Genomic DNA, 461,373 nt, shown 5'->3' with positions numbered 1-461,373 from the left:
ACCATGCGTTACGCACATCCCGGTACCGAAGGCGCGAAGGTTTCCTTCAAGAACCGCTACGGTAACTACATCGGTGGTGAGTTCGTTCCTCCGGTAAAGGGTGAATACTTCACCAACACGTCCCCGGTGAACGGCCAACCGATTGCCGAATTCCCCCGCTCCACTGCCGAAGACATCGACAAGGCACTGGACGCTGCCCACGCTGCCGCCGACGCCTGGGGCCGCACCTCGGTGCAGGATCGTTCCAATGTGCTGTTGAAAATCGCCGACCGCATCGAGCAGAACCTCGAGCTGCTGGCCATTACCGAAACCTGGGACAACGGCAAACCGATCCGCGAAACCCTGAATGCCGACATTCCACTGGCGGTCGATCACTTCCGCTATTTCGCGGGCTGCATTCGTGCACAAGAAGGTGGCGCCGCCGAGATCAACGAAGGCACCGTGGCCTACCACATCCACGAACCGCTGGGCGTGGTCGGGCAGATCATTCCGTGGAACTTCCCTATCCTGATGGCCGCCTGGAAGCTTGCACCGGCCCTGGCCGCTGGCAACTGCGTGGTGCTCAAACCGGCCGAACAGACCCCGCTGGGCATCACCGTGCTGCTGGAAGTGATCGGTGACCTGCTGCCCAAAGGCGTGCTCAACGTGGTGCAGGGCTTTGGCCGCGAAGCAGGTGAAGCGCTGGCGACCAGCAAGCGCATCGCCAAGATCGCCTTCACCGGCTCTACCCCGGTTGGCTCGCACATCATGAAATGCGCGGCCGAAAACATCATCCCGTCTACCGTGGAACTGGGCGGCAAGTCGCCGAACGTGTACTTCGAAGACATCATGCAAGCCGAGCCGAGCTTCATCGAGAAAGCGGCCGAAGGCATGGTGCTGGCTTTCTTCAACCAGGGCGAAGTGTGCACCTGCCCATCGCGGGCGCTGGTGCAGGAGTCGATCTACCCGCAGTTCATGGAAGTGGTGATGAAGAAGGTGCTGCAGATCAAGCGCGGCGACCCTCTGGACACTGACACCATGGTTGGCGCACAGGCTTCGCAGCAGCAGTTCGAGAAGATCCTCTCGTACCTCGAGATCGCCCAGCAGGAAGGTGCCGAGCTGCTGACCGGTGGCAAGGTTGAAAAACTCGAAGGCTCGCTGGCCACCGGTTACTACATCCAGCCGACCCTGCTCAAGGGCAACAACCGCATGCGCGTGTTCCAGGAGGAAATCTTCGGCCCGGTGGTCAGCGTCACCACCTTCAAGGACGAAGCCGAAGCGCTGGCGATTGCCAACGACACCGAGTTCGGCCTGGGCGCCGGCGTGTGGACCCGCGACATCAACCGCGCTTACCGCATGGGCCGCGGGATCAAGGCTGGCCGTGTATGGACCAATTGCTACCACCTGTACCCGGCGCATGCCGCGTTCGGTGGCTACAAGAAGTCCGGGGTTGGGCGTGAAACCCACAAGATGATGCTCGACCACTACCAGCAGACCAAGAACCTGCTGGTGAGCTACGACATCAATCCGCTGGGCTTCTTCTAAGCAACTAGCTGCAAGCTTCAAGCTTCAAGCTTCAAGCTTCAAGCCGCAAGAATAAAGCGAATCGCCCGCCGACTCGCTTTTCTCTTGCAGCTTGCAGCTTGCAGCTTCAGTCTTGCAGCTCCCTGGCTCGCTTCCTGCAGTACCCATCACCATCGGCGCGGAACCCTTCCGCCCACCAAGAAAAACAACAGGTGAAACTATGCCAAGCGATCAATCCGCCGGCTCGCCGGCAGGCTCTTCCGTCGACTTCGAGAAGGTCGGTTCGGACTATTTCCAGCAACGTGAATTGAAAAAAGGCGCGGCCGGCTGGGTGCTGCTGGTCGGCCTGGGGGTGGCCTATGTCATTTCCGGCGACTACGCGGGCTGGAACTTCGGCCTGGCCCAGGGTGGCTGGGGCGGCATGTTCCTCGCGACCCTGCTGATGGCCACCATGTACTTGTGCATGTGCTTCTCGCTGGCCGAGCTTTCCTCAATGATCCCGACCGCTGGCGGTGGCTACGGCTTTGCCCGTAGCGCCTTCGGCCCCTGGGGCGGTTTCCTTACCGGCACGGCGATCCTCATTGAATACGCGATCGCCCCCGCCGCCATCGCGACCTTCATCGGCGCCTACTGCCAGTCGTTGTTCGGCATTGGCGGCTGGATGATCTACCTGGCGTTCTACGTGGTGTTCATCGGCATCCACATCTTCGGGGTGGGCGAAGCACTGAAGTTGATGTTCATCATCACGGCCATCGCCGCCATTGCCCTGGCGGTGTTCCTGGTGGCCATGGTGCCCCATTTTGATGCAGCCAACCTGTTCGACATCGCCAAGACGGACGCCGTCGGCGCCAGCAGCTTCCTGCCGTTCGGCTATGTCGGGGTATGGGCGGCGATCCCGTATGCCATCTGGTTCTTCCTCGCCGTCGAAGGCGTGCCGCTGGCCGCCGAAGAAACCAAGAACCCCAAACGTGACCTGCCACGCGGCCTGATCGGCGCCATGCTGGTGCTGCTGGCCTTTGCCCTGCTGATCCTGGTGGTCGGCCCTGGCGGCGCGGGTTCCGAGGCGCTGAAAGCTTCCGGCAACCCTCTGGTCGAAGCATTGGCCAAAGCCTACGGCGGCGCTACCTGGATGGGCAGCTTCGTCAACCTGGTCGGCCTGGCCGGGCTGATCGCCAGCTTCTTCTCGATCATCTATGCCTATTCGCGGCAGATTTTCGCCCTGTCCCGCGCCGGCTACCTGCCGCGCAAACTGTCGGAAACCAACAAGAGCAAGGCGCCGGTCATGGCCCTGGTCATTCCTGGCATCATCGGTTTTGCGCTGTCGCTGACTGGCCAGGGCGACCTGCTGATCCTGGTGGCGGTGTTCGGCGCCACGCTGTCGTACGTGCTGATGATGGCCGCGCATATCACCCTGCGCATCCGCCGGCCGAAGATGGAGCGCCCTTACCGTACCCCTGGCGGCATCTTCACCTCCGGCCTGGCCCTGGTGCTGGCGTGCATCGCCGTGGTCGCCGGTTTCCTGGTGGACCCGCGCGTGGTGATTGGCGCCGCAGTGATCTATGCGGTATTAATTGCCTACTTTGCTTTCTACAGCCGCCACCACCTGGTAGCGGGCACCCCGGAAGAGGAATTCGCCGCGATCCAGCAGGCCGAAGAGGCTCTGAACTGACCGGCGCCACCCGCCGCGGGGCAACCCGCGGCTCTGGAGATTCTGTATGGCAAGTTTCGTACACACGGTCGGCCACCTGGTCTACCGCTTCGACAGCCTCAAGGATGTCATGGCCAAGGCCAGCCCGGCGCGCTCCGGGGACTACCTGGCAGGCATTGCGGCAAGCAACGACGGCGAGCGCGTAGCCGCGCAGATGGCCTTGGCCAATATCCCGCTGACGCATTTTCTCAACGAAGCCCTGATCCCCTACGAAGCCGACGAGGTCACCCGGCTGATCATCGACAGCCATGATGCCCAGGCATTTGCGCCGGTCAGCCACCTCACCGTCGGCGGCCTGCGTGACTGGTTGCTGAGTGAAGAGGCCAACGAGGATAGCCTGCGCGCCCTGGCGCCGGGGCTGACCCCGGAAATGGCGGCGGCGGTATCGAAGATCATGCGCGTGCAGGACCTGGTGCTGGTGGCGCAAAAAATACGTGTGGTCACCCGTTTTCGCGGCACCATGGGCCTGCGCGGGCGCCTGTCGACCCGCCTGCAGCCCAACCACCCGACCGACGAGCCGGCCGGCATTGCCGCCAGCATTCTCGACGGCCTGCTGTACGGCAACGGCGATGCCATGATCGGCATCAACCCGGCAACCGACAGCATTGCCTCGATCTGCGCCCTGCTGGAAATGCTCGATGCCATCATCCAGCGCTACGACATACCCACCCAGTCCTGCGTGCTGACCCACGTCACCACCTCCATCGAAGCGATCAACCGCGGCGTGCCGCTGGACCTGGTGTTCCAGTCCATCGCAGGTACCGAAGCGGCCAATGCCGGCTTCGGCATCAACCTGAATGTACTGCAGGAGGGTTACGAGGCCGGCCTTTCGCTCAAGCGCGGCACCCTGGGGCAGAACCTGATGTACTTCGAAACCGGCCAGGGCAGTGCGCTGTCGGCCAATGCCCACCACGGGGTCGACCAGCAAACCTGCGAAACCCGCGCCTATGCCGTGGCCCGCCACTTCAAGCCGTTCCTGGTCAACACCGTGGTCGGTTTCATTGGCCCGGAGTACCTGTACAACGGCAAGCAGATCATCCGCGCCGGGCTCGAAGACCACTTCTGCGGCAAGTTGCTGGGCGTGCCGATGGGCTGCGACATCTGCTACACCAACCACGCCGAGGCCGACCAGGACGACATGGACACCCTGCTGACCCTGCTGGGGGTGGCCGGGATCAACTTCATCATGGGTATCCCCGGTTCCGACGACATCATGCTCAACTACCAGACTACCTCGTTCCACGACGCGCTCTACGCGCGCCAGACCCTGGGCCTGAAGCCTGGGCCGGAATTCGAGGCATGGCTGGCCCGCACCGGCATCTTCACCCAGGCCGATGGCCGGGTGCGCTTCGGTGACAACCTGCCGCCGGCGTTCCGCCAGGCCTTGGCACAGCTTGCATAGGGATCACCATGGACCATCGCACCCCTACCCCTGAAAACCCTTGGCTGGCCCTGCGCACGCTGACCCCGGCGCGTATCGCCCTGGGCCGCAGCGGTACCAGCCTGCCGACCGGGGCGCAACTGGACTTCCAGTTCGCCCATGCCCAGGCCCGTGATGCCGTGCACCTGGCGTTCGACCACGCTGGCCTGGCTACCCAGTTGGCTGAACGCGGCCGGGAAAGCCTGGTGCTGCACAGCGCCGCCAGCGACCGCCACGAATATCTGCAACGGCCCGACCTGGGCCGGCGCCTGAACGAAGCATCGGTCGCCACCCTGCGCCAGCACGCCCAGGCCAACCCAGGTGGGGTCGACCTGGCCATCGTGGTTGCCGATGGCCTGTCGGCGCTTGCCGTGCACCGGCATACCCTGCCGTTGCTGAGCCGGTTCGAGGAGCAGGCCGCCGCCGACGGCTGGACCAGCGCACCGGTGGTGCTGGTGCAGCAGGGCCGCGTGGCAGTGGCCGATGAGGTGGGTGAACTGCTGGGCGCGCGCATGACAGTGATGCTGATCGGCGAGCGGCCCGGGCTCAGTTCGCCCGACAGCCTGGGGCTGTATTTCACCTATGCGCCAAAGGTCGGCCTGACCGATGCCTACCGCAACTGCATTTCCAACGTACGCCTGGAGGGCTTGAGTTATGGCATGGCCGCACACCGCCTGCTGTACCTGATGCGTGAAGCCTGTCGGCGCCAGCTGTCCGGGGTGAATCTGAAGGACGAAGCCGAGGTCCATAGCATCGACAGCGAACATGGCCCCGCGCAGCGAGGCAACTTTCTGCTTGGCGAGGGCTGAACACCCTGTCATGCAAAGCGGATTGCGCCGCGGGCCGGGCTTGGGGCAGCATGCCCTCGAAGCTGCTGGCAATCCGCTGTTTTCCCTAATGGACTCTGAGGGCCGCACATGCGCATCATCAAGGCAACACTGGAACACCTCGACCTGTTGACGCCTATGTTCGTCAAATACCGTGAATTCTATGGGCAATTGCCCTATCCCGACAGCTCGCGCAGCTTCCTGGAAAAACGCCTGCAGCAGGACGAATCGGTGATCTACCTGGCGCTCCCGGATGATGACGACAACAAGCTGCTGGGCTTCTGCCAGCTGTACCCGAGCTATTCGTCGCTGTCGCTGAAGCGGGTATGGATTCTCAACGATATCTATGTGGCCGAAGACTCCCGGCGCATGCTGGTAGCAGACCACCTGATGCGCGAAGCGAAGAAAATGGCCAAGGAAACCAACGCCGTGCGCATGCGCGTGTCCACAAGCAGCAACAATGACACGGCGCACAAGACCTACGAATCCATCGGTTTTCGTGAAGATACCGAGTTCAAGAGCTACATCCTGCCAATCATCCCGGATTGACCTGCGTCCGCCCCTGCGCGGGCAAGCTCGCCCAGGGTCGGATACGGCACTACCGCGTGCAGTAACCCCCCGCTACAAACTCCCCGGGCATGATCGTCACTTAGCCGTATAATGGCCCGCCTGTCATGTGTGAAAATTTACCCATCCGCCGGTAAACCGAGCCTACGCCCAAGAACACAGGTGCTGTACATGGATTTCAACCCGCTCGACCTTATCCTGCATCTCGATGCCTACCTCGATTTGCTGGTCACCAATTACGGCCCCTGGATCTACGCCATCCTGTTTACCGTGATCTTCTGCGAAACCGGGCTGGTGGTGATGCCCTTCCTGCCGGGCGATTCGTTGCTGTTCATCGCCGGCGCCGTTGCCGCAGGCGGTGGCATGGACCCGGTATTGCTGGCCGGCCTGCTGATGGCTGCTGCAATCATGGGCGACAGCACCAACTACGTGATCGGGCGCACGGCGGGCGAACGTTTGTTCAACAACCCCAATTCGAAGATCTTCCGTCGCGATTACCTGCAGCGCACCCACGACTTCTATGAGCGCCACGGTGGCAAGACCGTGACCATGGCGCGCTTCCTGCCCATTCTGCGCACCTTCGCGCCGTTCGTGGCCGGTATAGCCCACATGCATTACCCGCGCTTCCTGGGCTTCAGCGTGGCCGGCTCGCTGCTGTGGGTAGGTGGCCTGGTCACCTTGGGCTACTTCTTCGGTAACGTGCCTTTTATCAAGCAACACCTGTCGCTGATGGTCGTGGGCATCATCATCCTGTCGTTGGTACCGATGATCCTCGGCCTGCTGCGTACCCGCCTGGGCCGCGCGGCCAAGGCGCACTGACCGGCCAGCATGTGGTCGTTCCGCGCCTGGCGGCGCAAGCGTGCTTTGGCACGCTACCCGATCACGCCACAGCAATGGCAGGCCGTACGCGAGTGCCTGCCGATGCTGGACGGCATCACCGACGAAGAAGACCACTGGCTGCGCGAAGCCTGCATCCTGTTCCTGCTCGACAAGCACCTGACGTGCCTGCCGGGCGTTGAACTGGGCGACCAGCAGCGGCTGCTGCTCGCCGCCCAGGCGCAACTGCCACTGCTGCACCTGGGCGAACTGAACTGGTACCAGGGCTTTCACGAAATCGTCCTCTACCCCGACGACTTCAAGAGCCCGCAGCGCCACCGCGATGCCAGTGGCGTGGAGCACGTGTGGGACGGCGAGCACAGTGGCGAGGCCTGGCAGCAGGGCCCGATCATCCTGGCCTGGAACGGCGTACTGGCCAGCGGCGGCTGGGAGGCCTACAACCTGGTCATCCACGAACTGGCGCACAAGCTCGACATGCTCAATGGCGATGCCAACGGCCTGCCGCCGCTGCACAGCGACATGCCGGTGGCCGAGTGGGCCACCGCCATGCAGCAGGCCTACGACGACCTCAACCGCCAGCTCGATGCCAACCCCGACGCCGAAACCGCCATCGACCCCTATGCGGCAGAGAACCCCGCCGAGTTTTTTGCCGTCACCAGCGAATACTTCTTTAGTGCCCCCGACCTGCTCCATCAGGCCTATCCATTGGTCTATCAGCAGTTGGCGCTGTTCTACCGGCAAGACCCGCTGGCGCGCCTGCGCCGGCTTCAGGCCGAGCACCCCGACTACCGCGAAAGCCACGCCTGACGCGGCCGCACATCAGGCCAGGCGTGGCATGCCCTGGCAGAATGTGCCTATAATCGCCGCCACTTTTTTGGTCAAACACGGGGGCACTGCCCAATGAGCTACAGCAAGATTCCGGCGGGCAAAGACCTGCCGAACGACATCTACGTCGCCATCGAGATCCCGGCCAACCACGCGCCGATCAAATACGAGATCGACAAGGACAGCGACACGCTGTTCGTCGACCGTTTCATGGCTACCCCGATGTTCTATCCAGCCAACTACGGCTTCATCCCGAACACCCTGGCGGACGACGGTGATCCGCTCGACGTGCTGGTCGTTACCCCGTACCCGGTCGCCCCAGGCTCGGTTATCCGCGCCCGCCCGGTTGGCGTACTGAACATGACCGACGACGGCGGCGGCGACGCCAAGGTCATCGCGGTTCCTCACGACAAGCTGTCGCAGCTGTACGTCGACGTGAAGGAATACACCGACCTGCCAGCCCTGCTGATTCAGCAGATCGAGCACTTCTTTGCCAACTACAAAGACCTCGAGAAGGGCAAGTGGGTCAAGATCGAAGGCTGGGAAGGCGCTGACGCTGCCCGTGCCGCGATCACCAAATCGGTCGCTGCCTACAAGGGCTGATACCGGTTGCAGGAAGAACCCCGCCATGGCGGGGTTTTTTTATGGCCAATCGCTGTACTCGGCGAATACTCCTACACAGCCCTACAGCTGTGCCCTACAACTAACCACTTTTCATACAAGTCCAGTCAACATCAAGTTGATATCCTTGCTGGCACCGCGCCGCTACACTCGCTGGCATGAAGACCTCCGGTGACCGCCTCAGGGCCCTGCTGCACGAATGCGGCCTTACCCCTTCCGATTTCGCTGCCCAACGCGGCGTCACGCCGCAGCACGTCAACAATTGGGTCAAGCGCGGCGTGCCCTTGGCACGGCTGGACGAAATGGCCGACCTGTTCTGTGTGCATCGCCGCTGGCTGCACACGGGCGAAGGGCCCAAGCACCCCAGCCCGATCCTGCGCAACGCCCGGCCGCGAAAGTTGCACACGCCCCCGCCGTCCCCGCTGCTGGTGGACCATGGCCGGCTGGTCAAGGTGCCGTACTACGAACTGCATGACGGCCTGCTCAGCCCAGTCGCCAGCAAACACCTGCGCCTGCCGGCAAAAGCGCTGCAGGGGTTGGGGGTTAGGGCCGACGATGCAATCAGCTTGACGATGCCTGACAGCAACATGCTGCCGCTGATCCCGCAGGAGGCGGTGCTGGTGATCGACGTGAGCATGACCCAGGTGTTCGAGGGCGAAACCTACGCCTTGCTGCACAACGGCGCGCTGAGGGTGAATACCCTCAGCCTCGGCCAACATGGCACGCTGTACCTGCACAGCCATGACCGGCGCAACTATGCGGTTGAGCGCTACACCCCGGCACAGCGCCAGGCGCAGGGCCTGGAAGTGCTTGGCTGGGTGTTCCACTGGTCGTACTTTCGCCAGCAGCGGCCCGGTTGAAACACCCTGTGCCATTTTTTGCTGGGCATCCAGAGCGTGCCCTTGTATGCTACGCCGCACATTCAGCCCCGACCGGCGCAAGCCGCAGTCCAGAGGGCTCGGCGACATCTCACACGGGTGTCTGCCATCTCTTCCAGGCCTTTGATGGCCACACAGTTAAGGCGATTGCGGCTTACCATAAATTAGTCGGAAGCGTCCCCGAGAAGCCGGCCACAAGCCGGCTTTTTAATGCCCCACATGCTCGCCTGCCCCCCACGCTATCGCCCAAGGTCGTAGAGCCGCGGCTTGCCAGCGGGGTGCCCACGTGCGGTATGCTGTGGCGGTCTTCAGGGCGGGGTGAAAGTCCCCACCGGCGGTAAATCGAAAGATGAGCCCGCGAGCGCCCCGGCCATGCCGGGGGTCAGCAGATCTGGTGCAACTCCAGAGCCGACGGTCATAGTCCGGATGAAAGAAGGCGTCAGGCAGGGGCCATCCGGGCGCCCCTGCGCGCGCATTTTGTTCGCCCCGAGACGTTCATCGATCATTCACGAGGAGCGTTTCATGTCCACCCAGCACCACGCGCACTACCCCAATGTTTCCGCTGCCATCGCCGCCTTCAAGGCTGGGCGCCCGGTCCTGTTGCTGGACGATGACGACCGCGAAGACGAGGCGGACATCATTGCCGCCGCCGAAAACATTACGCTGCAAACCATGGCCATGATGATTCGCGATTGCAGCGGTATCGTCTGCCTGTGCCTGGACGAAGCCACCGTCGACGCGTTGCAGTTGGCGCCCATGGTGCAGAACAACCAGGCCCGCCATGGCACCGGCTTCACCGTCACCATCGAGGCGGCCGAAGGGATCACCACCGGGGTTTCTGCCCAGGACCGCCTCACTACCATTGCTGCGGCACTGCGTTCCAGCGCCGAACAGCGTCATATCGTCAGCCCGGGGCATGTATTCCCGCTGCGTGCGCGCAATGGCGGCGTGCTGGCCCGCCGGGGGCATACCGAAGGTTCGGTAGACCTGGCCCGCCTTTCCGGCCTGCGCCCGGCGGCAGTGCTTTGCGAACTGATGAACCCCGACGGGACCATGGCCCGTGGCGAACAGGTGGCGGTGTACGCGCGGCAGTACAATTTGCCGGTGCTGACCATCGAAGAGCTGGCGCGGTACCGGGAGGCGATGGTGGCGCTGGAAGCCGAGCCGGCCTGACAGGCCCAATTCGCGGGCACGCCCGCTCCCACAGGTATTGCGCAGCGCTGAAGGCTGTGATGTAGCTGTGGGAGCGGGCATGCCCGCGAAAGGGCCTGTGAAACCAACCTCATGGCCCCGGAAGTTTGCTCCCCCCGCCCCGCTCTGCTAGTGTCGCGCCGTTCTGAATGCCACCGAGACAGTCGCCATGGCCCGCAAAAAATCCTCCCTCGATTTCGAGCAATCCCTCGCAGACCTGCAAACCCTGGTCGAGCGCCTGGAGAACGGCGAGTTGTCGCTGGAAGACTCGCTGGCTGCTTTCGAGCAAGGCATCGCGCTGACCCGAGAATGCCAAGGTGCCCTGGCGCAGGCCGAGCAGAAGGTGCAAATTCTGCTGGAGCGTGACGGCGAGCTGGCTGCCCAGCCCTTCGACGCGGAGCCCGAAGCATGATCGGCAGCTACCAGGCCAGTTGCCAGAGGCGGGTCGATGCAGCCCTCGAACCGCTGTTCGTCGCCCCGACCAAAGAACTCGAACGCCTCTATGCCGCCATGCGCTACAGCGTGATGAACGGCGGCAAACGCGTGCGGCCACTGCTGGCCTACGCCGCGTGCGAAGCCCTGGGTGCCCCGGCCGAACAGGCCAACGGCGCGGCCTGTGCGGTGGAGCTGATCCATGCCTACTCGCTGGTGCATGACGACCTGCCTGCCATGGATGACGACGACCTGCGCCGGGGCCAGCCAACCACGCACAAGGCCTTCGACGAAGCCTGCGCCATTCTGGCCGGTGACGGGTTGCAGAGCCTGGCGTTCAGCGCCCTGCTCGATCCGCACCTCAGCCCGCAGGCCGACAGCGTCCGCCTGGCCATGGTCCAGGCCCTGGCCACGGCCGCCGGCCCAGCCGGCATGGTGGGCGGGCAGGCCATCGACCTTGGCTCGGTCGGGCTGAAGCTCGACCAGCGGGCACTGGCATTCATGCACAGGCACAAGACCGGCGCTCTGATCGAAGCCAGCGTGCGCCTGGGCGCACTGGCCAGCGCCCGTGCCGGCCAGCAGCAACTGGACGCCCTGCAAACTTATGCACAGGCCATTGGCCTGGCATTCCAGGTTCAGGACGACATACTCGACGTGGAAGGCGACACCGCCACCCTGGGTAAACGCCAAGGGGCAGACATCGCCCGTGACAAACCGACCTACCCGGCCTTGCTGGGCCTGGACGCGGCCAAGGCCTATGCGATCGAACTGCGCGACCAGGCGCTGGTCGCACTGGAAGGGTTCGGCGAAAAAGCCGAGCCGCTGCGGGCACTGGCGCGCTATATCGTCGAGCGCCGCAACTAAGCACGGATACCCGCGCCATTGGGGTGTCACAAGCAGTGGTCGAATGGGCACTTTTCCCACAATGGGGTAAACTGCCGCGTCTTCACACACCTATAACGACTCGCCTGATGCCCACGACGTTTCAAGAGATTCCCCGCGAACGCCCGGTCACGCCGTTGCTCGACCGCGCTGACACGCCTGCCGGCCTGCGCCGGCTGGCCGAAGCCGACCTGGAGACCCTGGCCGACGAGTTGCGCCAGGAGCTGCTGTATACCGTGGGGCAGACCGGTGGGCATTTTGGTGCCGGCCTGGGCGTGATCGAACTGACCATCGCCCTGCACTACGTGTTCGATACCCCGGACGACCGGCTGGTGTGGGACGTTGGCCACCAGGCCTACCCGCACAAGATTCTGACCGGGCGCCGTAACCGCATGCTCAGCCTGCGCCAGAAGGACGGTATCGCCGCCTTCCCGCGCCGCAGCGAAAGCGAGTACGACACCTTTGGCGTGGGCCACTCCAGTACCTCGATCAGCGCAGCGCTGGGCATGGCCATTGCCGCCCGCCTGCAGAACAGCGCGCGCAAGTCGATCGCCGTGATCGGTGATGGCGCCCTCACCGCCGGCATGGCCTTCGAGGCGTTGAACCACGCCCAGGAAGTCAATGCCGACATGCTGGTGATCCTCAACGACAACGACATGTCGATTTCGCGCAATGTCGGCGGCCTGTCCAACTACCTGGCCAAGATCCTGTCCAGCCGCACCTACGCAAGCATGCGCGAAGGCAGCAAGAAAGTGCTGTCGCGCCTGCCCGGTGCCTGGGAAATCGCCCGGCGCACCGAAGAGTACGCCAAGGGCATGCTGGTGCCGGGCACACTGTTCGAAGAGCTGGGCTGGAACTACATCGGCCCGATCGACGGCCATGACCTGCCGACCATGATCGCCACCTTGCGCAACATGCGCGACCTGAAGGGCCCGCAGTTCCTGCACGTGGTGACCAAGAAGGGCAAGGGCTTCGCCCCCGCCGAACTCGACCCTATCGGCTACCACGCCATTACCAAGCTGGAGCCCGCCGACAAGCCTGTCGCGCCGAAGAAGGCCAGCGGGCCGAAATACTCCGCGGTGTTCGGCCAGTGGCTGTGCGACATGGCCGCTGCCGACAACCGCCTGGTGGGCATCACCCCGGCGATGAAAGAAGGCTCCGACCTGGTCGATTTCAGCGAGCGCTACCCGCAACGCTACTTCGATGTGGCGATCGCCGAGCAGCACGCCGTCACCCTGGCAGCCGGCATGGCCTGCGAGGGCAGCAAGCCCGTGGTGGCGATTTACTCCACCTTCCTGCAGCGCGCCTACGACCAGCTCATCCACGATGTGGCGGTGCAGAACCTCGATGTGCTGTTCGCCATCGACCGCGCCGGGCTGGTGGGTGAAGACGGGCCGACCCATGCCGGTAGCTACGACCTGTCTTACCTGCGCTGTATCCCGGGCATGCTGGTGATGACCCCGAGCGACGAGAACGAGCTGCGCAAGATGCTCAGCACCGGCCACCTGTACAACGGCCCGGCTGCCGTGCGCTACCCCCGCGGCACCGGCCCGAACGCGCCGATCAGCGGCGACCTAGAGCCGCTGCAAATCGGCAAGGGCGTGGTCCGCCGCCAAGGCCAGAAAGTCGCCCTGCTGGTGTTCGGCGTGCAGTTGGCTGAGGCCATGCAGGTTGCCGAGCAGATCAATGCCACCGTGGTCGACATGCGCTTCGTCAAACCGCTGGACGAAGCCCTGGTGCTGGAACTGGCTGGCAGCCATGAGCTGCTGGTCACCGTCGAAGAGAACGCCATCATGGGTGGCGCTGGCGCTGCGGTAGGCGAGTTCCTGGCCAGCCAGGCCGTGGTCAAGCCACTGCTGCACCTGGGCCTGCCTGATATCTACGTCGAACATGCCAAGCCGGCGCAGATGCTGGCCGAATGCGGGCTGGATGCGGCCGGCATCGAGGCCTCCGTCAAAGCTCGCATGGCCAGGCTCGGCTTGTAGGGCCCTTTCGCGGGTCAACCCGCTGCCACAGGGATTGCACAGTATTCGAATACTGTAAAAGTGCTGTGTCAGCCGGTTAACCCGCGGCTGCTCTGGAACTGCCCATGAAGAAATCTGCATTCGCCGCGCTCCTCTGCGCCCCCACATTCCTGAATGCCGCTGAACGCGATGACGCGCTGAAGCTTCCCGACGTGCTGATCAGCGCCAGCCGCCAGGTCGAGTCACGCACCGCCACCAGCGCCGCCAACACGGTCTTCACCCGCGCCGACATCGACCGCCTGCAACCCACCAGCATCACCGACCTGCTAAGCCGCGTACCCGGGCGTGCAAGTGGCCCCCACTGGCGGCCGTGGCAGCCTGCCGGGCATCTTCATACGCGGTACCAAGGCGGCGCAAAGCCTGGTGCTGGTGGATGGCGTACGCATTGCCAACGCCACTTCGGGCGACAGCGGCCTGCAGTTCCTCGACGTTGACCAGATCGAACGGGTGGAAGTGCTGCGTGGCTCGCGCTCGGCGGTGTACGGCAGCGATGCCATCGGCGGGGTGATCCAGATCTTCACCCGCCGCAGCAACACGCCCGGCCTGCAGCCGCGGCTGCGCATCGCGGCAGGCAGCCACCAGACCGTCCAGCGTAGCCTGGGGCTTTCCGGCGGCAACGACGCGACCCGCTTCAACCTCGGTGCCAGCCTGGATGAAACAGCCGGCATCGATTCGACTGGCCCATCCTTCGCCAGTGACGGCGACCATGATGCCTACCGTAACCAGTCCTTCAACCTGAGCCTGAGCCACACCTTCAGCGAGCGCTTCGAGGCCGGGGTCAACCTGCTCGACAGCCGTGGCCGCAGTGAATACGACAACCCGTTCGGGGGGTTCGACCCGGTAACCTTCGAGAGCTTCGGCCAGAAGCCCTACACGGACTTCAGCGTCAGCAGCCTGGGCAGCTATTTCGATGCGCAGCTCAGCGATGCCTGGCGCTCGCGCCTGGAACTGGCCCACAGCGAGAACCGCGACGACAAGCGTGACAAACTGAGCGCCGAGCGCTTCGTGTTCAACACCTACCGCGATCAGCTGACCTGGCAGAACGACCTCGCCCTGGGCGAACGAAACACATTGCTGATCGGTGGGGACTGGTATGAAGACCGTGTCCATGCCAGTACCGACTTCACCGAAGACAGCCGGTGGAACCGGGCGGTCTTTGCCCAGCACCGCTACCAGGGCGAGCAGTTTTCCACCGAGCTGGGCGTGCGCCACGACCGCAACCAGCAGTTTGGCGGCCAGACCACCTGGAGTGGCAGCCTGACCGTGCCGCTGAACGCGGATAACGATGTGCTGCTGTCCTACAGCGAAGGCTTCCGCGCACCGACGTTCAACGACCTGTATTACCCGCAATACAGCAACCCGAACCTGGACCCCGAGCACTCGAAAAGCTATGAGCTGCAGTGGCGCAGCCAGCTGGCGACCACCACCCGCCTGGAGACCTCGCTGTACCGGACCGACCTGCGCGACGCAATCGTATTTGGCCAGGACTCGATCCCGCGCAACGTCGCCTCGGCACGCATCAACGGCCTGGAAATGGCCCTGTCCCAGCAATGGGCCAGTTGGCACGCCCAGTTGGGCATGGCGCTGATCGACCCACGTGACCGTGACACTGGCCACACCCTGGCCCGCCGCGCCCGGCGCACGTTGAGCCTGGACCTAGACCGTGACTTCGGGCGTTTCAGCGCGGGCGCCAGCTGGCAGGCCGTCAGCAGCAGCTATGACGATGAGGCCAACCGCAACCGCATCGGTGGCCACAGCTTGCTGGGCCTGCGTGGCAGTTGGGCAGCCAGCGACGAAGTGAAACTGGAAGCCAAACTGGATAACGTGCTGGACCGCCGCTATAGCCGCGCCCTGTACAGCTACGAAGGGGCCTACTACCCGTACCGCGAAGAAGGCCGCACGGTGCTGTTCAGCGTGACGTGGACGCCGGCGCTTTAGCGGCCAGCAACGCACACAAGCGGGCGGTGGCTTCGATCATTTGCCCGCTCGGGCGCTCCAGGCCTTTATCGGGTACCACCAGCAAACCGGCGTGGGCAACGGCGCGCAACTGCGGCCAGGCCAGCCAGCGGGTCAACTGCGCCTGGTCACCGGCCAGGATGACCTGGGGGTTGCGTAGCAACACCGACTCCACACTCACCTGCGGCGCCGGTTGGCTGAGGTCGGCAAACACATTGCGCGCCCCGCATACGGCCAGTGCGTCGCTCACCACTTGTCGGCCACCAAGGGTGTACAAAGGCCGATCCCACACCTGGTAGAACACTTGCAAGGGCTCGTCGCGTCGGTACTGCTGGCGCAGTTGCCGCAACCGCTCGCGCAGGGCCCGGGCATACTGCTGCCCTTGCTCGGCACGGCCGACGCGCTCGCCAATCGCGGCGATCTGCTCGATGAGCTGGTCCAGGTCATGGGGTTCGGCGCTGAAGGTCGTGATGCCCAGGCGTTTGAGCTGCTCGCGTTGCGCCGGCGGCACGCTGCCTGGCCACAGCAGCAACAGGTCGGGGCGCAGGCTCAGCAGGCGCTCCATGTTCAGTTGGCCTTGGCGGCCTACCGAGGGCAAATCGCGCAACGCATCTGGCCGTTCGCCCCCATCAAGCACACCCACCAGCAGGTCATCGGCCTGCAGTTCGAGCATGATTTCCGTCATCGAAGGCGCCAGGCTGACCACTCGCAAGGGTTCGCCAGCCAGTGCGCCACAGGCGAACAACGCCAGCAGGCCAGGCAGCAGGCGCATCAGCCGAGCTGTCGTGGAATGCGGTAGAGGTACAAAACCACCACGGTGGATATCGCCAACAGGATCTGCGGCACTGCTTCAAGACCGACCCCTACAGACAGCGCCGCCACCCAGGCCGGGAAGCAGGCGTACAACATGGCCAGGCGCCGTACCCGTGCCAACTCGATCCACGCGGCAGGCTCTTCAGCAGTACCCAAGGCTTTCGAGGTGCCGATGAGTGCACGCTTGTAGGCAGCGAAACGCGGCAGGCTGAGGAACATGGTAGCCGCGCCGGCAATGAACAACGGCATGGCCAGAATCGGCACCAGCGCCTCACCGCCGCCAAAAGCCCAGCTCATGACCGGCAGCGGCAGCAGGCCCACCGCCAGGTACTGCCACCAGGCCAGCGCCAGCCGCCGCTTGACCTCGGCATGGGTCACGCCTGGGGCACCTCGCCCTGGTGTTCGTTGCCCAGCATGTGGCCAAGCTTGCCGGCTTTGGTCGCCAGGTAGTAGCGGTTGTGCGGGTTGTGCCCGGTATGCAGCGGTACACGCTCGGCAACCACGATGCTCATGTCGGTCAGGGCTTTGACCTTGCGCGGGTTGTTGGTCATCAGCCGCAGCGCCTTCACGCCCAAGTGTTCGAGCATGGGCAGGCACATGGCATAGTCACGCTGGTCGGCGGCAAAGCCCAGGCGCTCGTTGGCTTCCACGGTGTCCGCCCCGCCGTCCTGCAGCTCGTAGGCGCGAATCTTGTTCAGCAGGCCAATGCCACGGCCTTCCTGGCGCAGGTACAGCAATACGCCGCGGCCCTCGCGGGCGATTGCCTGCAGTGCGGCCTCCAGCTGCGAGCCGCAGTCGCAGCGCTGGCTGAACAGGGCATCGCCGGTCAGGCATTCGGAATGCAGGCGCCCCAGCACCGGCTGACCATCCGCGATGTCACCCAGGCTGAGCACCACATGCTCCCGGCCGGTGGCTTCATCAAGAAAGCCATGCATGGTGAAGGTCGCGAAGGGCGTCGGGAGTTTAGAGGCGGCAACAAAGACGACGGGCACGTTGTGCTCCTGGAAAAAGTGGGACATATCTCGTGAGCCGATTGTATCAGCAGGTTGCACACTATGGGCTGGCTGAATACCGCGGGGTAAGATCGAAAAGTTCGATACTCAGGCAAGGCAGGCCCGGCCTTAGTGCGGTTTACTATCCGCAGTGAACGGATAGGGCTGCCGCCAGTGTTGGAAAATAGGCTTCAGCTCACCACTGCGCACCAGCTCAGCCATGCGCTTGTCGAACAGGTCACACAGGGCCTTGGCCTGGTCATTGCGGGCAAAGGCCAGGTACAGCGGCAACTCAGCCACATGGGTGCGGCGAAAGCGTTCGGGCTGGGACGACTGGTTCAGTACGTAATCGACTTCAGTCTGGGAATCGATGTAGAAGTCTACACGGTCATGCTCCAGCATCGGCAGGATGCCTTCGCGGCGCTGGATTTCACGGAACTCATGCACATCGGGCAAGTAGCTGCCGTAGGCGTAGCCACGTACCCACGCCAAGCGGTACTTGCCCACATCCTGCGGCGTGGGCACAGGCTTGCTGGCCAGCCCCAGCGCATAGATATGATCCATATCGAAGTGCCAGCGCGGGTACAGGTTGTCGCCGTTCTCTTCCTTGTAGGAGCCGACCCAGGCATCAGCCTCGCCCCGCTTCACCAGCCCGACCGCGCGACTGTAGGGTGCGCTTTGGGCCACCACCTTGACCCCGGCCGGCTCGAACACCTTGCGCAGAACGTCCCAGGCAACGCCGGTACCGTCAGCATTGGTGTAGTCGACCCACTCCTCGCTGACCAGCTGGATCTGCTTTGGCAGGCTGTCGGCAGCCAGCGCCCACGGGGCGACACTCAGCAGCACAGCCAGCAGCACAACCCTCATGGCCATTCACGCGCTCCCTGTTTCAGGCAACCGCCCACACCAGAACCTGCATGCCCAGCCAGGCGAACACACCGGCCAGGATATCGTCGAGCATGATGCCGACGCCCCCGTGCACATGGCGGTCGATCCAGCGGATGGGCCACGGCTTGAGGATGTCGAAGAAACGGAACATCAGGAACCCTGCCAGCAGCCACTGCCAGCCTTCCGGCACCAGCCAGAGGGTGATCCACATGCCAACGATTTCATCCCAGACAATGCCTTCATGATCGTGCACACGCAAGTCAGTGGCGACTTTGCCGCACAGCCAGAAACCGAACAGCATGCTGATGCCCAGCAATAGCCAGTAGCCCCAGTCGGGCAGCATCTGCCACAGGGGGATGAACGGTATGGCCACCAGCGAGCCCCAGGTACCTGGCGCCTTGGGCAAGGTGCCGGAACCAAAGCCGAACGCGATGAAGTGCCATGGGTTGCGCCAGACCGAAGGCGGAACGAACTCCGCAGGCACCTGATTGGGGTGATCGGTCACGGTGTCTCCCTAAAGTGTTGATAGCCCCGCTGGGCGGGGGTGATGTCCTGGCCCTGTGCGTCGCGCAGGGTCACACCGCGACCTTGCAGCACACGACCAATGGTGTGTACCTCGATGAAGCCAAGCTCGGCCAGGGGCGGCAGTGCTGCGGGCGGCAAGGTGAAGGCCAGTACGTAATCATCGCCACCGGTGAGTGCTGCCTGCAGTGCCGCTTCGTGGCCGAGGAATGCCTGCAAGGCAGGAGACACTGGCACCTGGGCCAGGTTCACCTCAAGTGCCACTCCGGATGCCTTGGCAATATGCCCACAATCGGCTAGCAGGCCATCGGAGACGTCGAGCGCCGACGTGGCCCTGCCCCGCAGCCATGTGCCCAGGGTGAGCTGCGGCATCGGCGACCAGTAATGGGCCAGCAACGGCTCGGCCAGCTCGGCAGGCGCCTCGCGCTCGCCCAGTACCAGGGGCAAGGCACCGGCGGCCTTGCCCAGGGTGCCGCCAACACACAGCAAGTCGCCTGGCCGCGCACCGCTGCGGCGCAACGCCTGGCCAGCCGGCACCCGGCCGAACACGGTCACGGTGATGCTCAATGGGCCCCGGGTGGTGTCGCCGCCAATCAGGCTCATGCGGCAGCGGTGCGCCATGCGGCTTAGGCCGTTGGCGTAGGCTGCAAGCCAGTCCGGGCCAACGCTTGGCAGGGTCAGGGCAAGGGTGAAGCCGATCGGGGTCGCGCCCATGGCAGCCAGGTCACTGGCCGCCACGGCCAGCGACCGCTGGCCCAGCAGTTGTGGGTCGCAAACGGCAGGGAAATGCACCCCGGCCACCAGCGTGTCGGTCGACACCGCCAATAGTTCACCAGGGGGAAGGTCGAGCAAGGCGCAATCATCGCCGATCCCCAAGGCCACGCCTTCGCCGCCTTGCGCACAGGGCGCGGCAGCGAAGTAATGGTTGATCAGCTCGAATTCACCCATGGCCAGGCAGCGCCGGGATCAGCGCTTGTTCGCCTTGACTTCTGCTTCACGCAGGGACGGGGCAAGCTTGTCGAGCACACCGTTGACGAACTTGTGACCGTCGGTAGCACCGAAGACCTTGGCCAGCTCCACGCCTTCGTTGATGACCACGCGGTACGGTACGTCGACGCGCTTGATCAGCTCCCAGGTGGACAGGCGCAGCACGGCCAGTTCCACAGGGTCGAGCTCGTCCAGGCCAATGGTCATGCACGGGGCCAGCGCTTTGTCGATTTCGTCCTTGATCGCCGGGACCCCATGCAGGATCTCGCGGAAATAGGCACCGTCGACGTCGGTGAAATCGTTATCCACCCGGAACTGCGCTTCGACCTCGTTCAGCGAATGCTGGGCCATGTGCCACTGATAGAGGGCCTGGGTCGCAAGCTTGCGGGCTTCGCGACGCTTGGCGCTCTTGGAGGGCTTGCCGGCATCCGCAGGTTTTGGATCGCGCGGGTTGAAACGATCGCTTTCGTCGCTAATCACTTGGCCTCCAACTGCGCCAGCAGGCTGACCATTTCCAGAGCGGACAGGGCAGCTTCAGCACCTTTGTTGCCAGCCTTGGTGCCGGAACGCTCGATGGCCTGCTCGATGGAATCGACGGTCAGTACGCCGAAGGCCACCGGAACACCGAACTCCATGGACACCTGGGCCAGGCCCTTGGTGCATTCGCCCGCCACGTATTCGAAGTGCGGGGTACCGCCACGGATCACGGCGCCCAGGGCGATGATCGCGTCATAGGCGCCTTGCTGGGCGACCTTCTGTGCCACCAGCGGAATTTCGAATGCACCCGGGGCACGGATGATGGTGATGTCGCTTTCGCTGACACCGTGGCGAACCAGGGCGTCAACGGCACCGCTTACCAGGCTTTCGACAACGAAGCTGTTGAAGCGGCCAACCACCAAAGCATAGCGACCTTTGGGGGCGATGAAGGTACCTTCGATGGTCTTCAGGGTCATTCCGATATTCTCATATTCAAGAGCGAGGCCGCTTGCAAGCGGCCTCGACAGGGGTCTGGACTCGAGCTGGGGGCGTCATTGCCGCCTCAAGTCACTCGGAGGGCACGTATTCTACAACTTCCAGATCGAATCCGGATATCGCGTTGAACTTCATTGGCGAACTCATCAGGCGCATCTTGCGCACCCCGAGGTCGCGCAGGATCTGCGAGCCGGCACCCACGGTGCTGTAGGTGGTCGGTGTCTTGGCCGGTACGTCGCCTGCGCTTTCGCGGATGTGCGCCAACAGCACGTCGCCGTCCAGCGGGTGGCCCAGCAGCAGGACCACGCCGCTGCCGGCTTCGGCCACGGCCGCCATGGCCGCGCGCAGGCTCCAGCGGCCCGGTTGCTTGACCAGCAGCAGGTCGCGCAGCGGGTCCATGTTGTGTACCCGCACCAGGGTCGGCTCTTCGGCGCAGATCTTGCCCAGGGTCAGGGCCATGTGCACGTCGCCTTCCACCGCATCGCGGTAGGTGACCAGGTTGAACTCACCCAGTTCGCTCTCTACGGGTTGCTCGGAGACCCGTTGCACGGTGCGCTCGTGAATCATGCGGTAATGGATCAGGTCCGCAATGGTGCCGATCTTCAGGCCATGCTCGGCAGCAAAGACTTCCAGCTCGGCGCGGCGCGACATGGTGCCGTCGTCGTTCATCACTTCGCAGATCACGCCGCTTGGCTCGAAACCGGCCATGCGCGCCAGGTCGCAGGCCGCTTCGGTGTGGCCGGCACGCGCCAGGGTGCCGCCGGGCTGGGCCATCAGCGGGAAGATGTGGCCAGGGCTGACGATGTCTTCGGCCTTGGCGTCCCGGGCAGCAGCGGCTTGCACGGTGCGCGCGCGGTCGGCGGCGGAGATGCCGGTGGTGACGCCTTCGGCGGCTTCGATCGACACGGTGAACTTGGTGCCGAAGCCCGAGCCGTTGCGCGGCGCCATCAATGGCAGCTTCAGCGTTTCGCAACGCTCACGGGTCATCGGCATGCAGATCAAGCCACGGGCATGCTTGGCCATGAAGTTGATGTGTTCGGGCTGGCAGCACTCGGCGGCCATGATGATGTCGCCTTCGTTCTCGCGGTCTTCGTCATCCATGAGGATGACCATTTTACCCTGGCGGATGTCTTCGACCAGTTCTTCGATGCTGTTGAGCGCCACGCGGCACCCCCTTGTCAATCAGGATTTCAAGAAGCCGTTGGCGGCCAGGAAGCTTTCGGTAATGCCACTGCCCTTGCTCGGTTCGGCGGCCTTGTCACCCAGCAGCAAGCGCTCCAGGTAACGGGCCAGCAGATCGACCTCAAGGTTCACCCGACGTCCTGCGCGGTAGTCGGCCATGATGGTTTCGGACAGGGTGTGCGGGACAATGGTCAGCTCGAACTCGGCGCCATTGACTTCGTTGACCGTCAGGCTGGTGCCGTCGACGGTGATCGAGCCCTTGTGGGCGATGTACTTGGCCAGCTCCTTCGGTGCGCGTACGCGGAACTGGATGGCGCGGGCGTTATCGCTGCGCGAGATGATTTCACCCACCCCGTCGACATGGCCGCTGACGAGGTGCCCGCCAAGGCGGGTGGTAGGGGTCAGGGCTTTTTCCAGGTTGACCTTGCTGCCGCTCTTGAGGTCGATGAAGGCAGTGCGCTTGAGGGTTTCGACGCTGACGTCGGCCCAGAAGCCGTCACCAGGCAGTTCCACGGCGGTCAGGCACACGCCGTTGACGGCGATGCTGTCGCCCAGCTTGACGTCACCCAGGTCCAGCTTGCCGGTTTCGACGTAGACGCGAACGTCGCCGCCCTTGGGGGTCAGGCTGCGGATGCTGCCAATGGATTCGATGATGCCGGTGAACATGGGGTCTTCCTCAAAACGGTTTGCACGGGGCAAGCCCGGCATTATACGCCGGGTGCCGGCAGGGGCACGGCTGTGACCCGCCAGTCATCGCCCACTGCGCGCATTTCGGTAATTTTCAGCCGCGGTGCTTCACTCATCCGCTCCATCGGCCAGTCCAGCAATGGGCGGGCATGGGAGCCGAGGAAGGTACCGGCGACGAACAGCTGGTACTCGTCCACCAGGCCAAGGCGGGCAAAGGCACCGACCAGGCTGGCACCGGCTTCCAGCAGCACTTCATTGACGCCACGCGCGCCCAGGGCATGCAGCAGCGCCGCCAGGTCGACCTGGCCATTGTCACCCGGCAGGCAGAGCAGCTCGTGGCCGGCAGCGGCATAACCAGGATCATCTGCGACAGCTGTTACCACCAGGGCCGGACCGGCCTGGAAGAATGGTGCATCCAGCGGCAGGCGCAGGCGGCCATCGACCAGCACGCGCAGCGGTGGGCGGCTAAGGGCCAGGGCGGTGGTTTCGGCATCCAGGCCCAACTCGCTGCACCGTACGGTCATGCGTGCGTTGTCGGCCAGCACGCTGGCGGCGCTGGTCAGCACCACACTGGAGCGGGCGCGCAGGCGCTGCACGGCCGAGCGCGCAGCCGGGCCGGTGATCCACTGGCTTTCACCACTGGCCATGGCGGTACGGCCGTCAAGGCTCATGGCCAGCTTGGCGCGCACGAACGGCACGCCATGCTCCATGCGCTTGAGAAAGCCCGGGTTTAGGGCGCGGGCCTCGGCCTCGAGCACACCACTGGCCACTTCGATGCCGGCCTCGGCCAGGCGCCGCAGCCCCCGCCCGGCCACTTGCGGGTTAGGGTCCTGCATGGCCGCTACCACCCGGGCCACCCCCGCCTTGACCAGCGCTTCGGCGCACGGGGGCGTGCGGCCATGGTGGCTGCAAGGCTCCAGGGTGACATAGGCACACGCGCCACGGGCGCGTTCCCCGGCCTGGCGCAGGGCATGCACTTCGGCATGCGGCTCACCGGCGCGCACGTGCCAGCCCTCCCCGACCACTTCGCCGTCGCGCACGATCACGCAGCCTACGCGGGGGTTCGGGTGGGTGGTGAACAGGCCTTTGCGCGCCAGCTCCAGCGCACGCGCCATGTAGTGGGCGTCAAGAATCGCGGCTTGGCTGGGCATGTTCACTCTTTGGCCGGCTCGCGGGCCAGGCGGTCGATTTCTTCACGGAACTCGTCGAGGTCCTGGAAGCGCCGGTACACCGAGGCAAAGCGGATGTAGGCCACCTCATCGAGCTTGCGCAGCTCGGCCATGACCATTTCACCCACCACCAGCGACTTGACTTCGCGCTCGCCGGTGGCACGCAGGCGGCTCTTGATGTGTGCCAGCGCCGCTTCCAGGCGCTCGACGCTGACCGGGCGTTTTTCCAGCGCCCGCTGCATGCCGGCACGCAGCTTGTCTTCGTCGAAAGGCTGGCGCGTGCCGTCTTGCTTGATCAGCCGGGGCAGCACCAGCTCGGCGGTTTCGAAGGTGGTAAAGCGCTCGCCACAGGCCACGCATTCGCGGCGGCGGCGCACCTGCTCGCCCTCGGCGACGAGGCGAGAGTCGATGACCTTGGTGTCGTTGGCACCGCAAAAGGGACAGTGCATGGTGGCAGGCAACAAAAAAAGGGAGGGCCATGGTAGCGCATTGCACTGGCAAGACAAGCCAAAGGGGTTAACATCCATGGGAAATCTGCCCGTTAAGGACTCCTCCATGCACTACCGAGCGCTCGTCGTGCTGTGCTGCGCCGCCCTGCTCGCCGCCTGCGGCAGCGACAGGCCGAAGACCGATACCTCCGTTTCGCCGGCACCGGCCCGCGTGGCCAAAACCACCGAAGCGCCCGGCCCGCTTCCGGCCTACCAGCGCGAATTGAGCGGTACTTTGCTGGAAATCCCGGCCGGCGCCGACGTGGAACTGGCGTTGCTGGTGATCGACGAACGCGACCGCCCGCAGCGCCTGCTGGCCAGCAGCAACCTGACCGCTACCGGCCAGGCCCTGCCCTACCAACTGCGCTTCAACCCCGAAGCGTTCCCGGCCGGCGCACGCGTGGAATTGCGTGGCCGCGCCAGCCGCTCCGGCCAGCTGATCATGCACCTGCCGCCCCTGCGCATCACCCAGGCGCAGACCCAGGCCACCGGGCCACTACGTTTCGAGAAGGCGCCCTGAGTGGCGCCGCTTGCCTTGCAGCAGGCCCTCAGCGGCCTGATAGGTGAGGCGCGACTGGTCGTCAGCGAACTGCCCGGCTGCGCCTTGAAACTGTGGCTGATCGACGACCAGAATATGGACCGCGCCTTTAGCAGCGACGAAACCCGGCGCATTCTCGAAGACCCGCCCTACTGGAGCTTCTGCTGGGCCAGTGGCCTGGCCATGGCCCGTTACCTGGCCGAGCGCCCGGAATGGGTGGCCGGCAAGCGGGTGCTGGACTTTGGCGCCGGGTCCGGCATTGCCGGCATCGCTGCCGCCCGCGCGGGCGCCCGGGAGGTGGTGGCCTGCGACCTGGACCCACTGGCCCTGCAAGCCTGCCGCGCGAATGCCGCGCTGAACGGAGTGCAACTGGGCTACAGCGACGACTTCTTCGCCGAGGACGACCGCTTCGACCTGATCCTGGTCGCCGACGTGCTGTACGACCGGGCCAACCTGCCGCTTCTGGATGCCTTTCTTGGCCGTGGTCGCCAGGCCCTGGTGGCCGATTCGCGGGTACGCGACTTCAGCCACCCGCTCTATCAGCAGCTGGGGGTGCTTGAAGCGCTGACCCTGCCCGACCTGGCCGAGCCGCACGAATTCCGCCGGGTCAGCCTGTACCACGCCAGCCGCGACACCTTATAGTGGTGTTATTCACGAGTTTGCGAGAAGCGCAATGAGCCAAGACACGCCTTACATTTTCGACGCTACCGATGCCACCTTCCAGCAGCTGGTGATCGAGAACTCCTTTCACAAACCGGTGCTGGTGGATTTCTGGGCCGAGTGGTGTGCGCCATGCAAGGCGCTGATGCCCTTGCTGGCGAAGATCGCCGAGGGCTACCAGGGCGAACTGCTGCTGGCCAAGATCAACTGCGACGTGGAACAACAGGTGGTCGCCCAGTTCGGCATTCGCAGCCTGCCGACCGTGGTGCTGTTCAAGGACGGCCAGCCGGTGGACGGCTTTGCCGGTGCCCAGCCGGAATCGGCGATCCGCGCCATGCTCGAGCCGCACGTGCAAATGCCTGCCGCACCGCAGGCATCGCCGCTGGAACAGGCCAAGGCGCTGTTCGCCGAAAGCCGTTTCGCCGAAGCAGAAGCGCTGTCGCAGGCCCTGCTGGGTGAAGACAACAGCAATGCCGAGGCACTGATCCTGTACGCCCGTTGCCTGGCCGAACGTGGCGAGCTGGGGGAAGCGCAGGTGGTACTGGACGCGGTCAAGAGCGATGAACACAAGGCCGCACTGGCCGGCGCCAAGGCCCAACTGACCTTCCTGCGCCAAGCGGCCAGCCTGCCGGAAGTGGCGGAGCTGAAAAGCCGCCTGGCCCAGAACCCTGAGGATGATGAAGCCGCCTACCAGCTGAGCGTCCAGCAGTTGGCACGCCAGCAGTATGAGGCGGCGCTGGAAGGGTTGCTGAAACTGTTCCAGCGTAACCGCAGCTATGACAATGGGCTGCCGCAGAAGGCGATGCTGCAGGTCTTTGAATTGCTGGGTGGCGATCACCCGCTGGTTGGGGTTTATCGTCGCAAGCTGTCGGCGGCGATGTTCTGACCTGAAGCTGATGGCGAGGGCTTCGCCCTCGTTCGCGGGCACGCCCGCTCCCACAAGGTGGACCTCAACACCGGTTTATCCAACCCAGTGATAAACCGGAGCATCCCCACCGTTTTCCACCTTAACCTCACTGCTGTGGCGCAAACGCACCAGCAGCCGCTTGCCCGCCGCTGTACTGCCGGCCAGCCCTTCCAGCCGGTCGAGCAATTGCGGCCCGCTCATCTGCCCCGCCAGGCGCAACACCTCGCGCGCCGCCGTCCATTGTCCGTCATCCTGCCGTGGCGCAGCCACCGGGGCCGCCGCAACGGCATGCGCCGCTGCCGGCACCTCGATCTGCCGCCCCAACTGTGCCCACTCTTCAGGCTCAAGCTCGATGGTGAGGTCCACCGGCCATTCCCCAATCTGTCCACGAATTCTCACGATGCATTCCTTGAGCAAGGTCGATGGCCCATGCTACCGCAAGATGAAACCTGCGCCATGCGGGCTGGCAGGACGCAGAAAAGTTGTTATAACATAACCCAATCATCCAGCCCGCCCCGGAGCCTTCCATGCGTCGCCTGTTGCTCGCCCTGCCCTTCGCTTTGCTGCCACTGGCCGTGGCCCATGCCCACGAAGACCATGACCATGATCACGACCACGCCCATGGCACCTTGGGCGCGCATGAACACGGCGTGGCCAAGCTCAATGTCGTCCTCGACGGCAATACCCTGGAACTGGAGCTGGACAGCCCCGCCATGAACCTGGTTGGTTTCGAGCACGCTGCCAGCAGCGACGCCGACAAGGCCAAGGTTGCCGCGGTGCGCCAGCAGCTGGAGCAACCGTCGAAGCTGTTCGGCCTTGCCTCGGCAGCCGGCTGCAAGGATGACCAGCAAGCGTTGGAAAGCCCGTTGTTCGGTGACGCCGCCAAAGCGGACGACGACGGTGACGAGCATGAGAAGGGCCACATGCACAGCGACATCAATGCCCATTACCAGTTGACATGCGCCACCCCGGAGAAACTCACCCAGCTGGACCTGGCCCCCCTGTACAAAGCCTTCCCGGCCACGCAGAAAATCAACGTGCAGCTGATCGGCCCCAACGGCCAGAAAGGCGTCGAAACCTCGCCCGCCAAGGCCATGGTCGCGTTCTGAGATGAATCAGGCACTGATTGAACTGCAGGACCTGGTGTTCGCCTGGCCAGGCCAGGCGCCACTGCTGGACATCCCGGCATTTCGCCTACAAGCCGGTGAGGCCCTGTTTCTCAAAGGCCCCAGCGGCAGTGGCAAGACCACCCTGCTGGGCCTGCTGGGCGGGGTGAGCCGAGCGGACCAAGGGCGAATCCGGCTGCTTGGCCAGGACCTGGCCGCGCTGGGCCAAGGTGCACGCGACCGGTTCCGCGTCGACCACACCGGCTATATCTTCCAGCAGTTCAACTTGCTGCCCTTCCTGTCGGTAAGGGAGAACGTCGAACTGCCATGCCGCTTCTCCCGCAGCCGGGCGGAACGGGCCATCCAGCGCCATGGCAGTGTCCACCAGGCGGCAGGCGAACTGCTCGCCCACCTGGGGCTGGGCGACCCGGCACTGCTGGCGCGCCGTGCCGACAGCCTGTCGATAGGCCAGCAACAGCGGGTAGCCGCAGCCCGCGCGCTGATCGGTCAGCCCGAGCTGGTGATTGCCGACGAGCCGACCTCGGCGCTGGACGCCGACACCCGTGAAGTGTTCATCCGCCTGCTGTTCGACGAGTGCCGCGCTGCTGGTGCCAGCCTGCTGTTCGTCAGCCACGACCAGAGCCTGGCGCCGCTGTTCGATCGCCACCTGTCGCTGGCCGAACTCAACCGTGCCGCCAAGCCCGTGGAGGCCTGATGTACCTGCTCCGCCTTGCCCTGGCCAGCCTGGCCAACCGCCGTTTCACCGCCTTTCTCACTGCCTTTGCCATCGCCCTGTCGGTATGCCTGCTATTGGCCGTGGAGCGGGTGCGGACCGAGGCCCGTGCCAGCTTCGCCAGTACCATCAGCGGTACCGACCTGATCGTGGGCGCGCGCTCCGGCTCGGTGAACCTGCTGCTGTATTCGGTATTCCGGATCGGCAACGCCACCAACAACATCCGCTGGGACAGCTTTCAGCACTACGCCCATGACCCACGGGTGAAGTGGGCGATTCCGATCTCGCTGGGCGACTCGCACCGCGGCTACCGGGTAATGGGCACCACTGCCGACTACTTCGAGCATTACCAGTACGGCCGCAAACAGCACCTGCAGCTGAGCCAGGGCCGCGAATTCGCCAGTGACCCGTTCGAAGTGGTACTCGGTGCCGAAGTGGCCGATGCACTGCATTACAAGCTGGGGGACAAACTGGTGCTGGCGCACGGTGTGGCTGCAATCAGCCTGGTCAAGCATGACGACAAACCGTTCACCGTCGTGGGCGTGCTCAAGCGTACCGGCACACCGGTCGACCGCACCCTGCACATCAGCCTGGGCGGCATGGAGGCGATCCACATCGACTGGCACAATGGCGTGCCGGCACGTGGCGCCGGGCGCATCAGCGCCGAGCAAGCACGCAGCATGGACCTGCAACCTGCCGCCATCACGGCGTTCATGCTGGGCCTGAACAACAAGATCGCCACATTCAGCCTGCAGCGGGAAATCAACGAGTACCGCAACGAACCGCTGCTGGCGATCCTGCCTGGCGTTGCCTTGCAGGAGCTGTGGAGCCTGATGGGCACGGCGGAACAAGCCTTGTTCGTGGTTTCGCTGTTCGTTGTGCTCACGGGCCTGATCGGCATGCTCACGGCCATTCTCACCAGCCTCAACGAACGCCGTCGGGAGATGGCGATCTTGCGTTCCGTAGGGGCCAGGCCGTGGCATATCGCCGGGCTGCTGGTGCTGGAGGCGCTGTCACTGGCGGCAGTCGGCATCGTCGCCGGGCTGGGCTTGCTGTATGCGGGTATCGCCCTGGCACAGGGGTATGTACAGGCCAACTACGGTTTGTACTTGCCGCTGGCGCTGCCGAGCGCTCATGAATGGAGCTTGCTGGCTATCATTCTGGCGGCTGCACTGCTGATGGGCAGCGTGCCAGCGTGGCGCGCCTATCGGCAGTCGTTGGCCGATGGCCTGTCCATACACCTATGAGTGCGCGTAATGATCAAACACCTCACCGCCTGCTTCGCGGGTAAACCCGCTCCTACATCGGGTCGCGTTCCCCGTGCAGGAGCGGGTTCACCCGCGAAGAAGCCGGCACTGCAAACGCTGCTGATCCTGTTGCTTGCGGCAGCGATGCCGCTTTGGGCCGCCGAACCCAAGGAGCTCGACTGGCCAGCGCTGATCCCGGAAGGCGCCCCGGTCATTCCACCGCAACTCACCCCCTTGCACGACATGTCGCAATTGAGCAACGCCCTGGCCGCCGAGTCTGCGCCAGCAGCCCGGCAGCAGGCGCCGAACGCGCCGGTGGTGAAAAGCCTCGATGGCCAGCAGGTCAAACTGCCCGGCTACATCGTGCCGCTGGAAGTCAGCGAGGAGGGGCGCACCACCGAGTTTCTGCTGGTGCCTTACTACGGCGCGTGCATCCATGTGCCGCCACCGCCCTCGAACCAGATCGTGCACATTTTCAGCGAAATGGGCGTGCGCGTCGAAGACCTTTATCAACCCTACTGGATCGAGGGAAAGATGCAGGTCAAAGCCTCCAGCAGCGAACTGGCCGACGCCGGCTACCAGATGGAAGCCGAGAAAATCTACGCTTATGAGCTGAAGTGAGCGCTATTACCGGTTCATGAAGACGCTTCGTTGAGCTGGGTCAAACATTCTGTTTAGACCCATCCGTACCATTGGACTACTCGATTATTAACGTCCTCTGGGAGCTTCCATGAACAAGTCCTTGCTCGGTGCCGCATTCGCGGCCCTGGCCTTCGCCGCCCCTGTTGCCCACGCCCACCAGGCGGGGGATGTCATCGTTCGCGCTGGTGCAATCACCACTGCGCCGAATGAGAGCAGCAGCGACCTGAAATTCGACGGCAACAAGGTTTCGGGCACCAAGGCGACACTGGACAGCGACACCCAGCTGGGCCTGGCCTTCGCCTACATGCTCACCGACCACGTTGGCCTGGAGTTGCTGGCGGCTACGCCGTTCAAGCACACCGTAGGCGTAAAAGGCCTGGGTGGCGGGCTGGACGGCAAGCTGGCCGACATCAAGCAACTGCCGCCGACACTGTCGCTGCAGTACTACCCGATGGAACCGAACTCCAAGTTCCAGCCGTATGCCGGCGTCGGTATCAACTACACACTGTTCTTCGATGAAGACCTCAGCAGCGCCCGCAAGCAGCAGGGCTTCAGCAACCTGAAGCTGCAAGACTCGGTAGGTATCGCCGGGCAGTTGGGCATGGACTACATGCTCACGGACAACCTGCTGGTCAACGCCGCGGTCTGGTATGTGGACATCGACACCAAGGCCAGCGTCAACGGCCCCACCGCGCTGGGCTACAGCAAGACCAAGGTCGACGTGGATGTAGACCCATGGGTGTACATGGTCGGCCTAGGCTACAAGTTCTGACCTGAACACTGCAGGGCGGCTTCGGCCGCCCTTGCGCGTTGCAGCCACAGCCAATAAGCCAGGGCCGCCGCGCTGATGGCCATGCCCAGGCCGCACACCGCTACCCACCCCCAGTGCGCATAACACCAGTTCGCCAGCACCGCCCCCACCCCGCTCCCCAGCGAATAACAGCACATGTAGGCCGCAATCAGGCGGCTGGCCATTTCGCCACGCCCGGCCAGCAACACCGTCTGGTTGGTGACATGCACTGCCTGCACGGCAAAATCCAGCATCAGCACGCCAAGGACAAAGGCCATCACGGATTGCCCGAGCATGGCCGTGGGCAGCCATGAAAGCGTCAGCAGCAACAGCGCCAGCCCCGTGGTCCGCTCACCCTGCCCTTGGTCGGCCAAGCGCCCGGCACGCGATGCGGCCAACGTGCCCGCTACACCTGCCAGGCCGAACAAACCGACCTCGGTATGGCTGAACGCCAATGGCGCAGCGCTGAGGGGCATGACCATGGCACTCCACAGCACGCTGAATGCAGCGAAGATCAACCCGCCAAACACGCCACGCTGACGTAGCAGCCGGTCGTGCCGATAAAGGCTGAACTGGCCGGCGATCAGTGCGCGGAAGCTGGTGCGATGCCGGGTTGCAGGCACGGCGGGCAAGCTGCGCCACATCACTGCGGCCAGCACCACCAACAGGCTTGCAGCCAGCCAGTACACGCAGCGCCAACCTGCCAGGTCAGCCAGCCCGCCGGAGACCAGCCGCGCCAGCAAAATACCCAGTACCACGCCACTGGTGACGGTACCTACCGCCTGCCCTTGCTGACCGGGGGCGGCCAGGCTGGCAGCGTGCGCCACCATCAATTGCACCATCACGGCCATCAGCCCGGCGATGGTCAACGCCAGCAGCAACACCGCCCAGTTCGGCGCCATGCCGACAGCCGTCAGCGCCAGTGCCGAAAACAGCAGTTGGCCCAGCAGCAGGCGTTTGCGGTTCACCCGGTCACCCAGCGGCACGACCAACAGCAAGCCCAAGGCGTAGCCCGCCTGGGTTGCACCAACCACCCAACCAATCTGCTGCCGCGCTACACCCAGGTCGGCAGCCATCGAGTCCAGCAACGGTTGCGCAAAGTACACCGTTGCCACTGCCATGCCGCTGGCAGTGGCAAGCAGTAGTGTTATCCAGCGTGTCAGTGAAGGCTGCATGGCCCGACCTCGATAATCTGGTTTCATTTTGAAACTACATGCTGGCTATTTAGCAAATGTGGTTTTAATCTGCAACCAGTCATTCAGAACAAGGTGGCTCCATGCTCGCTGCAAACAACGCGCAATGCCCCGTCGCCCGGGCCTTGGAAGTGCTGGGTGACCGCTGGGCGCTGATGATCCTTCGCGACGCTTTTGATGGCCTGCGTCGCTTCAGTGAGTTTCAGAAGAATCTGGGGCTGGCGAAGAACATCCTCGCCTCACGGCTCAAGTGGCTGGTGGAAAGCGGTTTGCTGGAGCTGCAGCCAGCCTCGGATGGCAGTGCCTACAAGGAATATGTGCTGACCGGGAAAGGGCGCGCAGTATTTCCGCTGGTGGTGGGTTTGCGGCAATGGGGGGAACGGTATCTGTTCGAGGCGGGTGAAACGCGTTCCGCGCTGGTGGACGCCGGCAGCGGGCAGGGGCTTGAACCGTTAGAGGTGAGAAGCCTGGATGGGCGGATGTTGCGCCCCGAGGACTGCGTGCGCAAGGTGGTGCGCCATGGCTGATCCAGGGGCTGCTGCGCAGCCCTGTCGCAACTCAAGGCCGCTTGTGTCTTGAGAGAGGGATCTGGTGTTGCCGCAGCCGAAGAGGGTGTAGATCAACAGCAAAATGCAGGACTCGAAGATCACACGGTTCCTGTGGGAGCGGGCGTGCCCGCGAACACCGGCGCAGCCGGTGCCAGCCACCGCGTCGCCTGCTTCGCGGGCAAGCCCGCTCCCACAATGAATCGCGCAGGCTTTTCGAATTTTGAGAAAGACAGTGGCTCCTACAGGCAGGGCATCGCTTGGCCCGTGACTTCAGCTTTTACCCAGTAGCCGGGCCAGCCCCTCGACCATCGGCGTAGCCTGCGGGAATGCAAACCGCGCCAGCAAGCGCTGGTTATCGGCCCGCGAATGGCGAATATCACCTGCTCGCGCCGCCGCGTAGGTCACCGCTGGCAAGCTGCCCACGACTTTCTGCAGCGCTGCGAGCATCTGGTTGATCGACGTTGCCTGGTTGAGGCCGATGTTCACCGCACCCTCCTCGACCTGCGGCTGCTCCAGTGCCTGCACCATCACTTGCACCAGGTCGCCTACATACAGGAAATCGCGGGTCTGCTCGCCATCCCCGTACACGGTGATCGGCAGGCCCTGCACAGCACGCTCGCAGAAGATGCTGATAACCCCGGAATAGGGCGAGGACGGGTCCTGGCGAGGCCCGAAGATATTGAAGAAGCGGAACACCACCGGCTCCAGCCCGTGCTGACGGCGGTAGAAGTCCAGGTATTGCTCACTGGCCAGCTTGTCCACGGCATAGGGCGTCAGCGGTGCCTTGGGCGTATCCTCGGCGATCGACTCGCCCTCGCCATTGTTGCCATACACGGCGGCACTGGAGGCGAACACCACCCGGCGCAGACCGTGCTCGCGCATGGCTTCACAAACATTGAGGGTGCCGATGAAATTGCTCTGGTGGGTACGCACCGGATCTTCGACCGAAGCCTGCACCGAAGCCACTGCGGCCAGGTGCACCACGGCACTGCAACCTGCCGCAGCCCGCATGACCAGAGCAGCGTCGGCGACATCGCCTTCGATCAGTTCCAGCCGTGGGTGGTCGACCTGCAGGTTGTCCCGTCGGCCAGTGGACAAGTCATCGAGAATGCGTACGGCGTAGCCTTTGTCCAACAACGCATCGCACAGGTGGGAACCAATGAAGCCGGCACCGCCGGTGATCAGGATGGGGGCATCAGCCATGGCGGTAGAAACGGTCCAGTAGGGGCGGCAAGCCGGCGCGCCAGGCACGCGGCTTGATGCCAAAGGTATGGAGGATTTTTTTGCAGGCCAATACGGCATGCTGCGGCTCTTCGCTGGCATCCGGCCGCGCGGCATGCGCTTGCGCCGTGGGTGCCTGCACTGCCAGCTGGCGATATTGGCCGGCCTCGGCCAGGATCGCCTGGCCCAACACCAGCGGCGTGGTCGCCTCGTTGCCGGCGTAATGGTAGGTGCCCCATAGCGGCGCGTTGCAATCGAGTTGCTTGAGCACAGACAGGATCACCCGGGCCGCATCGTCCACAGGTGTGGGATTGCCGCGCCGGTCATCGGCCAGCAGCAACTCAGCCGGTTGCTCGGCACGGGTCAGGAAACGACCGAGCGAGCCATCGATGCTTTCGTCCAGCAACCAGCCAAAGCGCAGCAGCACATGTTGCGGGCACGCCGCACGCACGCTCTGCTCGATCCGCCACAAGGCCTGGCCCCGCAGCCCCAAGGGTACGGGCTCGTCCTTCTCGCTGTAGGCAGTGGCCCGCGAGCCATCGAATACCCGGTAGCTGGAAGGCTGCACCAGGGTGATCTGGTGGTGCTGGCACAGCTCTGCCAGCCGCTCTACTGCCCGCTCCTGCTGCGCCAGGCGCGGCTCGCTGACCGACTCGGCCTGGAACCAGTCGAAGTAATAGGCCAGGTTCACCAGGGCATCGGGGCGATGGTCGTCAAGCAACTGGGTCAGGCTCGCCGGCGTCCAGCCGTTCTCGGGCGGGCGCGGCGCCAGGAATGCGATGTCCTCCTCGGCCCCAAGACGAATCAGCGCTTGCCCGAGGGCATTGCCACCACCCAACAGCATTAGGCGCATACGCATAGAGTCAGCAGATCCGGAGAGGTTGATTAAGGAAAGTGGGTCATTTTGCGGTTTCCGGGCGGGGAAGTCCAACCACAGGGCTTATTGAGTCAAGCCGCCTATTCAATCTCAAACAAACTGTTGCGCAACGGCCCCACGCTCAGCCGTTCCCTGACGTCATCGTCTATACGCGGATCATCCGGACGGTACAGTTTGACCTGTCGGTACGCATTGATGCGATTGATCTCCTCACCCAGGTACTCCCACACCACCCGTGTGCAGGCCGGGTTGCGCCGGTCGCCGCTGGAAACCCCGGCCTTCAGGCCGTTCAGGCGGGTGATCCGGCTTTTGAAGCTGGGAATCAGGATGGTCTGGCTCATTTCGTTGAAGGTCAGCGACTCGTAGTCGATGAGGAATACCCGGTCCTGCAACTGAAACGCTGCGCCCAGATAGCGACAACGGACTTCGGCATGCAGGTCCGTGGCGCTGGAGCGCTCCTGCCGCTCCTGGCGCTCGAACAGGAAACGCCCCCGCTCTTCCCACAGGTGCACCAGCGACACCAGGATCGTGCCGGGCACCGACATGCAGTTCGAATACTCGAAGTAATAACCGCAATACCGCGACAGGTTGCCAGCGTGCTCATGCAGCGGGCGGAACAGTTCACTGATCGGGTCGCTGGGTTGCTCGGCCAGGGCCGAGACGCGGGCACCGATCAGGCGGGCGAACTGCTCGGCTGGCAGGTTCAGCTCGTAATCCTCGACGCCAAAGAAATCACCGATGCGTTTCAGGTTGAAAGCCGTCGGACGGCTCTGCCCGCTGAGGTACTTGTTGAACTGCGCTCGGTTGATCGAGAGCTGGCGGCAAACTTCGGAAATAGAGCGGTAGTGGCTGCAAGCCAGTTTGAGGTTGGTAGCGAAATGCTCACTCATGTACGGAATCCAGGTGACGCGAATGACGCCATTGTAGCATCAAGTCGCATCAAGTCAGAGCAACCCGCGAAATTGTAACGACTCTTGTCATGGCCAACCATGCGCCCCAACGAATAGCGGTGCGCCTGCCGTCCGCTGATCAATCCACACGAAGAATAAGAATCGAGGTCATTTTCCAATGCTCGAAGCACTCAACGATTTCCTCTCGGGGAAACTCCTCATCGTGCTGATCGTCGGTCTCGGCGGTTACTTCACCATCCGTTCGCGGTTCGTACAGTTCCGCCATTTCGGCCACATGTTCGCCGTGTTCAAGGAATCGCTGCGTGGCCAGGCAGGCCAGTTGAGCTCCTTCCAGGCCCTGATGCTGAGCCTGGCTGGCCGCGTGGGCGCCGGTAACATCGCCGGGGTCGGCATTGCCGTGACCTTGGGCGGCCCTGGCGCGGTGTTCTGGATGTGGGTCACTGCCCTGGTCGGCATGGCCAGCAGTTTCTTCGAATGTACCCTGGCCCAGGTGTACAAGCGCGCCGATGGCGACGGCCTGTACCGTGGCGGCCCGGCCTACTACATCCAGCATGGCCTGAAGCTGAAAAGCATGGCCATCGTGTTCTCGATCCTGCTGCTGGTGACCTACGGCTTCGCCTTCATCGGCCTGCAGTCGTACACCGTTACCCATTCGCTGCAAAATGCCTTCGACTTCAAGCCGAGCCACACCGGGCTGGTGCTGGCCGTGCTGCTGGCCATCACCTTCATCGGTGGCATCAAGCGCATCGCGGCGGTCTCGGACCTGCTGGTGCCGGTCAAGACCCTGGCCTACATCGGCGTGACCCTGTACGTGATCGGCACCCAGATCGACCACGTACCCGCCATGCTGGAAACCATCTTCAAGAGCGCTTTCGGCCTTGACCCTGCGTTTGGCGGCCTGCTCGGCAGCGCCATCGTCATGGGCGTGAAGCGGGGCGTGTTCGCCAACGAAGCAGGCTTGGGCAGTGCACCGAACGTTGCCGCCGTGGCGGCAGTGAAACACCCGGGCGCGCAGGGCGTGGTCCAGGCCTTCAGCGTGTTCCTCGACACCTTCGTGATCTGCACCTGCACCGCACTGCTGATCCTGCTGTCGGGCTTCTACACCCCAGGCTTCGAGGGCGACGGCATTGTCCTGACCCAGAACTCGCTGGCCGCGGTGGTGGGTGACTGGGGCCGCGTGTTCGTCAGCGTTGCGCTGTCGCTGTTCGTGTTCACCTGCATTCTCTACAACTACTACCTGGGCGAGAACAGCCTGCAGTTCCTCAGCCGCAACCGCGTGGTACTGATGGTGTTCCGTGGCCTGGTACTGGCGCTGGTGGTGTGGGGTTCGATGCAAGACCTGTCGACCGTGTTCGCCTTCGCCGACATCACCATGACCTGCCTGGCCTTCGTCAACCTGATCGCCCTGGCCCTGTTGTTCAAGATTGGCCTGCGGGTGATGCGCGACTACGACGACCAGCGCAAGGCCGGTATCAAGCAGCCAGTGTTCGATTCGACCAAGTTCGCCGACCTGGACCTGGACCGCAACGCTTGGCCAGCCAACCCTCAGCTGGAAACAGCCGCTGACAAAGCAGCCGTCCAGGCCCAGCCACAGCGCTGATATCCTGCCCTGCCCAAGCCGCCCCGTTCGTGGGCGGCTTTTTTCTCCGCTCACCGCCACGGATGCTTTCCATGCGTGCAGTCAAGAATCTTCTCGTTCTCTATACCGGTGGCACCATCGGCATGCTCGAAACCCCGGAGGGCCTGGCACCGGCCGGCGGTTTCGACGGGCGGATGCGTGAACACTTCGCGCAACTGTCCGATGCCCCCCAACTGCAGTGGACCCTGCAAGAGCTGAACCCGCTGCTGGACAGCGCCAACATGCAACAGCACAACTGGCTGGCCATGCGTGATGCCATCGTCACGGCGGTGGATGCTGGCCATGATGGGGTGCTGGTGCTGCATGGCACCGATAGCCTGGCTTATAGCGCGGCTGCCTTGTCGTTCCTGCTGCTGGGCTTGCCCGTGCCGGTACTGCTGACCGGTTCGATGCTGCCGGCCGGCGCCGCCGACAGCGACGCCTGGCCCAACCTGTGTGGCGCGCTGCGCCTGTTCGAACAAGGGCTGGAAGACGGCGTGCAGTTGTACTTCCATGGGCAGCTGGTGCACGGTTGCCGGGCTACCAAGATGCGCAGTGAAGCGTTCGATGCGTTCGTTGCCCTGCCGCGGCATCGCGACAGCCAGCGTGCGGCAGTCATCCCGGCCGAGCTGGATTACCGCCAGCCGCGCCAGCCGGTCAACCTGGCGGTCGTGCCTGTGTTCCCCGGGCTGCAGGCCAGCCATCTGCAGGCCTTGTTGGGCAGCGGCGTGCAGGGCTTGCTGCTGGAGTGCTATGGCAGTGGTACCGGGCCGTCGGATGACCTGGCTTTGCTCGAGGTACTGCGTGCAGCGCGCCAGCGCGGTGTGCTGCTGGCGGCAATCAGCCAATGCCCTGAAGGCTCGGTGGTATTCGATACCTATGCGGCAGGCAACCGACTGCGTAGCGCGGGCCTGGTCAGTGGCGGCGGCATGACCCGCGAGGCAGCGCTGGGCAAGATGGTTGCGCTGCTGGGGGCAGGGTTGGATGTGGAATCAGCAGAACGCTGGTTTGCCCTGGACCTGTGTGGGGAGCGGGCGTAGGCACTACCCGCACTCGCCCGGGCAAGAAAAGAAGATGGCGGAAGGCAGCGGGAGTCGAACCTGCCCGGGAACGACTGCCGTCCCCAACCGGGTTTGAAGCCCGGCCGCGCCACCGGGCGCGATTGCCTTCCTTGAACTCAGTGCCTGGCGTACTGCTGGGCCAGGGCGCTGTCAGCGCGAATGTGACGCTGCTCGGCCACCCTGCGGGTCAGGCCGATGCGGTCGAAGTATTCCAGAATCTGCACACTGCGCTTGCGACCGATGCCCAACATATCGCGAAATGCAGCAACCTGCACTAATGAAGTGCCAGCCGCCTGCCCTAGCAGCAGCTCTGCCATGCGCTGTAGCGTCGCTGCGGGGTAGAACAGGTCGCGCACCACCTGGTGCACTACGCCTAAACGCGCCAGCTTGCGCAACAACAAACGAACGTCAGCTTCAAGGCAGTTCTCTTCTGCCGCCAATGTCCTGACCCAGGGCGGATCGAATTGCCCCGCCAGCAACCTGGGCTGCAGGCGCGCCCACAGTGCCTCGTCGGCTTCACTCAACTGGACCTTGTGATCCGGCAAATGCAGCCAGGGCCCACTGGCGGCAATCGCCCCGTCCTCTAGCAGTTCCTCAAGCAGGCTGACAAACGCAGGCCGCTCCAACGGCAATGCAGTAAAGCGCCGCAGGCGGTCACGGTCGGGGCCCAGCTGATCGGGTTCTTGCTCGTGGAAGCGGGCAAGTTGCGCCAGCACCTGCCGTTTCAGCACCTGCCACTGGGCGCTGGCGAACAGCAGCTGGCCCTGCCGCGTGGCCACCACCAACACGTTCGCCGGTAGCTGCCAGGTTTCGCGCAGGCGATTGAACTGTCGCTCCAGGCGCTGCGGGTCGATACCACCGGGCGCACTGGCGAGCAGTGCCGGCAGTGCCTGCTCCAGGCCCTGAGCATCTCGCAGCGCCTGCAACTGGCGTAAACGCTCGTGGCTGCGGCGCTGGCGGCTGGGGGCAAACGGATCGAGTACCTTGCCGCCGCCCAAGGTGCGCTGAGCACGCTGGTCGCGCAGTACCAAGCGGTCGCCATGCACGGCCTGCAACGGCGCATTGAGCAGTAACTGGGCAAACATGCGCTGGCCGGCGGCCAGGCTTTCACCTTCCAGCAACGCGACACGGGCCGTCACGTCCTGGGTGCCGAGGTGCACATGCACGGCACTGAAGTGCTCGAACGCCCGCAGCTCGCCCGGCAACAGGTTCAACTCGATATCCACCCGAACACTGGGCGCGTGCAGCCACTGCGGTAGCAGCCAGTCGCCACGGTGAACTTGCTCCGCGCTAAGGCGTTCGGCTGCGATATTGAGCGCTACTCGCTGGCCGGCCTGCGCTACCAAGGCGGCCTGGTTTTGTGCATGCAGGCCTCGCACCCGCACCGCCTTGCCGGCCTTCCCCAGGACCAGGGTATCGCCGGCACTCACCCGGCCGACCAGCGCCGTGCCGGTCACCACCACCCCCGCACCGGTGACGGCGAAGGCGCGGTCGATAGCCAGGCGAAAACCGCCTTGCGCACTGCGTTGCCGCACAGCGGTTTGCGCCTGCAGCAAGGCTTGGCGCAACGCGTCGATGCCCTCCCCGCCAAGGCTCGACACCGGGAACTGCCGCGCCCCGGCATAGGGCCCTGGCGCCAGCAGCTCACTGACCTGCGCCTGCACCTGGGCCAGGCGCGCCGGCTCGACGCGGTCGCACTTGCTGACCGCCACCAGTGCCTGGGGGATACCCAACAGCTCGATGATTGCCAGGTGCTCACGTGTCTGCGGCATGACGCCATCGTCTGCCGCCACCACCAGCAGCACCACATCTATGCCATGGGCCCCGGCCAGCATGTTGTGGATAAACCGCTCGTGGCCCGGCACATCGATGAAGCCCGTCAGCGGTGCACCTTCGGCCAGCGCCGCGTAGCGGTAACCCAGGTCGATGGTCATGCCCCGCTCACGCTCTTCCTGGCGCAGGTCACCGGCCTGGCCGGTCAGTGCCTTCAGCAGTGCGGTCTTGCCATGGTCGATGTGGCCGGCGGTACCAACGATCACTGCACCGGCCCCAACTGCAACGCCGGCAATTGCGCCAGCCATTGGGCTTCGTCGTCCAGCTGGCGCAGGTCCAGCCATAGCGCGTCGTCGTCGATGCGACCAAGCACCGGCACCGGCAGGCCCCGCAGGGCTCGCTCCAGCACGTGCAGGCTGCGCCCGCGCAACTTCTTCGACACCTGCGGGCGCAGGCACAGCGCGGCACTGGGCAGGCGCGCAACCGGCTGGCTGCCACTGCCTATCATGCCCAGCGCAGGTTCTACGCTGACGACCCATTGCGCACCAAGGCGGGCCTGGAGGTCTGGCAGCAGGCGTTCGGCCTGGGCCTGGATATCGGCCTGGCCACGGGTCAACAAGCGCAAACTGGGCAGGCGCTCGGCCAACCGGTCCGGGTTGCGGTACAGCGCCAGCACCGCTTCGAGTGCGGCCAGGGTGATCTTGTCGACCCGCAGCGCACGCTTGAGCGGGTTTTTCTTGATTCTGGCAATCAATGCCTTGCGCCCGACGATGATCCCGGCCTGCGGGCCGCCCAGCAGCTTGTCGCCACTGAAGGTCACCAGATCGGCGCCATCAGCCAGGGCCTGGCGCACCGTGGGCTCGGCCGGCAGGCTCCAGCGGGTGAGATCGAGCAAACTACCGCTGCCGAGGTCTTCGAGCAGTGGCAGGTCATGCTGGTGGGCGATTCGCGCCAGCTCGGCGGTCGGCACCTGGGTGGTGAAACCTTGAATGCTGTAGTTGCTGCAGTGCACGCGCATCAATAACCCGGTTCGCGGGCCAATGGCAGCTTCGTAGTCGCGGGCATGGGTGCGGTTGGTGGTGCCGATCTCGTGCAGCTTCACGCCGGCGCGGGCCATGATGTCCGGGATGCGGAAGGCGCCGCCGATCTCGATCAGTTCGCCGCGCGAGATAATGCCCTCCTTGCGCGCACCCAGGCTGTTGAGCGCCAGCAGTACTGCCGCGGCATTGTTGTTGACCACGGTAACCGCCTCGGCGCCGGTCAGCTCGCGGATAAGGCCCTCGATCAGGTCGTCGCGGTCACCACGCTTGCCGCTGGTCAGGTCGAACTCCAGGTTGAGCGGGTAGCGGGCGGCGGTCTGCATCGCCTCGATGGCTTCTTCCGGCAGCAGGGCACGGCCGAGGTTGGTATGCAGCACGGTGCCGGTGAGGTTGAACACTCGGCGTACCTGGCTGCGTTGCTGGGCGGCCAGACGTTCGCCGGCGCGGCCCAGAAGGATCTCGAGAGACAGCTCGGCGGCACTGAGCTGGCCGCTGCGCGCGGGCTCCCGCAGGTCGTCCAGCAATTGGCGCAGGGCGCTCAAGACCGCATCGCGGCCGTGGCGGTCGATCAGTGGGAGGCAGGCCGGATGGCGCAGGAGGGTGTCGATGGACGGCAAACGTGGGGTGTCGCTGGCGAGGCTGTTGGACATGCGGTACTACCTAGGATTGATCCGTCGTCGGTACTGGCCTGTTCGCGGGTGAGCCCGCCCCCACAAAAGCCTGCGCAGGTGTCTGATCCTGTTCCAGGTCTTGTGGGAAAGGGTTCACCCGCGAAGCAGGCGACTCGGTTTTTCAGTGTAGACACTCACCCACTAACCGGGCGCAAGCATCAGGTTGGGCGCCAGGCGATGAAAACCTTCCTCGTCCAGGCGCATGTCCAGCGCAAGGCTGGCCAGGTCGTCGGCCAAGGGCTCGGCCGCTGCGTCGTTTTCGAGGTAGTTCTGCTTGAGGTAGCTTTCACACCCCGGGCAGCACTCGGCCCGCAGGGGCGCCTTGCCGGGTAGATGGCGGTCATTCTCAAGGCTGGTATAGCGCAAGTCCTTGCTCGACTCGCAGTACACGCACTTGACCCGCACCACATGCCACTCACAGGCACACAACGAGCACACTAGATAGCGCAGGCCGTTGTGCTTGCCACGGTTGCGTACCACCCCGGCCATCGCTGGCGAGCCGCAAGCCGGGCACTGGGCCAGACTGCCAGCGGGTTTGAGTTCAGGCGCCGGCAATGCCAGCAGCCAACTGGACCAGGCCGCCTGCAACGCAGCCCCGAGCAATGGCACCAATGCGGCCGGCACTGCGTCATAATGCCCTGCCAGCAACGCCAAACCCCAACCTTTGCGCTGGTTGTCATCACTGCCACGCAGCACCTGCAAGGCCTCCGCCAACGGACCATGGGGTTCGTCGCCAAAGTGACCGAGCAAGGCCTGCAGCCAGACCAGCCAAGCTCCGTCACGTACCAGGCTGTCTGCCGCCAGCGGCGGCAAACCATGGCTTATGCACAGGCGCTGGCGCGCCTCAGCCACCGGCAGGGCGCCAGGGGGGTTATCCACAAGCTGCTGCTGCACACGGCACAACCGCGCAACCAGCCTCAGATAGTCGCCCAGGGCATTGCCCTGGGCCAGCGTGTCCAAACGCGCAGCCCGCACTTCAAACAGGTTGGCCGGCGGCAGGTGCAGAAACGGCGGCATCACCGCCGACGCTTCGATCTGCCCAGGTTCGAGTATCGTGCTCAAGCGCTCATCCTTCTTTTCGTCCGTGATGACTCGGCGGCTTGTCGCCAGTCACTTCGCGGTACCACAGTTCATGGTGCTTGCGTGCCCAGGCGCGGCTTACCCAGCCGTGCAGCATGGCGCCGATCGAGCCTTTGATCCAGATACCGGCGTAGATGTGCACGATAATGCTGAGGATCAGCACGAAGGCCGCCAGTGCATGCAGCAACGCCGACAGGCGAATTACCTCGATGCCGAACCAGTGGCTGAAATACGCTCGCCAGATCACCACACCACTGACCAGCAAGACCAGCATGCACACCAGCAGGGTCCAGAACAGCAGCTTCTGCCCGGCGTTGTACTTGCCGATTGGCGGTACGCCCTCCTCCTGGTTACGCATCACCCGGTCAACCCGGCGCAGCCAGAGGCGATCATTCGCGGTGATGAAGTTGGCCCGCCAGAAGCGCACCACCAGGCCAACGAAGAACACGAACATCGCCACCCCGAGAAACGGGTGCAGGATGCGCGTCCACGGCCCACCGCCAAACAGGTTGCTGAGCCAGAACAGTGCCGGGTGAAACAGCGCCAACCCCGACAGCCCGGCGAGAAAGAACAGGATCGCCACCAGCCAGTGGTTGCTGCGCTCGTTGGCGTTGTAGCGCAAGATGGGTTTGTTGTCGTTCATGGCCGCTGCTCCCCTTGCCCACCGGGCTTGCTCGGATCATAGACATGCACTGCAGGGTCCACTGTCTGCACGCTCGGGTCGGCTGCGGCCGGGTGTTCGTCCTCCTCCACCCGCTGTGGCCCGACCCGCACATAGTGGAAGAACCCGGCCAGCACCGCTGCGCCCATCGCCAACAACGCCAGGGGCTTGGTAAAGCCCTTCCACAACCCTACCAGCGGGCTGATCACCGGCTGGTCCGGCAGGCCGGCATACAGTTTGGGGGTATCGGCATGGTGCAACACGTACATCACGTGGGTACCGCCGACGCCATCCGGGTCATACAACCCGGCGTTGTCGTAGCCACGCGATTTCAGGTCGACGATGCGTTCGGCGGCATGCACCTTCATCTCGTCCTTGGTGCCGAACACAATTGCCCCGGTCGGGCAGGTTTTCACACAAGCCGGCTCCAGGCCCACGGTCACGCGGTCGGAACACAGGGTGCACTTGTACGCCTTGTGGTCTTTCTGCGAGATGCGCGGAATGTTGAACGGGCAGCCGGTGATGCAATAGCCACAGCCAATGCAGTGGTCCTGGTTGAAGTCGACGATACCGTTGGCATGCTTGATGATCGCCCCTGGGCTTGGGCACGCCTTGAGGCAGCCTGGCTCGGCACAATGCATGCAGCCGTCCTTGCGGATCAGCCATTCCAGGTTGCCGTCGTCGCGCTCGTGCTCGGTAAAGCGCATCAGCGTCCAGGTCTCGGCAGTGAGGTCCTGGGGGTTGTCGTAAGTGCCATGGTTGTGGCCGACCTCGTCACGCAGTTCGTTCCACTCCGAACACGCCACCTGGCAAGCCTTGCAGCCGATGCACTTGGTGGTGTCGATCAGCTTGGCGACTTCCTGCTGCTGGCGTACCGAGGGCGGCACGGTGGTGGTGGCCGAGCGGGCGATGATGTCTTGGCTGGCCATCAGAGTTTCTCCACTTTGACGAGGAACGACTTCGACTCTGGCGTCTGCGTGTTGCCGTCACCCAGGAATGGCACCAGGGTGTTGGTCAGGTAGCCATGCCGGGTTGCGCCGGTGAAGCCCCAGTGCAGCGGAATGCCGATCTGGTGCACGGTCTGGTTGTTGACCTGCAGCGGGCGAATCCGCTTGGTCACGACCGCCACCGCGTCGATATGGCCACGCTTGCTCGACACCCGCACCCGGTCGCCAGCCTTGATGCCTTTTTCATTGGCCAGCACCTCGCCGATCTCGACGAACTGCTCGGGCTGGGCGATGGCGTTGAGCCGGCAATGCTTGCTCCAGAAGTGGAAGTGCTCGGTCAGCCGGTAGGTGGTCGCCGCGTACGGGAATTCATCGTGCTTGCCGAGGGTGTCCCATACCGAGTCGAAGATGCGCCCGGCCGGGTTGCTGATCGCCTTCTTGTTCTGCGGGTGCAGCGGGTTGATGCCAATCGGCGTTTCGAACGGCTCATAGTGCTCGGGGAACGGGCCTTCGGCCATCTTGTCGATGGCGAAGAACCGCGCCACGCCCTCGGGGTTCATGATGAACGGGTTCATCCCCGCCTCGGGTGGCGAGTCGACCTTGAAGTCGGGCACGTCGGTTCCGGTCCAGGTCTTGCCGTTCCACCACACCAGGCGTTTCTTTTCCGGATCCCAAGGCTGACCTTGCGGGTCGCTGGAGGCACGGTTGTAGAGGATGCGGCGGTTGGCCGGCCAAGCCCAGGCCCAATTCTGCACCTGGTGCATGCCGTACGGGTCGCTGTTGTCGCGGCGAGCCATCTGGTTGCCCTGCTCGGTCCAGCAGCCGGCAAAGATCCAACACCCCGATGCCGTGCTGCCATCGTCCTTGAGTTGACCGAAGCCCGACAATTGCTGGCCAGCCTTGAGGGCTGCACCGGCAGCATCGGTAAGGTCGGTGACCGCCCAGCCGTTCATTTCCTTGGCCAGTTCCTCGGGGGATGGCTCATCAGCAATCTTGTACGGCCAGCTGATGTTCATGATCGCATCAGGGTAGGTACCGCCCTCGGTCTGGTAACGCTGACGCAGGCGCAGGAACAGCTCGCTCATGATCTGCACGTCGGTGCGTGTTTCGCCCGGCCCGTCGGCACCTTTCCAGTGCCACTGCAGCCAGCGGCTGCTGTTGACCAGCGAGCCATCTTCCTCAGCGAAGCAGGTGGTAGGCAGGCGGATCACTTCGGTCTGGATGTTGGCCGTGTCAACGTCGTTGAACGGCCCCACGTTGCGCCAGAACTCCGAGGTTTCGGTGGCGAGTGGGTCCATGACCACCAGCCACTTGAGCTTGGCCAAAGCCGCAGTGACGCGGTTCTTGTCCGGCAGCGCGGCGATCGGGTTGAAGCCTTGGCACATGTAGCCGTTGACCTTGCCCTGCCCCATCATCTCGAACATGCGCAGCACATCGTAAGCCGGCACATCAAGCTTGGGCAGCCAGTCATAGCCCCAGTTGTTTTCAGCCGTGGCGTTGGCACCGTACCAGGCCTTCATCAGGCTGACATGGAACTTGCCGTAGTTCTGCCAGTAAGACAGCTGCCCCGGGCGCAGCGGTTTGGAGGCGCGCTTGTCGATATAGGCTGCGTAATCCTGTTCGGCATCGCCGGCCAGGGTCAGGTAGCCCGGCAGCGAATTGGACAGCAGGCCAAGGTCGGTGAGGCCCTGGATGTTGGAGTGGCCACGCAACGCGTTGACCCCACCACCGGGCATGCCCACGTTACCCAGCAGCAACTGCACCATGGCAGCACTGCGGATGATTTGCGCACCGATCGAGTGTTGCGTCCAACCCAGGGCGTAGAGAATCGTCATGGTCTTGCCCGGTACCGAGCAGCTGGCGATCTCTTCCCAGACTTTCATCATGGCGTCCTGCGGCATGCCACAGGTCATGCTCGCCAACTCCGGGGTATAGCGGCTGTAGTGCTGCTTCATCAGCTGGAACACACAGCGCGGGTGCTGCAGTGTCGGGTCGACCTTGGCGTAGCCATCCTCACCCAGCTCATAACCCCAGCCGGACTTGTCGGCGTACACGCGCTTGGCTTCGTCGTAGCCGCTGAACAGCCCGTCTTCGAAGCCATAGTTCTCTTTGACGATAAACGACACGTCGGTGTAATTGCGCACGTATTCGTGCTGGATCTTGTCGTTGCTCAGCAGGTAGTTGATCAGCCCGCCCATGAAGGCGATGTCGGTACCGGTACGGATTGGCGCGTAGTAGTCGGCCACCGAGGCCGTTCGGGTAAATCGCGGGTCGACCACGATAAGCCGCGCCTTATTGTGCGCTTTGGCCTCGGTCACCCATTTGAAGCCGCACGGATGCGCTTCTGCTGCGTTGCCACCCATCACCAGGACCAGATTCGCGTTGGCGATATCTGACCAGTGGTTGGTCATGGCGCCACGGCCGTACGTCGGGGCAAGACTTGCCACCGTCGGGCCATGTCAGACACGTGCTTGGTTATCGAACCCCAGCATGCCTGTTGCGCGGATGACCTTGTGGGTCAGGTAGCCCGCCTCGCTGGAGGCGGCGGAGGCAGCGAGAAAACCGGTGGTGAGCCAGCGGTTGACGGTTTGCCCCTGGGCGTTCTTCTCGATGAAGTTGGCGTCACGGTCCTGCTTCATCAGGTCGGCGACGCGGTCCAGGGCCTCGTCCCAGCTGACCCGTACCCATTCCTGGCTGCCTGGCTTGCGCACCTCTGGGTACTGCAGGCGGCTTGAGCTGTGGATAAAGTCCAGCAGGCCGGCACCTTTCGGACAGAGGGTGCCGCGGTTGACCGGGTGGTCGGCGTCACCTTCGATATGAATAATGTTCTGTTTGACGTTCTTGCCCGCATCGCCCTGGCTGTACAGGATCAGGCCGCAGCCGACCGAACAGTAGGGGCAGGTATTTCGGGTCTCTTTGGTGTGCGCCAGCTTGAAGTGGCGCACCTGCTCGGCAAAGGCTGGCGTGGGGGCCATGCCCAACGCCGCCAGGCTCGAGCCTCCAAGGCCGATAGCGGCGACCTTGAAGAATTGCCGACGGTTCAGGTCCATCGTGCACTCCTGATCAGGTTTGGACGCACGAAACATTGCCGGCGCCTCTTGGTAGTCACGGTGGCGAGTCAAATTCTGCTCGCCAATGGATAAGACTAGCCAAGAATCGAGAAGGTGCGATGACATGTGTCAGGTATAGAGCACTATGCCGGGTTACTGGGCTCATCACTTTCGGAAATGGACTACATAACTCCGCTCAGAAAGTTACTAGATTGAGGAAAATTCCGACAAAGGACCTGTCCCCATGAACACCAAGCCTCTGCTGCTGAGCCTGCTCATCGCCGGTACTGCCATCCTCGCACCCGCTTCTGCAGCCACTTCGGACGAAGCAGCTTCGCCGCTCACCTCGCAACAAGCGCGAAACATGGCGGCAGCCGCCGAGCTGGCGGCCATGGCCCAAGGCCATGCGATCGTCATCAGCATCATCGACAACCACGGTAAGCCCAAGTATTTCCACCGTATGGACGGCGCAGACAAAGCCAGTATCAAGCTGGCGCAACTCAAGGCTGAGACGTCTGCCCGATTCCCCTTGGCCTCACCCACCTCTGGCGAACACAGCCCTGCACACCCGGCTAAACCCTATGCATCGTTGCCGGGGCTCACCTTGCTGGAGGGAGGCCTGCCAATCATGGACAAGAATGGCATGCACATCGGTGGCATCGGCATCAGTGGCGCAACGCCAGAGCTGGATGCGCAGTTCACCCAGGTCGCGCTTGAAGAACTGGGTGGTGAAAGCACCCTCTGAGGTGACTGCGCTGGCCTGCTGCACTCATAAAAAAACCCAGGGCCAAGGCCCTGGGTTTCTGGTTTCGCTAGCCGCCTGATGTTCAGATCAGAACGGAATATCGTCATCGAAGCTATCGAAGTCCGCTGCCGGCTGAGGCGCTGGCTGCTGTGGCGCCGGGCGCTGAGGGGCCTGTTGCGGGCGCTGGGCCTGCTGGCGCGGCGGGGCCTGGTTGTACTGCTGTTGACCACCACCCTGGTTGTAGTTGCCGCCACCCTGGTTGTACGGATCACCGCCCTGCTGCTGGCCCTGCGGGCGCCCGCCGAGCAGCTGCATGGTGCCGTTGATGTCGACGATGATCTCGGTGGTGTAACGCTTGATGCCGTCTTTTTCCCACTCGCGGGTCTGCAGCTTGCCTTCGATGTAGCACTGCGAACCTTTACGCAGGTACTCGCCGGCAATTTCGGCAACCTTGCCGAACAGCGACACACGGTGCCACTCGGTACGCTCGACCTTCTGGCCCGACTGCTTGTCGGTCCACTGCTCGCTGGTAGCCAGGCTCAGGTTGGTCACGGCGTTACCGTTGGGCAGGTAGCGGACTTCGGGATCCTGGCCACAAGTGCCGACCAGAATGACTTTGTTAACCCCACGGGCCATAACGTTCTCCTAGGCTTCGCACGCCGAAGAGGCTGGATTCACCAGTCGCTCGAGGGTCGCACGGTCCAAAATTTTCGTATCCAGTTTGATATAGATGGCCGCTTCCTCAGCAACCACCACAGCGTCGGTCACACCCGGCACGGCCATCAGTCGCTCGGTCAGGCCGGCTTCCCGGGCCGCCTCTGGCGTCAGCGGCATGCGCAAGCTGGTCACATACGGCGGCTCGTTCATGGACAACGCGACGATCAGCCAGATTGCACACAACACCGCACAGCCGAGGAATACCGTGTCCAGCCCACCGTGCTGGAACAGCCAGCCACCCAGAATTCCACCCAGTGCCGCACCAAGGAACTGGCTGGTGGAATAAACCCCCATTGCCGTGCCCTTGCCACCGGCAGGCGACACCTTGCTCACCAGCGAAGGCAGCGAGGCCTCCAGCAGGTTGAATGCGGTAAAGAATACCACGGTGCCAATCACCAGTCCGCGCAAACCGTCAGCCCACTCCCAGAAGTATATCTCTGTCAGCAGCAGGACACTGACTGCACCGGCCAACACACGCTTCATCTTGCGCTTTTTTTCGCCGTAGATGATGAACGGCACCATTGCAAAAAATGAGATGAACAGTGCGGTCAGGTAGACCCACCAATGCTGCTCTTTTGGCAGCCCGCCACGCTCGACGAAGGCCAGGGGCAGCGCGACGAAGCTGGCCATGAGGACGGCGTGCAGCACGAAGATGCTCACGTCCAGGCGCAAAAGGTCCGGATGACGCAGGGTCGGGCCGAGTGCTTTGCGCGCCACACCCGACTCGCGATGCTGCAGAAGGCTGTGGGTACTGGGCACGACGAAGGCGATCAGCAGGATGCCGACCAGGGCAAGCCCGGCAGTGGCCAGGAACAATCCTGACAAACCAAAGGCACTTGTCAGCAGTGGCCCGACGACCATGGCCACAGCAAACGACAGGCCGATGCTCATGCCGATCATGGCCATGGCCTTGGTCCGGTGTTGTTCACGGGTCAGGTCCGAGAGCAGCGCCATGACGGCAGCCGAAATTGCCCCGGCACCTTGCAGGATGCGCCCCGCGATCACCCCCCAGATAGAATCGGCCTGGGCCGCCAGGACACTGCCCAGGGCAAAGATCACCAGCCCCAGGTAGATGATCGGGCGCCGCCCGATGCGGTCGGAAATCATCCCGAACGGAATCTGCAATACCGCCTGGGTCAGGCCATAGGCCCCAATAGCCAGGCCAATCAGCGCAGGTGTGGCACCGGCCAGGTCCATGCCGTAGGTGGCCAGTACCGGCAAGACCATGAACATGCCCAGCATACGAAAGGCAAAGACCAGGGCCAGGCCACCAGCAGCGCGGGTTTCGCTGCTGCTCATGCGCTCGTTGTGGGTGTCATGCATGGCGTAACCTCGTGTGAACCGGCGGCGATTCTATCAGTCCGACAGCTTGACGGCATCTACGCGACGCTTTGCCGCGTACTGGCAGGGGGCCGTATAATTCTTTGTTTATGCCCGCCAAGCGAGGCCGCAGTGGACAAGATCCTGATTCGTGGGGCACGTACCCACAACCTGAAGAACATCGACCTGACCTTGCCCCGGGACAAGCTGATCGTGATCACCGGCCTGTCCGGTTCCGGCAAGTCTTCGCTGGCGTTCGATACCCTGTACGCCGAAGGCCAGCGCCGCTACGTGGAATCGTTGTCGGCCTACGCTCGGCAATTCCTGTCGATGATGGAAAAGCCCGACGTCGACACCATCGAAGGTCTGTCCCCGGCAATCTCCATCGAACAGAAATCGACATCGCATAACCCGCGCTCGACGGTCGGCACCATCACCGAAATCTACGACTACCTGCGCCTGCTGTACGCCCGCGTCGGTACCCCACGCTGCCCGGACCACGACATTCCGCTGGAGGCGCAAACCGTCAGCCAGATGGTCGACCTGGTGCTGGAGCGCCCCGAAGGCAGCAAGCTGATGCTTCTGGCGCCGGTGGTGCGCGAGCGCAAGGGCGAGCACCTGGCAGTGTTCGATGAAATGCGCGCGCAGGGTTTCGTACGCGCCCGGGTCAACGGAAAGCTCTATGAGCTTGATGAGTTGCCCAAGCTAGATAAGCAGAAGAAGCACAGCATCGATGTGGTTGTAGACCGCTTCAAGGTGCGCGCCGACCTGCAGCAGCGCCTGGCCGAATCGTTCGAAACCGCGCTGAAACTGGCCGACGGGATTGCCCTGGTGGCACCGATGGACGACGAGCAAGGCGAAGAGACGATCTTCTCCGCCCGTTTCGCCTGCCCGGTGTGCGGCCACGCGATCAGCGAGCTTGAGCCCAAGCTGTTTTCCTTCAACAACCCGGCGGGTGCCTGCCCGACTTGCGACGGCCTGGGTGTGAAGCAGTTCTTCGACACCAAGCGCCTGGTCAATGCCGAGCTTACCTTGGCCGAGGGTGCCATCCGCGGCTGGGACCGCCGCAACGTGTACTACTTCCAGATGCTCGGCTCACTGGCGGCGCATTATGGCTTCAGCCTGGAAGAGCCGTTTGGCGAGCTGTCTGCCGAGCACCAGAAGGTGATCCTGCAAGGCAGCGGCAAGCACAGTGTCGACTTCAAGTACCTCAACGACCGCGGCGATATCGTCAAGCGCTCGCACCCGTTCGAAGGCATTGTGCCGAACTTGGAGCGCCGCTACCGCGAGACCGAATCGACCACCGTGCGTGAAGAACTGGCCAAGTTCCTCGGCACCCAGCCCTGCCCGGACTGCCGCGGCACCCGCCTGCGTCGCGAAGCGCGCCACGTGTGGGTTGGCGAGAAAACCCTGCCGGCGGTCACCAACCTGCCCATTGGCGATGCCAGCAGCTATTTTGCCGAACTGACCCTGACCGGCCGCCGCGGCGAAATTGCCTCGAAAATCCTCAAGGAAATCTGCGAACGCCTGCAATTCCTGGTCAACGTCGGCCTCGACTACCTCACCCTGGACCGCAGTGCCGACACCTTGTCGGGGGGCGAGGCCCAGCGTATTCGCCTGGCCAGCCAGATCGGCGCAGGCCTGGTGGGGGTGATGTACATCCTCGACGAACCGTCGATCGGCCTTCATCAACGCGACAACGACCGCCTGCTGGCTACGCTCAATCACCTGCGCGACCTGGGTAACACGGTCATTGTGGTGGAGCATGATGAAGACGCCATCCGCCTGGCGGACTACGTGGTGGACATCGGCCCAGGTGCGGGCGTACATGGCGGGCAGATCGTTGCCGAGGGTTCGCCGCAGGAGGTCATGGACCATCCTGACTCGCTGACGGGCAAATACCTGTCAGGGCGCAAGAAGATCGTCGTGCCCGCCAAGCGCACGCCGCGCAACAAGAAGCTGCAACTCAAGCTGAAGGGGGCTCGCGGCAACAACCTGCAGAATGTTGACCTCGAGGTGCCGATTGGCTTGTTGACGTGCGTGACCGGGGTATCTGGCTCGGGCAAATCGACGCTGATCAACAACACCCTGTACCCGCTGGCAGCGACCGCCCTGAATGGCGCGAGCAGCATCGAGGCGGCGCCGCACAGCAGCATGGACGGCCTGCAGCACCTGGACAAGGTCGTGGATATCGACCAGAGCCCGATTGGCCGTACGCCGCGCTCGAACCCGGCTACCTACACCGGCATTTTTACTCCGATCCGTGAGCTGTTCTCCGGCGTGCCCGAGTCGCGCTCCCGCGGTTATGGCCCTGGGCGCTTCTCGTTCAACGTCAAGGGCGGCCGCTGCGAGGCCTGCCAGGGCGATGGCTTGATCAAGGTGGAAATGCACTTCCTGCCCGACATCTACGTACCCTGCGACGTGTGCAAGAGCAAGCGCTACAACCGCGAGACCCTGGAGATCAAGTACAAGGGCAAGAACATCCACGAGGTGCTGGAGATGACCATCGAGGATGCCCGCGAGTTCTTCGATGCGGTGCCGGCGTTGGCGCGCAAGCTGCAAACACTGATGGACGTGGGTTTGTCCTACATCAAGCTGGGGCAATCAGCGACCACGCTGTCCGGTGGTGAGGCGCAGCGGGTGAAGCTGTCGCGTGAGCTGTCCAAGCGTGACACCGGCAAGACCCTGTATATCCTCGACGAGCCGACTACGGGCCTGCACTTTGCCGATATCCAGCAACTGCTGGATGTGCTGCACCGCCTGCGCGACCACGGCAACACCGTGGTGGTGATCGAGCACAACCTGGACGTAATCAAGACGGCCGACTGGCTGGTGGACCTGGGGCCTGAGGGTGGCTCCAAGGGTGGGCAGATCATTGCCTGCGGTACGCCGGAGGAACTGAGCGAGATGAAACAGTCGTATACCGGGTATTACCTGAAACCGCTGCTGGAGCGGGATCGGGCCTGAGGCATTTGGGGGCGCTTTGCGCCCCATCGCGACACAAGGCCGCTCCTACAGGCGATCGCATGAACCTTTGGGTTGCGCGATCGCCTGTAGGAGCGGCCTTGTGTCGCGATGGGCTGCAAAGCAGCCCCCGGCTATTACATCTGCGATTGCAGGTAATTTTCCAGGCCAATGGCCTTGATCAGACCCTGCTGCTTTTCCAGCCAGTAGGTATGATCTTCTTCAGTGTCGGCCAACTGCGCACGCAGAATGTCGCGGCTGACATAGTCCTTGTGCAATTCGCACAACTCGATGCCTTTGCACAACGCAGCGCGCACTTTGTATTCAAGCTTGAGGTCGGCTTCGATCATTTCCGGCACGGTGCTGCCGACTTCCAGGTCGTCTGCACGCATGTCAGGCGTACCTTCGAGCATGAGGATACGACGCATCAGCGCATCAGCGTGTTGCGCCTCTTCTTCCATCTCGTGGTTGATACGCTCGTAGAGTTTGGACAGGCCCCAGTCTTCGTACATGCGCGAATGAATGAAGTACTGGTCGCGTGCCGCCAGTTCGCCCTTCAGCAGCGTGACGAGGTAGTTGATTACGTCTGGATGGCCTTGCATCGCCCTGTTTCTCCATGTGGAAGCTTCTATGCCACATAGTGTGAACCAGCTTTTGCCCAGGGTCACTGAAAAACGCGCGAACCGTGCAAAAAATCGTCTAAACAGTAGTGATATTCATTGAAAAACCGCCCAAATGAGGGCGGTTCTTCTTATCACTTCGAGTTAAGCGAGATTCACGCCCAACGCCTTGGCGATGCCTTCGCCATAGGCCGGGTCGGCCATGAAGAAATACTGCAACTGGCGCTGGATGACATCGTCACTGACACCCGCCATGGCCCCGGCGATGTTGCTGATCAGCAGCGCCTTCTGCTCGTTGCTCATCAAGCGGAACAGCGCGCCGGCGTGGCTGTAGTAGTCGTTGTCCTCACGGTGATCATGGCGGTCCGCTGCACCGGTGAGCGCCAGTGCAGGTTCAGCGTGACGCGGTGACTGCTTGGGTGCGTCGGCGTAGCTGTTAGGCTCGTAATTCGGCGCCGCGCCATAACTGCCGGTCGCCATGGAGCCGTCGCGCTGGTAGCTGTGCACAGCGCAGCGCGGTGCATTCACCGGCAGTTGCTGGTGGTTGGTACCGACACGGTAGCGGTGGGCGTCAGCGTAGGCGAACACGCGGCCCTGCAGCATGCGGTCGGGTGACAGACCAACGCCAGGCACCATGTTGCTTGGCCCAAACGCTGCTTGCTCGACTTCAGCGAAATAGTTGAGCGGGTTTCGGTTAAGCTCCAGCACCCCCACCTCGATCAGCGGGTAGTCCTTCTGCGACCAGGTCTTGGTAACGTCGAACGGGTTTTCCTCACGGCTCGCCGCCTCCGCTTCGCTCATGACCTGCATGCACACGGTCCAACGCGGGTAGTCGCCACGCTCGATGGCTGCAAACAAGTCGCGCTGAGCATAGTCCGGATCGGTACCGGCCAGGCGTGCCGCTTCTGCGGGGGCGAGGTTCTTGATGCCTTGCTGGGTCTTGAAGTGCCACTTCACCCAGGTGCGCTCGCCTTGCTGGTTGATCAGGCTGTAGGTGTGGCTGCCAAAGCCGTGCATGTGGCGATAGCCATCCGGGATGCCTCTATCCGAGAACAGAATGGTCACCTGATGCAGCGCTTCAGGCGAATGCGACCAGAAGTCCCACATCATCTGGGCGTTCTTGAGGTTGGTCTGTGGGTGGCGCTTCTGGGTGTGGATAAAGTCCGGGAACTTCAACGGGTCGCGAATGAAGAACACGGGGGTGTTGTTGCCCACAATGTCCCAGTTGCCTTCTTCGGTATAAAACTTTACAGCGAAGCCACGCGGGTCACGCTCGGTATCGGCTGAACCACGCTCGCCACCAACGGTGGAAAAACGCAGGAAGGTTTCGGTTTGCTTGCCGATTTCGCCGAAAAGCTTGGCGCTGGTGTAGGCCGTTATATCGCGGGTGACGGTGAAGGTGCCGTACGCACCCGAACCCTTGGCGTGTACGCGGCGCTCCGGAATGTTCTCGCGATTGAAATGGGCGAGCTTCTCGATGAGGTGGAAGTCGTCGAGCAACAATGGGCCACGTGGGCCGGCGGAGCGGGAGTTCTGGTTGTCGGCTACTGGTGCACCGCTGGCGGTGGTAAGAGTCTTGCTCATGGGCTCTCCTTATCGGTCTTGGAACGCCGGCTGATCGGCTATGGGGAGAGTATCGATGAGCCGGACTACGAGAACAAATTCATTAGATGACTTGTATCAATAGAAATAAACAATAGTTGCAGACACAAAAAACCGGGCACTAGGCCCGGTTCTTTGTAGCAGACAGAACGTCTTACTCAGCAGCTTCTACAGCACCGCCGACAGGACGATCAACCAGCTCGACGTACGCCATAGGCGCGTTGTCGCCAGCGCGGAAACCGCACTTCAGGATGCGCAGGTAGCCGCCCTGACGGGTGGCGTAGCGCTTGCCCAGGTCGTTGAACAGTTTGCCAACAGCGGACTTCGAACGGGTACGGTCGAAGGCCAGACGACGGTTAGCAACGCTGTCTTCCTTGGCCAGGGTGATCAGCGGCTCGGCAACGCGGCGCAGTTCCTTGGCTTTCGGCAGGGTGGTTTTGATCAGCTCGTGCTCGATCAACGACACTGCCATGTTCTGGAACATAGCCTTGCGGTGAGAGCTGGTACGGCTCAGGTGACGTCCACTTTTACGATGACGCATGATTCATTCCTTACCAAACACTACGTTCGGTGATTACGACGATCAGGCGGTCGCCTTGTCGTCTTTCTTAAGACTTGCAGGCGGCCAGTTGTCGAGGCGCATGCCGAGAGACAGACCACGAGAGGCCAGGACGTCCTTGATTTCAGTCAGGGACTTCTTGCCGAGGTTAGGAGTTTTCAACAGCTCTACTTCGGTACGCTGAATCAGGTCGCCGATGTAGTAGATGTTCTCCGCCTTCAGGCAGTTGGCCGAACGTACAGTCAGTTCCAGGTCGTCAACCGGACGCAGCAGGATCGGATCGATCTCGTCTTCCTGCTCGACTACGACAGGCTCGCTGTCACCTTTGAGGTCGACGAACGCGGCCAGCTGCTGTTGCAGGATGGTCGCAGCGCGGCGGATAGCCTCTTCAGGGTCCAGGGTGCCGTTGGTTTCCAGATCAATGACCAGTTTGTCCAGGTTGGTACGCTGTTCAACACGGGCGTTCTCGACCACATAGGCGATACGACGCACCGGGCTGAACGAAGCGTCCAACTGCAGACGGCCAATGCTACGGCTTTCGTCTTCGTCGGTTTGACGGGAGTCGGCCGGCTCGTAACCACGACCACGAGCTACAGTGAGCTTCATGTTCAGGGCGCCGTTCGACGCCAGGTTCGCGATTACGTGATCGGGGTTGACGATCTCGACATCGTGATCCAGCTGAATATCGGCAGCGGTAACCACCCCCGAACCCTTTTTCGACAAGGTCAGCGTAACTTCGTCACGACCGTGCAGTTTGATAGCCAGGCCTTTCAGGTTCAACAGGATTTCAATGACGTCTTCCTGAACACCTTCGATCGCGGAGTACTCATGGAGTACGCCATCGATCTCGGCCTCGACTACTGCACAGCCAGGCATGGAGGACAACAGGATGCGGCGCAGCGCGTTGCCCAGGGTATGGCCGAAACCACGCTCGAGAGGCTCGAGCGTAATCTTGGCGCGGGTCGGACTGACTACCTGCACATCAATATGGCGGGGAGTCAGGAACTCATTTACCGAAATCTGCATGGATGCACCTATTTTCTAGCCCTTACTTGGAGTAGAGCTCGACAATCAGGTTCTCGTTGATGTCGGCAGACAGGTCGCTGCGAGCAGGAACGTTCTTGAAAACGCCCGACTTTTTGGCAGCATCCACGTCAACCCACTCAACGCGGCCACGCTGGGCGCAGAGTTCAAGGGCTTGAACAATGCGCAGCTGGCTCAGCGACTTCTCGCGAACCGCGACCACGTCACCCGGACGAACTTGGTAGGATGGAATGTTTACAGTTTTACCGTTGACGCTGATCGCTTTGTGCGAAACCAGCTGACGGGACTCGGAACGAGTCGAGCCGAAGCCCATACGGTAAACGACGTTATCCAGACGGCACTCGAGCAGTTGCAGCAGGTTCTCACCGGTTGCGCCTTTTTTCGAGGCAGCAGCTTGGTAGTAACCGCGGAACTGACGCTCCAGAACACCGTAGATACGACGAACTTTTTGTTTCTCACGCAGCTGGGTGCCGTAGTCGGACTGACGGCCACGGCGCTGGCCGTGGATACCTGGGGCTGCTTCGATGTTGCACTTCGATTCCAGAGCGCGAACGCCGCTCTTCAGGAACAGGTCAGTGCCTTCACGACGAGACAGTTTGCATTTTGGACCAATGTAACGTGCCATTCTTCTGTCTCCTGATTACACGCGACGCTTCTTCGGCGGACGGCACCCGTTGTGCGGGATAGGCGTCACGTCGGTGATGCTGGCGATCTTGTAGCCGCAGCTGTTCAATGCACGAACGGCGGACTCACGACCTGGACCTGGACCCTTGACGTTTACGTCGAGGTTTTTCAGACCGTATTCCAGCGCAGCTTGACCAGCACGCTCAGCAGCAATCTGAGCTGCGAACGGGGTGGATTTGCGCGAACCACGGAAACCCGAACCACCGGAGGTCGCCCAGGACAAAGCATTGCCCTGACGGTCGGTGATGGTCACGATGGTGTTGTTGAAAGATGCATGGATGTGGGCGATGCCATCAACCACTGTCTTTTTAACTTTTTTACGAGGACGAGCAGCAGGTTTTGCCATGTCTATATTCCTGGGCGATTACTTGCGGATCGGCTTACGCGGGCCCTTACGGGTGCGTGCGTTGGTCTTGGTGCGCTGACCGCGAACCGGCAGACCTTTACGATGACGCAGGCCGCGGTAGCAACCCAGGTCCATCAAGCGCTTGATCTTCATGTTGACGTCACGACGCAGGTCACCTTCAGTGGTGAACTTCGCGACTTCGCCACGCAGGGTTTCGATTTGCTCGTCGCTCAGATCCTTGATCTTTGCGGCTGGGTTTACACCAGCGTCTACACAGATCTTCTGTGCAGTTGTGCGACCGACACCATAGATGTAGGTCAGCGAGATAACAGTATGCTTGTTATCTGGAATGTTGACGCCTGCAATACGGGCCATTCAGTGGGACTCCAATTGACAGCTACCTACGCCCCGGAAGCCAAGAAATAGGGCGCGAGATAATATCGCTGTAGAAACGAATAATCAACCCAGCAGCACACTAGCTGCTGGGTTTGAAGCGCAGATCACACTCAGCCTTGGCGCTGTTTGTGACGCGGTTCCGCGCTGCAGATCACTCGTACGACGCCTTCGCGACGGATGATCTTGCAGTTACGGCACAGCTTTTTCACCGATGCACGAACTTTCATTACCGACTCCTCGAACCTTAGGGGCGTATCAGCGCAGCAGACCGCTGCCACCGTAGCCTTTCAGGTTGGCTTTCTTCATCAGGGATTCGTACTGGTGCGAAACGAGGTGCGATTGTACTTGGGACATGAAGTCCATCACAACCACTACCACAATCAGCAACGAGGTCCCGCCAAGGTAGAACGGCACATTTGCTGCCACCACCAGGAACTGGGGCAGAAGGCAGACGGCCATCATGTAAAGAGCACCGAACATGGTCAAACGGGTCAGTACGCCATCAATGTAGCGCGCCGACTGCTCACCAGGACGGATACCCGGAATAAAGGCACCGGACTTCTTCAGGTTTTCCGCTACGTCTTTCGGGTTGAACATCAACGCTGTGTAGAAGAAGCAGAAGAAAATGATCCCTGCACTAAACAGCAGAATGTTCAACGGCTGACCAGGAGCGATCGACTGCGAGATGTCCTGCAACCAGCCCATACCTTCGGACTGACCGAACCAGGCACCCAGCGAAGCCGGGAACAGCAAAATGCTGCTCGCGAAAATGGCCGGGATAACCCCCGCCATATTCACCTTCAACGGCAAGTGGCTGGTCTGCGCAGCGAAGACCTTGCGGCCCTGCTGACGCTTGGCGTAGTGAACGGCGATACGACGCTGACCACGCTCAATGAACACCACGAAACCGATAATCGCTACTGCCAGCAAACCGATTGCGACCAGGGCGAAAATGTTGATATCGCCTGTGCGTGCAGACTCGAAAGACTGCCCGATTGCTCTCGGAAGACCGGCAACGATACCCGCGAAGATCAACATCGAGATACCGTTGCCCACACCGCGCTCGGTGATCTGCTCGCCCAGCCACATCATGAACATCGCGCCCGCCACGAAGGTGGAGACGGCGACGACATGGAAGCCCAGGCCTACAGAAAACGCCACGCCCTGGTTGGCCAGGCCAATGGACATGCCAATGGCTTGAACCAGTGCCAGGATAACGGTGCCGTAGCGGGTGTACTGGCTGATCTTGCGACGGCCAGCTTCACCTTCCTTCTTCAACTGCTCCAGTTGCGGGCTGACCGCAGTCATCAGCTGCATGATGATCGATGCCGAGATGTACGGCATGATCCCCAGTGCAAAGATGCTCATGCGCTCGAGCGCGCCACCGGAAAACATGTTGAACAAGCTAAGAATGGTCCCCTCATTCTGCCGAAACAGATCCGCCAGACGGTCCGGATTGATGCCAGGTACCGGGATATGTGCGCCTATCCGATAGACGATGATCGCCATGAACAGAAAGCGCAGACGAGCCCAGAGTTCCGACATCCCGCCCTTACCGAGCGAAGAGAGAGCACCTTGCTTAGCCATTTATTCCTCGAATTTGCCGCCAGCTGCTTCGATAGCCGCACGCGCACCCTTGGTGGCTGCGATACCCTTGATGGTGACTGCGCGAGTAACTTCGCCAGACAGCATGATTTTCACACGCTGAATGTGCTGGTTGATCACGTTGGCATCCTTCAGGGATTGCACGGAGATCACGTCGCCTTCCACCTTGGCCAGCTCGGACAGACGCACTTCAGCGCGGTCCATGGCTTTCAGGGAAACGAAGCCGAATTTCGGCAGACGACGGTGCAGCGGCTGTTGACCGCCTTCGAAGCCAGGAGCGATCGAACCACCCGAACGGGAAGTCTGACCTTTGTGGCCACGGCCGCCGGTCTTACCCAGACCGCTACCGATACCACGACCTGGACGATGCTTCTCGCGACGGGAACCCGGCGCTGGACTCAGATCATTGAGTTTCATCGATTAGCCCTCGACCTTCAGCATGTAGTAAGCCTTGTTGATCATCCCGCGGTTCTCGGGAGTATCCTGGACTTCTACAGTGTGACCGATGCGACGCAGACCCAGGCCTTTAACACACAGTTTGTGGTTAGGCAGACGGCCCGAGACGCTCTTGATCAGCGTTACTTTTACGGTTGCCATGATCAGAAGATCTCCTCGACGCTCTTGCCGCGCTTGGCAGCAATGGATTCAGGAGATTGCATGGCTTTCAGACCCTTGAAGGTGGCGTAAACCACGTTCACTGGGTTGGTCGAACCGTAGCACTTGGCCAGAACGTTCTGAACACCAGCAACTTCCAGGACAGCACGCATTGCGCCACCGGCGATGATACCGGTACCTTCCGAAGCAGGCTGCATGTAAACCTTCGAGGCGCCGTGGGCAGCCTTGGTGGCGTACTGCAGGGTAGTGCCCTTCAGGTCAACCTGGATCATGTTGCGACGGGCAGCTTCCATGGCTTTCTGGATCGCGGCTGGTACTTCGCGCGATTTGCCACGGCCGAAGCCGACACGACCTTTACCATCACCTACCACGGTCAGCGCGGTGAAGGTGAAGATACGGCCGCCTTTTACGGTTTTGGCAACGCGGTTAACTTGAACCAGCTTCTCGATGTAGCCTTCGTCGCGCTTTTGATCGTTATTTGCCATAACTTAGAACTCCAGCCCGCCTTCACGAGCAGCATCAGCCAGCGCTTTGACGCGGCCATGGTACTTGAAGCCGGAACGGTCAAAGGCAACTTGAGATACACCGGCGGCTTTCGCACGCTCAGCTACCAGCTTGCCAACCTTAGTGGCCGCGTCGATGTTGCCAGTGGCGCCATCACGCAGTTCTTTGTCCAAGGTCGAGGCGCTTGCCAGAACCTTGCTGCCGTCGGCCGAAATGACCTGGGCGTAGATGTGCTGCGAGGAGCGGAACACGCACAGGCGCACGACTTCGAGTTCGTGCATCTTGAGACGTGCTTTGCGAGCGCGACGCAGTCGAATAACTTTTTTGTCGGTCATTTACTAGGCCCTACTTCTTCTTGGCTTCTTTACGACGGACTACTTCGTCCGCGTAACGCACACCTTTACCTTTGTAAGGCTCTGGCGGACGGAAGTCGCGGATTTCAGCGGCCACCTGACCCACCAGCTGCTTGTCGATACCCTTGATCAGGATGTCGGTCTGGCTTGGGGTTTCAGCGGTGATACCGGCTGGCAGTTCGTAGTCCACTGGGTGCGAGAAGCCCAGAGCCAGGTTCAGGACGGTGCCTTTAGCCTGTGCCTTGTAACCAACACCGACCAGCTGGAGCTTGCGCTCGAAGCCTTGGCTTACGCCTTGGACCATGTTGTTCACCAGAGCGCGGGTGGTACCGGCCATGGCGCGAGCTTGCTGGTCACCGTTGCGAGCGACGAAACGCAGCTCGCCAGATTCTTCGGTAACTTCAACAGACGAGTGAACGTTCAGTTCGAGAGTGCCTTTGGCACCCTTCACCGAAAGCTGCTGGCCGGCGAATTTGACTTCGACGCCTGCTGGCAGCTTAACGGGGTTCTTAGCGACGCGAGACATGCCTATCTCCCCTTAGAACACTGTGCACAGAACTTCGCCGCCGACACCGGCAGCGCGCGCAGCGCGATCAGTCATCACACCTTTGTTGGTGGAGACGATAGACACGCCCAGACCGCCACGTACTTTCGGCAGCTCTGCGACGGACTTGTACTGGCGCAGGCCTGGACGGCTGGAGCGCTTCAGTTCTTCGATGACCGGACGGCCTTCGAAATACTTCAGTTCGATCGACAGGGAAGGCTTGGCCTCACCAGTTACCTGGTAGCCAGCGATGTAACCTTCGTCTTTCAGAACTTTGGCAACCGCGACCTTCAGGGTGGAGGAAGGCATGCTTACGACGGACTTTTCAGCCATCTGGGCATTACGGATGCGAGTTAGCATGTCCGCTAACGGGTCCTGCATACTCATGGGCTAGATGCTCCTGATACAAGAATTATTAGCCTTGCGGCTATCACAACCACCCGAACAGGCAGGGGAAAACCCCAGGCTCAGGTGAGCCGGTCATTCTAGACACAAGGTAGAAACGAAACAAGCCCCATGTAGGGGCTTGTTTGATGGCAAGGTCACCGGCGGTCGGAAGATTGCTCCCCTTGCGCCGGGATCTCGCCTGCAGCGATTACCAGGAGGCCTTGACCAGACCTGGTACGTCACCGCGCATTGCAGCTTGACGCAGCATGTTACGGCCCAGGCCGAACTTACGGTATACACCGTGAGGACGACCGGTCAGGCGGCAACGGTTGCGCAGGCGCGAAGCGCTAGCGTCGCGTGGCTGCTTCTGCAGAGCGACTACGGCAGCGAAACGCTCTTCAGGAGAGGCGTTGACGTTGACGATGGTCGCTTTCAGTTCAGCACGCTTCTTAGCGAACTTGGCTACCGTGAGCTGACGCTTCAGCTCGCGGTTTTTCATGCTCTTCTTGGCCATTTTCCTACTCCAATCAGTTGCGGAACGGGAACTTGAAAGCACGCAGCAGAGCGCGGCCTTCGTCGTCCGAACGAGCAGTGGTGGTCAGGGTGATGTCCAAACCGCGCAGAGCATCGATCTTGTCGTAGTCGATTTCCGGGAAGATGATCTGCTCTTTCACGCCCATGCTGTAGTTGCCACGGCCATCGAAGGACTTGGCATTCAGGCCGCGGAAGTCGCGAACCCGAGGCAGGGAGATCGCCAGCAGGCGGTCCAGGAATTCGTACATCTTGTCGCTACGCAGGGTCACCTTGACGCCGATCGGCCAGCCTTCGCGGACTTTGAAGCCAGCGATGGACTTGCGAGCGAAAGTCACAACCGGCTTTTGACCGGTGATCTTTTCCAGGTCGGCAACAGCGTGCTCGATGACTTTCTTGTCGCCGATCGCTTCGCCCAGACCCATGTTCAGGGTGATCTTGGTAACGCGCGGAACTTCCATCACGTTCGACAGCTTAAGTTCTTCCTTAAGCTTAGGAGCGATTTCGTTCCGGTAAATCTCTTTCAGTCGTGCCATGGTCTTCTACCTAGCAGTGTTCAAGCATCAACCGCTTTTTGGGTCGACTTGAAGACACGAATTTTTTTACCGTCTTCTACTTTGAAGCCAACGCGATCAGCCTTGTTGGTTTCACCGTTGAAGATGGCAACGTTGGAAGCGTGCAGAGGCGCTTCTTTCTCGACGATACCGCCCTGTACGCCCGCCATCGGGTTAGGCTTGGTATGACGCTTGACCAGGTTCACGCCACCGATAACCAGACGGTCATCAGCCAGAACCTTCAGCACCTTACCGCGCTTACCTTTGTCTTTGCCGGCGATCACGATGATCTCGTCGTCACGACGAATCTTTTGCATGTCGGATCTCCTTACAGCACTTCAGGGGCGAGCGAGACGATCTTCATGAACTTCTCAGTACGAAGTTCACGGGTCACTGGCCCGAAGATGCGAGTGCCGATCGGCTCTTGCTTGGTGTTCAGCAGAACAGCAGCGTTGCCGTCGAAACGAATGATGGAACCGTCAGCGCGACGTACACCGTGACGGGTACGGACGACAACAGCAGTCATCACCTGGCCTTTTTTGACCTTACCGCGCGGAATTGCTTCCTTGACGGTTACTTTGATGATGTCACCGATGCCAGCGTAACGGCGGTGGGAACCGCCGAGCACCTTGATGCACATGACGCGACGAGCGCCGCTGTTATCGGCCACATCGAGCATGGATTGAGTCTGAATCATAAAATTTCTCCGACCCCTAGCCCTTAGACTTCAACAGCGCGTTCGAGGACTTCAACCAGTGCCCAGGACTTGGTCTTGGCCAGCGGACGGGTTTCGGTAATGGAAACCTTGTCGCCGATTTTGCACTGGTTGGTTTCGTCGTGCGCGTGCAGCTTAGTCGAACGCTTAACGTATTTACCGTAGATCGGGTGCTTGACGCGACGCTCGATCAGAACGGTGATGGTCTTGTCCATTTTGTCGCTGACGACACGGCCAGTCAGCGTACGGACGGTTTTTTCAGCTTCAGCCATGATCACTTACCTGCCTGCTGGTTGAGCACAGTTTTCACGCGAGCGATGTCACGCTTAACTTGCGAGAGCAGGTGCGACTGCCCCAACTGGCCAGTTGCTTTCTGCATACGCAGATTGAACTGGTCGCGCAGCAAGCCGAGCAGTTGCTCGTTCAGTTGCTGTGCCGATTTTTCACGAAGTTCATTCGCTTTCATCACATCACCGTCCGCTTAACAAAGGAGGTGGCGAGAGGCAGCTTTGCAGCAGCCAGGGCGAAAGCTTCGCGCGCCAGCTCTTCAGAAACACCCTCGATCTCGTACAGGACTTTGCCTGGCTGGATCTGGGCAACCCAGTATTCCACGGAACCCTTACCTTTACCCATACGAACCTCGAGAGGCTTCTTGGAGATCGGCTTGTCCGGGAACACACGGATCCAGATCTTGCCGCCACGCTTAACGTGACGGGTCAGCGCACGACGTGCGGACTCGATCTGGCGAGCGGTGAGGCGACCGCGAGCAACAGCTTTCAGGGCGAATTCGCCGAAGCTGACTTTGCTACCGCGCAGTGCCAGACCACGGTTGTGGCCAGTCATCTGCTTGCGGAATTTTGTACGCTTTGGTTGCAACATTTGGCGTACCCCTTACTTAGCAGCTTTTTTACGAGGCGCTGGTGCTTGTGGTTTCAGTTCTTCTTGGCGACCACCAATAACTTCGCCTTTGAAGATCCAAACCTTCACACCGATCACACCGTAAGTGGTGTGAGCTTCGTAGGTGTTGTAGTCGATATCGGCACGCAGGGTGTGCAGCGGCACACGACCTTCGCGATACCACTCGGTACGAGCAATCTCAGCACCGCCGAGACGACCGCTCACCTGGATCTTGATGCCCTTGGCACCAATACGCATGGCGTTCTGTACGGCGCGCTTCATGGCGCGACGGAACATTACGCGGCGCTCCAGCTGCTGAGCTACGCTCTGCGCAACCAGCATAGCGTCGAGTTCCGGCTTGCGGATCTCTTCGATGTTGATGTGCACAGGCACACCCATCTGCTTGGTCAGGTCCTGACGCAGCTTCTCGACATCTTCACCTTTCTTCCCGATAACGATACCTGGACGAGCGGTGTGGATGGTGATGCGTGCAGTTTGAGCCGGACGATGAATATCGATACGGCTTACGGACGCGCTTTTTAGTTTGTCTTGGAGGTACTCACGCGTTTTCAGATCCTTCAACAGGTAATCTGCGTAAGTAGCACCGTCTGCGTACCAGACGGAGGTGTGCTCCTTGACGATTCCCAGGCGAATGCCAGTGGGATGTACTTTCTGACCCATCTGATCGACTCCGTTACTTGTCCGCAACCTTGACAGTGATATGGCAAGACCGCTTGACGATGCGATCAGCACGGCCTTTGGCACGTGGCATGATGCGCTTCAGCGAACGCCCTTCGTTGACGAAGACGGTGGAGACCTTCAGGTCATCAACGTCTGCGCCTTCGTTGTGTTCGGCGTTGGCTACGGCCGACTCGAGGACTTTCTTCATGATTTCAGCAGCTTTTTTGCTGCTGAAGGCCAACAGGTTGAGCGCTTCGCCCACCTTCTTCCCGCGGATCTGGTCGGCGACCAAGCGGGCTTTCTGGGCGGAGATTCGAGCGCCCGACAACTTAGCGGCTACTTCCATTTCCTTACCCCTTAACGCTTGGCTTTCTTGTCAGCCACGTGCCCGCGATAGGTGCGGGTACCGGCGAACTCGCCCAGTTTGTGGCCGACCATGTCTTCGTTCACCAGAACTGGGACATGTTGACGACCGTTGTGTACCGCGATGGTCAGACCGACCATTTGTGGCAGGATCATCGAACGACGCGACCAGGTTTTAACTGGCTTGCGATCATTCTTCTCCACCGCCACTTCGATCTTCTTCAGCAGGTGAAGATCGATAAAAGGACCTTTTTTCAGAGAACGTGGCACTGTCGTATCCCTCTAGTTACTTGCGACGACGGACGATCATGTTGTCGGTACGCTTATTACCACGGGTTTTAGCACCCTTGGTTGGGAAGCCCCATGGCGATACCGGATGACGACCACCGGAGGTACGACCTTCACCACCACCGTGTGGGTGGTCAACCGGGTTCATGGCAACACCACGAACGGTTGGGCGAACGCCGCGCCAGCGTTTGGCACCAGCTTTACCCAGCGAACGCAGGCTGTGCTCGGAGTTCGAGACTTCGCCCAGGGTCGCACGGCACTCAGCCAGGACTTTACGCATTTCACCAGAGCGCAGACGCAGGGTCACGTAGACACCTTCGCGAGCGATCAGCTGAGCCGAAGCACCAGCGGAACGAGCGATCTGTGCACCTTTACCCGGCTTCAGTTCGATGCCGTGGATGGTGCTACCTACTGGAATGTTGCGCAGCTGCAGGGAGTTACCAGCCTTGATTGGGGCCAGTGCACCTGCGATCAGCTGGTCGCCAGCGCTCACGCCTTTAGGGGCGATGATGTAGCGACGCTCACCGTCTGCGTAGCACAGCAGGGCGATGTGAGCAGTACGGTTCGGGTCGTATTCGATACGCTCGACAGTGGCTGGGATGCCATCTTTGTCGTTGCGACGGAAGTCGACCAGACGGTAATGCTGCTTATGACCACCACCCACGTGACGAGTGGTAATGCGGCCATTGTTGTTACGACCACCAGACTTCGATTTTTTCTCGATCAGCGGTGCGTGAGGAGCGCCTTTGTGCAGCTCCTTGTTGACCACCTTGACCACGAAACGGCGGCCAGGGGAAGTCGGTTTGCATTTAACGATTGCCATGATGCACCCCTTCCTTACTCAGCACTGCTGCTGAAATCGAGATCTTGGCCTGGCTGAAGGGAGACGATCGCCTTCTTCCAGTCATTACGCTTGCCCAGACCACGTGCGGTACGCTTGGTTTTACCCAGAACGTTAACAGTCGACACGTTTTCAACTTTTACGTTGAACAGGCCTTCGACAGCTTTCTTGATTTCCAGCTTGGTTGCATCAGTAGCAACCTTGAATACGAACTGGCCTTTTTTCTCAGCCAGAACGGTAGCCTTCTCGGAAACGTGCGGGCCAAGGAGGACTTTGAATACGCGTTCCTGGTTCATCCCAGCAGCTCCTCGAATTTCTTCACGGCCGAGACAGTGATCAACACTTTCTCGTATGCGATCAGACTGACCGGGTCGGAACCTTGTACGTCACGTACGTCGACGTGCGGCAGGTTACGAGCAGCCAGGTACAGGTTCTGATCAACAGCGTCGGAAACGATCAAAACATCGCTCAGACCCATGCCGTTCAGCTTGTTCAGCAGATCTTTGGTTTTTGGCGCTTCAACAGCGAAGTCCTGAACCACGACCAGACGGTCGCTACGCACCAGCTCAGCGAGGATGGAGCGCAGTGCTGCGCGGTACATCTTCTTGTTGAGCTTCTGCGAGTGATCTTGAGGGCGAGCTGCGAAGGTTACACCACCGCCACGCCAGATCGGACCACGAGTGGTACCAGCACGAGCACGGCCAGTACCCTTCTGACGCCATGGGCGCTTACCGCCACCAGCCACGTCGGAACGGGTCTTCTGCTGCTTGGTACCCTGACGGCCGCCAGCCATGTAGGCCACGACTGCTTGGTGAACCAGCGTCTCGTTGAATTCGCCACCGAAAGTCAGTTCGGAAACTTCGATCGCCTGAGCGTCATTTACATTAAGTTGCATGTCAGTTTCCCCTTAACCGCGAGCCTTGACAGCTGGACGTACAACCACGTCGCCACCAGTAGCGCCAGGTACGGCACCTTTGATCAGCAGCAGGTTGCGTTCAGCGTCTACGCGAACTACTTCCAGGGACTGAACAGTCACGCGCTCGGCGCCCATGTGACCGGACATTTTCTTGCCCTTGAACACACGACCAGGAGTCTGGCACTGGCCGATGGAACCAGGAACACGGTGCGACACGGAGTTACCGTGGGTGTTGTCCTGACCACGGAAGTTCCAGCGCTTGATGGTACCGGCAAAGCCTTTACCTTTGGACTGACCAGTAACGTCAACCAGCTGGCCTGCAGTGAAGAGTTCAGCTTTGATCAGATCGCCAGCCTGGAAATCGCCTTCTTCAAGACGGAACTCCCAAACACCGCGACCAGCGGCAACGTTGGCCTTGGCGAAGTGGCCTGCCTGAGCGGCAGTCACACGCGAAGCACGACGCTCGCCGACAGTGACTTGCACTGCACGGTAGCCATCGGTTTCTTCAGTTTTGAACTGGGTGACGCGATTCGGCTCGATCTCAATGACCGTGACCGGAATGGAGACACCTTCTTCGGTGAAAATGCGGGTCATACCGCACTTGCGACCGATTACACCAATAGTCATGTTGTAAACCTCATGAGTGTACGGGGCTTTCACCCGCTATGGCCGCCCATTTCAGAGCGTTACACGACTAGACCGAAGTCTTAGCCGAGGCTGATCTGTACTTCCACACCTGCCGCCAGATCAAGCTTCATCAGCGCGTCAACGGTTTTATCCGTTGGCTGGACGATGTCCAGAACACGCTTATGAGTGCGGATCTCGTACTGGTCACGCGCGTCTTTGTTGACGTGCGGGGAAACCAGAACGGTGAAACGCTCTTTGCGGGTAGGCAGTGGAATTGGACCACGCACTTGTGCACCAGTACGTTTCGCGGTTTCCACGATTTCCTGGGTGGATTGGTCGATCAGGCGATGGTCGAAAGCCTTCAACCTGATACGGATTTGCTGATTTTGCATTGGATTTCAGACTCCAGGCTGTTCCCAACGGACGCACTACGCCCGCTAAAAGGAGGCGTGATTCTATAGACGCCCCCATTTAGTGTCAACCCAATAAAAAAAACCCCCGCTGAGCGGGGGTTTTTTCAATCGGTCGAGAGATTACTCGATGATTTTGGCTACGACGCCGGCGCCGACGGTACGACCGCCTTCACGGATAGCGAAGCGCAGACCGTCTTCCATTGCGATGGTCTTGATCAGGGTAACAGTCATCTGAATGTTGTCACCTGGCATTACCATTTCAACGCCTTCCGGCAGTTCGCAGTTACCGGTCACGTCAGTGGTACGGAAGTAGAACTGAGGACGGTAGCCCTTGAAGAACGGAGTGTGACGGCCGCCTTCTTCCTTCGACAGAACGTAGACTTCTGCGGTGAACTTGGTGTGCGGCTTGACCGAACCTGGCTTGACCAGAACCTGGCCACGCTCAACGTCGTCACGCTTGGTACCACGCAGCAGAACGCCGCAGTTCTCGCCAGCACGGCCTTCGTCCAGCAGCTTGCGGAACATCTCAACACCGGTGCAGGTGGTGGTGGTGGTGTCACGCAGACCAACGATTTCCAGCGGATCCTGAACGCGGACGATACCACGCTCGATACGGCCGGTAACAACGGTACCACGACCCGAGATCGAGAATACGTCTTCGATTGGCATCAGGAATGGCTGGTCGATGGCACGAACTGGCTCAGGGATGTAGGCATCCAGAGTTTCTACCAGCTTCTTGACAGCGGTAGTGCCCATTTCGTTGTCGTCTTTGCCTTCCAGCGCCATACGAGCCGAACCGATGATGATCGGGGTGTCGTCGCCTGGGAAGTCGTAGGTGGACAGCAGGTCGCGAACTTCCATCTCGACCAGTTCCAGCAGCTCAGCGTCGTCTACCAGGTCAGCCTTGTTCAGGAAGACCACGATGTACGGAACGCCAACCTGACGGGACAGCAGGATGTGCTCACGGGTTTGTGGCATCGGACCATCGGCGGCCGAGCAAACCAGGATCGCGCCGTCCATCTGGGCAGCACCGGTGATCATGTTCTTCACGTAGTCAGCGTGACCTGGGCAGTCAACGTGAGCGTAGTGACGAATGTTCGAGTTGTACTCGACGTGCGCGGTGTTGATGGTGATACCGCGCGCTTTTTCTTCCGGAGCCGAGTCGATCTTGTCGAACTCAACGACTGCCGAACCGAAAACTTCGGAGCAGACGCGAGTCAGAGCTGCGGTCAGAGTGGTCTTACCGTGGTCAACGTGGCCGATGGTGCCGACGTTAACGTGGGGAAGGGAACGATCAAATTTTTCTTTAGCCACGACAGTGAACCTCTTGCCTAAAGGGGATTAGCCTTGTTTTTTAACGAGTGCTTCGACGATGTTCGACGGAGCTTCGGCGTATTTGGAGAATTCCATGGAGTAGCTTGCGCGACCCTGAGACATGGAACGAACGTCGGTTGCGTAACCGAACATTTCTCCGAGTGGTACCTCAGCAGTGATTACCTTGCCGGACACCGAGTCTTCATTACCCTGGATCATCCCACGACGACGGCTCAGGTCACCCATCACGTCACCCAGGTAGTCTTCCGGGGTTACAACTTCGACCTTCATGATCGGCTCAAGCACCACGCCACCGCCCTTCTGGGCCAGTTGCTTGGTCGCCATCGAAGCGGCGATCTTGAACGCCATTTCGTTGGAGTCGACGTCGTGGTACGAACCGTCGAACACTGTAGCCTTCAGGCCGAGCAGCGGATAGCCGGCAACAACGCCGTTTTTCATCTGCTCTTCGATACCCTTCTGGATCGGGGCGATGAATTCCTTCGGAATCACACCACCAACGACTTCGTTGGTGAAGACCAGACCTTCGGTGATGTTGCCCTTCTCGTCGACGTCTGGCTCCGAGAAACGGATCCAGCAGTGACCGAACTGACCACGACCACCCGACTGACGAACGAACTTGCCTTCGATCTCGACGTTGGACTTGGTGATCTTCTCGCGGTACGAAACCTGCGGCTTGCCCACGTTGCACTCGACGTTGAATTCGCGCTTCATGCGGTCAACGAGGATGTCCAGGTGCAGCTCACCCATACCGGAGATGATGGTCTGGCCGGTTTCTTCGTCGGTCTTGACGCGGAACGACGGGTCTTCCTGGGCCAGCTTGCCCAGTGCGATACCCATCTTCTCCTGGTCAGCCTTGGTTTTCGGCTCTACGGAGAGCGAAATTACCGGCTCAGGGAAGTCCATACGCTCAAGGATGATCGGCTTGTCGAGGTTGCACAGGGTATCACCGGTGGTGACGTCCTTCATCCCGATCAGAGCAGCGATGTCGCCTGCACGTACTTCCTTGATCTCTTCACGCTGGTTGGCGTGCATCTGCACCATACGGCCAACGCGCTCTTTCTTGCCCTTGACCGAGTTGATGACGGAGTCACCAGAGGTCAGGAAGCCCGAGTAGACGCGGACGAAGGTCAGGGTACCCACGAACGGGTCGGTAGCGATCTTGAACGCCAGGGCCGAGAACGGCTCGTTGTCGTCAGCAGGACGCTCGTCGTACTGTTCAGGCTTGACTTCATCCTTCGGCACGTCGATCAGATCAGGGTGGATACCCTTGATCGCAGGGATCTCGGTTGGCGCAGGCAGGTAGTCAATGACGGCATCGAGAACCAGGGGAACGCCCTTGTTCTTGAACGAAGAACCGCAGACAGCAGGAACGATCTCGCTCGCCAGGGTACGGGCGCGCAGACCAGCCTTGATGTCTTCGACGGACAGGTCACCTTCTTCAAGGTACTTGTTCATCAGCTCTTCGTTGGCCTCGGCAGCAGCCTCGACCATGTTGCTGCGCCATTCGTTGGCCAGGTCCACCAGCTCGGCAGGAATTTCTTCCTCGCGGTAGGTGGTGCCTTTGTCGTCGTCGTTCCAGTAGATGGCTTTCATCTTGATCAGGTCAACCTGACCCTGGAAGTCATCTTCTGCACCGATGGCCAGCTGGACCGGTACCGGGGTGTGACCCAGACGGTTCTTGATCTGACCTACAACGCGCAGGAAGTTGGCACCGGCACGGTCCATCTTGTTCACGTAGACAACACGTGGAACGCCGTACTTGTTGGCCTGACGCCATACGGTTTCGGACTGCGGCTCAACGCCGGAGGTACCGCAGAACACAACGACCGCGCCGTCGAGTACGCGCAGCGAACGCTCTACTTCAATGGTGAAGTCAACGTGGCCGGGGGTATCGATGACGTTTACGCGGTAGTTGTCGTACTGACCACGGGAACCTTTCCAGAAGGTGGTAACGGCAGCGGAGGTAATGGTGATACCGCGCTCCTGCTCCTGCACCATCCAGTCGGTGGTCGCGGCGCCGTCATGCACCTCGCCCATCTTGTGGCTCAGACCTGTGTAGAACAGGATCCGCTCGGTAGTGGTAGTCTTGCCCGCGTCAACGTGGGCACAGATACCGATGTTACGGTAGCGGTTAATTGCTGTAGTACGAGCCATAAAGCCCTCGCAAAATGATTGATGCTTGAATTAGAAGCGGTAGTGCGAGAACGCTTTGTTGGCTTCAGCCATACGGTGCACGTCTTCACGCTTCTTGACTGCAGCACCCTTGCCTTCGGCAGCATCCAGCAGTTCGCCGGCCAGACGCAGAGCCATCGACTTCTCGCCGCGCTTGCGGGCGTAGTCTACGAGCCAGCGCATTGCCAGAGCGTTACGACGGGATGGACGAACTTCAACCGGAACCTGGTAAGTAGCACCGCCTACACGGCGGGACTTGACTTCGACCAGCGGAGCGATGGCGTCGAGAGCTTTCTCGAAGATTTCCAGGGGGTCGCTGTTCTTGCGTGCTTTGACGGTATCCAGGGCACCGTAAACGATGCGCTCGGCTACGGCCTTCTTGCCGCTTTCCATCACGTGGTTCATGAACTTGGCGAGGATCTGGGATCCGTACTTCGGATCGTCAAGGATCTCACGTTTTGCTGCTACACGACGTCTTGGCATGATAAGCCCTCAAACGGTCTTCAGGTTAGCCCGGGACGCGGGTCTTCGACCCCTGCCCGACCTTACTCTTATCGACTCAAAAAAATGGATGTCTGCAAACGGCCGATTACTTCGGACGCTTGGTACCGTATTTCGAACGACCCTGGTTACGGCCTTTGACGCCCGAAGTATCCAGAGAGCCGCGAACGGTGTGGTAACGAACACCTGGCAAGTCTTTTACACGGCCGCCACGGATCAGGACGACGCTGTGCTCTTGCAGGTTGTGGCCTTCACCACCGATGTACGAGGAAACCTCGAAACCGTTGGTCAGACGCACACGGCATACTTTACGCAGTGCCGAGTTAGGTTTTTTCGGCGTGGTGGTGTACACACGGGTGCACACGCCACGACGTTGCGGGCAGTTCTGCAGCGCAGGAACGTCGGACTTCTCGACCGAACGCTTACGCGGCTGACGTACCAGCTGGTTGATAGTTGCCATCTACTAGCTCCACTGATTGTCTTGCGACTCTATTGTCTTGCAAGAAAGCCAAAAATTGGCGAGACGGAGCCTCACCAAATTTAAGGGTACAAAAGTCTAAAGAGGATCTTGCACCCAGTCAAGACAAGGCCCCGGCCCTCCTCGCCCGATCATCGGCAACATTTCATGTCGCCGATGTCCGTTCGAGGGTAGCCGGGGCCCCGCCCTGGACTTAGTTACCGCTGGAATTCAGCGCTTCGGTCAGTGCGGCTTCCACCTCACTGGCGCTGACACGCAACGGTTTGTCGGCATCACGGCGACGCTTACGCTCGCTGTGGTAAGCCAGACCAGTACCGGCCGGGATCAAACGACCCACGACCACGTTCTCCTTCAGGCCGCGCAGGTAGTCACGCTTGCCGGTTACCGCCGCTTCGGTCAGTACGCGGGTGGTTTCCTGGAAGGAAGCCGCGGAGATGAACGACTCGGTCGACAGCGAGGCCTTGGTGATACCCAGCAGCACACGGGTGAACTTGGAGATGAACTTGTCCTCGCTGGCGAGACGCTCGTTCTCTACCAGTACCTGGGTCAGTTCCATCTGGTCGCCCTTGATGAAGCTGGAATCGCCCGACTCGGAGATCTCGACCTTGCGCAGCATCTGACGCAGGATGGTCTCGATGTGCTTGTCGTTGATCTTCACGCCTTGCAGACGGTAAACGTCCTGGATCTCGTTGACGATGTACTTCGCCAGCGCGCTGACACCCAGCAGACGCAGGATGTCGTGCGGATCGCTCGGGCCGTCGGAGATAACTTCACCGCGGTTTACCTGCTCACCTTCGAACACGTTCAGGTGGCGCCACTTCGGAATCAGCTCTTCGTACGGATCGCTACCGTCGGTCGGCGTGATCACCAGGCGACGCTTGCCCTTGGTCTCTTTACCGAATGCGATGGTGCCGCTGACTTCAGCCAGAATCGAGGCTTCTTTCGGACGACGCGCTTCGAACAGGTCGGCAACGCGTGGCAGACCACCGGTGATGTCACGGGTCTTCGACGTTTCTTGCGGGATACGCGCAATAACGTCACCAACACCGATCTGGGCACCGTCAGCCACACCCACGAGGGCGTTAGCCGGCAGGAAGTACTGGGCAGGTACGTCGGTACCTGGCAGGTACAGATCCTTGCCAGCGGCATCGACCATCTTGATTGCCGGACGGATTTCCTTGCCTGCGGCAGGGCGATCCTTGACATCCAGCACTTCAATGTTGGTCAAGCCGGTCAGCTCATCGGTCTGACGCTTGATGGTGATGTTTTCTTCCATGCCCACGAAGGTCACGGTACCTTTCAGCTCGGTAACGATCGGGTGGGTGTGCGGGTCCCACTTGGCGACGATGGCGCCAGCCTCGACCTTTTCACCTTCCTTGACCGAAATCACTGCACCGTAAGGCAGCTTGTAGCGCTCACGCTCACGGCCGAATTCGTCGGCAATGGCCAACTCACCGGAACGCGATACGGCAACCAGGTTGCCGTCGGCACGCTCGACCTGCTTCAGGTTGTGCAGACGCACCATACCGCCGTTCTTCACCTGGACGCTGTCGGCAGCCGAAGTACGGCTTGCAGCACCACCGATGTGGAACGTACGCATGGTCAGCTGGGTACCTGGCTCACCGATCGACTGCGCAGCGATAACGCCGACAGCCTCACCGATGTTCACCTGGTGACCGCGAGCCAGGTCACGACCGTAGCACTTGGCGCAGATGCCGTAGCGGGTTTCGCAGTTGATCGGCGAACGCACGATCACTTCGTCGATGCTGTTCAGCTCGATGAACTCGACCCACTGCTCGTCGACCAGGGTACCGGCCGGAACGATGACGTCCTCGGTGCCTGGCTTGAACACGTCGCGGGCGATGACACGACCCAGTACACGTTCGCCCAGCGGCTCTACAACGTCGCCGCCTTCGATATGCGGGGTCATCACCAGGCCTTGGTCGGTGCCGCAGTCGATCTCGGTTACTACCAGATCCTGGGCAACGTCTACCAGACGACGCGTCAGGTAACCCGAGTTCGCAGTCTTCAAGGCGGTATCCGCCAGACCCTTACGAGCACCGTGGGTCGAGATGAAGTACTGGAGTACGCTCAGACCTTCACGGAAGTTCGCGGTGATCGGCGTCTCGATGATCGAGCCGTCCGGCTTGGCCATCAGGCCACGCATACCGGCCAGCTGACGGATCTGGGCTGCGGAACCCCGCGCACCCGAGTCAGCCATCATGTACATCGAGTTGAAGGACTCTTGCTCGACTTCTTTGCCCTCGCGGTCGATGACCTTCTCTTTCGAGAGGTTGGCCATCATCGCCTTGGACACTTCGTCGTTCGCCTTGGACCACAAGTCGATGACCTTGTTGTACTTCTCGCCCTGGGTTACCAGGCCGGAGGCGTACTGGCTCTCGATTTCCTTCACTTCATCGGTTGCGTTACCGATGATGCGGGCCTTCTCGTCCGGGATAACGAAGTCGTTAACACCGATGGAAACACCGGAAATGGTCGAGTAGGCGAAACCGGTGTACATCAACTGGTCAGCGAAGATGACGGTCTCTTTCAGACCAACCACGCGGTAGCACTGGTTGATCAGCTTGGAGATCGCCTTTTTCTTCATTGGCTGGTTGACCACATCGTACGGCAGGCCTGCCGGTACAACCTGGAACAGCAGCGCACGGCCGACGGTGGTGTCGACGATACGGGTGTTCTTGACCACCGAGCCATCACGCTCTTTCACGGTTTCGTTGATACGAACCTTGATTTTCGCGTGCAGGGCAGCTTCGCCGGCGCGGAATACGCGGTCGACTTCCTGCAGATCAGCGAATACGCGACCTTCGCCCTTGGCATTGATGGCCTCACGGGTCATGTAGTACAGACCCAGTACAACGTCCTGCGACGGAACGATGATTGGCTCACCGTTGGCTGGCGACAGGATGTTGTTGGTCGACATCATCAGCGCGCGCGCTTCGAGCTGGGCTTCCAGCGTCAGCGGCACGTGAACGGCCATCTGGTCACCGTCGAAGTCGGCGTTGTACGCGGCGCAGACCAGCGGGTGCAGCTGGATGGCTTTACCTTCGATCAGAACCGGTTCAAAGGCCTGGATACCCAGACGGTGCAGGGTTGGCGCACGGTTGAGCAGTACGGGGTGTTCGCGGATCACCTCGGCGAGAACGTCCCATACCTCTGGCAGCTCGCGCTCGACCATCTTCTTGGCAGCCTTGATGGTGGTCGCCAGACCACGCATCTCCAGCTTGCCGAAAATGAACGGCTTGAACAGCTCGAGGGCCATCTTCTTCGGCAGACCGCACTGGTGCAGACGCAGGGTCGGGCCTACGGTAATTACCGAACGGCCGGAGTAGTCCACACGCTTACCGAGCAAGTTCTGACGGAAGCGACCTTGCTTACCTTTGATCATGTCGGCCAGGGACTTCAGCGGACGCTTGTTCGAGCCGGTGATGGCGCGACCGCGACGGCCGTTGTCCAGCAGGGCGTCGACCGCCTCCTGCAGCATGCGCTTTTCGTTGCGCACGATGATGTCCGGCGCCGACAGATCCAGCAGGCGCTTCAGACGGTTGTTACGGTTGATCACCCGGCGATACAGGTCGTTCAGGTCGGAGGTCGCGAAACGGCCACCATCCAGTGGTACCAGCGGACGCAGGTCCGGCGGCAGTACTGGCAGAACGGTCAGCACCATCCACTCAGGCAGGTTGCCCGAGCCCTGGAAAGCTTCCATCAGCTTCAGGCGCTTGGACAGCTTCTTGATCTTGGTTTCCGAGTTGGTCTGCGGAATTTCTTCGCGCAGGCGGCCGATCTCGTGCTCCAGGTCGATAGCGTGCAGCAGCTCGCGGACAGCCTCGGCACCCATGCGGGCATCGAAGTCGTCACCGAACTCTTCCAGCGCTTCGAAGTACTGCTCGTCGTTCAGCAGCTGGCCCTTTTCCAGGGTGGTCATGCCCGGGTCAATAACGACGTAGCTCTCGAAGTAGAGCACGCGCTCGATGTCACGCAGGGTCATGTCCATCAGCAGGCCGATACGGGACGGCAGCGACTTCAGGAACCAGATGTGGGCGACCGGCGAGGCCAGCTCGATGTGCGCCATGCGCTCACGACGCACTTTGGCCAGGGCAACTTCAACGCCGCACTTCTCGCAGATTACGCCACGGTGCTTGAGGCGCTTGTACTTGCCGCACAGGCACTCGTAGTCCTTTACTGGGCCAAAGATCTTGGCGCAGAACAGGCCGTCACGCTCAGGCTTGAACGTACGGTAGTTGATGGTTTCCGGCTTCTTAACTTCACCGAACGACCACGAACGGATCATTTCAGGCGACGCCAGACCGATGCGGATGGCGTCGAACTCTTCGACTTGACCCTGGTTTTTCAGCAAATTCAGTAGGTCTTTCAAGGCCTTTCCTCCTGGCGGAGCAGGGAGCGGGCATTACCTGCCCCACTCCCCTTCGCGTCACGTGTTATTCGGTTTCCAGATCGATATCGATACCGAGGGAACGGATCTCTTTGATCAACACGTTGAAGGACTCGGGCATGCCCGGCTCCATACGGTGATCGCCATCCACGATGTTCTTGTACATCTTGGTACGGCCGTTCACGTCGTCCGACTTCACTGTGAGCATTTCTTGCAGGGTGTATGCCGCGCCGTATGCTTCCAGCGCCCACACTTCCATCTCCCCGAAACGCTGACCACCGAACTGCGCCTTACCACCCAGCGGCTGCTGGGTAACCAGGCTGTAGGAACCAGTGGAACGCGCGTGCATCTTGTCGTCCACCAAGTGGTTCAGCTTGAGCATGTACATGTAACCAACGGTCACCGGACGCTCGAACTTGTTGCCGGTACGGCCATCGAACAGCACCATCTGGCCGCTTTCTGGCAGGTCTGCCAGTTTCAGCATGGCCTTGATCTCGCGCTCCTTGGCACCATCGAAGACCGGAGTAGCCATAGGCACACCTTTCTTCAGGTTGTGCGCCAGGGCCAGGATCTCGGCGTCGGAAAACTCGTCGAGGTTTTCCTGACGACCACCGATCTCGTTGTAGACCTCGGTCAGGAACACACGCAGCTCAGCGGCTTTGCGCTGCTCTTCGAGCATGCGGTCGATCTTCTCGCCCAGGCCTTTGGCCGCAAGGCCCAGGTGGGTTTCAAGGATCTGACCAACGTTCATACGCGAAGGTACGCCCAGCGGGTTCAGTACGACGTCGACCGGAGTACCGTTGGCGTCGTGCGGCATGTCTTCAACCGGCATGATAACCGAGACAACACCTTTGTTACCGTGACGGCCGGCCATCTTGTCACCCGGCTGGATGCGACGGCGGATTGCCAGGTAAACCTTGACGATCTTCAGTACGCCTGGTGCCAGGTCATCGCCCTGCTGCAGCTTGCGCTTCTTGTCTTCGAACTTGTCGTCCAGAAGACGGCGACGGTCAACGATGTACTGCTGAGCCTTTTCCAGCTGCTCGTTCAGTGCATCTTCAGCCATGCGCAGCTTGAACCACTGGCCGTGCTCCAGACCGTCCAGTACTTCATCGGAGATCACGGTGCCTTTCTTCAGGCCCGCGCCACCGTCGACCACCTGGCCGTTCAGGGCAGAACGCAGACGCTCGAAGGTTGCGCCTTCAACGATGCGGAACTCTTCGTTGAGGTCCTTGCGGATCTCGTCCAGCTGCATCTTCTCGATGGCCAGGGCGCGGCTGTCGCGCTCGACGCCATCACGGGTGAAGACCTGTACGTCGATGACAGTACCCTTGGTGCCGGTCGGCACGCGCAGGGAAGTGTCCTTAACGTCGCTGGCTTTTTCGCCGAAGATGGCGCGCAGCAGTTTTTCTTCCGGGGTCAGCTGCGTTTCGCCTTTTGGCGTAACTTTACCGACCAGGATGTCACCCGCGCCGACTTCTGCACCCACGTAGACGATACCGGCTTCGTCCAGCTTGTTCAGTGCGGCTTCACCCACGTTCGGGATGTCCGCAGTGATTTCCTCTGGGCCAAGCTTGGTATCACGCGCCACACAGGTCAGTTCCTGAATGTGGATCGTGGTGAAGCGGTCTTCCTGCACCACACGTTCGGACAGGCAGATGGAGTCTTCGAAGTTGAAGCCGTTCCACGCCATGAAGGCGATACGCATGTTCTGACCCAGTGCCAGCTCACCCATGTCGGTGGACGGGCCGTCGGCCATGATGTCGCTGCGCTGAACCTTGTCACCCTTGCTGACCAGCGGACGCTGGTTGATGCAGGTGTTCTGGTTGGAACGGGTGTACTTGGTCAGGTTGTAGATGTCCACACCGGCTTCACCGGTCTCGACTTCATCGTCATTGACGCGAACGACGATACGGCTGGCGTCGACCGAGTCGATCACACCACCACGGCGAGCAACCACGCAGACACCGGAGTCACGGGCAACGTTGCGCTCCATGCCGGTACCTACCAGCGGCTTGTCGGCACGCAGGGTCGGTACAGCCTGACGCTGCATGTTCGAACCCATCAGTGCACGGTTGGCGTCGTCGTGCTCGAGGAACGGGATCAGCGAGGCAGCGACGGAAACAACCTGCTTCGGCGAAACGTCCATCAGGGTGACGTCTTCCGGCGCCTTGACGGTGAATTCGTTCAGGTGACGGACCGCTACCAGCTCATCGATCAGCTGCTTCTTGTCGTTCATCGCGGCCGAAGCCTGGGCGATGACGTGATCGGCTTCTTCAATGGCCGACAGGAACACGATGTCGTCGCTGACCACACCTTCTTTCACCACGCGGTACGGGCTTTCCAGGAAGCCGTACTGGTTGGTGCGGGCATAGGCTGCCAGGGAGTTGATCAGACCGATGTTCGGACCTTCAGGGGTCTCGATCGGGCACACACGGCCGTAGTGGGTCGGGTGCACGTCACGGACTTCAAAGCCAGCACGCTCACGGGTCAGACCGCCAGGGCCGAGTGCAGAGACGCGGCGCTTGTGGGTGATCTCGGAGAGCGGGTTGTTCTGGTCCATGAACTGGGACAGCTGGCTGGAACCGAAGAACTCTTTCACCGCCGCCGCGACCGGCTTGGCGTTGATCAGGTCTTGCGGCATCAGGCCTTCGCTTTCCGCCATCGACAGACGTTCCTTGACCGCGCGCTCTACACGCACCAGGCCAACGCGGAACTGGTTCTCGGCCATCTCGCCGACGCAACGAACGCGACGGTTACCCAGGTGGTCGATGTCGTCGACAATGCCTTTGCCGTTACGGATATCGACCAGGGTCTTCAGGACCTCGACGATATCTTCCTTGCTCAGCACGCCCGAACCTTCGATCTCGGTACGACCGATACGACGGTTGAACTTCATGCGGCCAACGGCGGACAGGTCGTAACGCTCGGCGCTGAAGAACAGGTTGTTGAACAGGGTCTCGGCGGCATCCTTGGTCGGCGGCTCGCCTGGACGCATCATGCGGTAGATTTCGACCAGGGCTTCCAGCTGGTTGCTGGTGGTGTCGATCTTCAGCGTGTCGGAGATGAACGGACCGCAGTCGATGTCGTTGGTGTACAGGGTCTCGATACGGACAACCTGCGCCTTGGCGACCTTGATCAGCAGCTCGGTGGTCATCTCGGTGTTGCACTCGGCGAGGATCTCACCGGTAGCCGGATGCACGATAGCCTTGGCGGTGGTGCGGCCCAGGACGTATTCCATAGGAACGTCCAGCTGCTTGACGCCGGCTTTCTCGATCTGGTTGATGTGGCGCGCGGTAATACGGCGGCCTTGCTCGACGATGACTTTGCCGGTTTCGTCATGGATGTCCATGACAGCAACTTCACCACGCAGACGCTGTGGCACCAGTTCCAGGCTGAGTTTTTCGCCGGAAATGTGGAACACGTTGGTGGTGTAGAAGGTGTTCAGCACTTCTTCAGTGCTGTAGCCCAGGGCACGCAGCAGCACCGAGGCCGGCAGTTTGCGGCGACGGTCGATACGTACGAACACGCAGTCCTTCGGGTCGAACTCGAAGTCCAGCCAGGAGCCGCGGTAAGGGATGATGCGAGCGGAGTACAGCAGCTTGCCGGAGCTGTGGGTCTTGCCACGGTCGTGGTCGAAGAACACACCAGGCGAACGGTGCAGCTGGGAAACGATCACACGCTCGGTACCGTTGATTACGAAGGTACCGTTTTCAGTCATCAGGGGGATTTCACCCATGTAGACTTCTTGCTCTTTGATGTCCTTGATCGCTTTGTTCGACGATTCCTTGTCGAAGATGATCAGGCGCACCTTGACCCGCAGTGGTACCGCGAAGGTCACACCACGCAGGACACATTCCTTCACATCGAAGGCGGGTTCGCCCAGGCGATAGCCTACGTACTCCAAGGCAGCATTGCCGGAGTAGCTGATGATCGGGAATACCGATTTGAAGGCCGCGTGCAGGCCGACGTCGCGGAAGTTATCCTTGGATGCTCCCGCTTGCAGGAATTCGCGATACGAATCCAGCTGGATGGCCAGGAGGTAAGGCACATCCATGACGTCCGGCAACTTGCTAAAGTCCTTGCGGATACGTTTTTTCTCAGTGTATGAGTAAGCCATCAGCGTTCCCCAGCTTGGTCACCTGCTTGTTTGGCTTCTCCCGGCGGGAGCAGCCAGAAAATCGTGCAAACCCCTTGGTTTGCGCCACCCACATGGGTGTCTTGCAGCTTGTTATCGGGGCCGGCATGACCGGCCACCAATAACGGAAAAAGGCCGGTGGCATAAGCCACCAGCCATCAGCCTTTTGCTCAACGCTCAGGCTGGCATCGCAAGGTCGAGATTACTTCAGCTCGACTTTAGCGCCTGCTTCTTCCAGCTTCTTCTTAGCGTCTTCAGCGGCTTCTTTCGAAACGCCTTCAGCTACAACCTGAGGAGCGCCATCGACTTTCTCTTTGGCTTCTTTCAGGCCCAGACCGGTCAGCTCGCGAACGGCTTTGATCACGTTCACTTTCTTGTCGCCGGCTTCAACCAGAACAACGTTGAACTCGGTCTGCTCTTCAACAACGGCAGCAGCAGCAGCTGGGCCAGCAGCGGCAACAGCAGCGGTAACGCCGAAGGTTTCTTCCATTGCTTTGATCAGCTCAACAACTTCCAGAACGGTTTTCTGGCCGATTGCTTCGATGATTTGTTCGTTAGTCAGGGACATGACTTAAATCCTGTATTGGGGTGACAGCCTACGCAGCCATCAAATTAAACGTATGATTTTGAAAGAATTCGCACGCCTTAGGCGGCGGTAGCTTCTTTCTGGTCGCGAATGGCTGCCAGAGTACGAGCCAGCTTGCTGGTGGCGCCTTGAATAACGCTCATCAGTTTCGCAATAGCTTCGTCGCGGGTCGGCAGGGTAGCCAACACGTCGATCTGGTTCGCTGCAATGAAATTGCCGTCAAACGCAGCTGCCTTGATCTCGAACTTGTCCTGACCCTTGGCGAACTCTTTGAACAGACGAGCGGCAGCGCCCGGGTGTTCGTTAGAGAAAGCAATCAGGGTCGGGCCTTTGAACGCGTCGTTGAGGATCGAAAATTCGGTGCCTTCAACAGCGCGCTTGAGCAGGGTGTTACGTACGACACGTACGTAAACGCCAGCTTCGCGGGCCTCTTTACGGAGTCCGGTCATTGCGCCTACAGTCACACCACGGGCATCAGCCACGACAGCGGACAGAGCGACTTTGGCAGCCTCGTTGACTTCAGCGACGATGGCCTTCTTGTCTTCGAGTTTAATTGCCACGGGTTTACTCCTGGTTTTTACCGTTTCATCTGGCCGAAGCCTGATGTCGTTTTGGTGTCTGATTCGGTAACGAATCGGGAGCACCATCTGCGTGGGCTGGGTTTTTAAGGCTTGCGCCGCCTACGGTCTTGGATAGCCCCCGCCAGGCAGGGACCCCAATTTTTGCTGGTGGCGCGACATGTCGCACCACCATGTTCTTACACGTTCAGCGAGCTCTGATCGATGACCAGACCTGGGCCCATGGTGGTGCTCAGGGTAACGCGCTTAACGTAGATACCTTTCGAAGAAGCTGGCTTGATACGCTTCAGGTCAGCGATCAGGGCTTCAACGTTTTCCTTCAGCTTGCCAGCTTCAAAGCCGACCTTGCCAACGGAGGTGTGGATGATACCGTTCTTGTCGGTACGGTAGCGAACCTGACCAGCCTTGGCGTTTTTCACGGCAGTGGCTACGTCTGGAGTCACGGTACCAACTTTCGGGTTAGGCATCAGGCCGCGAGGACCCAGAACCTGACCCAGCTGACCCACAACGCGCATGGCATCAGGCGATGCGATGACGACGTCATAGTTCAGGTCGCCGCCTTTCATTTCGGCAGCCAGATCGTCCATACCGACGCGGTCAGCGCCTGCAGCCAGAGCAGCTTCAGCAGCTGGGCCCTGGGTGAAAACAGCAACGCGAACGGTCTTGCCAGTGCCGTGCGGCAGCACAGTAGCGCTACGTACGACCTGGTCGGATTTACGCGGGTCAACACCGAGGTTTACGGCGATGTCGTAGGACTCGACGAACTTGGCAGCAGGCAGCGAGGCCAGCAGAGTTGCCGCTTCTTCGAAGTTGTAGGCCTTGCCTGCTTCGATTTTCTCGGCGATTGCCTTTTGGCGTTTGGTCAGCTTAGCCATTACACACCCTCCACGTTCAGGCCCATGCTGCGGGCAGAGCCAGCGATGGTGCGTACAGCAGCGTCCAGGTCAGCGGCAGTCAGGTCAGCCTGTTTGGCTTTCGCGATGTCTTCCAGCTGAGCACGGGTAACGGTACCGACTTTAACGGTGTTCGGGCGAGCCGAACCACTGGTCAGGCCAGCAGCTTTCTTCAGCAGAACCGAGGCAGGGGTGCTCTTGGTCTCGAAGGTGAAGCTACGGTCGCTGTAGACAGTGATGATCACTGGAGTCGGCAGGCCGGCTTCTTGACCCTGGGTACGGGCGTTGAAGGCCTTGCAGAATTCCATGATGTTCACACCATGTTGACCCAGTGCTGGACCAACGGGTGGGCTTGGGTTGGCCTGGCCGGCCTTAACTTGCAGCTTGATGTAAGCCTGAATCTTCTTAGCCATGAGCTACTCCAAAATCGGGTACGAACGCCTGATGGCTCCCCGGATGACTTGCGTTTTATCCCAGTGACGACAAAACCCCGCAGCACACAGGGCTGCGGGGTATGGGATGCTTTGTCCGCCTAGACCTTTTCGACCTGGCTGAACTCGAGCTCCACCGGAGTAGAGCGACCGAAAATGAGCACTGCAACCTGCAGGCGGCTCTTTTCGTAGTTAACCTCTTCGACACTGCCATTGAAGTCAGCGAACGGACCGTCAATGACACGAACCACTTCACCTGGCTCGAACAGCGTCTTCGGCTTCGGCTTGTCGCTACCGTCGGCAACGCGACGCAGGATAGCCTCGGCTTCTTTATCAGTGATCGGCGCAGGCTTGTCTGCAGTACCGCCAATAAAGCCCATCACACGAGGGGTGTCCTTGACCAAGTGCCAAGTCCCTTCGTTCATCTCCATCTGGACCAGTACATAGCCAGGGAAGAATTTGCGCTCACTTTTGCGCTTCTGGCCGTTACGCATTTCGACGACTTCTTCGGTCGGAACCAAGATCTCGCCGAAACCGTCTTCCATGCCAGCCAGCTTGACGCGCTCAATCAGGGAGCGCATTACATGCTTCTCGTAACCCGAGTAAGCATGCACAACATACCAACGCTTAGCCACGGGACACCTTTAGCCAACGATCAGGGAGACCGCCCAGCCGAGCAGGGAGTCGAGCCCCCACAACAGCAGTGCCATAACCAGCACAACAGCCACGACAATCAGCGTGGTCTGGGTGGTTTCCTGGCGGGTCGGCCACACGACTTTACGAATCTCGGCACGAGCTTCCTTCGCCAACGTAAAGAACGACTTGCCCTTCGCAGTCTGCAGAGCTACAAAGCCCGCGACAGCAGCCAGGACGAGAAGTGCGAGAACGCGATACAGGATTGGGGAGGCGGAGTAATACTGGTTACCCACTACGCCAACAACCACCAAAGCCACTACAGCCAGCCACTTGAACAGATCAAAACGCGATTCTTGGGCTTCAGTTTTGGGGGTCATCGAGGAGGATCCTGTAAGAAGAAAGCCATCACACCGAGGTGAAATGGCAGGTCAGGAGGGAATCGAACCCCCAACCTACGGTTTTGGAGACCGTCGCTCTGCCAATTGAGCTACTGACCTGTAACGCTGTATCAGGCCGGCCATTATACCGGCCTGATCAAATAAATCAACTACTTATTCAATAATTTTTGCTACGACGCCTGCGCCGACGGTACGACCGCCTTCACGGATAGCGAAGCGCAGACCGTCTTCCATTGCGATGGTCTTGATCAGGGTAACAGTCATCTGAATGTTGTCACCTGGCATTACCATTTCAACGCCTTCCGGCAGTTCGCAGTTACCGGTCACGTCAGTGGTACGGAAGTAGAACTGAGGACGGTAGCCTTTGAAGAACGGAGTGTGACGGCCGCCTTCTTCCTTCGACAGAACGTAGACTTCTGCGGTGAACTTGGTGTGCGGCTTGACCGAACCTGGCTTGACCAGAACCTGGCCACGCTCAACGTCGTCACGCTTGGTACCACGCAGCAGAACGCCGCAGTTCTCGCCAGCACGGCCTTCGTCCAGCAGCTTGCGGAACATCTCAACACCGGTGCAGGTGGTGGTGGTGGTGTCACGCAGACCAACGATTTCCAGCGGATCCTGAACGCGGACGATACCACGCTCGATACGGCCGGTAACAACGGTACCACGACCCGAGATCGAGAATACGTCTTCGATTGGCATCAGGAATGGCTGGTCGATGGCACGAACTGGCTCAGGGATGTAGGCATCCAGAGTTTCTACCAGCTTCTTGACAGCGGTAGTGCCCATTTCGTTGTCGTCTTTGCCTTCCAGCGCCATACGAGCCGAACCGATGATGATCGGGGTGTCGTCGCCTGGGAAGTCGTAGGTGGACAGCAGGTCGCGAACTTCCATCTCGACCAGTTCCAGCAGCTCAGCGTCGTCTACCAGGTCAGCCTTGTTCAGGAAGACCACGATGTACGGAACGCCAACCTGACGGGACAGCAGGATGTGCTCACGGGTTTGTGGCATCGGACCATCGGCGGCCGAGCAAACCAGGATCGCGCCGTCCATCTGGGCAGCACCGGTGATCATGTTCTTCACGTAGTCAGCGTGACCTGGGCAGTCAACGTGAGCGTAGTGACGGATGTTCGAGTTGTACTCGACGTGAGCGGTGTTGATGGTGATACCGCGCGCTTTTTCTTCCGGAGCCGAGTCGATCTTGTCGAACTCAACGACTGCCGAACCGAAAACCTCGGAGCAGACGCGAGTCAGAGCTGCGGTCAGAGTGGTCTTACCGTGGTCAACGTGGCCGATGGTGCCGACGTTAACGTGGGGAAGGGAACGATCAAACTTTTCCTTAGCCATCGATACAACCCTCGCAGAAGAATAGTCTTGCGCTGATAAAACAAAGGCAGATATTTTCATATCTGCCTTGTTTGTATGGAGCTCTTGAGCGGACTTGAACCGCTGACCTCACCCTTACCAAGGGTGTGCTCTACCAACTGAGCTACAAGAGCGAAACACTTTGTGCAAAATCCAGCAAACTTGGAGCGGGTAGCGGGAATCGAACCCGCATCATCAGCTTGGAAGGCTGAGGTTCTACCACTAAACTATACCCGCGGAGCTTGCGGCTCTCGCTAAAACTGGTGGAGGGAGAAGGATTCGAACCTTCGAAGCTCTCGCAACGGATTTACAGTCCGTCCCCTTTGACCGCTCGGGAATCCCTCCAGATGTGGCCGGCATTCTATTTGTCTGCCGTCCTAGTGTCAAGCGTTTTTTCAAATTTTTTCAATCAAATCTGAAACTTAGCTGCTTTGACACCGCTTCCAGGTCTACCACCTAAGTGGTGTTCCCTGTGAAGCGGGCGCCATTCTATCAAGCTATTCGTCAGTTGCAATACCCTGGCAGAAAATAATTTTATGTTTTAAGTCTTTGAAATCATTGGAAAGAGATGAGAGTACCGTTTCATCCAGCAATCGCTCGCTTTCCGGGGCCACCTTGAGCCAACGGCCATCGGCACCTGGCAACTGCCCTACCACCGGCAACGTCGCAATATCGAGGCTAAGCAGGCGCTGACGCAGGGCTTCGAGCTGCGCCTGCACCATTACCCCACCGATTACCAGGCATTCATGTCGGCGCTTTGGCGGTGTTGATACACCCGTTTCACGCAAAAGTCGGATTTCTTGCTGACTCCCTTTGTACAGAGACAAAGGGGCGACTTCCTTGACCTTCAGCGGGGCTTCCTGCTGATGCCACACGTAGTAGAAAACGTTGAGCACCAGTAACAGCAGAAACAACCAACGCATAGGCACCTCAATCCAATGGACAAGCCATGGCCAGCCCCACGAACACAAGGTCCGGCACGACACGCGCCTGGGGCACGGCCTCCCTCACCAGCGGTGCATCGCCACCAGTGAGGAATACGGTGAAATCGTCACCCCACAGGGCTCGAGCCTGCTCGAGCTGCGTGCGGGCAAAACCCTGCAGCATCAGAACACAACCGCGCTCTACTGCCTCGACGGTTGAGCGCCCTGGCAGCAGGCTGGTCAACGCGCGCTCGGCGGAGGCATCGTCATAACGAATACGCCGGGTGTGGGTGCGCAACTGACTACGCATCAACGGCATGCCTGGGCAGATATAACCGCCTAGGTGCTCGCCGTCCGCAGCCACGAAATCGGCTTTTGCAGCAGTCCCCAAGTCGATGACCAGGCAAGCCCCTTTGGCAACATGAAATGCACCTAACGCGGCCAGCCAGCGATCCATCCCCAGACGCTGATAATCTTCATAGCCGTTGCGCACCCCTGCCATTTCGCGGGCCGGGTGCGCCACTTGAGCCTGAACGGCAAAGGCGTGGCCGATAACCGCGCAAAGCGCATCGGTCTCTTCTTCGCTACGCACACTTACAATGCGACAGCCCGTAAGACGCACCGAGGCGAGTGCAGCCACTTCGGCCACCAATGCCTGATCGGAGTCGACAATCCCGCCGCCCTCGATCACTGCGTCGGCGACATGAATGACCCGCCATTTGATGAAGCTGTTTCCGCAATCGAGCTCAAGAATCATCACGCAACCTCAAACTGAGCTCACCACCGCTGAAGCTCTTCTCCACTCCATCCACCTCAAGGCGCAAGCCGCCTTGCCCGTCGACGCCAAGAACAACACCATCAATACGTGTGTTACCGGCAATCAGCGATACACTCCGGCCTTGCCAAAGGTGCGCCTGCTCCCATTCTTCCTGGAATGCAGCGAAACCATAGCGCCGATGACGTGCCAGTTCATGCTGCAAATGCTGGGTTAGCGACGCCACCAGGTGATTCCGGTCTATTGCCCCACCCAGCTCGCGTCGCATCGACGTCCACTGCTGGTCGACCTGCTCGTTCGCCTGCATGTTCACATTGATGCCGACACCCAGCACAACATGGCAGACATCGGCTGGATCACCCACCAGCTCCAGCAGAATACCGGTGATCTTCATCCCGCGAACCAGGACATCGTTAGGCCACTTCAGCCCCACATCTTTTACACCAAAGCCCTGCAAGGTGCGCATTACTGCCAACCCTACCACCAGGCTCAAGCCTTCAAGCTGGCGCATGCCGCCGTCAACCCGCAGCACCAGGCTGTAGTACAGGTTTTCGGCAAACGGGCTGACCCATTGCCGACCCCGTCGCCCACGGCCAGCGCTCTGGCGCTCGGCCAAAACCAAAAAGGGTGCTGCCTGGCCCTCACCCGCCATGCGCAGGCCTTCGGCGTTGGTCGAGTCGATCGTGTCGTGGATGAATACTGGCCACTGTTCGCCTTCGGCGAAACCGGCGATTGCTTGTGCCTCAAGCAACACCAGCGGGGCAGCCAATTGGTAACCACGCCCACGAACTTTGTGAATGGTGAGGTTCAGTTCACTCTCCAGGTGCTGCAGCTGCTTCCAAACGGCGCTACGACTCACCCCGAGGGCCGCCCCCAGAGCTTCTCCGGAATGGAACCGGCCATCCTTGAGGAGATTCAACAACTTCAGCATGCCAGTCTCGACTTGGAATAAGGCAGGCATGATAGCTATGGGCTGGGGGATTGCATAGGAAAAGGGCCGAATGCCTCGGGCTGAAACGCTCAGCCTCACGATAATGGCAGCGGCTGCGCCGGTGTTCGCGGGCACGCCCGCTCCCACAGGGATTGTTGTGAGGCCAGGGGACTTTTGGGGAGCACAAAGACAAAACCCCTACCTGCATGTGCAGATAGGGGTTTTGCGAAATGAATCTTGACGATGACCTACTCTCACATGGGGAAACCCCACACTACCATCGGCGATGCATCGTTTCACTGCTGAGTTCGGGATGGGATCAGGTGGTTCCAATGCTCTATGGTCGTCAAGAAATTCTGTAGCCAGAATGTCCAGATGGACAGCCCAGCGAATTCGGATATGTGATGTTTGTGATACCTTGCGAACTTTCGGTTCATGTCATCTTCACCACCGCAATCTGCGCTAGCAAATTGCTTGGGTGTTATATGGTCAAGCCTCACGGGCAATTAGTATTGGTTAGCTCAACGCCTCACAGCGCTTACACACCCAACCTATCAACGTCGTAGTCTTCGACGGCCCTTTAGGGGATTCAAGATCCCAGTGAGATCTCATCTTGAGGCAAGTTTCCCGCTTAGATGCTTTCAGCGGTTATCTCTTCCGAACATAGCTACCCGGCAATGCCACTGGCGTGACAACCGGAACACCAGAGGTTCGTCCACTCCGGTCCTCTCGTACTAGGAGCAGCCCCTCTCAAATCTCAAACGTCCACGGCAGATAGGGACCGAACTGTCTCACGACGTTCTAAACCCAGCTCGCGTACCACTTTAAATGGCGAACAGCCATACCCTTGGGACCGGCTTCAGCCCCAGGATGTGATGAGCCGACATCGAGGTGCCAAACACCGCCGTCGATATGAACTCTTGGGCGGTATCAGCCTGTTATCCCCGGAGTACCTTTTATCCGTTGAGCGATGGCCCTTCCATACAGAACCACCGGATCACTAAGACCTACTTTCGTACCTGCTCGACGTGTTTGTCTCGCAGTCAAGCGCGCTTTTGCCTTTATACTCTACGACCGATTTCCGACCGGTCTGAGCGCACCTTCGTACTCCTCCGTTACTCTTTGGGAGGAGACCGCCCCAGTCAAACTACCCACCATACACTGTCCTCGATCCGGATAACGGACCTGAGTTAGAACCTCAAAGTTGCCAGGGTGGTATTTCAAGGATGGCTCCATGAGAACTGGCGTCCCCACTTCAAAGCCTCCCACCTATCCTACACAAGCAAATTCAAAGTCCAGTGCAAAGCTATAGTAAAGGTTCACGGGGTCTTTCCGTCTAGCCGCGGATACACTGCATCTTCACAGCGATTTCAATTTCACTGAGTCTCGGGTGGAGACAGCGCCGCCATCGTTACGCCATTCGTGCAGGTCGGAACTTACCCGACAAGGAATTTCGCTACCTTAGGACCGTTATAGTTACGGCCGCCGTTTACCGGGGCTTCGATCAAGAGCTTCGCTTGCGCTAACCCCATCAATTAACCTTCCGGCACCGGGCAGGCGTCACACCCTATACGTCCACTTTCGTGTTTGCAGAGTGCTGTGTTTTTAATAAACAGTCGCAGCGGCCTGGTATCTTCGACCGGCATGAGCTTACGGAGCAAGTCCTTCACCCTCGCCGGCGCACCTTCTCCCGAAGTTACGGTGCCATTTTGCCTAGTTCCTTCACCCGAGTTCTCTCAAGCGCCTTGGTATTCTCTACCTAACCACCTGTGTCGGTTTGGGGTACGGTTCCCAGTTATCTGAAGCTTAGGAGCTTTTCTTGGAAGCATGGTATCAACCACTTCGTCGCCTAAAGGCAACTCGTCATCAGCTCTCGGCCTTGAAATCCCGGATTTGCCTAAGATTTCAGCCTACCACCTTAAACCTGGACAACCAACGCCAGGCTGGCCTAACCTTCTCCGTCCCTCCATCGCAATAACTGGAAGTACAGGAATATTAACCTGTTTTCCATCGACTACGCTTTTCAGCCTCGCCTTAGGGACCGACTAACCCTGCGTCGATTAACGTTGCGCAGGAAACCTTGGTCTTTCGGCGTGCGAGTTTTTCACTCGCATTGTCGTTACTCATGTCAGCATTCGCACTTCTGATACCTCCAGCAAGCTTCTCAACTCACCTTCACAGGCTTACAGAACGCTCCTCTACCGCATCATCATAAGATGATACCCGTAGCTTCGGTGCATGGTTTGAGCCCCGTTACATCTTCCGCGCAGGCCGACTCGACTAGTGAGCTATTACGCTTTCTTTAAAGGGTGGCTGCTTCTAAGCCAACCTCCTAGCTGTCTAAGCCTTCCCACATCGTTTCCCACTTAACCATGACTTTGGGACCTTAGCTGACGGTCTGGGTTGTTTCCCTTTTCACGACGGACGTTAGCACCCGCCGTGTGTCTCCCATGCTCGGCACTTGTAGGTATTCGGAGTTTGCATCGGTTTGGTAAGTCGGGATGACCCCCTAGCCGAAACAGTGCTCTACCCCCTACAGTGATACATGAGGCGCTACCTAAATAGCTTTCGAGGAGAACCAGCTATCTCCGAGCTTGATTAGCCTTTCACTCCGATCCACAGGTCATCCGCTAACTTTTCAACGGTAGTCGGTTCGGTCCTCCAGTCAGTGTTACCTAACCTTCAACCTGCCCATGGATAGATCGCCCGGTTTCGGGTCTATACCCAGCGACTAAACGCCCTATTAAGACTCGCTTTCGCTACGCCTCCCCTATTCGGTTAAGCTCGCCACTGAATATAAGTCGCTGACCCATTATACAAAAGGTACGCAGTCACCTAACAAAGTAGGCTCCCACTGCTTGTACGCATACGGTTTCAGGTTCTATTTCACTCCCCTCTCCGGGGTTCTTTTCGCCTTTCCCTCACGGTACTGGTTCACTATCGGTCAGTCAGTAGTATTTAGCCTTGGAGGATGGTCCCCCCATATTCAGACAAAGTTTCTCGTGCTCCGTCCTACTCGATTTCATTGATAAGAGATTTTCGTGTACGGGGCTATCACCCACTATGGCCGCACTTTCCAGAGCGTTCCACTAATCTCAAATCAACTTAAGGGCTGGTCCCCGTTCGCTCGCCACTACTAAGGGAATCTCGGTTGATTTCTTTTCCTCAGGGTACTTAGATGTTTCAGTTCCCCTGGTTCGCCTCTTGCACCTATGTATTCAGTACAAGATACTCAGCTTATGCTGAGTGGGTTCCCCCATTCAGAGATCTCTGGATCACAGTCTGTTTGCCGACTCCCCAAAGCTTATCGCAGGCTACCACGTCTTTCATCGCCTCTGACTGCCAAGGCATCCACCGTATGCGCTTCTTCACTTGACCATATAACCCCAAGCAATCTGGTTATACTGTGAAGACGACATTCGCCGAAAATTCGCATTTCGCTCAATTAAGAGCAGAACTCACAAATTTTACCTTAGCCTGATCACACACCAGTGAAAGTGCATGTCAGTCTATATCTATCACATATCCGAATTTTTAAAGAACGTCTGACAAAAGTCAGAAATCAACATTCATCAACGAATGTTCATTCTAAGTTCTGAGCAGGAGCAACATCTACCGCAGAAAGTGGTGGAGCCAAGCGGGATCGAACCGCTGACCTCCTGCGTGCAAGGCAGGCGCTCTCCCAGCTGAGCTAGGCCCCGTATTCTACGGCTGAACCATGTAATGGTAGGTCTGGGCAGATTTGAACTGCAGAAGAGCCGTCCTCACCACTCTTTATCCAGAGGCATGGGGTGCTCAACATTCCAACCAAAAATGGTAGGTCTGGGCAGATTTGAACTGCCGACCTCACCCTTATCAGGGGTGCGCTCTAACCAACTGAGCTACAGACCTAATGGTATAACTTTGGGTCTTGATCGTCTTTTACAATGAATCAAGCAATTCGTGTGGGAGCTCATCAGTAGGCTGATGTCGTCGATTAAGGAGGTGATCCAGCCGCAGGTTCCCCTACGGCTACCTTGTTACGACTTCACCCCAGTCATGAATCACACCGTGGTAACCGTCCTCCCGAAGGTTAGACTAGCTACTTCTGGTGCAACCCACTCCCATGGTGTGACGGGCGGTGTGTACAAGGCCCGGGAACGTATTCACCGCGACATTCTGATTCGCGATTACTAGCGATTCCGACTTCACGCAGTCGAGTTGCAGACTGCGATCCGGACTACGATCGGTTTTGTGAGATTAGCTCCACCTCGCGGCTTGGCAACCCTCTGTACCGACCATTGTAGCACGTGTGTAGCCCAGGCCGTAAGGGCCATGATGACTTGACGTCATCCCCACCTTCCTCCGGTTTGTCACCGGCAGTCTCCTTAGAGTGCCCCCATAACGTGCTGGTAACTAAGGACAAGGGTTGCGCTCGTTACGGGACTTAACCCAACATCTCACGACACGAGCTGACGACAGCCATGCAGCACCTGTGTCAGAGTTCCCGAAGGCACCAATCCATCTCTGGAAAGTTCTCTGCATGTCAAGGCCTGGTAAGGTTCTTCGCGTTGCTTCGAATTAAACCACATGCTCCACCGCTTGTGCGGGCCCCCGTCAATTCATTTGAGTTTTAACCTTGCGGCCGTACTCCCCAGGCGGTCAACTTAATGCGTTAGCTGCGCCACTAAAATCTCAAGGATTCCAACGGCTAGTTGACATCGTTTACGGCGTGGACTACCAGGGTATCTAATCCTGTTTGCTCCCCACGCTTTCGCACCTCAGTGTCAGTATCAGTCCAGGTGGTCGCCTTCGCCACTGGTGTTCCTTCCTATATCTACGCATTTCACCGCTACACAGGAAATTCCACCACCCTCTACCGTACTCTAGCTTGCCAGTTTTGGATGCAGTTCCCAGGTTGAGCCCGGGGCTTTCACATCCAACTTAACAAACCACCTACGCGCGCTTTACGCCCAGTAATTCCGATTAACGCTTGCACCCTCTGTATTACCGCGGCTGCTGGCACAGAGTTAGCCGGTGCTTATTCTGTCGGTAACGTCAAAACAGCAAGGTATTAGCTTACTGCCCTTCCTCCCAACTTAAAGTGCTTTACAATCCGAAGACCTTCTTCACACACGCGGCATGGCTGGATCAGGCTTTCGCCCATTGTCCAATATTCCCCACTGCTGCCTCCCGTAGGAGTCTGGACCGTGTCTCAGTTCCAGTGTGACTGATCATCCTCTCAGACCAGTTACGGATCGTCGCCTTGGTGAGCCATTACCTCACCAACAAGCTAATCCGACCTAGGCTCATCTGATAGCGCAAGGCCCGAAGGTCCCCTGCTTTCTCCCGTAGGACGTATGCGGTATTAGCGTTCCTTTCGAAACGTTGTCCCCCACTACCAGGCAGATTCCTAGGCATTACTCACCCGTCCGCCGCTGAATCAAGGAGCAAGCTCCCGTCATCCGCTCGACTTGCATGTGTTAGGCCTGCCGCCAGCGTTCAATCTGAGCCATGATCAAACTCTTCAGTTCAATACTGCTTGGGTTTTTAAGAAACCCTAAACTTGGCTCAGCAATCTCAAATGACTATGTGATTTCTCGCATGGTCACTTGTGATGCTGATAATCTTTTTGACTATCAGTCCGTACTCACAAGCACCCACACGAATTGCTTGATTCGATTTGTTAAAGAGCGGTTGGCTAAGAGCGTTTCGTCTCAACCGAGGCGCGCATTCTACGCTTTCCTCATTTGCTGTCAAGCGTTTATTTTGAAGTTTTTTGCGAGAAACTCGTTTAGCTTCAAACACTTGACTCGCTGCGATCTCTCGTAGCGGGAGGCGAATCATACAGCGTTTAGAAGCGCTGTCAACCATCATCTCAACCGCTTTCGATCATTTGATCGTAGCCCTTACAGCGCTTTCCGAATCGCTCAACTCATTGAATTTCAAGGAGTTTGTCGTTCCGTTGTCGCTGGAAGTGGGGCGCATTATAAGGGGATTCGAGAGGGCGTCAACCTTTAATTTCAAGAAACTGGAATATGGACGAATACATCCATTCAGCACTGCCGGCCATTCGGCAAAAACGGCGATACCCCATAAACAAAGCGGGGAGGCCTATCGGCCTCCCCGCTTCTATATAGCTTAACCGCCGGGCGATCACTCAGCCTTCAGGGTAACCCGCCCGAAGGACTTCTTGCCCGCCTGACATACATGCGTAGCACCCAGAACAAACAGGAAGTCCTTGTCGACCACCACACCATCCACTTTCACTGCACCAGCACTCAGCAAGTCACGCGCCTGCGCCGAGTTCTTCACCAGGCCAGCACGGTTCAGAACCGCAGCGACAGGCAAGTCTTCCGCCGAAACCACCTCTACCTCCGGCAGGTCCTCAGGCAGCTCGCCTTCCTTCATACGATTGCCCGCAGCACGGTGCGCATTGGCGGCAGCCTCCTCACCATGGAAACGCGCGACAATCTCTTCCGCCAGCTTGATCTTGATGTCTCGAGGGTTGGCGCCATTGGCCACGTCGGCGCGGAACTGCTCGATCTCTTCCATGGAGCGGAAGCTCAGCAGCTCGAAGTAACGCCACATGAGGGTATCCGGGATCGACACCAGCTTGCTGTACATCACCCCCGGCGCTTCCTGGATACCGACATAGTTGCCCAGCGACTTGGACATTTTCTTCACACCGTCCAGCCCTTCAAGCAACGGCATGGTCACGATGTTCTGCGCTTCCTGGCCATAGGCACGCTGCAGCTCACGCCCCATCAGCAGGTTGAACTTCTGATCGGTACCACCCAGCTCGACGTCTGCCTTCAGCGCGACCGAATCGTAGCCCTGCACCAACGGGTAGAGGAACTCGTGAATGGCAATCGGCTGGTTGGTGGTGTAGCGCTTGTCGAAGTCATCGCGCTCGAGCATGCGCGCCACAGTGTACTGCGAGGCCAGGCGAATGAAGTCGGCCGGGGTCAGCTTGTCCATCCAGGTGGAGTTGAAGGCGACTTCTGTCTTGGCCGGATCAAGAATCTTGAACACCTGCTGCTTGTAGGTCTCGGCGTTGTCCAGCACCTGCTCACGAGTCAGCGGCGGACGCGTTGCGCTCTTGCCGCTTGGGTCGCCGATCATGCCGGTGAAGTCGCCGATCAGGAAGATGACCTGATGGCCCAACTCCTGGAACTGGCGCAGCTTGTTGATCAGCACCGTGTGCCCCAGGTGCAGGTCCGGGGCGGTCGGGTCGAAGCCGGCTTTGATGCGCAAAGGCTGGCCGCGCTTGAGCTTCTCAACCAGTTCCGACTCGACCAGTACTTCTTCCGCACCGCGCTTGATAAGCGCCAGCTGCTCTTCAACCGACTTCATAGACAAACCCGCAAGGCTCAGATTCAGGGGGAGCCAACCATACAAGATCGGCCGTCAAATACAAGTTTTGCAAAGGAATGTGACCCGGGCGCAGGCTTGCGACGTCTACGCGCCCTTGCGTGAAACTGGATTTGGTTATATTTTATACAGTTATTTCATCTTCATCATGTCATTCATCTATTCCATTTCACCTTTTTCAAAGTCACCTTGCCCATGACCAACGAACCGCCTAAAGCGCCACCGCTTTATCCGAAGAGCCACCTGTTGGCCGCCAGCGGCATTGCCGCCCTGCTCAGCCTGGCTTTGCTGGTATTTCCGTCCAGCGAAGTGGAAGCCAAGAAAACCACCCTCAACCTCGAGCTGGAAAGCCCTGCCGAACAATTGAAGGACGAATCCCGCGCTGCGCCCATGGTGCAGGCACAGGGTGAGCAAGGCTCACCTTTCGCCCAGATAGAAGCAGCCACACCCGAAACCCAGAAAGCCGAGCAGCCAACGCCGGACGCCAAACAGGTTGCCGAAGCCGCCAAGCAACCGGGCCACCGCGAAGTCACCGTAGCGCGCGGCGACACCCTGTCCACGCTGTTCGCCAAGGTCGGCCTGCCAGCCAATGCCGTGCACGACCTGCTGGCCAGCAACAAGCAGGCCAAGCAGTTCACCCAACTCAAGCACGGCCAGGTCCTGCAGTTCGAACTCGACAAGGATGGCCAACTGGCCAGCCTGCACAGCAAGGTCAGCAACCTTGAAACCATCAGCCTGAGCAAAAGCGCCAAAGGCTTTACCTTCAACCGTGAAATCAGCAAGCCTGTGGTGCGTACTGCCTATGCCCACGGGGTCATCAAAAGCTCGCTGTCAGCATCTGCCCAGCGTGCCGGCCTTTCCCACAGCATGACCATGGACATGGCGCGCGTGCTGGGCTACGACATCGACTTTGCCCAGGATATTCGCCCAGGCGACGAGTTCGACGTGGTCTACGAGCAGAAGGTGATGGATGGTAAGGTCGTCGGCACGGGCAATATCCTTTCGGCGCGCTTCACCAACCGTGGCAAAACCTACACTGCCGTGCGCTACACCAACAAGCAGGGCAACACTACCTACTACACTGCCGACGGCAACAGCCTGCGCAAAGCCTTCATCCGCACCCCTGTGGACTTCGCCCGTATCAGTTCGCGCTTTTCCGCCGGCCGCAAGCACCCGATCCTGAACAAGATTCGCGCGCACAAGGGCGTTGACTATGCAGCCCCACGCGGCACGCCTATCAAGGCAGCAGGCGACGGCCGCATCGAGCTGGCCGGGCGCCGCGGCGGCTACGGCAACACCGTGATCATCCAGCACGGCAACCGCTACAAGACGCTGTATGGCCACATGCAGGGCTTTGCCAAAGGCATCAAGACCGGTAGCACCGTCAAGCAGGGCCAGATCATCGGTTACATCGGCACCACCGGCCTTTCCACCGGGCCGCATCTTCACTATGAGTTCCAGGTCAACGGCGTGCATGTCGACCCCCTGAGCCAGAAGGTGCCAATGGCCGACCCGATCGCCAAGAACGAGCGTCAACGCTTCTTGCAGCAGAGCCAGCCACTGATCGCCCGCATGGATCAGGAAAAGGCCACCCTGCTCGCCTCGAACAAGCGCTAAGCCATGGCGCTTTACCTGGGGGTGATGTCCGGCACCAGCCTCGATGGCCTGGACATCGCCTTGGTCGAACAAGGCGAGCAGCTTGAGCTGCTCGCCACGCTCTACCTGCCGATGCCCGCCAGCCTGCGCCAGGACTTGCTTGCCCTGTGCAGCAGCGGCCCTGACGAAATCGCCCGGGCAGCATTGGCGGAAAATCACTGGGCCACCCTTGCGGCCGCGGGCATACGCCAGCTGCTCGCTCAGCAGGGCCTGCAGGCTGACGCCATACGCGCCATTGGTAGCCATGGTCAGACGGTCCGTCACGAACCCGCCCGCGGCTTCACCGTACAGATCGGTAACCCCGCGCTGCTCGCCGAGCTTACTGGTATCAGCGTGGTAGCCGACTTCCGCCGCCGCGATGTGGCCGCCGGCGGGCAAGGCGCGCCACTTGTCCCGGCCTTCCACGAAACCCTGTTCAGCCACCTGGGCCAACGGGTAGCGATTCTCAATGTGGGCGGTTTCAGCAACCTCAGCCTGATTGAGCGGGATGCACCGGTGCATGGCTTTGATTGTGGCCCAGGCAATGTATTGCTGGATGCCTGGATCGAGCGCAAACGCGGCCAGGCCTACGATGCCGACGGTGCCTGGGCTGCCACCGGCGTGGTGCAGGCTGATTTGCTGCATGCATTGATGAGCGACCCGTTCTTCGCGGGCAGCGGCCCCAAGAGTACCGGGCGCGAGGTGTTCAACCTGCCTTGGCTCGACCGCCACCTCGCCGGGCTGCCCGCCTACCGCGACGAGGACGTGCAGGCAACACTGCTGGAGCTGACCGCACGCAGCATCATCGACTCACTGGAAAACGCGCAACAAGGCACGCAAACACTGTTGGTCTGCGGTGGAGGCGCCCGCAACGGCGCTCTGATCGCCCGCCTCGGCCAACTACTGCCTAATGCACGTGTTACAAGCACCAGCGCCCATGGCGTAGACCCTGACTGGGTCGAAGCCATGGCCTTTGCCTGGCTGGCCCATTGCTGCCTGGAGGGCATCGCCGCCAACCGCCCCAGCGTCACTGCCGCCAGGGGCCTGCGTGTACTCGGTGCAATCTACCCGGCATGACACCCAGGCCAGAAAGCAAAACGCCGCGCAATTGCGCGGCGTTTTCGTATCGGCGCGAACTCAGATCGAGAACGACGACCCGCAACCGCAGGTGGTGGTGGCATTCGGGTTCTTGATCACAAAGCGCGAACCTTCCAGGCCTTCCTGGTAGTCCACTTCGGCACCGGCCAAGTACTGGAAGCTCATCGGGTCGACCACCAGGGAAACGCCTTCGCGCTCGACGATGGTGTCGTCTTCAGCCACGTCTTCATCGAAGGTGAAGCCGTACTGAAAGCCCGAGCAACCGCCACCGGTCACGAACACCCGCAGCTTCAGACGTTCATTGCCTTCCTCATTGACCAGGTTCTTCACCTTCTGGGCTGCCCCATGGGTGAATTCCAGGCCGGTAGGGGTGAAGGTTTCGACGCTCATGTTGATTCTCCCGGCGCGGTAGCCGCCATATAACTCTCGATGACGCGCATTATCCGCTTTCCCGAGAAAATTGGTCAACAATACGTAAGCCGCAAGCGACAACCTACACGCCGCAAGCTCGGCCCGCAGGTGTGCAGCTCGCGGCTTCTGTCACGGCAGCAAGCCTGCGTGGGACAGGCCCATGCGCTCATCCAGGCCAAACAGGATGTTGAGGTTCTGCACTGCCTGCCCCGAAGCCCCCTTCACCAGGTTGTCGATCACCGAGAGCACCACTACCAAGTCCCCGCCCTGTGGGCGATGAACGGCAATGCGGCAAACGTTGGCACCGCGCACGCTGCGGGTTTCCGGGTGGCTACCGACCGGCATCACGTCGACGAACGGCTCATCGGCGTAGCGTTTCTCGAACAGCGCCTGCAGGTCGACCGAAGTATCGGCCACGTTCGCGTACAGGGTAGCGTGGATACCACGGATCATCGGTGTCAGGTGCGGCACGAACGTCAGGCCGATGTCCTTGCCGGCCGCCTGGCGCAGGCCCTGGCTGATTTCCGGCAGGTGGCGATGCCCCTTGACGGCATAGGCCTTCATGCTTTCACCGGCTTCGCAGAACAGCGAACCCACTGCCGCACCACGCCCGGCGCCGCTGACACCCGACTTGCAGTCGGCGATCAGCCGCGCGGGGTCGGCCAGGCCCGCTTCCAGTAACGGCAGGAAACCGAGCTGGGTAGCGGTCGGGTAGCAACCCGGCACGGCAATCAGGCGCGCCTGGCGAATCTTCTCGCGGTTCACTTCCGGCAGGCCATACACGGCATCCTTGCGCAATTCAGGCGCGCCATGCGGCTGGCCGTACCACTTGCCCCACTCGGTGGCATCCTGCAGACGGAAGTCAGCCGACAGGTCGATCACCTTGGTACCTGCCGCCAGCAATTCGCCGGCCAGTGCGTGGGCAACGCCGTGCGGTGTGGCGAAGAACACGACGTCGCAAGCGGCCAGGGCCTTGCTGTCGGGTACGCTGAACGCCAGCCCGTCATAGTGGCCGCGCAGGTTCGGGTACATGTCTGCCACCGCCACGCCCGCCTCCGAGCGCGAAGTGATGACCGCCACTTCGGCCTGTGGATGCTGTGCCAGCAGACGCAACAGTTCGACGCCGGTGTAACCGGTGCCGCCAACAATACCGACCTTGATCATAACGCTTGCCCCTTATCAACGAGCCGTCTGGAAAGCGCACGATAATAGGGGCGCGAGGCGCCTGTAACAACTCTTCGGGTGTCCCTTCCGGCGCCCGACCACTACTATCTGACGACCGTGATTACCTGAAGGAACACCCTCCATGCTTTACCTATGGATCAAAGCGCTGCATATCGTCAGCGTAGTCTGCTGGTTCGCCGGCCTGTTCTATCTGCCGCGGCTGTTCGTCTACCACGCCCAGAGCCAGGACAGCATCAGCCAGGAACGCTTCGTGACCATGGAGCGCAAGCTCTACCGCGGCATCATGAACCCGGCAATGATCGCCACCTATGTATTTGGCGCCTGGATGCTCTACCTCAACCCCGGTTGGCTGAGCCAGGGCTGGTTGCATGCCAAGCTGACCCTGGTAATCCTGCTCACCGGCTACCATCACGTGTGTGGCGCACAGCGCAAACGCTTCGCCAGCGGCACCAATACACGCAGCCACGTCTATTATCGCTGGTTCAACGAAGTGCCCGTGCTCATCCTGCTGGGCATCGTGATTCTGGTGGTGGTCAAGCCGTTCTGACGTAGCCACCTCAACTATCAGCAAGCCCTGCAGCGCTGCCGCCGGGCCTTGTAGCAAAACGCACCACCCGGCACGAGCAAGCTGTACACTAGGCGCCCTCTTCCGCCCCCAGGAGCCTTGCATGTCCCGTTACGCCATGATCACTGGTGCTTCCAGCGGCCTGGGCCTGGCCCTGGCGGAAGCGCTGGCACGGCGTGGACGCAACCTGATCCTGGTGGCACGCCAGCGCGAAACGCTGGAACCAGTCGCCATCGAGCTGACCCAACGCTTTGGCGTAGAGGTACTGTTCCGCGCCTGCGACCTCAGCCAGCCGCTGCGCCTGTCAGGTTTCGTGCTGGAGTTGGAAGAAGGCGAGCGGCGCATCGACCTGCTGGTCAACTGCGCTGGTTTGCGCACCTACGGCCCGTTCCTGGCCCATGAGTGGGCCGACGAGCAAGACCTGCTCGAGGTCAACGTGCTGGCCATGAGCCGGCTATGCCATGCAATCGGCAACCTGATGGCCGTGCAGGGTGGCGGGCAGATCCTCAACGTTGCAGGCCTGGCCGGGGTCGCACCTGGGCCGTGGATGGCGGCCTATGCCGCCAGCAAAGCCTACGTGCTGAGCTTTTCCCAGGCACTGCGCGAGGAGCTCAAGCGCGCCGGCATCAAAGTCTCGGTACTGTGCCCCGGCCCGGTACGCTCTGCACGGCGGCGCATCCCCCGCCTGGATGGCAAACCAGGCTGCCTGAGCCCCGAGGAAGTGGCCCTTTACACGGTCCGGGCGCTGGACAAGAACCGTGCCCTGATCACGCCAGGGCGGCGCAACCGCTGGCTGGCCTTCGCCCCCCGCCTGCTGCCACGCTGGCTGGTGCGCAAACTGGCCGGCGCCATTCACCGCCGCTATTGCCCGGCCGGCATGGAATAGCCACTGGGCGATTGGCGCCTGGCTGAGTACACTCGGCCCGACCCTCACCATGGAGCAAGTGCTGTGGACGATTTATTCATCAAGATCATCAACCGGGAAATCCCGGCGAAGATCATTTACGAGGACGACCAGGTTCTGGCGTTCCACGATATCGCCCCTCAGGCGCCCGTGCACTTTCTGGTTATCCCGAAAAAGCACATCCGCACCCTCAACGACCTGACCGAAGAGGACAAAGGCCTGGCTGGCCATATCCTGTTCACCGCCCAGCGCCTGGCCAAGGAACTTGGCTGTGATGACGGCTTCCGCGTGGTCATGAACTGCAACGAGCAGGGCGGCCAGACCGTCTACCACATCCATATGCACGTGCTCGGCCAGCGCCAGATGAACTGGCCGCCGGGCTGATCCACGGCAAGCGACCCCGCCGCTATTGCGGTAAACTGTCGGGCACATTCTTGCGGAGGTGCCCGATGGCTACCGAACGTCACTACTCGCCGCTCGACCGCTTGTTGCTGCAGGCCGATACCGCCATGCGCACCTTGCTGCCCTTCAGCGGCCAACCCGCCCGGCCGTCACCGGCCATCATCCAGCCAGACGCCAACCTGGACGAACAGCAAACCCGCCACATTGCCGGGCTGATGCGCATCAACCATACCGGTGAAGTCTGCGCCCAGGCCCTGTACCAGGGTCAGGCCCTGACGGCCAAGCTGCCCGAAGTGCGCAAGGCCATGGAACATGCCGCCGAGGAAGAAATCGACCACCTGGCGTGGTGCGAGCAACGCATTCGCCAGCTGAACAGCCACCCAAGTGTGCTCAACCCCCTGTTCTATGGCATGTCCTTCGGCATTGGCGCACTGGCCGGGCTGGTCAGCGACAAGGTCAGCCTGGGTTTCGTCGCCGCCACCGAGCACCAGGTGTGCAAGCACCTGGACGAGCACCTTGAGCAGCTACCGCAAGAAGACGAAAAGTCCCGCGCCATTCTCGAACAGATGCGCGTCGACGAAGAGCAGCACGCCGAGTCCGCCCTGGAAGCCGGTGGCTACCGTTTCCCTGCTCCTTTGCGCTTCGGTATGAGCTTGCTGGCCAAGGTCATGACCAAGAGCACCTACCGTATCTGAAGGTAGCCCCATGACGGACCGAATCGACGCCAAGGACCTGGCGCGTGCCGTGCAAGCCGGCGTTCTCCAGCCTGGCCAGGACCAGGCCCTGCTGGCGTTCCTGCGCCAGCAACCGCCAGCACGCGGCACCTTTCAGCTGGCCCATGTCGCCTTCTACTTCGGCGCCATGCTGATCATGGCCGCCATGGGCTGGTTGCTCACCGAGGCCTGGATGAGCATCGGCGACGCCGCACTGCTGGTCATCGCCAGCCTGTACATCGGGCTGATCACCTTGTTTGCCCTTAACTTGCAGCGGCGTGCGCAACCCGTAGCCGCCGGGGTACTGGCCGCCGTCGCGGTCAGTATCGTGCCACTGGCAGTGTTCGCCATCGAACGCTTGGCGGGGTGGTGGCCAATGGATGACACCCAGGCCAACTACCACCACTACTACACCTACGTGCAAGGCGGCTGGCTGGTGATGGAGGCGGCCACGGTAGTGGCCGGTTTGCTGATGCTGCGGTTGATCCCCTACCCGTTCATCGTCATGCCGATCGCCGTGGCCCTATGGTTCATGTCGATGGACCTGAGTGAGTGGTTCTTCGGCTCGCCGTTCAGCTGGGCGCAGCGCCGTGAGGTTTCGCTGTGGTTCGGCCTGGGAATGCTGGTGGTGTTCCTGCTGATAGACGGCCGAACACGCGAGGATTATGCCCGCTGGGGTTACCTGGCAGGGCTGGCGGCATTCTGGGGCGGGCTGACGCTACTGGACAGCGGCAGCGAGCTGGGCAAGGCGCTGTACTGCCTGATCAACATTGCGCTGATGGGCATGGCAGTGCTGTTGCGCCGGCCGGTGTTCATGGTGTTCGGCGCGCTGGGGGTTGCGGCCTACCTGGGCTACCTGGCGTATGAGGTGTTCGCGCAATCGCTGCTGTTCCCGGTCGTGGTGACGCTGATCGGGCTGGGGGTCATCTGGCTGGGGCTGGTCTACCAGAAGCGCCGGGAGCGGTTGAGCCGCGCAATGCGCAGTGGCTTGCCGGCATGGCTTCGCTCTGCATTACCGGCACTGCGCAGCTGATGGTGTCGGGGCCGCTTTGCGGCCCCAAAAAACCCCGGTTTCAACCCAGCTCTACAATCTCGTACCCGTGGGTAATCTCGACCCCGGCACGCTCGAGCATGATCGACGCAGAGCAGTACTTCTCTGCCGACAGCTCTACCGCACGCTTGACCTGCGCTTCTTTCAGCCCGCGCCCCTTCACGACGAAGTTCATGTGGATCTTGGTGAACACTTTCGGGTCTTCACTGGCGCGCTCGGCTTCCAGAAACGCCTCGCAGCTCTCCACCGCCTGGCGCGACTTCTTCAGAATACTGACCACGTCAAAGCTGCTGCAGCCACCCAACCCCAACAGCAGCATCTCCATAGGGCGCACACCCAGGTTACGGCCGCCGGCCTCGGGCGGGCCATCCATCACGACGACATGGCCGCTGCCCGATTCGCCGAGAAACATTGCCTCACCGGCCCACTGGATACGTGCCTTCATCTACCTGGACTCCTGATATTCGGAAAAGGGTGTCAGCTTAGACCTTGTGCGGCTGTGGGAAAAGTACGAGAGGACTCGGTTTAGTACCGAAACATCTTGTAGTGTCTGATAAGCTGGCGCCAAATGACTGGCGCCTACCGCCGTCGATTTACAAAAATACCCAAGCCTCGTATCGAACAGGACTTCGTGATGGTTGCCTCTGCCCTACCCGCAAAGATCAAGAACATAGACAAGTTGCTGGTGCACTGCCAGCGCCGCCGCTTCACCGCAAAAAGCAACATCATCTGCGCTGGCGACCGGGCCGAAACACTGTCGTTCATCATCAAGGGGTCGGTCACCATCATCATTGAAGACGATGACGGTCATGAAATGATCATCGCCTACCTCAACCCGGGCGATTTCTTTGGCGAGCTGGGGCTGTTCGAGCCCGTTGACGGTGAGCAGCAGCGCAGCGCCTGGGTACGGGCGAAGACCGAATGCGAAGTGGCCGAGATCAGTTACGAGAAATTTCGCGAAGTGGCGCGCCAGGACCCGGAAATTCTCTACGCCCTGGGCAGTCAAATGGCCCAACGTCTTCGTAATACCACACGCAAGGTGGGCGACCTGGCGTTCTTCGACGTAACCGGCCGGGTCGCCCGCTGCCTGCTGGAGCTGTGCAAGCAGCCCGACGCCATGACCCATCCGGATGGCATGCAGATCAAGATCACCCGCCAGGAAATCGGCCGCATCGTCGGTTGCTCGCGGGAAATGGTCGGCCGCGTGCTCAAGGATCTCGAAGAGCGCAGCCTGGTCCATGTCAAAGGCAAGACCATGGTCGTCTACGGTACCCGCTAATCCCTGGGCAGGTCGGCCAAGACCTTGGCGTAAGCTTGCGAGAGGCGCTGGAACCAGGGTACTGCGGGCGCCACCTCGTGCAAGGCAATGTGTGCGTCAGCGCGGCAACGCTGCTCAAGCGCGCAGCACTCGTTGAAACGGTTGACCGCCGCTACCATCGCCTCACGTTCGTTGTCCAGCAACAACGCGCCGTGCACCAGTACCACCGGGCGTTTACCGCCCAGGCCCTGGCGCCAGCGCTGGGCGGTACCGACCAACTTGCGGCCGTTGAGGTTGACGTTGTAGCGGCCATCGCAAAAGGCGCCGTCTATTTCCCCCACCGACGCTACCCCGCCCCACTCACGCAACACATCGCACAGTGGCAGGCACAGGCGCTCATAAGCGGTTTCGATACGGCCATGGTCGCCTTCGCTGCGCGGCGCGGCATAGACCAGCGCCACGTTCACGGTGGCATGCGACTGCGGTACCGGCTCACCGCCGGTTTCACGCAGCAGTACCGGCCAGCCGGCAATCGCCAGTTCTGCGCAGGCTGTTTCGAAATTGGCCAACCGGCTCATGCGCCGGGGCATCACCAAGGCATGGTCAGTGGGGCGCCAGAACAGCACACCACTCTCGCGTTCGCCGCGGCAAACGGCGGCCAGCAGGTCCTGCTCGGCGTGCAAGCCCTGCTCGACAGTCAGGGCCAGGGGTTGATCGCTCATTGCTCCACCTTGGATGTTGTTTTCAAGGGCCTCTTGCCGGGCCCGTAAAAAAGCCGGCATTCACGCCGGCTTCATTGCAATCAGTCCAGTTGCTGAACAGTTTTCTTCACCTGGTCCGGGAAGAACAGCCGCTGCAGCTCCAACCCAGGTTGTTCGGCGCGCATGAATGCCTCACCCACCAGGAACGAATAAACGTCGTTGATCGCCATCAGCTCGACATCGGCCCGGTTCAAGATGCCGCTCTCGGTAATTGCCAGGCGATCACGCGGTATGCGCGGCAGCAGGTCGAGCGTGGTTTCCAGGCTGACTTCAAAGGTGTGCAGGTTGCGGTTATTCACGCCCACCAGCGGTGTATCCAAGGTTTTCAGCGCTCGCTCAAGCTCATCGCCATCGTGCACTTCTACCAGTACATCGAGACCGACGCCCTTGGCGGTGGCGGCCAGTTCGGCCATCTTCACGTCATCCAGCGCCGACACGATTAGCAGCACGCAGTCCGCACCCAAGGCCCGCGCCTCGACGATCTGGTAGGGGTCGATCATGAAATCCTTGCGGATCACTGGCAGGGAGACCGCCGCACGAGCCTGCTGCAAGTACTCATCGGCACCCTGGAAGTAGTCCACATCGGTCAGCACCGACAGGCAGGTAGCACCGCCCTTCTCGTAGCTGACAGCGATTTCCGCCGGCATGAAGTTTTCACGGATCACGCCCTTGCTGGGTGAGGCCTTCTTGATTTCGGCAATCACCGCAGGCTGCTTGCGCTTGGCCTGCTCGATCAAGGCATTGGCAAACCCCCGCGGAGCGTCAGCGGCCTTGGCCAGGCCTTCCAGTTCGTGAAGGCTGACCCGCGCGCTGCGCTCGGCCACTTCCTGGAACTTGCGGGCAATGATCTTTTCCAGCACCGTCGGCACGCTCATGCTTCGTTCTCCACCTTGAATACTGCAGTAAATGCACCCAGTTCCTGCAGCTTTTCCCAGGCCAGGCCGGTGTGCAGTACGTCATGGGCCAGTTCCACACCGGCTTTCAGGCTCATGGCATGGTCAGCGGCATACAGCGCCGCACCGGCATTGAGCACAATCATCTCGGCAGCTTTCTGGCCGTTTTCAGTCTTGCGCCGGCCCAGTGCATCACGGATCAGTTCCAGTGACGCCTGCGGGCTTTCAACGGCCAGGCCATGCAGGCTCTGGCTTTTCATGCCGAGGTCTTCCGGCTCGACCCAGTATTCGGTGATCTGGTCGTTCTTCAGCTCGGCCACAAAGGTGGGGGCAGCCAGGCTGAACTCATCCAGGCCATCCTTCGAGTGCACCACCAGCACATGCTTGCTGCCCAGGCGCTGCAGCACCTCGGCCAACGGCCGGCACAGCGCCTGAGCGAACACGCCGACCACCTGGTGTTTCACACCGGCCGGATTCGTAAGCGGGCCGAGCATGTTGAACAGGGTACGCATACCCAGCTCGCGGCGCGGGCCAGCGGCGTGCTTCATTGCCGAATGGTGGCTTTGCGCGAACATGAAGCCGATCCCCAGGCTGTCGATGCAGCGGCCCACCTGCGTTGGCGTCAGGTTCAGGTAGATGCCGGCAGCTTCCAGCAAGTCGGCACTGCCGCTCTTGCCCGACACCGCGCGGTTGCCATGCTTGGCCACTGGGCAGCCCGCGGCCGCCAGCACGAACGACGAAGCGGTGGAAACGTTGAAGATGTTGGCACCGTCACCGCCGGTACCGACGATATCCACCACACCCTCCAGGCTCTGCAGCTCGACCTTGTCGGCCAGCTCGCGCATCACCGATACCGCGCCCACGATCTCGTCGATGCTCTCGCTTTTCATGCGCATGCCCATCAGGAAGGCGCCAATCTGCGCCTCGCTGCACTGGCCTGTCATGATCTGGCGCATCACATCGCGCATTTCTTCGGTCGAAAGGTCCAGCTGGCCAACGATACGGCTCAGCGCGCTTTTGATGTCCATATTCAATCCTTAGCGGCGGCCGCCGGTCTGCTTGAGGAAGTTGGCGAACAGCTCGTGGCCCTGCTCGGTGAGGATCGACTCAGGGTGGAACTGCACCCCTTCGATGTTCAGCGTTTTGTGGCGCAGGCCCATGATCTCGTCGACCGAACCATCTGCATGGGCCGTCCAGGCGGTCACTTCCAGGCAGTCAGGCAGGGTGTCGCGCTTGACCACCAGCGAGTGGTAGCGGGTCACCGTCAGCGGGTTGTTGAGGCCGGCAAACACGCCGAGGTCGCGGTGGAGTACCGGGCTGGTCTTGCCATGCATCACCTGGCGAGCCCGGACCACGTCACCGCCAAAGGCCTGGCCGATGGACTGGTGGCCCAGGCATATGCCGAGGATCGGCAGCTTGCCGGCGAAATGCAGGATGGCCTCGATGGACACGCCCGCCTCGCTCGGCGTGCACGGGCCCGGGGAGACGACGATCCGCTCGGGGTTCAGGGCCTCGATCTGGGCAATGGTCAGTTCGTCATTGCGAACGACCTTGACCTCGGCACCCAGCTCGCCAAGGTACTGCACAACGTTGTAAGTAAATGAGTCGTAGTTGTCGATCATCAGTAACATGGTGTTAAACCTCTTGAACTTACTGACTTCAAATTCGAACCTCCCTCTGCCCGCCATAGCGGTGGCTGTGCCACTTGAGGGCGAGGAGCAGGAAGGCAAACAGGGGCGGGCCGGACTGGCCGGCAGGGGATAAAGTCAGGCGCGCCAACGCCAACGGGCGTGGGCCTTGATTACGCGCATCAAGAGTTTGCTGACGATCAACACAGGGTAGGTCTCGCTCATACGTCACGGCACAGTAGCCTACCGGCGCGGCGGGCGCAATATGCCCGTAAACACGGGGAAACGAATGGACTTGGGAGCGAAGCCCCACGATTTGCTAATGTCGATCAGGTTGTTCTCATAAAAACAAAGAAAAGGATGTTCCGCGATGAGAAAAGCTCCACTTTTGCGCTTTGCCTTCGCTTCATTAGCCCTGGCCTGCAGCCAGGCCTTTGCCGCCCCCTCGCCCTATTCCACGCTGATCGTATTCGGCGACAGCCTGGCAGATGCCGGGCAGTTCCCCGACCTGACAGGTGGCACCTCCGGCGCCCGCTTCACCAACCGTGATGCCGATGGCAATTTTGCCCCGGTGTCGCCGATGATCCTCGGTGGCCGTTTGGGCATAGACCCCAATGCGCTGAACCCCTCCACCTCGGTCGGTGTACGCCCCGACGGCAACAACTGGGCGGTAGGGGGCTACACCACGCAACAGATTCTTGATTCGATCACCGAAACCTCCAGAACCATCATTCCACCCGGCAACCCAGGCGCCGGGACGGTGTTGCGAGAGAAGCCAGGCTACCTAGCCAACGGGCTGCGCGCCGACCCCAACGCCCTGTACTACCTGACCGGCGGCGGCAACGACTTTCTGCAAGGCCTGGTCAACAGCCCGGCCGACGCAGTGGCGGCCGGTGCTCGGCTGGCCGCCAGCGCTCAGGCACTGCAACAGGGCGGCGCACGCTACATCATGGTCTGGCTGCTACCCGACCTTGGTCAAACACCGAACTTCAGTGGCACGCCGCAACAAAACCCGCTCTCGTTGCTGTCCGGGGCGTTCAATCAATCGCTGCTTGGCCAGCTGAGGCAGATCGATGCCCAGGTCATCCCCCTGAACATCCCTGTGTTGCTGAGCGAGGCCTTGGCCAGCCCCAGCCAGTTCGGCCTGGCACCTGACCAGAACCTGGTCGGGACTTGCTACAGCGGGCAAGGCTGCGTGGGCAACCCGGTCCATGGCATCGACGGCACCACGCCAGACCCGACCCGGCTATTGTTCAACGATTCGGTACACCCGACCATCGCCGGCCAGCAACTGATTGCCGATTACGCCTACTCGATCCTGTCCGCGCCATGGGAACTGTCCCTGCTCCCGGAAATGGCCCACGCCAGCCTGCGTGCCCACCAGGATGAATTGCGCAGCCAATGGCAAACGCCATGGCAGGCGATCGGCAAGTGGCAAGCATTTGTCAGCAGCGGCGCCCAGGACCTGGACTTCGACAGCCAGGGCAGCGCGGCCAGCGGCGATGGCCGGGGGTACAACCTGACCGTGGGTGGCAGCTACCGCCTGAACGATGCCTGGCGCCTGGGACTGGCGGGCGGCGTCTACCGGCAGAAGCTGGAAGCAGGCGCGCAAGACTCGGACTACAAGCTCGACAGCTACCTGGCCAGCGCCTTCGCCCAGTACCGGCAGGACCGCTGGTGGGCCGATGCAGCGCTGACAGCCGGGCACCTGGACTACAGCGACCTCAAGCGCACCTTTGCCCTGGGCGTGAACGACCGTAGCGAAAAGGGCGACACCGACGGTGAAGCCTGGGCGATGTCCGCACGGCTGGGCTACAACCTGGCGGCGGACAGCAGCAACTGGCAACTGGCGCCATTCATCAGCGCCGACTATGCGCGGGTCAAGGTGGACGGCTACGACGAGAAGAGCGGGCGCTCCACAGCCCTGGGTTTCGATGACCAGGAGCGCACGTCACGCCGCCTGGGCGTGGGGCTGCTGGGCAGCGTGCAGGTGCTGCCCTCTACCCGGCTGTTCGCCGAGGTGGCGCAAGAGCATGAGTTCGAGGATGACCAGCAGGACGTGACCATGCACCTGACCAGCTTGCCGGCGAATGACTTTACCCTGACCGGGTATACGCCGCACAGCGACCTGACCCGGGCCAGCCTGGGGGTAAGCCATGAAGTGGTGGCGGGGGTGCATTTGCGCGGCAACTACAATTGGCGCAAGAGTGATGAGCTGACGCAGCAGGGGGTGAGTCTGGGGGTTAGCGTCGATTTCTAGCTGGCTGGGGCCGCTTTGCGGCCCTTTCGCGACACAAGGCCGCTCCTACAGGGAAGCGCAATCGCCGTGAATGCGATTCCTTGCAGGCGGCAGCCCAGAGGCTAGTGAATTATTTGGCGCAAGTCTGCTCAGCCAAGGCCACCGCACGGAACATCGCCCGGCGCTTGTTGATGGTTTCTTCCCACTCCAGTGCCGGCACCGAGTCGGCAACGATACCGCCACCTGCCTGCACATGCAGCTCGCCGTCCTTGATCACCGCCGTACGAATGGCAATGGCGGTATCCATGTTGCCATTCCAGGCGAAGTACCCCACGGCACCGCCATACACACCACGCTTGACCGGCTCCAGTTCGTCGATGATCTCCATTGCACGGATCTTCGGCGCCCCTGAAAGGGTACCGGCCGGCAGGATCGCGCGCAGGGCATCCATCGCCGTCAGCCCTTCGCGCAAGTGGCCGGTGACGTTGGAGACAATGTGCATGACGTTGGAATAGCGCTCGATCACCATCTTCTCGGTCAGGCGTACGCTGCCCGTGGAGGACACCCGGCCGACATCGTTGCGGCCCAGGTCGATCAGCATCAGGTGCTCGGCGATCTCTTTGTCGTCCGACAGCAGGTCGTCTTCCAGCGCACGGTCGGCCTCTTCGGTTGCGCCACGCGGGCGGGTACCGGCAATCGGGCGCACGGTGACCAGGTTGTCCTCGACCCGTACCAGCACTTCTGGCGAGCTGCCAACCACGTGGAAGTCGCCAAAATTGAAGAAGTACATGTAAGGCGTCGGGTTGAAGCAGCGCAAAGCGCGGTAGAGGTCGATTGGCGCCGCCTTGAAGTCGATCGACATACGTTGTGACGGCACCACCTGCATGCAGTCGCCAGCCAGGATGTATTCCTTGATACGGCCAACGGCGCTTTCGTAGTCCTCACGGGTGTAGCTGGAGCGGAATGCCGGCTCGGCAGCCTGCGGGCCGCTCAGGTCCAGGCCTCGGCGTGGGGTAATTGGCTGGCGCAGGGTTTCCAGCAAGCCTTGCAGGCGCGCCTGGCCTTGCTCGAAAGCCTGATCTTGCGCAGGGTCTACCAGCACGATGGCGTGCATCTTGCCGGCCAGGTTGTCGAATACCACGACCGCGTCCGAGACCATCAGCAGAATGTCGGGCACGCCCAGCGGGTCTGGGTTCGGGCTGGCCCCCAGGCGCTTTTCCACATAGCGCACACAGTCGTAGCCGAAGTAACCGACCAGGCCGCCATTGAAACGTGGCAGGCCGGGAATGTCGGCGACCTTGTAGCGTTCCTTGAACGTCTCGACAAAGGCCAGCGGGTCTTCGACATCGTGGCGTTCAACCTCGACACCGTCCTGCAGGATGCTGACGTGATAGCCGTGCACCCGCATCACCGTCCGCGAGGGCAGGCCGATCATCGAGTAACGGCCCCATTTCTCGCCGCCCTGCACCGATTCGAGCAGGTACGAGTTGGCCTGGTCGGCCAGCTTCAGGTAGATCGACAGCGGTGTATCGAAGTCGGCCAGGGTTTCGCAGGCCAGGGGAATGCGGTTATAGCCGGCAGCAGCCAGGCGCAGGAATTCTTCGTGGTTCATGAGTAGCCTCGTGGCAAGCAGCAATGGGTCAGGCAAACGGACGGGCCGGCACGTGCCGGCAGGCTGAAGTCAGGCGCGCCAACGCCAACGGGCCAAGGCCTTGATGACTTTCATCCAGAATTTGCCAGTAACCGCCACGGTGGACTCTCTGTCTGCTGAGGCTTGAAGGTCCGCCAACGTTATCCCAGTGGCCGGGTCTGCGCAACCGGGCAGCAATGCACGCAAATCGTCGATCACCAGGCTTGGCGACTCGTCCTTGATGGGCCGGCCATGGTTGTAGCCGTAGGTCAGCCCCACGCACTGAACCCCGGCCGCCTTGGCCGCTTGCACGTCGCTGCGCGAGTCGCCGACAAACAGCGACTGTTGCGGGCTCACGCCCGCCATTTGCATGACGAACAGCAGCGCCGCCGGGTCGGGCTTTTTCTGCGGCAGGGTGTCACCACCGATGATCCAGCGGAAATACCGGCCGATCTTCATCTGGTCCAGCAAGGGCGCGACGAAGCGCTCCGGCTTGTTGGTGATCAAGGCCATTTCCACGCCCTGCTTGTGCAGCCAGCGCAGGGTGTCCTTGACCCCGGGGTAAACCACGGTGAGCTCGTGGCTTTCGGCGTAGGCTTCCATGAACAGCGCCAAGCCCTGTTCAGCCAGCGCATCGTCCACGGTTTCATGCTCGATGCCACCGGCCAGGGCGCGGCGCACAAGCACCTGGGCGCCATTGCCGACCCATTGGCGTACCGCCTCAAGGCCAGCAGGCGGGCGCCCCAGTTCGAGCAGCATGCGGTCCACGGCGGCGGCCAGATCTGGCACGGAATCGATCAGGGTACCGTCCAGATCGAACATCACCAGCCTGGGGAGCGTCCCCGGAAACAGCTGCTCGAAGCCACTCATGGGCGAGCCTGGGCCAGTTCGGCGCGCATTTTGGCGATGACTTCCTGGTAGTCCGGGGCATTGAAGATCGCCGAGCCGGCCACGAACGTGTCGGCGCCAGCGGCAGCGATCTCGCGGATGTTGTTGACGTTGACGCCACCGTCGATTTCCAGGCGGATATCCCGGCCACTGGCGTCGATCATCGCACGCGCTTCACGCAACTTGTCGAGTGTGCCAGGGATGAACTTCTGCCCGCCGAAACCCGGGTTGACGCTCATCAGCAGCACCATGTCGATCTTGTCCATGACGTACTTCAAGGCGTCCAGGCTGGTGGCCGGGTTGAACACCAGCCCGGCCTTGCAGCCGCCGTCCTTGATCAGTTGCAGCGAACGGTCGATGTGCTGCGAAGCTTCCGGGTGGAAGGTGATGTAGGTGGCGCCGGCTTCGATGAAGTCGCCGATGATGCGATCGACCGGGCTGACCATCAGGTGCACATCGATCGGGGCGGTGACGCCATACTTGCGCAGGGCAGTGCACACCATCGGGCCGATGGTCAGGTTGGGAACGTAGTGGTTGTCCATGACATCGAAGTGGACGATGTCGGCACCCGCCGCCAGTACCTTGTCGACATCCTCGCCCAAGCGGGCGAAATCGGCAGAAAGAATGGAGGGGGCAATAGCGTAGGGCTGCATGGCGCACCTGTTGGCAGAATCACGGTGGCGCGCATTGTAACTCAGGGAAAGGGGTGAAGGCTGATTGGTATCAATGGGTGTCGACCAGTGACCAAAAGCCTTGTAGTGCCTGTACGGGCCCTATCGCCGGCAAGCCGGCTCCCACATGGGATCTCCACAGGTTTCTGCATCGCATGACTCTTGTGCAGAACACTGTGGGAGCCAGCTTGCCGGCGATAAGGCCCGTACAGCTACTGGAAAATCAGGCAGGCTGCTGGGTTCTCAGCTTCTCGCTACGCCCGCGCAGCCACTCCAGGGTCAGCAGCAGGATCACCGAAAACGCAATCAGCAACGTCGCCGCGGCAGCGATGGTCGGGCTCAGGTTCTCGCGAATACCGCTGAACATCTGCCGCGGCAGGGTCGCCTGCTCCGGGCCGGCGAGGAACAGGGTCACCACGACCTCATCGAACGACGTGGCAAAGGCGAACAGCGCCCCCGAAATCACCCCGGGGGCGATCAGCGGCAGGGTCACCCGGCGGAAGGTCAGCAGGGGCGAAGCGCCCAGGCTGGCTGCCGCGCGCACCAGGTTGTAGTTGAAGCCCTGCAAGGTTGCCGACACCGTGATGATGACGAACGGCACGCCCAGCACCGCATGCACCAGAATCAGCGAGGTGAAGCTGTTGCCCATGCCCAGCGGGGCAAAGAACAGATAGCTGGCCACCCCGATGATCACCACCGGCACCACCATCGGCGAAATCACCAGTGCCATCACCAGCGACTTGCCGGGAAAGTCCCCGCGGGTCAGGCCGATGGCCGCCAACGTGCCGAACACCATGGCCAGCACCGTGGCCGCAGGGGCAACGATGATGCTGTTCTTCAGCGCCCGCATCCATTCGGCCGAGTTGAAGAAGTCCTGGTACCACTGCAGCGAGAAGCCCTGCAACGGGTACACCAGGAAGCTGCCACTGTTGAACGACAACGGCACGATCACCAGCACCGGCAAGATCAGGAACAGCAGGATCAGGCCGCAAAGAATGCGCAGGCTGTAGAACCACACCCGCTCCACGGGCGACATGTAAGGGCTCAGCATGACAAGGCTCCTCAGCTCAGGCGCAGGCGGCTGGCGCCGACCAGCCAGCTATAGATCAGGTACAGCAGCACGGTCGCCAGCAGCAACAGCCCGCCCAGTGCGGTGGCCATGCCCCAGTTGATGCTGGTGTTGGTATAGAAGGCCACGAAGTAGCTGACCATCTGGTCGTTCGGGCTACCCAGCAGTGCCGGGGTGATGTAGTAACCAATGGCCAGGATGAACACCAACAGGCACCCGGCGCCGACACCGGCATAGGTTTGGGGGAAGTACACCCGCCAGAAGCTGGCGAACGGGTGACAGCCCAGCGAAATCGCCGCGCGCATGTAGCTTGGCGAAATGCCTTTCATCACGCTGTACAGCGGCAGGATCATGAACGGCAGCAGAATGTGCACCATCGAGATGTACACGCCGGTGCGGTTGAACACCAATTCCAGCGGCTGGTCGATGATGCCCATGGCCATCAGCGCACTGTTGATCAGCCCGCCCGACTGCAGTAATACGATCCACGCTGCCACCCGCACCAGGATCGAAGTCCAGAACGGCAGCAACACCAGAATCATCAACAGGTTGCTCTGCCGGGTCGGCAGGTTGGCCAGCAGGTACGCCAGCGGGTAGGCCAGCACCAGGCAAATGGCGGTAATCACCACACCCATCCACAGGGTGCGGGCAAAGATATCCAGGTAAATGGCCTGGTCCGGGGTAGCCTTGGCCAGTTCGCCAAGGTCATCGATACGGTGGTCCAGCGAAGCCAGCAGGTAGAATGAGGTCAGCGTGCTGGTGTTGCGGCGGATCGCCTGCCAGTAGGCCGGGTCGCCCCAACGTTCGTCCAGGGCCTGCAGGGCATCCTTGTAAGAGGCGGGCTCGCTCTTGAACGGCAATGCGCGCGCCGTCTTGGCCAGCAAGCTGCGGTAGCCGGCCAGTTCCATGTTCAGGCGTTTGGACAGGTCGCCCAGGGTCTGGTTCTTGCGCGACTCGGCCAGGTCCTGGCTCAGCGCCTTGTACACGTCCTCGCCAGGCAGGCTCTTGCCGTCCCACTGGCTGATGACGTCGACCGTGCGCGGCAGGCCACCGACCACCTCCGGGTTGCCGACGCTCTTGTACAGCAGCGCCGCGATCGGCACCAGGAACACCAGCAGAAGGAACAGCGCCAGCGGCGCGATCAGCGCTTGCGCCTTCCAGCGGTTGACCCGCTCGGCATGCTTGAGGCGCTGCTTCAGACTTTGACCTGCGCCTTCTTTGAGTGGCACTGCAATGGCCATGGCAAACTCCGCGATACGAACTGAAATTGGGGCCGCATAGCGGCCCCTTGCGCTGGTCGGTTACTTCTTCGCCGCCCAGGCGTTGAAGCGTTGCTCCAGCTGCTCGCTGTTGTCGGCCCAGAAGGCCACGTCGATCTGCACCTGGTTGGCAATGTTCTCAGGCGTGGTCGGCATGTCTTTCTTCACCTCGTCCGACAGCAGGCTCACTGCCTTGGAATTGGCCGGGCCGTAGGCGATGTTCTCGGAGTAGATCTTCTGCTGCTCAGGCTGCACGCTGAAGGCGATGAACTTCTTCGCCTGGTCGGCATCCTTGGCACCTTTCGGGATGGCCCAGGCATCGAAGTCATAGATGCCGCCATTCCACACCACCTTGAGGTTGCTTTCCTTCTGCACCGCCGCGATGCGGCCGTTGTAGGCCGAGCTCATGACCACGTCACCCGAGGCCAGGTACTGAGGTGGCTGGGCACCCGCTTCCCACCACTGGATGCTTGGCTTGAGTTCGTCGAGCTTCTTGAAGGCGCGGTCCACGCCCTCTTTGGTACCCAGCACCTGGTAAACGTCCTTGGGCGCCACGCCGTCGGCCATCAGGGCGAATTCCAGGGTGTACTTGGCGCCCTTGCGCAAGCCGCGCTTGCCAGGGAATTTCTTGGTGTCCCAGAAGTCGGCCCAGCTGGTCGGTGCGGTCTTGAGCTTGTCTGCGTTGTAGGCCAACACCGTGGACCAGACGAAGAAGCCCACGCCACAAGGCTGGATGGCGCCCGGCACGTAATCGGCTTCGTTGCCGAACAGGGCGGGGTCGAGCTCTTCGAACATGCCCTCGTCACAGCCGCGGGCCAGCTCTGGCGACTCTACCTCCACCAGGTTCCACGACACGCTCTTGGTATCGACCATGGCTTTGACCTTGGCCATTTCGCCGTTGTACTCGCCTGCGACGATCTTGCCATGCCCGGCCTTTTCCCACGGCTCATAGAACGCCTTGACCTGGGCGGCCTTGTTGGCACCGCCGAACGAGACCACGGTGAGGTCTGCGGCCATGGCCTGGCCAGCGGTGAACAGCCCCAGAGCCAGGGCGGTCAGTTTCAACTGCTTACGCATTCTTGTTCTCTCCACAGTACAGGGTTGGTGAAGCAATCCATCAATGGGCTTCGGCAATCGGATCGAGCGCGCGGGCGTGCTCCACCTCCCAGCCCAGCGGTACCACATCGCCCACGGCCAGGGCCGGGTCGAGTTCGGCAATGGGCTGTTTCACGAAGAAATCGCCCTTGCCGCAAACTTCCAGGCGCACCCGCACGTGGTCGCCCAGGTAGATGAATTCCGCCACCCGGCCCGAGAAGCGGTTCGCGCAGCTTTCGCTGTGGCCGTTCAGGCGTACCCGCTCGGGGCGGATTGACAGGGTGACCGGTTCGCCGGCCTGGCCGACATTCACTGCCAGTGCCTCGACCCGCTCACCGCGCGGCAGCTGCACCTGGCAGCGCTTGCCATCGCTGGCCAGCAGCGTGCCGTTGAGGCGGTTGTTCTCGCCGATGAAATTGGCGACGAAGGTGTTGCAGGGTTCCTCGTACAGCGTGCGCGGGTCGGCGATCTGCTGGATCTCACCCTGGTGGAACACCGCCACCCGGTCAGACATGGTCAGCGCTTCGCCCTGATCGTGGGTCACGTACACCACGGTCACCCCCAGGCGCTGATGAATGTGCTTGATCTCCATCTGCATGTGCTCACGCAGCTGCTTGTCCAGTGCCCCGAGCGGCTCGTCCATCAGCACCAACTGGGGCTCGAACACCAGCGCCCGGGCCAACGCCACGCGCTGTTGCTGGCCGCCAGAAAGCTGGCCGGGGTAGCGCTTGGCAAAGGCATCCAGTTGCACCATGTTCAGCACGCGCTTGACCCGTTCGCTGATATCGGTCTTGCTCAAATTGCGCACGGTCAGCGGGAAGGCCAGGTTTTCCGCAACCGTCATGTGCGGGAACAGCGCATAGTTCTGGAACACCATGCCGATATCACGCTTGTGCGGCGGTACATTGTTGATCGAGCGCCCGGCGAGCTGGATTTCCCCGGCGGTGGGGGTTTCGAACCCCGCCAGCATCATCAGGCTGGTGGTCTTGCCCGAACCAGAAGGGCCAAGCAGGGTGAGGAATTCGCCCTTGCGGATATCCAGGTTAAGGTCTTTGACGATCAGCGACTCGCCGTCGTAGCTCTTCTGCACACCACGGAAGCTGACCAGCGTTTCGCTGGTTGCAGCGTTCGACTTCGCCTCGCTCATGCCTGCACCTTCTTGTTGGATGACTGCGTGGGCAAAGCGTAAAAGAGGCGCAAGCGCCGGAAAATCGGGGGTGCTGAGAGAATGCCATCATCCGGATGGAAGATTTGATGTAGGGATTGCCCTACAAGGATGGCGCTTTCAGAACAGCCTCGCCTCTGCGGGGCTGCGTTGTGTCGCGATGGTGCGCGCAGCGGCCCCAGAATTCCCGCTGCACCGCAGATACCGCCGGGGTCGCAATCAGACCAGCTTGTGCTCCATGGCGTACTTCACAAGCTCCGCCAGCGAGTTCACCTTCAGCTTCTGCATCAACCGCGCCTTGTGTGTACTGATGGTCTTGCTCGACAGCGCCAGTTGCTGGGCAATGTCATTGACGTTGGCGCCCTGGGCCAGGCGCTCGAACACGGAAAACTCCCGCTCCGAGAGCAGGGTGTGCAACGGCCGCGACTCGGTCAGGCCCACTTCGAACACCATGCGGTCAGCCAACGCCGGGTCGATATAGCGCCCGCCAGCAGCCACCCGGCGAATCGCCGTCAGCAGTAGCGCCGGGTCGCTGTCCTTGGTGGCATAGCCCGCCGCACCGGCCTTCAGCGCCCGCGCGGCCATTTGCGCCTCGTCATGCATCGACAGCATCAGGATCGCCGGCGCGTCGAGCAGCGCGCGAATCCGCGGGATCGCCTCCAGCCCGCTCACGCCCGGCATCGAGATATCCAGCAGTACCACTTCGCACGGCGTATGCCGCAGGGTCTCGAGCAACTGCTCGCCATTCCCGGCCTCCCCCACCACCTGCATGTCCTTGGCCAGGCCAATCAGCTGCTTGATGCCTTCACGGACAATGGTGTGGTCTTCGGCCACCAGCACTCGAATCACGTTTGCTCTCCTACTCCAACGGTATGGCCACGCTCAGGCTGGTGCCCTCGCCCGGCTGACTGTCCAGCACCATGCTGCCGCCCAACATCAGTACCCGCTCGCGTACGCCGACCAGGCCAAACGAGGTGGGCCGGGCCTGCTCACGGCAAAAGCCCTGGCCATCATCACTGACTGTCAGGCGTAACTGCCCGCCCTGATGAACCAGCTCGATTTCCACGCTGTGCGCCTGGGCATGGCGCATCACATTGGTCAACGCCTCCTGCAGAATGCGAAACAGCCCGGTGGCCTTGGCGTCACTCAATGCTGGCAGATTATCCGGTACCTGCACCAGGCAGGGGATTTGCGTACGGGCTTCGAAGCGCCTGGCCTGCCACTCGATGGCCGAGGCGATGCCCGCGTCGAGAATCGGCGGGCGCAGGGCAGTGGCCACATCACGCACCAACTGGAACAACTGGGCGATCAAGCGCTTCATGCTGGCCAGGCGCTCGTTAAGCCTTGGGTCGAGCTCGGCAAACGCCAGCTCGCACATTGACACTTCCAGCTTGAGCACGGTCAGCATCTGCCCCAGCTCATCATGCACTTCGCGGGCGATACGGGCCTTCTCTTCCTCACGCACGCTTTCCAGGTGGGCCGACAGCTCGCGCAGCTGCTCCTGGGACTTGGCCAGCGCCAGTTCGGCGCGCTTGCCCTGGGTGATATCCCACACCACGCCGTCCCATACCACCTGACCGTTGCCCAGGTGTCGGGTACTGGCCTTGATGTCGGCCCAGCGCTGTTCCCCCTGGCGGGTGAGAATACGCCCCTGCCAGGACCAGTCCTGGTCGCTGGCCAGGGCCAGGTCCTGGACCCGATGGTAATCGGCGCGGTCATCGGGGTGTACCAGGTTGCGCAGGCCCATTTGCGGGTGCTGGATCTCGCTGGGCGTATACCCGACCAGAGCCTCGCTGCCTTCACTGATATAGGGGAACTCCAGCTCGCCCTCGGCCGGGTCCCGCTCCAGGCGGAACACCAGCCCCGGCACGTTGCCGGCAATGCCCTTTAGCCGCGCCTCGCTTTCGCGTAAAGCCGCCAAGGCCCGGTGCCGTTCGGTAACGTCGGCCAGGTACACCACCAGGTACTCCGAGTCGCGAAAGCGCAAGAAGCTCAACGACAGCTCGACCGGCAGCAAGCTGTGGTCCGCGCGCTTACACTGCGCTTCGAACTGGCCTACACCGCCAGCCCCGGCGCGGGCGCCTTTCCACAGCTCCAGCCAGCGGTCCATGGTCAGGCTCGGCTCGAAGTCGCTCAGCGGCCGCTCCAGAAGCTCGCCTTCGGCATAACCGAGCATGCGTTCAGCGGCGTGGTTGGCGTACCGGACATGGCTGTCCCAGTTGACCCACAGAATACCCACCGTACTCTGGTCAATCGCGAACTGGCTCAGGCGCAGGGCCTCTTCACGCACCTGGCGCTCCACCAGGCTTTCCCGCGCAGCCAGCAGGCTACGCTCCAGTTGGCGCTGTTGCCGGCGTTGCCACACCAGGGTAGCCAGGGCGCACAGCAGCAGCAGGCCGAACAGCAGCGCCAGGTTCTGCCAGAAACCCGGCGACTCGCTCAGGCGGGGGTACTTGGGCTGCAACCAGCGCTGGTGCAGTTGCTCCAGCTCCTTGGCAGGAAGGGCCTGCAAGCCTTGTTCGAGCACATCGGCCAACACCGGCCAGTCACGCCGCGAGCCCAGCCGCAGCAACTGCGGCAGGCCAATATCGCCCACCACGGCCAGCTCACCGAACTCGCTCTCGCGTGACAGGCGGCTGAGTTGCGCCTCGTCCAGCACGGCGAAGCTGGCCTGGCCGCCCACCACCAGCTGTAGGGCCTCGCGCTCGCTGGGCACCCCCTGCAGGTTCAGGTTGCTGTAGTTACCGCGCAAGTACTCTGCCAGTTGGCTGGGCATGCGCACGGCCACGCGCTGCTCGCGGTCGAGCTTTTCCAGCTCCATCGCCATGGCCCCAGTGCGTGGCCCTACCACCAATTGCGGCACACGCATGTACGGGTCGCTGAATAACCACAGGCGCAGGCTGGCCGGGGTCTGGGTAAGGCCGGGAGCGAAGTCGATTTCGCCGTTCTGCAGGGCATGCTCCAGGCTGGCCTGGTCACTGAAATGGCGCCAGGTCAGGTCCAGGCGCAGCACGTGTGCCAGGTTGCTGACCAATTCAACGTTGGCACCGTACAACTGCTGCAGGCGCCGGTCGAACTGAGCATAGGGTGCTTGCAGCACCAGGCCCACACGCAGGCTGCGGTGCGCGTCCAACCACTGCTGCTGGGCCGGCTCGAGCGCAACAGTGGCCGGCGCCTCGGGCCGGGCAAATGCAATCAAGGGCAGCCACAAGCAGCCGATAACCAACAGGCGACGCACTCGCTTCATCTATACGCTCGTTTTGGCAAGGCGGCCATGCAGCATGGCCGTCACGGGCAAATACTATTAGGCTGCCGGTATCATTCTGGCCTTGGGTTGACGCATGTCCACACTTTATCGCACGACGCTGGCAATGTGCTGCCTGGCTTCGATCCTTCCACTCGGCGCCTTGGCCGCCGATGCCGAAACACCGCCGGCTGCCAATACGGCACCGGCAGCCGAGACACCGCGCCCGCCGCTGCTCGAGCGCAGCCAAGAGGATGCCCTGGCACTCGAGCGGCTGGTACCCAAGGCCGAGCAACAGACGCTACAGGCAGGTGCCGACAGCTTCCTGGCGTTGTGGAAGCCGGCCAACGACAGTGATCCGCAAGGTGCCGTGATCATCGTGCCGGGTGCCGGCGAAAACGCCGACTGGCCAAATGCCGTTGGCCCGCTGCGGCAAAAATTCCCGGATGTCGGCTGGCACAGCCTGAGCATAAGCATGCCTGACCTGCTCGCCGACAGCCCGCAAGCCCGGGTAGAAGCCAAGCCCAAGGCCGCAACGGACCAAGCCCAGGGTGAGCGTGCACCGGTCAAGGATGTGCCAGCCGACGCCAATGCCAATGTCGCCCAGGCCACCGCCGCCGATGCCGACACCGCAGAAAGCACCGATGCCGAACTGGCCAGCGAACAGAGCGACCTGGCCGATGCCGAGCGGATTTTCGCCCGCCTGGATGCCGCCGTGGCGTTTGCCCAACAGCGCAATGCCCGCAGCATCGTGCTGATCGGTCATGGCAGCGGTGCGTACTGGGCAGCCCGCTACCTGAGCGAAAAACAGCCGCCGCAGGTGCACAGGCTGGTCATGGTGGCGGCGCAGACGCCGGCGCGCGTGGAGCATGACCTGGAAAGCCTGGCGCCGACGTTGAAGGTGCCCACCGCCGACATCTACTACGCCACCCGCAGTGCCGACCGCAGCGCCGCCGCGCTGCGCTTTCAGGCCAGCAAGCGGCAGAAAGACAGCCAGTACCGGCAGTTGTCGCTGATCGCCATGCCAGGCAACCAGGCCGCCGAGCAAGAGCAGTTGTTCCGCCGCGTGCGAGGCTGGATGAACCCGCAAGGGTAAGGTTGCCCCCACAGGTAGGCCACAATACTCAGGCGTTGTGTATTACCTGTGGGAGCGGGCGTGCCCGCGAAGAATCCAGCGCGGTGGCTGGCACCGGCTACGCCGGTGTTCGCGGCGGTTCGACATGCCCGCTCCCACAAGGACCCTGCTAAATCAATAAGTTATGCATTGTTCTATGAGGGCTGGCTTGCCGGCGATGAGGCCCTCAAAGGCCCCGCCGCTTGCGGATCATGGCATAGGCCTGGTGCAACTCCCGCGTGCGCTCGGTCGCTTCACGCACCTGTGCCTCGCTGGCGCCGGTGCCTGCCAGTTTGTCCGGGTGATGCCGGCTGACCAGCCGGCGATACGCCTGCTTGACCTTGTCAGCTTCGGTGTCCGCCTCTACCGCCAGCAAGCGCAACGCCGCCGCATAGGTCATGGCCAGCCCTTCCGGCCGGGCAGCCCTGCGCGGCTCGTATTCCACCGACATGGCCTGCACCTGGCGCCGGCTCAGGCCCAGCTTCTGCCCCCAGTCCAGCAGCAGCTCACGCTCCTTGTTGCCCATCTTGCCGTCGGCCCAGACCATGCGCCAACAGGCGCGCAAGGTGCCTTCGGCCGCATGCGGCTGTTCGCGAATCCGCCGCAAGTGGCCGCCAAGCCGGTCCTTGCCGGCCTTGCCACGGTTGAACGCCTTGATGGCGCGCAAGCGGGCCGGCTCCGCCAGGTCCAGCCGCGACATTTCCTGGCGCGCCTGCTGGATGTGCTGCTCGGCCACCCGGCCATCGCTCTTGGCCAGGCGCCCCAGCATCACGAACAGCAACTCATCGTCAGCCAGCGCCGGGCGCCCGCTGAGGCGGTCGCGCATGTCATCCCAGCCCTGCAGGCGCAAGCGGCGGTCGAGGGCCTGGCCGAGCAGCAGCCCCAACAGCGCCCCGGGGATGTTGGCCACGGCAAAGCCCGCGCCAGCGCCAATCAGTGTGCCTGGCCACCACATGTCAGGCGCGCTCGCCGATCAGCCGCTCGGCCTCGGCCAGGCGCTCGAGCGTGCCGACGTCCACCCAATGCCCGCGGTAGTGCTCGCCCGTGACCCGGCCAGCCGCCATGGCCTGGCGCAACAACGGCGCCAATTTGAAGGCACCAGGCTGGCAACCCGCGAACAGCGCCGGGTGCAAGACCGAGATACCACTGAACGTCAGCGTACCCGGCGCATCGTCGCCATCGACCACCTGCCCGCCCGCCAGGCGGAAGTCGCCACGGCCATGGTGGCCAGGGTTATCGACCAGCACCAGGTGCGCCAGGCCTTGCAGGGGGGCCTGCAGGCGGGTGAAGTCGTAGTCGGTCCAGACATCGCCGTTCACCAGCAGGAAGGGATCGTCGCCCAGCAAAGGCAGCGCCTTGAAGATGCCGCCGCCGGTTTCCAGCGGCTCACCCTCCGGCGAGTAGCAAATGCGCAGGCCGAAGCGGCCGCCATCGCCCAGGTGCTCTTCGATCTGCTGGCCGAGCCAGGCATGGTTGATCACCACTTCGCCGACACCCGCAGCCGCCAGCGCACGCAGGTGGTATTCGATCAGCGGCTGGCCGGCGACCGGAACCAACGGTTTGGGGGTGTGCAGCGTCAGCGGGCGCATGCGTTCACCCTTCCCCGCCGCCAGGATCATTGCCTTCATGCATGCGCTCCGGCTTGCAGCTCGGCAATCAGCTCACCCAGCTCCGCCAATTCGGGCCGGCGACCGATCACTTCTTCTATATAGGCGAAGAAACGCGGCACGTCGCCCAGGTAGCGCGGCTTGCCGTCGCGGTGGCAGATACGGGCAAAGATGCCGATCACCTTCAAATGGCGCTGCACGCCCATCAGGTCGCTGGCACGCTGGAACGCCTCGAACTCAGCATGAACCGGGATATCGGCCGCCAGTGCCTGCTGCCAGTAGGCACGCAACCAGCCTTCGACGCGCGCCTGTGGCCAGCTGAGGAAGGCATCCTTGAACAGGCAGGTAATGTCGTAGGTGACCGGGCCGTACACCGCATCCTGGAAGTCCAGCACGCCAGGGTTCGGGGTGCTCTGCATCAGGTTGCGCGGCATGTAGTCGCGGTGCACCAGCACCTTCGGCTGGGCCAGGGCGCTGTCGATCAACAGTTGGCTGACACGCTGCCAGACGGCTTTCTGGCTATCGCTGAGGGCCAAACCAAGCTCGCGCCCTACGTACCATTCGGGGAACAGTTCAACCTCGCGGCGCAGCAGGGCGTCGTCGTAGCTCGGCAACTGGGCGTCCATCGGCAGGCGCTGGAACTTCAGCAACGCCTCGATGGCGTCGGCGAACAGGCTGTCGGCATTGTCGGCATCAATGATATCCAGGTACGTCTGGTGACCCAGGTCACCCAGCAGCAGGAACCCACGCTCCAGGTCCTGGGCGTGGATCTGCGGCACATTCACATCGGCGCTGGCCAGCAGGTGGTCGATGGCGACGAACGGTCGGCAGTTCTCCTGCGGCGGGGGCGCGTCCATGACCACGAAGCTGTGCCCAGCCCCCTGCCAGCGGAAGTAACGGCGGAAGCTGGCATCGCTGCTGGCCGCGGTCAGGCGGCCTTCGGGCACCTCGCCCCAAGCCTTGCTGCGGAAAAGTTCATCGAGCTGCTCGGCGAGCCAGACCGTCAGCTGTTGCAGGCGTACATCGTGTTCAGGCATTACAAGGGTCTCCGACGGCCCTAGCCGTCAAGCGGGTCATGCTTTATTATCCAGCATCTTTTTCAGACCATCGAGAGGCGTGCGGCCCCACACGCGGGCAGATGGCACGCAGGAAGCCCGGACTAATAAGATGGCATTGAAATCCCCCGCGTTTCGTAGAAAGTTTCCGTTGCTGGTCACCGGCGGTCTGCTGGCCCTGCAACCTCTGGCCACATCGTACGTGGTGGCAGCCGAGCAGTTTGACTGCCAAGTGTCCGCCGCCGGCGGCTGGGACTGCAAGCCCAAGACCCCAGCCAGCAACCTGCCGCCACGCCCGGTGCACGAAGGTGCCGCCGTCAGCGGCGGCACCGAAGCCGCGAGCGAAGGCGAAACTGCGGACCGGCCGATGCTGGTCACCGAGGCCAAAGGCCGCGGCCTGAAGTCGCGCAGCGAAGACTACAGCCACCTCGACTGGGTGCCGCGTGAGAAGCTCACTGCCGCACAGCTGGCCGAAACCGGCCCGTACTGCGGTGGCGCCTACATCGAGCCGACTCGCCCAGGCATGGCCGACACCACGCCCAAGGACGAGTCGCCGACCTACATCAATGCCAAGGTGTCCAAGTACCAGCAGGAGCAGCAGATCGCTACCCTCGCCGGTGACGTGGTCATGCGCCAGGGCAGCATGCAGGCCGAAGCGGACGAAGCCAACCTGTACCAGGCCGAAAACCGTGGCGAGCTCAAAGGCAACGTCAAGATCCGTGACAACGGCTCGCTGGTAGTCGGTGACCAGGCCCAGATTCAGCTCGACACGGGCGAAGCCCAGGTCGACAACGCTGAATACGTGATGCACAAGTCGCATATCCGCGGCAGCGCCCTGTACGCCAAGCGTGGCGAAAACGCCATCATCCGTCTCAAGGACGGTACGTATACCACCTGCGAACCGGGCAGCAACGCCTGGCAGCTGAAGGGCAACAACATCACCCTGAACCCGGCCACCGGTTTCGGCACCGCGACCAACGTCACCCTGCGGGTCAAGGATTTCCCGGTGTTCTACACACCGTACATCTACTTCCCGATCGACGATCGTCGCCAGTCCGGTTTCCTGCCACCTTCGTTCAGCAGCAGCAGCGACACCGGCTTCATGCTGGTCACGCCGTACTACTTCAACCTGGCGCCGAACTACGATGCCACGTTGTACCCGCGCTACATGACCAAGCGCGGCTTGCTGATGGAAGGCGAGTTCCGCTACCTGACCAAGTCCAGCGAAGGCCAGTTCGGCGGCGCGTACCTGAACGACAAGAACGACGACCGCAAAGACCAGACGGACTACAAAGACCAGCGCTGGATGGTCAACTGGCAGCACAAGGGTGGCCTGGACGAACGCCTGATGACCGAGGTGGACTACACCGACATCAGCGACCCGTTCTACTTCCAGGACCTGGAATCCGACCAGATCGGCGTGGAAAGCCGCGACGTGCTGAACCAGCAGGGCGCGCTGACCTACCGTGGCGACAGCTACACCGCGCGCCTGAACGTGCATGCCTACGAAATGGCAACCATTTCGCAGATCACGCCGTATGACCGCCTGCCGCAGCTGACCCTCAACGGTACCCTGCCATTCCAGCCCGGCGGCCTGAACCTGGGCTACGAGACCGAAGCGGTACGCTTCGAGCGTGACTTGAAGAACGACACCGTGTTCGACAAGGATGGCAACCTCGACCTCACAGCCGGGCCAGACGGTCGTCGCCTTGATCAGAACATTCAAGGCATCGAGCGGGCCAACGGCACGCGCCTGAATGTGGCACCGTCCATCAGCTACCCGATGACAGCCAGCTACGGGTTCCTGACGCCCAAGCTGAAATATGCCTACACCCAGTACGACCTGGACCTCGACAGCAAAGGCAAGGCCGATGCGATCGCACTGGAAGCTGCAAACCCAGCCGCCTACGGCAGCTACGACAGCTCTGTAAGCCGCGATGTACCGATCTTCAGCGTCGACAGCGGCCTGTACTTCGACCGCAATACCTCGTTGTTCGGCAACAACTACCGTCAAACCCTCGAACCGCGCATGTTCTACCTCTACGTCCCGTACAAGGACCAGAAGGACATACCGCTGTTCGATACGGGCGAAACCCTGTTCAGCTACGATTCGCTGTTCCGCGACAACCGCTTCAGCGGCACCGACCGCATCGGCGACGAGAACAAGCTGTCGCTGGGTGTCACCACCCGCTGGATCGAAGACAACGGCTTCGAGCGCCAGAACTTCAGCATCGGCCAGGCCTACTACTTCAAAGACCGCAAGGTACAGTTGCCGGGTATCGACTACCGCACCCGCAAAGACTCGCAGTCGGACGTGTCGCCGTACGCCCTGGTGTACAACTACTACTTCAACCGCGACTGGCGCTTCAATTCGGACTTCAACTGGGACCCGGACAGCCGCAGCACCCGCTCGGGCAGCGCGATGTTCCACTACCAGCCTGAAGACAACCCGAACAAGATCGTCAACCTCGGCTACCGCTACCGTAACGACACCATCGCCTACGACTCGACGACGGGTACCTGGAAGGTGGGCGGCGGTGACTATGGCAACCCAGGCGATCCGAACTACATCAAGGATTACTACAAAATCCAGCAGCACGATTTCTCGGTCATCTGGCCGATCGTGCCGCAGTGGAGCGTGATTGCCCGCTGGCAGCATGACTACAACCGCAACCGCACCCTGGAAGCCATGGGTGGTTTCGAATACGACAACTGCTGCTGGAAGCTGCGTCTGGTCAACCGGTACTGGATCGACTACGACGATTTCAGCCAGGCCCTTCCGCAGAACGAAAAAGGCGACCACGGTGTCTTCCTTCAGATCGTCCTGAAAGGCCTCGGTGGTGTAGTTGGCAACAAGGTCGAATCTTTCCTCGACCAAGGCATTCAAGGTTACCGTGAACGTGAAGACCAAGCTTATTGATCGACTGCGCCCAGTGCTGCTGGGCGTCGCTTTGCTGAGTGGCGCGGTGCATGCCGCGGTACAGCCGCTTGATCGCGTGGTGGCCATCGTCGACAACGACGTGGTCATGCAAAGCCAGCTGGACCAGCGCGTGCATGAGGTTCAGCAAACCATCGCCAAGCGCGGCGGCAGCGTGCCGCCCGCCGGCGCCCTGGAACAGCAGGTACTGGAACGCCTGATCGTCGAAAACCTGCAACTGCAGATTGGCGAACGCTCCGGCATTCGCATCACCGACGAAGAACTGAACCAGGCCATCGGCACCATTGCCCAACGCAACGGCATGTCGCTGGACCAGTTCCGCGCGGCGTTGGCCCATGACGGCCTGTCGTTCGACGACGCCCGCGACCAGGTCAAGCGCGAGATGATCATCAGCCGCGTGCGCCAACGCCGCGTGGCCGAGCGCATCCAGGTGTCGGAGCAGGAAGTGAAGAACTTCCTCAACTCCGACATGGGCAAGATGCAGATGTCGGAAGAGTACCGCCTGGCCAACATCCTGATCCCCACCCCAGAAGCGGCCAACTCGGAAGACATCCAGAAGGCTGCACGCCAGGTGGGCGATGTGTACCAGCAACTCAAGCAAGGCGCGGACTTCGGCCAACTGGCCATCGCCCGTTCCGCCAGCGAAAACGCCCTGGAAGGCGGCGAAATGGGCTGGCGTAAAGCTGCCCAGCTGCCACCAGACTTCGCCAAGATGCTCAGCAGTATGCCGGTGGGTGAAATCACCCAGCCGATCCGCATCCCCAACGGCTTCATCATCCTCAAGCTGGAAGAGAAGCGTGGCGGCAGCGAGAACGTGCTGCGCGACGAAGTGCACGTGCGCCACATCCTGATCAAGCCAAGCGAGATCCGCAGCGACGCGGCCACCGAGCAGTTGGCCGAGCGCCTGTACGAACGCATAAAGAACGGCGAGGACTTCGCCGAACTGGCGAAGAGCTTCTCGGAAGACCCGGGTTCAGCGCTCAACGGCGGTGACCTCAACTGGGTCGACCCGAACAGCCTGGTACCGGAGTTCCGCGAGCAGATGGCCAACGCCCAGCAAGGCGTCGTGACCAAGCCGTTCAAAACCCAGTATGGCTGGCACGTGCTGGAAGTACTGGGCCGTCGGGCCACCGACAGCACCGAGCAGGCGCGTGAGCAACAGGCCCTGAACGTGCTGCGTAACCGCAAATACGACGAAGAGCTGCAAACCTGGCTGCGCCAGATCCGCGACGAAGCCTACGTTGAAATCAAGCTGCCTGGCGCCGACCAGGCCGCCCAGTGAAGCCCCTGCGCTTCGCCGTCACTCCCGGCGAGCCGGCCGGTATAGGTCCTGACCTGTGCCTGCTGCTCGCCGCAGACGCCCAGCCCCACCCCCTGATTGCCATCACCAGCCGTGACCTGCTCGCCGAGCGGGCCACCCAGCTGGGGCTGGCCGTCGACCTGTTGCCGGTTGCCCCGGGCCAATGGCCCGAGCAGCCAGCGCCAGCGGGCAGCCTGTATGTCTGGGATACCCCGCTGGCGGCCCCGGTCACGCCGGGCCAGCTCGACACGGCCAACGCCGCGTTCGTGCTGCAAACCCTGACCCGTGCTGGCCAAGGCTGCCTCGACGGGCACTTCGCCGGGATGATCACCGCCCCCGTTCACAAGGGTGTGATCAACGAGAGCGGCATCGCCTTTTCCGGGCACACCGAATTTCTCGCCGAACTGACGCGAACCGCACAAGTGGTGATGATGCTGGCTACCCGCGGCCTGCGCGTGGCCCTGGTTACCACCCACCTGCCGCTGCGGGACATCGCAGACGCCATCACTGCCGAGCGCGTCGAGCGGGTTACCCGCATCCTGCATGCGGACATGCGCGACAAGTTCGGCATCACCGCCCCACGCATCCTGGTGTGCGGCCTCAACCCGCATGCCGGTGAAGGCGGCCACTTGGGCCGCGAAGAAATCGACATCATCGAGCCGACCCTGGCCCGCCTGCGCGCCGAAGGCATGGACCTGCGCGGGCCGCTGCCGGCCGATACCCTGTTTACCCCCAAATATCTGGAGCACTGCGACGCGGTGCTGGCGATGTACCACGACCAAGGCCTGCCCGTACTCAAGTACAAGGGTTTTGGTGCGGCCGTGAACGTGACTTTGGGCCTGCCGATCATCCGTACCTCGGTTGACCACGGCACCGCCCTGGACCTGGCCGGCAGCGGCAAGGTCGACACCGGCAGCCTGCGTGTCGCGCTGGAAACCGCCTACCAGATGGCCGAGAACCGACCATGAACGAGCAATACCAACACCGGGCGCGCAAGCGCTTCGGCCAGAACTTCCTGCACGACGCCGGCATCATCGACCGCATCCTGCGCGCTATCCACGCCAAGCCTGGCGAGCACCTGCTGGAAATCGGCCCGGGCCAGGGCGCCCTCACCGAGGGCCTGCTGGGCAGCGGCGCGCAACTGGACGTGGTCGAGCTGGACAAAGACCTGGTGCCGATCCTGCAGCACAAGTTCGCTGACCGCAGCAATTTCCGCCTGCACCAGGGCGACGCGCTGAAGTTCGACTTCAACCAGCTGGGCGTCCCGCCGCGCAGCCTCAAGGTGGTGGGTAACCTGCCCTACAACATCTCCACGCCGCTGATCTTCCACCTGCTCAGCCATGCCGGGCTGATCCGCGACATGCACTTCATGCTGCAGAAGGAAGTGGTCGAGCGCATGGCCGCCGGCCCTGGCGGTGGTGATTGGGGGCGGTTGTCGATCATGGTGCAGTACCACTGCCGCGTGGAACACCTGTTCAACGTTGGCCCTGGGGCGTTCAACCCGCCACCGAAAGTGGATTCGGCCATCGTGCGGCTGGTGCCGCACGAAGTGCTGCCTCACCCGGCCAAAGATGCACAACTGCTGGAGCGGGTGGTGCGTGAAGCGTTCAACCAGCGCCGCAAGACACTGCGCAACACCATGAAGGGCCTGCTCGACAGCGCGGCCATCGAAGCTGCCGGCGTGGATGGCAGCCTGCGCCCGGAGCAGCTGGACCTGGCAGCCTTCGTGCGCCTGGCCGACCAGTTGGCCGATCAGCCCAAAGCCTGATTCAACCTGATCCGGCCTCTTCGCGGGCACGCCCGCTCCCACAGGTAAATCACCCCTCAAATGTGGTGGAATCCTGTGGGAGCGGGCTTGCCCGCGAAGAGGCCAGCACAGACAACACAAATCCCCCAGCCCTTCCACCGCTGGCCCTCCCCCCCGCCAATGGCCTAGACTGCATTATTGCGTCAGTTCGCCCAAGGCCCTTGCATGTCCGACCCCCGCTATCAAATCGACGTCAGCGTCGTGACCCGCTACCTCAAAGAGCAATCCGACCCGGAAAACAGTCGTTTCGCTTTCGCCTACACCATCACTGTGCAGAACAACGGCTCGCTGAAAGCCAAACTGCTGTCGCGCCACTGGCTGATCACCAACGGTGACGGCAAGGTCGAAGAAGTGCGCGGCGCCGGGGTGGTCGGCCAGCAGCCCAATATCGAGCCGGGCCAGAGCCACACCTACAGCAGCGGGGCTGTCATCAGCACCCGCGTAGGCACCATGCAGGGCAGCTACCAGATGTTTGCCGAAGACGGTAAACGTTTCGATGCCGAAATCGCCCCGTTTCGCCTGGCGGTGCCCGGGGCCCTGCACTAATGGCCACTTACGCCGTCGGCGACCTGCAGGGCTGCCTGCAGCCGCTCAAATGCCTGCTCGAACGGGTACGCTTCGATCCCGCCGTGGACCGCCTGTGGCTGGTGGGCGACCTGGTCAACCGCGGCCCCGAGTCGCTGCAAACGCTGCGTTTTCTGTACGCGATGCGCCAGTCCCTAGTTTGCGTGCTGGGTAACCACGACCTGCACCTGCTGGCGGCCTGGCACAACGTCGAGCGCCTGAAGAAAAGCGACACCTTGCGCGAGATCATCGAAGCGCCAGATGCGGACAAGTTGTTCGACTGGCTGCGCCAGCAAAAGCTGCTGCACTACGATGAGGCGCGGGGCGTTGCCATGGTTCATGCCGGCATCCCGCCGCAGTGGACGCTCGGGCAAGCCCTGAAGCTGGCAGACGAGGTGGAGCAGGTGCTGCGCGATGACACTCGCCTGAAGCTGTATCTGGATGGCATGTACGGCAACGAGCCGAACAAGTGGAGCAAGAACCTCACCGGTATCGAGCGCCTGCGGGTCATCACCAACTACTTCACGCGCATGCGCTTCTGCACCGCAGAAGGCAAACTCGACCTCAAAAGCAAGGAAGGCCTGGGCACCGCGCCCAAAGGCTACAAACCCTGGTTTGCCCACAAGGACCGCCGCTCGCGGCACGTGAAGATCATCTTCGGCCACTGGGCCGCCCTTGAAGGGCGCGTCGATCAGCCTGACGTCATCGCCCTGGACACCGGCTGCGTGTGGGGCGGCGCCATGACCCTGTACAACCTCGACAGCGGCGAATACCACCGCTGCGATTGCGCCGCCGACGGCACCGTCCGCCAACCGGCACAACCCACTACACTGAACGATCACCCCTGAAGAGAGCCGTACCCATGAGCGAATTCAAGCGCATCCCTCCCGAACAGGCACTGGCCCTGCGCGCGCAAGGTGCGGTAGTCGTCGACATTCGCGACCCGCAGGCCTTTGCTGCAGGCCACATCACTGGCGCCCAGCATCTGGATAACCATTCGGTGGCCGAGTTCATTCGCAACGCCGACCTCGATGCCCCGACCCTGGTGGTGTGCTACCACGGCAACTCCAGCCAAAGTGCCGCCGCCTATCTGGTCAACCAGGGCTTTTCCGACGTGTACAGCGTCGATGGTGGCTTTGAATTGTGGCGCGCCACCTACCCGGATGAAACCGCCCAGGGCGGCGCCGAGTAAATTTTTTCATTTTCAGTGCAGCCCGCGCCCCGTGCGGGCTTGCGGCTTATCTGACGAACGGTCGTTCGTAACTTCTACGCTCCTCGCCCCTTGACCTTGCAGATAACCAACTACGCTTAAGCTCAGGCCATCCAAAAAAGGGGAGAGCCGGTACACCGGCGTGCGGGTCATCGGTAGCGTAACAGGGTGTTCTGGGGGGTATACAGCAACTGGCGAACCCGGTTGCTTGCCAGCATCAGCTGACTGATCCGGCGTCGTCTCCACGTATCGAGCGAGGTGACGTCATGAGTATTTTTAGCCACTTCCAACAACGTTTCGAGTCAACGCGCCAGGAAGAACTCTCGCTGCAGGAGTACCTCGAGCTGTGCAAAGAGGATCGCAGTGCCTACGCATCGGCGGCCGAACGCCTGTTGCTGGCCATCGGTGAGCCAGAGCTGATCGACACCTCTACCAACTCCAGGCTGTCGCGCATTTTTTCCAACAAGGTGATCCGCCGCTATCCGGCCTTTGCCGACTTCCATGGCATGGAAGAGTGCATCGACCAGATCGTGTCCTACTTCCGCCACGCCGCCCAAGGCCTGGAGGAAAAGAAACAGATCCTCTATCTGCTGGGCCCGGTAGGTGGCGGTAAATCGTCGCTGGCGGAAAAACTCAAGCAGCTGATGGAGCGGGTACCGTTCTACGCCATCAAGGGCTCACCGGTGTTCGAATCGCCATTGGGCCTGTTCAACGCCACCGAAGACGGGGCCATTCTCGAGGAAGAGTTCGGCATCCCGCGGCGCTACCTCAACACCATCATGTCGCCCTGGGCAACCAAGCGGCTGCAGGAGTTCGGCGGCGATATTTCCAAATTCAAAGTGGTCAAGCTCTACCCTTCCATCCTCAACCAGATCGCCATCGCCAAGACCGAACCGGGCGACGAAAACAACCAGGACATCTCTGCCCTGGTGGGTAAGGTCGACATCCGCAAGCTCGAGGAATACCCACAGAACGACGCCGACGCCTACAGCTACTCGGGGGCTCTGTGCCGGGCCAACCAGGGCCTGATGGAATTCGTGGAAATGTTCAAGGCGCCGATCAAGGTCCTGCACCCCTTGCTCACCGCCACCCAGGAAGGTAACTACAACAGTACCGAAGGCCTTGGCGCCATACCGTACACGGGCATCCTGCTGGCGCACTCCAACGAATCGGAGTGGCACACCTTCCGTAACAACAAGAACAACGAAGCGTTCATTGACCGGATCTACATCGTCAAGGTGCCGTACTGCCTGCGCGTCAGCGACGAAATCAAGATCTACGACAAATTGCTGGTCAACAGTTCGCTGTCCAAGGCCCATTGCGCACCGGACACACTGAAGATGCTGGCGCAATTCACGGTGCTGTCGCGGCTCAAAGAGCCTGAAAACTCCAATATCTATTCAAAAATGCGCGTGTACGACGGTGAAAACCTCAAGGACACCGATCCGAAGGCCAAGTCGATCCAGGAATACCGCGACTCGGCCGGCGTCGACGAAGGCATGAATGGCCTGTCTACCCGCTTTGCCTTCAAGATCCTGTCCAAGGTGTTCAACTTCGACCCACACGAAATTGCCGCCAACCCCGTGCACCTGTTGTATGTGCTGGAGCAGCAGATCGAACAGGAGCAGTTCCCTGCCGAAGTGCGCGAGCGCTACCTGCGTTACCTGAAGGAGTACCTGGCGCCGCGTTATATCGAGTTCATCGGCAAGGAAATCCAGACAGCGTACCTGGAGTCCTACAGCGAATACGGTCAGAACATCTTCGACCGCTACGTGCTGTACGCCGACTTCTGGATCCAGGACCAGGAATACCGCGACCCGGAAACCGGCGAGATCCTCAACCGCATCGCGCTCAACGAAGAGCTGGAGAAAATCGAGAAGCCGGCAGGCATCAGCAACCCGAAAGACTTCCGCAACGAGATCGTCAACTTCGTACTGCGCGCACGCGCCAACAACAATGGCAAGAACCCAAGCTGGTTGAGCTACGAAAAACTGCGGGTGGTGATCGAGAAGAAAATGTTCTCCAACACCGAAGACCTGCTGCCGGTCATCAGCTTCAATGCCAAAGCCAGCAAAGAGGACCAGAAGAAACACAACGACTTCGTCACCCGAATGGTGGAGCGTGGTTATACCGACAAGCAGGTGCGCCTGCTGTCGGAGTGGTACCTGCGGGTCAGGAAATCGCAATAAAGCGGCAAGCCGCCTAGTGCCAAGCTACAAGCTGCACGCCAAAAGCTGGCTGGCGCCGGCGCACGCCAGGCGCCAGCATCTGCGGCAGCGATGGCTGCTTTTACTTGCAGCTTGAAGCTTACCGCTTGGAGTCTATGGGCTTGTGGCTTGCAGCTGCTCCAGCTACCGGAGGGACCATGAGCTACGTTATCGACCGCCGCCTGAACGGCAAGAACAAGAGCACGGTCAACCGCCAGCGCTTCCTGCGGCGGTACCGCGAACACATCAAGAAGGCCGTCGAAGAGGCGGTAAGCCGCCGCTCCATCATGGACATGGAACACGGCGAACAGATCAGCATTCCCGGGCGTGATATCGACGAACCGGTGCTGCACCATGGCCGCGGGGGCAAACAGACCATCGTGCACCCCGGCAACAAGGAGTTCACCGCCGGTGAACACATACCCAGGCCGCAAGGCGGGGGCGGGGGGGGCGGCGGCCGTGGCAAGGCCGGCAACTCCGGCGAAGGCATGGACGAGTTCGTCTTCCAGATCACCCAGGAAGAGTTCCTCGAATTCATGTTCGAAGACCTCGAATTGCCCAACCTGGTCAAACGCCACCTGACCGGTGCCGACACGTTCAAGACTGTGCGCGCCGGTATCGCCAACGAAGGCAACCCGTCGCGCATCAACATCGTGCGCACCCTGCGCTCGGCCCACGCCCGGCGTATCGCCCTGACCGGCAGCAGCCGTGCCCTGCTGCGCGAAGCACAGAAGGAGCTGGCGCGCCTGCGCGTAGAGGAACCGGACAACTTCACCGACATCCAGGAAGTCGAACAGGAAATCGAACGCCTCAAGGCACGCATCAACCGCCTGCCGTTTCTCGATACCTTCGACCTCAAGTACAACCTGCTGGTCAAGCAACCGAACCCCAGTTCAAAGGCGGTGATGTTCTGCCTGATGGACGTGTCCGGTTCGATGACCCAGGCGACCAAAGACATCGCCAAGCGCTTCTTCATCCTGCTGTATCTGTTCCTCAAGCGTAATTATGACCGCATCGAAGTTGTGTTCATTCGCCACCACACCAGTGCCCGCGAAGTGGACGAGGAAGAATTTTTCTACTCTCGGGAAACCGGGGGCACCATCGTTTCCAGCGCACTCAAGCTGATGCAGGAGATCATGGCTGAACGCTATCCGGCCAGTGACTGGAACATCTATGCTGCCCAGGCGTCCGACGGCGACAACTGGAACGACGACTCGCCAATCTGCCGCGATATCCTGGCCAAGCAGATCATGCCGCACGTGCAGTACTACACTTACGTCGAAATCACCCCCCGTGAGCACCAGGCGCTGTGGTACGAATACGAACGCATCGGCGAGGCCTTCCCCGACACGTTTGCCCAACAGCAGCTGGTATCGGCCGGCGACATCTACCCGGTCTTCCGTGAACTCTTCCAGCGCAGGTTAGCCACATGACCGCCAGAGCACAGAGACGCCAACCCATTTCCACCGGGTCCGAATGGACGTTCGAACTGATCCAGACCTACGACCGGGAAATCAGCCGCCTGGCCGAACGCTACGCCCTGGACACATACCCCAACCAGATCGAGGTGATCACGGCCGAGCAGATGATGGACGCCTACGCTTCCGTCGGCATGCCGCTGGGCTATCACCACTGGTCCTACGGCAAGCAGTTCCTCAGCACGGAAAAGTCCTATAGCCGTGGCCAGATGGGCCTGGCCTACGAGATCGTGATCAACTCCGACCCCTGCATCGCATACCTGATGGAAGAAAACACCATGTGCATGCAGGCACTGGTGATCGCCCATGCCTGCTATGGGCATAACAGCTTCTTCAAAGGCAACTACCTGTTCCGCACCTGGACGGATGCCAGCTCGATCATCGACTACCTGGTGTTCGCCAAGCAGTACATCGCGCAGTGCGAGGAACGTCACGGCATCGACGCCGTGGAAGACCTGATCGACTCCTGCCATGCCTTGATGAACTATGGCGTAGACCGCTACAAGCGGCCCTACCCTATTTCCGCCGAAGAGGAGCGGCGCCGGCAACAGGAGCGCGAGGAGCACCTGCAGCGGCAGATCAACGACCTGTGGCGCACCATCCCGAAAAGCGCCGACAAGGGCAATGACCGAGATGAAGGGCGCTTCCCCGCCGAACCGCAGGAAAACATCCTGTATTTCATCGAAAAGAACGCCCCGCTGCTGGAACCCTGGCAACGCGAAGTGGTGCGCATCGTGCGCAAGATAGCCCAGTATTTCTACCCGCAGCGCCAGACCCAGGTGATGAACGAAGGCTGGGCAACCTTCTGGCACTACACCCTGATGAACGATTTGTACGACGAGGGGCTGATCACCGAAGGCTTCATGATGGAGTTCCTGCAGTCGCACACCAGTGTGGTGTTCCAGCCTGGTTTCGACAGCCCCTACTACAGCGGCATCAACCCTTACGCGCTGGGCTTTGCGATGTACACCGACATCCGCCGCATGTGCGAGAACCCAACCGAAGAGGATCGCCACTGGTTCCCCGACATTGCCGGCAGTGATTGGCTTTCAACCATCAAGTTCGCCATGAGCAGCTTCAAGGACGAGAGTTTCATCCTGCAATACCTGTCACCCAAGGTAATGCGCGACCTCAAGCTGTTCAGCATTCTCGATGATGACCAGCGGGACGATCTGCTGGTGCCGGCCATTCACGACGAGTCGGGCTACCGGCTTATTCGCGAGCAACTGGCAGCCCAGTACAACCTGGGCAACCGTGAGCCGAACGTGCAGATCTGGAGTGTCGACCGCCGTGGGGACCGCTCCCTCACCCTGCGTCACCAGCAGCACAACCGAAAACCGCTCGGCGACTCGACCGAAGAAGTGCTCAAGCACCTGCATCGGCTGTGGGGCTTCGATATCCACCTGGAGACCGTGCAAGGCGACCAGGTGGTCAAGACCCACCACATGCCGCCACGCGGCGACCACGGCGAGGGCGGTGAATACGGCCGCATGGACCTGGCTGTGATTCACCATCTCTGAAGCCACGCCATGACTGCCGACGGGTTATGCTGTCGGCAGTTATGGAGAGTTGCTCATGCACATTTACAAGGTTGGCGGTGCCGTACGTGACCGCCTGCTCGGCCGACCGGTCAGCGATATCGACTGGCTGGTCGTCGGTGCCAGCGTCGAGGAAATGCTGGCCAAGGGTTACCGCCCGGTCGGCGCCGACTTCCCGGTATTCCTGCACCCGACAACCGGCGAGGAATACGCCTTGGCCCGTACCGAACGCAAAAGCGGGCGCGGCTACGGTGGCTTCACCTTCCATGCCAGCCCTGACGTGACCCTGGAAGAAGACCTGATCCGCCGCGACCTGACCATCAATGCCATGGCCGAAGATGAGGCCGGGCAGGTTCATGACCCTTACCATGGCGCGCGGGATCTGGACCAACGCCTGTTACGCCACGTTTCCCCAGCGTTCGCTGAAGACCCCCTGCGTGTGCTGCGGGTGGCGCGCTTTGCTGCGCGTTATGCCCCCTTGGGCTTTCGGGTCGCCGATGAAACCTTGGAGCTGATGCGCCAGATCAGTGCCTCGGGCGAATTGCAGGCCTTGACTGCCGAGCGCAGCTGGAAGGAAATCGAGCGCGCGCTGATGGAAGCCCAGCCGCAGGTGTTCTTCCAGGTACTGCATGCGTGCGCCGCACTCCGGGAACTGTTGCCTGAGCTTGATAGCGCCCCCCAAGCCCTGGCTGCGCTAGAACAAGCAGCTGCGCATGAACAGCCCCTGCACGTGCGCTGGGCCTGCCTGCTGCACCAGCTGCCCCCCGCTTCGATCAAAACCGTCAACCAGCGCCTCAAGGCGCCGCGGGAATGCCAGGAGCTGGCCCTGCTGACGGGGGAGTGCCTGGTGCAGGCTGATCAGGCGCTGCAGCTGCGTGCCATGTCGCTGCTGGCGCTGTTGCAGAAGTTCGATGTGTACCGGCGCCCGCAGCGGTTTGAGGATTTCCTGGCTGCCTGCGAGATGGCCGCACTGGGGAATGGCAAAGCGGGTTATCCACAGGGCGAGTACTTGCGTGGCGCTGCGGCAGCGGCGCGGGCGGTGGATGTGAAGCCGCTTGTGCAGGCAGGGCTGACTGGCCAGGCACTGGGCGAAGCGCTCAAAGCGCAGCGGCTGAAAGCGCTTGAGGCTTACCGGCACTGCTAGTGCTACCGGCCCTTTCGCGGCTAAAGCCGCTCCCACAGGGGCCTGCGCTGCTTGGAGTTGCCGCCGTACTTGCAGGAGCCACTGTCTTTCTCAAAATTTGCAGAGCCTACGCGATTCACCTGTGGGAGCGGGCATGCCCGCGAAGCAGGCTACGCGGTGTCTGACACCGGCTCCGCCGGTGTTCGCGGGCAGCCGCGAAAAGGCAGGAACAAGCTTACGCCGGCGTCAACTGCAACCCACGCCACTCAAAGGCCACCGGGGCCAGCACCTGGTCGATCTGCGCGTCCTGCCACAACTGCGCCATGGTCTTGCCCGCCCCCGGATGCACCAGTTCCGGCGCCAGCAGCGACAGCGGCCACAACACGAAGGCGTTCTTCAAGATCTCGGCCCGGGGCAGTACCAGCCCATCGAAGTTGCCATGCAGGTCGTCATACATCAGCACGTCGATATCCAGCGGCAACCCTTTGCGGTCAGGCGCATAACGGCCATTGTCGGCCTCGATGAACTTCAGCCGGCGGTCCAGTTCGATCAACGGCAACGCGGTTTGCCCGCTGACCACGAAATTGATGAACGGCCCGCTCTTGATCCCCACCGCCTGGCTTTCAAAAGCCGGAGAACAGCGCATGTCGGTGAGTATCGCGGCCAACGCATCGAGCCCGGCACACAAATGCCCCTCACGGTCGACATTGCTGCCAAGGCCCAGGTAAACCGTGCTCAGAGACATCCGCGCTCGATCTCCACGCCAACACCGCCACGGGCCGCCGGCACCGCGCCAGGCTTGGTCAGCTTCAGCCGCACCCACGGGATGTGGAACTCTTCCATCAAGGCAGCCACCAGACGCTCGGCAAAGGTTTCCACCAGCTCGAAACGGGCCTGCTCGGCGAATGCCTGGATACGCGCCGAAACGCTGGCGTAATCCAGGGCCAGGTTCAGGTCGTCGCCTGCCGCCGCAGGGCGGTTGTCCCAGGCAAAGCTCAAGTCCAGGCGCAAGCACTGGCGAATATCCCGCTCCCAGTCATAGGCACCGATAACGGTATCGACTTCCAGGCCTTCGATAAACACTCTGTCCAAGCACTTTTCTCCACAGCACGACAAGGGCGACTGGCGCCGTTAGAATCAGGGCGTCCTCGCCCGGAATAGTTAGCATGTTTTGGTTACTGGCGTTGCTCGCCTACCTGCTCGGCTCGCTGTCCTTCGCCATTGTCCTCAGCCGCCTCTCGGGCAGCCCGGACCCGCGTTCCAGTGGGTCAGGCAATGCCGGCGCTACCAACATGCTACGCCTGGCAGGCCGTAAAATGGCGATCCTGACCCTGCTTGGCGACCTGTGCAAGGGCCTGTTGCCAGTATTGCTCGCCCGCCTCGCCGGGCTGGACCTGCAAGAGCAGGCCTGGGTAGGCGTGTATGCAGTACTGGGCCACCTGTTTCCAGTGTACTTCCGCTTCCAGGGTGGCAAGGGCGTGGCGACGGCTGCCGGCATGCTCATTGGCCTGTATTTCCCCGCCGCGCTGCTGGCGGTTGGCGCCTGGCTGCTGATTTTCTACCTCACCCGTACCAGCTCGCTGGCCGCGCTGATCGCCACCCCGCTGACCTTGCCATTGCTGGCCTGGCGCGAGCCGGAAGCCCTGCTGCCGATCACCGTGCTCACCGCCCTGATCGTCTGGAGCCACCGCAGCAACCTGCGCGATTTGTTTGCCGGGCGCGAACGCCACTTCTGAACCTTGCAGCGGCCGTTACAGCGGTGGCAATTGCTCCATCGGCCAGCGTGCCTGCACGCTGATCCCCAGGCCCTGCTGCTGCCCAGCCAGCAGCCGCTGGCAGCCGGCATAGGCGATCATCGCGCCGTTGTCGGTGCAGAACTGCGGCCGCGCGTAATACACGTTGCCCTTCATGCCGGCCAGCATCTCTTCCAGCGAGGCGCGCAGGGCCTTGTTGGCACTTACGCCCCCGGCGATGACCAGGCGCTTGAGGCCAGTCTGCTTGAGGGCCCGCTTGCACTTGATGGTCAAAGTCTCTACCACCGCCTGCTGGAATGCCAGAGACACGTCGCAACGGGTTTGCTCGCCGTCGTCGCCAGCATTCTTGCACTGCTGCCAGGTGTTCAGGGCGAACGTCTTCAGGCCACTGAAGCTGAATTCCAGCCCAGGACGATCGGTCATCGGCCTGGGGAACACAAAGCGCCCCGGCACGCCCTGCTCGGCCAGGCGCGCGATTTCCGGGCCACCCGGGTAATTCAGGCCAATCAGCTTGGCGGTCTTGTCGAAGGCCTCGCCAGCGGCATCGTCCAGGCTCTCGCCCAGCAACTCGTATTGGCCGATGCCATCCACCCGAACCAACTGGGTATGGCCACCGGACACCAACAAAGCGACGAACGGAAACTCGGGCGGGTTTTCCTCCAGCATGGGCGCCAGCAGGTGGCCTTCCATGTGGTGTACGCCAATTGCCGGAATGTCCCAGGCAAATGCCAGCGCCTGGGCGCACGACGCCCCCACCAGCAAGGCCCCGACCAGGCCGGGGCCGGCGGTATACGCGATGGCGTCGATCTCGGTGGCGACACAGCCCGCCTCGTCCAGCACCTGGCGGATGAGGGGCAGCATGCGCTTGACGTGGTCACGCGAGGCAAGCTCGGGCACCACACCGCCAAACACGCGGTGCAGGTCGATCTGGCTGAACAGCGCGTCGGCCAACAAACCGCGTTCGCTGTCGTATAATGCGACGCCAGTTTCGTCGCAGGATGTTTCCAATCCCAGTACTAGCATGGGCTCGTCCCTTGTGGGGGCTGAATTCGAAGCCGCGCATGATAGTCCCCGTGCCGAGTGCCGACCAGCGGTTTTCGATCAGAGGCTTTGCATTCCGGCTTGCTAAGGGTTAACATCCGCAACCCTTGAAAACCGACGTTCTCCAGCACACCTTTGTTTTGCCAGGAGCACGTCTACCCCGGTAATGAATTAAGGTAGCCCTGGATGCCAGCCGTCAAAGTTAAAGAGAACGAACCCTTCGACGTAGCTCTGCGTCGTTTCAAGCGCTCCTGCGAAAAAGCCGGTGTACTGGCTGAAGTTCGTAGCCGCGAGTTTTACGAGAAGCCGACCGCAGAGCGTAAGCGCAAAGCAGCTGCTGCTGTTAAGCGTCACGCCAAGAAAGTTCAGCGCGAACAGCGCCGCGCCGTTCGTCTGTACTAATACAGGCGTTCAACGCAAAGCTTCTGCCCTGCCCGGCTAACGCCGGGCGATGGCAGTGGTCGTTTTACACTTGGGCAGCCAGCCCAAGGCCCCGCACAAGCTTCACGCGAACTGCATACGGGCAACCTGCCTGAAACGTCAGAGCTGGTCTTCGCTGTTCCATGACCAGACGTGCACGTCAGACTGACGGGCCCCTAGTGGCCGGCGGCGAGCACACATTTCCTCGCACCATATCAAGCGGCACCCGCCCCATTCGGCGCGCGAGCGATTAGACTTGCCAGTTGCCAGATGACGAGACTGCCATGGCCGGGCTGATTCCCCAGAGCTTCATTGACGACCTGATCAACCGCCTCGACATCGTCGACGTGGTGAGTTCGCGCGTCCAGCTGAAAAAAACCGGCAAGAACTACTCCGCCTGCTGCCCGTTCCACAAGGAAAAAACCCCTTCCTTTACGGTCAGCCCCGACAAGCAGTTCTACTACTGCTTCGGCTGCGGCGCCGGTGGCAACGCCCTGGGCTTTGTCATGGACCACGACAACCTGGATTTCCCCCAGGCCGTCGAGGAGCTGGCCCGCGCCGCCGGCATGGAAGTACCCCGCGAACAAGGCCGCCGTGACAACAAGCCACGCCAGCCCACCGATTCGCCGCTGTACCCGCTGCTGGATGCAGCCTCCGAGTTCTACCGCCAGGCGTTGCGTAGCCACCCGACCCGCAAGGCAGCGGTGGACTACCTCAAAGGCCGTGGCCTGTCCGGGGAAATTGCCCGCGACTTCTGCCTGGGCTTCGCCCCGCCCGGCTGGGACAACCTGCTCAAGCACCTGGGCGCCGATACCCTGCAGCAGAAGGTGATGATCGATGCCGGCCTGCTGATCGAGAACGCCGAAAGCGGCAAGCGCTACGATCGCTTCCGCGACCGGGTAATGTTCCCGATCCGTGACAGCCGCGGGCGCATCATCGCCTTTGGTGGCCGGGTGCTCGGCGACGACAAACCCAAGTACCTGAACTCCCCGGAAACCCCGGTATTCCACAAGGGCCAGGAACTGTACGGGTTGTACGAGGCGCGCAAGCACAACCGCAACCTCGACGAAATCATCGTTGTCGAGGGCTACATGGATGTCATCGCCCTTGCTCAGCAAGGCTTGCGCAATGCCGTGGCCACCCTTGGCACGGCCACCAGCGAAGAACACCTCAAGCGCCTGTTCCGCGTGGTGCCCAGCGTGCTGTTCTGCTTCGACGGCGACCAGGCCGGGCGCAAAGCGGCATGGCGCGCGCTGGAATCGGCGTTGCCCAACCTGCAGGACGGCCGCCGGGCGCGCTTCCTGTTCCTGCCTGAAGGCGAAGACCCAGACAGCCTGGTACGCGCCGAAGGCACCGACGCCTTCATGGCCCGCATCAACCAGCACGCCCAGCCGCTGGCCGACTACTTCTTCGAGCAACTGGGCGTCGAAGCCGACCCGCGCTCGCTGGAAGGCAAGGCCCACATGGCGACCCTGGCCGTACCGTTGATCGAAAAGATTCCCGGCGCCAACCTGCGCCAGCTGATGCGCAACCGCCTGAAAGAAATCACCGGCCTCGACCCTCAACAGGTCGAGCAACTGGCCCAGCAGGCACCCGCGCCCAGCAGCATGCCGGACTACGACCCTGGCTACGATTACGACGCCATGGCCAGCTACACCCCCGACTTCGGCGACATGCCACAGTTCGAGCCGGCGCCGTTCCAGCAGGAGCAGGCCTGGAAGCCCAACAAGGGCGGCGCCAAGAAGCCGTGGGGCGACAAGCCATGGGACAAGAACCGCAAGGGCGGGAAAAACTGGCAGCGCAACGAAGCGCCGCCACGGGTGCCGGCGCCGGTCGAGCCACCTACCCTGGCGGCCCTGCGCACCCTGCTGCACCACCCGCTGCTGGCGGGCAAGGTGGAAGATGCCAGCCACTTTGCCGACGAAGAGCACCTGTACAGCCAGCTGCTGGTGGCATTGATCGAAGCCGCACAGAAAAATCCTGGGCTAAGCTCAATGCAGCTGATTGCTCGCTGGCATGGCACCGAACAGGGCCGCCTGCTGCGAGCCTTGGCAGAAAAGGAATGGCTGATCGTGGCCGACAACCTTGAACAACAGTTTTTCGACACCATTACTAGCTTGTCCGCCCGCCAACGCGAGCGCAGCCTGGAACAACTGCTCAGGAAATCACGTCAAAGCGAATTGACCAGCGAGGAAAAAACCCAGCTCCTCGCCTTGCTGAGCCGGAATGTTCCCGCACAAACGCCGACCTCATCTGGCGCGTGAGGCCCATGCTCGGGTATAATCCTCGGCTTGTTTTTTGCCCGCCAAGACCTTCAGTGGATAGGGTGTTATGTCCGGAAAAGCGCAACAGCAGTCTCGTATCAAAGAGTTGATCACCCGCGGTCGTGAGCAGGGCTACCTGACTTACGCGGAGGTCAACGACCACCTGCCTGAGGATATTTCAGATCCGGAACAGGTGGAAGACATCATCCGCATGATCAACGACATGGGGATCAACGTATTCGAGAGTGCTCCGGATGCGGATGCCCTTCTGTTGGCGGAAGCCGACACCGACGAAGCCGCGGCCGAAGAAGCCGCTGCTGCGTTGGCGGCAGTTGAAACCGATATCGGCCGCACGACCGACCCGGTGCGCATGTACATGCGCGAAATGGGTACAGTCGAGCTGCTGACCCGCGAAGGCGAGATCGAAATCGCCAAGCGTATCGAGGAAGGCATTCGTGAAGTCATGGGCGCCATCGCCCACTTCCCGGGCACTGTCGATTACATTCTCGGCGAATATGACCGTGTCACCGCCGAAGGTGGCCGCCTGTCCGATGTGCTCAGCGGTTACATCGACCCTGATGACAATATCGCAGCGCCCACCGACGAAGTGCCAGTCATCGGCGCCAAGGCCCCAGCGGCCAAGGAAGAGTCGGACGACGAAGACGAAGAAAGCGAAGGCAGTGACGACGAAGAAGAGACCGAAAGCGGTCCCGACCCCGTTGTCGCCGCCCAGCGTTTCGGTGCGGTCAACGACCAGCTTCAGGTCACCAACAAGGTTCTGAAGAAACACGGTCGCAGTCACAAGGAAAGCATCGAGGCCCTGCAGGCCCTGGCTGACCTGTTCATGCCGATCAAACTGGTACCGAAGCAGTTCGAGGTACTGGTCGAGCGTGTTCGTGACGCCCTGAGCCGTCTGCGCCAGCAAGAACGCGCCATCATGCAACTGTGCGTGCGTGACGCCCGCATGCCGCGCGCCGACTTCCTGCGCCTGTTCCCCAGCAACGAAACCGACCAGACCTGGAGCGGTGACCTGGCCAAGCGCAACACCAAATGGGCAGCCGCCCTGGGTGAAAAGGACGCCGCCATCGTTGCTTGCCAGCAAAAGCTGATCGACCTTGAGACCGAAACCGGCCTGACCGTTGCCGAGATCAAGGAAATCAACCGTCGCATGTCGATCGGTGAAGCCAAGGCCCGCCGCGCCAAGAAAGAAATGGTCGAGGCAAACCTGCGTCTGGTTATCTCCATCGCCAAGAAGTACACCAACCGTGGCCTGCAGTTCCTCGACCTGATCCAGGAAGGCAACATCGGCTTGATGAAGGCGGTAGACAAGTTCGAATACCGTCGTGGTTACAAGTTCTCGACCTACGCCACCTGGTGGATTCGTCAGGCAATCACCCGTTCGATCGCTGACCAGGCTCGCACCATTCGTATTCCAGTGCACATGATCGAGACGATCAACAAGCTCAACCGTATTTCCCGGCAGATGCTGCAGGAAATGGGTCGCGAACCGACCCCGGAAGAGCTGGGTGAGCGCATGGAAATGCCTGAGGACAAGATCCGCAAGGTGTTGAAAATCGCCAAAGAGCCGATTTCCATGGAAACCCCGATCGGTGACGACGAAGACTCGCACCTGGGCGACTTCATCGAGGACTCGACCATGCAGTCCCCGATCGACGTAGCCACGGTCGAAAGCCTGAAAGAAGCTACCCGTGACGTGCTCTCGGGCCTGACCGCACGCGAAGCCAAGGTGCTGCGCATGCGTTTCGGTATCGACATGAACACCGACCATACCCTCGAAGAGGTAGGCAAGCAGTTTGACGTGACCCGTGAGCGGATCCGTCAGATCGAAGCCAAGGCGTTGCGCAAATTGCGCCACCCGACGCGCAGCGAGCACCTGCGCTCCTTCCTCGACGAGTGATGAACAAACCCCGGCCCAGGCCGGGGTTTTTCTTTTCTGCCTTCTGAGCCACAGCTGACACGAGGCATGTGCGATCCCCTGTGGGTGCGGCTTCAACCGCGAACACCGGCAAAGCCCGGTGCCATACACCACGCCGCCCCGGCATTGGCGCAAGGCACTGTTGTATCTGACAAAAGGCCTCTTGTTCTTCCGCACACCAGCAGCAATGCCCGTCTACACTCGACTTCAGACCACCTGAAAGCGAGGCCGTCATGCCCCTGAAGCCGGCCATCCTGTTGCTGATCCTGATTGCCTGGAACACAACGGCCGGCGCCCTTACCCTGACAGACGAGGAGCAAGCCTGGCTGGCTGCCCACCCGCAGCTGAGACTGGGCGTAGATGCCTCCTGGCCGCCGTTCGAGTTCCGCGACCAGGAGGGCCGCTACCAGGGATTGGCCGCCGATTACATCACCAAGATCCAGCAACGCCTGGGCGTGACAATGAAACCGGTCGAGCCCAGTAACTGGACCGAGGTATTGGCACAGGCACGCGAAAACCGTATCGACTTGCTGCCCGGCATCATGTCGACCCCAGAACGCCAGGCCTACCTGTCCTTCACCCGGCCATACCTGGACTTTCCCATCGTGATCCTCGCCCACAAGGGCGGCGCTCAACCGCACAACCTGCAAGACCTGTATGGGCTGAAAATTGCCGTGGTCGAAAATTATGCGCCACATGAGTTGCTGCGCACCCACCACCCAGACCTCAACCTGGTGGCACTGCCTAACGTCAGCTCGGCACTACAGGCCTTGGCCACCGACCAGGTGGATGCTGTGGTCGGGGACTTGGCATCGAGTATCTGGAGCCTGCGCCAGCTGAAGCTTGATGGCCTGTATGTCAGCGGTGAAACGCCCTATCGCTATCAACTGGCCATGGCCGTGCCGCGCAACAATCCAGTACTGGTCGGCATTCTCGACAAAGTGATGGCCGACATGAGCAGCGGCGAAATCAGCGAGATCCAGCAGCGCTGGGTGGGCAATGTGGTCGACCAGCGGATGTTCTGGTCCGACTTGCTGGTGTACGGCCTGCCAACCGTGCTGTTCCTGATGGGCGTACTGGCCATTGTCATCCGCATCAACCGCCGGCTCAGCTCGGAAATTTCCCGCCGCATTGCCCTGGAGCAGGAGCTGCGCAGCAGTGAATACCACTACCGTGGGCTGGTCGAAAGCCTTTCAGCCATTGCCTGGGAAGCCGACGCCAATGACTATACCTATAGCTATGTGTCACCCCACGCCGAGGGCCTGCTCGGCTACCCGCTGACCGACTGGCTGAAACCGGGCTTCTGGCGCAGCATACTGCATCCGGAAGATGCCCTCTGGGCCCAGGCCTACTGTGACAGCGAAACCGCCGCTGGGCGCGACCACAGCCTCGACTACCGAGTCATCCGCGCCGACGGCCAAGCGCTTTGGGTACGCAACATCGTCAGCATGATCGAACATGGCCACCACCCCGTGATGCGCGGCCTGATGATCGACATCAGCGAAACCAAGCGCACCGAGGACGCCCTGCGGTTGTCCGAGCAAAAATTCGCCTCGGTGTTCCAGCAATGCCCCGACATCCTGCTTATCGCCCGCCACAGCGATGGCTGCCTGCTGGAGGTGAACGAGGCGTTCGAGGAACAGATCGGCCTGGCCCCGGACCAGGTGATCGGCCGTACCGCTACCGAGCTCAACCTGTGGGGCGTAGAAGGCAGCGGACCACGGGTGCTGGAACGCCTGCACCAAGGCGGTATCCGCAACCTGGAAATGACCTTCCGCCGCAGCAATGGCCAATTGTTTACCGGCCTGACCTCAGCGGAAACCTTCGAGCTCGACGGCACCCCCGCCTTGGTGGTCGCGGTACGCGACATCAGCCAGCTCAAGGAAACCCAGCAGCAGCTGCAAACCTCTGAAGAAAAATTCGCCAAGGCCTTCCATGCCTCACCCGACGGGCTGCTGCTGTCGCGCCAGAGTGACGGCTTGCTGCTGGAGGTGAACGAAGGCTTCTGCCGCCTGACCGGCTACGATCTGAACCCGACCATCGACCAGACGTCGCTGGACCTTGGTATCTGGGTCGACCTCAACGAGCGCAAACGCCTGGTCGACCAGTTGAACCGCGACGGCTTCGTGCGTGATTTCACCTGCCACATTCGCCGCAGCGACGGGCAAATTCGCTTGTGCGAACTCTCAGCAAGGCCACTGCCGATTGCTGGGATCGACTGCATGCTGACCATTGCCCGCGACATCACCGAACGCCACCTCATGCAAGAAAAACTGCAACTGGCCGCCACGGTATTCGAGAACACTGCCGAGGGCGTACTGATTACCGACATCGACCAGCGCATCAGTGCGGTCAACCGTGCGTTCAGCGAAATCACCGGCTACAGCGAAATCGAAGCCCTCGGCCAAACGCCACGCCTGCTCGCCTCCGGCCAGCACGACAGTGCCTTCTACGCCGCCATGTGGCACCAGTTGACCGCTGAAGGCCACTGGCAAGGCGAGATCTTCAACAAACGCAAGAGCGGGGAGCTTTACCCCAGCTGGCTGACCATCAGCGCCGTGCGCAACACCGAGCGCGAAATCACTCATTTCGTCGCTGTGTTCGCTGATATTTCCAGCCTCAAGCATGCCCAGGCCAAGCTCGACTACCAGGCCCACCACGACCCACTGACCGGCCTGCCCAACCGCGCCCTGTTCGAGAACCGCCTACAGGCTGCACTGGCCTGTGCGCAGGTGTCCAACCGCCAGGGTGCGGTGCTGTTCCTTGACCTTGACCGCTTCAAGCACATCAACGACAGCCTCGGCCACCCGGTCGGCGACCTGCTGCTAAAAGGCATCGCCCAGCGCCTGAAAGAGCAGGTACGTGACGTCGACACCGTGGCCCGCCTGGGTGGCGACGAGTTCATCATCCTGCTGCCCGGCCTGCACAAGCCCAGCGACGCCAGCTCCATCGCCAACAAATTGCTGGCTTGCTTCAACGCACCGTTCCAGGCTGGCGAACACGAATTCTTCACCAGCGCCAGCATTGGCATCAGCCTGTATCCACAAGACGGCAGCGACGTCGCCACGCTGATCCGCAACGCCGATGCCGCCATGTACCGCTCCAAGGCCAAGGGCCGCAACCGCGTCGAAGCCTACACCCGCGACCTCACCGCCCAGGCCAGCGAACGCATTGCCCTGGAGCATGAACTGCGCCGCGCCGTGGAGCGCAATGAAATGAGCCTGTGCTTCCAGCCCAAGCTCAGCCTCAAGACCCAGAGCCTGGTCGGCGCCGAAGCACTGATCCGCTGGAGCCACCCGACCTTCGGTGAAGTGCCGCCTGAGCACTTCATCCACCTGGCCGAAGAGAACGGCACCATCCTGCAGTTGGGTGACTGGGTACTGGAGCAGGCCTGCCGGCAGATGCATCGCTGGAAGCGGGACTATGAAGCGTTCGGCCCGCTTTCGATCAACCTGGCTGGGGCCCAGTTGCGCCATCACGGCCTGGCCAAACGCATCGAGCAATTACTCAAGACCTACGGCCTGAAGGCTGGCGACCTGCAGTTGGAAATTACCGAGAACTTCATCATGAGCCAGGCCGAAGAAGCCTTGGTCGTGCTTCACCAGCTGAAGAAACTGGGCGTGCAGTTGGCAATTGACGACTTCGGCACGGGCTATTCATCGCTGAGTTACCTCAAGCGCCTGCCGCTGGATATCCTCAAGATCGACAAATCGTTCATCCGCGGCCTGCCTGACGACCCCCACGATGCAGCCATCGCCCGGGCGATCATCGCGCTGGGCCGCAGCATGCAATTGACCATCATTGCCGAAGGGGTGGAAAACCAGGCGCAGCAGCGTTTCCTGGCAGCGGAAGGCTGCGAGCAGATCCAGGGCTACATCGTCAGCCTGCCACTGCCGCCAGAGGAATTCGCTGCTTCGTTCCTTCGCATAGCACTATCGGATCTTTCAGATGGCACAGGTGCGAAACCCTCGTTATAATCCGGCCACTTACTGAGGGCCTATAGCTCAGTCGGTTAGAGCAGAGGACTCATAATCCTTTGGTCCACGGTTCGAGTCCGTGTGGGCCCACCAGCTACTGAAAAGCCGCGCGAATGCGCGGCTTTTTCATTCCGGGCAATATGCTTCGGAGCGTGCTCTGGCCCCCGCCTTATCTGCTTGATGCACAAATCCTAGGGGCGCTATGCACCCCTTCGCGACACAAGGCCGCTCCTGCAAGGACCGCGTCGGCAGCGGCTGGCCTTGCCCTGATTGGCATTGGCTGGCTAGGCTAGCGGGCCAACCGTAGAGACTCGCCATGTCGGATGCCCGCCTTATCACCCTGGATGAAATCGATCGCCAGCTGATCGCCCTGCTGCAGATCAACGCCCGTGAAAGCGTGGCTAACCTCGCTCGCCAGCTAGGTATCGCCCGTACCACGGTCAACTCGCGCCTGGAGCGGCTGGAGAAGACCAAGGTCATTGCCGGTTATGGCGTGCGCCTTGGCCAAAGCGTGATCGGTGGCGGGCTGCAAGCGTATGTGGGGATCAAGGTGCAACCGCGCTCCGGCAAGGACGTGGTGCGGCGTTTGAGTGCCATGGGGCAAGTGCAGCAGTTGTGCGCGGTAAGCGGCGAATTCGACTACGTGGCTTGGCTGCGCACGGACTCACCCGAGCAACTGGACCAGTTGCTTGACCAGATCGGCAGTGTCGACGGGGTGGAGAAAACCACCACGTCGATCATCCTCAGCAGCAAGGTGGACCGCGGTCAGCCGCTGTGAGCGGGCCTGGCGGTCAGGCTTCCTGACCGTCGAGCAGGCCATCGAGGATGGCCGACAGGCTTTCGGCAGAATGCTGCATCGACCAGACAATGTCACGGCTGCGCTCTGGGGCGTGGTGTTGCGCGTAGTCAGAGGCAATCTGGTTGAGGCCACGGGCTAGCAGGCAGGCGTGGACCAAGGCGTCGGCGGCGTCGATGCCGGGGCGGATGGCGAAGAGCGGCGGGTGGCTGGCTTCGCAGTTGCAGAAGGGCTTTTCGGCGGTGGGTTTGAGTTTTTCGGGTCGGTCAGAATCCGTCTGTTTCATGATGCAATTCCCAAATTGAGCCTTGAGGAAACTGCCTACCGACTCCTTCTCACGGGAAATAGGTGGCAGCCATGCACGGGGTGAGAACCGGCCAACTTGGAAATCCGGCCAGGCCAAAGCCTGCCCGCGCACGGCTGCCATGACACAAGCCTTGGTGCGAAGTTGAATGATGGGTTCTCACACCCAGTCGCCCTTAGAACGGCGACCCGGTGAAGTTAACCCTGAGACATTTTCCGCGCAGCCAGACCGGGGCTATAGCGGGTGTAGGGTAATTCTTTATCTCAAGTCATGGATGTAGGACGTATCTGATCACCCAGATCGCAAGTGCTACACAGCCCGTTGTAGGAGCGGCCTTGTGTCGCGAAAGGGGGGCGAAGCGCCCCCAGGATTTGTGCATAGAGCAGATGTTGCTGGGGCCGCTTTGCGGCCCTTTCGCGACACAAGGCCGCTCCTACAACGGGCAAGTGTTCGTCATAATGTATTTTTTAAAATAGATTTCGACTCAGAAAACGACATTAAGACAACACTCTGCATCTTAATTACGAACCCCGCTGTCCCTAAAATGACCACCAGGCATCTCCTATACTCAGGCTCTGCTCCCCGCGCAGCCCCTCTGGCAAGGTCACTTCATGAACAAGAAAAACCGCCACCCCGCCGACGGCAAGAAGCCGATCACCATCTTTGGCCCGGACTTTCCCTTCGCTTTCGACGACTGGCTTGAACACCCGGCAGGCCTTGGCAGTATCCCGGCTGAACGCCACGGTGAAGAGGTGGCCATCGTAGGTGCGGGCATCGCCGGCCTGGTGGCGGCGTACGAACTGATGAAGCTGGGCCTCAAGCCGGTGGTCTACGAGGCCTCCAAGCTTGGCGGCCGCCTGCGCTCGCAAGCCTTCAACGGCACCGACGGGATCGTTGCCGAACTCGGCGGCATGCGCTTCCCGGTGTCGTCCACTGCCTTTTACCACTATGTGGACAAGCTAGGCCTGGAAACCAAGCCGTTCCCCAACCCGCTGACCCCGGCGTCGGGCAGTACGGTGATCGACCTGGAGGGCCAGACCTACTACGCCGAGAAGGCCGCCGACCTGCCGCAACTGTTCCATGAAGTGGCCGACGCCTGGGCCGATGCGCTGGAAAGCGGTGCCCAGTTCTCCGACATTCAGCAAGCCATCCGCGACCGTGATGTCACCCGCCTGAAGGAACTGTGGAACAAGCTGGTACCGCTGTGGGACGACCGCACCTTCTATGACTTCGTCGCCACCTCGCGCTCGTTCGCCAAGCTGAGCTTCCAGCACCGCGAGGTGTTCGGCCAGGTGGGCTTCGGCACGGGCGGGTGGGACTCGGACTTCCCCAACTCGATGCTGGAAATTTTCCGCGTGGTCATGACCAACTGCGACGACCATCAGCACCTGGTAGTCGGCGGCGTTGAGCAGGTGCCACAAGGTATCTGGCGCCATGTACCGGAGCGCTGCGTGCACTGGCCACAGGGCACCAGCCTTAGCGCACTGCACGGCGGCGCGCCGCGTACCGGTGTAAAACGTATCGCCCGCGCAGCCGACGGGCGCCTGGCGGTTACCGACAACTGGGGGGACACCCGCCACTACAGTGCCGTGCTCACCACCTGCCAGACCTGGCTGCTGACCACGCAGATCGACTGCGAGGAATCGCTGTTCTCGCAAAAAATGTGGATGGCCCTGGACCGGACCCGCTACATGCAGTCCTCGAAGACCTTCGTCATGGTCGACCGGCCGTTCTGGAAGGACAAAGACCCGCAAACCGGCCGCGACCTGATGAGCATGACCCTCACCGACCGCCTCACCCGCGGCACATACCTGTTCGATAACGGTGACCACAAACCGGGGGTCATCTGCCTGTCCTACGCGTGGATGAGCGATGCGCTGAAGATGCTGCCGCACCCGGTGGAAAAGCGCGTGCAACTGGCCCTGGATGCGCTGAAGAAGATCTACCCGAAAACCGACATTGCCGGGCACATCATCGGCGACCCGATCACCGTGTCCTGGGAAGCCGACCCGTACTTTCTCGGCGCCTTCAAGGGTGCATTGCCGGGCCACTACCGCTACAACCAGCGCATGTACGCGCACTTCATGCAGCAGGACATGCCCGCCGAACAGCGCGGCATGTTCATCGCCGGGGACGACGTGTCGTGGACACCTGCCTGGGTCGAGGGCGCGGTGCAAACTTCGCTGAATGCGGTGTGGGGTATCATGAACCACTTCGGTGGCCGTACCCACCCCGACAACCCAGGCCCTGGCGACGTGTTCGACGAAATCGGCCCGATCGCCCTGGCCGACTGACACGCAGGAGGCAACATGCGCATCGCTCTGTTCCAGGGCCATCCCCAGCCGCTGGATGTACCCGGCAACCTGCAACGGCTACGCCAGCAGGCGCAGCTGGCAGTTGAACGTGGCGCGCAGTTGCTGGTGTGCCCGGAAATGTTCCTCAGCGGCTACAACATCGGCCTGGCTCAGGTGGAGCACCTGGCCGAGGCGGCCGATGGTCCGGCGGCCATGGCGGTGGTGGAAATCGCCCAGGCGCACCGCATCGCCATTGTCTATGGCTACCCGGAGCGCGGCGAGGACGGGGCGATCTACAACAGCGTGCAGTTGATCGACGCGCATGGGCGCAGCCTGAGCAACTACCGCAAGACCCACTTGTTCGGCGAACTGGACCGTTCGATGTTCAGCCCCGGCCCGGATCACTTCCCAGTGGTACAGCTGGAGGGCTGGAAGGTCGGCCTGCTGATCTGCTACGACATCGAGTTCCCGGAGAACGCCCGGCGCCTGGCACTGAACGGTGCCGAGCTGATTCTGGTGCCAACGGCGAACATGGCGCCCTACGATTTCACCTGCCAGGTGACCGTGCGGGCGCGGGCGCAGGAGAACCAGTGTTATCTGGTGTATGCCAACTACTGCGGGGCAGAGGGGCAGATCCAGTATTGCGGGCAAAGCAGCATCATCGGCCCGGACGGCAGCCTGCTGGCGATGGCCGGGCACGATGAATGCCTGTTGTTGGCCGAACTTGAGCATGAGCGGGTGGTGCAGGGGCGCGCGGCCTTCCCCTACCTGAGCGATCTGCGCCAGGAGCTGCACCTGCGTCAAGGCTGACGGGGGCCGCTTCGCGGCCCATTCGCAGGCAAGCCAGCTCCCTCATCGACCCCGTGAACCTAAAGCGCTGTACAGTGCCTGTGGGAGCGGGCTGGCCCGCGAAGGGGCCGGGCCTGGGAACAAATGGGTTAGCATGGAAACCGAGCAACCGGAGCCCGCCATGCCTGACGCCACCCGCCACCTGACCCTCGCCAACGGCCTGCAGCTGACCCTGCGCCACGCCCCGCGCCTGAAGCGCTCGGCAGCCGCACTGCGGGTGCACGCGGGCAGCCACGATGCCCCCGCCAAATGGCCCGGCCTGGCGCACTTTCTCGAACACCTGTTCTTCCTCGGTACCTCCCGCTTTGCGCTGAACGATGGCTTGATGCGCTACGTGCAAACCCTCGGCGGCCAAGTCAACGCCAGCACCCGCGAACGTACTACCGATTTTTTCTTCGAAGTGCCACCCAATGCTTTGGCCGGCGGCCTCGAGCGCCTGTGCCAGATGCTTGCCGAACCCGACCTGGGCAGCGAGCGCCAGCGCCGCGAACGCGAGGTGATTCATGCCGAATTCATCGCCTGGTCCCGCAATCCGCAGGCCCAGCAGCAGTTCGCCTTGCTGCAAGCGGCCGCGCCTGGCCATCCGCTGGGCGCATTCCATGCCGGCAACCGTTACACCCTGGCCCTGCAGGATCCGCGCTTCCAGCAAGCGCTCGGCGGTTTTCACCGGCGCTTCTACCAGGGCGGGCAGATCACCTTGAGCCTGTGCGGCCCACAACCGCTGGCTGAACTGGAGCGAATCGGCCGCCAACATGCCGGGCTATTCGCTGTGGGGCGGCCTGTGGCTCAGGCGCAGCCACCCTGCCTGTCGGCAGCGGCCGACCCGCTGGTGTTCACGCACCAGCACCTCCCAAACGGCGCCGAGCAAGCGCTGGAGCTGCTGGCCACCGGCCTTGAAGACAGCCGCCCCGGTACCTGGCTGGGCACCCTGCGTGAGCGTGGCTGGCTGCACAGTTTCAAAGCTGAAACACTGTATGCATTCGCCGGTCAGTTGCTGTGGCACCTCGACCTCAAGCTCAGTGCCAACGCCTGCCCGGACGAAGCCCGCGACCTGCTGCACGGCTGGTTCAGTTTCATGCGCCAAACCGACCGCCGTTCGCTGAACCAGCAGTTCGGTGTGTTGCAGCGCAGCCGCGCGCACAGCGCAAGCGCACTGGAGCTAGCCCGCCGGGACAGCGCAGGCCGGCCGTTCGCCCAACTGGATGCCCAAGGCCTGCACGCGCTGGATGCGCTGCTTGATGATTTGCCCTGCGCCGAGTGCGGCCATTGGCAATTGCCGCCAGCCGACCCGTTGCTCAGCGCCGAACTGCCCAATGCCAACGCGCAGCCGCTGCCGGCGGCGCTGACCATCAGTGGCCAGCTCCCGCCCTCGCGCCAGTACGCGGCGCTGTACCTGCGCTGGCAGGTGCCTTCGCCCTTGCGCCAGCCGCTGAAACGGGTGCTCGAACAGGCCCTGGCGCCGTTGCAGGAACGTTGTGAACGCGCCTCGCTGCAACTGCAATTCACCAGTGCCGGCGCTTACTGGCAGCTGCGCTGCGCCGGGCAGCCAGCAGCGGTGCTGCGCACAACGCAACAGGCCTTGGGGTTGCTGCGCGAACCGCCTGCCAGCTGCTGGCAAGCCAGCCCCGCGCAGACCCCAGCATTGATACCCATCCGCCTGTTGCTGCAGCAACTGCCGGATGCGGTAGCCGGTGGCCTGCCTGAAACAGCGCCGGATTGCTCGCTGGGGCAACAGCACCTCGCTAGCCTGTGGCAGCAATCGCACTGGCATGGCTTGGCCACGGGTTTCGACGCCCGGGCGCTGGGCGCACTAAGTGTTGCCGTGCAGCAGTGCCCCGGCCAAGGCGCGCGGCCTACGCCGGCACCCAGCTGGGCCAGCAAGCGCTGGTACCACGTTAGCGCACCAGGCAGTGAACACGCCCTGCTGCTGTTCTGCCCACTGGCTGCGGCAGACGAAGCCCGCGGCCGCGTGCTCGCCCAATTACTGCAAGGCCCGGTGTACCAAAGGCTGCGGGTGGAACTGCAACTGGGCTACGCGGTATTCAGTGCCTTTCGCCAGATCGAGGGCGTGGGTGGCCTGTTGTTCGGTGTGCAGTCTCCGCACACGGACCAGGTTCAGGTCCTTGACCACCTGACGGCCCTGCTGCGCCAGGGCGTTACCCTTGACGCCGGGATTCGCCAGGCCTTGGCCGACCAATTTGCCGAGCCGGCCATGGCCAACGCGGAGGTCACCGAGTGGGCATGGCAGACACACCTGGCTACACAACCAGGCCAGCTCGATGGCCTGCGCAGGTCTATCCTGAACACGCGGCAGACGGATCTGGACCAGTTGCTCAGCAACCTGCTCGATGCGGGTGCTGTCTGGCTTTGCCTGGCCAACGCTGCCGCGCCAGACACTTCCTGGCAGGGCGAAAGCCCATGATTGTTACGCAAAGTGCAATGGCACTTTTCGAATAATTAACCTTTCGGTACAAATTTTTCTTGTAAGATAGCGCAATCCCAGTTCTGGGAACCTCCTGCGCATGGCGGTACCCAAGTAGTAGCTGAGCAAACCCAAACCCATCCGGAAGGAGTAACTCCATGTGGACCAAACCTGCTTACACTGATCTGCGTATCGGCTTCGAAGTCACCATGTACTTCGCTAACCGCTAAGCCCGGCTTACGGTTCCACGCCTCGGCCTGCCGGGGCGTTTTCGTTTTCAAGATACGGATTTCGCACAGCATAGAGAGTGGCCATGTATATCCAGGTTCTCGGCTCCGCCGCCGGTGGCGGGTTCCCGCAGTGGAACTGCAATTGCGTCAACTGCAAGGGTTACCGTGACGGCACCCTGCGTGCAACGGCGCGCACCCAGTCGTCCATCGCCCTGTCCGACGACGGCGTGCACTGGGTACTGTGCAATGCCTCGCCCGACATCCGCGCGCAGCTGCAAGCCTTTGCGCCCATGCAGCCAGCCCGGGCTCTGCGCGATACCGGCATCAACGCCATCGTGCTGCTGGACAGCCAGATCGACCACACCACTGGGCTGCTCAGCCTGCGCGAAGGCTGCCCGCACCAGGTGTGGTGCACCGACATGGTCCACCAGGACCTGACCACCGGGTTCCCCCTGTTCAACATGCTCAGCCACTGGAACGGTGGGCTGCAGTGGAACCGCATCGAGCTCGAAGGCAGCTTTGTGATCGACGCCTGCCCCAACCTGCGCTTCACGCCCTTCCCGCTGCGCAGCGCCGCACCGCCCTACTCGCCGCACCGCTTCGACCCCCACCCAGGCGACAACCTTGGCTTGCTGGTCGAAGATACCCGTACCGGCGGCAAGCTGTTCTACGCCCCTGGCCTGGGCCAGGTCGATGACAAGCTGCTGGCGATGATGCACGGCGCCGACTGCCTGCTGGTCGACGGCACCTTGTGGGAAGACGATGAAATGCAGCGCCGTGGCGTTGGTACCCGCACCGGGCGCGAGATGGGCCACCTGGCGCAGAACGGCCCCGGCGGCATGCTGGAAGTGCTCGATGGCTTCCCACGCCAGCGCAAAGTGCTTATCCACATCAACAACACCAACCCGATACTTGATGAAGCATCGCCCGAACGCGCCGAAGTACTGCGCCGTGGCGTGGAAGTGGCTTTCGACGGCATGAGTATCGAGTTGTAAATACAGACGGCCAGACGACACTAAACCCCTGTGGGAGCGGGCATGCCCGCGAAGCAGCCAATACAGTTCATGGCATCGGCTTGGCCGGTGTTCGCGGGCATGCCCGCTCCCACAGGGGTGAATTGCCAGGCCAGTTAAGCGTTTTACAGGAGCGAGCCGAATGAGCGATGCACTGCCAATGTCCCCTGCAGAGTTCGAGCAGGCCCTGCGCGCCAAGGGCGCCTTTTACCATATCCATCACCCCTATCATGTGGCGATGTACCAGGGCCGGGCCAGCCGCGAGCAGATCCAGGGCTGGGTCGCGAACCGCTTCTACTATCAGGTCAACATCCCCATGAAGGATGCCGCGATCCTGGCCAACTGCCCTGACCGCGAAGTGCGCCGCGAGTGGATACAGCGCCTGCTCGACCACGACGGTGCCCCCGGCGAGGACGGCGGTATCGAGGCCTGGCTGCGCCTGGGCCAGGCGGTGGGGCTGGACCCCGACCAGTTGCGCTCGCAAGAGCTGGTACTGCCCGGCGTGCGCTTTGCCGTAGACGCCTACGTCAATTTCGCCCGCCGCGCCAGCTGGCAGGAAGCGGCCAGCAGCTCGCTGACCGAACTGTTCGCCCCGCAAATCCACCAGTCGCGCCTGGACAGCTGGCCGCAACACTACCCGTGGATCGACCCGGCCGGCTACGAGTACTTCCGCACCCGCCTGGGCCAGGCCCGGCGTGACGTGGAGCACGGCCTGGCCATTACCCTGCAGCATTACACCACCCGCGCAGGCCAGGAGCGTATGCTGGAAATACTGCAGTTCAAGCTGGATATCCTCTGGAGCATGCTCGACGCCATGAGCATGGCCTACGAGCTGAACCGCCCGCCCTATCACTCCGTCACCCAGGACCGGGTGTGGCACAAGGGGATCACCCTATGAGTTTCGACCGTAACCAAGTACCGAACTGGCGCCCCGGCTACCGCTTCCAGTACGAACCGGCGCAGAAAGGCCATGTGCTGCTCTACCCTGAAGGCATGATCAAGCTCAATGACAGCGCCAGCCTGATCGGTGGGCTGATCGATGGCCAGCGCGATGTTGCAGCGATCATCAGCGAACTCGAACAGCAATTTCCCGGCGTGCCCCAGGTAGCCGAGGACATCGAGCAGTTCATGGAGGTAGCCCGTGCCGAACACTGGATCGTCCTCGCCTGAGTTGCCGCCAACGCCCGCTGTGGGCTTGCCGCTGTGGCTGCTGGCCGAGCTGACCTACCGTTGCCCGCTGCAGTGCCCGTACTGCTCCAATCCGCTGGACTTTGCCGCCCAGGGCCAGGAGCTGAGCACCGAACAGTGGTTCAAGGTCATGGCCGAGGCACGCCAGATGGGCGCCGCGCAAATCGGCTTTTCCGGTGGTGAGCCGCTGGTGCGCCAGGACCTGGCCGAGCTGATTGGCGAGGCCCGCCGGCTGGGTTACTACACCAACCTGATCACCTCCGGCATTGGCCTGAACGAGGCGCGCATCGCCGAATTCAAGGAGGCCGGCCTGGATCATATCCAAATCAGCTTCCAGGCCAGCGACGAGCAGGTCAACAACCTGCTGGCCGGCTCGAAGAAGGCCTTTGCGCAAAAGCTTGAAATGGCCCGCGCAGTGAAGGCCCACGGCTACCCGATGGTGCTCAACTTCGTCACCCACCGGCACAACATCGACAAGATCGACCGCATCATTGAGCTGTGCATCGCCCTGGAAGCCGACTTCGTCGAGCTTGCCACCTGCCAGTTCTATGGCTGGGCGCACCTCAACCGCCTTGGCCTGCTGCCAACGCGCGCGCAATTGGAGCGTGCCGAGCGCATCACCAACGAGTACCGCGCAAAACTCAAGGCCGAAGGCAACCCGTGCAAGCTGATCTTCGTCACCCCGGACTACTACGAAGAGCGCCCCAAGGCCTGCATGAATGGCTGGGGCAACCTGTTCCTCACCATCACACCTGACGGTACTGCACTGCCCTGCCATGGCGCCCGCCAGCTGCCGGTGCAGTTCCCTAATGTGCGTGAGCACGACCTGCACCACATCTGGTACGAGTCGTTCGGCTTCAACCGCTTCCGTGGCTACGAGTGGATGCGCGAACCGTGCCGCTCCTGCGACGAAAAAGAAAAGGACTTCGGCGGCTGCCGCTGCCAGGCCTTCATGCTGACCGGCGACGCCCGCAACGCCGACCCGGTGTGCGCCAAGTCGGCCGACCACGGCATCATTCTCAAGGCCCGCGAGGAGGCCGAAAGCGCCCAGCTCGCCATTGAACAGATGACCTTTCGCAATGAACGTAACTCCCGTGTCATCGCCCGCGGCTGAATTCAGCGCGGCCCAGGCCGTCGCCGCCGGCACCGACTTTGCCGAACTCAAGGTCGGTGCCGACGGGCTGTTCTGGCTGGAATTTCGCCCAGCCGATGGGGCTTGCCGCATCTGGCACTGGTTGTACTGCCAGGCTCGCTGCCTGACCCCGGATGGCTTCAGCGTGCGCAGCCGGGTCTACGAGTATGGCGGTGGCAGTTTCTGCCTGGGCGCCGACGGGCTGGTGTTCGTCAACGAGCAGGACCAGCAGGTCTACACCCAGCCGCTGGACGACCTGGAACCGCGTGCCCTGACGCAGAATGCCAGCTGCCGCTATGGCGATGTGCAATGGCACGACGGCCAGGTGCTGGCGGTTGAAGAACGCCACGCCGGCCAGGTCGAACATCGCCTGGTCGCGCTGCGCGACGGCGGCTGCGAAGTGCTTGCCGAAGGCGCCGACTTCTATGCTGCACCGACGGTGAGTGGCGACGGCCAGCGCCTGGCGTGGATCGAATGGGACCGCCCGGCACAGCCATGGACCGTGACCCGGTTGATGTGCCGTACGCGCGATGCCAGTGGCCACTGGTTGCCCGCGCAGTGCGTGGCGGCAGCCGAGGAATCGTTGCAGCAGCCGCGTTTCGATGGCGAAGGCCGGCTGTACTGCCTGTCCGACCGCAATGGGTTCTGGCAACCTTGGGGCGAAGTCGATGGCCAGTGGCAGGCGATGCCTGCCGAGCAGGCAGACCACGCGGCGGCCCCCTGGCAGCTGGGCACCTGCACCTGGTTGCCATTGGGCCCACATAGCTACCTGGCCAGCTGGTTCGAAAACGGCTTCGGCCAACTGGGGGTGCGCGGGGCCGATGGCCGCACCGAGCGCTTCGCCAGTGCCTACACCCGCTTTCGCAACCTGGCCATAGACAACGACCACCTCTATGCCATCGCCGCCTCGCCCATCAGCCCGCCGGCGGTGATTGCCATCGACCGCAGCAACCACGAGGTTCGCGTGCTGGCCGGTGGAGCCGAAGTGCTGCCAGCCGACCACGTCAGCCTGCCACAGGCGTTCCACTACGCCAGTGATGGTGAGCAGGCGCATGGTTTCTTCTACCCGGCGGCCCGTTCGCAGGGGGCCGCACCGTTGGTGGTGTTCATCCACGGTGGCCCGACATCGGCCTGCTACCCGGTGCTCGACCCGCGCATCCAGTACTGGACCCAGCGCGGCTTTGCCGTGGCCGACCTGAATTACCGGGGCAGCACCGGCTATGGCCGGGCGTACCGCCAGGCACTGCACCTGCGCTGGGGTGAGAGCGATGTGGCCGACGCCTGTGCAGCGGTCCGGCACCTGGCAGCACAGGGTCTGGTCGACCCACGCAAAGCGTTCATCCGCGGCGGCAGCGCGGGGGGCTATACCACGCTCTGCGCCTTGGCGTTCCATGACGTGTTCCGTGCCGGTGCCAGCCTGTACGGGGTCAGCGACCCGATAGCGCTAGGGCGTGCCACGCACAAGTTCGAGGGTGATTACCTGGACTGGCTGATTGGCGACCCCGCCCTGGATGCCGAGCGCTACCGCCAACGCACGCCGCTGCTGCATGCAGGGCAGATCAGGGTGCCGGTAATCTTCTTCCAGGGCGAGCTGGATGCGGTGGTGGTGCCAGAGCAGACCCGATCAATGCTGGCGGCGTTGCAGGCTAACGGGATCGAGGCGCAAGGGCACTTCTACGCGGGCGAGCGGCATGGGTTCCGCAAGGCGCAGAACCTGGCGCATGCGCTGGAAGAAGAGTGGAAGTTCTATTGCCGGGTGTTGGAAGGCTGAGCCTTGGGGGCTGCTTTGCAGCCCAATCGCCGGCAAGCCAGCTCCCACAGGTACAGCGAAGGCTATGAACACTGCACCAACCTGGACTGCCCCCAATAAGTTGGACAGTTTCAGCTAGCAGCCCCTGCAGCATGAGCCCTGTATTTCACAGGGCTCATGCCATTGAGCTTTAGCTTGATGCGGTCATGGTTGTAGTAGTGGATGTACTCATCCAGACCGGATTTCAGTTCTTCAACGCTCTTGAAGCGCTGCGGGTAGAAAAATTCGGACTTAAGCGTACCAAAAAAGCTCTCCATAGCCGCATTATCCAAGCAGTTTCCTTTGCGTGACATGCTCTGCTTCACCCCTTGCTCGGCCAGTTTGTGGCGGTACTGCGAGTGTTGGTAGTGCCAGCCTTGATCCGAGTGGAGTACCAGTTTCGGCTTGTTTCCCAGGCGCTTGAAGGCCTTGCCCAGCATGTTGGTAACCAGCCCAAGGCATGGCCTGCTGGCCACTTCGTAGGCCACAATTTCGGCGTTGTACAAGTCCATCACGGGGGAGAGGTAGACTTTTTCCTGAGCCACTTTGAACTCGGTCACATCGGTCACCCACTTCTGATTCGGGCGCTGGGCGATAAAGTTTCGCTCCAGCAGGTTGGGCGCGATGGTGCCGACGACTCCCTTGTACGACCGATATTTTTTCGGCCGCACGAGTGAGCGAAGATCAAGCTCGATCATCAAACGCTCCACCACTTTTTTGTTAACCAAGGTCCCGCCATTGCGGATCACGATCGCAACGCGCCGGTAACCGTAAAGCCCTTTTTCCTCGTGATAGACACGCTGAATCATCTGCTTCAGAGCAGCATGCTTATCAGGTTTGGCCTGCGCTTGAAGCTGGTAATAGAACGTACTGCGCGGCAGATCCGCCAACTCCAGAACAGCGGCCAAGGGAAACCTGTCCTTGAGCGCAGACACGATCAGGGTTTTTTGGGCTGCCTTCGCTCCTGCTTCTTCAACTCTTCCAGCTTTTTTAGGTAAGCGTTCTCCATGCGCAGCCATTCAAGCTCAGCCAGCAACTGGTCGCGGCTTTTATCGGTGTCATCAGAGGTTGTGGGTTTGATGGGGTAAGGCTTTTTCGACATGGCAGCAGGTTTTCTTCTCTTGGGAGCAGGCGAAGCCGGACTTCCACTGTAGTACTGCCGCGCCCAAATGCCTATCTGCGAAGACTGACCAAGACCAAAATGGGCGGCGGTCTGGCGCAAGGAAAGCTGATGCTTGTGCATGTACTCAAGGACTGAGCGCTTGTAGGTCGCACTGTACCGCTGGCCTGGTTTACGCAGACTGAACTGGCCATGTTTCTGGAAGCTGGAGACCCAGCGCCGCAGCAGGCTGAAGTCCACTGCAAGTCGCTGGGCTACTTTTCGGAAACCTTCACCACCCTCCAGGTAGGCATGAACGGCTGTAAGCTTGAATTGGTCTGAGTACTTGCTCATATGGACACCCCAAGAAATTGGATTGGTGTCCAACTTCTTGGGGGCAGTCCAACCTGTGGGAGCCCGGCTTGCCGGTAATGAAGCCTGGGCAGGCTAACGCTTGGCGATGATGTACACCGCATGCACGATCCCTGGAATGTACCCCAGCAGGGTCAGCAGAATGTTCAGCCAGAACGCCCCGCCAAACCCAACCTGCAGAAACACCCCGAGCGGCGGCAAGATAATGGCGATGATGATGCGGATAAAGTCCATGCGAGTCTCTCCTGAAGGGGTTACAACACAGACTAGCCGCTGGTCCTGGAGGTTCCACAGGCAAAAAAAACGCCCCGGGCCGAATGGAACAGGCCAGGGGCGATGCGCAGGAACGCCAGACGGTTCGTAGAATTGGGTAACGTGCCGCTTACGCCGACACTTACGCCGGCACTTCGCGGCGCGCATGCTGCTGCGCATGCAGGCGGGCAAAGGCGCGTGCCAGTCGCAGCAGCATTTCGTCGATATTGCCCTTGCTCACGGTCAGCGCCGGAGAGAAACGCACCACATCCGCTTGTGGGGCATTGAGCAGCAAGCCTTCGTGCAGGGCCGCGGCCACCAGTTCACGCGCCTGGTTTTCCTTCAGCTGCAGCGCCCACAGCAGCCCTTGCCCGCGTACTTCGCCCTGGCCATAACGCCCAGCCAGGCGGCTCAGGCCGTCGCGCAGGTGGCGGCCGTGGTCCTGCACTTGGCCGAAGAAGCCGGGCTCCAGTACGGTATCCAGCACAGCCAGGCCCGCAGCGCACATCAGCGCATTGCCGTGGTGGCTGCCCTCCAGCTCGCCCGGTTCGGCGCAGCACGCCGTACCGCGGGCCAGCAACGCGGCCAATGGCACACCACCGCCCAGGCCTTTACCCAGGGTGATGATGTCGGCACGCACGCCATAGGTCTCTTCGGCCAGCAACGCCCCACAGCGCCCGATGCCAGTCTGTACCTCATCGAGGATCAGCAGGATGCCCAGCTCACGACAGAGGGTTTCCACGCCCTTGAGGTACTCGCGGGTCGCCGGAATTACCCCGGCCTCGCCCTGCACCGGCTCCAGCATGATGGCCACAGTGCGCGAATCCACTTCGGCGTGCAGCGCCGCCAGGTCATTGAACGGCACCTTGCTGAACCCGGGCAGGCCCGGTTCACAGCGGTTGCAGGGCAACGGGTCGGACGCAGACAGCGCGCCCAGGCTGCGGCCATGGCAGGCCTGGCTGGCGGTGATGATGTGATAGGCGCCATTGCGGTGCAGTTGGCCCCACTTACGCGCCAGCTTGATCGCCCCTTCACAGGCTTCGGCACCGCTGTTGAGCAGGTAGGCCTGGTCGCTGCCAGTGCTCTGGCAAAGGCGGTTGGCCAGCGCCAGCAGGCCACGGCTGTGAAACCCCGCGCCCGGGTTGATCAGCGCCTGGGCCTGGCTGCCCAACGCCTTGACCAGCACGCTGGGGCTATGGCCCAGGCTGTTCACTGCGCCGCCCTGGGTGAAGTCCAGGTAGGCATGCCCGGCATCGTCCCACAACCAGGAGCCCTGCCCGCGTACGAACACCTGCGCAGGGCGTTCGGCCCCTGGCATCAGGCAGTCACGCGACAACTCGGCAGCAGGTGGCACACGCACCGGCACAGGCTTGGGCTCGGCCAAGGCGGTCGGGGCCGAGCGGCGCAGGTTGAACAGGTTCATCGGGGCTCCAGCCAATGCACGGTAAGGGGCGAGCAAAGGGCGGTCTTGGCGCCGCCGCTCATTATTTTGTCTTGCCTATCAAAAGTGTTTCTCATCCGCGGTAACAATCGACTGATTCAGCGCTGTAACCCGTTGGAATACGGCTATAGACTAGGCGCCACGAGGGGTTCCGGCCATTTCGATTTTCCAGTATTTTCGATAAGCATTACTTATGGATTTTCGCCAACTGCGTTATTTCGTCGCGGTGTACGAAGAGGGCCACGTCGGCCGCGCCGCCGAGCGCCTGTCGCTGTCACAGCCAGCGCTTTCACAACAGATCCGCCAACTGGAACACAGCCTGGACCTGAGCCTTTTCGAGCGCAGCAACAAGCGCCTGCTGCCGACCCTGGCGGCCCATACCCTGTACAACCATGCCCTGCCGCTGCTCGATGGCCTGCAGCGTGCCCACGAGGCCATGCGCAACTTCAAGGGCCAGTCTTTGCGCACCTTGGCCATCGGAGTGCTGCAAACGGTACGCCCCAGCCTGGTGCCGCAGTTGCTCGAACGGCTGCGCAAGGCCCAACCCCACCTGGTGGTGCAGATCTACGAGTTATCGGGGCTGGAGATCGAGCGGCGCCTGCTCAACGGCAGCCTGGACATCGGCATCAGCTACCTGCCGCCACGCCAGCCCGGCTTGCATGGCCTGTTGCTGTACGAGGACGAGCTGCAGTTGGTGATACCCGCCACCCACCCGTTGAAGGATTTCAAGAAGGTGTCCATACGCCAGGCGGCCGAGTTGCCCATGCTGATGCTGGGCGAGGAGTTTCAGATCCGCCAGATCTGGCAAGCCCAGTTAGCCAGCCAGGGGCGGCGGCCGCAGGTGCAGGCCGAGATGAACAACATGGCGGGTATTCTCGACAGCCTGGCGCACACCGCGCTGGCAACCATTCTGCCAGGCCGGGCCAAAGACGCCGCCGAGGACGACCAAGGGCTGTTGTGGAAGCCCCTGAGCGAGCCGCGTGTACCGCTGAAGGTGGGGCTGGTGTTCCGCGATGCCCAGCGCCAGCAGGCATCGGTCGAACTGCTGCGTACGCTGCTGGAAGAAGAGACGGACGCGCGACAGCTGGGCGCATCACCGCTGGATGTGCTGGCCTGATAAAACACGCGCGCAAAGAAAACCCCGCCGAAGCGGGGTTTTCCAGACTGTTTCCCTGTGACATCCGTATCGCCCCGCCTTCCTGGCAGGTGGTCCTTCGTCGCCATCCTTGATCTGTCCTTTGCGCTTCCTGCGCAACGTCCATGTGGTAAAGATTAACCGTGGATCCAATCTGAGAACAGTGGTGAAAAGTCACCACGTTGTGTAGGAAAAGGCTTACACAGGTGCGGTATTCGCAGATACGCGAAGCACAGGGGCCGCTGGGCGGCCCCTGAATCAGCTAGAACTGCTCGGCACCCAGCAGGTAAAGCGACTCACTGCCCGCCTTCACCGAGGCCACCAGCGAATCCACCCGTGGCAGCAAGCGGGCGAAGTAGAACCGCGCCGTGCCCAGCTTGCCCGAATAGAACGCCTCGTCGCCCTCACCCGCCTTCGCTGCCCGCGCCATCAATGCCCACATGTAGCCATAAGCGACATAGCCAAAGGCATGCAGGTACTCGACCGATGCCGCGCCAATTTCATTCGGGTTGCCCTTGGCCTGCTGCAGTACCCATTCAGTCAGCCCATCCAGTTGGCCGAGCGCAGCGCCCAGTGGCCGGGTGAACTCTTCCAGCTCGCTACCCGCACTGGCCATGAACTGGCGAATTTCGTCTGAGAACAGCGTGTAGTAAGCGCCGCCGCTGGCCACCACCTTGCGCCCCATCAGGTCGAGGGCCTGAATGCCGTTGGTGCCCTCGTAGATCTGGGTAATGCGCACATCACGCACCAGTTGCTCCTGGCCCCATTCACGGATGTAGCCATGCCCGCCGAACACTTGCTGGCCGTGCACCGCGCACTCCAGGCCCAGGTCGGTCAGGAAGGCCTTGGCCACCGGCGTAAGCAATGCCACCAGCTCTTCGCTGCGTTTGCGCACGCCAGGGTCTTCGCTGTACTTGGCACTGTCCAGTTGCATGGCCACATAGGTGGAAAACGCGCGGCCACCCTCGATGAGTGCCTTCATGGTCAACAGCATGCGCCGCACATCCGGGTGGACGATGATCGGGTCGGCGGCTTTGTCCTTGGCTTGCGGGCCGGTGGGAGCACGGCTTTGCAAACGGTCACGCGCGTACTCCACGGCATTCTGGTAGGAACGCTCGGCCGTCGCCAGCCCCTGGATACCCACCCCCAGGCGCTCGTAGTTCATCATGGTGAACATGGCTGCCAGGCCTTTGTTCGGCTCACCGACGATATAGCCCACAGCCTCGTCGAAGTTCATGACGCAGGTAGCCGACGCCTGAATGCCCATCTTGTGCTCGATGGAGCCACAGGTGGCCGGGTTGCGCGCGCCGAGGCTGCCATCCTCGTTCACCATGAACTTGGGCACCAGGAACAGCGAGATGCCCTTCGGCCCAGCCGGCGCATCCGGCAACTTGGCCAGCACCAGGTGGATGATGTTCTCGGTCAGGTCGTGCTCGCCGCCGGTGATGAAGATCTTGGTACCGCTGACCTTGTAGCTGCCGTCTGCCTGTGGCTCGGCTTTGGTGCGGATGATGCCCAGGTCGGTACCCGCGTGCGGTTCGGTCAGGCACATGGAGCCAGCCCATACCCCGGCATACATGTTCGGCAGATACTTTTCCTTCAGCGCCTCGCTGGCGTGGGCGTTGATCGAAAGGCAGGCGCCGGCGGTCAGCATCGGGTACAGGCCAAAGGCCAAGCTCGAGGCATTGACCATTTCCTCGACCTGCGCCGAAATGGCCTTGGGCATGCCCATGCCGCCGAACAGCGGGTCGCCACCCACGCCCACCCAGCCACCTTCGGCGTAGGTGTTGTAGGCCTCGATGAAGCCGGCCGGTGTGCGCACCGCGCCATTGTCCCAGTGGCAGCCCTCTTCATCGGCCGCGCGGCTGAGCGGTGCGATGGTCTTGGCGGTCACCTTGCCAGCCTCCTCCAGTACGGCCATGGCCGTATCGGCATCGACGACCTCGGCCAGCCCGGGCAACTGCGCCCACTGCTCAGCCACGTTGAACACTTCATTCAGTACGAAGCGCATGTCGCGCACGGGCGCTTTATAGTCAGCCATGACAACCTCTCGCAAGTGGGGTCTGGGCGGTCTCGGGGTACCGCGACACTGGGGTTGATACCAGTGTAACCGAACAACATTTACGAGACATAGGGTCATCAATCGACCAATTAGTCTATTTTGGTCACGCAGTGCGTACAGCCCCACGCCGCGATTGCTGGCCATGCACCACCACACAATTGCGCCCTGCGCCTTTGGCGTTGTAGAGCGCCTGGTCGGCCGACTTGAGCACGGCTTCGGGGTTACGGTGATCGGCCTGGCGCTCGGCAACGCCAATGCTGATGGTCACCGAAACCGTGCCGCCGCTGCTGCCGGCGCGGCGTTGGCGCCCGGTGGTATCGTCTTGCGGGCGGTTGTACTTGTCGCGCAAGTGCATCACATAGTTGGCGATCACCTCGCGCACCGCTTCCACATGGGGCACGCATTCCTCGGCGGTCTTGCCCGCGAATACCAAGGCGAACTCCTCTCCCCCATAGCGGTAGGCACGCCCACCACCGGTGACCTTGGCCAAACGGCTGGCCACCAGGCGCAACACCTGATCGCCGACATCGTGACCGTGCGTGTCGTTGAATTTCTTGAAGTGGTCAACGTCGGTCATGGCGATGACATAGTTGCGACCCAGCCGCTGCATGCGCTCGTTCAACGCACGCCGGCCGGGCAAACCGGTCAGCTCGTCGCGGAAGGCCATCTGGTAGGCCTCGTGCGCAACCGCTGCGGCGATCATCAACATTACCTGGCTGCACATGATGTTCAGCGTGAACGGCAGGATGAACGTTTGCGGCAGCATCCAGAAAATGCCGAGAAGGCCGATGATCTGGGCCGCGTGCAACGGCCTCGGCGCGCGCAGGTACTGCACCACCAGCAGGATGAACACCCCCGCGAACAGCGGGTAGGCCAACTGGATCAGGCTCATCCATTGGCCATGCAAGGTCGGCCAGCGAATCTCCGCCAACCAGGTCAGCAGCGCCTCCGGGTAGCTTTGCTCAAGGGCCACTGCCACGCTGCCCACGGCAAACAGCACGGCGCCACGGGCCACCAGGTCTTGCAGCAGGTGGGTGCGCTCCTGCCAGGCGCCATACAGGCCGAACAATGCCGGCAACAGCAGGCATACCAGGTGGAATATCACCGCTGCATCCTCGCGCACACGGCCGTGGTCGCGGTAGAAGTCGGTCTGGGTGTCGAGTAGAAAGTAGGCGATGTATACCGTAAGCATCAAAAACAGCTCACGTTGCCGGCGATACACCGCGCAGTAAGCGCCACCCAGCAGCAGCACCAAGGTGGGCAGAACATTGAACAGCGATGTGAAAAACACACTGAGGTCTCTCACATAAGCTGCGGCGAGCCCTGCCAACAGCAGCAGCAGCGAGGGCAGGAAGTGGCTGGCACGGACAGCGTTAAAACGAAACAAGGGTAATCTCCGACCCGGCAGATCAATAGTGGCATTGTGCCCTTATTTCATCGGCAGCGTACCCGAACAGTTGAATTTCAAATCGGCCAGGGTGTTGTCGAGTGGCCTGGGCCTGAACAAAAAAAAACCGCCTGCCGGTAAGGGCAGGCGGGTTCTGGCTACAGCGGCTGAATCAGTACGCCAGGCCGAAGCTCTCTTCGTCCATGTCCATCAGGTTGTTGGCGCCTGACAGCATGGCCGCCACGTGCGTGCGGGTACGCGGCAGGATGCGCTGGAAGTAGAAGCGCGCGGTCTGCAGCTTGGCGGTGTAGAACGCCGCTTCGCTGGTGCCGGCGGCCAGTTTTTCAGCGGCCAGGCGGGCGATGTCGGCCCAGAAGTAGGCCAGGCAGGCGTAGCCGGAATACATCACGTAATCGACCGAGGCCGCACCCACTTCTTCGCGGTCTTTCATGGCAGCCATGCCCACTTTCATGGTCAGCTCGCCCCATTCCTTGTTGATGGCTGCCAGCGGCTCGACGAACTCCTTGACCGCCTCGACACCTTCCTGCGCCTGGCAGAACTTGTGCACGATCTTGGTGAAGCCCTTCAGCGCTTCGCCCTGGGTCATCAGCACTTTGCGGCCGAGCAGGTCGAGGGCCTGAATGCCCGTGGTGCCCTCGTACAGCATCGAGATACGGCTATCACGCACGTTCTGCTCCATGCCCCACTCGGCGATGAAGCCGTGGCCGCCATAGATCTGCACGCCGTGGTTGGCCGCTTCGAAACCGACTTCGGTCATGAACGCCTTGGCGATCGGGGTGAGGAAGGCCAGCAGGGCATCGGCCTTCTTGCGCTCTTCTTCGTCCTGGCTGTACTTGACGATGTCCACCTGCTTGGCGGTGAAGTAGACCATCGCGCGGTTGCCCTCGGCGAACGCTTTCATGGTCAGCAGCATGCGGCGCACGTCCGGGTGCACAATGATCGGGTCAGCGGCCTTGTCCGGTGCCTTGGGGCCGGTCAGGGAACGCATCTGCAAACGCTCGCGGGCGTACTTCAGGCCACCCTGGAACGCGACTTCGGCGTGGGCCAGGCCCTGCAGTGCGGTACCCAGGCGCGCGGTGTTCATGAAGGTGAACATGCAGTTCAGGCCTTTGTTGGCCGGGCCGATCAGGTAGCCGGTGGCGCCATCGAAGTTCATCACGCAGGTAGCGTTGCCGTGGATGCCCATCTTGTGTTCGATCGAGCCGCAGCTCACGCCATTGCGCTCACCCACACCGCCTTCGGCATTGGGCAGGAACTTCGGCACGATGAACAGCGAAATGCCCTTGGTACCGGCCGGTGCATCCGGCAGGCGCGCGAGCACGATATGCACGATGTTCTCGGCCATGTCGTGCTCACCGGCGGAAATGAAGATCTTGGTACCCGACACCTTGTAGCTGCCGTCAGCCTGCGGTTCGGCCTTGGTGCGCAGCATGCCCAGGTCGGTACCGCAGTGTGGCTCGGTCAGGCACATGGTGCCGGTCCATTCGCCGGACACCAGCTTGGTCAGGTAGGTGTGCTGCTGCTCGGCGGTGCCGTGCGCAGAAATGGTGTTCATGGCACCGTGGGACAGGCCCGGGTACATGCCCCACGACCAGTTCGCACCACCGACCATCTCGCTCAGGGCCAGGCCCAGCGACTCTGGCAGGCCCTGGCCGCCGTGCGCCACATCATGTGCCAGGCTGGGCCAGCCGCCTTCGACGAATTGTTCGTAAGCCGCTTTGAAGCCGGTTGGGGTTTTCACGCCCGACTCGCTCCAGGTGCAGCCTTCCTGGTCACCCACACGGTTCAGCGGCGCCAGTACCTGCTCACAGAACTTCGCACCTTCTTCAAGAATCGCGTCCACCATGTCGGGCGTTGCGTCCTGGCAACCCGGCAGGCTCTGATAGTGCGCCTCGTAACCGAGCAGCTCGTCGCGAACGAAGCGGATATCACGCAAGGGGGCTTTGTAGTCAGGCATTGCGATGAACCTCTAGGTGATTTCTGTGGGGTGACCCGCGTGCGCCGCGGCGTCTGTCAAACAGTTGTTTGAAACTTACGTTTAGCTCCGGCTTCTGTCAAGGAGGGACGATAGTGCCATTTGCGCCACGAAAAATGGCGTTTATGCCAAGCTCAATAAAAACAATACCCTGTGGGAGCGGGCATGCCCGCGAAAGGGCCCGGCCAGGCAATGGGGTTGCCTGAGCTGACGCTTTCGCGGGCACGCCCGCTCCCACAGGGTCTATGTGTTATTTGAAATGAGCGCTCTGTCAGGCGTAGGTGTCGATGATCCGGCCGAGCATTTCGTCGGATGCCTTGACGACCTTTGCGCCAAGCTCGACTTCGGTCTTGCCCACCGCCTGTTGCACCAGGCTGGTGGCCAGGTCCATCTGCTGGCTGCGGTCGACCGCACGCAGGCGTTCGGCCTGGAAGTCGCTGGACTGGCTGGTGGCGGTACGTTCGGCGGTGGTGTTGGCGATCTGGCTGGCGGCCTGATCGACGCGGTTCTGGCCGGCTTGTATAGCGCTCAGGCCCGCATAATAGGCGGAGCTACCGGTGATTTCCATGTCAGCACTCCATTGACGCTGGGTAGGAACACAGCCCATTAAAACAGGCCACCAGTGAAAAGGCCCGTTTAAATCGCTAATGGCCCGGTGCCAGTTGATAGGCCCTGAATATTCCAGCACCTAATCCAGCAGATCCAGCTGCAAATGCTCAGCCACCCTGTCAGCACTGGCCTCCTTCAGCTTGGGCACCCGCCCCAGGCAAGGCGCTGGCAAGCGCTCGGCCAGGCTGGCCAGGTTCTCTTCCAGCCGTGAAGTGCGCGGCTCGATGATATTCGCCACCCAACCGGCCAACTGCAGCCCATCGCGCTCGATCGCTTCGGCGCTAAGCAAGGCATGACTGATACACCCCAGCCGCACCCCTACCACCAGAATCACGGGCAACTTCAGGGCCACCGCCAGATCTGACAGGTTCTCCAGCCCCGACAGCGGCACACGCCAGCCCCCAGCCCCCTCGACCAATGTGAAATCGGCATTGTGTTGCAGCACATTGCGCATAGCCGTCAGCAGCGCTGGCACGCCCAATGTCACCCCCGCCTCACGTGCTGCCACATGCGGCGCGATCGCAGGCTCGAACGCATACGGGTTGACCTGCTCATACGGCAACTTGATGGTGCTTTCATCAATCAGCGCCTGGGCGTCGCTGTTGCGTAAACCCTTGGGGGTCATCGCGCACCCCGAGGCCACGGGCTTGGCACCCAGGGTGCTCAAGCCTTGCAACCGCGCCGCATGCAGCAACCCGGCCGCGACCGTGGTCTTGCCGACATCGGTATCGGTACCGGCGATGAAATAGGCCTTGCTCATCTCGCTCCCCTTTACGCCTGTGGCTTGCGCAACACACCATAGACCACCTGATAGGTGGCTGGCAGCCCGGCAGGCTGGCGAAATGCCTCGTACGCCTGCAACAGGCCCTGCATGCGTGCTCGGCCAGTCAACCCGGACGGTCGGCCAGGGTTGAGATTGTGCGCCCCCAACGCCTTCAGTTCGTGGGTCAGGCTGCGTACGTCCGGGTAATGCAGCACATGCGCACAGCGATGCAGCTCAAGCTGCTCAAAACCACTGGCGGCACACAGGCGCTGGTAGTCCTCGAAACGGCGGAAGCGGTTTACATGCACCAGGCCGTCCACCGCCTGCCAGCTGGCACGCAGTTCGTCGAGGGTACCTACGCACAGGCTGCTGAAGGCCAGCACGCCACCCGGGCGCAGTACCCGCAGGGCTTCGGCCAGCACACTGGCGAACTGATCGCACCATTGCACGGCCAGGCTGGTGAACACCAGGTCGACGCTGGCATCACGCAATGGCAAACGCTCGGCGTCGCCGGCCACGTGGTAGTGCGCCCCGCTTTGTTCATTGCGGGCATGGCGCAGCATGCCTTCGGCGATATCCACCGCCACACCGCTGGACTGGGCGAACCGCTCGGCCAGGATACGGCTGAAATGGCCCGTACCGCTGCCCAGGTCCAGCCAGCGCAATGGCTGCCAGCCTGTCGGCAATTGCCCAAACAGGCGCAAGCCCACGGCGCGCTGCAACGCCGCTACGCTGTCGTAGCTGGCTGCAGCGCGGGAGAACGAAGCCGCTACCTGGCGTTTGTCGGGCAAAGCGCCGGGCAGGGTCGGACAGGAAAGGTCAGTCATCGCCACTCTCATGCAGGAAACTCTTGATGCCCGCCGCCAACTCTTGCGGGTACTCCAGCAAGAAGGCGTGGGAACTGTCTTCTACCAGGCCTACCTCCACATCGGGCAGCAGCTCGCTCAAGGCCTTGGCTGCCTCGGCCGGCACCAGCGCATCGCTACCGGCGAACAGGTGCAGTTGCGGGCCGCTGTAGGCCTGCAGGGCTTCGCGGGTATCCAGCTTGGCCAGCACTTCGAGGCCGGTGGCGAGGTACAGAGGGTCGGTGTCTGGTACGCCGACACCCAGCTGGCGCAGCAGGGTACGCGGCTGCTGGGCGCCATCGCTGCACAAGCTGCGAAAGCGCTTCAGGGTGACTTGGGTATGGCTGCGGCAGCCGTCGAGGAAGGTGCCGAAGGTGTCTTCGGCCATGCCATGCGGCCAGTCACCACGGGCAACGAAACTGGGGTTGCTGGCCAGAGTGAGCAAGCCGCAGCAGTGGTCGCCACGCTTGTGTGCCAGGGCGCTGGCGAGCATGCCGCCCAACGACCAGCCACCTAGCCAGACATCGCTCGGCAAGTTACGGTCGAGGTGCTCAAGCCAGGCCTCAACATCGCTGTGGGGCAATTCCGGCAGGGGCATCAGCTCTACCTGCAGGCGGGAGTCCTGAGCGCGCAGGCTGGCGGCCAGCGGTTCCAGTGCGGCAGTGCCCAGGCCCCAGCCGGGCAGTAGTACAAGGCGATTACGCATCGGCGTTCTCCAATTGTGGATAACACTCGGCCAATGCATTCAACAATAGCTGCACCTGCGCCTGGCTGTGGGCGGCGCTCAGTGTTACGCGCAGACGGGCACTGCCCGCCGGTACGGTCGGTGGGCGGATAGCGGTGACCAGCAAGCCGCGCTCGCGCAACATGCGCGACAGGCGCAAGGCCTGCGCGCTGTCGCCAATCACGATCGGCTGGATCGGTGTGGGGCTGTCCATCAGTTCCAGGCCGATCTGCTGCGCGCCTTCACGGAACTGGCGAATCAACGCGGCCAGGTGCTCGCGGCGCCAGCTTTCGCGGCGCAGCAGCTCCAGGCTCTTCAGCGTGGCGCAGGCCAGTGCCGGTGGCTGGCTGGTGGTGTAGATGTAGGGGCGGGCGAATTGCACCAGCGCCTCGATCAGTTCCTCGCTCCCGGCAACAAAGGCACCGGAAGTACCGCAGGCCTTGCCCAGCGTACCGATCAGCACCGGTACATCGTCCACGCCCAGGCCGAAGTGCTCGACGATACCACCGCCCTGAGCGCCAAGGGTGCCCAGGCCATGGGCATCGTCGACCATCAGCCAGGCACCCCGGGCGCGGGCCACCTCGGCCAGGGCCGGCAGGTCCGCCAGGTCGCCGTCCATGCTGAACACACCGTCAGTGACCACCAGGGTATTGCCAACGGCCTTGTCCAGGCGGCTGGCCAGGCTGGCCGGGTCGTTGTGCAGGTAGCGGTTGAACCGCGCACCGCTGAGCAGCCCGCCATCGAGCAGCGAGGCATGGTTCAGGCGGTCCTGCAGCACCGTGTCGCCCTGCCCCACCAGCGCCGTGATCGCGCCCAGGTTGGCCATGTAGCCGGTGGAAAACAGCAGCGCACGAGGGCGCCCCGTCAGTTCAGCCAGCGCCTCTTCGACCTGGTGGTGTGGGGTGCTATGGCCGATCACCAGGTGCGAGGCACCGCCACCGATACCCCAGCGCTCGGCACCGGCTTGCCAGGCACCAACCACCTCGGGGTGGTTGGCCAGGCCCAGGTAATCGTTGCTGCAGAAGGCCAGCAAGCGCTGGCCGTCGACCACCACCTCCGGGCCTTGCGGGCTTTCCAGCAGTGGCCGTTGCCGGTACAGGTCTGCAGCGCGCCGTTCGGCCAGGCGCGCCGCCAGGTCGAAAGCCATCTCAGGCGGTCGCGGCGTTGTAGAACATCTCGCTGCTGCGCTGCTCGACCAGCGCCTGCTCGATGGCGGCCTGGTGCACTTCGTCGGCGTGCTCCTCGCGTGCTTCAGGCTTGATGCCCAGACGCGCGAACAGCTGCATGTCCTTGTCAGCCTGCGGGTTGGCAGTGGTCAGCAGTTTTTCACCGTAGAAAATCGAGTTGGCACCGGCCATGAAGGCCAGGGCCTGCATCTGCTCGTTCATCTGCTCACGGCCAGCAGACAGGCGCACATGCGACTTGGGCATCAACAGGCGGGCTACGGCCAGCATGCGAATGAAGTCGAACGGGTCGACATCTTCCTCCTCAGCCAGCGGCGTACCGGCCACCTTGACCAGCATGTTGATCGGCACCGACTCGGGGTGTTCGGGCAGGTTGGCCAGCTGGATCAGCAGCCCGGCGCGGTCGTCCAGCGACTCGCCCATGCCCAGGATGCCGCCCGAGCAGATCTTCATGCCCGCATCGCGCACGTAGGCCAGGGTCTGCAGGCGCTCGCTGTAGGTGCGCGTAGTGATGATGCTGCCGTAGAACTCCGGCGAGGTGTCGAGGTTGTGGTTGTAGTAGTCGAGGCCTGCCTGGGCCAGGGCCAGGGTCTGCTCCTGGTCGAGCTTGCCCAGGGTCATGCAGGTTTCCAGGCCCAAGGCCTTCACCCCTTTGACCATCTCCAGCACATAAGGCATGTCTTTGGCCGACGGGTGCTTCCACGCCGCGCCCATGCAGAAGCGGGTCGAGCCAATGGCTTTGGCGCGCGCTGCTTCTTCCAGCACCTTCTGCACTTCCATCAACTTCTGTTTTTCCAGCCCGGTGTTGTAGTGGCCGGACTGTGGACAATATTTGCAATCTTCCGGGCAGGCCCCGGTCTTGATCGACAGCAATGTCGAAACCTGCACGCGGTTGGGGTCGAAATGCGCGCGGTGCACCGTCTGCGCCTGGAACAGCAAGTCATTGAACGGTTGCTGGAACAGGGCCTTGACCTCGGCCAGGGACCAGTCGTGACGTGTTGTTGCAGTTGTACTGGCGCTCATCGGCGTTTCCTTGTTTAGGCTTAAGCTGGCGCGGGGACAGGAAAGCCCGCCAGCGCATCACGGATAACTCGCATAGTCATGGATGGCCTATGAACTGTCAACTTCACTGGAAGCGGCTGGTTTACAAGTGTTCACTTATTAACCAGGCTTGTTTGTTGTGCGACGCGCCTGCCGGGCAACACTACCCACTGTGCATCGGTTGCGAGCAGGAGCTGCCCTGGCTGGGCGACCATTGCCGCTACTGCGCCCTGCCACTGCCCATGGCCGGCCTCGCCTGCGCCCAGTGCAGCCGCCGCTTGCCGTCGTTCGAACAGGTCTTTGCCCTGTGGCATTTCGGCTTTCCGGTCGACACATTGATCAGCCGCTTCAAGCACAACCGGCAGTGGCCGTTGGGGCGGTTGATGGCCGAGTTGCTTGGGCAAGGGCTGCGCTACCGGTATGCCGAGGGGCTACCACGCCCTGACCTGCTGTTGCCTGTGCCCATGGCCAAGCGTCGACTGCGCGAGCGTGGGTTCAACCAGGCCGGGCTGCTGGCCCGCTGGCTGGCGTCGCACGTGGGCATACCGTGCGATGAGCGGGTACTGCTGCGCACTCGGGAAACCCCCGCGCAGCAACGGTTGAGTGCCAAAGGCAGGCGGCGCAATCTGTGCCACGCCTTTGCGGTCGCCGGTGACCTGCCAGGCAAGCACGTCGCCATCGTCGATGACGTGTTGACCACTGGCGCTACCGCCCAGGCCATTGCCCAGGTGTTGCGCAAAGCGGGGGCACAGCGGGTGGATGTGTATTGCCTGGCGCGTACGCCGAAGCCGGGGTATGTATAACCCTGCCGCTACGCCACACTATTGGCCCCAGGCCCCTACAGCGACCGGATGCCCATGCCCTTGCCCACTCTACTGACCCAGCACATCACCCGGCGCCCGCAGCGCATCGCACTGCTGCAGCACATTGCCGAGCAAGGCTCGATCACCCGTGCGGCCAAGGCGGCGGGCATCAGCTACAAGGCAGCCTGGGACGCCATCGATGAGCTCAACAACCTGGCCAGTCAGCCGTTGGTCGAGCGCAGCACTGGCGGGCGTGGGGGTGGGGGCGCCCGGCTGTCGGTGGAGGGTCAGCGCGTATTGCGCCTGTACCAAAGGCTGCAGGCCCTGCAGGCGCAAATTCTCGAGGCCGCGCAAGAGTCCAGCGACCTCGACTTGCTTGGGCGCCTGATGCTACGCACCAGCGCGCGCAACCAGCTGCAGGGCCAGGTCAGCGGCCTGCGCCGTGAGGGCCGCTATGACCGGGTCAGCCTGGCGCTGGGCGGCGGGCTGGAGATCGACGCGCTGATCACCCACGACAGCACCGCGCGGTTGGAGCTGACCTTGGGCAGCAGGGTGGTGGCGCTGCTCAAGGCAGGCTGGGTGCAGTTGCTGGCCGAGGGGGACAAGCCCGAAGCGGGGAGCAATTGCCTGCGGGCCACGATCGAAGACGTGCTGGTGGAAGCCGATGGGCCCAATGAAGTCCGGTTGGCGCTGGGCAACGGGCAAACGCTGTGCGCCATGGCAGAGGCGGATTGGTTGGCCGGCCAGCAGGTACGGGTTCAGTTCCACCCTGCCTATGTGTTGCTCGGGGTGCCTGCCTAGGCCGGCCATGGCGCAGGCGGTTCGCGGGTAAACCCTACGGGTACGCTACAGGGATAACCCTGTACCATGGAGCCCATGCCGCATACCCCCGGAGCTCCCATGTCCCATCCGTTCGATACCCTCACCCCTGACCTGGTCCTGGACGCCGTGGAAAGCCTCGGCTTTCTCAGCGATGCCCGGGTGCTGGCACTGAACAGCTACGAGAACCGCGTCTACCAGGTGGGCATCGAGGGGGCGCAGCCGCTGATCGCCAAGTTCTACCGGCCTGGCCGCTGGAGCGATGCGGCCATCCTCGAAGAACACAGCTTTACCGCTGAACTGGCCGATTGCGAAGTGCCGGTCGTAGCGCCCATGCAGCACGCCGGCCGCACCTTGTTCGAGCACCAGGGCTTTCGCTTCACGTTGTTCCCGCGCCGTGGCGGCCATGCCCCGGAGCCTGGCAACCTCGACCAGCTCTACCGCCTTGGGCAACTGCTTGGCCGCCTGCATGCCGTCGGCGCCTGCAAACCGTTCGCTCACCGTGAAGCGCTGACTGTGGACAGTTTCGGCCATGCCTCGCTGAATACTGTGCTCGATGGGGGTTTTGTACCCCGCGAGCTGCTGCCGGCGTACGCGTCAGTCGCCCGCGACCTGCTCAAGCGGGTCGAGGACATCTACGCCCGCACCCCGCACCAGCTCATCCGCCTGCATGGCGACCTGCACCCCGGCAACCTGATGCACCGCGAAGACGTGTACCACGTGGTCGACCTCGACGACTGCCGGATGGGCCCCGCCGTACAAGACCTGTGGATGATGCTGGCCGGCGACCGCCAGGAGCGCCTGGGGCAGTTGGCCGAACTGATCGACGGCTACAACGAGTTCCACGACTTCGACCCCCGCGAGCTGGCCCTGATCGAACCGCTGCGGGCGCTGCGCCAGTTGCATTACAGCGCGTGGCTGGCGCGGCGCTGGGATGACCCGGCATTCCCGCCCAGCTTCCCCTGGTTCGGCCAGCCGCGCTATTGGGGCGATCAGATCCTCGCCCTGCGTGAACAAATGGCGGCGCTGGATGAAGCCCCGCTGAAATTGTTCTAAAACGGTGCACGCCTCTGTCTACAATAGGGGTCGCTTTATTTAGCTACCTAAGCAAGGATTCTGCATGCACGCCGCAAACCCGCGTCGCGGGTATCTCTTGGGCCTGAGCGCCTACATCATCTGGGGCCTGTTCCCCATTTACTTCAAGGCAATCCAGAGCGTCCCGGCGGTGGAAATCATTGTCCACCGGGTGCTTTGGTCGGCACTGTTCGGCTCGCTGCTGCTACTGGTGTGGAAACACCCCGGCTGGTGGCGCGAGCTGCGCGACAACCCGCGCCGGCTGGGGGTCCTGGCCCTGAGCGGGGCGCTGATTGCCTTCAACTGGCTGACCTATGTGTGGTCGGTCAACAACGGGCGCATGCTCGAGGCCAGCCTGGGTTACTACATCAACCCGCTGATCAACGTGCTGCTGGGCATGCTGCTGCTGGGCGAGCGGCTGCGCCGCCTGCAATGGTTGGCAGTGGGCATGGCTGCAGTTGGCGTGGCCCAGCAGGTGTGGCAGGTGGGCAGCCTGCCCTGGGTGTCACTGGCGCTGGCGCTGAGCTTTGGCTTCTACGGGCTGATCCGCAAACAGGCCCCGGTCGCGGCGCTGCCGGGGTTGGTTGTGGAAACCTGGATGCTGGTACCGCTGGCCTTGGGCTGGTTGCTGCTGCACCCAACGGCCATGAGTGCACAAGGCGCGTTCTACACCAGCAGCGAAGCGCTTTGGCTGATGGCTGCGGGGCCGGTGACCCTGGTACCGCTGGTGTGCTTCAACGCCGCAGCACGGCACCTGCCCTACACCACCCTCGGCTTCCTGCAATACCTGGCGCCAACCCTGGTACTGCTGCAGGCGGTGCTGCTGTTCGACGAGCATTTGTCCTCCAGCACCCTGGTAGCCTTCATGTTCATCTGGGCTGGCTTGGCCATTTACAGCGTGGATGCCTGGCTAAGTTTGCGCAAGCGCGCCTGATCAAAAAACGCTCAGAACTCTGCAGGCCATGTATTCCTTGGCCTGCAGAGACATCTCCAAAGGTTATCCACACCCTCGTCCCCGTGCTTTGTGCACAAGCTGCTGAATTTTGGGTGTTTTTTGAGCAAACCTCTGCAGCGGGCGCATTGCCTGGGCTGGGGAGGGGAACCCCCAGGTTATCCACAGGGCCTTCCCCGTGATACTGGGATAACCGCCAGGGTGTCTTTATCAAATCCCCAGTAGGAGCGGCCTTGCGTCGCGATGGGCCGCAAAACGGCCCCCAGCGATTTCCACTCAATCCTCCGCCCGCAACTGCAACTCCACCATCAAGTCATCCGCCAGACTCTCCAGCCGCTGCTGCAGCTCGTCCAGCGGCAAGGCCAGAGGCAAGGCCAACAAGGCATCGGCATGGAACAACGGCTCACTGCTCATCGGTGCCGGCCGCACTTCTGTCGTGAACCGTTCCACGTTCACCTGCAACTCAGCCAGCAAACGAGTAATGTCCCGCACGATCCCCGGCCGGTCGTTGCCGACCAGTTCCATGGCAATCGGCTTCCAGGTACACGAGGGTTCCACCCCGCTCTCGGCCACCAGCACACGAATGTCGTACTGGGCCAGGCCCTGCAACGCCGCCACCAGCTCCTCGTGATTTTCAGCCGGCACCGCCACCCGCAGGATCCCGGCAAACTGCCCGGCCATGCGCGACATGCGGCTTTCCAGCCAGTTGCCGCTGTGGTCTGCGATGCACTGCGCAACACGTTCCACCTGGCCGGCCTTGTCAGGGGCGATAACAGTCAGTACAAGATGATCCACAAGCCGTTCCTCGTGTCGAACCGCGCCAAGCGCAGAAAATCGGGGGATCGGCTCAGTATAGGCAAGGCGCGGCAACCTGCCGCAGGGCAATCCGCACAGCCAATCGTGTACTGTTTCAAGATTTATCTGGAACAATCCACCATTTTTTTGCGAACATACCTGCTCCCAGCGTGACCATACGCGACCAATGGGTCGCACAACGGCGCTTTTAGTCTGATTTTGCCCCGTCTACTGCTTCATGTAGTATCCCGTGGCGCGGACTACAAAACGTCGTTTGGATGTCTGCCAAGGCGCCTGTGAAAATACGCACACTGTCTGCCAGCCAGTCTGGCGGGCTGCACCCAGCCGCGCTCGGGGTCTCCCCGGGGGCAAGTACTGGTACGTGTTTAGAGAAGCGCTACAGGCTTAATACAGAAGAGCGAAATAGCTGAGCAGAGTGAGGCAAGCAATGACTGGATACGTTCAAGTCGGTGGCCTTCAGGTCGCCAAGGTCCTGTACGACTTCGTGAACAACGAAGCCATTCCCGGGACCGGCATCGTCGCCGAGCAGTTCTGGGCGGGTGCAGAGAAGATCATCAATGACCTCGCTCCAAAGAACAAAGCCCTGCTCGCCAAGCGCGACGAGCTGCAAGCCAAGATCGACGCCTACCACCAGGCACGCAAAGGCCAGGCCCATGACGCCGCAGCCTACAAAGCATTCCTCCAGGAAATCGGCTACCTGCTGCCACAAGCCGACGATTTCCAGGCCACCACCCAGAACGTGGACGAAGAAATCGCCCATATGGCCGGCCCGCAGCTGGTCGTTCCGGTGATGAACGCCCGTTTTGCCCTCAACGCCGCCAACGCCCGTTGGGGTTCGCTGTACGACGCGCTGTACGGCACCGATGCCATCAGCGATGAAGGCGGCGCCGAAAAAGGCCAGGGTTACAACAAAGTGCGTGGCGACAAGGTGATCGCTTTCGCCCGCGCCTTCCTTGACGAAGCCGCGCCGCTGGCGGCTGGGTCGCACGTCGACTCCACCGCCTACCGCATCGAAGCTGGCAAGCTGGTGGTCACCCTGAAGGGCGGCACCAACACCGGCCTGCGTGACGACGCCCAGCTGATCGGCTTCCAGGGTGATGCCGCGGCACCGACTGCCGTGCTGTTGAAACACAATGGCCTGCATTTCGAAATCCAGGTCGATGGCAGCACCCCGGTCGGCAGCACCGACGCCGCTGGCGTCAAAGACATCCTGATGGAGTCGGCACTGACCACCATCATGGACTGCGAAGACTCGGTCGCCGCCGTCGATGCCGACGACAAGGTCATCGTCTACCGCAACTGGCTGGGCCTGATGAAGGGCGACCTGGCCGAAAGCGTGAGCAAAGGTGGCAAGACCTTCACCCGCACCATGAACCCCGACCGCGAGTACGTTGCGCCCAACGGTGGCAGCGTGACCCTGCACGGCCGTTCGCTGCTGTTCGTGCGTAACGTTGGCCACCTGATGACCAACCCGGCAATTCTCGATGCCCAGGGCAACGAAATTCCGGAAGGCATCCAGGATGGCCTGTTCACCAACCTGATCGCCCTGCACAACCTCAACGGCAACACCAGCCGCAAGAATACCCGCAGTGGCAGCGTGTACATCGTCAAGCCGAAGATGCATGGCCCTGAGGAAGTGGCATTTGCCGCCGAGATCTTCAGCCAGGTCGAAGACCTGCTGGGCATGCCGCGCAACACGGTGAAGGTCGGCATCATGGACGAGGAGCGCCGGACCACGGTCAACCTCAAGTCCTGCATCAAGGCCGCTGCCGAGCGCGTCGCGTTCATCAACACCGGCTTCCTCGACCGCACGGGCGATGAAATTCACACCTCGATGGAAGCCGGCGCCGTGGTGCGCAAAGGTGCCATGAAGAACGAGAAGTGGATCGGGGCCTACGAGAACAACAACGTCGATGTCGGCCTGGCGACCGGCCTGCAAGGCCGTGCGCAGATCGGCAAAGGCATGTGGGCCATGCCCGACCTGATGGCCGCCATGCTCGAGCAGAAAATCGCCCACCCGCTGGCCGGGGCCAACACCGCCTGGGTGCCGTCGCCAACTGCCGCCACCCTGCATGCCCTGCACTACCACAAGGTGGACGTACAGGCACGCCAGCGTGAGCTGGCCTCGCGCACCCCGGCGTCGGTGGACGATATCCTGGCCATCCCGCTGGCCGCCGACACCAACTGGTCGGCCGAAGAGATCCGCAACGAGCTGGACAACAATGCCCAGGGCATCCTCGGCTATGTCGTGCGCTGGATCGACCAGGGCGTCGGTTGCTCGAAGGTGCCAGACATCAACAACGTCGGCCTGATGGAAGACCGCGCCACCCTGCGCATCTCCGCGCAACTGCTGGCCAACTGGCTGCGCCACGGCGTGGTCAGCCAGGCGCAGGTGCTGGAAAGCCTCAAGCGCATGGCGGTGGTGGTCGACCAGCAGAACGCCGCTGACCCTCTGTACCGCCCGATGGCGCCGAACTTCGACGACAACATTGCGTTCCAGGCGGCAGTGGAGCTGGTGGTCGAAGGTGGCAAGCAGCCCAATGGCTATACCGAGCCAGTGCTGCACCGCCGTCGCCGCGAGTACAAGGCGCGTAACGGGTTGTAAGTTCACACCTGCGTACGGGGGCCGCTTTGCGGCCCTATCGCGACACAAGGCCGCTCCTACAGGGATAGCGCAAATATCAAAACTTGCGCTGCACCTGTAGGAGCGGCCTTGTGTCGCGATAGGGCTGCAAAGCAGCCCCTCTCTGCCTCAATCAATTTTCAGCTCTTTCTTCACCAGCTCCAGCAACTTGTCCAGGTTCACCGGCTTGAGCAGGAAGTCCACCACCCCCAGGTGCATCACGTCCACCGCCTCTGCCACATGGGTGTCGCCCGACACTACGATGATCGACAACGCTGCCCGCTCCGACTCGCGAATCTTGCGGATCAGCGCCAGCCCATCCTCTGGCTGCATGCGCAAATCGGTAATCATCAAACCGATACGCTGCTCGAAATGCAGGTACAACCTGGCCTCCTCGGCCCCGTCCGCGCCCACACACTCAATGCCCCGGCTTTTCAGGTACAGGATCAACGCCTCACGGTTCACCGCGTTGTCGTCCACCACCAACACCAACGGCTTTACCGCCACCGGCGCACTGGTCATACCCAATGCCTCGCGCTCTTCGTCGCTTAGAATATCGATTTGCTCAGGCATGGCCATCTCGTCAAAAAAAATTCCGCTTCAGCCATAGGACCGCAGAACTTGCGTAACCCGGTTCGCCTTTCGTCGGGTCTTTGACAGGTGTGCTCATAGACTTACGTCCAATGGGCACCACCCCGCCGCAAGCCGACCATGGAGGCAGAGAACAACATGGCCGGCACCTATATATAGATATATATAGTTCGGCATAGCGATACGGTCGGTTTCATGAGCAAAAAGGACGCCTACAGCCAGGCGGGCAGGACTGCAGTGCTGCAAAACATTCAGGGCACACTGCAGTTTCTGCAGCGTTTTCCGCCGTTCAACCAGATGGAGCACAGCCACCTGGCCTATCTGGTCGAGCAGTGCCAGCTGCGCTTCTATGCCAGCGGCGAAAGCATCGTCAAGCCGGCAGACGGGCCGGTCGAGCATTTCTACATCGTCAAGCAGGGCCGGGTGGTTGGCGAGCGTCAGCACCTGGTGAAACCGGGTGTCGAAACCACCTTCGAAATCACCAGCGGCGAGTGCTTCCCGCTGGCCGCCCTGCTCGGCGAACGGGCCACCCGCACCGAGCACCTGGCCGGCGAAGACACCTTCTGCCTGCAACTGAACAAGGCAGCGTTCATCCGCGTGTTCTCGATGTCTGAAGTGTTTCGGGATTTTGCCCTGCGCGGGGTCAGCAGCCTGCTCGACCAGGTCAACCAGCAGGTTCGCCAGCGTGCGGTGGAAACCCTGGGTACCCAATACTCGCTGAACACGCCGCTGGGCGAACTGGCCATGCGGCACCCGGTGGTGTGCAGCGCGGATACGCCGCTGCGCGAAGCCGTGCGGCTGATGCACGAGCAGCAGGTGGGCAGCATCGTCGTGGTTGACACGCAGCGCTACCCCACCGGCATCTTCACCCTGCGCGACCTGCGCCAGGTGGTGGCCGCGCAGGACGCCGAGCTGGGTGCGCCGATTGCCCGGCACATGACCGCCAAGCCGTTCTACCTCAGCCCACAGGCCAGTGCCTTCGACGCAGCCATGGCAATGACCGAGCGGCACATTGCCCATGTGTGCCTGGTGGAAAATGGCCGGCTGTGTGGCGTGGTCTCGGAGCGCGACCTGTTCTCGCTGCAACGGGTCGACCTGGTGCACCTGGCGCGCACCATTCGCCATGCACCGCGGCTAGACAGCCTGGTCTCGCTGCGCGGCGAGATCAGCCAACTGGTCGAACGGATGCTCGCCCACGGCGCCTCGTCCACGCAGATCACCCAGATCATCACCCTGCTCAACGACCACACGGTATGCCGGGTCATCGAACTGGCTCTGGCTGAACGCGGCGACCCGGGCGTGCCTTTCAGCTGGCTGTGCTTTGGCAGTGAAGGGCGTCGCGAACAGACCCTGCACACCGACCAGGACAACGGCATCCTCTTCGAGGCGGTAGACAGCACCGAGGCCGACGCCGTCCGTGCCCGCCTGCTGCCGCTGGCGCAGTACATCAACCAGTGCCTGGCCCAGTGTGGCTTCACCTTGTGTGCGGGCAACATCATGGCCGGCAACCCTGCGCTGTGCCTGTCGCGTGCCGAGTGGGCGCGGCGCTTTGCCGGTTTTGTCCGCGAAGCCAGCCCAGAAAACCTGCTGGGCTCAAGCATCTATTTCGACCTGCGGGTGGTGTGGGGCGACGAGCAGGGCTGCGAGCAGCTGCGCCAAGGCGTGCTGGCGCAGGTGGCCGACAACCGTTTATTCCAGCGCATGATGGCGGAAAACGCCCTGCGCCAGCGCCCGCCAGTGGGCCGCCTGCGCGAGTTCGTGCTGACCCGCCAAGGCAGTGACAAGGCGGCCACCCTCGACCTGAAGGTCCAGGGCCTGACGCCCTTCGTCGATGGTGCCCGGCTGCTGGCGCTGGCCAACGGCATCGGCGCCTGCAATACCCTGGAGCGCCTGCGCCAGCTGGTCGCCAAAGGGGTGATCGAAGCACTGGACGGCGCGGCCTATGAAGAGGCGTATCACTTCATCCAGCAGACCCGCATGCAACAGCATCAACGCCAGACCCGCGCCAACCTGCCGTATTCCAACCGGCTCGACCCGGACAGCCTCAACCACCTGGACCGGCGTATCCTGCGCGAGTCCCTGCGCCAGGCCCAGCGCCTGCAAAGCAGCCTGGCCGTGCGGTACCAGTTATGAGCCTGTTCGCCTGGCTGCGCCCCGGCACACCCGCGCTGGACCCTGCCACGCGCCAGCGCCTGGCCCGGCAGCCTAAACCTGCGCCCCTGGGTGTGTGCACGTTGCGTGAGCAGCGCTGGGTGGTGCTGGACCTGGAAACCAGCGGGCTCAACCCCAACCGTGATCAGGTACTGTCGATCGGCGCAGTGGCCATCGAGGACGGGGCCATCGACTTTGCCCAGCAATTCGAACGCACCCTGCAGCGGCCACTGCTGAAAACCAACGCCAGCGTGCTGATTCACGGGCTCGGGCCAAGCGCCCTGGCCGCCGGTTGCGAGCCCGCCGAAGCGTTGCTGGACCTGCTCGACTTCATTGGCGACAGCCCGGTGCTGGCATTCCATGCTCCGTTCGACCAGCGCATGCTGGCGCGGGCATTGAAAGAAAGCCTGGGTTACCGCTTGCAGTCGCCGTTTCTGGATGTGGCCGAGCTGGCGCCGATGCTCAACCCCGACACGGTTCTGCGCGAGGCGGGCCTGGATGACTGGGTGGCGCGCTTTGGGCTGCAGGTGGAAGAACGCCACCACGCCAGCGCTGATGCCCAAGTCACCGCAGAACTTGTGCTGATCCTGTTCAGCCAGGCCCGGCGCCAACAACTGGACAGCCCGCTGCAACTGGAACAGCGCCTGCGCGGCTGGCGGCGACGCAAGGTGCAGAGCCATGGCATGTAAGGCCAGGGCTACGCAGCGCCGGTGAAACCGCAGGCCCTTGGCCAACCCCATGCAGGCGAACCGATAAGCGTCCATTGCACCCACCCCCTCCCCTCTGCAACAATCGCGAATAATTATCGTTAGTTAATGCATACGTTCCGGGGGGACGCTGCTTGCCTTCTGCACAGAGCCCACACGCCGATCTGGTTGGTACGCTGTACCGCGATCACCGCGGCTGGCTGCTCGCCTGGTTGCAACGCAACATGGCCTGCCGCCAACGTGCCGAAGACCTGAGCCAGGACACCTTCGTGCGCCTGCTAGGCCGCGAGCAGCTGGCCTCGCCCCGCGAACCGCGTGCCTTTCTTGCAGCCGTGGCCAAGGGGCTGATGTTCGACCACTTCCGGCGCGCCGCACTGGAACAGGCCTACCTCGCGGAACTGGCACTGGTGCCGGAAGCCGAACACCCCTCCCCCGAAGTACAGCACCTGATTCTGGAAGACCTCAAAGCCATCGACCGCCTGCTTGGCAAGCTGTCGAGCAAAGCCCGCGCGGCGTTCCTGCACAACCGCCTGGATGGCATGGGCCATGCCGAAATCGCCGAGCGCCTGGGCGTTTCGGTGTCGCGGGTGCGCCAGTACCTCGCCCAGGGTATGCGCCAGTGCTACGTGGCCCTGTACGGGGAGCCGACGTGAGCAACGCACCGGTCTCGTCGCGTGTACTGGAAGCTGCCATTGCCTGGAAACTCAACCTCGACGGCGGCAGCGACAGCCCTGCCGAACGTGGCGAGTTCATGCGCTGGCATGCCGCCAGCGAAGAACACGCGCGCGCCTGGCGACAGCTCGGCGCCATGGACCAGCGGCTCAGCGCAGCCGCCGGCCCGGCGCGCCAGGCGTTGCTGCAGTCGCGCGCCAGCCTGCGCCGGCGCATCGGCAAGGTGGGCGGCGGCCTGGCCGGCATGTTCCTGCTCGGCTCGCTGCTGGCCTGGGTCGGCGCACCGTCACTGGCGCCCAGCTACTGGCTTGCCGACCAGCGTACCGCCACCGGCGAGTTGCGCACCTTGCGCCTGGCCGACGGCACCCTGTTGAGCCTCAATACCCACACCGCGGTAGACATCGACTACGCCGGTGCGCAACGGGTGATCGTGCTGCACCAGGGTGAAATCTCGGTCGATACCGGCCACCAGGACCCACGCCCGCTGCTGGTGCGCACCGACGATGGCCGCTTGCGCCCACTGGGCACGCGCTTCCTGGTACGTCGTGAAGCCGCAGGCACGCGCCTTGAAGTGTTGCAAGCGTCGGTCGCGGCCATGCCGCATAACAGCGGTGACGAGCAGGTGTTGCGCGAAGGCCAGCAGGTGCTGATGCATGCCGATGGCCTGGGCCAGGTCAGCGCAGTGCCGGCCGGTGCCGATGCCTGGACGCGCGGCATGCTGGTGGTCGACGACGTACGCCTTGGCGACTTGCTGGCGGTGCTGGGCAAGTACCGCAGCGGCTACCTGGGCGTGGATGCAGCAGTCGCCGACCTGCGGGTAAGCGGCAGCTTCCCGCTGACCGATACCGACCTGGCACTGGCCTCACTGGAGCCGGTGCTGCCGGTGAAGGTCGAGCGGCATACCCAGTGGTGGGTGAAGGTCACGCCCAGGTAGCGCTGTAGCAGCCTGATCGCAGCCGCCCCTGCTTTTACAAACAATTCTCACTTTTTTTCAGATTCGCCCTGTCACTTTTCGATTCTCGCTCGGCAAGGATGCAGCAAGCACTTACCCGTCGAGGAACCGCCGCATGTCCCGTGCCGTAGATCGTATCCTGCGCCCCAGCCTGATGGCCCTGGCCATCGGCATGGCCGCGCCGCTGGTCAGCCCTGCCTTGTTCGCCGCCGAGCAGTCCGCGCTGCGCGCCTACAACCTGCCCAGCGCACCGCTGGCCACTGCCCTGAACCAGATCGCCAGCCAGGCCGGCATCGCCCTGGCACTGGACCCGGCGCTGGTCAGTGGCCGCACGTCGGCGCCGGTCAACGGCCGCTATGACGGCCTCGGCGCCTTGCAGGCAGCTCTGCTGGGCAGCGGCCTGCAACTGCAGCAGAGCAGCGCGGGCAGCTACAGCTTGGTCGCGGTGCCGGAGGGCAGCCTGGCCTTGCCGGAAATCACCGTGAACGCCAACAGCGCCAGTGAAAGCGCGTGGGGCCCGGTCGACGGCTACCTGGCCCAGCGCACGGCCGCCGGCACCAAGACCGACACCGCCCTGGTCGAAGTCCCACGGTCCATTTCCGTGGCGACCCGCGAGCAGATGAAAGACCGCGGCGTGCATAGCCTCGACGATGCCGTGCGCTATATGCCAGGCATCGTCTCTGCCAGCTTCGGCAGCGACACCCGTTATGACTGGATGCGTGTACGCGGCTTCGAGCCCACCCAGTTCCTGGATGGCCTGCCGTTGCCACGTGGCGTGTACGCCAACCCGAAAGCCGAAACCTGGAACCTCGACCGCCTGGCGCTGCTGCGCGGCCCGGCTTCTTCGGTCTATGGCCAGACACCGCCCGGCGGCCTGCTGGACATGGTCAGCCGCCGCCCGCAAGCCGAAAGCGCCCATGAAATCGAACTGCAATATGGCAGTGACAACCACCGCCAGATCAACTTCGCCAGCACCGGCAAGATCGATGACGACGGCCGCTTGCTGTATGGCGTTAGCGGTGTGATCCGTGACAGCGGTACGCAGATCGACCATATCGACAACAAGCGCTACAACATCGCCCCGAGCCTGACCTGGAACGTGGACGAAGATACCTCGCTGACCTTCCTCTCCCAGTTCACCCGCGACGATACCGGGGTCACCAGCCAGTTCCGACCGATCCAGGGCACCAAGATCGACATGCCGTTCGGCAAGATCTCCCACCACAAGAACCTGGGTGACCCGAATTACGAATTCTACGACCGGACCTACTACGCGCTGGGCTACGCGTTCGAGCACCGTTTCAACGACGTGTGGCAGTTCCGGCAAAACTTGCGCTATACCAAGTCCGAGCTGTCGTTCCAGACGATCACCGTCAACAGCTACTTGCCAGAGTTCGGCATGGTCGTGGACGACCAAGGCAACGTGGGGCGTAGTACCACCAACGTTGACGAGGACATCAGCCAGTTCGCCGTCGACAACAATTTTCAGGGTGATTTCAGCACAGGCGCCATCAGCCACACCTTGCTGGTTGGCCTGGACCACCAACGCACCAACAACGATTTCCTGACGATCTATGGCGCTGCGCCGCCCATCAATGTCAACGACCCGGTCTACGGTTTGCCGATCAGCAGACCGGACCGTTCCACTGCCTACTACGACTACGACCAGAAAACCATTCAGACCGGCCTGTACGTGCAGGACCAGATGGCGCTGGGCAACTGGCGGCTGACCTTGGGTGGTCGGGAGGACTGGGTACACACCGGTACAACGTTCTTCAACAAAGGCGACGCTACCAACACCCAGCGCGACAGTAACTTCAGCGGCAACGCGGCGATCAGTTACGTCTTCGATTCGGGGTTTGTGCCTTACCTGTCTTATGCAGAATCTTTCCAGCCCGCCAGCAAGGCCGATGCGGACCCACTGAAGTCGTTCAAACCAACCGAAGGCAAGCAGTGGGAACTGGGTGTCAAATACCAGCCCCCCGGTTCAAATACGTTGCTCTCGGCCGCGGTGTATGACCTGACTCAGAAGAATGTGCTGGTCACCAGCAACGACGGCAATACCAGTGTCACCAGCCAGACCGGCGAAGTGAAAGTCCGCGGCCTGGAGCTTGAAGCGGTTTCCGACGTTACCGACAACCTGAAGGTAATTGCCGCCTACACCCTGGCCAAATCCGAAGTGCAGGACGGTCAGTTCAAGGGCAACCGCCTGCAACTGATGCCCAACCAGCAGGCCTCGGTGTGGGGCGACTACACCTTCCACTCGGGCGTACTGGACGGCTTCGGCATCGGCCTGGGGGCACGCTACACCGGTAATACCTATGGTGACCAAGGCAACACCTGGCTGGGCAAGGCCAATGCCTACACGGTGTTCGATGCATCGGTGCATTACGACCTGGGCCGCCTGGACAACAGCCTGAAGGGGGCCTCGGTAGCGCTCAATGCGACCAACCTGCTGGACAAGGACTACCTCTCCACCTGTGACGCGTACTACTGCTACTACGGCGACGAGCGGAGTGTCGTGGCCAGCGCCACCTACAAGTTCTGAGTGAGCCGGGGCCGCGTTGCGGCCCAATCGCCGGCAAGCCAGCTCCCACAGGTACAGCGCATGTCCTCGGGCCCCTGATTTACCTGTGGGGGCCAGCTCCCACAGGTACAGCGCATGTCCTCGGGCTCCTGATTTACCTGTGGGGGCCAGCTCCCACAGGGACAGCGCATGTCCTCGGGCCCCTGATTTACCTGTGGGGGCCAGCTCCCACAGGGACAGCGCATGTCCTCGGGCTCCTGATTTACCTGTGGGGGCCAGCTCCCACAGGTCAGCGCATGTCCTCGGGCTCCTGATTTACCTGCGGGGGCCAGCTCCCACAGGTACAGCGCATGTCCTCGGGCTCCTGATTTACCTGTGGGGGCCAGCTCCCACAGGTACAGCGCATGTCCTCGGGCCCCTGAGTTACCTGTGGGGGCCAGCTCCCACAGGTCAGCGCATGTCCTCGGGCTCCTGATTTACCTGTGGGGGCCAGCTCCCACAGGTCAGCGCATGTCCTCGGGCTCCTGATTTACCTGCGGGGGCCAGCTCCCACAGGTCAGCGCATGTCTTCGGGCTCCTGATTTACCTGTGGGAGCTGGCTTGCCGGCGATTGGGCTGCGCAGCAGCCCCCTCCAATTCCTGAGGCAAAAAACGGTACCGTGATGAAAAGCCCAACCATCCGCCGCTGGTCAGCGGTTCACACCTGGAGCAGCCTGGTCTGTACCCTGTTCCTGCTGTTGCTCGCCCTCACCGGCCTGCCGCTGATCTTCCACCACGAACTCGAACACCTGCTGGGCGACGCCGCCGAACTGCGCGAAATGCCGCCCGGCACGCCGCACCTCGACCTGCAACAGCTGGTGCTCAAGGCTGAGCAGCACCGCCCCGGCGAGGTCATGCAGTACTTTGGCTATGAAGAAGACCAACCCGACGGCGTGGTGGCCATCACCGCCGCCACCGCCGGTACCGAGCCCAACCTGTCGCACACCTTCATGCTCGACGCCCGCACAGGCGAAGCGGTAGCCATGCCCGCCGCCAACGGTGGCTTCATGATGCTGATGCTGCGCCTGCACGTGGACATGTTCGCTGGCCTGCCGGGCAAGTTGCTGCTGGCCTTAATGGGCGTGCTGTTCGTCGTCGCGATCGTGTCCGGCACCGTGCTATACGCTCCGTTCATGCGCCGGCTGGGCTTCGCCAGCGTGCGCCACGACAAATCCCGGCGCCTGCGCTGGCTCGACCTGCACAACCTGATCGGCATCGTCACCTTGGCCTGGGCACTGACTGTCGGTGTAACCGGCGTGATCAGCGCCCTGTCCGACCTAGTGATCGCTGCCTGGCGCAACGACAGCCTGGCGGCCATGGTGGCCCCCTACCGCAACGCCCCACCGCTGGGCGAACGCGCTGCGGCCAGCGACCTGCTGGCCATCGCCGAACAGGCCGCCCCCGGCATGCGCCCAGACTTCATCGCCTTCCCTGGTACCCGCTTCTCCAGTGAGCACCACTACGCGGTGTTCATGAAAGGTGCCACGCACCTCACTTCGCACCTGCTCACCCCGGTCCTGATCGATGCACGCACGCTGCAAGTGACCGCCGTCGGCGAACGCCCCTGGTACATGGATGCCATGGGCCTGTCGCAACCCCTGCATTTTGGCGACTACGGCGGGCGGCCCATGCAGGTGCTGTGGGCAGCACTGGACGTGCTGACCATCATCGTACTCGGGAGCGGCCTCTACCTGTGGTGGACCAAGCTGCGCAGCAGTAGGGGGGCGCGCCCGTGAGCCACAGGTCACGCAGCACCAGGCAGATCTTCGCCTGGCCGGGGCTCATCGCCGCTCTGGGTGCAGCCGGCCTGTTCGCCGCACTGCTCGGGGACGGCGCCTGGGACGCCCTGGCCTGGCTGGGGCTGGGCATTCCGGCATGGCTCGGGTTCCGTGGGCTGAGCGGCAAATGAGGTAACCCGCTAACACGCCTGTATCAACCGCTGGGACCAAGCTGCACGGCCTGTTCACCGTGGAGCCCGCCATGAGCCTGACACACTTCAAGTCCTTCGATGCGCAATTGAGCGCCCTGCTCACCCCACCCCCAGCGCCCGACCCGTCGCTGCCGCTGCTGAACGCACGGCAGCGCTACTTCGCCGACCTTGCGCAGTACTGGCTCGGCACCGCGAGCGGCGAGAGCCGGCGCGCACGCCTGGCTACGCTGCTGCGCCAGCAACTGCTGGCGCAAATCGCGTTGCGCAGCGATGACCACACGCTGGGTTCGAGCCATGCCGAGCTGGTCACCTGCTGCGCCAACAGGCCGCTGCCCTCGCAGCGCCAGCATTTACCAGCCGCGCAACGGCCGCAGATCTACCGCCCCGTACTGGACATCACCACACCCAATTGGCGTAGCTACCTGCCCGGCACCTTCGTGATCGTCGAAGGCGGGCCGGAGGGCCGCATGCCAGACCCTCGCAACACCACCGACTACGCGCTGCTGTGCAGCCTGTCCCATGGCATCGAGGCATTCGATAGCCTTGCCGAGCTGCACACCGAGCTTTGCGAACGCCTGGACGACGTGCAGCAAAGCCGGCCACTGCTGCGGCACATGAGCAACGAACACGACCGCGACAACGCCCGCAACGCCGAGCGCCTGCGCTATGAATGGTTCAACGAGGACATGATCCAGGCGCAGGTTCAGGCCTTGATCGACGGCCAGCACGCCGCGCTGACCCAGGCCTGGCAGGAAGCTGCGCAGCAGGCGGCGGTGGACTGGCCCAAGCTGACAGCGGACCTGGCCGGGGCCGCCGATCTGCTGCCATGGGCCGACAGCCGCTCTGCGCTACAAACACGCTACGGCCTGCTGCTGGAGCGCAACTCGCCAGCCTGGCTGAAAAATGCCTCGGCACAGGGCCTTACGCACATCATGCAAACCCTGCAAGAGCTGGTGATCGCCATCGACAAGGCGGCGGCACCCGGTATCCTGAGCCTTGAGCAATTCGTCGACCGCAATGGCCTGCTCGCCTGGACGCGTGAACGCCTGCGTACGCAACTGCGCCAACGTCACCAACTGGATATCGACCCGCTCGGCCTGTATGTCAGTGTCACCCTGGCCAGGCCCATAGGCCCCGTGTTGCCGCCCAGCATCACCGGCCCGTGGATACCCGTCGCCAGCCGCCCGCAGGTTGGCGACAGCATCGAGCTGGTCCAGCAGACCTACCGCATCGACGAGCTGGCGCTGATCAACGTCAGCTTGCTCGATATCGACTACTGGTTGACGGCGAGGGTGCACGACAAGCAGGGCGTGACCGTCGATGGCGTCAGCCCAGGCCAGGTCAAGCAGCTGGTCCGTGAGCTGGATGTGGGTGAAAGCTACAGCCAGTACCTACGCACCCATTTGCTGACGTCCCCGCAGGCACAGTGGCGGCAGGACAGTTATGTCGCCATCAGCCATGCGCGCATGCGCGCCGAAGCGGCCAAGGCCCACTATGCCGGCCACCTTCTCGAAGACCCGTTCGAGCGCGGGTTCGCCTGGATCACCACGTTGCTCGAATACCCGCAAAGCCATGCCCGCCAACAGGCAGACGTAGCGCAACTGAGCGTGCGCCAGTTGCTGATCGGTGGGCATACGCTGCAAGGCATCATGCTGGTCACCCCAGACAGCCCAGGCTTCGCCCGCTTCATCGTCTACACCCCGGACGCCCCCGACCGCCGTGCCTGGCGTGAGTTTCGCAATACCCGGCACATGCTCAAGACCCTGCGCAAACAACCTGCCCTGCGCGATTACCTGAAAGACCGCCTGCCGCTGGCCGACCGTGAGCAAATCGAGCTATGGCTGACCAAAGGCGGCATGGGGCCCCATGTACTTCGCCCGACGATCACCGGCGATTTCCAGCGGGCCCGCTACCTCGCTGAAGTCAATGCCATGCTGGCCGCGGTCGATGCCAGCACCAATACCCGGCTGGAACTGCTGGGCGAGCTCGGCCTGCGCGGGCTGACGCTCATTCTGGACTTGATCAGCTTCGTGTTGCCCAACCGGGCCTTGGTGGCGGTGTCGTTGGGGCGCTCGATCCTGTCGGTGATCGACGCGCACAAGGCGTTCAAACAAGGGCAACGCGTTGACGTGCTGAAACACATCGTCGACGCCTTCACCTACGCCAATGACGCCGTCAACAACCTGGGGGGAACAACCGTGATGCGCCGGGCGTTGCGGGGAATACCCTCGCCTCCGCCACTGAAGTTGCCGCCTTCGGCAAGCGTGAACATCAACCGTGAAAAACTGCGTTACCGCGTCGATGGCATTCACAAAGAAGGTATCTACGAGCAACCCTCGCCGTACCCTGGCCTGAGCTTCTACTACATCAAGGATGCCAGCGGGGCTACGTACCAGGTCGCCTTCGACGGCTACCGCTGGCGTGTAGTAGACCCGCGCATGCCAGACGCCTATACCAAGGTACCGGTCAAACGCCGCGAAGACGGCGAATGGGTAGTGGACTCGGTGGTGCTGTGGCATGACGGGCTACCCGACTTGCAGGCGCTGTTCGAAGCGTGCCAACTGCCCACGTACCCGGCTGGCGCCGAGCCAACCGACACCGCTGGACTGTACCGCCTGGGCCGGGAGTACTTTCTGGTCGCAGGCAGCCAGGCGTTGCCGCTGCGCGCGCACTTGCTGGACAACCATTACCATTTGCTGATGCCCGGGCAACCGGACCGCAGGCCCATCGCCTGGGCCATTGTGCGTTGGCAGGGGGACCAGTGGCGCATCCGGGTACGCCAGCCCGGCCGAAGCAGTGACTGGCTGGCGTTTCCAGACTGTTATTCGGTAAGCCGCGGCAACAGCCGGTCCAACCGCTGATGCAAGGCACTGCCACTGGGCCAGTTGCGCAGCAGCCGTGCCCGGTCGCGGGCATAGGCGGGGGCGAAGCTGAGCTGGGTGGCATGTTGGCACATGGCGTCCAGGTCGATCAGTGACCAGCGCCCGTTGTCCCAGAACAGGTTGTGCCCCTTGAAGTCGCCGTGGCTGATGCGTTCACGGATCAGCTGCTGCATCACCTGCACCAAGGCATCGAGCTGTTCTTGCGGGGCCTCGCCACTTTCCACGTAGGGCGCAAAGCACGCGGTCAGGTCTGGGCCATCGACATACTCGGTGACCAGGTAGGCACGGCTGCGCAGGCCCAGCACCCGCTGCTCCAGCACCGCCAAGGGGCGTGGCGTGGCGATGTCGAGAAACGCCAGGCGGTGCCCTTCGATCCACGAATGCCAGGCCCGGCTCGGGCGCCAGAAGCGCTTGAGCCAGTGCGCGGTGTTCTTGATGTTGTAGCGTTTCAGCACCAACTGCCGGCCATTCACCTCGATACGCGCCACACTGGCGGCGCCACCGGTCTTGTACAGATGGCCTTGGTCGATCAAGGCATCGGCCTGTTCCAGCACTGGCAGCATGGCGCCCACCTCGCTGCGGCGAACCGCACGCAAGCCCGACAAGCTGCGCTGTACGCTGAACAGGCTGCATTCGCGCCCGGCCTTTTCCAGGTAGTCCTTCTGCCGCCAGCTGCGCACCTTGTCCACCTGCTTCTGCAACGCTTCCAGCGGCAGCGCGTGCTCGGCATTGGCCAGCAGGTAATGCACCAGCAACTCTTCGATGAACGGTTCCAGGCGCTTGGGCAACTGGGCGAAGAAGACCCCGAGGTTTTCCAGCACCCGCGGGCGCGACAGTTGCTGGCCAGGGATTTCGGCCTTGATGCCGGCGCCATCGATCAGGTACAGCTTGCCGGCGTGGCGCAGCAGGTTGTCCAGGTGCAGGTCTTCCTGCCACAGGCCTTTGGCGTGCATGTGCGCCACGGCCGTCAGCGCCTCACCCAGCACCTGATGCTGCTCGTCGGCCAGCACCGGCAGGTTTTCCACCGCGCCCCACGCATCGGCCAGGCTTTGGGCACCGTCGAGGAATTCGAACAGCAGCCAGCCACCTTCGCCTTCCCTGAGCCCATCGGCCAGCAGCCTGGGCGTGGTCAGCCCCTGACCAGCCAACAGCTTCACGCCCTGCAATTCGCGCTGGAAATGCCGCGCCGCGTTAGCACCCACCAACAACTTGGCCAGTACCGGCGTCCCTCGCCACACACCGGCGCCGACATAGCGCTGGCCCGGTAGCACACGCAACAGGCTGAGCAGCTGCAGGTCGGCGCTGCCGGCGGCATCGGCCAAGGTCAGGGTCAGCGGCAGCGACGGGCTACGCCCGGCGTCCTTGAGTTCAGACAAACGCATCAGCGGGCCTCTTTTTCACGACGGCGTTGCGTCAGGCGTTGCAGCCAGGTGTCGACCAGCGTGCCTTCGGCGGGTTGCGCCAGGTAGCTGGCCAGCAAGCTGCGGACATCCGCCTCGCTCCAGGCCCGGGCGCGGCGTAGCAGCGGCTCCAGGTCTTTGAGGCGGTCCCGCATGCCGAACAGCAACGGCCGGGTTTTTTCCAGGTCGATCAGTTGGGCGTCCCAACCCTCGCGGCGCTGGCGCAGAAAGATGTGCTTGGGGTAGAAGCAGCCGTGCACTTGGCCGGCGCCGTGCAGGGTACGCGCCAGCTGGCCGCACGCCTGCAGGATGCCGTTGCGTTCGGCCTCGCCCAACTGCGGCCATTGGCCCAGCAGGCTGTCGAGGTCGGCCCACGCGTCCAGGGCACGGGTCATCAAAATCGCCCGATGCTGGCCGCCCTGCTTGCGCTCACCGTAGAACACCGCCTGCAAGGCCGGAATGCGCAACTTCTGATAACGGCTGATATTGCGGAATTCGCGGGCGAAGGTTGGCTCGCCAAACGGCCGGTGCAGGGTGCGGGTCAGGTAGTCGCACTGGCGCTTGAGGTAGTAACCCTTGCCTTCGAGTTCCAGGCGGAACACGCTGCTCCAGCCACCACGGCCGGTGTTGGGCTCGTCCACGGCGTCCAGTTGCAGCGCCCACAGCGCCTCGAAGTCATCCAGGCCATGGCGTTTGAGCAGCGCAAGTTCTGCACTGGCCAGGTAATCGGTCATTCCCTTCCCTCGAAAAAGCCCAGTACCTGGCGGATGCGTTTCTTGTCGCGCGCATCAAGCCGGTTGCGGTCACGGTATTGCAGGTAGAAACGCAGGCGCTGGGTAGCCGAGAGGTGGTACTTGGCCACCTTGTCGAGGCAGGCCAGGTCTTTGATCAGCCGGTGCCGCCACATGAACCCGCGCCAGAAATCGCCGGTGGGGCAGTCGATGAAGAACAGCGTGCCTTGGTCATCGACCAGCAGGTTGCGCCACTTCAGGTCGTTGTGGGCGAAACGGTGTTCGTGCATCACCCGGGTATGGCGGGCCAACTGGCGGCTGATATGGTCGACCCAGGTGCGATCGGCCAGCCGCGCATCGTTGCGCTCGGCCAGGGCCGAGAGGTCTTCGGTGTTGGGCAGCTCGCGGGTGATCATCGCCCCGCGGCCAAAGGCCAGGCCATTGCGCTCAAGGCCCCAGGCCACCACTTCGGCGGTGGGAATGCCCCACTTGGCGAACTGCTTGAGGTTCTGCCATTCGGCCTTGATGCGCGGCCGGCCCAGGTAGCGGCGCATGTGCTTGCCGGCACCGGTGTACCGCTTGACGTAATAGTTGACCCCATCACGCTCGATGCGCACCACCTCGCTGAGCGGGTCGCGGGTCAGGCGTTCGCCCTGAATGGCAAATACCGCATCGAGGCTGCCGAAGTCCGCCGCCAGGTGTTGGTAACCCGGCGCCAGTGTCCAACTCGCCATTAGAGTGCATCCCCATAGCGTTGCTTGCGATCGTAGAGTTTCTGCGCCTTGCGCTCCAGCCAGGCCAGCAGCGCGGCTTCGTCCTTGAGGACTTGCCGCAGCGGGCGCTGGAAGTAAGCGCGCATGAAGCGCAATTTGTCGCGTTGGGTCAGGCCGATGTCCAGCGCCGAGAAGTACAGCGCCGCCAGGTCCTTGTCACGCCAACGCCGGCTGATTGTCGCCCGGGTTTGCGCGCGGTGCAGGTCGATCACCGACAGTTTGAAATCATCCGCCGTCACCGGGCGGTCGGTGTGCAGCAGGAAGTGGCAGATGTAGCAATCGCGGTGGTTGACCCCAGCGCGGTGCATGCCGCCGGTCATTTTCGCCACCTCGGCGATCAGCGCATGCTTCAGGCGCGGCTCGGGCGGCTGCCTGACCCAGTCGATGCTGAAGTCTTCCAGGCTGATGGTCGGCGCCAGCTCTTCGGTGATGATGAACGAATGCTGCGCGGCGGGGTTGTTGCCGCGCTCACCGTAGGCGACCGCGGTCATGGTCGGCACGCCCACTTCATGCAAACGCTGGATCGCCTGCCACTCCTGGCCGGCACCGAGCACCGGCAGCTTCGCGGTCAGCAGGTTCTTGAAGATCTCGCCCCAGCCGATACCGCGGTGGATCTTGACGAAAAAGCCCTCGCCAGCCACCTCGGTACGCAGCGTGCGGCGGCCTTCGAGTTCGCGATAGACCTCGCCTTGCAGCGCCTCCACGGCGTCGAAGGCATCGCGCCCGGCCCACAGGTGTTTGAAGGGTTCGGCCAGTATCAGCTTCATGCGGTTTTCTGCCCCAGGATCACGTCGGCAGCATGCTGCGGCATGCTGTACAGATCGGCGATTTCGGCGAATGCCAGGCCGTTGCGCGACCAGCTGGCGCGGGCCTGCGGGTCTTCCAGCATGCGCTGCAGGTAGCTGTTGAGCTGGTCCTGCTCGAATGGCTCGTCCAGCACCAGGCCACTGTCGGCCTCGGCAATGTAATGGGCATAGCCGCACACCCTGGACACCAGCACCGGCAAACCGGCCACCAGCGCTTCGAGCAGCACCGTACCGGTGTTTTCGTTATACGCCGGGTGAATCAGCACGTCGGCACCCAGCAGAAAGCGCGGGATGTCGCTACGGCCCTTGAGGAACTGCACCTGATCGCTCAGGCCCAGGGTAGCGCTTTGCAGCTGGAATACCTTGGGGTCGTCCTGGCCGATGACCATCAACCGGGTGCGCTTGCGCAGCGCCGACGGCAGTGCCGCCAGCGCCTTGAGGCTGCGGTCAACGCCCTTGGTCTTGAAGCCCGAGCCGATCTGCACCAGCAGCAGGTCGCCCTCGCCCAGGTTGAACTCCTGGCGGAACTCGGCGCGAATCTCGGCGGCATTGGCAGGCGCGCGGCGGTCCTGGGAAATGCCCGGCGGCAACAGGTGGAAGCGCTCCAGCGGGGTGCCGTAATGCTTGATGAACAGCGGCTGCTGCACTTCGGAAATCATCAGCACTTCGGTATGCGCGTCCTTGGCGAACACCGCACGCTCGTACTCGGCAAAGTGCCGGTAGCGGCCCCAACGGCGGTACAGGCCACCACGCAGGGTTTGCGCCTTGTCCTCGAAGCAGCCGTCGGCGGCGTAGTACACGTCCAGCCCCGGCATCTTGTTGAAGCCGATCAGGCGGTCGACCGGGCGCTTGGCCAGGTCGGCGGCCATCCAGGCACTGAGCTTCTCGTTGCGCCGGTGGTTGAAGACCGCCTTGACCGGCGCCACCAGTACCTCGAAGCCTGGGGGAATGTCGCCCTCCCAGATCAACGTGTACACACGGATCTGGTGGCCACGCTTCTGGCACTCCAGGGCAATGCGCATGAAGTCGCGTTGCAGCCCGCCAAAGGGGAAATATTTGTAAAGCACGAAAGCCAGTTGCATCAACGGACATCCTCAGCCAGCAGCAACGCGCTCAAGCGGCTCGCCACATGCTCGGGATTCAGGCGAGTAAAGCACAGTGGCCACTCGCGTTTGAGATCGAACCGGGCCAGGTCATCGGCGCTCGGTTTGTAGGTGCACTTCTTCTGCAGGCAGGGCGCGCAGGGCCAGTCACTGGCCTGGTGAATCTGGGTCCGTCCGTAGGCGCCGGTCAGGCCCGGGTTGGTCGGGCCGAATAACGAAATGGTCGGCACATCGAGTGCCGCGGCCAGGTGGCCCAGGCCGGTATCGACCGCCACGCAGGCCTTTGCCGCTGCCAGCACGCGGGCAACACCGGCAAGGTTCAATTTGGGGAGCACCTGGCAATTGTTCAAGCCTTGGGCAATGCGCTCGGCCCGCGCCTTCTCCGCCGGGTTGCCCCACGGCAGGCGCACCTCCAGCTTGCGCCGGCCCATGCGCTCGGCCAGTTCGCGCCAATAGGCTTCCGGCCAGTGCTTGGTCGCCCAGGTGGTGCCATGCAGGAACACGACATAGGGCGCCGCTGGCGGCAGTTGCAGGCGCTCGAGGTCCAGGCCGTAGTTGCCGATGCCTTCGGGCAGGTCGTAGGCCAGGGCCATGGCGAACAGCTGGCGCACCCGCTCGACCGCATGCTGGCCGGTAGCAACCGACAGGCGCCGGTCATAAAAGCGGCTGGCCCAGCCTTCACGGGCCGAGTAGCGGTCCAGGCCAGCCACCGGGGCCTTCACGTAGCGGGTGAGCCAGGCCGACTTGACCAGGCCCTGGGCGTCGATCACCAGGTCGTACTTGTGCGCGCGTAAGCGCTGCTTGAAGGCCTTCCATTCGCCACTCTTGAGGGTTTGCCAAAGGTTCTTGCGCCAGCGGCGGATGGCCACCGGGATGACCTGGTCGACCGCCGGGTGCCAGCTGGGGATTTCGGCGAAGCCTTCTTCCACCACCCAGTCGAACCGGATGCCCGGGAGCGCGTGGGCGGCATCGGTCAGTGCCGGCAGGGTATGGATCACGTCACCCAGGGATGAGGTCTTGATGATCAGTACCCGCACTTAGTCGACCTCGGCCACGGCATCGATCAGGTCCGGCCCGCTCAGGCTGTGCAGGGCGGCGATGACTTTACCGGGCTCCAGCAGGCGCAGGCAGTTGTAGTGGCCGAAGCGGCAGGTGCGGTCAAAGCAGGGGCTGCACTCGATACCGGTGCGCACCACTTCCACCTGTTCGGCCAGCGGCGGGGTGAAGCCGGGCGAGGTCGAGCCGTACACGGCCACCAGCGGGCGGTTGAGCGCAGCCGCCACGTGCATCAGCCCCGAGTCGTTGGACACCACGGCCTGCGCGCACGACATCAGGTCGATAGCCTCGGCCAGCGAAGTTTCACCAGCCAGGTTGGCCGACTCTTCGCGCAACCCCGGGATCAGCCGGTCGCGGATCTGCTCGCCCACCGGGTGGTCGTTTTTCGAGCCGAACAGCCATACCTGCCAGCCCTGGCGGATCATCGCATCCGCCACGGCGGCATAGTGTTCGGCCGGCCAGCGCTTGGCCTCACCAAACTCGGCACCGGGGCACAGCGCCAGTACCGGGCGGTCGAGCTCCAGGCCGAACTTGGCCAAGGCGGCCTCGCGGCTCTGGGCTTCGATTTGCAGGTGCGGGCGCGGGTACGGTTGCGGCAATTCGGCACCAGGGGCGTAGGCCAGGGCCATGAAACGCTCGATCATCAGCGGGTAGCGGGCCTTGTCCAGCTTGCGCACGTCATTGAGCAGGCCGAAACGCATTTCGCCGCGCCAGCCGGTGCGCTTGGGAATGCCGGCGAAGAAGGGGACCAGCGCCGACTTCAACGAGTTGGGCAGCAGGATGGCCTGGTCGTACTGGCCGGCCAGGGACTTGCCGATACGCCGCCGCGTGGCCAGCTCCAGTGCGCCGTGGCCGAGCGGAAAGCTCAAGGCCTGGCGCACTTCGGGCATGCGTTCGAGGATCGGCCGGCTCCACTCGGGTGCCAGCACGTCGATCACGCAGTCGGGGTGCTGCTGTTTCAGGCACTGGAACAAGGTCTGCGCCATCACCATGTCGCCGACCCAGCTGGGGCCAATGATCAGTATTCTCATGCTTAGTCCAGAAACGCTCGGGGAGGCTACAGGCTGCGGTTCAGCCTGGCCTCCCCTCTTTATATTCAGGCTATGTGGCGGACAGTGTACCACTCACATGGCCCATTCGCGGGCACGCCCGCTCCCACAGGTAATGCACAGCCTTCCAGGTCTGCGCTTTCCCTGTGGGAGCGGGCATGCCCGCGAATGAAGCCAGCTCGGTGTCAGGTCAAACCCAGCTCACCCCAGACCCGCCGTACCTCACGGCGTTCATCGGCAAACTGCGCCGCATCGATCACCCCGGCCTGTTTCTGCAGGGCCTGGCGGTGCGAGGCCGAGCGGAACGCCTTGTACACTTCACGCAACAGCACCGCGTCACTGGCCGGCAGCAAACCTGCCTGCTCCAGCTCTTCCAGAATGCGGATGTTATCGGTCCATCGGAGTATGGCCGGGTGCTCGTGGCCCCAGGCCAAAGCGGCGTATTGCACCATAAATTCAATATCGACGATACCGCCGGCATCCTGCTTGATATCGAACGGCATGCCAGCCTCGAAGGCATTGGCTGCAGTCCCGGCGGCGGTGGCCTTGGTGCCCAGGTTGTCACGCATTTTGGCGCGCATTTCGCTCACTTCGCTGCGCAGCTTCTCAAGGTCACGGGCCTGGCCCAGCACCTTGGCGCGAACGCCCTCGAACGCAGCCCCCACCTGCTTGCAACCGACCAGCACACGGGCCCGCACCAGGGCCTGGTGCTCCCAGGTCCAGGCTTCGTTCTGCTGGTAGCGCTCGAAGGCCCCCAGCGAACTGACCAGCAGGCCCGAAGCCCCTGACGGGCGCAGGCGCATGTCCACGTCATACAGCTGGCCCGAGTTGGTCTGGGTGGTCAGCAGGTGAATGATGCGTTGGCCAAGGCGGGTAAAGAACTGCGCACTGTCGATCGGCTTGGCCCCGTCGGTTTCCGCCTGCGGGTCGCCATCGTGGATGAACACCAGGTCCAGGTCCGAGCCGTGGCCCAGTTCCAGCCCACCCATCTTGCCGTAGCCGATGATGATGAACCCCGGGTCGCACAGGCTGCCGTCACTGCGCTTGGGCTGACCGTGGCGGGCCACGGTCTGGCGCCAGGCCAGCGCCAGCACCTGGTCGAGGATGGCCTCGGCCAGCCAGGTCAGGTAGTCGCTGACTTTCATCAAGGGCAGGTTGCCGCTGATTTCCGAGGCCGCCACGCGCAGGCTGTGGGCCAGCTTGAAATGGCGCAGCGCCTCCATCTGCTGCTCAAGGTCGTCTTCGGGGATACGCGTCAGCCGCTCGCGCAGTTCGCTGGCCAGCTCTGGCGCCAGTGGGGGCCTGAACAGGCGGCCCTCATTGAGCAACTCATCGAGCAGCAGCGGGTAGCGGGCCATCTGCTCGGCGATCCAGGGGCTGGCGGCGCACAGGGTCAACAGTTGGCGCAGTGCACTCGGGTTTTCCGTCAGCAGCACCAAGTAGGCCGAACGCCGCGCCACCGCTTCTACCAGCGGCAATACCCGCTCGAGTACCAGGTCGGGGTTGTCGTGCTCCACCGCTTGCGCCAGCAAGCGTGGAATAAAGGCATCCAGGCGTTCACGCCCGATGCGTTGCATGGAGCGCAGCTGCGGGCTTGAGCGCAACGCGGCCAGGCGCCGCAAAGCGTCCACAGGCGCCTTGAAACCGGCCTCCTCCAGTTGGCGACCCGCCGCTTCCTCGTCCTGGGCCTGCTCCCACAGCGGCGACCACTCACCGCCCACCACCAGCTCGCCTTCACCGTCTTCATCGTCCGGGTCGGCAATGACTTGGCGGAAATGCCAGTCGATGCGGCCACGCCAGTAGGTCAGCTGGTCGTGGAAGCTCTGCCAGTCGGCAAAGCCAAGCATGAAGGCGACCCGCGCCTGATCGGTCTCGCCCTCGGGCAGCATCTGTGTCTGGCGGTCGGCAATGGCCTGGATGGCGTGCTCGGTATAACGCAGGAACTCATAGCCTTCGCGCAGCTCAGCCACCACTGCCGGCGGCAGGTAGCCCTGGCCTTCGAGGGTGGCCAGCACCTTGAGCAACGGCCGCTGCTGCAGGCTGAGGTCACGCCCACCGTGGATCAGCTGGAACGCCTGGGCGATGAACTCGACCTCACGAATGCCGCCAGCACCGAGCTTGATGTTGTCGGCCATGCCCTTGCGCCGGACTTCCTGCTGGATCAACTGCTTCATGGTGCGCAGCGCTTCGATGGCGGAAAAGTCCAGGTAGCGGCGGTACACGAACGGGCGCAGCATTTCCTGCAACTGCGCGCCAGCAGCCTGATCGCCGGCCACCACCCGGGCCTTGATCATGGCGTAGCGTTCCCAGTCGCGCCCCTGGTCCTGGTAATACTGTTCCAGGGCATTGAAGCTGAGTACCAGGGCCCCGGCAGAGCCGTAAGGGCGCAACCGCATGTCGACGCGGAACACGAAGCCGTCGACGGTCACCGGGTCCAATGCCTTGATCAGGCGCTGGCCCAGGCGGGTAAAGAACTCCTGGTTGTCCAGCGAGCGCTTGACCCCTTCGGTTTCACCGCCCTCGGGGAAACCGAAGATCAGGTCGATGTCCGAGGACAGGTTGAGTTCGACCGCGCCCAGCTTGCCCATGCCCAGCACAACCATGTGCTGCGGCTGGCCACTGCGGTTGCCGATGGGCGTCCCGAATTGCTGGCAGTGGCGCGGGTAAAGCCATTGGTAGGCTTCGTCGATGCAGGCATCGGCCAGGTCTGACAGGTCGCGGCAGGTTTCGCCAAGTTCCGCCTGGCGGGTAATGTCACGCCAGATGATGCGCACTTGCTGCCGGTTGCGCGCGCGGCGCAGGTTGCGCGCCAGTTCCTCTTCGCTTTGCGCCGCCTGCGCCGCCGCGGCAATTTGCCCGCGCAGCTCCCCCGGGGCATAGCGCCGTTCCAGCTCACCGCTGGCCAGCAGGGCAAACAGCATGGCCGGGTCGCGCTGGGCCACGCCCAGCACGAAGTCGCTGGCCGCGGCCACCTGGTCGAACTGGTGCCGCTGGGCCGCACTGCAATCGTTCAGGTCCAGTTCGGGGTGAGCCGCCACGGCATCGCGCAGGAACTGCTGGTTGCGAGAAACCAGCGGCTGCAAGCTGGCAGGCAGATCGGAGGGCAAAGGTAGGCGCATGGTCTATCCTTGATCGGCGTGAAATAGAGGGAAAAAAGCGGCCAAGGGGAAGCCGGACCACGGTTGGACTGTCGTACAAAAGTTGGAAATAGCTGAAAAAAATGCAAAATTGGCAACAAACATCAAGAAACACCCGTTCGCGACACAATGCCAACCAACATGAACGTTTTTCCTCACAAGCCAACGTGCGACCAAACGTCGCACAATTGTAGTTTTACTACTACTCGTGTCGTGTAAAAGCATGAAATGCGCAAGCAAATGTAGTAAAACTACAACGCGCCGGACGACACCCCGGTAATCCAAGAATTCACGACGTCTGCCCATAAGGCCAGTCGCAATCTCAGGCAATCGATTCTGGTTGCCTTTCCGCCCTGGAGCAAGCCATGCAAGACCTCGATCCAATCGAAACCCAGGAATGGCTGGATGCCCTGGAGTCGGTCCTCGACAAAGAAGGCGAAGACCGCGCTCATTACCTGATGACCCGTATGGGCGAGCTGGCCACCCGTAGTGGTTCCCAGCTGCCGTATGCGATCACCACGCCATACCGCAACACCATCCCTGTCACCCACGAAGCACGCATGCCTGGCGACCTGTTCATGGAACGCCGCATTCGCTCGATGGTGCGTTGGAACGCCCTGGCCATGGTCATGCGTACCAACCTGAAAGACTCGGACCTGGGCGGACACATCTCCAGCTTCGCCTCCAGCGCCACCCTGTACGACATCGGCTTCAACTACTTCTTCCAGGCCCCGACCGAAGAACACGGCGGCGACCTGATCTTCTTCCAGGGCCACGCCTCCCCAGGCGTCTACGCCCGCGCCTTCATGGAAGGCCGCATCAGCGAAGAGCAGATGAACAACTTCCGCCAGGAAGTGGACGGCAACGGTCTGTCTTCGTACCCGCACCCATGGCTGATGCCTGATTTCTGGCAGTTCCCGACCGTTTCGATGGGTCTGGGCCCGATCCAGGCCATCTACCAGGCCCGCTTCATGAAGTACCTGGAAGCGCGCGGCTTCATCCCTGCCGGCAAGCAGAAAGTCTGGTGCTTCATGGGCGACGGCGAGTGCGACGAGCCGGAATCGCTGGGTGCAATCGCCCTGGCCGGCCGCGAGAAGCTGGACAACCTGATCTTCGTCATCAACTGCAACCTGCAGCGCCTCGACGGCCCGGTTCGCGGCAACGGCAAGATCATCCAGGAACTCGAAGGCGTGTTCCGTGGCGGTGGCTGGAACGTCAACAAAGTCGTCTGGGGCCGCTTCTGGGACCCACTGCTGGCCAAGGACACCAACGGTGCCCTGCAGCGCCGCATGGACGAAGTCATCGACGGCGAGTACCAGAACTACAAAGCCAAAGACGGCGCGTACGTTCGTGAAAACTTCTTCAACACCCCGGAACTCAAGGCCATGGTCGAAGACCTGTCCGATGACGAGATCTGGAAGCTCAACCGTGGCGGCCACGACCCGTACAAGGTCTACGCGGCTTACCACCAGGCGGTGAACCATAAAGAGCAGCCGACCGTCATCCTGGCCAAGACCATCAAGGGTTACGGTACCGGTGCCGGCGAAGCCAAGAACACCGCGCACAACACCAAGAAGGTCGACGTCGACAGCCTGCGTCACTTCCGTGACCGCTTCGACATCCCGGTCAAGGATGCCGACCTCGAGAACCTGCCGTTCTACAAGCCGGAAGAAGGTTCTGCCGAAGCCAAGTACCTGGCCGAGCGCCGTGCTGCCCTGGGCGGTTTCGTGCCTCAGCGCCGCGCCAAGAGCTTCAGCGTGCCAACCCCGCCGCTGGAAACGCTGAAAGCGATCCTGGACGGCTCGGGCGACCGCGAAATCTCCACCACCATGGCCTTCGTGCGTATTCTGGCGCAGCTGGTCAAGGACAAGGACATCGGCCAGCGCATCGTGCCGATCATCCCGGACGAAGCCCGTACCTTCGGTATGGAAGGCATGTTCCGCCAGCTGGGTATCTACTCGTCGGTCGGCCAGCTCTACGAGCCAGTCGACAAAGACCAGGTGATGTTCTACCGCGAGGACAAGAAGGGCCAGATCCTGGAAGAAGGCATCAACGAAGCCGGCGCCATGTCGTCGTTCATCGCTGCCGGTACCTCGTACAGCTGCCACAACCAGCCGATGCTGCCGTTCTACATCTTCTACTCGATGTTCGGCTTCCAGCGTATCGGCGACCTGGCCTGGGCCGCAGGCGACAGCCGCACCCGTGGCTTCCTGATCGGCGGTACTGCCGGCCGCACCACCCTCAACGGTGAAGGCCTGCAGCACGAAGACGGTCACAGCCACATGATGGCGGGCACCATCCCGAACTGCCGCACCTACGATCCAACCTACGGCTACGAGCTGGCGGTGATCATCCAGGACGGCATGAAGAAGATGACCGAAGAGCAACAGGACATCTTCTACTACATCACCGTGATGAACGAATCCTACCAGCAGCCAGCCATGCCGGCCGGTGTCGAGGAAGGCATCATCAAGGGCATGTACCTGCTCGAAGAAGACACCCGCGAAGCGGCACACCACGTACAGCTGATGGGCTCCGGCACCATCCTGCGCGAAGTGCGCGAGGCGGCGAAGATCCTGCGTGAAGAGTTCAACGTCGGTGCCGACGTGTGGAGCGTCACCAGCTTCAACGAACTGCGTCGCGACGGCCTGGCCGTAGAGCGCGCCAACCGCCTGAAGCCTGGCCAGAAGCCACAAGAGACCTACGTCGAGCAGTGCCTGGCCGGTCGCAAAGGCCCGGTCATTGCCTCTACCGACTACATGAAGCTGTTCGCCGAGCAGATTCGCCAGTGGGTACCGAGCAAAGAGTTCAAGGTCCTGGGTACCGACGGTTACGGTCGCAGCGACAGCCGCAAGAAGCTGCGTCACTTCTTCGAAGTTGACCGCCACTTCGTAGTGCTGGCTGCCCTGGAAGCCCTGGCTGACCGTGGCGAGATCGAACCCAAGGTTGTTGCAGACGCTATCGTCAAGTTCGGCATCGACCCGGACAAGCGCAACCCACTGGACTGCTGAGGAGTATTTTTAAGTGAGCGAACTCATTCGCGTACCTGACATCGGCAGCGGTGAAGGTGAAATCATCGAGCTGTTCGTCAAGGTCGGTGACCGTATCGAGGCTGACCAGAGCCTGCTGACCCTGGAGTCCGACAAGGCCTCCATGGAGATCCCGGCCCCCAAGGCCGGTGTCATCAAGGAGCTGAAGGTCAAGCTGGGCGACCGCCTGAAAGAAGGCGACGAACTGCTGGTGCTGGAAGCCGAGGGCGCCGCTGCTGCGGCCCCTGAGGCGCCAGCCGCTGCACCGGCCGAGGCTGCAGCCCCGGCCCCGGCCGCTGAAGCCGCCCCTGCCCCAGCTGCAGCGGCTGCACCGGCTGCCGCCGCCGTGCAGGATATCCACGTGCCAGACATCGGTTCGTCGGGCAAAGCCAAGATCATCGAAGTACTGGTCAAAGTCGGCGACACCGTCGAAGCCGACCAGTCGCTGATTACCCTGGAGTCCGACAAGGCCTCCATGGAAATCCCGTCGCCGGCTGCCGGCGTGGTCGAAGAAGTCCTGTGCAAGCTGGAAGACGAAGTCGGCACTGGCGACCTGATCTTCAAGCTGAAGGTCGCTGGCGCAGCACCTGCTGCTGCCCCGGCACCTGCCGCCGCTGCCCCGGCCAAGGCTGAGGCTGCCCCGGCTGCCGCACCTGCTGCTGCCGCCCCGGCGGCAGCCCCTGCGCCGGCTACCACCGCGCCGGCTGCCGGTAGCAACGCCAAGGTCCACGCAGGCCCGGCGGTGCGCCAACTGGCCCGTGAATTCGGTGTCGACCTGGGCGCAGTCGCGGCCACCGGCCCGCACGGTCGCATCCTGAAGGAAGACGTGCAGGTGTACGTCAAAGCGATGATGCAAAAGGCATCGAGCGCCCCGGCAGCTGCCGGTGCGACCGGTGGCGCCGGCATCCCGCCGATCCCTGCCGTGGACTTCAGCAAGTTCGGTGAAGTGGAAGAAGTGGCCCTGACCCGCCTGATGCAGGTCGGTGCCGCCAACCTGCACCGCAGCTGGCTGAACGTGCCGCACGTGACCCAGTTCGACTCCGCCGACATCACCGAGCTGGAAGCCTTCCGCGTGGCGCAGAAGGCCGTGGCCGAAAAGGCTGGCGTGAAGCTGACCGTACTGCCACTGCTGCTCAAGGCCTGCGCATTCCTGCTCAAGGAACTGCCAGACTTCAACAGCTCGCTGGCGCCAAGCGGCAAGGCCATCATCCGCAAGAAGTACGTGCACATCGGCTTCGCCGTGGACACCCCGGACGGCCTGCTGGTCCCGGTGATCAAGAACGTCGACCAGAAGAGCCTGCTGCAACTGGCTGCCGAAGCTGCGGCACTGGCTGAAAAAGCCCGTACCAAGAAGCTCTCGGCTGACGAGATGCAGGGTGCCTGCTTCACCATCTCCAGCCTCGGCCACATTGGCGGCACCGGCTTCACGCCGATCGTCAACGCGCCGGAAGTGGCGATCCTTGGCGTGTCCAAGGCGACCATGCAGCCGGTCTGGGATGGCAAGGCCTTCCAGCCCAAGCTGATGCTGCCACTGTCGCTGTCCTACGATCACCGTGTGATCAACGGCGCTGCCGCCGCGCGCTTCACCAAGCGCCTGGGCGACGTGCTGGGCGACATCCGCACCATGCTGCTGTAAGGCGGCCCACTGCCCCTGCATGCAGGGGCAGTTCCTTTTTCGAGCTGCCACGCTCGTACCTCAACCCCGTCGATTGGCGGGGCTTTTTTTGCCCGCCGGAAAACCAGGCCAAACTACAGATTCCGGCCAGGCCGCCGATAACCCCTACACAGCATCACACATGGCTGCTTGCCAGCCCTTGGCACATGATGCAACCTTGCCAGACCCGCAGCGGCCCTACGCAGCATTCCCTCTTCAAGCGAGTCTTCGATGAAAAGCCAACCCGATGCCGCCAGCCGTGTGGCGGCCGAGGTCGTCACGCCGTTACCCGTGCCCTCGCGGCTGGGCATGCTGCGTTTCGAAAGGCTTAACGAAGCCAGCTGGGCCATGCTTTACCTGGACCCAGCCTGCGAGCGGCAGTTCGGCCTGCATGCCGGCACCTTGTGCGCACAGTTCGATGCGCCCTATGCCAGCCTGATGGAGCCCGAGGCACGCTACCGCCTGCACGACGAGATCCAGCAGCAACTGGCCCAGCGCGGTTACTACCGGGTGCGCTATACCCTGCATACGCCCAATACCGCACTGCGCCTGCTGGAGGTGGGTGAAGCCTACAAGCAGCACAACCGCCTGCTGCTGCGCGGCTACCTGAGCGTGCTCGACGGCCAGCCGCACGACGCCGCCGAGCAGGATGCCAACGACCTGGAATCACGCAACAACCGCCTGCAGCTGGCCTTGCAGCTGAACCAGCGCGCCCAGCAGGAGCAACTCGAGCACTTGGAACGCGTGCGCGGCCAGCAGGACCTGATCCTGCGCCTGGCCCGCCAACGTTACAGTGCCGAGAACTCGCTGCTGGAAGCCGCCCAGCTGATCACCCAGAGCGCTTGCGAAATCTACAACGTCGACAGCGCCAGCATCTGGCACCTGGAAGACCAGCGCCTGGAACCGATCACCGCGTGGAAACGCGACACTCAGGAACACCGCCGCCCCGAAGCCATCGACGCCAGCCACTTCCCGGACTACCTCGACGCGCTGCACGCCAGCCGCGCCATCGATGCCCATAACGCCGGCCATGACCCGCGCACCCGTGAGCTGGCACGAAGTCTGTGCCCGGAAAACAAGGCCATGCTCGACGCCAGCATTCGTGTCGACGGCCAGGTGGTGGGTGTGCTGTGCCTGGAGCAGACCGGCCAGCCCCGTGCCTGGCAGTCGGATGAAATCGCCTTCGCCGGCGAACTGGCCGACCAGTTCGCCCAGGTCATCACCAACCACAACCGCCGCGCTGCAGCCAACGCCCTGCACCTGTTCCAGCGTGCGGTCGAACAAAGCGCCAGCGCGTTCCTGCTGGTCAACCGCGATGGCCGGGTGGAGTACGTCAACCCAAGCTTTACCGCCATTACCCAGTACAGCACCGACGAAGTACAAGGCCGCCACCTCGGCGAGCTGCCGGCGCTGGAAAACCTCAATGAGTTGTTGTTCGACTCACCGTCGAGCCTGGCCATGGGCAACAGCTGGCAAGGTGAATTCAAGAGCCGGCGCAAGAACCTCGAGCCCTACTGGGGGCAACTGTCGATTTCCAAGGTGTACGGCGACAACCGTGAGCTGACCCACTACATCGGCATCTATGAAGACATCACCCAGACCAAACTGGCGCAGCAGCGCATCGAACGCCTGGCGTACACCGACAACCTGACCAACCTGGGCAACCGCCCGGCGTTCATTCGCAGCCTGGATGAGCGCTTTGCCCGCGACGGCGAACACTCGATGTGCCTGCTGCTGGTAGACATCGACAACTTCAAGCGCATCAACGACAGCCTTGGCCATCAGACCGGCGACAAGCTGCTCATCAGCCTGGCCCGGCGCCTGCGCAACAGCCTGCACAGCGGCGGTATCCTGGCACGCTTTGCCAGCAACGAGTTCGCCGTGCTGCTGGACAACACCATCCTGGAAGATGGCCAGGGCGTGGCCCTGCAGTTGCTGCGCACCCTCGACAAGCCGATGTTCGTCGACAACCAGTTGATCAACGTTACCGCCTCGGTCGGCCTGGCCTATGCCCCCTTGCACGGCAGCGACCCGGCCAGCCTGATGAAGAACGCCGGCCTGGCGCTGCACAAGGCCAAGGCCAACGGCAAGCACCAGGTGCAGGTGTTCACCGAAGTGCTCAATGCCGAGGCCAGCTACAAGCTATTCGTCGAGAACAACCTGCGGCGCGCGCTGACCCAGAACGAGCTGGAGGTGTTCTACCAGCCCAAGCTGTGCCTGCGCAGCGGTCGCCTGCTGGGCCTGGAGGCGCTGCTGCGCTGGAACCACCCCGAGCGCGGCATGATCCGCCCGGACCAGTTCATCAGCGTGGCCGAGGAAACCGGCCTGATCATCCCCATTGGCAAGTGGGTCGTGCGCCAGTCCTGCCGCATGAGCCAGGAATTGCGCGCCGCTGGCATGGGTAACCTGCATGTGGCCATCAACCTGTCGCCCAAGCAGTTCTCCGACCCGGACCTGGTGGCGTCGATCAGCAGCATCCTCAAGGAAGAAGCCCTGCCCCCGCACCTGCTGGAGCTGGAGCTGACCGAAGGCTTGCTGCTGGAAGCCAGCGAAGACACCCACCGCCAGCTGGAAGAACTCAAGGCCCTGGGCCTGACCCTGGCCATGGACGACTTTGGCACCGGCTACTCGTCGCTGAGCTACCTGAAGAAGTTTCCGATCGACATCCTCAAGATCGACCGTAGCTTCATCAACGAAATCCCCGACAACCAGGACGACATGGAAATCACCTCGGCAGTGATCGCCATGGCCCACAACCTGAAGCTGAAGGTGGTGGCCGAGGGCATCGAAACCCCGGAGCAGCTGGCATTCTTGCGTCGGCACCGGTGTGATGTGGGCCAGGGGTACCTGTTCGACCGGCCGATCCCGGGGCGCGAGCTGGCCGAGCGGTTGAAGCGCTATCCGCGTGGACCGGTGGCCTGACAGCGGCGTAAACCTCGGGCACTATAGAAGCCATTCGGGCCTCTTCGCGGGCACGCCCGCTCCCACAGGTTCCCCACAACATTCAGTCCTGTGGGAGCGGGCATGCCCGCGAAAGCCCCAACACCTATCCAACTGATTAAACACAGAGGAACGGCCATGGTCCTGCGTTCGGAAATCCTGGTGAACAAAAACGTCATGCCTACCGCGGAACAGGCCCTGCCTGGCCGCGAAACGCCAATGAGCCTGCCCGAGTTCCACTACGTCTTCAAGGACACCCCACTGCTCGGCCCGTTCTTCGAAGGCAGCATCGACTTCGCCATCTTCGGCCTAGGCTGCTTCTGGGGCGCCGAGCGCCGCTTCTGGCAGCGCGAAGGTGTGGTCAGCACCGTGGTGGGTTATGCCGGCGGCTTCACCCCGAACCCAACCTATGAAGAGGTTTGCTCGGGCCTGACCGGCCATACCGAAGTGGTGCTGGTGGTGTTCGACAAGGACAAGGTCAGCTACCGCGAGCTGCTGGCGATGTTCTGGGAGCTGCACAACCCAACCCAGGGCATGCGCCAGGGTAACGATGTCGGCACCCAATACCGCTCTGCCATCTACTGCACCAGCCCGGAACAGCTGGAACAGGCCAAGGCCAGCCGTGACGCTTTCCAGGCCGAGCTGAGCAAGGCCGGGTTCGGCGAAATCACCACCGAAATCGACCAGGCACCGACGGTGTACTTCGCCGAGGCCTACCACCAGCAGTACCTGGCCAAGAACCCGGACGGCTATTGCGGCATCGGCGGTACCGGCGTGTGCCTGCCACCCAGCCTGCAAGGTAACTGAAGCATGAGCACGATGACGCTGTTCCACTCGCCCTTGTCGCCGTTCGTGCGCAAGGTGATGGTTGTGCTGCACGAAACCGGCCAGTTGCAGCGGGTGCAGCTGCAGCCGGTCAACATCAGCCCGGTGAGCGGCGACCCGCAGCTGAACCAGGACAACCCGATCGGCAAGATCCCGGCGCTGCGCCTGGAGGACGGCACCGTGCTGCACGACAGCCGGGTGATCTGCGAGTACCTCGACCAACAGCACGTCGGCCTGCCGCTGCTGCCACGCGAAGGCTCGGCGCGCTGGCGGCGCCTGACGCTGGTGTCGCAGGCCGATGCGATCCTGGATGCAGCGGTATCGTGCCGTTATGAAAGCTTCCTGCGGCCTGAAGACAAGCGCTGGGACGGTTGGCTGCAGGCGCAGGGCGACAAGATTCGCCGTAGCCTGGCCAACCTGGAGCAGGAGCATTTGCCTGAGCTGATGTCCGGGTTCGACCTGGCGGCGATTGGCGTGGCCTGTGCGCTGGGGTATCTGGACCTGCGTCAGCCCGAGTTCGGCTGGCGCGAGCGCCAGCCTGGGCTGGCCGCGTGGTATGCAGAAGTGAGCAAGCGGCCGTCGATGGTCGCCACTTCTGCGCAGGCCTGAAGGGCCTCTTCGCGGGCACGCCCGCTCCCACAGGGACAGCACAGTATTCGAAAGCTGTGCATTACCTGTGGGAGCGGGCGTGCCCGCGAAGGCCTCACCTGGGTACCACAGGAAACAACTGCCCAATCCTGACCCAATCAGCGCCCGCGCTGTTTGCCCTCCCTCAAGCTACGTATCAGCAGCCTGGCTTGCCAGCAGTAAATTTCTTCGCTGGGTTGACCGCCGCCTTGAACTCGCGCAGCGCCTTGGAGCCAATCAACAGCGGGTAGTTGAAGTTGCTGCGGTCCACCAGGTTCACTTCAACAGTGCGTTTCACGTCACCCAGGCACAACTGCAGGTCGACCACCGGGCGCTTGGAAACTTCCGGCGTATCCCCTTCGTCTTCCTCATCGGCCCGCCCTTTGATCTTGCTGATACGCGAGACCTTGTGCTCGTAAACTTTGCCATCGGCGTCCTTGGTCGCCAGACGAAAGCGCACCCACTCATCGCCATCGCGGGTGAACAACTCGATATCCTTGGCCGACAGCGACGCGGTAAAGGCGCCGGTATCCATCTTGGCTTTCAACGTTTCGCCCAGCTCGGGCAGGGCGATATTCTCGTAACGGCCGTAGAGGGTAGGGTCGGCGGCCATCACCGGCAGTGACAACAACGACAACAGGGCAAGCAAAGGTTTCACAGGCAGGCTTCCTTCAAAGAGGTCAGTGCTTAGACTGCACTGGCAGGATAGGTTCGTTGCCACAAGGTTATCCAACATGTTGTGAAACATTTGTTCCTGCCGCCGGGCATCGGACATTTGGCGTAGGCCCCGGCGCTGCTTATCATTGCGCCCTGCCAATTTCATACAACAAGAGTTTCCTTATGCGTCGCCTGCTTACCGGCATTCTTACGACCACCCTGCTGCTGCTCAACACCTTGGTGCTGATCTGCCCGCTGCTGGTCTTCGCCCTGCTCAAACTGGTGTTGCCGGGCCGTGGCCGTGACTATGCCTCGTGGGCGGTGATGTGGGTGGCCGAAACCTGGTCGGAAATCGACAAGGCCATCTTTGCCCTGTGCATCCCCACCCAGTGGGACATCCGCGGCGTCGAGAACCTGCGCAAGGACACTTCCTACCTGGCGGTGAGCAACCACCAGTCCTGGGTGGACATTCCGGCCCTGATCGAAAGCCTCAACCGGCGCACGCCGTTCTTCAAGTTCTTCCTGAAAAAAGAGCTGATCTGGGTACCGCTGCTGGGGCTGGCCTGGTGGGGGCTGGATTACCCGTTCATGAAGCGCTACAGCAAGGCCTTTCTGGCCAAGCACCCCGAGCTGAAGGGCAAGGACCTAGAGATCACCAAGGCCGCCTGCGAGCTGTTCAAGCGCCAGCCGGTGACCGTGGTCAACTACCTTGAAGGCACGCGCTTCACCGACGCCAAGCGCCAGGCGCAACAGTCGCCATATCGCTACCTGCTCAAGCCCAAGGCCGGTGGCGTGGCGTTCGTGCTGGCGGCGCTGGGTGAGCAACTCGATGCGCTGCTGGACGTGACCATCGTGTACCCAGGCAACAGGGCGCCTGGGTTCTGGGATTTGCTCAATGGCAGCATTAGCCGGGTGATTATCGACATTCAGGTGCGTGAGCTGGACCCTGGATTGTGGGCGGGGGATTACGAGAACGATCCTGAATTCCGCCAGACGGTGCAGGCCTGGGTGAACCAGTTGTGGTTGGACAAGGACCAGCGGATCGAGCAACTGCGGGGGGAGAGGGGCTGAGGTGTTTACCGCCTGATGGGGCCTCTTCGCGGGTGAACTCGCTCCTACAGAGGGTGGTGCTACCTTCGGGCTTGCGCTGCCACCCGCGGCCCGCTCAGGCAGCCCAACAATCCGATTAAAACCCAAGCTAATAATCAACATAAGGATTACTTTTTTGTCATCCCCCACCCAAGTGGATAAAAATCGACCAAAGCACAACTAAAAAAACGCTCTGGATCGATCGATGGCCAACCCACCCAGCTCCAACTCCGCTCAGCTTCGCCGTGTTCTCGGCCTTCCGGCCCTGGTGTTCTTCGGCCTGGTGTACATGGTCCCGCTAACCATCTTCACCACCTATGGCATCGTGACAGAGCTGACCGGGGGCCGCACCGCCAGCGCCTACATGGTCACCCTGGTGGCCATGCTGTTCACCGCCGCGTCCTACAGTTTCATGGTCAAGCGTTTCCCAGTAGCAGGCTCGGCGTACTCCTACACCAACATGGCTTTCGGCCCCAACGTCGGTTTCCTCGCTGGCTGGTCGCTGCTGCTCGACTATCTGTTCCTGCCGATGATCAACTACCTGTTGATCGGCTTGTTCCTCAATATCGCCTTCCCGGCCATCCCGGCGTGGTCCATTGCGCTGGCCTCGATCGCCCTGGTCACCGTGCTCAACGTGGTCGGCATTCATTCGGTGGCCAAAACCAGCAACCTGATCGTCGGCGCGCAGATCGTCTTCATCGTGGTATTCGTGGCCCTGTCATGCCAAACGCTGGCCGGCCAGCCGCTCGACCTGCTGTCGCCGCTGCTGGGTGACGGCTCACAACCTGGCTTTGGCGCGCTGATGGCTGGTGCGGCGGTGTTGTGCCTGTCGTTCCTTGGCTTCGATGCCGTTTCGACCCTGGCTGAAGAATGCCGCGATGCCCGCCGCGACGTGCCAAGGGCGATCATCCTCACCACCCTGTTCGCTGGCGTACTGTTCACCGTGCTGGCCTATGTCAGCCAGCTGGTCATGCCGGGCACCACCTTCGCCAATGCCGATGCGGCGGCCAACGAGGTGATGTTCAAGGCGGGTGGGCAGTTCCTGGCCAACTTCTTCACCGCCGCTTTTGTTGCCGGCAGCCTGGGCTCGGCGCTGGCCTCGCAGGCGGCAGTGTCGCGCATCCTGTTCACCATGGGCCGTGACAACGTGCTGCCGCGGCGCAGCTTCGGTTACCTGTCGCCACGGTTCGGCACCCCGGTGTTCGCCATTTTGCTGGTGTCGGCGTTTTCGCTGCTGGCGTTGGTGATCGACCTGGCGACCCTGGCCTCGCTGATCAGCTTTGGTGCGCTGGTAGCGTTTTCGGCGGTGAACCTGGCGGTGGTGAAGACCCACCTGATGGATGACGGGGCGCAGCGCAACCTCAAGGGGCTGCTGTGCTATGGCCTCGTGCCGCTGGTGGGCCTGGCGTTGACCTTGTGGCTGTGGACCAGCCTGTCGGCGCTGACCCTGGTGATCGGCCTTTGCTGGTTTGCCCTGGGTCTTGCCTACCTGGCCGTACTGACCGCCGGCTTCCGCCGCCCGGTGCGCCTGGTGGACTTCACAGAAACAGCCTGACTCCGCGTTCCCGGGCTTGACTCCGCTTTCCCGGACTTGCGCGGTCGCTTGTAGGAGCGGCCTTGTGTCGCGAAAGGGGCGCGCAGCGGCCCCGGCAATCTTTGACGCGAAGCTGAAAATCTGGGGCCGCTGCGCAGCCCTTTCGCGACACAAGGCCGCTCCTACAGGACAGCGCCAGCCTTCAACGGCTGGGATGCCAGCCCTGGCGCTAAAGAGCCATCAGACCGAAGGCTGAGCCAACGGCGCTGGCGTGGTCCACAAACTCCCCAGGTTCTGCAGCAACGAACCAGCAATCCCCTGCTGCCCCAGGTACTGCAGCAACAACAGCGCGAACTGCCCGATCATGCCGGTATCCATGCCCAGGGCCTTGAAGGCATTGTCCAGGTCGCTGCGGTTCTGCACGTCGTTACCCAACGCCTTGTCCAAGGCCGACTGGCTACCCTTGTTGCTGCCCAGCAAATCCCCCAAGCCACTTAGCCCGCCCAGGGCATTGGCGCCCGACAATAGGTCCAGGCCCGGTACCGCCTTGGTCAGCTGGCCATAGTCCTCACTGCTCAGGCTGTTACGTGCCAGCCCCAACATCGCCCCCGCCCCGCCCACGGCCTGCTCGGGGTAATGTTCAACTGACTGCCCAGGGTGTTGAGCAAATCGGCCTGGGCCTGGGGCGCCTGTACCTGGCCTTGCTGTTGCTGATTTTCCGAGAGGGGCCTCGTTGAGCAGAATGGCCTGGAAAACGAGAGATCTGACTGGCGCTCATTGGGCTTGCTCCCACCGTCTGATAACTAGCAAAACTACCAGTTGTGGTTATGCAATGCTTCGCGCAGCATCAAGCACTCCGACAACTGTTGGGTGAATATTATGTCGAACAAAACAAACGGAAGAACCGAACCAGCTTGCGAAGCGACCGGCCTGCGCTTGAAAAAATTGTCAAATGACAATTCTTTACTCTTCTATCAAAATGGTCATTTAAACACTACAGTATCTCCGCACGGGCACCGTCATATTATCCGCGTGCAAGATACAGCTTTGGCGCAACTCGAAAGAGCGCAGGCGACAAAACTATTGACGAGCGATCGCGCCAATTCTGTCTTGGGCCTATTCGACAGGGTCATGACGTACTCACCTTACGGCCATCTGGATACCTCGGAAAACGCCGTGCTATTGGCCTTCAACGGTCAATGGCGTGACCCGCGGACCTTATGCTACCTATTAGGTAGCTATCGGCTGTTCCGTCCGCAACTACAGCGGTTTTGTAGCCCAGACTTTTTTAGTCCCTTTGCCAGTGGTGGTTTGAACGCTTATAGCTACTGCTTTGGCGACCCCACAAACCATACAGACAATTCGGGTCATATAGCATACAGAATATTTAGGCGTCTCTCGCCCAAGTTCAGGAATATTAAGTCAGAATCCAAATACTACAATTCAAAAATTAAAAATTTGGTAAATGAGACCAACAAGGCACAGAGAAAAGTAAACTATATTGAAAATGAATACCAATACAAACCTCATAAACTACTCAAAGACGCTGTGAATATGGAAGAAAATCCCGATAAATACGAAAAGAGTCTTAGAAAATACCAAGCAAAGTTAGCACCTGCCAAAGAAAATCGCGATAAGCTCTATAGAAAGCAGCAAGAAAAACTTCCCAGCTACATAAACAAGTCTGTTGGGCGAGAACAGGGGGCTGAGCTAAAGGAGCGCTTAGCCGAGGCTTTAAAAGCACGGCGGCAGGCTAGGAGGGATGAAACCGAAGAGCCGGAGTGGATTGGAGAGTTTTTTGAGAGCTTACCCCATCAAGTTTCCGCCGTCAGGAGGGCCTTATTCAACTGAGTAGTGACTTTCCAGGGCTGGAACGGGATGATCTGGGCTGGGCTCTAGTCTCGGGCGGTCGCTGCGAAATCAGCGACCGGCTTTGACAGGCCGCACTCGTCAACCACATGGCTTTTGCCGTTATGGCAGCTGTGCATGGGGCACTCATGTGCGCCGGGTTTTGGTTGACCTACCGGTCTGTCAACCCATGTACAGCTGCCTCCCTCTTGTTTGACAGCAGGCCGGTGGTGGCATCACTTAGAGGTCATCCAGCATGCTTAAGATCGTCCCCGATCCACCCCACACTTACCATTCCCTAGAAGACACACTCATCCAGGCCGCGGAGTACGCCCTGTGCGCGCAAACGGTCGCGCAGCAGGCGGTGCTGCTGCAGCCCAAGTCGCCAGGCTCGGTACTGATCATGGCGACGATGCATGAACTCGAGGCGTTGCGAGCGCTGCTTGAGGCATCCTTGATCCAGGTCCAGTTGCCTTTTGAGCCGCGGACGTTGCATTAAGGGCTTCAAGCCTTGCGTTGCCTGAGCTGGCTCTGTGGCTGTGGACCAGCCTGTCGGCGCTGACGCTGGTGATCGGCCTGTGCTGGTTTGCACTGGGCCTTGCCTGCCTGGCGGTACTGACCGCCGGCTTCCGCCGCCCGGTGCGCCTGGTGGACTTCACAGAAAACAGCCTGACTCCGCCGTCCTGGGCTTGACTCCGCTTTCCCGGGCTTGCGCTGTACCTGTAGGAGCGGCCTTGTGTCGCGAAAGGGGCGCGAAGCGGCCCCGGGATTTCAGCTTCGCGCCGAAGATTGCCGGGGCCGCTGCGCAGCCCTTCGCGACACGAGGCCGCTCCTACAGGGCAGCGCCAGCTTTCAACGGCTGCGATGCCAGCCCTGGCGCTAAAGAGCCATCAGACCGAAGGCTGAGCCAACGGCGCTGGCGTCGTCCACAAACTCCCCAGGTTCTGCAGCAACGAACCAGCAATCCCCTGCTGCCCCAGGTAGTGCAGCAGCAACGGCGCGAACTGCCCGATCATTCCGGTATCCATACCCAGTGCCTTGAAGGCATTGTCCAGGTCGCTGCGGTTCTGCACGTCGTTACCCAATGCCTTGTCCAAAGCCGACTGGCTACCCTTGCTGCTGCCCAGCAAATCCCCCAAGCCGCTTAGCCCGCCCAGGGCATTGGCACCCGACAACAGGTCCAGGCCCGGTACCGCCTTGGTTAACTGGCCATAGTCCTCGCTGCTCAGGCTGTTGCGTGCCAAACCCAGCATGGCCCCCGCCCCGCCCACGGCCTGTTCGGGGGTAATGTTCAACTGGCTGCCCAAGGTGTTGAGCAGATCGGCCTGCGCCTGGGGCGCCTGTACCTGGCCTTGCTGTTGCTGGTTTTGCATGGCGGATACGGCGTTGGCGGCGTCGCTGAGGTTGAAGGCGAACACCGGGCTTGCGGCCAGGGTCATCAGGGTTGCCAGGGTGAATGCTTTCATCGGGAGGGACCTCGTTGGCCGGGATGGCCTGGGAAACGAGGTGTTTGACTGGGGGGGCGAGGGTTTGTTCCGGGCTGCTTGTCACCTAACAAATTTGCCAATTGCGACCGCATGCGATGCCGCGCAGATTGGAAATCTCCAATTGCTTCTTGCAACTCGAGAATATGGTGACTACTCCTACAGACCGAAAAACATCAAGCATAGCCTCCGTAGAGCCTAAGACGAGGGTATGCTGGCCTTTAACATATAAGCACATTGCAGAGACTATCCGTTCAGCTTGGATTGGACCTGGGCGACGAGAATAATCTAGGCGCTCCATCAGCTTTTTCCACTTACTTGTAGGACTGTTGGCGTCGGCCCTCGCCCAGGTTCAACGACCGGCGGATGCAATGCTGCACTAAATCGCACGCATGTTTCGCCTGGGTTGGCCTCATCGCTGGAAAGCCAGCGTCGCCATCAGGCCGATGCGGCAGCGAACGAGGTTATGATCAAGTCAGGCGGGCAGCCGCCTGACTATATCGGCCCTTGTGTAGGAACGGCCTTGTGCCGCAAAAGAGCCGCAAAGCGCGCCCCGCGCATTGCTCAACGCAGACTGGCTCTGGCTGTTCTTGCCCAGCAAATCCCCCAAACCACTCAACCCACCCAGGGCATTGGCACCAGACAGCAGGTCCAGCCCCGGCACCGCTTTGGTCAGTTGGCCATAGTCGTCGCTGCTGAGATTGTTGCGCGCCAACCCCAACATCGCCCCAGCCCCGCCCACGGCCTGCTAAGGGGTGATGTTCAATTTACTGTCCAAGGTGTTGAGCAGATTGGCCTGCGCCTCGGGCGCCTCGCCTGGAGATTTGCGGGTTTGGTCCGGGGCGGCTGCCGGGGTTGCACGCGCTTCCAATTGCCCAACTGGGTACCTGATATTTTTGTCAGTTAACAACTGACATAGCCGCCTATAAACTCGGCTACATAAACATCGGGCACATCCACTTAGCGATGTAAAATATTCTCCTATTAGAAGCGCACCGACTTCCGCAAGGGTGCTCCACGATGACTGACACAGGGAGAAATATCAGTGAAAATATTCTATAACGCCTCTTCCCCATGCACTCTAATTGAAAAAAACACCAGCATTTCAATCGTCAGGTCACCCAACGTAATTTTAGCCGAAAGCGAATCAAGAGAAAGTACCATTACACTGAAGCTTCTGACTTGCGACGAGCAAAACAGTCTGATGGCAAGCGCAAGCCCGGTTGCAACCCTGCACACACTTTTTACCCCGTTCGGATACACCATCAGCGGCGACCTCCTAACAACGGCATTCAAAGGAGAGCCATTACTAGCGGACAAGAAAGGTTATTTGCTCGGGAATGGATATCGAAATTACTCTCCACAGCTGATGCGTTTCCACAGTACAGATACTGAGAGTCCATTTGGCAAAGGTGGACTGAACAATTACGCGTTTGCTCTAGGAGACCCCGTCAACATCAGCGACCCTACAGGACACTTCCCATTCTTCCGAAGTTATCGTCGTTTCAGTGGAAAGTACATAAGCCAGGGAAGCCCTAGATTCGGGCACGTAATATATGACGCGAAGCACCCTCTGCAGCCTGGAGAGCGCATACTGACAATTGCGGGACATGGAACACGTGGCGCAATACAAGCAGCCCCGAACACTTTATGGGACGCTGACGATTTATATAACCAGCTCCGCAAATTAGATCGCGGCAAAAAAGAGCCTATACATCTAATTACATGCCACGGCGCCAACAGTCCTGAACAAGGATATGACTCATTAGCCATGGGACTCTCGAAGCTCACAGGCGCCCCTGTTATCGCTTACTCAGGATCTATCCACGGACAGATAAAAAAAACAAACAGTGAAGCCAGATCAATCACCTACAGAGTAACAGAGAAAGTTAATTTCCTCGATAACCTCCTCGGAATTCGAAGTGCACGAAACATACGCAAAATTGTAAATGCACGAGACACCGCGGTTTAGCTCCGCAAGAATTAGGAGAGAGTGCAGATTCGCTTTTTTAAGGCAAGTCAAAACTAGGGCGACAACGAAACGCTTGTCGCAACAGTTTTGGCACCTTATGCCATGCCTCACATCTTGTACGGGTAAGCACGAATTCCGTCTGTAAGGCGGCATTGAACAAGCAATGTATAAAGGCTGTGCCAACCTCCCCACTCCTCGAACGGCTCGGACGCCCGGCGAGCTAATCTCCTCAGATTTCCGTTTTTTCCACTTTTTTGTAGGAGGCTTCTGAAAGTACGCGCAAACGGTCGCGCAGCAGGCGGTGCTGCTGAAACAAGCGTAGGAACTGATGGGCTATGTGCGGGATTTGACCATTGACGGCCTGATGGACAACAAACCGCAGTTGCTCTGGGCTTCACATTATCTGAGCGCGTTGGCCAAGGCGCTGATGGATGATGCTGAGTTGGGGATGATGCGCTGAGTGATGGGTTGGCAGGGCTGGCCTCTTCGCGGGCACGCCCGCTCCCACAACCGTGCCACCTTATCAAACTGTTATTTTTGCCAGTATCAAAATCCCTGCAACGGCCCAGAATAGGCGCCAGGCAGCTCCCATTCATACACTGCGGCAGGGACTTCAACCGTGAACAACGCACCGAACAGGACGCTCTTCTTCTACCAGGGCAACGACATCATCACGATAATAGAGGACAATCGCCAGCGCGCAATCTTCCGCAATGCGAAGCAACCGCTGGCAGATCTGAGTGCAGACGACACTCAAGCCGGCGGCCTTCTGGCCACCGATCAGATGGGTTCGGTACTTGCCGCACAAGGGTCAGAAAACCTATAAAAAAGCCCCTCGAAATGAGGGGCTTCTTGTTTCGTTACGCGATCACGCCGCGCCCCACATCTTGTGCGGGTCGATCACAAACTTCTTCGGCACCCCGGCATCAAACTCGCCATACCCTTCCGGCGCCTGGTCCAGGTTGATCACCTGCACGCCCACCACTTCGGCAATGTTGATGCGGTCCCACATGATCGCCTGCATCAGCTGGCGGTTATACTTCATGGTCGGGGTCTGGCCGGTGTGGAAGCTGTGCGACTTGGCCCAGCCCAGGCCGAAGCGGATGCTCAGCGCGCCGATCTTGGCGGCAGCGTCCACCGCGCCCGGGTCTTCGGTCACGTACAGGCCCGGGATACCGATGTTGCCGGCTACGCGGGTAACCTGCATCAGCGAGTTGAGTACGGTGGCCGGGGCTTCGTGCTTGGCACCTTCATGGCCATGGCCGCGGGCCTCGAAGCCCACGGCGTCAACGGCGCAGTCCACCTCCGGCTCGCCGAGGATATCGACGATCTGCTCGTGCAGCGGGGTGTCCTTGGACAGGTCGACCACTTCAAAGCCCTGTGACTTGGCGTGGGCCAGGCGGGCCGGGTTGAGGTCGCCGACGATGACGCAAGCAGCACCCAGCAGGCGCGCCGAGGCAGCGGCGGCCAGGCCGACCGGGCCGGCACCAGCGACATACACGGTGCTGCCTGGGCCTACGCCGGCAGTGACGGCGCCGTGGTAGCCGGTTGGCAGGATGTCGGACAGGCAAGTCAGGTCACGGATCTTCTCCATGGCCTTGTCGCGCTCGGGCAGTTTCAGCAGGTTGAAGTCGGCGTAGGGCACCAGCACGTATTCGGCCTGGCCGCCGGTCCAGTCGCCCATGTCGACGTAACCGTAGGCACCGCCGGCGCGGGCCGGGTTGACGGTGAGGCACACACCGGTGTGCATCTCTTTGCACGAGCGGCAACGGCCGCAGGCAACGTTGAACGGTACCGAAACCAGGTCGCCGATCTGCATGCGCTCGACGTCGCTGCCTTTCTCGACGATTTCACCGGTGATTTCATGGCCCAGAACCAGGCCGACCTGGGCAGTGGTGCGGCCGCGGACCATGTGTTGGTCGGAGCCGCAGATGTTGGTGGAGACCACCTTCAGGATCACGCCATGCTCGATTTTCTTGCCGCGTGGGTCCTGCATTTTCGGATAGTCGATCTTCTGCACCTCGACCTTGCCGGCGCCGAGATATACCACTCCACGATTGCCAGACATGCTCTTACCTCGCTTGATTTTTATTTATGCAGCGGTGGTTGAACGCGCCGCCATCCTTGGGCGGCATGTGTTTCTGGATGAGGGGAATTGTGGGCCTGATGGGGCCGGGTGCACTGACTGGGAGCGACAGGGAGATGCCATTTAGCGGCAGGTTTGTCGTTGGAGGATATGGAGGGAAACAGAGGTGGTGGCCTGTGGCGGCCTCTTCGCGGCTAAAGCCGCTCCTACAGGTAAAGCACAGCCTTTGAGGCCTGTGATATCCCTGTGGGAGCTGGCTTGCCGGCGATCACCGGCGTAGCCGGTGCCATACACCGCGTCGCCTGCTTCGCGGGCTTGCCCGCTCCCACAGGTACTGCGCTGGCTTTGAGTTCACGCAGTACCTGTAGGAGCGGCTTTAGCCGCGAAGAGGCCGGCACAGGTCATTACAGAACTACAGTCCGGTTGGCGTTGAGGAACACCCGCCGCTCGATGTGATACCCCACCGCCCGCGCCAGGGTCAGGCATTCGATGTCGCGGCCCTTGGCGATCAGGTCTTCCGGGTAATGGCTGTGGTCCACCACCTCGACGCCCTGGGCAATGATCGGCCCTTCGTCGAGGTCGTTGTTGATGTAGTGCGCCGTGGCACCGACCATCTTCACGCCCTTGTTGTAGGCCTGGTGATAAGGCTTGGCGCCCTTGAACCCGGGCAGCAACGAGTGGTGGATGTTGATCGCCCAGCCGTCCAGGCGCCGGCACAGCTCAGGCGACAGCACTTGCATGTAGCGCGCAAGAATCACCAGCTCGGCGCCGGTTTCCTCGATGACCTGCAACACCTTGCGCTCTTGCCCAGGCTTGTCCTTGGGGTCGAGGGCAAAGTGGTAGTACGGGATCTTGTGCCAATGCGCCAAGGGTTCGAGGTCGGGGTGGTTGGACACCACCGCGACCACGTCCATGCCCAGTTGGCCAATGCGTTGGCGATACAGCAGGTCGTTCAGGCAGTGGTCGGCCTTGGACACCATGATCACCACTTTGGGGCGGTGATTCGGGGCGGTCAGCTCGAACACCATGCCGAACGCTTCGCCGCGCTCGGCAAGGCCGGCGCGAAAGCCGGCTTCATCGAAATCGTCCGGCTGGCGAAACTCCACGCGAATGAAGAAACGCCCCGACTGCCGGTCGTCGAAGGAGTGGTGCTCCGTCACGTAGCAGCGCTGCTCGAAGAGGTAACGCGTCACCACGTCGACGGTGCCGAGCATGCTCGGGCAGTCGGCGGTGAGAATCCAGGTATCCGGTGCCCGACTCATGTTCTGCGCTCCTTAAGCCTCGATGCTCAGGCCGTACTCGGCCGAAGCGTCCTGCAGCCACAGCCACCAGTAGTCGGCGAAGCTGCGGCGAATCACCAGTTCCCAGGTGTCTTCGGCGGTACGGCGGATCACCAGTTGCGACTTGGCGAACACGGTGCCGACGGCCTTGCCCACCGGGAAGTTGTTCGGGTGAACATCATAGCTGGTGGACTTCATCAGCACTTCACGTACATGGGGGCCGCGCAGTTCCAGCAGGCTTTGCCCGCCGCTCACATTGACCACCTGGATGTGCTGGCCTTCGAGGGCTGCACGCAGCTTTTGCTCGACCGCCAGTTCCTGGCCGCCAGGCACGATCAGCAGCCACTCATCGGGGCCGACCCATTGCAGCGACATGTCGCCGTTGGCCACCACGGTCAGTGCTACAGGCAACTCCAGGCCCAGGGCCTTGTGTACACCCGCGGCGAATTCCGGGTCATGGCCATCGCCGCGCAGGGTCAGGTGGCCCAGAAACTTCTTTTCGCGCAGGGTTACGCCTGCGTTCTTGCGGCCTTTGCCAACCAGGCTGGCCAGGTCGGCGTGGTGCAGTGGCGACTGGGCCTTGGCCTCGGCGCCGGGGTTTTGCTGGAAGACGTTGATAGCGCTCATTTCTTACCTGCCTTGAATTCTTGTTCGTCGATGCGACGCCGCTTTTGTGTTGGGGCTACCGGCCTCATCGCCGGCAAGCCAGCTCCCACAGGGACCTCACCAACCTTCAAAACTGCATCGATCCTGTGGGAGCTGGCTTGCCGGCGATTGGGCCTGGCCTGCCCCCACAGGGCCCGGAGTCAAACGTTCTGCCGCTCACCCTTCGGATCGAAGAACACCGAAGACACGATTTCCGCCTCGATCACGCTGCCATCCGCCTGCGGCGAGTAGACGCGCTCGCCCATGCGCTTGAGGCCGCCTTTGACCACGCCCATGGCGAACGAGTAGCCCAGCGAGTTCGACGCATAGCTGGAGGTCACGTGGCCAACCATGTCCATCGGGATCGGCTGCTTGGGATCGAATACCAGTTGGGCGCCTTCCGGCAGCCACTTGGTCGGGTCGATCGGCTTCAGGCCCACCAGCTGCTTGCGGTTTTCACGCACGCAGTCTTCCCGGTTCATGCCACGCAGGCCGATCCACGAGAACGGCTTGTTGCGGCCCACGCACCAGCTCATGTTCAGGTCGTCCGGGGTCATCGAGCCGTCGGTGTCCTGACCGACGATGATGAAGCCCTTCTCGGCGCGCAGAACGTGCATGGTCTCGGTGCCATACGGGGTCAGGTTGTACTTCTTGCCCGCCTCGATGATCTGTTCCAGCACGCCCATGGCGTAGTTGGCCTGCACGTTCACTTCGTACGACAGCTCACCGGTGAACGAAATACGGAACACACGGGCCGGTACCCCGCCTACGTTGCCTTCCTTCCAGGTCATGAACGGGAAAGCTTCCTTGTCCATGTCGATGTCGGTCAGCTCGCTGAGCAGCTTGCGGCTGTTGGGGCCGGACAGGGTCATGGTGGCCCAGTGGTCGGTGACCGAAGTGAAGTACACCTTCAGCTCTGGCCATTCGGTCTGGTGGTACAGCTCCATCCACTGCAGCACGCGTGCAGCGCCGCCGGTGGTGGTGGTCATGATGAAGTGGTTGTCGCCGACGCAGGCGGTTACGCCATCGTCGAAGACCATGCCGTCTTCCTTGCACATCAGGCCGTAACGGGCCTTGCCCACGTCGAGCTTGGTCCAGGCGTTGGTGTAGATGCGGTTGAGGAACTCACGGGCATCCGGGCCCTGGATGTCGATCTTGCCTAGGGTGGAGGCGTCCAGCAGGCCCACGCTGTCACGCACGGCCTTGCATTCGCGGGCCACGGCAGCATGGATATCTTCACCGGCCTTGGGGAAGTACCACGGGCGCTTCCACTGGCCGACGTCTTCGAACTCGGCGCCGTTATTCACGTGCCAGGCATGCAGGGCGGTGAAGCGTACGGGCTCGAACAGGTGACCACAGTGGCGGCCCGCTACCGCGCCGAAGGTGACCGGCGTGTAGTTGGGGCGGAACATGGTGGTACCCATTTCCGGAATGGTAATGCCGATGGAACGGGCGGCAATGGCCAGGCCGTTGATGTTGCCCAGCTTGCCCTGGTCGGTACCAAAGCCCAGCGCGGTGTAGCGTTTGACGTGCTCGACCGACTCGAAACCTTCACGGGTGGCCAGTTCGATGCCGGCGGCGGTCACGTCGTTCTGCTGGTCGACGAACTGCTTCGGCCCTTTGGTGCCCTTGTCGTGCGGTACCAGGAACAGCGCCACGGTGGCCTCTTCCTTGCGCGCAACGGTTTTCGGCAGGGTGCCAACGGTGGCCTTGAAACCGGCTTCGGTGGCCGCGCGAACGCCGCCTTCGAAACCATCGGCAATCACATCGCCCAGGGCGTAGACGCCGTTGATGCCACCCACGCATTCGCGTTTTTGCGGCGCATCGCCCGGTACGAAACCGAGGATGTCGTCACGCCATACCGGGCGGCCGCCCAGGTGCGATGCCAGGTGAACGATCGGGCTGTAACCGCCCGACGAGGCGATCAGGTCGCACTCGAGGGTTTCACCAGGGCTGGTGACCTTGTGCGCCTGCACATCGATCGCCGCCACACGGGCGCCGGTCACGTGCTTGCTGCCCTTGGCCTCGATCACAGCACTGGAGGTAAGGATACGAATGCCTTTGGCACGCGCTTCTTCAACCAGCGAACCACGTGGGTTGTGGCGGGCATCGGCAATGGCGACCACTTGCAGGCCGGCATCGTGCCAGTCCAGCGCCGCGCGGTAGGCGTGGTCGTTGTTGGTCGACAGCACCAGCTTACGGCCCGGGGCCACGCCGTAGCGGCGTACGTAGGTGGACACGGCACCGGCCAGCATGTTGCCCGGCACGTCGTTGTTGCCGTACACCAGCGGGCGCTCGTGGGCGCCGGCAGCCAGTACCACGCGCTTGGCGCGCACACGGTGCACGCGGTGGCGTACCTGGCCGATCGGGGCGCGGTCGCCCAGGTGGTCGGTGAGGCGCTCGTGAATGGTCAGGAAGTTATGGTCGTGGTAGCCGTTGACCGTGGCACGTGGCAGCAGGGTCACTTCCGGCAGGCCTTCCAGCTCTTTGACCACGGCGCTGACCCATTCGGCGGCAGGCTTGCCGTCCAGGGTTTCGCGGGTATCGAGCAGGCTGCCGCCGAACTCTTCCTGTTCGTCGGCCAGTATCACCCGGGCACCGCTGCGCGCGGCGGCCAGTGCTGCTGCCAGGCCAGCAGGGCCGGCACCGACGATCAGCACGTCGCAGTGCTGGTTCATGTAGTCGTAGCTGTCCGGGTCGTTCTGCAGCGGTGCACGGCCCAGGCCGGCTGCCTTGCGGATGTACTTCTCGTAAGTCATCCAGAACGATTTGGGGTACATGAAGGTTTTGTAGTAGAAGCCCGGCGGCATCATGCTGCCGCCGACCTTGCCCAGGATGCCCATGACGTCGTTGTTGACGTTCGGCCAGCCGTTGGTGCTGGTGGCGACCAGGCCTGCATACAGCGCCTGCTGGGTGGCACGCACGTTGGGGATCTGCGTGGCTTCGCTGGAGCCGATCTGCAGGATGGCGTTCGGCTCTTCGGTGCCGGCGGCGATGATGCCGCGGGGGCGCGAGTACTTGAAGCTGCGGCCAACGATGTCGACGCCGTTGGCCAGCAACGCGGCGGCCAGGCTGTCACCGGCATAACCCTGGTAGGTCTTGCCGTTGAAGGTGAAGTTCAGGACCTTGCTGCGGTCGATACGGCCGCCGCTGGCGAGGCGATAGGTCTGGCTCATACTTTTTCCCCTTGGCCTTTGACGGCGGACGGTGCGCTGGCAGCTTTACCGTTGGCGGTCACTTGCGGCTTTTCGCCAATCTTGTAGGTTTCCAGAATTTCGTAGGTCACGGTGTCGCGGGTGACGTTGAAGTACTGGCGGCAGCCGGCAACGTGGTCCCACAGTTCGTGGTGAATACCGCGTGGGTTGTCACGGTAGAACATGTAGGTACCCCACTCCTCGTCGGAGCAGGCGGCCGGGTCCAGCGGGCGGGCGATGTGCGCCTGGCCAGAGGCGTGGAACTCTTCTTCGGAGCGCAGCTCGCCGCAGTGGGGACAGAAAATATGCAACATGACGGTGTCTCCGGTTAGTGCGCGACGGCGGCGGCGCCGTGTTCGTCGATCAGTGCGCCATTGTAGAAGCGGTCCATGGAGAACGGCGCAGCCAGTGGGTGCATTTCGCCCTTGGCCAGGCTCGCGGCAAAGACGTTGCCCGAACCCGGGGTCGCCTTGAAGCCGCCAGTACCCCAACCGCAGTTGAAGAACATGTTCTTGACCGGGGTTTTGGTGATGATCGGGCAGGCGTCCGGCGAGGTATCGACGATGCCGCCCCATTGGCGGTTCATGCGAACGCGCGACAGGTTGGGGAACATTTCGACGATGGCTTGCAGGGTGTGCTCGATCACCGGGTACGAACCGCGCTGGCCGTAACCGACCCAGCTGTCGATACCGGCACCGATCACCAGGTCGCCCTTGTCGGACTGGCTGATGTAGCCGTGTACGGCGTTGGACATGATCACGCTGTCGATGATTGGCTTGATCGGCTCGGATACCAGGGCTTGCAGCGGGTGCGATTCCAGCGGCAGGCGGAAGCCGGCCAGCTTGGCCATGTGCCCCGAGTTACCGGCGGTGACCACGCCGACGCGCTTGGCGCCGATGAAGCCCTTGTTGGTTTCCACACCGATGACGGCACCGTTTTCCTTGCGGAAACCGATCACCTCGGTTTGCTGGATCAGGTCCACACCCAGGGCGTCGGCGGCACGGGCATAGCCCCAGGCCACGGCGTCGTGACGGGCCACGCCGCCGCGGCGCTGCACGGTGGCGCCAAGGATCGGGTAGCGGGTGTTCTTCGAGCAGTCCAGGTACGGGATTTCGGCCGCGACCTGGGCGGTGTTCAGCAGCTCGCCATCCACGCCGTTCAGGCGGTTGGCCGACACGCGACGCTCGGAGTCACGCATGTCCTGCAGGGTGTGGCACAGGTTGTACACGCCGCGCTGGGAGAACATGACATTGTAGTTGAGGTCCTGGGACAGGCCCTCCCACAGCTTCATGGCGTGCTCGTACAGGTGGGCCGACTCGTCCCACAGGTAGTTGGAGCGCACGATGGTGGTGTTACGGGCAGTGTTGCCACCGCCCAGGTAGCCTTTTTCGATCACGGCCACGTTGGTGATGCCGTGCTCCTTGGCCAGGTAGTAGGCCGTGGCCAGGCCATGGCCGCCACCACCAACGATAACCACGTCGTAGACCTTTTTAGGGGTCGGCGTGCGCCACATGCGCTGCCAGTTCTCGTGGTGGCTGAGGGAGTGCTTGAAAAGGCCGAAGCCCGAATAGCGTTGCATTGTCGTTTACTCCACTCAGCGGTAAACAGGGAAATCAGCGCACAGTGCCGCGACGTTCTTCGCCACATCGGCTTCCACGTCTGCGTCACCGAGGTTGTCGAGGATGTCGCAGATCCAGCCGGCCAGGGCCACGCACTGGGCGACCTTGAAGCCGCGGGTGGTGACGGCCGGGGTGCCGATGCGCAGGCCCGAGGTAACGAACGGAGACTGCGGGTCGTTCGGCACGGCGTTCTTGTTGACGGTAATGTGCGCGCGGCCCAGGGCTGCGTCGGCATCCTTGCCGGTGAGGCCCTGACGAATCAGGCTGACCAGGAACAGGTGGTTGTCGGTACCGCCGGACACCACGTCATAGCCGCGGTCGATGAACACCTGGGCCATGGCCTGGGCGTTTTCGATCACTTGTTGCTGGTAGGCCTTGAAGCCAGGTTCCAGGGCTTCCTTGAAGCACACGGCCTTGGCGGCGATCACGTGCATCAGCGGGCCGCCCTGGGCGCCCGGGAAGACCGCGGCGTTGAGCTTCTTCTCGATCTCTTCGTTGGCCTTGGCCAGGATCAGGCCACCACGCGGGCCACGCAGGGTCTTGTGGGTGGTGGTGGTGACCACATCGGCGAACGGGATCGGGTTCGGGTACAGGCCAGCGGCGACCAGGCCTGCCACGTGGGCCATGTCGACGAACAGCAGTGCACCCACTTTGTCGGCGATGGCGCGGAAGCGCGGGAAGTCCAGGGTCTTGGAGTAGGCCGAGAAACCGGCAACGATCATTTTCGGCTTGTGCTCGACGGCCAGGCGCTCGACTTCGTCGTAGTCGATCAGGCCAGTGTTGGTGTCGATGCCGTATTGCACAGCGTTGTACAGTTTGCCCGAGGACGACACTTTGGCGCCGTGGGTCAGGTGGCCGCCGTGGGCCAGGCTCATGCCGAGGATGGTGTCACCGGCCTGCAGCAGGGCCAGGTAGACAGCGCCGTTGGCCGACGAGCCGGAGTGCGGCTGGACGTTGGCGTAGTCGGCGCCGAACAGTTGCTTGGCGCGCTCGATGGCCAGGGCCTCTACCTTGTCGACGTGCTCGCAGCCGCCGTAGTAGCGCTTGCCTGGGTAGCCTTCGGCGTATTTGTTGGTCAGGCCGCTGCCTTGGGCCTGCATCACGCGCTTGGAGGTGTAGTTTTCCGAGGCGATCAGCTCGATGTGGTCTTCCTGGCGCTGCTCTTCGGCATTCATCGCCGCCAGCAGTGCATCATCGTAACCCTGGATCTGGTCTTGCTTGCTGAACATCGTGTATCTCCCGGCAGCGATCGTTTTTTGTCGTGGGGCACTGCGGCCCTTTGTGGCGATGTTATGACTGGGCGGGGGAGGTCAGATGCCTGCGCACGCCTTGCAATGGCGCGTTTACGACATTCGTTTTTTTGCCGTTGCTGCCGGCCTGTTCGCGGGCATGCCCGCTGCCACAGGTTGGCGGTGTTCTGAGGGTTTGAGGTAACCCTGTGGGCGCGGGCTTGCCCGCGAAGCGGCCAGCACAGACAACCCAGCAACCGACTGTTGCACAGCTTGTATAGGCAACCGCCGAATCGATGGTTTAGAGTGCTGATCTGCGTCGTTCACAGGACAGTAGTGTCATGACAGACAAGAGCCAACAATTCGCCAGCGACAACTATTCCGGCATCTGCCCCGAAGCCTGGGCGGCGATGGAGAAGGCCAACCACGGCCACGACCGCGCCTATGGCGACGACCAATGGACCGAGCGCGCGGCCGAGTACTTCCGCAAGCTGTTCGAAACCGATTGCGAAGTGTTTTTCGCCTTTAATGGCACTGCTGCCAACTCCCTGGCCCTGGCCTCGTTGTGCCAGAGCTACCACAGCGTGATCTGCTCCGAGACCGCCCACGTCGAAACCGACGAATGCGGCGCACCCGAGTTCTTTTCCAACGGTTCCAAGCTGCTGACCGCAGCCAGCGTGCACGGCAAGCTGACGCCGGCGTCCATCCGCGAAGTGGCGCTCAAGCGCCAGGACATTCATTACCCCAAGCCCCGCGTGGTCACCATCACCCAGGCCACCGAGGTCGGCACTGTCTACCGCCCCGACGAACTCAAGGCCATCAGCGCCACCTGCAAGGAACTGGGCCTTAACCTGCACATGGACGGCGCGCGCTTCACCAATGCCTGCGCGTTCCTGGGCTGCAGCCCGGCGGAGCTGACCTGGAAGGCCGGCGTCGACGTGCTGTGCTTTGGCGGCACCAAGAACGGTATGGCGGTGGGCGAGGCGATCCTGTTCTTCAACCGCCAGCTGGCCGAGGACTTCGGCTACCGCTGCAAGCAGGCGGGGCAGCTGGCGTCGAAAATGCGCTTCCTGTCGGCGCCGTGGGTGGGGCTGCTGGAAGGTGGCGCCTGGCTGCGCCACGGCAGCCACGCCAACCAGTGCGCGCAGTTGCTGGCCACGCTGGTCAAAGACGTACCGGGGGTGGAACTGATGTTCCCGGTGGAGGCCAACGGGGTATTCCTGCAAATGCCGGAGCACGCCATTGAAGCACTGCGGGGCAAGGGCTGGCGGTTCTATACCTTCATTGGTAGCGGTGGGGCGCGGTTCATGTGTTCGTGGGATACCGAGCAAGAGCGGGTGCGTGAGCTGGCGGCGGATATCCGCAGCATAATCACCGCCTGACAGATTGCATTCGCGGGCAAGCCCGCGATGAAGCCAACACCAATCTAAAGGAGCTGACCTGGAAGGCCGGCGCCGACGTGCTGTGCTTTGGCGGCACCAAGAACGGTATGGCGGTGGGCGAGGCGATGCTGTTCTTCAACCGCCAGCTGGCCGAGGACTTCGGCTACCGCTGCAAGCAGGCGGGGCAGTTGGCGTCGAAAAAGCGCTTCCTGTCGGCGCCGTGGGTGGGGCTGCTGGAAGGTGGCGCCTGGCTGCGCCATGGTAACCATGCCAACCGTTGCGCGCAGCTGCTGGCATCGTTGGCGAGTGATTTGCCGGGGGTCGAGCTGATGTTCCCGGTGGAGGCCAACGGGGTGTTCCTGCAGATGCCGGAGCACGCCATCGAAGCACTGCGGGGCAAGGGCTGGCGGCGGATATCCGCAGCATGATCACCGCCTGACAGATTGCATTCGCGGGCATGCCCGCTCCCACAGGATTACCGCCGCGTTCAAGCGCTGTGCAGTACCTGTGGGAGCGGGCAAGCCCGCGAAGAAGCCAACACCAATCTAAAGTTTGAACCCACCCATCTGCCGCGCCAGGTCATCAGCCAAGCCACGCAACGCCTGACATTCCTCCCGGCACCCTTGCACCTCAGCCGCCGTCTCCCGCGCCAGATCGGAAATCCCCTGCACCGTGCGGTTGATTTCCTCGGTCACCGCCGACTGCTCTTCAGTCGCCGTAGCCACCTGGTGGTTCATGTCGCTGATGTGCTCCACCTGATCAGTAATCGCACCCAGCGACGCCCCTGTACGCTGGCTCGCTTCCACCCCGGTGCCCGTCGCCTGTTGCCCTGCCTGCATCGAAGTCACCGCAGAACCTGCCCCTTGCTTGAGACGCTGGATCATCTGCTGCACTTCATCAGTGGACAACTGCGTGCGCCGGGCCAGCGTCCGTACTTCATCGGCGACCACGGCAAACCCGCGGCCCATGTCCCCTGCCCGCGCGGCTTCGATGGCAGCATTCAGCGCCAACAGGTTGGTCTGCTCGGAAATACTGCGGATTACCGCCAATACTTCATCGATCGAGGCCACTTCATCAGCCAACTGGCTGACCGCATCGGCGGCCTTGCCAATGTCGCCCGACATGCCCTCGATGCCCCGCACCGACCGCTGCACCACCTCGCGCGCCTGCAATGCCTCATCCCGTGCCGCCTGCGACGCTTGAGCTGCCTGACCGGCGTTGCGCGCAATGTCCTGCACCGTCAGGCCCATCTCGTGCACGGCGGTGGCGACCATTGCGGTCATGTCTTGCTGGCGCCCAGAGCGCTCGGCGGTGTTGTCCACTACCTGCGTCACCTGCTCCACGGCCCGGTGCAGGCGCTCGGAAGTATTCAGTACCTCGCCGATCAGGTCGCGCTGGCTGCCCTGGAAGCGGTTGAAGCCACGGGCCAGGTCGCCCAGTTCATCCGGGCGTGAGTCATCCAGGCGCTGGCTGAGGTCGCCCGCACCGCTGCCAATCTGCACCAGCGCAGCAGTGACGCGCCGCAGCGGCCGCACCAGGCCGCGTGCCAGCAACACCACCAGCAGCAACGAAACCAGGGCTACGGCGCCACCAATCAGGCTGGTCAGCCATACCGCCTGTTGCATGGGGGCGTAGATTTCCGCTTCCGGCACTTCGGCGACCAAGGTCCAGTTCAGGTCACGCAAAGGCAAGCCAAACGCCAGGTATTGTTCGCCGTCACGTTCGAAGCGGCCGCTGCGCAGGCTGGCGCCGCCGCTCATTACCGCCTTAGCGGCCTGGGTGCCAAGCTGTTCGGCGAGCTGGCGCTTGCCGCTGAACGCTGCTTCAGGGTGCACCTGGACAAGGCCATCGTTGCGCACCAGAAATACCTTGCCATGCTCGCCGAAACTGAAGTCGTGGATCAGTTTCGACAGCTCGGTCATTTGCAGGCCCATGCCGGCCACGCCGACCAATTGGCCGTTCTTTTCCACGCGGTAGTCGATGAACAGCGCCAGCTCGCCCGTGGAGCCGTCGACATCGATGTTGATGAACCGCTCGGCACCGCTGTCGACGTAGCCGTAGAACCAGCTGTCCTTGGGGTTGCTGCGGTCGAGGGTTCGGTCCAGGCCATTTTCGTTGTAGTAATGGCCGGTTTCGGTCGCCACGAACAGGGTGGTGAACGCCCGGTTGCGCTGCTTGGCTGCCGTGAGGTATTCGAGAAACTGCGGGACCTGGGCGGGGTCTTCACCGGCGGCAAGCCAGTCGCGCAGCAGGGTATTGCCGGCAATGTCTGCCGCTGCCACCAGCGGCTGGCCCAGCATGTGTTCGATTTCGTTGCGGATGGCCTCGATGCTGGCCGGCAGGGCGGTATCTACCAGGTAACGCTCGGTGAGGCGATTGAGTGCCACGGTGAAGATGATGACCACCACCAGGATGCTCGCCAGCAAGGCACCACCCATGCTGGTTATCAATTGCCACTGGATGCTCTTGCGCCAGAAACCCATGCCCTACCCCCCGCAACATTATTGTTTTGCGAGAAGTGTATACACTTGAGTATTCAGTTAATCCAGTCATTGGGAACAATACACTGGAACCTGGGGCTGCTTTGCAGCCCATCGCGACACAAGGCCGCTCCTGCAGGGGTCGGGTTAACCCTGTAGGTGCGGCCTTGTGTCGCGAAAGGCGGGCGTAGCGTCCAAACGATTGATCAGGACTCTGCGATTGTGCGAACGATCGCATCCACGGTCGCGTCGATCTGCGCCTGGGTGCGCGCCAGGGTTTGCTGGTGCTCTTTCTGCAACTCGACCTGCCTGGAGCAAAGGTTGAGGGCAGCCAGTACCAGCAGCTTGTCACCGATCAACGTCGGGTACTGGCGCTTGGTTTCGTTAAGGGCAGTGTTGAGCATCCGTACCGCCTGGGCCAAGGTTTCTTCCTGGCCTTCAGGCGCTTTGATCGAATAGTCGATGCCGAGAATCGACACGACATTGATCGGCTGCTCTTGCAGTCTCATGCGCCGACAACGCCCGCACTGGCGCGCTCAACCAGAGCCTGGATGCGTGCGGCGGTGGCGCCGTTCTTTTCTTCCTGCTCCATCAGCGACAGCTGCAGGGTTTCGTTTTCTTCCTTGGCCTGGGCCAGTTCCTGGCCAAGGGCGGTGTTCTGCTCGGCAAGTTGAGCGTTCTTCTGCATCAGGTCGCTGACCAGTTGCTCGATTTGATTCAGGGAAGCTTCCAGCATGGGTCTATCTCAGGTTGTTGCGAGGGGCGCACACGATAAAGAAAACTGCCGCCCATCGCCATTAAATATCGGATTCACAAGGTTGCTGACCCGCAGATTGACAGAGGAACCACTCCCTTGTTCCGACCTGGGTCAACCGCCGGTCAGGAAATGGTTAGCGCCCTCATAATTTTTTGCGGCCCCACTCAAGACTCGGCAGTCACGACCGATAGCCCGGCAAGTCCCATTTCGTCGCACCTCAAGCCCCTGCCCTTTCTTGCCTGGATCCCTTCTGCCATGTCTCTACGCAACATGAATATCGCCCCGCGCGCGCTACTTGGCTTCGCCTTGATTGGCCTGTTGATGCTCGGGCTCGGCACCTTTTCGCTGGTACAAATGGGCAACATCCGCCAGGCAGGCGAAGTCATCGAGCAGGTCAACGTACCGAGCATCAAGATTCTGGACGAGCTGACCGGGCTGAACCTGCGCATGCGCACGCTCTCGTACCGCCTGCTGGTCAACCGCGATGCCCAGACCCAGCGCGATACCCTGAACCTGCTCGACCAGCGCAATGCCCAGATGGACCGCGCCCGCGAGGCCTACGTGCCCATGATCCGCGCCGACGACGAACAGGCAGCCTTCGACCAGTTCGGCCAGTTGCTCAGCCAGTACCGCCAACTTGAGTCGCGCATGCGCACCCTCAGCCAGGAGAACCGCCTCGATGAACTGAGCGACATGCTGAACCGCGACCTGATGGCCAACTCCGAGCAGATGAACAAGGTGATGGATACCCTGCTACGCATCAACACCGAGCAGACTCGCGCCACCAACGAGAAGGCCGCCGAGCAATACGGCACGGCCTTCGCGCTGGTCATTGGCCTGTTGATCGGCGCCAGCGTACTGACCTTCGTCTGTGCCTTCCTGCTGACCCGCAGTATCGTCAAGCCGATCGAAGAGGCGCTCAAGAGCGCCGAGCAAATTGCCGACGGTGACCTGACCCACACCGTACGCGCCGAAGGTACCGACGAGGCCGCCCGCCTGTTGCGCGCCATGGCCCGCATGCAGGACAAGCTGCGCGACACCTTGCAACAGATCGCCGGCTCCGCCACCCAGCTGGCCTCGGCAGCCGAGGAGCTGAACACGGTCACCGATGAAAGCGCCCGTGGCCTGCAACAGCAGAACAACGAAATCCAGCAAGCCGCCACCGCCGTTACCGAAATGACCAGCGCCGTGGAAGAAGTGGCGCGCAACGCGGTGAGCACTTCCGAGGCGTCCAGTGAAGCCAGCCGCTCGACCGGCGACGGCCGAGACCTGGTGCTGGAAACCGTGGCTGCCATCGAGCGCATGAGCGGCGATGTGCAAGGTACTGCCAAGCTGGTCACCCACCTGGCCGAGCAGTCACGAGATATCGGCAAGGTGCTGGACGTGATCCGTGGCCTGGCCGACCAGACCAACCTGCTGGCACTCAACGCGGCCATCGAAGCGGCGCGTGCCGGTGAAGCGGGCCGTGGCTTTGCCGTGGTGGCGGACGAAGTGCGGGCACTGGCGCACCGTACCCAGCAGTCGACCAGTGAGATCGAACGCATGATAGGCAGCATTCAAGGGGGTACGGAACAGGCTGTGGAGTCGATGCGTACCAGCACCGAGCGGGCTGAATCAACGCTCAACATCGCGCGCGGGGCCGGCCTGGCGCTGGACACCATTGCCGGGGCGGTGGCGCAGATCAACGAGCGTAACCTGGTGATCGCCAGCGCCGCCGAAGAACAGGCACAGGTGGCGCGGGAGGTGGACCGCAACCTGGTGAATATCAATGACCTGTCGGTGCAGAGTGCGACCGGGGCGCATCAGACCAGTGCAGCGAGTGCTGAACTGTCGCGCCTGGCCGTGGATCTCAATGGCCTTGTAGCCCGGTTCCGTACTTGAAACAGCGGGGCCGCTTTGCGGCCCATCGCGACACAAGGCCGCTCCTACAAGCGACCGCAACCTTGTGTCGCGATGGGCTGCGCAGCAGCCCCCCAATTGCGGATCAGTAATCGATCCGCACATCCCCTTTCGGCACGCTGCAGCACGACAGGATGTAGCCCTCGGCTTCGTCCTCTTCGGTGATGCCGCCGTTGTGCTCCATTTCCACTTCGCCACCCAGCTTGAGCACCTTGCACGTACCGCAAATGCCCATGCCGCAGGCTTTCGGGATCATCAGGCCAACCTTGGCCGCAGCGGCATGCACGGTCTCGCCTGGGGCAATGCGAATGCTCTTCTCGCTGCCGATGAACTCCACCAGGTTGAGGTCGGAGGCGTCCACCTCTGGGGCATCGGCCGCCTGCTCGGCGTGTTCCACTGCGTCGGCCTTGGCCTCCGGCGGCGTGGCGCCGAACGATTCCTCGTGGTAATTGGCCATGTCGAAGCCGACCGCTTCGAGCAGGCGCTTGACCGCGTTCATGTACGGCGTCGGGCCGCAGCAGAACACCACGCGCTCCATGTAGTCCGGCGCGATCAGCTCCATCAGCCGCTGGTTCAGGTAACCGCGGTAACCCGCCCACGGCTCACCCAGGCCATGCTTTTCGCAAATGATGTGCAGGCTGAAGTTGGGGATGCGCGAAGCCATCTGCTCCAGCTCGCGGTGGTAGATGATGTCCTTCGGTGAGCGGGCGCTGTGCACGAACACCATGTCGACATTGGCGTTGGTGTCGTAGAACCAGCGCGCCATCGACATCACCGGGGTAATGCCCACCCCGCCCGACAGGTACAGCACCTTGCCCGAAGGGAAGTCGATGGCATTGAACAGGCCCACAGGGCCGTGCACCGGCACCTCGAGGCCTTCGTGCATGGTGTCGTGCAGGAAGTTCGAGACCAGCCCGCCCGGCACGCGCTTGACGGTGATCGAGAAGCTGTACGGCACCGACGGCGAACTGGAGATGGTATAGGAACGCATCACCGGCTTGCCTTCGATCTCCAGCTCCAGGGTGACGAACTGCCCTGGCTTGAAGAAGAACATGATTGGCTGGTCGGCCATGAAGCAGAAGGTGCGCACGTCCCAGGTCTCCTGGATGACCTTGACGCAGCGCACGATGTGGCGGCCATTGGCCCAGGTCTGGGTAGTGACCGGATTGAGGAAGGTATCGGACATGTTCATCTCCAGCGGCCGACTATGGCCCTTTTTATGGCTGCGATAATGCGCAAGCTGAACACGACGCACATTCCTGCCTGCGACATCGACGTGCTTATCGCGACCAGGCCCGTGGCACAAGGGCTGGCGCGTCGTTATTCAATTCGGCCATGTCGCCCATGGATACGGTTCACGACGTCTTCGGACGCACACTCCACGGCAAAACAACATGCTGTTTTTTCAACGACAGCCTTGCGGCACCACCACAACGATTAGCCACCTTTTGCCGGCCGCACTCGGCCCCGAGGAATACACGATGGACGTCACCGCAACCCTGAGCCTGGGCGATCCACTTGAACCTGCACGCAAGGCTACCGCCGAGATGCTGCAGACCCGCGAGCGCACCTACTCGCTGCCCCAGCCGTTCTACACCGACGAGCGTCTGTTCCAGATCGACATGCAGGAAATCTTCCATAAGGAATGGTTGATTGCCGGCATGACCTGCGAGATCCCGGCCAAGGGCAACTACATCACCCTGCAGATCGGCAAGAACCCGATCATCGTGGTGCGCGGTGCCGAAGGCAAGGTGCATGCCTTCCACAACGTCTGCCGCCACCGCGGCTCACGCCTGTGCGTCAGCGAAAAAGGCAAGGTGGCCAAGCTGGTGTGCCCATACCACCAGTGGACCTACGAGCTGGACGGCCGCCTGCTGTTCGCCGGCACCGAGATGGGTGCCGACTTCGACATGAACCAGTATGGCCTCAAGCCCGTGAACGTGAAGGTCGCAGGCGGCTACATCTTCATCAGCCTGGCGCAGAACCCGCCAGCCATCGACGAGTTCCTGGCCACCCTGGACCACTACATGGAACCGTACGACATGGAAAACACCAAGGTGGCGGTGCAGACCACCTTGATGGAAAAGGCCAACTGGAAGCTGGTACTGGAAAACAACCGCGAGTGCTACCACTGCAACGGTTCGCACCCGGAGCTGCTGCAAACCCTGCTGGAATGGGACGACACCAACGACCCGCGCGCCAGCCAGGAATTCAAGGACCACGTGGCCGCCTCTGCCGCCGCCTGGGAAGCCGAGAAGATCCCTTACCTGCACAAGAGCCATGGCCTGCGTAACCGTATCGTGCGCATGCCGCTGCTCAAGGGCACCGTGTCGATGACCATGGACGGCAAGCAGGCCTGCCAGAAACTGATGGGGCGCATCAAGAACCCGGACCTGGGCTCGATGCGCATCCTGCACCTGCCGCACTCGTGGAACCACTGCATGGGCGACCACATGATCGTGTTCACCGTATGGCCGATCAGTGCCCAGGAAACCATGGTCACCACCAAGTGGCTGGTGCACAAGGACGCTGTGGAAGGTGTGGACTACAACCCGGAAAACATGCGCAAGGTGTGGGACGCCACCAACGACCAGGACCGTCGACTGGCCGAAGAGAACCAGCGCGGGATCAACTCCACCGCGTACCAGCCAGGGCCGTACTCGAAGACTTACGAGTTTGGCGTGGTCAACTTCATCGACTGGTACAGCCAGCGGGTGTTGAACAACCTGGGAGCGGAGCCGGCGCCGTATCTGAAGGAGGTACAGGCGCAGTAAAGGTAATCCCCGCCAAGGCACCCAAGTGCTGCGGCGGGGATCTCCAACAGCTTATAGCCGTGTGTCTTCGATATCGGCCTCAACGTCAACTGGCCTGCGAAGCCCCCTTATCCTGCGGACAAGCCCCCTTATGGCACCTGATACGGCGGAACCCGCTGCCCTGGTGACATGCCGCACCCCTTGCCACGCATAGCTTAAGCCGTATGCATCCAGCAAGGCACCGCCGATTAGTGGCGCTCGGGGCATGCCTCGCACACCCGCACGACGCCACTCATGCATGGCATTCATGGGCAAGGCTGCGTAACCCAGGGACCCTGCCACTGCGCGCCCCAGGTCAGCCCTGTCGAGTGCCGGCTGAATGTTCAGCACAGCCGCAGGATTGACGGTACTGCCAATTTGCGGTCCACGCAGAACCACCGAAGTCATGTAAGCGTAAGCATCAGCGACGTTAGCAAACGCGACTACGCGAGGATGGAGTTGAGGCAGGGGTGGTTCGACAACGCCAGCCGGAAGCGAAACGTTGTTTATCCTGGCTCTCATTCGCGAAACTACCATGTTGCCGATACCTGCTACCGCACTTGTGCCAAAAGCCACCTGCGTTAACAACTGGATCCAGAACCGCCCCGACTCATCAGTTCGATTAACAGGGTCACCTCCACAGTATGCGTAAGCATTGATGCCTCCATGAGCAAAGGGGCTAAGGCTGTCAGGGCTGAGAAATCGCATTAAAGTAGGGCTGTAATGGCGATAACCATTCCCCAACGAGTAATTCCCTGACAGCGGATCACGGCGCTGGCCGCAAAAAGCCAAGGTTGTTGGAGGAAGAGCTCCCACAACGCCGTAAGGTGAGTAGTTTCGCACCATGGTTATCCACAACTCCTCGTATGGACTCGATTACCCTAGCGGCATGGAATATGGTTGGGTACTGACAAAAATATCAGGTACACGCTGGTCATAATTTGATCGGTCCATGCAAAGCCGCAGATTTGTTCGGCTACAGCGATTTCCTACAGCTTGCCCACAGAGACACCAACAGGGTTTGTGAGTAACAGGCCAATGCTCGGCAATTTGCTTGTGGATAACTACTCAAGCCCTTGATTTCCATTGATGAGGATGGATTCAGGCCGGATTGAACATTTTTTGAACTATTTAGTATAGGCCTTGATTTACAAGGCTCTCAGCCTCTACCAAACAGATTATCCACAGACCGGCTAACAGCTATTGTGGGTAAATCTGAAGCAGGCAGGTAGCCGTAGCGTCAGCCTTGAACAGGTGTAACTGAACATTTTTTGACCAAGTCGACGCAGGCCTTGCCAGCTCTGGCCTGCAGCCATACGCCAACACTTTATCCACATCTTGGCAAACAGATTCCGTGGGCAGAACCAAGTGTATCTGATCTTTCTGCTGGTTTTGCACGATTCCACGAGGTCGCTGGATGCTGGCCGCTAGCTGATGTCACTCAGGAAAAGACTTATTCACAGCTATGCCCGACAAATTGGAAAGTGGCCACAGTTATCGTGCATGACTTCAAGAAAATGCGGTCGATGTAGGAGCAACTGTCTTTCTAAAAATTTGAAAAGCCTGCGCGATTCATTGTAGGAGCGGGTTCACCCGCGAAAGGGCCAGGCCTGCGGGCCAGTTTCTGTCAGGCATTGTGCATTGCCGGCACCACCGTATTCGCGGGTGAACCCGCTCCTACATCGATCGATGATACCGGCCCGGCCCCGCAGGGCTACCGGCCACCCCGCCCGTTGTAGGAGCGGCCTTGTGTCGCGATGGGCTGCGCAGCAGCCCCTGGATTTCGAGCATGACTCAAGATTGCCGGGCCTGCTGCGCAGCCCATCGCGACGCAAGGCCGCTCCTACAAGGGATCGCGTGAAGCCTTAACGCAGCACGCCCTCTTCCACCAGCAGCTTGAGGATGGCTTCGGCGCCTTCCTGAGGAGAAACGTCCTTCAACACCTTGCCACCGCCACCACTGGCCTTGGCCGTCGCTGCCTTCATGCGGTCGGCACCGCTCTTGGCCTTGATCACCTTCAACCGCTTGGGCCGTGGCCGGGCCGGTTGCAGCTCTGCCTCGGCCAGCAGTTCGTCTTCGACGATGGCCACGTTACGCGCCGCCAATACGCCCCGGCGTGCCGGGCCAAAGGCACTCTGGCGTGGCTTGGGTGCGGCGTTATCCACAGTCGCCAGCAGCGGCAGGCGCACCTTCAAGCGACGCCGCTGGCCACGTGGCAGAGCCTGCAGGACCTGGGCGGTGCCGTTGTCGATCGACTCCACCTCGGCCAGCCCTACAATCAACGGCCAACCCAGCTTTTCGGCCAGCAGGAACGGCAACATGCCCGACCCCTCGCCCGTCTCTGCCTGGCTGCCGGTCAGTACCAGTTGCGCCCCGGCATCGCGCAGGTAATCCCCCAGCACGCCCAGCACATCGGCACCGGCCGGCTGCTCCAGCACGTCCAGATGCTCAAGGCCCATGCCCAGGTAGGCGCGCAGCGCTTCTTCACGAGGATCGCCAGCATGCACCACCTGCAAGTTATCCCCAGCCAGCTGCAAACCCAGCTCCACGGCGCGGGCATCCTGCTCGGCGCGGCGGGCGCGGCCGGAGCTGGGGTGGGCACCGATGGAAACCAGGCTGATCACTTTCGTACTCATGCTCGTGCCCTTATGCCGCGTCGCGCTGGCCGCCGCTGCGGTAGTTGTCCACAGCTTCGATCAACGCCTTGAGAATCGCCGAGCTGTCGCCAATTACCGACAGGTCAGCCCGTTTGATCATGTCGCAGCCCGGGTCCATGTTGATCGCCACCACCTTGTCGCAGGCACCGATGCCCTGCAGGTGCTGGATCGCGCCCGAGATACCCACAGCCACGTAAACCCGTGCAGTGACCCAGGTACCGGTGGCACCCACCTGACGGTTACGCGGCATGAAGCCATCGTCCACCGCCACTCGCGAGGCGCCTTCGGTCGCGCCGAGGGCCGCAGTGGCTTTGTGGTACAGGTCCCAGTCCTTGACGCCGTTGCCGCCCGACACGATGAATTCGGCTTCGGCCATGGCGATGGTGGCCGGGTCTACAGCCACCGAGCCAAGGTCTTCGATGCGCGACAGGCTGCGCGCGATGCCTGTGGACAACTCCACCGGCAACGCTTCATGGCGGGTTTCGCTGACCGGCTCGGCACACTCCGCCGCCGCCAGGATCAGCCGTGGCACGGCGCGTTGCAGGTCTTGCTGGCCGGCACCGGCACGGCCAATGCACTGGCCGTCCTTGACCTGCCAGACCCGCGTCGCCGGGCGCTCGCCCAGGGACGCACCCAGGCGCCGGCCCAGCTCGCCGCCACCGCTGCGGCTGTCGGGCAGCAGCCAGTGGCGCGGATTGAACTGGTTATCCACAGCGCGCAGGCCCTGCACCAGCTGCTCCGGCGCATAACCTGCAAATTCCTCGCCTTCGAGCACCAGCAGGCGATCGACACCGGCTGTGGAAAAGTTGCTTTCCTTGTGTTCGCCAAACACCACTGCCAGCACGGCGCCGTCGCTGCCGGCCAGGCTATGGGCCAATCCGAGCAAGTCGCGGTCGTGGCTGCTCAGGCGACCGCCGACCATGTCTGGCACTACGGCAATGTAGAACACCGGCTCAGGCACTTGGTGCAGCGGCAACTTGACCTCGGCCGCCGCGGTGCGTCGGCCGCCCACAGCCGTGCCCTGCTGGGCGCCACTGCGGTCGATACGCTTGAGGCCGGCCGGGCCCACAAAGCCTGCGGCGAGCGCATGTGGGTTCTTGCGGATGATGCCGTTGGGGCCCATCCAGCTGGTCTGTTGCGTCTGCATCGCAGCATGCAGCGGATGCAGACGGTTACGGGCGATCCACTCGGCGCGTGGGTCGCGGCGGACAATGTCGCTCATCAGTGCACCTCCGCAGGTTCACGTTTGGCCGCTTGCGGCTTTGCGGCGGCAGGCGCGTCTTCTTCGATCAACACATCAGCCACCAGCTCGGCCAGGTCCTTGATCTGTGGGCGCGGTTCGACCACGCCTTCGAGCATGGCGGTGCACTGTGGGCAACCCACGGCTACCAACTCAGCCTTGGTTTCGCGGATGTCGTCCATGCGCATGTCCGGAATACGCTGCTTGCCGGGGATGTCGGTGATCGGCGCACCGCCGCCACCGCCACAGCACCGCGAACGGAAGCCCGAGCGCTCCATTTCGCGCACTTCGATACCCAGCGCCTTGAGCACCGCACGCGGGGCTTCGTACTCGCCGTTGTAACGGCCCAAGTAGCACGGGTCGTGGTAGGTGACACTGCCACCCTTGTGCTGGCCCAGGTTCAGCTTGTTGGCCGCGATCAGCTCGGCAATGTAGGTGCTGTGGTGCTGCACCTGGTAGTCGCCGCCCAATGCACCGTATTCGTTCTTCAACACATGGAAGCTGTGCGGGTCGCAGGTGACGATACGCTGGAACTTGTACTTGGCCAGGGTCTGGATATTGCGCTTGGCCAGTTGCTGGAAGGTCGCTTCGTCGCCCAGGCGGCGCGCCACGTCGCCGCTGTCGCGTTCTTCCAGGCCAAGTACGGCAAAGTCGACACCCGAGGCCTTCAGCACTTTGACGAACGAGCGCAAGGTGCGCTGGTTGCGCATGTCGAATGCGCCATCGCCCACCCAGAACAGCACCTCGGTGGTTTTCACCTCCGACAGCAGTTGCAGGTTGAGGTCGGCGGCCCAGTTCATACGCCCGCCAGGCGCGAAACCGCCAGGGTTGTCGGTGGCGATCAGGTTGTCCAGCACCTCGGCGCCCTTGTTCGGCGTGGCACCCTTTTCCAGGGTGAGGTGGCGGCGCATGTCGACGATGGCATCGACGTGCTCGATCATCATTGGGCACTCTTCGACACAGGCACGGCAGGTGGTGCACGACCACAGCGTTTCAGCGTCGACCAGGCCATTGACGATCGGCTGGTGCGGGCTGCCGCCGTGCTCGCCAATCGGCTTGCCAGGGTACGGGCTGCCGGCGAACTGGGCGTCGGTGCCACCGGCCAGGCCGATGACCATGTCCTGGATGAGTTTTTTTGGGTTCAACGGCTGGCCAGCGGCAAAGGCCGGGCACATCGCTTCGCACTTGCCGCACTGTACGCAGGCATCGAAGCCAAGCAACTGGTTCCAGGTGAAGTCCACCGGTTTTTCCACGCCCAGCGGCGCGTTGGGGTCTTCCAGGTCCAGTGGCTTGAGGCCGGTGGAGCGGCCACCGCCAAAGCGTTCAGCGCGGCGGTGCCAGGCCAGGTGCAGGGCACCGGCGAAGGCGTGCTTCATCGGGCCGCCCCAGGTCATGCCGAAGAACAGCTCGGACACGCCCCACAGCACGCCCAGGCCAAGGATGCCGACCATCACCCAGCCACCGGTGTTGGCCGGCAGGATGCCAGCAACCGGCAGGGTGGCGATGAAGAAACTCACGGCAAACGCCAGCAGGCTCTTGGGCAGGCGCATCCACGGGCCCTTGGACAGGCGCGAAGGCGGGTTGAGGCGGCGCTTGAAGACAAAGATGGCACCGCTGAACATGATCACCGTGGCGACCAGCAGCGCGTAACCAAGGATCTTGCTCTGCAAGCCAAAGCCGTGCACCAGGATCGCCAGCACGGCCGACAGCACGAAGCCGCCTGCGGTGGCCACGTGGGTCTTGGACATGTACTTGTCGCGCTCGACCACATGGTGCAGGTCCACCAGGTAGCGGCGCGGCATGGCCAGCAGGCCGCCGATCAGGTCGACCTTGGAGGCCCGGCCACGTCGCCACATACGCACCCGGCGCAAGGCGCCGAGCACTGCCAGGCCAAGGGCAGCGAACAGCAGGATGGGTAACAGGGTGTTCAACATGGGAGGCTCCCACAACAGCTGGATTCTTGCGCCGACCTGAGGGCGAGACTGGCCCCATGTAGGAGCGGGTTCACCCGCGAATGCGTCCGGTCAGGCAACGGTGTTGTCAGTGCTGACGCATTCGCGGGTAAACCCGCTCCTACAGGGATCGCGCCCGATGGCGGCGACTATTAACGATCAGAAGTCCTTGCACAGGCGCAAGGCGTCGTAGATCGCCGCATGCACGTTGCGCTGGGCCACGCAGTCACCGATGCGGTACAGCAGGTAGCCTTCGCCCGGCTGGCTGAGGATCGGCTGTGGCTTGATGGCGAACAGCGCCTCCACGTCGATCTGGCCTTTGTTGCGCGAACCTTCCTTCAGCGCGTAATACAGCTGCTCGTCAGGGCGCACGCCGTTTTCCACCACCACCTGGTCAACCACGCGCTCTTCCTTGGCGCCGGTGTACTCGTTCTCCAGCACCGCCACCAGCTTGTCGCCTTCGCGGTAGACCTTTTCCAGCATCATATCGCCGGTCATGATCACTTCTTTCGGGTACATGCTGCGGTAGTAGGTCGGGAAGGTAGTACCACCCATGGCGACGCCCGGCTTGATGTCGTCGGTGACGATCTCGACCTGGCTGCCCTTGTCGGCGATGAAGTCGGCCACCGACATGCCGGTGAACTCGCAGATGGTGTCGTACACCAGCACGTTCTTGCCCGGCGCAACCTTGCCGTCGAGTACGTCCCAGCTGCTGACCACCAGCCCTTCGGCGGCGCCCCAGTGTTCGTTCTGCTCAAGGAACGAGTGGCCACCTACCGCCAGCACGATCACGTCCGGGCGCAGGTCCTGGATCGTCGCCACGTCGGCGGCGGTGCCCAGGCGCAAGTCAACCTTCAGGCGCGCCAGCTCCAGCTGGTACCAGCGGGTAATACCGGCAATCTGGTCACGTTGCGGTGCCTTGGCGGCGATGGTGATCTGCCCGCCGATCTGGTCCTTCTTCTCGAACAGGGTCACATCGTGGCCACGCTCGGCGGCCACGCGGGCCGCTTCCATGCCCGCCGGGCCGGCACCTACCACCACCACCTTGCGCTTCACGCCAGTGGTCTTCTCGATGATGTGCGGCACGCCCATGTATTCACGGGAGGTGGCGGCGTTCTGGATGCACAGCACATCCAGGCCCTGGTACTGGCGGTCGATGCAGTAGTTGGCACCGACGCACTGCTTGATCTGGTCGATCTGGCCCATCTTGATCTTGGCGATCAGGTGCGGGTCGGCCATGTGCGCACGGGTCATGCCGACCATGTCCACGTAGCCGCCTTCGAGAATGCGCGTGGCCTGGTTCGGGTCCTTGATGTTCTGTGCGTGCAGCACGGGGACCTTGACCACTTCCTTGATACCGGCCGCCAGGTGCAGGAACGGCTCTGGCGGGTAGCTCATGTTCGGGATGACGTTGGCCAGGGTGTTGTGGGTGTCGCAACCCGAGCCGACCACACCGATGAAGTCCAGCATGCCGGTCGCGTCGTAGTAGGCCGCGATCTGCTTCATGTCTTCGTGGCTGAGGCCGTCGGGGTGGAACTCGTCGCCACAGATACGCATGCCCACGCAGAAATCGTCACCGACTTCGGCGCGCACAGCCTTAAGCACTTCCAGGCCGAACTTCATGCGGCCCTCGAACGTGCCGCCCCATTCGTCGGTACGCTTGTTGACCCGCGGGCTCCAGAACTGGTCGATCATGTGCTGGTGCACTGCCGACAGCTCGACACCGTCCAGGCCGCCCTCTTTGGCGCGACGCGCGGCCTGGGCGTAGTTACCGATCACCCGCCAGATCTCTTCCACCTCGATGGTCTTGCAGGTGGCGCGGTGCACCGGTTCGCGAATACCCGAAGGCGACATCAGGGTCGGCCAGTTGAAGCCGTCCCAACGCGAGCGGCGGCCCATGTGGGTAATCTGGATCATGATCTTGGCCCCATGCTTGTGCATGGCGTCGGCCAGGTTCTGGAAGTGCGGGATGATGCGGTCGGTGGAAAGGTTGACCGATGCCCACCATTCCTGGGGGCTGTCGATGGCCACCACCGACGAACCGCCGCAGATCGCCAGGCCGATACCGCCCTTGGCCTTTTCTTCGTAATACTTCACATAGCGGTCGGTCGTCATGCCGCCGTCAGTGGCGTAGACCTCGGCGTGCGCGGTGCTGAGCACGCGGTTGCGGATGGTCAGTTTGCCGATCTGGATCGGCTGGAACATTGCTTCGAATGCCATGACGCTATCTCCGGCTTACAACGGCTTCGTAACGAACAGGCCATCTTCGTGGCCTTCTTCCGACCCGCCATAGACCTGTTCGGCCACAGTGCGGATAGCGCTGCCGCGGGCAGCGAGAATCTGGTCCATGGCGCCGGCGAACCAGCCGGTGAACATGTAGTCGACCTTGCGGCCGCACTTGCCATAGACGTACACGAACGCAGAGTGCTTGAGCTTGACGCTGCAGGTGCCCTTATCCAGGTCGATGTCCTGGATCTCGAACAGGCCCCAGCCACGCTGGCTCAGGCGCTTCATGTAATGCTCGAACACCGCCACGCCTTCCAGGCCATGGCATTCGGCTTCTTTTTCACACCAGTGCCAGGCGGACTTGTAGCCGGCCTTGTAGAGAATCTCGGCGTACTTGTCGGCGCCCAGTACCTCTTCGATACCCATGTGGTTGTTGACGAAGAAATGGCGCGGCACGTACAGCATCGGCAGGGCGTCGCTGGTCCAGACACCGGTCTCGCTGTCGACTTCGATTGGCAATTGCGGGGCGATCTTGGCCATGGAAACTCAACTCCATAAAAATTTTTGTTTGGGTGCCCCGGCGTTGCTGGCAGGGGCATTCAGGCTTGGAGAGCGGCTTATTCGCCCCACACGTCCTTGAGGACGTTGACCCAGTTCTCGCCCATGATCTTGCGCACCACGCGCTCGGAGTGGCCGCGCTTGAGCAAGGTTTCGGTGAGGTTGGGGAATTCACCCACGGTACGGATACCCAGCGGGTTGATGATCTTGCCGAAGTTGGTCAGGCGGCGGGCGTAACCCTTGTCGTGGGTCAGGTACTCGAAGAAGTCCTGGCCGTGGCCTTGGGTAAAGTCGGTACCGATGCCGATAGCGTCTTCACCCACGATGTTCATGGTGTACTCGATGGCTTCGGCGTAGTCGTCGATGGTCGAATCGATACCCTTGGCCAAGAACGGGGCGAACATGGTCACGCCCACGAAGCCGCCGTGGTCGGCGATGAACTTGAGCTCGGCGTCGGACTTGTTGCGCGGGTGCTCCTTGAGGCCCGATGGCAGGCAGTGCGAGTAGCACACCGGCTTTTTCGATTCGAGGATGACTTCTTCGGACGTTTTGGAGCCGACGTGGGACAGGTCGCACATGATGCCGACGCGGTTCATTTCGGCTACGATCTCGCGACCAAAGCCCGACAGGCCGCCGTCGCGCTCGTAGCAACCGGTGCCCACCAGGTTCTGGGTGTTGTAGCACATCTGCACGATGCCAACGCCCAGCTGCTTGAACACGTCCACGTAGGCGATCTGGTCTTCGAAGGCGTGGGCGTTCTGGAAGCCGAAGAGAATGCCGGTCTTGCCCAGTTCCTTGGCCTTGCGGATGTCGGCGGTAGTGCGCACCGGCATTACCAGGTCGCTGTTGTCGCGGATCAGCTTCTGGCTGGCGGCGATCTGGTCGACGGTTGCCTTGAACCCTTCCCACACCGATACCGTGCAGTTGGCCGCAGTGAGCCCGCCTTTACGCATGTCCTCGAACAGCTCGCGGTTCCACTTGGCAATGATCAGGCCGTCAATGACGATACTGTCGGCGTGAAGTTCGGCTGGGCTCATCAGGCTGTCCCCTTTTATCGAATGGGTTGGCGCCAAACCTTGTGCCGGCGCTTTGGGGCCAGCATATGCCTGTGCCCAAAGGCGCCCCGATGCAAAAACGACAGGGGGTTTGCCGAAAGCGTCAATGCGCGACAACAGGGCATCTGGCGCGCGGGCTGGCGATGCGAGACAGTCTCGACAACGGCATTTCCGGCCACTTCATGAACATTTGGTCAGGTAGCTACCACCAGAGCGCAGGCTGAGCGAGAATCCCTGCGATTCGACAGCCAGGTGAGGGGGAAAAGGATGAAATCAATGGCATGGCTGGCGCTGCTGGCCGTTGTTAGCGGGGCCCAGGCCAGCGAGGAAGAAAGCACACCTTGCGACAATGTGGAAACCGACCAGCAAACCTTTGCCTGCGCAGCATTCAACAAGCAGGTCGCCGAGCGTGAGCTGCAGTCGGCCTACGACGAACTCGCCGCGCGCATGCGTGACCAGTTCGGCGACGAAGCCGGCCTGATGTCGCGAATAGAAGCGGCCGAGCAACTCTGGCGTCAACTGCGTGATGCAGACTGCAAGGTCGAAACCCACGCTGAACAGCCAGGCAGCAAGGCCTACCAGACCGCCTGGAACAGCTGCATTGCACAGCGCAGCGATGAGCGGGCGGAATACCTGCGCAGCCTGGGCACGCAAGACGGTGACGAGCCAGCGCCTGAAGATTGAACAGCACGCACAAGAGAAGGACCAACGCCCGAGGAACCACATGCCGCTGATGCCGCCTGCGTCATTGCTCGATAGTGCCCTCAGACCACGTGCTCACCACGTGTGTCTTGAAATTCAAAACTATCAAGGAATTACAAAGTGGCTGACATCAAAGTTGAAATGGAAAAAATCCGCAAAGAGGGCCAGGAGCGCGTTGCCGCTACCGGCCAGGCCCTCTGCGTTTTCGCTGACAATGTGCCTGCCGACGTTGCACAAGACATCCTGTGCGGCCTGGGCTTGATGACCGCACTGGCCAACAAGAAGTTCAACAAGGAAACCCAGCAGCGCGAGTGGTACAACTTCTACAACGATGGCCTGAGCAAATTCGGCTGGACCATGACAGGTGCTGCACATGCCGAAGACGCCATTGACGAGGACAACCTGACCCTGGCAGATCTGATCACCAAGTCGGTCACCATCAGCGTTTCCGCGGACCCTCGCCGCGCCGCTTGCGCCAAGCGTGCTCTGCAAACCGTCGTGCAGAAGCCGGAAGTCAAGGCACACCTGGAAAAGCACAGCCATAGCGAATCCGGCAAATCGAGCACCTTCGTGATAGCCCAGTGCGAAATGACGCCACAAGGCCTGCCCGCCATGCACATGACCAGCTTCCAGGCCAGCTACGACTCGAAAATCGAGCGTGAGGGCGCCCTGACCCGCAAGGTCGATAAAACTTCCACCCGCGTCTATCGCGCTTCGCAACAAGGCACTTTCAGCGTTCGTCACTTCGACGCTGCGCGGGAACTTGTGAACGAGAAAATCAAAAAAGACCTCGGCGATTTTTTCACTAGCTGATGAGCGAGGCCGGGTACCAGAAAGCGCTGGTACCCGGTTCTGGTCATGTGCGGCCATCGAGGAACAATGCCACATGAGCGATACAAGCCTGGACACCCGAATATTCGAGGAGCGGCTAAGAATAAAGCCTGCCCCCTGGCTGACACTCGAGACCTGGGAAGACTTGCAGCTATGCCTGCGTCATTCACAAGCATTGGCCAATGAAAGATACTCGATGGAGACCCAGCCTCGGCAATGGTTCGCGCTTGCCCTCGCCACCTTGAAATCATTGAAATTCACCCTGTATGAACATACACATAAAACCATCGTGTATGAGCCGCACCTGCTTGCGCTAAGCGATGTGTACAGCGGCTTTCTACCGCCACCGCGCGCCAAAGGGCCTTGGTTCAAAAGCCTGGAAGAAAATATTCAGAACGCTCTGCAGTCGGCGGGGGCACGTACATTCACCGTCATGAACGCTTCTTCACATCTAAGTATCGAAATGGACCATGAAGGGGACCAGGTTCCGGTCGCGATCCTGTTTTATATCTATTGCGTTACCGACCCGGACGAGCCCACCCGAAAGTTGAACCTGATATTCCACCATCTGGGTGCACGCTTCAATGCAGAAGGTTTTGCACCGCTTCGCAAGGGCCTGCAAGCGACCAACCGGGAAAAACTGAGGGCAATTCTCGAGCGCGAGCTTGAGTGAAGCTCAGTTGGAACCGCCCGGCCGGCGTTCCTCCCGCGGGCACCGCCCAAACTTCAGCTTGTAGCGCCGCGTAAAATACGATGGAAGTTCGAACCCGCACGCAATGCTGACCTCGGTCACCGACATGTCGGTCTGGGCCAACAGCTGACGCGCCTTGTCCAGCCGTAACGCAAGATAGAAACTGCTGGGTGTGGCACCCAGGTGTATGCGAAACAACCGCTCCAGTTGACGCCTCGTGACCTTGATCGCGGCTGCCAGATCCAGCGTGGTCAGTGGTGGCTCGAAGTGTTTTTCCATTTCGCCAATGGCATGGATCAGCTTCTTGTTACTGATGCCATAACGCGCGCCGATCTGCATGCGCTGGTGGTCCTGGCGCTGACGGATACGCCCCAGCACGAACTGTTCGGAGACTTTCACCGCCAGTTCGCTGCCGTGAGCCTGGGCAATCAAGTACAGCATCAGATCGATCGAGGCCGTTCCGCCGGCACAGGTGATGCGGCTGCGGTCAATCTCGAACAGCTCCTGGGTGGCTTGAAGTCCTGGATAGCGTTCCTTGAAGGCCTCCAGCGCCTCCCAATGCAACGTCGCCCGGTAGCCCTCGAGCAGCCCCGCCTCGGCCAACACCATCGCACCGGTGTCGATCCCCCCAAGCATCACAGCCTCATGGTTGAGCCGGCGCAGCGCATGCAGCAGTTTGGATGCGACATGGGCAAGTGGTTCGAAGCCCGCAACCACCAGCAGGATGTCGGGCGGCTCGCCCTCCCCTAGAGCGGCATCGGCATTGATGGACATGCCATTGCTCGCCAGCACCGCCTCACCGTTCATGCTCAGCACCTGCCACCGGTACAACGGCCCGCCAAAACGGTTGGCTACCCGCAGTGGTTCCACCGCGGAAATGAACCCCATGGCGGAAAAACCGGGCACCAACAGAAAGGCAATCGTCTCCATCATCCCCCTCCACAGAAACTGGTCGCCCAGGTGCTAATTCCTGTCGCTAGCGTGCGCTTGGGCAAGATGACGCCAGCGTAGCGTATTCACACGGTCCAGAGAGACCGGACCCCATAACAATATGCACTGCCGATGGAGAGCCACCATGCACAGCTTGATCCGCCGCAGCCTGTTGACCCTTGCCCTGAGCAGCATCGCCACTTCCCCACTGTTGGCCGCCGAACCCGCGGCCTGCAAGAACGTTCGCCTGGGCGTGGTCAACTGGACCGACGTCATTGCCACCAGCGCCATGGCTCAGGTGCTGCTCGATGGCCTGGGCTACCAGACCAAACAGACCAGCGCTTCGCAGCAGATCATTTTTGCCGGCATCCGCGACAAGCGTCTGGACATGTTCCTGGGTTACTGGAACCCGATCATGACCCAGACCATCACCCCGTTCGTCGACGCCGGGCAGGTCAAGGTGCTCGACAAGCCAAGCCTGGAAGACGCCCGCGCCACCCTCGCCGTGCCGAAATATCTGTATGACAAGGGCCTGAAAACCTTTGCCGACATCCACAAGTTCGAAAAGGAACTGGGCGGCAAGATCTATGGCATCGAGCCAGGCTCGGGGGCCAATACGCAGATCAAGGCCATGATCACCAAGAACCAGTTTGGTCTGGGCAAATTCCAGCTGGTCGAGTCCAGCGAGGCGGGCATGCTCGCCGCGGTCGACCGCGCTGTGCGGCGCAAGGAAGCCGTGGTGTTCTTCGGCTGGGCACCACACCCGATGAACGTGAACATCGACATGGCCTACCTGGGTGACAGCCAGGACGCCCTCGGCCCCGACGAGGGCCGTGCCACGGTGTGGACGGTGACCGCGCCGGACTACGCCGAACGCTGCCCCAACGCCAATCGCCTGCTGGCCAACCTGACATTCAGCGCCGAGGACGAAAGCCGCATGATGCAGCCGCTGCTCGACCACAAGGACGCGCTGGAGTCCGCCCGCCAGTGGCTGAAAGACCACCCCGAAGACAAGGCGCGCTGGCTGGAAGGGGTGACCACCTTCGATGGCAAGCCGGCTGCGGACAACCTCAAGCTTACCGCCAACTGACAGGGCCTCTTCGCGGCTGAACCCGCTCCCACAGGGCACACCTGGGCAGGGCCATCACGGGCCCCTGCGGGAACGGGCTTGCCCGCGAAAAGGCCAGTACATACACCACAAGGAACCGCACCATGAACCACGACGTCATCATCACCTGCGCCCTTACCGGTGCCGGCGACACTGCCTCGAAAAGCCACCTTGTCCCCGTCACCCCCCGGCAAATCGCCGACGCTGCCGTAGAGGCTGCCAAGGCGGGCGCCACTGTGGTCCACTGCCACGTGCGCGACCCGCAAACCGGCCGCTTCAGCCGTGACGTGGCGCTGTACCGCGAAGTCATGGAACGCATTCGTGAAGCCGACGTGGACATCATCGTCAACCTCACCGCCGGCATGGGGGGTGACCTGGAAATCGGCCCGGGTGAAACGCCACTGGAATTCGGCGCCGGCACCGACCTGATCGGCCCGCTGGAGCGTCTGGCCCACGTGGAAGCGTTGTTGCCGGAAATCTGCACCCTCGACTGCGGCACCCTCAACTTCGGCGACGGCAACTCGATCTATGTGTCCACCCCTGCGCAACTGCGTGCCGGCGCAAAGCGCATCACCGAACTGGGCGTGAAGGCAGAACTGGAAATTTTCGACACCGGCCACCTGTGGTTCGCCAAGCAAATGATGAAGGAAGGCCTGCTGGACGACCCTCTGTTCCAGCTATGCCTGGGCATCCCGTGGGGCGCGCCGGCCGACACCACCACCATGAAAGCCATGGTCGACAACCTGCCGGCCAATGTGACCTGGGCAGGTTTCGGCATCGGCCGCATGCAGATGCCGATGGCAGCGCAGGCCGTGTTGCTAGGCGGCAACGTGCGGGTGGGGCTGGAAGACAACCTGTATCTGGACCGTGGCGTACTGGCCAGCAATGGCCAGCTGGTCGAACGGGCGGTGGAGATCATCTCGCGCCTTGGCGCCCGTGTACTGACCCCGGCCGAGGGCCGGGAAAAAATGAACCTCAAGCGCCGCTGATCCCGCCTGCTCCCATAAGGACTGGCGCCAATTCTGAGCATTTTTTTAGCCTGAGGACTCGATATGCCCTTCATCACCCAGATCAAGACCTTCGCCGCCCTGGGTAGCGGCGTGATCGGCAGCGGCTGGGTTGCCCGCGCCCTGGCCCACGGCCTGGACGTGATCGCCTGGGACCCTGCACCTGGCGCAGAACCGGCGCTGCGCAAGCGTATTGCCAATGCCTGGCCAGCGCTTGAGAAGCAGGGGCTGGCGCCCGGCGCGTCACAAGCCCGCCTGAAGTTCGTTGCCACCATCGAGGAATGCGTACGCGATGCCGATTTCATTCAGGAAAGCGCGCCAGAGCGGCTGGACCTGAAGCTCGACCTGCACGCAAAAATAAGCGCCGCGGCCAAGCCCGAGGCCATCATCGGCTCCAGCACTTCCGGCCTGCTGCCCAGCGAGTTCTACGAGTCTGCCACGCACCCGGAGCGCTGCGTGGTGGGCCACCCGTTCAACCCGGTGTACCTGCTGCCGCTGGTGGAAATCGTCGGTGGCAAACGTACCGCGCCCGAAGCCATCGAGGCAGCGAAGGTCATCTATACCGCCCTGGGCATGCGCCCGCTGCACGTGCGCAAGGAAGTGCCCGGCTTCATCGCCGACCGCCTGCTCGAAGCACTCTGGCGCGAGGCCCTGCACCTGGTGAACGACGGCGTGGCGACCACCGGTGAAATCGACGACGCAATCCGCTTTGGCGCCGGCCTGCGCTGGTCGTTCATGGGTACCTTCCTCACCTACACCCTGGCCGGTGGCGACGCAGGCATGCGCCACTTCATGTCGCAGTTCGGCCCGGCGCTGAAACTGCCGTGGACCTACCTGCCCGCACCGGACCTGACCGACAAGCTGATTGACGATGTGGTGGACGGCACCTCGGCGCAACTGGGAGAACGCAGCATTGCCGCACTGGAACGCTATCGTGATGACACCCTGCTTGCCGTGCTGGAAGCCGTAAAGAGCAGCAAGCAAAAGCACGGCATGTCGTTCGGCGAATGAGGAGACCACAATGCCCGCACTGATCACCTACCGCACCCCAGTCCAGGAGGACTGGGTGGACTACAACGGGCACCTGCGCGATGCCTTTTACCTGCTGATTTTCAGCTACGCCACCGATGCGCTGATGGAGCGCATCGGCCTGGATGCCGACAGCCGGGGGCAGAGCGGGCATTCGCTGTTCACCCTGGAGGCGCACATCAACTACCTGCATGAGGTGAAGCTTGGCACCGAGGTGTGGGTGCAGACGCAGATCATCGGCGTTGATCGCAAGCGCCTGCATGTCTATCACAGCCTGCACCGGGCCGGGTTCGATGAGGTGCTGGCTGCCAGCGAGCAGATGCTCCTGCACGTTGACCTGGCCGGGCCGACCTCCGCGCCGTTCGAAGCGCGCAGCATGGCGGCGATACAGCGCCTGCAAACGCAACAGGATGATCTGTCGATACCCAACTACGTTGGCGCAACCATCAGCCGCCTGAACCAGCCGGCTGATGGCTCAACTCGTTAACCCTTAGGCCCCTTACCCACGCACATCACCGGCTGGGCATAGGCGGTTGATCTTGTGTATCAATATCGTAGGAGACACGATAGATGGCCCCGTTCATATACCCTCCTCCCCGATGAACCCTGATGAGGTTTTCAGGCAGCCCACTGGCACTGTCCCAATTGGCGACCTCAAAACGGCCTTTGTAAGACCCGCTGAAGCACAGGCTCTTGGCCGAGGTTTCGCTATGGAAGCAGAGTTTCCTGGCATCGCCAAGAAAGCCGTAAACCTTCGCCGAACGCGACTTGCCATTGGACACCGCACTGCACGCCCCCCAGGTTGACAGGTCGTATACAGCCCCGGCGGGGAGCCGAAGCTCACAGGAGGCACCTCGAAAATTCGCCTGCGAGTAGAGTTGAATGGTGAGTTTGTCATCCCTCGCATACTCAACGTGGTCGATATTGCCAACCAGTGGTTTCGAGCCGGAAGCTTCACGACGCAAGCCGTGCGGCAATGCCGCTTTCTTGTCGATATCTGCGACTTCAAAGTCGCCTGCATAGGCACCCACATAACAAGACGACAGATCGAGCCTGTAGGACTTCAAGCACAACTTGCTGCCGTCGGTAAAGTCACTGACCTTCATTGATTTCACGGCGGTGCAAGGGGGCAGATGCATACCGGGCACCATGAACATGCTGCACTGCTGACCAAGAAAATTACGCTCCGCATAAAGTTCAACATAGAGTCTAGGCGCGGTGGGTGGGGGGTAGAGGTTTTCGATTTCTTCCCTATGCTCATCCAGGGTGCGAGCCACATCATGGTGTTCGGGCGTTCCCATTGGCACGCCCTGATAAGTGAGCCGTGGATTGGAGAAATAGGGTATGGACCCCCAAGTGGTGACCATCCTTGTGTGGAATTTCGGATTATCATGGCTATAACCGAACTTGTAGCCAGGCGATGTTCCGTTCCAACCATGCGCGGCGCCCAACACGTGCCCAATCTCGTGAGCGAACGCGTCAGCAGCACCGACAATGACATAGCCGCCTGTGGCGACCTCACCCCCTGTACCCGGGTAGGACGTATACAACGTTACCACGTCGGCCAGAAGCTCATCGCGCCAGCGCTGCACCTCATTATTCAAGTTCCGACCCGGCGTCCTGAAGTCCGTGAACTGCTCTACACCGGTCTTGTCGCCTTCCTTGTAATCAGGCTCCATGAACCCCGCAATACTGACGGTAACGGGTACATTCGAGTTGAGCATCACCTGATTGGCATCTTGCACGACACGGGCTAGTGTCGCACGGTAATCCGGGTTTTTGACGCGCCGTTCATGGGTTGTAAAAAACAGCACACGGATGGTGCTGTGGTCAGATTCTGGCGCCTTTCCAGCACCAGAGTCTGTTTCAGGCTGCCGTACATCGGTGAAATGTTCAGCAGGCATTTTGGTTTCATCGACTTTGACTAATACATGTTGCCCGCCTCCAACATATTGCAATCGGTAGGATTCACTGTCTACATGAATAGCGCCAGTCAACCGCTGCCCGTCCCGTACCAAGGAAATCCAGGTAAATGGGGCAAAAACGATTTCGGTGTCGTTGTTACCCAGCGGCCCAGCTACGGAGTCTCCGACCCATCCCACCATACCCGGCGTAGGTGGATCACTGAGCCGCAACCTGAAGGTCGCTGTCTTGTTATGCCCGAGCGGAACACTTAGCGTTTTGTTGGCCTGGTCTACCAAAGAACTATTCACCACCACCCGCTGCACGTGTTGGGTTGCTGGATCTTTCAACAGATCACTGAACAACGGGTACACCTGTCTATCGCGCTTCAGGTCTTCAAGGTCATCGCCTATGGCTATTTGGAAAAGTTGTGTGATAGGCGATGCACCCTCATTATGATCGCTGGCAAGCACGCCCGAACTTGCTGACACCAATATAGTCGCTGAAATCAACCGCAACCAAAGTTTCATGGGGCTAGCCTCCATTTCACCGGAGCGTGAAATTACAGATCAGCTGCCCACTCGGCACAACTGGCAAATTTATCAGGTCTGCATCGCTGCCTTGATGATCATGAACAACTTCATCGACTGCACTGTTGTGCCCGAGCGAAAGTGCACGAACTCAGCAGACCTGCCTACGGCATGCACCAGCACCTTCATCCGGTGGGCGCGGCGGCTGGCAAAGAGAGGAGCGGGGAGCCAACCAGGGCTATTGCATGCCGAAGGAAACACGGTGCACGGAGCCGTTCATGTAACCACCCCCCGCATGCGTGCGAACAAGCCCCTGCGGCAAGTCACTGCCCACGTCCCAATTTCTGATCTGGAAGTTGCCCTGATAGCTCCCTGTGAAGCAAAGACTTCGACGGTCGTCGGTGTTAAGGAAACAAAGCTTGGAGTTACCCCCTGGGAAAGCATACACCTTCGCGGAGCGTGATTTTCCGCTGGCTACTGCGTCGCATCCTGGAAAATCTGAAATCTTGTCCACACTGCCTTGGGACAGGCGGAATGTGCAGGTATCACCTCGATAGTCTGCAAGAGAATAGAGTTGAATAGTTACGGAAGTGTCCAGCGTGTACTCGATATTTCGAATTCTTCCGATCAAAGGTTTATCACCAGGAGGGGTTTCCCGCCCCAGCCCATCAGGCAATGTGCCTGACGCATCGAGGTCCGCCACCTGAAAATCACCCGTGTAAGAACCGCGGTAACAGGCATAGTTAAAGGCGATGGCGTAGAAACACAGCCTCATTCCAGCTTTGAAATTGTTAACCTTAACCGAATGTACTTTATTGCAGTTGGGGCGTATGTCATTGGGGAGAAACTCTAGGCTGCAGGGGTGCCCAGAAAAATTCTTTTCGGGGTAGAATTCCAGATCCATAGGTGGCGCAAGCGGCACGGGATAGAAATTCTCTACCGTTTCCCTACGTTCGTTAAAGCGGCGCGCGACATCATGATGTGCCTCAGTCCCAAGAAGAACGCCATAGTACGCCAGCCTAGGGTTGGAGTGGTACGCAAGCCTCGGGCACGCTGACGTTGGCGAGCACTTAGCCGACATCTGCGTGCTGAACCTGGGCGCAAGTCTGTTATATAGATAGCCGTACATATAGGGCGGACGGCCCTCGTTATCGCCTTCCTTCCAATTATGGTTGGCGCCCAAGTTATGACCGAGTTCGTGAGCAAGCGAGTCGGTACAACTAATGACCGAATGAGCCTGCTCTTTACTCGACGTAAGCCAGGCCTGACCGCATAGCCCAGGCGCTGCAGAATACATTGAAACCATATCCGCTCCCAACACCTCTCTCCGGCGCAAGACATTCCCCGCGAATGGTTGGGCTAGACGGATATCATTCAGTTGCTGTGAGTAATCTCTTCCGGTTTCGTCGTAAAACTCATCAAAAAAACCGGCCAGTTCATATGTGATCTGTACGTCACTGTTTTTCATGTACTGGTTGGCGTCGTTCAGCGCCTGGGCGAGCTCAAGCCGATAGAGGGGGCTTTTGGCCCTTCGTTGATAAGTGGCCAGAAACATCACGCGTATTGTGCTGTGCGCGGACAGCGGAACTTTCCCTTGGGTATCATCGCGCGCCTGCCCTGCTGGGTCGACGCGGGGTTCGCCTTCCGCGGGAAGCTTGGATTCATCAACCTTGATCAGCACATACTGACCCGAGCCGATTGAATCCAGCCGATAACGCTGCCCTTCGACAACTACGCGGCCCACCAAGTTGTCACCTTCACGCGCCAAGGAGAGGTAGTAAAGCGGATCGTTTTCGATCTCCGAAGCAGATGCCGCATGGGCCGCTTTCCATGCAGAAGGCTTGTAACCCACCCAACCGTCAATACCCGGTGTGATGGTGGTGAAATCGCGTAAATGAAACTGCGCGGTTTTACCGTCCGGTAAGCTCACCGCCAAATCCTGTGTTTGCTGGCTTATAAGTGCAGGGTTGATCTTCACCAGCGTAAACTCTACGTTCGCAGGGTCGGCCAGCAATGTGGCCAGGTTGCCGCTAGCCGTTTCTAGCAGGCCCTTGCGCGTAGGGGTGGGTTCAAGGGTGAACAGTTGGGCTGGGGTACTTGTGGCTGCAGTCACGGTGGGACCAGAGGACGAACATGCCCCAAAAAATATCACCGTTGAAGCCAGCAGGATCCTGTTCCAGATTGCCGTTTTCACATTGCCGCTCCTGAGGATATCCATCATCCTCAGCAGATCACTACCGCAGCTTTACTGTCACCTGACAAAAATGCCAGGTGGATGGATGTGCAGGAACACGCTGTTGGTTTAAAACAAAAAAATAACCCCGGAAAGCCGTGAGCATCCGGGGCCAAGAGCGAGCAACATCCACTGTGCATGAACGAGGGTGACCAAACCCTCTGGTACCGTGAATGGCCTCAGTGTGGGGCCTGGGAAGGCGCTGGATTTAGCCGTAAACGACCTGTTCTTAGTCATGGCAGCCATGCCGGCATTCTGTTGTTGCGGGCCTGTCGCCCACGTCACAGAATCGGTCGTAAATCACAGCAGCACTCTCTTCGCGACAAAAGGGACAACAGCCATGATGCATGCGGATTTGATTGATCAGGACGACCTGGCAGGCCACCTGCGGGCGCGTGGATTCGACATTCCAGCCGGGGCCACTGCCGAACAGGCCTGCGAGGCAGTGGTGCGCGGGCTGACCGAGCCCAATGCACGGGCCCTGAAGGGGATGGTGGAACAGATGTATACCGGTAGCGCGACGATTCTGCCGGCGGTACGCCAGGCCATCGACAAGCAGTTGTTGCCGGCATTGGCGCAGTTCAGCAAGCGCGCCTGATTTCTCCTTACGGCCCTATCGCCGGCAAGCCGGCTCCCACCGTGATCACACAGGCTCAAGACCTGTGCAAGACCTAGGGGAGCTGGCTTGCCGGCGATGCCGTTTCAGAGCCTTACGCTGGCAAAGGTCGATTCGTTACGCGCCTGGCTCAGGGCCGCCATCGGCCCGCTGTGCGGCGACAAGGTCATGGCCTGCGGAATCGGCATCATTGCCACTTGGTGCGTGGTGTTGGAGCCCACGCGCTCATCACGCGGCGGAATGCCAAAGTACTCGCGGTAGCATTTGGAGAAGTGCGGCGTGGATACGAAACCGCACACCGATGCCACTTCGATGATCGACATGGGCGTCTGTTTGAGCAGTTGCCGGGCGCGGATAAGGCGCAGCTTCAGGTAGTAGCGCGACGGCGAGCAGTGCAGGTACTTCTGGAACAACCGCTCGAGCTGGCGCCGCGACACCGACACATACACCGCCAACTCGTCCAGGTCGATCGGCTCTTCCAGGTTGGCTTCCATCAGCGCGACGATTTCCTGCAACTTCGGCTGGTTGGTGCCGAGCATGTGCTTGAGCGGCACGCGCTGGTGATCCTGCTCGTTGCGAATGCGTTCGTAGACGAACATTTCGGAAATGGCCGCCGACAGCTCGCGGCCGTGGTCGCGGCTGATCAGGTGCAGCATCATGTCCAGCGGCGCGGTGCCGCCAGAGCTGGTGAAGCGGTTGCGGTCGAGGGTGAACAGCCGGGTACTCATGTTGACCCGCGGGTAGGCCTCCTGCATGGCGGCCAGGCATTCCCAGTGCACGCTGCAATCAAAGCCGTCGAGCAGGCCGGCACAGGCCAAGGCCCAACTGCCCGTGCACACGGCCCCCAGGCGCCGCGACTGACGCGCCTGGGCTTGCAGCCAGGTCACGTGCTCGCGGGTAACGGTGCGCTGAATGCCCACACCGCCGCAGACGATCACGGTGTCGATCGCAGGGGCACTGTGCATGGCCGCGTCCGGGGTGATCTGCAAACCATCGCTGGCCCACACCTGGCCGCCATCGACCGTCAGCGTGTGCCAGCGGTACAGTTCGCGGCCGGACAGCTGGTTGGCCATACGCAGGGGCTCCACAGCCGAAGCCAGGGAAATCAGGGTGAAATTGTCCAATAGAAGAAACCCGATGGACTGGGGTGCTGTGCGGTTCTGGGACGGGGCCCCGGAGGTGTAGGACGTCATCGCGGTTTCTCCTCACACAAATGCTGGATGTGCCTCATGCGGGCACTCATTTTCTTGTTATTGCCCCCGCCACATGCCGGGGGGTGGGTGACCATTACCTACGCAAACGCCGTGCCTGAAATTGAATGGCTATCCAAAAAAACCTGAAAACGACGCCTTTGTCAGGCAAATCAGAGGCTTTGAATGTACTGGCCAAGTTGTCTCAAACAGCCGTGCTAGGCGCCGTGCGGGTAACGGCTGAGCAGTTTAGTGACACGCCGTGGGGCGGTTGCCCAGAAACGACACTGTTTAGTGTCACCGACAAGCCCCACACTGATTGCGACATCCGACAACTGGTAGGGATTGGCTGCACCATAAAGGAGCACGGCCAGGCCTTTTGCGCCGCCTTGAAACGCGCAGGCCTCTTCGCGGGTTCACCACCAAGAGGCCCTGGGTGCCTACTCGGCATCAGCACTCGATGGCACTGACCGCCAGGCCACCGCGGGAGGTTTCCTTGTACTTGTCGTGCATGTCGGCACCGGTGTCGCGCATGGTGCGGATCACCTGGTCGAGGGAGATGAAGTGCTCGCCATCGCCACGCAGGGCCATTTGCACCGCGTTGATGGCTTTTACCGCAGCAATCGCGTTGCGCTCGATGCACGGCACCTGCACCAACCCGCCTACCGGGTCGCAGGTCAGCCCCAGGTTGTGCTCCAGGGCAATTTCCGCGGCGTTTTCCAGCTGCGCCGGGGTCGCGCCCAACACTTGCGCAAGGCCGGCAGCGGCCATGGCGCAGGCAGAGCCGACCTCGCCCTGGCAGCCTACTTCGGCGCCGGAGATGGAGGCGTTCTTCTTGCACAGGATGCCAACCGCCGCAGCGCCAAGGAAGAAATCGGTAACACTGGACTCGTCCACCTCATCACTGAAGCGCATGTAGTAGTGCAACACCGCCGGGATGATGCCCGCCGCGCCGTTGGTAGGCGCCGTCACCATGCGCCCGCCTGCAGCATTCTCTTCGTTGACAGCCAGGGCGAACAGGTTGACCCACTCCATGGCGCTCATGGTCGAGCCGATCACGTTAGGCTTGCCGATTTCCTGCAGGCTGCGGTGCAGTTTGGCGGCGCGGCGGCGCACATTGAGCCCACCGGGCAACGTGCCCTCGTATTTCAGGCCGTTGTTGACGCATTCCTGCATGGCTTGCCAGAGCTTGCGCAAGCCGGCGTGAATCTCTTCTTCACTGCGCCAGACCTTTTCGTTGGCCATCATCAATTGCGACACGCTAAGGTCGTTTTGCTTGCACAGCTGCAGCAGCTCGGCGGCGCTGTTGAAATCGTACGGCAGCACCGTCTGGTCGGCATCCAGCACACCACTGGCGGCCTGCGCGGCATCCACCACAAAGCCGCCACCCACCGAGTAATAGGTGTCTCGGTGCAACTCGCCCTGCTCGCCTTCGGCAATCAAGGTCATGGCGTTGGGGTGGTAGGGCAGGTTCTCATCCAGCAACAGCATGTCGCGCGCCCACACGAACTCGACAGGCAGGCGCCGGTCCAGCTTGAGGGTATTGGTTTCGCGCAGGTCGGCGATGCGCGGCACGATCTGGGTCGGGTCAATGGCGTCTGGCCACTCGCCCATCAGCCCCATGATGGTGGCGTTGTCGGTGCCGTGGCCGACGCCGGTGGCCGACAGCGAGCCATACAGGCGCACCTCGATCCGCCGTACCCGTTCCAACTCGCCGCGCTCGCGCAGCCCTTGGACAAACAGGGCGCCAGCACGCATGGGGCCGACGGTGTGGGAGCTGGAAGGCCCGACACCGATCTTGAACAGGTCGAACACGCTGATGGCCATTACCGAATCACCTCTTGCTGGGCTTGTCTGTGCGCGCCATGCGCACGGCGGGGTAGCTGCTAGGCTCAAGCAGGGCCGCCTTGAATTGCCAGCATCATCGGGCTTTTACCGGCCTTCTCGCCGTCTACAACCGACGCCATTTTGTCCAGCAGCGCCGCACGGTTTTACTTGGGGAATGGCCCCGATACGCCGTTTTCCAGCGGCCTGGTGACGCAAAAATGCGGGCGAGGGGCTGGAAAAATCCATAAGCGACATCGCCCATACTGGATACGACCCGTTCCGTACTGGATACGACCCTACCAGTAGGCGATTGCCCGGCGGTGGAGGATTATCGAAAGCGACTCGTAAAGCACGGCCACGCATCCTGCCCTCTGCAGGCCTGGTCGACCGGACCGTCAGAACGTCCGGCGACCCACGCGAACCCGAAGACAAAATCTCAGGAGTCCACCCATGAAAGGTTCACCCTCGCTGTTGCTGGTTGCGTTGCTGTCCGCACCGTTGCTGGCTCAAGCCGCCGAGCCCGAGCAGTGCCAGACGGTTCGTTTCTCTGACGTCGGCTGGACCGACATCACGGTCACCACTGCGACCACCAGCGTTGTGCTCGAAGCACTGGGTTATAAAACCCACACCACCATGATCTCGGTACCTGTGACCTACAAGTCGCTGGCTACCGGCAAGGACCTGGATGTGTTTCTCGGCAACTGGATGCCGACCATGGAAAACGATATCAAGCAGTACCGCGACGCCGGCACTGTGGACACCGTGCGCGCCAACCTTGAAAACGCCAAGTACACCCTGGCCGTGCCCCAGGCGCTGTATGACAAAGGCCTGAAGGATTTCAGCGACATTGCCAAGTTCAAGCAGGAGCTGGGCGGCAAGATCTACGGCATCGAACCCGGCAACGATGGCAACCGCACCATCCAGAGCATGATCGACAAGAACGCCTTCGGCCTGAAGGACGCCGGCTTCAAGCTGGTGCAGTCCAGCGAGGCCGGCATGCTGTCGCAGGTCGACCGGGCACAGAAACGTGGCGAAGCCATGGTGTTCCTGGGCTGGGAACCGCACCCGATGAACACCCGCTTCAAGATGCAGTACCTGACCGGCGGTGACGAATACTTCGGCCCCGACTTCGGCAAGGCGACCGTATACACCAACACCCGCAAAGGCTACGTGCAGGAGTGCAGCAACGTTGGCCAACTGCTGAAGAACCTGTCGTTCGAGCTCAAGGATGAAAGCACCATGATGGGCTACGTCCTGGACGACAAGATGAAGCCCGAGGCCGCTGCCAAGAAATGGCTCAAGGACAACCCAGGCAAGCTGGACACCTGGCTGGCCGGCGTGACCACCGTGGATGGCAAACCCGGCCTGGAGGCGGCCAAGGCCAAGCTGACGCAATAACGCAATTCGCTATAGCGCTACCTCGGGGCAGGACCGTGCCTGCTCCGGGTTGAGTTCAATCTATGCAGGTGGAAGCTCGCTATCATGCTTATCGATCAGAAAATACCGCTGGGTCAGTACATCGCCTCGTTCGTTGAATGGCTGACCCTGCACGGCGCGAATTACTTCGACGCCATCGCACAGGGCCTGGAGTTCATGATCCACGGCGTCACCAGTGCCTTGACCTGGTTCAACCCGTTCGTCCTCACCGCCCTGTTCGCCGCCCTGGCGCACCTCATCCAGCGTAAATGGTCGCTGACCGCATTCGTCGCCCTGTCGTTCCTGTTGATCTTCAACCTGGGTTACTGGCAGGAAACCATGGAAACCCTGGCACAAGTGACCTTCGCCACCGTGGTGTGCGTGGCCATCGGTGTGCCGCTGGGCATCGTTGCCGCGCACAAACCCATGTTCTACACCGCCATGCGCCCGGTGCTCGACCTGATGCAAACGGTACCCACCTTCGTGTACCTGATCCCCACCCTGACGCTGTTCGGCCTGGGCGTGGTGCCAGGGCTGATCTCGACCGTGGTGTTCGCCATTGCCGCCCCTATCCGCCTCACCTATCTGGGCATCTGCGACGTACCGCAGGAGCTGATGGACGCCGGCAAGGCGTTTGGCTGCTCGCGCCGCCAACTGCTCACCCGTATCGAACTGCCGCATGCGATGCCCAGCATCGCCGCCGGCGTTACCCAGTGCATCATGTTGTCGCTGTCGATGGTGGTGATCGCCGCCCTGGTCGGCGCTGACGGCCTGGGCAAACCTGTGGTCAACGCACTGAACACCGCCGATATTTCCCTGGGCTTCGAAGCGGGCCTGGCGATCGTGCTGCTGGCGATCATGCTCGACCGTATCTGCAAGCAACCGGAACTGCCGGTAAGGGGTGAAGCATGAGCATCATTCGTTTCGAAGACGTCGACGTCATTTTCTCCAACAAGCCACGCGAGGCGCTGGCACTGCTGGACAAAGGCCAGACTCGCGAGCAGATCCTCAAGCAGACCGGCCTGGTGGTGGGCGTTGAAAAAGCCAACCTGGACATCCAGAAGGGCGAGATCTGCGTATTGATGGGCCTGTCCGGTTCGGGCAAGTCGAGCCTGCTGCGCTGCATCAACGGCCTGAACACCGTCAGCCGCGGCAAGCTGTTTGTCGAACATGAAGGCAAGCACATCGACATCGCCCACTGCACCCCGGCCGAGCTGAAAATGATGCGCACCAAGCGCATTGCCATGGTGTTCCAGAAGTTCGCCCTGATGCCCTGGCTGACGGTACGCGAGAACATCAGCTTTGGCCTGGAAATGCAGGGCCGCCCGGAAAAGGAACGGCGCAAGCTGGTCGACGAGAAGCTTGAGCTGGTGGGCCTGACCCAGTGGCGCAACAAGAAGCCGGACGAACTGTCGGGCGGCATGCAGCAACGCGTTGGCTTGGCCCGCGCGCTGGCGATGGACGCCGACATCCTGCTGATGGACGAACCCTTCTCGGCACTGGACCCGCTGATCCGCCAGGGCTTGCAGGACGAACTGCTGGGCCTGCAGGCCAAGCTGAGCAAGACCATCGTGTTCGTCAGCCATGACCTGGACGAGGCGTTGAAGCTGGGTAGCCGTATCGCGATCATGAAAGACGGCCGGATCATCCAGTACAGCAAGCCGGAAGAGATCGTGCTAAACCCGGCCGACGAGTACGTGCGTACCTTCGTCGCCCACACCAACCCGCTGAACGTACTTTGCGGCCGCAGCCTGATGCGCAGCCTGGACAACTGCAAACGGGTCAATGGTTCGGTGTGCCTCGACCCGAGCGGCGACTCGTGGCTGGACCTGGGCGAAGGCAACTCGATCAAGCGCGCACGCCAAGGGCAAAACGGCCTGGAGATGCAGCAATGGGCGCCGGGGCAGTCGGTAGAAGGCCTGGGGCGTCGGCCGACGCTGGTGCATGCGGATATCGGCATGCGTGAAGCGCTGCAGATTCGCTACCACACCGGCAACAAGCTGGTGCTGCAGGAGAACGACAAACTGGTGGGGATTCTGGGGGATACCGAGCTGTATCACGCGCTGCTTGGCAAAAACCACGGGTGATGCAATTGGGGCCGCGTTGCGGCCCCAATCAATGTTTCAGCGAACGACGATCCCGCGCGCTGCCATGTAAGCCTTGGCCTCTGGCACCGTGTACTCACCAAAGTGGAAAATGCTGGCCGCCAGCACCGCGCTGGCATGCCCTTGCACAATACCGTCAGCCAGGTGCTGCAGGTTACCCACCCCGCCCGAGGCAATCACTGGAATACCCAGCGCATCGCTGATGGCCCGGGTAACCCCCAGGTCGAAGCCGCTCTTCATGCCGTCCTGGTCCATGCTGGTCAGCAGGATCTCGCCGGCACCCAGGCCCTCCATCTTCTTCGCCCACGCCACCGCATCCAGCCCGGTCGGCTTGCGCCCACCGTGGGTGAAGATTTCCCAGCGGGGTTCTTCACCCGGCCCGGACACCTTCTTGGCGTCGATGGCCACGACAATGCACTGCGAGCCAAAACGGTCTGCCGCCTCGCCCACGAACTCTGGGTTGAACACCGCGGCGGTGTTGATCGACACCTTGTCTGCCCCGGCATTGAGCAGGTTGCGGATGTCCTGCACGGTACGCACGCCACCGCCCACGGTCAGCGGGATGAACACCTGGCTGGCCATGCGCTCGACGGTATGCAGGGTGGTATCGCGGCCATCGACGCTGGCGGTGATGTCGAGGAAGGTAATTTCGTCGGCACCCTGCTCGTTGTAGCGACGGGCAATTTCCACCGGGTCGCCGGCATCACGGATGTTCTCGAACTTGACGCCCTTGACCACCCGGCCGTTGTCCACGTCCAGGCAAGGGATGATGCGTTTAGCTAAAGCCATGGAAGCTCCTGGGGAGCAGCTGCAAGCTTCAAGCGGCAAGCTGCAAGATAAAGCAGTACGCGGTCCGGCTTTTCTCTTGCAGCTTGCAGCTTGCAGCTTGCCGCTCCTATTCAATAGTTGTCGCAGAAGGCCTGGGCCTCGGCCACGTCGAGGGTGCCTTCGTAGATGGCGCGGCCGGTGATGGCGCCGATGATGCCGGGGGCCTTGGCGTCCAGCAGAGCCTTGATGTCACCCAGGTTGTGAATGCCGCCCGAGGCAATTACCGGAATCGAGGTGGCCTCGGCCAATGCCTTGGTGAATGGCACGTTGCAGCCTTGCATCATGCCGTCCTTGGCGATGTCGGTGTAGACGATCGCCGAAACGCCATCGGCCTCGAAACGCTTGGCCAGGTCGATCACCTGCACCGAGCTGACTTCGGCCCAGCCGTCGGTGGCGACGAAGCCGTCCTTGGCATCCAGGCCAACGATGACCTTGCCCGGGAAGGCCTTGCACGCCTCGGCGACGAACTCAGGCTGCTTGACCGCCTTGGTGCCGATGATCACATAGCTGACGCCAGCCTTGACGTAGTGCTCGATGGTTTCCAGCGAACGAATGCCGCCGCCGATCTGAATCGGCAGGGTGGGGTAGCGCTTGGCAATGGCAGTGACCACTTCACCGTTGACCGGCTGGCCTTCGAAGGCGCCGTTCAGGTCGACCAGGTGCAGGCGGCGGCAGCCACCCTCGACCCACTTGGCGGCCATGCTCACCGGGTCGTCGGAGAATACCGTGGAGTCTTCCATACGGCCCTGGCGCAGGCGCACGCAGGCACCGTCCTTCAGATCGATAGCGGGGATAATCAGCATGCTCTTTCCTTCGTCAATTCAAGCGGCAAGTTGCAAGCGACAAGCTGCAAGCAATGCGCGTCGTGTATTCGATAGGCGATCCAGCTTCAGCTTGCAGCTTGAAGCTTGAAGCTTGAAGCTTTCAGCTTTTTTCAAGCGCCCACAGATCGCTTTCGATGCTCTCGAACCGCTCCTTGAGGTGCAGCTGAACATCGGCAATCGCCCTGTTGTAGTAATGGGGTGCAATTTCTTTGCTGAACAGCTCAAGGACCTCAACCACCTCGAAAGACCCCAGCTCCAGCTCGAAGCGGTCTTCGAGGAAGCGTTTGAGCGTAGCGAGCGCGTCGCGCTCCTGCTCAGGGGCCAGGGTGATGATCGGGGCCTTGGTCTTTGACCTGCTCATTTACCAGCGCCCGTCCCAGGCGACGAAATTCTGCAGCAGCTGCAGGCCATGGGTATGGCTTTTCTCTGGGTGGAACTGCACGGCGAAGCGCGAGCCATCGGCCAGTGCGGCAGCGAAATCGACGCCGTAGTGGCCACGGCCGACCACCTGGCCAGGCTTGCCGGCATTGATGTAGTAGCTATGCACGAAATAGAAACGTGCGCGGTCCGGAATGTCGTGCCACAGCGGGTGGTGGATGGTCTGGCTGACTTCGTTCCAGCCCATGTGCGGCACCTTCAGGTGCTCGCCGTCTTCTTGCAGGTCTTTGCCGAAGAAGCGCACCTGGCCGGGGAACAAACCGATGCAGTCGACGCCGGTGTTTTCCTCGCTGTGTTCGAGCAGTGCCTGCATACCCACGCAGATGCCCAGGAACGGCCGGTCCTGGCTGACTTCGCGCACCAGGCTGTCGAAGCCCAGGCGGCGGATTTCGGCCATGCAGTCGCGAATCGCACCTACCCCAGGGAACACCACGCGATCCGCCTCGCGGATGACCGCCGCATCACTGGTCACCAGCACTTTACCGGCACCGACGTGCTCGAGCGCCTTGGCCACCGAGTGCAGGTTGCCCATGCCATAGTCGATTACGGCTACCGTCTGCATTTACAGGCACCCTTTGGTGGACGGCATCTGCCCGGCCATGCGCTCGTCCAGGGTGACCGCCATGCGCAGGGCACGGCCGAACGCCTTGAACACGGTTTCGATCTGGTGGTGAGTGTTGTGGCCACGCAGGTTGTCGATGTGCAAGGTAACCAGGGCGTGGTTGACGAAGCCCTGGAAAAACTCCTGGAACAGGTCGACATCGAAGCCACCGACGCTGGCCCGGGTATACGGCACATGCATTTGCAGGCCTGGGCGGCCCGAGAAGTCGATGACCACGCGCGACAGCGCTTCGTCCAGCGGCACGTAGGCGTGGCCGTAGCGGAAGATGCCCTTCTTGTCACCGATGGCCTGGGCGAATGCCATGCCCAGGGTGATGCCAACGTCTTCGACGGTATGGTGGTCGTCGATATGGGTGTCACCCTTGCACTCGATATCCAGATCGATCAGCCCGTGGCGGGCGATCTGGTCCAGCATGTGTTCCAGGAAAGGCACACCGATATCGAATCGGGCCTTGCCACTGCCATCGAGGTTGATCGAGCACTTGACCTGGGTTTCCAGGGTATTGCGCTCGACGGAAGCCTTACGTTCGACCATCACCAGCTCCGCAAAATCATTGGGCGAAAAGGGTGCCATTATAGGCCCAGAACGCGCCAGCTTGAAACGCGGATGACATATGGCAAAGCGAGCAATGACGGGGGGTTGATAGCGCTACAGGTCTATACAACCGGGTGAAGGGGGGCCGCTTTGCAGCCCATCGCGACACAAGGCCGCTCCTACAGGCCCCCACCGTGTTCAAAGCCTAGGGTGGACCTGTGGGAGCTGGCTTGCCGGCGATAGTGCCGGTACAGCCGGCAAACTCAACCGGCTGTATCACTCATCAATGGAACAGTACCGCCGTCTTCTGCAGGGTAATCCACACCCCCCAGGCCAACGGCACCACCACCACCGCCCAGGCCAGCAGCACCAGCGGCAGGCTCCCCGGCGCGGCTTTCCACTCCAGCGAGCGTGCGCCATCGGCGCCTTTGTCATGGCTCAACGCCCGCTCGGCCGCCAGCTCGGCATCGCTCATGAAGTGCTTGTCGGCAACCGGCCGCACCAGCATGTTGCAGATAAAGCCCAGCACCAGCAGCCCGGCAAGGATATACAGCGTCATGTCATAGGCCGCCGCGCGCTCTACCCCGGCTGCCAGCTGCGACTCGCGCAGGTAGGTGATCAGCACTGGCCCCAGCACCCCTGCAGCCGCCCAGGCGGTCAGCAGGCGCCCATGAATGGCACCGACCATCTGCGTACCGAACAGGTCGGCCAGGTACGCCGGCACCGTGGCGAAGCCACCGCCATACATCGACAGGATGATGCAGAACGCCGCCACGAACAGCGCCACATTGCCCAGGTGGCCCATGTTCGGTACCAGGCTGTACAAGCCCACGCCCAGGGCGAAGAAGGCGAAGTAGGTGTTCTTGCGCCCGATGTAGTCGGAGAACGATGCCCAGAAGAACCGGCCACCGATGTTGAACAGGCTCAGCAGGCCGGTGAAGCCGGCGGCGATCGCGGCGATCTGCGCCAGCTGGGCGGCGTTCAGCTCGCTGAAGGTCAGCTCGTTGCCCAGCAGCTTGCCAGCGAACACTTCCTGCAGCAGCGGCGAAGCCATGCCGATAATACCGATGCCTGCAGACACGTTCAGGCACAGCACCAGCCAGATCAGCGCAAATTGCGGGGTTTTCCACGCCACGCTGACGTGCACGTGGCGGTCGGTGACCATGGTATTGCCGGCTTTTTTCAGCGGAGCAGTCCAGCCTTCAGGCTTCCAGCCGGTGGGCGGCACGCGGTAGGCCAGGGCGCCGGCAGTCATGAACACGAAGTAGATCGCCGCCATGGCAACGAAGCTCTGCCACACCCCCACTTCCTGCGCGTTGCCAAAGTGGCCCATCAGTGCGGTGGCCAGTGGCGCACCGACCATGGCGCCGCCGCCGAAGCCCATGATGGCCATGCCGGTGGCCATGCCGCGCTTGTCCGGGAACCATTTGATCAGGGTCGACACCGGCGAGATATACCCCAGCCCCAGGCCGATACCGCCGATAACCCCGGAACCCAGCCACATCAGCCACAGTTGGTGGGTTTTGACCCCAATGGCCGAAATCAGCATGCCGCCACACCAGCACAGCGCCGATACCAGGCCGGCCTTGCGTGGGCCGGCGTGCTCCAGCCACCCACCCAGCACGGCCGCCGAGCATCCCAGGAAGACGAAGAACAGGGTGTAGATCCAGCTCAGCATGGAAATGGGCCAGTCGCATTCGGCGCTGAACAGGCGGGCCACGAAGCCCATGTCGGCCGCGCACGCCACTGGGGCGGTGATGCCCAGGGCTTGCGACAGTGGCAGCCAGAACACCGAGAAGCCATAGGCCATGCCGATACACAGGTGAATGGCCAGGGCAGCTGGCGGAACCAGCCAACGGTTGAAGCCCGGGCGGGCGATGATGCGCTCCTTCGACAGGAAGCCTGGCGTACTCGCCGGGGCGCCCGTCGTGACGGTACTGGTCATGAACATGATCCTTTTCTTATAGGGTGAGGGCAGGCAAAGCGGCGCAAGGTTAGCAGGATCGAGTCGCGTGAAAGCAATCTGATATCGTGTTTTTTTGCTCGGCTGAATCGATCATGTCCCCCTTTTAAAGCCGTACTACCGGCTAAAAGCGTAGGAAATATCCTGCATCTCTGGTCGAATACGCAGGGATATGCATGGCGGCGCTATACTCAGCCGCTTGAATTTCAAAATCGGACTACAAGGATTCGCCCATGAAAGCGTTCGGCAAAATCCTGGGACTGGGGCTTCTCGGGTTGCTGCTGATCATCGTGGCGCTGGGCTTCGCCCTGACCCACCTATTCGATCCCAACGACTATAAAGACGAGATTCGCCAACTGGCGCGCGACAAGGCACATGTCGAACTGACCCTCAACGGTGATATCGGCTGGAGCCTGTTCCCATGGCTGGGCCTGGAGCTGCACGAGGCCAGCATCGCCACCTTGGCCAAACCCAACGAGCCGTTCGCCGACCTGCAGATGCTCGGCCTGTCGGTACGGGTACTGCCGCTGCTGCGCCGCGAGGTGCAAATGAGCGACGTGCGCGTCGAGGGCCTGAACCTGACCCTGGCCCGTGACGAACAAGGCCACGGCAACTGGGAAGACATTGGCAAGCCGCTGCCTGCGCAGGCTGGCTCTGCCACCGACGCACCGCCCCAGGCAGCCACCGGGCAGAAACCCGCGGCCGCCGACGGCAACGAACGCCCTGTCAAACTGGACATCGACAGCCTGACCGTCAACAACGCCCGGGTGCAGTACACCGACGCCAAGACCGGCCAGAGCTACAGCGCCGAAAGCATCCAGCTGAGCACCGGCCCTGTGCATGAAGGCGCGAACATCCCGCTCAAGGCCAGTGCTTTTGTCAGTGCCCGCCAGCCGAATATCAAAGCCCGCACCGAGCTGGCCGGCGAACTGCGTTTCGACCGCAAGCTCAAGCGCTACAACTTCGAGGACATGCGCCTGTCGGGCGAAACTTCGGGTGAACCGACCGGCGGCAAAACAGTGGCCTTCGTTGCCCAGGGCCAGCTGCTGGTCGACATGGCCGCCAACGTCGCCTCCTGGAACGGCCTGAAAGTCTCGGCCAACCAACTGCGCGCCCTGGGTGAACTGAACCTGCGCGACCTGGACAAGACTCCCCAGTTGAGCGGCGGCCTGTCCATTGCCCAGCTCGACCTGCGCACCTTCCTGGACGGCATCGGCCACCCGCTGCCGGCAACCAACGACCCGGCTGCCTTCGGCAAGCTGGAGCTGGTGACCCGCCTGCAAGGCACACCCAGCAGCCTGAGCCTGGACGACCTGGCAGTGAAGCTTGACGACAGCACGTTCAGCGGGCGCGTAGCCATCGAAGACTTCGCCAGGCAAGCCCTGCGCGTGCAGCTTAAAGGCGACAGCTTCGACGCCGACCGCTACCTGCCGGCCAAGAGCGAACAAGCCAAAGGCGCCACGGCTGCGCGCCAGGCCGAGGTCAAGCAACAGGAAGCCAGCGCGGTTGCCGGTGCCGGCACCACACCGCTGCCCAACGCACCGACCCAGGTAGCCTGGAGCGATGACAAGCTGCTGCCGGTCGACCGCCTGCGTACGCTGGACCTGCAGGCCGAACTGGCCTTTGGCTCGCTGACCCTGGACAAACTGCCGATCGTCGACGCCCAGCTCAAGGCCAGCGGCCAGGGCGGCCTGCTGACCCTGCAAACGCTGCGCGGCGGCCTGTACAACGGCACCTTCGACGCCAAGGGTACGGTCGATGTGCGCCCTGCCGTGCCACAGCTGGGCGTCAGCACCAGCATCCAACGGGTGCCGGTGGAACACTTCATCAAGGCCGACGGCAAGGAGCAGGCACCACCGGTCAAGGGCCTGCTGACCCTGACCAGTGATCTGACCGCCACCGGCAACAGCCAGAAGGCACTGGTGGACACGCTCAACGGCAGTGCAAACTTCACCATCAACGACGGTGTGCTGGTCAATGCCAACCTTGAGCAGCAACTGTGCCAGGCCATCGCCACCCTCAACCGCAAAACCCTCACCGGCGAGCCACGCGGCAAGGACACCCCGTTCCAGGAACTGCGTGGCAGCCTGGTGGTACGCAATGGCGTTGCCAGCAACCCAGACCTCAAGGCACGCATCCCGGGCCTGACCGTGAACGGCCATGGCGACCTCGACCTGCGTGTACTGGGTATGGACTACAACATCGGCGTGATCGTCGAAGGCGACCAGCGTGCCATGCCGGACCCGGCCTGCCAGGTCAACGAGCGCTACGTGGGGGTTGAAGTTCCGCTGCAGTGCCGCGGCCCGCTGGAGCTGGGCGCCAAGGCCTGCCGCCTGGACCAGAACGGCCTGGGCAAGGTCGCAGCCAAGCTGGCCGGTGACCGACTGAAAGACAAGATCGACGAAAAACTCGATGAAAAACTCGGAGACAAAGTGAGCCCGGAATTGAAAGACGCGCTCAAGGGGCTATTCAAGCGATGACCCCCGAGCAGTTCTCCAGCGCTGTGCTGGACTGGTACGACGAACACGGCCGCCACGACCTGCCCTGGCAACAGGGCATAACCCCGTACCGGGTGTGGGTGTCGGAAATCATGCTGCAGCAAACCCAGGTCAGCACCGTACTGAACTACTTCGACCGCTTCATGCAGGCGCTGCCGACCGTGCAGGCGCTGGCCGAAGCGCCCGAAGACGAAGTGCTGCACCTGTGGACCGGGCTGGGTTACTACACCCGCGCCCGCAACCTGCAAAAAGCCGCGAAGATCGTCGTGGCGCAACATGGTGGCGAGTTTCCGCGCAGTGTCGAGCAGCTCACCGAGCTGCCCGGCATCGGCCGCTCCACGGCCGGTGCCATCGCCAGCATCAGCATGGGCATTCGCGCGCCGATCCTCGACGGCAACGTCAAGCGCGTGCTGGCCCGCTTCACCGCCCAGGGCGGCTACCCGGGCGAGCCGAAGGTGGCCAACCAGCTGTGGGCCACCGCCGAGCGTTTCACCCCGCAGCAGCGCGCCAACCACTACACCCAGGCCATGATGGACATGGGTGCCACGCTGTGTACGCGCAGCAAGCCAAGCTGCCTGATCTGCCCGCTGCAACGTGGCTGCGAAGCCCACCTGCACGGTGAAGAAACCCGCTACCCCGAGCCCAAACCGCGCAAGGCGCTGCCGCAGCGCCGCACGCTGATGCCACTGCTGGCCAACCACGAGGGCGCCATTCTGCTTTATCGGCGCCCGTCCAGCGGCCTGTGGGGTGGCTTGTGGAGCCTGCCAGAGCTGGACGACATCGCCCAACTCGACGACCTGGCCTACCAGCACGGTTTGCGCCTGGCCGGCAGCCAGGCCATGGATGGCCTGACCCATACCTTCAGCCACTTCCAGCTGGCGATCGAGCCCTGGCTGGTACGTGTCGCGCCGCTTGGCGAGCACGTGGCCGAGGCTGACTGGCTCTGGTATAACCTCGCCACCCCGCCGCGCCTGGGCCTTGCCGCTCCGGTGAAAAAACTGCTTAAGCGCGCGGCCGACGAACTGATTGCAGGAGATGCCTGATGACCCGCACCGTGATGTGCCGCAAATACAACGAAGAACTGCCAGGCCTGGAACGCCCGCCCTACCCCGGCGCCAAGGGCCAGGACATCTTCGACAACATCTCGCAGAAAGCCTGGGCCGACTGGCAGAAGCACCAGACCATGCTGATCAACGAGAAGCGCCTGAACATGATGAACGCCGAGGATCGCAAATTCCTCCAGGCTGAAATGGACAAGTTTTTCGCCGGTGAGGAATACGCCCAGGCGGAAGGCTACGTGCCACCCTCGGAATGACCCCACGAACCGTAAGCGACGGAATTAATTTAAAATTTTTTAAAAAAGTCGTTGACGGCCCGGGAGAAAATCTATTTAATTCACCTCGTCGCCCAGATAGCTCAGTCGGTAGAGCAGAGGATTGAAAATCCTCGTGTCGGCGGTTCGACTCCGTCTCTGGGCACCACCTTCAAGCTTCTGGTGGTTGCAAAGTTACCCGAAGCGACAACAAGAAACCCGCCTAGTGCGGGTTTTTTGTTGCCTGGCATTTCTCAGCCGCGGGGCCTCTTCGCTCTCCGGTGCTTGGGTTTCCTGGGCAACTGCGCTTCAATACGCGCACTTTCCAGACACACCCAAGGATTCAAGCCCTCATGGCCACCCCTACCAAGCAACAAAAACGCGCCAAGCGTGCCGCCAGCAAGGCCAAGCAGAACCGCATGGTACGCAGCGGGCAGGCGGTCAAGGCCAGTGCCGGTGACAGCGCCAGCGTCGAGCAGGTGTACAACAAGGCGATGGAGTCGGGCAGCTACGACGCCATGTTCACCAAGATGAAGGAAGCACAGGAGAGCGGCGGCTTGGTGCCGATGATTTCGGTATTCCTGGTTGACCCGCTTCTGGCGCTGGTGCTCAAGGGGCACAAGGAAGAGCACGCCACTGACTATATCGTGCTGGTGTTCACCGCCTACCGCGCGTGGCTCGACGGCGCCGATGAAGAGGCGACCATGGCCTGGCTGGAGAGCGATGAGTTCCAGGCGGCCTATGTCGCGGCCTCCGAGCTCGTGGCCAAGCAGCAGCAAAAACAGTTTGGTTGACAGGGTCATGTAGCCTGTACCGGCCTCTTCGCGGGCTCGCCCGCTCCCACAGGTCAAGCACAAGCCCGAGGGCCACGCCCCCCCCCTGTCGGAGCGGGCATGCCCGCGAAAGGGCGCGTCCGAGCTGGTGGCCAAGCAGCAGCAAAAACAGTTTGGTTGACAGGGCCATATAGCCTGTACCGGCCTCTTCGCGGGCTCGCCCGCTCCCACAGGTCAAGCACAAGCCCGAGGGCCACGCCCCCCCTGTCGGAGCGGGCATGCCCGCGAAAGGGCGCGTCCGAGCTGGTGGCCAAGCAGCAGCAAAAACAGTTTGGCTGATAGGGCCATGTAGCCTGTACCGGCCTTTTCGCGGGTTCGCCCGCTCCCACAGGTCAAGCACAAGCCCGAGGGCAACGCCAACCCTGTGGGAGCGGGCATGCCCGCGAAAGGGCCGGCACAGGCAACAAAAAAGGTTCTTCGCGGAGTCTGGGGGAAGAGCGAGTTGACAGTCAGGGAAGCAGGTAAATTGGCAGTCGCCAAACACACCCTTCACCTGTCCCTGCTGTCGCCGTGCATCCTATTGATCTTGCCGCTTTCTGGCCAGGCTACGACGCCGTTACCTGTCGCCCATCTACCGATAACACCCTCCTCATTGAGCTTGAACCTCAAGCCGGCTCTCTTCCTAAGTGCGGGCGTTGTGGCCAGTTCAGCCCGTTGATTCACGATCGCCGGATTCGTCTGGTGCGTGATCGTGATCTGTTCGATCAGCGCGTCCTGCTTCAACTACCAGTGCGCCGAGTCGATTGCCTGAGTTGTGGGCGGGTGACCGAGCGGATCGACTGGTTGGAGCCAGCATCTCGGCTGACCCAGCGGTTACGGATATGGCTCGAAAGCTTGCTGCGGCTGCTGCCGATCAGCCACGTCAGCCAGCTCACCGGCCTGCATTGGCACACCCTCAAAACGCTCGATAAACGACGCCTTCAAGCCGAGGTAGGCAACTTCGATTCAACCGGTGTCCGCCGCCTGGTGATGGACGAGTTCGCCCTGCACAAAGGGCATCGCTATGCCACGGTCATCATGGATGCCGAGCGAACGCGGGTATTGTGGGTCGGCCACGGCAACAGCCGCGAGGCGGTCCGCCCGTTCTTTGAATTGCTCGGCAAGCACTGCCAGCAGATAGAGGCGGTGGCCATGGACATGAACACGGCTTTTGATTTGGAGGTGAAGAAGCATTGCCCGCAAGCCGAAGTGGTGTACGACCTGTTTCACGTCGTCGCGCGCTACGGTCGGGATGTGATCGACCGTATCCGGGTTGACCAGGCCAACCTCCTGCGCGAAGACAAGCCGGCACGAAAGGCGGTCAAGCAAAGCCGCTGGCTGCTGCTGCGCAATCGCAACAACCTGAAGGACGGACAAGCCGTGCAGCTTCAAGAACTACTCGCGGCCAACCAGCCGCTGGCTACGGTCTATGTCCTCAAGGATGCGCTGAAGGATGTCTGGTTCGCCCCCAGCGTACGAGAGGGCTGGCGCCGCTGGCGAACCTGGTTGCGGCACGCCCGGGACAGCGGCCTCGCGCCGCTACAGCGCTTCGCTCGCAACCTGCGCAAATACGCCCGAGGCATCCTCGCCAGTGCCAACTTCCATATGCATACCAGCGTCCTTGAGGGCGTCAACAACCGCATCAAGGTGATCAAGCGTATGGCCTATGGTTTTCGGGACTCGGAATACTTTTTCCTGAAAATCAAGGCTGCCTTCCCCGGGAAAGCGCGATGAACCACAAAAAAGGCCGCACCCCCCTCAGGGCGCGGCCTTTTCAGTGCAGCCAGCGTGGATCAGTTATCCAGCGCCACCCGCCCGGCAGCTTCACGCTTGCGGTGCACCAGCAAGCCAGCCGCCACCACACCAATGCTCAGCAGCGCCGTTGCGATAATCTCGGCACGGTGGTCCTCGCGCAGGGCCATCACCACCAGAATCGCCACGATGAAGGCAATGGTCGCCCAAGTCAGGCCCGGGAACAGCCACATCTTGAAGGTGATCTTCTCACCACGGGCCTCACGCTGTGCGCGCATGCGCAGTTGCGACACGGCAATCACCAAGTACACCAGCAGCGCAATGGCACCTGAACTTGCCAGCAGGAACTCGAACACCTGGGCCGGGGCCACGAAGTTGGCGAACACGCACAGGAACGCCGCAGCCGTGGACAGCAATACCGCCACATGCGGGGTAGCGGCCTTGGTGGTGCGCTGGGCAACAGCCGGGGCATCACCGCGCTTGCTCAGCGAGAACAGCATGCGCGAAGAGGTGTACAGCGCCGAGTTCAGGCAGCTGGTCACCGCAACCAGCACCACGATGTCGACGATCAGCTTGGCATTCGGCACGCCGATGCGGCTGAGCACAGTCTGGTAGGAGCCGGTTTCGGCCAGCGCCGGGTCGTTCCACGGCACCAGAGCCACCACCAGGAAGATCGACACCAGGTAGAACAGGCAGATACGCCAGATCACCGAATTGGTCGCGCGGCTGATCTGCTTGCCTGGGTCTTTCGATTCGGCAGCGGCGATAGTGACGATTTCCGTACCCATGAACGAGAACATGGTGGTGAGCATGGCCGCCAGCACGGCACCCAGGCCGTTCGGCATGAAGCCCTGGGTATCGAAAAGGTGGCTGGCACCGCTGACCTGGCTATTGGGCACAAAACCGAACATGGCCGCGCAACCCACAGCAATGAACCCGATGATCGCCAGCACTTTCAACAGGGCGAACCAGAACTCGAACTCACCGTAGTTCTTTACGCTGCACAGGTTGGTCAGGGTCAGCGCCAGGGTGATGACCAGGGAGAAGGCCCACAGGTCTACAGCCGGGAACCAGGCATGCAGAATGGCCGCAGCGGCGTTGGCCTCAAGGGGGATCACCAGCACCCAGAACCACCAATACAGCCAGCCAATGGTGAAGCCGGCCCAGCGCCCGATGGCACGGTCGGCATAAGTAGAGAACGAACCGGTGTCAGGCGAGGCGACCGCCATTTCACCCAGCATGCGCATTACCAGCACCACCAGCGTACCGGCGGCGGCGTAGGCCAGCAGCACGGCCGGGCCGGCGGCCGCGATGGCATGGCCAGAGCCTACGAACAGGCCGGCACCGATGACGCCAGCGATGGACAGCATGGTCACATGCCGTTGTTTGAGCCCCTGAGCGAGGTCATTGGAATTGTTACCGCTCATTGAAACTACCTTTGTAAGGAGTGGACCACTCCGACTGCGGTTACGGAGCGCGCCTGGGGTTGGACTAGGCGTCGCTGCAATCGGCGGTTTCCTGCTGGCAATAAGCGCGCCAGGTGCGCACTGCATTCGTCAGAATGCTCGCAGGGCCTTGCAGGACTTGGTTTGGAGGGCATTCGGCCAGTAAGTGACCAAAAGGCCGTTAATAAGGCAGATTACTGAAATACCCACTTACAAACGCACCAAAGGTGCCCCTCGGTAACACCCGTGCACCGCTGCAATGCAAAAAAGTGCAACCGCCAGGTACAACCAGAAATGCCGGATGGGTCTTCGCGGTCAAACCCGCTGCGGCGAGGGGCGCGCAACGTGGAACGTCGGGTTTACCGGCGAATGGTCTAAAACCGCTTCCATGAGCTGGCCAAAGCTGGCACCATCGCGCCTTTTTTCATCAAGGCACTGGTGCCGGGCGACACCTTCGCAGACATCTGCGCGACGTTACGCTGTAGCGATGCGACAAACTGCCCCACCAGCGCCTACAGTCCCCGGCGACCCTGTTGGCCGTCATAATGCCGCTATGCTAGCTTGGCGCACGCCAGGAAGGCCGCCAACAGCTGGGAACGCACCCGAACACATGAGGACCGCACATGGCTCAGGCCACGCCCGCGCTGGAAATCCGCAATCTGCACAAACGCTACGGCGAGCAGGAAATTCTCAAGGGTATTTCGCTGACCGCTCGCGACGGTGACGTGATCTCCATCCTGGGGTCGTCAGGCTCCGGCAAGTCCACCCTGCTGCGCTGCATCAACCTGCTCGAAAACCCGCACCAGGGCGAAATCCTGGTCGCTGGCGAAAGCCTCAAGCTCAAGGCCGCCAAAAACGGCGACCTGATCGCCGCCGACAATCGCCAGATCAACCGCCTGCGCAGCGAAATCGGCTTTGTCTTCCAGAATTTCAACCTGTGGCCGCACATGTCGATCCTCGACAACATCATCGAGGCGCCACGCCGTGTACTCGGCCAAAGCAAGGCCGAGGCTGTAGAAGCCGCCGAAGCGCTGCTGAACAAGGTCGGCATCTACGACAAACGCCACAGCTACCCTGCCCAGCTTTCCGGTGGCCAGCAACAGCGCGCCGCCATTGCCCGTACCCTGGCCATGAAGCCCAAGGTCATCCTGTTCGACGAGCCAACCTCGGCGCTCGATCCGGAAATGGTCCAGGAAGTGCTTAACGTTATCCGCGCACTGGCCGAAGAAGGCCGTACCATGCTGCTGGTGACGCACGAGATGAGCTTCGCCCGCCATGTGTCCAGTGAAGTCGTCTTCCTGCACCAGGGCCTGGTAGAAGAGCAGGGATCGCCGCAACAGGTCTTCGAAAACCCGACCTCGGCGCGTTGCAAGCAATTCATGTCCAGCCACCGCTAACGGAGCAATACATGCACACCTACAAGAAGTTTCTCCTGGCAGCTGCTGCCACGCTGGTGATGTCGGCGAACGCCATGGCCGCAGAAAAACTGCGCATGGGTATCGAAGCCGCCTACCCACCGTTCAACAACAAGGATGCCAGCGGTAATGTGGTCGGCTTCGACAAGGACATCGGCGACGCCCTGTGCGCCAAGATGAAGGTCGAGTGCTCGGTCGTGACCTCCGACTGGGACGGCATCATTCCGGCCCTCAACGCCAAGAAGTTCGACTTCCTGGTGTCGTCGTTGTCGATTACCGACGAGCGCAAGCAGGCTGTCGATTTCACCGACCCGTACTACTCCAACAAGCTGCAGTTCATCGCACCGAAGAACGTCGACTTCAAGACCGACAAGGCCTCGCTCAAGGGCAAGGTCATCGGCACCCAGCGCGCCACCCTGGCCGGCACCTACCTTGAAGACAACTACCCGGGCGTAGACGTCAAACTCTACGACACCCAGGAAAACGCCTACCTGGACCTGGTGTCCGGCCGCATCGACGGCATCCTGGCCGACAAGTACGTGCAGTACGAGTGGCTGAAAAGCAAAGACGGCTCCAACTTCGAATTCAAGGGCGAGCCGGTGATGGACAGCGACAAGATCGGCATTGCCGTGCGCAAGGGTGACACCCAGCTGCGCGACAACCTGAACAAGGCCCTGGCAGAAATCAAGGCCGACGGCACGTACAAGAAGATCAACGACAAGTACTTCCCGTTCAGCATCGAATGATCCGCCCTGACTGCGCGCCCCCTGGGGCGCGCAAGTCCCTAGAATGACCTGCCCATGAATATCGACCTGCACGGATTCGGTCCGGCCATGATGGCCGGCACCCTGATGACCGTAAAACTGGCGCTATGCGCCTTGCTGCTGGGCCTGGTTTTGGGCCTGCTTGGCGCCCTGGCCAAGACCTCTTCGATCAAGCCGCTGCAATGGCTTGGCGGTTTCTACTCGACCCTGGTGCGCGGCGTGCCCGAGCTGCTGTGGGTACTGCTTATCTATTTCGGCACCGTCGGGCTGATGAACACCCTCGGCGAAGCCCTGAACATGCCCGGCCTTGAGCTCAGCGCTTTTGCTGCGGGGGTGATTGCCCTGGGCCTGTGCTTCGGCGCCTACGCCACCGAAGTGTTCCGCGGGGCGATCCTGGCGATCCCCAAGGGCCACCGTGAAGCCGGCCTGGCGCTGGGCCTGTCCAAGGGCCGCATCCTGTCGCGGATCATTCTGCCGCAAATGTGGCGCATCGCCCTGCCCGGCCTGGGCAACCTGTTCATGATCCTGATGAAAGACACCGCACTGGTGTCGGTGATCGGCCTGGAAGAAATCATGCGCCACGCGCAAATCGGCGTGACCGTGACCAAGGCACCGTTCACCTTCTACATGGTCGCGGCCTGCATCTACCTGAGCTTGACGGTAATCGCCATGACCGGCATGTACTTCCTGGAAAAACGCGCCGCTCGCGGCTTTGCGAGGGCCGAATAATGAACTGGGAAGTCATCTTCAAATGGCTGCCACGCCTGGCTGAAGGCGCCGTGCTGACGTTGGAGCTGGTGGCCATTGCGGTGGTTGCCGGGTTGATCCTGGCCATCCCGCTGGGCATCGCCCGTTCCTCGCGCCACTGGTATGTGCGCGCAGTGCCGTTCAGCTATATCTTCTTCTTCCGTGGCACGCCGCTGCTGGTACAGCTGTTCCTGGTGTACTACGGCCTGGCGCAGTTCGATGCCGTGCGTTCCAGCGCGCTGTGGCCGTACCTGCGCGATCCGTTCTGGTGCACGGTGCTGACCATGACCCTGCACACGGCGGCCTATATTGCCGAGATCCTGCGTGGCGCCCTGCAATCGATACCCAAGGGCGAGATCGAGGCGGCACGGGCGCTGGGCATGTCGCGGGGCAAAACGCTGTTCTACATCATGCTGCCGCGCGCCGCGCGCATCGGCCTGCCGGCGTATAGCAACGAAGTGATCCTGATGCTCAAGGCCAGTGCCCTGGCCAGTACCGTGACCCTGCTGGAACTGACCGGCATGGCCCGCACCATCATCGCGCGCACCTACCTGCCAGTGGAGATATTCTTCGCGGCCGGGGTGTTCTACCTGGCGATCTCGTTCTTGCTGGTGCAGGGCTTCAAGCTGCTGGAGCGCTGGCTGCGCGTGGATGCCAGCCAGGGCCGTTGATCGCTCACTGACTGCTTCGCGGGCACGCCCGCTCCCACAAGGTATAGCGCCATATTCAAGGCTGGCGCTGTACTTGTGGGAGCGGGCGTGCCCGCGAAGAGGCCCTTAAAACCTACACACATCTACCCATGGCCAACTACCTCCACAGCGACCAGCTAAGCACCCGCTTCCAGGCCCTCGACCAGTTCCTGATCGAGCACCAACAGCTGTGGAAACCGCGCCCCTTCACCACCCTGCAACTGGACTGGGAAACCTCACACCCCGAGCTGGCCGCCCACCTGCGCAAATCGTCCCTGGCAGATGCAGAACATCCCGACGCTGCCGATGTGTTGCCGGCCCCGTTCCCTCAACTGGCCCGGCAAGCAGAAAAGCTATCCGCCGTGGGCAACCTCCCAGCAACCGACCTGCCCCCCGCCGCCCACCGCTTGGACGTAGCAGTCCCCGGCCGCAAGTGGCAGCAGATCGAAGCCTTCGCCAGCCACCTGGCCTTCCGCAACCAGCCCCGCCACTGGCTGGACTGGTGCTCGGGCAAAGGCCACCTCGGCCGCCGCCTGCTGCAACCCGGCCAGCAACTGACCTGCCTGGAATACGATGCCGAGCTGGTCGCCGCTGGCCAAGCCCTGAGTGCGCACCATCACTTGCCAGCCGTGCACGTACACCAGGACGTGATGGCCGGCGACAGCGCCCGTCACCTTGATGGTGCAAAAAGCGTGGTTGCCCTGCACGCCTGTGGCGACCTGCATGTACGCCTGTTGCAGCTGGCCAGCCAGCAAGGTTGCCGGCAACTGGCCGTGGCGCCGTGCTGCTACAACAGGATCGCGCTGCAGCAGTACCAGGCGTTATCCACAGCCGCGCAAGCCTCCCGCCTGCAACTGTCGCTGGAAGACCTTGGCCTGCCCCTGAGCGAAACCGTGACCGCCGGCGCCCGCGTGCGGCGCCAGCGCGACGCCTCCATGGCCCGCCGCCTCGGTTTCGACTTGCTGCAACGCCAGCAACGGCAACATGACGAATACCTGCCCACACCTTCCCTGCCTGTGGCCTGGCTGGAGAAGCCCTTCGAGCACTACTGCCGTGACCTGGCGCAGCTCAAAAACTTGCCGCTAAACGGCAACCCTGATTGGGCAGCGCTGGAAGCCGCAGGCTGGCAACGCCTGGCCGAGGTACGCAACCTGGAGCGGGTGCGTAACCTGTTCCGCCGGCCGTTGGAGCTATGGCTGGTGCTCGATCGCGCCCTCTACCTGGAAGAACAGGGTTTCGACGTGCAGCTGGGGCTTTTCTGCGACTATCCACTGACCCCACGCAACCTGTTGATCCTCGCTGAACGCGACCGTTAGCCGCAGCACAACCTGTGGATAACTCTGTGAACAAGCTTGTGATTACCTGTTGGAGCCAAGCGCTATTTCAAACGCTTGGCTTATTCCGCCAGGCACCTGCAGCCCAGCAAAAACAGGCATTTGCGCAAAGACAGGCGGTGTAGCGATGCGGCATGGCTTTCGCTAAAGCTGCGAATGCCACTTGTGCATAAACATTTCTTGTGGTTAGCACAGGGAGCGTTTCGGGCCCTAGTGCGCCTTGTTCTTGGCGATCTCGATATCGTTCATCAGCGCCTTGGCCATGTCGCACAGGTAATCGGCGGCACCCAGGAATTTATGGTCGTCTTCCATATCGCCCTCACGGACCAAGTGCTTGATGTAGCCCATCAGGATGGAGACATGCTCATAGGCGGCATCGACCGGGATGCCGGGCTCGACGCGGAGCAGATTGAGGGAGGGGTTACCGGCGGGCAGGAAGGTTTCTATGCCTGCGGTGGTGATGGTTTTCAAGTTTCAAACTCCTATATTCCTCAAGGAGTTACCGCCTTCAGTCTTTCTCACGGATTAAAAGGCGGCAACCGTGCGCAGGGTGAGAAACCGAGTGAATATAGGAAGCCTCGGCCAGACCGAAGTCTGCCCGCGCACGGTCGCCATTACGGGCCGCTAGATTCGTAATCGGGTTCTCACACCCGGTCGCCTGAGCGACCCGGAAACGTTATCCGTGAGCCATTTCCCCGACAACAGCGATACTTCGGCGGCGCGCGTAGGATACGTCTGAAGCCTACAGATCCTGAAGCCTTAGGTCCCAGGTTCAGAATTTTCGTACCTTCAGGCTGATCGATAAGTGTAGGAGCGGGTTCACCCGCGAAGAGGCCCTCCCAGGCAATCCCATGCTAAATCCACCCACATCGGTGTATCATCCGCGCCCCAAATCATTAAAAAGTGAATCGCGCGCTGCCCTGCGGCCCTGCGATCTTCTGGCATTGCGCCAGATTCGACATTGGACCCACCCATGCCGCTAACCAAGCCCCTCGCCCTGCTCAGCTTCGCCCTGGCCCTGACCGCCTGCTCCCAACACCCAGCGTCCCACCCCAACGACAACCTGGGCTGGAACCACCCCGGCATGCAGCTGGGCGGTGACAACGGCCTGCCCATGCGCACCGAAAGCCCCTGCCGCAAGCGCGGCTGCGACAACGACAAGCTGTTTTTCAACCCAGGTAAAAGCGAGCCAAGCGTCACCACGCTGCACCGCGGCTGGTAAGAAATTTCTTCTTTTGGGTCGGTGACTTAGCTCTTTTGCGAACAATCGCAACGAAGTGGTTTACAGGCGCCAACCGATCGCTATAATGACGCCCCATTGCCGGTATAGCTCAGATGGTAGAGCAACTGACTTGTAATCAGTAGGTCCCGGGTTCGATTCCTGGTGCCGGCACCATACGCAGTACTCAAAAGGCTCACCGAAAGGTGGGCCTTTTTTGTTTCCAGCCCTCGCCCCTGAGCCCTGCCCAACTCGCACGATGTAGGAGCGGCTTCAGCCGCGAATGCGGTGGTGGCTGCAACGGTGAATACCCAGGAAATCTCGCCAGCAGGCCCGGCCCCTTCGCGGGTGAACCCGCTCCTACGTCGGGCGGTGTCGAGCCGCAGATATGTGCCGACCACCGACCACCGACCACCGACCACCAAAAGGTGGGCCTTTTTTGTTTCCAGCCCTCGCCCCTGAGCCCTGCCCAACTCGCACGATGTAGGAGCGGCTTCAGCCGCGAATGCGGTGGTGGCTGCCACGGTGAATACCCAGGAAATCACGCCAGCAGGCCCGGCCCCTTCGCGGGTGAACCCGCTCCGTCGCGTGGACCAATGCAGGAGCCTTGCCTCGCGATGGGCTGCGCAGCATCCCCAGCAATCTCAAGTGGCGCATTCTCTGACCATCAAGAAAAGCCCCCAAACACAAACGCTTTGACTTGCCCATCGAGCCCACCTAAGATTTTATCGTAAATTTTAGATATTTCTGCTGAGGCAAGCCCATGCCGCTTCAATTCCACGAAAGCCCCTTCCACGCCACCCACGATGCAGAAACGGCCAGCAAAATGGCCTTGAAAATGGACCTTTCCATCTTCATTACCGACTGCATCAAAAAAACGGGCCTCAAACAACACGAGGCGGCCGCCAGGCTGAACGTAACCCAGTCTCGGGTATCGGAGTTGGCGAATGGCAAAATCGAGAAATTCACCCTGGACGCCATGATGGACATGCTCGACAAGCTTGGCTTTCGTACCAGCCTGACGCTTCCCAAAAACGATGGCAGTTCATCTCCCCAGATCGTGATCACCCAAGCGCCGGGCAGCTAAACTCTGTACCCCATTTTGCGCAACTCGTGCTTGAGCTCCTTCATTCGCTCTTGGGCGACCTGCATCGCGTGCCGGTCGGACCTGTTGGTCGTTTTTACGAACGAATGCAGCACAACGACCATGTCCGCGAACTTGGCCACATACACGCATCGGAATGCCGGGCTGCCGTTTATGATGAGCTTGATCGCCCCCGCCCCTACTGATTCTGTCAATGACTTGAACGGCCGAACAGGGTCCTGGCCATACTGAATGCGCCGCAGGTCCTTGCCGAAATCGTCCTGAACGTCCTTGGGCAATTCTTTGTACTCACGCTCCGCGGCTGCACTTACAAACGCAAATTTTTTCAATGGTCTATCCACGGCGAGATAGTGAGCTTGGGGGCGGCATCATTGCCAGAGGGTGGGGAACTTAGCGCAGTCGCTTGCAGTTGGTGGGAATAGAAATGTTGCGCGGTTTAAGCTTGAAATATCGTGTTGCGTCCTACCTGCTGCGACGGGTTCGATCTCTAACTCGGCAACTTGAGGTGGCCTGAATGTGGCGTTCGTAGAGGATGCCAAACTGTGAAAACGATTCTGCGAACCGGATGAATGCGGCATACGGGGCGTTGGGTTACTACACCTAAGTGGATATCTGCGGCCACGGGTTCCGAGCCATGGCGTGCAGTGCGCTGGTCGAGTACGGGCTGTGGTCAGAGACGGCCATCGAACGGCAGATGAGCCACAAGGAACGCAACAACGTGCGGGCCGCTTATACCCACAAGGCCGAGTTTCTCGAAGAGCGCCGGATGATCATGACCTGGTGGAGCCGGTTTCTGGAGGCGAACCGCGAGGCCCATGTGACGCTACATGCTTATGCAGTACTCAAAAGGCTCACCGAAAGGTGGGCCTTTTTGTTTCCAGCCCACGCCCCAGAGCCCCGCCCAACTCGCCCGATGTAACTGGTGGATTTAGCAGGGCCCGCTCCCACACCGGCCGCGTCGCGCTTACGAGTTGTGTTCTCTGCGCGACAGCGCAACTCGTAGGGCTGCGACGCAAGGCCGCCCCTAAATATCAGAAGGCAGTGCTTACCGTCAGCGACAGGTTGCGCGGGTCGCCGTAGATGCCGCCGGCATAGAACCCGTACTGGGTGTAGTAGTGCTTGTCGAACAGGTTGTTGGCGTTGAGGGTAACGCTGGTGGCATCGGTTACCTGGTACTTGGCCATGGCGTTCCAGATGGCATAACCCGACCAGTTCACATCGGTTGCACCGCTGCTCACGCCGTTGACCGGCTGGCCTGCGGGGCTGGAAATAGCGCGGATGTTGCTCTGGGCTGTTACACCGGCACCTACGGTCAGGCGGTCGAGCGGGCCGCTCAGGCGATAGGTGGTGGAGGCTTTGAACAGGTGCGACGGGTCGCTGCGGCCGTCGCTGTCGACACGGCGGAAGTGCAGGTAGGTGTAGCCGGCGTATACGTTCCATTCAGGCGTCAACGCGCCTGCCACTTCCAGGTCGATACCGTCGGTTTCCACACCTGAGCCGGCCTTGTAGGCGCTGGCACCGGTCGGGGTGGTCAGGTCGCCATCGAGCACGGCTTTGTTTTCCTGCTTGGTGCGGAAGTAGGCTGCCGAGGCGTTCAGGCGGCCGTCGAACCATTCACCCTTGATACCCGTTTCATAGCTTTGCCCACGAATCGGCTCGACTTTACTGCCGCTCACGGTTTCCGATGTTTGCGGGGTGAAGATGTCGGTGTAGCTGGCGTACAGCGAGTAGGTGTCGTTGAGGTCGTACACCGCGCCCAGGTATGGGGTGACGATGCCGTTCTCTTCCTGGCTGCTGCGCTCGCCGGCCACGCTACGGGTCACCGACGCGTAGTTGCTGGTGCGCACGCCGACAATCACCGACAAAGGGTCGGTAATGCTCAGGCGGGTAGCGGCGTACATGCCTTGCAAGCGCGTGGTGGTCTTGCTGTGCAGGCCGGTGCGCGAGGCGATGAGGTCGTAGTCGTCGTCCACGCCGTTGTGCCAATCGCTCACCGGGAAGCCGTTGTTGGCGCGGAACTGGCAACCCAGCGCCGGTGCACTGGCCATGCCGTCGCCCACCATGGTGCAGGTGTACTGCGGGGACCAACCCACGGTGCGGCTGTCGTTATAGCCCACCATGGCCTGGTGGGTGCGGCCGAACAGCTGGAATGGGCCAGACAGGTCGATCTGCGCCGACTGCTGGGTGGTGTCGGTGGAGCTGTGCAGGCCGTTCAGTACGGCGCCGCTGCCATCCTGGTCCCAGTAGCCGCCATAGGTGCCGCGCCCTGCCGAGTTGACCTTGGCCAGGCCGCGGTGGTTGAGGGCTTCGGTGGTGGCCTGGGATGCCTTCAGGTCCAGCGTCCAGTCATTGTCGAAGCGGTGCTGCAGCGAGCCGAAAGCGGTGCGCGTGGTGTACTCGCCAAAGCTCCAACTGGGCACCACGTTGGTGCTGCGTGGCAGGTCGGTCTTGCTGCCGTCGCGGTACCACAGCGGAATGTTCGCGCCCCAGCCGCCACCCACCACCTTGTTGTACTCGTACTGGTAGCCGGCACCGAGGGTGGTGGCGTCGTCCAGGTCGAACTCGAAATTGGCCAGCGCCGCGCGGGAGCGGTCGGACTGGTTGTCGCGGAACGAATTGGCGTCCTGCTGGGTCATCACGAAACGCGAGCGCAGGCGCCCGTCCTCGGAGAGCGGCAGGTTGAGGTCGGCACCCAGGCGGCGTTTGTCCCAGCTGCCGTAGGTGGCGTAGGCGCTACCGCCAAAGGTCTTGGTCGGCGCCTTGCGGATCAGGTTGACGGTGGCCGATGGGTCACCGGTGCCGCCAAGCAGGCCGTTGGCACCGCGCACGATGTCGATGCGCTCGTACAGGTCCATGTTCAGGGCATTGCCGCTGCCGCTGAAGTCAGAACCGCCCTGGGTCTGCAGGCCATCGACCTTCCAGTTGCTGATCGAATAGCCACGGGCGCGGTAGTCGGTACGCCCGCCCACTTCGGACTTGTTGGCTGTTACCCCTGGTGTGGTTTCCAGCGCCTGTTCGATGGTGTGGATGCCGCGGTCTTCCATCTGCTGGCGGGTGATGGTGGTGACTGACTGCGGGGTCTGCCGTGGCGTCAGGTTCAGGCCGGTGGAGCTGCGGGTGCTCTCGACGGTGTAACCCAGCTGGCCTGCAGCGTCGGTGGGCAGCAGCGCGCTGTCTTCGATTTGCGTGGCGTCCAGCTCCAGGGGTTGGCTGTCGGCGGCCATGGCACCACCGCTGATAGCCACGGCAATGCAGAACGCCAGTGGCTTGAGGCGGTTGCCGCTTGCAAGGGTGGGGGGGAGCGCGTTCGAAATGCTGTAGGGATTCATTTGGGAAGGCTTCGTATTTGCAGATGATTTTTTGTTAGGATTCTAGGGATCGGCCCTCCCGGCGCCAGACCCGACATGTACGGGGATGTAATTGAATGTAATGAGCGCCCCTGGGCCTCACCCGACAGGTGTTTTCCGCATGAGCACGACCCTGCTGGTCGTCGACGATGACGACGAGATCCGCGAACTTCTTTGTGATTACCTGGCCGACGCCGGTTACAACGTGCTGGAGGCGGCCGACGGCGAGCAGATGCGCGCGCAAATGGCCAGGCACACCGTGGATCTGGTGGTACTCGACTTGATGCTGCCCGGTGAAGACGGACTCAGCCTTTGTCGCCAATTGCAGGCCACGCCCGGGCTGGCGGTGATCATGTTGTCGGCCAAAGGCAGCACGCTGGACCGCATCATCGGCCTGGAAGTGGGTGCCGACGATTACCTGGCCAAGCCGTTCGAGCCACGCGAGCTGATTGCCCGGATCAAGGCGGTGCTGCGCCGCCCGCAACGCCTGGAAACCCAGGCGCAAGACACTGCAGGGGGCGATGCACAACTGTTCGCCGGCTTCCGCCTGGAGCACGTCAAGCGCCTGCTCACGCGCCCCGATGGCCAGATCCTGCCCCTGCCACGCTCCGACTACCGGGTGCTGCGCGAGCTGCTGGAGGCCAACAACCGCGTGGTTTCCCGCGACCAACTGACGCGCAGCGCATTCGGCCGCGACCACCTGCCTGATGACCGCTCGGTGGACATGTGCGTGAGCCGCCTGCGCCAGCACCTGCGGCGCGCACCGGACGGGGCCGCGCAAATCCTCACCATCCGCAACGAAGGCTACTTGCTGACCATCGGCCAGCACCAGGCCGATGCCTGAGGTGCGCTGGCTTCGCCGGCTGTGGCCGCGCACCCTGTTCGGCCAGCTATTGCTGATCATGGTCAGCGGCACGCTGGTGGTGCAGCTGATGTCGAGCAGCATCTGGTTCGATGTGCGCTTCGCCCAGGTGTTCGAAGCCCCCGTGCGGCTGATCGCCGCGCGCAGTGCGCCCCTGATCTCCCGCGCCGACTGCCACGATGCCGCGCTGCCAGTGCCGGCTCATTACCAGTTGCGCTGTGCCGAGCACCTGCCCGAACAAACGCATGACCAGCGCCGGGAGCGCCGGCGGGTCGAATTGCTGCTGCGCCAAGCCCTCAAGTACGAGCTGGGGCATGCTCAGGCGGTACGCCTGATGAATGTGCAACTGACCGACGCGTCGGGCCAACCGATAGTCTGGCGCAGCCTGTTCGGTTTGCGTACCGCCCAGGCCCATATGCAGTTTGCGGTGCCATTGGCCGATGGCCACTGGCTTATCATCGAGGGCCAGGAGCTGCAGGGCTGGAGCGGCGAGTCGGCCTGGGTACTGATAAGCGATTACCTGTTGCGGGTGTATGCACTGCGCATTGTCGCGGTGCTGCTGGTCTGCCTGATCGCCGTGCGCCTGTGCCTGCGCCCGTTGCAGCGCCTGGCCGATGCTGCCCGCGGCCTGGGCACCAATCTTGAGCAGCCGCCACTGGGGCTGGATGGCCCGCAGGAAGTACGCCAGGCTGCCCAGGCGTTCAACGCCATGCAGCAGCGCCTGATTGCCATGGTCAACGACAAGGCCTACTTCCTCGCCGCTGTGTCACATGACCTGCGCACCCCCTTGACCCGCATGCGCCTGCGCCTGGAACGCTTGCCGGACGATGAACACCACCAGCGTCTGCGGCAGAACATCAGGCAGATGGACGACATGATCGGCCAGGTGCTCGACTACCTGCGAGCCGGGGAGCAGCAGAACTTGCAGCAGGTGGACCTGGACCGACTGGTAGCACGGCTGTGCGCCGACCTGGCGACCGACAAAGAGCCATTGCCGGTGCATGGCCAGGCAGGCGGCGTGCGTGTGGATGCGTTGCTGCTGCAGCGTTGCCTGCAGAACCTGCTGGTCAATGCACTGCGTTATGCCAAGGAGGTTTCAGTCACGCTGGAACGGGCGAACAGCGGGGTGCTGATCCATATCGACGACCGTGGCCCGGGGATTGCGCCGGGGCTGCTGGCGACCATTACCGACCCGTTCGTACGCGGCGAAGGGTCGCGCAACCAGTCCTCCGGGGGATACGGGTTGGGGTTGAGCATTGCGCAACGCATCGCTGGCAGCCATGGCGGTGAGCTGCTGCTGATGAACCGCGAAGGGGGTGGATTGCGGGTTAGCGTGTTGCTACCGGGGTGAGCCGTGTCGCTAGGGGCGGCGTGGCAGCTCGATTTTTGGGGTTGTGGCGCAGATCGCCGGGGCCGCGGTGCGGCCCTTTCGCGACACAAGGCGGTTCCCACAAGGTGCCCGGTTCGGGGCATTCCTGTAGGAGCGGCCTTGCGTCGCGATGGGCTGCAAAGCAGCCCCAGAACACTCAGCTCACCATCAGAAGATGCTGATCGGGTACTCGACGAATACGCGTACTTCGTTGCCATCGTCGTTGTAGCCGTTCTGCTGTACGGCGTTGTTGGTACGCACGAACGAGCTACGCAGCTTGATGGACAGGTCTTTGGCCGGGCCGTCCTGCACCACGTAACGGACCTGGTTGAAGATTTCGCGTTCCTTGCCTTCGCCGAAGCCCTGCGGGTTGGCGTTGTTGCGGGTGTTGATGTTGTCACCCACTACGTAGGCCAGCTTGTAGGTCAGGCCAGGGATGCCGTAGGCACCGAAGTCCAGGCCGTAGCCCAGCTGCCAGGAACGCTCGTCCTCGGCGTTGAAGTCGGACCAGTACGAGTTGGCCAGGTAGATGGTCGAACCACCGTCACCCACGCCGCCCTGGTTCTGGTACCAGCCGTAGTTGTAGCCGGTGCTGCCAGTGCTGCGCTGGTGGGCGAGGGTGAACGAGTGCGCACCATACGCGTAGGTGGCCGCCAGGCTCCAGATGGTGTTGGAGTCGCCGTTCAGGCCAGCGGCCTTGACGTACTTGTTGTTGATGTCCGACTTGTAGCCGTTGAAGTCCAGGGTCAGGGACTGGTCGCTGGCAATCGGGAAGACGTAGTTCAAGCCCAGGTAGTGCTTGCGCATTACGTCTTCGTTGTCTGCGGTGTACAGCGAGCCGGTGAAGTTGTCGCTGAACTTGTAGCTACCACCCAGCACGTTGATCGACTTCAGGCCACCACCATCACGACGCTCGGCGCTTTTGCGCGCTTCCTGGGTGAAGCGGCCGGCGTTCAGCTCCAGGCCCTTGATTTCCTTGGAGGTGATCAGGGTGCCGGTGAAGCTTTCTGGCAGCAGACGTGCGTCGTCGTACTGCAGCACTGGCAGTGCTGGCATCTGGTCACCGTACTTGAGCACAGTGTTGGAAATGCGGAACTTCACGGCTGCGCCACCACGCGCCAGGTTGTGCGGCGAGCTGGCGTTGCCGTCGGCGTTGGTGGTTTCGTGCGGCTTGAAGAAGTCGACACCCGCGCCACCGTTATGGCCTTTGCCGCCATCGAGGCGCAGGGCATACAGGCCGAATGCGTCGACGCCGACACCGACAGTGCCTTGGGTGAAACCGGAGGAGAAGTTGCCGATGACTGCTTGGCCCCATTCGATCTGGTCGTCGGTGCCGTGCTTCTTGTCACGGTTGATGTAAGCGTTGCGCAGAAGGACGTTGGCGTGGCTGTCCTCGATGAAGCCCTTGCTCTCGGCCTGATCATTGGCCTGTGCCTGGGTCGCGGCGATCATCGCCAGGGCGACCAGGCTGATCCTGGTTTTCAACATGTTGTTTTCCTTATCGCTTAATCAAAAACGCTCTGCAATACAACGCCAGGAACCAACGCCCCTACGTAGGTTCGACGCTATGCGGATCCAGACTTGAAGGCCGGCCGGTAACTGCACGGGCGGCCTCTGGCAGCAGCATGGCCAACGGAGGTGGCCAGCAGGCGTTGGGCCGAATCCTAGCCGCGTGCGATTACAAATGTCAAAAAGTCGTGAAATGCAGGTTGATATAACCAAGATCATCCCGTGATACGAGGCATTTCAATGCATGTCGGCGCTATAGGCGGGGATTTTATCTTTTTGTCAGAAACGGCATCTTGACTGCCCCGACAATTTACCGGGTGCGTGTGGGGAGGGGCGCGTGGCAGGTGCCAGCCTCTTCGCGGCTATCGCCGCCAAGAGGTCGGCACAGCTGTAATCGATTAGTGCCACACCGCCATCAGCGCTTGCATTTCAGCGTCGCTGATCAAACCTTGCGGGTAGCGTCCGGCAAGCAGACGTCGTGGGTCGGTCGTCCTGACCCTGATGCTTCCATGGTGTTTCAACCACGCCGCGACCCGCTTGAGCGATGGGTGACCAACTGCCGATGGGCGCAAAGCCGACTCACTTGCTGCGTTCATGTCTACACGTACTCCCTAACCCGTGAGCGGCTAATCTACGTAGGTATTGTTACAGCTCGGATAACCTGGCAGAGCCAAGCTATCTCCTTGAAAAACAATACAAAACCTATGCCAAAAACAAGCCGCCGGGCGTCGCCCGAAAAAAAGGCCCGTCAGCAGACGGGCCTCTTTGTCACCGGGCTGGCAATCAGCGCGTGACGGGTGCCGGCTGCTGCTGGGTCAGGCAGTGGATGTTGCCACCGCCCAACAGCAGCTCGCGCCCAGGAATCATCACCACTTCGTGGTCGGGGAATATCCGCGCAAGGATCGCTCTGGCTTCGGCATCTGCCGGGTCATCGAAGCTTGGCGCAATGATGCCGCCGTTGACGATCAGGAAGTTCACGTAGGAACCGGCCAGGCGCACCGAAGGGTCACGCTCCTGGCTGCCGGCCACGTGGTCGACACCGGCACATTCTTCAGCCGTGGCGTACAGCGGGCCTGGAATGGGCATTTTGTGCACGATGAATGCTCGGCCCTTGGCGTCACGGGTGTTCTGCAACACTTCCATGGCGGCATGGCAACGGGCGTAATTGGGGTCGTTGGAATCATCGGTCCAGGCCAGTAACACTTCGCCCGGGCGCACGTAACAGCAGAAGTTGTCGACGTGGCCGTCGGTTTCATCGTTGTACAGGCCATCGGGCAACCACACCACGGTATCCACCGCCAGGTGGTCGCGCAGCACCGCTTCGATTTGCTCGCGGGTCAGGTGCGGGTTGCGGTTGCGGTTGAGCAGGCATTCCTCGGTGGTGATCAGCGTGCCTTCACCGTCCACGTGGATCGAGCCGCCCTCGAGCACGAAGCCTTCGGTGTGGTAGCGCTGGCAGCGCTCCATTTCCAGCACCTTGGCCGCCAGCTCCTCGTCGCGGTTCCATGGCGCATACAGGCCACCATCGAAGCCGCCCCAGGCGTTGAAGCCCCAGTCCACACCGCGCACTTCGCCTTGGTCGTTGATGACGAAGGTCGGGCCGGTGTCACGCACCCAGGCGTCGTCGTTGCTGATTTCGACCACCCGAATGTTCGGCTGGTCGAGCTGGCGACGCGCGTTCTCGTACTGCCCTGCGGAAACCGCAACGGTAACCGGCTCAAAACGGGCAATGGCCTTGGCCAAGGCTACATGCGCTGCTTGCGCCGGTTTGCCACCCAGGCGCCAGTTGTCCGAACGCTCCGGCCAAACCATCCATACCTGGGTTTGCGGAGCCCACTCGGCGGGCATGTGGAAACCATCGGCACGTGGCGTGGAGTTGAGGGTTTTCATGGTTGACCTCTGTGATGGCCCTGGGCCGGATTGCGGTAAGACGTTGATCTATTTATAACCGATACATATCGATATTCAAAGCCTGATACGCCGGATTTTCAGACAAGCTGTTATCTCAATATCGATAGAAATCGAATTTAATGCGGGTTAACCCGTTAGCATCCATCGCTTGACCGCCTACCCTGGCCATATCGTACGCATCCTGTCACTGCTGAATGCGGAAATTTCCAGCAAGGGCGACTAGGGTCAATAGTTAACGAACGGCAAGCGAACCGCCATGAACATCATCCCGACTGCAATCCCCGATGTACTGATCATCGAGCCCACGGTTTACGGTGACAGCCGTGGCTTTTTCTTCGAAGCGTTCAACGCCCGCGAGTTCGCAAGGCAGACCGGGGTGAATGTCGAATTCGTCCAGGATAACCACTCGCGCTCGGTCAAGGGCGTGCTCCGCGGGCTGCATTTTCAGGTTGAGAATACCCAAGGCAAGCTGGTGCGCGTGGTTCAGGGCGAAATCCGCGATGTCGCCGTGGATGTGCGCAAAAGCTCGCCAACCTTCGGCCAGTGGGTCGCGGTGAATCTGTCGGCAGCCAACTACCGCCAGTTATGGATACCGGCAGGCTTCGCCCATGGCTTTGCGGTGCTGAGCGAGTCGGCCGAGTTCCTGTACAAGACCACCGATTACTACAACCCCGGCGCCGATCGCTGCATCCGCTGGGACGATCCGCACCTGGCCATCGACTGGGGGCTGCAGCAACTACCGCTGCTATCAGACAAGGACAAGCTTGGCCTGGCATGGGCAGAGGCGGAACTGCTGCCGTAACTAGCGCATAATTGCGCCAGACCTTTCTGGCGCATTTACGTGATGATTGCTAAACCCACGCCCCCACGCCGTCCCCGCTGGCGCAGCCTGGCCTTGCTGGCCCTGTGCCTGGCGCCGTTACTGTGGCCCCTGCACCACCTGGCCGAACGTTACTACCAGCAGGAACTGGCCTCGCAGAACCGCCAGACCCTGGACCTGTACGTAGCCAACCTGCTCGGCACCCTGCACCGCTATGAAACCTTGCCGCAGATCCTCGGCGACCTGCCGGCACTGCGCAGCGTACTGGCCGACCCATTCCGCCTGGAGGCGGTGACCAACGCCAACCGCCTGCTCAAGGGCATCGTGCAGCAGACCGGCGCCGAGGTGATGTACCTGATGGATGTCAGCGGCAACACCCTGGCAGCGTCCAACTGGGACAAGCACGACAGCTTCGTGGGCCGTAACTTCGCCTTCCGACCGTACTTCAACGAAGCCATGGCGGGCCACCTGGGCCGCTTCTTCGGCCAGGGCACAACGTCGGCCAAACGCGGCTACTTCTTCGCCGCCGCCGTACGTGATCGCGAGCGCATCGTGGGCGTGCTGGTGGTCAAGGTCGACCTCGACCACACCGAAACCCTGTGGGGCCGCACACCAGAGCAGCTGTTGCTGACCGATCACAATGGCGTGGTCATCCTCACTTCGCGGCCCGATTGGCGCTTCCGTGCCACCCGCGCACTGAGCGATGCCGAGCGTCAGGCCATCATCGCCATCCAGCCCTACCCCACCCAGGCTCCGCAACCGCTGGTGCTCGCCCCGGATGCCTGGATCACCCAGACCCGCGACATCAAGGAAACCGGCTGGCAGGTCAGCATCCTTGCCCCGCGCATGCTGGTAGACCGTTCGGTGCAAACGGTGATGGCCATTGGCGCCGGCACCCTGCTGGTGGCAATGCTGCTGGCCGGGCTGGTGATGCAACGGCGCCGCCACTACATTGACCGCATCGACTTCGAAGCCCGCGCCCGTCAGGAGCTGGAAAAGCGCGTAGCCGAACGCACCGCCGACCTCGAGGGCCTCAATACCCGCCTCAAGCGCGCCGTACTGGAGCGCGAAAACGCCCAGCAAGAGGCGGTGCGCGCCCAGGACGAGCTGGTGCAGGCCGGCAAGCTCTCGGTGCTTGGCACCATGTCGGCCAGTATCAGCCACGAACTCAACCAACCGCTGGCGGCCATTCGCAGCTACGCGGAAAACGCCGAGATCCTGCTCGACCACCAACGCACCGAGGACGCCCGCGGCAACCTCAAGCTGATTGGCGAGCTCACCGGGCGTATGGCGTCGATCATCGCCCACTTGCGGGCCTTCGCCCGCCGTGATCGGCATGCGCCGGAAAGCGTCGCCCTGCAGCCAGCCCTGGACGATGCCCTGGCGCTGCTGGCCAAGCGCCGCCGGGCAATGGCCGTGGAGCTGATTCGCGACCTGCCGGAAGCCACCTTGTGGGTACAGGCCGGTGAAACCCGCCTGCGCCAGGTGCTGGGCAACCTGTTGGCCAATGCCCTGGATGCCCTGACCGAAAAAGCCAACCCGCGCCGCCTGTGGCTAAGTGCCGAACAGCGTGATGACTGCGTCTACCTGTACATCCGCGACAATGGCCCCGGCTTCAGCCGCCAGGCCCTGGAGCATGCCAAGGAGCCGTTCTTCACCACCAAGACCCGCACCCAGGGCCTGGGCCTGGGGTTGGCCATCTGCGAAAGCCTGATGCGCGCCCTGGGGGGTGAACTGCTGCTGGCCAACCACCCGGAAGGTGGTGCTCTGCTGACCCTGCAGCTACGCAAGGCTGCGCCTGGCGCGACCTTGCCCAATTCGGAGGACCCCTCGGCATGACCCCCGAGACACAGATCGACAGCCAAGCCCAGGTCATCCTGGTCGACGATGACCCGCACCTGCGCCAGGCCCTGAGCCAGACCTTGGACCTGGCCGGGCTGAAAGTGGTCGCGCTGGGCGATGCCCAAGGCCTGGCTGAGCGTATCGAGAGCGACTGGCCCGGCGTGGTGGTCAGCGATATCCGCATGCCCGGCATCGATGGCCTGCAGCTGCTGGAGCAACTGCACGGCCGCGACAGCGAACTGCCCGTGCTGTTGATTACCGGGCACGGGGATGTGCCCCTGGCGGTACAGGCAATGCGCGCCGGTGCCTATGACTTTCTGGAAAAGCCCTTCGCCAGCGACGCACTGCTCGACAGCGTGCGCCGTGCCCTGGCGCTGCGCCGCCTGGTGCTGGACAACCGCAGCCTGCGCCTGGCGCTGAGCGACCGCCAGCAACTGGCCACGCGCCTGGTCGGCCACTCGCCGGCCATGCAGCGCCTGCGCGAGCAGATCGGCGCCTTGGCCGCAACCCGCGCCGATGTGCTGATCCTGGGCGAAACGGGTGCCGGCAAGGAGGTGGTCGCCCGCGCGCTGCATGACCTGTCCAGCCGCCGTGATGGGCCATTCGTGGCGATCAACGCCGGGGCATTGGCCGAGTCAGTGGTCGAAAGCGAACTGTTCGGCCATGAACCCGGGGCGTTCACCGGGGCGCAAAAACGGCGCATCGGCAAATTCGAGTTCGCCAACGGCGGTACGCTGTTCCTCGACGAAATCGAGAGCATGAGCCTGGACGTGCAGGTCAAGCTGCTGCGCATGTTGCAGGAGCGGGTGGTGGAACGCCTGGGCGGCAACCAGTTGATCCCGCTGGATATCCGCATTATCGCCGCCACTAAGGAAGACCTGCGCCAGGCCGCCGACCAAGGCCGCTTCCGTGCCGACCTGTACTACCGGCTGAACGTAGCGCCACTGCGTATCCCGCCGCTGCGGGACCGCGGCGACGATATCCTGGTGCTGTTCCAGCATTTTGCCGACGCTGCCAGCCAGCGCCACAGCCTGGCGCCGCACGCCTTGCTGCCGGCGCAGCGGGCGATGCTGCTGCGCCACACTTGGCCAGGTAACGTGCGTGAATTGCAGAACGCCGCCGAGCGTTTCGCCCTTGGCCTTGAGCTGGCGCTGGATGGTCAGCTGCCAGCGACTGCGGCTGCGGCGCCTTCGGTGTTGAGTGGCAACCTGAGCGAACAGGTCGAGCAGTTCGAGCGTTCGCTGATCGCCGCCGAGCTGGCCCAGCCCCACAGCTCCATGCGCAGCCTGGCAGAGGCGCTGGGCATCCCGCGCAAAACCTTGCACGACAAGCTGCGCAAGCATGGCTTGAGCTTCGAGGGCGCTAGCGGCGGGCACGACGACCATGAGGACAACCGTTGATGAGCACCGATAGCCAGTACCTGCAGTCCGTACTGCATGGCGACATCCCGCTGACCCGCGAAATGGGCCTGGAAGTGATTGATTGGCAACACCACACCCTGCGCCTGCAATTGCCGCTGGCGGCCAACGTCAACCACAAGAGCACCATGTTCGGCGGCAGCCTGTACTGTGCAGCCGTGCTTGTGGGCTGGGGCTGGTTGCACCTGCGGCTGCGCGAACTGGGGATAGATGACGGGCATATCGTCATCCAGGAAGGGCAAATCAGCTACCCGCTGCCGGTTACCGGGGCAGCAATAGCCCGTTGCGCGGCGCCGGAAGAGAAAACCTGGGAACGCTTCCTCACCCTGTACCAGCGCCGTGGGCGGGCGCGCTTGACGCTGGAAACCACGGTAAGCAATGCCGGGAGTGATGAGCCGGCCGTCACCTTCAACGGCCAGTACGTGCTGCACCGCTAAGAACGAAGGCTGTAGCGCCCCCTGTAGGAGCGGCCTTGTGTCGCGATGGGCTGCAAAGCAGCCCCGGCAATTTATGCACCATCCCCAAACCTTGGGGGCTGCGTTGCAGCCCATCGCAACACAAGGCCGGCCAGGCCCGCTAGATCAGCTCAAGAAAGGCCTGGCGCCACGCTGCCTTTGCCGGCAACGCCAGGAAATACGGGTTGAGCAAAGACTCGCGCGCCGGGTAACGGAACGGCAAACCGTCCAGCCCGATCACTTCACCACCCGCCCCTTCCACCACACCCTGGGCCGCCGCCGTATCCCACTGCGAAGTCGGCGCCAGGCGTGGATAACAATCGGCGCTGCCCTCGGCCAAAAGGCAGAACTTCAACGAGCTACCGATGTTGGCCAACTCCAGTTCACCCACTGCCGCACCCAGGCCCGCCAACAATGCTTCCTGTTCGGGGCTGGAGTGCCGGCGGCTGGCAACTACGGTAAACCGCTCACCCGCCGGCGGGGCGTTGCGCACCTGGATCGGCCGGGCCGCCTCACCCGCTTCTGCCCGCCAGGCCCCCAATTCGCGGCCCCCAAAGTAGCAGCGGCCATTGGTGGGCATCGATACCACGCCAAACACCACCTCGCCGTTTTCGATCAAGGCGATATTGACTGTGAACTCCTCGCTGCCGGCAATGAATTCCTTGGTGCCATCCAGCGGGTCCACCAGCCACCAGCGGCTCCAGCCCTGGCGCTCGGCCAGCGCAATGTTGCAGTCCTCTTCGGACAACACCGGAATCTGCGGCGCCAGCGCCAGCAGGCCATCGGCAATCACCCGGTGTGCTGCCAGGTCTGCGGCAGTCACCGGCGAATCATCGGCCTTGTTGGTCACTGCCACATCCGCACGCCAGAACGGCAGGATCGCCTCGCCCGCAGTCAAGGCCAACTTGACCACTTCAACCATCAGCTGCTCGTCGTTCATAGCGCCAGCAGCCCCCGCTGGATCAGCAGGTCGCGCGCCAGGTACAGCGCCGCCAGGGCGCGGCCTTCGGTGAACTGCGGATGCATGGCCAAGGCCGACAGCTCGCGCAGGTTGACCTTGTCGACCCGCATCGGCTCCGGCTCATCGCCTTCCAGGCGCTCTTCGTACAGGTCGGTGGCCAGCACCACCTGGATTTTCTGGCTCATGTAGCCCGGCGAAAGCGACAGCTCGGTCAGGTGCTCGAGCAAGTGCGCGCCAAGCCCGGCCTCTTCCTTGAGCTCGCGGTTGGCGGCTGCCAGCACATCTTCGCCGGGCTCGATCAGGCCCTTGGGCAGCGACAGCTCGTACTCATCGGTGCCACCGCAATACTCTTCCACCAGCACGGCGTGCTCGGCGTCGAGCATGGCCACGATCATCACCGCGCCATAGCCGTTACCCCGGCCGACCAAGCGCTCATAGGTGCGCTCGGCACCATTGCTGAAGCGCAATTGCACAGCCTCTACGCGGAACAGGCGGCTGCTGGCGACGATTTCGCGGCTGAGGACGGTGGGTTTCTGGCGCATGGGGCGGCTCCTTGGCGTGAACGGGTTACTATACCGTGGCTTGCCGACTGATCGAGAGTTTCCCATGCCTGTTCTTCCCTGGTCTGCCATCGATACCGTCCTGCTGGATATGGACGGTACCCTGCTCGACCTGCATTACGACAACCGCTTCTGGCTGGACCACCTGCCCCAGCGCTATGCAGAACTGCATGGGGTGAGCCGGGCCATGGCAGAAATGGAACTGCAACCGCTGTTCGAGCGCAATGCCGGCACGCTGAACTGGTACTGCCTAGACTTCTGGAGCCGGGAGCTGCGCCTGCCGATCCGGGAGCTGAAGCGGGAAATTGCCGACCTGATCGCGTTGCGCCCGGATGCCGACACGTTCCTGGCGGCGATTCGCGGTGCAGGCAAGCGCGTGGTGATGATCACCAATGCCCACCGTGATTCGCTGTCGCTGAAGCTCGAACGGGTGGAGCTGGCACCCTACTTCGAGCGGCTGATCAGCTCGCATGACTATGGTTACCCGAAGGAAAGCCCACAGTTCTGGGACGCCTTGCAGGCGGACATCGGTTTTGAGCCGGGGCGTAGCCTGTTCATCGATGACACCCTGGCGATACTGCGCAGCGCACGGCACTTTGGTGTGGCGCACCTGCTGGCTGTGCGCCAGCCGGATAGCCAGGCGCAGCCACGCGATACCGAAGAGTTTGCTGCGGTCGAGGATTACCGGCAGCTGTTGATTGGCTTGTAAGGGCCCTGGCACCGGCTACGCCGGTGTTCGCGGGCACGCCCGCTCCCACAGGTGACCACCGGCCTCTGGCCTTGCAGCAACCTCGTGGGAGCCGGCTTGCCGGCGATAGGGCCGATAAAGCCTGCAAAAATCACTCAGGAATACGCAGCGCCTGCCCAGGGTAGATCTTGTCCGGGTGCGAAAGCATCGGCTTGTTGGCCTCGAATATCTTGTTGTACTGGTTGGCATTGCCGTACACCGCCAAGGAAATGGCCGACAGCGTGTCACCCTTCTTCACCGTGACGAACCGGGCCGCCATCACCACCGCCCCAGTCACAGTGATCTGATCGTCTACGCTGGCCACACCATTGATATTGCCTGCCGCCAGAATGATCTTCTCCTTCTCTTCCTGGCTGGCCACCTCGCCCTTGAGAATGATCTTGTCACCTTCTACAGTAGCGCTGATATTCGGGTTGCCCAGGCCAACCTTGGCAACGTGTTCCTTGAGCTGCTCCTCAGCGTTGGCATTGCCTGGGGTCAGCAGGTCGATCAACTTCTCGCCGGCTTCTTTCACGAAACTGATCAGGCTCATTGCGTTCTCCTTGTGACATAAACCTCGGAGACGAAAGTCTAGGCCAGGATTTCCCTACCTGCCGCCTGCGACCAATCGACGCGCTCTATCAAGGCATAGACCTTAGCGATTAGACGCCACAGGCCCACGCGCCTAGGCTTGTGCTATACCCAGCCGCCGAATGAACAGCCCGCCCCGATGAACAGCAAACCTCCGGTCTGCACGGCCTCATCGCCCTTGTCCCTGCCAGCCGCCAGCAACACCTACGCATACGTCCAGCTCAGCGACGGTAAAGGTGACAGCACGCCGCTGGCCGAAGAGGTTGCGTTGGCCATCGTCTACAACGGCCTCAATCAGGCAGTGATGCTGGTCAGCCCGACCGACCTGGAAGATTTCGCCGTCGGTTTCAGCGTGGGCAGCGGCATCGTCGAAGGCACCACGGAAATCTACGACCTGAAGCTCTCGGGCAGTGGCTCGGCCCTGTATGCAGACCTGGAAATATCCAGCCGAGCCTTCTGGAGCCTGAAAAACCAGCGTCGGCAGCTGGCCGGCACCAGTGGCTGCGGCCTGTGCGGGGTCGAGGCGCTGGAGCAGGCGTTGCCCGAACTGGCCGTGCTGCCCGGTGCGCCGCTGCCACCGGCAGCATGGCTGGTGGGCCTGCGCGAGCGCATCGATGCGTTTCAGCCGCTGGGCCAGCACTGCGGGGCGGTGCATGCCGCGCTGTTCATGGACCGCCACGGCGAACTGCTGCTGGGCCGTGAAGACATTGGCCGGCACAACGCCCTCGACAAGCTGATCGGCGCGCTGCTGCGCCAGGGCATCGACAGCCAGGGCGGCCTTGCGATCGTCACCAGCCGCTGCAGCCTGGAATTGATACAGAAGGTGCTGCGCGCCGGCATCCAGACCTTGGTCAGCCTGTCCGCCCCCACCGGGCTTGCCCTGCAATGGGCGCGCAAGCACAACCTCAACCTCATTCATCTACCCAAGCACAGCGCACCGCGGGTCTATAGCCCCGCGGCGGAGTCGTAACAGTCGTGACCTCGTACCAACACCTACCGGACAATGCCCCAGCCTCAACCCCTCGCTACAAGCCCTACCACGGCCCTGCCGGTGGCTGGGGCGCGCTGCGCAGCGTGGCCAAGGCCTGGGTTGGCAGCGATAACGCGCTGAAGAACCTTCGCGCCCTGCTCAAGACCAACCAGAACGGCGGTTTCGACTGCCCAGGCTGCGCCTGGGGCGATTCGCCAGAAAGCGGCATGGTCAAGTTCTGCGAGAACGGCGCCAAGGCCGTGAACTGGGAGGCCACCAAGCGACGTGTCGATGCTGCTTTCTTCGCCCGTTACAGCGTCACCGCCCTGCTGCAGCAAAGCGACTACTGGCTGGAGTACCAGGGCCGCCTGACCGAGCCGATGGTCTACGACGCGACCAGCGACCGCTATCAGCCGATCAGCTGGAACGCCGCTTTTGCCCTGGTTGCCCGCGAGCTGAACAAGTTGGCCACCCCTGACCAGGCCGAGTTCTATACCTCGGGGCGGGCCAGCAACGAGGCAGCCTACCTGTACCAGTTGTTCGTGCGCGCCTTCGGCACCAACAACTTTCCCGACTGCTCGAACATGTGCCACGAGGCCAGCGGCGTGGCGTTGGGGCAAAGCATCGGGGTGGGCAAAGGCACGGTCAGGTTCGACGACTTCGAACATGCCGACGCGATTTTTGTCTGGGGCCAGAACCCCGGCACCAACCACCCGCGCATGCTCGACCCGCTGCGCGACGCGGTGAAACGTGGCGCTCAGGTAGTTTGCATCAACCCGCTCAAGGAGCGTGGCCTGGAGCGCTTCCAGCACCCGCAGAACCCGCTGGAAATGCTGACCAACAGCGACCGCCCAACCAACACGGCATTCTTCCGGCCGGCGCTGGGTGGCGACATGGCGCTGCTGCGTGGCATGGCCAAGTTCGCCCTGCAGTGGGAGCGTGAAGCCCAGGCCAGGGGTGAACCAGCGGTGTTCGACCATGCCTTCATCGCCGAGCACGGCCATGGCGTGGACGATTACCTGGCCGTGGTAGATGCCACGCCATGGGACCACATCCAGGCGCAATCCGGCCTGCCCATGGCCGACATTGAGCTGGCCGCGCGCATGTACTGCCGCGCCAAGCGGGTCATCATGTGCTGGGCGATGGGTATTACCCAACACCGCCACTCGGTGCCGACCATTCAGGAAATCGTCAACCTGCAGATGCTGCGCGGCAATATCGGCGCACCTGGCGCAGGCCTATGCCCGGTACGTGGCCACAGCAACGTGCAGGGCGACCGCACCATGGGCATCAACGAGCGCCCACCCATGGCGCTGCTCGATGCCATGGAAAAGCGCTTCGGCTTCCCCGTGCCACGGCACAACGGCCACAACACTGTCGAAGCGATTCACGCCATGCTCGACGGCCGGGCCAAGGTGTTCATCGGCCTGGGCGGCAATTTCGCCCAGGCCACACCGGACACCGAGCGCACGGCGCAGGCGCTGCGCAACTGCGAGCTGACCGTGCACATCAGCACCAAGCTCAACCGCAGCCACCTGGTTCATGGCAAGCAAGCGCTGATTTTGCCGTGCCTGGGCCGTACCGACATTGACCTGCAGGCCGACGGGCCGCAAGCGGTAACGGTCGAAGACTCGTTCAGCATGGTGCACGCATCCAATGGCCAGCTCAAACCACTGTCTTCGCAGATGCGCTCGGAGCCCGCGGTCATTGCTGGCATCGCCGCCGCGACGCTGGGCAATAAACCCGTGGACTGGCACTGGCTGGTCGCCGACTATGCGCGCATCCGCGACCTGATCGCCGACACCATCACAGGCTTCAGCGGCTTCAATGAACGCCTGCAGCACCCAGGTGGCTTCTACCTGGGCAATAACGCCGCCAGCCGCACATGGAAGACCAACACCGGCCGCGCCAACTTCAAGGCCAACCTGCTGCCCGATACGCTGCTTGACGAGCGTGTGCGTGCCAGCGGCCAGGTGCCGGACCTGATCATGCAGTCGATGCGCTCGCACGATCAGTACAACACCACCATCTACGGCCTGGACGACCGCTACCGTGGCGTGCGCGGCCAGCGTGAAGTGCTGTTCGCCAACGAAGCCGACATCATCCGCCTGGGCTTCCAGCCAGGGCAGAAGGTCGACATCCTGTCGTTGTGGGGGGATGAACACGTACGCCGGGTGCGCGGCTTTACCCTGCTGGCGTTCGATATTCCGGCCGGGCAGGCGGCGGCGTATTACCCGGAGGTGAACCCGCTGGTGCCGCTGGAGAGCATTGGCGATGGCAGCCATACGCCAACCTCGAAGTTCATCGCCATCAAGCTGGAGCGGGCGCAAGACGACGGGCGTATCCTGTAATAGAGGTGCCAGCCTTGTTCGCGGCTAAAACCGTTCCCACAGGCTGGAGCAAAACCCTGTCGAAGCGGCTTCAGCCCCGAACAGGCCAGAGGCTCCAAAAACGAAAAAAGCCCTGTTCCGCAAGGTTCAGGGCTTTTGCCATAAAGATCTCAGACAGCCGAAAGCGGTTTAAGTTTCACAACAAATACAGTGACTTAGAGAATTGTGTACAACTCGTGTTACTCGTCGGATTTCCGTTGCCAGCCACCTCGCTTAGCCTCAAATTCGCCTCGTCATCCTTATGAGGCTCTCTTGATGAAGAAGTACTCCTCGATTTTGTTGTTGTCTTTTCAGCTTGCTCAGCGGCGTTGCCATGGCAGGCGGCACCACCGAGGCCGGCATTGGCGGCGCATTGGGTGGGGTACTGGGCTCCGTTGTCGGTAACTCCATCGGCGGTAGCACTGGCGGCGCCATTGGTGCTGGCCTGGGCGGTGCGGCCGGCGGTGCGTTGGGTGCCGACAAGCGCCAGCGCGGTGAAGCCGCTATTGGCGGTGCCCTGGGCGCGGCAGGCGGTAACGTGGTGGGTCGCTCGGTAGGCGGCACTACTGGTAGCTACATCGGTGCAGCCGCCGGCGGCGGTGCTGGCGGTGCGCTGGGTAACTACCTGGGCAACAAGGCCGACGACGATGAGCGCCATGACGACCGTCGCTACCGCCGTGGCTACGATGACCGTCGCCACTACGACCGCGGCCATCACTACGGCCACCGCAAGCACAAGCGCCACTGGCGCGACTAACGCCTGAGGGCCCTGCCCCGGCAACAAAAACCCCGCCCCTCCCGGCGGGTTTTTTTATGCGTGTTGTTCCAGCACCAAGCCGGAAAGAATCACCTGAAGCGCCTCTGGCAACGCCACAGGCCGGCCCCTGACACGCTCGATGAAGACTTGCACCACCGTGCCCGCCGCACAGGCCTCGGGCTCACCTGGGCGATACAACGCCAGGCGGTACTCCACCGTACTGCCCGCCAGGCGCGTTACGCCCAGCCCAACTTCCAGCACATCCGGGAAGCCCGGCAATGCATAGAAATCTGCTGCCGAACTGACCACGAAAGCCGCCAGCTCGCCGTCACGCAGGTCCAACTCGGCCTGCTCGACCAGAAACGCCTGGATCGCCGCTTCGAAGAAGCCGTGCACCGTGGCCCCGGCGATATGACCGTTCAGGTCGTTGTCCTGCGGGCGGGTGAGAATCGGGTGAAAGTGGGAGAAGGCAGTGCGCTGAGGGGATTCGGTCATCTGGCTGACTCTTGTCTTCGCAATGGATGCTGACAGTGAAACAGAAAAACCAGGTTCCCGCTGCCTGCACCTCACCCTGTAGGAGCGGCCTTGTGTCGCGATGGGCCGCAAAGCGGCCCCGACAATTTATGCAGTGACGCTAAAACCCCGGGGCCGCTATGCGGCCCATCGCGACACGAGGCCGCTCCTACAAGGCATTGCATCAGCCGGATAACAAAAAAGCCGCCACTGCTGGCGGCTTTCTCATTGCGGCTGGTTGCAGCTTACAGCTGCGGACCAGCGGCCTTGATGGCGTCGGAAACTTCAAACTTCTTGAAGTTCTCGATGAACAGCTTGGCCAGGCCTTTGGCAGCCTCGTCGTAGGCAGCTTTGTCAGCCCAGTTGGTACGCGGGTTGAGCAATTCGGTATCAACGCCTGGGACGGCCTTCGGTACGTCCAGGTTGATGATGTCCAGGTGCTCGGTTTCAGCACCGACCAGCACGCCGCTCTGGATGGCAGCGATCACCGCGCGGGTGGTCGGAATGCTGAAGCGCTTGCCAACGCCGTAGCCACCACCGGTCCAGCCGGTGTTGACCAGGTAGACCTTGGAGTTGAAGCCCTTGATACGCTTGATCAGCAGCTCGGCGTACTCGCCAGCCGGGCGTGGGAAGAACGGTGCACCGAAGCAGGTCGAGAAGGTCGACTTGATGCCGCCGCCCGAGCCCATTTCGGTGGAGCCGACCAGCGCGGTGTAACCGGACAGGAAGTGGTAGGCAGCCTGTTCGTTGTTCAGGATCGACACCGGAGGCAGAACACCGGTCAGGTCGCAGGTCAGGAAGATCACTGCGTTTGGCTCACCGCCCAGGTTCTTGTCCGAACGCTTGGCAACGTGCTCCAGCGGGTAGGCCGCACGGCTGTTCTGGGTCAGGCTGACATCGGTGTAGTCAGCGTGCTTGTTGGCGTCGAGAACGACGTTTTCCAGCACAGCACCGTGCTTGATGGCTTTCCAGATGACCGGCTCGTTCTTCTCGGACAGGTCGATGCACTTGGCATAGCAGCCGCCTTCGATGTTGAAGACAACGCCTTCGCCCCAACCGTGCTCGTCGTCACCGATCAGGTAACGGCTTTCGTCGGCCGACAGGGTGGTTTTGCCGGTGCCGGACAGGCCGAAGAACAGGGTTACATCGCCTGCTTCGCCGATGTTGGCCGCGCAGTGCATTGGCAGCACGTCGGCAGCCGGCAGCAGGAAGTTCTGCACCGAGAACATGGCTTTCTTCATTTCACCGGCGTAGCGCATGCCGGCGATCAGCACTTTCTTCTGCGCGAAGTTGATGATCACGCAACCGTCGGAGTTGGTGCCATCACGCTCAGGTACGCACTCGAAGTTTGCCACGTTGAGCACCTGCCACTCGCCGCGACCCACCGGGTTGTACTGCTCAGGGTTGATGAACAGGCAACGGCCGAACAGGTTCTGCCAGGCAGTCTGGGTGGTCATTTTCACCGGCAGGTAGTGCTCGGCGGCAGCCCCTACGTGAACGTAGGAAACGAAGTGATCCTGGGCGTTGTTGAACGCCTCGACGCGGTCCCACAGGGCATCGAACTTGTCGGCCGGGAACTTGCGGTTGATCGGGCCCCAGGCGATGGCGTCCTGGGTGGAAGGCTCTTCGACGATGAAACGGTCAGCCGGCGAACGGCCAGTACGGTGACCGGTCTCCACGACCAGCGCGCCGGTATCGGCTAGTACACCTTCACCGCGTTGCAGCGCTTCTTTTACCAGCTCATCGACGCTCAGGTCGGTGTACACGGTGTTATTGGCTTGCGTCATGAGATACCCCATCCGGCCCGAGGCCGAGTGCTCCAAACGTTTTGTAGTTATTTCGAAAAAACTACTACAGCGAAAAAAGTGGCCGGATTATGCCAGAAAAGCCCAAAAAAAGTAGGCCCCTCCTGTCAGAACTGCGTTTTTGCGCAATTCGACAGGAGATTTTCCTGAGCTTAAACGTTTCAGTGGCGAGTTTCTGAGGCTACGTCCGTGCCGCCGCCGGCAAACAGTTGCGCCACATCGCTGGCGTCGAAGAAATAGCGCTGGTTGCAGAACTGGCAATCGATTTCTACCTGCCCGCCGCACTCTTGCACCAGTGCCTTGGCGTCATGCTCACCCAAGCTGACCAGGGCATTGCCGGAACGTTCGCGTGAGCAGCTGCATTTGAAGCGCAGCGGCTGTTCATCGAACAGGCGCACGGCATCTTCGTGGTACAGGCGGTGCAGCAGGGTTTCATTGGCTTCTGCCCACTCTTGCGGCTTGAGGGTTTGGGCCAGGGCAACCACGTGCTGCCAGCTGTCTTCGCGCTCTTCATCGTCCGGCTGGCGATCGCGTGGCAGTTGCTGCAGCAGCAGGCCGCGCGCCTTGCCAGCTTCGGCATTCAGCCAGAACCGCGTGTTCAACTGCTGGGACTGAACGAAGTAATTGGTGAAGCACTCCGAGAGGTTGGCACCATCGAGGTCGACAGTCCCTTGGTAACGCTGGCCCTTGACCGGGTCGATGGTCAGGGTCAGGTGGCCGTCGGGCATCAGCTGCGCCAGGCTGGCGTCGGCCGGGATCTGATCCGCTTCATATCTGGCCATGCCGCGGATGTCACGGTCACCGGAGCATTCGACCATCAGCAGCGGGATCGGCCCGGCGGAGCGCGCCTGCAGTATCAGCAGGCCGTCGAACTTCAAGGCACCGACCAGCAAAGCGGTGGCGGCCATCAGCTCGCCAAGCAGGGTTTGCACCGGCTGTGGGTATTCATGACGCGCCAGCACTGCAGCGTAGCTGTCATCGAGAGACACCCACTCGCCGCGCACATCGCGCTCGTCGAAGATGAAACGTTGGGTGAAATCTTTTTCTGGCAAGTCGCTCATGGTTGTCTGGCTATCTGAAAATGATGACAAAATAATGAAAGGGAATCAGTAATCCCATCGCAGAGCGCCTTCAGGCGCTCGTTTCCCTTATAGGAGATAGAGGTATCTTATGGATAATCGACCACTGTTCCAAGCAAGGTGGTCCTGGGGACCGCTGGCAGCCTGCACGCTGCTGCCGATCGCTCTACTGTGTTTCTGGTTATGGCCTTTTGGCCAGATCCTGTGCCTGACTTTCGACGAGTGGCTTTTCCGCAGCCTCAATGCACCGTTGGCTGACAACACCACCTGGCGCTATATCTGGACCGTGGGCAGCATGCGCCCGTTCGACATCGTGGTCGGCCTGATCCTGCTGGCACTGCTGATTCGCGGTGATTGGGTGTTCAAGGCAGCACAGGTTCGCCAGGCGTTTTTTGGCTTTCTGGTCACGCTGCTTCTCTTAGTGGTGATTCGCGCGCTGTTTTCCAAGTGGGTGGATGCCGCGGGCTGGCAACACAAGAGCCCCTCGATGATGTTCGCCGACGTGGTGCACCTGAGCGACTACTACCCCCACCTGGAAGCCAAGTGGGAGCTGAAGGACCGCTCCAGCAAGAGTTTCCCCGGCGACCACGCCTCGGTGTTGTTGATCTGGGCATTGTTCATGAGCGTGTTCAGCCGCCGCCTGGTGCAGTTCGTGGTGATCTGGGCGCTGGCGGTGCTGTTCATGCTGCCGCGCCTGGTGGCCGGCGCGCACTGGGGGCAGGATGACTACATCGGCGGGTTGCTGATGGCAGTGCTGGCGTTGGGCTGGAGCTATTACACGCCGTTGGCGGCCAAGGGTAGCGCGGCACTGATGCGCTGGACGGCGCCGTTGTTCTCGATTGCTGCAAAATTGCCGTTGGTCGGGCGGTTGGCGGTAGTCCGCTAGCCCCCTGAGGCTGCTGCGCAGCCCATCGCGGCACGAGGCCGCTCCTACAGCACTGCGTGCACCCTTGTAGAAGCGGCCCCGGCTATTCGAAGTTCCCATGCAGCTGGTGAATCTGCCGCCGCTGCTTCTTGTTCGGCCGACCATCGGTAGTTACCCCCATCGCCCCTGCCTTGCGCATTTCGGCTGCCTGCTCCCTGCGCCGCACACTCTCTTCAGTCTCTTCATACAGCGTCTGCGCCTCGGGCGCCCCCCGCCGCACCACCGACAACGCCTTCACCACCACGGTGCGCTCATCGAAGCCGGTTCGCAGCACGAATTCGTCGCCCACGCGCGGCTCCTTGCCCGGCTTGCAACGCTCGCCCCGGCAATGCACCTTGCCGCTCTCGATCGCGGCCTTGGCCAACGCCCGCGTTTTGTAGAAACGCGCCGCCCACAGCCATTTGTCCAGGCGCACCTTATCGTCGTCTTCGGCTTTTTGTGCCATTGCGTTTCCTCGGATTCTGTCTTTCATCGAACTGTACTACCTTCACTTACGGATGCAAAAAGTCCCCGCCGTGCTTACAGTTCACCACCTCATTCGCAGGGTGTGCTTAGTGAAGACATTTGACCATTTGACTGTGATCGGCCTGCGTGAGTGGGTCGCCTTGCCCGACCTCGGTGTGGCCGGGCTGCGCGCCAAGATCGACACCGGCGCCAGTACCTCCAGCCTGCACGCCACCGATATCGAACCCTTCGAGCGTAATGGCCAACCCTGGGTGCGCTTCACCGCGCACCTGGGCACGGTGGTGCAACTGCGCCATCGCCGCTGCGAAGCACCCTTGGTGAACAGAAAGATCATCCGCAGCTCTAACGGGCATGCCCAGACCCGTTATGTCATTCGTACGCCACTGGCGTTGGGTGACCGCGTGTGGGAGGTGGAATTCACCCTGGCCTGCCGCAAGAGCATGCGCTACCGCCTGCTGCTCGGCTCAAAAGCCCTGGTGCAGGGCCAGCTGGTGGTCAACCCAGGCGTAAAGTACGTGCAAGACAAACCGGCCTTCCCGGCCACCCTTTCCCCTGTCACAGGTGCTGCATGAAGATCGCTGTGCTGTCGCGCAATCCGCGTCTGTATTCCACCCGCCGCCTGGTCGAAGCCGGTACTCAGCGTGGCCACGAAATGGTGGTGATCGATACCTTGCGGGCCTACATGAACATTGCCAGCCACAAGCCGCAGATCCACTACCGCGGCAAGCCGCTGGAAGGTTTCGATGCCGTGATCCCGCGGATTGGCGCCTCGGTAACCTTCTACGGCTGTGCGGTGCTGCGCCAGTTCGAAATGATGGGCGTGTACCCGCTCAACGAGTCGGTGGCTATCGCCCGCTCGCGCGACAAGCTGCGCTCGCTGCAGCTGTTGTCACGGCGCGGCATTGGCCTGCCGATCACCGGTTTCGCCCACTCGCCCGACGATATCCCCGACCTGATCCGCATGGTCAACGGTGCCCCCCTGGTGATCAAGGTGCTGGAAGGCACGCAGGGTATCGGCGTGGTGCTGTGCGAAACCCCGCAGGCAGCCGAGTCGGTGATCGAGGCGTTCATGGGCCTGAAGCAGAACATCATGGTGCAGGAGTACATCAAGGAGGCCGGCGGTGCGGATATCCGCTGCTTCGTGGTGGGGGACAAGGTGATTGCCTCGATGAAACGCCAGGCCAAGCCTGGTGAGTTTCGTTCCAATCTGCACCGTGGCGGGGTCGCCAGCCTGATCAAGATCACCCCCGAAGAGCGCATCACCGCGATTCGCGCAGCCAAGGTGATGGGTTTGAGTGTCGCGGGCGTGGATATCCTGCGCTCCAACCATGGGCCGTTGGTGATGGAGGTGAATTCATCGCCAGGCCTGGAAGGCATTGAAGTGACCACTGGCAAGAACGTGGCCGGGATGATCATCGAGCACCTGGAGAAGAATGGCGGGCCGAATCAGACCCGGACCAAGGGGAAAGGCTGATTCACCCGGCCCTAGCGCCGGCAAGCCCACAGGTACTGCACAGTTTTCAGACTTTGTGCATGATCTGTGGGAGCTGGCTTGCCGGCGATAGGGGCCGGCCAGCCAACCAAGTTCAAACGGCGTTACGCGGCAGCAACAGCCCCAACGGCAACCGCACCCGTGCCTCGATACCGCCGCCGGACCGGTTGCGCAGCTCGACATTGCCGCCATGCTGCGCCGCAATACGCTTGACGATGGCCAACCCCAGCCCGGTCCCCTTGCCACCCCGCGCCCGGTCACCCCGGATGAACGGGTTGAAGATGGTCTCCAGCTCCGACTCATCAATGCCGGTACCGCGGTCCAGCACACTCAGCACCACGTACGGCGCACTTTCGTCACCCGAGACATAGGCTGCCACCTCGACCCCTTTGCCTGCGTGGTGCAAGGCGTTGCCGATCAGGTTGCCCAACATGCGCTTGAGCGACACGCGGCGCAGCGGGAACGGCGGGATCGGCTCCAGGCACAGACGCACACGTTCTTCCGGCTGGTTGTAGGGGGCGACCACCTCGCGCACCAGATCCGCCAGGTCGACCTCTTCGACCGGCTCGTCCCGGCCATCACGGATGAACGCCAGGAACTGGTCGAGAATCGCGTCCATGTCTTCGATATCACGGACCATATCGTCGCTCAGGTCGTTGTCGCTGTTGAGCAACGACAACGACAAACGCAGGCGCGTGAGCGGTGTACGCAAGTCATGCGAGACCCCGGCCAGCATCAGCTCGCGTTCGCGCCCGGCCTGCTCGACGTCTTCGGCCATCTGGTTGAAGGCCTTGTACACCTCGGTCATCTCGCTGGGGGTGTCGCTGATCGGCAACCGCACGCTGCGCCCCTGGCCCAGCTGGCGGGCGGCGAACACCAGGCGCTTGAGCGGCTGGTTCAACTGCCGCACGAAGATCCACGCCGAAGCGGTGGACAACAGGCCAATGGCCAGGAACCAGCCCAGCACGTTCCAGATTTTCTGCCCGCGTAGCGGGTGCGGGTACAACGGCACCTTCAACCAGCCCGGGCCCAGGCTCGGCGCGTTTACCCACAGCGCCGGCGGCGCATGAATGCGCAGGCGTACTTCGGTGTCCTCGCCCAGCTCGGCCTGCATCTGGCGTTGGTAGATTTCGCTGTAGGGCCAGTGCTGCTCGCCTTCGGGCACGCCCGAGCCGGTCACACGAATGAGGCCTGCCGCCTCGGCGATCTTGTCGCGGTTTTCTTCGTCGGCAGCCCAATACGCGCGCAAAGTCAGCGCCACACCGTGGCTGTACTGCCGGTCGACCAGTACGTCCTCGTTCATCAGCAGGTAGACCAGGGTCAGGGCCTTGGAGAACAGGACAACGATCAACACCAGCCACAGGGTGCGAGCGAAGAAGCTTTGCGGAAACCAGAGCGGTGTTTTCATCGACGGTCAGGCATCACTTTCCGGCGTTTCCGTCCGGCACGAACACGTAGCCTACGCCCCACACGGTCTGGATGTAGCGGGGCTTGGACGGGTCGGGCTCGATCATGCGCCGCAGGCGCGAAATCTGAACGTCGATGGAGCGCTCCAGGGCATCCCATTCACGGCCACGGGCCAGGTTCATCAGCTTGTCGCGGGTCAGCGGCTCGCGGGCATGCATGACCAGCGCCTTGAGCACGGCGAACTCACCGGTCGTGAGCATGTGCACTTCGTCGCCACGCTTGAGTTCGCGGGTGGCCAGCGACAACTCGTAGTCGCCGAAGGTGACCGACTCGTCTTCGCTACCCGGTGCCCCTGGCACGGTGGGTGCTTGGCGGCGCAGCACGGCCTTGACCCGGGCCATCAGCTCGTCCGGGTTGAACGGCTTGCCCAGGTAGTCATCGGCCCCCAGCTCCAGGCCCTTGATGCGGCTGAGCTCGTCACCCTTGGCAGTGAGCATGATGATCGGGATCTGGTTGTTGTGCTGGCGCAGGCGCTTGCACGCCGACAGGCCGTCTTCGCCTGGCAGCATCAGGTCCAGCACCACCAGGTTGAACACCTCGCGGGAGAGCAGGCGGTCCATCTGTTCGGTGTTGGGCACCGCGCGGGCTCGGTAGCCTTTGCTGGTGAAGAAACGTTCCAGCAGGCTGCTCAGCCCCGGATCGTCGTCGACGATGAGAATCTTTTCACCTTCTGCGGTGTTCGGCGTGCCGGTCATGAATAACTCCTCTGAGATCGCCGCGCATTATGGCGTAGCCATTGCAACGCGTGCCGTGAGCATTGTTAGCAGATTTTTCCCCGGGCGCCAGTTCCGACTGGCCGGGCGCCATCACCGCAAGCGGTTTGCGATGGGTATAATGCGCCGCTTTCATCCTGCGTCGCCGGGCGAAAGCCCATAGGCGACCCCCGTATTCACAAATGTCAGGTGGTTTACATGGACAGCATCAACAGCCGTATCGCCGAGGAACTGGGCGTACGCCCCCAGCAGGTCGAGGCGGCCGTGGGCCTGTTGGACGAAGGCTCGACCGTGCCTTTCATCGCCCGTTACCGCAAGGAAGTGACCGGTAGCCTGGACGACACCCAGCTGCGCCATCTGGAAGAGCGCCTGCGCTACCTGCGCGAACTCGACGAACGCCGCGCCAGTATCCTGTCCAGCATCGAGGAACAGGGCAAGCTGACCCCGGAACTGGCCCGCGAAATCAAGCTGGCTGACACCAAGACCCGCCTCGAAGACCTGTACCTGCCTTACAAGCAGAAGCGCCGCACCAAGGGCCAGATCGCCCTCGAAGCCGGCCTCGGCGAGCTGGCCGACGGCCTGTTCAACGACCCGTCACTGACCCCGGAAAGCGAAGCGGCACGCTTCGTCGATGCCGACAAGGGCGTGGCCGACGTGAAGGCCGCCCTGGAAGGCGCCAAGTACATCCTCATGGAGCGCTTTGCCGAAGACGCCGCGTTGCTCGACAAACTGCGCAGCTTCCTCAAGCAGGAAGCCGTGCTCAGTGCCCGGGTGGTGGCCGGCAAGGAAGAGGAAGGCGCCAAGTTCCGCGACTACTTCGCCCATGACGAGCTGTTGCGCACCGCCCCTTCGCACCGCGCCCTGGCAATTTTTCGCGGGCGCAACGAGGGCGTGCTGAGCGCTTCGCTGAAAGTCGGTGAAGAACTGCCGGGTACCCTGCACCCGTGCGAGCTGATGATCAGCAACCACGTCGGCATCGAGAACCGCAGCCGCCCGGCCGACAAATGGCTGGCTGAAGTGGTGCGCTGGACCTGGAAGGTCAAGCTCTACACCCACCTGGAAACCGACCTGTTCGGCGAACTGCGCGACAACGCCGAAGGCGAGGCGATCAACGTGTTCGCCCACAACCTGCACGACCTGCTGCTGGCGGCCCCGGCCGGCCCGCGCGCCACACTGGGCTTCGACCCTGGCCTGCGCACTGGCTGCAAGATCGCCGTGGTCGACGCCACCGGCAAGCTGCTGGACCACACCACGGTCTACCCGCACGCCCCGAAAAACGACTGGGACCGGACCATCGCCATCATGGCCGCGCTGTGCGCCAAGCACTCGGTGGAGCTGATTGCCATCGGCAACGGTACCGCCAGCCGCGAAAGCGACAAGCTGGTCGCCGAACTGGTCAAGAAATATCCAGCCCTGAAAATCACCAAGGTCATGGTCTCCGAAGCCGGCGCGTCGGTGTACTCGGCCTCGGAACTGGCCGCCCGCGAATTCCCGGACCTGGACGTATCGATCCGTGGCGCCGTATCGATTGCCCGCCGCCTGCAGGACCCGTTGGCCGAACTGGTGAAGATCGATCCGAAATCCATCGGCGTTGGCCAATACCAGCACGATGTCTCGCAGTTGAAGTTGGCCCGTGGCCTGGACGCCGTGGTCGAGGACTGCGTGAACGCCGTGGGCGTGGATGTGAATACCGCCTCGGTGGCACTGCTGACGCGCATCTCCGGGCTTAACGCCACGCTGGCACAGAACATTGTCGCGCACCGCGACGCCAACGGCCCGTTCGCCACCCGCGCGGCGCTGAAAAAGGTCAGCCGCCTGGGCGAAAAAACCTTCGAGCAGGCTGCCGGCTTCCTGCGGGTGATGAACGGCGACAACCCGCTGGACGCCTCGGCGGTTCACCCCGAAGCCTACCCCCTGGTACAGCGCATCGCCGCCGATACCGACCGCGACATTCGCTCGCTGATCGGCGACAGCAGCTTCCTCAAGCGCCTGGACCCCAAGCGTTTCACCGACGAAACCTTCGGCCTGCCGACCGTGACCGACATCCTGCAGGAGCTGGACAAACCCGGCCGCGACCCACGCCCGGAATTCAAGACCGCCACCTTCCAGGATGGCGTCGAAGACCTCAAGGACCTGGAGCCAGGCATGATCCTCGAAGGCGTGGTGACCAACGTCACTAACTTCGGTGCCTTCGTCGATATCGGCGTACACCAGGACGGCCTGGTGCATATCTCGGCGCTGTCGGAGAAGTTCGTCAAGGACCCGCGCGAGGCGGTCAAGGCCGGCGACGTGGTCAAGGTCAAGGTCATGGAGGTGGACATCCCGCGCAAGCGCGTGGGCTTGTCGATGCGCATGAGCGACACCCCGGGCGAAAAGGTCGAAGGCAACCGCGGCGGTAACCGTGGCCCGGCAGGCAACCGCCAGCAACAGGCGCCGCGCCAACGTGAAACCGCTTCCGCGGCTCCGGCCAACAACGCCATGGCCGCACTGTTCGCCAATGCCAAGCAGCTGAAGAAGAAGTGATGGACATACCACGCGAATATGTCGAAAGCGCCTTCAGCCAGCTCCTTGGCTGCCGCCTGCAACGCCTGGAACCCGGCGTTGCCGAGGTCGCCCTGGCGTTGCAGCCGCAGTTGCGCAACCGTGGCCAGAAGCTGCACGGCGGGGCTATTTTCAGCCTGGTGGACATCGCCATGGGCCTGGCCTGTTCGGCCAACCATGGCTTTGACCAGCAAAGCGTCACCATCGAATGCAAGATCAACTACATGCGCGCCGTCAGTGACGGTGAGGTCCTGTGCACCGCCCGCGTGCTGCATGCCGGGCGGCGTACCCTGGTGGTCGACGCCGACGTAGTCCAGGGCGACAAACTGGTGGCCAAGGCGCAAGGAACCTTTGCGGTTCTCTAGCTCACCAAGCAGTATCTGCGGTATTTTCAGCAGTGCGCTGGCACTGCTGGACCCGCGTAAACCAGGCGACAACGCCAGTTCCTTTCTCCCTACCCTTGTAGACCGTTATCTCTACCCCCATATTGGGGCGACTGACGCGTGAAGGAATACATCTTGAGCGAACTCCTCAACCGCCGCCTGAGCCTGCTCGGCGCCAATCTTCCCCTGCTCAAGCAGTGCCTGCACGGTATTGAGCGCGAATGCCTGCGCGTGACCGACGAAGGTCGCCTGGCCCAGACTCCGCACCCGGATGCACTGGGATCGGCGCTGACCAACGAGCAGATCACCACTGACTATTCCGAGTCGCTGCTGGAGTTCATCACCCCCGCGCTGGCCGACCCGGCCCAAGTGCTCGAAAGCCTCGAACAGACCCACCGTTTCGTCTACAGCAAGCTGGGCGACGAGTACCTGTGGAGCCCATCGATGCCATGCACGCTGCCGGCCGAAGAGGACATCCCGATCGCCGAGTACGGCAGCTCGAACATCGGCAAGCTCAAGCACGTCTACCGCAAAGGCCTGGCCTTGCGCTATGGCCGCACCATGCAGTGCATCGCCGGCATCCACTACAACTTCTCGCTGCCAGAGGCACTGTGGCCTTTGCTGCGTGCTGCCGAAGGCAGCAGCGAGCCAGACCGCGACTATCAGTCGTCGGCCTACATTGCGCTGATCCGCAACTTCCGCCGCTACAGCTGGTTGCTGATGTACCTGTTTGGCGCCTCGCCGGCCCTGGACAAAGGCTTCATGCGTGGCCGCCCGCACCAGCTCGAAGAGCTGGACGCCGAAACCCTGTTCCTGCCCTACGCCACCAGCCTGCGCATGAGCGACCTGGGCTACCAGAGCAACGCCCAGGCGGGCCTCACGCCTTGCTACAACAACCTGGCCAGCTACACCGACAGCCTGCGCAAGGCGGTGGGCACGCCCTACCCGCCCTACGTCGAGGTCGGCACGCACGTCGACGGTGAGTGGGTACAACTGAATACCAACATCCTGCAGATCGAAAACGAGTACTACTCGAACATTCGGCCCAAGCGCGTCACCTATACCGGCGAGCGGCCGATCCAGGCTCTGACTTCGCGCGGCGTGCAGTATGTGGAAGTGCGCTGCCTGGACATCAACCCGTTCCTGCCCGTGGGCATCGACCTGACCGAGGCGCGCTTCCTCGATGCATTCCTGTTGTTCTGTGCCCTGGAAGAAAGCCCGCAGTTGGGCAACGCCGAGTGTGGCCAGTGCACCAGCAACTTCCTGGCCGTGGTCAAGGAAGGTCGTCGCCCGGGTCTGGAACTGCAGCGCAACGGCCAGCCGGTCAGCCTGAAGGTGTGGGCCGGCGAGCTGATCGAGCGTATTCGGCAGTTGGCCGAGCTGCTGGACCAGGCCCAAGGTACCGACGCCCACAGCAAGGCGCTGGATGCGCAGCAGGCCAAGGTCGATGACGCCTCGCTGACGCCTTCGGCCCAGGTGCTGGCGCGCATGACCGAGCATGACGAAAGCTTCGTGCAGTTCTCGCTGCGCCAGAGCCGTATTCACGCCGAGACCTTCCGTGAACAGCCGCTGAGCCAGGAGCAGCAACAAGCCTACGAGACGCTGGCCCGCGAGTCGCTGGCCAGGCAGGCCGAGCTGGAGCAGGAAGAAGTCGGTGATTTCGACCTGTTCGTGGGTGCCTATCAAGCCAGTATCCTGGCGATCAGCAACTGATGACGCGTGCCGCTGCCCCGCGCAAACCGCGCGCCAGCAGCCAAGCCAGGATCGAAGCGATCCTGGCGGCTGCCCGCGAACTGCTGGCCGAGGTGGGGGTGGCGGCAATGTCGATCTACAGCGTGGCCGAGCGTGCGCAGATTCCGCCCTCGTCGGTCTATCACTTCTTCGCCAGCGTGCCGGCGTTGCTCGAGGCGTTGACCGCCGACGTGCACCGGGCTTTCCGTGAGGCTCTCAGGGCACCGATCGACAGCCAGGCGTTCAGTTCATGGCATGAGCTGTCACGGCTGATCGAGCAGCGCATGCTGGATATCTACAACCAGGATGCAGCAGCGCGGCAGCTGATTCTGGCCCAGCACGGGCTGAGTGAAGTGGTGCAAGCCGATCGGCAGCACGACATGGAGCTGGGCGACCTGATGTACAAGTTGTTCGACCAGCATTTCCACCTGCCGGTGATGCCGCTGGATGTGGATGTGTTTGCCCTGGCCATGGAGCTGAGCGACCGGGTTTACGCGCGCTCGGTGCAGCTGCATGAGGCGATCACCCCGCGTATGGCCGAGGAAGGCAAGCGGGTGTTCGAGGCGTATCTGGGGTTGTATCTGCCGCCGTTTCTGGCCAAGCGTTCAAGCTGAAGAGTTTGGGGCCGCGCTGCGGCCCTTCGCGGGTAAACCCGCTCCTACATTGGCCTGCGTTTGCGGACTAATGTAGGAGCGATACCCGCGAAGGGATGCAAAGCAGCCCCATTACAGCTTGGCAATAGACACTTCCGTCGACTTCACAAAGGCAATCACTTCACTGCCCACCTGCAGCTCCAGCTCCCGCACGGAGCGGGTAGTGATCACCGAAGTGACGATGCCCGAAGCCGTCTGCACGTCGATTTCCGACAGTACCGGCCCTTCGAGGATTTCTTTCACAGTGCCTTTGAACTGGTTGCGAACGTTGATGGCTTTGATAGTCATGATTGGCTTCCTTTTGGCTTCTGGGGTTCAGTGCGCCCAACGCAATTGCGTGGGCAGGGGGGCTACAGGATCTGGCTCGGGCGCAGCGCCCGGGGCCGACAGCACACGGTTGAGCACTTCGCTTTCCAGCGCAGCCAGGCGGTGCGAGCCACGCGCCCGAGGCCGTGCCAGGTCGACAGTGAGGTCGAGCCCGACCTCGCCGTCTTCGATCAGGATCACCCGGTCAGCCACGGCAACCGCCTCGCTGACATCGTGGGTAACCAGCAGCACGGTGAACCCGTGCTGACGCCACAGGCGTTCGATCAGTTGCTGCATCTCGATACGGGTCAGGGCATCCAGCGCGCCCAACGGCTCGTCCAGCAATAGCAGGCGCGGCTGGTGGATCAGCGCCCGGGCCAGCGCCACACGCTGCTTCTGGCCACCCGAGAGCGCTGCCGGCCACTCATTGGCGCGGTCGGCCAGGCCAACCGCCTCCAGGGCATCCAGCGCTCGCGAGCGCCAGTCGCCAGGCAGGCCCAGGCCCACGTTGTCGATCACCTTCTTCCAAGGCAGCAGGCGTGCGTCCTGGAACATCAGGCGGGTTTCTTCGCGCGCTTCGTCCAGCGGCGCGGCACCGGCCAGCAACTGCCCGGCAGTGGGCTGGTCGAGCCCGGCCAGCAAACGCAGCAAGGTGCTCTTGCCGCAGCCGCTGCGGCCAACAATGGCCACGAACTGGCCGGCCGGAATGTGCAGGTCGATACCTTTCAATACTTCGCGCTGGCCAAAGGCCTTGCGAACGCCGTTGGCGGCCAGCGGGATGCCACGCAGCAGGCGTGGCGGCTGTTCCTTGAGCACGGTCATGCGCCCTCCTTGTTCGCCACTTGGTAGGCTGGGTGCCAGCGCAAGCACACACGCTCCAGGCCACGGGCGGCGAGGTCGGCGAGCTTGCCGAGCACGGCGTACAAAACGATAGCCAGCACCACCACGTCGGTCTGCAGGAATTCACGGGCGTTCATGGCCAGGTAGCCGATGCCGGCGTTGGCCGAGATGGTTTCGGCAACGATCAGGGTCAGCCACATGAAGCCCAGGGCAAAGCGCACGCCTACCAGGATCGACGGTAGCGCCCCCGGCAGGATCACCTGGCGGAATAGGCTGAAGCCGGACAGCCCATAACTGCGGGCCATTTCCACCAGCGCCGGGTCCACGTTGCGAATGCCGTGGTAGGTGTTCAGGTAGATCGGGAACAACGTGCCCAGCGCGACCAGGAAGATCTTCGCCGACTCATCGATACCAAACCACAGGATCACCAGCGGGATCAGCGCCAGGTGCGGCACGTTGCGTATCATCTGCACCGAGCTGTCGAGCAGGCGCTCGCCCCAGTTCGAAAGGCCCGTGATGAAGCCCAGCACCAGGCCGATGCTGCCGCCGATGACGAAGCCCAGCCCGGCACGCCAGCCACTGATGGCCAGGTGGGTCCAGATGTCACCGCTGCGCACCAGCTCGACGCCAGCACTGACCACGGCGCTAGGCGCCGGCAAGATGCGCGTCGACAGCCAGCCAGCACTGACCGCCAGCTGCCAGGCGGCCAGCAGCAGCACCGGCAGCGCCCAGGGTGCCAGCCGCTGGGCAAGGTTGTTGGAAGTTGCACGACTCATGGCCTGGCCCTCAGCTCTGCGCGACAGACTTGGGCAGGATGTCGTTGGCTACCATCTCGCCGAACGGGCTCACGTAGCCACCCGTCTTGGGTTGTTCCGGGCGGTTCACGTCAATGTGCGGGAACAGCAGCTCGGCCACTCGGTACGACTCTTCCAGGTGCGGGTAGCCGGAGAAGATGAAGGTATCGATGCCCAGCTCGGCGTATTCTTTGACCCGCGCGGCCACGGTCGGGCCATCGCCTACCAGCGCGGTACCCGCACCGCCACGCACCAGGCCAACACCCGCCCACAGGTTGGGGCTGACTTCCAGGTTGTCGCGGTTACCGCCGTGCAGGGCGGCCATGCGCTGCTGGCCCACCGAGTCGAAGCGCGCCAGCGAGGCCTGCGCACGGGCAATGGTGTCATCGTCCAGGTGCGAAATCAGGCGGTCGGCGGCGGCCCAGGCTTCTTCGTTGGTTTCGCGCACGATCACGTGCAGGCGGATACCGAAACGTACTTCGCGGCCTTGAGCAGCGGCCTTTTTGCGCACTTGGGCGATTTTCTCGGCCACGGCTGCCGGTGGCTCACCCCACGTCAGGTACAACTCGACCTGTTCAGCCGCCAGGTCTTGGGCAGCTTCTGAAGAACCGCCGAAATACAGCGGCGGGCGGGGCTGCTGAATCGGCGGATAGAGCAGCTTGGCGCCCTTCACCTGGATGTGCTTGCCGTCATAATCGACGTTTTCGCCTTCCAGCACCTTGCGCCAGATACGGGTGAACTCGACCGACGCCTCATAGCGCTGCTGGTGGTTCAGGTGCAGGCCGTCACCGGCCAGCTCGTCCGGGTCGCCGCCGGTGACCAGGTTGAACAGCGCCCGGCCGCTGGACAGGCGATCAAGGGTGGCTGCCTGCCGAGCAGCCACGGTTGGCGAGATGATGCCGGGGCGCAGGGCCACCAGAAACTTCAGGCGCTGGGTCACGGGGATCAGCGAGGCCGCGACCAGCCAGGAGTCCTCGCAGGAGCGCCCGGTCGGGATCAATACCCCACCAAAACCAAGCCGGTCGGCAGCTTGCGCGATCTGTTGCAGGTAACCGTGGTCGACCGCGCGGGCGCCATCGGCAGTGCCCAGGTACTTGCCGTCACCGTGGGTGGGCAGGAACCAGAAAATGTTCAGACTCATTGGAGTTGTCTCCTCAAGGGGCGCACGAGCCGGGGCGGTGCCCCGGAGTGGCGCATCATTCAAGGCGCGCTAGCGACCTTGGCCGGGGGTGTCCAGATCACATCCTTGATGCTCAACGGCTTGGGTATCAGCTTGAGCGCCTGGAAGGTGTCGGCGATCTTCTGCTGCGCCGCCACTACCTGCGGGGTCAGGGGCGCGGCGCCGTAGCCTTGGCGTTTGACCGAGGTCAGGGTGATGTCGGCAGGCAAGCCGAGCAGCGGCGCCACCTGGGCGGTGACTTCCTGCGGGTTGGCCTGCGACCACTCGCCCACGGCGCGCACTTGCTCGATAACGGTGTTGATCACCGCTGGGTGCTCGGTCGCGTAGTTGCGGGTAGCGAGATAGAACTGATGGTTGTCGACCAGGCCCTTGCCGTCACGCAGGGTGCGCGCCTGCAGCTGTTGCTCGGCGGCGGCCTGGTACGGGTCCCAGATCACCCAGGCGTCGACACTGCCGCGCTCGAAGGCTGCTCGGGCGTCGGCCGGCGGCAGGTAAACCGGCTGGATGTCGCTGTACTGAAGGCCTGCGTCTTGCAGTGCACGCACCAGCAGGTAGTGCACATTGGAGCCTTTGTTGAGGGCGACTTTCATGCCTTTGAGGTCCTTCACCGACTGTACCGGCGAACCCTTGGGCACGAGAATCGCTTCGCTGTGCGGCGCGGGCGGTTCGTAGGCCACATAGAGCAGGTCGGCGCCGGCTGCCTGGGCGAATACCGGTGGTGTTTCACCGGTGACGCCGAAATCGATCGAGCCGACGTTTAGCCCTTCAAGCAGCTGCGGGCCGCCGGGAAACTCGGTCCACTGCACCTGTACGCCCTGCTCGGCCAGGCGCTTCTCCAGCGTGCCCTTGGCCTTGAGCAGCACCAGGGTGCCGTATTTCTGATAACCGATACGCAGGCTCTCGGCCTGGGCTTGGGGAATGGCGCCGAAGGACACAGCCGCCGCGAACAGGGCGACCAGACCGCGACGCAAGAAGACTGTGCGCATGGCGCTCTCCTGTGCGATAGGGTTCGGGTTGCACCTGCTTGCCTCGTTGACGGGCGAGTAAGGTGGTAAAGCGGATAAAACCGGGTCAGATGCTCCAGCGAGCACTGAGCAGGCGTTCGTTCAGTACGCCGGGGGCCACGGGGCGCGGCCGACGGGCCAGGGCAGCGTGGAAGGTTTCCAGCGAGTCCTGCAGGCGTTCTTCCAGCGCGGGTAGCAGTTGCGCGGGCTTGCTGCCCTCTGCGTAAGCGACTTGGCTGTCGTCAGCGAAGATCCCTTGCAGGGTCTCTTGCGCCTTGAGTGCAGACAGCACGGGCTTGAGTGCGTAATCCACCGCCAGCATGTGGGCGATGCTGCCGCCGGTGGCTATCGGCAACACGATCTTGTGTGCCAAAGCGCGCTCGGGCAGCAGGTCGAGCAAGGTTTTCAGAGCCCCGGCAAACGATGCCTTGTACACCGGTGTGGCGACGATCAGGCCATCGGCCTGGGCCACCAGTTGCTGGAAGTGCTGTACCTGCGGGCTGTCGAAACGGGCATGCAGCAGGTCTTCGGCGGGGAAGTCACGTACCTGGAACGTCACCACTTCGACGCCGCGATGCTGCAGCCACTGACGCGAACGCTCCAGCAGCACGCCGGAGCGTGAACGTGGACTTGGGCTACCACCGATTGAGACGACCAACATTGCAGCGCTTCCTTGTGTTCTGTTGGGGGTGACATTAGCAGTCAGTTTATATATCTAGAAATCATATTTTTTTATTTGTTTATTCCATTTTGGTTTAAAGCTTCAAGTTACAAGCCGCAAGCTGACCTGCTTTTGCTTTTGCTTTTGCTTTTGCTTTTGCTTTTGCTTGCAGCTTGCAGCTTGCAGCTTGCAGCTTGCAGCTTGCAGCTAAAAAAGGGCCGTCGAAACGGCCCGAAAATCCCTGTGTGGCTAAGAGCGATGCAACGAGGAATGCGTTAACGATTGGGCTGGGGGGTCAGGCGCAGGTAGGGTTTGACGGCCCGGTACCCTTTGGGGAAGCGTTGCTTGATCTCTTCTTCGTCCTTGAGCGAAGGCACGATCACCACGTCGTCGCCGTCTTGCCAGTTACCTGGCGTGGCCACCTTGTGGTTGTCAGTGAGCTGCAGCGAGTCGATCACCCGCAGAATTTCATTAAAATTGCGCCCGGTACTGGCCGGGTAGGTGATGGTCAGCCGCACCTTCTTGTTCGGGTCGATCACGAACAGCGAGCGCACGGTCAGGGTGTCGCTGGCGTTCGGATGGATCAGGTCGTAAAGGTCTGAAACCTTGCGGTCAGCGTCGGCGATGATCGGGAAATTGACCACGGTGTGCTGGGTTTCGTTGATGTCGGCGATCCATTTGTGGTGCGAATCGACCGGTTCGACCGACAAGGCAATGGCCTTGACTCCGCGTTTGGCGAATTCGTCCTTGAGCTTGGCAGTCAGGCCCAGCTCAGTGGTGCATACCGGGGTGAAGTCAGCCGGGTGGGAGAACAGCACCCCCCAGCTGTTACCCAGCCACTCATGGAAACGGATCTTGCCTTCACTGGAATCCTGTTCGAAATCGGGGGCGATATCGCCAAGTTTTAGGCTCATAGGCTGCGGCTCCTGGGCTGGGTGGTGGTCAGCGTGTGAATTGACTATGCCTGCAACTGGATAAAAACAAAAAGAATAAATAATGATTTATTCATAACTTTTTGACATACAAACCTGCAGACACAAAAAAGCCTCGCACTAGGCGAGGCTCTTGGGTTTCGCTACGACTTACAGGAAGCTGTAAGTGTAGTTCACGATGAAGCGAGTCTGGTCCTGGTCGGCGCTGGCTTCGCTGCTGCCACCACGGTACACACCCTGGCGCAGGCTGAAGCCCAGGCCTTTGAGGGTACCTTGCTGAATGGTGTAGTCGACGCGGGCGTCACGTTCCCATTCGTTGTAGGTGCCGTGGCCGCTCTTGTAGCGAATGTCGTCACCGCGCAGGTAGGAAACCGAAGCCTTCAGGCCCGGAACGCCCAGCGAGGCGAAGTCATACGAGTACTGACCGAAGTTGGTGTTCTCACCGGCACGGGCGAACTGGTTGATCATGCTGTCGGTGAACAGGTAGAAACTGGCACCGCCAGCGCCTTCAGGGCGACCGTTACCGTCAACCACGTTGCCCTGGTTCAGCCAGACGAAACCGCCGTCATCGCTGACTTGCTGACGACCGAGCATCAGCGCGTGGCCACCAAGGGTGTAAGTGAACATGGCCGACCAGGTCTTGTTGTCGACCTTGCCAGTGTTCTTGGCGTAACCACCGTTGTTGCTGAAGTTGTAGCCGCCGCCGTGACCGTTGTTGCCGTCGCTGCTGCTGTCGAAGTAGCGCAGGTCGGTTTTGAACGACTGGTCGTCGGCGATCTTGAAGACGTGCGTGGCGCCCAGGAAGTGCTGCTTGTAGAAGTCTTCCAGGTTCGAGTAGTAGTACTGCAGGGTCAGGTCTGGAGTGAGCTTGTAGTCCAGGCCGCCGTAGCGGAACTTGTTGCTGTCGGCAGTGGCGCCAGCGACCGACAGGCCAGTACGGTTGCTCGACGCACGGCCCATGGCGTGAGTCAGCTGACCGGCGTTGATGGTCAGGTTGTCGATTTCCTTCGACTGGATAGTGCCACCCTCGAAGGTTTGCGGCAGCACACGGCCATCGTTCGCGACTAAGATCGGCAGGTTCGGCGCCAGAGCGCTACCAAAATGGGCTTCGGTCTTAGAAAAACGCGCCTTGGCGTTAGCGCCAACGCGGGCCCACTGATTAACCGACGAGCCATTGCTGGCGTCTGGCATGAAGCCACTTTTGTGATAGCCGCGGCCGCCATCCAGGTGGATACCCCATAGGGCCTGGGCGTCAACACCAAAGCCAACGGTACCCTCGGTGAAGCCTGAGATATAGTCGAGCTTGAAACCCTGGCCAGTTTCACGCTGATCTGGACGCTTGAAGTTAGTGGAGCTGCTTGCATGGGCATCACGGTTATCGTTGTCGTAATACATGGTGCGTGAGCTGAGGGACAGTTTGCTGTCTTCCACGAAACCGGCAGCGCCTGCTGTTTGGGCGAAAACCCCCAGTGCCACGGCCACGGCCAGGCTGGACTTGTACATGTTGTGCTCCTCTACGTTCTAATTTTTGTGTATCTCTGGCGGCAGGGTCTTGTGCCCCGCTCACCGTGGATGGGCGATTTAGTCCCAAAGTGTGACTGGTAAGTCAAACGTTTCTAAACGTTTCTCGACTTTGGTCTAAGGCGCCACCTGCGCTACAGGATAATGACAATCCTATAAATCCAAAATGACCGTTTTGTGAATTTCTAAGATTTTTAGGGAATATGTAACGAACCTTTGCAACCAATCGTTGTAGCTGTGCAGGTTCTAATAGCTTTTGGCTATTTGCAAACGTTTGCTAATAATCTAATTCCTTAACGTTCTATAGGGACGGAGAAGCCTGGCAGGCTCATCTGATTTCGCTATTGACCCAGGTTATGACCCTTCGCAGGCTTTGTAGGAGCGGCCTTGTGTCGCGATGGGGCGCGAAGGGGCCCTAAACGCTCAGCGTCGCAGCAGCCATCGTCAGGGCCGCTTCGCGCCCCATCGCGACGCAAGGCCGCTCCTACAGCTTTACCTCCTAAGCTAATGTAAAAAAGTTATTTATTTTAAATTTCTTAGATCATTTAGCCTTCTCGCCATACCCCAGTTTGCCTGACGAGAGGTTCACCATGATCCCGCATGCCCCGCTGCGCCTGTTCGCCGCCCTGACCCTCGCCAGCGCCAGCTGGCTGGCCCAGGCGGCCGACCTGACCGTCGCCTACCAGACCACCGTCGACCCCGCCAAGGTGGCGCAGGTAGATGGCGACTACGAAAAAGCCAGCAAGGCCAGCATTGACTGGCGCAAGTTCGATAATGGCGCCGATGTGATCACCGCAGTAGCCAGCGGTGACGTGCAGATCGGCTACCTGGGCTCCAGCCCGCTGGCCGCCGCCGCCACCCGCAAGCTGCCGGTCGAGACGTTTCTGATCGCAACGCAGATTGGCGCTGGCGAGGCACTGGTCGCCCGCGACAGCATCAAGACGCCGCAAGACCTGGTCGGCAAAAAAGTCGCCGTGCCATTCGTTTCAACTGGCCACTACAGCTTGCTGGCAGCCCTGAAGAACTGGAACATCGATCCCTCCAAGGTGCAGATACTCAACCTCGCGCCACCTGCGATCATTGCCGCCTGGAAACGCGGCGACATCGACGCCACCTACGTCTGGGACCCGGCCCTGGGCGTGGCCAAGGAACACGGCAAGGTGCTGATCACCTCGGGCGAGCTGGCCGCAAAAGGCGCACCCACCTTCGATGCCTGGATCGTGCGCAAGGACTTCGCCGAGAAGCACCCCGACGTGGTCAAGGCTTTCGCCAAGGTCACCCTCGATGCCTACGCCGAATACCGCAAAGACCCGCAAGCCTGGCTGGCTGACAAGGGCAACATAGACAAACTGGTGGAGCTGTCCGGCGCCAAGGCCAGCGACATTCCGGTGCTGCTGCAGGGCAACGTCTACCCACTGGCCGCCGACCAGGCTAGCGCACTGGGCGCACCCACCACTCAGGCACTGACCGACACGGCCAATTTCCTCAAGCAGCAAGGCAAGGTTGACGCCGTACTGCCGGACTACTCGCCGTACGTCAGCGCCAAGTTCCTTCCAAACTGAACCGGAGCCCGCCATGGCCTTGCTCGAACTGGAGCGCATCAGCGCACAGTACCCCGGTGCCGCCACCCCGGTGCTGGCCGACATCAACCTGAGCCTGGGGCCGCGCCAACTGCTGGTGGCCCTGGGGCCATCCGGCAGCGGCAAAACCTCGCTGCTCAACCTGATCGCCGGCTTCGTTACCCCCAGTGGCGGCCGCATCATTCTCGACGGTGTACCGGTGCAAGGGCCTGGTGCCGAGCGCGGTGTAGTGTTCCAGGACGACGCGCTGCTGCCCTGGCAGAACGTGCTGGGCAACGTCGCATTCGGCCTGGAGCTGGCCGGCGTACCGCGCGCCGAGCGTGAAGCCAAAGCCCGCGAGATGCTGGCCCTGGTCGACCTCGCCGGCTTCGGCGAGCGGCGCATCTGGCAGTTGTCCGGCGGCCAGAAGCAACGCGTGGGCCTGGCCCGGGCGCTGGCAGCCGACCCACGGGTGCTATTGATGGACGAACCGTTCGGCGCCCTCGATGCCTTCACCCGCGAGCAGATGCAGGCGTTGCTGCTGCAGGTATGGCAGCGCACCGCCAAGCCGGTGTTCCTGATTACCCACGACATCGAAGAAGCGGTATTCCTGGCCAGCGAACTGGTACTGCTGGCGCCCAACCCGGGGCGCGTGATGGAACGCCTGCAACTGGACTTCGGCCAGCGTTATGCCGCTGGCGAATCGGCCCGGGCGATCAAGTCCGACCCGGCCTTCATCGAAACCCGCGAGCACGTACTGGCGCGGGTGTTTTCCCAACGCCAAAGCCTGCCGGAGCGCGCATGAGCAGCCTGGACCTGCCGGTAACCGGCAAACACAACGCCCAACCCAGGCCAGCCATCAAGCTGCGCCAGCCACGTTCCACCCGCTGGATCAGCACCCTGACCCTCGCCAGCCTTTTGCTGGCGTGGTGGCTGGTGACTGCCGCCGGCTGGGTCGAGCCGCTGTTCCTGCCCTCGCCCGGCGACATTCTGGCCAAGGGCTGGATCTTGCTGACCCAGGGTTACATGGATGCCAGCCTGTGGCAGCACTTGGGCGCCAGCCTGGGGCGCATTGGCGTGGCCCTGCTGGCCGCCACGCTGACGGCCATCCCAGTGGGCATTGCCATCGGCTACAACCGCGTCGCACGTGGCATCCTCGACCCGCTGATCGAGTTCTACCGGCCGATCCCGCCGCTGGCCTACCTGCCCCTGATTGTCATCTGGTGCGGCATCGGCGAGCTGTCGAAGGTGTTGCTGATCTTCCTGGCGATCTTTGCGCCGATCGCCATTGCCACCGCCACCGGTGTACGTACCGTCGACCCGGCCAAGTTGCGTGCAGCGCAGTCGCTGGGCGCAAGCAAGGCTCAGCTGATCCGGCACGTGATCCTGCCGAGCGCGCTACCCGACATCCTCACCGGGATCCGCATCGGCCTGGGGGTTGGCTGGTCGACGCTGGTAGCCGCCGAGCTGATTGCCGCCACCAGTGGCCTGGGCTTCATGGTGCAGTCGGCGGCGCAGTTTCTGGTTACCGACGTCGTAGTGCTGGGCATCCTGCTGATCGCCTTGATCGCCTTCGCACTGGAAATGAGCCTGCGCGCCCTGCAACGCAAGCTGGTGCCCTGGCACGGGCAAAGCCACTGAACCCCATTGTCCACGCCAGCACACTGGCGCCTGTTTGAAGAGACTGACATGAGCCTGACCATCACTCCCCTCAGCCCGGCGCTCGGCGCCCAGATCAGCGGCGTGGACATCAGCCGCGACATCACCGCAGCACAACGCGACGCCATTGAACAGGCGCTGCTGCAACACCAGGTGCTGTTCTTCCGCCACCAGCCGATCAACCCGGAACAACAGGCGCGCTTTGCCGCCCGCTTCGGCGACCTTCACATTCACCCGATCTACCCCAACGTGCCGGACACCCCGCAGGTGCTGGTGCTCGACACGGCGGTCACTGATGTACGCGACAACGCCGTGTGGCACACCGACGTGACCTTCCTGCCAACCCCGGCACTGGGTGCGGTGCTCAGTGCCAAGCAGTTGCCGGCCTACGGTGGCGATACCTTGTGGGCCAGCGGCATCGCTGCCTTTGAAGCCTTGTCGGCGCCGCTGCGGGGCATGCTCGACGGGCTGACCGCCACTCACGACTTCACCAAGTCGTTCCCGCTGGAACGCTTTGGCACCACCGCTGAAGACCTGGCGCGCTGGGAAGCCACGCGGCGCAACAACCCGCCTTTGTCGCACCCGGTGGTGCGTACGCATCCGGTGAGCGGGCGCAAGGCGTTGTTCGTCAATGAGGGGTTTACCACGCGCATCAATGAGCTGAACGAGCTGGAGAGCGAGGCGTTGCTGAAGCTGCTGTTCGCCCATGCCACACGGCCGGAGTTCAGCATTCGCTGGCGCTGGCAGGAGAATGACGTGGCGTTCTGGGACAACCGCGTGACCCAGCATTTTGCCGTGGATGACTACCGGCCCAATCGGCGGGTGATGCATCGGGCGACGATCCTCGGGGATGTGCCCTTTTAGTTGTTGCCTGTGCCGGCCTCTTCGCGGGCAAGCCCGCTCCCACAGGTCCGGCACCGGTTTCGAAACCGGTGATGTACCTGTGGGAGCGGGCGTGCCCGCGAAAAGGCCAGAACAGGAACGCCTGACCCCACAGGTCCGGCACCGGTTTCGAAACCTGTGATGTACCTGTGGGAGCGGGCGTGCCCGCGAAGAGGCCAGAACAGGAACGCCTGACCCCACAGGTCCGGCACCGGTTTCGAAACCTGTGATGTACCTGTGGGAGCGGGCGTGCCCGCGAAGAGGCCAGAGCAGGAACGCCTGGTCAGCGGACCAGATGCAGGAACTGCATGTGCCGCTCGTACTGGTCGAGGATGTCGTTGATGATCTGCTCCTTGCTGTAGCCAACCAGGTCGTAGTTCTGGCTGCCTTCGCTCAGGTACACCTCCGCCCGGTAGTAGCGGCGGTTCTTCAACTCCTGCGTGCCCAGCCCACCCAGGGCGAACGATGGCGTGAAGTAGCCACGCATCTGCACCTGGTAAATGAACGGCTGTTCTTCACCATGCCCCACTTTCAGGCTGACGTTGTCGTGGCTTGGGTCATCCTGGGTAATCAGCACCAGGCCTTTTTGCTCGAACACCTCACGCACATCGGCAATCGCCGGGCGCACCACATCGTCCATGAAGCGGTACACCTCGTCACGCGACGGGAAGTGCACCGCCTGGCTCAAACGTTGACGCCAGCCGCCACGGCCGCGGCGTGACTGGGCGAACGGTGCCAGCGAGTGCATTTGCGCGATCTGCCGTTGCGACTCCAGATAGAAGGCCTTGTGCAACCCCCACATCATGCACAGCAAGATCAACGAGAAGGGCAGCGAGGTCAGTACCACCGCCGACTTCAGCGAATCGATGCTGCCCGCGAACAGCAGCGCACTGGTGACCAGCGCGGTCATCGCGCCCCAGAAAATGCGCAGCCAGTTCGGCCCGTCCTCATCGGCATCCCCACCGGTGGCCGACAAGGTCGACAGCACCACGGTGCCAGAGTCGGCCGAGGTGACGAAGAACACGAAACTGATGAACACCGTGGTGGCGATCACCACCTTGCTCCAGGGGTAGGTTTCCAGCAGCAGGTACAGGCTCATGGAGGGGTTGTCCAAAGCCGACTGGCCCAGCGCGGTCATGCCATGGTTGATGACCTGGTCCAGGGCACTGTTGCCGAAGATCGACATCCACGCCAGGGTGAAGCCCAGCGGAATCAGCAGCACGCCAAAGACGAACTCGCGGATGGTACGGCCGCGGGAAATGCGCGCAATGAACAAGCCCACGAACGGCGCCCAGGCAATCCACCAGGCCCAGTAGAACACTGTCCAGCCACCCAGCCAGTCGCGGTTCTCACCGTAGGCATACACGTCGAAACTCTTGCGCGGCAAGGCGCCCAGGTAATCGCCAAGGTTCTGGATGAGGGTGTTGAACAGGTGCTGAGTAGGCCCGGCGAACAGCACGAACAGCAGCAATGCGCAGGCCAGGAACAGGTTGATGTCGCTCATTACCCGCACGCCCTTCTCTACCCCGGCAACGGCTACGGCCACTGCCGCGCCCATCATCAAGGTGATGAGGATCACCTGCACCCACTGGCTGTGGCTGATGCCGAACAGGTAATCAAGGCCAGCATTCAGGTGCAGCACGCCAAAGCCCATGTCGGCGCCCAGGCCGAACACTGTGGCGATGATGCCGAAGCCGTCCACCGCATAACCGATCGGCCCGTTGATGCGCTTGCCGATCAGCGGGTACAGCGCCGAACGCAACGCCAACGGCAGGTTATGGCGATAGGCGAAATACGCCAGCGCCATGCCGACGAAGGCGAACACGCCCCAACCATGCAACCCCCAGTGCAGGAACAGGATCTGCATGGCCTGGCGCCCGGCCTCGGCAGTGCCTGCTTCGCCTTGGGGCGGCTGCAGCATATGGGTCAGCGGTTCCGACACACAGAAGAAGAACAACGTAATGCTGATGCCAGCCGCAAACAGCATGCCGGCCCATGACAGGTAACTGAACTCGGGCTCGTCGTGGTCGGCACCGAGCTTGATCTTGCCGTAGCCGGACAAGGCGGTGACCACCACGAAAACCAGGTACAGGGTCATTGCCAACATGTAGTACCAGCCGACCGTATTGGCCGCCCAGTTCTGCGCCGCCAGCAACCAGTCGCCTGCGGTTTGCGGGTTGGAGATGACCACCAGGCCGAAGATAAGGATGAAGCTTGCCGCAAAGTAGAACACCGGCGGGTTCATGCGGATCTTGCTAGTGGAAAGGGATGGGGTCGGTGCACTCATGGGGTAGGCACCTCGTCAAAAGACGTGAGGTTCGGAATGAACGGGTTCAGCAAAGGAATCCTCCTGTTGAACACCGGCAGCGGACCAGCGTTTTTCATTGAACAAGCGTTCAAGTTAAACATGGATCGGTGTTCAATGCGAATTGGGGCGCCGACTGGCGCGCTTCTGGCCCGGCCTTTTCGGGGGGGAATCCGAGCCTGGCGCGCACATCGGTCGCTCGCTGTGCGGTCCTTGTAGGAGCCCGTTTCCCCTTGAAAAGTGCCGGTGCACGCCAGGCAAATTTCAGGTCAATGCTTGTCCTGGCAATCCAGCTGCAAGTTGGCCTGGGTGATATTGCTGTCGGCTGGCACACTGCGGGTCAGCCACACGTTGCCGCCAATGGTCGAGCCTTTACCGATGGTGATGCGCCCCAGCACCGTGGCGCCGGCATAGATCACCACATCGTCTTCGACGATTGGGTGGCGTGGCAGGCCTTTGTGCAAGGTGCCCGACTCGTCGCTTGGGAAACGCTTGGCGCCAAGAGTCACAGCCTGGTAGATACGCACGCGCTCGCCGATGATCGCAGTTTCGCCGATGACCACCCCCGTACCGTGGTCGATGAAAAAACTCGGCCCGATCTGCGCGCCAGGGTGAATGTCGATACCAGTGGCTGAATGCGCCAGTTCCGAACTGATGCGCGCCAGCAGTGGCAGGCCTGCCCGGTACAGATGGTGCGCCAGGCGGTGGTGGATGATCGCCAGGATGCCCGGGTAGCACAGCAGTACCTCATCGACGCTACGGGCCGCCGGGTCGCCGTGGTAGGCAGCCAGCACATCGGTGTCGAGCAACACCCGCAGCGCTGGCAAGGCTGCCGCGAAATCCTGTACCAGGCCCAGCGCGTGAGCATCCACACCGGCCAGTTCGGCCTTGCTTTGCCGGGCGGCGTAACGCAGCTCCAGGCGGGCCTGGGCCAGCAAGGCGGTCAGGGCAGCATCGAGGGTGTGGCCCACGTAGAAATCTTCACTTTCTTCGCGCAGGTCGACCGGGCCCAGGCGCATAGGGAACAGCGCACCACAGAGTTGCTCGAGAATCTGCCGCATCGCCTCGCGCGACGGCAGCTCGCGGCCACCCTGCTCGCCGCTGCTGCGGCCATTGCGGGTGCGCCACTGCTCACGCGCGCCGCGCAGGCCGGTTACGATGCTCTGCAACTGCCAGCGCCCGGATGATGGTTGTTCGCTCACGGTTTTTCTCCTGCCGTATAGGCCATCGGGTTGTTTCGCCATGCCCGCGAAAGGGCCGGGCGTACCTGCGTGCAATCCACTCTACGGCAAATCCGCCGCTTGGAAAAAACTACGCTTTATTCCATCCTTCGCCATGTCGGACACACCCTGCGGTGACGGCGCAGGCAACCTCGCCTACCCTCAAAGCAATCACGCTCTGACACTAAACAAAATGGAAATAACAACATAATTTTTTATTATTTCCAGGCCTAAAAAGCCAACCCTATAGTCGCCACCCTCTCACTACACAACAAGCGCGGGGCTCTGCCATGTCGAAGTTCGCCAAACCGCTACTCAATGCCAGCCTGGCCCTTCTGCTGGGTGCTGGTCTGCTCGGCCAGGCCTTCGCCGGCGAAGAGCTGAAAACCATTCAGGAAAAAGGCGTGATCAACGTCGGCCTCGAAGGCACCTACCCGCCGTTCAGCTTTCAGGATGAAAACGGGAAGCTGACCGGTTTCGAAGTCGAGCTCTCCGAACTGCTGGCCAAAGAGCTGGGGGTCAAGGCCAAGATCCAGCCAACCAAGTGGGACGGTATTCTGGCCGCGCTGGAGTCCAAACGGCTGGACATCGTGGTCAACCAGGTGACCATCTCGGAAGAACGCAAGAAGAAGTATGACTTCTCCGAGCCTTACACCATCTCCGGCATCCAGGCGCTGATCCTCAAGAAGAAGGCCGAGCAGCTGAATATCAACAGTGCGCAGGATCTGGCCGGCAAGAAGGTCGGCGTGGGTCTGGGCACCAACTACGAGCAGTGGGTGAAGCAGGACGTACCGAAAGCGGACGTGCGCACTTATGAAGACGACCCAAGCAAATTCGCCGACCTGCGCAACGGCCGCATCGACGCCATCCTGATCGACCGCCTGGCGGCGCTGGAATACGCGCAAAAAGCCAAGGACACCGAACTGGCCGGCCCTGCCTTCTCGCGCCTGGAAAGCGGCGTGGCCCTACGCAAGGGCGAGCTTGAACTGTTGGCGGCCATCAACAAGGCCATCGACAAGCTCAAGGCTGACGGCACGCTGGCCAAGCTGTCGGAAAAATATTTTGGTGCCGATGTCACTAAATGATCGCCGAAAGCCTGCAACTCGTCGCCGACTCCGCGCCCTTCCTGCTCAAGGGCGCGGGTTACACCGTACTGCTCAGCGTGGGCGGCATGTTCTTCGGCCTGGTGCTGGGCTTTGCCCTGGCGCTGATGCGGCTGTCGAAGGTATTGCCGCTCAACTGGCTGGCCCGGATCTATGTGTCGTTCTTTCGCGGCACGCCGCTGCTGGTGCAACTGTTCGTAATCTATTTCGGCATGCCGCAGATCGGGATCGAACTCGACCCGATTCCGGCCTCGCTGATTGGCCTGTCGCTGAACATGGCGGCTTATATCTGCGAAATCCTGCGCGCGGCGATTTCATCGATTGACCGTGGCCAATGGGAAGCCGCGGCCAGCATCGGCATGACCCGGGTGCAGGCCATGCGCCGGGCGATCTTGCCCCAGGCCCTGCGCACCGCCCTGCCACCGCTGGGCAACAGTTTCATTTCGCTGGTCAAGGACACCGCCCTGGCAGCCACCATCCAGGTACCCGAGCTGTTCCGCCAGGCCCAGCTGATTACTGCGCGCACCTTCGAAGTGTTCACCATGTACGTGGCGGTGGCGGTTATCTACTGGGTGCTGTGCAGCATCCTCGCGCACTTCCAGAACCGTATGGAAGCGCGGGTCAACCAGCATGACCAGGAGCATTGAGCATGATTGAAGTCAAAGGCCTGACCAAGCGGTTCAAGGGCCAGACCGTGCTCAACGGCATTGACCTGACCGTACAGCCCGGCGAGGTGGTGGCCATCATCGGCCCCAGCGGCTCGGGCAAGACCACCTTCCTGCGCTGCCTTAACCTGCTGGAAACGCCCGACGCCGGGCAGATCCAGATCGGCGCCATCAGCATCGATGCCAACCGCCCGCTGGGGGGGCAGCAAAGTGCAATCCGCCGGTTGCGCCAGCAGGCGGGGTTTGTGTTCCAGAATTTCAACCTGTTTCCGCACCGCACAGCCTTGGAAAACGTGATCGAAGGGCCGGTGATCGTCAAGAAGACCCCGCGCGAACAGGCTGTCGAACTGGGCCGCCGCTTGCTGGCCAAGGTTGGCCTGGCGGGCAAGGAAGATGCCTACCCGCGGCGCCTGTCCGGTGGCCAGCAGCAGCGGGTGGCCATTGCCCGCGCCTTGGCCATGGAGCCCGAGGTGATTCTGTTCGACGAGCCGACCTCGGCGCTGGACCCGGAACTGGTGGGTGAAGTGCTGGCGACCATTCGCGGCCTGGCCGAAGAAAGGCGCACCATGGTCATCGTCACGCACGAAATGAGCTTTGCCCGGGACGTGGCTAACCGGGTGATCTTCTTCGACAAAGGCGTGATCGTGGAGCAAGGCGAGGCCAAAGCGCTGTTTGCGGCGCCGAAGGAAGAGCGTACCCGGCAGTTCTTGCGCAAGTTCCTTGGGACTGCTGCTTCCGAGTAGGCCTGCTCTGGGCCCTTCGCGGGCTCGCCCGCTCCCACAGGGTTAACGATGGCCGTGCAGGAGCGGGTTCATCCGCGAAGAGGTCGGCGTAGCCAGCGAAATCTCTTCTTCTATATATATTCCAAAGTGTTAGTTCATTAAATTTTTATAAAGCTTTAGGGTATATCAACCGGACCACCGGACCAGCACACGTTCGCCGCGACCAGCTGTAGCGGCTTTACTTTTCGCGAGGTCAGGAATGGTCAGCATCACAATTTCCCCAGTGCGTAACGCCAGGGCATTGAGTACAGCCAAGGAGCGGTACTGATGTCCAGCCAACCCAACACCCTATTACACAGCGATCTCGACAGCGCTCCCCCGTTGCTGCCAGCCAAGGTGTTGCGCAACGACGCCGAAGCCTTGAAAGCGGCACGCGAACTGGCCGAGGTCGCCCGCGAGCATGCCGCCCGCCGCGACCAGCAACGCAAGCTGCCATGGGCCGAGGTCGAGCTGTTCACCCGCAGCGGGCTGGGTAGCATCAGCGTACCCAGAGCCCACGGTGGCCCCGATGTTTCGTTCGCCACCATCGCTGAAGTGTTCCGCCTGATCAGCGCCGCCGACCCGGCCCTGGGGCAAATCCCGCAGAACCAGTTCGGCATCTTGCAACTGCTGCGCCTGACGGCAAGCGAAGCACAACAGGCATTTGTTTTCCGCAGCGTGCTCGAAGGCTGGCGGATCGGCAATGCCGGGCCCGAGCGCGGCACCAAGGACACCCTCACGCTCACCGCGCGTATCACCCGCAACGGCGACGGTTATCGCATCAGTGGCGAGAAGTTCTATTCCACCGGCGCCCTGTTCGCCCATTGGGTGGCGGTCAAAGCCTTGGACGACGACGGCCGTCAGCGCCTGGCGTTCGTACGTAGAGGCAGCTCGGGGCTGCGCATCGTCGATGACTGGTCCGGGTTTGGCCAGCGCACCACCGCCAGCGGCACGGTACTGCTGGACCAGGTGCCGGTGGAGGCGGCGCTGGTGATCGACAACTGGCGCCAGCGCGATATACCCAATACCCAGGGCGCGGTCTCGCAGTTGATCCAGGCAGCAATCGATGCAGGTATCGCTGAAGCGGCCATCGAAGATGCGATCAAGTTCGTTCGCGAGAAGTCGCGGCCTTGGGTCGACGCCAATGTCGAGCGCGCCAGCGACGATCTTTACGTGATCGCTGACGTCGGTCGCCTGAAGCTTGAACTGCATGCGGCGCAAGCGTTGCTGCGCAAGGCCGCGCAGGTGCTCGACGAGGTCAGCGCCGCGCCCGTCGAAGCCGCGAGTGCTGCGCGCGCGTCCATTGCGGTGGCCGAAGCCAAGGTGCTGACCACTGAAATTGCCCTGCAGGCCAGCGAAAAGCTGTTCGAGCTGGCTGGCAGCCGCGCCACCCTTGCCGAATTCAACCTCGACCGCCACTGGCGCAATGCCCGGGTGCACACGCTGCATGACCCGGTGCGCTGGAAGTACCACGCGGTTGGGGCTTACCACCTTAACGGGACCTTGCCTGCGCGGCATTCCTGGATCTGAATTCAATGGCCTTGGGGGCTGCTTTGCAGCCCATCGCGACACAAGGCCGCTCCTCCCCGTGACGCGGACCGGCATGGAACCGCGTATCCCGGCAGGAGCGGCCTTGTGTCGCGATGGACCGCATACCGCTCCCAAGGCCCGGAGAAACCCCATGACCATCAGAATCATCACCAGCGACACCCAAGCGCTGCATGTCGCCGAAGAAATCGCCCAGCAACTGCGCCGCGACAGCGCCCTGCGCGACCGCGAACGCCGTCTGCCGCACAGCGAACTGGACCTGTTCACCCGCTCCGGCCTGTGGGCCATCAGTGTGCCCAAGGCCTTCGGCGGCGCTGGCGTGTCCAACGTCACCCTGGCCAAGGTCATCGCCCGCATCGCCCGGGCCGACGGCTCGCTGGGGCAGATCCCACAGAATCATTTCTACAGCCTGGAAGTACTGCGGGTAAACGGCAGCCCCGAACAACAGAAGCGGCTGTATGGCGAAGTGCTGGCCGGCCGCCGTTTCGGCAATGCCCTGGCCGAGCTGGGTACCAAGACCGCCAACGAACGCACCACCCGCCTGAGCCGTGACGGGGACGGCTTTCGCATCAACGGCCGCAAGTTCTACGCGACTGGCGCCATCTACGCCCAGCGTATCCCTACGTCGGTGGTCGATGAACAGGGCGTGCAGCACCTGGTGTTCGTGCCAGCCGATAGCCAGGGCGTACAGGTGATCGACGACTGGAGCGGCTTCGGACAACGCACCACCGGCAGCGGCTCGGTCCTGTTGGACAACGTTTTTGTCAGCGCAGCGGACGTGGCGCCTTTCCAGAGCGCCTTCGAGCGCCCCACCCCGGTCGGCCCGCTGGCGCAGCTTCTTCACGCCGCCATCGACACCGGCATCGCCCGCGCCGCCTACGAGGATGCCCTGCACTTCGTGCGCACCCGCAGCCGACCATGGGTCGACGCAGGCCTGGACAAGGCAAGCGCTGACCCACTGACGTTGAAAAGCTTCGGCCACCTGGCAATCCGCCTGCACGCGGCCGAAGCCCTGCTGGAACGCGCTGGCGAATACCTCGACCGCGCCCGCAACGACAGCACCGCCGACACCGTCGCCGCAGCGTCTATCGCCGTGGCCGAAGCGCGTGCCATCAGCACGGAAATCGCGCTTGCCGCCGGCACTGCCCTGTTCGAACTGAGTGGGAGCCAAGCGACGCTGGCCGAGCACAACCTCGACCGCCATTGGCGCAACGCCCGCGTGCACACCTTGCACGACCCGGTCCGCTGGAAATACCACGCCATCGGCAATTACTACCTCAACGACGTCAACCCGCCACGCCGGGGGACCCTCTGATGGCCAAGCAAATCCTGCTCAATGCCTTCAACATGAACTGCGTAGGGCACATCAACCACGGCCTGTGGACCCACCCACGGGACACTTCGACCCAGTACACCAGCCTGGAGTACTGGACCCAGCTCGCACGCCTGCTGGAGCGCGGCCTGTTCGATGGGCTGTTCATCGCTGATATCGTCGGCACCTACGATATCTATGGGCAATCGCTGGACGTCACCCTCAAGGAGGCCATCCAGTTGCCGGTCAATGACCCCTTGCTGCTGGTTTCGGCCATGGCCGCCGTCACTCGCCACCTGGGTTTCGGCCTTACCGCCAACCTGACCTACGAGGCCCCGTACCTGTTCGCCCGGCGCCTATCCACCCTGGACCACCTGAGCCAGGGCCGGGTTGGCTGGAACATCGTCACCGGTTACCTCGACAGTGCCGCCCGGGCCATGGGCCTGGCACAGCAACCCGAACATGACCGCCGCTACGACCAGGCTGACGAGTACCTGCAGGTGCTGTACAAGCTGCTGGAGGGCAGCTGGGCCGACGACGCGGTGGTCGCTGACCGCGAGCAGCGCATTTATGCCCGCCCCGACAAGGTGCGCAAGGTGCAGCACCAGGGCGAGTTCTACAAGGTCGAGGGCTACCACCTGTGCGAACCCTCGCCGCAACGCACCCCGGTACTGTTCCAGGCAGGCAGTTCGCAACGCGGCCTGGGCTTCGCCGGGCAACATGCCGAATGTGTGTTCATCAGCGCTCAGGACAAGACCGCGGCCCGCGCCCAGGTCGAGCAGGTACGCGCGGCTGCCTCGGCTGCCGGGCGCGACCCGCAGGCGGTCAAGGTCTTCATGGGCATCACGGTGATCGTCGCGGCGACCGAGCAACAGGCCCAGGCCAAGCATGCCGAGTATCTGCAGCACGCCAGCGCCGAGGCCGGAGTCGCACATTTTGCGGCCTCGACCGGCATTGACTTCGCGGCCTATGCACTGGACGAGCCGATCCCCTTCAGCCAGGGCAACGCCATTCAGTCAGCCACGCGCCAGTTGCAGGGCAACGCCTGGACCCGCCGGCGCCTGTTGCAACAGCACGCGCTGGGCGGGCGCTACGTGAAGGTGGTCGGCGACCCCGAGCAGGTCGCCGAACAGTTGATCGCCTGGCTCGACGAGACCGGCCTGGACGGCTTCAACCTGACCCGCACCGTCACCCCGGAGAGCTTTGAGGACTTCATCGACCTGGTCGTTCCTCGACTGCAACAACGCGGCCGCTACAAGACCGCGTACGCCGAGGGCACCCTGCGCCAGAAACTGTTCCAGGCCGACCACCCGCACTTGCCCGCCGACCACCCTGGTTCGGCTTACCGCTTTACCCGCACTCCTACCCCTGCACCGACTGGAGCCCTGCACCATGCTTGAAAAACTGTTCCGGCCCGTCGTGGCCATCGCCCTGTCCCTCGGCCTGTGCGCCGCTGCCCAGGCCGCCGAACCCCTGAAGATCGGCACTACCTCGGCCTTTGCGATCCCGCTGGAAGCCGCCGTGGAAGAAGCCCACAAGCAAGGCCTGGAGGTGAAGCTGATCGAGTTCAGCGACTGGATCGCGCCCAATGTCAGCCTCAACAGCGGCGACATCGACGTAAACTACTTCCAGCACATCCCGTTCCTGGAGAATGCCAAGGCGGCTGCGGGCTTCGACCTGGTGCCCTATGCACCGGGGATCATCAACAACGTGGGGTTGTACGCGAAAAAGTACAAAAGCTTCGCCGACCTGCCTGAGGGGGCGAGCGTGGCCATCGCCAACGACCCGATCAACAGTGGCCGCGGCCTGCAACTGCTGGCCAAGGCCGGGTTGATCACGCTCAAGCCTGGGGTTGGCTACAAAGCCACCGAGGACGACATTGTCGCCAACCCGAAAAAGCTGAAGATCCTGCAGGTCGAAGCCGTGCAGTTGGTGCGTGCCTATGACGACGCCGACCTGGTGCAGGGGTACCCGGCATACATTCGCCTGGCCAACAGCTTCGATGCCAGTTCAGCGCTACTGTTCGACGGCCTGGAAAACAAGGAGTACGTGATTCAATTCGTGATTCGCCCGCAGAGCAAAAACGACCCACGCCTGGCACAGTTCGTCGACATCTACCAACATTCGCCTGCCGTACGCGCAGCGTTGGACAAGGCTCACGGCAAGCTGTACCAGGCCGGTTGGGAAGGCTGACATGAGCCAGGCCAGCGCATTCAAGGCGCCCACCCCCCAACCACTAGCGTCAACGGCCAGGGAGCACGCCCTGCACCCGGAAATCAATCAAGCCCATGTACGCTTCATCGGCATGGGCAAGACCTACCCTGGGCAGGCGCAACCCGCCTTGCACGGCATTGACCTGAACATTCGCCAGGGCGAAGTGTTCGGCATCATCGGCCGCAGCGGCGCCGGCAAATCTTCGTTGCTACGCACCATCAACCGCCTGGAACGCCCTAGTCACGGCCGGGTACTGATCGACCAGGTCGACATCGCGGCGTTCGATGACGACCAGCTGGTGGCGCTGCGCCGGCGTATCGGCATGATATTCCAGCATTTCAACCTGCTGTCGGCGAAGACGGTGTGGCAGAACGTCGAGCTGCCCTTGAAGGTGGCGGGCGTGGCCAAGGGCGAGCGCCAGCGCAAGGTCCGGGAGCTGCTGGCGCTGGTCGGCCTGCAGGAGAAACACCACGTGTACCCAGCGCAGTTGTCAGGCGGGCAGAAACAGCGCGTGGGCATTGCCCGGGCACTGGTGCATGACCCCGAGATCCTGCTGTGCGACGAAGCCACCTCCGCGCTGGACCCGGAGACCACGGCCTCGATCCTGGAACTGCTGCGCGATATCAACCGGCGCCTGGGCCTGACCATCGTGCTGATTACCCACGAGATGGCGGTCATCCGTGATATCTGCCACCGGGTGGTGGTGCTGGACCGCGGCGAGGTGGTCGAGCAGGGCGAAGTCTGGCGTGTCTTCGGCGCCCCTCACCACGAGGTCACCCGAACCCTGCTTGCGCCGCTGCAGGCGCGGCTGCCTGCGGCGCTGCAAGCCAGCCTGCAGCCCCACCCCACAAGCCGTGACTGCGCCGTGGTATTGCAACTGAGTATGCTTGGCGAGCCTGAACTGTCTGCCCTGTTCCACGACCTGGGCGGTCGCGTGCGCCTGCTGCAGGGCGGCGTGGCGACCATTGGCGAGCACGCCTTGGGCCAGTTGATCCTGTCGGTGCAGCATGCACCGCACGATACCCAACAATTGCTGCAACGCGCCCGCCGTTGGGCGGACAACGTGGAGGTGCTGGGCCATGTGGTTTGATCGGCTGCTGGAAGGCTTGCTCGATACCCTGCTGATGGTTGGCGTGTCGTCGCTTATCGCCCTGCTGCTGGGGGTACCCCTAGCGCTGCTGCTGGTCACCAGCGGCAAGGGCGGCATATTCGAGGCAGCTTTGCTGAACCGGGTACTGGGCGCCTTCGTCAACCTGTTCCGCTCGATCCCGTTCCTGATCCTGATGGTCGCGCTGATCCCGTTCACCCGGCTGGTGGTGGGTACGACCTATGGTGTGTGGGCTGCGGTTGTCCCGCTGACCATCGCCGCCACGCCGTTCTTTGCCCGGATCGCCGAGGTCAGCCTGCGCGAAGTCGACCATGGCTTGGTGGAAGCCGCGCAGGCCATGGGTTGCCGGCGCTGGCACATTGTCTGGCATGTGTTGTTGCCCGAAGCGTTGCCAGGCATTGTCGGCGGTTTCACCATCACCTTGGTGACCCTGATCAACTCCTCGGCCATGGCCGGGGCGATCGGTGCCGGAGGGCTAGGCGACATCGCCTACCGGTATGGCTACCAGCGCTTCGACAGCCAGATCATGCTGACCGTGATCGCCACGCTTGTGGCGCTGGTGGCGTTGATCCAGCTGGGTGGCGACCGATTGGCGAAAAGCTTGAACAAGCGTTGAGTTCTTCGCGGCTCAACCCGCGAAGAGGCCCTTAACCCCAGCGCAAATCCGCAGCCGGCACCGGCCGCCCGAACCAGTACCCCTGCCCCAGCTGGCACTGCTCCTGCAGCAGGAAGGCGGCCTGCTCTGCCTGCTCGATACCCTCGGCATGCACCTGCATGCCCATGCTGCGGGCCAGGGCGATAATCACCCGCACGATCGCGATGTCATCCTCATCCAGCGGCAAGCCAGCAACGAAGCCCTGGTCGATTTTCAGCTTCTGAACGGGCAAACGCTTGAGCCGCAGCAGCGAAGAGTAGCCGGTGCCGAAGTCATCAATGGCCAGGGTCACGCCAAGCTCACGCAAGCGGTGAAGTTGCTCCAGCGCCACCTCCGGGTCTTCCATCACAGCGCTTTCGGTCACTTCCAGCTCCAGCAAGGCGGGGGCCAGGCCGGTGTCGTGCAGGACGTCGGCCACTTGCCGGTACAACTCATGCTGGCCAAACAGCCGGCTGGAGATGTTCACCGCCACGAACGCCAATTGCCGGCCTTGCGCCTGCCACTGCACCATTTGCCGGCAGGCCTGGCGCAGCACCCAGGCATCGATTTCGGCAATCAGGCCGGTACGCTCGGCGATCGGGATGAACTCGCCCGGCGGCACCAGGCCGCGCTGCGGATGCTGCCAGCGCACCAACGCCTCGACCCCGACCAGGCTGCCGGTCGCCAGGTCGTGGACTGGCTGGAAAAACACCCGCAGTTCGTCGTGCTCCAGTGCGCGGCGCAACTCGCCCGCTGTTTCAACCCGGTGCTGGGCGTGGGCCGTCAGTTCTTCGGTGTACAGCGCATAGCAGGCTCGCCCATTGCCCTTGGCCTTGTACAACGCCGAATCGGCGTTGCGCAGCAACTGTTCGGCACACAAGGCATCGCTGGGGAACAGGCTGATACCGGCACTGACACTGATGAACAACCGATGGCCATCGAACAGGAACGGCTCGCGCATGCGCTCGATGATGCCCTGCGCCAGTTTGCCTGCCTGGCCGACTTGCTGGCAGCCTTCGGCCAGCACGCCGAACTCGTCACCGCCCAGCCGGGCCAAGGTCACACCATTGCCCAGTATCTTGCCCAGGCGCTCCCCCACCAGCCTCAGCAACTGGTCACCGATGGTGTGGCCAAGGCCATCGTTGATGCTCTGGAAGTGGTCCAGGTCCAGCAGCAGCAGGGCGCACCCACGCTTGTTGGCCTGCGCCGCGGCCAGGGCCTGCTCGACGCGGTCGTTGAACAGCAAGCGGTTGGGCAGGCCGGTCAGCGGGTCGTGGTGGGCCAGGTAGGCCAGTTCCTGCTCCGAATGCTTGATCGCGCTGATGTCACTGAACACGGCCACGTAATGGCTCAGCTCACCCTCGTCATCGTGAATAGCGCAGATGGTCTGCCACTGCGGGTAGATTTCGCCGCTTTTGCGCCGGTTCCAGATTTCGCCGCTCCACTCGCCCTTTTCAGCCAGGGTGGCGTAAACCTGCTGGTAGAAGGCCTGGCCATGGCGGCCCGACTTGAATTTGCTCGGGCGCTGGCCGATGACCTCGTGCTGCTGGTAACCGGTAATGCGCATGAAGGCGCGGTTGACGTGCACGATCAAGCCCTGGCGGTCCGTCACCAGTACCCCTTCGAGGGTACTGTCGAAGACGGCGGCGGCCATGCGCAGACGTTCTCGGTCTTCGCAGCGCAACCGCGCGCCATGGCCGATGAAATTGAGCAGGCGCACCCGCGACACATAAATCAGCAAGGCACTGCACAGCACCCAGACCACCACGTTGATCTGCCGCCCCACGGTCGATGCCAGGGGGTCGTCGGTCATGCTCTGCAGCATTACCTCGGCCAGCACCAGCCAGAGGATCGAGAGCACCACATAAAGCGCGGCCATGCGCAAGGCGTCGCGAACGGAAACAGACATGTCGGGTGGGGTAGCCCATTGAAAAGAAAGGGGCATTATAAAGGCTGAAACATGTCGTGACCTCCTGTCTGAACAGTTGACTGGTTTTATTTCCCCACCAAGGGATAATCGACCCTTCCCCCCGCATTTCGAGGGCATTTACATCTATGTGGTACAACGGCCTGCTCGACTTGTCGGCCTGGCAACTGGTCGGCATCACCCTGTTGATGACCCACGTGACCATTGTCAGCGTCACGGTCTACCTGCACCGCTATTCCGCGCACCGGGCCCTTGAGCTCAACGGCGCGCTCAAGCATTTCTTCCGCTTCTGGCTGTGGCTGACCACGGCGCAGAACACCCGCGAGTGGACGGCGGTCCACCGTAAGCACCACGCCAAGTGCGAAACACCCGACGACCCGCACAGCCCCGTGCACAAAGGCCTGAGTACGGTGTTGCGCAAAGGCGCCGAGCTGTATCGTGAAGAGGCCCGCAACCCCGACACCCTGCGCATCTACGGCAAGAACTGCCCTGATGACTGGATCGAGCGTAACCTTTACTCGCGCTACAAACTGGGCGGCATCGCGCTGATGGCTGTGATCGACCTGCTGCTGTTCGGCACCCTCGGTATCACCGTCTGGGCGGTCCAGATGATGTGGATCCCGTTCTGGGCTGCCGGTGTCGTCAACGGCCTGGGCCACGCGTTCGGCTACCGCAACTTCGAATGCCGTGACGCAGCTACCAACCTCGTGCCGTGGGGCATCGTGATCGGCGGTGAAGAGCTGCACAACAATCACCACACCTACCCCAATTCGGCCAAGCTGTCGGTCAAGCGCTGGGAGTTCGACATGGGCTGGGCGTGGATCCGTCTGTTCTGCCTGCTGCGCCTGGCCAAGGTGCAGCGTGTGGCGCCGATTGCCCACAGGGTGGAAGGCAAAGGTAGCCTGGACATGGACACCGCCATGGCGATCCTCAACAACCGCTTCCAGATCATGGCCCAGTACCGCAAGCTGGTGATCGGCCCACTGGTAAAGCTGGAACTGGCGCGTGTCGACGCCTCGGTGCGCCACCACTTCCGCCGTGCCAAGCGCCTGCTATCCCGTGAAACCAGCCTGCTCGAAGACCGCCATCATGTGCGCATCGAATCGATGCTTGCGCACAGCCAGGCCCTGAAAACCATCTACGAAAAGCGCCTGGCACTGCAGCAGATCTGGGCGCGCACCAGCGCCAACGGCCATGACATGCTGGCCGCCATCAAGGACTGGGTACACGAAGCCGAAACCAGTGGTATTCAAGCCCTGCGCGACTTCGCGGCACAGCTGAAAACCTATTCCCTGCGCCCGATCGGCGCCTGATCGCCGTTGATCGGCACGCCCCGGCATGGGGCGTGCCAGCTGGAACTTCCCTACCTCGCCCCCACTCAAACCCCGCACATCGCCCGCGTGGCGGGCAGGATGCTGGCCGCACGCTTTCACGTCGAGACTCGCTACGTGCACATGGCCAAGAATATTCCAATGACATCGCCGGGCCCGGTACCACCGGGAGCCGCCCGCACTTTACTGGCGCTCCTTCATGCGCAAGGTGAGGTCGCCCGCCTGAGCGAACGCGAACAGCTGTTCAGCTCGTTGCTCGAAAGTGTCAACGCGGTGCTCTGGGCCTTCGATTGGGAAACACGCGAAGTGCTGTACGTAAACCCCGCCTACGAGCGCATCTTCGGCCGCCCGGCCAGCCTGGTACTGGCCGACTTCAACGAGTGGCGCGACAGCATCTACCCCGACGACCTGGAATACGCCGAGCGCAGCCTGGCCCAGGTGCTGCTCAAAGGCGCGGTCGAAGACCGCGAGTACCGTATCATCAATGCCGACGGGCAAGTGCGCTGGTTGAGCGACAAGTGCTACATCAACCAGCAGCATGACGGCGACCGCGTGATCATTGTCGGTATTGCCGAAGACATCACCGAGAAAAAGCAGCTGGAAGGCGAGTTACAGCGCCTGGCCACCACCGACGTGCTGACCCAAAGCAGCAACCGCCGGCACTTCTTCGAATGCGCCCAGGCGGCATTTGACAGCGCCCGGGAAAACGGCACGCCATTGGCCTTCCTGCTACTGGACATCGACGACTTCAAACAGATCAACGACAGCTATGGCCACCAGGAAGGCGACCAGGTGCTGCAGCACATCGCTGACAGCGGCAAGGCCGTGCTGCGCCGTGGCGACCTGTTTGGGCGTATTGGCGGCGAAGAGTTCGCGGCGGTGTTCCCAGGGTGCAGTGCCGAGCTGGCCGGGCAGATTGCCGAGCGGCTGCAGCGGCAGATTCAGCGTTTGAGCTTCAGCCATGGGGCGCAGACTTACGGGGTAACGGTGAGCCAGGGGCTTACCGGGTTGACCGATGAAGATGTGGCCCTGGAGAGCCTGTATGCCCGCGCCGATGCGGCGATGTACCAGGCCAAGCGGCAGGGCAAGAACCAGATCGTGCGCGGTTGATCCCCCTGAAGCCTGCCCGGCTCAAGGCACATTGTCGGCTTGTATCGGGCCTTCAGCCGCGGGCTGCGAACTGGGTTCGGGGTGCTCCACCTTGCGCAACCGGCTCAGCTCCGGCAAGCCCATCTTCAGCAAACGCGCTGTCTTGCCACTGGCAATCTTCGCCAGCCCCTGCTCAGCCGGTAGCCGTGCCAACTGCCCGGCCAGGTTCATGGCCAGAATTTCGCGCGAATACACCCCGCCACCAAGTTGGTAGATCGCCGCGATCAGCTCGCGTAAAGCCAACGGCAAGCGCCAACGGGTGCGCAGGGCCGAGCCAAATGCGGCACCGAACTCGTTGAGCGACAACTGGACCTTGTCCTCGTCCAGCTCGCCACCTGCCAGTCGCCATTCCTGCAGGCAGCGCAGCACCGCCAGGTCGCCCAGGCAATGCAGCAACCCTGCGCAATAGCAAAGCCCTTCGTCCAGCGCCAGCAGGCGCGCCAGCGTACGGCCATATTCAGCGGTGTGCAGGGACAACGCCCAGTAATGCGCCGCATGCTGCGCCAGCAAGGGCTCGCTGAGGCGGGCGCTGCGCTTGAGGGTCATGCCCAGAATCAGGTTCATGCTTTGTGTGCTGCCCAGCTTGTTCAAGGCTTGCAGCAGGGTTTGCACCGGTGCTTCACGGTGCAGCGCCGCGCTGTTGGCGGCCGCTATCAGCACCGCCGTCACCTGCGGGTCACGGCAGACCTCTTCCTCCAGCACCTTCAGGTTAAGGCCCTCAGGGTTCAGTGCTCGCTTGATCGCCACCTGCAAATCGGCCAGCAGCGGCCCGCCATCGGCAGTAGCCCGGCGCTGTTCGAGGTAAGCGCGCAGGCTGGCACCGGCCTGCAAGGGCGGCACCGGGCAGGCAACTTCTTCGCCCACGCCCAGCAGCAATTGTTCCAGGCGCTTGCGCAGGTTACCCAGGTTCAGGGGCTTGCTCAGGTACGCCGTGGGGTGCAGCGGCAGGGCTTCACGCACACTCGCACTGTCGCTGCGGTTGCTCATGAGGATGAACGGCAACCCCGACCCTTTGGCGCGTACCTTGCGCAGCAGGTCGAGGCCGTCGATGCCAGCCAGCTCACGTGCTGCAATGATCAGGTCCGGCTTGGCGGCCAGGGCGCTGAGCGCTTGCGAGCCGTCGGCGCAGACCTGAAGGCGGGCATCGCAGCGAACGCTCAGCAGCATCTCACTGAGCATGTCGCGTACCCATGGGTCGCCTTCGACGATCAGTACGCTCGGTGGGGTGGGCTCTGCAGCGTTCATCCAACTACTCCTGTAAAACCTTGCCTCAGCCTTTTACAACGTGCTGGGCGCATCATCCAACAACCATAGCTGCCGACGCATCACCGGGCATAAAAAAACCCGCCGAGGCGGGTTTTTTCTGAAGCGCATCACATCAGGCAAGTTCAGCGAAGCACTCTTCGATGATGGCCAGGCCTTTGTCCAGCAGCGCGTCTTCAGCGGTCAGCGGAACCAGGATCCGCAGAACGTTGCCGTAGGTGCCGCAAGACAGCAGGATCAGGCCTTTTTCGCGGGCTTTGGCCACAACCTGGCCAACAGCCGCAGCGTCAGGGGTGTGGGTGCCTTTCTGGAAGACTTCGACGGCAATCATCGAACCCAGACCACGAACGTCGCCGATGATCGGGTGCTTCTTCTGGATTTCACGCAGGCCGGTGGTCAGGCGCTCACCCACTGCCTTGCTGCGGTCCAGCAGTTTCTCTTCTTCGAACACTTCGATCACGGCCAGGGCTGCGGCGCAAGCGATCGGCGAGCCGGCGTAGGTGCCGCCCAGGCCGCCCGGAGCGATAGCGTCCATGTACTCGGCCTTGCCGCATACACCGGCCAGCGGGAAGCCGCCGGCGATGGACTTGGCAAAGGTGGTCAGGTCAGGCGCAACGCCCATCTGCTCCATGGCGAAGAAGGTGCCGGTGCGGCCAGCGCCGGTCTGAACTTCGTCGGCGATCAGCAGGATACCGTGCTGGTCGCACAGGGCGCGCAGGCGCTTCATCAGCTCTTTAGGCGCTGGCAGGAAGCCGCCTTCGCCTTGTACAGGCTCCAGGATGATTGCAGCGATGTCGCGTGGCTCGGCGTCGTTCTTGAAGATGCGCTCGACCGAGGCGATGGCGTCGTCAACGCTCACACCGTGCAGCTCGCTCGGGAACAGGGCGCGGAAGATGCCGCCTGGCATCAGGCCCATGCCTGCGGAGTACGGCACGACCTTGCCGGTCAGGCCCAGGGTCATCATGGTGCGGCCGTGGTAGCCGCCGGTGAAGGCGATAACGCCGGCACGGCCAGTGGCGGCACGGGCGATCTTCACGGCGTTTTCAACGGCTTCGGAGCCGGTGGTGACCAGCAGGGTCTTCTTGTCGAAGTCGCCTGGGACCAGCTTGTTGATCTTTTCGCACAGCTCGACGTAAGGCTCGTAGGCCAGCACCTGGAAGCAGGTGTGGCTGACCTTGGTCAGCTGCTCTTGCACGGCTGCAACCACTTTCGGGTGCAGGTGGCCGGTGTTCAGCACTGCGATGCCGCCGGCGAAGTCGATCAGTTCGCGGCCTTCAACGTCGATCACGGTCGAGTTCTTCGCGCTGTCGACGAAGATCGGGTGAATCTGGCCAACGCCACGCGGGACGGCAGCTACACGACGTTGCATCAAGGATTCGTTGGTCTTGCTCATAATGCCCTCATTGCGCCGACAGTAATGGCGCTTTTATTCGGGGGTGGCTGGGAGTGCTCGCGAACAGTATTCGTTGATCGACTGCCACAAGCGCCCTGGCCACCAGGTACTGCAATGTAAAAAAGGCCAGCGAGACGTCGCTCTCGCGCCCCGCTGGCAGAGGTAAAGCCGTTACCGTGCGATCAAACGCTGATGCACAGGTATTTGATTTCGAGGTAGTCCTCGATACCGTACTTGGAACCTTCGCGGCCCAGGCCAGAAGCCTTGATGCCACCGAATGGCGCCACTTCGTTGGAAATCAGGCCGGTGTTAATACCCACCATGCCGTACTCCAGGGCTTCGGCAACTCGGAACACACGGCTCATGTCGCGGGCGTAGAAGTACGAAGCCAAGCCGAATTCGGTGTCGTTGGACATGGCGATGACTTCGGCTTCGTCCTGGAAGCGGAACAGCGGCGCCAGTGGGCCGAAGGTCTCTTCCTTGGCGACAGCAGCAGTTTTCGGTACATCAACCAGGATGGTCGGCTCGAAGAAGTTGCCTTCGATCAGCTTGCCGCCGGACAGTACCTTGGCGCCTTTGGAAACGGCGTCTTCGATGTGCTCCTGAACCTTGGCGACAGCCTTGCCGTCGATCAGCGGGCCAGTGGTGGTGCCATCTTCCAGACCGTTACCGATCTTCAGCTTGGCCACCGCAGCCGCCAGCTTCTCGGCGAACGCGTCGTAGACGCCGTCCTGCACGTAGATACGGTTGGCGCAGACACAGGTCTGGCCGTTGTTACGGTACTTGGAGATGATCGCGCCCTCGACCGCCTTGTCCAGGTCGGCGTCGTCGAACACGATGAACGGGGCGTTGCCACCCAGCTCCAGGGAAACCTTCTTGATGTCCTTGGCGCATTCTTCCATCAGCTGGCGACCGATTTCGGTCGAGCCGGTGAAGGACAGCTTGCGTACCAGGGAGTTGCCGGTCAGTTCGCCGCCAACTTCACCAGCGCTGCCGGTAACCACGCTCAGCACGCCAGCCGGGATACCGGCACGGTGGGCCAGTTCGACCAGGGCCAGGGCGGAGTAAGGGGTTTGCGAAGCAGGCTTGAGCACCATGGTGCAGCCAGCGGCCAGGGCCGGGCCGGCTTTACGGGTGATCATGGCAGCCGGGAAGTTCCACGGGGTGATGGCCGCGGTTACGCCGATTGGCTGTTTGATGACGATCAGACGCTTGTCTGGCTGGTGGCCAGGAATAGTGTCGCCATAAACACGCTTGGCTTCTTCGGCGAACCACTCGATGAACGAGGCGGCATAGGCGATCTCGCCCTTGGCTTCCGCCAGCGGCTTGCCTTGTTCGGTGGTCATCAGGCGAGCCAGGTCGTCCTGGTTCTCGATCATCAGTTCGAACCAGCGACGCAGCTTGGTCGAGCGCTCTTTGGCGGTCAGGGCACGCCAGGCCGGCAGGGCCTTGTCGGCAGCTTCGATGGCGCGGCGGGTTTCCGCGGTGCCCATCTTAGGCACGGTACCGATGACTTCACCGGTGGCCGGGTTGGTCACCTTGATGGTCTGGCCATTGTCCGCATCCAGCCACTCACCGTTGATGTAGGCTTGCTGGCGGAACAACTGAGCGTCTTTGAGCTGCATGTCGGCTTCCCGAATTGTTGATTGTTGAAAAGCGCCCAAGGCAGGGCATCGAGCGTTTGAAATCTCAAACGAATGCTAAGCGGCTGCTGGGGTGTTGGACAATAGGCTGTTCGAAAAAAAGAACGAATGGTTGAACAGCCGGGCGGAAAATTCATCATTTACGTACTGGCAACCGGCCCTTTCGCGGGCACGCCCGCTCCCACAAGGTCCCCACTTATATCAGCAGCGAACCGGCCGGCACAGGCCACCGGGAAAAAAGGCTACAGATCAAGGCGATGGACGCGACCGGCGCAGATGGGTATCATGCGTGCGCGTTGCACTCGTAGCTCAGCTGGATAGAGTACTGCCCTCCGAAGGCAGGGGTCGTGGGTTCGAATCCCGCCGAGTGCGCCATATAATTCAAGGCCTCCACTGAAATCAGCCGTCACGCGCTACAAGCCGTGGGTGCATGGTGGGTGCAAACGAAGCCCCGCACAGAGACGATCTGGCGGGGCTTTTTCGTGGGCGCCACAAAATGGCGGTGTCGGGTTTCGTGGCGCGGCCTGGGTCAAACCGGCGATTCGCCGGTTTTGTCGGAATACCCGGTATTACGGGAATTTCCCGTATTCAGACCAGCGCAATTTTGCGCCCGTTGACTACGTACGCTTTCCGTACGAATTGGGGTTGGCACGGAAAGCGTCCCGAGCTACTACGAAACTTTCGTAGTGGAACCCAGGTGGAACCTAGTCGGTTCTGAGTTCTGGATTTCAAATCCAAAAGTGTCTCAGAGACAGGTTTGTATCGACGAAATTCGTCGGAACAAGCAGCCGGACGCCAGGCGTACGCTTGGCCAAAAGAACGTTTGGCGTTGATTTGCCGGACAACTCCCGGACAAGAACGCCGGACAAGGAATCGGCTCCAGCCCAGGCGTCATACGGCTTGCAGCGATATCTAACTACGTGTGTCGCGAACCCATACACAGAGCCAGAATCGAGAGCCGATTGGTGTTCATGAAGGCACAATATTAGGGCACAAGGTTTTCGCTCCAGGCCACGCCCCATGCGGCCTGTAGCGTATTCAAACTACGTGCGTTTCAAACCCCATGTGGATTTGAAGTCTGGATGGCTTAGAACCGAGCCATGGCCCAAAACTGGACCATCCAGAGATGCCCTAAGTTTTCGGGACATCTCATTCAGGTGAATGACATGCGGGATTTTCCCGGATGTACTGGCCTGTTCGATCAACGGGGTGGGCTTCCTACAATGCAGGGAGTTGGCGATCAATTCTGGCAGCCTGCCAGAATTGTCTCCCCCCGCTGGGGGATCGCATTGGATGTGACCCCTTCAACCCCCAGCGGGGGTCGGACGCCTCAATTTTGAGGAGGCGGGGTAGCGGATCGCTAGGGCATGGGGATCGGGAAACGCTACCCCCTTCAATCCCGCCCAGTCTTGCACATGAGTTCGATCCGCCGGCGGCGAGCGTCTGGCAGCACGGCGGTGATTTCGTACACCTTCTCCCCTTCGCGTATGCGCCAGCTCGATACCATGTCGTCGCGGTACCGGATGCGGATGCGGAACACGGTCTGCGACTGGGGCGCCTGGGCGGCGATGAACTCGCTGCCGCTGATGCTCTCGATATCGGCCCACTCCCGGCTTACTGGCTCCCAGGTGCGAATGAAACCGCCACCGGGTGTTCTGGTGTCCACCGGGCGCTCAATCGTCACTGGGTAGCGCAGCTTACCGGCCAGCATCACAGCACCGCCATCGAGCGATACGGAGCCAGCAGCATGGAATAGGCAGTGCCCTCGGTCAGCGTGCGGTCGCCCTGGCGCTCCCGATTCTCGTACAGGTCGCCCACCAGCAGCAGGACGGCAGCCTTGATCGGGGCGGGCATCTGATCGGGTAAGCCGTCTCCCAGAAAGTTGCTGACGTGAGTTTCGGCGGCAGCGATCAAGCCTAGGATGTGGCCGTCTTCCTCGTCGTGATCGACGCGCATGTGCAGTTTGGCTTCTTCAAGGGTCACGGTGGTCATACGAAAAATACCTCGGTATCAAGATCGGCAGGGGCCTCGGCCACCTGGGCGGCGCCGAACGCCATAGCCAGGGCCTGCAGGCCGTCGATGCGGCCGGTGCGACGGCTCTTGTCCAGCTTGCGGTTGCCGCTGGGGTCTTTCACCGCCACGGCGTTGGCAGCGCACAGGGTCAGTACGGGGTGGCCACCGTGGGCGACACGGCCATTCAGCAGCTCGGCCTCCAGGGTGTCGAGGGCTGGCGCCATATCGCGGAAACCTTGCCCGTGGGGCACCAGCGGCAGTTCCAGGCCCAGGCGCTCCAGTTCCTTCTTGAGGACGTCGATGCGCCAGCGGTCATAGGCGATTGCCGCCACCTCGCAGTCGCTCAGAATCTCGGCCATGTCCAGGGCCACCGCTTCCAGATCAACCGTGGCCCCAGGCGTAGTGCGGATGTAACCCTGGCGCACCCACATGTCATACGGGGCGCGGTCCTTCTGCGCTCGGTCGAACAGGCCCTGCTCGGGCGTCCAGAAGTACGGACGGACCTGCCACACGCCATCCACCTTGCCGATCAGCACCAGCGCCGTCAGGTCGGTTCGGGCCGACAGATCGAGGCCCGCATAGACCAGGCCCTCGAACGGGTCAGGCGCGGTGTCGCAGGCCATCCACACGTCAGGGCTGATGAATGGGCTGTCGAGGCTGACCCGCTGGTTAAGCAGCAGGTTGCGGGCGGTGTTGCTCATGCTCGGCATGCGCTCGGCTTGCTGCATCTGCTCTCGCAGGTCTGTCTCCGACCGAAAGATGCCCAGGGCCGGGTTGGCCGCTCGCCAGCCGTCTTCGTCCATCAGTTCGCATCCCGCTGGCGCCGCGTACAGGCGGCACACGATCTTGGGGTCATTGCTGCGCAGGGCGTCGTCAATCCACTGGCTCAGCAGATCGGCGTCGTTGGCTGCCTGGGTACTGATGGCGATCAGCAGCGGTGCCGAGTGAGCGCCCTGGCTGGTGGTGATAGCGTCCACGAAGTCGGACTGCGGGCCGCGAATCTGGCCAATCTCGTCCAGGATAGCCAGCACCGGGGAAAGGCCATGCGCGGTTTTGCCATCGGCGGCCAAGGCGCGGAACTCGGTGTTCAGGTTCAGCCCCAGCAGCCGCTTGCCGCTGGGCACGATGCGGACGATCTTCGACAGGGCGGGCGATAGCTGAACCATCTTGGCGGCCAGGTTGAACACCAGGGCGGCTTGGTCGCGGCTCATGGCACCCGACACAAGCTGGCTGTTTTGCTTCGCCTCGGGGCCGACCAGGTGCGCCAGCAGCAGGCCCGCGATCAGGCCCGACTTGCCGTTCTTCCTGGCCACACTGAGGATGGCCCGGCGAGTGCCCACCGGGTTGTCGTACACGTCGCGGATGAACTGGCGCTGGAACTCAGCCAGGCATAGCGGCTTGCCCACGTCTGCGCCTTCGGGCGTCACGCAATAGCGCTCGATGAACGCGACGATCTTTTCGGCGCGGGTCATTGCAGCGTGCTCAGGGTCGGGATCAGGTCGTCATCCACATGCTGCCGAGCCTCACGCTCGAGCGCAGCGGATTTGCGGCCATCCTCAGACCGCCCCACGGTGGCAGCCGCGTGGATGTGCAGGAGCCTGGACAGGGTGATTGCGCGACGGCTCATGGTGTCTAGAATTGCGCAAGCGGGGTTGGCCTTTCCGTCAACGACAAAGCCGTCCACGTCGATACTCTGCTGTAGCGCTTCGATATCCGCATTGGTTCGCGCAAGGTTTCCCGCCAGTACCAGATCGTTATCGGTCCAGGTGTCCCGTGGTCGCGTCTGTATCACAGCGTTCCAGAACGGCCAATCCTGCGCACGAAGTCGGACATGGGGAGGCGGTGCGATAGGGCCAAGCGCGACAGCCTGGGCCGCTGCTATGGCGGCCTTGGCGCTATCGGATCGGGGGCGGCGGGTTTTCATGGTCGTTTTTTGCGGTTAGCGATGAAAGAGAGGGTCGGGGGCGGTCTTGCTGTCGGCGGTTGCTGGTGATTTTTCCTCCCGATTCCACGGGTGATCGGGGTCGATGGGCATCCCATTCACGTCGCAGCCCAGATGCACGCGCTTGCCCATGTCGCGGGCAGTCTTGAGGGAGTGACACTCGCGGCACATGGCAGTCAGATTTTCTCGACAGTTGTCATCGCTGTAGTCCTCGCGGCTGTCCTTGATGTGGTCCACGTCAGTGCTGGGCACATACAGGCCACGGGCCAGGCACCAGCGGCACAGTGGTTCCTCTGCAAGCACCTGGGCACGCAACTCCTTCCATGCGGCGCTATTGAGGCTGACTGTTCGTTTCTTCGGCTTGTACCTGTTCACGCTTCTTCTCCTTCGCCCGTGCCTGCATCGCTTCCAGGGGTGTTGGGGCTTCCTTGAGTCTTGGTTGCAGCATCTTGAGGCGGGGTCGCTTGGACATCATCAATACCTTCGACGGTGGGTAGATTCTCAATGCGGCGCACCTCAGAGCGCAGCATCCAGCCATCCTTGATGGCGTAGTCATAGAACTGGGCGCGGGTGACGCTATCGCCACGCAGCAGACCTTCCACGTTGTGCTCACAGAAGAAACCACTGCTCAGCATGGTCTTGTTGATGGCCTGCTCCCACATGACCAAATGTCTGCGCAATGTGAGGGTGATGAACTGGCGGGCCAGCTCCACGCTGTTGCTGTAGTTGGCAGACTCCATGCTCTGCACGATCACAGGCGGGCAACGGAACAGGCGGCATACCTCGATCACCGACAGCTTGCGCGACTCGATCCACTCACTGTCTTCCAACGTCATCGACACTGTGCGGAACGTGGCACCTTGCGGCAGTACGGCGGTCTTGCCGTGGTTGCTCACACCACCTTGGCCAGCCGCCCAGCTATCACGGATCTCCCCTGCCTGCTGCTTGGTGGTGCCCGCTTGAGTCTCGATCACGCCCGACAACTTGGTGCCCTGCTCGAACATCTTGGCACCGTGGGTACGCTCAGCCAGGGCCAGGCCCAAAGTGTCGCGGGCCACTGCAATTGGCGAGCGACCGAGCACACCATCATCGGAGTGGAAGCGCAGGTGGAGCATTTCGTCCGCAGTCAGGCGTTGCAGCTTGCCGTGGCGGTCGGTGTATTCGTAGACCAGGCGCTCACTGGTGGACGTGCGCAGGATCGACACGCTGTCAGGGTGGATAGGCTCCAGGGCTTGGACGCGACCGGCACCACTCCAGCGGATACGGGCGTAACCATTGCCACGCAGCAGAACATGGCGTTGCAACTGCTCCCGGAATTCGAGAGCGGTCTGCCAGTCGTTCGGCGCGTCGTGGAGTAGGGCATACAGTGGGTGGGTGCGGGCCTTGTCGCGTCCGTCATCGGAGTGGCGGTACACGTCCAGCGGCAGGCTGGCCACCGTTTCGGCAATGGCACTCACGCAGCCATAAACCGCGCTGATGCTCTCAGCCGATTGTGCCGTGACATTCACGCCCGCCGAATTGCTGGCCTGGCTGAATTGGTCGAAGTACCGGTCGTATGCCGGTGTGTTGTTGTCGGAGCGGGTGAATAGTCGGAACAGCTTTTTCACCGGATGCACTCCAGGAACTCAAGGTATCGACGGGCATTGGTCAGCGCCAGCAGCGGCTTGCGGCTGCGCACCGATACGGTGGTGCTCGCATATGCCGGGGTGGCGGTGATCGTGATTTCGTGCAGGTCCACGTCCCGCAGGCTGCGCAACTCGCCTTGCCAGTCCTCCTTCACCGGCACGAAGCCGAACGAGCACCCGGCCACGTCGCCACGCTTCACCAGCTCGGAAAGGTCGCGGCCCAGGCTGGTGTCGGGCAGGTCCAGTTCGAAGGCAAGGCCCACGTCATCCTCAGAAAGGCGCAGGGTGCCAGCTCCGACACGGCCCAATAGGGCTGCATCGTCGTGCTCGTAAACGGCGCGGATGCTGGCGGCGGCTGGGCCTGCAAGGGAGCGCTTGAAAGCCCCCGGAAGGATGATTTCGGTAAAGCCCTCAATGGGCGCTGGTTGGCCGAAACGGGCGGCATAGCCGAACAGCGTCCGGCCTTTCCGTTCCAGGCTTGCGGCTGCTCGGCGTTCCATCACGGTGCGCTCGCTACTACGAAACCTTCGGGATGGCGTACAGCGGTATCGACGGTGGCCATCGCACGGACCTGCACACCGCCACGGCTGTAGGCGGGTTCAGCGAATGGGTTGACCAACAGGTCAATTTCGCTCCATACGCCCAGCATCACCTGGCTCCAGTCGCCCAAGATCAGCTTGCCGGTTGGGACGTTCTTCGAAGTCGCCAGCGCCAGGCTGGCCAGGGTGCCGTTGTCGAACAAGAAACCGCTGCCCGATCCGGCCACCTTCTCGGTGCTGCCCAGGATGGTGCGGATCGCGGCGGTGGTCAGCCAGCGGGCGTTGGTGATGTTCACGTCATCCAGCTTCTCCAGCAGCGCCAGCACCTCGGCCCAGGTGTCGGGCAGGGCAGCGGTCTGGATGCCGGGGGTATTCAGCACGCCCAGCGGTTCACCAGCAGCGCCGCTGCCGTTGATGATGGCGCGGTCGATCTGGCGGGCGATGAGGAAGGCCAGGTCTTCACGCACCAACTGCTCGATACCTGGCGCCGATTGCTGGAGCAACTGGCGGCTCATTTCAGTTTTGCCGCCGCAATGCTTCGGAGTCAGGGTGACGTTGTCGAACGACATTTGGGCTTCGGGCACGGCCTGACCCTCAGTAACCCAGCCGGTTTCCAAGCCGCTGCCGTACTTCGGAATCGACACATTGCCGACCAAGCCGGTCAAGCTGCGGATACCCAGCGAGCGGGCCAGCAGGCTTTCGCGCAATGGGCCGATGTATTGGTCTGCCCGGTGGTCGGTGCCCACCAGCTCGGGCGCGGTCGCGGTGGTGTTGGCGCGGCGCTCCAGGGCGGCGAACGGCACGAATACGCCCTCAGCCTTGCGACCAGTGCGGCGCTCGGCCTCTTTGGCATACTCGGCCTCGGCGCCGTCCAGAGTACGCCCCTCCATCTGCGCACGCAGGACACGCACGACCGATACGCGCTTCTCCAGGTGCTCAGGGGTATCGGTGGCGGCGGGAGCGGCGGTGCGCTTCTCCAGATCGGCCAGGTGCTCGTGGCGGGTGATCTGGTCGGCCAGCGAACGCTCTTCGGTCTTGAAGGTTTCAAACTGGGTGGATTCGTCGGTGGTCAGGTCACGGCCAGCAGCGGAAGCGGTGTCCACCAGCTTTCTCATGCCCTCGACGGCGGCGGTGCGCTTCTCGCGCAGTTCGTGAAGTTTCATCAGGGAAAAGTCCTGTGGATGGGGTTTTCGAGTACCCACCATAGGCCTATTTTCCCTGTCAAAACAGTGGCTTACCGTTCGCTTGATTGAGGCTCTGTCCTATTGTGTATGGGTATATCTGTAGGGACATTGAGGCTAGAGAATTTCCGATGAACGGTCATCTGGTCGCCTCGCTGTCTGGATTGAGCAAAAGTCGCGGGCCGCGATGTTTGGGTCAGCTCGAATAGTCAGCGAGCCATTCATCGACGGTCTGTTCTTGTGGTGGTCTATGTGTAGGTATTGGGGTATTGGAAATGTCCTTGTTACCGCACATCCTGATTACCTTGTTTCCGTGGTTTGCAACGCCCGTAGTTTGACTCGGCTGTATGCCGCATGGCGACTGGGCTGCAGCGATTTCCTTGTGCCCTGATGTTGTGCCTTCCTTGTGCCCTGCTTGTGCCCAAATTGTGCCCTCGTTGTGCCCTAGAATTGCCAGGCGAAGTTGGTCCGCCGTGATGGTCACAGGGTGCAGCGACTGAACATCGAACCTGTCTTGGTTCACCTCGCCAGCCAGCAAGATGCTCGACAGCTTCCCCATGCACTTGTAGAAACGCTGCAGCCGATCGGGCATCTGTAGGCCGGTGCTCAGCCAAAACCGGTGGAAGTGGCTGCGCTTACCAATGCGGAACTGTCCTCTGGGCAGCAGGGCGCCAGCCTTGCCAGCGGCAGTGTTGCGCTGACGTGTCAGATCGGCATTGAACACCGCATAGACAGACTGGCCAGACAGCACCGAGACAAACTGCAGCGTCACCCCGGCGACCCGGGATTTGCCGTAGTGGCCAGTGGAGTAACCGATGTACTCAAACGCATCCATGCCCACCGCCATCAGGGCCTCGCGACACAGCCCGGTCCTATTGGCGGCGATCCACTCAGGCGGCACGGGCTTGCCGCTCGCCGGTTGAATGACGAGCTGCCCACGCTCAATGCTCACCATGTCTCCACGGCGAAGTAGTTTTGCGGCTAGGCATTCCATTCATGAACTCACAATAAGGCGCAAAGGGGTCGATCTGAAATCGACCCCCTGCATGGGGCGGTGGGTTGTCAGGCTGCGCGGCGCGTGCCAGACTTGCCCCCGATATCGCATTCCCGTGCCATGTCTTGACCCTTGCGGCGGTGCAACGCCGCTTGGGCCTTCTCTTCTTCCTTCCAGACCAGCTCGTTCAAATCCTCCCCCCGTGAACTCAAGCTGTGCGCCACCAGCTTCAAGCCGCTCATGAGGCCGCTCAGGCGATAGCCGTTCAAAAATGGGGCGCCTTCGGTATCCTCCTTGGTGGCGTTTTCATCTATCAGCGCTACGACCACGCTCATGAAATGACCGGCATCCACGAACAGCTCAGCGTCGCCTTTTGTGATTTGCAGATTCATGCCGCGTCACCCTCGAAGAACTCAATGATCTGCTCGGCACCCATGTCGTAGCGGTGGCCTGCCTCAATACGGTTTGTCGCATCTTCAATCAGCATGAACTCCCCGTAGTTGTCCCCTGAATATGGCTTGTCGGAGCGCTCCGCCCGATAGCCGTTCTTTGCTGCGATCCGTTTTGCTCGAGCGTCGAGCGCCCTTTGTTCGTTGCTCATGCTGCGATTACCTCTACACGTTGGGCGCCAAGCTGGCGCAGGGTTTCCAGATCGACCAGGCGGGTGCTGGCCGGGAGTTGAAGGGTGCCCAGGATTTTCTGGTCACCGCCGATGATGCGAACGGTCATCGGGCGTTCTCCACAGCCACGCGATTGATGTACGTCTCCAATTCCTTCACCAGGATCATGCGGCGACGACCGAGCTTGAAGCTGGGGAGCTCTCCTCGTGCGACGATTTCGTAGATTGCTGAGCGAGCCACTCCGATGGAGCGGGCTGCATCTTCGATCCCTAAAGCCAGGGGTGGAACGTGGTGCGCTTGAGTCATTGCATTCTCCATCTGGCGAGTTGATTGGTTCCGCCAGTGGAGTAAGGCTATACCGAAGAAATACTGCACGTCAAATGATGTGCAGTATTTTTCTGGATTGTATGGGATGGATTGACGGGTATACTGAGGCCCTCAGAGGGGAAAGAAATGACCGCCAAGAAGACGCCAAAGAAGACAGATGCCCTTACGCTGCGACTTGATCCGCGCACGAAATTCCTTATCGAGCTATTGGCTAGATCAGGCCATCAGTCAATCACGGGCGTGATCGAGTCTGCTGTCACTCGGCTTGCTGGCGACCGAAGGGTCGATGGCGGTCAGCGGGAGGAATCTCTTGCGGCGGTGTCGGCGCTTGTGTGGGCGCCGAGCGAGAGTGAGCGAATCGTCAATCTGGCACTTTGCGCCCCTAGCTTGATGAGCCATGAGGAGAGCTGCATTGCCTCGGTGCTGGATTCTGCCGTAGATATATTCTTCAATGTCTACGAGATTGGAGGCAGCGCTGATTACGATTACAGAATGGTAGATGCTAAAGCCGGCAGGGGCGGATTTAGACAGTCCAGTAGTGGGGTGACAATATTTGTAACTCCGAAAAGAAAGTTGATTCGATTGTCTTGGGATCTTATTAAATCTCGTGCTTTAGAACTCGCTGAGAAAGGGTGTTGCCCTGACCTAACGCTTGATGATGTAGAGTCATTCATTGGCCGCCCGGTTTCATCGTTAACTCCTGAGGTAAAAGTCCCTGCGGTGGTTATTCACGACGACGATGGCGTCGGATACATGGGAGCCGATAAGGAGTTTGACGATATCTCTGATAGTTTAGGAGTTAAGCGCTAGATCAGTTCTACCGCCGCCGCCTTGCTGTCAGGCGCAAGGTGGGCGTAGCGCAGCGTCATGGCTATGTCAGAGTGCCCCAGCAGCTCCCGAACGGTGTTGAGCGGCACGCCAGCCATGACCAGCTTGGAAGCGAAGGTGTGGCGCAGATCGTGCCACCGAAAGCCCTCGATCTTTGCCATCTTCAACAGTCCATCCCAACTCTTTTTCACATTGTCCAGTCGGCCACCTTCTTTGCCTGGAAATACATACCCGGATTTCCGGGAATGTTGATCGCGCCAGCTCTGTAATACTTCAAGCGCTTCCTTGTTTAAGGGTATATGGCGCGTCTGTCCAGACTTGGAAGTTTCACCCTCTACGGTCAGCACCTTCCCCTTGAAGTTGATATCAGCCCATTGCAGGTTGAATACCTCACCACGGCGCATGCCGGTATTGATGCTGAGCAAAACCAGGGGTTTCAAGTGATCCGCGAAAGTTACCTCGCGCAAGCTTTGCATCAGTTCTCTATTGCGTTCTTTGCGCCACAGGTTCGCACTATCGCGCTCGGCCCTGATGCCCTCCTCCCGTGTATCCATGGCCTTGCGCAGGTCGGCCAGTTCCTCGGTCGTCAGGAAGCGGATTCGTCCACGTCGGTCGGTCTTGAGGCGGCGCAGCTTGCTAAGGGGGTGCGATTCCAGCACGCCCCATTCAACGGCCCGGCTCAGCAGCCCTTTGATGCGCTGGATATTCCGATTGGCGGTCGCGGGCGTGTTTCCCCCGTCCACCCAGGACACGCGCAGACGCTCGACACGGCGGTGGTCAATCTCCTCAAGTTTGAGGGGAAGCAGATCGGCGAAGGCCGACCGGATGGCGCGAACGCTGTTCACATGGTCGCGGTGGTGAATCCTGGCCCAGGGTTCGAATTGCTCCACTAGGAAAGCCTCCAGGGTCGGCATGCTCGCACCAGCTCGAGCCTGGGAAACGGCCAGTGGCTCGCCATGCTCATGGGCCTCGGCAAGGTACTGCAACGCCTCCTTGCGCGCCCTATCAAGCGTCAGCACGCCTACACGGCCCAGGGTCTTCTTCTTGCCCCTGGCCCAGCGAACGACATAGCTCTTGTGACCCGCTGCCGTGACACGGACAAACAAGCCGCTGACGGTGGTATCGTGGACTTCGTAGGTGCTGCCGGTTGTCTCCAGGCCGCCAAGCAGGGAGAGGGTCAATTTCGCTTTCATGGGTGCCGTGGGTGCATAGTGGGTGCAAATTTCACTATACGGACCATCATCGGAAGACACAACTGGACAGGAAAGCCCCGTATTTACTGGGAGTAGCCCGTAAACGCTGGACTTCCTTTCACGCTCCGAAGGCAGGGGTCGTGGGTTCGAATCCCGCCGAGTGCGCCATATCAAAAAGCCCTGGGCCTGTGCCCGGGGCTTTTTCATTTGTGCGACATGTCGCGTTTCTGGCACTCCCGTGCCACTGGCCATTGGTGTTAGCGTGGGCGTCCTCCCGTTGCCTCGAACGGGTGCCCCATAACAATCCATGGCGAAGGAATGCGCGCAACCATGCACCTGAAAAAACTCACCGCCACTACCCTGCTGCTGGCCAACATCGGCCTGTTCACCCAACCGGCCCAGGCCAACCTCACTCAGCAACAGGCCGCGGCAATCGTCAAAACCTTCGACGGCAGCGACCCGCGTGACTTCAAGCAGTTCCTCGGCAAGCTCAAAGGCAGTGACCTGGCCAAGGCCGATAACCTTGAGGCGACACTGCAGGCCTACCTGGCCGGCAAACCGCTGGCCGCCGGGCAACAGGACGAGATCAACCGCCTGCTTGGCCTGTATACCCGCATCAAGTACGGCAAGGCAGCCACTGAAACCCTGCGCGAACTGGTGGCTATTCCAACCTACAACGTCGAAGGTACGCCGCAGTACGAAAACCCGGCGTTCCTGAAAATCGCCGACAAGGTCAAAGCACTGGCCGACAGTTTCGGCCTGGCGTTCCGCAACATCGATAACCGGGTTTACGAAATTTCGCTCGGCAGCGGCAAGGAAGTGATCGGCATCCATGCCCACGCCGATGTGGTGCCGGTCAATCCGGACAACTGGAAGCTGGCCGACGGCACCCGCCTGGACCCGTTCAAGGTCACCCTGGTTGGCGACCGCATGTATGGCCGCGGCACCGAAGACGACAAAAACGGTATCGTTGTCGCGATGTACGCACTGAAAGTGGCGAAGGACGAGAACCTGCCACTGGCCCGCCAATTCAAGCTGCTGATCGACACGACGGAAGAAACCAGTGGGGATGCGATCCCCTATTACTTCGAGCGCAACCCCACGCCTGATTACAACCTGGCGCTGGATGGCGGCTACCCGGTGGTCATTGCCGAAAAAGGCTACGGTACGATCATGGCCAGCTTCAGCAAGCGCCCGGCCACGGGTGAAGGTGCTGAGGTCATCAACCTGACCGGCGGGCTGGCCACCAACCAGATCCCCACCACCTCGGTCGCAACCCTGGCCACCGACAACCCGGCAGCACTCGCCCAACAACTGCAGCAGGCCGGCGGCGCGTATGTAAAGCAGCACGGTGGTGACTTCAGCATCGACGCCAAGGCCGACGGCAAGCAGGTGGTGCTGACAGTAACCGGGGTTTCCGCGCATTCCTCGGAGCCGGAGTCCGGGGTAAACCCGGTTGCGCGCATGCTCGACTTCCTTGCTGGCCTGGCCCAGCAGGTACCGCTCAAGCACAACCAATTCACCGACGCCGCCCGCTACGCTGCGGACAACTGGGGCCTGGACTACCTGGGCAACAAGCTGGGCGTGGCCTTCAAAGACCCGTTCATGGGCCCGCTGACCGCGTCGTTGACCTACGTAGGGGTGGACGACAAAGGCTTGAAACTGGCGGTGAACCTGCGCATTCCCAAGGGCAAGCCGCTTGCCACGATCAAGGACGAACTGGCCACCAGACTGGACAAATGGACCCGGCAGAGCCGCACCTCGGTGGCCTTCGACTATAGCCTGGACGAACCGATGTATCGCAACCCCGAGGGCGAGTGGGTGAAGGCTCTGCTCGCGGTGGCCAGCGAGAACCTGGGCATGAAGCATGAGTTCGGCACCTCGGCGGGTGCCACGTCGGTACACGACCTGCCCAACGGCGTGCAGTTCGGCCTGGCCATGCCAGACGTGAAGTACACCGGGCACAACGACAACGAGTTCAAGACGGTAGAGCAGTTCATGCTGGACCTGCAGATCGTCAGCGAAATGGTCGCGCGGATCGGGCAAATGCCGAAGCTTTGATCGGCTGCACCGGTAAAGCCGCTCCCATAGGGTGCATCACAGGCTCTGAGGCCAATGACACACCTGTGGGAGCGGCTTTAGCCGCGAAGAGGCCCGCAAAGGCGAACACCGATGACGTTTTTCAATCGACTCCATGCCGTTTCCTGCATTGCCGTGCAGAGCGCCGTACCGGATGCTTTAGTTACACCGAGACAGCGCTTTTCCACCCGCAGAGGCCCGTATGAAGACCGTCGAACAAATCCTCAAGACCAAGTCCCAGCACCAGACCGTGTACACCATCGGCCCGGATGACTCGGTGCTCGACGCCCTGAAAATGCTGGCGGAGAAAAACATCGGTGCACTGCCGGTAGTCGAGGGCAAGCAGGTGGTGGGTATCGTCAGTGAGCGCGACTATGCACGCAAACTGGTGCTCAAGGGCCGCTCTTCTGCCGCCACCCCGGTACGGGAAATCATGAGTGCGCCGGTGGTCACGGTCGAGCCCAGGCAGAACCTCGAGTACTGCATGAACCTGATGACCGACCGCCACCTGCGCCACTTGCCGGTCGTGAGCAATGGCGAGCTGCTAGGGCTGTTGTCGATCGGCGACCTGGTGAAGGAAACCATTGCCGAGCAAGCCAGCCTGATCAAGCAGCTGGAGCAATACATACGCGGCGAATAAGCGCTTTCAGTGGTAGCCGCGCTCCAGTTCGTCCAGTTGGTGGTCAAAACTGCGCAGGCGCGCCGACCAGGTGTAGACCAGCACTTCGAGGTCGCGATTGAGCACAGCGGTATTGCCATGGCCGCTTTGCGTGGGTTCGCCCAGGTCCAGCTGGTAGCGCTCCCGGGCCATGGCCTGGGCCACGCTGGACAGGTCGCGGGCGTTGGCCAGCCAATGATGATGGTGGTCGTGGATCTCGCGGTCGAGCACCCGGCACTGGCGCTTCAGCGCATCAAGGCTTTGCTCCAGCGGGGTCCCTTTGAGTTCGCCCATGACCTCTTCGAAAGTACGACCCGAATGCCAGTAGCTGCCCCAGAAATAACGATCGAAGACCGTTTCCACGCGGCGTAGCGCAACTTTGGTGTTCCAGATGGTCAGCAACGTGCGCCCCTGGATCACCTCGCGCTTGTTCAGATGCAACTGTTGCCAGGCGATCCAGGCCAGCGCTACCACGGCGACCGCCACGGTGACCGCGGCGGCGGCGTAGAGGAACTGCACCGCTTGGTTCAGTTGATGCGCCTGCCTGATGCCGTAGAAGTAACTGGCCGTCAGAATGCCCAGGATGGAAACGGAGCACCAGAAACCTGATACGTAGGGATCTTTCATCGCGCTATCCCCCGATTGTTTTCCTGAGCATAGCAACGGCCATTCACTCGTCAGGTGCCGCTCGGCGCTTTATTTTTTCTGGGGGTGAAGCGCCTCGTTGAGTTGGTCGATCATCGGGATCCAGTCGTCATCGGCGATGTACTTTTCTTTCAGGAACGCGCGCTGCGAATCGCTCCAGAAAGGCGCATCGACCAGTTTCACACCGTCCTCGAGCGGTGAGTGTGTCGTGATGAAGCGGTCGATTTCGACCGGGTCGTCAGACAGCCCCAACTGTTTGAAGATCTCCGACAAAGGATGAATCGGCTTGTCCATATTTCCTCCTCGGTGCCGGGGCGCGCATGGAAGATGCCGGCCCGGCGTGGGTTGAGAGCACCAGCTGCAGGTTTTGCTCCATGCTCATGTGAACCAGATGATTGTGATCATCCGCACCCTGATAGACAGCACCCCGACGGACAAGACTCGATCGAACCTGCATTTATCCCAGCGCGCCTGTCAGATGGGTGCACGGCGCAAGGTTGCCAGGAACGTCGCTGCACCAATGAACAACCCGGCAAACGTGCGGTTCAAGCGCTTCTGCTGCTTGGGCGTACGCAGCAGGCGCAATACCCGCGCGGCCAAACCGGTGTAGCCCGCCATTACCAACAGGTCGACACTGACCATGGTCAGGGTGATTGCCACATACTGCGGCAGCAGCGGTGCATGCGGGTTGATGAACTGCGGCAGCACCGCAAGCATGAACACCAGCGCCTTGGGGTTGCTGACGTTGACCAGAAAACCGCGGAACATCAGGCTCAACGGCCTGCCGATGGGGCGAACGCCCGACTCATCGGTCATGTCCATCGGCAGCGCTCGCCATTGCTTGTACGCCAGGTAAACGAGGTAAGCGACGCCAAACCACTTGATGAACTGGAACGCCGTGGCCGAGGCGGCCAACACGGCGCCCACGCCGGCGGCGATAATGGCGATCTGCAAAATCAGGCCCAGCTGCAGGCCCAGGGCATTCCAGTAACCGCGCCAGAAGCCGTATTGCAGGCCACTGGACATCGAGGCAATCGCCCCGGCGCCAGGGGAAAGGCTGATCACCCAGCAGGCGGCAAAAAAGCCCAACCATACTTCCATCGACATCACACACCTCGCTCGCACTAATGTTGCAAAAGATTAAGCTAAGGTGTTGGTGAAAATATGACCAGCACATTTTGCAGAATTCAGCGTGCTTGTGCGGGCTGTGTCAGTCCGCCTCGAGCAACACGTCCTTGTGCATGGCCTGCACTTCGGCCCCGCGCCAGCGCCGCACCGACTTCTGGAAGAACTGGCTGTTCGGCACCTGCACCAATGCCCCGCCTGCCTCGGGCACTTCCAGCAGGGTAGTGAACAGCAGGTTGATGGCGATTACCCGCCCCTTTACGCCCGGTTTGTCGAGGGTGTCGACCAGCTCGACCACATCACCAATACGAAACGGCCCGACGGTGAAGATCAGCACCGCGCACAGCAGGTTGGACAGTACGCTCCACATGGCGAAGAACGCCACCGCCGCCACCGCCACGAAACCGGACAGGGCCGTCCACAGCACCGTTGCCGAAACCCCCAGGCGCTCCAGCACGAACAGCAGCGCGCTGCCCATGATCAACCAGCGCAGGCCACCGCGCACGGGCACGAGCAGTGCCGGTGGCAAGGGGTAGCGCTGGCCCAGGCGGCTCAGGCCACGGGCCACAATGCGCTGCAAGACAAAAGCCACCGCCAGGATAAGGAGGATCTGCAAGCCCAGCCAGAAGGTGTCCATCCACTGCCCAGGCAGCAACCCACGCAGCTCCTCCATCAGGACAGCGCCTCAAGCTCGGCTTGCATGCTTTCGAGGGTTTCCAGTGCCTCCATCCAGCCCTCTTCCAGCTCCCCTTCGCGTTGCTTGAGCTTGGTCTGGCGCGCCAGCAGGTCACGCAATTGGTCCTTGCGCGCCGCATCGTAAAGCCCAGCGTCGCCCAGCGCCGTCTCGATTTCGGCCAACTGCGCGTGCACCTGATTGAGCTCGGCTTCCAGCTTGTCAGCGGCCTTCTTGTGCGGGGCCAATTGCTGGCGCAAGGCCGCGGCGGCTTGGCGCTGGGCTTTCTTGTCGGTCTTGTCCGGGTTGACCGGCGCAGTACTGGCCGGCGCGCTGCGCTGGCGATACTCGACCAGCCAACGGCTGTAGTCGTCCAGGTCACCGTCGAAGGTGTCGACCTTGCCGTCAGCGACCAGCAGGAAGTCGTCGGTGGTGCTCTTGAGCAGGTGACGGTCGTGGGATACCACTACCACGGCGCCGGCGAACTCCTGCAAGGCCATGGTCAGCGCCAGGCGCATTTCCAGGTCGAGGTGGTTGGTGGGTTCGTCGAGCAGCAGCAGGTTCGGCCGTTCCCAGGCGATCAGCGCCAGTGCCAGCCGGGCCTTCTCGCCACCGGAGAAGTTCACCACCGGCTCATCGCACCGGGCGCCATGGAAATCGAAGCCACCCAGGAAGTCGCGCAGGGTCTGCTCGCGTTCGGCGGGGGCAATGCGCTGCAAGTGCAGCAGCGGGCTGGCCTTGTCGTCCAGCGAGTCCAGCTGGTGCTGGGCAAAATAACCCACGGCCAGGTTCTCGCCGCGGACCAGCCGGCCGGACAACGGCTCCAGCTCACCGGCAAGGTTCTTGATCAGCGTCGACTTGCCTGCGCCATTCGGGCCGAGCAGGCCGATACGCGCGCCCGGGGTGAGTTGCAGCTTGACCTTGTCGAGGATGGCTTTGTCGCCATACCCCAGGCGGCCTTCGGACATGCTCAACAGCGGGCTGGAAATTTTCTGCGACTCGCGGAAGACGAAGTCAAATGGCGAATCGACGTGCGCCGCCGACAGCTCCTCCATGCGCTCCAGGGCCTTGATCCGGCTCTGCGCCTGGCGCGCCTTGGTGGCCTGGGCCTTGAAGCGGGCGATGTACTTTTCCATGTGCGCGCGCTGCGCCTGCTGCTTCTCGTAGGCCTGTTGCTGTTGCGCCAGGCGTTCGGCACGGGTGCGCTCGAAGGCGGTATAGCCGCCCTTGTAGAGGTTCAGCTTGCGCTGCTCTACATGCAGCACATGGTCGACCACAGCATCGAGGAAGTCACGATCGTGGGAAATCAGCAGCAGCGTACCGGGGTAGCCCTTGAGCCAGTCTTCCAGCCACAGAATGGCGTCGAGGTCCAGGTGGTTGGTGGGCTCGTCGAGCAGCAGCAGGTCGGACGGGCACATCAGGGCCTGGGCCAGGTTGAGGCGCATACGCCAGCCGCCAGAGAAGTCACCGACACGGCGGTCCATCTGCTCGTTGGTAAAGCCAAGGCCGGCCAGCAGCTTGCGGGCGCGAGCGTCGGCGGTGTAGCCGTCAGCGCTTTCCAGCTCACTGTGCAGGCGCGCCAGGGCGGTGCCATCGTGCGCTTGCTCGGCAGCTGCCAATTCGGCCTGGACCTTGCGCAGGCGCACGTCACCGTCGAGCACATAGTCCACGGCCATGCGATCGAGGGTATCGACCTCCTGGCGCATGTGGGCAATGCGCCAGTCGCCGGGTAGCTGGCAGTCGCCGGCATCGGGCGACAGCTCACCGCGCAGCAAGGCGAACAGGCTGGATTTGCCGGCACCGTTGGCGCCGATAAGACCGGCCTTGTGACCGGCGTGCAGGGTCATCTCGGCGCCTTCTAGCAAGCGCTGCGGACCACGCTGTAAAGTGAGGTTGGATAGTCTGATCATGATGGTCGCGGAGTCTACCAGCTTCCTCGGCCCATAGCGCGAGTGGAACCATGCACACCGACCTGTGGAATCACGCCCTGGCCCTGTACGCCAGGCCTGGCGTAGAAGCCGCCTGCCTTGAACTGCAAACACTGGGTGGCGATGTCTGCCTGCTGCTGTGTGGCACGTGGTTGCAGGCGCGTGGGGTTGCCGTGACGGACCAGCGCGTGCAGGCATTGCAAGACATTGCCGAGCCCTGGCAACGGACAGTGGTCACCCCGCTACGCGACCTGCGCCAGCAATGGCGCGCGGCAGCACAGCTGGATAGCCGGCTGGCGCTTGTGCGCGAGCAAGTGAAAGAGTTGGAATTACAGGCAGAAAGCGCGTTGCTGGAACGCTTGCAAGAACGTGCCCAGCAGTGGCCCGCGGACTCTGCTGAGCCCACGGGCGACTGGCTGGCCCGGCTAGTGCCGGACCAGGGCCGACAACATGACGCGTTGCTGCAGCTACGTGCCGCAGCTGCAGCGTTTCAGGACGCCGAAGACGGTGCCTGAGCAGGCGTGCTGGCCGGCGCCGATGGCGCTACCGAAGTGGCCGAGTTGGCATCAGCGGCCGGAGTGCTGGGGGCAGGTGTAGCCGGTTTGGCAGCGGCTGGCTTGCTGGCGGCAGGCTTGGCAGCCGGTTTCGCTGCGGTACGTGCTGGCGACTTGGCTGCAGCTGGCTTGGTAGCAGGTTTGGTGGAAGCAGATGCTCTGGCTGCTGGCTTGGCCGCAGGTTTAGCGGCGGCTGTTGCTTTGGCGGCTGGCTTGGCTGCGGGTTTTGCGGCGGCGGTGGCCTTGGCGGCTGGCCTGGCCGCAGGTTTTGCGGCGGCAGTGGCCTTGGCGGCTGGCTTGGCTGCGGGTTTTGCGGAGGCAGTGGCCTTGGCGGCTGGCTTGGCCGCAGGTTTTGCGGCGGCAGTGGCCTTGGCGGCTGGCTTGGACGCAGGTTTTGCGGCGGCGGAGGCCTTGGCGGCTGGCTTGGACGCAGGTTTTGCGGCGGCGGAGGCCTTGGCGGCTGGCTTGGACGCAGGTTTTGCGGCGGCGGAGGCTTTAGCTGCTGGCTTGGCCGTTTTGGCTGCACGCTGATCAAGGGCCTTGGTCGCGGCTTCACGCACTTTGCCTACACCTTGGGCCAACTTGATGCTGTCTTGGGCATCGCGTTTGAGTTGCTGAATGTAGGCGCGCGTCTGGGTTTGACGTTCCTTGAGGGAGTCCAGCAGTTCTTCAAGTTCAGCGCTGGCTTTTTGCGCTTTGGTCTGTGCCTTGGCTTTACCGGCCTTGGCTGCACCTTGCAGTTTCAAGCGAGCGTTGTGCAGTTTTTCCTGCGCTTTGCCACGCTGCTTTTCCAACTTTGCCAACAGTTTTTCCGCATCAGCCAGCGCTTGCGAGCAGGCTTCTTCCAAATGTTCGAGCAAGCTACCCGAAAGTTGCTGGAGCAGGTGTAACGGCGTACTTACTGGCTTCTTTTTGGCCGACATGGTTTACCTCCTGGCTGACGAGAGTGCGGCTCATACTATGCTTCTGCTGCTACCGCCGCTAGGGCATGTTGACCGTAATAGTTACGCCGCGTTGCATGCCTGGGCAACGTTGTAAGCTTGCAGCTGCGGGTAAGTGTAGATGCTGGATAAAGCCTTGCCGCGCCGCTGCCCTGTTGCGACTCAAAGCCACGCCCACGCAAAGCCGCGAAAAAGCCAATACACATATTCAACACTGGCATACTTCCACGCTCATTGGCGCAGGAACTGACCATGCCTCGATTTCTTGTTTTAGGTTTATGCCTGCTGGCGCCCCTCGCCCTGGCCGACAGTGATGAACACGATCTCGCCTACAGCCTTGGGGCCAGCCTGGGCGAGCGGCTGCGCCAGGACATGCCTGGCCTGCAACTGGATGCCTTGGTCGATGGCTTGCGCCAAGCCTACCAAGGGCAGCCGCTCAAGCTCGACAAGGCACGCATGCAGGCCGTGCTGCAACAGCATGATGCACAGGAAAGCGATGACCAGGCGCAGAAGCAGCAAGCCGCGGAAAAACGCTTCATGGCCAATGAGCGGGGGCGTTTTGGCGTGCATGAATTGCCGGAGGGCGTGCTTTACAACGAGCTGCAGGCAGGAAGTGGCGCGCAGCCGAAAGCCGGCGGCAAAGTGCAGGTACGCTACGTGGGCAGGTTGCCAGATGGTTCGGTGTTCGACCAGAACCAGACGCCACAGTGGTTCAGCCTGGGTTCGGTGATCGAAGGGTGGCAGGTAGCATTGCCGCAGATGCACGTTGGCGCCAAGTGGCGCCTTGTGATTCCATTCGATCAAGCCTATGGGGCCGAGGGCGCAGGCGACTTGATTCCACCCTATACCCCCTTGGTGTTCGAAATCGAACTGCTGGGGGTTGGCGACTGACGCCAACCTTCAGGCCTGAACCGCGCCCTCTTCCTTGTGCGCGTTGTGCAGCACTTCGATCAGGCAGTCTTCCAGTTCGAAGCGCTCGTGCAGCAGGCCACCGAGCTTGCCCAGTTTTTCGGCAAAGCGCTCTGTGTCCTTGCACTCACCTTTCGCACAATGGTCGTTGAACGCCAACGCGAACTGCGTGATGTCATTGATGCGTGGGTTGATCTCTTCGGCCAGCTTCAGTGCCTTCTCGTCATCGAAATCCTTGGCTTCCCTGACCAGCTGCTCGCAGACCTCGAAGTGCCACGCCGAACAGTAGTCCACGAGCAGACCACAGAAATCCCCGTTCTTATCCTTGTCGGCGAAGGCCAGCTTGTAGTCGCGCAACGCGCGGAAAGACTTCACCAAGCTATGGCGCTCCTTCAGCCAACGATCAATAAGGGCGTGAACCCCACCCCAGCGTTCCTGAGCGTTCTGACAACTATCGAGCATGGCGATCTCTTCCCTTCTGGGTAAATGCCGCTGCACCTCGCGCTGCGAAGGCGCGCAAAAGGTGATATCAGCAGGACGACATCGAGCAGTTGTGTTTTGAGTATCCGTGCTGCGAGATTATTCCCCCACGTGTTGCCCTTCAAGGTACGCAGTGGACAAACTTCATACAAGTGTTTAATACCGTGTTACATGGCCATTGGTCATTCTGATGAACCAACCTTGCGCCAGGTCAAGCGCCTGCCAGCGTGCGGAAACGATACGCCAGCAGGCAACTCGCGGGCAGCGCCGCCAGCAGCAGGAAAGCCAACAGGCTCCACTCGGGGAGGGTCAGGTCGAGAAAACTCCAGCTCAGCGCGCTGCACTCCGGGCCGCCGAATAGCAGTTGCCGGGCCGCCTCCACCCAACCCTGCTCGAACACACGCCCGATCGGCAGCGGGCATGCATCGACAACCCTTTCAGCACCCTGCAGCCAGACCTGCCGCGCGGCCAGCACCGCACCGCCCAGCGAGCAGGCCAACGTCGCCCACGCGTATCGCCGCAGGCCTCGTGCACGCGGTGCCTGCAGCACGCTGGCCAGGCTCAGCAGGGCATACAGGGCTAGCAGCAACCGCTGGCTCAAGCGCAACGGGCATGGCACCAGCCCAAGCATGTTATCCAACTGGAAGGACGCAGCCAGCACTGCCAGTGCGGCCAGGCAAGCAGGAAGAAACAAGGTGCGCAAACGGGCCAGCAGCATGGGTGGTGAAGGTCCCGGGATGAGAGTGTGGCCTGGAACGGTAGAGGAAAGACAGGCTTTGTTTCAAGGCGCTACAGCAACGACAAGTCGCTGAAACGTGTAAGAAATTTCCGTCTATTCGATAGGAGGCGACTGAGGACTGGCAATGCAGATTCAGCATGCAACAGAAGATAAATCACCAGCCCCAAAAGCCCGCGCGTTGCCGCGGGCTTTGGGGTAGGTCAGGCGCGCACGCCTTCTGGCAGCGGCAACGCCAGCAGGCGTTCGTCGAGCAGGCCGAGGCCCTCCTGGAACAGTTGGTTGCTGCGCTCCGTCTCACCCAGGCCGGCGAGCAGGCGCGCCAGTTCGGCGCAGGCCTCGGGGTTGCGCTCCATGCGCAGGCTGCTTTCGAGGTAATCGCGCGCCTTGCCCCACAGACGGTTCTGCAGGCTGAGGCGGCCGAGGGTGAGCAACAAGCTGGCATCTTGCGGGTGGTCTTTGAGCCAGCCTTCGGCGGTTTGCAACTGGCGCACCGGGTCATCGCCACGCACCAGGCCATACAGGCGAGCCAGATGGCTTTCGTAGTTCCGCTTGAGGGCCGTGCGCAATGCCTGTTCGGCATCGCTCTCAGCGCCTGCCTGGCGTAGCTGTTCAGCGTAGGCCAAGACCAGTTGCGGCTCCTGGCGCTGGGCGGCCGTCAGTTGCTGCCAGGCACGCTCCAGGGCCTGCCGTGCACTTTGCGCGTCCTCGCCACGGGTTGTGGCCAGGCTCAGATTCTGGCCCCATGCCCGCTGCTCCAGGGCAGCAAGCTCCGTGGCCGGTAATACCTTGCCCTTGCGCAGGTCGGGCAACAGGCGAATCAGGGCGGACCAGTCGCCGCGCTCCAGGTACAGGCGCTGCAACAGCCGCAGGACCTGGCTGTTGTGCGGGTGGCGCTCCTGCATGGCCAGCAGGGTTTCCAGCGCCCCATCGCTTTCACCCCGGTCCATCTGCAGTTGGGCATGGGTCAAGGCAATGGCCAGTTCTGCCTGTGGCTGGCGCTCCAGGGCACGCTCCAGCAAGTTGTCGCTGTCTTGGCTGCGACCTTGCTCGTTGGCGGCACGCGCTGCACCGAGGTAGTACAGCAGGGGATGGCGCTCGGCCTCGGCGGCACGGTGCAAATGGCGCTGGGCGCTGGCCCAGCGCCCCTCGGCCAGGTCGAGCTGCCCTTGCTCGATTGCCAAGCGAATACGCCGGCGGCGGTTGCGCCGTGACCAAGGGTTGACCACGCCGCTGGAGGTCAGCAACAGCCCCACCAGGTAGCGCAGCAACCACAGCACCAGAACGACCGCCAGCAGCCCAACCAACGCCGCCCACAGCCCCGATTGATAACGGAAACCACCGTAGGAAACCAGCACGTAACCGCTGTGCTTGGCGACGGCGACACCCAGCGCAGCAGCGACCACGATGGCCAGTACGGCCAGCAGGTAGACTCGCTTCATGGCTTGCCCCCCTCGGCCTCAGCCGGCAGATGGCGGCGCTGAATGTAGGCCTGCACGGCTGCCAGGCTTTCACTGAGGTCAGGGGTGACCACCGACACTGGCTGCTCGGCCAAGGCATTCAGGCTGTCGAGCATGGCCTTGCTCTGCGGGTTGTCGGCATTGAAGTTGGCCAGCAGCACGCTGCGGGCATCATCCAGCGCCTGGGTATAGACCTTCGCGTCGCCATTGAGCGCTGCCCACTGGGCCTGCTCAATGGTCAGGCTCAATGCCAGGCGCAATTGGTTGAGTTGCTGCCCGGCCAGCAATGGGCGCACGTTTTCGTCGGCATTGAAGTCAACCTGGAAATACTTGGAGATTTCCGCCCACCACTGCGACAGGCGGCTGACACCGTCGCCATCGGCGGTCAAAGCGCCGAGGGCATCGGCATTGCTGTCGAACTCCGGCGACTGCGCGCTCAGTTGCTGGACCCGCTCACGCTGCGCAGCCAGCTTCAGGAACAGGCCCGTGCGGTCTGGTTGCTGGGTGCTGTTGAGCGTGGCCAGGCTGCGGTTGAGTTGCTCGCGGGCGGCAAAGGCACCTGGGTCGCTCTGCTCGCGCAGGATCTCGTCGGCACCTTCGACCAGGGCCTTGGCGCTGGTGATGTCCTGCAAGGCCGACAGGCGCAGGGTAGCCAGGCGCAGCAGGTGCTCGGCTTCTGCCAGGCGCCACTCCTTGCGGCTTTCGCCGAGCACGGTTTCCAGCCGCTGGCTGAGGCGCTGCTGGTCGCCCTGCAACTGCGCTACCAGCCGCCGGCGGTCTTCCAGTTCGCTGGCGGCTGGCAGGCTGGCCAGTTGCGCACTGATCTGCTGCTCACGCTGTTGCAAAGCCTCGGCGCGCTGGTTAAGCGCCTCGATGTGCTGGCCCTGGTCGAACTCGCTGCCTTGCAGTTGACGCACCTGCCAGGCACCCCAGCCACCTACCGCCACCCCGGCCGCGCCGAGCAGCAAGGCCAGGGCAGCAAGGCCATTGCCGGAGCGCTTGGCAGGCGGGGTGGTAACGGGATCCGCCGGCGTTTGCGCCGACGGCTGATCGTTATTGGACAAGACAGTCTCGCTCACGTATCCATCCTTTGCATGGGGGCGCATCGCGTTCAGCTTAGCGCCTTAAGAGGCAGGTGCAGCGCAAGACTGCACAGCTGCCAGCAAGGCCGTGGCACTGGCGCCACGGCAATCCACAACCTGTTGGGCCCCGGCGGCCCTGGCCTGCCCGGCTACCCGTGGGCTCGGCACGAACAACGGCAACCGGGCCAGCTGTGGCCAATCGGCGCCAGCCAGTTGCTGCAAATGTTCCAAACCCTGCCCACTGCTGACCACCAGGCCATTGAGGCGTTCCGCTTCGATGCGGCGCATCAGCGTGCCTGCGGGGTAAACCGGCAGGCAGCGACGATACAGTTCCAGATATTCGACACTAGCACCTTGCTCTGCAAGACGCTCTGCCAGCAGTTCGCGACCTCCAACGCCGCGAACGATCAACACACGCGCTGTTGGCACGGCAACCGCCTGGCGCAGTGCCGGCAGCATCAGCAGCGCTTCGCTGTCGTCGCCACGTGGCGGGCAACTCACCCTCAGACCCGCCTGCTGCAACACCGCGGCAGTGGCCTCGCCTACGGTGAACCAGCCTTGAACGGGCGGCTGCAGGCTGGCGTTGGCCAACTGTTCCAGCAACAGCCGTGCAGCTGGCTTGCTGACCACGATGATCGCCTGGAAGCCACTCAGGCCCTGCAGCAACGCGCGCTGCACCGCCTGGATTTGCACGGGTTCGATCTCCAGCAACGGCAGGCAGTGGCTGGCCACCCCCGCTACCGCCAGGCTTTGCGCCAGCGCCGCACAGTCTTCGGCAGGCCGGGTCAGCAACAGGCGCCATTGGCTCACGGATGGCCGGCCTCACCATAGACCTCTTTGAGGATGGCCTGAGCGCCCTGCCCCAGCAGATGTTCGGCGACCTCTATACCAAGGGCCTCGGCGGTTGCCCGGGGGGCCCGGGCATCGGCCACCAGCAGGGTGCCACCACTCGGTTGGCCGACCAGGCCGCGCAACCACAGTTGGTCGCCCTCCAGCACCGCGTAGCAAGCGATCGGCACCTGACAGCCGCCATTCAGGCGTTTGTTCATGGCGCGCTCGGCCACCACCCGGTCAGCCGTGTCACGGTGGTGCAACGGCGCCAGCAAGGCATGAATCGCGTGGTCGGCGCTACGGCACTCGATGCCTACCGCCCCTTGGCCACCGGCAGGCAGGCTGTCGTCAACGCTGATGGTGGCGGTGATACGGTCTTCGAAACCGAGGCGGATCAAGCCGGCGGCCGCGAGGATGATGGCGTCGTATTCGCCGGCATCGAGCTTGGCCAGGCGGGTGTTGACGTTGCCGCGCAGGAAGCGGATCTGCAGGTCCGGGCGACGCGCGAGCAGTTGGGCCTGGCGGCGCAGGCTGGAGGTGCCCACCACGCTGCCGGCAGGCAGCGCTTCAAGGCTGGCAAAATGGTTGGAGACAAAGGCGTCGCGCGGGTCTTCCCGCTCGCAGATGCAGTACAGGCCCAGCCCCTCGGGGAAGTCCATGGGCACATCCTTCATCGAATGCACGGCGATGTCGGCCTCGTTGTCCAGCAGGGCGGTTTCCAGCTCCTTGACGAACAACCCCTTGCCACCGATTTTTGCCAGCGGCGCGTCGAGCAGCTTGTCCCCGCGGCTGACCATGGGCACCAGGGTCACCAGCAGACCAGGGTGGGCCTGCTCGAGGCGGGCTTTGACGTATTCGGCCTGCCACAGGGCCAAGGCACTTTTACGGGTGGCAATGCGGATTTCGCGAGTGGACATGAAACGCCCCGATCCAGAGAAATGCCATGGATCATAACAGCATCGCCGGTATCGCTTGCAGATGTGGATCAGCTAAGGGCCCCTTCAGGGCTGCCCTGCACCCACACGTTCCTCACAGCCGGTGGCACTGCACCCTGACAGTGGGGCTGACCTGCCGGCGAGCAAGGGCCCTGCTCTTGCCATGCAGGCAGCGTTTCAGAGGGCCTGCATCATCTTGCGCACACCGGCCACATGACGCCGGCTTACGGTAAGGGCATCGTCGCCGTTCAGGCCTTTGAGGAAAAGCTGGAAGTGCCCCAGGGGCGTACGCTGAAGGCGTTCGATGCGTTCCCGGGCAACCAGGGCGTTGCGGTGGATACGTACAAAGCGGTCGCCAAACTCGTCTTCCAGCGCCTTGAGCGGTTCGTCGAGCAGTACTTCCCCACCGTCGTGGCGCAAGGTCACGTACTTGTGGTCGGCGATGAAGTAGACCACGTTGTCCAACGGAATCAGCTCGATACCTTTGCGGGTGCGGGCGCTGATGTGACTGCGCTGCCCCCCGCCTTCATTGGCTGGCCGCGTCAGCGCCGCCAGTTGCGCCCGGTTGGGTTTATCGGCCTTGCGCAGTGCATCCCGCAGCGCCTGAGGGTGAACAGGTTTGGCGACATGGCTGAGGGTACTGTCCTTGAATGCCTCGGCACCGTATTGGCCTTCCTCGGTGCAAAACACCACCGCCGGCGGCGCCTCGCGCTCGCACAGGCGGGCCGCAACCTGCAAGCCGTCCAGGCCTGGCATGTCGATGTCCAACAGCACCACGTCGGGCTTGAGGCTGTCGATCAGGGTCAGGGCCTCATCCCCATTGGTAGCGCTGGGCTCCAACACGGTGTAACCCTCCAGTTCGCCGAGCAGCCGGCTAAGGCGGTCACGGTATTGGGGTTCGTCATCAACGATCAGGACATTCATAATTGCGCTGGATTCCTGAATGAGTCTCGCACAGGTATAGCGTAGACAGGTGTGGTTCGAGCGACACTGCGGTCACGCTCTAGACCGGTGCGATGGCCAAAGATTCACTCGGCCGGCAGATTCACTGCCAGTCTTCTGTCCAACTGTAGACGGTCCGTGGAACACTGCCGTTCATTCCTTCAAATGATTCACTGCCATTTTCCGGGCATTTCTGTCGACCGGCGCCCTGCGGCAGCCGTCCCAACCCTGTTATTATCGGCGCCACTTTTTCGTTCACGCCTGCAATGAGTGAATCCATGAGCACCGACAAGACCAATCAGTCCTGGGGCGGCCGCTTCAGTGAGCCCGTCGACGCCTTCGTCGCCCGCTTCACCGCCTCGGTCGATTTCGACAAGCGCCTGTACCGCCACGACATCATGGGTTCGATCGCCCATGCCAGCATGCTGGCGCAAGTCGGCGTGCTCAGTGATGCCGAGCGCGACACCATCATCGATGGCCTGAAAACCATCCAGGCCGAGATCGAGGCCGGCAACTTCGACTGGCGCGTCGACCTTGAAGACGTGCACATGAACATTGAGGCACGCCTGACCGACCGCATCGGCATCACCGGCAAGAAGCTGCACACCGGCCGTAGCCGCAACGACCAGGTGGCAACCGATATCCGCCTGTGGCTGCGCGATGAAATCGACCTGATCCTGGCCGAAATCACCCGCCTGCAGCAGGGCCTGCTGGAGCAGGCCGAGCGCGAAGCCGAAACCATCATGCCGGGCTTCACCCACTTGCAGACCGCGCAGCCGGTCACCTTCGGCCACCACCTGCTGGCCTGGTTCGAAATGCTCAGCCGCGACTACGAGCGCCTGGTCGATTGCCGCAAGCGCACCAACCGCATGCCGCTGGGCAGCGCCGCACTGGCCGGTACCACCTACCCGATCGACCGCGAACTGACCTGCAAGCTGCTGGGCTTCGAGGCCGTGGGCGGCAACTCGCTGGACGGCGTTTCGGACCGCGACTTCGCCATCGAATTCTGCGCCGCAGCCAGCGTGGCGATGATGCACCTCTCGCGCTTCTCCGAAGAGCTGGTGCTGTGGACCAGCGCGCAGTTCCAGTTCATCGACCTGCCGGACCGCTTCTGCACCGGCAGCTCGATCATGCCGCAGAAAAAGAACCCGGATGTACCCGAGCTGGTACGTGGCAAGACCGGCCGCGTGTTCGGCGCCTTGACCGGCCTGCTGACCCTGATGAAAGGCCAGCCGCTGGCCTACAACAAGGACAACCAGGAAGACAAGGAGCCGCTGTTCGACGCTGCCGATACCCTGCGCGACTCGCTGCGTGCCTTTGCCGACATGATCCCGGCGATCAAGCCCAAGCACGCCATCATGCGTGAAGCGGCGCTGCGTGGCTTCTCCACGGCTACCGACCTGGCCGACTACCTGGTACGCCGTGGCCTGCCGTTCCGCGACTGCCACGAAATCGTTGGCCATGCCGTAAAGTATGGGGTGGACACCGGCAAGGACTTGGCCGAGATGAGCCTGGACGAACTGCGCCAGTTCAGCGACCAGATCGAGCAGGATGTGTTTGCCGTACTGACCCTGGAAGGGTCGGTGAATGCGCGTGACCATATTGGTGGTACGGCGCCGGCGCAGGTGCGGGCTGCCGTTGTTCGTGGCAAAGCCCTGTTGGCGTCTCGCTAAGCTTCAAGGCGAGGGCTTCGCCCTCGTTCGCGGGCACGCCCGCTCCCACAGTGGGAGCGGGCGTGCCCGCGAAGGGCTCAACACCAGGCTCAGCGTTTACCGCTGCGAACCATCTCCATGAAGGCCGGCATCGCTGCCTCCTTGTCTGCCACGATCCGCGCCATGTGCGGGTTCTCACCCATCAGTTGCAGCAACGCCTTGGCTTGCGGAAAGTCCGCCAGCAGGTCGATGTTCAGCACCTTCTTGCCCACCGCATAAGCCAGATCGACCGAGAAGCAGAACATCAGGTCTGCCAGCGTCAGCTGCTCACCCGCTACATACGGCGCAAAGCGCCCGTTACGCTTGAGCGTGGCGAAGCCGGCCAGCAGGTCGGTACGTGCCTTATCCTTGACCAGTGGCTCTACCGCCATGCCAAAGAAGGACTCGGCGTAGCAGGTACGGGCTGGCAGCTCGATGTACAGTTCAATTTCCTTGAGCAACTCGCGTACCTTGGCCTGCTGGAACGGGTCGGCCGGTAGCAGCGCCTTGCCGCCCTGAGTCTGCTCGATGTAGTCGAGGATCACGCTGGTTTCGCTGAGAAAACCGTGTTCGGTTTCCAGCACCGGCACCTTGCCCCGCGGGCTCACTTCCAGCGCCTTTGGCGCCTGGCCGCCGTAGAAGGTGACCTCTTTGAAAGGCAGGCCTTTTTCCAGCAGCGCCAGCTTGACCATGTTGTAGTAGTTGCTGACCGAGAATCCATGAAGCTTGAGCATGAGGTAACAGCCTCCGGGCCGTAAGGGGTTTGGCTCGGCTTTTATAGACCGTAAGCCTGTTCCTGACCAGCGTCATGCACCTCGTCAATGCCCGGGCATTGCCGCTACAGGCGTGGCACACTGTGCATCCCACCACAGGAGTACCGCCAATGAGCGAGCCCACCGACCTCGACAATGACGACGACGAAGCCTTCGCCGAGGCAACGCTGACCCAAGCCATCGAAAACCAGATCGAAAGCGGCGAGCCGCCGGCGGCCAAGGCCACTTTCAACAAGCTGACCCTGATTGGTTGGAAACGTGAAGACATTCTCAACGTGATGGCCCATGTGCTGGCCTACGAGATTGACAACATGCTGGCAGAAGACCGCTCCTTCAACGGCGAGTGGTATGAAAATGCCCTGCGTGCGCTGCCCGAGCTGCCACCTGAGATGGATCAAGGCGAGGACGAATAACCCGGCTACACTCGAAGATCAGGCACCGTAGAAAGTGCCGTAATCCTCGTCTGGAAGTCAGGAGTTACCATGCCTTTTACCCCCGATCTTATCGATGAAATGGAAGTACTCGCGCTGTTCAAGCACGACAGCAGCCAGGAAGGCATCAAGATAACCAGCACTGCATCCCCTGCCCTGATCGCCGCTGCGCAGCGCCTGCATGAAAAGGGGCTGACCGATCAACCGGATGGCGGCTACCTGACCAGCCTGGGTCATGACGCGGTTGAAAGTGTGCAGTTGCTGCAGAATATCCTCAAGGCGCCGCAGCCTGCCTGATCCGATAACGCAAGGGGCTGCGCTGCAGCCCATCGCCGGCAAGCCAGCTCCCACAGATACTGCATATGGCTTGATCCCGATGCGGTCGGTGTGGGAGCTGGCTTGCCGGCGATGGGCCGCAACGCGGCCCCCTTCAGTTGGCGATTGCCCTGCGCTTCTCAGCCAAACGCGAGCGCCCGTACAGGAACACGATGGCCAGCAACGCCACCGCCTGCGCCGACAGCGAGTAGGCATCGGCATGTATCCCCAGCCAATCGAACTCAAAGAACGCTACCGGGCGCGTGCCCAGCACCCCGGCTTCTTGCAGCGCCTTCACGCCATGCCCGGCGAACACCACCGACAACGTGCACAGCAGTGCCGCATTGATGCTGAAGAACAGCGTAAGGGGCAGCTTGGCCGAACCGCGCAATATCACCCAAGCAAGGCCCACCAGCAGCACCAGCGCCGTGGCGCCGCCTGCCAGCACCGCCTGGTGCCCGGCAGGGCCCGCCTGCAGCCACAAGGTTTCATAGAACAGGATCACTTCGAACAACTCGCGGTACACCGAGAAGAACGCCAGCACCGCGAAGCCAAAGCGCCCGCCACCGCTGACCAGGCTGTTCTTGATGTAGTCCGTCCACGCAGCGGCGTGGCGCCGGTCGTGCATCCATACCCCAAGCCACAGCACCATCACGGCCGCAAACAGCGCCGTGCAACCCTCCAGCAACTCACGCTGGGCACCGCCGACATCGATCACATAGGCCGCCAGCGCCCAGGTAGCGAAGCCAGCGACCAGCGCCAGGCCCCAGCCAATGTTGACGCTGCGTACCGCTGACTGCTGGCCGGTGTTGCGTAGGAACGCCAGGATCGCCGCCAGCACCAGAATCGCCTCAAGGCCTTCACGCAACAAAATCAGCAGGCCTGAGACATAACTCAGCGACCAGCTCAGGCCGTCGCTACCCAGCAGCTTTGCCGCTTGCTCAAGCTTGACCTTGGCTTCGCCCAGGCGCTGCTCGACTTGGCCCACGGGCAGGCCATCCTGCAAGGACTGGCGGTAGGCCATCAGTGTCTTTTCAGTGGCCTTGCGCGCCTGGGTATCGATGTTGTCCAGCGAGCTTTCTACCAGCTCGAAGCCCTCAAGATAGGCCGCAACCGACAGGTCATAGGCCTGGTCGCGGTCGCCTGCGCGGTAAGCGGCCAGGCTTTTGCCGAGCGTACTGGCGGTATATTCGAGCAATTGCGCAGGGCCACGCTTGACCTGCGGCGGCTGGGCACGCTGGGCGCGGAATGCTTCCACGGCCGCGGTGCCTTCGTTGGCGGCGATTTCGGCCGGGGTCTGGCGGGCCAGGTCGGCGATGTTCCAGCTTTTGTCGCCTTTGCCGGCTTCCGGCTTGGCGGTGAAGCTGGCGATGTAGGCCGCCACGTCCCAGCGCTGGCGGTCGTCCAGCTGGTCGGCAAAGGACGGCATCTCGGTGCCGTCGATGCCCAGGGCAAGGGTGTTGTAGAGGTCGAACAGGCTCAACTGGTCAAGGCGCGCGACGTCGCGCAGGTTGGCCGGCGCGGGCTCCAGGCCGACGCCTGCCGGGCCATCGCCCGCGCCGCTTTCACCGTGGCAGATGGCACAGTTTTGTGCGTACAGGGCAGCACCACGAGCCGGGTCCGGGGTGATTATCGGGGCTTGGCTCACCTCATAAGCCACCGCAAGGCGTGCGCCCAGTTGCCGGGCCTGCCTGGATACCGCTGGGCCGTCCAGACGCTGGTCGATGGCCTGGCGCAGCGCTTGCACGCCCTTCGCCAGTGCCGCGTGCTCGGCATTTGCAGGCAGGCCTTTGACCAGTTCGGCCAGTACCGCGCCGAACTCGCGCTGCTCGTCGTATTCGCCGTTGTCGATCACCTTGCCGTCACTCACGGTTGGCGGGTAGTCAGCACCAATGTAGTCAAGCAAGTGCAGGGCCTTGGTAGCCTCGGCGGGGGCTTCAGCCTGTGCCGCAGCGCTGCACAGCGCCAGCACCGTGCCGAGCAATAAAGCCGGCAGCCAGGCAAGCGGACGGGAACGGGTTTTCATGGCCAGTCTCGAAGGGAATGCGAAAGAGAACATTGTTCACTTCCACTTTGCTTCACTCAAGGGTGCTGGGCGGATTTCATGAAAAATCTTGGTACAAATAAGATCACGCGAGATGGCACGGTACCTGGCGGCAGGCTTGCCGGCGATTAAGGCGGCACCGATGCCACAGGAAACACCGGGTACCAAATGATTCACCGCGGGTAGGTCCTTACCCACTAGCCTGTTGAGCCACTATTCAAGAGGCAGGGAACATGGATCGCCCCCATTCAAAGCAGCTACGGCTTGGTCGGTTTTCGGAAACCCGTCGGTTGTATTTGCTTACCAGCACCACCCTGGCAAGAGCCCCAATCTTCAATGACTTTCGCTCAGCCCGCTTGCTGGTGGCCGAGTTCCGCCAGGCTGAAGAGGAAGGTAGCGCCCGATCGCTTGCCTGGGTGGTGATGCCTGACCATTTCCACTGGTTGGTCGAGCTTGGGCCGGCCAGCCTGAAGCGGCTGATGCGCAGGGTGAAGTCCCGTAGCACGATGATGATCAACAGGCATCGAGGGCGAAGCGGCCAGCTCTGGCAGAAGGGGTTTCATGACCGGGCCGTGCGGCGTGAGGAGGATGTGCAGGATGTGGCGCGATATATCGTCATGAACCCCAAGCGGGCGGGTCTTGTTGCGAGGGCTGGGGATTATTCGCATTGGGATGCGATCTGGCTCTGACCGGATGTTGCCTGCGGGGGCCCTATCGCCGGCAAGCCAGCTCCCACAGGGTTACTCATCAGCCTTGCAGCTGGGGCTGGCCTGTCAGGGCCTCAGCGCAGGCAAGCCAGCCCATAGAGCTACTCATCAGCTTTGCAGCAGGGGCTGGCCTGTCAGAGCCTCATCGCCGGCAAGCCAGCCCACAGGGTTACTCATCAGCCTTGCAGCAGGGACTGGCCTGTCAGGGCCTCATCGCAGGCAAGCCAGCTCATAGAGCTACTCATCAGCTTTGCAGCAGGGGCTGGCCTGTCAGGGCCTCATCGCAGGCAAGCCAGCTCGCACAGGAAACTAAAGTGCTCGAGGGCAGCGGAGAACCTGTGGGAGCTGGCTTGCCTGCGATTGGTCCTCAAGGCTTTGCGGTGTCCTTCCAGCCACCACCGAGGGCGAGGAACACGCCGATTTGCCCCAGCGCCACTTGGCTATCGGCCGCTGCCAGTTGCGCGCGCATGTCGGTATAGGTGCGGGTCGCCTGCAAGTCCGCCAGGAACGACTCACGCCCGGCTTGGTAGTACCGGTGCGTCTGATCAGCCGCATCCTTGGCCGACTTCTCTGCCTCGGCCAGCGCATCACGCCGGTCCAGCAGGGCACTGTACTGCGCGAGGCGAGTCTGGGTCTCGCGGATGGCGTTCAGCACCACGCCGTCGAAATTCGCCAAGGCTGCTTGCGTAGAGGCTTCAGCCATGCGAATGCGGGCGCGTGTGCCGTTGGTGGGGATGCTCCAGCTGATCTGCGGGCCGAAACCCCAGCGGTTGGTCGACGGCTCACCAAGGTTTTCCAGAATACCAATGGTGCCCACTTGGGCACCGATGCTGATGTCCGGGTACAGCGCGCCGGTAGCAACCCCGATAGAGGCAGTTGATGCGGCCAGCTGGCGTTCGGCCTGGCGTACGTCGGGGCGGCGTTTGAGCAGGGCCGCGCCATCGCCCACCGGGACCAGCTGGTTCAGGTGCGGCAGCTCGGCACAATCGGCGGTGCCGGCGGGCAACTGGTCTACCGGTTTGGCCAGTAACGCAGCCAAGGTGTACAGGCCGGTTTCACGCTCGGCCTTGAAGCGCGGCAGTTCGGCGCGCAAGGACTTGAACTGGGTCTGTGAGCGGGTGACCTGGGTTTCATCGCCACGACCTGCATCACGCAAGCGCTGTTTGAGCTTCACGCTTTGCTCCTGCAAGTCGAGCGACTGGCGGGCGATGTGGTATTCCTCGTTGGCCGAGCACACTTGGGTATACGCCTTGACCACGTCGGCCACCAAGGTGATGCGGGCGGTATCGGCAGCAGCCTGCACCGCGTCTGCATTGGCCTTTGCAGCCTCGGTGCCACGCTTGAACGTGCCCCACAGGTCGAACTGATACGAAGCGCTGATGATGGCCTCGCCAATGTTGGCCACCGGCACCTTCTCAGGCTGCAGGAACGCTTCGCCAGACTCCTGCAAGCGCTGGGCACCCAGTTTTACGCCGCCGTTGAAGCCACCTTGCGACTCGGCCACTTCGACCTGGGCGCGGGCCTTGGCGATGTTGGCCGCGGCTACGCGCAGCTCGGTATTGGTACTCAGGGCCTGGCGCACCAGCTCGTTCAGCCGTCGATCCTGATACAACTGCCACCAGTCCTCGGGCACCGGCGCCGAAACCACGCTGTCGGCATCCTGGCGCAGCGGGCCATTGAGGTCGCTGCGTTGCACCGCCGCGTCCTTCGGCACCTCATAGTCGGGGCCGACCATCATGCAGGCCCCCAGCGACAGGCACAGGCCAGCCAGGATGAGCTGTTTCATGGGTGCTGGCCCTCGATGATCGACACCGTGGCGGTACGCCCGGCGATCATGCGGAAGTCCTCAGGCACTTCGTCAAACGCGATGCGCACCGGAATACGCTGGGCCAGGCGCACCCAGCTGAACGCCGGGTTGACGTTTGGCAGCAGGTTGGCGCCGCTGCTGCGGTCGCGGTCTTCGATACCGGCGGCAAAGCTCTGCACATGGCCGCGCAGGCGGGTGTTGTCGCCCATCACGCGGATATCCACGGCATCGCCGAGGTGGATGCCGCCAAGCTTGGTTTCTTCGAAGTAGCCATCGACGTGGTACGAGGCACTGTCGACCACCGACAGCACAGGGCGGCCGGCGGTGACGAATTCGTGGTTACGCGGCGCACGGTCGTTCAGGTAACCGTCCACCGGGCTGCGTACCACCGAGCGGTCGAGGTTGAGCTGGGCGGTATCGACTGCCACCTGTGCCTCGCTGACGGCCGAGCGGGCGCGGGCCACGCGGGACTGGCTTTCCTCCAGTTGCTCGGCCGCCACCAGGTTGCCCAGCTTGCGGTTGCGCTGCGCTTCGCGGGAGGCCTGGGCCAGGGTTTCCTGGCGCTCGCCGAGGGTGGCCTTGGCCTGGCGCAGGGCCAGGGTGAAGCGGTCCTGGTCGATGGTGAACAGCACGTCGCCGCGCTTGACGGTCTGGTTGTCGTGCACCTCGACTTTCTGGATCAAGCCCGACACATCGGGGGCGATCTGGATCACGTCGGCGCGGATATGGCCGTCGCGCGTCCAGGGCGCAAACATGTAGTAGACGACCATCTGCCATACGAGCACGGCGGCGAACGTCACTACCAGCAAGGTCAGGACCACACGGCCCAGGGTCAGCAAAGGTTTTTTCATGGCAGCATCAGGTTTCGGCAAAAGTGGTCCACCGCGCCAAGCAGCACGGCATACAGGGCAACGTTGAACAACGCCCGGTGCCAGACCAGGCGGTAGAAATGCATGCGCACCAGCACCGCGTGCAGCCCAAGGAACAGCAGGTAGGTGCCAAGCATCATCACCAACAGCGTGGGCAGGAACACCCCGCTGATATCCAGTTCACCAATCACAGGGGCGCTCCGTCGAGGCCGGCAGGCAGTTGCAGTTGTTCGGCGGGTTCGAGCATCACCTCCACACCTGGCAGCAGGGCAAGGCGCAGGCCGCTCAGCGCATGCAGCAGGTGGGTGCGGGCATCGCCACGCTCGTACAGTTCATCCAGGTTCAGCGCCAGCCGCGCCCGCTCCATGTTGCGCAGCAGCGCAGCCGGCGCATGCAGGCGCTGGCCAGCGTGCAGGCAGGCGGCGTAGTGCGCACCCACCTCGGCAACCACGGTATTGAGCCGCTCACGGGCCTGCTGACCAGCGCGCGGCAGGTAGGCCAGCAAGTCGAGCAGGTTCAACCCAACACGCAGGTCACGCAGCGCTACACCGCTGTCCTGGCCCGTTTGCGACAGGCGCGGCAGGTGCTGCATCAGGCGGTCTAGCATCTGTACGCCAAGCTTGCGATGTTCGGCCAGGGTCGCCGGTTCGGTCATTTCGACAATGTCGCGCCAGGCGAAGCGGGTCATGCGCTTGGCAGCCAGCTCTACCCCAAAGGGGCGCATGACCAGGGTCCAGATGAAGGCGAACAGCAGGCCGACGGGGCCGGCCAGGTTGGAATTCAGGAAGGTGAAGAAGTCAGCGTCATAGGCGCCCTGGATGCTGATGAAGGTCGAGGTGTTGACGATGGTCAGCAACGTACCCAGGTAAAAACGCGGTTGCACGGTCAGGGTCCCGACACAGATGAACGGCACGGCAAAGGCCAGCACCAGCATCGGGAAGTCGTGCAGGTTGGGCAGCACCAGGAACAGGTACAGGCTGGAGAAGATCACCGACAGCAAGGTCCAGAAGAAGAACCGGTAGATCTGCGGTGCCGGGTCGTCCATGGCCGCGAAGAAACTGCACGACACGGCCGCGAGAATTACCGCGCTGGCGCCGTCGTTCCAGCCCAGGCCAATCCACAGGCCACAAGCGACGATGATCGCCAGCACGGTTGTGGCCACCGAGTACAGCATCAGGCCACGGTCGAAGAACGGTGTCAGGCGGCCCAGGCGCCAGTGCCGGTACACGGCCCGCCAGGGCTTGGCATCGTCGGTGCGCAGGGCATGTTGCAAGGTGCAGCAGTCCTGCCACAGGTCGGCCCATTCGGTCAGCCGGTACAGGGCGTTGGATAACAGCAGCTCGGCGCGCTGGTCGAGCATGGCGGCAGCGGGCTGCAGGCGCTCGATCTGCTCGTGCAGCGCAGCCCAGCGGGCGACAGAAGCGCTGGCGGCAGTCCCTTGCAGCCATTCGCGAGCGCTGGCGAGCACAGGCTGCAACTGGGCGAACTGGGCCGGGGCGCGGCCCTCCAGTGCAACCAGCGCATCATCGAGCGCATCGATGACCGGCAGCAGGTGAATCATCCGCCCACGCAGCTCACGGGCGTTTTTCAGGGTGTGCGGTCCAGCCCCTTCGTGGCCGAGCTGGCCGATCATCAGCTCCAGCGAGTTGAAGGTGGTGACCATCGCCCCGCGCATGCCGCCGACCTTGTCGGTGCTGCCAGCGCGGGCCAGGTAGGTATCGCTGTAGTTAAGGGCCTCGGTAAACCAGTTGCCGGTGGCGCCGACCACCACTGGGGCCAGCCGGCGAGGCCAGAAAATGGCGCCAACGACGGCTGCGCAGACAATCCCCAGGCAGATTTCCTGGGCGCGGGAAGACGCGACGTCAAACACCGCCAGTGGGTTATCCACAACCGCCAGTGCGATCATCGGCAAGGTGTAGCCGGCCAGCATCAGCATGTAGTTGTTGGCCGTGCGCAGGTTCAGCGAAAGGAACAGCAGGGTGCCGGTCCACAGGGCGATGGCAATGCTCAGCAGCAATGGCGACTGTACTAGCGGTGGCACCAGGAGGACCGCCCCCCCGGCACCGAGCAAGGTGCCCACGGCACGGTACAGCGCCTTGGAGCTGGTTGGGCCAACGAATGGGCTGGAAACGATGTACACCGTGGCCATGGCCCAGTAGGGTCGCGGCAACTGCATAAGCAGGGCAATGTACAGGGCGATCATCGAGGCCGCGAAGGTGCGCACACCGTAGAACCAGTCCCGCGCCGGGGGGACCGAGCTGAAGAAGCCGTTCATGCCACCCCGCCTGCACCGCCCAGGCCGGCAGCTTCAAAGGCGCGCAGCACGCGCAAGGCAGCTTCCAGATCAGCCTGATCGATGCCTTGCAGCACATCCTTACGCAAACGCACCAGCTCGGCTTCGATGGCTTCGGCTAAACGGCGGCCTTCAGCGGTGAGGCTAAGGGCCTTGGCACGACGGTCGAGGGGGTCTTCACTGCGGCAGACCAGGCCAGCCTTGCACAGTTGGTCGAGCAGGCGTACCAGTGACGGGCTTTCCAGGCCGGCTGCCTGGGCCACCGCCACCTGATGCACACCGTCGCCGAGGCGCACGATCATCAGCAGCGGCGCAGCGCAGGCCTCGGAGATGCCGTAACCGGTCAACGCGCAATGGCAGATGCGCCGCCAATGGCGAGCCGCAACTACCATGCCACTGCTGACCTGCAGGCGCAGGAGATCAAGGGACATGAACAGTATCCAGGCATATTCATAGTTTGCTAACTATCAATATACGCTCGTACCTCCCCCTGTCGTCAACAGCGGGTGACGAGGGGTATTGATGAATGGTTGTGCATGCTGGAGGTGGATTGCCTGTGCTGGCCCTATCGCCGGCAAGCCGGCTCCCACAGGTATTGCACACATACTGCAGCCTGTGGCCGCCTGTGCGAGCGGGGGAATCAGGGGTGTATCTGGTCTTCCAGCTTCATGGTCAGGGCGAGCGTACTGCCCATCTGCAAGGCCCGGTCGCGCCACTGCAGGTAGCGCACGCCGTCACGGCTGCTGAAATGCACCGCCAGCTCTTCGGCCGCCTGTACCACCCCTGCGGCTGCCGCCAGTTCCAGCCAGTACAATGCGGCCTTGATGTCGGGCTCCACGTACAACCCGTGCATCAAGCGATAACCCACCTCGAAGCGGCAACGCGCTTCGCCACGCTCGGCCCCGCGCATGAACCACTGGTAGGCCTGCACCAGGTCTACCTGCCATTGCTGCTCGCCATCGCACACTTCTTCTTCATACAGGTCACCCAACGCCGCCGCGGCATGCAGCATGCCGCGCTCGAAGGCCTGCCGGTAGCAATCCGCCGCCTGGGTATAGGAGGGGTCGACGCCCTTGCCGAAGTAATGCTGCTGGCCAAGGTTGAACCACGCGGCAGCATGGCCCTGCAGCGCCGCCATGCGCAACAGGTGCCCGGCCAGCACGGTATCAGCGCGCCAATACTTGCCGTTGAGCCAGATCCAGCCCAGGTCGTTAAGTGCCGCTACGCTACCTTGCAACGCCTGGTGGCGCAGGTCGGCGTAAACCGCTTGCAGGTCACTGGCTTCATCCAGGCGGTTGATCAGCAGCGAGCGCTGGCTGGGCAAGCCTACCCCGGCGAACAACCGATGCCGCCTGCCGGCCGGTGCTGGGGCGGCGATGACCCGTTCGGGCAAAAGGCGGGCAAGCAGCGAATGGATATTGCTGGCAGCAGACATGTTCATCCTCATTGAACGACGCACAACCCCAACCTTCGGCTGTGATGAGGCGTGATTCTGCGTGATGTCACGTCAAAACCTGTCGCGAACGATTCGGCACCAGGCAACCAAATGCGACTTACTTGATCTGAGCAGGGCGTGGCCAATTGCCATGCCCCTCGCCTGCCGCCATGCTATGACGGCAAGCCTAGACAAGGACGTTATCTTTTGCCGTTCGCCACCACTCGCGCCACCCTCAGCCGCCAATGGGCGCTGCTGCGTCAGCTACCCAGTCGCTCCCCGGGCATTACCAGCGCCGAGCTGGTGTGGCGCCTGCGCGACGTGGGCTTCACTGTCAGCAAGCGTACCGTTGAACGCGACCTGAATGAGCTTTCGTTGATTTTTCCGCTGGAGCGCAATGACAAGAGCATACCGTTCGGCTGGCACTGGGCGGCCAGCGCCGTGGGCGAACTGCGCGGTAATTTCGACTTGCTGACCCACTTGCGCGGCGATGCACTGCAACCGGCCCAGGGGGAGGGCGTGGAGTTGGTGGCGTGGATCAGCGATGCATTGGCGCGGCAGTTGCGCGAAGCGCCGCTGAGCAGCGACATGCAGCTGACGGCGCTTGAGCATGGGCACCGGCTGCGAGCCACGGTCAGCGATGGCTGGCCGATGCGCTGGTGGCTGTTGAGCCAGGGTGATGGGGTGGTGGTGGAGCAGCCGATAGGGTTGCGTGAGGAGATTGGCAAAACCCTGAGCAATGCGGCTGCGCAGTACCAGAAGATGTAGCCTGTACTGCCCCTATCCCCGTCAAGCCAGCTCGGGCACGCCAAACGCCGCAAGCAAGATTGTCGCCGACCCTGGGCGCTGGCTTGCCGGCGTCCGGGCCGGTACAGGTCAGCGCTGCATCCCCCAGCGCCGCACGGTCAGCCGCTCAAGGGTATTGAACACCAGTCCTTCTACCAGCAGACCAATCAGGATCACCACCGCCAACCCGGCAAACACCTTGTCGGTATACAGCTCGTTGCGATTCTGAAAGATGTACCAGCCAAGCCCGCCTTTGCCACTGCTGGCCCCGAACACCAGCTCAGCAGCGATCAGGGTGCGCCAGGCAAATGCCCAGCCAATCTTCAAACCCGACAGGATCGATGGCAACGCCGCCGGCACCAGGATGTACAGCACTAGCCGCAGCCCTTTGAGGCCATAGTTGCGGCCGGCCATGCGCAGGGTCTCGGACACGCCCAGGAACCCAGCGTAGGTGTTGAGCGCCAGCGCCCAGAGCACAGAATGCACCAGCACGAAGATCAAGCTGTTATCACCCAGGCCGAACCACAGCAAGGCCAGTGGCAACAGCGCGATGGCCGGCAGTGGGTTGAACATCGAGGTCAGCGTGCCCAGCAAGTCACGCCCCAATTGGGTCGAAACGGCCAGACTGGTCAGGCCGAAGGCAAGGACGATACCCAGCACATACCCTTTGATCAGGATTACCAGCGAAACCCCGACCTTGGCCAGCAGCTCGCCACTGACCAGGCCGTCCCAGAGGGCCGCGGCGGTTTGCAAGAAGCCAGGCAGCAGCAAGTCATTGCTCTGGTAGCGGGCGACCGCCTCCCAGAGTACGGCGATAACCAACAGAAGTGCCGCCTTGCGCAGCCAGCCCTGCTGCCACAGGCGCTGGGCCAAGGGTAATTGCCGCTCCACAGGCACACTGAGCAGGGGCTGCAGTTGCACTTCATATGCCCGGCGTAAAGGGGTAGTGGTCATGGCTGAGACTCCTTCAGTAAGCAACGCGAATATCGTTGAAGCCAAGGCCTTCATGCGGCTCGGGCCTATCCGCCTCGTCGAACAGCAAGCGGTGGATACGCCGGGCACTGGCCTGGAAGTCACTCCCGCCCAAGCTGCCCAGGTCATACTGATGGCTGTGCACCTCAGCACGCACCCGCCCTGGGTGGGGCGACAGCAACAGGATGCGGTTGCCGACCACCAGTGCTTCTTCGATAGAGTGGGTCACGAACAGCAAGGTGAAGCGGACTTCCTCCCATAACGACAGCAATTCTTCCTGCATCTTTCGCCGGGTCAGGGCGTCCAGAGCAGCAAACGGCTCGTCCATCAGCAGGATCTTCGGCTGCGTGGCCAAGGCGCGAGCAATCGCTACGCGAGCTTTCATGCCGCCCGACAAAGTGTGTGGGTAGGCATCGGCGAAAGCCGCCAGGCCGACCTTGTCAAGGTAATGCAGCGCTCGCTCCTGGGCCTCGGCACGTGTTAGCTGGCCCGACACCAGTAGCGGGAACATGACATTCTGCTTGACCGTTTTCCACGGTGGCAGCTGGTCGAACTCCTGGAACACCACAATACGGTCAGGCCCTGGGCCGCGGATCGCCTGGCCCTGCAACAGCATCTGCCCTTCCTCGGGCGCAATGAACCCGGCTACTGCCTTGAGCAAGGTGGACTTGCCGCAACCGGACGGCCCGAGCAACACAAAACGGTCGGCAAGGTCGACTTCGAAGCTGACCTGGTGAGTAGCGCGCACCACGCGCTGCGCGGTGCGGTATTCGAGGCTGAGGTTGTCCACCTTGAGCAAAGGCGGAGTGGCGACACGGCTCAGGTTGCTGGCCGCGTGGCCTGGCAAAGGGGCGGTCATGATCGCTCAGCTCCCCTGCAACGGGCGTTCATCCTGGAAGAAATAGTCCTTCCACGATTCGGGCTTGTGCTTGATGGCGCCGACCCGATACAGGAAATCGGCCAGCTTGTAGGTATTCTTTGGCGTGATTGTGAACTCGTATGCGGGTTGTCGATCAGCTTGATCAGCGCGTCGCGGTCGATCTTGGCCTTGGTCACGCGGATGTAGGTATCGGCAGCAGCTGCCTTATCGTTCTGGGCGAAGTCTGCCGCTTCGGCCAGGGCGTCGACAAAGGCCTTGTAGGTTTTTGGGTTGTCCTTGCGGAATTTTTCGGTGGCAAACAGCAACGTCGGCGAGTTGGGGCCGAGCAGGTCATAGCTGTTGAGCACCACGTGCACGTTCTTGTTGGCCAGTACCTGGTCTTGGAACGGCGGATTGGAGAAGTGTCCGTTCAGTTCGGTGCCGCCGGCCAGCAACGCGGCAGTGGCGTCTGGGTGCGGTACCGCCAAGGTAAACTTGTCGAGCCGGTTGTATTCCTTATCGCCCCACTGTTGGGCAGCGGCGTACTGCAGGAAGCGCGACTGCACCGAAACGCCTACCGCCGGCACCGCGATGCGGTCTTTATCGGAAATGTCGGCAATAGTCTTCACATTGGGGTTGCTGCTGACCAGGTAATACGGGAAGTTGCCCAGCGAAGCCACGGCCTTGACGTTCTGCCGACCCTTGGTGCGGTCCCAGACGGTCAGCAGCGGGCCGACGCCGGCGCCGGCGATGTCCACCGAGCCAGACAGCAAAGCGTCGTTGATGGCCGAACCACCCGACAGTTGGGCCCAGTCGACTTCGATGTCGATGCCCTGCTCTTTGCCGTGCTTCTCGATCAGGTGCTGGTCGCGTACCACGTTAAGCAGCAAGTAGACGATGCCAAACTGCTCGGCTATGCGGATCTTGCCTTCTGCTCGTGCCACGGCAGGGGCTGCCAGACTGCTGACGACCAGGCTAACGCCCAGGCCGATACTTGCCGCCAGGCGGCTGATGGGTTTGCGCATGATGGTTTCCTCAGTCTTCAGAAAGGGGCATCGCCCTGGATGGTGGTGCGGTAGAGCTTGCGCCGCAGGTGGGAGGGGCAACCGGTAGCCAGGTGGATCAGCGAGCGGTTGTCCCAGAACACCAGATCATGGGGCTGCCACTGGTGGCGATAGAGGTTCTGCTCCAGTACGCTCAGGGCGTACAGCTGTTGCAACACGTCGCGGCTTTCGTCGTCTGGAAGGCCAACAATGCGAGTGGTGAAGCCTTCGCTGACAAACAGCGCCCTACGGCCGTTTTCCGGGTGGGTACGCACCACCGGGTGGATAACCTCCTTCACCTGAGCCAACTGCTCGGCAGTCAAGGTAGGGCGCCAGTTGCCCTCAAACTTGGTTTCTGCGTAGCGGGCAGTGTACGAGTGAGCGGCGCTGCGGCCTTCGACCACTTTGCGCAGGGCGTCAGGCACGGCGTCCCAGGCTTTATGCATGTCGGCAAACAGGGTGTCGCCACCTTCACTGGGCAACTCCTGCGCATGCAGCATGGAACCCAGGCTAGGCAGTTCCTTGTATGACAGGTCCGAGTGCCAGAACTTGCCGGCGTCACCCAGGCCGATGTGCTGGCCGTTTTCGATGATATTGGAAACGATCAGGATCTCGGGGTGGCCAGCAAGCAGGAACTGCTTGAGCACGTGGATCTGCAATTCGCCGAAACGTCGGCTGAAGGCTATTTGCTGTTCCGGGCTGATGCGCTGGTCGCGGAACACCAGCACATGATGGTCGAGGTGGGCACGATGGATTCGGCTGAAATCCTCGGCGTTGACAGGCCTGGCCAGATCCAGGCCGATGATTTCGGCACCGGTGGCTCCGGCGAACGGGTGGATTTCGAAGGGTTGCGGCTGGGCGCTGTCGATGATCGACAATGCGTTCGAGGCGGCTGACATTATTCACTCCCACGCAGTGCGCGACTTCAATTCGCGCAACGATCAGAAACGCACGGGGATTTCCCGTGTGGGTTCAAGTCGTGCGGCGCATCGATTGGTCGACGGGTACGCAGTGGAATCAACTATAAAGTCATAAACAGGATATTTTAAATACCGTTATGGAATATTAATAGCATCGCAACCGAGGCGTCACAGCCTCAGATCAACCCGCCCTGCTCATCTTCGTCGATCAGGTTATTCAGGCTGCTGAGGGCCTTGCGCGCGGTAGCGCGGTTCAGGAGCTTGGCCTGTGCCCCCGGCGGCAGGTCAGTGATCTTGAATACCCCTTTGGCAGTCAGCACATCGATCAGGTCTTCAAGTACGCGGATCATGTCCAGGTCACTTTGCTTGAGCTGATTGAGGCTGTTTTCCACGACATCATCAGCGAACCATTCCTGAATATCGGCGTGGTCGGCTGGGAGCATCTCGGTGAACGCATCAAAAGCGGCTGCCTCTACACGCAGCAACTCACCGGCGGCATTGCGTTGCACGTAGAACATGGCGGTGTCCCTCGTCACTTTGGTTCCTTGTTGGTAGGCAGCAGCATAGGCAAAGATCAGCAGGCACGCAGGCCCAACGCCTGAGTATGCGCTGTAGGAAGATGCCGGGAAAGAGCCGGCACGGCCATTACCCGGTTGATGGGGCCCTTGCGGGCGCGGCATTGTGGGATCAAGCAGGGGCCACGACGGTCAGGCGCGGCCCCTTCAACACATCAGCTGTCCTTGTTGTGGATGATGATGGTCGGGTCAGCACCGCTGATCAACGAGTTGATCGTGGTGTTGGACCAGTTCACCCCTTCGAGCTTGATGGTCACATCGGCATTGGCGATACCCCCTGCGGCGTTGAGCTTGCCTTCGCTGCTGACCTGCAAGGTGGTCGTACCTTCAACCGTGGTGAGTTTCAGGTAATTGCCGATGGTACTGCCCTTCTCGCCTTGCAGCAGATCGCTCAAGTCGATCTTGTCCTTGTCCCCCATCTTGAAGTCTTTGATGACGTCGTTACCGAAATCACCCGCCTTCCACACGAAGGTATCTGCGCCGCTGCCGCCGATCAGGATATCGTCGCCCTGGCCACCGATGAGGGTGTCGTTGCCGGTACCGCCCAGCAGGATATCGTTGCCTTTGCCACCATCGAGCGTGTCGCTACCACCTTGGCCAAAGAGAATGTCGTTGCCATTGCCGCCCGACAGGATGTCGTTGCCGTCTTTGGCGCCGGAGATGTCAAACTCGTTGTAATGCTCAGTGATGTACTGGTGGACATTGCTGGTGGTGATGGAGCTGACATCAACGCCGCTCTTCTGTGCAACGTAGGTTTGCAGTGCCTGGTAGCCCTCGCTGACGACACCGTTGAGGGTGATCAGGTCGCCGAAGATGATGTCATTGCCGTTGCCACCGTCGATGGTATCGGCACCTGGCACCGTGGCTTCGGTATGACCGAGAATCGCCTTCGCCAGGTCGGACGGGTCGATGTTGGTCTGCGGCTTGCCTGCGCTGTCGTAAGGCTTCAGATCATTGAGGCTGATGTCGTCGTTCAAGCCAATAGCGTAGACCTTGCTCAAACCGGGAACTGTAGAACTGCCTCCCAACAGCACGAAGCTGTCGGTCGTATTCGAGGCTGAATCATTCCAGTTCGAGGTCGTGCCCTTACCAGTGCCGCCCTGGCTGGAAAACTCGTAGGTACCATCGCCTTGAGCATGAATCGTACCCAGCGTGTCGCTAGAGTAAAGAACGAAGTTACCCCATATGTTATAGCCATAGGTCGAGACTTTGACCACGCCAGTACTGCTGATATCAACTTTGTGCGTCGCATCAGCCCATTCGCTGAAGGTGCCACCCACTTTGTAGTTGTTGACATTGACAACATCGTCGAGGGTCTTGCCACCCGTCCACAGCCGTTTGTCGGTAACTTCATTGCGTTGGTAGAACGTCGGTTTGCCGTCCGTGATGAAGTACGTCAGGTTGTCCGCACCGGTGTTTCCGGTAGCCATCGTGCTCTTGAAGAAGTTTGCAGTAGTCTTGAAGGCGTCTTCGTAGTTAGTACCGCCACCCTCTGTCCCACCTTGCATCGACTTCAAAACAGCCTGCAATTGGCTGAGGGCATTCGGGTCGGCAAGGTTCACTGCAACGTTCATGTTGACCTGCGAATCGAAGTCCACCAGGAAAATGTTTACCGTACCCGACGTGTCGGAACCCAAGCTTGCTTTGAGCGTGGAGAACACCGAAGCCAGCTGCGACTTGGCGGCAGCAATCGAGTCGTCAGTCATACTGCCGGAACTGTCCACGATAAACGCGATGTTGTAGTTCTTGCCCGCTACAACGTTCAGCCCGGAAACATCTGCAACAATGATGTCGTTACCTTCGCTGCCAGTCATGGCGTCGTTGCCCGATGTGCCTACGCTGGCCTTGTAGGTCGCGGGATACACGGTTACCGGGATATTGCCGGTGGTAATAGCCGAACCACCCACGCTTTCAGTGGCAGTCGAGATGACCGTGACGTCGAACGAACCTTTGTAGTACGTCGGGGGCGTGAGCGTAAGGCTGCTGAGTTTCCAGCCCGTTACATCCACCGGCGTGCTGCCTACCGTGACGGTATGGCCTGCACCGTCGCTAAGTACGGTCCCTTTGGGGATACCACTGAGGCTTACGCTCAGGGTTTCCGAACCGTCAGTGTCGGTCAGGGCGGTGGAGATAGCCACCAGTTTGACCGAGCCGCCTTCCGGCCCCTCGTTAAGCTTGTAGCCGTCGTAGTAGCTTTGCCCGTTCACAGTGTGCAGATCGGACACGCCCAGGCCAGCCTTGGCCATCTCGGTCACGTTCTGGTACATCTTGATGTTCGAACTGCTCAGGTCGGTGACAGCACCGGTGCCGACCTTGATGTTCAGGTCATAGCTGCCTGGCCCAGACTGGTTGGCGTGATAGACCTCAATCGGGTAGTAGCCGCTGGTGTTCGGGGTAAAGGTCCCCGATACCTGCCCGCCAGCCCCCCAAGTGGCAGTGACCACAGTCTTGCCGCCGATGGTCACCACGAAGCTGTCGTCGGCAGTGCCGCTGAAGGTATAGGTCTTGCCGGCTTCGAGGTAGATAAGGCCGGATGTTTTCGAGCCGGTGCCAGCTGCAACGCTCCCGTCGGATTGAACGTTGGTAGTGGTGCTGCTGGAGCTGGCACTGCCCGAGTTGGCAAAGACCGTCTTCAGGTCATCGCCGGTAATGCCGTTACCACCCGTCCCCAGACCTTTGAGGCTGTTCCAGACTTCCTTGGTGAGGCCTTTGGAATCGATGTCGGCGCTGCCGAAACTCAGCGTCGGCTTGTCGGCAACCGGGCGAATGTCGACCTTCATGGTCGAGTCAGTGCCTACGTTGGTGCCGTCATTCGGCTTGAACTTGAATTGCGCGTAGTCGGCTTGCTGGTTGCCCACGCCGGTGCCGCCATAATTATCGGTACCCGACTCGTTGCGCAGCGGAACGAACTTCAGGTTGCCGGCCTCGATGCTGGCCTGGCTGACAACCTGGCCAACGCCCACATTGGTCCAGGCCGTGCCGTTGAAGAACTGCAACGTGCCGGAACCCGGGATCGAGCTGATGGTTACCGACAGACCAGTGTTGCCATCCGGGTCGGAGACATTGAAGTCGCTCCAGGCAAACACATAGTCGGTGTCTTCCACACCAAACACTGCACCGCCGCTCGAAACTGGCAGGTGGTCGTTGTCCACGATGGTCGTGGTAACGCTCGATTTGCTGGTATCCACCTGCAGGTTCTCGAACTTGCCACCCGACACGCCTACGATCGTCACCACAAAGTTTTCGGTACCCTCGACCAGCTTGTCGTCGATGGTGCCGATGGTGAACGTGGTACCGCTGCTGTTGGCCGGAATCTTCACAGTGGTCACACCGATGAAGTCCTCGCCGTTCTTGGCGGTGCCGCTGTAGCTGAGCGTGACGGTGACTTCGTCCTTGGCCTCGTGGGTGAGATTCAGGGTGTACGTACCCGTCTCGCCTTCGTTCAGAGACGTCGTGCCATTGATGCTGACTTTGGCGACGTCGCCTTGGCCAGACGGTTCGTCGGTTACCGATGTGCTGACGCTGGTAGTGCTCGGCACCAGTTTCTCGAACACCTTGTCGCCGCTCACGGTGATGTCGGTGATCGACTTGGTGATCGTCGGCTGGCCGCCTACGTACACGTCGTCCGGCGCATTGATGGTCACGCTGCCGGTGGCCGAACCCGCATTGATGGTGACCTGGGTGCCACCGCTCAGGGTAACGGTCACACCGCCATGGCCGGTAACCGGCAGGTTGCTGTTATCGCCCACCAAGGTCACGGTGTACGTAATCGCGCCACCTTCGGCCACGGTGGACTTGTCCACCGACAGCACTGCAGTGACCTTGCTTTCGGTATCGGTCACGCTGACCGAGGCCGGGTTGCTGAACTCCAGCTTCTCGAAGGTGGCGTTCGGCACTTCGGCCTTGCTGATACCCACCGTGACGGTGCCCGGGTCCTTGAACACGTCGTCACCTTGCGCCGGTGCGGTGTAGACCTTGCTGGTCTCGCCCGCCTTGAAGAGCACGGTGTCGTTGTTGCTCAGGGTGACGGTCAGGTCCTTGTCCAGCGGCTTGTTCAGGCTGACGGTGAAGGTCGGTGCAGTGGCTTCGTTGACCGAAGACTGGTTGGCAACGATGCTGACCTTGACCAGGTCGCCTTGGCCAGACGGTTCGTCGGTTACCGATGTGCTTACGCTGGTAGTGCTCGGCACCAGTTTCTCGAACACCTTGTCGCCGCTCACGGTGATGTCGGTGATCGACTTGGTGATCGTCGGCTGGCCGCCTACGTACACGTCGTCCGGCGCATTGATGGTCACGCTGCCGGTGGCCGAACCCGCATTGATGGTGACCTGGGTGCCACCGCTCAGGGTAACGGTCACACCGCCATGGCCGGTAACCGGCAGGTTGCTGTTATCACCCACCAAGGTCACGGTGTACGTGATCGCGCCACCTTCGGCCACGGTGGACTTGTCCACCGACAGCACTGCAGTGACCTTGCTTTCGGTATCGGTCACGCTGACCGAGGCCGGGTTGCTGAACTCCAGCTTCTCGAAGGTGGCGTTCGGCACTTCGGCCTTGTTGATACCCACCGTGACGGTGCCCGGGTCCTTGAACACGTCGTCACCTTGCGCCGGTGCGGTGTAGACCTTGCTGGTCTCGCCCGCCTTGAAGAGCACGGTGTCGTTGTTGCTCAGGGTGACGGTCAGGTCCTTGTCCAGCGGCTTGTTCAGGCTGACGGTGAAGGTCGGTGCAGTGGCTTCGTTGACCGAAGACTGGTTGGCAACGATGCTGACCTTGACCAGGTCGCCTTGGCCAGACGGTTCGTCGGTCACCACTGTGCTGACTTTGGTGCTGCCCAGGTTCAGTTGTTCGAACTGATCAGCGCCGGCGCCTTCGACCTTGGTCAGGCCTTGGGTGATGGTGACTGGATCGTTGACGTAGACGTTGTCTGGCGCAGTGACGGTAACCGAACCGGTGGCCTCGCCTGCCTTGACGGTCACGGTGGTGCCGTCAGTCAGGGTGAAGGTCAGGCCTTTGTGGTTGGTCACTGGTAGGCTTGGATCAGCGCTGACCAACGTCACGGTATAAGTGATCTTGCCGCCTTCGGCCACTGTGGTGTTATCCACAGTGAGCTGGGCAGTCACCGGACTCTGCGTATCGGTCACAGCTACGGACGCAGGCTGGCCGATCTGCAGGTTTTCCAGTTGCTCACCGACCACTTCGGCCTTGGTGATGCTGACAGTGATCTTGCCTTCGTCCTTGAACACATCCTCGCCCTGCGCCGGAGCGGCGTAGGACTTGGTGGTTTCACCTGCCGCGAAGGTCAGGGTCGCACCAGTGCTCAGGGTTACGGTGAATGGCTTGTCGAGCGCCTTGTTCAAGGTAACGGTGAAGGTTGGCTCAGTAGCCTCATTCACGGACAGCTGATCCGCAGCGATGGTGACCTTGACCAGATCGCCTTCGTTATTGCCACCTGGATTGCCTGGAGTGCCAGGCTCATCGGTGACTACCGTGCTGACAGTATCTTTGCCCAGATTCAGTTGCTCGAACTGATCAGCGCCAGCGCCTTCGACCTTGGTCAGGCCTTGGGTGATGGTCACTGGATCGTTTACATAAACGTTATCTGGCGCAGTGACAGTAACCGAACCGGTGGCTTCGCCTGCCTTGACGGTCACAGTAGTCCCGTCAGTCAGCGTGAAGGTCAGACCTTTGTGGTTGGTTACTGGCAGGCTTGGATCAGCGCTGACCAGGGTCACGGTGTAGGTGATCTTGCCGCCTTCAGCGACGGTAGTGTTGTCTACCGACAGTTCAGCAGTAACTGGGCTCTGCGTATCGGTGACCGCAACGGTAGCAGGCTCGCCGATCTGCAGATTTTCCAGTTGCTCACCGACCACTTCGGCCTTGGTGATGCTGACAGTGATCTTGCCCTCGTCCTTGAACACGTCATCGCCCTGCGCCGGAGCGGCGTAGGACTTGGTGGTCTCGCCCGCTGCGAAGGTCAGGGTGGCACCAGTGCTCAGGGTCACGGTGAACGGCTTGTCGAGCGCCTTGTTCAAAGTGACGGTGAAGGTAGGCTCAGTAGCCTCATTCACAGACAGCTGATCGGCAGCGATGGTGACCTTGACCAAGTCGCCTTCGTTGTTGCCGCCTGGGTTGCCAGGGGTGCCCGGCTCATCGGTGACTACCGTGCTGACGGTATCTTTGCCCAGATTCAGTTGTTCGAACTGATCGGCGCCAGCGCCTTCAACCTTGGTCAGGCCCTGAGTGATGGTGACCGGATCGTTGACGTAGACGTTGTCTGGCGCAGTGACGGTAACCGAACCGGTGGCCTCGCCTGCCTTGACGGTCACCGTGGTGCCGTCAGTCAGGGTGAAGGTCAGGCCCTTATGGTTGGTCACTGGCAGGCTCGGATCAGCGCTGACCAGAGTCACGGTGTAGGTGATCTTGCCGCCTTCGGCCACTGTGGTGTTATCCACAGTGAGCTGAGCAGTCACTGGGCTCTGCGTATCGGTGACCGCAACGGTAGCAGGCTCGCCGATCTGCAGATTTTCCAGCTGCTCGCCGACCACTTCTGCCTTGGTGATGCTGACAGTGATCTTGCCTTCGTCCTTGAACACATCCTCGCCCTGCGCCGGAGCGGCGTAGGACTTGGTGGTTTCACCTGCCGCGAAGGTCAGGGTGGCACCAGTGCTCAGGGTCACGGTGAATGGCTTATCGAGCGCCTTATTCAGGGTGACGGTGAAGGTAGGTTCAGTGGCTTCGTTGACCGAAACTTGATCGGCCACGATGCTGACTTTGACCAAGTCACCTTCGTTATTGCCACCTGGATTTCCTGGAGTGCCAGGCTCGTCAGTCACGGAGGTGCTGACGGTATCTTTGCCCAGATTCAGTTGCTCGAACTGATCGGCGCCAGCACCTTCGACCTTGGTCAGGCCTTGGGTGATGGTCACTGGATCGTTTACATAAACGTTATCTGGCGCAGTGACAGTAACCGAACCGGTGGCTTCGCCTGCCTTGACGGTCACAGTAGTCCCGTCAGTCAGCGTGAAGGTCAGACCTTTGTGGTTGGTCACTGGCAGGCTTGGATCAGCGCTGACCAGGGTCACGGTGTAGGTGATCTTGCCGCCTTCGGCCACTGTGGTGTTATCCACAGTGAGCTGAGCAGTCACTGGGCTCTGCGTATCGGTGACCGCAACGGTAGCAGGCTCGCCGATCTGCAGATTTTCCAGTTGCTCACCGACCACTTCGGCCTTGGTGATGCTGACAGTGATCTTGCCTTCATCCTTGAACACGTCATCGCCCTGCGCCGGAGCGGCGTAGGACTTCGTGGTCTCGCCTGCCGCGAAGGTCAGGGTGGCACCGGTGCTCAGGGTCACGGTGAACGGCTTGTCGAGCGCCTTGTTCAGGGTGACGGTGAAGGTAGGTTCTGTGGCTTCGTTGACCGAGACCTGGTCGGCCACGATGGTGACTTTGACCAAGTCACCTTCGTTATTGCCACCTGGATTTCCTGGAGTGCCAGGCTCGTCAGTCACGGAGGTGCTGACGGTATCTTTGCCCAGATTCAGTTGCTCGAACTGATCGGCGCCAGCACCTTCGACCTTGGTCAGGCCTTGGGTGATGGTCACTGGATCGTTTACATAAACGTTATCTGGCGCAGTGACAGTAACCGAACCGGTGGCTTCGCCTGCCTTGACGGTCACAGTAGTCCCGTCAGTCAGCGTGAAGGTCAGACCTTTGTGGTTGGTCACTGGCAGGCTTGGATCAGCGCTGACCAGGGTCACGGTGTAGGTGATCTTGCCGCCTTCGGCCACTGTGGTGTTATCCACAGTGAGCTGAGCAGTCACTGGGCTCTGCGTATCGGTGACCGCAACGGTAGCAGGCTCGCCGATCTGCAGATTTTCCAGTTGCTCACCGACCACTTCGGCCTTGGTGATGCTGACGGTGATCTTGCCTTCATCCTTGAACACGTCATCGCCCTGCGCCGGAGCGGCGTAGGACTTCGTGGTCTCGCCTGCCGCGAAGGTCAGGGTGGCACCGGTGCTCAGGGTCACGGTGAACGGCTTGTCGAGCGCCTTGTTCAGGGTGACGGTGAAGGTAGGTTCTGTGGCTTCGTTGACCGAGACCTGGTCGGCCACGATGGTGACTTTGACCAAGTCGCCTTCGTTGTTGCCGCCTGGGTTGCCAGGGGTGCCCGGCTCATCGGTGACTACCGTGCTGACGGTATCTTTGCCCAGATTCAGTTGTTCGAACTGATCGGCGCCAGCGCCTTCAACCTTGGTCAGGCCCTGAGTGATGGTGACCGGATCGTTGACGTAGACGTTGTCTGGCGCAGTGACGGTAACCGAACCGGTGGCCTCGCCTGCCTTGACGGTCACCGTGGTGCCGTCAGTCAGGGTGAAGGTCAGGCCCTTATGGTTGGTCACTGGCAGGCTCGGATCAGCGCTGACCAGAGTCACGGTGTAGGTGATCTTGCCGCCTTCGGCCACTGTGGTGTTATCCACAGTGAGCTGAGCAGTCACTGGGCTCTGCGTATCGGTGACCGCAACGGTAGCAGGCTCGCCGATCTGCAGATTTTCCAGCTGCTCGCCGACCACTTCTGCCTTGGTGATGCTGACAGTGATCTTGCCTTCGTCCTTGAACACATCCTCGCCCTGCGCCGGAGCGGCGTAGGACTTGGTGGTTTCACCTGCCGCGAAGGTCAGGGTGGCACCAGTGCTCAGGGTCACGGTGAATGGCTTATCGAGCGCCTTGTTCAGGGTGACGGTGAAGGTAGGTTCTGTGGCTTCGTTGACCGAGACCTGGTCGGCCACGATGGTGACTTTGACCAAGTCACCTTCGTTGTTGCCGCCTGGGTTACCCGGAGTACCCGGCTCGTCAGTCACGGAGGTGCTGACGGTATCTTTGCCCAGATTCAGTTGCTCGAACTGATCGGCGCCAGCACCTTCGACCTTGGTCAGGCCTTGGGTAATGGTCACCGGATCGTTGACGTAGACGTTGTCTGGCGCAGTAACAGTGGTGGTGCCGACCGATTCACCAGCTTTGACCGTGACGGTGGTGCCATCGGTCAGTGTGAAGGTCAGGCCTTTGTGGTTAGTCACTGGCAGGCTTGGATCAGCGCTGACCAAGGTCACGGTATAAGTGATCTGGCCGCCTTCGGTCACAGTGGTGTTATCCACAGTGAGCTGGGCAGTAACCGGGCTCTGAGTATCGGTGACCGCCACAGTTGCAGGCTGACCGATCTGCAGGTTTTCCAGCTGCTCGCCGACCACTTCTGCCTTGGTGATGCTGACAGTGATCTTGCCTTCGTCCTTGAACACATCCTCGCCCTGCGCCGGAGCGGCGTAGGACTTGGTGGTCTCGCCCGCTGCGAAGGTCAGGGTGGCACCAGTGCTCAGGGTCACGGTGAACGGCTTGTCGAGCGCCTTGTTCAGGGTGACGGTGAAGGTAGGCTCTGTGGCTTCGTTGACCGAGACCTGGTCGGCCACGATGGTGACTTTGACCAAGTCACCTTCGTTATTGCCACCTGGATTGCCTGGAGTGCCAGGCTCGTCAGTCACGGAGGTGCTGACGGTATCTTTGCCCAGATTCAGTTGCTCGAACTGATCGGCGCCAGCACCTTCGACCTTGGTCAGGCCTTGGGTGATGGTCACTGGATCGTTTACATAAACGTTATCTGGCGCAGTGACAGTAACCGAACCGGTGGCTTCGCCTGCCTTGACGGTCACAGTAGTCCCGTCAGTCAGCGTGAAGGTCAGACCTTTGTGGTTGGTTACTGGCAAGCTTGGATCAGCGCTGACCAGAGTCACGGTGTAGGTGATCTTGCCGCCTTCAGCGACGGTAGTGTTGTCTACCGACAGTTCAGCAGTCACCGGGCTCTGCGTATCGGTGACCGCCACAGTTGCAGGCTGACCGATCTGCAGGTTTTCCAGCTGCTCGCCGACCACTTCTGCCTTGGTGATGCTGACAGTGATCTTGCCTTCGTCCTTGAACACATCCTCGCCCTGCGCCGGAGCGGCGTAGGACTTGGTGGTCTCGCCCGCTGCGAAGGTCAGGGTGGCACCGGTGCTCAGGGTTACGGTGAACGGCTTGTCGAGCGCCTTGTTCAGGGTGACGGTGAAGGTAGGTTCTGTGGCTTCGTTGACCGAGACCTGGTCGGCCACGATGGTGACTTTGACCAAGTCACCTTCGTTGTTGCCGCCTGGGTTACCCGGAGTACCCGGCTCGTCAGTCACGGAGGTGCTGACGGTATCTTTGCCCAGATTCAGTTGCTCGAACTGATCGGCGCCAGCACCTTCGACCTTGGTCAGGCCTTGGGTGATGGTCACTGGATCGTTTACATAAACGTTATCTGGCGCAGTGACAGTAACCGAACCGGTGGCTTCGCCTGCCTTGACGGTCACAGTAGTCCCGTCAGTCAGCGTGAAGGTCAGACCTTTGTGGTTGGTTACTGGCAAGCTTGGATCAGCGCTGACCAGAGTCACGGTGTAGGTGATCTTGCCGCCTTCAGCGACGGTAGTGTTGTCTACCGACAGTTCAGCAGTCACCGGGCTCTGCGTATCGGTGACCGCCACAGTTGCAGGCTGACCGATCTGCAGATTTTCCAGTTGCTCACCGACCACTTCGGCCTTGGTGATGCTGACAGTGATCTTGCCTTCATCCTTGAACACGTCATCGCCCTGCGCCGGAGCGGCGTAGGACTTGGTGGTCTCGCCCGCTGCGAAGGTCAGGGTGGCACCGGTGCTCAGGGTTACGGTGAACGGCTTGTCGAGCGCCTTGTTCAAAGTAACGGTGAAGGTCGGCTCAGTAGCCTCATTCACAGACACTTGATCGGCAGCGATGGTGACCTTGACCAAGTCGCCTTCGTTGTTGCCGCCTGGGTTACCCGGAGTGCCAGGCTCATCGGTGACTACTGTGCTGACAGTATCTTTGCCCAGATTCAGTTGCTCGAACTGATCAGCGCCAGCACCTTCGACCTTGGTCAGGCCTTGGGTAATGGTCACCGGATCGTTGACATAGACGTTGTCTGGCGCAGTGACAGTGGTGGTGCCGACCGATTCACCGGCTTTGACCGTGACGATGGTGCCATCGGTCAGGGTGAAGGTCAGACCCTTGTGGTTGGTCACTGGCAGGCTTGGATCAGCGCTGACCAGGGTCACGGTGTAGGTGATCTTGCCGCCTTCGGCCACAGTGGTGTTATCCACAGTGAGCTGAGCAGTCACTGGGCTCTGCGTATCGGTCACAGCTACGGACGCAGGCTGGCCGATCTGCAGATTTTCCAGTTGCTCACCGACCACTTCGGCCTTGGTGATGCTGACAGTGATCTTGCCTTCATCCTTGAACACGTCATCGCCCTGCGCCGGAGCGGCGTAGGACTTCGTGGTCTCGCCTGCCGCGAAGGTCAGGGTGGCACCGGTGCTCAGGGTCACGGTGAACGGCTTGTCGAGCGCCTTGTTCAAGGTAACGGTGAAGGTTGGCTCAGTCGCCTCATTCACGGACAGCTGATCCGCAGCGATGGTGACCTTGACCAAGTCGCCTTCGTTATTGCCACCTGGGTTACCCGGAGTACCCGGCTCATCGGTAACTACTGTGCTGACAGTATCTTTGCCCAGGTTCAGTTGTTCGAACTGATCGGCGCCGGCGCCTTCGACTTTGGTCAGGCCTTGGGTAATGGTCACCGGATCGTTGACGTAGACGTTGTCTGGCGCAGTGACGGTAACCGAGCCGGTAGCCTCGCCTGCCTTGACAGTCACAGTGGTGCCGTCAGTCAGGGTGAAGGTCAGACCCTTGTGGTTGGTCACTGGCAGGCTTGGATCAGCACTGACCAAGGTCACGGTGTAAGTGATCTGGCCGCCTTCGGCCACTGTGGTGTTATCCACAGTGAGCTGGGCAGTAACCGGGCTCTGAGTATCGGTGACCGCAACGGTAGCAGGCTCGCCGATTTGCAGGTTTTCCAACTGCTCGCCAACCACTTCCGCCTTGGTGATGCTGACGGTGATCTTGCCTTCGTCCTTGAACACGTCATCGCCCTGCGCCGGTGCGGCGTAGGACTTGGTGGTCTCGCCGGCCGCAAAGGTCAGGGTGGCACCGGTGCTCAGGGTCACGGTGAACGGCTTATCCAAAGCCTTGTTCAGGGTGACGGTGAAGGTCGGCTCAGTGGCTTCATTCACAGACACTTGATCGGCAGCGATGGTGACCTTGACCAAGTCGCCTTCGTTGTTGCCGCCTGGGTTACCCGGAGTGCCAGGCTCATCGGTGACTACTGTGCTGACAGTATCTTTGCCCAGATTCAGTTGCTCGAACTGATCAGCGCCAGCACCTTCGACCTTGGTCAGGCCTTGGGTAATGGTCACCGGATCGTTGACATAGACGTTGTCTGGCGCAGTGACAGTGGTGGTGCCGACCGATTCACCGGCTTTGACCGTGACGATGGTGCCATCGGTCAGGGTGAAGGTCAGACCCTTGTGGTTGGTCACTGGCAGGCTTGGATCAGCGCTGACCAGGGTCACGGTGTAGGTGATCTTGCCGCCTTCGGCCACAGTGGTGTTATCCACAGTGAGCTGAGCAGTCACTGGGCTCTGCGTATCGGTCACAGCTACGGACGCAGGCTGGCCGATCTGCAGATTTTCCAGTTGCTCACCGACCACTTCGGCCTTGGTGATGCTGACAGTGATCTTGCCTTCATCCTTGAACACGTCATCGCCCTGCGCCGGAGCGGCGTAGGACTTCGTGGTCTCGCCTGCCGCGAAGGTCAGGGTGGCACCGGTGCTCAGGGTCACGGTGAACGGCTTGTCGAGCGCCTTGTTCAAGGTAACGGTGAAGGTTGGCTCAGTCGCCTCATTCACGGACAGCTGATCCGCAGCGATGGTGACCTTGACCAAGTCGCCTTCGTTATTGCCACCTGGGTTACCCGGAGTACCCGGCTCATCGGTAACTACTGTGCTGACAGTATCTTTGCCCAGGTTCAGTTGTTCGAACTGATCGGCGCCGGCGCCTTCGACTTTGGTCAGGCCTTGGGTAATGGTCACCGGATCGTTGACGTAGACGTTGTCTGGCGCAGTGACGGTAACCGAGCCGGTAGCCTCGCCTGCCTTGACAGTCACAGTGGTGCCGTCAGTCAGGGTGAAGGTCAGACCCTTGTGGTTGGTCACTGGCAGGCTTGGATCAGCACTGACCAAGGTCACGGTGTAAGTGATCTGGCCGCCTTCGGCCACTGTGGTGTTATCCACAGTGAGCTGGGCAGTAACCGGGCTCTGAGTATCGGTGACCGCAACGGTAGCAGGCTCGCCGATTTGCAGGTTTTCCAACTGCTCGCCAACCACTTCCGCCTTGGTGATGCTGACGGTGATCTTGCCTTCGTCCTTGAACACGTCATCGCCCTGCGCCGGTGCGGCGTAGGACTTGGTGGTCTCGCCGGCCGCAAAGGTCAGGGTGGCACCGGTGCTCAGGGTCACGGTGAACGGCTTATCCAAAGCCTTGTTCAGGGTGACGGTGAAGGTCGGCTCAGTGGCTTCATTCACGGACAGCTGATCGGCAGCGATGGTGACCTTGACCAAGTCACCTTCGTTGTTGCCGCCTGGGTTACCCGGAGTACCCGGCTCGTCAGTCACGGAGGTGCTGACAGTATCTTTGCCCAGGTTCAGTTGTTCGAACTGATCGGCGCCAGCGCCTTCGACCTTGGTCAGACCTTGGGTGATAGTGACTGGATCGTTGACGTAGACGTTGTCTGGCGCGGTGACGGTAACCGAACCGGTGGCCTCGCCTGCTTTAACGGTCACAGTGGTCCCGTCTGTCAGCGTGAAGGTCAGACCTTTGTGGTTGGTTACTGGCAAGCTTGGATCAGCGCTTACCAGAGTCACGGTGTAGGTGATCTTGCCGCCTTCAGCGACGGTAGTGTTGTCTACCGACAGTTCTGCAGTAACCGGGCTCTGCGTATCGGTCACAGCTACGGACGCAGGCTGACCGATCTGCAGGTTTTCCAGCTGCTCGCCGACCACTTCCGCCTTGGTGATGCTGACGGTGATCTTGCCCTCGTCTTTGAACACGTCATCGCCCTGCGCCGGAGCGGCGTAGGACTTGGTGGTCTCGCCGGCCGCGAAGGTCAGGGTCGCACCGGTGCTCAGGGTTACGGTGAACGGCTTATCCAAAGCCTTATTCAGGGTGACGGTGAAGGTTGGTTCGGTTGCTTCGTTGACCGAAACTTGATCGGCCACGATGCTGACTTTGACCAAGTCACCTTCGTTGTTGCCGCCCGGGTTACCCGGAGTGCCTGGCTCATCGGTGACTACTGTGCTGACGGTATCTTTGCCCAGATTCAGTTGTTCGAACTGATCAGCGCCAGCGCCTTCAACCTTGGTCAGGCCTTGGGTAATGGTCACCGGATCGTTGACGTAGACGTTGTCTGGAGCGGTGACGGTAACCGAACCGGTGGCCTCGCCTGCTTTAACGGTCACAGTGGTCCCGTCTGTCAGCGTGAAGGTCAGACCCTTGTGGTTGGTTACTGGCAGGCTCGGATCTGCGCTGACCAGAGTCACGGTGTAGGTGATCTTGCCGCCTTCGGCCACAGTGGTGTTATCCACAGTGAGCTGGGCAGTAACCGGGCTCTGCGTATCGGTGACCGCCACAGTAGCAGGCTGGCCGATCTGCAGATTTTCCAGCTGCTCGCCGACCACTTCCGCCTTGGTGATGCTGACGGTGATCTTGCCCTCGTCCTTGAACACGTCATCGCCCTGCGCCGGAGCGGCATAGGACTTGGTGGTTTCACCGGCCGCGAAGGTCAGGGTGGCACCGGTGCTCAAAGTCACGGTGAATGGCTTGTCGAGCGCCTGGTTCAGGGTAACGGTGAAGGTCGGCGCAGTAGCCTCATTCACAGACAGCTGATCGGCAGCGATGCTGACCTTGACCAAGTTGCCTTGGCCAGACGGCTCGTCAGTAACCTGAGTTTGAACCTCGGCCTTGTCCAGGGTCAGTTGCTCGAACTTCCACGCATCCTGGCCGCTGACCGAATCAATGGCGTTGACCACTGGTGCGTTGGTGCCGACGTAGACGTTGTCCGGTGCGATAACAGTGGCCGAACCGGTGGTGCTGTTGGCCGCCACGACAATGTTGGTGCCGTCGGTCAGCTTGAAGAACAGCTCCGCGTGGTTGTTGATCGGCAGACCATCTTTGTTGGTCAGCGTGATGGTGTAGGTAATCTCGCCGCCTTCGGCCACCGATGGGGTAGCGGTCAGTTTGGCGACCACTTCATCGATGGTGTCGGTGACTTTTACCGAAGCGTCGCCACCCAGTTGCAGGTTCTCGAACGCTGCACCGGTAGCATCGGCCGCCGACTTGATGCCCAAGGTGATTTCGCCGGCGTCTTGGTAAACGTCATCGCCCTGTGCGTCGTGAGTGTACGGCTCGCTCGAAGTTTGACCGGCCTTGATTGTCACGACCGCGTCATTGCTCAGGGTCACAGTCAGGTCATGCGCCAGGACCGTGTTTATGTGCACGGTAAAGGTCGGTTTGACGTTCTCGGCGACCGAAACCTGGTCAGCTGTAATGGTGACCTTGACGATGTCACCTTCGTTGCCCGGGGTGCCAGGCTCGTCGGTGACCTGGGTGCTGACCTCAGCCTTGTCCAGGGTCAGCTGCTCGAACTTCCACGCATCCTGGCCGCTGACCGAATCAATGGCGTTGACCACTGGCGCGTTAGTGCCGACGTAGACGTTGTCCGGCGCGATAACCGTGGCCGAACCGGTCGTGCTGTTGGCCGCCACGACAATGTTGGTGCCGTCGGTCAGCTTGAAGTACAGCTCCGCGTGGTTGTTGATCGGCAGACCATCTTTGTTGGTCAGCGTGATGGTGTAGGTAATCTCGCCGCCTTCGGTCACCGATGGGGTAGCGGTCAGTTTGGCGACCACTTCATCGATGGTGTCGGTGACTTTTACCGAGGCGTCGCCGCCCAGTTGCAGGTTCTCGAACGCTGCACCCGTAGCATCGGCCGCCGACTTGATGCCCAAGGTGATTTCGCCGGCGTCTTGGTAGACGTCATCGCCCTGTGCTGCGTGCTCGTAAGCCGCGGTGGTTTCGCCAGCCTTGATGGTGACCTTGGCATCGTTGCTCAGGGTCACGACCAGGTCGTGCGCCAAAGGCTGATTGATATGCACGGTGAACGTCGGTTTGACGTTTTCGGCGACCGAGGTCTGGTCGGCTGTGATGGTGACCTTGACGATGTCGCCTTCGTTGCCCGGGGTGCCAGACTCGTCGGTGACCTGGGTGCTGACCTCGGTCTTGTCCAGGGTCAACTGCTCGAACTTCCACGCTTCCTGGCCGCTGACCGAATCAATGGCGTTGACCACTGGCGCGTTGGTGCCGACGTAGACGTTGTCCGGCGCGATAACCGTGGCCGAACCGGTGGTGCTGTTGGCCGCCACGACAATGTTGGTGCCGTCGGTCAGCTTGAAGAACAGCTCCGCGTGGTTGTTGATCGGCAGACCATCTTTGTTGGTCAGCGTGACGGTGTAGGTAATCTCGCCGCCTTCGGTCACCGATGGGGTAGCGGTCAGTTTGGCGACCACTTCATCGATGGTGTCGGTGACTTTTACCGAAGCGTCGCCACCCAGTTGCAGGTTCTCGAACGCTGCACCGGTAGCATCGGCCGCCGACTTGATGCCCAAGGTGATTTCGCCGGCGTCTTGGTAAACGTCATCGCCCTGTGCGTCGTGAGTGTACGGCTCGCTCGAAGTTTGACCGGCCTTGATTGTCACGACCGCGTCATTGCTCAGGGTCACAGTCAGGTCATGCGCCAGGACCGTGTTTATGTGCACGGTAAAGGTCGGTTTGACGTTCTCGGCGACCGAAACCTGGTCAGCTGTAATGGTGACCTTGACGATGTCACCTTCGTTGCCCGGGGTGCCAGGCTCGTCGGTGACCTGGGTGCTGACCTCAGCCTTGTCCAGGGTCAGCTGCTCGAACTTCCACGCATCCTGGCCGCTGACCGAATCAATGGCGTTGACCACTGGCGCGTTAGTGCCGACGTAGACGTTGTCCGGCGCGATAACCGTGGCCGAACCGGTCGTGCTGTTGGCCGCCACGACAATGTTGGTGCCGTCGGTCAGCTTGAAGTACAGCTCCGCGTGGTTGTTGATCGGCAGACCATCTTTGTTGGTCAGCGTGATGGTGTAGGTAATCTCGCCGCCTTCGGTCACCGATGGGGTAGCGGTCAGTTTGGCGACCACTTCATCGATGGTGTCGGTGACTTTTACCGAGGCGTCGCCGCCCAGTTGCAGGTTCTCGAACGCTGCACCCGTAGCATCGGCCGCCGACTTGATGCCCAAGGTGATTTCGCCGGCGTCTTGGTAGACGTCATCGCCCTGTGCTGCGTGCTCGTAAGCCGCGGTGGTTTCGCCAGCCTTGATGGTGACCTTGGCATCATTGCTCAGGGTCACGACCAGGTCGTGAGCCAAAGGCTGATTGATATGCACGGTGAACGTCGGTTTGACGTTCTCGGCCACCGAGGTCTGGTCAGCTGTGATGGTGACCTTGACGATGTCACCTTCGTTGCCCGGAGTGCCAGGCTCGTCGGTGACCTGGGTGCTGACCTCAGCCTTGTCCAGGGTCAGCTGCTCGAACTTCCACGCATCCTGGCCGCTGACCGAATCAATGGCGTTGACCACTGGCGCGTTAGTGCCGACGTAGACGTTGTCCGGCGCGATAACAGTGGCCGAACCGGTGGTGCTGTTGGCCGCCACGACGATATTGGTGCCGTCGGTCAGCTTGAAGTACAGGTCCGAAGGGTTGTTGATCGGCAGACCATCTTTGTTGGTCAGCGTGATGGTGTACGTAATCTCGCCGCCTTCGGTTACCGAAGGGCTCGCGGTCAGCGTGGCTACAACTTCACTGATGGTGTCTGAGATTTCAACAGTCGCGGGGCTACCGAACTCCAGCTTCTCAAAGGTGGCACCTGGGACGCTTGCGTCAGTAACGCCAAGAGTGAGAGAGCCGGGATCTTTGAAGACATCATCACCTTGGGCTGCCGCCTTGTACTCCACCTCTGTTTTACCGGCTTCAATGGTGACCTTGTCGCCATTGGACAGGGTAACGGTCAGTGGCCGATCCAGCGCCTGACTGACTTTTACAGTAAAGACAGGCTGCTGATCTTCAGTCACATTGCCATTGCTGACGATGCTCACAGTTACAGGGTCGATGCTGTCCTGGATGACAGTCGATGCAGGTGTTGGGTCCGGTGTCAGTTGCTCGAAATTGCCACCGGTTGCTTTTTCGATGGTGACATTGACGGTCGAGCCGTTGTTGTAAACGTCGTTGGCCGGGGTCTGGAAGTCGACACTGCCTTGGGTCTTGCCCGCTTCAACAGTCACAGTCTGGCCGTTGGACAGGGTCACGGTTACCGGGGTCTGAGCAGGGTTGCTCAACGTCACGGTATAGGTGATCACGCCGCCCTCGGTCACCGACGGGCTCGCGGTCAGCGTTGCGGTGGTGGTGTCCACCGAATCATTGATCGTGGTTTGAGCCGGAGTCGGGTTCGGCGTCAGTTGCTCGAAGTTACCGCCGGTGGCGTTCTCGATGGTGACGCTGACAGTCGAGCCATTGTTGTAGACGTCGTTGGCCGGGGTCTGGAAATCGACACTGCCCTGAGTCTTACCCGCTTCAACGGTCACAGTCTGGCCGTTGGACAGGGTCACGGTTACCGGGGTCTGAGCAGGGTTGCTCAGAGTCACGGTATAGGTGATCACGCCGCCTTCGGTCACCGAAGGGCTCGCGGTCAGCGTTGCGGTGGTGGTGTCCACCGAATCATTGATCGTGGTCTGAGCCGGAGTCGGGTTCGGAGTCAGTTGTTCGAAGTTACCGCCAGTGGCGTTCTCGATGGTGACGCTGACAGTCGATCCGTTGTTGTAGACGTCGTTGGCCGGCGTCTGGAAGTCGACACTGCCCTGGGTCTTGCCAGCTTCAACGGTCACAGTCTGGCCGTTGGACAGGGTCACGGTTACCGGGGTCTGAGCAGGGTTGCTCAGAGTCACGGTATAGGTGATCACGCCGCCTTCGGTCACCGAAGGGCTCGCGGTCAGCGTTGCGGTGGTGGTGTCGACCGAATCATTGATCGTAGTCTGAGCCGGAGTCGGGCTCGTGGTCAGTTGTTCGAAGTTACCGCCAGTGGCGTTCTCGATGGTGACGCTGACAGTCGATCCGTTGTTGTAGACGTCGTTGGCCGGAGTCTGGAAGTCGACGCTGCCCTGGGTCTTACCCGCTTCAACGGTCACAGTCTGGCCGTTGGACAGGGTCACAGTAACCGGCGTCTGGGCAGGGTTGCTCAACGTCACGGTATAGGTGATCACGCCACCTTCGGTCACGCTCGGCGATGCAGTGAGGGTCGCGGTGGTGGTGTCGACCGAATCATTGATCGTGGTTTGAGCTGGGGTCGGGTTCGGCGTCAGTTGCTCGAAGTTACCGCCGGTGGCGTTTTCGATGGTGACGCTGACAGTCGAGCCATTGTTGTAAACGTCGTTAGCCGGCGTCTGGAAGTCGACACTGCCTTGGGTCTTGCCAGCTTCAACGGTCACAGTCTGGCCGTTGGACAGGGTCACAGTAACCGGCGTCTGGGCAGGATTGCTCAGGGTGACGGTGTAGGTGATCACGCCGCCTTCGGTCACCGACGGGCTCGCGGTCAGCGTTGCGGTGGTGGTGTCGACCGAATCACTGATCGTGGTCTGAGCCGGAGTCGGGTTCGGGGTCAGTTGCTCGAAGTTGCCACCGGTAGCATTTTCGATGGTGACGCTGACGGTCGACCCATTGTTGTAGACGTCGTTGGCCGGCGTCTGGAAATCGACACTACCCTGGGTTTTGCCAGCTTCAACGGTCACAGTCTGGCCGTTGGACAGGGTCACAGTAACCGGCGTCTGAGCAGGGTTGCTCAGGGTCACGGTATAAGTGATCACGCCACCTTCGGTCACGCTCGGCGATGCAGTGAGGGTCGCGGTGGTGGTGTCGACCGAATCATTGATCGTGGTTTGAGCTGGGGTCGGGTTCGGCGTCAGTTGCTCGAAGTTACCGCCGGTGGCGTTTTCGATGGTGACGCTGACAGTCGAGCCATTGTTGTAAACGTCGTTAGCCGGCGTCTGGAAGTCGACACTGCCTTGGGTCTTGCCAGCTTCAACGGTCACAGTCTGGCCGTTGGACAGGGTCACAGTAACCGGCGTCTGGGCAGGATTGCTCAGGGTCACGGTGTAGGTGATCACACCGCCTTCGGTCACCGACGGGCTCGCGGTCAACGTTGCAGTGGTGGTGTCGACCGAGTCATTGATCGTGGTTTGAGCCGGGGTCGGGTTCGGCGTCAGTTGTTCGAAGTTACCGCCTGTGGCGTTTTCGATGGTGACGCTAACGGTGGAGCCATTGTTGTAAACGTCGTTAGCCGGCGTCTGGAAATCGACACTGCCCTGAGTCTTGCCCGCTTCAACGGTCACGGTCTGGCCGTTGGACAGGGTCACGGTTACCGGGGTCTGAGCAGGGTTGCTCAGGGTCACGGTATAGGTGATCACGCCGCCTTCGGTCACGCTCGGCGATGCAGTGAGGGTCGCGGTGGTGGTGTCGACCGAATCATTGATCGTGGTCTGAGCCGGAGTCGGGTTCGGGGTCAGTTGCTCGAAGTTACCGCCAGTGGCGTTCTCGATGGTGACGCTGACGGTCGAGCCGTTGTTGTAGACGTCGTTGGCCGGCGTCTGGAAATCGACACTGCCCTGAGTCTTGCCCGCTTCAACGGTCACGGTCTGGCCGTTGGACAGGGTCACGGTTACCGGCGTCTGAGCAGGGTTGCTCAGGGTGACGGTGTAGGTGATCACGCCACCTTCGGTCACGCTCGGCGATGCAGTGAGGGTCGCGGTGGTGGTGTCGACCGAATCACTGATCGTGGTCTGAGCCGGAGTCGGGTTCGGGGTCAGTTGCTCGAAGTTACCGCCGGTGGCGTTTTCGATGGTGACGCTGACAGTCGAGCCATTGTTGTAAACGTCGTTAGCCGGCGTCTGGAAGTCGACACTGCCTTGGGTCTTGCCAGCTTCAACGGTCACAGTCTGGCCGTTGGACAGGGTCACAGTAACCGGCGTCTGGGCAGGATTGCTCAGGGTGACGGTGTAGGTGATCACGCCGCCTTCGGTCACCGACGGGCTCGCGGTCAGCGTTGCGGTGGTGGTGTCGACCGAATCACTGATCGTGGTCTGAGCCGGAGTCGGGTTCGGGGTCAGTTGCTCGAAGTTACCGCCGGTGGCGTTTTCGATGGTGACGCTGACGGTCGACCCATTGTTGTAGACGTCGTTGGCCGGCGTCTGGAAGTCGACACTGCCCTGGGTCTTGCCAGCTTCAACGGTCACAGTCTGGCCGTTGGACAGGGTCACGGTTACCGGGGTCTGAGCAGGGTTGCTCAACGTCACGGTATAGGTGATCACGCCGCCTTCGGTCACGCTCGGCGAAGCCGTGAGCGTTGCGGTAGTGGTGTCGATGGTATCAGTCACCTCGGTGACCGCCGGCGTTTGCGGCAATGTGACGGTCAGGCCGCCACCGCCAGTACTCCCGGTGACGGTCGTCGAGATCTGCCCGCCATCAATGTAAGGCGTATCGTTTGGCGGTACCTGGACATTGACACTGCCGCTTGTCTGCCCGGCCGGAATGGTGATCACGGCACCATTGGACAAGGTAATCACCAGGTTGGTAGTTGGTGCCTGACCCACGGTGGCGGTATAGACGATGACGCCACCCGCTTCACTGATGGAAGGGGTGGCGCCGAGGACAAGGTCGGTAGCAACGTTGGCGTCGGTGGTCGGTGGGGTCACCAGATTGTTGTTGGTGCCCAGCTGACCGACCTGCACGCTGTTGAGCGCGGCTGCAGAGCTTAAACCCTCGGTGGGGAAACCGACGGTCGGATCAACCCGGCCCGCAGTCTCTTCCAGCATTACGAAGCTATGGCCGCCGCCCACAGCGCCACCACCACCCGCTGCCGACGGACCAGCAGCGGTAGCTTCAAGCTCGGTAGTCGGGTCGACACCCGCAGCAATCGCCTGCTGCAGCTCTTCTACCGAAGGCGCTGCCTGGGCAGTGGCCTGATCGAGGTCGGTGCTGCTGTCGGGTGTATCGGCGCTCCACTGGCTGTCACGGCCAAGGTCGAGCAGGCGGCCATCAGCCAGTTCCAGAGTAACTGCGCCACCAGGGCCAGTGAGCACTTGCTCACCGGCCAACAGACGGTCACCTTCAATGAGTACACGCCGGATGCCCTCTGGGGATACCGCGATAACCTGGCCGACAATACTTTTGACGATGGCTACAACGCTGCTCATTGGACTCTCCGTGTGACCCGGTGGGTACTTCCGTGCCAGAGCGGCGCTTGCAGGCCACTTCAGGCGGAACTATGTCGATGATCTTTGACGTTTTTGACGTCAATATTCCGTCTATAACTGTTTGGAATTACTTAACTGCCAAACTATTGACCTTATACAGGCCATCCTAAACAATCGGCAATGTAATGTCACATTGATATTTTTACCTTAGCCAAGCGGGTCCGAAGGACAAATGTCGTACATCAGTGAATAGGCGTATTGCGCGCAGTACGGTTAACAATTTCCGCCATCACGAGGGCCGGCTCTATAGAATGGGCAGCAACCTGGCGCCATTATTCTGATCGCCCGCAATCACTCGACAATGCTATTGCTTTGCAAGCATAAACCTTGCCGGAATACAGCGCGATCCCGGCAAAATCTACCCGCCAGCCCGCGCCACCTGCAGGCGCAACGCCGCCAAGAGCTGTGACTTGCTGCAAATCAGAGAGATAGCGGTCGCAACGAAGTGCTGCGCCAGGAGGGATTGAAACCCAGCTGCGATTATTGATCGCGAACGCTTTAGCAGGCTGCTTTTTATAGATGAATTTTGACTAATAGCCGACAACAAAACGCCAATATACCAGCGCCTGTTTACTGACCCTGTCTACACTGCTTTTCGAGAGCCGGACAGCAGAACAACAGGGCACGCTATGCTGAAATCAAGCGTCAAAACGACGGCGGGCCGAATCAGAATATGAAACATTCACTGCACGACACCCTCTGGTCGAAATGAAGCACGCAGAACTGTTTACTCAGTAACGATTCAAGGCGACCATGGCCATCTGCCCGAGCCCCGCGGTATCACACCGCCATCGGTACTGCCTGGCAGCACCATAGAATGCCAAGGTGAGCCGGCCGAGCTTGAACGGCAGCCCACCTATCCCACCCACCACAAGGATGAAGAGAGCGCCGCGTGGAATCCGAAGTCAGTCGAGTCCAACTCAGCCACGATCCACGCAGTCAGCATGACGATCCGTTGCTGGATAGTCTGCTGAGCCTGTGTGTCCTGCACCAGAAACCCGCCAGCCGGGTCATGCTGACCACAGGTCTGCCGCTGCCCGCCCAGCGCCTGAGCCCCGAGCTGCTGCCCCGCGCCGCCGCCCGCGCCGGCCTGCAAGGGCGCCTGCTGCAGCGCAAGCTTGAGCAGATCCCGACTATAGCCATGCCGGCCATGCTGCTGCTCAAGGAGGGCCGCAGCGCCGTTCTGCTGGGCTGGGAGAACGAAGATACCGCCCGCCTGTTGCTTAGCGAAAGCGACGGCGGCGAGGTGCACGTCAGCCGCGAAGCCCTGCTCGGCGACTACAGCGGCCGGGTGTTCTTCGCCCAACCGCAGCATAAGTTCGACGTGAACCACGGCAACCTGATCCCGCGGGCGAAGTCGTGGTTCCGCGACACGCTGTTGCGCAGCAAATGGCTGTACATCGATGCCATCGCCGCCAGCCTGGTGATCAACCTGATTGCCCTTGCCGCCCCGCTGTTCGTGATGAACGTGTATGACAGGGTGGTACCCAACCAAGCCACTTCGACGCTCTGGGTATTGGCCATCGGTATCGCCGGCGCCTATATCTTCGATTTGATTCTCAAAGGCCTGCGCGGCCTGTGCCTGGACCTGGCCGGCAAGAAAACCGACCTGATCATCTCGGCAACGCTGTTCGAACGTATTGTCGGCATGTCGATGAAATACCGGCCGGCGAGGGTCGGCAGCTTTGCCCAGAACATTCACGAGTTCCAGGGCCTACGCGACTTCCTTGCCTCGCTGACCCTGACCAGCCTGATCGACCTGCCCTTCACGATCCTGATCCTGATCGTGATCGCCATCATTGGCGGGCACCTCGTATGGATTCCGATCATCGCCTTCCCCCTGGCCCTGGGTATCGGCTATGCCCTGCAGCGGCCGTTGATGGCAACCATGGAGCGAACCATGGCGCTGGCCTCTGAGCGCCAGTCCAGCCTGATCGAGACATTGGCCGGCCTGGATGCGGTCAAGGTCAACAATGCCGAAAGCGAACGCCAGTACATGTGGGAGCAGACCCTTGGCACCCTCAGCCGTCTGGAACTGCGTGTGAAGGTGCTGTCGAGCCTGGCGATGAACATTACCCTGCTGATCCAGCAATTGGCAGGTGTGGCAATGATCTGCGTCGGCGTGTACCTGATCATCGACGGCAACCTCAGCATGGGCGGCCTGGTAGCGTGCTACATGCTCAGCGGCCGTGCCCTGGGCCCATTGGGCCAGCTCAACGGCCTGCTCGCGCGATACCAGCAAGCCAAGGTGACCATGGTCTCCACGGACCACATGATGGAGCTGCCGCAGGAGCGCAATTTCGAAGAGCGCCCACTGAGCCGCAAGGTACTGCAGGGCAGCGTGGAGTTTCGTGGGGTCGACTTCACCTACCCGAACCAGCAGAACATGGCGCTGAAGAACATCAACCTGACCATACGCCCTGGTGAGAAGGTCGGCATCATCGGCCGCAGTGGTTCGGGCAAGAGCTCACTGGCCAAGCTCATCGTCGGCCTGTACGAGGCCGACGGCGGGTCGCTGCTGGTGGACGGTGTGGACATCCGCCAGATCGACGTCAGCGAATTGCGCCATAACGTTGGCTACGTCCCGCAGGATATCCAACTGCTGGCGGGCACCCTGCGTGACAACCTGGTCAGCGGTGCGCGTTACATCGAGGACGAACTGATCCTGCAGGCCGCTGAACTGGCTGGCGTACATGAATTCGCCCGGCTGCACCCGGACGGCTATGAGCTGCAGGTAGGCGAACGTGGGCAGAACCTGTCCGGCGGTCAGCGGCAGAACGTTGCCCTGGGCCGTGCGCTGCTGCTCAACCCGCAGATCCTGCTGCTGGACGAACCCACCAGTGCCATGGACAACACCGGTGAGGAGCGCCTCAAGCAACGTTTGCAGGCGGTGGTGGAAGGCAAGACAGTACTGCTCGTCACCCACCGTGCCTCGCTGCTGTCGCTGGTAGACCGGTTGATCGTGATCGATCGCGGGCAGATTGTCGCCGACGGCCCGAAAGCCGCGGTAATGGACGCGCTGAAGAAGGGGCAGATCAGTGTTGCATAAGCTGGATATCGGGCAGTTCAAGGACGGCTTGCGGCGCTATTTCAAAGGCTCCGAATCACTGGGCGGCCAGCCGCTGCCAGAGGTCAACAAGGCCCTGATCGAGGATGCCCCACGGGTGGTGCGGCTGACTATCTGGGGCGTCATCCTGTTTTTCGTGTTCCTGATCGTGTGGGCAAGCGTGGCCCCCATTGACGAGGTCACCCGGGGTGAAGGCAAGGCCATTCCGTCATCCAAGGTGCAGAAAATCCAGAACTTGGAGGGTGGCATCGTCGCCGAGATCTTCGCCAAGGAAGGGCAGATTGTCGAAGTGGGCCAGCCGCTATTGCGCCTGGATGAAACCCGCTTCGCCTCCAACGTGGGTGAAACCGAGGCCGACCGACTGGCCATGGCCCTGCGTGTCGAGCGCCTGAGTGCAGAGGTGCAGGACAGCCCACTGAAAATCGACGAAGCCTTGCGCAAGGCGGCACCCAGCCAGGCTGCCAGCGAAGAGTCGCTGTACCAGAGCCGGCGCCAGCAGCTGCAGGACGAGATTGGCGGCTTGCAGCAGCAGTTGGTCCAGCGCCAGCAGGAACTGCGCGAATACAGCTCCAAGCGCGCCCAGTACGCCAACAGCCTGGAGTTGCTGCGCAAGGAAATCAGCATGTCTGAACCGCTGGTGGCCACCGGCGCGATTTCCCAGGTCGAGGTGCTGCGCCTGCGCCGTGCCGAAGTGGAAAACCGCGGTCAGCTGGACTCCACGGCACTGGCCATTCCCCGCGCAGAGGCGGCCATCCGCGAGGTGCAGAGCAAGATCGAAGAGACCCGCGGCAAGTTCCGCAGTGAAGCGCTGACCCAGTTGAACGAAGCGCGCACCGAGCTGAACAAGGCCACCGCCACCAGCAAAGCGCTGGACGACCGGGTAAACCGCACGCTGGTGACCTCGCCAGTGCGAGGTATCGTCAAGCAGATGCTGGTGAACACCATTGGTGGGGTTATCCAGCCAGGTAGCGACATCATCGAAGTGGTACCGCTGGACGACACGCTGGTGATCGAGGCGAAGATCCTGCCCAAGGACATCGCATTCCTGCACCCTGGCCAGGAAGCCACAGTCAAATTCACAGCCTATGACTACACCATCTATGGCGGGCTCAAGGCCAAGCTGGAGCAGATCGGTGCCGACACCATCACCGATGAAGACAAAAAGACCACGTACTACCTGATCAAGCTGCGCACCGATCGCAGCCACCTGGGCACCGATGAGAAGCCTCTGCTGATCATCCCGGGCATGGTGGCAACGGTGGATATCATGACCGGCAAGAAGACCATCATGAGCTACCTGCTCAAGCCGATCATGAAGGCACGTTCGGAAGCATTGCGCGAGCGCTGATCAAGGGCTGTGAAGGGCTAACAGCAGAAGCGGCCTTGCGTCGCGACAGGGGCCGCACTGCGGCCCTTTCACAACACCAGGCTGCTCCTTCCCTAATGCGATCAGCGCCAGGGCGCGGGCTCGCCAACCAGTTGCCCCTGTATTCCGCCTACGCCCATCTCCTGCAGTACCTTGCGCTCCCCTTCGGTCTCGACCCGTTCGGCGATCAATGGCAAATCAATGCTGTGCGCGGCCCGCTGGATCGCTTCGATGAACAGCCGCTTGTGCTGCTCGTGGTCGATGTTACGGATGTAGCTGCCGTCGATCTTGAGATAGGCCAAGCCCAGATGGGCCAAGTTGCCAATCATGCTGAAGCGCCCGCCGAAACGCTGCAGCGCCAGGCCGAAGCCTAGCCCGTGCAGCCGCCGGGTGAGGTGTTCCAGGGCGGCCTGGTCAGGCAGTTGCTCTTCGCCGATTTCAAACACCAGCCGCGGGCCCAATGCTGCGTTCTGGCCTAGCAGCTCGAAGACCCGCTGCAGCGCCTTGGCGTCGCCAAGGGTGGCTGCGGAGAGGTTGAGCGCCACCACCTGATCGTGCCCGCGCAGGTGGGCCAGTACTTTCTCCAGTACTAGTATGTCCAGGCGCGGCATCCAACCAAAGCGTTCCAGCCAAGGCAGGAAGCGCCCTGCGGGCAAGGCCTCGCCCTGCCCGTCCTGCAAGCGCGAAATCACCTTGTGGTGCAGTACCCGCTGCGCTGTGGCGGTGTCCACCACCGGTTGGAAGAACAACTCGAAGCGGCTATTGTTGAAAGCCTGGTCCAGGCGCTCGTGCCACGCATGCTGGCTGTCCGCCGCTACGGCGGCAACGCCTTGTTCAAGGCACACCCAACCAGGAGTTGGTTGATTCTCGGCGCGGGCCAAGGCTTCGTCGGCGAGCTTGAGCAGCGCCTGCGGCGCGTCACCAGGGCTATAGGGTGCAAGGCCGATGCAGGCCACCGGGTGAACGTCACTGGCGCCGGTTTCATGCAGGCTGAGCAGGGTCGCTTCCAGCGCCTGGGCAAGCTGTACCGCCTCTTCGTGCACCATGCTCGGCGCCAATACAGCGAACTCGCCGCCGCGGCTGCGGGAAATCAGGTCTTTGGTTTCCGGGAAACTGGCACAGGTACGGCGCAACTGCTCCCCCACCGCCTGTAGCAACTGGTCGGTGCGCTGACCGCCCAGGCGGGCGTTCAAACCAGCCAGGCCTTGTACCCGCAAGAGCAGCAAGTAGCCGGCGCGGGCCTCTTCCAGATTACTGACCCGGGTGTTCAGCTGCATCTCGAAATAACGGCGGTTGGACAGCCCGGTGAGGCTGTCCTGGTAAGACTCTGCACGCAGCCGCTCACTGCGCTCGGCCTGTTCGGTAAACAGCGCCTTGAGCTTTTCAACCATCTGGTTCATGGCCTGCACGACCCGGCGCAGCTCCGGGGTACGCGGCAGCTCTGGCAGGCTCAGGAATTCGCGGCGGGCAATGGCATGGGACTGCTCGACCATATAGTCCAGCGGGCGCAGCTGGCGGCGCAATAACAAGGCACCGAGCACGGCACTGGCGGCACCACACAACAGCAGCCAACCCAAGCTGCCCAGAGCGCTCTGCCAAAGTTTGGCAATGGCGAACATCGGGTGGCTGACCACCTCGACGCGCGCGGCCTGCTGCCAGCCGCGGCTGACGATGGCATCGCCACCTGCGGCTTCAAGGCCGATCAAGCGCACGAACCACTGTGGCACGCCGCCAGGGTCCGGCTCGGCGTGGCGCTCCACCAGCACCGCATTTGAGCCCAAGTCGACAACTTTGATGCTTGCGTAGTAACCACTGTCGAAGATCGAACTGACCATCAGCTCGACCATCGCCGGGTCGTCGATGTTCGGCGTCAGCGACAGCGCCAGCGCGGTCGCCGCATCCTGGGCATGCGAGCGCAGCTGGTTGACATACTGGCTGCGTGAGCTTTCCAGGCTGACCATGAAACTGCCACTGAAGGCGACCACCAGGAACAGGCAAATGGCCAACAGCAATTGTTTGAACAGTGACATCAGTGCTCCTTCAATAGACCGGTTCGGCCGGGAAGCCTTCGGCCTGCATTTTCTTCAGCAAATCCTGCCAGCGGGAAAGCCGCTTGGTATCACCGACCTTTTTGTTGCCTGCGGCCCCCGTCAGCCACAACCCCTCGCCATTGAAGGCATAGACCGGCAACAGGTCGGTTCGTTGGCTGGCAGGTTTGATGGCGTCCATCAGGCTATCGAGGACCAATGGCTGGGCCTGTGGGCTTGAATAATAGGTCAGGACCATGTGCGCTCGGTTCTGCCGCAACGCCTTGACGTAGGTGATACGCAGCTTTTCGCTGGCAATACCCATGCGCCGCAAGCTGAAATATTTGGCTATGGCGTAGTCCTCGCAGTCACCGGCCCCTTTGATGAGTGCCTGCACCGGTGTGGCCCAGTAATCGACCTCATGCCACAGGTCGATGTCCTCGACATAACGCAGTTGCTGGTTGAAAAAGCGGTTCACCACCTGCAACCGTTCCAGCTCGCTGCCTTGAGCCTGCGTTGCCATCAGGCGCTGCCAGGCGTCGATACGACCCTGCCCCGCGCCTAGCGGGCCATACAAGGCCTGGGACTTGCGGCTGATCTGGGAAAAGTCCCAATCCGCGTGCAAGCCGCCCAGCAGTAGACCGCCCAGCAGCACGGCAAGGAAGGCAGGTCGCACAAGGCGTTTGAGCATCCAGGATATCGCCACTGCGAAGCCCTGTTCAGGCCAGTCGAAAGCAGCGATGGTGGGGCTTGCCAAGGCAAAAGACAATGGCACCCTGCAATCATCCACCCGCTGGTCAGCTTGCAGCCTTTTTATGACTATATCCTTTTATAGGCTGCTTCCTTTGACGGGTGACTTCATCCACCATAGCCGCGCTTTTTTGGGTGTTACTGGCGCTATCGGCCGAGTTTGACACCCTGACAGGCAGTTACTAGTGTAATTGGATCCAACTTTAGTCATCGTTAAGGCAGGCTTTACGTGGCCGAGAAACTCAAACTGAGCAATGTGTTGGCCAGCGAGCAGCTGTTACCGCACCAGGCTCGTGGCGTGATCGAAGAACGCCTGCGCAGTGCCATTCTCGACGGTCGCTTGCCACCTGGCACCGCCGTGCGCCAGCAAGAGCTGGCCACCTTGTTCGGGGTGAGCCGCATGCCTGTACGCGAAGCCTTGCGCCAGCTGGAAGCGCAATCACTGCTGAAAGTGGAAATGCACAAGGGTGCCGTGGTTGCGCCCTTGATCGGCGAGGACGCGGTAGACACCTACGCGCTGCGAATACTGCTTGAGAGCGAGGCGCTACGCCAGTCCATCCCGTTGCTGGAGCCCAGCGACATCGCCCAGGCACGCGGCTACATCCAGCAGCTGGAGAATGAAACCCGCCACGCTGAAATCGGCCGGCTCAATCGTCTGTTGCACATGGCCTTGTACAGCAAGGCAAAAAACAGGAAGTTGCTCCGCCTGATCGAGGACGAGCTCAACGAGGAGGAACGCTTTCTGCGTTTTCACCTCTCCTCCATGGGGCTGGGCAAGCTCACCCAGGATGATCACAACGCATTGGTCAACGCCGCCAGTGACAAACACGTGGAAGAAGCCATCGCCGTGCTGGAGCGACACCTGAACAGCGGCGCTACGGTCATCCGCCAATACCTGGATGGCCAACCGCAACACTAGCGTGCTTCAGCCGATGCGGGGCTGGCAAACGGACAGGTTGCAAATTATGGCGCCGCCGCCAACAATGAGACTAATTATCATTAATGTCCATTGTTGATACCTCGCCCATGCCCAGCGACGACTCCGTGCAAACGCTTTACAGTGACCACCACGGCTGGCTGCATGCCTGGCTGCGCAGCCAGCTGGGTAACGCCGCTGATGCTGCCGACCTGGCCCAGGACACCTTCGTTCGCCTGTTACAGCGCCGTGAGAAACTGCACTTGAACACGCCACGTGCGTTCCTGCGCAAAGTTGCACGCGGGCTGGTGATCGACCATTGGCGCCGCGAGGAGCTACACAAGGCGTACCTCGAGGCCTTGTCCCATCTGCCAGAAGCGTTGGCGCCTGCCGCTGAAACCCGCGAACTGTTGCTGGAGTTGCTGGAGCGCATCGCGCGCATGCTCGATGGCCTGAAACCCAAAGTGCGACGGGCTTTCCTGCTAGCCCAGTGCGAGGGGCTGAAGCATCAGGCCATCGCTGACCAGATGGGTGTCTCCGTGCGTACCGTGGAGCGCTACATCGCCGATGCGCTCTACCACTGCTACGTGCTGCGCTATCACGATGACTGCTGACGCCAAGACTGCTGCACAACCCGGCGCACAAGCGGTCAAACAGGCCATTCACTGGATGTTGAGGCTGCGCGAGAACGGGCATGATGCCGCACTGCAACAGCAATGCGTGCAGTGGCGCACGGCCCGTCAAGAGCATGAGCAAGCCTGGCAACGGGTGATCCAGATGCACCAGGATCTCGACCTGCGCGGCATTCCCGGTGCCGGTTTGGCTTTGCAGACCCTGGAAACCAGCCAGCGTCGGCTGCACCGACGTCAGGCGCTGAAACTGCTGGGTGGCACGGCCATGATCGGCGCAGCGGCATGGCTGGGCCGGGATTTGGATGGGCTCAGCTACTGGACCGCCGACTACGTCACGAGCACGGGTGAACGCCGCAGCTTCACGCTGCCAGATGGCACCCTGATGCAACTCAATACAGACAGCGCCGTGGACCTGGCATTCGAGGAACAGCAGCGACTGATTCGCCTGAGGCAGGGGGAAATGATGATTACCTGCGGCCAGGCCACCACGGCGCAGCGCCCCCTGCTGGTACAAAGCCGCGATGCCTTGCTTGAAGGGTTTGCCGGGCACTTCGCGGTACGCCAGGACAGCGACTGTACGCACGTCAGCGTCGGCACTGGCAGGGTAGCGATCCACCAGCTTGGTACCGGCCCGCTGCAGTGGATCGAAAGCGGCCAGAACTGGCGCCTGGATGCACAGGGTGCGCAACGTCTGCAGCACGTGGACATGGACGCAATGGCCTGGAGCGAGGGGCTGATCGTTACCCGGGACATGCGCCTGGCGGACTTCCTCGCGCAGATCAGCCGCTATCGCCGTGGTTATCTGGGTTGCAGCGAAGAAGTTGCCGGCTTGCGCCTGTCGGGAGTATTCCGCCTTGAAGACCCGGAGCTTTTGCTGCAGCTACTCCCCCAGACGCTGCCAGTGAGGCTGCGCCAACGCACTCGCTGGTGGGTACGCGTGGAAAGCCTCGCTTGATCAGGCGGCCCCTGCAGGGTTGGCCGTAGGGCGGTGCCAGGTATTTTTGGCGGGTTTTGAATGGCAGTCCGGCTAGGACAGTAAGCAACACCTTCCGCCCTCAATATCCCTACGGACTTGAACATGTCTAACGACACCGTGCACATATGCACACTCAACGCGAATGGTTTTCGACCTGTCTTGCACTCAGCATTATTACGCAACGCAGTGCGGGCAGCTGTATTGGGCACGGCCCTGGGCCTGAGTGCTATTCCACTGGCCGCCTGGGCGGCGGAAACAGCCCAGGTCAGCCAGCAATATTCCATACCTGCAGGCCAGCTGGACGATGTGCTCAGCCAGTTCGCCCGCCAAGCCGGCATCACACTGTCGAGCACACCGCAGCTCACCAACGGTTTGCAGTCCAGCGGCCTCAATGGGCAATACGCCACAGAACAGGCTCTGCGCCAACTCCTCAATGGCAGTGGTTTGCGAGCTGTCAGCCAAGGTGGGCACAGCTACGTGTTGCAGGCGCAGCCGCTGGACGCAGCGTTGTCGTTACCCGACACCGACGTCCGCGGTTTCAGCCTGGGTAATGCGCTGGGTAGCACCGAGGGCTACAACGCGACCCACAGCCAAGTGGCGACCAAGACCAGCATGCCGCTTGTGGAAACATCGCAATCGGTGTCTGTGGTGACCCGCCAGCAGATCGACGACCAAGGGTCACAGACCGTCGCCCAGGCCATGCGCTATACACCAGGGGTGCTAACCAACCCCTACGGTGCCACGCACCGCTATGATTATGTGGCGATGCGCGGCTTCAACGACGGCTCGGTAGACAACATCTACGTCGACGGGCTCAAATCCATGGGCGACAACGGCACCTACAGCACCATGCAGGTGGACCCGTATTTCCTGGAGCGCATCGACATCCTCAAAGGGCCGTCCTCGGTTCTGTACGGCCGCAGCTCACCAGGTGGGCTGGTCGCGTTGACCACCAAGAAACCGCTGTTTTCCGCCTACCATCAGGTACAAGCTACGGTCGGCACCCAGGGCCAGCGCGGCATGGGCTTCGATTTCAGCGGCCCGGTGGATGAAGACCAGCGTATCGCCTATCGCCTGACGGGCTTGGCGGATGCCTCTGACACGCAGTTCGACCACAACAAGGAAGAACGCTACGCCATTGCCCCGGCGATCAGCGTGGACTTCAGCGAAGATACTTCGCTGACCTTGCAGGCCTATCTGCAACACGACCCCAACGGCGGCTACCACGGCGGTAACCCGGCAGACGGCATGCTGCACCCGCGTAATGGCTTGCGCCTGTCCGATCACTTCTTTGAAGGCGAAACGGGTATCGACAGCTACGAACGTACGCAACAGTCGTTCAGCTATCAGTTCGAGCACCGCTTCAATGACATCTTCACGGCTCGGCAGAACTTCCGTTACCAGGATTCCGACGTGTCGATGGACCAGGTTTATTCCGCCGGTTGGGCAGATGCTGAAAGCAATATCCTGAACCGCGCTTACACCGGCGGCGACGAGCGGCTGCATTCGTACATCATCGATAACATGCTGCAGGCAGAGTTCTTCACAGGCGCCGCCAAGCACACCCTGCTTATGGGCACGGACTACCAGCGGCGCAAAGCTGACGTTGAATGGCGTTACGGTACCGTAGACCCCTTGGACGCCGGTAACCCGCAGTACGGTAATGGCAACCTGCAGTTGCTGGGAGAAAACCGCTATCAGCGCCGTTTGCAGCAAACGGGGGTATACCTGCAGGATCTGGTGGAGCTTGATCAGTGGCGTTTTTCTCTGGGGCTGCGTCAGGACTGGGTGAAGGTGTCCGAACAGAACCGTGACTCTGATACCAAGGTTAATGACCAGCGCTCGAAGTTCACAACACGTGCCGGCGTGCTTTACCTGTTTGAAAATGGCATTGCGCCCTATGTCAGTTACTCGGAGTCATTCAATCCGAATACCGTCTCCGATCAGGATGGCCGGCCTCTGGCACCCACCGAGGGTACGCAGTGGGAGGCGGGCATCAAGTATCAACCCACCGGCAGCGACAATCTGTTCACCGCGTCGGTATTCCGCATCGAACAAGAGAACCTGGCGTCGAAACAACCGAACGAGGATTTTTATCGCGCTGTAGGTGAAGTGCGCTCGCAGGGCCTGGAGCTGGAAGCACATGTGCAGCTCAGCGAAAGCCTGAAGCTGCTGGGTGGCTACACCTTTACCGATATCGAGTATTCCAAGACGATGCCGAGCCTGGTGTCGGGCAACCTGGACAACAAGGGCAACTCGCCGACTCAGGCGCCAAAGCAGATGCTCTCGCTATGGGCTGACTACAACTTCCACCAAGGGGCCCTGGATGGCCTGCGGCTGGGCGGCGGCGTGCGTTATGTGGGCTACAGCTGGGTGGATGCGGAAAACAGTATGAAGGTGCCCTCCTACACGCTGTTCGATGCTTCCGTGGGCTATGACCTGGGCAAGGTGGGCCTGACCGGTGTAGATGTGCGCTTGAACGCCAATAACCTCACCAATGAAAGCTACATCACTTCGTGTGCCAGCCTGAACTACTGCTACATGGGTGAAGAGCGCAATGTGAGTGCAACAGTGAGTTACCAGTTCTAGGCAGATGGCCAGGGCTGTTTGGCGCTTTCACCGCAGCCCCTGTACCTGAAAAGACAAAGCCCCTGTCTGCATTGCAGACAGGGGCTTTGGGTTTGAATCTTGACGATGACCTACTCTCACATGGGGAAACCCCACACTACCATCGGCGATGCATCGTTTCACTGCTGAGTTCGGGATGGGATCAGGTGGTTCCAATGCTCTATGGTCGTCAAGAAATTCTATGTGCTGGCCCGTCACTCGAACGTGCCTGCGAATCTCTGTAGTTCCTACTTAAAGACAAAACCCCTACCTGCATGTGCAGATAGGGGTTTTGCGAAATGAATCTTGACGATGACCTACTCTCACATGGGGAAACCCCACACTACCATCGGCGATGCATCGTTTCACTGCTGAGTTCGGGATGGGATCAGGTGGTTCCAATGCTCTATGGTCGTCAAGAAATTCTGTAGCCAGAATGTCCAGTTGGACAGCCCAGCGAATCCGGATATGTGATGTTTGTGATGCCTTGCGAACTTTCGGTTCATGTCATCTCCACCACCGCAATCTGCGTCAGCAAATTGCTTGGGTGTTATATGGTCAAGCCTCACGGGCAATTAGTATTGGTTAGCTCAACGCCTCACAGCGCTTACACACCCAACCTATCAACGTCGTAGTCTTCGACGGCCCTTTAGGGGATTCAAGATCCCAGTGAGATCTCATCTTGAGGCAAGTTTCCCGCTTAGATGCTTTCAGCGGTTATCTCTTCCGAACATAGCTACCCGGCAATGCCACTGGCGTGACAACCGGAACACCAGAGGTTCGTCCACTCCGGTCCTCTCGTACTAGGAGCAGCCCCTCTCAAATCTCAAACGTCCACGGCAGATAGGGACCGAACTGTCTCACGACGTTCTAAACCCAGCTCGCGTACCACTTTAAATGGCGAACAGCCATACCCTTGGGACCGGCTTCAGCCCCAGGATGTGATGAGCCGACATCGAGGTGCCAAACACCGCCGTCGATATGAACTCTTGGGCGGTATCAGCCTGTTATCCCCGGAGTACCTTTTATCCGTTGAGCGATGGCCCTTCCATACAGAACCACCGGATCACTAAGACCTACTTTCGTACCTGCTCGACGTGTTTGTCTCGCAGTCAAGCGCGCTTTTGCCTTTATACTCTACGACCGATTTCCGACCGGTCTGAGCGCACCTTCGTACTCCTCCGTTACTCTTTGGGAGGAGACCGCCCCAGTCAAACTACCCACCATACACTGTCCTCGATCCGGATAACGGACCTGAGTTAGAACCTCAAAGTTGCCAGGGTGGTATTTCAAGGATGGCTCCATGAGAACTGGCGTCCCCACTTCAAAGCCTCCCACCTATCCTACACAAGCAAATTCAAAGTCCAGTGCAAAGCTATAGTAAAGGTTCACGGGGTCTTTCCGTCTAGCCGCGGATACACTGCATCTTCACAGCGATTTCAATTTCACTGAGTCTCGGGTGGAGACAGCGCCGCCATCGTTACGCCATTCGTGCAGGTCGGAACTTACCCGACAAGGAATTTCGCTACCTTAGGACCGTTATAGTTACGGCCGCCGTTTACCGGGGCTTCGATCAAGAGCTTCGCTTGCGCTAACCCCATCAATTAACCTTCCGGCACCGGGCAGGCGTCACACCCTATACGTCCACTTTCGTGTTTGCAGAGTGCTGTGTTTTTAATAAACAGTCGCAGCGGCCTGGTATCTTCGACCGGCATGAGCTTACGGAGCAAGTCCTTCACCCTCGCCGGCGCACCTTCTCCCGAAGTTACGGTGCCATTTTGCCTAGTTCCTTCACCCGAGTTCTCTCAAGCGCCTTGGTATTCTCTACCTAACCACCTGTGTCGGTTTGGGGTACGGTTCCCAGTTATCTGAAGCTTAGGAGCTTTTCTTGGAAGCATGGTATCAACCACTTCGTCGCCTAAAGGCAACTCGTCATCAGCTCTCGGCCTTGAAATCCCGGATTTGCCTAAGATTTCAGCCTACCACCTTAAACCTGGACAACCAACGCCAGGCTGGCCTAACCTTCTCCGTCCCTCCATCGCAATAACTGGAAGTACAGGAATATTAACCTGTTTTCCATCGACTACGCTTTTCAGCCTCGCCTTAGGGACCGACTAACCCTGCGTCGATTAACGTTGCGCAGGAAACCTTGGTCTTTCGGCGTGCGAGTTTTTCACTCGCATTGTCGTTACTCATGTCAGCATTCGCACTTCTGATACCTCCAGCAAGCTTCTCAACTCACCTTCACAGGCTTACAGAACGCTCCTCTACCGCATCATCATAAGATGATACCCGTAGCTTCGGTGCATGGTTTGAGCCCCGTTACATCTTCCGCGCAGGCCGACTCGACTAGTGAGCTATTACGCTTTCTTTAAAGGGTGGCTGCTTCTAAGCCAACCTCCTAGCTGTCTAAGCCTTCCCACATCGTTTCCCACTTAACCATGACTTTGGGACCTTAGCTGACGGTCTGGGTTGTTTCCCTTTTCACGACGGACGTTAGCACCCGCCGTGTGTCTCCCATGCTCGGCACTTGTAGGTATTCGGAGTTTGCATCGGTTTGGTAAGTCGGGATGACCCCCTAGCCGAAACAGTGCTCTACCCCCTACAGTGATACATGAGGCGCTACCTAAATAGCTTTCGAGGAGAACCAGCTATCTCCGAGCTTGATTAGCCTTTCACTCCGATCCACAGGTCATCCGCTAACTTTTCAACGGTAGTCGGTTCGGTCCTCCAGTCAGTGTTACCTAACCTTCAACCTGCCCATGGATAGATCGCCCGGTTTCGGGTCTATACCCAGCGACTAAACGCCCTATTAAGACTCGCTTTCGCTACGCCTCCCCTATTCGGTTAAGCTCGCCACTGAATATAAGTCGCTGACCCATTATACAAAAGGTACGCAGTCACCTAACAAAGTAGGCTCCCACTGCTTGTACGCATACGGTTTCAGGTTCTATTTCACTCCCCTCTCCGGGGTTCTTTTCGCCTTTCCCTCACGGTACTGGTTCACTATCGGTCAGTCAGTAGTATTTAGCCTTGGAGGATGGTCCCCCCATATTCAGACAAAGTTTCTCGTGCTCCGTCCTACTCGATTTCATTGATAAGAGATTTTCGTGTACGGGGCTATCACCCACTATGGCCGCACTTTCCAGAGCGTTCCACTAATCTCAAATCAACTTAAGGGCTGGTCCCCGTTCGCTCGCCACTACTAAGGGAATCTCGGTTGATTTCTTTTCCTCAGGGTACTTAGATGTTTCAGTTCCCCTGGTTCGCCTCTTGCACCTATGTATTCAGTACAAGATACTCAGCTTATGCTGAGTGGGTTCCCCCATTCAGAGATCTCTGGATCACAGTCTGTTTGCCGACTCCCCAAAGCTTATCGCAGGCTACCACGTCTTTCATCGCCTCTGACTGCCAAGGCATCCACCGTATGCGCTTCTTCACTTGACCATATAACCCCAAGCAATCTGGTTATACTGTGAAGACGACATTCGCCGAAAATTCGCATTTCGCTCAGTTAAGAGCAGAACTCACAAATTTTACCTTAGCCTGATCACACACCAGTGAAAGTGCGCGTCAGTCTATATCTATCACATATCCGAATTTTTAAAGAACGATCTGACAAAAGTCAGAAATCAACATTCATCAACGAATGTTCATTTCTAAGTTCTGACCAGGAGCAACATCTACCGCAGAAAGTGGTGGAGCCAAGCGGGATCGAACCGCTGACCTCCTGCGTGCAAGGCAGGCGCTCTCCCAGCTGAGCTATGGCCCCGTATTCTACGGCTGAACCATGTAATGGTAGGCCTGGGCAGATTTGAACTGCAGATGAGCCGTCCTCACCACTCTTTATCCAGAGGCATGGGGTGCTCAACATTCCAACCAAAAATGGTAGGTCTGGGCAGATTTGAACTGCCGACCTCACCCTTATCAGGGGTGCGCTCTAACCAACTGAGCTACAGACCTAATGGTATAACTTTGGGTCTTGATCGTCTTTTACAATGAATCAAGCAATTCGTGTGGGAGCTCATCAGTAGGCTGATGTCGTCGATTAAGGAGGTGATCCAGCCGCAGGTTCCCCTACGGCTACCTTGTTACGACTTCACCCCAGTCATGAATCACACCGTGGTAACCGTCCTCCCGAAGGTTAGACTAGCTACTTCTGGTGCAACCCACTCCCATGGTGTGACGGGCGGTGTGTACAAGGCCCGGGAACGTATTCACCGCGACATTCTGATTCGCGATTACTAGCGATTCCGACTTCACGCAGTCGAGTTGCAGACTGCGATCCGGACTACGATCGGTTTTGTGAGATTAGCTCCACCTCGCGGCTTGGCAACCCTCTGTACCGACCATTGTAGCACGTGTGTAGCCCAGGCCGTAAGGGCCATGATGACTTGACGTCATCCCCACCTTCCTCCGGTTTGTCACCGGCAGTCTCCTTAGAGTGCCCACCATAACGTGCTGGTAACTAAGGACAAGGGTTGCGCTCGTTACGGGACTTAACCCAACATCTCACGACACGAGCTGACGACAGCCATGCAGCACCTGTGTCAGAGTTCCCGAAGGCACCAATCCATCTCTGGAAAGTTCTCTGCATGTCAAGGCCTGGTAAGGTTCTTCGCGTTGCTTCGAATTAAACCACATGCTCCACCGCTTGTGCGGGCCCCCGTCAATTCATTTGAGTTTTAACCTTGCGGCCGTACTCCCCAGGCGGTCAACTTAATGCGTTAGCTGCGCCACTAAAATCTCAAGGATTCCAACGGCTAGTTGACATCGTTTACGGCGTGGACTACCAGGGTATCTAATCCTGTTTGCTCCCCACGCTTTCGCACCTCAGTGTCAGTATCAGTCCAGGTGGTCGCCTTCGCCACTGGTGTTCCTTCCTATATCTACGCATTTCACCGCTACACAGGAAATTCCACCACCCTCTACCGTACTCTAGCTTGCCAGTTTTGGATGCAGTTCCCAGGTTGAGCCCGGGGCTTTCACATCCAACTTAACAAACCACCTACGCGCGCTTTACGCCCAGTAATTCCGATTAACGCTTGCACCCTCTGTATTACCGCGGCTGCTGGCACAGAGTTAGCCGGTGCTTATTCTGTCGGTAACGTCAAAACAGCAAGGTATTAGCTTACTGCCCTTCCTCCCAACTTAAAGTGCTTTACAATCCGAAGACCTTCTTCACACACGCGGCATGGCTGGATCAGGCTTTCGCCCATTGTCCAATATTCCCCACTGCTGCCTCCCGTAGGAGTCTGGACCGTGTCTCAGTTCCAGTGTGACTGATCATCCTCTCAGACCAGTTACGGATCGTCGCCTTGGTGAGCCATTACCTCACCAACAAGCTAATCCGACCTAGGCTCATCTGATAGCGCAAGGCCCGAAGGTCCCCTGCTTTCTCCCGTAGGACGTATGCGGTATTAGCGTTCCTTTCGAAACGTTGTCCCCCACTACCAGGCAGATTCCTAGGCATTACTCACCCGTCCGCCGCTGAATCAAGGAGCAAGCTCCCGTCATCCGCTCGACTTGCATGTGTTAGGCCTGCCGCCAGCGTTCAATCTGAGCCATGATCAAACTCTTCAGTTCAATACTGCTTGGGTTTTTAAGAAACCCTAAACTTGGCTCAGCAATCTCAAATGACTATGTGATTTCTCGCATGGCCACTTGTGATGCTGATAATCTTTTTGACTATCAGTCCGTACTCACAAGCACCCACACGAATTGCTTGATTCGATTTGTTAAAGAGCGGTTGGTTAAGAGCGTTTCGTCTCAACCGAGGCGCGCATTCTACGCTTTCCTCAGGATCTGTCAAGCGTTTACTTTGAAGATTTTCGAGAAACTCGTTTAACTTCAGACACTTGACTCGCTTCGATCTCTCGTAGCGGGAGGTGAATAATACAGTATTCAAAAACACTGTCAACCACCTTTTACCACCACTGGCGGGCTCGTGAGCCAACCAGGAGAAGCGACAGCTTCTACTTAAAGACAAAACCCCTACCTGCCTGCGCAGATAGGGGTTTTGCGAAATGAATCTTGACGATGACCTACTCTCACATGGGGAAACCCCACACTACCATCGGCGATGCATCGTTTCACTGCTGAGTTCGGGATGGGATCAGGTGGTTCCAATGCTCTATGGTCGTCAAGAAATTCTGTAGCCAGAATGTCCAGATGGACAGCCCAGCGAATTCGGATATGTGATGTTTGTGATACCTTGCGAACTTTCGGTTCATGTCATCTTCACCACCGCAATCTGCGCTAGCAAATTGCTTGGGTGTTATATGGTCAAGCCTCACGGGCAATTAGTATTGGTTAGCTCAACGCCTCACAGCGCTTACACACCCAACCTATCAACGTCGTAGTCTTCGACGGCCCTTTAGGGGATTCAAGATCCCAGTGAGATCTCATCTTGAGGCAAGTTTCCCGCTTAGATGCTTTCAGCGGTTATCTCTTCCGAACATAGCTACCCGGCAATGCCACTGGCGTGACAACCGGAACACCAGAGGTTCGTCCACTCCGGTCCTCTCGTACTAGGAGCAGCCCCTCTCAAATCTCAAACGTCCACGGCAGATAGGGACCGAACTGTCTCACGACGTTCTAAACCCAGCTCGCGTACCACTTTAAATGGCGAACAGCCATACCCTTGGGACCGGCTTCAGCCCCAGGATGTGATGAGCCGACATCGAGGTGCCAAACACCGCCGTCGATATGAACTCTTGGGCGGTATCAGCCTGTTATCCCCGGAGTACCTTTTATCCGTTGAGCGATGGCCCTTCCATACAGAACCACCGGATCACTAAGACCTACTTTCGTACCTGCTCGACGTGTTTGTCTCGCAGTCAAGCGCGCTTTTGCCTTTATACTCTACGACCGATTTCCGACCGGTCTGAGCGCACCTTCGTACTCCTCCGTTACTCTTTGGGAGGAGACCGCCCCAGTCAAACTACCCACCATACACTGTCCTCGATCCGGATAACGGACCTGAGTTAGAACCTCAAAGTTGCCAGGGTGGTATTTCAAGGATGGCTCCATGAGAACTGGCGTCCCCACTTCAAAGCCTCCCACCTATCCTACACAAGCAAATTCAAAGTCCAGTGCAAAGCTATAGTAAAGGTTCACGGGGTCTTTCCGTCTAGCCGCGGATACACTGCATCTTCACAGCGATTTCAATTTCACTGAGTCTCGGGTGGAGACAGCGCCGCCATCGTTACGCCATTCGTGCAGGTCGGAACTTACCCGACAAGGAATTTCGCTACCTTAGGACCGTTATAGTTACGGCCGCCGTTTACCGGGGCTTCGATCAAGAGCTTCGCTTGCGCTAACCCCATCAATTAACCTTCCGGCACCGGGCAGGCGTCACACCCTATACGTCCACTTTCGTGTTTGCAGAGTGCTGTGTTTTTAATAAACAGTCGCAGCGGCCTGGTATCTTCGACCGGCATGAGCTTACGGAGCAAGTCCTTCACCCTCGCCGGCGCACCTTCTCCCGAAGTTACGGTGCCATTTTGCCTAGTTCCTTCACCCGAGTTCTCTCAAGCGCCTTGGTATTCTCTACCTAACCACCTGTGTCGGTTTGGGGTACGGTTCCCAGTTATCTGAAGCTTAGGAGCTTTTCTTGGAAGCATGGTATCAACCACTTCGTCGCCTAAAGGCAACTCGTCATCAGCTCTCGGCCTTGAAATCCCGGATTTGCCTAAGATTTCAGCCTACCACCTTAAACCTGGACAACCAACGCCAGGCTGGCCTAACCTTCTCCGTCCCTCCATCGCAATAACTGGAAGTACAGGAATATTAACCTGTTTTCCATCGACTACGCTTTTCAGCCTCGCCTTAGGGACCGACTAACCCTGCGTCGATTAACGTTGCGCAGGAAACCTTGGTCTTTCGGCGTGCGAGTTTTTCACTCGCATTGTCGTTACTCATGTCAGCATTCGCACTTCTGATACCTCCAGCAAGCTTCTCAACTCACCTTCACAGGCTTACAGAACGCTCCTCTACCGCATCATCATAAGATGATACCCGTAGCTTCGGTGCATGGTTTGAGCCCCGTTACATCTTCCGCGCAGGCCGACTCGACTAGTGAGCTATTACGCTTTCTTTAAAGGGTGGCTGCTTCTAAGCCAACCTCCTAGCTGTCTAAGCCTTCCCACATCGTTTCCCACTTAACCATGACTTTGGGACCTTAGCTGACGGTCTGGGTTGTTTCCCTTTTCACGACGGACGTTAGCACCCGCCGTGTGTCTCCCATGCTCGGCACTTGTAGGTATTCGGAGTTTGCATCGGTTTGGTAAGTCGGGATGACCCCCTAGCCGAAACAGTGCTCTACCCCCTACAGTGATACATGAGGCGCTACCTAAATAGCTTTCGAGGAGAACCAGCTATCTCCGAGCTTGATTAGCCTTTCACTCCGATCCACAGGTCATCCGCTAACTTTTCAACGGTAGTCGGTTCGGTCCTCCAGTCAGTGTTACCTAACCTTCAACCTGCCCATGGATAGATCGCCCGGTTTCGGGTCTATACCCAGCGACTAAACGCCCTATTAAGACTCGCTTTCGCTACGCCTCCCCTATTCGGTTAAGCTCGCCACTGAATATAAGTCGCTGACCCATTATACAAAAGGTACGCAGTCACCTAACAAAGTAGGCTCCCACTGCTTGTACGCATACGGTTTCAGGTTCTATTTCACTCCCCTCTCCGGGGTTCTTTTCGCCTTTCCCTCACGGTACTGGTTCACTATCGGTCAGTCAGTAGTATTTAGCCTTGGAGGATGGTCCCCCCATATTCAGACAAAGTTTCTCGTGCTCCGTCCTACTCGATTTCATTGATAAGAGATTTTCGTGTACGGGGCTATCACCCACTATGGCCGCACTTTCCAGAGCGTTCCACTAATCTCAAATCAACTTAAGGGCTGGTCCCCGTTCGCTCGCCACTACTAAGGGAATCTCGGTTGATTTCTTTTCCTCAGGGTACTTAGATGTTTCAGTTCCCCTGGTTCGCCTCTTGCACCTATGTATTCAGTACAAGATACTCAGCTTATGCTGAGTGGGTTCCCCCATTCAGAGATCTCTGGATCACAGTCTGTTTGCCGACTCCCCAAAGCTTATCGCAGGCTACCACGTCTTTCATCGCCTCTGACTGCCAAGGCATCCACCGTATGCGCTTCTTCACTTGACCATATAACCCCAAGCAATCTGGTTATACTGTGAAGACGACATTCGCCGAAAATTCGCATTTCGCTCAATTAAGAGCAGAACTCACAAATTTTACCTTAGCCTGATCACACACCAGTGAAAGTGCATGTCAGTCTATATCTATCACATATCCGAATTTTTAAAGAACGGTCTGACAAAAGTCAGAAATCAACATTCATCAACGAATGTTCATTTCTGAATTCTCATCAGCAAATGAATCAAGCAATTCGTGTGGGAGCTCATCAGCAGGCTGATGTCGTCGATTAAGGAGGTGATCCAGCCGCAGGTTCCCCTACGGCTACCTTGTTACGACTTCACCCCAGTCATGAATCACACCGTGGTAACCGTCCTCCCGAAGGTTAGACTAGCTACTTCTGGTGCAACCCACTCCCATGGTGTGACGGGCGGTGTGTACAAGGCCCGGGAACGTATTCACCGCGACATTCTGATTCGCGATTACTAGCGATTCCGACTTCACGCAGTCGAGTTGCAGACTGCGATCCGGACTACGATCGGTTTTGTGAGATTAGCTCCACCTCGCGGCTTGGCAACCCTCTGTACCGACCATTGTAGCACGTGTGTAGCCCAGGCCGTAAGGGCCATGATGACTTGACGTCATCCCCACCTTCCTCCGGTTTGTCACCGGCAGTCTCCTTAGAGTGCCCACCATAACGTGCTGGTAACTAAGGACAAGGGTTGCGCTCGTTACGGGACTTAACCCAACATCTCACGACACGAGCTGACGACAGCCATGCAGCACCTGTGTCAGAGTTCCCGAAGGCACCAATCCATCTCTGGAAAGTTCTCTGCATGTCAAGGCCTGGTAAGGTTCTTCGCGTTGCTTCGAATTAAACCACATGCTCCACCGCTTGTGCGGGCCCCCGTCAATTCATTTGAGTTTTAACCTTGCGGCCGTACTCCCCAGGCGGTCAACTTAATGCGTTAGCTGCGCCACTAAAATCTCAAGGATTCCAACGGCTAGTTGACATCGTTTACGGCGTGGACTACCAGGGTATCTAATCCTGTTTGCTCCCCACGCTTTCGCACCTCAGTGTCAGTATCAGTCCAGGTGGTCGCCTTCGCCACTGGTGTTCCTTCCTATATCTACGCATTTCACCGCTACACAGGAAATTCCACCACCCTCTACCGTACTCTAGCTTGCCAGTTTTGGATGCAGTTCCCAGGTTGAGCCCGGGGCTTTCACATCCAACTTAACAAACCACCTACGCGCGCTTTACGCCCAGTAATTCCGATTAACGCTTGCACCCTCTGTATTACCGCGGCTGCTGGCACAGAGTTAGCCGGTGCTTATTCTGTCGGTAACGTCAAAACAGCAAGGTATTAACTTACTGCCCTTCCTCCCAACTTAAAGTGCTTTACAATCCGAAGACCTTCTTCACACACGCGGCATGGCTGGATCAGGCTTTCGCCCATTGTCCAATATTCCCCACTGCTGCCTCCCGTAGGAGTCTGGACCGTGTCTCAGTTCCAGTGTGACTGATCATCCTCTCAGACCAGTTACGGATCGTCGCCTTGGTGAGCCATTACCTCACCAACAAGCTAATCCGACCTAGGCTCATCTGATAGCGCAAGGCCCGAAGGTCCCCTGCTTTCTCCCGTAGGACGTATGCGGTATTAGCGTTCCTTTCGAAACGTTGTCCCCCACTACCAGGCAGATTCCTAGGCATTACTCACCCGTCCGCCGCTGAATCAAGGAGCAAGCTCCCGTCATCCGCTCGACTTGCATGTGTTAGGCCTGCCGCCAGCGTTCAATCTGAGCCATGATCAAACTCTTCAGTTCAATACTGCTTGGGTTTTTAAGAAACCCTAAACTTGGCTCAGCAATCTCAAATGACTATGTGATTTCTCGCATGGCCACTTGTGATGCTGATAATCTTTTTGACTATCAGTCCATACTCACAAGCACCCACACGAATTGCTTGATTCGATTTGTTAAAGAGCGTTTGGTTAAGATCGTTTCGTCTCAACCGAGGCGCGCATTCTACGCTTTCCTCATTTGCTGTCAAGCGTTTATTTTGAAGTTTTTTGCGAGAAACTCGTTTAGCTTCAAACACTTGACTCACTGCGATCTCTCGTAGCGGGAGGCGAATCATACAGCGTTTAGAAGCGCTGTCAACCATCATCTCAACCGTTTTCGATCATTTGATCGTAGCCCTTACAGCGCTTTCCGAATCGGTTAACTCATTGAATCTCAAGGAGTTTGTCGTTCCGTTGTCGCTGGAAGTGGGGCGCATTATAAGGGGATTCGAGAGGGCGTCAACCTTTAATTCAAATAAACTTTCAGGGCGCTTAAAAAGCAAAGCGGGGAGGCCTGGCGGCCTCCCCGCTATATAGCTGGACCAGCATTCCCTACAACACGCCAGCGCTGCGCAGCTGGCGCACTTCTTCCGCTCCTAGCCCTAACACCTCTTCAAGCACGACCTCGGTATGCTCACCCAACATAGGCGGCGCCAGCCGATACTCGACAGGTGTCGCCGACAAACGTATCGGGCTTGCCACCTGCGGCACACTGCCTGCCAACGCATGCGGGATACTGACCGCCAGCCCGCGTGCCACCACCTGGGGGTCACGGAACACCTGGGCAAGATCATTGATTGGCCCACACGGCACACCCGCTGCCTCCAACTGGCTCACCCATTCGGCCGTGGTCTTGAACACGGTGGCCTGGCGAATTAATGGAATCAGCTCAGCCCGGTTGGCAACACGCAGCTTGTTGGTGGCAAAGCGAGGATCAGTCGCCCATTGAGGCTGCCCGGCCACCTCGGCGAATTTGCGGAACTGGCTGTCGTTGCCCACGGTAAGAATGAAATCGCCATCCGCCGTAGGAAAATCCTGATAAGGCACGATGTTGGGGTGGGCATTGCCCAGGCGACGGGGCGCCGTGCCCGTGGTCAGGTAGTTCATTGCCTGGTTCGCCAGGCAAGCCACCTGCACATCCAGCAGCGCCATGTCGACATGCTGGCCGACCCCAGTCTGGTCGCGATGGGCGAGGGCGGCCAGCATAGCCACCGTTGAGTACAGCCCGGTCAGAATGTCGGTAAGGGCAACACCTACCTTGACTGGCCCAGCGCCTTCTTCACCCTCCGGGCGCCCCGTCAGGCTCATCAGCCCACCCAGACCCTGGATCATGAAGTCATAGCCAGCGCGCCGGGCGTAAGGCCCGGTCTGCCCGAAGCCGGTAATGGAGCAATAAATAAGCCGCGGATTGTCGGCCTTGAGGCTTTGGTAATCCAGCCCATAGGCCGCCAGCCCACCTACTTTGAAGTTCTCGATGACGATATCGCACTTCGCCGCCAGCTCACGCACCAGGCGCTGGCCCTCTGGCCGCGTGAAATCGATCGTCACCGACCGCTTGTTGCGGTTGGCCGACAGATAATAAGCCGCCTCGCTCGTGTTCTCGCCATTGGCACCTTTAAGGAAGGGCGGCCCCCAGGCGCGGGTATCGTCCCCGCTGCCCGGCCGCTCGACCTTGATCACGTCAGCCCCCAGGTCAGCGAGGATCTGGCCAGACCAAGGGCCGGCCAACACGCGCGACAGGTCCAGCACCCGCAGATGTGATAACGCACCCATGGACTGGCTCCTTATCAATAGAAAGCCTGAATACCGGTTTGCGCGCGCCCCAGGATCAGCGCATGTACGTCGTGCGTACCTTCATAGGTGTTGACCACCTCCAGGTTGACCAGGTGGCGGGCAACACCGAATTCGTCGGAAATCCCGTTACCACCGAGCATGTCGCGTGCCATGCGTGCGATATCCAGCGCCTTGCCGCAGGAGTTGCGCTTCATGATCGAGGTAATTTCCACCGCCGCGGTGCCCTCGTCCTTCATGCGCCCAAGGCGCAGGCAGCCTTGCAGCGCCAGCGTGATCTCGGTCTGCATGTCCGCCAGCTTTTTCTGGATCAGCTGGTTTGCAGCTAGTGGGCGACCGAACTGCTGACGGTCCAGCGTGTATTGGCGGGCGGTGTGCCAGCAGGCCTCTGCAGCACCCAGCGCCCCCCAGGAAATGCCGTAACGGGCCGAATTCAGGCAAGTGAACGGACCTTTGAGGCCACGTACATCGGGGAAGATGTTCTCTTCCGGCACAAACACGTTATCCATGACGATCTCGCCAGTGATCGACGCGCGCAAACCGACCTTGCCATGAATTGCAGGCGCACTCAGGCCCTGCCAGCCCTTTTCCAGGACGAAGCCACGGATATCACCAGCGTCATCCTTGGCCCAGACCACGAATACGTCAGCGATCGGGCTGTTGGTGATCCACATTTTGCTGCCGCTCAGGCGATAACCGCCCTCGACCTTCTTGGCCCGGGTAATCATCGAGCCCGGGTCAGAGCCATGGTTAGGCTCGGTCAAACCGAAGCAACCGATCCATTCCCCACTCGCCAGCTTGGGCAAGTACTTCTGTTTCTGGGCTTCGGTACCGAATTCGTTGATCGGCACCATCACCAGCGAAGACTGAACGCTCATCATCGAACGATAGCCGGAGTCGATACGCTCCACTTCGCGAGCAATCAGCCCATAGCACACATAGTTCAAGCCGCTGCCGCCGTATTGCTCGGGGATGGTCGCACCCAGCAGGCCCACTTCCCCCATTTCGCGAAAAATCGCCGGGTCGGTCTGCTCATGACGAAACGCCTCGAGTACACGCGGGGCCAGCTTGCCCTGGGCGAACTGATACGCGCTGTCACGCACCATGCGCTCTTCTTCAGTGAGCTGCTGATCCAGCAGCAGTGGATCGATCCAGTTGAAGCTTGCTTTACCAGCCATGAGCGGAATCCTCGAGAAGGGGGCGGAGTTTTTATGTGCCTTTGAGCCTAGGACTGATTGCCCGCTGATACAAACGAGGATTGCGCACCATATAGTGATATTTTGTCACTTCGAAAATCAGAACCCCGCCACATTTGCGGCCTGACGAGTGAGGTTGACGTACATGCGACGCAAGATCCCCAGCACCTCTGCATTGGTTTGCTTCGAGGCCGCTGCGCGTCACCAGAGCTTCACCAAGGCCGCCCAGGAGCTTTCCTTGACCCAGGGCGCCGTCTGCAGACAGATTGCCAGCCTGGAAACGTTCCTTAACGTAGAGTTGTTTCGCCGCTCGCGCCGTGGTGTGAAGCTGACCGAGGCGGGCCTGTCGTACAGCCGCCAGGTTGCCGCGCAACTGGACGCAGTGGAGCGCGACACCTTGTCAGTGATGCGACAGCAGGGCGCCAGCGTGATCGAACTGGCAGTAGTACCGACATTCGGTACCCAATGGCTGCTACCGCGCCTCAAAGACTTCCAGCAGCGCCACCCGGAGGTCACCGTGAACCTCACCAACCGCACCCGGCCATTTCTGTTCGCGGACACAACATTCGATGCCGCCATCTATTTTGGTGATGGCGACTGGTCTGGCACACAGTCGCAGCGGCTGATGGGGGAAAACCCGTTACCCGTATGCAGCCCGGCACTGCTGGGCGGGCAAGGCACGCTCGAAGCACGGCACATCGCTGAGCTGCCACTGTTGCAGCAGAGCACGCGGCCGTACGCGTGGCGGCAATGGTTTGCCAGCGTGGCCATGAATGTGGAACGTGACATGACCGGCCCACGCTATGAGCTATTTTCGATGCTTGCCCAAGCGGCCATGCACGAGATGGGCGTCGCGCTGATACCGCCGTTTCTGATCCAGCGCGAGTTGCAGGAGGGTAGGCTGGTAGTCGCTAACAGACACGTCCTGACTAGCGACAAGGCCTACTATCTGATGATTCCAGAACGCAAGGTGGAGTCCGCATCACTGCGCGCATTCCGTGACTGGCTGGTGAGCCAAGCGCAGGCATATGCCCAGGAACGGGATAACCTGACCCCGTAGTCAATTATTTTTAACACCTACAGATATATGTATTTGTCGCATATTCGTAAACTGTTACGTACGCACAAAAATACCCGCTAACCGTCCTGACTACGCGGCTTTGCGGGTTATTTTGCGACATCGAACAAGCCATCAGCGAACTGGACAAAATTTTTTTGTTTTTTTCTCCTAATCTGGCAAAAGCCCGTAGTTGATGGGCTGCGATCTTATGCGTGCGACAAGCGGTCACAGGGTGACTTGTAGTTTTAACTTCGTTTCGCTCCAGAACCGGTTGAAGCCCTATGGGTTCGTCTGCAAAATGCTTCGCCCGCCCAGGATCCGGCGGGATGGCGCTCCACAGCCACCCAGCACACCATTCGCAGTGCGCTGGCTTTGACAAAAACAAAGGTCACCGCAGGAGAAATAGTCGTGCACATTGGTGTTCCTCTCGAGACGCAGACCGGTGAGACAAGGGTCGCTGCGACCCCCGAAACCATCAAGAAACTGATTGGCCAGGGCCATCAGGTCACCGTTCAACGGGGGGCAGGGCTCAACGCCGCCATTCCGGACAGTGCCTATGAGGCCGTGGGTGCTTCCCTGGGGACCGCAGCCGATGCATACGGCGCCAAACTGGTCCTGAAGGTGGTCGCGCCCAACGACCAGGAACTGGCCCTGATCAACAGCGGCAGCCTGCTGGTAGGTATGCTCAACCCCTTCAACAGCGAAATGATCGGCAAGATGGCCGAACGCGGGATCACCGCCTTCGCGCTGGAGGCCGCGCCCCGCACGTCAAGGGCGCAGAGCCTGGACGTGCTGTCGTCACAGGCGAACATCGCCGGTTACAAGGCCGTGCTGCTGGCTGCCCATCACTACCCACGCTTCATGCCCATGCTGATGACCGCCGCCGGTACGGTCAAAGCCGCCCGGGTACTGATCCTGGGTGCGGGCGTTGCCGGCCTGCAGGCCATCGCCACGGCCAAGCGCCTGGGCGCAGTGATCGAGGCGTCCGACGTACGCCCGGCGGTGAAGGAGCAGATCGAGTCGCTGGGTGCCAAGTTCATCGACGTCCCCTACGAGACCGACGAAGAACGCGCGTGCGCCGAAGGCGTCGGCGGCTATGCCCGGCCAATGCCAGCCAGCTGGATGCAACGCCAGGCCCAGGCCGTGCACGAGCGCGCCAAGCAGGCGGATATCGTCATCACCACCGCCTTGATCCCAGGCCGCAAGGCGCCAACCCTGCTCAGTGCCGAAACGGTGGCCCAGATGAAGCCTGGCTCGGTCGTCATCGACCTGGCCGCAGCCCAAGGCGGCAACTGCCCGCTGACCGTGGCGGACCAGGTCATTCAGGCGCATGGCGTGACCATCGTCGGCCCCACCAACCTGCCGGCCCAGGTCGGCGCCGATGCCTCGGCGCTGTATGCGCGCAACCTGCTGGACTTCATGAAGCTGCTGTTCGACAAGGACGGCGCACTGACCATCAACCTCGAAGACGACATCGTCGCGGCCTGCCTGATGTGCCGCGATGGCCAGGTCGTCCGCAAGAACGGCTAAGGAGCACGACAATGGAAGACATGCTGATTTCCCACGGCATCTACAACCTGATCATCTTCGTGCTGGCCATTTATGTGGGCTACCACGTGGTGTGGAATGTCACCCCGGCGCTGCACACCCCACTCATGGCGGTCACCAATGCCATCTCGGCGATCGTCATCGTCGGTGCCATGCTGGCCGCCGCACTGACCGTCACCCCGGCCGGCAAACTGATGGGCACCCTGGCGGTGGCCTTGGCCGCAGTCAATGTGTTCGGTGGCTTCTTGGTCACCCGCCGCATGCTGGAAATGTTCAAGAAGAAAACCAAGAACGAGGCGCAGAAGTAAGCATGAGCATGAATCTGGTAACGCTCCTCTACCTCGTCGCCTCGGTGTGCTTCATCCAGGCGCTCAAGGGCCTGTCGCACCCGACCACCTCGCGGCGCGGCAACCTGTTCGGCATGATCGGCATGGGCATCGCCATCCTCACTACGGTTGGCCTCATTTATAAGCTCGCGGCGCTCTCCATAGGTAACGGTGGGGCCACGGCCGGCATCGGTTACGTACTGGTCGGTCTGCTGGTGGGTGGTACCGCCGGTTCGATCATGGCCAAGCGGGTCGAGATGACCAAGATGCCCGAACTGGTCGCTTTTATGCACAGCATGATCGGCCTGGCTGCGGTTTTCATCGCTATCGCCGCAGTGCTCGAACCGCAGTCGATGGGCATTGTTGCAGCCATCAGCGACCCGATCCCTACCGGTAACCGCCTGGAACTGTTCCTCGGCGCAGCCATTGGTGCCATTACCTTCTCTGGCTCGGTGATCGCTTTCGGCAAGCTATCGGGCAAATACAAATTCCGCCTGTTCCAGGGCGCACCCGTACAGTTCGCCGGTCAGCACAAGCTCAATCTGATCCTGGGCCTGACCACCATCGCCTTGGGCCTGCTGTTTACGTTCACTGGCCACTACAGTGCCTTCACCCTCATGCTGGCCCTGGCCTTTGTCATGGGTGTGCTGATCATCATTCCGATTGGCGGCGCCGACATGCCGGTGGTTGTTTCAATGCTCAACAGCTACTCGGGTTGGGCGGCAGCGGGTATCGGCTTCTCGCTGAACAACTCGATGCTGATTATCGCTGGCTCGTTGGTGGGCTCTTCTGGCGCCATTCTGTCGTACATCATGTGCAAGGCGATGAACCGCTCGTTCTTCAACGTCATCCTCGGCGGCTTTGGTGGCGATACCGACGCTGGGGCGGCGCAAGGCTCGCAAGAGCAGCGCCCGGTCAAGTCCGGCTCGGCTGACGATGCCACCTTCCTGTTGAGCAACGCCGACAGCGTGATCATCGTTCCGGGCTATGGCCTGGCGGTGGCCCGTGCCCAGCATGCACTCAAGGAACTGACCGAAAAGCTGACCCACAACGGTGTGACCGTGAAGTACGCGATTCACCCAGTGGCGGGGCGTATGCCTGGGCATATGAACGTGCTCCTGGCCGAAGCCGAAGTCCCTTACGACCAGGTCTTTGAAATGGAAGACATCAACGCCGAGTTTGGCCAGGCCGACGTGGTACTGGTGCTTGGCGCGAACGACGTGGTCAACCCGGCGGCGAAAAACGACCCCAAGTCGCCCATTGCCGGCATGCCGATTCTCGAAGCGTTCAAAGCCAAGACCATCATCGTCAACAAGCGCTCGATGGCCAGCGGCTACGCCGGCCTGGATAACGAACTGTTCTACCTGGACAAAACCATGATGGTATTCGGTGACGCCAAGAAGGTTATCGAAGACATGGTCAAGGCTGTAGAATAAAACACCGCAGCAAACCCGCCGATATAAAGGAAGCCCCGGTAAGCATTTACCGGGGCTTTCTTTTTATTGATCCGGATCAACGGCTCTACCGAGAGGCTTCTCATACGACCATGGTCGTGGGACGGCAATGGGCGAAATCTCTAGACTGCGCTGCAGTAGTTTCAGTAGCCCGAGATAACAATCCATGTACCGTGACCGTATCCGCTTGTCCTCTCTGCACAGCAAGGTAATGAGTGCGGCTGATGCCGCTGGTCTGATCGAGGACGGCATGACTGTCGGCATGAGCGGCTTTACCCGCGCCGGTGAGGCCAAGGCCGTCCCGCATGCACTGGCCGAACGTGCCAAACAGTCGCCACTGAAGATCAGCCTGATGACCGGCGCCAGCCTGGGCAACGACCTGGACAAGCAACTGACCGAGGCCGGCGTGTTGGCACGCCGCATGCCTTTCCAGGTAGACAGCACTCTGCGCAAGGCCATCAACGACGGCAAGGTGATGTTCATCGACCAGCACCTGTCGGAAACCGTCGAACAACTGCGCAATCAGCAATTGAAGCTGCCGGACATCGCGGTCATCGAAGCCGTGGCCATCACTGAGCAGGGCCACATCGTACCTACTACATCGGTGGGTAACTCGGCCAGTTTCGCCATCTTCGCCAAGCAGGTGATTGTCGAGATCAACCTCTCGCACAACACCAACCTCGAAGGTTTGCACGATATCTATATCCCGACCTACCGCCCGACCCGCACGCCCATTCCGCTGGTCAAGGTCGACGATCGTATCGGCAGCACCGCCATCCCGATCGACCCGGCCAAGATCGTGGGTATCGTCATCAGCGACCAACCGGACTCCCCATCTACCGTGTTGCCGCCAGATGACGAAACCCAGGGTATCGCCAACCACCTGATCAACTTCCTGAAGAAGGAAGTGGAAGCTGGCCGCATGACCAACAAGCTCGGCCCACTGCAGGCCGGCATCGGCAGTATTGCCAACGCCGTGATGTGCGGCTTGATCGAGTCGCCCTTCGAAGACCTGACCATGTACTCCGAAGTGCTACAGGACTCGACCTTCGACTTGATCGACGCCGGCAAGCTGCGTTTTGCGTCGGGCAGTTCCATCACCCTGTCGACCCGCCGCAATGCCGATGTATTCGGTAACCTCGAGCGCTACAAGGACAAGCTCGTGCTGCGCCCGCAGGAAATCTCCAACCATCCTGAGGTCGTGCGGCGCTTGGGCATCATCGGTATCAACACCGCGCTGGAGTTCGACATCTACGGCAACGTCAATTCCACCCATGTGTGTGGCACCAGGATGATGAACGGCATCGGTGGCTCGGGTGACTTCGCCCGTAACGCCCACCTTGCTGTATTCGTTACCAAGTCGATTGCCAAAGGCGGTGCGATTTCCAGTGTGGTGCCGATGGTCAGCCATGTGGACCATACCGAACACGACGTGGACATCCTGGTCACTGAACAAGGTTTGGCCGACCTGCGTGGCCTGGCCCCGCGCGAGCGGGCACGCGTGATCATCGACAACTGTGTGCACCCAGACTACCGCGCGGCACTGAACGATTACTTCGAGCGCGCTTGCCAACGTGGCGGCCATACGCCACATATCCTGCGCGAAGCGCTGAGTTGGCACGAGAACCTGGAAGAAACCGGCCGCATGCAAGCGAGCTGATCCAGCGGCGGTCTGGAACAGCAGCCCCGCTTCTGCTGTTCCAGCCCATTCGCGTTTCACGTCCAGACACAAGAATATCCAGAACTGTACTACTGTACCTGTCCTAGGCTTCTTTCAAGCCTGCAGAACATCGCCACACATCAAAAATGCACCATAAAGATGCAGACCAGTACAGTTGCGCCTGTTTCGAGTGCAACAGTAGGGTTACACAGTTAACTGAGCCATCGTCTTTCGCATGAACTGTATCTACTGTTCTGGACAAGAGAGGAGGATCATTGGCATCAGTTAAATCACTACCTAATCCCGCCATAAGCGGAAGGATGAAGCATCATGGAACGTACCCTCAGTTCCGGTCTGGTTTTTGAAAGCAACGCCCAGCAATCCAACGCATCGCTGCCGCTGCGCGCACTGTCCACTCTGCTGCTGTGGCAGCGCCGCATGGCAAGCCGCCGTCAACTGGCTCGCCTGGACGCTCGCCTGCTGGCCGACGCTGGCATCAGCGAGTCGCAGCGTTACGAAGAGCTGAGCAAGCCTTTCTGGCGCTAAGCACCGGCTTGCCGGCTTCGGCCGGCACCGCGAATTCCTGAAACCCGTTGCAG

386 protein-coding genes, 13 tRNA genes, 10 rRNA genes, 11 pseudogenes and 1 riboswitch are annotated in these 461,373 nt (G+C 61.5%); of the genes and pseudogenes, 176 read left to right on the top strand and 244 right to left on the bottom strand.

Annotation, left to right across the window (positions count from 1 at the left end):
* Positions 1-3 precede the first annotated feature (3 nt).
* The 14 genes and pseudogenes from exaC to GEV39_RS02570 all read left to right on the top strand — a co-directional run bounded on the left by exaC (position 4) and on the right by GEV39_RS02570 (position 15,653).
* The gene (gene exaC, locus GEV39_RS02635; RefSeq protein WP_173887470.1) at positions 4-1,524 is read left to right on the top strand and encodes an acetaldehyde dehydrogenase ExaC; all 1,521 of its coding nucleotides are present in this window, start codon (positions 4-6) and stop codon (positions 1,522-1,524) included.
* 199 nt (positions 1,525-1,723) lie between these two features.
* Positions 1,724-3,172: an ethanolamine permease gene (gene eat / locus GEV39_RS02630; protein WP_173887469.1), complete on the top strand. Its 1,449-nt coding sequence runs from the start codon at positions 1,724-1,726 to the stop codon at positions 3,170-3,172.
* 46 nt (positions 3,173-3,218) lie between these two features.
* A complete protein-coding gene (locus GEV39_RS02625; RefSeq protein WP_173887468.1) occupies positions 3,219-4,613 on the top strand; it encodes an ethanolamine ammonia-lyase subunit EutB in 1,395 nt (464 codons plus the stop codon).
* 8 nt (positions 4,614-4,621) lie between these two features.
* On the top strand, positions 4,622-5,440 hold the full coding sequence (gene eutC / locus GEV39_RS02620; RefSeq protein WP_009685740.1) for an ethanolamine ammonia-lyase subunit EutC: 819 nt from the start codon (positions 4,622-4,624) through the stop codon (positions 5,438-5,440).
* Positions 5,441-5,548: 108 nt separating this feature from the next.
* Positions 5,549-6,007 (top strand): GNAT family N-acetyltransferase, encoded by a 459-nt coding sequence (locus tag GEV39_RS02615; protein ID WP_173887467.1) that lies wholly within the window; start codon positions 5,549-5,551, stop codon positions 6,005-6,007.
* Positions 6,008-6,196: 189 nt separating this feature from the next.
* Entirely contained in the window at positions 6,197-6,844 is a 648-nt protein-coding gene (locus GEV39_RS02610) for a DedA family protein (RefSeq protein WP_009685738.1), read from the top strand.
* A 9-nt stretch (positions 6,845-6,853) separates the two neighbouring features.
* Positions 6,854-7,669, top strand: a complete 816-nt coding sequence (locus GEV39_RS02605; RefSeq protein WP_173887466.1) for a M90 family metallopeptidase — start codon at positions 6,854-6,856, stop codon at positions 7,667-7,669.
* A 93-nt stretch (positions 7,670-7,762) separates the two neighbouring features.
* The gene (gene ppa / locus GEV39_RS02600; RefSeq protein WP_003255365.1) at positions 7,763-8,290 is read left to right on the top strand and encodes an inorganic diphosphatase; all 528 of its coding nucleotides are present in this window, start codon (positions 7,763-7,765) and stop codon (positions 8,288-8,290) included.
* Between the two features lie 176 nt (positions 8,291-8,466).
* Positions 8,467-9,168, top strand: coding sequence for an XRE family transcriptional regulator (locus GEV39_RS02595; protein WP_173887465.1), 702 nt, complete (start codon positions 8,467-8,469; stop codon positions 9,166-9,168).
* A gap of 318 nt (positions 9,169-9,486) precedes the next feature.
* Positions 9,487-9,628, top strand: a riboswitch (FMN riboswitch).
* Positions 9,629-9,708: 80 nt separating this feature from the next.
* Positions 9,709-10,359 carry a 3,4-dihydroxy-2-butanone-4-phosphate synthase gene (ribB, locus tag GEV39_RS02590; protein ID WP_173887464.1) on the top strand — a complete coding sequence of 217 codons (651 nt, stop codon included), beginning with the start codon at positions 9,709-9,711 and terminating at the stop codon, positions 10,357-10,359.
* Between the two features lie 187 nt (positions 10,360-10,546).
* Positions 10,547-10,789 carry an exodeoxyribonuclease VII small subunit gene (locus GEV39_RS02585; RefSeq protein ID WP_173887463.1) on the top strand — a complete coding sequence of 81 codons (243 nt, stop codon included), beginning with the start codon at positions 10,547-10,549 and terminating at the stop codon, positions 10,787-10,789.
* The gene (ispA, locus tag GEV39_RS02580; protein WP_009685725.1) at positions 10,786-11,673 is read left to right on the top strand and encodes a (2E,6E)-farnesyl diphosphate synthase; all 888 of its coding nucleotides are present in this window, start codon (positions 10,786-10,788) and stop codon (positions 11,671-11,673) included. Before GEV39_RS02585 ends, ispA begins: the two co-directional genes overlap by 4 nt.
* A gap of 107 nt (positions 11,674-11,780) precedes the next feature.
* Positions 11,781-13,676 carry a 1-deoxy-D-xylulose-5-phosphate synthase gene (dxs, locus tag GEV39_RS02575; protein WP_173887462.1) on the top strand — a complete coding sequence of 632 codons (1,896 nt, stop codon included), beginning with the start codon at positions 11,781-11,783 and terminating at the stop codon, positions 13,674-13,676.
* 104 nt (positions 13,677-13,780) lie between these two features.
* Positions 13,781-15,653 (top strand): annotated as a pseudogene (locus tag GEV39_RS02570) (TonB-dependent receptor domain-containing protein).
* Here GEV39_RS02570 and GEV39_RS02565 read toward each other — a convergent pair.
* The 12 genes from GEV39_RS02565 to nrdR form a co-directional block, all read right to left on the bottom strand.
* The gene (locus tag GEV39_RS02565; protein ID WP_173887461.1) at positions 15,625-16,443 is read right to left on the bottom strand and encodes a cobalamin-binding protein; all 819 of its coding nucleotides are present in this window, start codon (positions 16,441-16,443) and stop codon (positions 15,625-15,627) included. The pseudogene GEV39_RS02570 and the gene GEV39_RS02565 sit on opposite strands and share 29 nt — an antisense overlap.
* Positions 16,443-16,862, bottom strand: a complete 420-nt coding sequence (locus GEV39_RS02560; protein ID WP_173887460.1) for an MFS transporter — start codon at positions 16,860-16,862, stop codon at positions 16,443-16,445. The genes GEV39_RS02565 and GEV39_RS02560 overlap by 1 nt, the downstream gene beginning before the upstream one ends.
* Positions 16,859-17,476, bottom strand: coding sequence for a GTP cyclohydrolase II (gene ribA / locus GEV39_RS02555; protein ID WP_029886268.1), 618 nt, complete (start codon positions 17,474-17,476; stop codon positions 16,859-16,861). The genes GEV39_RS02560 and ribA overlap by 4 nt, the downstream gene beginning before the upstream one ends.
* A 129-nt stretch (positions 17,477-17,605) precedes the next feature.
* Entirely contained in the window at positions 17,606-18,349 is a 744-nt protein-coding gene (locus GEV39_RS02550) for a substrate-binding periplasmic protein (protein WP_173887459.1), read from the bottom strand.
* A 16-nt stretch (positions 18,350-18,365) separates the two neighbouring features.
* A complete protein-coding gene (locus GEV39_RS02545) occupies positions 18,366-18,869 on the bottom strand; it encodes a phosphatidylglycerophosphatase A family protein (protein WP_173887458.1) in 504 nt (167 codons plus the stop codon).
* Positions 18,866-19,834: a thiamine-phosphate kinase gene (gene thiL / locus GEV39_RS02540; protein WP_173887457.1), complete on the bottom strand. Its 969-nt coding sequence runs from the start codon at positions 19,832-19,834 to the stop codon at positions 18,866-18,868. The genes GEV39_RS02545 and thiL overlap by 4 nt, the downstream gene beginning before the upstream one ends.
* Positions 19,835-19,852: 18 nt before the next feature.
* Positions 19,853-20,353: a transcription antitermination factor NusB gene (gene nusB, locus GEV39_RS02535; RefSeq protein ID WP_029886266.1), complete on the bottom strand. Its 501-nt coding sequence runs from the start codon at positions 20,351-20,353 to the stop codon at positions 19,853-19,855.
* Positions 20,350-20,826, bottom strand: a complete 477-nt coding sequence (ribH, locus tag GEV39_RS02530; RefSeq protein WP_003255395.1) for a 6,7-dimethyl-8-ribityllumazine synthase — start codon at positions 20,824-20,826, stop codon at positions 20,350-20,352. Before ribH ends, nusB begins: the two co-directional genes overlap by 4 nt.
* A 91-nt stretch (positions 20,827-20,917) precedes the next feature.
* Entirely contained in the window at positions 20,918-22,009 is a 1,092-nt protein-coding gene (gene ribBA / locus GEV39_RS02525; protein WP_173887456.1) for a bifunctional 3,4-dihydroxy-2-butanone-4-phosphate synthase/GTP cyclohydrolase II, read from the bottom strand.
* Between the two features lie 18 nt (positions 22,010-22,027).
* On the bottom strand, positions 22,028-22,693 hold the full coding sequence (locus tag GEV39_RS02520; RefSeq protein WP_009685712.1) for a riboflavin synthase: 666 nt from the start codon (positions 22,691-22,693) through the stop codon (positions 22,028-22,030).
* Between the two features lie 41 nt (positions 22,694-22,734).
* Positions 22,735-23,865, bottom strand: a complete 1,131-nt coding sequence (gene ribD / locus GEV39_RS02515; RefSeq protein WP_173887455.1) for a bifunctional diaminohydroxyphosphoribosylaminopyrimidine deaminase/5-amino-6-(5-phosphoribosylamino)uracil reductase RibD — start codon at positions 23,863-23,865, stop codon at positions 22,735-22,737.
* A gap of 2 nt (positions 23,866-23,867) precedes the next feature.
* Positions 23,868-24,332 carry a transcriptional regulator NrdR gene (gene nrdR / locus GEV39_RS02510; protein ID WP_009685710.1) on the bottom strand — a complete coding sequence of 155 codons (465 nt, stop codon included), beginning with the start codon at positions 24,330-24,332 and terminating at the stop codon, positions 23,868-23,870.
* A 106-nt stretch (positions 24,333-24,438) separates the two neighbouring features.
* Here nrdR and GEV39_RS02505 point away from each other — a divergent pair, with 106 nt between their 5' ends.
* The 3 genes from GEV39_RS02505 to trxA are packed head-to-tail and all read left to right on the top strand — an operon-like array spanning position 24,439 to position 26,455.
* Positions 24,439-24,891 carry a YbaY family lipoprotein gene (locus tag GEV39_RS02505; protein ID WP_173887454.1) on the top strand — a complete coding sequence of 151 codons (453 nt, stop codon included), beginning with the start codon at positions 24,439-24,441 and terminating at the stop codon, positions 24,889-24,891.
* The gene (locus GEV39_RS02500; RefSeq protein ID WP_009685708.1) at positions 24,892-25,551 is read left to right on the top strand and encodes a class I SAM-dependent methyltransferase; all 660 of its coding nucleotides are present in this window, start codon (positions 24,892-24,894) and stop codon (positions 25,549-25,551) included. It begins immediately after the preceding gene.
* A gap of 31 nt (positions 25,552-25,582) precedes the next feature.
* Positions 25,583-26,455, top strand: coding sequence for a thioredoxin (gene trxA, locus GEV39_RS02495; protein WP_173887453.1), 873 nt, complete (start codon positions 25,583-25,585; stop codon positions 26,453-26,455).
* A gap of 75 nt (positions 26,456-26,530) precedes the next feature.
* On the opposite strand, the gene GEV39_RS02490 is transcribed toward trxA, so the two are convergent.
* Positions 26,531-26,875: a hypothetical protein gene (locus tag GEV39_RS02490; RefSeq protein WP_173887452.1), complete on the bottom strand. Its 345-nt coding sequence runs from the start codon at positions 26,873-26,875 to the stop codon at positions 26,531-26,533.
* 128 nt (positions 26,876-27,003) lie between these two features.
* On the opposite strand from GEV39_RS02490, the gene GEV39_RS02485 reads away from it, so the two are divergent.
* From GEV39_RS02485 to GEV39_RS02465, 5 genes are all read left to right on the top strand, one after another.
* Positions 27,004-27,585, top strand: coding sequence for a DUF2796 domain-containing protein (locus GEV39_RS02485; protein ID WP_173887451.1), 582 nt, complete (start codon positions 27,004-27,006; stop codon positions 27,583-27,585).
* Position 27,586: 1 nt separating this feature from the next.
* Positions 27,587-28,297, top strand: coding sequence for an ABC transporter ATP-binding protein (locus GEV39_RS02480; RefSeq protein ID WP_173887450.1), 711 nt, complete (start codon positions 27,587-27,589; stop codon positions 28,295-28,297).
* Positions 28,297-29,562 (top strand): ABC transporter permease, encoded by a 1,266-nt coding sequence (locus tag GEV39_RS02475; protein WP_173887449.1) that lies wholly within the window; start codon positions 28,297-28,299, stop codon positions 29,560-29,562. The genes GEV39_RS02480 and GEV39_RS02475 overlap by 1 nt, the downstream gene beginning before the upstream one ends.
* A 108-nt stretch (positions 29,563-29,670) precedes the next feature.
* Entirely contained in the window at positions 29,671-30,183 is a 513-nt protein-coding gene (locus GEV39_RS02470) for a DUF3299 domain-containing protein (protein ID WP_029886261.1), read from the top strand.
* A gap of 109 nt (positions 30,184-30,292) precedes the next feature.
* Positions 30,293-30,976 (top strand): OmpW/AlkL family protein, encoded by a 684-nt coding sequence (locus GEV39_RS02465; protein ID WP_009685701.1) that lies wholly within the window; start codon positions 30,293-30,295, stop codon positions 30,974-30,976.
* Here the strand turns inward: GEV39_RS02465 and GEV39_RS02460 are convergent.
* Positions 30,964-32,169, bottom strand: a complete 1,206-nt coding sequence (locus GEV39_RS02460) for an MFS transporter (protein ID WP_173887448.1) — start codon at positions 32,167-32,169, stop codon at positions 30,964-30,966. The two genes, GEV39_RS02465 and GEV39_RS02460, sit on opposite strands and share 13 nt — an antisense overlap.
* A gap of 101 nt (positions 32,170-32,270) precedes the next feature.
* On the opposite strand from GEV39_RS02460, the gene GEV39_RS02455 reads away from it, so the two are divergent.
* Complete coding sequence (locus tag GEV39_RS02455) at positions 32,271-32,714, top strand: winged helix-turn-helix transcriptional regulator (RefSeq protein WP_173887447.1); 444 nt, start codon at positions 32,271-32,273, stop codon at positions 32,712-32,714.
* A 291-nt stretch (positions 32,715-33,005) separates the two neighbouring features.
* Here GEV39_RS02455 and GEV39_RS02450 read toward each other — a convergent pair whose 3' ends face one another.
* The 3 genes from GEV39_RS02450 to GEV39_RS02440 form a co-directional block, all read right to left on the bottom strand.
* Positions 33,006-33,938 carry an NAD-dependent epimerase/dehydratase family protein gene (locus GEV39_RS02450; protein ID WP_173887446.1) on the bottom strand — a complete coding sequence of 311 codons (933 nt, stop codon included), beginning with the start codon at positions 33,936-33,938 and terminating at the stop codon, positions 33,006-33,008.
* Positions 33,931-34,815 (bottom strand): sugar nucleotide-binding protein, encoded by an 885-nt coding sequence (locus tag GEV39_RS02445; protein ID WP_082416229.1) that lies wholly within the window; start codon positions 34,813-34,815, stop codon positions 33,931-33,933. The genes GEV39_RS02450 and GEV39_RS02445 overlap by 8 nt, the downstream gene beginning before the upstream one ends.
* Before the next feature lie 98 nt (positions 34,816-34,913).
* Positions 34,914-35,723 (bottom strand): helix-turn-helix domain-containing protein, encoded by an 810-nt coding sequence (locus GEV39_RS02440; RefSeq protein ID WP_173887445.1) that lies wholly within the window; start codon positions 35,721-35,723, stop codon positions 34,914-34,916.
* Positions 35,724-35,901: 178 nt separating this feature from the next.
* Between GEV39_RS02440 and GEV39_RS02435 the strand changes: the two genes are divergently transcribed.
* Together GEV39_RS02435 and GEV39_RS02430 are read left to right on the top strand one after the other, a co-directional pair.
* Positions 35,902-37,344: an alanine/glycine:cation symporter family protein gene (locus GEV39_RS02435; protein ID WP_110676885.1), complete on the top strand. Its 1,443-nt coding sequence runs from the start codon at positions 35,902-35,904 to the stop codon at positions 37,342-37,344.
* A gap of 71 nt (positions 37,345-37,415) precedes the next feature.
* Positions 37,416-38,402: an asparaginase gene (locus GEV39_RS02430; protein ID WP_457253724.1), complete on the top strand. Its 987-nt coding sequence runs from the start codon at positions 37,416-37,418 to the stop codon at positions 38,400-38,402.
* Between the two features lie 35 nt (positions 38,403-38,437).
* On the opposite strand, the gene GEV39_RS02425 is transcribed toward GEV39_RS02430, so the two are convergent.
* The 7 genes from GEV39_RS02425 to fdnG form a co-directional block, all read right to left on the bottom strand.
* Positions 38,438-38,533 (bottom strand) — tRNA-Sec (locus tag GEV39_RS02425).
* Between the two features lie 6 nt (positions 38,534-38,539).
* Positions 38,540-40,462, bottom strand: coding sequence for a selenocysteine-specific translation elongation factor (gene selB, locus GEV39_RS02420; protein WP_173891639.1), 1,923 nt, complete (start codon positions 40,460-40,462; stop codon positions 38,540-38,542).
* Entirely contained in the window at positions 40,459-41,886 is a 1,428-nt protein-coding gene (gene selA, locus GEV39_RS02415; RefSeq protein ID WP_173887443.1) for an L-seryl-tRNA(Sec) selenium transferase, read from the bottom strand. Before selA ends, selB begins: the two co-directional genes overlap by 4 nt.
* 162 nt (positions 41,887-42,048) lie before the next feature.
* Complete coding sequence (gene fdhE / locus GEV39_RS02410; RefSeq protein WP_173887442.1) at positions 42,049-42,969, bottom strand: formate dehydrogenase accessory protein FdhE; 921 nt, start codon at positions 42,967-42,969, stop codon at positions 42,049-42,051.
* Between the two features lie 4 nt (positions 42,970-42,973).
* Entirely contained in the window at positions 42,974-43,630 is a 657-nt protein-coding gene (locus GEV39_RS02405; protein ID WP_009685688.1) for a formate dehydrogenase subunit gamma, read from the bottom strand.
* Positions 43,627-44,577, bottom strand: coding sequence for a formate dehydrogenase subunit beta (gene fdxH / locus GEV39_RS02400; RefSeq protein ID WP_009685687.1), 951 nt, complete (start codon positions 44,575-44,577; stop codon positions 43,627-43,629). Before fdxH ends, GEV39_RS02405 begins: the two co-directional genes overlap by 4 nt.
* The gene (gene fdnG / locus GEV39_RS02395) at positions 44,577-47,645 is read right to left on the bottom strand and encodes a formate dehydrogenase-N subunit alpha (protein ID WP_173887441.1); all 3,069 of its coding nucleotides are present in this window, start codon (positions 47,643-47,645) and stop codon (positions 44,577-44,579) included. The genes fdxH and fdnG overlap by 1 nt, the downstream gene beginning before the upstream one ends.
* Positions 47,646-47,889: 244 nt before the next feature.
* On the opposite strand from fdnG, the gene GEV39_RS02390 reads away from it, so the two are divergent.
* Positions 47,890-48,390: a GlcG/HbpS family heme-binding protein gene (locus GEV39_RS02390; RefSeq protein WP_173887440.1), complete on the top strand. Its 501-nt coding sequence runs from the start codon at positions 47,890-47,892 to the stop codon at positions 48,388-48,390.
* Between the two features lie 87 nt (positions 48,391-48,477).
* On the opposite strand, the gene GEV39_RS02385 is transcribed toward GEV39_RS02390, so the two are convergent.
* Both GEV39_RS02385 and GEV39_RS02380 read right to left on the bottom strand, forming a co-directional pair.
* On the bottom strand, positions 48,478-49,026 hold the full coding sequence (locus GEV39_RS02385) for a single-stranded DNA-binding protein (protein WP_009681967.1): 549 nt from the start codon (positions 49,024-49,026) through the stop codon (positions 48,478-48,480).
* A 9-nt stretch (positions 49,027-49,035) separates the two neighbouring features.
* Positions 49,036-50,430: an MFS transporter gene (locus tag GEV39_RS02380; RefSeq protein WP_009681966.1), complete on the bottom strand. Its 1,395-nt coding sequence runs from the start codon at positions 50,428-50,430 to the stop codon at positions 49,036-49,038.
* Positions 50,431-50,559: 129 nt separating this feature from the next.
* On the opposite strand from GEV39_RS02380, the gene uvrA reads away from it, so the two are divergent.
* Positions 50,560-53,394, top strand: a complete 2,835-nt coding sequence (gene uvrA, locus GEV39_RS02375) for an excinuclease ABC subunit UvrA (protein WP_173887439.1) — start codon at positions 50,560-50,562, stop codon at positions 53,392-53,394.
* 134 nt (positions 53,395-53,528) lie between these two features.
* On the opposite strand, the gene bfr is transcribed toward uvrA, so the two are convergent.
* From bfr to tyrS, 56 genes are all read right to left on the bottom strand, one after another.
* On the bottom strand, positions 53,529-53,993 hold the full coding sequence (bfr, locus tag GEV39_RS02370; RefSeq protein ID WP_009681979.1) for a bacterioferritin: 465 nt from the start codon (positions 53,991-53,993) through the stop codon (positions 53,529-53,531).
* A 162-nt stretch (positions 53,994-54,155) separates the two neighbouring features.
* A complete protein-coding gene (locus GEV39_RS02365; protein WP_173887438.1) occupies positions 54,156-55,595 on the bottom strand; it encodes a catalase in 1,440 nt (479 codons plus the stop codon).
* Between the two features lie 172 nt (positions 55,596-55,767).
* The gene (rplQ, locus tag GEV39_RS02360; RefSeq protein WP_003255451.1) at positions 55,768-56,154 is read right to left on the bottom strand and encodes a 50S ribosomal protein L17; all 387 of its coding nucleotides are present in this window, start codon (positions 56,152-56,154) and stop codon (positions 55,768-55,770) included.
* A gap of 42 nt (positions 56,155-56,196) precedes the next feature.
* Positions 56,197-57,198 carry a DNA-directed RNA polymerase subunit alpha gene (locus tag GEV39_RS02355; RefSeq protein ID WP_003255452.1) on the bottom strand — a complete coding sequence of 334 codons (1,002 nt, stop codon included), beginning with the start codon at positions 57,196-57,198 and terminating at the stop codon, positions 56,197-56,199.
* A 22-nt stretch (positions 57,199-57,220) separates the two neighbouring features.
* Positions 57,221-57,841 carry a 30S ribosomal protein S4 gene (gene rpsD, locus GEV39_RS02350; RefSeq protein WP_009681977.1) on the bottom strand — a complete coding sequence of 207 codons (621 nt, stop codon included), beginning with the start codon at positions 57,839-57,841 and terminating at the stop codon, positions 57,221-57,223.
* Between the two features lie 15 nt (positions 57,842-57,856).
* A complete protein-coding gene (gene rpsK, locus GEV39_RS02345) occupies positions 57,857-58,246 on the bottom strand; it encodes a 30S ribosomal protein S11 (protein ID WP_003255454.1) in 390 nt (129 codons plus the stop codon).
* An 18-nt stretch (positions 58,247-58,264) separates the two neighbouring features.
* Positions 58,265-58,621, bottom strand: coding sequence for a 30S ribosomal protein S13 (gene rpsM / locus GEV39_RS02340; RefSeq protein ID WP_009681976.1), 357 nt, complete (start codon positions 58,619-58,621; stop codon positions 58,265-58,267).
* Positions 58,622-58,752: 131 nt separating this feature from the next.
* Positions 58,753-58,869 carry a 50S ribosomal protein L36 gene (rpmJ, locus tag GEV39_RS02335; protein ID WP_002555468.1) on the bottom strand — a complete coding sequence of 39 codons (117 nt, stop codon included), beginning with the start codon at positions 58,867-58,869 and terminating at the stop codon, positions 58,753-58,755.
* Positions 58,870-58,897: 28 nt separating this feature from the next.
* Positions 58,898-60,229 carry a preprotein translocase subunit SecY gene (secY, locus tag GEV39_RS02330; RefSeq protein ID WP_003257108.1) on the bottom strand — a complete coding sequence of 444 codons (1,332 nt, stop codon included), beginning with the start codon at positions 60,227-60,229 and terminating at the stop codon, positions 58,898-58,900.
* Complete coding sequence (rplO, locus tag GEV39_RS02325) at positions 60,230-60,664, bottom strand: 50S ribosomal protein L15 (protein WP_003255461.1); 435 nt, start codon at positions 60,662-60,664, stop codon at positions 60,230-60,232.
* A gap of 3 nt (positions 60,665-60,667) precedes the next feature.
* Positions 60,668-60,844: a 50S ribosomal protein L30 gene (gene rpmD / locus GEV39_RS02320; protein ID WP_003255463.1), complete on the bottom strand. Its 177-nt coding sequence runs from the start codon at positions 60,842-60,844 to the stop codon at positions 60,668-60,670.
* A gap of 2 nt (positions 60,845-60,846) precedes the next feature.
* Positions 60,847-61,347: a 30S ribosomal protein S5 gene (rpsE, locus tag GEV39_RS02315; RefSeq protein WP_003255465.1), complete on the bottom strand. Its 501-nt coding sequence runs from the start codon at positions 61,345-61,347 to the stop codon at positions 60,847-60,849.
* Positions 61,348-61,350: 3 nt separating this feature from the next.
* Positions 61,351-61,701 (bottom strand): 50S ribosomal protein L18, encoded by a 351-nt coding sequence (gene rplR, locus GEV39_RS02310; RefSeq protein WP_009681973.1) that lies wholly within the window; start codon positions 61,699-61,701, stop codon positions 61,351-61,353.
* A gap of 10 nt (positions 61,702-61,711) precedes the next feature.
* On the bottom strand, positions 61,712-62,245 hold the full coding sequence (gene rplF / locus GEV39_RS02305; RefSeq protein WP_009681972.1) for a 50S ribosomal protein L6: 534 nt from the start codon (positions 62,243-62,245) through the stop codon (positions 61,712-61,714).
* A 12-nt stretch (positions 62,246-62,257) separates the two neighbouring features.
* A complete protein-coding gene (gene rpsH, locus GEV39_RS02300; protein WP_009681971.1) occupies positions 62,258-62,650 on the bottom strand; it encodes a 30S ribosomal protein S8 in 393 nt (130 codons plus the stop codon).
* 208 nt (positions 62,651-62,858) lie between these two features.
* On the bottom strand, positions 62,859-63,164 hold the full coding sequence (rpsN, locus tag GEV39_RS02295) for a 30S ribosomal protein S14 (RefSeq protein WP_009681970.1): 306 nt from the start codon (positions 63,162-63,164) through the stop codon (positions 62,859-62,861).
* A gap of 13 nt (positions 63,165-63,177) precedes the next feature.
* Complete coding sequence (rplE, locus tag GEV39_RS02290; RefSeq protein ID WP_003255474.1) at positions 63,178-63,717, bottom strand: 50S ribosomal protein L5; 540 nt, start codon at positions 63,715-63,717, stop codon at positions 63,178-63,180.
* Between the two features lie 20 nt (positions 63,718-63,737).
* A complete protein-coding gene (gene rplX, locus GEV39_RS02285; RefSeq protein ID WP_003255476.1) occupies positions 63,738-64,052 on the bottom strand; it encodes a 50S ribosomal protein L24 in 315 nt (104 codons plus the stop codon).
* Positions 64,053-64,063: 11 nt separating this feature from the next.
* A complete protein-coding gene (gene rplN, locus GEV39_RS02280; RefSeq protein ID WP_008089810.1) occupies positions 64,064-64,432 on the bottom strand; it encodes a 50S ribosomal protein L14 in 369 nt (122 codons plus the stop codon).
* Between the two features lie 23 nt (positions 64,433-64,455).
* On the bottom strand, positions 64,456-64,722 hold the full coding sequence (gene rpsQ, locus GEV39_RS02275; protein WP_023534981.1) for a 30S ribosomal protein S17: 267 nt from the start codon (positions 64,720-64,722) through the stop codon (positions 64,456-64,458).
* A 2-nt stretch (positions 64,723-64,724) separates the two neighbouring features.
* Positions 64,725-64,916 (bottom strand): 50S ribosomal protein L29, encoded by a 192-nt coding sequence (rpmC, locus tag GEV39_RS02270; RefSeq protein WP_002555481.1) that lies wholly within the window; start codon positions 64,914-64,916, stop codon positions 64,725-64,727.
* Complete coding sequence (gene rplP, locus GEV39_RS02265) at positions 64,916-65,329, bottom strand: 50S ribosomal protein L16 (protein ID WP_003255479.1); 414 nt, start codon at positions 65,327-65,329, stop codon at positions 64,916-64,918. Before rplP ends, rpmC begins: the two co-directional genes overlap by 1 nt.
* A gap of 12 nt (positions 65,330-65,341) precedes the next feature.
* Positions 65,342-66,028 (bottom strand): 30S ribosomal protein S3, encoded by a 687-nt coding sequence (gene rpsC / locus GEV39_RS02260; protein ID WP_003255481.1) that lies wholly within the window; start codon positions 66,026-66,028, stop codon positions 65,342-65,344.
* Between the two features lie 13 nt (positions 66,029-66,041).
* Entirely contained in the window at positions 66,042-66,374 is a 333-nt protein-coding gene (rplV, locus tag GEV39_RS02255; protein ID WP_003103908.1) for a 50S ribosomal protein L22, read from the bottom strand.
* An 11-nt stretch (positions 66,375-66,385) separates the two neighbouring features.
* Entirely contained in the window at positions 66,386-66,661 is a 276-nt protein-coding gene (rpsS, locus tag GEV39_RS02250; RefSeq protein WP_010486981.1) for a 30S ribosomal protein S19, read from the bottom strand.
* Between the two features lie 16 nt (positions 66,662-66,677).
* A complete protein-coding gene (gene rplB / locus GEV39_RS02245) occupies positions 66,678-67,502 on the bottom strand; it encodes a 50S ribosomal protein L2 (protein ID WP_003255483.1) in 825 nt (274 codons plus the stop codon).
* A 14-nt stretch (positions 67,503-67,516) separates the two neighbouring features.
* Entirely contained in the window at positions 67,517-67,816 is a 300-nt protein-coding gene (gene rplW, locus GEV39_RS02240; protein ID WP_003255484.1) for a 50S ribosomal protein L23, read from the bottom strand.
* A complete protein-coding gene (rplD, locus tag GEV39_RS02235) occupies positions 67,813-68,415 on the bottom strand; it encodes a 50S ribosomal protein L4 (protein WP_003255485.1) in 603 nt (200 codons plus the stop codon). Before rplD ends, rplW begins: the two co-directional genes overlap by 4 nt.
* A 12-nt stretch (positions 68,416-68,427) precedes the next feature.
* Positions 68,428-69,063 carry a 50S ribosomal protein L3 gene (gene rplC / locus GEV39_RS02230; protein WP_003255486.1) on the bottom strand — a complete coding sequence of 212 codons (636 nt, stop codon included), beginning with the start codon at positions 69,061-69,063 and terminating at the stop codon, positions 68,428-68,430.
* An 80-nt stretch (positions 69,064-69,143) separates the two neighbouring features.
* A complete protein-coding gene (rpsJ, locus tag GEV39_RS02225; protein ID WP_003186070.1) occupies positions 69,144-69,455 on the bottom strand; it encodes a 30S ribosomal protein S10 in 312 nt (103 codons plus the stop codon).
* Positions 69,456-69,596: 141 nt separating this feature from the next.
* On the bottom strand, positions 69,597-70,790 hold the full coding sequence (gene tuf, locus GEV39_RS02220; protein WP_010951775.1) for an elongation factor Tu: 1,194 nt from the start codon (positions 70,788-70,790) through the stop codon (positions 69,597-69,599).
* 27 nt (positions 70,791-70,817) lie between these two features.
* Positions 70,818-72,965, bottom strand: coding sequence for an elongation factor G (gene fusA / locus GEV39_RS02215; RefSeq protein WP_054913551.1), 2,148 nt, complete (start codon positions 72,963-72,965; stop codon positions 70,818-70,820).
* 30 nt (positions 72,966-72,995) lie between these two features.
* The gene (gene rpsG, locus GEV39_RS02210) at positions 72,996-73,466 is read right to left on the bottom strand and encodes a 30S ribosomal protein S7 (RefSeq protein ID WP_003246741.1); all 471 of its coding nucleotides are present in this window, start codon (positions 73,464-73,466) and stop codon (positions 72,996-72,998) included.
* 106 nt (positions 73,467-73,572) lie between these two features.
* Positions 73,573-73,944 (bottom strand): 30S ribosomal protein S12, encoded by a 372-nt coding sequence (gene rpsL / locus GEV39_RS02205; protein WP_003255492.1) that lies wholly within the window; start codon positions 73,942-73,944, stop codon positions 73,573-73,575.
* Between the two features lie 211 nt (positions 73,945-74,155).
* Complete coding sequence (gene rpoC / locus GEV39_RS02200) at positions 74,156-78,355, bottom strand: DNA-directed RNA polymerase subunit beta' (RefSeq protein ID WP_014589475.1); 4,200 nt, start codon at positions 78,353-78,355, stop codon at positions 74,156-74,158.
* 64 nt (positions 78,356-78,419) lie between these two features.
* Positions 78,420-82,493 carry a DNA-directed RNA polymerase subunit beta gene (gene rpoB / locus GEV39_RS02195; RefSeq protein WP_009681246.1) on the bottom strand — a complete coding sequence of 1,358 codons (4,074 nt, stop codon included), beginning with the start codon at positions 82,491-82,493 and terminating at the stop codon, positions 78,420-78,422.
* A gap of 220 nt (positions 82,494-82,713) precedes the next feature.
* On the bottom strand, positions 82,714-83,079 hold the full coding sequence (gene rplL, locus GEV39_RS02190; protein ID WP_003255496.1) for a 50S ribosomal protein L7/L12: 366 nt from the start codon (positions 83,077-83,079) through the stop codon (positions 82,714-82,716).
* 77 nt (positions 83,080-83,156) lie between these two features.
* On the bottom strand, positions 83,157-83,657 hold the full coding sequence (gene rplJ, locus GEV39_RS02185; RefSeq protein WP_009681245.1) for a 50S ribosomal protein L10: 501 nt from the start codon (positions 83,655-83,657) through the stop codon (positions 83,157-83,159).
* A 197-nt stretch (positions 83,658-83,854) separates the two neighbouring features.
* A complete protein-coding gene (rplA, locus tag GEV39_RS02180) occupies positions 83,855-84,550 on the bottom strand; it encodes a 50S ribosomal protein L1 (protein ID WP_009681244.1) in 696 nt (231 codons plus the stop codon).
* Positions 84,550-84,981 (bottom strand): 50S ribosomal protein L11, encoded by a 432-nt coding sequence (rplK, locus tag GEV39_RS02175; RefSeq protein ID WP_003255500.1) that lies wholly within the window; start codon positions 84,979-84,981, stop codon positions 84,550-84,552. Before rplK ends, rplA begins: the two co-directional genes overlap by 1 nt.
* A gap of 119 nt (positions 84,982-85,100) precedes the next feature.
* Positions 85,101-85,634 (bottom strand): transcription termination/antitermination protein NusG, encoded by a 534-nt coding sequence (gene nusG, locus GEV39_RS02170; RefSeq protein WP_003255501.1) that lies wholly within the window; start codon positions 85,632-85,634, stop codon positions 85,101-85,103.
* A 9-nt stretch (positions 85,635-85,643) separates the two neighbouring features.
* Entirely contained in the window at positions 85,644-86,012 is a 369-nt protein-coding gene (secE, locus tag GEV39_RS02165; protein WP_009681243.1) for a preprotein translocase subunit SecE, read from the bottom strand.
* Positions 86,013-86,056: 44 nt separating this feature from the next.
* Positions 86,057-86,132: transfer RNA gene (locus GEV39_RS02160), tRNA-Trp, on the bottom strand.
* Positions 86,133-86,186: 54 nt separating this feature from the next.
* The gene (gene tuf, locus GEV39_RS02155; protein WP_010951775.1) at positions 86,187-87,380 is read right to left on the bottom strand and encodes an elongation factor Tu; all 1,194 of its coding nucleotides are present in this window, start codon (positions 87,378-87,380) and stop codon (positions 86,187-86,189) included.
* Positions 87,381-87,456: 76 nt separating this feature from the next.
* A tRNA-Thr gene (locus tag GEV39_RS02150) sits at positions 87,457-87,532 on the bottom strand.
* 29 nt (positions 87,533-87,561) lie between these two features.
* Positions 87,562-87,635 (bottom strand) — tRNA-Gly (locus GEV39_RS02145).
* A 24-nt stretch (positions 87,636-87,659) separates the two neighbouring features.
* A tRNA-Tyr gene (locus tag GEV39_RS02140) sits at positions 87,660-87,743 on the bottom strand.
* A gap of 152 nt (positions 87,744-87,895) precedes the next feature.
* Entirely contained in the window at positions 87,896-88,321 is a 426-nt protein-coding gene (locus tag GEV39_RS02135) for a hypothetical protein (RefSeq protein WP_173887437.1), read from the bottom strand.
* A gap of 7 nt (positions 88,322-88,328) precedes the next feature.
* The gene (locus GEV39_RS02130) at positions 88,329-89,078 is read right to left on the bottom strand and encodes a pantothenate kinase (protein WP_173887436.1); all 750 of its coding nucleotides are present in this window, start codon (positions 89,076-89,078) and stop codon (positions 88,329-88,331) included.
* Positions 89,068-90,027 (bottom strand): bifunctional biotin--[acetyl-CoA-carboxylase] ligase/biotin operon repressor BirA, encoded by a 960-nt coding sequence (birA, locus tag GEV39_RS02125; RefSeq protein ID WP_054906288.1) that lies wholly within the window; start codon positions 90,025-90,027, stop codon positions 89,068-89,070. Before birA ends, GEV39_RS02130 begins: the two co-directional genes overlap by 11 nt.
* A 235-nt stretch (positions 90,028-90,262) precedes the next feature.
* Positions 90,263-90,378, bottom strand: a 5S ribosomal RNA gene (gene rrf / locus GEV39_RS02120).
* A gap of 134 nt (positions 90,379-90,512) precedes the next feature.
* Positions 90,513-93,405 (bottom strand): 23S ribosomal RNA (locus GEV39_RS02115).
* A 247-nt stretch (positions 93,406-93,652) separates the two neighbouring features.
* Positions 93,653-93,727 (bottom strand) — tRNA-Ala (locus GEV39_RS02110).
* A gap of 114 nt (positions 93,728-93,841) precedes the next feature.
* Positions 93,842-93,918 (bottom strand) — tRNA-Ile (locus GEV39_RS02105).
* Between the two features lie 86 nt (positions 93,919-94,004).
* A 16S ribosomal RNA gene (locus GEV39_RS02100) occupies positions 94,005-95,540 on the bottom strand.
* The 16S, 23S and 5S rRNA genes sit together here with 2 tRNA genes alongside, the layout of an rRNA operon.
* 622 nt (positions 95,541-96,162) lie before the next feature.
* Positions 96,163-97,362: a tyrosine--tRNA ligase gene (gene tyrS, locus GEV39_RS02095; RefSeq protein WP_173887435.1), complete on the bottom strand. Its 1,200-nt coding sequence runs from the start codon at positions 97,360-97,362 to the stop codon at positions 96,163-96,165.
* A 213-nt stretch (positions 97,363-97,575) separates the two neighbouring features.
* Here tyrS and GEV39_RS02090 point away from each other — a divergent pair, with 213 nt between their 5' ends.
* Together GEV39_RS02090 and GEV39_RS02085 are read left to right on the top strand one after the other, a co-directional pair.
* A complete protein-coding gene (locus GEV39_RS02090) occupies positions 97,576-98,997 on the top strand; it encodes a peptidoglycan DD-metalloendopeptidase family protein (protein ID WP_173887434.1) in 1,422 nt (473 codons plus the stop codon).
* Between the two features lie 3 nt (positions 98,998-99,000).
* Positions 99,001-100,092, top strand: a complete 1,092-nt coding sequence (locus GEV39_RS02085; RefSeq protein WP_173887433.1) for an anhydro-N-acetylmuramic acid kinase — start codon at positions 99,001-99,003, stop codon at positions 100,090-100,092.
* A 60-nt stretch (positions 100,093-100,152) separates the two neighbouring features.
* Here the strand turns inward: GEV39_RS02085 and erpA are convergent, their stop codons facing one another.
* Both erpA and argC read right to left on the bottom strand, forming a co-directional pair.
* Positions 100,153-100,503, bottom strand: coding sequence for an iron-sulfur cluster insertion protein ErpA (gene erpA / locus GEV39_RS02080; protein WP_173887432.1), 351 nt, complete (start codon positions 100,501-100,503; stop codon positions 100,153-100,155).
* A gap of 150 nt (positions 100,504-100,653) precedes the next feature.
* Positions 100,654-101,688, bottom strand: a complete 1,035-nt coding sequence (argC, locus tag GEV39_RS02075) for an N-acetyl-gamma-glutamyl-phosphate reductase (protein ID WP_173887431.1) — start codon at positions 101,686-101,688, stop codon at positions 100,654-100,656.
* A 142-nt stretch (positions 101,689-101,830) separates the two neighbouring features.
* On the opposite strand from argC, the gene hemJ reads away from it, so the two are divergent.
* The 5 genes from hemJ (at position 101,831) to GEV39_RS02050 (ending at position 105,326) form a co-directional block, all read left to right on the top strand.
* Positions 101,831-102,256 (top strand): protoporphyrinogen oxidase HemJ, encoded by a 426-nt coding sequence (hemJ, locus tag GEV39_RS02070; protein ID WP_029887373.1) that lies wholly within the window; start codon positions 101,831-101,833, stop codon positions 102,254-102,256.
* A gap of 121 nt (positions 102,257-102,377) precedes the next feature.
* On the top strand, positions 102,378-103,160 hold the full coding sequence (locus GEV39_RS02065; RefSeq protein WP_173887430.1) for an SDR family NAD(P)-dependent oxidoreductase: 783 nt from the start codon (positions 102,378-102,380) through the stop codon (positions 103,158-103,160).
* A 63-nt stretch (positions 103,161-103,223) separates the two neighbouring features.
* Positions 103,224-103,562 (top strand): histidine triad nucleotide-binding protein, encoded by a 339-nt coding sequence (locus GEV39_RS02060; RefSeq protein ID WP_161891720.1) that lies wholly within the window; start codon positions 103,224-103,226, stop codon positions 103,560-103,562.
* A 65-nt stretch (positions 103,563-103,627) separates the two neighbouring features.
* Complete coding sequence (coq7, locus tag GEV39_RS02055) at positions 103,628-104,275, top strand: 2-polyprenyl-3-methyl-6-methoxy-1,4-benzoquinone monooxygenase (protein ID WP_173887429.1); 648 nt, start codon at positions 103,628-103,630, stop codon at positions 104,273-104,275.
* A gap of 10 nt (positions 104,276-104,285) precedes the next feature.
* Positions 104,286-105,326 carry a DUF2157 domain-containing protein gene (locus GEV39_RS02050; RefSeq protein ID WP_173887428.1) on the top strand — a complete coding sequence of 347 codons (1,041 nt, stop codon included), beginning with the start codon at positions 104,286-104,288 and terminating at the stop codon, positions 105,324-105,326.
* Between the two features lie 40 nt (positions 105,327-105,366).
* Here GEV39_RS02050 and GEV39_RS02045 read toward each other — a convergent pair whose 3' ends face one another.
* Positions 105,367-105,789, bottom strand: a complete 423-nt coding sequence (locus GEV39_RS02045) for an OsmC family protein (protein ID WP_004376171.1) — start codon at positions 105,787-105,789, stop codon at positions 105,367-105,369.
* A 189-nt stretch (positions 105,790-105,978) separates the two neighbouring features.
* Here GEV39_RS02045 and crp point away from each other — a divergent pair, with 189 nt between their 5' ends.
* Entirely contained in the window at positions 105,979-106,623 is a 645-nt protein-coding gene (crp, locus tag GEV39_RS02040) for a cAMP-activated global transcriptional regulator CRP (protein ID WP_173887427.1), read from the top strand.
* Here crp and GEV39_RS02035 read toward each other — a convergent pair.
* The 4 genes from GEV39_RS02035 to GEV39_RS02020 all read right to left on the bottom strand — a co-directional run bounded on the left by GEV39_RS02035 (position 106,620) and on the right by GEV39_RS02020 (position 109,887).
* Positions 106,620-107,324: a lipoate--protein ligase family protein gene (locus tag GEV39_RS02035; protein ID WP_009681257.1), complete on the bottom strand. Its 705-nt coding sequence runs from the start codon at positions 107,322-107,324 to the stop codon at positions 106,620-106,622. The genes crp and GEV39_RS02035 overlap by 4 nt on opposite strands.
* 80 nt (positions 107,325-107,404) lie before the next feature.
* Complete coding sequence (trpC, locus tag GEV39_RS02030; RefSeq protein WP_173887426.1) at positions 107,405-108,238, bottom strand: indole-3-glycerol phosphate synthase TrpC; 834 nt, start codon at positions 108,236-108,238, stop codon at positions 107,405-107,407.
* Positions 108,235-109,284 (bottom strand): anthranilate phosphoribosyltransferase, encoded by a 1,050-nt coding sequence (gene trpD / locus GEV39_RS02025; RefSeq protein WP_029887380.1) that lies wholly within the window; start codon positions 109,282-109,284, stop codon positions 108,235-108,237. Before trpD ends, trpC begins: the two co-directional genes overlap by 4 nt.
* Before the next feature lie 9 nt (positions 109,285-109,293).
* Positions 109,294-109,887: an aminodeoxychorismate/anthranilate synthase component II gene (locus tag GEV39_RS02020; protein ID WP_173887425.1), complete on the bottom strand. Its 594-nt coding sequence runs from the start codon at positions 109,885-109,887 to the stop codon at positions 109,294-109,296.
* 367 nt (positions 109,888-110,254) lie between these two features.
* Between GEV39_RS02020 and estP the strand changes: the two genes are divergently transcribed.
* Entirely contained in the window at positions 110,255-112,144 is a 1,890-nt protein-coding gene (estP, locus tag GEV39_RS02015) for an esterase EstP (protein ID WP_173887424.1), read from the top strand.
* A 109-nt stretch (positions 112,145-112,253) separates the two neighbouring features.
* Here the strand turns inward: estP and trpE are convergent, their stop codons facing one another.
* From trpE to GEV39_RS01970, 9 genes are all read right to left on the bottom strand, one after another.
* On the bottom strand, positions 112,254-113,735 hold the full coding sequence (gene trpE, locus GEV39_RS02010) for an anthranilate synthase component I (RefSeq protein WP_009685254.1): 1,482 nt from the start codon (positions 113,733-113,735) through the stop codon (positions 112,254-112,256).
* Positions 113,736-113,804: 69 nt separating this feature from the next.
* Positions 113,805-114,623, bottom strand: a complete 819-nt coding sequence (locus GEV39_RS02005) for a phosphoglycolate phosphatase (RefSeq protein WP_029885955.1) — start codon at positions 114,621-114,623, stop codon at positions 113,805-113,807.
* Complete coding sequence (gene rpe / locus GEV39_RS02000; RefSeq protein WP_173887423.1) at positions 114,620-115,294, bottom strand: ribulose-phosphate 3-epimerase; 675 nt, start codon at positions 115,292-115,294, stop codon at positions 114,620-114,622. The genes GEV39_RS02005 and rpe overlap by 4 nt, the downstream gene beginning before the upstream one ends.
* 241 nt (positions 115,295-115,535) lie before the next feature.
* A complete protein-coding gene (locus tag GEV39_RS01995) occupies positions 115,536-116,363 on the bottom strand; it encodes an ABC transporter permease (RefSeq protein WP_009685251.1) in 828 nt (275 codons plus the stop codon).
* Between the two features lie 11 nt (positions 116,364-116,374).
* Complete coding sequence (locus GEV39_RS01990) at positions 116,375-117,622, bottom strand: ABC transporter permease (RefSeq protein ID WP_173887422.1); 1,248 nt, start codon at positions 117,620-117,622, stop codon at positions 116,375-116,377.
* Between the two features lie 60 nt (positions 117,623-117,682).
* Complete coding sequence (locus tag GEV39_RS01985; protein WP_029885951.1) at positions 117,683-118,717, bottom strand: ABC transporter substrate-binding protein; 1,035 nt, start codon at positions 118,715-118,717, stop codon at positions 117,683-117,685.
* A gap of 40 nt (positions 118,718-118,757) precedes the next feature.
* Positions 118,758-119,882, bottom strand: coding sequence for an ABC transporter ATP-binding protein (locus GEV39_RS01980; RefSeq protein WP_173887421.1), 1,125 nt, complete (start codon positions 119,880-119,882; stop codon positions 118,758-118,760).
* Between the two features lie 237 nt (positions 119,883-120,119).
* Positions 120,120-120,749 carry a response regulator gene (locus tag GEV39_RS01975; protein WP_009685247.1) on the bottom strand — a complete coding sequence of 210 codons (630 nt, stop codon included), beginning with the start codon at positions 120,747-120,749 and terminating at the stop codon, positions 120,120-120,122.
* Positions 120,750-120,759: 10 nt separating this feature from the next.
* The gene (locus tag GEV39_RS01970; protein WP_173887420.1) at positions 120,760-123,147 is read right to left on the bottom strand and encodes a PAS domain-containing sensor histidine kinase; all 2,388 of its coding nucleotides are present in this window, start codon (positions 123,145-123,147) and stop codon (positions 120,760-120,762) included.
* Positions 123,148-123,241: 94 nt separating this feature from the next.
* On the opposite strand from GEV39_RS01970, the gene GEV39_RS01965 reads away from it, so the two are divergent.
* Positions 123,242-124,240: an alpha/beta hydrolase family protein gene (locus tag GEV39_RS01965; RefSeq protein ID WP_173887419.1), complete on the top strand. Its 999-nt coding sequence runs from the start codon at positions 123,242-123,244 to the stop codon at positions 124,238-124,240.
* A gap of 205 nt (positions 124,241-124,445) precedes the next feature.
* Here GEV39_RS01965 and GEV39_RS01960 read toward each other — a convergent pair whose 3' ends face one another.
* The 3 genes from GEV39_RS01960 to GEV39_RS01950 are packed head-to-tail and all read right to left on the bottom strand — an operon-like array spanning position 124,446 to position 126,902.
* Complete coding sequence (locus tag GEV39_RS01960; RefSeq protein ID WP_009685244.1) at positions 124,446-125,213, bottom strand: TerB family tellurite resistance protein; 768 nt, start codon at positions 125,211-125,213, stop codon at positions 124,446-124,448.
* A 1-nt stretch (position 125,214) separates the two neighbouring features.
* Positions 125,215-125,886 carry an N-acetylmuramate alpha-1-phosphate uridylyltransferase MurU gene (gene murU / locus GEV39_RS01955; RefSeq protein WP_173887418.1) on the bottom strand — a complete coding sequence of 224 codons (672 nt, stop codon included), beginning with the start codon at positions 125,884-125,886 and terminating at the stop codon, positions 125,215-125,217.
* Positions 125,883-126,902 carry an aminoglycoside phosphotransferase family protein gene (locus GEV39_RS01950; RefSeq protein WP_173887417.1) on the bottom strand — a complete coding sequence of 340 codons (1,020 nt, stop codon included), beginning with the start codon at positions 126,900-126,902 and terminating at the stop codon, positions 125,883-125,885. Before GEV39_RS01950 ends, murU begins: the two co-directional genes overlap by 4 nt.
* A 130-nt stretch (positions 126,903-127,032) precedes the next feature.
* On the opposite strand from GEV39_RS01950, the gene GEV39_RS01945 reads away from it, so the two are divergent.
* The 11 genes from GEV39_RS01945 (at position 127,033) to GEV39_RS01895 (ending at position 141,106) form a co-directional block, all read left to right on the top strand.
* Positions 127,033-129,840 (top strand): LPS-assembly protein LptD, encoded by a 2,808-nt coding sequence (locus tag GEV39_RS01945; protein ID WP_173887416.1) that lies wholly within the window; start codon positions 127,033-127,035, stop codon positions 129,838-129,840.
* Positions 129,821-131,140, top strand: coding sequence for a peptidylprolyl isomerase SurA (surA, locus tag GEV39_RS01940; RefSeq protein WP_392483415.1), 1,320 nt, complete (start codon positions 129,821-129,823; stop codon positions 131,138-131,140). The genes GEV39_RS01945 and surA overlap by 20 nt, the downstream gene beginning before the upstream one ends.
* On the top strand, positions 131,137-132,126 hold the full coding sequence (gene pdxA, locus GEV39_RS01935; protein WP_173887414.1) for a 4-hydroxythreonine-4-phosphate dehydrogenase PdxA: 990 nt from the start codon (positions 131,137-131,139) through the stop codon (positions 132,124-132,126). The genes surA and pdxA overlap by 4 nt, the downstream gene beginning before the upstream one ends.
* The gene (gene rsmA / locus GEV39_RS01930; RefSeq protein WP_173887413.1) at positions 132,123-132,926 is read left to right on the top strand and encodes a 16S rRNA (adenine(1518)-N(6)/adenine(1519)-N(6))-dimethyltransferase RsmA; all 804 of its coding nucleotides are present in this window, start codon (positions 132,123-132,125) and stop codon (positions 132,924-132,926) included. The genes pdxA and rsmA overlap by 4 nt, the downstream gene beginning before the upstream one ends.
* A gap of 204 nt (positions 132,927-133,130) precedes the next feature.
* Positions 133,131-133,511, top strand: coding sequence for a Co2+/Mg2+ efflux facilitator ApaG/CorD (gene apaG / locus GEV39_RS01925; protein ID WP_029885942.1), 381 nt, complete (start codon positions 133,131-133,133; stop codon positions 133,509-133,511).
* On the top strand, positions 133,511-134,377 hold the full coding sequence (locus tag GEV39_RS01920) for a symmetrical bis(5'-nucleosyl)-tetraphosphatase (protein WP_173887412.1): 867 nt from the start codon (positions 133,511-133,513) through the stop codon (positions 134,375-134,377). Before apaG ends, GEV39_RS01920 begins: the two co-directional genes overlap by 1 nt.
* Before the next feature lie 14 nt (positions 134,378-134,391).
* Positions 134,392-134,721 carry a thiosulfate sulfurtransferase GlpE gene (gene glpE, locus GEV39_RS01915; RefSeq protein ID WP_173887411.1) on the top strand — a complete coding sequence of 110 codons (330 nt, stop codon included), beginning with the start codon at positions 134,392-134,394 and terminating at the stop codon, positions 134,719-134,721.
* 284 nt (positions 134,722-135,005) lie between these two features.
* On the top strand, positions 135,006-136,928 hold the full coding sequence (locus tag GEV39_RS01910; RefSeq protein WP_173887410.1) for a PrkA family serine protein kinase: 1,923 nt from the start codon (positions 135,006-135,008) through the stop codon (positions 136,926-136,928).
* Positions 136,929-137,104: 176 nt separating this feature from the next.
* Positions 137,105-138,379 (top strand): YeaH/YhbH family protein, encoded by a 1,275-nt coding sequence (locus tag GEV39_RS01905; protein ID WP_173887409.1) that lies wholly within the window; start codon positions 137,105-137,107, stop codon positions 138,377-138,379.
* Entirely contained in the window at positions 138,376-139,944 is a 1,569-nt protein-coding gene (locus GEV39_RS01900; protein WP_173887408.1) for a SpoVR family protein, read from the top strand. Before GEV39_RS01905 ends, GEV39_RS01900 begins: the two co-directional genes overlap by 4 nt.
* Before the next feature lie 55 nt (positions 139,945-139,999).
* Positions 140,000-141,106, top strand: coding sequence for a tRNA nucleotidyltransferase/poly(A) polymerase-related protein (locus tag GEV39_RS01895; RefSeq protein WP_173887407.1), 1,107 nt, complete (start codon positions 140,000-140,002; stop codon positions 141,104-141,106).
* A 214-nt stretch (positions 141,107-141,320) separates the two neighbouring features.
* Here the strand turns inward: GEV39_RS01895 and folK are convergent, their stop codons facing one another.
* Both folK and folB read right to left on the bottom strand, forming a co-directional pair.
* On the bottom strand, positions 141,321-141,830 hold the full coding sequence (folK, locus tag GEV39_RS01890; RefSeq protein ID WP_173887406.1) for a 2-amino-4-hydroxy-6-hydroxymethyldihydropteridine diphosphokinase: 510 nt from the start codon (positions 141,828-141,830) through the stop codon (positions 141,321-141,323).
* Positions 141,821-142,177: a dihydroneopterin aldolase gene (gene folB / locus GEV39_RS01885; protein ID WP_009682799.1), complete on the bottom strand. Its 357-nt coding sequence runs from the start codon at positions 142,175-142,177 to the stop codon at positions 141,821-141,823. The genes folK and folB overlap by 10 nt, the downstream gene beginning before the upstream one ends.
* Positions 142,178-142,251: 74 nt before the next feature.
* Here folB and plsY point away from each other — a divergent pair, with 74 nt between their 5' ends.
* Positions 142,252-142,821: a glycerol-3-phosphate 1-O-acyltransferase PlsY gene (plsY, locus tag GEV39_RS01880; protein WP_173887405.1), complete on the top strand. Its 570-nt coding sequence runs from the start codon at positions 142,252-142,254 to the stop codon at positions 142,819-142,821.
* Between the two features lie 15 nt (positions 142,822-142,836).
* Here the strand turns inward: plsY and tsaD are convergent, their stop codons facing one another.
* Entirely contained in the window at positions 142,837-143,862 is a 1,026-nt protein-coding gene (tsaD, locus tag GEV39_RS01875; RefSeq protein WP_009682801.1) for a tRNA (adenosine(37)-N6)-threonylcarbamoyltransferase complex transferase subunit TsaD, read from the bottom strand.
* Positions 143,863-144,066: 204 nt separating this feature from the next.
* Here tsaD and rpsU point away from each other — a divergent pair, with 204 nt between their 5' ends.
* From rpsU to GEV39_RS01845, 6 genes are all read left to right on the top strand, one after another.
* Positions 144,067-144,282 carry a 30S ribosomal protein S21 gene (gene rpsU, locus GEV39_RS01870; protein WP_003255575.1) on the top strand — a complete coding sequence of 72 codons (216 nt, stop codon included), beginning with the start codon at positions 144,067-144,069 and terminating at the stop codon, positions 144,280-144,282.
* 302 nt (positions 144,283-144,584) lie between these two features.
* Positions 144,585-146,564 (top strand): DNA primase, encoded by a 1,980-nt coding sequence (gene dnaG, locus GEV39_RS01865; RefSeq protein ID WP_173887404.1) that lies wholly within the window; start codon positions 144,585-144,587, stop codon positions 146,562-146,564.
* Positions 146,565-146,631: 67 nt separating this feature from the next.
* Positions 146,632-148,482, top strand: a complete 1,851-nt coding sequence (gene rpoD, locus GEV39_RS01860; protein ID WP_173887403.1) for an RNA polymerase sigma factor RpoD — start codon at positions 146,632-146,634, stop codon at positions 148,480-148,482.
* A gap of 251 nt (positions 148,483-148,733) precedes the next feature.
* On the top strand, positions 148,734-152,477 hold the full coding sequence (locus GEV39_RS01855; RefSeq protein WP_173887402.1) for a bifunctional diguanylate cyclase/phosphodiesterase: 3,744 nt from the start codon (positions 148,734-148,736) through the stop codon (positions 152,475-152,477).
* Positions 152,478-152,493: 16 nt separating this feature from the next.
* Positions 152,494-152,570 (top strand) — tRNA-Ile (locus GEV39_RS01850).
* A gap of 223 nt (positions 152,571-152,793) precedes the next feature.
* Positions 152,794-153,255 (top strand): Lrp/AsnC family transcriptional regulator, encoded by a 462-nt coding sequence (locus tag GEV39_RS01845; protein WP_029887892.1) that lies wholly within the window; start codon positions 152,794-152,796, stop codon positions 153,253-153,255.
* Positions 153,256-153,268: 13 nt separating this feature from the next.
* Here the strand turns inward: GEV39_RS01845 and GEV39_RS01840 are convergent, their stop codons facing one another.
* A complete protein-coding gene (locus GEV39_RS01840; RefSeq protein ID WP_033690402.1) occupies positions 153,269-153,559 on the bottom strand; it encodes a hypothetical protein in 291 nt (96 codons plus the stop codon).
* A gap of 629 nt (positions 153,560-154,188) precedes the next feature.
* On the opposite strand from GEV39_RS01840, the gene GEV39_RS01835 reads away from it, so the two are divergent.
* The 9 genes from GEV39_RS01835 to GEV39_RS01795 all read left to right on the top strand — a co-directional run bounded on the left by GEV39_RS01835 (position 154,189) and on the right by GEV39_RS01795 (position 164,476).
* Entirely contained in the window at positions 154,189-155,871 is a 1,683-nt protein-coding gene (locus GEV39_RS01835) for a flavin monoamine oxidase family protein (RefSeq protein ID WP_029887890.1), read from the top strand.
* A 15-nt stretch (positions 155,872-155,886) separates the two neighbouring features.
* A complete protein-coding gene (locus GEV39_RS01830; protein WP_173887401.1) occupies positions 155,887-156,681 on the top strand; it encodes a carbon-nitrogen hydrolase family protein in 795 nt (264 codons plus the stop codon).
* A gap of 160 nt (positions 156,682-156,841) precedes the next feature.
* Positions 156,842-159,142 (top strand): pyrroloquinoline quinone biosynthesis protein PqqF, encoded by a 2,301-nt coding sequence (gene pqqF, locus GEV39_RS01825; RefSeq protein ID WP_173887400.1) that lies wholly within the window; start codon positions 156,842-156,844, stop codon positions 159,140-159,142.
* Between the two features lie 158 nt (positions 159,143-159,300).
* Complete coding sequence (gene pqqA, locus GEV39_RS01820) at positions 159,301-159,372, top strand: pyrroloquinoline quinone precursor peptide PqqA (RefSeq protein WP_003243383.1); 72 nt, start codon at positions 159,301-159,303, stop codon at positions 159,370-159,372.
* Between the two features lie 83 nt (positions 159,373-159,455).
* Positions 159,456-160,367 (top strand): pyrroloquinoline quinone biosynthesis protein PqqB, encoded by a 912-nt coding sequence (pqqB, locus tag GEV39_RS01815; protein WP_009682811.1) that lies wholly within the window; start codon positions 159,456-159,458, stop codon positions 160,365-160,367.
* A gap of 160 nt (positions 160,368-160,527) precedes the next feature.
* Positions 160,528-161,283, top strand: a complete 756-nt coding sequence (gene pqqC / locus GEV39_RS01810) for a pyrroloquinoline-quinone synthase PqqC (protein WP_009682812.1) — start codon at positions 160,528-160,530, stop codon at positions 161,281-161,283.
* Entirely contained in the window at positions 161,280-161,555 is a 276-nt protein-coding gene (gene pqqD, locus GEV39_RS01805; protein WP_173887399.1) for a pyrroloquinoline quinone biosynthesis peptide chaperone PqqD, read from the top strand. The genes pqqC and pqqD overlap by 4 nt, the downstream gene beginning before the upstream one ends.
* On the top strand, positions 161,527-162,687 hold the full coding sequence (pqqE, locus tag GEV39_RS01800) for a pyrroloquinoline quinone biosynthesis protein PqqE (RefSeq protein WP_249414319.1): 1,161 nt from the start codon (positions 161,527-161,529) through the stop codon (positions 162,685-162,687). Before pqqD ends, pqqE begins: the two co-directional genes overlap by 29 nt.
* Positions 162,653-164,476 (top strand): S9 family peptidase, encoded by a 1,824-nt coding sequence (locus GEV39_RS01795; RefSeq protein WP_173887398.1) that lies wholly within the window; start codon positions 162,653-162,655, stop codon positions 164,474-164,476. The genes pqqE and GEV39_RS01795 overlap by 35 nt, the downstream gene beginning before the upstream one ends.
* Before the next feature lie 110 nt (positions 164,477-164,586).
* On the opposite strand, the gene GEV39_RS01790 is transcribed toward GEV39_RS01795, so the two are convergent.
* The 3 genes from GEV39_RS01790 to GEV39_RS01780 form a co-directional block, all read right to left on the bottom strand.
* A protein-coding gene (locus GEV39_RS01790) for an IS3 family transposase (protein WP_238706607.1) occupies positions 164,587-165,947 on the bottom strand; the annotation gives its coding sequence in 2 pieces (ribosomal slippage) (positions 164,587-165,479 and positions 165,479-165,947; 1,362 coding nt in all).
* A gap of 93 nt (positions 165,948-166,040) precedes the next feature.
* Entirely contained in the window at positions 166,041-166,199 is a 159-nt protein-coding gene (locus GEV39_RS01785) for a YqaE/Pmp3 family membrane protein (RefSeq protein WP_009681539.1), read from the bottom strand.
* A 160-nt stretch (positions 166,200-166,359) separates the two neighbouring features.
* Positions 166,360-167,640 (bottom strand): aspartate aminotransferase family protein, encoded by a 1,281-nt coding sequence (locus GEV39_RS01780; RefSeq protein ID WP_173887397.1) that lies wholly within the window; start codon positions 167,638-167,640, stop codon positions 166,360-166,362.
* Between the two features lie 211 nt (positions 167,641-167,851).
* Here GEV39_RS01780 and GEV39_RS01775 point away from each other — a divergent pair, with 211 nt between their 5' ends.
* Positions 167,852-168,775 carry a LysR family transcriptional regulator gene (locus GEV39_RS01775; RefSeq protein WP_173887396.1) on the top strand — a complete coding sequence of 308 codons (924 nt, stop codon included), beginning with the start codon at positions 167,852-167,854 and terminating at the stop codon, positions 168,773-168,775.
* Positions 168,776-169,055: 280 nt separating this feature from the next.
* Here GEV39_RS01775 and GEV39_RS01770 read toward each other — a convergent pair whose 3' ends face one another.
* The 9 genes from GEV39_RS01770 to bioB all read right to left on the bottom strand — a co-directional run bounded on the left by GEV39_RS01770 (position 169,056) and on the right by bioB (position 179,386).
* Complete coding sequence (locus GEV39_RS01770; RefSeq protein ID WP_173887395.1) at positions 169,056-170,834, bottom strand: acyl-CoA dehydrogenase C-terminal domain-containing protein; 1,779 nt, start codon at positions 170,832-170,834, stop codon at positions 169,056-169,058.
* A gap of 124 nt (positions 170,835-170,958) precedes the next feature.
* The gene (locus GEV39_RS01765; protein WP_173887394.1) at positions 170,959-172,242 is read right to left on the bottom strand and encodes a GGDEF domain-containing protein; all 1,284 of its coding nucleotides are present in this window, start codon (positions 172,240-172,242) and stop codon (positions 170,959-170,961) included.
* Positions 172,243-172,414: 172 nt separating this feature from the next.
* Positions 172,415-174,220: a phenylacyl-CoA dehydrogenase gene (locus GEV39_RS01760; RefSeq protein WP_173887393.1), complete on the bottom strand. Its 1,806-nt coding sequence runs from the start codon at positions 174,218-174,220 to the stop codon at positions 172,415-172,417.
* Between the two features lie 289 nt (positions 174,221-174,509).
* Positions 174,510-174,806 carry a hypothetical protein gene (locus tag GEV39_RS01755; RefSeq protein ID WP_009681533.1) on the bottom strand — a complete coding sequence of 99 codons (297 nt, stop codon included), beginning with the start codon at positions 174,804-174,806 and terminating at the stop codon, positions 174,510-174,512.
* Between the two features lie 120 nt (positions 174,807-174,926).
* Complete coding sequence (bioD, locus tag GEV39_RS01750) at positions 174,927-175,607, bottom strand: dethiobiotin synthase (protein ID WP_173887392.1); 681 nt, start codon at positions 175,605-175,607, stop codon at positions 174,927-174,929.
* An 11-nt stretch (positions 175,608-175,618) separates the two neighbouring features.
* Positions 175,619-176,437, bottom strand: a complete 819-nt coding sequence (gene bioC / locus GEV39_RS01745; protein ID WP_173887391.1) for a malonyl-ACP O-methyltransferase BioC — start codon at positions 176,435-176,437, stop codon at positions 175,619-175,621.
* A complete protein-coding gene (locus GEV39_RS01740) occupies positions 176,430-177,161 on the bottom strand; it encodes an alpha/beta fold hydrolase (protein WP_173887390.1) in 732 nt (243 codons plus the stop codon). Before GEV39_RS01740 ends, bioC begins: the two co-directional genes overlap by 8 nt.
* Positions 177,154-178,326, bottom strand: coding sequence for an 8-amino-7-oxononanoate synthase (gene bioF / locus GEV39_RS01735; protein WP_173887389.1), 1,173 nt, complete (start codon positions 178,324-178,326; stop codon positions 177,154-177,156). The genes GEV39_RS01740 and bioF overlap by 8 nt, the downstream gene beginning before the upstream one ends.
* Before the next feature lies 1 nt (position 178,327).
* Complete coding sequence (gene bioB / locus GEV39_RS01730) at positions 178,328-179,386, bottom strand: biotin synthase BioB (RefSeq protein ID WP_173887388.1); 1,059 nt, start codon at positions 179,384-179,386, stop codon at positions 178,328-178,330.
* Positions 179,387-179,475: 89 nt separating this feature from the next.
* On the opposite strand from bioB, the gene GEV39_RS01725 reads away from it, so the two are divergent.
* The 4 genes from GEV39_RS01725 (at position 179,476) to rarD (ending at position 183,034) form a co-directional block, all read left to right on the top strand.
* Positions 179,476-180,207 (top strand): ComFC family protein, encoded by a 732-nt coding sequence (locus GEV39_RS01725; RefSeq protein ID WP_173887387.1) that lies wholly within the window; start codon positions 179,476-179,478, stop codon positions 180,205-180,207.
* Positions 180,208-180,261: 54 nt separating this feature from the next.
* Positions 180,262-181,008, top strand: a complete 747-nt coding sequence (locus GEV39_RS01720; RefSeq protein WP_173887386.1) for a TOBE domain-containing protein — start codon at positions 180,262-180,264, stop codon at positions 181,006-181,008.
* Positions 181,009-181,107: 99 nt separating this feature from the next.
* Complete coding sequence (locus GEV39_RS01715) at positions 181,108-182,082, top strand: serine/threonine protein kinase (protein WP_009681525.1); 975 nt, start codon at positions 181,108-181,110, stop codon at positions 182,080-182,082.
* Positions 182,083-182,146: 64 nt separating this feature from the next.
* Positions 182,147-183,034: an EamA family transporter RarD gene (rarD, locus tag GEV39_RS01710; protein ID WP_173887385.1), complete on the top strand. Its 888-nt coding sequence runs from the start codon at positions 182,147-182,149 to the stop codon at positions 183,032-183,034.
* A gap of 294 nt (positions 183,035-183,328) precedes the next feature.
* Here the strand turns inward: rarD and GEV39_RS01705 are convergent, their stop codons facing one another.
* A complete protein-coding gene (locus tag GEV39_RS01705; RefSeq protein WP_173887384.1) occupies positions 183,329-183,847 on the bottom strand; it encodes a glycine cleavage system transcriptional repressor in 519 nt (172 codons plus the stop codon).
* A gap of 448 nt (positions 183,848-184,295) precedes the next feature.
* Here GEV39_RS01705 and GEV39_RS01700 point away from each other — a divergent pair, with 448 nt between their 5' ends.
* Entirely contained in the window at positions 184,296-186,473 is a 2,178-nt protein-coding gene (locus tag GEV39_RS01700) for a malate synthase G (RefSeq protein WP_173887383.1), read from the top strand.
* A 147-nt stretch (positions 186,474-186,620) separates the two neighbouring features.
* Here GEV39_RS01700 and GEV39_RS01695 read toward each other — a convergent pair.
* Positions 186,621-187,161, bottom strand: a pseudogene (locus tag GEV39_RS01695) (response regulator).
* A 116-nt stretch (positions 187,162-187,277) separates the two neighbouring features.
* Here GEV39_RS01695 and GEV39_RS01690 point away from each other — a divergent pair.
* The 8 genes from GEV39_RS01690 to GEV39_RS01655 all read left to right on the top strand — a co-directional run bounded on the left by GEV39_RS01690 (position 187,278) and on the right by GEV39_RS01655 (position 198,921).
* Positions 187,278-189,215: a DUF294 nucleotidyltransferase-like domain-containing protein gene (locus GEV39_RS01690; RefSeq protein WP_173887381.1), complete on the top strand. Its 1,938-nt coding sequence runs from the start codon at positions 187,278-187,280 to the stop codon at positions 189,213-189,215.
* Positions 189,212-189,922 carry a 3'-5' exonuclease gene (locus GEV39_RS01685; protein WP_173887379.1) on the top strand — a complete coding sequence of 237 codons (711 nt, stop codon included), beginning with the start codon at positions 189,212-189,214 and terminating at the stop codon, positions 189,920-189,922. Before GEV39_RS01690 ends, GEV39_RS01685 begins: the two co-directional genes overlap by 4 nt.
* Positions 189,923-190,074: 152 nt before the next feature.
* Positions 190,075-190,593 carry an RNA polymerase sigma factor gene (locus GEV39_RS01680; RefSeq protein WP_029885025.1) on the top strand — a complete coding sequence of 173 codons (519 nt, stop codon included), beginning with the start codon at positions 190,075-190,077 and terminating at the stop codon, positions 190,591-190,593.
* Positions 190,590-191,546, top strand: a complete 957-nt coding sequence (locus tag GEV39_RS01675) for a FecR domain-containing protein (protein ID WP_054881576.1) — start codon at positions 190,590-190,592, stop codon at positions 191,544-191,546. Before GEV39_RS01680 ends, GEV39_RS01675 begins: the two co-directional genes overlap by 4 nt.
* Positions 191,547-191,679: 133 nt before the next feature.
* On the top strand, positions 191,680-194,112 hold the full coding sequence (locus tag GEV39_RS01670; RefSeq protein WP_173887378.1) for a TonB-dependent siderophore receptor: 2,433 nt from the start codon (positions 191,680-191,682) through the stop codon (positions 194,110-194,112).
* A 641-nt stretch (positions 194,113-194,753) separates the two neighbouring features.
* Positions 194,754-195,866 carry a PepSY-associated TM helix domain-containing protein gene (locus GEV39_RS01665; RefSeq protein ID WP_173887376.1) on the top strand — a complete coding sequence of 371 codons (1,113 nt, stop codon included), beginning with the start codon at positions 194,754-194,756 and terminating at the stop codon, positions 195,864-195,866.
* A complete protein-coding gene (locus GEV39_RS01660) occupies positions 195,863-196,039 on the top strand; it encodes a hypothetical protein (protein WP_173887374.1) in 177 nt (58 codons plus the stop codon). Before GEV39_RS01665 ends, GEV39_RS01660 begins: the two co-directional genes overlap by 4 nt.
* Positions 196,040-196,110: 71 nt before the next feature.
* Complete coding sequence (locus GEV39_RS01655; protein WP_173887372.1) at positions 196,111-198,921, top strand: dermonecrotic toxin domain-containing protein; 2,811 nt, start codon at positions 196,111-196,113, stop codon at positions 198,919-198,921.
* On the opposite strand, the gene GEV39_RS01650 is transcribed toward GEV39_RS01655, so the two are convergent.
* The 8 genes from GEV39_RS01650 to glnE form a co-directional block, all read right to left on the bottom strand.
* On the bottom strand, positions 198,882-200,324 hold the full coding sequence (locus GEV39_RS01650; protein WP_173887370.1) for a lipopolysaccharide kinase InaA family protein: 1,443 nt from the start codon (positions 200,322-200,324) through the stop codon (positions 198,882-198,884). The genes GEV39_RS01655 and GEV39_RS01650 overlap by 40 nt on opposite strands.
* Positions 200,324-201,076, bottom strand: coding sequence for a lipopolysaccharide kinase InaA family protein (locus tag GEV39_RS01645; RefSeq protein WP_173887368.1), 753 nt, complete (start codon positions 201,074-201,076; stop codon positions 200,324-200,326). The genes GEV39_RS01650 and GEV39_RS01645 overlap by 1 nt, the downstream gene beginning before the upstream one ends.
* Positions 201,073-201,807, bottom strand: a complete 735-nt coding sequence (locus tag GEV39_RS01640; protein ID WP_029885032.1) for a lipopolysaccharide kinase InaA family protein — start codon at positions 201,805-201,807, stop codon at positions 201,073-201,075. The genes GEV39_RS01645 and GEV39_RS01640 overlap by 4 nt, the downstream gene beginning before the upstream one ends.
* Positions 201,807-202,613, bottom strand: a complete 807-nt coding sequence (gene rfaP, locus GEV39_RS01635; RefSeq protein ID WP_173887367.1) for a lipopolysaccharide core heptose(I) kinase RfaP — start codon at positions 202,611-202,613, stop codon at positions 201,807-201,809. The genes GEV39_RS01640 and rfaP overlap by 1 nt, the downstream gene beginning before the upstream one ends.
* Complete coding sequence (locus GEV39_RS01630; RefSeq protein ID WP_173887365.1) at positions 202,610-203,734, bottom strand: glycosyltransferase family 4 protein; 1,125 nt, start codon at positions 203,732-203,734, stop codon at positions 202,610-202,612. Before GEV39_RS01630 ends, rfaP begins: the two co-directional genes overlap by 4 nt.
* On the bottom strand, positions 203,734-204,792 hold the full coding sequence (waaC, locus tag GEV39_RS01625) for a lipopolysaccharide heptosyltransferase I (protein ID WP_173887363.1): 1,059 nt from the start codon (positions 204,790-204,792) through the stop codon (positions 203,734-203,736). The genes GEV39_RS01630 and waaC overlap by 1 nt, the downstream gene beginning before the upstream one ends.
* Complete coding sequence (waaF, locus tag GEV39_RS01620; protein WP_009683332.1) at positions 204,793-205,842, bottom strand: lipopolysaccharide heptosyltransferase II; 1,050 nt, start codon at positions 205,840-205,842, stop codon at positions 204,793-204,795.
* A gap of 203 nt (positions 205,843-206,045) precedes the next feature.
* Positions 206,046-208,979 (bottom strand): bifunctional [glutamate--ammonia ligase]-adenylyl-L-tyrosine phosphorylase/[glutamate--ammonia-ligase] adenylyltransferase, encoded by a 2,934-nt coding sequence (glnE, locus tag GEV39_RS01615; protein ID WP_173887361.1) that lies wholly within the window; start codon positions 208,977-208,979, stop codon positions 206,046-206,048.
* 383 nt (positions 208,980-209,362) lie between these two features.
* On the opposite strand from glnE, the gene aceE reads away from it, so the two are divergent.
* The 5 genes from aceE (at position 209,363) to GEV39_RS01590 (ending at position 218,054) form a co-directional block, all read left to right on the top strand.
* Positions 209,363-212,008 (top strand): pyruvate dehydrogenase (acetyl-transferring), homodimeric type, encoded by a 2,646-nt coding sequence (gene aceE / locus GEV39_RS01610; protein ID WP_173887360.1) that lies wholly within the window; start codon positions 209,363-209,365, stop codon positions 212,006-212,008.
* 13 nt (positions 212,009-212,021) lie between these two features.
* Entirely contained in the window at positions 212,022-213,662 is a 1,641-nt protein-coding gene (gene aceF, locus GEV39_RS01605; protein ID WP_054881578.1) for a dihydrolipoyllysine-residue acetyltransferase, read from the top strand.
* 249 nt (positions 213,663-213,911) lie between these two features.
* A complete protein-coding gene (locus GEV39_RS01600) occupies positions 213,912-216,602 on the top strand; it encodes a putative bifunctional diguanylate cyclase/phosphodiesterase (protein WP_173887358.1) in 2,691 nt (896 codons plus the stop codon).
* Positions 216,603-216,758: 156 nt separating this feature from the next.
* Entirely contained in the window at positions 216,759-217,427 is a 669-nt protein-coding gene (gene msrA, locus GEV39_RS01595; protein ID WP_054904284.1) for a peptide-methionine (S)-S-oxide reductase MsrA, read from the top strand.
* A gap of 3 nt (positions 217,428-217,430) precedes the next feature.
* Positions 217,431-218,054 (top strand): glutathione S-transferase, encoded by a 624-nt coding sequence (locus GEV39_RS01590; RefSeq protein WP_173887356.1) that lies wholly within the window; start codon positions 217,431-217,433, stop codon positions 218,052-218,054.
* A gap of 175 nt (positions 218,055-218,229) precedes the next feature.
* Here the strand turns inward: GEV39_RS01590 and rloA2 are convergent, their stop codons facing one another.
* On the bottom strand, positions 218,230-218,730 hold the full coding sequence (gene rloA2, locus GEV39_RS01585) for a retropepsin-like aspartic peptidase RloA2 (protein WP_173887355.1): 501 nt from the start codon (positions 218,728-218,730) through the stop codon (positions 218,230-218,232).
* Between the two features lie 182 nt (positions 218,731-218,912).
* Here rloA2 and yihG point away from each other — a divergent pair, with 182 nt between their 5' ends.
* Positions 218,913-219,800 (top strand): 1-acylglycerol-3-phosphate O-acyltransferase, YihG family, encoded by an 888-nt coding sequence (yihG, locus tag GEV39_RS01580; RefSeq protein ID WP_173887353.1) that lies wholly within the window; start codon positions 218,913-218,915, stop codon positions 219,798-219,800.
* Positions 219,801-220,023: 223 nt separating this feature from the next.
* A complete protein-coding gene (locus GEV39_RS01575; RefSeq protein ID WP_173887351.1) occupies positions 220,024-221,373 on the top strand; it encodes an APC family permease in 1,350 nt (449 codons plus the stop codon).
* A gap of 219 nt (positions 221,374-221,592) precedes the next feature.
* On the opposite strand, the pseudogene GEV39_RS01570 reads toward GEV39_RS01575, so the two are convergent.
* Positions 221,593-222,071: pseudogene (locus tag GEV39_RS01570) on the bottom strand (DUF2780 domain-containing protein); the annotation flags it as partial.
* Between the two features lie 160 nt (positions 222,072-222,231).
* Here GEV39_RS01570 and GEV39_RS25975 point away from each other — a divergent pair.
* From GEV39_RS25975 to GEV39_RS01555, 3 genes and pseudogenes are all read left to right on the top strand, one after another.
* The gene (locus GEV39_RS25975; RefSeq protein ID WP_249414318.1) at positions 222,232-223,203 is read left to right on the top strand and encodes an RHS repeat-associated core domain-containing protein; all 972 of its coding nucleotides are present in this window, start codon (positions 222,232-222,234) and stop codon (positions 223,201-223,203) included.
* A gap of 253 nt (positions 223,204-223,456) precedes the next feature.
* Positions 223,457-223,699, top strand: a complete 243-nt coding sequence (locus GEV39_RS01560; protein WP_173887349.1) for a hypothetical protein — start codon at positions 223,457-223,459, stop codon at positions 223,697-223,699.
* Between the two features lie 26 nt (positions 223,700-223,725).
* A pseudogene (locus GEV39_RS01555) lies at positions 223,726-223,893 on the top strand (hypothetical protein); the annotation flags it as partial.
* Between the two features lie 197 nt (positions 223,894-224,090).
* Here GEV39_RS01555 and GEV39_RS01550 read toward each other — a convergent pair.
* Positions 224,091-224,666: a DUF2780 domain-containing protein gene (locus GEV39_RS01550; RefSeq protein WP_173887347.1), complete on the bottom strand. Its 576-nt coding sequence runs from the start codon at positions 224,664-224,666 to the stop codon at positions 224,091-224,093.
* A gap of 568 nt (positions 224,667-225,234) precedes the next feature.
* Positions 225,235-225,498 (bottom strand): annotated as a pseudogene (locus GEV39_RS01545) (DUF2780 domain-containing protein); the annotation flags it as partial.
* A gap of 231 nt (positions 225,499-225,729) precedes the next feature.
* On the opposite strand from GEV39_RS01545, the gene GEV39_RS01540 reads away from it, so the two are divergent.
* The 3 genes and pseudogenes from GEV39_RS01540 to GEV39_RS01530 all read left to right on the top strand — a co-directional run bounded on the left by GEV39_RS01540 (position 225,730) and on the right by GEV39_RS01530 (position 227,482).
* Positions 225,730-226,656: an RHS repeat-associated core domain-containing protein gene (locus GEV39_RS01540; RefSeq protein ID WP_249414317.1), complete on the top strand. Its 927-nt coding sequence runs from the start codon at positions 225,730-225,732 to the stop codon at positions 226,654-226,656.
* A gap of 322 nt (positions 226,657-226,978) precedes the next feature.
* Positions 226,979-227,116 (top strand): annotated as a pseudogene (locus GEV39_RS01535) (DUF3077 domain-containing protein); the annotation flags it as partial.
* 159 nt (positions 227,117-227,275) lie between these two features.
* The gene (locus GEV39_RS01530) at positions 227,276-227,482 is read left to right on the top strand and encodes a hypothetical protein (RefSeq protein WP_173887345.1); all 207 of its coding nucleotides are present in this window, start codon (positions 227,276-227,278) and stop codon (positions 227,480-227,482) included.
* Between the two features lie 42 nt (positions 227,483-227,524).
* On the opposite strand, the gene fdhA is transcribed toward GEV39_RS01530, so the two are convergent.
* From fdhA to GEV39_RS01495, 7 genes are all read right to left on the bottom strand, one after another.
* A complete protein-coding gene (gene fdhA / locus GEV39_RS01525; RefSeq protein ID WP_009683378.1) occupies positions 227,525-228,724 on the bottom strand; it encodes a formaldehyde dehydrogenase, glutathione-independent in 1,200 nt (399 codons plus the stop codon).
* 422 nt (positions 228,725-229,146) lie between these two features.
* Positions 229,147-230,004 (bottom strand): formyltetrahydrofolate deformylase, encoded by an 858-nt coding sequence (gene purU / locus GEV39_RS01520; RefSeq protein WP_009683377.1) that lies wholly within the window; start codon positions 230,002-230,004, stop codon positions 229,147-229,149.
* A gap of 12 nt (positions 230,005-230,016) precedes the next feature.
* The gene (locus GEV39_RS01515) at positions 230,017-230,649 is read right to left on the bottom strand and encodes a sarcosine oxidase subunit gamma (RefSeq protein WP_115293268.1); all 633 of its coding nucleotides are present in this window, start codon (positions 230,647-230,649) and stop codon (positions 230,017-230,019) included.
* A gap of 179 nt (positions 230,650-230,828) precedes the next feature.
* Positions 230,829-233,843: a sarcosine oxidase subunit alpha gene (locus tag GEV39_RS01510; protein WP_173887343.1), complete on the bottom strand. Its 3,015-nt coding sequence runs from the start codon at positions 233,841-233,843 to the stop codon at positions 230,829-230,831.
* Entirely contained in the window at positions 233,840-234,175 is a 336-nt protein-coding gene (locus GEV39_RS01505; RefSeq protein WP_009683373.1) for a sarcosine oxidase subunit delta, read from the bottom strand. Before GEV39_RS01505 ends, GEV39_RS01510 begins: the two co-directional genes overlap by 4 nt.
* Positions 234,176-234,189: 14 nt before the next feature.
* Positions 234,190-235,440, bottom strand: coding sequence for a sarcosine oxidase subunit beta family protein (locus GEV39_RS01500; RefSeq protein ID WP_173887341.1), 1,251 nt, complete (start codon positions 235,438-235,440; stop codon positions 234,190-234,192).
* Positions 235,441-235,455: 15 nt separating this feature from the next.
* Complete coding sequence (locus GEV39_RS01495; RefSeq protein WP_085626188.1) at positions 235,456-236,709, bottom strand: serine hydroxymethyltransferase; 1,254 nt, start codon at positions 236,707-236,709, stop codon at positions 235,456-235,458.
* A gap of 341 nt (positions 236,710-237,050) precedes the next feature.
* On the opposite strand from GEV39_RS01495, the gene GEV39_RS01490 reads away from it, so the two are divergent.
* Together GEV39_RS01490 and GEV39_RS01485 are read left to right on the top strand one after the other, a co-directional pair.
* Positions 237,051-238,091: a threonine aldolase family protein gene (locus GEV39_RS01490; protein WP_173887340.1), complete on the top strand. Its 1,041-nt coding sequence runs from the start codon at positions 237,051-237,053 to the stop codon at positions 238,089-238,091.
* Positions 238,088-238,501 (top strand): annotated as a pseudogene (locus tag GEV39_RS01485) (beta-eliminating lyase-related protein); the annotation flags it as partial. The gene GEV39_RS01490 and the pseudogene GEV39_RS01485, both read left to right, overlap by 4 nt.
* A gap of 135 nt (positions 238,502-238,636) precedes the next feature.
* Here the strand turns inward: GEV39_RS01485 and GEV39_RS26445 are convergent.
* From GEV39_RS26445 to GEV39_RS01470, 4 genes and pseudogenes are all read right to left on the bottom strand, one after another.
* On the bottom strand, positions 238,637-239,365 hold the full coding sequence (locus GEV39_RS26445) for a methyl-accepting chemotaxis protein (RefSeq protein ID WP_392484450.1): 729 nt from the start codon (positions 239,363-239,365) through the stop codon (positions 238,637-238,639).
* A gap of 135 nt (positions 239,366-239,500) precedes the next feature.
* A pseudogene (locus GEV39_RS26440) lies at positions 239,501-240,529 on the bottom strand (HAMP domain-containing protein); the annotation flags it as partial.
* 248 nt (positions 240,530-240,777) lie between these two features.
* Positions 240,778-241,080, bottom strand: a complete 303-nt coding sequence (locus GEV39_RS01475) for a cell division protein ZapA (RefSeq protein WP_029886391.1) — start codon at positions 241,078-241,080, stop codon at positions 240,778-240,780.
* Positions 241,077-241,307 (bottom strand): hypothetical protein, encoded by a 231-nt coding sequence (locus GEV39_RS01470; RefSeq protein WP_009683367.1) that lies wholly within the window; start codon positions 241,305-241,307, stop codon positions 241,077-241,079. The genes GEV39_RS01475 and GEV39_RS01470 overlap by 4 nt, the downstream gene beginning before the upstream one ends.
* 276 nt (positions 241,308-241,583) lie before the next feature.
* On the opposite strand from GEV39_RS01470, the gene GEV39_RS01465 reads away from it, so the two are divergent.
* Complete coding sequence (locus GEV39_RS01465) at positions 241,584-243,209, top strand: methyl-accepting chemotaxis protein (protein WP_173887336.1); 1,626 nt, start codon at positions 241,584-241,586, stop codon at positions 243,207-243,209.
* Between the two features lie 103 nt (positions 243,210-243,312).
* On the opposite strand, the gene gbcB is transcribed toward GEV39_RS01465, so the two are convergent.
* Positions 243,313-244,413, bottom strand: a complete 1,101-nt coding sequence (gene gbcB, locus GEV39_RS01460; protein WP_173887334.1) for a glycine betaine monooxygenase reductase subunit — start codon at positions 244,411-244,413, stop codon at positions 243,313-243,315.
* A gap of 295 nt (positions 244,414-244,708) precedes the next feature.
* Here gbcB and gbca point away from each other — a divergent pair, with 295 nt between their 5' ends.
* Positions 244,709-246,001 (top strand): glycine betaine monooxygenase oxygenase subunit, encoded by a 1,293-nt coding sequence (gene gbca / locus GEV39_RS01455; protein ID WP_009682910.1) that lies wholly within the window; start codon positions 244,709-244,711, stop codon positions 245,999-246,001.
* A gap of 51 nt (positions 246,002-246,052) precedes the next feature.
* Here gbca and GEV39_RS26435 read toward each other — a convergent pair whose 3' ends face one another.
* The 7 genes from GEV39_RS26435 to GEV39_RS01420 form a co-directional block, all read right to left on the bottom strand.
* Positions 246,053-246,865: an RHS repeat-associated core domain-containing protein gene (locus tag GEV39_RS26435; protein WP_173887332.1), complete on the bottom strand. Its 813-nt coding sequence runs from the start codon at positions 246,863-246,865 to the stop codon at positions 246,053-246,055.
* Positions 246,866-247,884: 1,019 nt separating this feature from the next.
* The gene (etfB, locus tag GEV39_RS01445; RefSeq protein ID WP_054912227.1) at positions 247,885-248,655 is read right to left on the bottom strand and encodes an electron transfer flavoprotein subunit beta; all 771 of its coding nucleotides are present in this window, start codon (positions 248,653-248,655) and stop codon (positions 247,885-247,887) included.
* A gap of 10 nt (positions 248,656-248,665) precedes the next feature.
* Positions 248,666-249,898, bottom strand: a complete 1,233-nt coding sequence (gene etfA, locus GEV39_RS01440) for an electron transfer flavoprotein subunit alpha (RefSeq protein ID WP_173887330.1) — start codon at positions 249,896-249,898, stop codon at positions 248,666-248,668.
* A complete protein-coding gene (gene dgcB / locus GEV39_RS01435) occupies positions 249,898-251,850 on the bottom strand; it encodes a dimethylglycine demethylation protein DgcB (RefSeq protein WP_009682905.1) in 1,953 nt (650 codons plus the stop codon). The genes etfA and dgcB overlap by 1 nt, the downstream gene beginning before the upstream one ends.
* A 177-nt stretch (positions 251,851-252,027) precedes the next feature.
* On the bottom strand, positions 252,028-254,088 hold the full coding sequence (gene dgcA, locus GEV39_RS01430; protein WP_019096852.1) for a dimethylglycine demethylation protein DgcA: 2,061 nt from the start codon (positions 254,086-254,088) through the stop codon (positions 252,028-252,030).
* 15 nt (positions 254,089-254,103) lie between these two features.
* A complete protein-coding gene (locus tag GEV39_RS01425; RefSeq protein WP_029886397.1) occupies positions 254,104-254,634 on the bottom strand; it encodes a DUF5943 domain-containing protein in 531 nt (176 codons plus the stop codon).
* Between the two features lie 77 nt (positions 254,635-254,711).
* Positions 254,712-255,689 (bottom strand): dipeptidase, encoded by a 978-nt coding sequence (locus GEV39_RS01420; protein WP_009682902.1) that lies wholly within the window; start codon positions 255,687-255,689, stop codon positions 254,712-254,714.
* Between the two features lie 285 nt (positions 255,690-255,974).
* Between GEV39_RS01420 and GEV39_RS01415 the strand changes: the two genes are divergently transcribed.
* From GEV39_RS01415 to GEV39_RS01405, 3 genes are all read left to right on the top strand, one after another.
* Positions 255,975-256,391 carry a lysozyme inhibitor LprI family protein gene (locus tag GEV39_RS01415; RefSeq protein WP_173887329.1) on the top strand — a complete coding sequence of 139 codons (417 nt, stop codon included), beginning with the start codon at positions 255,975-255,977 and terminating at the stop codon, positions 256,389-256,391.
* A 138-nt stretch (positions 256,392-256,529) separates the two neighbouring features.
* Complete coding sequence (locus GEV39_RS01410; RefSeq protein ID WP_173887327.1) at positions 256,530-257,222, top strand: hypothetical protein; 693 nt, start codon at positions 256,530-256,532, stop codon at positions 257,220-257,222.
* Positions 257,223-257,295: 73 nt separating this feature from the next.
* Positions 257,296-257,913 carry a hypothetical protein gene (locus GEV39_RS01405; protein WP_173887325.1) on the top strand — a complete coding sequence of 206 codons (618 nt, stop codon included), beginning with the start codon at positions 257,296-257,298 and terminating at the stop codon, positions 257,911-257,913.
* 3 nt (positions 257,914-257,916) lie between these two features.
* Here GEV39_RS01405 and GEV39_RS01400 read toward each other — a convergent pair whose 3' ends face one another.
* Entirely contained in the window at positions 257,917-258,864 is a 948-nt protein-coding gene (locus tag GEV39_RS01400) for a GlxA family transcriptional regulator (protein WP_173887323.1), read from the bottom strand.
* A 142-nt stretch (positions 258,865-259,006) separates the two neighbouring features.
* On the opposite strand from GEV39_RS01400, the gene choX reads away from it, so the two are divergent.
* The 4 genes from choX (at position 259,007) to GEV39_RS01380 (ending at position 262,492) form a co-directional block, all read left to right on the top strand.
* Entirely contained in the window at positions 259,007-259,951 is a 945-nt protein-coding gene (choX, locus tag GEV39_RS01395) for a choline ABC transporter substrate-binding protein (protein WP_173887321.1), read from the top strand.
* 122 nt (positions 259,952-260,073) lie between these two features.
* Entirely contained in the window at positions 260,074-260,958 is an 885-nt protein-coding gene (gene cdhC, locus GEV39_RS01390; RefSeq protein WP_054905537.1) for a 3-dehydrocarnitine:acetyl-CoA trimethylamine transferase CdhC, read from the top strand.
* 63 nt (positions 260,959-261,021) lie between these two features.
* Positions 261,022-261,987: an L-carnitine dehydrogenase gene (locus tag GEV39_RS01385; RefSeq protein ID WP_173887319.1), complete on the top strand. Its 966-nt coding sequence runs from the start codon at positions 261,022-261,024 to the stop codon at positions 261,985-261,987.
* Between the two features lie 10 nt (positions 261,988-261,997).
* A complete protein-coding gene (locus GEV39_RS01380) occupies positions 261,998-262,492 on the top strand; it encodes a thioesterase family protein (protein WP_173887317.1) in 495 nt (164 codons plus the stop codon).
* A gap of 25 nt (positions 262,493-262,517) precedes the next feature.
* Here the strand turns inward: GEV39_RS01380 and GEV39_RS01375 are convergent, their stop codons facing one another.
* Positions 262,518-264,437, bottom strand: coding sequence for a reprolysin-like metallopeptidase (locus tag GEV39_RS01375; RefSeq protein WP_173887315.1), 1,920 nt, complete (start codon positions 264,435-264,437; stop codon positions 262,518-262,520).
* 238 nt (positions 264,438-264,675) lie between these two features.
* A complete protein-coding gene (locus GEV39_RS01370) occupies positions 264,676-266,631 on the bottom strand; it encodes a zinc-dependent metalloprotease family protein (protein WP_249414316.1) in 1,956 nt (651 codons plus the stop codon).
* Between the two features lie 379 nt (positions 266,632-267,010).
* Here GEV39_RS01370 and GEV39_RS01365 point away from each other — a divergent pair, with 379 nt between their 5' ends.
* Positions 267,011-267,268, top strand: a complete 258-nt coding sequence (locus GEV39_RS01365; RefSeq protein ID WP_028635296.1) for a hypothetical protein — start codon at positions 267,011-267,013, stop codon at positions 267,266-267,268.
* 104 nt (positions 267,269-267,372) lie between these two features.
* On the opposite strand, the gene gbdR is transcribed toward GEV39_RS01365, so the two are convergent.
* A complete protein-coding gene (gene gbdR, locus GEV39_RS01360; RefSeq protein WP_173887313.1) occupies positions 267,373-268,479 on the bottom strand; it encodes a choline metabolism transcriptional regulator GbdR in 1,107 nt (368 codons plus the stop codon).
* 447 nt (positions 268,480-268,926) lie between these two features.
* Positions 268,927-270,303 carry an L-serine ammonia-lyase gene (locus GEV39_RS01355; protein ID WP_173887311.1) on the bottom strand — a complete coding sequence of 459 codons (1,377 nt, stop codon included), beginning with the start codon at positions 270,301-270,303 and terminating at the stop codon, positions 268,927-268,929.
* Positions 270,304-270,753: 450 nt separating this feature from the next.
* On the opposite strand from GEV39_RS01355, the gene GEV39_RS01350 reads away from it, so the two are divergent.
* The 3 genes from GEV39_RS01350 to choV all read left to right on the top strand — a co-directional run bounded on the left by GEV39_RS01350 (position 270,754) and on the right by choV (position 273,806).
* On the top strand, positions 270,754-271,701 hold the full coding sequence (locus GEV39_RS01350; RefSeq protein WP_173887309.1) for a choline ABC transporter substrate-binding protein: 948 nt from the start codon (positions 270,754-270,756) through the stop codon (positions 271,699-271,701).
* Positions 271,702-271,782: 81 nt separating this feature from the next.
* Positions 271,783-272,631, top strand: a complete 849-nt coding sequence (gene choW, locus GEV39_RS01345; RefSeq protein WP_173891635.1) for a choline ABC transporter permease subunit — start codon at positions 271,783-271,785, stop codon at positions 272,629-272,631.
* Positions 272,628-273,806, top strand: coding sequence for a choline ABC transporter ATP-binding protein (choV, locus tag GEV39_RS01340; RefSeq protein ID WP_009682886.1), 1,179 nt, complete (start codon positions 272,628-272,630; stop codon positions 273,804-273,806). The genes choW and choV overlap by 4 nt, the downstream gene beginning before the upstream one ends.
* Before the next feature lie 36 nt (positions 273,807-273,842).
* Here the strand turns inward: choV and hisF are convergent, their stop codons facing one another.
* The 6 genes from hisF to GEV39_RS01310 form a co-directional block, all read right to left on the bottom strand.
* Complete coding sequence (gene hisF / locus GEV39_RS01335) at positions 273,843-274,613, bottom strand: imidazole glycerol phosphate synthase subunit HisF (RefSeq protein WP_029886410.1); 771 nt, start codon at positions 274,611-274,613, stop codon at positions 273,843-273,845.
* Between the two features lie 110 nt (positions 274,614-274,723).
* Positions 274,724-275,455, bottom strand: coding sequence for a 1-(5-phosphoribosyl)-5-[(5-phosphoribosylamino)methylideneamino]imidazole-4-carboxamide isomerase (gene hisA / locus GEV39_RS01330; protein WP_173887307.1), 732 nt, complete (start codon positions 275,453-275,455; stop codon positions 274,724-274,726).
* Between the two features lie 121 nt (positions 275,456-275,576).
* Positions 275,577-275,837, bottom strand: a complete 261-nt coding sequence (locus tag GEV39_RS01325; protein WP_173887305.1) for a DUF2164 domain-containing protein — start codon at positions 275,835-275,837, stop codon at positions 275,577-275,579.
* Complete coding sequence (hisH, locus tag GEV39_RS01320; RefSeq protein ID WP_009682882.1) at positions 275,838-276,476, bottom strand: imidazole glycerol phosphate synthase subunit HisH; 639 nt, start codon at positions 276,474-276,476, stop codon at positions 275,838-275,840.
* Entirely contained in the window at positions 276,477-277,070 is a 594-nt protein-coding gene (gene hisB, locus GEV39_RS01315; protein ID WP_009682881.1) for an imidazoleglycerol-phosphate dehydratase HisB, read from the bottom strand.
* Positions 277,071-277,353: 283 nt separating this feature from the next.
* Complete coding sequence (locus GEV39_RS01310) at positions 277,354-279,015, bottom strand: OFA family MFS transporter (protein WP_047150101.1); 1,662 nt, start codon at positions 279,013-279,015, stop codon at positions 277,354-277,356.
* Positions 279,016-279,266: 251 nt separating this feature from the next.
* Here GEV39_RS01310 and GEV39_RS01305 point away from each other — a divergent pair, with 251 nt between their 5' ends.
* The 6 genes from GEV39_RS01305 (at position 279,267) to GEV39_RS01280 (ending at position 285,389) form a co-directional block, all read left to right on the top strand.
* The gene (locus GEV39_RS01305; protein WP_173887304.1) at positions 279,267-281,513 is read left to right on the top strand and encodes an AsmA family protein; all 2,247 of its coding nucleotides are present in this window, start codon (positions 279,267-279,269) and stop codon (positions 281,511-281,513) included.
* Positions 281,510-282,574, top strand: a complete 1,065-nt coding sequence (gene mutY, locus GEV39_RS01300) for an A/G-specific adenine glycosylase (RefSeq protein ID WP_009682877.1) — start codon at positions 281,510-281,512, stop codon at positions 282,572-282,574. Before GEV39_RS01305 ends, mutY begins: the two co-directional genes overlap by 4 nt.
* Positions 282,574-282,846 carry an oxidative damage protection protein gene (locus GEV39_RS01295; RefSeq protein WP_173887302.1) on the top strand — a complete coding sequence of 91 codons (273 nt, stop codon included), beginning with the start codon at positions 282,574-282,576 and terminating at the stop codon, positions 282,844-282,846. Before mutY ends, GEV39_RS01295 begins: the two co-directional genes overlap by 1 nt.
* Positions 282,847-282,936: 90 nt before the next feature.
* Positions 282,937-283,012, top strand: a tRNA-Phe gene (locus GEV39_RS01290).
* Positions 283,013-283,196: 184 nt separating this feature from the next.
* Entirely contained in the window at positions 283,197-283,637 is a 441-nt protein-coding gene (locus GEV39_RS01285) for a hypothetical protein (protein WP_009682874.1), read from the top strand.
* Between the two features lie 549 nt (positions 283,638-284,186).
* Entirely contained in the window at positions 284,187-285,389 is a 1,203-nt protein-coding gene (locus tag GEV39_RS01280) for an ISL3 family transposase (protein ID WP_003464938.1), read from the top strand.
* Between the two features lie 59 nt (positions 285,390-285,448).
* Here the strand turns inward: GEV39_RS01280 and gabP are convergent, their stop codons facing one another.
* Positions 285,449-286,834: a GABA permease gene (gene gabP / locus GEV39_RS01275; protein WP_029887657.1), complete on the bottom strand. Its 1,386-nt coding sequence runs from the start codon at positions 286,832-286,834 to the stop codon at positions 285,449-285,451.
* Positions 286,835-287,475: 641 nt separating this feature from the next.
* On the opposite strand from gabP, the gene GEV39_RS01270 reads away from it, so the two are divergent.
* The 5 genes from GEV39_RS01270 to GEV39_RS01250 all read left to right on the top strand — a co-directional run bounded on the left by GEV39_RS01270 (position 287,476) and on the right by GEV39_RS01250 (position 291,783).
* Entirely contained in the window at positions 287,476-288,249 is a 774-nt protein-coding gene (locus tag GEV39_RS01270; protein ID WP_009682872.1) for an ABC transporter ATP-binding protein, read from the top strand.
* Between the two features lie 11 nt (positions 288,250-288,260).
* Positions 288,261-289,013 (top strand): ABC transporter substrate-binding protein, encoded by a 753-nt coding sequence (locus GEV39_RS01265; RefSeq protein ID WP_009682871.1) that lies wholly within the window; start codon positions 288,261-288,263, stop codon positions 289,011-289,013.
* 54 nt (positions 289,014-289,067) lie between these two features.
* Positions 289,068-289,760: an ABC transporter permease gene (locus GEV39_RS01260; RefSeq protein WP_009682870.1), complete on the top strand. Its 693-nt coding sequence runs from the start codon at positions 289,068-289,070 to the stop codon at positions 289,758-289,760.
* Entirely contained in the window at positions 289,760-290,449 is a 690-nt protein-coding gene (locus tag GEV39_RS01255; protein WP_009682869.1) for an ABC transporter permease, read from the top strand. Before GEV39_RS01260 ends, GEV39_RS01255 begins: the two co-directional genes overlap by 1 nt.
* 128 nt (positions 290,450-290,577) lie before the next feature.
* On the top strand, positions 290,578-291,783 hold the full coding sequence (locus GEV39_RS01250) for a methyltransferase (protein ID WP_173887300.1): 1,206 nt from the start codon (positions 290,578-290,580) through the stop codon (positions 291,781-291,783).
* 228 nt (positions 291,784-292,011) lie between these two features.
* Here GEV39_RS01250 and GEV39_RS01245 read toward each other — a convergent pair whose 3' ends face one another.
* On the bottom strand, positions 292,012-292,272 hold the full coding sequence (locus GEV39_RS01245) for a DUF3077 domain-containing protein (RefSeq protein WP_173887299.1): 261 nt from the start codon (positions 292,270-292,272) through the stop codon (positions 292,012-292,014).
* A gap of 502 nt (positions 292,273-292,774) precedes the next feature.
* On the opposite strand from GEV39_RS01245, the gene GEV39_RS01240 reads away from it, so the two are divergent.
* From GEV39_RS01240 to GEV39_RS01230, 3 genes are all read left to right on the top strand, one after another.
* Entirely contained in the window at positions 292,775-293,023 is a 249-nt protein-coding gene (locus GEV39_RS01240; RefSeq protein ID WP_173887297.1) for a hypothetical protein, read from the top strand.
* 98 nt (positions 293,024-293,121) lie between these two features.
* Positions 293,122-293,197: transfer RNA gene (locus GEV39_RS01235), tRNA-Thr, on the top strand.
* Between the two features lie 586 nt (positions 293,198-293,783).
* Positions 293,784-294,107 carry a helix-turn-helix domain-containing protein gene (locus GEV39_RS01230; protein ID WP_173887295.1) on the top strand — a complete coding sequence of 108 codons (324 nt, stop codon included), beginning with the start codon at positions 293,784-293,786 and terminating at the stop codon, positions 294,105-294,107.
* Here GEV39_RS01230 and GEV39_RS01225 read toward each other — a convergent pair.
* The gene (locus GEV39_RS01225) at positions 294,104-294,454 is read right to left on the bottom strand and encodes a type II toxin-antitoxin system RelE/ParE family toxin (RefSeq protein WP_173887293.1); all 351 of its coding nucleotides are present in this window, start codon (positions 294,452-294,454) and stop codon (positions 294,104-294,106) included. The two genes, GEV39_RS01230 and GEV39_RS01225, sit on opposite strands and share 4 nt — an antisense overlap.
* A 260-nt stretch (positions 294,455-294,714) precedes the next feature.
* Here GEV39_RS01225 and GEV39_RS01220 point away from each other — a divergent pair.
* A pseudogene (locus GEV39_RS01220) lies at positions 294,715-295,044 on the top strand (hypothetical protein); the annotation flags it as partial.
* A gap of 112 nt (positions 295,045-295,156) precedes the next feature.
* Here the strand turns inward: GEV39_RS01220 and GEV39_RS01215 are convergent.
* Positions 295,157-297,454 (bottom strand): TonB-dependent siderophore receptor, encoded by a 2,298-nt coding sequence (locus tag GEV39_RS01215; RefSeq protein ID WP_173887292.1) that lies wholly within the window; start codon positions 297,452-297,454, stop codon positions 295,157-295,159.
* Positions 297,455-297,593: 139 nt separating this feature from the next.
* Here GEV39_RS01215 and GEV39_RS01210 point away from each other — a divergent pair, with 139 nt between their 5' ends.
* Together GEV39_RS01210 and GEV39_RS01205 are read left to right on the top strand one after the other, a co-directional pair.
* Positions 297,594-298,316, top strand: a complete 723-nt coding sequence (locus GEV39_RS01210; RefSeq protein WP_173887290.1) for a response regulator — start codon at positions 297,594-297,596, stop codon at positions 298,314-298,316.
* On the top strand, positions 298,309-299,685 hold the full coding sequence (locus GEV39_RS01205) for an ATP-binding protein (RefSeq protein ID WP_173887288.1): 1,377 nt from the start codon (positions 298,309-298,311) through the stop codon (positions 299,683-299,685). Before GEV39_RS01210 ends, GEV39_RS01205 begins: the two co-directional genes overlap by 8 nt.
* Before the next feature lie 186 nt (positions 299,686-299,871).
* Here the strand turns inward: GEV39_RS01205 and GEV39_RS01200 are convergent, their stop codons facing one another.
* Both GEV39_RS01200 and aguA read right to left on the bottom strand, forming a co-directional pair.
* A complete protein-coding gene (locus GEV39_RS01200; RefSeq protein ID WP_029885603.1) occupies positions 299,872-301,191 on the bottom strand; it encodes an OprD family porin in 1,320 nt (439 codons plus the stop codon).
* Positions 301,192-301,995: 804 nt separating this feature from the next.
* Positions 301,996-303,102 (bottom strand): agmatine deiminase, encoded by a 1,107-nt coding sequence (gene aguA / locus GEV39_RS01195; protein ID WP_173887287.1) that lies wholly within the window; start codon positions 303,100-303,102, stop codon positions 301,996-301,998.
* Positions 303,103-303,379: 277 nt separating this feature from the next.
* Between aguA and rfbC the strand changes: the two genes are divergently transcribed.
* Genes rfbC through GEV39_RS01175 form a run of 4 tightly spaced genes read left to right on the top strand, consistent with a single transcriptional unit; the run spans position 303,380 to position 307,640 of the window.
* On the top strand, positions 303,380-303,925 hold the full coding sequence (rfbC, locus tag GEV39_RS01190) for a dTDP-4-dehydrorhamnose 3,5-epimerase (protein ID WP_173887285.1): 546 nt from the start codon (positions 303,380-303,382) through the stop codon (positions 303,923-303,925).
* Between the two features lie 42 nt (positions 303,926-303,967).
* Positions 303,968-305,782 carry a sensor histidine kinase gene (locus GEV39_RS01185; protein WP_009684783.1) on the top strand — a complete coding sequence of 605 codons (1,815 nt, stop codon included), beginning with the start codon at positions 303,968-303,970 and terminating at the stop codon, positions 305,780-305,782.
* A complete protein-coding gene (locus tag GEV39_RS01180; RefSeq protein WP_173887283.1) occupies positions 305,779-307,185 on the top strand; it encodes a sigma-54-dependent transcriptional regulator in 1,407 nt (468 codons plus the stop codon). The genes GEV39_RS01185 and GEV39_RS01180 overlap by 4 nt, the downstream gene beginning before the upstream one ends.
* Positions 307,185-307,640, top strand: coding sequence for a thioesterase domain-containing protein (locus GEV39_RS01175; RefSeq protein WP_173887281.1), 456 nt, complete (start codon positions 307,185-307,187; stop codon positions 307,638-307,640). Before GEV39_RS01180 ends, GEV39_RS01175 begins: the two co-directional genes overlap by 1 nt.
* Before the next feature lie 139 nt (positions 307,641-307,779).
* Here GEV39_RS01175 and cysQ read toward each other — a convergent pair whose 3' ends face one another.
* Together cysQ and nudE are read right to left on the bottom strand one after the other, a co-directional pair.
* Positions 307,780-308,598 (bottom strand): 3'(2'),5'-bisphosphate nucleotidase CysQ, encoded by an 819-nt coding sequence (cysQ, locus tag GEV39_RS01170; protein ID WP_173887279.1) that lies wholly within the window; start codon positions 308,596-308,598, stop codon positions 307,780-307,782.
* Positions 308,595-309,161, bottom strand: a complete 567-nt coding sequence (gene nudE / locus GEV39_RS01165; RefSeq protein ID WP_173887278.1) for an ADP compounds hydrolase NudE — start codon at positions 309,159-309,161, stop codon at positions 308,595-308,597. Before nudE ends, cysQ begins: the two co-directional genes overlap by 4 nt.
* A gap of 64 nt (positions 309,162-309,225) precedes the next feature.
* On the opposite strand from nudE, the gene yrfG reads away from it, so the two are divergent.
* Positions 309,226-309,888, top strand: coding sequence for a GMP/IMP nucleotidase (gene yrfG, locus GEV39_RS01160; protein WP_173887276.1), 663 nt, complete (start codon positions 309,226-309,228; stop codon positions 309,886-309,888).
* A 130-nt stretch (positions 309,889-310,018) separates the two neighbouring features.
* Here yrfG and lysM read toward each other — a convergent pair whose 3' ends face one another.
* Positions 310,019-310,459: a peptidoglycan-binding protein LysM gene (gene lysM, locus GEV39_RS01155; protein ID WP_173887274.1), complete on the bottom strand. Its 441-nt coding sequence runs from the start codon at positions 310,457-310,459 to the stop codon at positions 310,019-310,021.
* A 177-nt stretch (positions 310,460-310,636) separates the two neighbouring features.
* On the opposite strand from lysM, the gene fdhD reads away from it, so the two are divergent.
* The 3 genes and pseudogenes from fdhD (at position 310,637) to GEV39_RS01140 (ending at position 314,593) form a co-directional block, all read left to right on the top strand.
* Positions 310,637-311,467 (top strand): formate dehydrogenase accessory sulfurtransferase FdhD, encoded by an 831-nt coding sequence (gene fdhD / locus GEV39_RS01150; RefSeq protein ID WP_173887272.1) that lies wholly within the window; start codon positions 310,637-310,639, stop codon positions 311,465-311,467.
* Positions 311,468-311,472: 5 nt separating this feature from the next.
* Positions 311,473-313,818 carry an FdhF/YdeP family oxidoreductase gene (locus GEV39_RS01145; protein WP_173887270.1) on the top strand — a complete coding sequence of 782 codons (2,346 nt, stop codon included), beginning with the start codon at positions 311,473-311,475 and terminating at the stop codon, positions 313,816-313,818.
* 294 nt (positions 313,819-314,112) lie between these two features.
* Positions 314,113-314,593 (top strand): annotated as a pseudogene (locus GEV39_RS01140) (YMGG-like glycine zipper-containing protein).
* A 54-nt stretch (positions 314,594-314,647) separates the two neighbouring features.
* Here GEV39_RS01140 and GEV39_RS01135 read toward each other — a convergent pair.
* The 3 genes from GEV39_RS01135 to hslO form a co-directional block, all read right to left on the bottom strand.
* Entirely contained in the window at positions 314,648-315,088 is a 441-nt protein-coding gene (locus GEV39_RS01135) for an acyl-CoA thioesterase (RefSeq protein WP_173887268.1), read from the bottom strand.
* 263 nt (positions 315,089-315,351) lie between these two features.
* Positions 315,352-316,893, bottom strand: a complete 1,542-nt coding sequence (locus GEV39_RS01130) for a phosphoenolpyruvate carboxykinase (RefSeq protein WP_173887267.1) — start codon at positions 316,891-316,893, stop codon at positions 315,352-315,354.
* 179 nt (positions 316,894-317,072) lie between these two features.
* The gene (hslO, locus tag GEV39_RS01125; RefSeq protein ID WP_054905720.1) at positions 317,073-317,972 is read right to left on the bottom strand and encodes an Hsp33 family molecular chaperone HslO; all 900 of its coding nucleotides are present in this window, start codon (positions 317,970-317,972) and stop codon (positions 317,073-317,075) included.
* 109 nt (positions 317,973-318,081) lie between these two features.
* Between hslO and GEV39_RS01120 the strand changes: the two genes are divergently transcribed.
* Positions 318,082-318,876: a phosphatase PAP2 family protein gene (locus GEV39_RS01120; protein WP_173887265.1), complete on the top strand. Its 795-nt coding sequence runs from the start codon at positions 318,082-318,084 to the stop codon at positions 318,874-318,876.
* Between the two features lie 82 nt (positions 318,877-318,958).
* On the opposite strand, the gene GEV39_RS01115 is transcribed toward GEV39_RS01120, so the two are convergent.
* Positions 318,959-319,360, bottom strand: coding sequence for an RNA-binding S4 domain-containing protein (locus GEV39_RS01115; RefSeq protein WP_054913217.1), 402 nt, complete (start codon positions 319,358-319,360; stop codon positions 318,959-318,961).
* Between the two features lie 109 nt (positions 319,361-319,469).
* Between GEV39_RS01115 and rimB the strand changes: the two genes are divergently transcribed.
* Both rimB and rimK read left to right on the top strand, forming a co-directional pair.
* The gene (rimB, locus tag GEV39_RS01110; protein ID WP_009681235.1) at positions 319,470-319,952 is read left to right on the top strand and encodes a retropepsin-like aspartic endopeptidase RimB; all 483 of its coding nucleotides are present in this window, start codon (positions 319,470-319,472) and stop codon (positions 319,950-319,952) included.
* Positions 319,949-320,854, top strand: coding sequence for a 30S ribosomal protein S6--L-glutamate ligase (gene rimK, locus GEV39_RS01105; protein WP_009681234.1), 906 nt, complete (start codon positions 319,949-319,951; stop codon positions 320,852-320,854). The genes rimB and rimK overlap by 4 nt, the downstream gene beginning before the upstream one ends.
* A gap of 112 nt (positions 320,855-320,966) precedes the next feature.
* On the opposite strand, the gene GEV39_RS01100 is transcribed toward rimK, so the two are convergent.
* Complete coding sequence (locus tag GEV39_RS01100; protein WP_173887263.1) at positions 320,967-322,280, bottom strand: ATP-binding protein; 1,314 nt, start codon at positions 322,278-322,280, stop codon at positions 320,967-320,969.
* Between the two features lie 13 nt (positions 322,281-322,293).
* Positions 322,294-323,034 carry an osmolarity response regulator transcription factor OmpR gene (gene ompR / locus GEV39_RS01095; protein ID WP_009682249.1) on the bottom strand — a complete coding sequence of 247 codons (741 nt, stop codon included), beginning with the start codon at positions 323,032-323,034 and terminating at the stop codon, positions 322,294-322,296.
* 216 nt (positions 323,035-323,250) lie between these two features.
* Here ompR and GEV39_RS01090 point away from each other — a divergent pair, with 216 nt between their 5' ends.
* From GEV39_RS01090 to GEV39_RS01075, 4 genes are all read left to right on the top strand, one after another.
* The gene (locus GEV39_RS01090) at positions 323,251-325,575 is read left to right on the top strand and encodes a Tex family protein (protein ID WP_173887262.1); all 2,325 of its coding nucleotides are present in this window, start codon (positions 323,251-323,253) and stop codon (positions 325,573-325,575) included.
* Positions 325,575-325,958, top strand: a complete 384-nt coding sequence (locus GEV39_RS01085; RefSeq protein ID WP_009682247.1) for a PaaI family thioesterase — start codon at positions 325,575-325,577, stop codon at positions 325,956-325,958. The genes GEV39_RS01090 and GEV39_RS01085 overlap by 1 nt, the downstream gene beginning before the upstream one ends.
* Positions 325,959-326,111: 153 nt before the next feature.
* A complete protein-coding gene (gene gshA, locus GEV39_RS01080) occupies positions 326,112-327,689 on the top strand; it encodes a glutamate--cysteine ligase (protein WP_173887260.1) in 1,578 nt (525 codons plus the stop codon).
* Positions 327,689-328,321 carry a TetR/AcrR family transcriptional regulator gene (locus GEV39_RS01075; RefSeq protein ID WP_173887258.1) on the top strand — a complete coding sequence of 211 codons (633 nt, stop codon included), beginning with the start codon at positions 327,689-327,691 and terminating at the stop codon, positions 328,319-328,321. The genes gshA and GEV39_RS01075 overlap by 1 nt, the downstream gene beginning before the upstream one ends.
* A 111-nt stretch (positions 328,322-328,432) precedes the next feature.
* Here the strand turns inward: GEV39_RS01075 and GEV39_RS01070 are convergent, their stop codons facing one another.
* The 8 genes from GEV39_RS01070 to GEV39_RS01035 all read right to left on the bottom strand — a co-directional run bounded on the left by GEV39_RS01070 (position 328,433) and on the right by GEV39_RS01035 (position 335,580).
* Positions 328,433-328,648, bottom strand: a complete 216-nt coding sequence (locus GEV39_RS01070) for a TOBE domain-containing protein (RefSeq protein WP_003255829.1) — start codon at positions 328,646-328,648, stop codon at positions 328,433-328,435.
* Between the two features lie 27 nt (positions 328,649-328,675).
* Positions 328,676-329,488 carry an aliphatic sulfonates ABC transporter ATP-binding protein gene (gene ssuB, locus GEV39_RS01065; protein WP_173887256.1) on the bottom strand — a complete coding sequence of 271 codons (813 nt, stop codon included), beginning with the start codon at positions 329,486-329,488 and terminating at the stop codon, positions 328,676-328,678.
* Complete coding sequence (ssuC, locus tag GEV39_RS01060) at positions 329,485-330,282, bottom strand: aliphatic sulfonate ABC transporter permease SsuC (protein WP_173887254.1); 798 nt, start codon at positions 330,280-330,282, stop codon at positions 329,485-329,487. Before ssuC ends, ssuB begins: the two co-directional genes overlap by 4 nt.
* Positions 330,283-330,292: 10 nt before the next feature.
* Entirely contained in the window at positions 330,293-331,441 is a 1,149-nt protein-coding gene (gene ssuD, locus GEV39_RS01055; protein ID WP_173887253.1) for an FMNH2-dependent alkanesulfonate monooxygenase, read from the bottom strand.
* A 59-nt stretch (positions 331,442-331,500) separates the two neighbouring features.
* Positions 331,501-332,466, bottom strand: a complete 966-nt coding sequence (locus GEV39_RS01050; protein ID WP_173887251.1) for a sulfonate ABC transporter substrate-binding protein — start codon at positions 332,464-332,466, stop codon at positions 331,501-331,503.
* Positions 332,467-332,551: 85 nt separating this feature from the next.
* Complete coding sequence (gene ssuE / locus GEV39_RS01045; RefSeq protein ID WP_173887249.1) at positions 332,552-333,145, bottom strand: NADPH-dependent FMN reductase; 594 nt, start codon at positions 333,143-333,145, stop codon at positions 332,552-332,554.
* A 275-nt stretch (positions 333,146-333,420) separates the two neighbouring features.
* Positions 333,421-334,059, bottom strand: coding sequence for a peroxiredoxin (locus tag GEV39_RS01040; RefSeq protein ID WP_173887247.1), 639 nt, complete (start codon positions 334,057-334,059; stop codon positions 333,421-333,423).
* Between the two features lie 168 nt (positions 334,060-334,227).
* Positions 334,228-335,580, bottom strand: a complete 1,353-nt coding sequence (locus GEV39_RS01035; protein WP_029884768.1) for an OprD family porin — start codon at positions 335,578-335,580, stop codon at positions 334,228-334,230.
* A 608-nt stretch (positions 335,581-336,188) separates the two neighbouring features.
* Here GEV39_RS01035 and tauA point away from each other — a divergent pair.
* The 4 genes from tauA to tauD are packed head-to-tail and all read left to right on the top strand — an operon-like array spanning position 336,189 to position 339,680.
* Positions 336,189-337,160, top strand: a complete 972-nt coding sequence (gene tauA / locus GEV39_RS01030; RefSeq protein WP_173887246.1) for a taurine ABC transporter substrate-binding protein — start codon at positions 336,189-336,191, stop codon at positions 337,158-337,160.
* A gap of 13 nt (positions 337,161-337,173) precedes the next feature.
* The gene (gene tauB / locus GEV39_RS01025; protein WP_173887244.1) at positions 337,174-337,962 is read left to right on the top strand and encodes a taurine ABC transporter ATP-binding subunit; all 789 of its coding nucleotides are present in this window, start codon (positions 337,174-337,176) and stop codon (positions 337,960-337,962) included.
* Positions 337,959-338,798 (top strand): taurine ABC transporter permease TauC, encoded by an 840-nt coding sequence (gene tauC / locus GEV39_RS01020; protein WP_173887242.1) that lies wholly within the window; start codon positions 337,959-337,961, stop codon positions 338,796-338,798. Before tauB ends, tauC begins: the two co-directional genes overlap by 4 nt.
* Positions 338,799-338,846: 48 nt before the next feature.
* Positions 338,847-339,680 carry a taurine dioxygenase gene (tauD, locus tag GEV39_RS01015; protein WP_173887241.1) on the top strand — a complete coding sequence of 278 codons (834 nt, stop codon included), beginning with the start codon at positions 338,847-338,849 and terminating at the stop codon, positions 339,678-339,680.
* A 301-nt stretch (positions 339,681-339,981) separates the two neighbouring features.
* Here tauD and betT read toward each other — a convergent pair whose 3' ends face one another.
* Both betT and epsC read right to left on the bottom strand, forming a co-directional pair.
* Positions 339,982-341,985 (bottom strand): choline transporter BetT, encoded by a 2,004-nt coding sequence (gene betT / locus GEV39_RS01010; RefSeq protein ID WP_009682232.1) that lies wholly within the window; start codon positions 341,983-341,985, stop codon positions 339,982-339,984.
* A gap of 287 nt (positions 341,986-342,272) precedes the next feature.
* The gene (epsC, locus tag GEV39_RS01005; RefSeq protein WP_392484425.1) at positions 342,273-343,247 is read right to left on the bottom strand and encodes a serine O-acetyltransferase EpsC; all 975 of its coding nucleotides are present in this window, start codon (positions 343,245-343,247) and stop codon (positions 342,273-342,275) included.
* Positions 343,248-343,513: 266 nt separating this feature from the next.
* Here epsC and tcyJ point away from each other — a divergent pair, with 266 nt between their 5' ends.
* The 9 genes from tcyJ (at position 343,514) to GEV39_RS00960 (ending at position 352,550) form a co-directional block, all read left to right on the top strand.
* Positions 343,514-344,308: a cystine ABC transporter substrate-binding protein gene (tcyJ, locus tag GEV39_RS01000; protein WP_173887237.1), complete on the top strand. Its 795-nt coding sequence runs from the start codon at positions 343,514-343,516 to the stop codon at positions 344,306-344,308.
* The gene (gene tcyL, locus GEV39_RS00995) at positions 344,305-344,973 is read left to right on the top strand and encodes a cystine ABC transporter permease (RefSeq protein ID WP_009682229.1); all 669 of its coding nucleotides are present in this window, start codon (positions 344,305-344,307) and stop codon (positions 344,971-344,973) included. Before tcyJ ends, tcyL begins: the two co-directional genes overlap by 4 nt.
* Before the next feature lie 2 nt (positions 344,974-344,975).
* The gene (gene tcyN / locus GEV39_RS00990) at positions 344,976-345,734 is read left to right on the top strand and encodes an L-cystine ABC transporter ATP-binding protein TcyN (protein ID WP_054914111.1); all 759 of its coding nucleotides are present in this window, start codon (positions 344,976-344,978) and stop codon (positions 345,732-345,734) included.
* A gap of 306 nt (positions 345,735-346,040) precedes the next feature.
* Positions 346,041-347,282 (top strand): SfnB family sulfur acquisition oxidoreductase, encoded by a 1,242-nt coding sequence (locus GEV39_RS00985; RefSeq protein WP_173887235.1) that lies wholly within the window; start codon positions 346,041-346,043, stop codon positions 347,280-347,282.
* A 151-nt stretch (positions 347,283-347,433) separates the two neighbouring features.
* Positions 347,434-348,615 carry an SfnB family sulfur acquisition oxidoreductase gene (locus GEV39_RS00980; RefSeq protein ID WP_173887233.1) on the top strand — a complete coding sequence of 394 codons (1,182 nt, stop codon included), beginning with the start codon at positions 347,434-347,436 and terminating at the stop codon, positions 348,613-348,615.
* Positions 348,615-350,012 (top strand): LLM class flavin-dependent oxidoreductase, encoded by a 1,398-nt coding sequence (locus tag GEV39_RS00975; protein WP_173887232.1) that lies wholly within the window; start codon positions 348,615-348,617, stop codon positions 350,010-350,012. The genes GEV39_RS00980 and GEV39_RS00975 overlap by 1 nt, the downstream gene beginning before the upstream one ends.
* Positions 350,005-350,805: a MetQ/NlpA family ABC transporter substrate-binding protein gene (locus GEV39_RS00970; RefSeq protein WP_173887230.1), complete on the top strand. Its 801-nt coding sequence runs from the start codon at positions 350,005-350,007 to the stop codon at positions 350,803-350,805. Before GEV39_RS00975 ends, GEV39_RS00970 begins: the two co-directional genes overlap by 8 nt.
* A 1-nt stretch (position 350,806) precedes the next feature.
* Positions 350,807-351,916 carry a methionine ABC transporter ATP-binding protein gene (locus GEV39_RS00965; RefSeq protein ID WP_173887228.1) on the top strand — a complete coding sequence of 370 codons (1,110 nt, stop codon included), beginning with the start codon at positions 350,807-350,809 and terminating at the stop codon, positions 351,914-351,916.
* Positions 351,906-352,550: a methionine ABC transporter permease gene (locus tag GEV39_RS00960; protein ID WP_173887226.1), complete on the top strand. Its 645-nt coding sequence runs from the start codon at positions 351,906-351,908 to the stop codon at positions 352,548-352,550. The genes GEV39_RS00965 and GEV39_RS00960 overlap by 11 nt, the downstream gene beginning before the upstream one ends.
* A gap of 31 nt (positions 352,551-352,581) precedes the next feature.
* On the opposite strand, the gene dibA is transcribed toward GEV39_RS00960, so the two are convergent.
* Positions 352,582-354,477: a phosphodiesterase DibA gene (gene dibA / locus GEV39_RS00955; RefSeq protein WP_173887225.1), complete on the bottom strand. Its 1,896-nt coding sequence runs from the start codon at positions 354,475-354,477 to the stop codon at positions 352,582-352,584.
* A 146-nt stretch (positions 354,478-354,623) separates the two neighbouring features.
* On the opposite strand from dibA, the gene desA reads away from it, so the two are divergent.
* Both desA and GEV39_RS00945 read left to right on the top strand, forming a co-directional pair.
* Complete coding sequence (gene desA, locus GEV39_RS00950) at positions 354,624-355,808, top strand: delta-9 fatty acid desaturase DesA (RefSeq protein WP_173887223.1); 1,185 nt, start codon at positions 354,624-354,626, stop codon at positions 355,806-355,808.
* A gap of 99 nt (positions 355,809-355,907) precedes the next feature.
* Positions 355,908-356,936, top strand: coding sequence for a GGDEF domain-containing protein (locus GEV39_RS00945; RefSeq protein WP_173891634.1), 1,029 nt, complete (start codon positions 355,908-355,910; stop codon positions 356,934-356,936).
* A gap of 21 nt (positions 356,937-356,957) precedes the next feature.
* Here the strand turns inward: GEV39_RS00945 and GEV39_RS00940 are convergent, their stop codons facing one another.
* The 3 genes from GEV39_RS00940 to gabD all read right to left on the bottom strand — a co-directional run bounded on the left by GEV39_RS00940 (position 356,958) and on the right by gabD (position 361,256).
* A complete protein-coding gene (locus tag GEV39_RS00940; RefSeq protein WP_173887221.1) occupies positions 356,958-358,220 on the bottom strand; it encodes a response regulator in 1,263 nt (420 codons plus the stop codon).
* A gap of 133 nt (positions 358,221-358,353) precedes the next feature.
* Complete coding sequence (gene gabT, locus GEV39_RS00935) at positions 358,354-359,631, bottom strand: 4-aminobutyrate--2-oxoglutarate transaminase (protein WP_029884784.1); 1,278 nt, start codon at positions 359,629-359,631, stop codon at positions 358,354-358,356.
* A gap of 182 nt (positions 359,632-359,813) precedes the next feature.
* Positions 359,814-361,256, bottom strand: coding sequence for an NADP-dependent succinate-semialdehyde dehydrogenase (gene gabD, locus GEV39_RS00930; protein ID WP_009682215.1), 1,443 nt, complete (start codon positions 361,254-361,256; stop codon positions 359,814-359,816).
* 316 nt (positions 361,257-361,572) lie between these two features.
* Here gabD and GEV39_RS00925 point away from each other — a divergent pair.
* Positions 361,573-361,649: transfer RNA gene (locus GEV39_RS00925), tRNA-Arg, on the top strand.
* Between the two features lie 1,018 nt (positions 361,650-362,667).
* On the opposite strand, the gene GEV39_RS00920 is transcribed toward GEV39_RS00925, so the two are convergent.
* The 13 genes from GEV39_RS00920 to GEV39_RS00865 all read right to left on the bottom strand — a co-directional run bounded on the left by GEV39_RS00920 (position 362,668) and on the right by GEV39_RS00865 (position 370,494).
* Positions 362,668-362,985: a phage head closure protein gene (locus GEV39_RS00920; RefSeq protein WP_161892065.1), complete on the bottom strand. Its 318-nt coding sequence runs from the start codon at positions 362,983-362,985 to the stop codon at positions 362,668-362,670.
* Positions 362,985-363,266, bottom strand: coding sequence for a head-tail connector protein (locus tag GEV39_RS00915; RefSeq protein WP_173887219.1), 282 nt, complete (start codon positions 363,264-363,266; stop codon positions 362,985-362,987). The genes GEV39_RS00920 and GEV39_RS00915 overlap by 1 nt, the downstream gene beginning before the upstream one ends.
* A complete protein-coding gene (locus GEV39_RS00910) occupies positions 363,263-364,759 on the bottom strand; it encodes a terminase large subunit (RefSeq protein ID WP_173887218.1) in 1,497 nt (498 codons plus the stop codon). Before GEV39_RS00910 ends, GEV39_RS00915 begins: the two co-directional genes overlap by 4 nt.
* Positions 364,756-365,211 carry a phage terminase small subunit, hendrixvirinae-type gene (locus tag GEV39_RS00905; protein ID WP_161892062.1) on the bottom strand — a complete coding sequence of 152 codons (456 nt, stop codon included), beginning with the start codon at positions 365,209-365,211 and terminating at the stop codon, positions 364,756-364,758. The genes GEV39_RS00910 and GEV39_RS00905 overlap by 4 nt, the downstream gene beginning before the upstream one ends.
* Before the next feature lie 15 nt (positions 365,212-365,226).
* Entirely contained in the window at positions 365,227-365,604 is a 378-nt protein-coding gene (locus tag GEV39_RS00900) for an HNH endonuclease (protein ID WP_173887216.1), read from the bottom strand.
* A complete protein-coding gene (locus tag GEV39_RS00895) occupies positions 365,601-366,836 on the bottom strand; it encodes a phage portal protein (RefSeq protein WP_173887214.1) in 1,236 nt (411 codons plus the stop codon). The genes GEV39_RS00900 and GEV39_RS00895 overlap by 4 nt, the downstream gene beginning before the upstream one ends.
* Positions 366,833-367,354 (bottom strand): HK97 family phage prohead protease, encoded by a 522-nt coding sequence (locus GEV39_RS00890; protein ID WP_173887212.1) that lies wholly within the window; start codon positions 367,352-367,354, stop codon positions 366,833-366,835. The genes GEV39_RS00895 and GEV39_RS00890 overlap by 4 nt, the downstream gene beginning before the upstream one ends.
* Entirely contained in the window at positions 367,354-368,556 is a 1,203-nt protein-coding gene (locus GEV39_RS00885) for a phage major capsid protein (RefSeq protein ID WP_173887210.1), read from the bottom strand. The genes GEV39_RS00890 and GEV39_RS00885 overlap by 1 nt, the downstream gene beginning before the upstream one ends.
* 214 nt (positions 368,557-368,770) lie before the next feature.
* Positions 368,771-369,529: a hypothetical protein gene (locus GEV39_RS00880; RefSeq protein WP_249414349.1), complete on the bottom strand. Its 759-nt coding sequence runs from the start codon at positions 369,527-369,529 to the stop codon at positions 368,771-368,773.
* Between the two features lie 107 nt (positions 369,530-369,636).
* Positions 369,637-369,960: a hypothetical protein gene (locus GEV39_RS00875; protein WP_173887206.1), complete on the bottom strand. Its 324-nt coding sequence runs from the start codon at positions 369,958-369,960 to the stop codon at positions 369,637-369,639.
* Positions 369,957-370,169, bottom strand: coding sequence for a hypothetical protein (locus GEV39_RS00870; RefSeq protein WP_173887204.1), 213 nt, complete (start codon positions 370,167-370,169; stop codon positions 369,957-369,959). Before GEV39_RS00870 ends, GEV39_RS00875 begins: the two co-directional genes overlap by 4 nt.
* Entirely contained in the window at positions 370,166-370,297 is a 132-nt protein-coding gene (locus GEV39_RS26325; RefSeq protein WP_283246103.1) for a hypothetical protein, read from the bottom strand. Before GEV39_RS26325 ends, GEV39_RS00870 begins: the two co-directional genes overlap by 4 nt.
* Positions 370,294-370,494: a helix-turn-helix domain-containing protein gene (locus GEV39_RS00865; RefSeq protein ID WP_173887202.1), complete on the bottom strand. Its 201-nt coding sequence runs from the start codon at positions 370,492-370,494 to the stop codon at positions 370,294-370,296. Before GEV39_RS00865 ends, GEV39_RS26325 begins: the two co-directional genes overlap by 4 nt.
* Positions 370,495-370,641: 147 nt before the next feature.
* Between GEV39_RS00865 and GEV39_RS00860 the strand changes: the two genes are divergently transcribed.
* Positions 370,642-371,325 carry a hypothetical protein gene (locus GEV39_RS00860; protein ID WP_173887201.1) on the top strand — a complete coding sequence of 228 codons (684 nt, stop codon included), beginning with the start codon at positions 370,642-370,644 and terminating at the stop codon, positions 371,323-371,325.
* On the opposite strand, the gene GEV39_RS00855 is transcribed toward GEV39_RS00860, so the two are convergent.
* Positions 371,322-372,536, bottom strand: a complete 1,215-nt coding sequence (locus GEV39_RS00855; RefSeq protein WP_173887199.1) for a site-specific integrase — start codon at positions 372,534-372,536, stop codon at positions 371,322-371,324. The genes GEV39_RS00860 and GEV39_RS00855 overlap by 4 nt on opposite strands.
* Positions 372,537-372,866: 330 nt before the next feature.
* On the opposite strand from GEV39_RS00855, the gene GEV39_RS00850 reads away from it, so the two are divergent.
* Together GEV39_RS00850 and GEV39_RS00845 are read left to right on the top strand one after the other, a co-directional pair.
* Positions 372,867-374,597 carry a dipeptidase gene (locus tag GEV39_RS00850; protein WP_173887197.1) on the top strand — a complete coding sequence of 577 codons (1,731 nt, stop codon included), beginning with the start codon at positions 372,867-372,869 and terminating at the stop codon, positions 374,595-374,597.
* 220 nt (positions 374,598-374,817) lie between these two features.
* Positions 374,818-375,255 carry a CBS domain-containing protein gene (locus GEV39_RS00845; protein ID WP_009682213.1) on the top strand — a complete coding sequence of 146 codons (438 nt, stop codon included), beginning with the start codon at positions 374,818-374,820 and terminating at the stop codon, positions 375,253-375,255.
* A gap of 6 nt (positions 375,256-375,261) precedes the next feature.
* Here GEV39_RS00845 and GEV39_RS00840 read toward each other — a convergent pair whose 3' ends face one another.
* From GEV39_RS00840 to GEV39_RS00820, 5 genes are all read right to left on the bottom strand, one after another.
* Positions 375,262-375,900, bottom strand: a complete 639-nt coding sequence (locus GEV39_RS00840; protein ID WP_173887195.1) for an NADH:ubiquinone oxidoreductase subunit N — start codon at positions 375,898-375,900, stop codon at positions 375,262-375,264.
* A gap of 69 nt (positions 375,901-375,969) precedes the next feature.
* Positions 375,970-376,212, bottom strand: coding sequence for a DUF2789 domain-containing protein (locus tag GEV39_RS00835; protein ID WP_173887193.1), 243 nt, complete (start codon positions 376,210-376,212; stop codon positions 375,970-375,972).
* A 180-nt stretch (positions 376,213-376,392) separates the two neighbouring features.
* The gene (locus tag GEV39_RS00830) at positions 376,393-377,025 is read right to left on the bottom strand and encodes a LysE family transporter (RefSeq protein WP_173887192.1); all 633 of its coding nucleotides are present in this window, start codon (positions 377,023-377,025) and stop codon (positions 376,393-376,395) included.
* A 103-nt stretch (positions 377,026-377,128) separates the two neighbouring features.
* Complete coding sequence (locus GEV39_RS00825) at positions 377,129-377,716, bottom strand: mechanosensitive ion channel family protein (RefSeq protein WP_173887190.1); 588 nt, start codon at positions 377,714-377,716, stop codon at positions 377,129-377,131.
* The gene (locus GEV39_RS00820) at positions 377,716-379,626 is read right to left on the bottom strand and encodes an ATP-binding cassette domain-containing protein (RefSeq protein WP_173887188.1); all 1,911 of its coding nucleotides are present in this window, start codon (positions 379,624-379,626) and stop codon (positions 377,716-377,718) included. Before GEV39_RS00820 ends, GEV39_RS00825 begins: the two co-directional genes overlap by 1 nt.
* A 50-nt stretch (positions 379,627-379,676) precedes the next feature.
* Here GEV39_RS00820 and GEV39_RS00815 point away from each other — a divergent pair, with 50 nt between their 5' ends.
* Positions 379,677-380,159, top strand: coding sequence for a TIGR02444 family protein (locus GEV39_RS00815; protein ID WP_173887186.1), 483 nt, complete (start codon positions 379,677-379,679; stop codon positions 380,157-380,159).
* On the opposite strand, the gene GEV39_RS00810 is transcribed toward GEV39_RS00815, so the two are convergent.
* A complete protein-coding gene (locus GEV39_RS00810; RefSeq protein ID WP_173887185.1) occupies positions 380,135-381,121 on the bottom strand; it encodes an AlgP family protein in 987 nt (328 codons plus the stop codon). The two genes, GEV39_RS00815 and GEV39_RS00810, sit on opposite strands and share 25 nt — an antisense overlap.
* Positions 381,122-381,391: 270 nt before the next feature.
* Here GEV39_RS00810 and GEV39_RS00805 point away from each other — a divergent pair, with 270 nt between their 5' ends.
* Positions 381,392-382,030 (top strand): FKBP-type peptidyl-prolyl cis-trans isomerase, encoded by a 639-nt coding sequence (locus GEV39_RS00805; RefSeq protein ID WP_173887183.1) that lies wholly within the window; start codon positions 381,392-381,394, stop codon positions 382,028-382,030.
* Positions 382,031-382,039: 9 nt separating this feature from the next.
* On the opposite strand, the gene rsd is transcribed toward GEV39_RS00805, so the two are convergent.
* The 7 genes from rsd to GEV39_RS00770 form a co-directional block, all read right to left on the bottom strand.
* Positions 382,040-382,510: a sigma D regulator gene (gene rsd, locus GEV39_RS00800; RefSeq protein ID WP_173887181.1), complete on the bottom strand. Its 471-nt coding sequence runs from the start codon at positions 382,508-382,510 to the stop codon at positions 382,040-382,042.
* A 229-nt stretch (positions 382,511-382,739) separates the two neighbouring features.
* Positions 382,740-383,246 (bottom strand): disulfide bond formation protein B, encoded by a 507-nt coding sequence (locus tag GEV39_RS00795; protein WP_173887180.1) that lies wholly within the window; start codon positions 383,244-383,246, stop codon positions 382,740-382,742.
* A 221-nt stretch (positions 383,247-383,467) separates the two neighbouring features.
* The gene (locus GEV39_RS00790; protein WP_173887178.1) at positions 383,468-384,706 is read right to left on the bottom strand and encodes a heme biosynthesis HemY N-terminal domain-containing protein; all 1,239 of its coding nucleotides are present in this window, start codon (positions 384,704-384,706) and stop codon (positions 383,468-383,470) included.
* On the bottom strand, positions 384,703-385,803 hold the full coding sequence (locus tag GEV39_RS00785; protein WP_173887177.1) for a uroporphyrinogen-III C-methyltransferase: 1,101 nt from the start codon (positions 385,801-385,803) through the stop codon (positions 384,703-384,705). The genes GEV39_RS00790 and GEV39_RS00785 overlap by 4 nt, the downstream gene beginning before the upstream one ends.
* 45 nt (positions 385,804-385,848) lie before the next feature.
* On the bottom strand, positions 385,849-386,616 hold the full coding sequence (locus GEV39_RS00780; RefSeq protein ID WP_173887175.1) for a uroporphyrinogen-III synthase: 768 nt from the start codon (positions 386,614-386,616) through the stop codon (positions 385,849-385,851).
* On the bottom strand, positions 386,613-387,554 hold the full coding sequence (gene hemC, locus GEV39_RS00775) for a hydroxymethylbilane synthase (protein ID WP_173887173.1): 942 nt from the start codon (positions 387,552-387,554) through the stop codon (positions 386,613-386,615). The genes GEV39_RS00780 and hemC overlap by 4 nt, the downstream gene beginning before the upstream one ends.
* A 195-nt stretch (positions 387,555-387,749) precedes the next feature.
* Positions 387,750-388,496, bottom strand: coding sequence for a LytR/AlgR family response regulator transcription factor (locus tag GEV39_RS00770; protein WP_173887171.1), 747 nt, complete (start codon positions 388,494-388,496; stop codon positions 387,750-387,752).
* Positions 388,497-388,792: 296 nt separating this feature from the next.
* Between GEV39_RS00770 and argH the strand changes: the two genes are divergently transcribed.
* Positions 388,793-390,187, top strand: coding sequence for an argininosuccinate lyase (gene argH / locus GEV39_RS00765; protein WP_173887170.1), 1,395 nt, complete (start codon positions 388,793-388,795; stop codon positions 390,185-390,187).
* 89 nt (positions 390,188-390,276) lie between these two features.
* Here argH and GEV39_RS00760 read toward each other — a convergent pair whose 3' ends face one another.
* On the bottom strand, positions 390,277-390,939 hold the full coding sequence (locus GEV39_RS00760) for a glutathione S-transferase (RefSeq protein ID WP_173887168.1): 663 nt from the start codon (positions 390,937-390,939) through the stop codon (positions 390,277-390,279).
* A gap of 149 nt (positions 390,940-391,088) precedes the next feature.
* On the opposite strand from GEV39_RS00760, the gene GEV39_RS00755 reads away from it, so the two are divergent.
* A complete protein-coding gene (locus GEV39_RS00755; protein ID WP_173887166.1) occupies positions 391,089-391,391 on the top strand; it encodes a hypothetical protein in 303 nt (100 codons plus the stop codon).
* Positions 391,392-391,460: 69 nt separating this feature from the next.
* Positions 391,461-391,706: a TIGR02647 family protein gene (locus GEV39_RS00750; RefSeq protein ID WP_003255900.1), complete on the top strand. Its 246-nt coding sequence runs from the start codon at positions 391,461-391,463 to the stop codon at positions 391,704-391,706.
* Positions 391,707-391,839: 133 nt separating this feature from the next.
* On the opposite strand, the gene GEV39_RS00745 is transcribed toward GEV39_RS00750, so the two are convergent.
* Positions 391,840-393,783, bottom strand: coding sequence for a cytochrome c/FTR1 family iron permease (locus GEV39_RS00745; RefSeq protein ID WP_173887165.1), 1,944 nt, complete (start codon positions 393,781-393,783; stop codon positions 391,840-391,842).
* Between the two features lie 218 nt (positions 393,784-394,001).
* On the opposite strand from GEV39_RS00745, the gene GEV39_RS00740 reads away from it, so the two are divergent.
* Positions 394,002-394,457, top strand: a complete 456-nt coding sequence (locus GEV39_RS00740; protein ID WP_173887163.1) for an REP-associated tyrosine transposase — start codon at positions 394,002-394,004, stop codon at positions 394,455-394,457.
* Positions 394,458-394,842: 385 nt separating this feature from the next.
* Here the strand turns inward: GEV39_RS00740 and GEV39_RS00735 are convergent, their stop codons facing one another.
* The 6 genes from GEV39_RS00735 to GEV39_RS00710 all read right to left on the bottom strand — a co-directional run bounded on the left by GEV39_RS00735 (position 394,843) and on the right by GEV39_RS00710 (position 400,879).
* Positions 394,843-396,261, bottom strand: coding sequence for an efflux transporter outer membrane subunit (locus tag GEV39_RS00735; protein ID WP_173887161.1), 1,419 nt, complete (start codon positions 396,259-396,261; stop codon positions 394,843-394,845).
* Positions 396,258-397,133, bottom strand: a complete 876-nt coding sequence (locus tag GEV39_RS00730) for an efflux RND transporter periplasmic adaptor subunit (protein WP_009682395.1) — start codon at positions 397,131-397,133, stop codon at positions 396,258-396,260. The genes GEV39_RS00735 and GEV39_RS00730 overlap by 4 nt, the downstream gene beginning before the upstream one ends.
* Positions 397,130-397,342: a DUF1656 domain-containing protein gene (locus GEV39_RS00725; RefSeq protein WP_009682394.1), complete on the bottom strand. Its 213-nt coding sequence runs from the start codon at positions 397,340-397,342 to the stop codon at positions 397,130-397,132. The genes GEV39_RS00730 and GEV39_RS00725 overlap by 4 nt, the downstream gene beginning before the upstream one ends.
* Positions 397,339-399,426, bottom strand: a complete 2,088-nt coding sequence (locus tag GEV39_RS00720) for an FUSC family protein (RefSeq protein ID WP_173887159.1) — start codon at positions 399,424-399,426, stop codon at positions 397,339-397,341. Before GEV39_RS00720 ends, GEV39_RS00725 begins: the two co-directional genes overlap by 4 nt.
* The gene (locus tag GEV39_RS00715) at positions 399,423-399,875 is read right to left on the bottom strand and encodes a MarR family winged helix-turn-helix transcriptional regulator (RefSeq protein WP_173887158.1); all 453 of its coding nucleotides are present in this window, start codon (positions 399,873-399,875) and stop codon (positions 399,423-399,425) included. The genes GEV39_RS00720 and GEV39_RS00715 overlap by 4 nt, the downstream gene beginning before the upstream one ends.
* Positions 399,876-400,084: 209 nt before the next feature.
* Entirely contained in the window at positions 400,085-400,879 is a 795-nt protein-coding gene (locus tag GEV39_RS00710) for a tetratricopeptide repeat protein (RefSeq protein ID WP_173887156.1), read from the bottom strand.
* Between the two features lie 207 nt (positions 400,880-401,086).
* On the opposite strand from GEV39_RS00710, the gene GEV39_RS00705 reads away from it, so the two are divergent.
* Positions 401,087-401,647 (top strand): WCX domain-containing protein, encoded by a 561-nt coding sequence (locus GEV39_RS00705; RefSeq protein ID WP_173887154.1) that lies wholly within the window; start codon positions 401,087-401,089, stop codon positions 401,645-401,647.
* Between the two features lie 108 nt (positions 401,648-401,755).
* On the opposite strand, the gene GEV39_RS00700 is transcribed toward GEV39_RS00705, so the two are convergent.
* The 6 genes and pseudogenes from GEV39_RS00700 to GEV39_RS00675 form a co-directional block, all read right to left on the bottom strand.
* Entirely contained in the window at positions 401,756-402,619 is an 864-nt protein-coding gene (locus GEV39_RS00700) for an ABC transporter permease (RefSeq protein WP_173887152.1), read from the bottom strand.
* 13 nt (positions 402,620-402,632) lie between these two features.
* Entirely contained in the window at positions 402,633-403,496 is an 864-nt protein-coding gene (locus GEV39_RS00695) for an ABC transporter ATP-binding protein (protein WP_173887150.1), read from the bottom strand.
* 6 nt (positions 403,497-403,502) lie between these two features.
* Positions 403,503-404,521: pseudogene (locus GEV39_RS00690) on the bottom strand (ABC transporter substrate-binding protein).
* A 17-nt stretch (positions 404,522-404,538) separates the two neighbouring features.
* Positions 404,539-405,438, bottom strand: coding sequence for a TauD/TfdA dioxygenase family protein (locus GEV39_RS00685; RefSeq protein ID WP_173887148.1), 900 nt, complete (start codon positions 405,436-405,438; stop codon positions 404,539-404,541).
* Positions 405,439-405,635: 197 nt separating this feature from the next.
* The gene (locus GEV39_RS00680; RefSeq protein WP_009682385.1) at positions 405,636-405,977 is read right to left on the bottom strand and encodes a hypothetical protein; all 342 of its coding nucleotides are present in this window, start codon (positions 405,975-405,977) and stop codon (positions 405,636-405,638) included.
* 212 nt (positions 405,978-406,189) lie between these two features.
* The gene (locus tag GEV39_RS00675) at positions 406,190-428,329 is read right to left on the bottom strand and encodes a retention module-containing protein (RefSeq protein ID WP_173887147.1); all 22,140 of its coding nucleotides are present in this window, start codon (positions 428,327-428,329) and stop codon (positions 406,190-406,192) included.
* A gap of 952 nt (positions 428,330-429,281) precedes the next feature.
* Between GEV39_RS00675 and GEV39_RS00670 the strand changes: the two genes are divergently transcribed.
* Together GEV39_RS00670 and GEV39_RS00665 are read left to right on the top strand one after the other, a co-directional pair.
* Positions 429,282-431,438 carry a type I secretion system permease/ATPase gene (locus GEV39_RS00670; RefSeq protein WP_029886243.1) on the top strand — a complete coding sequence of 719 codons (2,157 nt, stop codon included), beginning with the start codon at positions 429,282-429,284 and terminating at the stop codon, positions 431,436-431,438.
* Positions 431,428-432,804: an HlyD family type I secretion periplasmic adaptor subunit gene (locus tag GEV39_RS00665; RefSeq protein ID WP_173887145.1), complete on the top strand. Its 1,377-nt coding sequence runs from the start codon at positions 431,428-431,430 to the stop codon at positions 432,802-432,804. The genes GEV39_RS00670 and GEV39_RS00665 overlap by 11 nt, the downstream gene beginning before the upstream one ends.
* Before the next feature lie 101 nt (positions 432,805-432,905).
* Here the strand turns inward: GEV39_RS00665 and lapD are convergent, their stop codons facing one another.
* Both lapD and lapG read right to left on the bottom strand, forming a co-directional pair.
* Positions 432,906-434,852 (bottom strand): cyclic di-GMP receptor LapD, encoded by a 1,947-nt coding sequence (lapD, locus tag GEV39_RS00660; RefSeq protein ID WP_173887144.1) that lies wholly within the window; start codon positions 434,850-434,852, stop codon positions 432,906-432,908.
* 10 nt (positions 434,853-434,862) lie between these two features.
* Entirely contained in the window at positions 434,863-435,624 is a 762-nt protein-coding gene (lapG, locus tag GEV39_RS00655; RefSeq protein WP_173887142.1) for a cysteine protease LapG, read from the bottom strand.
* Between the two features lie 204 nt (positions 435,625-435,828).
* Here lapG and GEV39_RS00650 point away from each other — a divergent pair, with 204 nt between their 5' ends.
* The 4 genes from GEV39_RS00650 (at position 435,829) to GEV39_RS00635 (ending at position 440,712) form a co-directional block, all read left to right on the top strand.
* Positions 435,829-436,518 (top strand): GntR family transcriptional regulator, encoded by a 690-nt coding sequence (locus GEV39_RS00650; protein WP_173887140.1) that lies wholly within the window; start codon positions 435,829-435,831, stop codon positions 436,516-436,518.
* A 107-nt stretch (positions 436,519-436,625) separates the two neighbouring features.
* On the top strand, positions 436,626-437,129 hold the full coding sequence (locus tag GEV39_RS00645; protein ID WP_173891633.1) for a sigma-70 family RNA polymerase sigma factor: 504 nt from the start codon (positions 436,626-436,628) through the stop codon (positions 437,127-437,129).
* Positions 437,119-438,102, top strand: a complete 984-nt coding sequence (locus GEV39_RS00640; protein WP_173887138.1) for a FecR domain-containing protein — start codon at positions 437,119-437,121, stop codon at positions 438,100-438,102. The genes GEV39_RS00645 and GEV39_RS00640 overlap by 11 nt, the downstream gene beginning before the upstream one ends.
* A 123-nt stretch (positions 438,103-438,225) precedes the next feature.
* Positions 438,226-440,712, top strand: coding sequence for a TonB-dependent siderophore receptor (locus tag GEV39_RS00635; protein ID WP_249414314.1), 2,487 nt, complete (start codon positions 438,226-438,228; stop codon positions 440,710-440,712).
* Positions 440,713-440,809: 97 nt separating this feature from the next.
* On the opposite strand, the gene rrf (GEV39_RS00630) is transcribed toward GEV39_RS00635, so the two are convergent.
* The 11 genes from rrf (GEV39_RS00630) to GEV39_RS00580 all read right to left on the bottom strand — a co-directional run bounded on the left by rrf (GEV39_RS00630) (position 440,810) and on the right by GEV39_RS00580 (position 454,708).
* Positions 440,810-440,925 (bottom strand): 5S ribosomal RNA (gene rrf / locus GEV39_RS00630).
* 109 nt (positions 440,926-441,034) lie between these two features.
* Positions 441,035-441,150: ribosomal RNA gene (rrf, locus tag GEV39_RS00625) — 5S ribosomal RNA — on the bottom strand.
* A 134-nt stretch (positions 441,151-441,284) separates the two neighbouring features.
* Positions 441,285-444,177: ribosomal RNA gene (locus GEV39_RS00620) — 23S ribosomal RNA — on the bottom strand.
* A gap of 249 nt (positions 444,178-444,426) precedes the next feature.
* A tRNA-Ala gene (locus GEV39_RS00615) sits at positions 444,427-444,502 on the bottom strand.
* Positions 444,503-444,616: 114 nt separating this feature from the next.
* Positions 444,617-444,693: transfer RNA gene (locus tag GEV39_RS00610), tRNA-Ile, on the bottom strand.
* Between the two features lie 86 nt (positions 444,694-444,779).
* A 16S ribosomal RNA gene (locus tag GEV39_RS00605) occupies positions 444,780-446,316 on the bottom strand.
* A 445-nt stretch (positions 446,317-446,761) separates the two neighbouring features.
* Positions 446,762-446,877 (bottom strand): 5S ribosomal RNA (rrf, locus tag GEV39_RS00600).
* A 134-nt stretch (positions 446,878-447,011) separates the two neighbouring features.
* Positions 447,012-449,904: ribosomal RNA gene (locus tag GEV39_RS00595) — 23S ribosomal RNA — on the bottom strand.
* 281 nt (positions 449,905-450,185) lie between these two features.
* Positions 450,186-451,722: ribosomal RNA gene (locus tag GEV39_RS00590) — 16S ribosomal RNA — on the bottom strand.
* Between the two features lie 569 nt (positions 451,723-452,291).
* Positions 452,292-453,512: a CaiB/BaiF CoA transferase family protein gene (locus GEV39_RS00585; RefSeq protein ID WP_173887137.1), complete on the bottom strand. Its 1,221-nt coding sequence runs from the start codon at positions 453,510-453,512 to the stop codon at positions 452,292-452,294.
* Between the two features lie 14 nt (positions 453,513-453,526).
* The gene (locus tag GEV39_RS00580; RefSeq protein ID WP_054904519.1) at positions 453,527-454,708 is read right to left on the bottom strand and encodes an acyl-CoA dehydrogenase; all 1,182 of its coding nucleotides are present in this window, start codon (positions 454,706-454,708) and stop codon (positions 453,527-453,529) included.
* A gap of 163 nt (positions 454,709-454,871) precedes the next feature.
* On the opposite strand from GEV39_RS00580, the gene GEV39_RS00575 reads away from it, so the two are divergent.
* The 6 genes from GEV39_RS00575 to GEV39_RS00550 all read left to right on the top strand — a co-directional run bounded on the left by GEV39_RS00575 (position 454,872) and on the right by GEV39_RS00550 (position 461,320).
* Positions 454,872-455,786, top strand: coding sequence for a LysR family transcriptional regulator (locus GEV39_RS00575; protein WP_054904518.1), 915 nt, complete (start codon positions 454,872-454,874; stop codon positions 455,784-455,786).
* Positions 455,787-456,194: 408 nt separating this feature from the next.
* Positions 456,195-457,316 carry a Re/Si-specific NAD(P)(+) transhydrogenase subunit alpha gene (locus GEV39_RS00570; RefSeq protein ID WP_173887135.1) on the top strand — a complete coding sequence of 374 codons (1,122 nt, stop codon included), beginning with the start codon at positions 456,195-456,197 and terminating at the stop codon, positions 457,314-457,316.
* 11 nt (positions 457,317-457,327) lie between these two features.
* Positions 457,328-457,642, top strand: a complete 315-nt coding sequence (locus tag GEV39_RS00565) for an NAD(P) transhydrogenase subunit alpha part 2 (RefSeq protein WP_003256966.1) — start codon at positions 457,328-457,330, stop codon at positions 457,640-457,642.
* A gap of 2 nt (positions 457,643-457,644) precedes the next feature.
* Positions 457,645-459,096 (top strand): NAD(P)(+) transhydrogenase (Re/Si-specific) subunit beta, encoded by a 1,452-nt coding sequence (locus GEV39_RS00560; RefSeq protein WP_173887134.1) that lies wholly within the window; start codon positions 457,645-457,647, stop codon positions 459,094-459,096.
* A 184-nt stretch (positions 459,097-459,280) separates the two neighbouring features.
* Positions 459,281-460,774, top strand: coding sequence for a succinyl-CoA:acetate CoA-transferase ScpC (gene scpC, locus GEV39_RS00555; RefSeq protein WP_029885367.1), 1,494 nt, complete (start codon positions 459,281-459,283; stop codon positions 460,772-460,774).
* A 330-nt stretch (positions 460,775-461,104) separates the two neighbouring features.
* Complete coding sequence (locus GEV39_RS00550) at positions 461,105-461,320, top strand: DUF1127 domain-containing protein (protein WP_003256968.1); 216 nt, start codon at positions 461,105-461,107, stop codon at positions 461,318-461,320.
* Positions 461,321-461,373: the final 53 nt, after the last annotated feature.

This window comes from Pseudomonas sp. NY5710 (genome assembly GCF_013305665.1).
GTDB lineage: Bacteria > Pseudomonadota > Gammaproteobacteria > Pseudomonadales > Pseudomonadaceae > Aquipseudomonas > Aquipseudomonas juntendi.
Note: the sequence above shows the minus strand (reverse complement) of the source record. Positions and strands in the feature narration are given on the sequence as shown.

What these genes read in the sequence shown, in the direction of transcription:
- exaC (WP_173887470.1), top strand. Translation starts at nt 4, where the DNA reads ATGCGTTACGCACATCCCGGTACCGAAGGCGCGAAGGTTTCCTTCAAG.
- eat (WP_173887469.1), top strand. Translation starts at nt 1,724, where the DNA reads ATGCCAAGCGATCAATCCGCCGGCTCGCCGGCAGGCTCTTCCGTCGAC.
- GEV39_RS02625 (WP_173887468.1), top strand. Translation starts at nt 3,219, where the DNA reads ATGGCAAGTTTCGTACACACGGTCGGCCACCTGGTCTACCGCTTCGAC.
- eutC (WP_009685740.1), top strand. Translation starts at nt 4,622, where the DNA reads ATGGACCATCGCACCCCTACCCCTGAAAACCCTTGGCTGGCCCTGCGC.
- GEV39_RS02615 (WP_173887467.1), top strand. Translation starts at nt 5,549, where the DNA reads ATGCGCATCATCAAGGCAACACTGGAACACCTCGACCTGTTGACGCCT.
- GEV39_RS02610 (WP_009685738.1), top strand. Translation starts at nt 6,197, where the DNA reads ATGGATTTCAACCCGCTCGACCTTATCCTGCATCTCGATGCCTACCTC.
- GEV39_RS02605 (WP_173887466.1), top strand. Translation starts at nt 6,854, where the DNA reads ATGTGGTCGTTCCGCGCCTGGCGGCGCAAGCGTGCTTTGGCACGCTAC.
- ppa (WP_003255365.1), top strand. Translation starts at nt 7,763, where the DNA reads ATGAGCTACAGCAAGATTCCGGCGGGCAAAGACCTGCCGAACGACATC.
- GEV39_RS02595 (WP_173887465.1), top strand. Translation starts at nt 8,467, where the DNA reads ATGAAGACCTCCGGTGACCGCCTCAGGGCCCTGCTGCACGAATGCGGC.
- ribB (WP_173887464.1), top strand. Translation starts at nt 9,709, where the DNA reads ATGTCCACCCAGCACCACGCGCACTACCCCAATGTTTCCGCTGCCATC.
- GEV39_RS02585 (WP_173887463.1), top strand. Translation starts at nt 10,547, where the DNA reads ATGGCCCGCAAAAAATCCTCCCTCGATTTCGAGCAATCCCTCGCAGAC.
- ispA (WP_009685725.1), top strand. Translation starts at nt 10,786, where the DNA reads ATGATCGGCAGCTACCAGGCCAGTTGCCAGAGGCGGGTCGATGCAGCC.
- dxs (WP_173887462.1), top strand. Translation starts at nt 11,781, where the DNA reads ATGCCCACGACGTTTCAAGAGATTCCCCGCGAACGCCCGGTCACGCCG.
- GEV39_RS02565 (WP_173887461.1), bottom strand. Translation starts at nt 16,443, where the DNA reads ATGCGCCTGCTGCCTGGCCTGCTGGCGTTGTTCGCCTGTGGCGCACTG.
- GEV39_RS02550 (WP_173887459.1), bottom strand. Translation starts at nt 18,349, where the DNA reads ATGGCCATGAGGGTTGTGCTGCTGGCTGTGCTGCTGAGTGTCGCCCCG.
- thiL (WP_173887457.1), bottom strand. Translation starts at nt 19,834, where the DNA reads ATGGGTGAATTCGAGCTGATCAACCATTACTTCGCTGCCGCGCCCTGT.
- ribH (WP_003255395.1), bottom strand. Translation starts at nt 20,826, where the DNA reads ATGACCCTGAAGACCATCGAAGGTACCTTCATCGCCCCCAAAGGTCGC.
- GEV39_RS02520 (WP_009685712.1), bottom strand. Translation starts at nt 22,693, where the DNA reads ATGTTCACCGGCATCATCGAATCCATTGGCAGCATCCGCAGCCTGACC.
- ribD (WP_173887455.1), bottom strand. Translation starts at nt 23,865, where the DNA reads ATGCCCAGCCAAGCCGCGATTCTTGACGCCCACTACATGGCGCGTGCG.
- nrdR (WP_009685710.1), bottom strand. Translation starts at nt 24,332, where the DNA reads ATGCACTGTCCCTTTTGCGGTGCCAACGACACCAAGGTCATCGACTCT.
- GEV39_RS02505 (WP_173887454.1), top strand. Translation starts at nt 24,439, where the DNA reads ATGCACTACCGAGCGCTCGTCGTGCTGTGCTGCGCCGCCCTGCTCGCC.
- trxA (WP_173887453.1), top strand. Translation starts at nt 25,583, where the DNA reads ATGAGCCAAGACACGCCTTACATTTTCGACGCTACCGATGCCACCTTC.
- GEV39_RS02485 (WP_173887451.1), top strand. Translation starts at nt 27,004, where the DNA reads ATGCGTCGCCTGTTGCTCGCCCTGCCCTTCGCTTTGCTGCCACTGGCC.
- GEV39_RS02480 (WP_173887450.1), top strand. Translation starts at nt 27,587, where the DNA reads ATGAATCAGGCACTGATTGAACTGCAGGACCTGGTGTTCGCCTGGCCA.
- GEV39_RS02475 (WP_173887449.1), top strand. Translation starts at nt 28,297, where the DNA reads ATGTACCTGCTCCGCCTTGCCCTGGCCAGCCTGGCCAACCGCCGTTTC.
- GEV39_RS02465 (WP_009685701.1), top strand. Translation starts at nt 30,293, where the DNA reads ATGAACAAGTCCTTGCTCGGTGCCGCATTCGCGGCCCTGGCCTTCGCC.
- GEV39_RS02460 (WP_173887448.1), bottom strand. Translation starts at nt 32,169, where the DNA reads ATGCAGCCTTCACTGACACGCTGGATAACACTACTGCTTGCCACTGCC.
- GEV39_RS02455 (WP_173887447.1), top strand. Translation starts at nt 32,271, where the DNA reads ATGCTCGCTGCAAACAACGCGCAATGCCCCGTCGCCCGGGCCTTGGAA.
- GEV39_RS02450 (WP_173887446.1), bottom strand. Translation starts at nt 33,938, where the DNA reads ATGGCTGATGCCCCCATCCTGATCACCGGCGGTGCCGGCTTCATTGGT.
- GEV39_RS02445 (WP_082416229.1), bottom strand. Translation starts at nt 34,815, where the DNA reads ATGCGTATGCGCCTAATGCTGTTGGGTGGTGGCAATGCCCTCGGGCAA.
- GEV39_RS02440 (WP_173887445.1), bottom strand. Translation starts at nt 35,723, where the DNA reads ATGAGTGAGCATTTCGCTACCAACCTCAAACTGGCTTGCAGCCACTAC.
- GEV39_RS02435 (WP_110676885.1), top strand. Translation starts at nt 35,902, where the DNA reads ATGCTCGAAGCACTCAACGATTTCCTCTCGGGGAAACTCCTCATCGTG.
- GEV39_RS02430 (WP_457253724.1), top strand. Translation starts at nt 37,416, where the DNA reads ATGCGTGCAGTCAAGAATCTTCTCGTTCTCTATACCGGTGGCACCATC.
- selA (WP_173887443.1), bottom strand. Translation starts at nt 41,886, where the DNA reads ATGTCCAACAGCCTCGCCAGCGACACCCCACGTTTGCCGTCCATCGAC.
- GEV39_RS02405 (WP_009685688.1), bottom strand. Translation starts at nt 43,630, where the DNA reads ATGAACGACAACAAACCCATCTTGCGCTACAACGCCAACGAGCGCAGC.
- fdxH (WP_009685687.1), bottom strand. Translation starts at nt 44,577, where the DNA reads ATGGCCAGCCAAGACATCATCGCCCGCTCGGCCACCACCACCGTGCCG.
- GEV39_RS02390 (WP_173887440.1), top strand. Translation starts at nt 47,890, where the DNA reads ATGAACACCAAGCCTCTGCTGCTGAGCCTGCTCATCGCCGGTACTGCC.
- GEV39_RS02385 (WP_009681967.1), bottom strand. Translation starts at nt 49,026, where the DNA reads ATGGCCCGTGGGGTTAACAAAGTCATTCTGGTCGGCACTTGTGGCCAG.
- GEV39_RS02380 (WP_009681966.1), bottom strand. Translation starts at nt 50,430, where the DNA reads ATGCATGACACCCACAACGAGCGCATGAGCAGCAGCGAAACCCGCGCT.
- bfr (WP_009681979.1), bottom strand. Translation starts at nt 53,993, where the DNA reads ATGCAAGGCCATCCAGACGTAATCAACTACCTCGTCACGCTGCTGAAG.
- GEV39_RS02365 (WP_173887438.1), bottom strand. Translation starts at nt 55,595, where the DNA reads ATGAGCAAGACTCTTACCACCGCCAGCGGTGCACCAGTAGCCGACAAC.
- rplQ (WP_003255451.1), bottom strand. Translation starts at nt 56,154, where the DNA reads ATGCGTCATCGTAAAAGTGGACGTCACCTGAGCCGTACCAGCTCTCAC.
- GEV39_RS02355 (WP_003255452.1), bottom strand. Translation starts at nt 57,198, where the DNA reads ATGCAGATTTCGGTAAATGAGTTCCTGACTCCCCGCCATATTGATGTG.
- rpsD (WP_009681977.1), bottom strand. Translation starts at nt 57,841, where the DNA reads ATGGCACGTTACATTGGTCCAAAATGCAAACTGTCTCGTCGTGAAGGC.
- rpsK (WP_003255454.1), bottom strand. Translation starts at nt 58,246, where the DNA reads ATGGCAAAACCTGCTGCTCGTCCTCGTAAAAAAGTTAAAAAGACAGTG.
- rpsM (WP_009681976.1), bottom strand. Translation starts at nt 58,621, where the DNA reads ATGGCCCGTATTGCAGGCGTCAACATTCCAGATAACAAGCATACTGTT.
- rpmJ (WP_002555468.1), bottom strand. Translation starts at nt 58,869, where the DNA reads ATGAAAGTTCGTGCATCGGTGAAAAAGCTGTGCCGTAACTGCAAGATC.
- secY (WP_003257108.1), bottom strand. Translation starts at nt 60,229, where the DNA reads ATGGCTAAGCAAGGTGCTCTCTCTTCGCTCGGTAAGGGCGGGATGTCG.
- rplO (WP_003255461.1), bottom strand. Translation starts at nt 60,664, where the DNA reads ATGAAACTCAATGATCTGAGTCCAGCGCCGGGTTCCCGTCGCGAGAAG.
- rpmD (WP_003255463.1), bottom strand. Translation starts at nt 60,844, where the DNA reads ATGGCAACCGTAAAAGTAACGCTGATCAAGAGCGTCTCGGGCCGTCTG.
- rpsE (WP_003255465.1), bottom strand. Translation starts at nt 61,347, where the DNA reads ATGGCAAATAACGATCAAAAGCGCGACGAAGGCTACATCGAGAAGCTG.
- rplR (WP_009681973.1), bottom strand. Translation starts at nt 61,701, where the DNA reads ATGACCGACAAAAAAGTTATTCGACTGCGTCGCGCTCGCAAAGCACGT.
- rplF (WP_009681972.1), bottom strand. Translation starts at nt 62,245, where the DNA reads ATGTCTCGCGTCGCTAAGAACCCCGTTAAGCTGCCAGCAGGCGTCGAA.
- rpsH (WP_009681971.1), bottom strand. Translation starts at nt 62,650, where the DNA reads ATGAGTATGCAGGACCCGTTAGCGGACATGCTAACTCGCATCCGTAAT.
- rpsN (WP_009681970.1), bottom strand. Translation starts at nt 63,164, where the DNA reads ATGGCCAAGAAGAGCATGAAAAACCGCGAGCTGAAGCGTCAGCTCACG.
- rplE (WP_003255474.1), bottom strand. Translation starts at nt 63,717, where the DNA reads ATGGCACGACTGAAAGAGATTTACCGGAACGAAATCGCTCCTAAGCTT.
- rplX (WP_003255476.1), bottom strand. Translation starts at nt 64,052, where the DNA reads ATGCAAAAGATTCGTCGTGACGACGAGATCATCGTGATCGCCGGCAAA.
- rplN (WP_008089810.1), bottom strand. Translation starts at nt 64,432, where the DNA reads ATGATTCAGACTCAATCCATGCTCGATGTGGCCGATAACAGCGGCGCT.
- rpsQ (WP_023534981.1), bottom strand. Translation starts at nt 64,722, where the DNA reads ATGGCTGAAGCTGAAAAAACCGTCCGTACGCTGACTGGCCGTGTCGTC.
- rpmC (WP_002555481.1), bottom strand. Translation starts at nt 64,916, where the DNA reads ATGAAAGCGAATGAACTTCGTGAAAAATCGGCACAGCAACTGAACGAG.
- rplP (WP_003255479.1), bottom strand. Translation starts at nt 65,329, where the DNA reads ATGTTGCAACCAAAGCGTACAAAATTCCGCAAGCAGATGACTGGCCAC.
- rpsC (WP_003255481.1), bottom strand. Translation starts at nt 66,028, where the DNA reads ATGGGTCAGAAAGTACATCCCACTGGCATTCGCCTGGGAATCGTCAAG.
- rplV (WP_003103908.1), bottom strand. Translation starts at nt 66,374, where the DNA reads ATGGAAGTAGCCGCTAAGTTGTCGGGCGCTCGAATCTCCGCCCAGAAA.
- rplB (WP_003255483.1), bottom strand. Translation starts at nt 67,502, where the DNA reads ATGGCAATCGTTAAATGCAAACCGACTTCCCCTGGCCGCCGTTTCGTG.
- rplW (WP_003255484.1), bottom strand. Translation starts at nt 67,816, where the DNA reads ATGAACCAGGAACGCGTATTCAAAGTCCTCCTTGGCCCGCACGTTTCC.
- rplD (WP_003255485.1), bottom strand. Translation starts at nt 68,415, where the DNA reads ATGCAACTTAATGTAAATGACGCTCAGGCGATCGAAGTTTCCGAACTG.
- rplC (WP_003255486.1), bottom strand. Translation starts at nt 69,063, where the DNA reads ATGACTATTGGTGTAATCGGTCGCAAGTGCGGTATGACCCGCATTTTC.
- rpsJ (WP_003186070.1), bottom strand. Translation starts at nt 69,455, where the DNA reads ATGCAAAATCAGCAAATCCGTATCAGGTTGAAGGCTTTCGACCATCGC.
- fusA (WP_054913551.1), bottom strand. Translation starts at nt 72,965, where the DNA reads ATGGCTCGTACTACAGCAATTAACCGCTACCGTAACATCGGTATCTGT.
- rpsG (WP_003246741.1), bottom strand. Translation starts at nt 73,466, where the DNA reads ATGCCAAGACGTCGTGTAGCAGCAAAACGTGAGATCCTTGACGATCCG.
- rpsL (WP_003255492.1), bottom strand. Translation starts at nt 73,944, where the DNA reads ATGGCAACTATCAACCAGCTGGTACGTCAGCCGCGTAAGCGTTCGGTC.
- rpoB (WP_009681246.1), bottom strand. Translation starts at nt 82,493, where the DNA reads ATGGCTTACTCATACACTGAGAAAAAACGTATCCGCAAGGACTTTAGC.
- rplL (WP_003255496.1), bottom strand. Translation starts at nt 83,079, where the DNA reads ATGTCCCTGACTAACGAACAAATCATCGAAGCAATCGGCCAGAAAACC.
- rplA (WP_009681244.1), bottom strand. Translation starts at nt 84,550, where the DNA reads ATGGCTAAGCTGACCAAACGCCAAAAGGCAATCGCCGAGAAAATCGAA.
- rplK (WP_003255500.1), bottom strand. Translation starts at nt 84,981, where the DNA reads ATGGCTAAGAAGATTCAGGCTTACATCAAGCTGCAAGTTAAGGCCGGC.
- secE (WP_009681243.1), bottom strand. Translation starts at nt 86,012, where the DNA reads ATGACCCCCAAAACTGAAGCCCAAGAATCGCGTTTTGATCTGTTCAAG.
- tuf (WP_010951775.1), bottom strand. Translation starts at nt 87,380, where the DNA reads ATGGCTAAGGAAAAGTTTGATCGTTCCCTTCCCCACGTTAACGTCGGC.
- GEV39_RS02135 (WP_173887437.1), bottom strand. Translation starts at nt 88,321, where the DNA reads ATGCGTTGGTTGTTTCTGCTGTTACTGGTGCTCAACGTTTTCTACTAC.
- GEV39_RS02130 (WP_173887436.1), bottom strand. Translation starts at nt 89,078, where the DNA reads ATGATTCTTGAGCTCGATTGCGGAAACAGCTTCATCAAATGGCGGGTC.
- birA (WP_054906288.1), bottom strand. Translation starts at nt 90,027, where the DNA reads ATGCTGAAGTTGTTGAATCTCCTCAAGGATGGCCGGTTCCATTCCGGA.
- tyrS (WP_173887435.1), bottom strand. Translation starts at nt 97,362, where the DNA reads ATGAAGTCGGTTGAAGAGCAGCTGGCGCTTATCAAGCGCGGTGCGGAA.
- GEV39_RS02090 (WP_173887434.1), top strand. Translation starts at nt 97,576, where the DNA reads ATGACCAACGAACCGCCTAAAGCGCCACCGCTTTATCCGAAGAGCCAC.
- GEV39_RS02085 (WP_173887433.1), top strand. Translation starts at nt 99,001, where the DNA reads ATGGCGCTTTACCTGGGGGTGATGTCCGGCACCAGCCTCGATGGCCTG.
- erpA (WP_173887432.1), bottom strand. Translation starts at nt 100,503, where the DNA reads ATGAGCGTCGAAACCTTCACCCCTACCGGCCTGGAATTCACCCATGGG.
- argC (WP_173887431.1), bottom strand. Translation starts at nt 101,688, where the DNA reads ATGATCAAGGTCGGTATTGTTGGCGGCACCGGTTACACCGGCGTCGAA.
- hemJ (WP_029887373.1), top strand. Translation starts at nt 101,831, where the DNA reads ATGCTTTACCTATGGATCAAAGCGCTGCATATCGTCAGCGTAGTCTGC.
- GEV39_RS02065 (WP_173887430.1), top strand. Translation starts at nt 102,378, where the DNA reads ATGTCCCGTTACGCCATGATCACTGGTGCTTCCAGCGGCCTGGGCCTG.
- coq7 (WP_173887429.1), top strand. Translation starts at nt 103,628, where the DNA reads ATGGCTACCGAACGTCACTACTCGCCGCTCGACCGCTTGTTGCTGCAG.
- GEV39_RS02050 (WP_173887428.1), top strand. Translation starts at nt 104,286, where the DNA reads ATGACGGACCGAATCGACGCCAAGGACCTGGCGCGTGCCGTGCAAGCC.
- GEV39_RS02045 (WP_004376171.1), bottom strand. Translation starts at nt 105,789, where the DNA reads ATGAAGGCACGTATCCAGTGGGCCGGTGAGGCAATGTTTCTCGGCGAA.
- crp (WP_173887427.1), top strand. Translation starts at nt 105,979, where the DNA reads ATGGTTGCCTCTGCCCTACCCGCAAAGATCAAGAACATAGACAAGTTG.
- GEV39_RS02035 (WP_009681257.1), bottom strand. Translation starts at nt 107,324, where the DNA reads ATGAGCGATCAACCCCTGGCCCTGACTGTCGAGCAGGGCTTGCACGCC.
- trpC (WP_173887426.1), bottom strand. Translation starts at nt 108,238, where the DNA reads ATGAGCGTGCCGACGGTGCTGGAAAAGATCATTGCCCGCAAGTTCCAG.
- trpD (WP_029887380.1), bottom strand. Translation starts at nt 109,284, where the DNA reads ATGGACATCAAAAGCGCGCTGAGCCGTATCGTTGGCCAGCTGGACCTT.
- GEV39_RS02020 (WP_173887425.1), bottom strand. Translation starts at nt 109,887, where the DNA reads ATGTTACTGATGATCGACAACTACGACTCATTTACTTACAACGTTGTG.
- estP (WP_173887424.1), top strand. Translation starts at nt 110,255, where the DNA reads ATGAGAAAAGCTCCACTTTTGCGCTTTGCCTTCGCTTCATTAGCCCTG.
- trpE (WP_009685254.1), bottom strand. Translation starts at nt 113,735, where the DNA reads ATGAACCACGAAGAATTCCTGCGCCTGGCTGCTGCCGGCTATAACCGC.
- GEV39_RS02005 (WP_029885955.1), bottom strand. Translation starts at nt 114,623, where the DNA reads ATGAGTGGCTTCGAGCAGCTGTTTCCGGGGACGCTCCCCAGGCTGGTG.
- rpe (WP_173887423.1), bottom strand. Translation starts at nt 115,294, where the DNA reads ATGCAGCCCTACGCTATTGCCCCCTCCATTCTTTCTGCCGATTTCGCC.
- GEV39_RS01995 (WP_009685251.1), bottom strand. Translation starts at nt 116,363, where the DNA reads ATGCTGAGCCCTTACATGTCGCCCGTGGAGCGGGTGTGGTTCTACAGC.
- GEV39_RS01990 (WP_173887422.1), bottom strand. Translation starts at nt 117,622, where the DNA reads ATGGCCATTGCAGTGCCACTCAAAGAAGGCGCAGGTCAAAGTCTGAAG.
- GEV39_RS01985 (WP_029885951.1), bottom strand. Translation starts at nt 118,717, where the DNA reads ATGCGTAAGCAGTTGAAACTGACCGCCCTGGCTCTGGGGCTGTTCACC.
- GEV39_RS01980 (WP_173887421.1), bottom strand. Translation starts at nt 119,882, where the DNA reads ATGAGCGAGGCGAAGTCGAACGCTGCAACCAGCGAAACGCTGGTCAGC.
- GEV39_RS01970 (WP_173887420.1), bottom strand. Translation starts at nt 123,147, where the DNA reads ATGAAGCGAGTGCGTCGCCTGTTGGTTATCGGCTGCTTGTGGCTGCCC.
- GEV39_RS01965 (WP_173887419.1), top strand. Translation starts at nt 123,242, where the DNA reads ATGTCCACACTTTATCGCACGACGCTGGCAATGTGCTGCCTGGCTTCG.
- GEV39_RS01960 (WP_009685244.1), bottom strand. Translation starts at nt 125,213, where the DNA reads ATGTGGTGGCCAGGCACACTGATTGGCGCTGGCGCGGGCTTTGCCGTG.
- murU (WP_173887418.1), bottom strand. Translation starts at nt 125,886, where the DNA reads ATGAAGGCAATGATCCTGGCGGCGGGGAAGGGTGAACGCATGCGCCCG.
- GEV39_RS01950 (WP_173887417.1), bottom strand. Translation starts at nt 126,902, where the DNA reads ATGCCTGAACACGATGTACGCCTGCAACAGCTGACGGTCTGGCTCGCC.
- GEV39_RS01945 (WP_173887416.1), top strand. Translation starts at nt 127,033, where the DNA reads ATGGCATTGAAATCCCCCGCGTTTCGTAGAAAGTTTCCGTTGCTGGTC.
- rsmA (WP_173887413.1), top strand. Translation starts at nt 132,123, where the DNA reads ATGAACGAGCAATACCAACACCGGGCGCGCAAGCGCTTCGGCCAGAAC.
- apaG (WP_029885942.1), top strand. Translation starts at nt 133,131, where the DNA reads ATGTCCGACCCCCGCTATCAAATCGACGTCAGCGTCGTGACCCGCTAC.
- GEV39_RS01920 (WP_173887412.1), top strand. Translation starts at nt 133,511, where the DNA reads ATGGCCACTTACGCCGTCGGCGACCTGCAGGGCTGCCTGCAGCCGCTC.
- glpE (WP_173887411.1), top strand. Translation starts at nt 134,392, where the DNA reads ATGAGCGAATTCAAGCGCATCCCTCCCGAACAGGCACTGGCCCTGCGC.
- GEV39_RS01910 (WP_173887410.1), top strand. Translation starts at nt 135,006, where the DNA reads ATGAGTATTTTTAGCCACTTCCAACAACGTTTCGAGTCAACGCGCCAG.
- GEV39_RS01905 (WP_173887409.1), top strand. Translation starts at nt 137,105, where the DNA reads ATGAGCTACGTTATCGACCGCCGCCTGAACGGCAAGAACAAGAGCACG.
- GEV39_RS01900 (WP_173887408.1), top strand. Translation starts at nt 138,376, where the DNA reads ATGACCGCCAGAGCACAGAGACGCCAACCCATTTCCACCGGGTCCGAA.
- GEV39_RS01895 (WP_173887407.1), top strand. Translation starts at nt 140,000, where the DNA reads ATGCACATTTACAAGGTTGGCGGTGCCGTACGTGACCGCCTGCTCGGC.
- folK (WP_173887406.1), bottom strand. Translation starts at nt 141,830, where the DNA reads ATGTCTCTGAGCACGGTTTACCTGGGCCTTGGCAGCAATGTCGACCGT.
- plsY (WP_173887405.1), top strand. Translation starts at nt 142,252, where the DNA reads ATGTTTTGGTTACTGGCGTTGCTCGCCTACCTGCTCGGCTCGCTGTCC.
- tsaD (WP_009682801.1), bottom strand. Translation starts at nt 143,862, where the DNA reads ATGCTAGTACTGGGATTGGAAACATCCTGCGACGAAACTGGCGTCGCA.
- rpsU (WP_003255575.1), top strand. Translation starts at nt 144,067, where the DNA reads ATGCCAGCCGTCAAAGTTAAAGAGAACGAACCCTTCGACGTAGCTCTG.
- dnaG (WP_173887404.1), top strand. Translation starts at nt 144,585, where the DNA reads ATGGCCGGGCTGATTCCCCAGAGCTTCATTGACGACCTGATCAACCGC.
- rpoD (WP_173887403.1), top strand. Translation starts at nt 146,632, where the DNA reads ATGTCCGGAAAAGCGCAACAGCAGTCTCGTATCAAAGAGTTGATCACC.
- GEV39_RS01855 (WP_173887402.1), top strand. Translation starts at nt 148,734, where the DNA reads ATGCCCCTGAAGCCGGCCATCCTGTTGCTGATCCTGATTGCCTGGAAC.
- GEV39_RS01845 (WP_029887892.1), top strand. Translation starts at nt 152,794, where the DNA reads ATGTCGGATGCCCGCCTTATCACCCTGGATGAAATCGATCGCCAGCTG.
- GEV39_RS01840 (WP_033690402.1), bottom strand. Translation starts at nt 153,559, where the DNA reads ATGAAACAGACGGATTCTGACCGACCCGAAAAACTCAAACCCACCGCC.
- GEV39_RS01835 (WP_029887890.1), top strand. Translation starts at nt 154,189, where the DNA reads ATGAACAAGAAAAACCGCCACCCCGCCGACGGCAAGAAGCCGATCACC.
- GEV39_RS01830 (WP_173887401.1), top strand. Translation starts at nt 155,887, where the DNA reads ATGCGCATCGCTCTGTTCCAGGGCCATCCCCAGCCGCTGGATGTACCC.
- pqqF (WP_173887400.1), top strand. Translation starts at nt 156,842, where the DNA reads ATGCCTGACGCCACCCGCCACCTGACCCTCGCCAACGGCCTGCAGCTG.
- pqqB (WP_009682811.1), top strand. Translation starts at nt 159,456, where the DNA reads ATGTATATCCAGGTTCTCGGCTCCGCCGCCGGTGGCGGGTTCCCGCAG.
- pqqC (WP_009682812.1), top strand. Translation starts at nt 160,528, where the DNA reads ATGAGCGATGCACTGCCAATGTCCCCTGCAGAGTTCGAGCAGGCCCTG.
- pqqD (WP_173887399.1), top strand. Translation starts at nt 161,280, where the DNA reads ATGAGTTTCGACCGTAACCAAGTACCGAACTGGCGCCCCGGCTACCGC.
- GEV39_RS01795 (WP_173887398.1), top strand. Translation starts at nt 162,653, where the DNA reads ATGAACGTAACTCCCGTGTCATCGCCCGCGGCTGAATTCAGCGCGGCC.
- GEV39_RS01785 (WP_009681539.1), bottom strand. Translation starts at nt 166,199, where the DNA reads ATGGACTTTATCCGCATCATCATCGCCATTATCTTGCCGCCGCTCGGG.
- GEV39_RS01780 (WP_173887397.1), bottom strand. Translation starts at nt 167,640, where the DNA reads ATGAACCTGTTCAACCTGCGCCGCTCGGCCCCGACCGCCTTGGCCGAG.
- GEV39_RS01775 (WP_173887396.1), top strand. Translation starts at nt 167,852, where the DNA reads ATGGATTTTCGCCAACTGCGTTATTTCGTCGCGGTGTACGAAGAGGGC.
- GEV39_RS01770 (WP_173887395.1), bottom strand. Translation starts at nt 170,834, where the DNA reads ATGGCTGACTATAAAGCGCCCGTGCGCGACATGCGCTTCGTACTGAAT.
- GEV39_RS01760 (WP_173887393.1), bottom strand. Translation starts at nt 174,220, where the DNA reads ATGCCTGACTACAAAGCCCCCTTGCGTGATATCCGCTTCGTTCGCGAC.
- GEV39_RS01755 (WP_009681533.1), bottom strand. Translation starts at nt 174,806, where the DNA reads ATGGAAATCACCGGTAGCTCCGCCTATTATGCGGGCCTGAGCGCTATA.
- bioD (WP_173887392.1), bottom strand. Translation starts at nt 175,607, where the DNA reads ATGAGCAAGGCCTATTTCATCGCCGGTACCGATACCGATGTCGGCAAG.
- bioC (WP_173887391.1), bottom strand. Translation starts at nt 176,437, where the DNA reads ATGACTGACCTTTCCTGTCCGACCCTGCCCGGCGCTTTGCCCGACAAA.
- GEV39_RS01740 (WP_173887390.1), bottom strand. Translation starts at nt 177,161, where the DNA reads ATGCGTAATCGCCTTGTACTACTGCCCGGCTGGGGCCTGGGCACTGCC.
- bioF (WP_173887389.1), bottom strand. Translation starts at nt 178,326, where the DNA reads ATGGCTTTCGACCTGGCGGCGCGCCTGGCCGAACGGCGCGCTGCAGAC.
- bioB (WP_173887388.1), bottom strand. Translation starts at nt 179,386, where the DNA reads ATGAGCGCCAGTACAACTGCAACAACACGTCACGACTGGTCCCTGGCC.
- GEV39_RS01725 (WP_173887387.1), top strand. Translation starts at nt 179,476, where the DNA reads ATGAACTGTCAACTTCACTGGAAGCGGCTGGTTTACAAGTGTTCACTT.
- GEV39_RS01720 (WP_173887386.1), top strand. Translation starts at nt 180,262, where the DNA reads ATGCCCTTGCCCACTCTACTGACCCAGCACATCACCCGGCGCCCGCAG.
- GEV39_RS01715 (WP_009681525.1), top strand. Translation starts at nt 181,108, where the DNA reads ATGTCCCATCCGTTCGATACCCTCACCCCTGACCTGGTCCTGGACGCC.
- rarD (WP_173887385.1), top strand. Translation starts at nt 182,147, where the DNA reads ATGCACGCCGCAAACCCGCGTCGCGGGTATCTCTTGGGCCTGAGCGCC.
- GEV39_RS01700 (WP_173887383.1), top strand. Translation starts at nt 184,296, where the DNA reads ATGACTGGATACGTTCAAGTCGGTGGCCTTCAGGTCGCCAAGGTCCTG.
- GEV39_RS01690 (WP_173887381.1), top strand. Translation starts at nt 187,278, where the DNA reads ATGAGCAAAAAGGACGCCTACAGCCAGGCGGGCAGGACTGCAGTGCTG.
- GEV39_RS01685 (WP_173887379.1), top strand. Translation starts at nt 189,212, where the DNA reads ATGAGCCTGTTCGCCTGGCTGCGCCCCGGCACACCCGCGCTGGACCCT.
- GEV39_RS01670 (WP_173887378.1), top strand. Translation starts at nt 191,680, where the DNA reads ATGTCCCGTGCCGTAGATCGTATCCTGCGCCCCAGCCTGATGGCCCTG.
- GEV39_RS01665 (WP_173887376.1), top strand. Translation starts at nt 194,754, where the DNA reads ATGAAAAGCCCAACCATCCGCCGCTGGTCAGCGGTTCACACCTGGAGC.
- GEV39_RS01655 (WP_173887372.1), top strand. Translation starts at nt 196,111, where the DNA reads ATGAGCCTGACACACTTCAAGTCCTTCGATGCGCAATTGAGCGCCCTG.
- GEV39_RS01650 (WP_173887370.1), bottom strand. Translation starts at nt 200,324, where the DNA reads ATGCGTTTGTCTGAACTCAAGGACGCCGGGCGTAGCCCGTCGCTGCCG.
- GEV39_RS01645 (WP_173887368.1), bottom strand. Translation starts at nt 201,076, where the DNA reads ATGACCGATTACCTGGCCAGTGCAGAACTTGCGCTGCTCAAACGCCAT.
- GEV39_RS01640 (WP_029885032.1), bottom strand. Translation starts at nt 201,807, where the DNA reads ATGGCGAGTTGGACACTGGCGCCGGGTTACCAACACCTGGCGGCGGAC.
- rfaP (WP_173887367.1), bottom strand. Translation starts at nt 202,613, where the DNA reads ATGAAGCTGATACTGGCCGAACCCTTCAAACACCTGTGGGCCGGGCGC.
- GEV39_RS01630 (WP_173887365.1), bottom strand. Translation starts at nt 203,734, where the DNA reads ATGCAACTGGCTTTCGTGCTTTACAAATATTTCCCCTTTGGCGGGCTG.
- waaF (WP_009683332.1), bottom strand. Translation starts at nt 205,842, where the DNA reads ATGAGAATACTGATCATTGGCCCCAGCTGGGTCGGCGACATGGTGATG.
- glnE (WP_173887361.1), bottom strand. Translation starts at nt 208,979, where the DNA reads ATGCGCCTACCTTTGCCCTCCGATCTGCCTGCCAGCTTGCAGCCGCTG.
- aceE (WP_173887360.1), top strand. Translation starts at nt 209,363, where the DNA reads ATGCAAGACCTCGATCCAATCGAAACCCAGGAATGGCTGGATGCCCTG.
- GEV39_RS01600 (WP_173887358.1), top strand. Translation starts at nt 213,912, where the DNA reads ATGAAAAGCCAACCCGATGCCGCCAGCCGTGTGGCGGCCGAGGTCGTC.
- msrA (WP_054904284.1), top strand. Translation starts at nt 216,759, where the DNA reads ATGGTCCTGCGTTCGGAAATCCTGGTGAACAAAAACGTCATGCCTACC.
- GEV39_RS01590 (WP_173887356.1), top strand. Translation starts at nt 217,431, where the DNA reads ATGAGCACGATGACGCTGTTCCACTCGCCCTTGTCGCCGTTCGTGCGC.
- yihG (WP_173887353.1), top strand. Translation starts at nt 218,913, where the DNA reads ATGCGTCGCCTGCTTACCGGCATTCTTACGACCACCCTGCTGCTGCTC.
- GEV39_RS01575 (WP_173887351.1), top strand. Translation starts at nt 220,024, where the DNA reads ATGGCCAACCCACCCAGCTCCAACTCCGCTCAGCTTCGCCGTGTTCTC.
- GEV39_RS25975 (WP_249414318.1), top strand. Translation starts at nt 222,232, where the DNA reads ATGTCGAACAAAACAAACGGAAGAACCGAACCAGCTTGCGAAGCGACC.
- GEV39_RS01560 (WP_173887349.1), top strand. Translation starts at nt 223,457, where the DNA reads ATGCTTAAGATCGTCCCCGATCCACCCCACACTTACCATTCCCTAGAA.
- GEV39_RS01550 (WP_173887347.1), bottom strand. Translation starts at nt 224,666, where the DNA reads ATGAAAGCATTCACCCTGGCAACCCTGATGACCCTGGCCGCAAGCCCG.
- fdhA (WP_009683378.1), bottom strand. Translation starts at nt 228,724, where the DNA reads ATGTCTGGCAATCGTGGAGTGGTATATCTCGGCGCCGGCAAGGTCGAG.
- purU (WP_009683377.1), bottom strand. Translation starts at nt 230,004, where the DNA reads ATGAGTCGGGCACCGGATACCTGGATTCTCACCGCCGACTGCCCGAGC.
- GEV39_RS01515 (WP_115293268.1), bottom strand. Translation starts at nt 230,649, where the DNA reads ATGAGCGCTATCAACGTCTTCCAGCAAAACCCCGGCGCCGAGGCCAAG.
- GEV39_RS01510 (WP_173887343.1), bottom strand. Translation starts at nt 233,843, where the DNA reads ATGAGCCAGACCTATCGCCTCGCCAGCGGCGGCCGTATCGACCGCAGC.
- GEV39_RS01505 (WP_009683373.1), bottom strand. Translation starts at nt 234,175, where the DNA reads ATGTTGCATATTTTCTGTCCCCACTGCGGCGAGCTGCGCTCCGAAGAA.
- GEV39_RS01500 (WP_173887341.1), bottom strand. Translation starts at nt 235,440, where the DNA reads ATGCAACGCTATTCGGGCTTCGGCCTTTTCAAGCACTCCCTCAGCCAC.
- GEV39_RS01495 (WP_085626188.1), bottom strand. Translation starts at nt 236,709, where the DNA reads ATGTTCAGCAAGCAAGACCAGATCCAGGGTTACGATGATGCACTGCTG.
- GEV39_RS01490 (WP_173887340.1), top strand. Translation starts at nt 237,051, where the DNA reads ATGACAGACAAGAGCCAACAATTCGCCAGCGACAACTATTCCGGCATC.
- GEV39_RS26445 (WP_392484450.1), bottom strand. Translation starts at nt 239,365, where the DNA reads ATGGTCGCCACCGCCGTGCACGAGATGGGCCTGACGGTGCAGGACATT.
- GEV39_RS01475 (WP_029886391.1), bottom strand. Translation starts at nt 241,080, where the DNA reads ATGAGACTGCAAGAGCAGCCGATCAATGTCGTGTCGATTCTCGGCATC.
- GEV39_RS01470 (WP_009683367.1), bottom strand. Translation starts at nt 241,307, where the DNA reads ATGCTGGAAGCTTCCCTGAATCAAATCGAGCAACTGGTCAGCGACCTG.
- GEV39_RS01465 (WP_173887336.1), top strand. Translation starts at nt 241,584, where the DNA reads ATGTCTCTACGCAACATGAATATCGCCCCGCGCGCGCTACTTGGCTTC.
- gbcB (WP_173887334.1), bottom strand. Translation starts at nt 244,413, where the DNA reads ATGTCCGATACCTTCCTCAATCCGGTCACTACCCAGACCTGGGCCAAT.
- gbca (WP_009682910.1), top strand. Translation starts at nt 244,709, where the DNA reads ATGGACGTCACCGCAACCCTGAGCCTGGGCGATCCACTTGAACCTGCA.
- GEV39_RS26435 (WP_173887332.1), bottom strand. Translation starts at nt 246,865, where the DNA reads ATGGTGCGAAACTACTCACCTTACGGCGTTGTGGGAGCTCTTCCTCCA.
- etfB (WP_054912227.1), bottom strand. Translation starts at nt 248,655, where the DNA reads ATGAGTACGAAAGTGATCAGCCTGGTTTCCATCGGTGCCCACCCCAGC.
- etfA (WP_173887330.1), bottom strand. Translation starts at nt 249,898, where the DNA reads ATGAGCGACATTGTCCGCCGCGACCCACGCGCCGAGTGGATCGCCCGT.
- dgcB (WP_009682905.1), bottom strand. Translation starts at nt 251,850, where the DNA reads ATGTTGAACACCCTGTTACCCATCCTGCTGTTCGCTGCCCTTGGCCTG.
- dgcA (WP_019096852.1), bottom strand. Translation starts at nt 254,088, where the DNA reads ATGGCATTCGAAGCAATGTTCCAGCCGATCCAGATCGGCAAACTGACC.
- GEV39_RS01425 (WP_029886397.1), bottom strand. Translation starts at nt 254,634, where the DNA reads ATGGCCAAGATCGCCCCGCAATTGCCAATCGAAGTCGACAGCGAGACC.
- GEV39_RS01420 (WP_009682902.1), bottom strand. Translation starts at nt 255,689, where the DNA reads ATGAGCCCAGCCGAACTTCACGCCGACAGTATCGTCATTGACGGCCTG.
- GEV39_RS01415 (WP_173887329.1), top strand. Translation starts at nt 255,975, where the DNA reads ATGAAATCAATGGCATGGCTGGCGCTGCTGGCCGTTGTTAGCGGGGCC.
- GEV39_RS01405 (WP_173887325.1), top strand. Translation starts at nt 257,296, where the DNA reads ATGAGCGATACAAGCCTGGACACCCGAATATTCGAGGAGCGGCTAAGA.
- GEV39_RS01400 (WP_173887323.1), bottom strand. Translation starts at nt 258,864, where the DNA reads ATGATGGAGACGATTGCCTTTCTGTTGGTGCCCGGTTTTTCCGCCATG.
- choX (WP_173887321.1), top strand. Translation starts at nt 259,007, where the DNA reads ATGCACAGCTTGATCCGCCGCAGCCTGTTGACCCTTGCCCTGAGCAGC.
- cdhC (WP_054905537.1), top strand. Translation starts at nt 260,074, where the DNA reads ATGAACCACGACGTCATCATCACCTGCGCCCTTACCGGTGCCGGCGAC.
- GEV39_RS01385 (WP_173887319.1), top strand. Translation starts at nt 261,022, where the DNA reads ATGCCCTTCATCACCCAGATCAAGACCTTCGCCGCCCTGGGTAGCGGC.
- GEV39_RS01380 (WP_173887317.1), top strand. Translation starts at nt 261,998, where the DNA reads ATGCCCGCACTGATCACCTACCGCACCCCAGTCCAGGAGGACTGGGTG.
- GEV39_RS01375 (WP_173887315.1), bottom strand. Translation starts at nt 264,437, where the DNA reads ATGAAACTTTGGTTGCGGTTGATTTCAGCGACTATATTGGTGTCAGCA.
- GEV39_RS01365 (WP_028635296.1), top strand. Translation starts at nt 267,011, where the DNA reads ATGATGCATGCGGATTTGATTGATCAGGACGACCTGGCAGGCCACCTG.
- gbdR (WP_173887313.1), bottom strand. Translation starts at nt 268,479, where the DNA reads ATGACGTCCTACACCTCCGGGGCCCCGTCCCAGAACCGCACAGCACCC.
- GEV39_RS01355 (WP_173887311.1), bottom strand. Translation starts at nt 270,303, where the DNA reads ATGGCCATCAGCGTGTTCGACCTGTTCAAGATCGGTGTCGGGCCTTCC.
- GEV39_RS01350 (WP_173887309.1), top strand. Translation starts at nt 270,754, where the DNA reads ATGAAAGGTTCACCCTCGCTGTTGCTGGTTGCGTTGCTGTCCGCACCG.
- choV (WP_009682886.1), top strand. Translation starts at nt 272,628, where the DNA reads ATGAGCATCATTCGTTTCGAAGACGTCGACGTCATTTTCTCCAACAAG.
- hisF (WP_029886410.1), bottom strand. Translation starts at nt 274,613, where the DNA reads ATGGCTTTAGCTAAACGCATCATCCCTTGCCTGGACGTGGACAACGGC.
- hisA (WP_173887307.1), bottom strand. Translation starts at nt 275,455, where the DNA reads ATGCTGATTATCCCCGCTATCGATCTGAAGGACGGTGCCTGCGTGCGC.
- GEV39_RS01325 (WP_173887305.1), bottom strand. Translation starts at nt 275,837, where the DNA reads ATGAGCAGGTCAAAGACCAAGGCCCCGATCATCACCCTGGCCCCTGAG.
- hisH (WP_009682882.1), bottom strand. Translation starts at nt 276,476, where the DNA reads ATGCAGACGGTAGCCGTAATCGACTATGGCATGGGCAACCTGCACTCG.
- hisB (WP_009682881.1), bottom strand. Translation starts at nt 277,070, where the DNA reads ATGGTCGAACGTAAGGCTTCCGTCGAGCGCAATACCCTGGAAACCCAG.
- GEV39_RS01310 (WP_047150101.1), bottom strand. Translation starts at nt 279,015, where the DNA reads ATGACCAGTACCGTCACGACGGGCGCCCCGGCGAGTACGCCAGGCTTC.
- GEV39_RS01305 (WP_173887304.1), top strand. Translation starts at nt 279,267, where the DNA reads ATGAAAGCGTTCGGCAAAATCCTGGGACTGGGGCTTCTCGGGTTGCTG.
- mutY (WP_009682877.1), top strand. Translation starts at nt 281,510, where the DNA reads ATGACCCCCGAGCAGTTCTCCAGCGCTGTGCTGGACTGGTACGACGAA.
- GEV39_RS01295 (WP_173887302.1), top strand. Translation starts at nt 282,574, where the DNA reads ATGACCCGCACCGTGATGTGCCGCAAATACAACGAAGAACTGCCAGGC.
- GEV39_RS01285 (WP_009682874.1), top strand. Translation starts at nt 283,197, where the DNA reads ATGGCCACCCCTACCAAGCAACAAAAACGCGCCAAGCGTGCCGCCAGC.
- gabP (WP_029887657.1), bottom strand. Translation starts at nt 286,834, where the DNA reads ATGAGCGGTAACAATTCCAATGACCTCGCTCAGGGGCTCAAACAACGG.
- GEV39_RS01270 (WP_009682872.1), top strand. Translation starts at nt 287,476, where the DNA reads ATGGCTCAGGCCACGCCCGCGCTGGAAATCCGCAATCTGCACAAACGC.
- GEV39_RS01265 (WP_009682871.1), top strand. Translation starts at nt 288,261, where the DNA reads ATGCACACCTACAAGAAGTTTCTCCTGGCAGCTGCTGCCACGCTGGTG.
- GEV39_RS01260 (WP_009682870.1), top strand. Translation starts at nt 289,068, where the DNA reads ATGAATATCGACCTGCACGGATTCGGTCCGGCCATGATGGCCGGCACC.
- GEV39_RS01255 (WP_009682869.1), top strand. Translation starts at nt 289,760, where the DNA reads ATGAACTGGGAAGTCATCTTCAAATGGCTGCCACGCCTGGCTGAAGGC.
- GEV39_RS01250 (WP_173887300.1), top strand. Translation starts at nt 290,578, where the DNA reads ATGGCCAACTACCTCCACAGCGACCAGCTAAGCACCCGCTTCCAGGCC.
- GEV39_RS01240 (WP_173887297.1), top strand. Translation starts at nt 292,775, where the DNA reads ATGCCGCTAACCAAGCCCCTCGCCCTGCTCAGCTTCGCCCTGGCCCTG.
- GEV39_RS01230 (WP_173887295.1), top strand. Translation starts at nt 293,784, where the DNA reads ATGCCGCTTCAATTCCACGAAAGCCCCTTCCACGCCACCCACGATGCA.
- GEV39_RS01215 (WP_173887292.1), bottom strand. Translation starts at nt 297,454, where the DNA reads ATGAATCCCTACAGCATTTCGAACGCGCTCCCCCCCACCCTTGCAAGC.
- GEV39_RS01210 (WP_173887290.1), top strand. Translation starts at nt 297,594, where the DNA reads ATGAGCACGACCCTGCTGGTCGTCGACGATGACGACGAGATCCGCGAA.
- GEV39_RS01205 (WP_173887288.1), top strand. Translation starts at nt 298,309, where the DNA reads ATGCCTGAGGTGCGCTGGCTTCGCCGGCTGTGGCCGCGCACCCTGTTC.
- GEV39_RS01200 (WP_029885603.1), bottom strand. Translation starts at nt 301,191, where the DNA reads ATGTTGAAAACCAGGATCAGCCTGGTCGCCCTGGCGATGATCGCCGCG.
- aguA (WP_173887287.1), bottom strand. Translation starts at nt 303,102, where the DNA reads ATGAAAACCCTCAACTCCACGCCACGTGCCGATGGTTTCCACATGCCC.
- rfbC (WP_173887285.1), top strand. Translation starts at nt 303,380, where the DNA reads ATGAACATCATCCCGACTGCAATCCCCGATGTACTGATCATCGAGCCC.
- GEV39_RS01185 (WP_009684783.1), top strand. Translation starts at nt 303,968, where the DNA reads ATGATTGCTAAACCCACGCCCCCACGCCGTCCCCGCTGGCGCAGCCTG.
- GEV39_RS01180 (WP_173887283.1), top strand. Translation starts at nt 305,779, where the DNA reads ATGACCCCCGAGACACAGATCGACAGCCAAGCCCAGGTCATCCTGGTC.
- GEV39_RS01175 (WP_173887281.1), top strand. Translation starts at nt 307,185, where the DNA reads ATGAGCACCGATAGCCAGTACCTGCAGTCCGTACTGCATGGCGACATC.
- cysQ (WP_173887279.1), bottom strand. Translation starts at nt 308,598, where the DNA reads ATGAACGACGAGCAGCTGATGGTTGAAGTGGTCAAGTTGGCCTTGACT.
- nudE (WP_173887278.1), bottom strand. Translation starts at nt 309,161, where the DNA reads ATGCGCCAGAAACCCACCGTCCTCAGCCGCGAAATCGTCGCCAGCAGC.
- yrfG (WP_173887276.1), top strand. Translation starts at nt 309,226, where the DNA reads ATGCCTGTTCTTCCCTGGTCTGCCATCGATACCGTCCTGCTGGATATG.
- lysM (WP_173887274.1), bottom strand. Translation starts at nt 310,459, where the DNA reads ATGAGCCTGATCAGTTTCGTGAAAGAAGCCGGCGAGAAGTTGATCGAC.
- fdhD (WP_173887272.1), top strand. Translation starts at nt 310,637, where the DNA reads ATGAACAGCAAACCTCCGGTCTGCACGGCCTCATCGCCCTTGTCCCTG.
- GEV39_RS01135 (WP_173887268.1), bottom strand. Translation starts at nt 315,088, where the DNA reads ATGACCGAATCCCCTCAGCGCACTGCCTTCTCCCACTTTCACCCGATT.
- GEV39_RS01130 (WP_173887267.1), bottom strand. Translation starts at nt 316,893, where the DNA reads ATGACGCAAGCCAATAACACCGTGTACACCGACCTGAGCGTCGATGAG.
- hslO (WP_054905720.1), bottom strand. Translation starts at nt 317,972, where the DNA reads ATGAGCGACTTGCCAGAAAAAGATTTCACCCAACGTTTCATCTTCGAC.
- GEV39_RS01120 (WP_173887265.1), top strand. Translation starts at nt 318,082, where the DNA reads ATGGATAATCGACCACTGTTCCAAGCAAGGTGGTCCTGGGGACCGCTG.
- GEV39_RS01115 (WP_054913217.1), bottom strand. Translation starts at nt 319,360, where the DNA reads ATGGCACAAAAAGCCGAAGACGACGATAAGGTGCGCCTGGACAAATGG.
- rimK (WP_009681234.1), top strand. Translation starts at nt 319,949, where the DNA reads ATGAAGATCGCTGTGCTGTCGCGCAATCCGCGTCTGTATTCCACCCGC.
- GEV39_RS01100 (WP_173887263.1), bottom strand. Translation starts at nt 322,280, where the DNA reads ATGAAAACACCGCTCTGGTTTCCGCAAAGCTTCTTCGCTCGCACCCTG.
- ompR (WP_009682249.1), bottom strand. Translation starts at nt 323,034, where the DNA reads ATGACCGGCACGCCGAACACCGCAGAAGGTGAAAAGATTCTCATCGTC.
- GEV39_RS01090 (WP_173887262.1), top strand. Translation starts at nt 323,251, where the DNA reads ATGGACAGCATCAACAGCCGTATCGCCGAGGAACTGGGCGTACGCCCC.
- GEV39_RS01085 (WP_009682247.1), top strand. Translation starts at nt 325,575, where the DNA reads ATGGACATACCACGCGAATATGTCGAAAGCGCCTTCAGCCAGCTCCTT.
- GEV39_RS01075 (WP_173887258.1), top strand. Translation starts at nt 327,689, where the DNA reads ATGACGCGTGCCGCTGCCCCGCGCAAACCGCGCGCCAGCAGCCAAGCC.
- GEV39_RS01070 (WP_003255829.1), bottom strand. Translation starts at nt 328,648, where the DNA reads ATGACTATCAAAGCCATCAACGTTCGCAACCAGTTCAAAGGCACTGTG.
- ssuB (WP_173887256.1), bottom strand. Translation starts at nt 329,488, where the DNA reads ATGACCGTGCTCAAGGAACAGCCGCCACGCCTGCTGCGTGGCATCCCG.
- ssuC (WP_173887254.1), bottom strand. Translation starts at nt 330,282, where the DNA reads ATGAGTCGTGCAACTTCCAACAACCTTGCCCAGCGGCTGGCACCCTGG.
- ssuD (WP_173887253.1), bottom strand. Translation starts at nt 331,441, where the DNA reads ATGAGTCTGAACATTTTCTGGTTCCTGCCCACCCACGGTGACGGCAAG.
- GEV39_RS01050 (WP_173887251.1), bottom strand. Translation starts at nt 332,466, where the DNA reads ATGCGCACAGTCTTCTTGCGTCGCGGTCTGGTCGCCCTGTTCGCGGCG.
- ssuE (WP_173887249.1), bottom strand. Translation starts at nt 333,145, where the DNA reads ATGTTGGTCGTCTCAATCGGTGGTAGCCCAAGTCCACGTTCACGCTCC.
- GEV39_RS01040 (WP_173887247.1), bottom strand. Translation starts at nt 334,059, where the DNA reads ATGAGCCTAAAACTTGGCGATATCGCCCCCGATTTCGAACAGGATTCC.
- GEV39_RS01035 (WP_029884768.1), bottom strand. Translation starts at nt 335,580, where the DNA reads ATGTACAAGTCCAGCCTGGCCGTGGCCGTGGCACTGGGGGTTTTCGCC.
- tauA (WP_173887246.1), top strand. Translation starts at nt 336,189, where the DNA reads ATGATCCCGCATGCCCCGCTGCGCCTGTTCGCCGCCCTGACCCTCGCC.
- tauB (WP_173887244.1), top strand. Translation starts at nt 337,174, where the DNA reads ATGGCCTTGCTCGAACTGGAGCGCATCAGCGCACAGTACCCCGGTGCC.
- tauC (WP_173887242.1), top strand. Translation starts at nt 337,959, where the DNA reads ATGAGCAGCCTGGACCTGCCGGTAACCGGCAAACACAACGCCCAACCC.
- tauD (WP_173887241.1), top strand. Translation starts at nt 338,847, where the DNA reads ATGAGCCTGACCATCACTCCCCTCAGCCCGGCGCTCGGCGCCCAGATC.
- betT (WP_009682232.1), bottom strand. Translation starts at nt 341,985, where the DNA reads ATGAGTGCACCGACCCCATCCCTTTCCACTAGCAAGATCCGCATGAAC.
- epsC (WP_392484425.1), bottom strand. Translation starts at nt 343,247, where the DNA reads ATGGCGAAACAACCCGATGGCCTATACGGCAGGAGAAAAACCGTGAGC.
- tcyJ (WP_173887237.1), top strand. Translation starts at nt 343,514, where the DNA reads ATGTCGAAGTTCGCCAAACCGCTACTCAATGCCAGCCTGGCCCTTCTG.
- tcyL (WP_009682229.1), top strand. Translation starts at nt 344,305, where the DNA reads ATGATCGCCGAAAGCCTGCAACTCGTCGCCGACTCCGCGCCCTTCCTG.
- tcyN (WP_054914111.1), top strand. Translation starts at nt 344,976, where the DNA reads ATGATTGAAGTCAAAGGCCTGACCAAGCGGTTCAAGGGCCAGACCGTG.
- GEV39_RS00985 (WP_173887235.1), top strand. Translation starts at nt 346,041, where the DNA reads ATGTCCAGCCAACCCAACACCCTATTACACAGCGATCTCGACAGCGCT.
- GEV39_RS00980 (WP_173887233.1), top strand. Translation starts at nt 347,434, where the DNA reads ATGACCATCAGAATCATCACCAGCGACACCCAAGCGCTGCATGTCGCC.
- GEV39_RS00975 (WP_173887232.1), top strand. Translation starts at nt 348,615, where the DNA reads ATGGCCAAGCAAATCCTGCTCAATGCCTTCAACATGAACTGCGTAGGG.
- GEV39_RS00970 (WP_173887230.1), top strand. Translation starts at nt 350,005, where the DNA reads ATGCTTGAAAAACTGTTCCGGCCCGTCGTGGCCATCGCCCTGTCCCTC.
- GEV39_RS00965 (WP_173887228.1), top strand. Translation starts at nt 350,807, where the DNA reads ATGAGCCAGGCCAGCGCATTCAAGGCGCCCACCCCCCAACCACTAGCG.
- GEV39_RS00960 (WP_173887226.1), top strand. Translation starts at nt 351,906, where the DNA reads ATGTGGTTTGATCGGCTGCTGGAAGGCTTGCTCGATACCCTGCTGATG.
- dibA (WP_173887225.1), bottom strand. Translation starts at nt 354,477, where the DNA reads ATGTCTGTTTCCGTTCGCGACGCCTTGCGCATGGCCGCGCTTTATGTG.
- desA (WP_173887223.1), top strand. Translation starts at nt 354,624, where the DNA reads ATGTGGTACAACGGCCTGCTCGACTTGTCGGCCTGGCAACTGGTCGGC.
- GEV39_RS00945 (WP_173891634.1), top strand. Translation starts at nt 355,908, where the DNA reads ATGCTGGCCGCACGCTTTCACGTCGAGACTCGCTACGTGCACATGGCC.
- GEV39_RS00940 (WP_173887221.1), bottom strand. Translation starts at nt 358,220, where the DNA reads ATGAACGCTGCAGAGCCCACCCCACCGAGCGTACTGATCGTCGAAGGC.
- gabT (WP_029884784.1), bottom strand. Translation starts at nt 359,631, where the DNA reads ATGAGCAAGACCAACGAATCCTTGATGCAACGTCGTGTAGCTGCCGTC.
- gabD (WP_009682215.1), bottom strand. Translation starts at nt 361,256, where the DNA reads ATGCAGCTCAAAGACGCTCAGTTGTTCCGCCAGCAAGCCTACATCAAC.
- GEV39_RS00920 (WP_161892065.1), bottom strand. Translation starts at nt 362,985, where the DNA reads ATGCTGGCCGGTAAGCTGCGCTACCCAGTGACGATTGAGCGCCCGGTG.
- GEV39_RS00915 (WP_173887219.1), bottom strand. Translation starts at nt 363,266, where the DNA reads ATGACCACCGTGACCCTTGAAGAAGCCAAACTGCACATGCGCGTCGAT.
- GEV39_RS00910 (WP_173887218.1), bottom strand. Translation starts at nt 364,759, where the DNA reads ATGACCCGCGCCGAAAAGATCGTCGCGTTCATCGAGCGCTATTGCGTG.
- GEV39_RS00905 (WP_161892062.1), bottom strand. Translation starts at nt 365,211, where the DNA reads ATGAAAACCCGCCGCCCCCGATCCGATAGCGCCAAGGCCGCCATAGCA.
- GEV39_RS00890 (WP_173887212.1), bottom strand. Translation starts at nt 367,354, where the DNA reads ATGGAACGCCGAGCAGCCGCAAGCCTGGAACGGAAAGGCCGGACGCTG.
- GEV39_RS00885 (WP_173887210.1), bottom strand. Translation starts at nt 368,556, where the DNA reads ATGAAACTTCACGAACTGCGCGAGAAGCGCACCGCCGCCGTCGAGGGC.
- GEV39_RS00880 (WP_249414349.1), bottom strand. Translation starts at nt 369,529, where the DNA reads ATGGTGAGCATTGAGCGTGGGCAGCTCGTCATTCAACCGGCGAGCGGC.
- GEV39_RS00875 (WP_173887206.1), bottom strand. Translation starts at nt 369,960, where the DNA reads ATGAATCTGCAAATCACAAAAGGCGACGCTGAGCTGTTCGTGGATGCC.
- GEV39_RS00870 (WP_173887204.1), bottom strand. Translation starts at nt 370,169, where the DNA reads ATGAGCAACGAACAAAGGGCGCTCGACGCTCGAGCAAAACGGATCGCA.
- GEV39_RS26325 (WP_283246103.1), bottom strand. Translation starts at nt 370,297, where the DNA reads ATGACCGTTCGCATCATCGGCGGTGACCAGAAAATCCTGGGCACCCTT.
- GEV39_RS00865 (WP_173887202.1), bottom strand. Translation starts at nt 370,494, where the DNA reads ATGACTCAAGCGCACCACGTTCCACCCCTGGCTTTAGGGATCGAAGAT.
- GEV39_RS00860 (WP_173887201.1), top strand. Translation starts at nt 370,642, where the DNA reads ATGACCGCCAAGAAGACGCCAAAGAAGACAGATGCCCTTACGCTGCGA.
- GEV39_RS00855 (WP_173887199.1), bottom strand. Translation starts at nt 372,536, where the DNA reads ATGAAAGCGAAATTGACCCTCTCCCTGCTTGGCGGCCTGGAGACAACC.
- GEV39_RS00850 (WP_173887197.1), top strand. Translation starts at nt 372,867, where the DNA reads ATGCACCTGAAAAAACTCACCGCCACTACCCTGCTGCTGGCCAACATC.
- GEV39_RS00845 (WP_009682213.1), top strand. Translation starts at nt 374,818, where the DNA reads ATGAAGACCGTCGAACAAATCCTCAAGACCAAGTCCCAGCACCAGACC.
- GEV39_RS00840 (WP_173887195.1), bottom strand. Translation starts at nt 375,900, where the DNA reads ATGAAAGATCCCTACGTATCAGGTTTCTGGTGCTCCGTTTCCATCCTG.
- GEV39_RS00835 (WP_173887193.1), bottom strand. Translation starts at nt 376,212, where the DNA reads ATGGACAAGCCGATTCATCCTTTGTCGGAGATCTTCAAACAGTTGGGG.
- GEV39_RS00830 (WP_173887192.1), bottom strand. Translation starts at nt 377,025, where the DNA reads ATGTCGATGGAAGTATGGTTGGGCTTTTTTGCCGCCTGCTGGGTGATC.
- GEV39_RS00825 (WP_173887190.1), bottom strand. Translation starts at nt 377,716, where the DNA reads ATGGAGGAGCTGCGTGGGTTGCTGCCTGGGCAGTGGATGGACACCTTC.
- GEV39_RS00820 (WP_173887188.1), bottom strand. Translation starts at nt 379,626, where the DNA reads ATGATCAGACTATCCAACCTCACTTTACAGCGTGGTCCGCAGCGCTTG.
- GEV39_RS00815 (WP_173887186.1), top strand. Translation starts at nt 379,677, where the DNA reads ATGCACACCGACCTGTGGAATCACGCCCTGGCCCTGTACGCCAGGCCT.
- GEV39_RS00810 (WP_173887185.1), bottom strand. Translation starts at nt 381,121, where the DNA reads ATGTCGGCCAAAAAGAAGCCAGTAAGTACGCCGTTACACCTGCTCCAG.
- GEV39_RS00805 (WP_173887183.1), top strand. Translation starts at nt 381,392, where the DNA reads ATGCCTCGATTTCTTGTTTTAGGTTTATGCCTGCTGGCGCCCCTCGCC.
- rsd (WP_173887181.1), bottom strand. Translation starts at nt 382,510, where the DNA reads ATGCTCGATAGTTGTCAGAACGCTCAGGAACGCTGGGGTGGGGTTCAC.
- GEV39_RS00795 (WP_173887180.1), bottom strand. Translation starts at nt 383,246, where the DNA reads ATGCTGCTGGCCCGTTTGCGCACCTTGTTTCTTCCTGCTTGCCTGGCC.
- GEV39_RS00790 (WP_173887178.1), bottom strand. Translation starts at nt 384,706, where the DNA reads ATGAAGCGAGTCTACCTGCTGGCCGTACTGGCCATCGTGGTCGCTGCT.
- hemC (WP_173887173.1), bottom strand. Translation starts at nt 387,554, where the DNA reads ATGTCCACTCGCGAAATCCGCATTGCCACCCGTAAAAGTGCCTTGGCC.
- GEV39_RS00770 (WP_173887171.1), bottom strand. Translation starts at nt 388,496, where the DNA reads ATGAATGTCCTGATCGTTGATGACGAACCCCAATACCGTGACCGCCTT.
- argH (WP_173887170.1), top strand. Translation starts at nt 388,793, where the DNA reads ATGAGCACCGACAAGACCAATCAGTCCTGGGGCGGCCGCTTCAGTGAG.
- GEV39_RS00760 (WP_173887168.1), bottom strand. Translation starts at nt 390,939, where the DNA reads ATGCTCAAGCTTCATGGATTCTCGGTCAGCAACTACTACAACATGGTC.
- GEV39_RS00755 (WP_173887166.1), top strand. Translation starts at nt 391,089, where the DNA reads ATGAGCGAGCCCACCGACCTCGACAATGACGACGACGAAGCCTTCGCC.
- GEV39_RS00750 (WP_003255900.1), top strand. Translation starts at nt 391,461, where the DNA reads ATGCCTTTTACCCCCGATCTTATCGATGAAATGGAAGTACTCGCGCTG.
- GEV39_RS00745 (WP_173887165.1), bottom strand. Translation starts at nt 393,783, where the DNA reads ATGTTCTCTTTCGCATTCCCTTCGAGACTGGCCATGAAAACCCGTTCC.
- GEV39_RS00740 (WP_173887163.1), top strand. Translation starts at nt 394,002, where the DNA reads ATGGATCGCCCCCATTCAAAGCAGCTACGGCTTGGTCGGTTTTCGGAA.
- GEV39_RS00735 (WP_173887161.1), bottom strand. Translation starts at nt 396,261, where the DNA reads ATGAAACAGCTCATCCTGGCTGGCCTGTGCCTGTCGCTGGGGGCCTGC.
- GEV39_RS00730 (WP_009682395.1), bottom strand. Translation starts at nt 397,133, where the DNA reads ATGAAAAAACCTTTGCTGACCCTGGGCCGTGTGGTCCTGACCTTGCTG.
- GEV39_RS00720 (WP_173887159.1), bottom strand. Translation starts at nt 399,426, where the DNA reads ATGAACGGCTTCTTCAGCTCGGTCCCCCCGGCGCGGGACTGGTTCTAC.
- GEV39_RS00715 (WP_173887158.1), bottom strand. Translation starts at nt 399,875, where the DNA reads ATGTCCCTTGATCTCCTGCGCCTGCAGGTCAGCAGTGGCATGGTAGTT.
- GEV39_RS00710 (WP_173887156.1), bottom strand. Translation starts at nt 400,879, where the DNA reads ATGTCTGCTGCCAGCAATATCCATTCGCTGCTTGCCCGCCTTTTGCCC.
- GEV39_RS00700 (WP_173887152.1), bottom strand. Translation starts at nt 402,619, where the DNA reads ATGACCACTACCCCTTTACGCCGGGCATATGAAGTGCAACTGCAGCCC.
- GEV39_RS00695 (WP_173887150.1), bottom strand. Translation starts at nt 403,496, where the DNA reads ATGACCGCCCCTTTGCCAGGCCACGCGGCCAGCAACCTGAGCCGTGTC.
- GEV39_RS00685 (WP_173887148.1), bottom strand. Translation starts at nt 405,438, where the DNA reads ATGTCAGCCGCCTCGAACGCATTGTCGATCATCGACAGCGCCCAGCCG.
- GEV39_RS00680 (WP_009682385.1), bottom strand. Translation starts at nt 405,977, where the DNA reads ATGTTCTACGTGCAACGCAATGCCGCCGGTGAGTTGCTGCGTGTAGAG.
- GEV39_RS00675 (WP_173887147.1), bottom strand. Translation starts at nt 428,329, where the DNA reads ATGAGCAGCGTTGTAGCCATCGTCAAAAGTATTGTCGGCCAGGTTATC.
- lapD (WP_173887144.1), bottom strand. Translation starts at nt 434,852, where the DNA reads ATGTCACTGTTCAAACAATTGCTGTTGGCCATTTGCCTGTTCCTGGTG.
- GEV39_RS00645 (WP_173891633.1), top strand. Translation starts at nt 436,626, where the DNA reads ATGCCCAGCGACGACTCCGTGCAAACGCTTTACAGTGACCACCACGGC.
- GEV39_RS00640 (WP_173887138.1), top strand. Translation starts at nt 437,119, where the DNA reads ATGACTGCTGACGCCAAGACTGCTGCACAACCCGGCGCACAAGCGGTC.
- GEV39_RS00635 (WP_249414314.1), top strand. Translation starts at nt 438,226, where the DNA reads ATGTCTAACGACACCGTGCACATATGCACACTCAACGCGAATGGTTTT.
- GEV39_RS00585 (WP_173887137.1), bottom strand. Translation starts at nt 453,512, where the DNA reads ATGGGTGCGTTATCACATCTGCGGGTGCTGGACCTGTCGCGCGTGTTG.
- GEV39_RS00580 (WP_054904519.1), bottom strand. Translation starts at nt 454,708, where the DNA reads ATGGCTGGTAAAGCAAGCTTCAACTGGATCGATCCACTGCTGCTGGAT.
- GEV39_RS00575 (WP_054904518.1), top strand. Translation starts at nt 454,872, where the DNA reads ATGCGACGCAAGATCCCCAGCACCTCTGCATTGGTTTGCTTCGAGGCC.
- GEV39_RS00565 (WP_003256966.1), top strand. Translation starts at nt 457,328, where the DNA reads ATGGAAGACATGCTGATTTCCCACGGCATCTACAACCTGATCATCTTC.
- GEV39_RS00560 (WP_173887134.1), top strand. Translation starts at nt 457,645, where the DNA reads ATGAGCATGAATCTGGTAACGCTCCTCTACCTCGTCGCCTCGGTGTGC.
- scpC (WP_029885367.1), top strand. Translation starts at nt 459,281, where the DNA reads ATGTACCGTGACCGTATCCGCTTGTCCTCTCTGCACAGCAAGGTAATG.
- GEV39_RS00550 (WP_003256968.1), top strand. Translation starts at nt 461,105, where the DNA reads ATGGAACGTACCCTCAGTTCCGGTCTGGTTTTTGAAAGCAACGCCCAG.